The sequence below is a fragment of the Pseudomonas sp. HS6 genome (assembly GCF_023375815.1).
Lineage (GTDB): Bacteria > Pseudomonadota > Gammaproteobacteria > Pseudomonadales > Pseudomonadaceae > Aquipseudomonas.
The window spans coordinates 5,936,983-6,398,355 of the sequence record NZ_CP067412.1 but is presented as its reverse complement, the minus strand read 5'-3'; the positions used below and the strand labels follow the sequence as shown (position 1 = coordinate 6,398,355).

The 461,373-nt window shown below is 60.5% G+C and carries 394 protein-coding genes, 4 tRNA genes, 2 other RNA genes, 7 pseudogenes and 1 riboswitch (1 of these 408 only partly in view); of the genes and pseudogenes, 191 read left to right on the top strand and 216 right to left on the bottom strand.

Translation table 11 applies throughout. The features are described 5' to 3' along the window. Window positions 1-156 precede the first annotated feature (156 nt). Window positions 157-345, bottom strand: coding sequence for a hypothetical protein (locus JJN09_RS28995; protein ID WP_249484855.1), 189 nt, complete (start codon window positions 343-345; stop codon window positions 157-159). Window positions 346-587: 242 nt separating this feature from the next. On the opposite strand from JJN09_RS28995, the gene JJN09_RS28990 reads away from it, so the two are divergent. Further along, a complete protein-coding gene (locus JJN09_RS28990) occupies window positions 588-872 on the top strand; it encodes a hypothetical protein (RefSeq protein ID WP_249484854.1) in 285 nt (94 codons plus the stop codon). A gap of 54 nt (window positions 873-926) precedes the next feature. On the opposite strand, the gene JJN09_RS28985 is transcribed toward JJN09_RS28990, so the two are convergent. After that, on the bottom strand, window positions 927-1,247 hold the full coding sequence (locus JJN09_RS28985) for a YbjQ family protein (RefSeq protein ID WP_007959944.1): 321 nt from the start codon (window positions 1,245-1,247) through the stop codon (window positions 927-929). A gap of 704 nt (window positions 1,248-1,951) precedes the next feature. Here JJN09_RS28985 and JJN09_RS28980 point away from each other — a divergent pair. Continuing rightward, window positions 1,952-2,566, top strand: a complete 615-nt coding sequence (locus JJN09_RS28980; protein ID WP_249484853.1) for a hypothetical protein — start codon at window positions 1,952-1,954, stop codon at window positions 2,564-2,566. Window positions 2,567-2,595: 29 nt separating this feature from the next. Here the strand turns inward: JJN09_RS28980 and JJN09_RS28975 are convergent, their stop codons facing one another. The 3 genes from JJN09_RS28975 to JJN09_RS28965 form a co-directional block, all read right to left on the bottom strand. Beyond that, complete coding sequence (locus JJN09_RS28975; RefSeq protein WP_249484852.1) at window positions 2,596-3,315, bottom strand: hypothetical protein; 720 nt, start codon at window positions 3,313-3,315, stop codon at window positions 2,596-2,598. 374 nt (window positions 3,316-3,689) lie between these two features. After that, window positions 3,690-4,055 carry a hypothetical protein gene (locus tag JJN09_RS28970; protein WP_249484851.1) on the bottom strand — a complete coding sequence of 122 codons (366 nt, stop codon included), beginning with the start codon at window positions 4,053-4,055 and terminating at the stop codon, window positions 3,690-3,692. A 78-nt stretch (window positions 4,056-4,133) separates the two neighbouring features. Next, window positions 4,134-4,223 (bottom strand) — tRNA-Ser (locus JJN09_RS28965). Window positions 4,224-4,529: 306 nt separating this feature from the next. Here JJN09_RS28965 and JJN09_RS28960 point away from each other — a divergent pair. The 3 genes from JJN09_RS28960 (at window position 4,530) to JJN09_RS28950 (ending at window position 7,264) form a co-directional block, all read left to right on the top strand. Continuing rightward, window positions 4,530-5,219 (top strand): crotonase/enoyl-CoA hydratase family protein, encoded by a 690-nt coding sequence (locus JJN09_RS28960; protein WP_085732367.1) that lies wholly within the window; start codon window positions 4,530-4,532, stop codon window positions 5,217-5,219. Between the two features lie 216 nt (window positions 5,220-5,435). Continuing rightward, window positions 5,436-6,158, top strand: coding sequence for a 1-acylglycerol-3-phosphate O-acyltransferase (locus JJN09_RS28955; protein ID WP_249484850.1), 723 nt, complete (start codon window positions 5,436-5,438; stop codon window positions 6,156-6,158). 134 nt (window positions 6,159-6,292) lie between these two features. After that, window positions 6,293-7,264, top strand: a complete 972-nt coding sequence (locus tag JJN09_RS28950; protein WP_249484849.1) for a magnesium and cobalt transport protein CorA — start codon at window positions 6,293-6,295, stop codon at window positions 7,262-7,264. Between the two features lie 42 nt (window positions 7,265-7,306). Here JJN09_RS28950 and JJN09_RS28945 read toward each other — a convergent pair whose 3' ends face one another. From JJN09_RS28945 to JJN09_RS28935, 3 genes are all read right to left on the bottom strand, one after another. Further along, entirely contained in the window at window positions 7,307-8,029 is a 723-nt protein-coding gene (locus JJN09_RS28945; protein WP_249484848.1) for an amidotransferase, read from the bottom strand. Window positions 8,030-8,124: 95 nt separating this feature from the next. Continuing rightward, entirely contained in the window at window positions 8,125-10,269 is a 2,145-nt protein-coding gene (locus tag JJN09_RS28940; RefSeq protein WP_249484847.1) for a 3-hydroxyacyl-CoA dehydrogenase NAD-binding domain-containing protein, read from the bottom strand. Window positions 10,270-10,286: 17 nt separating this feature from the next. Next, the gene (locus tag JJN09_RS28935; protein WP_249484846.1) at window positions 10,287-11,492 is read right to left on the bottom strand and encodes an acetyl-CoA C-acetyltransferase; all 1,206 of its coding nucleotides are present in this window, start codon (window positions 11,490-11,492) and stop codon (window positions 10,287-10,289) included. A gap of 583 nt (window positions 11,493-12,075) precedes the next feature. On the opposite strand from JJN09_RS28935, the gene JJN09_RS28930 reads away from it, so the two are divergent. Further along, window positions 12,076-12,903: a cytochrome c gene (locus tag JJN09_RS28930; protein WP_249490869.1), complete on the top strand. Its 828-nt coding sequence runs from the start codon at window positions 12,076-12,078 to the stop codon at window positions 12,901-12,903. 14 nt (window positions 12,904-12,917) lie between these two features. On the opposite strand, the gene JJN09_RS28925 is transcribed toward JJN09_RS28930, so the two are convergent. From JJN09_RS28925 to JJN09_RS28880, 10 genes are all read right to left on the bottom strand, one after another. Beyond that, complete coding sequence (locus JJN09_RS28925) at window positions 12,918-13,727, bottom strand: transglutaminase family protein (protein WP_085710657.1); 810 nt, start codon at window positions 13,725-13,727, stop codon at window positions 12,918-12,920. Next, a complete protein-coding gene (locus JJN09_RS28920) occupies window positions 13,724-14,674 on the bottom strand; it encodes an alpha-E domain-containing protein (RefSeq protein ID WP_096822958.1) in 951 nt (316 codons plus the stop codon). Before JJN09_RS28920 ends, JJN09_RS28925 begins: the two co-directional genes overlap by 4 nt. A 12-nt stretch (window positions 14,675-14,686) precedes the next feature. After that, window positions 14,687-16,096, bottom strand: a complete 1,410-nt coding sequence (locus tag JJN09_RS28915; protein WP_025113343.1) for a circularly permuted type 2 ATP-grasp protein — start codon at window positions 16,094-16,096, stop codon at window positions 14,687-14,689. Window positions 16,097-16,573: 477 nt separating this feature from the next. After that, window positions 16,574-16,921: a ribonuclease E inhibitor RraB gene (locus JJN09_RS28910; protein ID WP_096822957.1), complete on the bottom strand. Its 348-nt coding sequence runs from the start codon at window positions 16,919-16,921 to the stop codon at window positions 16,574-16,576. 211 nt (window positions 16,922-17,132) lie between these two features. Continuing rightward, entirely contained in the window at window positions 17,133-17,366 is a 234-nt protein-coding gene (locus JJN09_RS28905) for a hypothetical protein (RefSeq protein WP_249490868.1), read from the bottom strand. Window positions 17,367-17,520: 154 nt separating this feature from the next. After that, complete coding sequence (gene speE, locus JJN09_RS28900) at window positions 17,521-18,396, bottom strand: polyamine aminopropyltransferase (RefSeq protein WP_085690505.1); 876 nt, start codon at window positions 18,394-18,396, stop codon at window positions 17,521-17,523. A gap of 135 nt (window positions 18,397-18,531) precedes the next feature. Further along, window positions 18,532-18,723 carry a PLDc N-terminal domain-containing protein gene (locus JJN09_RS28895; RefSeq protein WP_003223221.1) on the bottom strand — a complete coding sequence of 64 codons (192 nt, stop codon included), beginning with the start codon at window positions 18,721-18,723 and terminating at the stop codon, window positions 18,532-18,534. Between the two features lie 71 nt (window positions 18,724-18,794). Then, window positions 18,795-19,325: a hypothetical protein gene (locus JJN09_RS28890; RefSeq protein ID WP_249484845.1), complete on the bottom strand. Its 531-nt coding sequence runs from the start codon at window positions 19,323-19,325 to the stop codon at window positions 18,795-18,797. Window positions 19,326-19,416: 91 nt separating this feature from the next. Then, the gene (locus JJN09_RS28885; RefSeq protein WP_249484844.1) at window positions 19,417-19,935 is read right to left on the bottom strand and encodes an ankyrin repeat domain-containing protein; all 519 of its coding nucleotides are present in this window, start codon (window positions 19,933-19,935) and stop codon (window positions 19,417-19,419) included. Between the two features lie 97 nt (window positions 19,936-20,032). Then, window positions 20,033-21,871, bottom strand: coding sequence for a long-chain-acyl-CoA synthetase (locus JJN09_RS28880; RefSeq protein ID WP_249484843.1), 1,839 nt, complete (start codon window positions 21,869-21,871; stop codon window positions 20,033-20,035). 389 nt (window positions 21,872-22,260) lie between these two features. Here JJN09_RS28880 and JJN09_RS28875 point away from each other — a divergent pair, with 389 nt between their 5' ends. Next, on the top strand, window positions 22,261-22,539 hold the full coding sequence (locus JJN09_RS28875; RefSeq protein WP_007959992.1) for a DUF3509 domain-containing protein: 279 nt from the start codon (window positions 22,261-22,263) through the stop codon (window positions 22,537-22,539). 76 nt (window positions 22,540-22,615) lie between these two features. Here the strand turns inward: JJN09_RS28875 and mtnC are convergent, their stop codons facing one another. The 5 genes from mtnC to aroC all read right to left on the bottom strand — a co-directional run bounded on the left by mtnC (window position 22,616) and on the right by aroC (window position 26,832). Next, the gene (mtnC, locus tag JJN09_RS28870; RefSeq protein ID WP_249484842.1) at window positions 22,616-23,299 is read right to left on the bottom strand and encodes an acireductone synthase; all 684 of its coding nucleotides are present in this window, start codon (window positions 23,297-23,299) and stop codon (window positions 22,616-22,618) included. A 4-nt stretch (window positions 23,300-23,303) separates the two neighbouring features. Beyond that, the gene (locus JJN09_RS28865; RefSeq protein WP_007959995.1) at window positions 23,304-23,849 is read right to left on the bottom strand and encodes an acireductone dioxygenase; all 546 of its coding nucleotides are present in this window, start codon (window positions 23,847-23,849) and stop codon (window positions 23,304-23,306) included. 91 nt (window positions 23,850-23,940) lie between these two features. After that, a complete protein-coding gene (locus JJN09_RS28860; protein WP_085710648.1) occupies window positions 23,941-24,567 on the bottom strand; it encodes a methylthioribulose 1-phosphate dehydratase in 627 nt (208 codons plus the stop codon). After that, window positions 24,564-25,709, bottom strand: coding sequence for an MFS transporter (locus JJN09_RS28855; RefSeq protein WP_249484841.1), 1,146 nt, complete (start codon window positions 25,707-25,709; stop codon window positions 24,564-24,566). The genes JJN09_RS28860 and JJN09_RS28855 overlap by 4 nt, the downstream gene beginning before the upstream one ends. 31 nt (window positions 25,710-25,740) lie before the next feature. Beyond that, the gene (gene aroC, locus JJN09_RS28850; protein ID WP_096822949.1) at window positions 25,741-26,832 is read right to left on the bottom strand and encodes a chorismate synthase; all 1,092 of its coding nucleotides are present in this window, start codon (window positions 26,830-26,832) and stop codon (window positions 25,741-25,743) included. A gap of 130 nt (window positions 26,833-26,962) precedes the next feature. On the opposite strand from aroC, the gene JJN09_RS28845 reads away from it, so the two are divergent. Further along, a complete protein-coding gene (locus tag JJN09_RS28845) occupies window positions 26,963-27,916 on the top strand; it encodes an alpha/beta hydrolase (protein WP_249484840.1) in 954 nt (317 codons plus the stop codon). Between the two features lie 97 nt (window positions 27,917-28,013). Further along, a complete protein-coding gene (locus tag JJN09_RS28840; RefSeq protein WP_249484839.1) occupies window positions 28,014-28,805 on the top strand; it encodes a hypothetical protein in 792 nt (263 codons plus the stop codon). A gap of 42 nt (window positions 28,806-28,847) precedes the next feature. Here the strand turns inward: JJN09_RS28840 and prmB are convergent, their stop codons facing one another. Continuing rightward, window positions 28,848-29,756, bottom strand: coding sequence for a 50S ribosomal protein L3 N(5)-glutamine methyltransferase (gene prmB, locus JJN09_RS28835; protein WP_249484838.1), 909 nt, complete (start codon window positions 29,754-29,756; stop codon window positions 28,848-28,850). A gap of 239 nt (window positions 29,757-29,995) precedes the next feature. On the opposite strand from prmB, the gene JJN09_RS28830 reads away from it, so the two are divergent. The 5 genes from JJN09_RS28830 to JJN09_RS28810 all read left to right on the top strand — a co-directional run bounded on the left by JJN09_RS28830 (window position 29,996) and on the right by JJN09_RS28810 (window position 32,766). Then, a complete protein-coding gene (locus JJN09_RS28830) occupies window positions 29,996-30,586 on the top strand; it encodes a cysteine hydrolase family protein (RefSeq protein ID WP_249484837.1) in 591 nt (196 codons plus the stop codon). 131 nt (window positions 30,587-30,717) lie between these two features. After that, on the top strand, window positions 30,718-31,038 hold the full coding sequence (locus tag JJN09_RS28825; RefSeq protein ID WP_249484836.1) for a hypothetical protein: 321 nt from the start codon (window positions 30,718-30,720) through the stop codon (window positions 31,036-31,038). A gap of 74 nt (window positions 31,039-31,112) precedes the next feature. Continuing rightward, a complete protein-coding gene (locus JJN09_RS28820) occupies window positions 31,113-31,670 on the top strand; it encodes a Smr/MutS family protein (protein WP_085732349.1) in 558 nt (185 codons plus the stop codon). 77 nt (window positions 31,671-31,747) lie between these two features. After that, window positions 31,748-32,293 (top strand): GTP cyclohydrolase I FolE, encoded by a 546-nt coding sequence (gene folE / locus JJN09_RS28815; RefSeq protein WP_003204506.1) that lies wholly within the window; start codon window positions 31,748-31,750, stop codon window positions 32,291-32,293. 101 nt (window positions 32,294-32,394) lie between these two features. Beyond that, window positions 32,395-32,766 (top strand): glutathione S-transferase N-terminal domain-containing protein, encoded by a 372-nt coding sequence (locus tag JJN09_RS28810; protein ID WP_096822943.1) that lies wholly within the window; start codon window positions 32,395-32,397, stop codon window positions 32,764-32,766. A 32-nt stretch (window positions 32,767-32,798) separates the two neighbouring features. On the opposite strand, the pseudogene JJN09_RS28805 reads toward JJN09_RS28810, so the two are convergent. After that, window positions 32,799-33,964, bottom strand: a pseudogene (locus JJN09_RS28805) (PLP-dependent aminotransferase family protein). An 82-nt stretch (window positions 33,965-34,046) separates the two neighbouring features. Here JJN09_RS28805 and JJN09_RS28800 point away from each other — a divergent pair. The 4 genes from JJN09_RS28800 to JJN09_RS28785 all read left to right on the top strand — a co-directional run bounded on the left by JJN09_RS28800 (window position 34,047) and on the right by JJN09_RS28785 (window position 38,691). Further along, window positions 34,047-34,493 (top strand): MarR family winged helix-turn-helix transcriptional regulator, encoded by a 447-nt coding sequence (locus JJN09_RS28800; protein WP_249484835.1) that lies wholly within the window; start codon window positions 34,047-34,049, stop codon window positions 34,491-34,493. A 319-nt stretch (window positions 34,494-34,812) separates the two neighbouring features. Continuing rightward, window positions 34,813-36,162 carry an NCS2 family permease gene (locus JJN09_RS28795; RefSeq protein WP_085710637.1) on the top strand — a complete coding sequence of 450 codons (1,350 nt, stop codon included), beginning with the start codon at window positions 34,813-34,815 and terminating at the stop codon, window positions 36,160-36,162. Window positions 36,163-36,250: 88 nt separating this feature from the next. Continuing rightward, complete coding sequence (locus JJN09_RS28790) at window positions 36,251-36,880, top strand: LysE family translocator (RefSeq protein ID WP_249484834.1); 630 nt, start codon at window positions 36,251-36,253, stop codon at window positions 36,878-36,880. A 185-nt stretch (window positions 36,881-37,065) separates the two neighbouring features. Further along, entirely contained in the window at window positions 37,066-38,691 is a 1,626-nt protein-coding gene (locus JJN09_RS28785) for a hypothetical protein (RefSeq protein WP_249484833.1), read from the top strand. 104 nt (window positions 38,692-38,795) lie between these two features. Here JJN09_RS28785 and uraH (JJN09_RS28780) read toward each other — a convergent pair whose 3' ends face one another. After that, window positions 38,796-39,149: a hydroxyisourate hydrolase gene (gene uraH / locus JJN09_RS28780; protein ID WP_011333195.1), complete on the bottom strand. Its 354-nt coding sequence runs from the start codon at window positions 39,147-39,149 to the stop codon at window positions 38,796-38,798. 420 nt (window positions 39,150-39,569) lie between these two features. Here uraH (JJN09_RS28780) and puuE point away from each other — a divergent pair, with 420 nt between their 5' ends. From puuE to JJN09_RS28740, 8 genes are all read left to right on the top strand, one after another. Further along, window positions 39,570-40,496: an allantoinase PuuE gene (gene puuE / locus JJN09_RS28775; RefSeq protein ID WP_249484832.1), complete on the top strand. Its 927-nt coding sequence runs from the start codon at window positions 39,570-39,572 to the stop codon at window positions 40,494-40,496. Then, window positions 40,493-41,008 carry a 2-oxo-4-hydroxy-4-carboxy-5-ureidoimidazoline decarboxylase gene (gene uraD, locus JJN09_RS28770; RefSeq protein WP_249484831.1) on the top strand — a complete coding sequence of 172 codons (516 nt, stop codon included), beginning with the start codon at window positions 40,493-40,495 and terminating at the stop codon, window positions 41,006-41,008. Before puuE ends, uraD begins: the two co-directional genes overlap by 4 nt. Before the next feature lie 87 nt (window positions 41,009-41,095). After that, window positions 41,096-42,091: an allantoicase gene (gene alc, locus JJN09_RS28765; RefSeq protein ID WP_249484830.1), complete on the top strand. Its 996-nt coding sequence runs from the start codon at window positions 41,096-41,098 to the stop codon at window positions 42,089-42,091. A gap of 141 nt (window positions 42,092-42,232) precedes the next feature. Further along, a complete protein-coding gene (locus JJN09_RS28760) occupies window positions 42,233-42,736 on the top strand; it encodes an ureidoglycolate lyase (RefSeq protein WP_007960046.1) in 504 nt (167 codons plus the stop codon). A gap of 51 nt (window positions 42,737-42,787) precedes the next feature. Continuing rightward, entirely contained in the window at window positions 42,788-44,101 is a 1,314-nt protein-coding gene (locus JJN09_RS28755; protein ID WP_249484829.1) for a urate hydroxylase PuuD, read from the top strand. 168 nt (window positions 44,102-44,269) lie between these two features. Beyond that, the gene (locus tag JJN09_RS28750; RefSeq protein WP_249484828.1) at window positions 44,270-45,628 is read left to right on the top strand and encodes a nucleobase:cation symporter-2 family protein; all 1,359 of its coding nucleotides are present in this window, start codon (window positions 44,270-44,272) and stop codon (window positions 45,626-45,628) included. Between the two features lie 88 nt (window positions 45,629-45,716). Next, the gene (locus JJN09_RS28745) at window positions 45,717-46,502 is read left to right on the top strand and encodes an outer membrane protein OmpK (RefSeq protein WP_249484827.1); all 786 of its coding nucleotides are present in this window, start codon (window positions 45,717-45,719) and stop codon (window positions 46,500-46,502) included. A gap of 373 nt (window positions 46,503-46,875) precedes the next feature. After that, window positions 46,876-47,661 carry an outer membrane protein OmpK gene (locus JJN09_RS28740; protein ID WP_249484826.1) on the top strand — a complete coding sequence of 262 codons (786 nt, stop codon included), beginning with the start codon at window positions 46,876-46,878 and terminating at the stop codon, window positions 47,659-47,661. Window positions 47,662-47,792: 131 nt separating this feature from the next. Here JJN09_RS28740 and JJN09_RS28735 read toward each other — a convergent pair whose 3' ends face one another. Together JJN09_RS28735 and JJN09_RS28730 are read right to left on the bottom strand one after the other, a co-directional pair. Next, entirely contained in the window at window positions 47,793-48,965 is a 1,173-nt protein-coding gene (locus JJN09_RS28735) for a patatin-like phospholipase family protein (RefSeq protein WP_249484825.1), read from the bottom strand. A gap of 35 nt (window positions 48,966-49,000) precedes the next feature. Further along, window positions 49,001-49,933 (bottom strand): lipid A biosynthesis lauroyl acyltransferase, encoded by a 933-nt coding sequence (locus JJN09_RS28730; RefSeq protein WP_085732337.1) that lies wholly within the window; start codon window positions 49,931-49,933, stop codon window positions 49,001-49,003. A 116-nt stretch (window positions 49,934-50,049) separates the two neighbouring features. Between JJN09_RS28730 and minC the strand changes: the two genes are divergently transcribed. The 8 genes from minC to JJN09_RS28690 all read left to right on the top strand — a co-directional run bounded on the left by minC (window position 50,050) and on the right by JJN09_RS28690 (window position 57,846). Beyond that, window positions 50,050-50,787: a septum site-determining protein MinC gene (minC, locus tag JJN09_RS28725; RefSeq protein WP_249484824.1), complete on the top strand. Its 738-nt coding sequence runs from the start codon at window positions 50,050-50,052 to the stop codon at window positions 50,785-50,787. Between the two features lie 169 nt (window positions 50,788-50,956). Next, a complete protein-coding gene (gene minD / locus JJN09_RS28720; protein WP_096822931.1) occupies window positions 50,957-51,769 on the top strand; it encodes a septum site-determining protein MinD in 813 nt (270 codons plus the stop codon). Then, window positions 51,769-52,023 carry a cell division topological specificity factor MinE gene (minE, locus tag JJN09_RS28715; RefSeq protein WP_003223146.1) on the top strand — a complete coding sequence of 85 codons (255 nt, stop codon included), beginning with the start codon at window positions 51,769-51,771 and terminating at the stop codon, window positions 52,021-52,023. Before minD ends, minE begins: the two co-directional genes overlap by 1 nt. Before the next feature lie 91 nt (window positions 52,024-52,114). Next, on the top strand, window positions 52,115-52,750 hold the full coding sequence (locus JJN09_RS28710; RefSeq protein WP_249484823.1) for an RluA family pseudouridine synthase: 636 nt from the start codon (window positions 52,115-52,117) through the stop codon (window positions 52,748-52,750). 46 nt (window positions 52,751-52,796) lie between these two features. Next, window positions 52,797-53,897: a hypothetical protein gene (locus JJN09_RS28705; RefSeq protein ID WP_249484822.1), complete on the top strand. Its 1,101-nt coding sequence runs from the start codon at window positions 52,797-52,799 to the stop codon at window positions 53,895-53,897. A 120-nt stretch (window positions 53,898-54,017) separates the two neighbouring features. Then, window positions 54,018-55,307, top strand: coding sequence for a M18 family aminopeptidase (locus JJN09_RS28700; protein ID WP_085710626.1), 1,290 nt, complete (start codon window positions 54,018-54,020; stop codon window positions 55,305-55,307). Between the two features lie 126 nt (window positions 55,308-55,433). Continuing rightward, window positions 55,434-55,610, top strand: a complete 177-nt coding sequence (locus tag JJN09_RS28695; RefSeq protein WP_170929629.1) for a hypothetical protein — start codon at window positions 55,434-55,436, stop codon at window positions 55,608-55,610. 76 nt (window positions 55,611-55,686) lie between these two features. Then, the gene (locus tag JJN09_RS28690; RefSeq protein WP_249484821.1) at window positions 55,687-57,846 is read left to right on the top strand and encodes a mechanosensitive ion channel family protein; all 2,160 of its coding nucleotides are present in this window, start codon (window positions 55,687-55,689) and stop codon (window positions 57,844-57,846) included. A gap of 422 nt (window positions 57,847-58,268) precedes the next feature. Here JJN09_RS28690 and JJN09_RS28685 read toward each other — a convergent pair whose 3' ends face one another. Beyond that, window positions 58,269-58,982: a UTRA domain-containing protein gene (locus JJN09_RS28685; protein WP_085701120.1), complete on the bottom strand. Its 714-nt coding sequence runs from the start codon at window positions 58,980-58,982 to the stop codon at window positions 58,269-58,271. 351 nt (window positions 58,983-59,333) lie between these two features. On the opposite strand from JJN09_RS28685, the gene JJN09_RS28680 reads away from it, so the two are divergent. The 6 genes from JJN09_RS28680 to JJN09_RS28655 all read left to right on the top strand — a co-directional run bounded on the left by JJN09_RS28680 (window position 59,334) and on the right by JJN09_RS28655 (window position 64,690). After that, the gene (locus JJN09_RS28680; RefSeq protein WP_085710620.1) at window positions 59,334-60,398 is read left to right on the top strand and encodes an ABC transporter substrate-binding protein; all 1,065 of its coding nucleotides are present in this window, start codon (window positions 59,334-59,336) and stop codon (window positions 60,396-60,398) included. A 182-nt stretch (window positions 60,399-60,580) separates the two neighbouring features. Continuing rightward, on the top strand, window positions 60,581-61,387 hold the full coding sequence (locus JJN09_RS28675) for an alkaline phosphatase family protein (protein ID WP_102622780.1): 807 nt from the start codon (window positions 60,581-60,583) through the stop codon (window positions 61,385-61,387). Window positions 61,388-61,392: 5 nt separating this feature from the next. After that, entirely contained in the window at window positions 61,393-62,229 is an 837-nt protein-coding gene (locus tag JJN09_RS28670) for an ABC transporter permease subunit (RefSeq protein WP_249490867.1), read from the top strand. Further along, window positions 62,216-63,016 carry an ABC transporter permease gene (locus JJN09_RS28665; RefSeq protein WP_096822924.1) on the top strand — a complete coding sequence of 267 codons (801 nt, stop codon included), beginning with the start codon at window positions 62,216-62,218 and terminating at the stop codon, window positions 63,014-63,016. The genes JJN09_RS28670 and JJN09_RS28665 overlap by 14 nt, the downstream gene beginning before the upstream one ends. Beyond that, entirely contained in the window at window positions 63,013-64,002 is a 990-nt protein-coding gene (locus JJN09_RS28660; protein ID WP_192560138.1) for an ABC transporter ATP-binding protein, read from the top strand. Before JJN09_RS28665 ends, JJN09_RS28660 begins: the two co-directional genes overlap by 4 nt. Window positions 64,003-64,036: 34 nt before the next feature. Further along, on the top strand, window positions 64,037-64,690 hold the full coding sequence (locus JJN09_RS28655) for an HAD family phosphatase (protein ID WP_102622779.1): 654 nt from the start codon (window positions 64,037-64,039) through the stop codon (window positions 64,688-64,690). A 45-nt stretch (window positions 64,691-64,735) separates the two neighbouring features. On the opposite strand, the gene JJN09_RS28650 is transcribed toward JJN09_RS28655, so the two are convergent. After that, window positions 64,736-65,698 (bottom strand): zinc-binding dehydrogenase, encoded by a 963-nt coding sequence (locus JJN09_RS28650; protein WP_249484820.1) that lies wholly within the window; start codon window positions 65,696-65,698, stop codon window positions 64,736-64,738. Window positions 65,699-65,879: 181 nt separating this feature from the next. Here JJN09_RS28650 and JJN09_RS28645 point away from each other — a divergent pair, with 181 nt between their 5' ends. Together JJN09_RS28645 and JJN09_RS28640 are read left to right on the top strand one after the other, a co-directional pair. Further along, on the top strand, window positions 65,880-67,964 hold the full coding sequence (locus JJN09_RS28645; protein ID WP_249484819.1) for a carboxy terminal-processing peptidase: 2,085 nt from the start codon (window positions 65,880-65,882) through the stop codon (window positions 67,962-67,964). A 134-nt stretch (window positions 67,965-68,098) separates the two neighbouring features. Further along, the gene (locus tag JJN09_RS28640; protein ID WP_249484818.1) at window positions 68,099-69,889 is read left to right on the top strand and encodes a bifunctional diguanylate cyclase/phosphodiesterase; all 1,791 of its coding nucleotides are present in this window, start codon (window positions 68,099-68,101) and stop codon (window positions 69,887-69,889) included. 32 nt (window positions 69,890-69,921) lie between these two features. Here JJN09_RS28640 and JJN09_RS28635 read toward each other — a convergent pair whose 3' ends face one another. The 3 genes and pseudogenes from JJN09_RS28635 to JJN09_RS28625 all read right to left on the bottom strand — a co-directional run. After that, entirely contained in the window at window positions 69,922-70,281 is a 360-nt protein-coding gene (locus JJN09_RS28635; RefSeq protein WP_249484817.1) for a hypothetical protein, read from the bottom strand. Next, window positions 70,278-70,976 (bottom strand): annotated as a pseudogene (locus JJN09_RS28630) (RHS repeat-associated core domain-containing protein); the annotation flags it as partial. The pseudogene JJN09_RS28630 and the gene JJN09_RS28635, both read right to left, overlap by 4 nt. An 85-nt stretch (window positions 70,977-71,061) precedes the next feature. Then, window positions 71,062-73,233: pseudogene (locus JJN09_RS28625) on the bottom strand (M10 family metallopeptidase C-terminal domain-containing protein); the annotation flags it as partial. An 814-nt stretch (window positions 73,234-74,047) separates the two neighbouring features. Between JJN09_RS28625 and JJN09_RS28620 the strand changes: the two are divergent. Continuing rightward, on the top strand, window positions 74,048-74,692 hold the full coding sequence (locus JJN09_RS28620) for an MBL fold metallo-hydrolase (protein ID WP_249484816.1): 645 nt from the start codon (window positions 74,048-74,050) through the stop codon (window positions 74,690-74,692). Window positions 74,693-74,808: 116 nt separating this feature from the next. Beyond that, entirely contained in the window at window positions 74,809-75,546 is a 738-nt protein-coding gene (locus JJN09_RS28615) for an OmpA family protein (protein WP_096822848.1), read from the top strand. 68 nt (window positions 75,547-75,614) lie between these two features. Here JJN09_RS28615 and JJN09_RS28610 read toward each other — a convergent pair whose 3' ends face one another. Beyond that, window positions 75,615-76,049 (bottom strand): YhcB family protein, encoded by a 435-nt coding sequence (locus JJN09_RS28610; RefSeq protein ID WP_096822847.1) that lies wholly within the window; start codon window positions 76,047-76,049, stop codon window positions 75,615-75,617. Between the two features lie 144 nt (window positions 76,050-76,193). Here JJN09_RS28610 and JJN09_RS28605 point away from each other — a divergent pair, with 144 nt between their 5' ends. From JJN09_RS28605 to zapE, 3 genes are all read left to right on the top strand, one after another. Next, complete coding sequence (locus tag JJN09_RS28605; protein WP_249490866.1) at window positions 76,194-76,823, top strand: alpha/beta hydrolase; 630 nt, start codon at window positions 76,194-76,196, stop codon at window positions 76,821-76,823. A 24-nt stretch (window positions 76,824-76,847) separates the two neighbouring features. Beyond that, window positions 76,848-78,203, top strand: a complete 1,356-nt coding sequence (locus JJN09_RS28600; RefSeq protein ID WP_249484815.1) for a tryptophan--tRNA ligase — start codon at window positions 76,848-76,850, stop codon at window positions 78,201-78,203. A gap of 90 nt (window positions 78,204-78,293) precedes the next feature. After that, window positions 78,294-79,388 (top strand): cell division protein ZapE, encoded by a 1,095-nt coding sequence (gene zapE, locus JJN09_RS28595; RefSeq protein ID WP_249484814.1) that lies wholly within the window; start codon window positions 78,294-78,296, stop codon window positions 79,386-79,388. 62 nt (window positions 79,389-79,450) lie between these two features. Here the strand turns inward: zapE and JJN09_RS28590 are convergent, their stop codons facing one another. Next, window positions 79,451-80,347, bottom strand: a complete 897-nt coding sequence (locus JJN09_RS28590) for a GlxA family transcriptional regulator (protein WP_170931599.1) — start codon at window positions 80,345-80,347, stop codon at window positions 79,451-79,453. A 245-nt stretch (window positions 80,348-80,592) separates the two neighbouring features. Between JJN09_RS28590 and JJN09_RS28585 the strand changes: the two genes are divergently transcribed. Continuing rightward, a complete protein-coding gene (locus JJN09_RS28585) occupies window positions 80,593-81,729 on the top strand; it encodes an acyl-CoA dehydrogenase family protein (RefSeq protein ID WP_249484813.1) in 1,137 nt (378 codons plus the stop codon). Between the two features lie 105 nt (window positions 81,730-81,834). On the opposite strand, the gene JJN09_RS28580 is transcribed toward JJN09_RS28585, so the two are convergent. Further along, window positions 81,835-82,875 carry an NADP(H)-dependent aldo-keto reductase gene (locus JJN09_RS28580; RefSeq protein ID WP_085709340.1) on the bottom strand — a complete coding sequence of 347 codons (1,041 nt, stop codon included), beginning with the start codon at window positions 82,873-82,875 and terminating at the stop codon, window positions 81,835-81,837. A gap of 244 nt (window positions 82,876-83,119) precedes the next feature. Between JJN09_RS28580 and rplM the strand changes: the two genes are divergently transcribed. From rplM to JJN09_RS28545, 7 genes are all read left to right on the top strand, one after another. After that, window positions 83,120-83,548, top strand: a complete 429-nt coding sequence (gene rplM / locus JJN09_RS28575) for a 50S ribosomal protein L13 (protein WP_007917032.1) — start codon at window positions 83,120-83,122, stop codon at window positions 83,546-83,548. Window positions 83,549-83,562: 14 nt separating this feature from the next. Further along, the gene (gene rpsI / locus JJN09_RS28570) at window positions 83,563-83,955 is read left to right on the top strand and encodes a 30S ribosomal protein S9 (RefSeq protein ID WP_003228056.1); all 393 of its coding nucleotides are present in this window, start codon (window positions 83,563-83,565) and stop codon (window positions 83,953-83,955) included. A 269-nt stretch (window positions 83,956-84,224) separates the two neighbouring features. Continuing rightward, window positions 84,225-84,818 carry a ubiquinol-cytochrome c reductase iron-sulfur subunit gene (gene petA, locus JJN09_RS28565; protein ID WP_249484812.1) on the top strand — a complete coding sequence of 198 codons (594 nt, stop codon included), beginning with the start codon at window positions 84,225-84,227 and terminating at the stop codon, window positions 84,816-84,818. After that, window positions 84,818-86,029, top strand: coding sequence for a cytochrome bc complex cytochrome b subunit (locus JJN09_RS28560; RefSeq protein WP_096822842.1), 1,212 nt, complete (start codon window positions 84,818-84,820; stop codon window positions 86,027-86,029). Before petA ends, JJN09_RS28560 begins: the two co-directional genes overlap by 1 nt. After that, window positions 86,029-86,811: a cytochrome c1 gene (locus JJN09_RS28555; RefSeq protein ID WP_249484810.1), complete on the top strand. Its 783-nt coding sequence runs from the start codon at window positions 86,029-86,031 to the stop codon at window positions 86,809-86,811. Before JJN09_RS28560 ends, JJN09_RS28555 begins: the two co-directional genes overlap by 1 nt. 148 nt (window positions 86,812-86,959) lie before the next feature. Then, window positions 86,960-87,577 carry a glutathione S-transferase N-terminal domain-containing protein gene (locus tag JJN09_RS28550; protein WP_096822840.1) on the top strand — a complete coding sequence of 206 codons (618 nt, stop codon included), beginning with the start codon at window positions 86,960-86,962 and terminating at the stop codon, window positions 87,575-87,577. A gap of 16 nt (window positions 87,578-87,593) precedes the next feature. Continuing rightward, entirely contained in the window at window positions 87,594-88,007 is a 414-nt protein-coding gene (locus JJN09_RS28545) for a ClpXP protease specificity-enhancing factor (protein WP_007956787.1), read from the top strand. 51 nt (window positions 88,008-88,058) lie between these two features. Here JJN09_RS28545 and JJN09_RS28540 read toward each other — a convergent pair whose 3' ends face one another. The 4 genes from JJN09_RS28540 to JJN09_RS28525 form a co-directional block, all read right to left on the bottom strand. Beyond that, a complete protein-coding gene (locus tag JJN09_RS28540) occupies window positions 88,059-88,637 on the bottom strand; it encodes a BON domain-containing protein (protein WP_249484808.1) in 579 nt (192 codons plus the stop codon). Then, window positions 88,634-89,227: a phosphoheptose isomerase gene (locus JJN09_RS28535; protein WP_007928463.1), complete on the bottom strand. Its 594-nt coding sequence runs from the start codon at window positions 89,225-89,227 to the stop codon at window positions 88,634-88,636. The genes JJN09_RS28540 and JJN09_RS28535 overlap by 4 nt, the downstream gene beginning before the upstream one ends. A 102-nt stretch (window positions 89,228-89,329) precedes the next feature. Then, on the bottom strand, window positions 89,330-89,692 hold the full coding sequence (locus JJN09_RS28530; protein ID WP_249484806.1) for a YraN family protein: 363 nt from the start codon (window positions 89,690-89,692) through the stop codon (window positions 89,330-89,332). Next, window positions 89,692-91,503: a penicillin-binding protein activator gene (locus JJN09_RS28525; RefSeq protein ID WP_249484804.1), complete on the bottom strand. Its 1,812-nt coding sequence runs from the start codon at window positions 91,501-91,503 to the stop codon at window positions 89,692-89,694. Before JJN09_RS28525 ends, JJN09_RS28530 begins: the two co-directional genes overlap by 1 nt. A 210-nt stretch (window positions 91,504-91,713) precedes the next feature. On the opposite strand from JJN09_RS28525, the gene rsmI reads away from it, so the two are divergent. The 18 genes from rsmI (at window position 91,714) to lpxC (ending at window position 111,234) form a co-directional block, all read left to right on the top strand. Further along, window positions 91,714-92,586, top strand: coding sequence for a 16S rRNA (cytidine(1402)-2'-O)-methyltransferase (gene rsmI, locus JJN09_RS28520; RefSeq protein WP_249484802.1), 873 nt, complete (start codon window positions 91,714-91,716; stop codon window positions 92,584-92,586). A 73-nt stretch (window positions 92,587-92,659) separates the two neighbouring features. Then, window positions 92,660-93,013: RNase P RNA component class A (rnpB, locus tag JJN09_RS28515), an RNA gene on the top strand. Window positions 93,014-93,416: 403 nt separating this feature from the next. After that, window positions 93,417-93,872, top strand: coding sequence for a division/cell wall cluster transcriptional repressor MraZ (gene mraZ / locus JJN09_RS28510; RefSeq protein WP_007917012.1), 456 nt, complete (start codon window positions 93,417-93,419; stop codon window positions 93,870-93,872). Between the two features lie 2 nt (window positions 93,873-93,874). After that, window positions 93,875-94,816 (top strand): 16S rRNA (cytosine(1402)-N(4))-methyltransferase RsmH, encoded by a 942-nt coding sequence (gene rsmH / locus JJN09_RS28505; RefSeq protein ID WP_249490865.1) that lies wholly within the window; start codon window positions 93,875-93,877, stop codon window positions 94,814-94,816. Continuing rightward, complete coding sequence (ftsL, locus tag JJN09_RS28500) at window positions 94,813-95,106, top strand: cell division protein FtsL (protein ID WP_007956777.1); 294 nt, start codon at window positions 94,813-94,815, stop codon at window positions 95,104-95,106. The genes rsmH and ftsL overlap by 4 nt, the downstream gene beginning before the upstream one ends. After that, the gene (locus JJN09_RS28495) at window positions 95,106-96,845 is read left to right on the top strand and encodes a penicillin-binding protein 2 (RefSeq protein WP_173861365.1); all 1,740 of its coding nucleotides are present in this window, start codon (window positions 95,106-95,108) and stop codon (window positions 96,843-96,845) included. Before ftsL ends, JJN09_RS28495 begins: the two co-directional genes overlap by 1 nt. Continuing rightward, window positions 96,845-98,308, top strand: a complete 1,464-nt coding sequence (locus JJN09_RS28490; protein WP_249484801.1) for a UDP-N-acetylmuramoyl-L-alanyl-D-glutamate--2,6-diaminopimelate ligase — start codon at window positions 96,845-96,847, stop codon at window positions 98,306-98,308. Before JJN09_RS28495 ends, JJN09_RS28490 begins: the two co-directional genes overlap by 1 nt. After that, complete coding sequence (gene murF, locus JJN09_RS28485) at window positions 98,301-99,668, top strand: UDP-N-acetylmuramoyl-tripeptide--D-alanyl-D-alanine ligase (RefSeq protein WP_249484798.1); 1,368 nt, start codon at window positions 98,301-98,303, stop codon at window positions 99,666-99,668. The genes JJN09_RS28490 and murF overlap by 8 nt, the downstream gene beginning before the upstream one ends. Beyond that, window positions 99,668-100,750 (top strand): phospho-N-acetylmuramoyl-pentapeptide-transferase, encoded by a 1,083-nt coding sequence (gene mraY, locus JJN09_RS28480; protein ID WP_096822832.1) that lies wholly within the window; start codon window positions 99,668-99,670, stop codon window positions 100,748-100,750. The genes murF and mraY overlap by 1 nt, the downstream gene beginning before the upstream one ends. A 5-nt stretch (window positions 100,751-100,755) precedes the next feature. Then, a complete protein-coding gene (gene murD / locus JJN09_RS28475; protein ID WP_249484794.1) occupies window positions 100,756-102,102 on the top strand; it encodes a UDP-N-acetylmuramoyl-L-alanine--D-glutamate ligase in 1,347 nt (448 codons plus the stop codon). 2 nt (window positions 102,103-102,104) lie between these two features. Further along, the gene (gene ftsW, locus JJN09_RS28470) at window positions 102,105-103,316 is read left to right on the top strand and encodes a putative lipid II flippase FtsW (protein ID WP_173861366.1); all 1,212 of its coding nucleotides are present in this window, start codon (window positions 102,105-102,107) and stop codon (window positions 103,314-103,316) included. After that, entirely contained in the window at window positions 103,306-104,376 is a 1,071-nt protein-coding gene (murG, locus tag JJN09_RS28465; protein WP_249484792.1) for an undecaprenyldiphospho-muramoylpentapeptide beta-N-acetylglucosaminyltransferase, read from the top strand. The genes ftsW and murG overlap by 11 nt, the downstream gene beginning before the upstream one ends. Beyond that, window positions 104,369-105,829: a UDP-N-acetylmuramate--L-alanine ligase gene (murC, locus tag JJN09_RS28460; RefSeq protein ID WP_249484790.1), complete on the top strand. Its 1,461-nt coding sequence runs from the start codon at window positions 104,369-104,371 to the stop codon at window positions 105,827-105,829. The genes murG and murC overlap by 8 nt, the downstream gene beginning before the upstream one ends. Further along, window positions 105,826-106,800, top strand: coding sequence for a D-alanine--D-alanine ligase (locus JJN09_RS28455; RefSeq protein WP_249484788.1), 975 nt, complete (start codon window positions 105,826-105,828; stop codon window positions 106,798-106,800). Before murC ends, JJN09_RS28455 begins: the two co-directional genes overlap by 4 nt. A 4-nt stretch (window positions 106,801-106,804) precedes the next feature. Then, complete coding sequence (locus JJN09_RS28450; protein ID WP_096822827.1) at window positions 106,805-107,671, top strand: cell division protein FtsQ/DivIB; 867 nt, start codon at window positions 106,805-106,807, stop codon at window positions 107,669-107,671. Window positions 107,672-107,686: 15 nt separating this feature from the next. Then, a complete protein-coding gene (gene ftsA / locus JJN09_RS28445) occupies window positions 107,687-108,946 on the top strand; it encodes a cell division protein FtsA (protein ID WP_003228014.1) in 1,260 nt (419 codons plus the stop codon). 67 nt (window positions 108,947-109,013) lie between these two features. After that, the gene (gene ftsZ / locus JJN09_RS28440) at window positions 109,014-110,210 is read left to right on the top strand and encodes a cell division protein FtsZ (RefSeq protein WP_025109282.1); all 1,197 of its coding nucleotides are present in this window, start codon (window positions 109,014-109,016) and stop codon (window positions 110,208-110,210) included. A 112-nt stretch (window positions 110,211-110,322) separates the two neighbouring features. Next, window positions 110,323-111,234, top strand: a complete 912-nt coding sequence (gene lpxC, locus JJN09_RS28435; RefSeq protein WP_007916984.1) for a UDP-3-O-acyl-N-acetylglucosamine deacetylase — start codon at window positions 110,323-110,325, stop codon at window positions 111,232-111,234. A gap of 200 nt (window positions 111,235-111,434) precedes the next feature. Here lpxC and JJN09_RS28430 read toward each other — a convergent pair whose 3' ends face one another. The 7 genes from JJN09_RS28430 to JJN09_RS28400 form a co-directional block, all read right to left on the bottom strand. Further along, entirely contained in the window at window positions 111,435-112,940 is a 1,506-nt protein-coding gene (locus tag JJN09_RS28430) for a sensor domain-containing diguanylate cyclase (RefSeq protein WP_249484786.1), read from the bottom strand. A 111-nt stretch (window positions 112,941-113,051) separates the two neighbouring features. Then, on the bottom strand, window positions 113,052-114,368 hold the full coding sequence (locus tag JJN09_RS28425) for an OprD family porin (protein WP_249484784.1): 1,317 nt from the start codon (window positions 114,366-114,368) through the stop codon (window positions 113,052-113,054). 196 nt (window positions 114,369-114,564) lie between these two features. Then, the gene (locus tag JJN09_RS28420; protein ID WP_249484783.1) at window positions 114,565-114,786 is read right to left on the bottom strand and encodes a hypothetical protein; all 222 of its coding nucleotides are present in this window, start codon (window positions 114,784-114,786) and stop codon (window positions 114,565-114,567) included. 165 nt (window positions 114,787-114,951) lie between these two features. Next, on the bottom strand, window positions 114,952-116,316 hold the full coding sequence (locus JJN09_RS28415) for a heavy metal sensor histidine kinase (RefSeq protein WP_249484781.1): 1,365 nt from the start codon (window positions 116,314-116,316) through the stop codon (window positions 114,952-114,954). Further along, window positions 116,306-116,983, bottom strand: a complete 678-nt coding sequence (locus JJN09_RS28410) for a heavy metal response regulator transcription factor (protein ID WP_053123617.1) — start codon at window positions 116,981-116,983, stop codon at window positions 116,306-116,308. Before JJN09_RS28410 ends, JJN09_RS28415 begins: the two co-directional genes overlap by 11 nt. Before the next feature lie 8 nt (window positions 116,984-116,991). After that, the gene (locus tag JJN09_RS28405) at window positions 116,992-120,093 is read right to left on the bottom strand and encodes a multidrug efflux RND transporter permease subunit (RefSeq protein ID WP_249484779.1); all 3,102 of its coding nucleotides are present in this window, start codon (window positions 120,091-120,093) and stop codon (window positions 116,992-116,994) included. Further along, entirely contained in the window at window positions 120,090-121,250 is a 1,161-nt protein-coding gene (locus JJN09_RS28400; protein WP_249484777.1) for an efflux RND transporter periplasmic adaptor subunit, read from the bottom strand. Before JJN09_RS28400 ends, JJN09_RS28405 begins: the two co-directional genes overlap by 4 nt. A 947-nt stretch (window positions 121,251-122,197) precedes the next feature. Here JJN09_RS28400 and JJN09_RS28395 point away from each other — a divergent pair. The 3 genes from JJN09_RS28395 (at window position 122,198) to JJN09_RS28385 (ending at window position 124,648) form a co-directional block, all read left to right on the top strand. Then, window positions 122,198-122,557: a DUF6124 family protein gene (locus JJN09_RS28395; RefSeq protein ID WP_249484775.1), complete on the top strand. Its 360-nt coding sequence runs from the start codon at window positions 122,198-122,200 to the stop codon at window positions 122,555-122,557. Between the two features lie 134 nt (window positions 122,558-122,691). Beyond that, on the top strand, window positions 122,692-122,919 hold the full coding sequence (locus tag JJN09_RS28390; protein ID WP_249484773.1) for a hypothetical protein: 228 nt from the start codon (window positions 122,692-122,694) through the stop codon (window positions 122,917-122,919). Between the two features lie 139 nt (window positions 122,920-123,058). Beyond that, window positions 123,059-124,648, top strand: coding sequence for a PAS domain-containing methyl-accepting chemotaxis protein (locus tag JJN09_RS28385; RefSeq protein ID WP_249484771.1), 1,590 nt, complete (start codon window positions 123,059-123,061; stop codon window positions 124,646-124,648). On the opposite strand, the gene JJN09_RS28380 is transcribed toward JJN09_RS28385, so the two are convergent. The 5 genes from JJN09_RS28380 to norR all read right to left on the bottom strand — a co-directional run bounded on the left by JJN09_RS28380 (window position 124,645) and on the right by norR (window position 129,275). After that, on the bottom strand, window positions 124,645-125,394 hold the full coding sequence (locus tag JJN09_RS28380) for a YkgJ family cysteine cluster protein (RefSeq protein ID WP_249484770.1): 750 nt from the start codon (window positions 125,392-125,394) through the stop codon (window positions 124,645-124,647). The two genes, JJN09_RS28385 and JJN09_RS28380, sit on opposite strands and share 4 nt — an antisense overlap. 87 nt (window positions 125,395-125,481) lie before the next feature. After that, on the bottom strand, window positions 125,482-125,799 hold the full coding sequence (locus JJN09_RS28375) for a hypothetical protein (protein WP_249484768.1): 318 nt from the start codon (window positions 125,797-125,799) through the stop codon (window positions 125,482-125,484). A gap of 170 nt (window positions 125,800-125,969) precedes the next feature. Beyond that, entirely contained in the window at window positions 125,970-126,428 is a 459-nt protein-coding gene (locus tag JJN09_RS28370; RefSeq protein WP_249490864.1) for a GNAT family N-acetyltransferase, read from the bottom strand. A 27-nt stretch (window positions 126,429-126,455) separates the two neighbouring features. After that, window positions 126,456-127,358, bottom strand: a complete 903-nt coding sequence (locus tag JJN09_RS28365) for a chemotaxis protein CheV (RefSeq protein WP_096822815.1) — start codon at window positions 127,356-127,358, stop codon at window positions 126,456-126,458. Window positions 127,359-127,718: 360 nt separating this feature from the next. Next, window positions 127,719-129,275 (bottom strand): nitric oxide reductase transcriptional regulator NorR, encoded by a 1,557-nt coding sequence (gene norR / locus JJN09_RS28360; protein ID WP_249484767.1) that lies wholly within the window; start codon window positions 129,273-129,275, stop codon window positions 127,719-127,721. Window positions 129,276-129,438: 163 nt separating this feature from the next. On the opposite strand from norR, the gene hmpA reads away from it, so the two are divergent. The 3 genes from hmpA (at window position 129,439) to JJN09_RS28345 (ending at window position 131,950) form a co-directional block, all read left to right on the top strand. Next, window positions 129,439-130,620: an NO-inducible flavohemoprotein gene (gene hmpA / locus JJN09_RS28355; protein ID WP_096822813.1), complete on the top strand. Its 1,182-nt coding sequence runs from the start codon at window positions 129,439-129,441 to the stop codon at window positions 130,618-130,620. A 234-nt stretch (window positions 130,621-130,854) separates the two neighbouring features. Then, window positions 130,855-131,415, top strand: coding sequence for an ester cyclase (locus JJN09_RS28350; protein WP_249484765.1), 561 nt, complete (start codon window positions 130,855-130,857; stop codon window positions 131,413-131,415). Window positions 131,416-131,440: 25 nt separating this feature from the next. Beyond that, window positions 131,441-131,950 (top strand): disulfide bond formation protein B, encoded by a 510-nt coding sequence (locus JJN09_RS28345; protein ID WP_249484763.1) that lies wholly within the window; start codon window positions 131,441-131,443, stop codon window positions 131,948-131,950. Between the two features lie 494 nt (window positions 131,951-132,444). On the opposite strand, the pseudogene JJN09_RS29740 reads toward JJN09_RS28345, so the two are convergent. Beyond that, window positions 132,445-132,746, bottom strand: a pseudogene (locus JJN09_RS29740) (hypothetical protein). Window positions 132,747-132,773: 27 nt separating this feature from the next. Here JJN09_RS29740 and cyoA point away from each other — a divergent pair. The 6 genes from cyoA (at window position 132,774) to JJN09_RS28315 (ending at window position 138,338) form a co-directional block, all read left to right on the top strand. Beyond that, window positions 132,774-133,715: a ubiquinol oxidase subunit II gene (cyoA, locus tag JJN09_RS28340; RefSeq protein ID WP_249484761.1), complete on the top strand. Its 942-nt coding sequence runs from the start codon at window positions 132,774-132,776 to the stop codon at window positions 133,713-133,715. Window positions 133,716-133,718: 3 nt separating this feature from the next. Further along, window positions 133,719-135,749, top strand: a complete 2,031-nt coding sequence (gene cyoB, locus JJN09_RS28335; protein ID WP_249484759.1) for a cytochrome o ubiquinol oxidase subunit I — start codon at window positions 133,719-133,721, stop codon at window positions 135,747-135,749. A 3-nt stretch (window positions 135,750-135,752) separates the two neighbouring features. Beyond that, window positions 135,753-136,379 (top strand): cytochrome o ubiquinol oxidase subunit III, encoded by a 627-nt coding sequence (locus JJN09_RS28330; RefSeq protein WP_007956720.1) that lies wholly within the window; start codon window positions 135,753-135,755, stop codon window positions 136,377-136,379. After that, on the top strand, window positions 136,379-136,714 hold the full coding sequence (gene cyoD, locus JJN09_RS28325; RefSeq protein ID WP_065261339.1) for a cytochrome o ubiquinol oxidase subunit IV: 336 nt from the start codon (window positions 136,379-136,381) through the stop codon (window positions 136,712-136,714). The genes JJN09_RS28330 and cyoD overlap by 1 nt, the downstream gene beginning before the upstream one ends. Before the next feature lie 10 nt (window positions 136,715-136,724). After that, entirely contained in the window at window positions 136,725-137,612 is an 888-nt protein-coding gene (gene cyoE, locus JJN09_RS28320; RefSeq protein ID WP_249484757.1) for a heme o synthase, read from the top strand. A 234-nt stretch (window positions 137,613-137,846) separates the two neighbouring features. Continuing rightward, on the top strand, window positions 137,847-138,338 hold the full coding sequence (locus JJN09_RS28315; RefSeq protein ID WP_085709372.1) for a RidA family protein: 492 nt from the start codon (window positions 137,847-137,849) through the stop codon (window positions 138,336-138,338). A 69-nt stretch (window positions 138,339-138,407) separates the two neighbouring features. Here the strand turns inward: JJN09_RS28315 and JJN09_RS28310 are convergent, their stop codons facing one another. The 3 genes from JJN09_RS28310 to JJN09_RS28300 form a co-directional block, all read right to left on the bottom strand. Continuing rightward, on the bottom strand, window positions 138,408-139,112 hold the full coding sequence (locus JJN09_RS28310) for a hypothetical protein (protein ID WP_249484755.1): 705 nt from the start codon (window positions 139,110-139,112) through the stop codon (window positions 138,408-138,410). Window positions 139,113-139,232: 120 nt separating this feature from the next. Then, window positions 139,233-140,753, bottom strand: coding sequence for a HAMP domain-containing sensor histidine kinase (locus JJN09_RS28305; RefSeq protein WP_249484754.1), 1,521 nt, complete (start codon window positions 140,751-140,753; stop codon window positions 139,233-139,235). After that, window positions 140,750-141,466 (bottom strand): response regulator transcription factor, encoded by a 717-nt coding sequence (locus tag JJN09_RS28300; RefSeq protein ID WP_249484752.1) that lies wholly within the window; start codon window positions 141,464-141,466, stop codon window positions 140,750-140,752. The genes JJN09_RS28305 and JJN09_RS28300 overlap by 4 nt, the downstream gene beginning before the upstream one ends. A gap of 151 nt (window positions 141,467-141,617) precedes the next feature. Here JJN09_RS28300 and msrB point away from each other — a divergent pair, with 151 nt between their 5' ends. The 3 genes from msrB to msrA are packed head-to-tail and all read left to right on the top strand — an operon-like array spanning window position 141,618 to window position 144,708. Continuing rightward, a complete protein-coding gene (gene msrB, locus JJN09_RS28295) occupies window positions 141,618-142,136 on the top strand; it encodes a peptide-methionine (R)-S-oxide reductase MsrB (RefSeq protein WP_249484750.1) in 519 nt (172 codons plus the stop codon). A gap of 43 nt (window positions 142,137-142,179) precedes the next feature. Continuing rightward, entirely contained in the window at window positions 142,180-143,988 is a 1,809-nt protein-coding gene (locus tag JJN09_RS28290) for a cytochrome c biogenesis protein DipZ (RefSeq protein ID WP_249484748.1), read from the top strand. 15 nt (window positions 143,989-144,003) lie between these two features. After that, the gene (msrA, locus tag JJN09_RS28285) at window positions 144,004-144,708 is read left to right on the top strand and encodes a peptide-methionine (S)-S-oxide reductase MsrA (RefSeq protein WP_249484747.1); all 705 of its coding nucleotides are present in this window, start codon (window positions 144,004-144,006) and stop codon (window positions 144,706-144,708) included. An 18-nt stretch (window positions 144,709-144,726) separates the two neighbouring features. Here msrA and JJN09_RS28280 read toward each other — a convergent pair whose 3' ends face one another. From JJN09_RS28280 to JJN09_RS28260, 5 genes are all read right to left on the bottom strand, one after another. After that, entirely contained in the window at window positions 144,727-145,242 is a 516-nt protein-coding gene (locus JJN09_RS28280; protein WP_249484744.1) for a DUF6622 family protein, read from the bottom strand. Window positions 145,243-145,320: 78 nt separating this feature from the next. After that, window positions 145,321-146,448, bottom strand: coding sequence for a hypothetical protein (locus JJN09_RS28275; protein WP_249484743.1), 1,128 nt, complete (start codon window positions 146,446-146,448; stop codon window positions 145,321-145,323). A gap of 11 nt (window positions 146,449-146,459) precedes the next feature. Then, the gene (locus JJN09_RS28270) at window positions 146,460-147,941 is read right to left on the bottom strand and encodes an MBOAT family protein (protein WP_249484741.1); all 1,482 of its coding nucleotides are present in this window, start codon (window positions 147,939-147,941) and stop codon (window positions 146,460-146,462) included. Between the two features lie 184 nt (window positions 147,942-148,125). Next, window positions 148,126-148,530: a GNAT family N-acetyltransferase gene (locus JJN09_RS28265; protein WP_249484740.1), complete on the bottom strand. Its 405-nt coding sequence runs from the start codon at window positions 148,528-148,530 to the stop codon at window positions 148,126-148,128. A 69-nt stretch (window positions 148,531-148,599) separates the two neighbouring features. Further along, a complete protein-coding gene (locus JJN09_RS28260; protein WP_249484738.1) occupies window positions 148,600-149,505 on the bottom strand; it encodes a LysR family transcriptional regulator in 906 nt (301 codons plus the stop codon). A 102-nt stretch (window positions 149,506-149,607) separates the two neighbouring features. On the opposite strand from JJN09_RS28260, the gene JJN09_RS28255 reads away from it, so the two are divergent. Next, entirely contained in the window at window positions 149,608-150,780 is a 1,173-nt protein-coding gene (locus JJN09_RS28255) for an aspartate aminotransferase family protein (RefSeq protein WP_249484736.1), read from the top strand. A 90-nt stretch (window positions 150,781-150,870) separates the two neighbouring features. Here JJN09_RS28255 and JJN09_RS28250 read toward each other — a convergent pair whose 3' ends face one another. Both JJN09_RS28250 and JJN09_RS28245 read right to left on the bottom strand, forming a co-directional pair. Next, on the bottom strand, window positions 150,871-152,790 hold the full coding sequence (locus tag JJN09_RS28250; protein WP_249484735.1) for an alkaline phosphatase D family protein: 1,920 nt from the start codon (window positions 152,788-152,790) through the stop codon (window positions 150,871-150,873). 71 nt (window positions 152,791-152,861) lie between these two features. Continuing rightward, window positions 152,862-153,605, bottom strand: coding sequence for a hypothetical protein (locus tag JJN09_RS28245; protein ID WP_249484733.1), 744 nt, complete (start codon window positions 153,603-153,605; stop codon window positions 152,862-152,864). Between the two features lie 456 nt (window positions 153,606-154,061). Here JJN09_RS28245 and JJN09_RS29690 point away from each other — a divergent pair, with 456 nt between their 5' ends. Then, window positions 154,062-155,999 carry a calcium-binding protein gene (locus JJN09_RS29690; RefSeq protein WP_302851925.1) on the top strand — a complete coding sequence of 646 codons (1,938 nt, stop codon included), beginning with the start codon at window positions 154,062-154,064 and terminating at the stop codon, window positions 155,997-155,999. 78 nt (window positions 156,000-156,077) lie between these two features. On the opposite strand, the gene JJN09_RS28235 is transcribed toward JJN09_RS29690, so the two are convergent. The 5 genes from JJN09_RS28235 to JJN09_RS28215 all read right to left on the bottom strand — a co-directional run bounded on the left by JJN09_RS28235 (window position 156,078) and on the right by JJN09_RS28215 (window position 165,618). Then, entirely contained in the window at window positions 156,078-158,813 is a 2,736-nt protein-coding gene (locus JJN09_RS28235) for a LuxR C-terminal-related transcriptional regulator (protein ID WP_249484731.1), read from the bottom strand. 171 nt (window positions 158,814-158,984) lie between these two features. Continuing rightward, window positions 158,985-160,349, bottom strand: a complete 1,365-nt coding sequence (locus JJN09_RS28230) for a DUF1329 domain-containing protein (protein WP_249484729.1) — start codon at window positions 160,347-160,349, stop codon at window positions 158,985-158,987. Window positions 160,350-160,377: 28 nt separating this feature from the next. After that, complete coding sequence (locus tag JJN09_RS28225; RefSeq protein WP_249484727.1) at window positions 160,378-162,267, bottom strand: DUF1302 domain-containing protein; 1,890 nt, start codon at window positions 162,265-162,267, stop codon at window positions 160,378-160,380. A gap of 336 nt (window positions 162,268-162,603) precedes the next feature. Next, on the bottom strand, window positions 162,604-164,286 hold the full coding sequence (locus JJN09_RS28220) for a fatty acid--CoA ligase (RefSeq protein ID WP_249484726.1): 1,683 nt from the start codon (window positions 164,284-164,286) through the stop codon (window positions 162,604-162,606). A 147-nt stretch (window positions 164,287-164,433) separates the two neighbouring features. Next, window positions 164,434-165,618 carry an MFS transporter gene (locus JJN09_RS28215; protein ID WP_249484723.1) on the bottom strand — a complete coding sequence of 395 codons (1,185 nt, stop codon included), beginning with the start codon at window positions 165,616-165,618 and terminating at the stop codon, window positions 164,434-164,436. Between the two features lie 98 nt (window positions 165,619-165,716). Between JJN09_RS28215 and JJN09_RS28210 the strand changes: the two genes are divergently transcribed. Further along, complete coding sequence (locus JJN09_RS28210; RefSeq protein ID WP_249484722.1) at window positions 165,717-166,490, top strand: helix-turn-helix domain-containing protein; 774 nt, start codon at window positions 165,717-165,719, stop codon at window positions 166,488-166,490. On the opposite strand, the gene JJN09_RS28205 is transcribed toward JJN09_RS28210, so the two are convergent. Further along, a complete protein-coding gene (locus JJN09_RS28205) occupies window positions 166,474-167,103 on the bottom strand; it encodes a LysE family translocator (RefSeq protein WP_249484720.1) in 630 nt (209 codons plus the stop codon). The two genes, JJN09_RS28210 and JJN09_RS28205, sit on opposite strands and share 17 nt — an antisense overlap. Before the next feature lie 91 nt (window positions 167,104-167,194). Here JJN09_RS28205 and JJN09_RS28200 point away from each other — a divergent pair, with 91 nt between their 5' ends. The 3 genes from JJN09_RS28200 to JJN09_RS28190 all read left to right on the top strand — a co-directional run bounded on the left by JJN09_RS28200 (window position 167,195) and on the right by JJN09_RS28190 (window position 170,028). Then, window positions 167,195-168,160 (top strand): 2-hydroxyacid dehydrogenase, encoded by a 966-nt coding sequence (locus tag JJN09_RS28200; RefSeq protein ID WP_249484719.1) that lies wholly within the window; start codon window positions 167,195-167,197, stop codon window positions 168,158-168,160. 33 nt (window positions 168,161-168,193) lie between these two features. Further along, window positions 168,194-169,192, top strand: a complete 999-nt coding sequence (locus JJN09_RS28195; protein WP_249484717.1) for a class I SAM-dependent methyltransferase — start codon at window positions 168,194-168,196, stop codon at window positions 169,190-169,192. A gap of 40 nt (window positions 169,193-169,232) precedes the next feature. Continuing rightward, window positions 169,233-169,355: riboswitch (yybP-ykoY riboswitch) on the top strand. Between the two features lie 88 nt (window positions 169,356-169,443). Then, window positions 169,444-170,028: a TMEM165/GDT1 family protein gene (locus JJN09_RS28190; protein ID WP_249484715.1), complete on the top strand. Its 585-nt coding sequence runs from the start codon at window positions 169,444-169,446 to the stop codon at window positions 170,026-170,028. A 44-nt stretch (window positions 170,029-170,072) separates the two neighbouring features. Here JJN09_RS28190 and JJN09_RS28185 read toward each other — a convergent pair whose 3' ends face one another. After that, complete coding sequence (locus tag JJN09_RS28185; protein ID WP_085709322.1) at window positions 170,073-170,891, bottom strand: M48 family metallopeptidase; 819 nt, start codon at window positions 170,889-170,891, stop codon at window positions 170,073-170,075. Window positions 170,892-171,154: 263 nt separating this feature from the next. Between JJN09_RS28185 and JJN09_RS28180 the strand changes: the two genes are divergently transcribed. Further along, complete coding sequence (locus tag JJN09_RS28180) at window positions 171,155-173,296, top strand: methyl-accepting chemotaxis protein (protein ID WP_249484713.1); 2,142 nt, start codon at window positions 171,155-171,157, stop codon at window positions 173,294-173,296. Between the two features lie 227 nt (window positions 173,297-173,523). Here JJN09_RS28180 and JJN09_RS28175 read toward each other — a convergent pair whose 3' ends face one another. The 3 genes from JJN09_RS28175 to JJN09_RS28165 are packed head-to-tail and all read right to left on the bottom strand — an operon-like array spanning window position 173,524 to window position 174,636. Further along, window positions 173,524-174,147, bottom strand: a complete 624-nt coding sequence (locus JJN09_RS28175) for an SOS response-associated peptidase (protein ID WP_249484711.1) — start codon at window positions 174,145-174,147, stop codon at window positions 173,524-173,526. 36 nt (window positions 174,148-174,183) lie between these two features. After that, entirely contained in the window at window positions 174,184-174,444 is a 261-nt protein-coding gene (locus JJN09_RS28170) for a DUF2007 domain-containing protein (protein WP_085709319.1), read from the bottom strand. A gap of 9 nt (window positions 174,445-174,453) precedes the next feature. Further along, on the bottom strand, window positions 174,454-174,636 hold the full coding sequence (locus tag JJN09_RS28165; RefSeq protein ID WP_096797159.1) for a CPXCG motif-containing cysteine-rich protein: 183 nt from the start codon (window positions 174,634-174,636) through the stop codon (window positions 174,454-174,456). Window positions 174,637-174,778: 142 nt separating this feature from the next. On the opposite strand from JJN09_RS28165, the gene JJN09_RS28160 reads away from it, so the two are divergent. Beyond that, window positions 174,779-175,942, top strand: coding sequence for a 1-acyl-sn-glycerol-3-phosphate acyltransferase (locus JJN09_RS28160; RefSeq protein WP_249484709.1), 1,164 nt, complete (start codon window positions 174,779-174,781; stop codon window positions 175,940-175,942). 49 nt (window positions 175,943-175,991) lie between these two features. On the opposite strand, the gene JJN09_RS28155 is transcribed toward JJN09_RS28160, so the two are convergent. Next, window positions 175,992-176,270 carry a hypothetical protein gene (locus JJN09_RS28155; protein WP_096822775.1) on the bottom strand — a complete coding sequence of 93 codons (279 nt, stop codon included), beginning with the start codon at window positions 176,268-176,270 and terminating at the stop codon, window positions 175,992-175,994. A gap of 193 nt (window positions 176,271-176,463) precedes the next feature. On the opposite strand from JJN09_RS28155, the gene JJN09_RS28150 reads away from it, so the two are divergent. Beyond that, entirely contained in the window at window positions 176,464-176,670 is a 207-nt protein-coding gene (locus tag JJN09_RS28150; protein WP_039766399.1) for a hypothetical protein, read from the top strand. A 288-nt stretch (window positions 176,671-176,958) separates the two neighbouring features. Here the strand turns inward: JJN09_RS28150 and JJN09_RS28145 are convergent, their stop codons facing one another. Further along, entirely contained in the window at window positions 176,959-177,543 is a 585-nt protein-coding gene (locus tag JJN09_RS28145; RefSeq protein WP_096822774.1) for a YajG family lipoprotein, read from the bottom strand. Between the two features lie 191 nt (window positions 177,544-177,734). On the opposite strand from JJN09_RS28145, the gene JJN09_RS28140 reads away from it, so the two are divergent. After that, window positions 177,735-177,968: a hypothetical protein gene (locus JJN09_RS28140; protein WP_249484708.1), complete on the top strand. Its 234-nt coding sequence runs from the start codon at window positions 177,735-177,737 to the stop codon at window positions 177,966-177,968. Between the two features lie 736 nt (window positions 177,969-178,704). After that, window positions 178,705-180,213 carry a malate dehydrogenase (quinone) gene (mqo, locus tag JJN09_RS28135; RefSeq protein ID WP_249484707.1) on the top strand — a complete coding sequence of 503 codons (1,509 nt, stop codon included), beginning with the start codon at window positions 178,705-178,707 and terminating at the stop codon, window positions 180,211-180,213. A 75-nt stretch (window positions 180,214-180,288) separates the two neighbouring features. On the opposite strand, the gene JJN09_RS28130 is transcribed toward mqo, so the two are convergent. From JJN09_RS28130 to JJN09_RS28120, 3 genes are all read right to left on the bottom strand, one after another. Continuing rightward, entirely contained in the window at window positions 180,289-180,576 is a 288-nt protein-coding gene (locus JJN09_RS28130; RefSeq protein ID WP_007951679.1) for a PA4642 family protein, read from the bottom strand. Between the two features lie 63 nt (window positions 180,577-180,639). Beyond that, window positions 180,640-181,119 carry a hypothetical protein gene (locus JJN09_RS28125; RefSeq protein WP_249484706.1) on the bottom strand — a complete coding sequence of 160 codons (480 nt, stop codon included), beginning with the start codon at window positions 181,117-181,119 and terminating at the stop codon, window positions 180,640-180,642. Window positions 181,120-181,301: 182 nt separating this feature from the next. Beyond that, complete coding sequence (locus JJN09_RS28120; RefSeq protein WP_249484704.1) at window positions 181,302-181,859, bottom strand: hypoxanthine-guanine phosphoribosyltransferase; 558 nt, start codon at window positions 181,857-181,859, stop codon at window positions 181,302-181,304. A 165-nt stretch (window positions 181,860-182,024) separates the two neighbouring features. Between JJN09_RS28120 and upp the strand changes: the two genes are divergently transcribed. Both upp and JJN09_RS28110 read left to right on the top strand, forming a co-directional pair. Continuing rightward, a complete protein-coding gene (gene upp, locus JJN09_RS28115) occupies window positions 182,025-182,663 on the top strand; it encodes a uracil phosphoribosyltransferase (RefSeq protein WP_249484702.1) in 639 nt (212 codons plus the stop codon). A gap of 2 nt (window positions 182,664-182,665) precedes the next feature. Beyond that, window positions 182,666-183,940 (top strand): uracil-xanthine permease family protein, encoded by a 1,275-nt coding sequence (locus tag JJN09_RS28110; protein WP_249484700.1) that lies wholly within the window; start codon window positions 182,666-182,668, stop codon window positions 183,938-183,940. A gap of 47 nt (window positions 183,941-183,987) precedes the next feature. Here JJN09_RS28110 and hemH read toward each other — a convergent pair whose 3' ends face one another. Both hemH and JJN09_RS28100 read right to left on the bottom strand, forming a co-directional pair. Beyond that, window positions 183,988-185,013, bottom strand: coding sequence for a ferrochelatase (gene hemH / locus JJN09_RS28105; RefSeq protein WP_249484698.1), 1,026 nt, complete (start codon window positions 185,011-185,013; stop codon window positions 183,988-183,990). Window positions 185,014-185,026: 13 nt separating this feature from the next. Next, window positions 185,027-185,929, bottom strand: coding sequence for a TIGR01777 family oxidoreductase (locus JJN09_RS28100; RefSeq protein WP_249484695.1), 903 nt, complete (start codon window positions 185,927-185,929; stop codon window positions 185,027-185,029). A 197-nt stretch (window positions 185,930-186,126) separates the two neighbouring features. Here JJN09_RS28100 and JJN09_RS28095 point away from each other — a divergent pair, with 197 nt between their 5' ends. The 12 genes from JJN09_RS28095 to JJN09_RS28040 all read left to right on the top strand — a co-directional run bounded on the left by JJN09_RS28095 (window position 186,127) and on the right by JJN09_RS28040 (window position 196,148). Further along, window positions 186,127-187,113 (top strand): NAD(P)/FAD-dependent oxidoreductase, encoded by a 987-nt coding sequence (locus JJN09_RS28095; RefSeq protein WP_249484694.1) that lies wholly within the window; start codon window positions 186,127-186,129, stop codon window positions 187,111-187,113. Beyond that, window positions 187,110-187,325: a TIGR02450 family Trp-rich protein gene (locus tag JJN09_RS28090; RefSeq protein ID WP_249484691.1), complete on the top strand. Its 216-nt coding sequence runs from the start codon at window positions 187,110-187,112 to the stop codon at window positions 187,323-187,325. The genes JJN09_RS28095 and JJN09_RS28090 overlap by 4 nt, the downstream gene beginning before the upstream one ends. A 111-nt stretch (window positions 187,326-187,436) precedes the next feature. Next, window positions 187,437-188,390, top strand: a complete 954-nt coding sequence (locus tag JJN09_RS28085; RefSeq protein ID WP_249484690.1) for a DUF523 and DUF1722 domain-containing protein — start codon at window positions 187,437-187,439, stop codon at window positions 188,388-188,390. Beyond that, window positions 188,390-189,331, top strand: a complete 942-nt coding sequence (locus JJN09_RS28080) for a MerR family transcriptional regulator (RefSeq protein WP_249484689.1) — start codon at window positions 188,390-188,392, stop codon at window positions 189,329-189,331. Before JJN09_RS28085 ends, JJN09_RS28080 begins: the two co-directional genes overlap by 1 nt. A 20-nt stretch (window positions 189,332-189,351) precedes the next feature. Further along, window positions 189,352-190,797 carry a deoxyribodipyrimidine photo-lyase gene (phrB, locus tag JJN09_RS28075; protein WP_249484688.1) on the top strand — a complete coding sequence of 482 codons (1,446 nt, stop codon included), beginning with the start codon at window positions 189,352-189,354 and terminating at the stop codon, window positions 190,795-190,797. Further along, entirely contained in the window at window positions 190,790-191,212 is a 423-nt protein-coding gene (locus JJN09_RS28070; RefSeq protein ID WP_249484687.1) for a nuclear transport factor 2 family protein, read from the top strand. Before phrB ends, JJN09_RS28070 begins: the two co-directional genes overlap by 8 nt. After that, window positions 191,209-191,991 carry an SDR family oxidoreductase gene (locus tag JJN09_RS28065; RefSeq protein WP_249484685.1) on the top strand — a complete coding sequence of 261 codons (783 nt, stop codon included), beginning with the start codon at window positions 191,209-191,211 and terminating at the stop codon, window positions 191,989-191,991. The genes JJN09_RS28070 and JJN09_RS28065 overlap by 4 nt, the downstream gene beginning before the upstream one ends. Continuing rightward, the gene (locus tag JJN09_RS28060; RefSeq protein WP_249484683.1) at window positions 191,988-193,235 is read left to right on the top strand and encodes an NAD(P)/FAD-dependent oxidoreductase; all 1,248 of its coding nucleotides are present in this window, start codon (window positions 191,988-191,990) and stop codon (window positions 193,233-193,235) included. Before JJN09_RS28065 ends, JJN09_RS28060 begins: the two co-directional genes overlap by 4 nt. Continuing rightward, window positions 193,232-194,047, top strand: coding sequence for a DUF1365 domain-containing protein (locus JJN09_RS28055; RefSeq protein ID WP_249484680.1), 816 nt, complete (start codon window positions 193,232-193,234; stop codon window positions 194,045-194,047). The genes JJN09_RS28060 and JJN09_RS28055 overlap by 4 nt, the downstream gene beginning before the upstream one ends. Continuing rightward, on the top strand, window positions 194,034-195,305 hold the full coding sequence (locus tag JJN09_RS28050) for a cyclopropane-fatty-acyl-phospholipid synthase family protein (protein WP_249484678.1): 1,272 nt from the start codon (window positions 194,034-194,036) through the stop codon (window positions 195,303-195,305). The genes JJN09_RS28055 and JJN09_RS28050 overlap by 14 nt, the downstream gene beginning before the upstream one ends. Then, window positions 195,298-195,789, top strand: coding sequence for a DUF2878 domain-containing protein (locus JJN09_RS28045; protein WP_249484676.1), 492 nt, complete (start codon window positions 195,298-195,300; stop codon window positions 195,787-195,789). The genes JJN09_RS28050 and JJN09_RS28045 overlap by 8 nt, the downstream gene beginning before the upstream one ends. Before the next feature lie 53 nt (window positions 195,790-195,842). Then, complete coding sequence (locus JJN09_RS28040) at window positions 195,843-196,148, top strand: YkgJ family cysteine cluster protein (RefSeq protein WP_249484675.1); 306 nt, start codon at window positions 195,843-195,845, stop codon at window positions 196,146-196,148. A 40-nt stretch (window positions 196,149-196,188) separates the two neighbouring features. On the opposite strand, the gene JJN09_RS28035 is transcribed toward JJN09_RS28040, so the two are convergent. From JJN09_RS28035 to hemA, 6 genes are all read right to left on the bottom strand, one after another. After that, on the bottom strand, window positions 196,189-196,707 hold the full coding sequence (locus JJN09_RS28035; RefSeq protein ID WP_249484674.1) for an acyloxyacyl hydrolase: 519 nt from the start codon (window positions 196,705-196,707) through the stop codon (window positions 196,189-196,191). 108 nt (window positions 196,708-196,815) lie between these two features. Further along, on the bottom strand, window positions 196,816-197,607 hold the full coding sequence (gene murI, locus JJN09_RS28030; RefSeq protein ID WP_249484671.1) for a glutamate racemase: 792 nt from the start codon (window positions 197,605-197,607) through the stop codon (window positions 196,816-196,818). Continuing rightward, window positions 197,600-198,355, bottom strand: a complete 756-nt coding sequence (locus JJN09_RS28025) for a molybdopterin-synthase adenylyltransferase MoeB (RefSeq protein ID WP_249484669.1) — start codon at window positions 198,353-198,355, stop codon at window positions 197,600-197,602. Before JJN09_RS28025 ends, murI begins: the two co-directional genes overlap by 8 nt. After that, entirely contained in the window at window positions 198,349-199,179 is an 831-nt protein-coding gene (gene prmC, locus JJN09_RS28020; protein ID WP_249484667.1) for a peptide chain release factor N(5)-glutamine methyltransferase, read from the bottom strand. The genes JJN09_RS28025 and prmC overlap by 7 nt, the downstream gene beginning before the upstream one ends. Beyond that, window positions 199,180-200,262, bottom strand: a complete 1,083-nt coding sequence (gene prfA / locus JJN09_RS28015; protein WP_249484665.1) for a peptide chain release factor 1 — start codon at window positions 200,260-200,262, stop codon at window positions 199,180-199,182. It abuts the gene before it with no gap. Then, window positions 200,259-201,545 (bottom strand): glutamyl-tRNA reductase, encoded by a 1,287-nt coding sequence (hemA, locus tag JJN09_RS28010; RefSeq protein ID WP_007951716.1) that lies wholly within the window; start codon window positions 201,543-201,545, stop codon window positions 200,259-200,261. The genes prfA and hemA overlap by 4 nt, the downstream gene beginning before the upstream one ends. A 182-nt stretch (window positions 201,546-201,727) precedes the next feature. Here hemA and JJN09_RS28005 point away from each other — a divergent pair, with 182 nt between their 5' ends. The 8 genes from JJN09_RS28005 (at window position 201,728) to ychF (ending at window position 208,647) form a co-directional block, all read left to right on the top strand. Next, window positions 201,728-203,452 (top strand): tetratricopeptide repeat protein, encoded by a 1,725-nt coding sequence (locus tag JJN09_RS28005; RefSeq protein ID WP_249484663.1) that lies wholly within the window; start codon window positions 201,728-201,730, stop codon window positions 203,450-203,452. Window positions 203,453-203,455: 3 nt separating this feature from the next. Further along, a complete protein-coding gene (gene lolB / locus JJN09_RS28000; RefSeq protein WP_249484662.1) occupies window positions 203,456-204,073 on the top strand; it encodes a lipoprotein insertase outer membrane protein LolB in 618 nt (205 codons plus the stop codon). A 2-nt stretch (window positions 204,074-204,075) separates the two neighbouring features. Next, a complete protein-coding gene (ispE, locus tag JJN09_RS27995; RefSeq protein ID WP_249484660.1) occupies window positions 204,076-204,927 on the top strand; it encodes a 4-(cytidine 5'-diphospho)-2-C-methyl-D-erythritol kinase in 852 nt (283 codons plus the stop codon). 37 nt (window positions 204,928-204,964) lie between these two features. Then, window positions 204,965-205,039, top strand: a tRNA-Gln gene (locus JJN09_RS27990). A 45-nt stretch (window positions 205,040-205,084) separates the two neighbouring features. Further along, entirely contained in the window at window positions 205,085-206,026 is a 942-nt protein-coding gene (locus JJN09_RS27985) for a ribose-phosphate pyrophosphokinase (protein WP_003171603.1), read from the top strand. A 141-nt stretch (window positions 206,027-206,167) separates the two neighbouring features. Next, complete coding sequence (locus JJN09_RS27980) at window positions 206,168-206,767, top strand: 50S ribosomal protein L25/general stress protein Ctc (protein ID WP_249484658.1); 600 nt, start codon at window positions 206,168-206,170, stop codon at window positions 206,765-206,767. A 171-nt stretch (window positions 206,768-206,938) separates the two neighbouring features. Then, window positions 206,939-207,523, top strand: coding sequence for an aminoacyl-tRNA hydrolase (gene pth, locus JJN09_RS27975; protein WP_007951726.1), 585 nt, complete (start codon window positions 206,939-206,941; stop codon window positions 207,521-207,523). 23 nt (window positions 207,524-207,546) lie between these two features. Beyond that, the gene (gene ychF / locus JJN09_RS27970) at window positions 207,547-208,647 is read left to right on the top strand and encodes a redox-regulated ATPase YchF (RefSeq protein WP_150772108.1); all 1,101 of its coding nucleotides are present in this window, start codon (window positions 207,547-207,549) and stop codon (window positions 208,645-208,647) included. A gap of 63 nt (window positions 208,648-208,710) precedes the next feature. Here ychF and JJN09_RS27965 read toward each other — a convergent pair whose 3' ends face one another. Further along, window positions 208,711-209,928, bottom strand: a complete 1,218-nt coding sequence (locus tag JJN09_RS27965; RefSeq protein WP_249484657.1) for an MFS transporter — start codon at window positions 209,926-209,928, stop codon at window positions 208,711-208,713. A gap of 333 nt (window positions 209,929-210,261) precedes the next feature. On the opposite strand from JJN09_RS27965, the gene JJN09_RS27960 reads away from it, so the two are divergent. Continuing rightward, window positions 210,262-212,319, top strand: coding sequence for a methyl-accepting chemotaxis protein (locus JJN09_RS27960; protein ID WP_249484653.1), 2,058 nt, complete (start codon window positions 210,262-210,264; stop codon window positions 212,317-212,319). Between the two features lie 115 nt (window positions 212,320-212,434). After that, window positions 212,435-212,511, top strand: a tRNA-Met gene (locus JJN09_RS27955). An 84-nt stretch (window positions 212,512-212,595) separates the two neighbouring features. Here the strand turns inward: JJN09_RS27955 and JJN09_RS27950 are convergent. Beyond that, window positions 212,596-213,696, bottom strand: coding sequence for a DUF2817 domain-containing protein (locus JJN09_RS27950; RefSeq protein ID WP_249484651.1), 1,101 nt, complete (start codon window positions 213,694-213,696; stop codon window positions 212,596-212,598). Between the two features lie 155 nt (window positions 213,697-213,851). On the opposite strand from JJN09_RS27950, the gene ggt reads away from it, so the two are divergent. Then, a complete protein-coding gene (ggt, locus tag JJN09_RS27945; RefSeq protein WP_249484649.1) occupies window positions 213,852-215,684 on the top strand; it encodes a gamma-glutamyltransferase in 1,833 nt (610 codons plus the stop codon). 188 nt (window positions 215,685-215,872) lie between these two features. After that, a complete protein-coding gene (locus JJN09_RS27940; RefSeq protein ID WP_074692315.1) occupies window positions 215,873-216,244 on the top strand; it encodes a type II toxin-antitoxin system HigA family antitoxin in 372 nt (123 codons plus the stop codon). A 134-nt stretch (window positions 216,245-216,378) separates the two neighbouring features. On the opposite strand, the gene JJN09_RS27935 is transcribed toward JJN09_RS27940, so the two are convergent. The 4 genes and pseudogenes from JJN09_RS27935 to JJN09_RS29685 all read right to left on the bottom strand — a co-directional run bounded on the left by JJN09_RS27935 (window position 216,379) and on the right by JJN09_RS29685 (window position 219,261). Further along, window positions 216,379-216,600, bottom strand: a complete 222-nt coding sequence (locus tag JJN09_RS27935; RefSeq protein WP_249484647.1) for a helix-turn-helix transcriptional regulator — start codon at window positions 216,598-216,600, stop codon at window positions 216,379-216,381. A gap of 7 nt (window positions 216,601-216,607) precedes the next feature. Continuing rightward, a pseudogene (locus JJN09_RS27930) lies at window positions 216,608-217,161 on the bottom strand (DUF2975 domain-containing protein). A 93-nt stretch (window positions 217,162-217,254) separates the two neighbouring features. Next, window positions 217,255-217,857: a flavin reductase family protein gene (locus JJN09_RS27925; RefSeq protein WP_249484645.1), complete on the bottom strand. Its 603-nt coding sequence runs from the start codon at window positions 217,855-217,857 to the stop codon at window positions 217,255-217,257. An 87-nt stretch (window positions 217,858-217,944) separates the two neighbouring features. Further along, complete coding sequence (locus JJN09_RS29685; RefSeq protein WP_302851923.1) at window positions 217,945-219,261, bottom strand: PAS domain-containing methyl-accepting chemotaxis protein; 1,317 nt, start codon at window positions 219,259-219,261, stop codon at window positions 217,945-217,947. A gap of 238 nt (window positions 219,262-219,499) precedes the next feature. On the opposite strand from JJN09_RS29685, the gene JJN09_RS27910 reads away from it, so the two are divergent. Beyond that, window positions 219,500-220,870, top strand: coding sequence for a gluconate:H+ symporter (locus JJN09_RS27910; RefSeq protein ID WP_249484643.1), 1,371 nt, complete (start codon window positions 219,500-219,502; stop codon window positions 220,868-220,870). Between the two features lie 38 nt (window positions 220,871-220,908). Here the strand turns inward: JJN09_RS27910 and JJN09_RS27905 are convergent, their stop codons facing one another. Further along, on the bottom strand, window positions 220,909-222,222 hold the full coding sequence (locus JJN09_RS27905) for an MFS transporter (protein WP_249484641.1): 1,314 nt from the start codon (window positions 222,220-222,222) through the stop codon (window positions 220,909-220,911). A gap of 199 nt (window positions 222,223-222,421) precedes the next feature. Here JJN09_RS27905 and JJN09_RS27900 point away from each other — a divergent pair, with 199 nt between their 5' ends. From JJN09_RS27900 to JJN09_RS27885, 4 genes are all read left to right on the top strand, one after another. Further along, a complete protein-coding gene (locus tag JJN09_RS27900) occupies window positions 222,422-223,840 on the top strand; it encodes a short-chain fatty acid transporter (RefSeq protein WP_102621203.1) in 1,419 nt (472 codons plus the stop codon). Between the two features lie 154 nt (window positions 223,841-223,994). After that, window positions 223,995-225,695, top strand: a complete 1,701-nt coding sequence (gene acpA / locus JJN09_RS27895; protein ID WP_249484640.1) for an acid phosphatase — start codon at window positions 223,995-223,997, stop codon at window positions 225,693-225,695. 119 nt (window positions 225,696-225,814) lie between these two features. Continuing rightward, a complete protein-coding gene (locus JJN09_RS27890; RefSeq protein WP_249484639.1) occupies window positions 225,815-226,987 on the top strand; it encodes a hypothetical protein in 1,173 nt (390 codons plus the stop codon). A gap of 178 nt (window positions 226,988-227,165) precedes the next feature. After that, on the top strand, window positions 227,166-227,690 hold the full coding sequence (locus JJN09_RS27885) for an SET domain-containing protein-lysine N-methyltransferase (protein WP_249484638.1): 525 nt from the start codon (window positions 227,166-227,168) through the stop codon (window positions 227,688-227,690). A gap of 8 nt (window positions 227,691-227,698) precedes the next feature. Here JJN09_RS27885 and can read toward each other — a convergent pair whose 3' ends face one another. After that, complete coding sequence (gene can / locus JJN09_RS27880) at window positions 227,699-228,343, bottom strand: carbonate dehydratase (protein ID WP_249484637.1); 645 nt, start codon at window positions 228,341-228,343, stop codon at window positions 227,699-227,701. Between the two features lie 142 nt (window positions 228,344-228,485). Here can and JJN09_RS27875 point away from each other — a divergent pair, with 142 nt between their 5' ends. Beyond that, window positions 228,486-228,890 carry a serine kinase/phosphatase gene (locus JJN09_RS27875; protein ID WP_249484636.1) on the top strand — a complete coding sequence of 135 codons (405 nt, stop codon included), beginning with the start codon at window positions 228,486-228,488 and terminating at the stop codon, window positions 228,888-228,890. Window positions 228,891-228,988: 98 nt separating this feature from the next. On the opposite strand, the gene rimI is transcribed toward JJN09_RS27875, so the two are convergent. Then, entirely contained in the window at window positions 228,989-229,441 is a 453-nt protein-coding gene (rimI, locus tag JJN09_RS27870) for a ribosomal protein S18-alanine N-acetyltransferase (protein ID WP_096822667.1), read from the bottom strand. Further along, on the bottom strand, window positions 229,434-230,186 hold the full coding sequence (locus tag JJN09_RS27865) for an energy transducer TonB (protein ID WP_249490861.1): 753 nt from the start codon (window positions 230,184-230,186) through the stop codon (window positions 229,434-229,436). The genes rimI and JJN09_RS27865 overlap by 8 nt, the downstream gene beginning before the upstream one ends. A gap of 232 nt (window positions 230,187-230,418) precedes the next feature. Here JJN09_RS27865 and mksB point away from each other — a divergent pair, with 232 nt between their 5' ends. Genes mksB through mksF form a run of 3 tightly spaced genes read left to right on the top strand, consistent with a single transcriptional unit; the run spans window position 230,419 to window position 235,224 of the window. Further along, window positions 230,419-231,696, top strand: coding sequence for an Mks condensin complex protein MksB (gene mksB / locus JJN09_RS27860; protein WP_249484635.1), 1,278 nt, complete (start codon window positions 230,419-230,421; stop codon window positions 231,694-231,696). After that, window positions 231,686-232,387, top strand: a complete 702-nt coding sequence (gene mksE / locus JJN09_RS27855; protein ID WP_053123840.1) for an Mks condensin complex protein MksE — start codon at window positions 231,686-231,688, stop codon at window positions 232,385-232,387. Before mksB ends, mksE begins: the two co-directional genes overlap by 11 nt. Further along, window positions 232,384-235,224: an Mks condensin complex protein MksF gene (mksF, locus tag JJN09_RS27850; protein WP_249484634.1), complete on the top strand. Its 2,841-nt coding sequence runs from the start codon at window positions 232,384-232,386 to the stop codon at window positions 235,222-235,224. Before mksE ends, mksF begins: the two co-directional genes overlap by 4 nt. Window positions 235,225-235,291: 67 nt before the next feature. Here the strand turns inward: mksF and JJN09_RS27845 are convergent, their stop codons facing one another. The 12 genes from JJN09_RS27845 to JJN09_RS27790 form a co-directional block, all read right to left on the bottom strand. Continuing rightward, window positions 235,292-237,595: a PqiB family protein gene (locus tag JJN09_RS27845; RefSeq protein WP_249484633.1), complete on the bottom strand. Its 2,304-nt coding sequence runs from the start codon at window positions 237,593-237,595 to the stop codon at window positions 235,292-235,294. Next, window positions 237,588-238,211: a paraquat-inducible protein A gene (locus JJN09_RS27840; RefSeq protein WP_249484632.1), complete on the bottom strand. Its 624-nt coding sequence runs from the start codon at window positions 238,209-238,211 to the stop codon at window positions 237,588-237,590. The genes JJN09_RS27845 and JJN09_RS27840 overlap by 8 nt, the downstream gene beginning before the upstream one ends. Then, window positions 238,198-238,857 (bottom strand): paraquat-inducible protein A, encoded by a 660-nt coding sequence (locus tag JJN09_RS27835; RefSeq protein ID WP_249484631.1) that lies wholly within the window; start codon window positions 238,855-238,857, stop codon window positions 238,198-238,200. The genes JJN09_RS27840 and JJN09_RS27835 overlap by 14 nt, the downstream gene beginning before the upstream one ends. A 198-nt stretch (window positions 238,858-239,055) precedes the next feature. Further along, window positions 239,056-239,853, bottom strand: a complete 798-nt coding sequence (locus tag JJN09_RS27830; protein WP_096821875.1) for a MetQ/NlpA family ABC transporter substrate-binding protein — start codon at window positions 239,851-239,853, stop codon at window positions 239,056-239,058. A 164-nt stretch (window positions 239,854-240,017) separates the two neighbouring features. Continuing rightward, complete coding sequence (locus JJN09_RS27825; RefSeq protein ID WP_249484630.1) at window positions 240,018-240,950, bottom strand: sigma 54-interacting transcriptional regulator; 933 nt, start codon at window positions 240,948-240,950, stop codon at window positions 240,018-240,020. 56 nt (window positions 240,951-241,006) lie between these two features. After that, window positions 241,007-241,588 carry an alpha/beta hydrolase gene (locus JJN09_RS27820; protein WP_249484629.1) on the bottom strand — a complete coding sequence of 194 codons (582 nt, stop codon included), beginning with the start codon at window positions 241,586-241,588 and terminating at the stop codon, window positions 241,007-241,009. Between the two features lie 168 nt (window positions 241,589-241,756). Next, window positions 241,757-242,158, bottom strand: a complete 402-nt coding sequence (locus tag JJN09_RS27815; protein ID WP_003220570.1) for a biopolymer transporter ExbD — start codon at window positions 242,156-242,158, stop codon at window positions 241,757-241,759. Window position 242,159: 1 nt separating this feature from the next. Next, window positions 242,160-242,885 carry a MotA/TolQ/ExbB proton channel family protein gene (locus JJN09_RS27810; RefSeq protein WP_011331927.1) on the bottom strand — a complete coding sequence of 242 codons (726 nt, stop codon included), beginning with the start codon at window positions 242,883-242,885 and terminating at the stop codon, window positions 242,160-242,162. Between the two features lie 45 nt (window positions 242,886-242,930). Continuing rightward, window positions 242,931-243,752 (bottom strand): energy transducer TonB, encoded by an 822-nt coding sequence (locus JJN09_RS27805; RefSeq protein WP_249484628.1) that lies wholly within the window; start codon window positions 243,750-243,752, stop codon window positions 242,931-242,933. Window positions 243,753-244,132: 380 nt separating this feature from the next. Continuing rightward, a complete protein-coding gene (locus tag JJN09_RS27800; RefSeq protein WP_008081769.1) occupies window positions 244,133-244,459 on the bottom strand; it encodes a hypothetical protein in 327 nt (108 codons plus the stop codon). Between the two features lie 189 nt (window positions 244,460-244,648). Next, window positions 244,649-245,992: an aryl-sulfate sulfotransferase gene (locus tag JJN09_RS27795; protein WP_249484627.1), complete on the bottom strand. Its 1,344-nt coding sequence runs from the start codon at window positions 245,990-245,992 to the stop codon at window positions 244,649-244,651. A 23-nt stretch (window positions 245,993-246,015) separates the two neighbouring features. After that, window positions 246,016-248,376, bottom strand: coding sequence for a TonB-dependent receptor (locus JJN09_RS27790; RefSeq protein WP_249484626.1), 2,361 nt, complete (start codon window positions 248,374-248,376; stop codon window positions 246,016-246,018). 165 nt (window positions 248,377-248,541) lie between these two features. On the opposite strand from JJN09_RS27790, the gene JJN09_RS27785 reads away from it, so the two are divergent. Both JJN09_RS27785 and JJN09_RS27780 read left to right on the top strand, forming a co-directional pair. Next, on the top strand, window positions 248,542-249,486 hold the full coding sequence (locus JJN09_RS27785) for a LysR family transcriptional regulator (RefSeq protein WP_249484625.1): 945 nt from the start codon (window positions 248,542-248,544) through the stop codon (window positions 249,484-249,486). A 101-nt stretch (window positions 249,487-249,587) separates the two neighbouring features. Then, on the top strand, window positions 249,588-251,198 hold the full coding sequence (locus JJN09_RS27780) for an alkaline phosphatase family protein (RefSeq protein ID WP_249484624.1): 1,611 nt from the start codon (window positions 249,588-249,590) through the stop codon (window positions 251,196-251,198). 222 nt (window positions 251,199-251,420) lie between these two features. Here JJN09_RS27780 and JJN09_RS27775 read toward each other — a convergent pair whose 3' ends face one another. After that, on the bottom strand, window positions 251,421-252,329 hold the full coding sequence (locus tag JJN09_RS27775; protein ID WP_249484623.1) for a TauD/TfdA family dioxygenase: 909 nt from the start codon (window positions 252,327-252,329) through the stop codon (window positions 251,421-251,423). A gap of 181 nt (window positions 252,330-252,510) precedes the next feature. Between JJN09_RS27775 and JJN09_RS27770 the strand changes: the two genes are divergently transcribed. Continuing rightward, a complete protein-coding gene (locus JJN09_RS27770) occupies window positions 252,511-253,431 on the top strand; it encodes a LysR family transcriptional regulator (RefSeq protein ID WP_249484622.1) in 921 nt (306 codons plus the stop codon). A gap of 39 nt (window positions 253,432-253,470) precedes the next feature. On the opposite strand, the gene JJN09_RS27765 is transcribed toward JJN09_RS27770, so the two are convergent. Then, window positions 253,471-254,484, bottom strand: coding sequence for an ABC transporter substrate-binding protein (locus tag JJN09_RS27765; RefSeq protein WP_249484621.1), 1,014 nt, complete (start codon window positions 254,482-254,484; stop codon window positions 253,471-253,473). 304 nt (window positions 254,485-254,788) lie between these two features. Here JJN09_RS27765 and JJN09_RS27760 point away from each other — a divergent pair, with 304 nt between their 5' ends. Genes JJN09_RS27760 through JJN09_RS27750 form a run of 3 tightly spaced genes read left to right on the top strand, consistent with a single transcriptional unit; the run spans window position 254,789 to window position 258,824 of the window. Further along, window positions 254,789-256,387 carry an ABC transporter permease gene (locus JJN09_RS27760; protein ID WP_249484620.1) on the top strand — a complete coding sequence of 533 codons (1,599 nt, stop codon included), beginning with the start codon at window positions 254,789-254,791 and terminating at the stop codon, window positions 256,385-256,387. Next, window positions 256,384-257,199 (top strand): ABC transporter ATP-binding protein, encoded by an 816-nt coding sequence (locus JJN09_RS27755; RefSeq protein WP_249484619.1) that lies wholly within the window; start codon window positions 256,384-256,386, stop codon window positions 257,197-257,199. The genes JJN09_RS27760 and JJN09_RS27755 overlap by 4 nt, the downstream gene beginning before the upstream one ends. 14 nt (window positions 257,200-257,213) lie before the next feature. Beyond that, window positions 257,214-258,824: an arylsulfatase gene (locus JJN09_RS27750; protein ID WP_249484618.1), complete on the top strand. Its 1,611-nt coding sequence runs from the start codon at window positions 257,214-257,216 to the stop codon at window positions 258,822-258,824. Window positions 258,825-259,047: 223 nt separating this feature from the next. Here the strand turns inward: JJN09_RS27750 and JJN09_RS27745 are convergent, their stop codons facing one another. Next, a complete protein-coding gene (locus JJN09_RS27745) occupies window positions 259,048-260,121 on the bottom strand; it encodes a fatty acid desaturase (protein WP_249484617.1) in 1,074 nt (357 codons plus the stop codon). Window positions 260,122-260,221: 100 nt separating this feature from the next. On the opposite strand from JJN09_RS27745, the gene JJN09_RS27740 reads away from it, so the two are divergent. Beyond that, entirely contained in the window at window positions 260,222-261,226 is a 1,005-nt protein-coding gene (locus tag JJN09_RS27740; protein ID WP_249484616.1) for an AraC family transcriptional regulator, read from the top strand. A gap of 131 nt (window positions 261,227-261,357) precedes the next feature. Here JJN09_RS27740 and JJN09_RS27735 read toward each other — a convergent pair whose 3' ends face one another. Both JJN09_RS27735 and JJN09_RS27730 read right to left on the bottom strand, forming a co-directional pair. After that, window positions 261,358-262,743 carry a heavy metal sensor histidine kinase gene (locus tag JJN09_RS27735; RefSeq protein WP_249484615.1) on the bottom strand — a complete coding sequence of 462 codons (1,386 nt, stop codon included), beginning with the start codon at window positions 262,741-262,743 and terminating at the stop codon, window positions 261,358-261,360. After that, a complete protein-coding gene (locus tag JJN09_RS27730) occupies window positions 262,733-263,413 on the bottom strand; it encodes a heavy metal response regulator transcription factor (protein WP_249484614.1) in 681 nt (226 codons plus the stop codon). Before JJN09_RS27730 ends, JJN09_RS27735 begins: the two co-directional genes overlap by 11 nt. Window positions 263,414-263,549: 136 nt before the next feature. Here JJN09_RS27730 and JJN09_RS27725 point away from each other — a divergent pair, with 136 nt between their 5' ends. Further along, complete coding sequence (locus JJN09_RS27725) at window positions 263,550-264,032, top strand: heme-binding protein (protein WP_249484613.1); 483 nt, start codon at window positions 263,550-263,552, stop codon at window positions 264,030-264,032. Between the two features lie 16 nt (window positions 264,033-264,048). Next, a complete protein-coding gene (gene uraH, locus JJN09_RS27720; protein ID WP_249484612.1) occupies window positions 264,049-264,459 on the top strand; it encodes a hydroxyisourate hydrolase in 411 nt (136 codons plus the stop codon). 120 nt (window positions 264,460-264,579) lie between these two features. On the opposite strand, the gene JJN09_RS27715 is transcribed toward uraH (JJN09_RS27720), so the two are convergent. Then, window positions 264,580-265,263, bottom strand: a complete 684-nt coding sequence (locus JJN09_RS27715; protein ID WP_249484611.1) for a Crp/Fnr family transcriptional regulator — start codon at window positions 265,261-265,263, stop codon at window positions 264,580-264,582. 85 nt (window positions 265,264-265,348) lie between these two features. On the opposite strand from JJN09_RS27715, the gene JJN09_RS27710 reads away from it, so the two are divergent. Beyond that, complete coding sequence (locus JJN09_RS27710; RefSeq protein WP_249484610.1) at window positions 265,349-265,873, top strand: DUF962 domain-containing protein; 525 nt, start codon at window positions 265,349-265,351, stop codon at window positions 265,871-265,873. 112 nt (window positions 265,874-265,985) lie between these two features. Here JJN09_RS27710 and JJN09_RS27705 read toward each other — a convergent pair whose 3' ends face one another. From JJN09_RS27705 to dibA, 6 genes are all read right to left on the bottom strand, one after another. Continuing rightward, window positions 265,986-266,975 (bottom strand): sulfate/molybdate ABC transporter ATP-binding protein, encoded by a 990-nt coding sequence (locus tag JJN09_RS27705; RefSeq protein ID WP_085712656.1) that lies wholly within the window; start codon window positions 266,973-266,975, stop codon window positions 265,986-265,988. A 3-nt stretch (window positions 266,976-266,978) separates the two neighbouring features. Then, entirely contained in the window at window positions 266,979-267,851 is an 873-nt protein-coding gene (gene cysW, locus JJN09_RS27700) for a sulfate ABC transporter permease subunit CysW (protein ID WP_249484609.1), read from the bottom strand. A 13-nt stretch (window positions 267,852-267,864) separates the two neighbouring features. Continuing rightward, window positions 267,865-268,683: a sulfate ABC transporter permease subunit CysT gene (gene cysT / locus JJN09_RS27695; RefSeq protein ID WP_085712655.1), complete on the bottom strand. Its 819-nt coding sequence runs from the start codon at window positions 268,681-268,683 to the stop codon at window positions 267,865-267,867. Window positions 268,684-268,753: 70 nt separating this feature from the next. After that, a complete protein-coding gene (locus JJN09_RS27690; protein WP_249484608.1) occupies window positions 268,754-269,767 on the bottom strand; it encodes a sulfate ABC transporter substrate-binding protein in 1,014 nt (337 codons plus the stop codon). Window positions 269,768-269,906: 139 nt separating this feature from the next. Further along, window positions 269,907-270,089: a sulfur starvation response protein OscA gene (gene oscA, locus JJN09_RS27685; protein WP_003220508.1), complete on the bottom strand. Its 183-nt coding sequence runs from the start codon at window positions 270,087-270,089 to the stop codon at window positions 269,907-269,909. 190 nt (window positions 270,090-270,279) lie between these two features. Next, a complete protein-coding gene (dibA, locus tag JJN09_RS27680) occupies window positions 270,280-272,199 on the bottom strand; it encodes a phosphodiesterase DibA (RefSeq protein WP_249484607.1) in 1,920 nt (639 codons plus the stop codon). A gap of 146 nt (window positions 272,200-272,345) precedes the next feature. On the opposite strand from dibA, the gene desA reads away from it, so the two are divergent. Beyond that, a complete protein-coding gene (gene desA, locus JJN09_RS27675) occupies window positions 272,346-273,530 on the top strand; it encodes a delta-9 fatty acid desaturase DesA (protein ID WP_249484606.1) in 1,185 nt (394 codons plus the stop codon). A 145-nt stretch (window positions 273,531-273,675) separates the two neighbouring features. Next, entirely contained in the window at window positions 273,676-274,665 is a 990-nt protein-coding gene (locus JJN09_RS27670; protein ID WP_249484605.1) for a sensor domain-containing diguanylate cyclase, read from the top strand. A gap of 25 nt (window positions 274,666-274,690) precedes the next feature. On the opposite strand, the gene JJN09_RS27665 is transcribed toward JJN09_RS27670, so the two are convergent. The 3 genes from JJN09_RS27665 to gabD all read right to left on the bottom strand — a co-directional run bounded on the left by JJN09_RS27665 (window position 274,691) and on the right by gabD (window position 278,949). Further along, a complete protein-coding gene (locus JJN09_RS27665; RefSeq protein WP_249484604.1) occupies window positions 274,691-275,902 on the bottom strand; it encodes a response regulator in 1,212 nt (403 codons plus the stop codon). A 141-nt stretch (window positions 275,903-276,043) separates the two neighbouring features. After that, a complete protein-coding gene (gene gabT / locus JJN09_RS27660) occupies window positions 276,044-277,321 on the bottom strand; it encodes a 4-aminobutyrate--2-oxoglutarate transaminase (RefSeq protein WP_249484603.1) in 1,278 nt (425 codons plus the stop codon). Window positions 277,322-277,506: 185 nt separating this feature from the next. Beyond that, window positions 277,507-278,949: an NADP-dependent succinate-semialdehyde dehydrogenase gene (gene gabD, locus JJN09_RS27655; protein ID WP_085733392.1), complete on the bottom strand. Its 1,443-nt coding sequence runs from the start codon at window positions 278,947-278,949 to the stop codon at window positions 277,507-277,509. Between the two features lie 445 nt (window positions 278,950-279,394). On the opposite strand from gabD, the gene JJN09_RS27650 reads away from it, so the two are divergent. Next, window positions 279,395-279,471, top strand: a tRNA-Arg gene (locus JJN09_RS27650). Window positions 279,472-279,537: 66 nt separating this feature from the next. On the opposite strand, the gene JJN09_RS27645 is transcribed toward JJN09_RS27650, so the two are convergent. The 16 genes from JJN09_RS27645 to JJN09_RS27570 all read right to left on the bottom strand — a co-directional run bounded on the left by JJN09_RS27645 (window position 279,538) and on the right by JJN09_RS27570 (window position 297,582). Next, complete coding sequence (locus JJN09_RS27645) at window positions 279,538-279,807, bottom strand: hypothetical protein (protein WP_249484602.1); 270 nt, start codon at window positions 279,805-279,807, stop codon at window positions 279,538-279,540. Between the two features lie 20 nt (window positions 279,808-279,827). Further along, window positions 279,828-280,439, bottom strand: a complete 612-nt coding sequence (locus tag JJN09_RS27640) for a hypothetical protein (RefSeq protein ID WP_249484601.1) — start codon at window positions 280,437-280,439, stop codon at window positions 279,828-279,830. Continuing rightward, complete coding sequence (locus JJN09_RS27635; protein ID WP_249484600.1) at window positions 280,436-281,047, bottom strand: RNA polymerase sigma factor; 612 nt, start codon at window positions 281,045-281,047, stop codon at window positions 280,436-280,438. Before JJN09_RS27635 ends, JJN09_RS27640 begins: the two co-directional genes overlap by 4 nt. Continuing rightward, window positions 281,047-282,738, bottom strand: coding sequence for a VWA domain-containing protein (locus tag JJN09_RS27630; protein ID WP_249484599.1), 1,692 nt, complete (start codon window positions 282,736-282,738; stop codon window positions 281,047-281,049). Before JJN09_RS27630 ends, JJN09_RS27635 begins: the two co-directional genes overlap by 1 nt. 88 nt (window positions 282,739-282,826) lie before the next feature. After that, window positions 282,827-283,387 (bottom strand): YbhB/YbcL family Raf kinase inhibitor-like protein, encoded by a 561-nt coding sequence (locus JJN09_RS27625; protein WP_085733396.1) that lies wholly within the window; start codon window positions 283,385-283,387, stop codon window positions 282,827-282,829. 103 nt (window positions 283,388-283,490) lie between these two features. Then, on the bottom strand, window positions 283,491-284,021 hold the full coding sequence (gene pgaD, locus JJN09_RS27620) for a poly-beta-1,6-N-acetyl-D-glucosamine biosynthesis protein PgaD (RefSeq protein ID WP_249484598.1): 531 nt from the start codon (window positions 284,019-284,021) through the stop codon (window positions 283,491-283,493). Further along, window positions 284,018-285,373 carry a poly-beta-1,6-N-acetyl-D-glucosamine synthase gene (gene pgaC, locus JJN09_RS27615; RefSeq protein WP_249484597.1) on the bottom strand — a complete coding sequence of 452 codons (1,356 nt, stop codon included), beginning with the start codon at window positions 285,371-285,373 and terminating at the stop codon, window positions 284,018-284,020. Before pgaC ends, pgaD begins: the two co-directional genes overlap by 4 nt. A gap of 1 nt (window position 285,374) precedes the next feature. Beyond that, a complete protein-coding gene (pgaB, locus tag JJN09_RS27610) occupies window positions 285,375-287,372 on the bottom strand; it encodes a poly-beta-1,6-N-acetyl-D-glucosamine N-deacetylase PgaB (RefSeq protein WP_249484596.1) in 1,998 nt (665 codons plus the stop codon). Window positions 287,373-287,384: 12 nt separating this feature from the next. After that, on the bottom strand, window positions 287,385-289,868 hold the full coding sequence (gene pgaA, locus JJN09_RS27605; RefSeq protein WP_249484595.1) for a poly-beta-1,6 N-acetyl-D-glucosamine export porin PgaA: 2,484 nt from the start codon (window positions 289,866-289,868) through the stop codon (window positions 287,385-287,387). Window positions 289,869-290,126: 258 nt separating this feature from the next. Next, window positions 290,127-291,638, bottom strand: coding sequence for a YdgA family protein (locus JJN09_RS27600; protein ID WP_249484594.1), 1,512 nt, complete (start codon window positions 291,636-291,638; stop codon window positions 290,127-290,129). Window positions 291,639-291,838: 200 nt separating this feature from the next. Next, window positions 291,839-292,474, bottom strand: a complete 636-nt coding sequence (locus tag JJN09_RS27595; protein ID WP_249484593.1) for an NADH:ubiquinone oxidoreductase subunit N — start codon at window positions 292,472-292,474, stop codon at window positions 291,839-291,841. Window positions 292,475-292,567: 93 nt separating this feature from the next. Beyond that, on the bottom strand, window positions 292,568-294,010 hold the full coding sequence (locus tag JJN09_RS27590; RefSeq protein WP_249484592.1) for an efflux transporter outer membrane subunit: 1,443 nt from the start codon (window positions 294,008-294,010) through the stop codon (window positions 292,568-292,570). Beyond that, window positions 294,007-294,891 carry an HlyD family secretion protein gene (locus JJN09_RS27585; RefSeq protein ID WP_249484591.1) on the bottom strand — a complete coding sequence of 295 codons (885 nt, stop codon included), beginning with the start codon at window positions 294,889-294,891 and terminating at the stop codon, window positions 294,007-294,009. Before JJN09_RS27585 ends, JJN09_RS27590 begins: the two co-directional genes overlap by 4 nt. Continuing rightward, entirely contained in the window at window positions 294,888-295,097 is a 210-nt protein-coding gene (locus JJN09_RS27580; protein WP_007957657.1) for a DUF1656 domain-containing protein, read from the bottom strand. Before JJN09_RS27580 ends, JJN09_RS27585 begins: the two co-directional genes overlap by 4 nt. After that, a complete protein-coding gene (locus JJN09_RS27575; protein ID WP_249484590.1) occupies window positions 295,094-297,157 on the bottom strand; it encodes an FUSC family protein in 2,064 nt (687 codons plus the stop codon). The genes JJN09_RS27580 and JJN09_RS27575 overlap by 4 nt, the downstream gene beginning before the upstream one ends. Continuing rightward, entirely contained in the window at window positions 297,154-297,582 is a 429-nt protein-coding gene (locus JJN09_RS27570; RefSeq protein ID WP_249484589.1) for a MarR family winged helix-turn-helix transcriptional regulator, read from the bottom strand. Before JJN09_RS27570 ends, JJN09_RS27575 begins: the two co-directional genes overlap by 4 nt. 172 nt (window positions 297,583-297,754) lie before the next feature. Here JJN09_RS27570 and JJN09_RS27565 point away from each other — a divergent pair, with 172 nt between their 5' ends. Further along, window positions 297,755-297,955 carry a hypothetical protein gene (locus tag JJN09_RS27565; RefSeq protein WP_249484588.1) on the top strand — a complete coding sequence of 67 codons (201 nt, stop codon included), beginning with the start codon at window positions 297,755-297,757 and terminating at the stop codon, window positions 297,953-297,955. A gap of 9 nt (window positions 297,956-297,964) precedes the next feature. Here the strand turns inward: JJN09_RS27565 and JJN09_RS27560 are convergent, their stop codons facing one another. Both JJN09_RS27560 and JJN09_RS27555 read right to left on the bottom strand, forming a co-directional pair. Continuing rightward, window positions 297,965-298,210, bottom strand: a complete 246-nt coding sequence (locus JJN09_RS27560; RefSeq protein WP_249484587.1) for a DUF2789 domain-containing protein — start codon at window positions 298,208-298,210, stop codon at window positions 297,965-297,967. A 116-nt stretch (window positions 298,211-298,326) separates the two neighbouring features. Continuing rightward, window positions 298,327-298,788, bottom strand: coding sequence for an aminoacyl-tRNA deacylase (locus JJN09_RS27555; protein ID WP_096821840.1), 462 nt, complete (start codon window positions 298,786-298,788; stop codon window positions 298,327-298,329). A 175-nt stretch (window positions 298,789-298,963) separates the two neighbouring features. Between JJN09_RS27555 and JJN09_RS27550 the strand changes: the two genes are divergently transcribed. Both JJN09_RS27550 and JJN09_RS27545 read left to right on the top strand, forming a co-directional pair. Beyond that, on the top strand, window positions 298,964-299,515 hold the full coding sequence (locus JJN09_RS27550) for an NfeD family protein (protein WP_249484586.1): 552 nt from the start codon (window positions 298,964-298,966) through the stop codon (window positions 299,513-299,515). A gap of 2 nt (window positions 299,516-299,517) precedes the next feature. Next, window positions 299,518-300,276, top strand: coding sequence for a slipin family protein (locus JJN09_RS27545; RefSeq protein WP_249484585.1), 759 nt, complete (start codon window positions 299,518-299,520; stop codon window positions 300,274-300,276). Here JJN09_RS27545 and JJN09_RS27540 read toward each other — a convergent pair. The 6 genes from JJN09_RS27540 to JJN09_RS27515 all read right to left on the bottom strand — a co-directional run bounded on the left by JJN09_RS27540 (window position 300,226) and on the right by JJN09_RS27515 (window position 313,486). Continuing rightward, window positions 300,226-301,206, bottom strand: coding sequence for a sulfotransferase family protein (locus tag JJN09_RS27540; RefSeq protein WP_249490860.1), 981 nt, complete (start codon window positions 301,204-301,206; stop codon window positions 300,226-300,228). The genes JJN09_RS27545 and JJN09_RS27540 overlap by 51 nt on opposite strands. Next, on the bottom strand, window positions 301,194-301,979 hold the full coding sequence (locus JJN09_RS27535) for an aspartyl/asparaginyl beta-hydroxylase domain-containing protein (protein WP_249484584.1): 786 nt from the start codon (window positions 301,977-301,979) through the stop codon (window positions 301,194-301,196). The genes JJN09_RS27540 and JJN09_RS27535 overlap by 13 nt, the downstream gene beginning before the upstream one ends. Window positions 301,980-301,982: 3 nt before the next feature. Further along, entirely contained in the window at window positions 301,983-303,497 is a 1,515-nt protein-coding gene (locus JJN09_RS27530) for a TolC family protein (RefSeq protein WP_249484583.1), read from the bottom strand. A gap of 47 nt (window positions 303,498-303,544) precedes the next feature. After that, window positions 303,545-310,855: an Ig-like domain-containing protein gene (locus tag JJN09_RS27525; protein WP_249484582.1), complete on the bottom strand. Its 7,311-nt coding sequence runs from the start codon at window positions 310,853-310,855 to the stop codon at window positions 303,545-303,547. 52 nt (window positions 310,856-310,907) lie between these two features. After that, on the bottom strand, window positions 310,908-311,753 hold the full coding sequence (locus tag JJN09_RS27520) for a sulfotransferase (protein WP_249484581.1): 846 nt from the start codon (window positions 311,751-311,753) through the stop codon (window positions 310,908-310,910). Between the two features lie 137 nt (window positions 311,754-311,890). After that, entirely contained in the window at window positions 311,891-313,486 is a 1,596-nt protein-coding gene (locus JJN09_RS27515; RefSeq protein ID WP_249484580.1) for a glycosyltransferase family 39 protein, read from the bottom strand. Window positions 313,487-313,727: 241 nt separating this feature from the next. Here JJN09_RS27515 and JJN09_RS27510 point away from each other — a divergent pair, with 241 nt between their 5' ends. Continuing rightward, a complete protein-coding gene (locus JJN09_RS27510; protein ID WP_249484579.1) occupies window positions 313,728-314,315 on the top strand; it encodes a phage tail protein in 588 nt (195 codons plus the stop codon). A 56-nt stretch (window positions 314,316-314,371) separates the two neighbouring features. After that, on the top strand, window positions 314,372-314,683 hold the full coding sequence (locus JJN09_RS27505) for a hypothetical protein (protein WP_096823021.1): 312 nt from the start codon (window positions 314,372-314,374) through the stop codon (window positions 314,681-314,683). A gap of 10 nt (window positions 314,684-314,693) precedes the next feature. On the opposite strand, the gene JJN09_RS27500 is transcribed toward JJN09_RS27505, so the two are convergent. The 16 genes from JJN09_RS27500 to JJN09_RS27425 all read right to left on the bottom strand — a co-directional run bounded on the left by JJN09_RS27500 (window position 314,694) and on the right by JJN09_RS27425 (window position 334,769). Then, complete coding sequence (locus JJN09_RS27500) at window positions 314,694-315,188, bottom strand: GNAT family N-acetyltransferase (RefSeq protein ID WP_249484578.1); 495 nt, start codon at window positions 315,186-315,188, stop codon at window positions 314,694-314,696. An 11-nt stretch (window positions 315,189-315,199) separates the two neighbouring features. Continuing rightward, on the bottom strand, window positions 315,200-317,296 hold the full coding sequence (locus tag JJN09_RS27495; RefSeq protein WP_249484577.1) for a biotin/lipoyl-binding protein: 2,097 nt from the start codon (window positions 317,294-317,296) through the stop codon (window positions 315,200-315,202). Further along, window positions 317,297-318,616 (bottom strand): efflux RND transporter periplasmic adaptor subunit, encoded by a 1,320-nt coding sequence (locus JJN09_RS27490; protein ID WP_249484576.1) that lies wholly within the window; start codon window positions 318,614-318,616, stop codon window positions 317,297-317,299. Then, entirely contained in the window at window positions 318,613-319,392 is a 780-nt protein-coding gene (locus JJN09_RS27485) for an efflux RND transporter periplasmic adaptor subunit (RefSeq protein ID WP_249484575.1), read from the bottom strand. The genes JJN09_RS27490 and JJN09_RS27485 overlap by 4 nt, the downstream gene beginning before the upstream one ends. Before the next feature lie 271 nt (window positions 319,393-319,663). Then, window positions 319,664-321,115: an efflux transporter outer membrane subunit gene (locus tag JJN09_RS27480; protein ID WP_249484574.1), complete on the bottom strand. Its 1,452-nt coding sequence runs from the start codon at window positions 321,113-321,115 to the stop codon at window positions 319,664-319,666. Continuing rightward, a complete protein-coding gene (locus tag JJN09_RS27475; protein ID WP_249484573.1) occupies window positions 321,112-322,182 on the bottom strand; it encodes an HlyD family secretion protein in 1,071 nt (356 codons plus the stop codon). Before JJN09_RS27475 ends, JJN09_RS27480 begins: the two co-directional genes overlap by 4 nt. Before the next feature lie 18 nt (window positions 322,183-322,200). Then, a complete protein-coding gene (locus tag JJN09_RS27470; protein ID WP_249484572.1) occupies window positions 322,201-323,736 on the bottom strand; it encodes an MFS transporter in 1,536 nt (511 codons plus the stop codon). A 102-nt stretch (window positions 323,737-323,838) separates the two neighbouring features. Next, a complete protein-coding gene (locus tag JJN09_RS27465) occupies window positions 323,839-324,756 on the bottom strand; it encodes a LysR family transcriptional regulator (protein WP_249484571.1) in 918 nt (305 codons plus the stop codon). A 61-nt stretch (window positions 324,757-324,817) separates the two neighbouring features. After that, entirely contained in the window at window positions 324,818-325,786 is a 969-nt protein-coding gene (locus tag JJN09_RS27460; protein WP_249484570.1) for a hypothetical protein, read from the bottom strand. 18 nt (window positions 325,787-325,804) lie between these two features. Next, complete coding sequence (locus tag JJN09_RS27455; protein ID WP_249484569.1) at window positions 325,805-326,671, bottom strand: ABC transporter permease; 867 nt, start codon at window positions 326,669-326,671, stop codon at window positions 325,805-325,807. A 20-nt stretch (window positions 326,672-326,691) separates the two neighbouring features. Continuing rightward, a complete protein-coding gene (locus JJN09_RS27450; protein WP_249484568.1) occupies window positions 326,692-327,552 on the bottom strand; it encodes an ABC transporter ATP-binding protein in 861 nt (286 codons plus the stop codon). A gap of 5 nt (window positions 327,553-327,557) precedes the next feature. After that, on the bottom strand, window positions 327,558-328,583 hold the full coding sequence (locus JJN09_RS27445; protein ID WP_098966545.1) for an ABC transporter substrate-binding protein: 1,026 nt from the start codon (window positions 328,581-328,583) through the stop codon (window positions 327,558-327,560). An 18-nt stretch (window positions 328,584-328,601) separates the two neighbouring features. Next, window positions 328,602-329,498 carry a TauD/TfdA family dioxygenase gene (locus JJN09_RS27440; protein ID WP_249484567.1) on the bottom strand — a complete coding sequence of 299 codons (897 nt, stop codon included), beginning with the start codon at window positions 329,496-329,498 and terminating at the stop codon, window positions 328,602-328,604. A gap of 370 nt (window positions 329,499-329,868) precedes the next feature. Continuing rightward, window positions 329,869-331,236: an HlyD family type I secretion periplasmic adaptor subunit gene (locus JJN09_RS27435; protein WP_249484566.1), complete on the bottom strand. Its 1,368-nt coding sequence runs from the start codon at window positions 331,234-331,236 to the stop codon at window positions 329,869-329,871. Continuing rightward, the gene (locus JJN09_RS27430) at window positions 331,226-333,382 is read right to left on the bottom strand and encodes a type I secretion system permease/ATPase (RefSeq protein ID WP_249484565.1); all 2,157 of its coding nucleotides are present in this window, start codon (window positions 333,380-333,382) and stop codon (window positions 331,226-331,228) included. The genes JJN09_RS27435 and JJN09_RS27430 overlap by 11 nt, the downstream gene beginning before the upstream one ends. A gap of 34 nt (window positions 333,383-333,416) precedes the next feature. After that, window positions 333,417-334,769 (bottom strand): TolC family outer membrane protein, encoded by a 1,353-nt coding sequence (locus tag JJN09_RS27425; protein ID WP_249484564.1) that lies wholly within the window; start codon window positions 334,767-334,769, stop codon window positions 333,417-333,419. Between the two features lie 360 nt (window positions 334,770-335,129). Between JJN09_RS27425 and JJN09_RS27420 the strand changes: the two are divergent. After that, a pseudogene (locus tag JJN09_RS27420) lies at window positions 335,130-337,088 on the top strand (retention module-containing protein); the annotation flags it as partial. Here JJN09_RS27420 and JJN09_RS27415 read toward each other — a convergent pair. After that, window positions 337,089-339,128, bottom strand: a pseudogene (locus tag JJN09_RS27415) (DUF6531 domain-containing protein); the annotation flags it as partial. 250 nt (window positions 339,129-339,378) lie between these two features. On the opposite strand from JJN09_RS27415, the gene JJN09_RS27410 reads away from it, so the two are divergent. Continuing rightward, complete coding sequence (locus tag JJN09_RS27410; protein ID WP_007960113.1) at window positions 339,379-340,074, top strand: HAD-IA family hydrolase; 696 nt, start codon at window positions 339,379-339,381, stop codon at window positions 340,072-340,074. 76 nt (window positions 340,075-340,150) lie between these two features. On the opposite strand, the gene JJN09_RS27405 is transcribed toward JJN09_RS27410, so the two are convergent. Continuing rightward, complete coding sequence (locus tag JJN09_RS27405; RefSeq protein WP_249484563.1) at window positions 340,151-340,897, bottom strand: 3-oxoacyl-ACP reductase family protein; 747 nt, start codon at window positions 340,895-340,897, stop codon at window positions 340,151-340,153. 125 nt (window positions 340,898-341,022) lie between these two features. Between JJN09_RS27405 and JJN09_RS27400 the strand changes: the two genes are divergently transcribed. Then, window positions 341,023-341,964 carry a LysR family transcriptional regulator gene (locus JJN09_RS27400; RefSeq protein ID WP_249484562.1) on the top strand — a complete coding sequence of 314 codons (942 nt, stop codon included), beginning with the start codon at window positions 341,023-341,025 and terminating at the stop codon, window positions 341,962-341,964. On the opposite strand, the gene JJN09_RS27395 is transcribed toward JJN09_RS27400, so the two are convergent. The 3 genes from JJN09_RS27395 to JJN09_RS27385 all read right to left on the bottom strand — a co-directional run bounded on the left by JJN09_RS27395 (window position 341,933) and on the right by JJN09_RS27385 (window position 345,474). After that, window positions 341,933-342,661, bottom strand: coding sequence for an aspartate/glutamate racemase family protein (locus JJN09_RS27395; RefSeq protein WP_249484561.1), 729 nt, complete (start codon window positions 342,659-342,661; stop codon window positions 341,933-341,935). The genes JJN09_RS27400 and JJN09_RS27395 overlap by 32 nt on opposite strands. Window positions 342,662-342,715: 54 nt before the next feature. Then, a complete protein-coding gene (locus tag JJN09_RS27390; protein WP_249484560.1) occupies window positions 342,716-344,260 on the bottom strand; it encodes an NCS1 family nucleobase:cation symporter-1 in 1,545 nt (514 codons plus the stop codon). A gap of 479 nt (window positions 344,261-344,739) precedes the next feature. After that, on the bottom strand, window positions 344,740-345,474 hold the full coding sequence (locus JJN09_RS27385; RefSeq protein ID WP_085711886.1) for a phosphoadenylyl-sulfate reductase: 735 nt from the start codon (window positions 345,472-345,474) through the stop codon (window positions 344,740-344,742). A 162-nt stretch (window positions 345,475-345,636) separates the two neighbouring features. Between JJN09_RS27385 and thrH the strand changes: the two genes are divergently transcribed. Continuing rightward, entirely contained in the window at window positions 345,637-346,254 is a 618-nt protein-coding gene (thrH, locus tag JJN09_RS27380; RefSeq protein ID WP_096822532.1) for a bifunctional phosphoserine phosphatase/homoserine phosphotransferase ThrH, read from the top strand. Between the two features lie 41 nt (window positions 346,255-346,295). Here thrH and pabB read toward each other — a convergent pair whose 3' ends face one another. The 4 genes from pabB to JJN09_RS27360 form a co-directional block, all read right to left on the bottom strand. Continuing rightward, window positions 346,296-347,639 carry an aminodeoxychorismate synthase component I gene (gene pabB / locus JJN09_RS27375; RefSeq protein WP_249484559.1) on the bottom strand — a complete coding sequence of 448 codons (1,344 nt, stop codon included), beginning with the start codon at window positions 347,637-347,639 and terminating at the stop codon, window positions 346,296-346,298. 284 nt (window positions 347,640-347,923) lie between these two features. Further along, the gene (locus JJN09_RS27370; protein WP_249484558.1) at window positions 347,924-348,910 is read right to left on the bottom strand and encodes an alpha-L-glutamate ligase-like protein; all 987 of its coding nucleotides are present in this window, start codon (window positions 348,908-348,910) and stop codon (window positions 347,924-347,926) included. Beyond that, window positions 348,910-350,445, bottom strand: a complete 1,536-nt coding sequence (locus tag JJN09_RS27365; RefSeq protein ID WP_249484557.1) for an inactive transglutaminase family protein — start codon at window positions 350,443-350,445, stop codon at window positions 348,910-348,912. The genes JJN09_RS27370 and JJN09_RS27365 overlap by 1 nt, the downstream gene beginning before the upstream one ends. A gap of 5 nt (window positions 350,446-350,450) precedes the next feature. Beyond that, entirely contained in the window at window positions 350,451-350,987 is a 537-nt protein-coding gene (locus JJN09_RS27360; RefSeq protein ID WP_249484556.1) for an ATP-dependent zinc protease, read from the bottom strand. Window positions 350,988-351,285: 298 nt separating this feature from the next. On the opposite strand from JJN09_RS27360, the gene JJN09_RS27355 reads away from it, so the two are divergent. From JJN09_RS27355 to prpD, 6 genes are all read left to right on the top strand, one after another. Beyond that, window positions 351,286-352,008 carry a GntR family transcriptional regulator gene (locus JJN09_RS27355; protein WP_169432611.1) on the top strand — a complete coding sequence of 241 codons (723 nt, stop codon included), beginning with the start codon at window positions 351,286-351,288 and terminating at the stop codon, window positions 352,006-352,008. After that, on the top strand, window positions 352,005-352,895 hold the full coding sequence (gene prpB / locus JJN09_RS27350; protein WP_007951973.1) for a methylisocitrate lyase: 891 nt from the start codon (window positions 352,005-352,007) through the stop codon (window positions 352,893-352,895). The genes JJN09_RS27355 and prpB overlap by 4 nt, the downstream gene beginning before the upstream one ends. A 43-nt stretch (window positions 352,896-352,938) precedes the next feature. Next, a complete protein-coding gene (prpC, locus tag JJN09_RS27345; RefSeq protein ID WP_249484555.1) occupies window positions 352,939-354,066 on the top strand; it encodes a 2-methylcitrate synthase in 1,128 nt (375 codons plus the stop codon). Window positions 354,067-354,269: 203 nt separating this feature from the next. Continuing rightward, on the top strand, window positions 354,270-356,864 hold the full coding sequence (gene acnD, locus JJN09_RS27340; protein WP_249484554.1) for a Fe/S-dependent 2-methylisocitrate dehydratase AcnD: 2,595 nt from the start codon (window positions 354,270-354,272) through the stop codon (window positions 356,862-356,864). A gap of 54 nt (window positions 356,865-356,918) precedes the next feature. Further along, entirely contained in the window at window positions 356,919-358,109 is a 1,191-nt protein-coding gene (gene prpF / locus JJN09_RS27335; RefSeq protein WP_249484553.1) for a 2-methylaconitate cis-trans isomerase PrpF, read from the top strand. A 319-nt stretch (window positions 358,110-358,428) separates the two neighbouring features. Further along, window positions 358,429-359,913, top strand: a complete 1,485-nt coding sequence (prpD, locus tag JJN09_RS27330; RefSeq protein WP_249484552.1) for a 2-methylcitrate dehydratase — start codon at window positions 358,429-358,431, stop codon at window positions 359,911-359,913. A gap of 20 nt (window positions 359,914-359,933) precedes the next feature. Here prpD and JJN09_RS27325 read toward each other — a convergent pair whose 3' ends face one another. From JJN09_RS27325 to JJN09_RS27315, 3 genes are all read right to left on the bottom strand, one after another. Next, window positions 359,934-361,256 carry an AAA-associated domain-containing protein gene (locus JJN09_RS27325; RefSeq protein ID WP_249484551.1) on the bottom strand — a complete coding sequence of 441 codons (1,323 nt, stop codon included), beginning with the start codon at window positions 361,254-361,256 and terminating at the stop codon, window positions 359,934-359,936. A gap of 14 nt (window positions 361,257-361,270) precedes the next feature. Continuing rightward, window positions 361,271-363,016 carry an ABC transporter permease subunit gene (locus tag JJN09_RS27320; protein WP_249484550.1) on the bottom strand — a complete coding sequence of 582 codons (1,746 nt, stop codon included), beginning with the start codon at window positions 363,014-363,016 and terminating at the stop codon, window positions 361,271-361,273. Between the two features lie 295 nt (window positions 363,017-363,311). Continuing rightward, complete coding sequence (locus JJN09_RS27315; protein ID WP_096822521.1) at window positions 363,312-364,130, bottom strand: pyruvate, water dikinase regulatory protein; 819 nt, start codon at window positions 364,128-364,130, stop codon at window positions 363,312-363,314. A gap of 174 nt (window positions 364,131-364,304) precedes the next feature. Between JJN09_RS27315 and ppsA the strand changes: the two genes are divergently transcribed. The 8 genes from ppsA (at window position 364,305) to JJN09_RS27275 (ending at window position 372,479) form a co-directional block, all read left to right on the top strand. Continuing rightward, window positions 364,305-366,680 carry a phosphoenolpyruvate synthase gene (gene ppsA / locus JJN09_RS27310; protein ID WP_249484549.1) on the top strand — a complete coding sequence of 792 codons (2,376 nt, stop codon included), beginning with the start codon at window positions 364,305-364,307 and terminating at the stop codon, window positions 366,678-366,680. A 93-nt stretch (window positions 366,681-366,773) separates the two neighbouring features. After that, complete coding sequence (locus JJN09_RS27305) at window positions 366,774-367,763, top strand: alpha/beta fold hydrolase (RefSeq protein ID WP_249484548.1); 990 nt, start codon at window positions 366,774-366,776, stop codon at window positions 367,761-367,763. 226 nt (window positions 367,764-367,989) lie between these two features. After that, entirely contained in the window at window positions 367,990-368,481 is a 492-nt protein-coding gene (gene rraA, locus JJN09_RS27300) for a ribonuclease E activity regulator RraA (RefSeq protein WP_249484547.1), read from the top strand. 25 nt (window positions 368,482-368,506) lie between these two features. Beyond that, the gene (locus JJN09_RS27295; protein WP_085732397.1) at window positions 368,507-369,502 is read left to right on the top strand and encodes a zinc transporter ZntB; all 996 of its coding nucleotides are present in this window, start codon (window positions 368,507-368,509) and stop codon (window positions 369,500-369,502) included. 63 nt (window positions 369,503-369,565) lie between these two features. After that, complete coding sequence (locus tag JJN09_RS27290; RefSeq protein ID WP_085700244.1) at window positions 369,566-369,814, top strand: CrfX protein; 249 nt, start codon at window positions 369,566-369,568, stop codon at window positions 369,812-369,814. A gap of 2 nt (window positions 369,815-369,816) precedes the next feature. Further along, the gene (locus tag JJN09_RS27285; RefSeq protein ID WP_065259736.1) at window positions 369,817-370,641 is read left to right on the top strand and encodes a mechanosensitive ion channel domain-containing protein; all 825 of its coding nucleotides are present in this window, start codon (window positions 369,817-369,819) and stop codon (window positions 370,639-370,641) included. A gap of 90 nt (window positions 370,642-370,731) precedes the next feature. Beyond that, window positions 370,732-371,322 carry an RNA polymerase sigma factor SigX gene (sigX, locus tag JJN09_RS27280; RefSeq protein WP_011333251.1) on the top strand — a complete coding sequence of 197 codons (591 nt, stop codon included), beginning with the start codon at window positions 370,732-370,734 and terminating at the stop codon, window positions 371,320-371,322. Window positions 371,323-371,429: 107 nt separating this feature from the next. Further along, window positions 371,430-372,479 carry an OmpA family protein gene (locus JJN09_RS27275; RefSeq protein WP_249484546.1) on the top strand — a complete coding sequence of 350 codons (1,050 nt, stop codon included), beginning with the start codon at window positions 371,430-371,432 and terminating at the stop codon, window positions 372,477-372,479. A 75-nt stretch (window positions 372,480-372,554) separates the two neighbouring features. Here the strand turns inward: JJN09_RS27275 and cobA are convergent, their stop codons facing one another. The 8 genes from cobA to JJN09_RS27235 all read right to left on the bottom strand — a co-directional run bounded on the left by cobA (window position 372,555) and on the right by JJN09_RS27235 (window position 384,316). Continuing rightward, window positions 372,555-373,307, bottom strand: coding sequence for a uroporphyrinogen-III C-methyltransferase (gene cobA, locus JJN09_RS27270; RefSeq protein ID WP_249484545.1), 753 nt, complete (start codon window positions 373,305-373,307; stop codon window positions 372,555-372,557). A 13-nt stretch (window positions 373,308-373,320) separates the two neighbouring features. Beyond that, entirely contained in the window at window positions 373,321-376,035 is a 2,715-nt protein-coding gene (locus tag JJN09_RS27265) for a nitrate reductase (RefSeq protein WP_249484544.1), read from the bottom strand. Further along, on the bottom strand, window positions 376,035-376,352 hold the full coding sequence (gene nirD / locus JJN09_RS27260) for a nitrite reductase small subunit NirD (protein ID WP_007951992.1): 318 nt from the start codon (window positions 376,350-376,352) through the stop codon (window positions 376,035-376,037). Before nirD ends, JJN09_RS27265 begins: the two co-directional genes overlap by 1 nt. After that, window positions 376,349-378,802: a nitrite reductase large subunit NirB gene (gene nirB, locus JJN09_RS27255; RefSeq protein WP_249484543.1), complete on the bottom strand. Its 2,454-nt coding sequence runs from the start codon at window positions 378,800-378,802 to the stop codon at window positions 376,349-376,351. Before nirB ends, nirD begins: the two co-directional genes overlap by 4 nt. Window positions 378,803-379,125: 323 nt before the next feature. After that, window positions 379,126-380,796: a bifunctional protein-serine/threonine kinase/phosphatase gene (locus JJN09_RS27250; protein WP_249484542.1), complete on the bottom strand. Its 1,671-nt coding sequence runs from the start codon at window positions 380,794-380,796 to the stop codon at window positions 379,126-379,128. Window positions 380,797-380,803: 7 nt separating this feature from the next. Continuing rightward, window positions 380,804-382,015: a NarK/NasA family nitrate transporter gene (locus JJN09_RS27245; RefSeq protein ID WP_249484541.1), complete on the bottom strand. Its 1,212-nt coding sequence runs from the start codon at window positions 382,013-382,015 to the stop codon at window positions 380,804-380,806. 498 nt (window positions 382,016-382,513) lie between these two features. Further along, the gene (locus JJN09_RS27240) at window positions 382,514-383,089 is read right to left on the bottom strand and encodes an ANTAR domain-containing response regulator (RefSeq protein ID WP_249484540.1); all 576 of its coding nucleotides are present in this window, start codon (window positions 383,087-383,089) and stop codon (window positions 382,514-382,516) included. Window positions 383,090-383,104: 15 nt separating this feature from the next. Continuing rightward, a complete protein-coding gene (locus JJN09_RS27235; protein WP_249484539.1) occupies window positions 383,105-384,316 on the bottom strand; it encodes a CmpA/NrtA family ABC transporter substrate-binding protein in 1,212 nt (403 codons plus the stop codon). 222 nt (window positions 384,317-384,538) lie between these two features. On the opposite strand from JJN09_RS27235, the gene JJN09_RS27230 reads away from it, so the two are divergent. Next, entirely contained in the window at window positions 384,539-385,558 is a 1,020-nt protein-coding gene (locus tag JJN09_RS27230; RefSeq protein ID WP_249484538.1) for a quinone-dependent dihydroorotate dehydrogenase, read from the top strand. Window positions 385,559-385,697: 139 nt separating this feature from the next. Here the strand turns inward: JJN09_RS27230 and JJN09_RS27225 are convergent, their stop codons facing one another. After that, entirely contained in the window at window positions 385,698-385,913 is a 216-nt protein-coding gene (locus JJN09_RS27225; protein ID WP_003223300.1) for a ribosome modulation factor, read from the bottom strand. Window positions 385,914-386,443: 530 nt separating this feature from the next. On the opposite strand from JJN09_RS27225, the gene rlmKL reads away from it, so the two are divergent. Continuing rightward, window positions 386,444-388,714, top strand: a complete 2,271-nt coding sequence (gene rlmKL, locus JJN09_RS27220) for a bifunctional 23S rRNA (guanine(2069)-N(7))-methyltransferase RlmK/23S rRNA (guanine(2445)-N(2))-methyltransferase RlmL (RefSeq protein ID WP_249484537.1) — start codon at window positions 386,444-386,446, stop codon at window positions 388,712-388,714. 144 nt (window positions 388,715-388,858) lie between these two features. Continuing rightward, window positions 388,859-391,243, top strand: a complete 2,385-nt coding sequence (locus JJN09_RS27215; protein ID WP_249484536.1) for a diguanylate cyclase — start codon at window positions 388,859-388,861, stop codon at window positions 391,241-391,243. Between the two features lie 136 nt (window positions 391,244-391,379). Here JJN09_RS27215 and dacB read toward each other — a convergent pair whose 3' ends face one another. Next, window positions 391,380-392,840 carry a D-alanyl-D-alanine carboxypeptidase/D-alanyl-D-alanine-endopeptidase gene (dacB, locus tag JJN09_RS27210; protein ID WP_249484534.1) on the bottom strand — a complete coding sequence of 487 codons (1,461 nt, stop codon included), beginning with the start codon at window positions 392,838-392,840 and terminating at the stop codon, window positions 391,380-391,382. A 233-nt stretch (window positions 392,841-393,073) separates the two neighbouring features. Here dacB and JJN09_RS27205 point away from each other — a divergent pair, with 233 nt between their 5' ends. Next, window positions 393,074-393,418 (top strand): YggL family protein, encoded by a 345-nt coding sequence (locus JJN09_RS27205; protein WP_249484533.1) that lies wholly within the window; start codon window positions 393,074-393,076, stop codon window positions 393,416-393,418. A 61-nt stretch (window positions 393,419-393,479) separates the two neighbouring features. On the opposite strand, the gene JJN09_RS27200 is transcribed toward JJN09_RS27205, so the two are convergent. Next, window positions 393,480-394,670 carry a benzoate/H(+) symporter BenE family transporter gene (locus JJN09_RS27200; protein WP_249484532.1) on the bottom strand — a complete coding sequence of 397 codons (1,191 nt, stop codon included), beginning with the start codon at window positions 394,668-394,670 and terminating at the stop codon, window positions 393,480-393,482. 347 nt (window positions 394,671-395,017) lie between these two features. Between JJN09_RS27200 and JJN09_RS27195 the strand changes: the two genes are divergently transcribed. After that, window positions 395,018-395,782, top strand: a complete 765-nt coding sequence (locus JJN09_RS27195) for a GntR family transcriptional regulator (RefSeq protein ID WP_064378756.1) — start codon at window positions 395,018-395,020, stop codon at window positions 395,780-395,782. 182 nt (window positions 395,783-395,964) lie between these two features. Here JJN09_RS27195 and guaD read toward each other — a convergent pair whose 3' ends face one another. From guaD to xdhA, 4 genes are all read right to left on the bottom strand, one after another. Beyond that, a complete protein-coding gene (guaD, locus tag JJN09_RS27190; RefSeq protein ID WP_249484531.1) occupies window positions 395,965-397,269 on the bottom strand; it encodes a guanine deaminase in 1,305 nt (434 codons plus the stop codon). A gap of 13 nt (window positions 397,270-397,282) precedes the next feature. After that, on the bottom strand, window positions 397,283-398,140 hold the full coding sequence (gene xdhC, locus JJN09_RS27185; protein ID WP_007952025.1) for a xanthine dehydrogenase accessory protein XdhC: 858 nt from the start codon (window positions 398,138-398,140) through the stop codon (window positions 397,283-397,285). Window positions 398,141-398,282: 142 nt separating this feature from the next. Next, window positions 398,283-400,682, bottom strand: a complete 2,400-nt coding sequence (xdhB, locus tag JJN09_RS27180) for a xanthine dehydrogenase molybdopterin binding subunit (RefSeq protein ID WP_249484530.1) — start codon at window positions 400,680-400,682, stop codon at window positions 398,283-398,285. Next, a complete protein-coding gene (xdhA, locus tag JJN09_RS27175) occupies window positions 400,675-402,129 on the bottom strand; it encodes a xanthine dehydrogenase small subunit (RefSeq protein ID WP_249484528.1) in 1,455 nt (484 codons plus the stop codon). The genes xdhB and xdhA overlap by 8 nt, the downstream gene beginning before the upstream one ends. A 266-nt stretch (window positions 402,130-402,395) precedes the next feature. Here xdhA and JJN09_RS27170 point away from each other — a divergent pair, with 266 nt between their 5' ends. The 7 genes from JJN09_RS27170 to JJN09_RS27140 all read left to right on the top strand — a co-directional run bounded on the left by JJN09_RS27170 (window position 402,396) and on the right by JJN09_RS27140 (window position 413,758). Then, window positions 402,396-403,055, top strand: coding sequence for a GntR family transcriptional regulator (locus tag JJN09_RS27170; protein ID WP_096822502.1), 660 nt, complete (start codon window positions 402,396-402,398; stop codon window positions 403,053-403,055). A 2-nt stretch (window positions 403,056-403,057) separates the two neighbouring features. Next, window positions 403,058-406,546, top strand: a complete 3,489-nt coding sequence (gene smc / locus JJN09_RS27165) for a chromosome segregation protein SMC (protein ID WP_249484527.1) — start codon at window positions 403,058-403,060, stop codon at window positions 406,544-406,546. A 259-nt stretch (window positions 406,547-406,805) separates the two neighbouring features. Further along, entirely contained in the window at window positions 406,806-407,672 is an 867-nt protein-coding gene (gene zipA, locus JJN09_RS27160) for a cell division protein ZipA (RefSeq protein ID WP_249484526.1), read from the top strand. Window positions 407,673-407,758: 86 nt separating this feature from the next. Then, window positions 407,759-410,116, top strand: coding sequence for an NAD-dependent DNA ligase LigA (ligA, locus tag JJN09_RS27155; protein WP_249484523.1), 2,358 nt, complete (start codon window positions 407,759-407,761; stop codon window positions 410,114-410,116). Window positions 410,117-410,184: 68 nt separating this feature from the next. Further along, window positions 410,185-411,351, top strand: coding sequence for a putative zinc-binding metallopeptidase (locus tag JJN09_RS27150; protein ID WP_249484522.1), 1,167 nt, complete (start codon window positions 410,185-410,187; stop codon window positions 411,349-411,351). A 111-nt stretch (window positions 411,352-411,462) separates the two neighbouring features. Further along, an RNA gene (gene ffs / locus JJN09_RS27145) (signal recognition particle sRNA small type) lies at window positions 411,463-411,559 on the top strand. Between the two features lie 243 nt (window positions 411,560-411,802). Next, window positions 411,803-413,758, top strand: a complete 1,956-nt coding sequence (locus JJN09_RS27140) for a hypothetical protein (RefSeq protein WP_249484520.1) — start codon at window positions 411,803-411,805, stop codon at window positions 413,756-413,758. 17 nt (window positions 413,759-413,775) lie between these two features. Here JJN09_RS27140 and JJN09_RS27135 read toward each other — a convergent pair whose 3' ends face one another. Continuing rightward, a complete protein-coding gene (locus tag JJN09_RS27135) occupies window positions 413,776-414,525 on the bottom strand; it encodes an ABC transporter substrate-binding protein (RefSeq protein ID WP_249484518.1) in 750 nt (249 codons plus the stop codon). Window positions 414,526-414,670: 145 nt separating this feature from the next. Here JJN09_RS27135 and dnaX point away from each other — a divergent pair, with 145 nt between their 5' ends. Together dnaX and JJN09_RS27125 are read left to right on the top strand one after the other, a co-directional pair. Then, window positions 414,671-416,755, top strand: coding sequence for a DNA polymerase III subunit gamma/tau (gene dnaX, locus JJN09_RS27130; RefSeq protein WP_249484517.1), 2,085 nt, complete (start codon window positions 414,671-414,673; stop codon window positions 416,753-416,755). A 67-nt stretch (window positions 416,756-416,822) separates the two neighbouring features. Continuing rightward, on the top strand, window positions 416,823-417,161 hold the full coding sequence (locus JJN09_RS27125) for a YbaB/EbfC family nucleoid-associated protein (protein WP_249484516.1): 339 nt from the start codon (window positions 416,823-416,825) through the stop codon (window positions 417,159-417,161). A 106-nt stretch (window positions 417,162-417,267) separates the two neighbouring features. On the opposite strand, the gene JJN09_RS27120 is transcribed toward JJN09_RS27125, so the two are convergent. Next, the gene (locus JJN09_RS27120) at window positions 417,268-417,843 is read right to left on the bottom strand and encodes a YopT-type cysteine protease domain-containing protein (protein ID WP_249484515.1); all 576 of its coding nucleotides are present in this window, start codon (window positions 417,841-417,843) and stop codon (window positions 417,268-417,270) included. 143 nt (window positions 417,844-417,986) lie between these two features. On the opposite strand from JJN09_RS27120, the gene recR reads away from it, so the two are divergent. Continuing rightward, entirely contained in the window at window positions 417,987-418,589 is a 603-nt protein-coding gene (recR, locus tag JJN09_RS27115) for a recombination mediator RecR (protein ID WP_249484514.1), read from the top strand. A gap of 209 nt (window positions 418,590-418,798) precedes the next feature. Beyond that, window positions 418,799-419,947, top strand: a complete 1,149-nt coding sequence (locus tag JJN09_RS27110) for an acyl-CoA dehydrogenase family protein (RefSeq protein ID WP_249484513.1) — start codon at window positions 418,799-418,801, stop codon at window positions 419,945-419,947. 147 nt (window positions 419,948-420,094) lie between these two features. Here the strand turns inward: JJN09_RS27110 and JJN09_RS27105 are convergent, their stop codons facing one another. Both JJN09_RS27105 and fnr read right to left on the bottom strand, forming a co-directional pair. Then, complete coding sequence (locus JJN09_RS27105; RefSeq protein ID WP_249484511.1) at window positions 420,095-420,643, bottom strand: adenine phosphoribosyltransferase; 549 nt, start codon at window positions 420,641-420,643, stop codon at window positions 420,095-420,097. A gap of 78 nt (window positions 420,644-420,721) precedes the next feature. After that, a complete protein-coding gene (gene fnr / locus JJN09_RS27100; RefSeq protein WP_007951654.1) occupies window positions 420,722-421,456 on the bottom strand; it encodes a fumarate/nitrate reduction transcriptional regulator Fnr in 735 nt (244 codons plus the stop codon). A gap of 155 nt (window positions 421,457-421,611) precedes the next feature. On the opposite strand from fnr, the gene JJN09_RS27095 reads away from it, so the two are divergent. After that, the gene (locus JJN09_RS27095; RefSeq protein WP_249484510.1) at window positions 421,612-422,094 is read left to right on the top strand and encodes a hypothetical protein; all 483 of its coding nucleotides are present in this window, start codon (window positions 421,612-421,614) and stop codon (window positions 422,092-422,094) included. On the opposite strand, the gene hemN is transcribed toward JJN09_RS27095, so the two are convergent. The 14 genes from hemN to ccoN (JJN09_RS27025) all read right to left on the bottom strand — a co-directional run bounded on the left by hemN (window position 422,091) and on the right by ccoN (JJN09_RS27025) (window position 436,878). After that, window positions 422,091-423,473: an oxygen-independent coproporphyrinogen III oxidase gene (gene hemN, locus JJN09_RS27090; protein WP_249484508.1), complete on the bottom strand. Its 1,383-nt coding sequence runs from the start codon at window positions 423,471-423,473 to the stop codon at window positions 422,091-422,093. The genes JJN09_RS27095 and hemN overlap by 4 nt on opposite strands. 195 nt (window positions 423,474-423,668) lie before the next feature. Continuing rightward, entirely contained in the window at window positions 423,669-424,352 is a 684-nt protein-coding gene (locus tag JJN09_RS27085; protein WP_210553588.1) for a sulfite exporter TauE/SafE family protein, read from the bottom strand. Beyond that, complete coding sequence (gene ccoS, locus JJN09_RS27080; protein ID WP_102686960.1) at window positions 424,345-424,557, bottom strand: cbb3-type cytochrome oxidase assembly protein CcoS; 213 nt, start codon at window positions 424,555-424,557, stop codon at window positions 424,345-424,347. The genes JJN09_RS27085 and ccoS overlap by 8 nt, the downstream gene beginning before the upstream one ends. Before the next feature lie 22 nt (window positions 424,558-424,579). Beyond that, window positions 424,580-427,030 (bottom strand): heavy metal translocating P-type ATPase, encoded by a 2,451-nt coding sequence (locus JJN09_RS27075; RefSeq protein ID WP_249484506.1) that lies wholly within the window; start codon window positions 427,028-427,030, stop codon window positions 424,580-424,582. Between the two features lie 425 nt (window positions 427,031-427,455). Continuing rightward, window positions 427,456-427,995 carry a FixH family protein gene (locus JJN09_RS27070; protein WP_249484504.1) on the bottom strand — a complete coding sequence of 180 codons (540 nt, stop codon included), beginning with the start codon at window positions 427,993-427,995 and terminating at the stop codon, window positions 427,456-427,458. Between the two features lie 11 nt (window positions 427,996-428,006). Further along, window positions 428,007-429,422, bottom strand: coding sequence for a cytochrome c oxidase accessory protein CcoG (gene ccoG / locus JJN09_RS27065; RefSeq protein ID WP_249484503.1), 1,416 nt, complete (start codon window positions 429,420-429,422; stop codon window positions 428,007-428,009). A gap of 556 nt (window positions 429,423-429,978) precedes the next feature. Beyond that, entirely contained in the window at window positions 429,979-430,962 is a 984-nt protein-coding gene (gene ccoP / locus JJN09_RS27060; protein ID WP_249484502.1) for a cytochrome-c oxidase, cbb3-type subunit III, read from the bottom strand. Then, window positions 430,959-431,144 carry a CcoQ/FixQ family Cbb3-type cytochrome c oxidase assembly chaperone gene (locus JJN09_RS27055; protein ID WP_003175465.1) on the bottom strand — a complete coding sequence of 62 codons (186 nt, stop codon included), beginning with the start codon at window positions 431,142-431,144 and terminating at the stop codon, window positions 430,959-430,961. Before JJN09_RS27055 ends, ccoP (JJN09_RS27060) begins: the two co-directional genes overlap by 4 nt. 5 nt (window positions 431,145-431,149) lie before the next feature. Then, complete coding sequence (gene ccoO / locus JJN09_RS27050; protein ID WP_007905434.1) at window positions 431,150-431,758, bottom strand: cytochrome-c oxidase, cbb3-type subunit II; 609 nt, start codon at window positions 431,756-431,758, stop codon at window positions 431,150-431,152. Next, complete coding sequence (ccoN, locus tag JJN09_RS27045) at window positions 431,758-433,200, bottom strand: cytochrome-c oxidase, cbb3-type subunit I (protein ID WP_085711942.1); 1,443 nt, start codon at window positions 433,198-433,200, stop codon at window positions 431,758-431,760. Before ccoN (JJN09_RS27045) ends, ccoO (JJN09_RS27050) begins: the two co-directional genes overlap by 1 nt. Before the next feature lie 481 nt (window positions 433,201-433,681). Next, window positions 433,682-434,635, bottom strand: coding sequence for a cytochrome-c oxidase, cbb3-type subunit III (ccoP, locus tag JJN09_RS27040; RefSeq protein WP_249484501.1), 954 nt, complete (start codon window positions 434,633-434,635; stop codon window positions 433,682-433,684). Next, window positions 434,632-434,829: a cbb3-type cytochrome c oxidase subunit 3 gene (locus JJN09_RS27035; protein WP_102717705.1), complete on the bottom strand. Its 198-nt coding sequence runs from the start codon at window positions 434,827-434,829 to the stop codon at window positions 434,632-434,634. The genes ccoP (JJN09_RS27040) and JJN09_RS27035 overlap by 4 nt, the downstream gene beginning before the upstream one ends. A 5-nt stretch (window positions 434,830-434,834) precedes the next feature. After that, window positions 434,835-435,443, bottom strand: a complete 609-nt coding sequence (ccoO, locus tag JJN09_RS27030) for a cytochrome-c oxidase, cbb3-type subunit II (protein ID WP_007960355.1) — start codon at window positions 435,441-435,443, stop codon at window positions 434,835-434,837. Between the two features lie 10 nt (window positions 435,444-435,453). Next, complete coding sequence (gene ccoN, locus JJN09_RS27025) at window positions 435,454-436,878, bottom strand: cytochrome-c oxidase, cbb3-type subunit I (protein ID WP_007960356.1); 1,425 nt, start codon at window positions 436,876-436,878, stop codon at window positions 435,454-435,456. 95 nt (window positions 436,879-436,973) lie between these two features. On the opposite strand from ccoN (JJN09_RS27025), the gene JJN09_RS27020 reads away from it, so the two are divergent. Then, window positions 436,974-437,654, top strand: a complete 681-nt coding sequence (locus tag JJN09_RS27020) for an alpha/beta family hydrolase (protein ID WP_249484500.1) — start codon at window positions 436,974-436,976, stop codon at window positions 437,652-437,654. Between the two features lie 638 nt (window positions 437,655-438,292). Here the strand turns inward: JJN09_RS27020 and JJN09_RS27015 are convergent. Then, complete coding sequence (locus tag JJN09_RS27015) at window positions 438,293-439,330, bottom strand: AraC family transcriptional regulator (protein WP_249484499.1); 1,038 nt, start codon at window positions 439,328-439,330, stop codon at window positions 438,293-438,295. Between the two features lie 212 nt (window positions 439,331-439,542). Here JJN09_RS27015 and JJN09_RS27010 point away from each other — a divergent pair, with 212 nt between their 5' ends. The 3 genes from JJN09_RS27010 to JJN09_RS27000 all read left to right on the top strand — a co-directional run bounded on the left by JJN09_RS27010 (window position 439,543) and on the right by JJN09_RS27000 (window position 441,214). Then, window positions 439,543-440,490 carry a transporter gene (locus tag JJN09_RS27010; protein ID WP_249484498.1) on the top strand — a complete coding sequence of 316 codons (948 nt, stop codon included), beginning with the start codon at window positions 439,543-439,545 and terminating at the stop codon, window positions 440,488-440,490. Between the two features lie 255 nt (window positions 440,491-440,745). Beyond that, entirely contained in the window at window positions 440,746-440,940 is a 195-nt protein-coding gene (locus tag JJN09_RS27005; RefSeq protein WP_192558187.1) for a stability determinant, read from the top strand. Beyond that, window positions 440,846-441,214 (top strand): type II toxin-antitoxin system RelE/ParE family toxin, encoded by a 369-nt coding sequence (locus JJN09_RS27000; RefSeq protein ID WP_368388970.1) that lies wholly within the window; start codon window positions 440,846-440,848, stop codon window positions 441,212-441,214. The genes JJN09_RS27005 and JJN09_RS27000 overlap by 95 nt, the downstream gene beginning before the upstream one ends. Before the next feature lie 49 nt (window positions 441,215-441,263). Here JJN09_RS27000 and JJN09_RS26995 read toward each other — a convergent pair whose 3' ends face one another. The 7 genes from JJN09_RS26995 to gspL form a co-directional block, all read right to left on the bottom strand. Then, complete coding sequence (locus JJN09_RS26995; RefSeq protein ID WP_249484496.1) at window positions 441,264-453,776, bottom strand: filamentous haemagglutinin family protein; 12,513 nt, start codon at window positions 453,774-453,776, stop codon at window positions 441,264-441,266. 191 nt (window positions 453,777-453,967) lie between these two features. Beyond that, window positions 453,968-455,077 (bottom strand): substrate-binding domain-containing protein, encoded by a 1,110-nt coding sequence (locus tag JJN09_RS26990; RefSeq protein ID WP_249484495.1) that lies wholly within the window; start codon window positions 455,075-455,077, stop codon window positions 453,968-453,970. A gap of 486 nt (window positions 455,078-455,563) precedes the next feature. Further along, a complete protein-coding gene (gene gspF / locus JJN09_RS26985) occupies window positions 455,564-456,775 on the bottom strand; it encodes a type II secretion system inner membrane protein GspF (protein WP_249484494.1) in 1,212 nt (403 codons plus the stop codon). Next, complete coding sequence (gspE, locus tag JJN09_RS26980) at window positions 456,775-458,181, bottom strand: type II secretion system ATPase GspE (protein WP_249484493.1); 1,407 nt, start codon at window positions 458,179-458,181, stop codon at window positions 456,775-456,777. Before gspE ends, gspF begins: the two co-directional genes overlap by 1 nt. Further along, window positions 458,178-460,535, bottom strand: a complete 2,358-nt coding sequence (gene gspD, locus JJN09_RS26975) for a type II secretion system secretin GspD (RefSeq protein ID WP_249484492.1) — start codon at window positions 460,533-460,535, stop codon at window positions 458,178-458,180. Before gspD ends, gspE begins: the two co-directional genes overlap by 4 nt. Beyond that, the gene (gene gspM / locus JJN09_RS26970) at window positions 460,532-461,077 is read right to left on the bottom strand and encodes a type II secretion system protein GspM (protein WP_249484490.1); all 546 of its coding nucleotides are present in this window, start codon (window positions 461,075-461,077) and stop codon (window positions 460,532-460,534) included. The genes gspD and gspM overlap by 4 nt, the downstream gene beginning before the upstream one ends. Beyond that, window positions 461,070-461,373: the 3' portion of a type II secretion system protein GspL gene (gene gspL / locus JJN09_RS26965; protein ID WP_249484489.1), read on the bottom strand. The gene runs 857 nt beyond the window's last position; 304 of the gene's 1,161 nt are visible here — the last part of the coding sequence; its start codon lies beyond the right edge, outside the window; it ends in the stop codon at window positions 461,070-461,072. The genes gspM and gspL overlap by 8 nt, the downstream gene beginning before the upstream one ends.

Below are 461,373 nucleotides of genomic sequence, written 5' to 3'. Positions count from 1 at the left end.
TGGAGACTTGCTTTCTAACGGATGGCTTCACCCTACGTAGACCGGTGTGAAAAGTTTGTGAAAGAAACCAGTCGAATCCGCAATTTCTGTAGGACGCTTCTCAAAAAATCAGAAACAAAAAACCCCGCTCAATGGCGGGGCTGTGTGGCATCCGGATTACTTCCTAGAACGTGTCGTCACCTTGGGCAGAAATTTGGCTTTAGGCCCCTTCGGTGCTATCGACTTGATCTTGCCGGTCTGCACCGGATCTTCGCCAAAACCCGCCTGATACTCGGTCTGGCCGCAGCGCACGCAATTGTTGAATGGAAATTCAGCCCCGTCGTCTTCGATATACGGATCAGTCATCTCTTCACCCCTTTCAAAAGCGGATCGATACCGGCAAGACCCTTTTGCCTGAAAAAATATCGACCTCCAAGGATTTTGAGACTAGCCGGTCATTCCTGGACTTGTGATTCAGATTGCCCGGAGCCCGACGAATGGACTACAAAACTTAAACACCTTGATGAGCGGTTGGTCCTGCACCGCTAAAGATTCTCGGCGACTGGCCGTTGCCCTTTTTCCTACGCAATCAATCTCAAGGAGAGAACATGGAAATCAAAGGATTCCCACCGATGCCTGTTGTAAAGCTCACGGACGAGCAGATCGCCGCCGGTAAAGCCGGGGCGGAAAAATTCAAGGAGAAGCTTGCTTCGGGTGAAATCGTCATCAAGCCACTGGACGGGCCTAGCCCGGTGCAGCCTGGCAAACCTGGTGTCATCTACTATCCAGACCCGGTTCAGCCTGGCCAGTCCACCGGCACGCCACTCGTCGCGATCGACACTCCACTGACCTACGATTCGAAAGGCACCATCCTGCTCAAACCGCAGGGCTGATTGCCAGCAACGAGCCCATTCCCTTGAATGGGCTCTCCGTCGGCAAACCGATGCTTAGCGCAACTTGACCGCCGTGCCGGTCGCAAACACCACAACCATGCCGCCCTTCCCCGCCGGCATGCTGATCTCGAAATCTACCCCGACCACCGCATCCGCCTGCAAGGCTCGCGCACGCTCCTTGATCTCGTCAGTCGCCTGAACACGCGCCTCCTTCAACGCCCGCTCCAGCGTCTGCGAACGCCCACCGAAAAAGTCCCGCATGCCGGCAAACATATCGCGAATCACATTCACGCCCTGCACCGACTCGGCACTGACAATGTCCAGGTACGCCGTGATCTGCCGGCCTTCGATGGAGTGGGTAGTGGAAATGATCATGGAAGTCGTCCTTTTACACACAGATAAAACCGCGATTGTACTGCCCCGGTAAAATGAAGCCGATCCCATCTCTGTGAGCAAAAAAATCCGGACACCAGAATGCACAAAACCCCTGGCTTCTTGCGAAACCAGAAGGGGACAGCGAGTTTGTCAATTAAGAGCTTTTGATGGCGCAGATCATGATTGGGTGGGGCCATGGTTTTTGGAGACCATCACCCTAGTTTGGGAGGAGGTCTACTTGTTGTAAGGAACGGAGACGTTTCGTCGGTCCTGCGTGGAATGCGCTGCGTAATATCGATGCGATGAATCCGGTCAAAAAAAGCGCAGACCGTCGAGATCGTAGAGCAGGACAATAAAGCTGCGCGGAAGCACAAGCTGCACTTTGCGTTCCTGAACACCAAGAACGGTCTGCCGCATGTCAGTGGCTTCGTTGTGCGAGATCGTTTTCTGAAGTCTCACTTGAACACAGAGGGGCCCGTTATCGCGTGCCTAGTCAATGCCGGCATACCTAGGCAAGCCGGTTGCTCTTCACGGGCGAGGCGTCGATAGAATGGGTGGCCGTGCAGATAGGGCAAACAAATGGGAACATGACCCGGCAGCATTGTGGGACGTGGGTTAATGAGGATGGGCCGGACATTATTGGTCTGCTTGAGCATGCACTTGTTTTATAAAAACTGTGAGTACCCTCGGGGAGGAGAAACCTAATGCCTTTGCTGCATAGATATGAATCACTGCTGCTTAAAAAAAACGTATCCCTATCGCAGCTTTACTCACATCGCATGAGCCAGTGCCTTGCATTGCGCCTGCACAACGGGTCAATACTCCGACGGATTAATAAATTTTCGGTGTTGGATGAGATTGCTCTACTCGAAAAAACGCCTACCAGCCGACCAACTGGTACAAAAGCGGCTGAGAAATTCAGAGGCCCCATCCTTGGTCGCTTTTGGCACAAACATTACTTTGATGCATACCATCTGCCACAAAACATACAAAATAAATGGTTTAGCGAATACGCCCTTAAGCACCGATTACTTAAAGAAAAGCTGCATGAGATTTTATTAGTGGAGGAAGATGACTCGGACATGGAGAAGTATCGAAATGTCAAAGCTAATCAAATATCACACGCCCTCGTCTACGGAGGAATCGAAGCAAGACGAAACAGGCGCGCCCTCACAGGCGAATGGCTGATTTACTACGTGTACGACGGACTCAACTACTACTTGGATTTAGCCAACCATGAGGAGTTGGATGACCAGCAAGGTATCTATAACCGGCTAAGGGACAATTGCGCCTGGGAGTTTCCTTTTGCGTTCGATTAAATCAGAACTCTATTGGATTCAAAGAGTGGCTAGGTATCCGGGTGGAGCTTACTACCCTTAAGAATCCAAGGCTCCAAAAGAACGTCGCGCCAGTTGAATTGCCTTACGGCATGCAGAGAGCTTATCCCTTCACCGGTCAAGAGTAGATTGTATTTACAGAATATCTCGTCAAGCTTTTGAAGGGCCATGTCGAGTTCATCAAATTTCGGTAAGCGTCTTAGTTCTCCGGGCGAAGTTCTATGCGCGATCCGTTTGTTGACGAAACGCTTGACGCGCTCACTTGCATCCTCCAAGACGCGCAGATCAGATCGAGTTGCCTGCTGAGCTAGATGAGAGCGCCCTTTTCCAACAACATTGTTGAACGTCATGTGGCCTAGCTCAGGACCTATCTGTGTTCTGCCATACATTCGAACATGATTTTCTCGATTTATGATGCCTGGGTTTTCCAGCATCTCGTAGAGCATACGCCAGAGAGAGCGAGAGTCGCGGCTCTGATCTATGAAGCTGCGTATTCCGATAGCCTGAGAAACGACGTAGTTCCTGCACATCCAATCAAAAAAGCTGTATGGGTTCATGATTTTAGGATTTTCGTTCGCAACCTCCTGCAGTTCCCAGAACGTCTCTCTTTTACTGAGCAAGTCGGATAGGTCTCGTTTCATTCCTGGCAACCAACGCTTCCAACGTCGAATGTTTATGTGATGATCGGCAATGTTGCGCTTCAAAGTCTTGGGTCGTTTGCGAGATGGCATAGCTTTTTCCTTAGTATCTCGTCGCCCAGATCAGATAGATCTGTGAGAGCAAGCCAAGTGTAGCTGCCTATTTTCCATCGCTCTGGCCACCTTAGCTCCTATTCACAGTCGCTTTGCCAACCTCGACAACCGGCACTTGGTCCCATATGGCCTTTTTCCAGGCGCTAAAAACTTCAAACCCCCGATTTCCTATAGGAAAATCAGGGGTTTGCGATTTCATAATTTGGCAGTGGAGGAAAGATTCTAAAGTGATTCACAAGCGTACGCTGTGCTTTGTTTTTTTGTTCAACAAAGGCGAGTTGCCATGTGTGGCATGGTTTCAAAAATGGCCCCCAATCACTAGACAAGATGTGGGGGATGCTGCATAAATCCCGTTACTCGAAAGTTGGCAACTGTTTTTTGGGAGGTCTGATTTCAGCACTTCGTCGATGAAACACCTCCGTTGCCTCGTCCGATAAAACTTTGCATTCCTCCTCGCTCAAAAGCTCCTGATCCTCCATGGCTTCAAGATAGCCGGAAAGGCGAAAAAAAGAGGTCGTCAGGTGGGCGTCATCTGGCGATTCACTCACGTCTTTAATGCGCTCTTGCACAGCTTTTCGGGCCTGTTCAACTTCCCATTCACTCGGTATAGGCATCGCGAAGGTCCTTTCATTATCCATCGGCATCAGTGGGACGCTAAGCAAGGGTAGTTGAGCAGCGAACTCAAAATTCTTAGCGTGCATTCCCATGAATGTTTCCATACGGGTCTTTTCTGCCCGTCTAAAAACACAAAACCCCTGAAAACTTTAACGTTTTCAGGGGTTTAGTCGTTTCGAATTTGGCGGTGAAGGAGAGATTCGAACTCTCGATACAGTTTCCTGTATACACACTTTCCAGGCGTGCTCCTTAAGCCACTCGGACACTTCACCGTATCTCTTCAAACATGTTCTGTCTGTCGAGGCGCGCTAATGTAGTCGAAAGCTTTTCTGATGGCAAACTTTTTTTCAGAATTTTCATGCGGTTAAGAGAAAAAGTCGTTTCCGCTAGCGATGGGCCATGGCAATCCGGCCAATCTCGGGTGGGTGCGGCCCTTCTATATAGGCGCGCAAGCGTTTGCCGTGGGCACGTTGCGGCGCGTCAGCCGGTCAAGGGTGACCGGTGGGTCAGTCACAGTGCTTTACCTGACCGGCGACGGTGGGTAACGTCTGCCCATCTTTCTTATAAGGAATTGCGCCATGAGCGACCTGATTGCCTACCACCTCGAAGACGGTATCGCGACCCTGACCCTGAGCAACGGCAAGGTCAACGCCATTTCCCCGGACGTGATCGCGGCCTTCAACGCGGCGCTGGATCAGGCGGTGGCGGATCGCGCCATTGTGATCATTACTGGCCAGCCGGGCATTCTCTCTGGCGGCTACGATTTGAAGGTAATGACTGCCGGCCCTAAAGAAGCCGTGTCGCTGGTGACCGCCGGTTCTACCCTCGCCCGTCGTCTGCTGTCGCACCCATTCCCAGTGATCGTTGCCTGCCCGGGTCATGCCGTGGCCAAAGGCGCGTTCATTCTGTTGTCCGCCGATTACCGCATCGGTGTCGACGGTCCGTTCAGCATTGGTCTGAACGAAGTGCAGATCGGCATGACCATGCACCACGCCGGCATCGAGCTGGCCCGTGATCGCCTGCGCCGCTCGGCCTTCCATCGCTCGGTAATCAACGGCGAGATGTTCGATCCCCAAAGCGCAGTGGATGCCGGCTTCCTCGACAAGGTGGTTTCGGCCGAAGAGCTGCAAGGTGCCGCCCTCGCCGCTGCGCGTCAGTTGAAGAAGATCAACATGACCGCGCACAAGAACACCAAGCTCAAGGTACGCAAGGCGCTGCTGGAAACCCTGGACAACGCGATCATTCAGGATCAGGAACACCTGGGCTGAACCCGCTTCGCTCCTGTATAGAAAAGCCCGACCGTCGTGTCGGGCTTTTTCTTACGTGCATGGTTTAAATCTCCACAGCAGCTCTAGGACGCCTCTGACCGACAAGTCGGAAACATGCGCTTAAACATCGCCCATCTCCTGACTCTATAGCGGCAATTGCCGAAAACAGTGCACATCCGTACACTGCGCCACCTTTTGTCCCGGTGGGGCCTGAAAATGCTGTTTGTGTTTCGTATGTTATTGATGGGCCTGCACTTTATTCTGGCGGGCGTGCTCGGGGTGATCCTCGGGCTGTGTCGGCCATTCAATCCGGACAACAGTCGTCTGTGCGCTCGACTGTACGCGCTGCCGGCCATGTGCATCCTGCGCCTGCGAGTGAAGGCCGACGTCGGTCAGCTGATGAACAAGCCTGATAGCTGCGTAATCATCGCCAACCATCAGTCCAACTACGACCTGTTCGTGTTCGGCAATGTGGTGCCACGTCGGACCGTGTGCATTGGCAAAAAGAGTCTGAAATGGGTGCCGTTGTTCGGGCAATTGTTCTGGCTGGCGGGCAATGTGTTGATCGATCGTGGCAACGCGCACAAGGCACGCCAGTCGATGCTGACGACCACCGACACCTTGCAGCACAAAGACACCTCGATCTGGGTATTCCCGGAAGGCACGCGCAACCTGGGTGAAGATCTGCTGCCGTTCAAGAAAGGCGCGTTCCAGATGGCCATCGCCGCCGGTGTGCCGATCGTTCCGGTGTGCGTCAGCAGCTACATCAAGCACATGCGCCTGAACCGCTGGCGCAGCGGAAAAGTTCTCATACGCTCGCTGCCGGCAATTCCTACCGCCGGCCTGACCATGGACGACATGCCCATGCTCATCAGCCAGTGTCGCGAACAGATGCGCGAGTGCATCGATGCGATGGATCGGCAACTACAAGCCGCGTGAAAAAGAAACCCGCCCAGTGCGGGTTTTCTTTTGCCCGGTGAACTGTACAGATTTCACTGACTCTCAAGCAGCGACACGGCTAAGCTGAAGCCATGTCTCCCCTGCCATCTGCCAATAAGAAGTGAACCACCACCATGGGTCGAGTTGTTGCTGCTGCGGTTTACAGCGCCGGTAAGAAAGTCACCAATATTTCCCTCGATGAAGGCGCCGCCTGGGCCGCCAAGACCGGGCACTTCGTCTGGATCGGCCTCGAAGAACCGAACGCCCAGGAGCTGTCCAACCTGCAACGCCAGTTCAACCTGCACGAATTGGCCATCGAGGACGCCCTGGAAAAACACAGCCGTCCGAAACTGGAAACCTTCGGTGACGCCCTGTTCATCGTCACCTACTCGCCGGTGCGCGAACACGGCGTCCTGCAGTTCATCGAAACCCACATTTTCGCCGGCAAGGGCTACATCATCACTGCCCGCAATGGCCATTCGGCGTCCTACGCCCATGTCCGTCAGCGCTGTGAGGCACGGCCGTTGCTGCTGGAACACGGGGAAGATTTCGTACTGTATGCGCTGCTGGATTTCGTCATCGAAAACTATCAGCCAGTGGGTGAAGCGATCCACGCCGAGATCGATGAACTGGAACGCAACGTGTTGTGCAGCGCGCTGAACGAGCACGACATCCAGAAGCTTCATGGCCTGCGCCGCGACGTGCTGCGCTTGCGTCGATACGCGGCGCCGATGGTGGAGATCGGCGAAGAGTTGCAGAAGCTGAGCTTCCCCTTCATCGACAAGAACATGCGCCCTTACTTCCGCGATGTGCAGATTCACGTCACGCGGCAGATGGAAGACCTGACCACCCTGGCCGACATTGCGAGCCAGACCATCGAAATCGGTGTGTTGCTGGAGGCGTCACGCCAAAGCGTGGTGCAGCGCAAGTTTGCAGCATGGGCAGCGATTCTGGCGTTCCCGACGGCGGTAGCCGGGATTTACGGGATGAACTTCCAGAACATGCCGGAGCTGAGCTGGCACTACGGCTATTTCGCCGTGCTGAGCTTTATCACGGTGGGCTGCGTGGGGCTGTGGGCGAGCTTCAAGAAATCGGGCTGGCTGTGAGTTAAAAAAACGCCCCCGTGTACGACACGGGGGCATTTGGGGTCAAGCGGCGGTCGGCTTGTGCGCCACGAAGCGCATCATCCATTCCGCCACCGTGGCGCCGTGGTGCTGGTGCTCAAGGCTGGCCACGCCCTTGCTGTAGATCTGCTCACCCAACGCTTCCTGACGCAGATCCAGCAGCGCCCGCGAGTAATCGTGAATGAATTCCGGATGCCCCTGGAAGCACAGCACCTGATCGTTGATGTGGTAAGCGGCGAACGGGCAAAAATCGCTGGAAGCAATCACTGTGGCGTTTTCCGGCAGTGCCGTGACCTGATCCTGGTGACTGATCAGCAGCGTCAGTTCTTCGCGCACCGGGTTCATCCAGGGTGCCTTGGCCGCCAGTTTGTAGTTGTGAATGCCAACGCCCCAACCCTGGGTCGCCCGCTCGCTCTTGCCACCCAGCAGCAGCGCCAGCAGTTGATGGCCGAAGCACACGCCGAGCAGTTTGTCGCCGCGCTCATAGCGGGTCAGCAGGTATTGCTTGAGGGTCTGAATCCATGGGTCGGTACCGAACGAGTCGGCCTTGCTGCCGGTGACCAGGTACGCGTCGAACGTCAGGTCATCACTCGGATAATCGCCCTGCATCACGTTGTACACCGTGAACTCGGCGGCGATCGGTTGTTGCGAGAACAGGCGCTGGAACATCTGCCCGTAACCCTGATATTGATCGACCAGTTCCGGACGCAGGATGTCGGTTTCCAGAATGCAGATGCGTAGCGACATAAAAAATACCTGACACGTGATGGGAATAATGCACACCCCAGAGCCTGCCTTGAAACCACCCGGCAAGGCAAGCCCCGAAATGCGTCCCCACCCCGTTAAAACAACTCGCCCTTCGCGGCTTTTTCCAACAGCAGCGCAGGCGGTGCGAAACGCTCACCGTACTGTTCCGCCAGGTACTGGGCCCGGGCGACAAAGTCCTTAACACCATATTGATTGATGAACTGCAACGCCCCGCCCGTCCATGCCGCGAAACCGATGCCGAAGATTGAGCCGACGTTGGCGTCCGCCGTCGAGGTCAGTACGCCCTCCTCCACACAGCGCACGGTTTCGATCGCCTGCACGAACAGCAACCGGTCACGCACATCCTTCGGCGAAATCTGCCCGTCAGCTTTCTCGAAACGGGTTTTCAGCTCGGACCACAGGTGTTTCTGGCCGCCCGCCGGGTACTCATAAAAACCGCCTCCCGCTGCCTTGCCCGGCCGCTTGTATTCGTTGAGCAGCAAGTCAATCACGGCGAACGCCGGGTGCTCAATCAGCGCTTTCCCTTCCGCTTGCAGGTCTTTGGCCGTTTGCTGACGGATATGGCTCATCAGGCTGAGGGAAACTTCGTCAGAGATTGCCAACGGCCCAATGGGCATGCCGGCCTTGCGCGCTTCGGTCTCGATCATCGGCGCACTGACGCCCTCGCCGAGCATGGCAATGCCTTCATTGGTGAAGGTGCCGAACACTCGCGAGGTAAAGAAGCCACGACTGTCGTTGACCACAATCGGGGTTTTCTTGATTTGCAGGACGAAATCGAACCCGCGTGCGAGGGTTTCGTCGCTGGTTTTCGCGCCTTTGATGATCTCCACCAGCGGCATCTTTTCCACCGGGCTGAAGAAGTGCAGGCCGATGAACTTGCTCTGATCCGGCACCGCAGCTGCCAGGCCGGTGATGGGCAAGGTCGAAGTATTGGAGGCAATCACCGCGTCGGCACCGACCATCTGCTGCGCAGCTGCCGAGACTTTGGCCTTGAGCTGACGATCCTCGAACACCGCTTCGATGATCAAATCGCAACCCGCCAGATCGGCATCGCTTTCGGTCGGCTGGATACGCGCCAGCACCGCTTCACGCTGCTCCGAGGACATCTGCCCGCGAGCAACTTTCTTGTCCAGCAGTGCCGCCGAATGCGCCTTGCCCTTTTCCGCAGCGGCAAGGTTGATGTCCTTGAGCACCACGTCGATACCGGCCGAGGCGCTGACATAGGCAATACCGGCCCCCATCATGCCCGCGCCGAGGACGCCCACGCGCTTCGTCACGTAAGGTGCAAAACCCTGCGGCCGCGAGCCGCCGGCATTGATTTCATTGAGCTGGAACCAGAAGGTGCCGATCAGGTTTTTCGAGATCTGGCCGGTGGTCAATTCGGTGAAGTAGCGAGTTTCGATCAGGTGCGCCGTGTCGAAATCCACCTGCGCGCCTTCCACCGCCGCGCAGAGGATCTTCTCCGGCGCCGGCAACGTGCCCTGGGTTTTACTGCGCAGGATCGACGGTGCAATGGCCAGCATCTGCGCGACTTTCGGGTTAGACGGTGTGCCGCCGGGAATCTGATAGCCCTTCACATCCCAACGCTGCACGGCCGCGGGATTGGCCAGAATCCAGGCACGGGCCTTGGCCAGCAGTTCATCACGATCCGCCGCCAGCTCATCGATCAAACCCGCCTGCAACGCCTGTTGCGGGCGGACTTTCTTGCCTTCGAGCAGATACGGCAGGGCTTTTTCGATGCCGAGCATGCGCACCATGCGCACCACTCCGCCGCCGCCCGGCAACAGACCGAGGGTCACTTCCGGCAGGCCGAGTTGCACCGAAGCATCGTGCAGCGCCACGCGGTAGTGGCAGGCGAGGCAGATTTCCCAGCCACCGCCGAGCGCCGCGCCGTTGATCGCCGCGACCACCGGTTTGCCGAGGGTTTCCAGGGTGCGCAATTGGCCCTTGAGGGTCAGTACCATGTCGTAGAAAGCCTTGGCTTCGGGCTTGCCGACCTTGATCAGTTCATTCAGGTCGCCGCCGGCGAAGAAGGTTTTTTTGGCCGAAGTGATGATCACCCCGGCGATGTCATCTTTTTCCGCCTGCAATCGGGCGACGCTTTCGGCCATGGCTTCGCGGTACACCGCATTCATGGTGTTGGCGCTCTGGCCCGGCATGTCGATGGTCAGGAGGACGATGCCGTCCTGACCTTTTTCGTAACGAATGGCTTGGGTCATGACAAGGTTCCTTGAGGTCAGAGGCGTTCGATGATGGTGGCGATGCCCATGCCGCCGCCGACGCACAGCGTCGCGAGGCCGTAGCGCAGGCGCCGGGCTTCCAGTTCATCGAGCAAGGTGCCGAGAATTGCGCAACCGGTAGCGCCCAGTGGATGGCCCATCGCAATCGAGCCGCCATTGACGTTGACCTTGTCCGGGTCGACGGCCATGTCCTTGATGAATTTCAGCACCACTGAGGCGAACGCCTCGTTGACCTCAAACAGATCGATGTCTTCGACCCGCAGCCCGGCCTTGGCCAGTGCCTTGCGGGTGGCCGGCGCCGGGCCGGTGAGCATGATGGTCGGGTCGGTGCTGGTGACCGCCGTGGCGACAATCCGCGCCCGGGGTTGCAGCCCCAGCGCCCGGCCCTTGGCCTCGGAGCCGATCAGCATCAGCGCCGCGCCATCAACGATTCCCGAGCTGTTGCCCGGCGTGTGCACATGGTTGATGCGCTCGACATGGCTGTAGACCCGCAACGCCGTGGCATCGAAGCCCATCTGGCCGATCATTTCAAAACTCGGCTTGAGCTTGCCCAAGCCTTCGAGGGTCGATTCGGCACGAATGAATTCATCGTGATCGAGCAGAATGATGCCGTTCTGGTCCTGCACCGGCACCAAAGACTTGTTGAATGAACCGTCGGCCCGAGCCCGGGCGGCTTTCTGTTGCGAGTGCAGCGCGTAGGCATCAACGTCCTGACGGCTGAAGCCTTCAAGGGTGGCGATCAGGTCGGCGCCGACGCCTTGAGGGGTGAAATGGCTGTGCAGGTTGGTCTGCGGGTCCAGCGCCCAGGCACCACCGTCGCTGCCCATCGGCACGCGGGACATGGATTCGACGCCGCCGACCACCACCAGGTCTTCGTACCCGGAGCGCACTTTCATCGCCCCCAGGTTCACCGCTTCCAGCCCCGAGGCGCAGAACCGGTTGATTTGCACGCCGGCAACACTAACGTCCCAATCGGCCACCTGCACGGCGGTCTTGGCGATGTCAGAGCCCTGATCACCAATCGGTGTGACGCAACCCAGCACGACGTCATCGACCTGGCTGGTGTCCAGCGCCGTGCGCGCCTGCAAAGCGTTCAGCAGGCCGGCCACCAGGTTCACCGGTTTGACGCTGTGCAGCGAACCGTCGGCCTTGCCCCGACCACGGGGCGTGCGTAACGCGTCGAAAATCAAAGCTTGGGTCATGGCGTTCTCGAACCTGTGCGGTGAGTGAAATTCGTGCCTCCACTCTTGGCCGGGACGGTCACGGATTCAATGACCACAGCGCTCAATGACGTTGACGCGCACGCTCAGACGGACGGTCATTCCCGGCCAGGTTAACCGGTTCAGGTCAGCGAGCTGTCTAGCAAAAGGGCGGCAAAGAAGCTGGCAATGGGCCTCATGCCTTTTTAATCGCGCCTGGTAGCAAATACATATGAAATGGATCTAAGCCAAGCGTGACGCGGGCCCTAAGGTGAACATGTACGTCGTTGTCGTCGGGTTTTGCCGAGGCAGGCGTTCTTCAACAGGAAGTGCAGCGCTTGCCATCATGGATATGCAGGCAGGCATCAGGAAATAACAAAAAAGGCGGTCAAGCCATGTTCAAACAACCGAAAGTTCGTCAAGCAGGGCTCATTCTTTTCGCCACGACGCTGTTGTTGATTTTGCCGAATCTGACCAAGGTCATCGGCTGATTCAAGCGGCAGGTTTTGCTCATCGCCACTGAAAATATGACTGGCCCGCTACCCGGGCCAGCGTGGCTGTGCCAACCTTTGCGCACTTCCACGACATGGACGGCGATCACTTGAAAACGCTCATTCTGTTCGGGGCCATGCTCCTGAGCTTGCCCCTGTCTGCCGCACAGCTGAATCTGGAACTGGGCGCGAACAGTCGCACCTGGCAGACCGAGGAATTACTCAAGCATCCTCAGGTACAAACCCTCACGATAAAGAACGACGTGTCCTACAAGAAGGACATGACTTATCGCGCCGTGCCCGTGGCCGCATTGCTGACCGGAATCAAACCGGAAGATCACCTGCAAGCCGTAGCGCTGGACGGTTTTGCCGCCGAACTGTCAGCTGGTCCATTGCTGAACGCCCAAGGTTCACGCGCCTGGCTGGCCATCGAAGACCCGACTCACCCATGGCCGCCGCTGTCGGAGGGCAAACACAGCGCCGGGCCGTTCTATCTGGTGTGGACCAATCCGCAGGCCGACCATATCAGCCCCGAACAATGGCCGTTCGAAGTGGCGAGCATCAAACGCATGGCGCCAGTGGCCGAGCGCTTCCCTGCCCTGCTGCCGGATCCTGCGCTGAAGGCCGATGACCCGGTGAATCAGGGATTTGCGCTGTTCCAGAAGAACTGTCTGGCCTGTCATCGCCTGAATGGTGCGGGTGATGCGCAATTCGGGCCGGACCTGAATATTCCTTACAACCCGACCGAGTATTTCGGCGCGGACTTCCTCAAGCGCTACATCCGCGATCCGCAGAGTTTGCGCCAGTGGCCGCAAGCGAAGATGCCAGGGTTTTCCGCCGAAGTATTACCGGATGCGGATCTGCAGAAGCTGGTGGGTTATTTGCAGCACATGGCCGGGCGCAAGGTTGCGCCCGCCAAGTAAACCGACAACATCGTTTACTGCTGTTGCACCGAGATGATTGGCGCGGGTGTCGGCGACACCAGCACTTTCGCGTGCATCTGCTCTGACCCGCCGCCCCGGCGCATGCCCCGCACCGGGCAGGCGTCAAGGTAATCCAGCCCCACCGCCAGTTTCAGGTGTCGCTCCGGCCGCGCCAGTTCATTGGTCACATCGAAGCTGTACCAGGCGTCATCGATCCAGGCCTCGGCCCAGGCGTGGCTGGCCAGATGCTCGCAATCCTCGCTGTACAGATAACCCGACACATACCGCGACGGCACACCGAGGCTGCGCGCACAGGCCAGAAACGCGTGGGCGTGGTCCTGGCAAACACCCGCCCGCCCGGCAAACGCCTCGGCGGCGCTGGTGTCGACTTCGGTGGAACCAGGCTTATAGGTCATGTGCTGATTCAGCCCATGCATCAGATCGATCAGTGCATTGCGGTCGCGTCGTTGCTTGCAGGACTTCTCGGCAAACGCCCGCAGCGCCTCGTCCGCCTCGGTCAAACGGGTGAAGCGCAGGAACGGCAGCGCCGACTGACTCTCATGCTCCGCTTCACGCAACTCGTCGATATCGACCTGCCCACGGGCACCGATGATGATCGCTTCGTGGGGCTCGTCCATGGTCAGCACATGCAGGATGTTGCCGAACGGATCGAGCTGGGCGCGTACCGGACGCGGTAGGTCGAGCTGCCAGCTCAGCACGTGCTGACGCTCGCTGTCGTGGGGTGTCAGGCGCAGGTACTGGATGCTCGCCCGCACCTGATCTTCGTAGTGATAGGTGGTCTCGTGGCTGATGGAAAGTCTCATGCGGCCTCCAGGTAGGAACTGTGAATGGCGTTGCCCAACTGGCGCACCAGCGGGATGAACTCGGTAAGCCAGGCGTGCAGCCCTTCCTCGAGGATTTCGTGGATGCCGGTGTAGCGCAGGCGTGCGTCCATTTCCGCCGCCAGCCTTTGCGCGGGACGGCCGTTGGCCCCCGGCAGTTGCGCGAGAATCTGGTCGATTTCTTCGGTACAGGCCCGCAGCGAGCGCGGCACATCCGCGCGCAACAGCAACAGTTCGGCGACATGCCGGGCGCCGGGTGCATCGCGATAGATTTCGGTGTAGGCCTCGAACGATGACAAGGCCCGCAACAAGGCACTCCATTGGTAATAGGCGTGCGCAGTGCCGTCACTGACCGCTTCGGCCTGATCGCCGGCCATTTCGTAACGGGCGTCGAGCAGGCGCAGCGTGTTGTCCGCCCGCTCGATAAACGTACCCAGACGAATGAAACGAAACGCGTCGTTGCGCATGATGGTGCCGTAGGACGCCCCTCGGAACAGGTGCGAACGTTCCTTGATCCACTCACAGAAACGGCTCATGCCATAGCGGCTGAGGCCCTGGTTGGCGATCCCGCGGATCTCCAGCCAGGTGGCGTTGATGTTCTCCCACATGTCGGCGGTGATCCGACCGCGCACCGCGTGGGCGCTGGCTCGCGCCGCGCCGAGGCAGCTGTAGATGCTCGCCGGGTTGGCCGCGTCGAGCGCGAAGAAGTGCAGCAATCGCTCGGCATGCAGCTCGCCGTGACGCTCCAGGTAATCGTCCAGCGTGCCGGTGATCAGCAGCGGCATCGCCAGTTCGTGCAAACCGTCGCCACGGCCGTCCTGCGGCATCAGCGACAGCGAATAGCTGACATCGAGCATGCGGGCGAGATTTTCCGCCCGCTCCAGGTAACGCGACATCCAGTACAGATCCGAGGCAGTTCTACTTAACATGGCAGGCTTCCTTCAATCCTCGACCACCCAGGTGTCCTTGGTTCCGCCGCCCTGGGATGAGTTCACCACCAGAGAGCCTTCACGCAGGGCGACACGGGTCAAACCGCCGGGCACGACCCGGGTTTCGCGGCCGGACAATACGAACGGGCGCAGGTCGATATGGCGCGGCGCAATGCCGTTTTCGACAAAGGTCGGACAGGTCGACAGCGACAGCGTCGGTTGCGCGATGTACGCGTGGGGCTTGGCCTTGATCCGCTCGCGGAACGCATCGATTTCCGCCGTCGTCGCCGCCGGCCCCACGAGCATTCCGTAACCGCCGGAGCCCTGGGTTTCCTTGACCACCAGATCTGGAAGATTGGCCAGTACATGGGAAAGTTCAGACGGGTTGCGGCACTGCCACGTCGGCACGTTCTTCAGGATCGGCTCTTCGTCGAGGTAGAAACGGATCATTTCGGTGACAAACGGATACACCGACTTGTCATCCGCCACGCCGGTGCCGATCGCATTGGCCAGCACCACGTTGCCGGAGCGATAGGACGACAGCAGCCCCGGCACGCCGAGCATCGAATCCGGGCGGAAGGCCAATGGATCAAGAAACGCGTCGTCGAGCCGGCGGTAGATCACGTCCACCGCTTTCGGGCCGTCGGTGGTGCGCATGAAGACCTTGTCGTCGCGCACGAACAGATCCGCGCCCTCCACCAGTTCCACGCCCATTTCCCGGGCGAGAAACGCATGCTCGAAAAACGCGCTGTTGAACCGGCCCGGTGTCAACACCACGACACTCGGGTCGTCGATGGGACTTGAGCTTTTCAAGGTGTCGAGCAACAGGTTCGGGTAATGGTCGATCGGGGCAATGCGCTGGGCCGCGAACAGCTCGGGGAACAGGCGCATCATCATCTTGCGGTCTTCGAGCATGTAGCTCACGCCGCTGGGCGTGCGCAGGTTGTCCTCGAGCACGTAATACGTGCCGTCGCCGTCGCGCACCAAGTCGACGCCGGAGATGTGCGAATAGATATCGCGGTGCAGATCCAGCCCTTGCATCGCCAACTGGTATTGCTCGTTGGCCAGCACCTGCTCGGCGGGAATGATCCCGGCCTTGATGATGCGCTGCTCGTGGTAAAGGTCGGCGAGGAACATGTTCAACGCCTTGACCCGCTGGATGCAGCCGCGCTCGACGATCCGCCACTCGCTGGCGGGAATGCTGCGCGGAATGGTGTCGAAGGGAATCAGGCGTTCTGTCCCTTGCTCGTCCCCGTAGAGCGTGAAAGTGATCCCGGCACGATGGAACAGCAGATCGGCCTCGCGTCGCCGCTGGGCCAGCAGTTCGTCAGGCGTATCGGCCAGCCAGCGGGCAAACTCCCGGTAATGCGGGCGGACCTGGCCGCCGGCATCGTACATTTCATCAAAATAGGTGCGGATCATGCCGTACTCCTTGTCACCCCGGACATACAGGCCTTCGCAAGGCCCGTGCCATCGGCATAAACGCTTTGATTTCAATCGGTTGGATATTCACGCCACAACCACCGCACCATTCCTGTGCGGCAAATGCCCCAACCTGATCGCCCCCGCCTCATTGCGACGCAGTGCAGTCGCCTATCACCAGCATAGTCAGAGTTGATTTCACTGCCCGGCGCCGGCTGCGGATAATCCGCACATCCGCTGCGAAACGTCCCTGACGAAGTGCGCAGCACCACTGATCCGGGCTGCCCCGGCAGCCCTACCGGCCGTAACCCTGACCGGTTTCCTCTCCTTCCGGTCTTCCCTTTTAGCCACCTCTTCAGGTGGCTTTTTTTTTGCCTCGAATTCTTGTTTCAGGGTTTTGCCGTGCGATGTTCAGGGTGCAGAAACGACAACGGCCGACCCGAAGGTCAGCCGCTGCTCGACGTGTTGCGAGGGTTATCAGTTCAAACGATGGCGGTTGCGCACCTCCTGCTTCACGCCCCAGCCTTCGATGATGCCGCCCAAGGGCTCGACCACCGCCGAAAAGCCCTGTTCGAAATCGCCAATGTCGTCGTAGGTTGCGTACATCACCTTGCTCAATTCCAGGGACCACGCGCCGTCGTCGCGCGCACTGACCTGGGCATTGATGGATTCACCGCGAAATTTTCCTGCCGCCCTGCGCGCCCGCTCCTCGTCCGGGAAAATGGCGTAGAACTCGATGGGATGGAATCGGGAAAAATCGAAACCGCCTTCTTTCATGCGGCGCAGCACGCTGCTGCTGATGTCTTCTTGATAGGCTGTGCTCATGAATCGTCCCCCTCGCATAGATGGATAGACTTTCCGTATTCCCTGCACATGGCCGAACGGCCCTGGCGCTACGACAACCGTGTTGCCGGCGGGAAACAAGCATGTAGCTGACAAGACCAGACCTTAGCGATCCGTTCGCTGATCTCGCTTGCAGAGTAGCCCCAAGATAGAGCCGCTGCCAAGGCCTGGTGCGTTAAGGACAAGAAGTTTTTCAGACGGGAGTGATGCTGCGGATTTCGATGCTGTTCTGGGTTTTCAGGCTTTTGGCGCCTGCATCGGCGGTTCGCCCTTCCAGATCGTTGAGATCCAGTGCGGCGGCGACAGGAAGGAGTTTTTCCTTGATCAGACGGGCAGCCTCATCGTCGCTGGGGCATTCCGCGCGCTCGAAGATTTCATCAACAATTTCACCGTGATCATCCACGAAAGTGACTTTCCACTTTTGCATTGGTGCCTCCTCGAACAAACCCGCAAATGGGCTCATATCTATCTCGACTTTTGTCAGGAATGATCGTTCAAAAGCTTTACACCGATGAAACATGAAAAACATTTCATCTGCGGGAGCGAAGCCGCTCGCTCCCGCAGTGATGACGGCTGAACGATCAGTCGTTGCTCGGTTTGTTCACCGCTTGCAGCACGTATTGTGGCAAGGCGAAGGCACCGATGTGGATTTCCGGGTTGTAGTAACGGGTGACGATGCCGCTGCCGATGAAGCGTTGTTGCAAGGTTTCACGGCTCAGCTTGCGGTAGGCCGGGTTGGTCGAGCCCCAGGCGAAAGTCATCGAACCGCCGATGTAGGTCGGCACGGCCGCCTGATAGAAGTGCCAGTCCGGGAACAGGCTGCGCAGGCGACCGGCGGTGGTTTTCACTTCTTCGATCTGCATGAACGGCGTGCCGTTCTGGGTCACGAGGATGCCGCCCTCGTTCAGGCAGCGGTGGCAGGCCTGGTAGAAGTTTTCCGAGAACAGCACTTCGCCCGGGCCGATCGGATCGGTGGAGTCGGAAATGATCACGTCGAACTTTTCAGTGGTGGTCGCGACGAAGCGCATGCCATCGTCGATCACCAGGTTCAGGCGTGGATCGTCGTAGGCGCCCTTGGAGTGGTTCGGCAGGAATTCCTTGCACATGTCGACCACGGTGCCGTCGATTTCGACCATGGTGATGTGCTCGACGCTGGCGTGTTTGGTCACTTCGCGCAGCATGCCGCCGTCGCCGCCGCCGATGATCAACACGCGCTTGGCAGTGCCGTGGGCGAGGATCGGCACGTGGGTGAGCATTTCGTGGTAGATGAATTCATCGGCTTCGGTGGTCTGGATCACGCCGTCCAGCGCCATCACCCGGCCCATGCGCGGGTTCTGGAAGATCACCAGGTGCTGGTGTTCGGTGCGCACTTCGTGCAGCAGTTTTTCCATGCGAAAACGCTGGCCGTAGCCTTCGTAGAGGGTTTCCAGGTATTCGCTGGTCTTGGTGACGGTCATGGTGAAGTGCTCCGATGAATGCGCGGGCGCCAATCGTCAGGTTCGATTGCCCGGGAAAGGCGCGCATTCTACGTTGCCGAAGATGACAGGTCGAACCTCACTTCATCGGCCCCGCGCAATCCATGGTGCGAACGGTCAGATCCGCACATTGCCCCGCGGCCCGGCAATGGCCCAGATGATCAGGCCCAGCACCGGCAGGAGGATGATCAACAGCACCCAGAGGATTTTCATCCCGGTCTCGGCGCCGCTTTTCAGCACGTTGATGATCGCCCAGATGTCGAGGGCAAGAATGATCAGGCCGATCAGGCCGTTGAACGTGGAACCCATGGTGTCGCTCCAGAATAGTGGCATGCACTTTTAGGATAGACGGTCGCGCGCAGGGTTCCCTTTTATTGCGTTCAGACGTGAACCGCGACCTTCAAGGCTTCCAGCGACGGCGCGGCGGTGATGCCGACTTCGGCACACAGCTCCAGCACTCGCGGCACGTCGTTGCCGTAGACCAGCACCACTTGCAGCTCGTCGTCGAGTAACTGGCTGAAGTTCATCAGGGTGTAACCGCCGTTTTCCTTGTTCATGCTGCTCATCTGCACCTGGATGCGGTTGAGTGCGGTCAGCGCCTCAGTCTTGGCCAGTTGCTTGGGCTTGAGGTTGAACTCCACGCCGGGGCCGAACGAAGCCACGACCTGCGCGAACAGGTCGACGTAGGTGTCGGCCTGGAACAGCACGGTCTCCGGCAGGCTGCCCACCACCACCCACTCGCCCAAAGGAATCGGGAAAGTGTCGTCGTAGTTGATGTCCGGATTGGCGGTCAGAAAAGCATCGGCATCGGCGTAGGCCTGCGCCGCTTCATCGGCGACCTTCAGGATCTCGTCGTCGCCCATGCAGCCGGAGCTGATTTTGCTGATGAGTTCGGCGAGTGCGGCTTTCATGGGGGCGGATCCTGTGGCGAAGAGAATTTTGAGGGCGCGAAGGATAGCGCATTCTCGCCTTCACCACAGAGCGGGTTCCGGCCCGACGGCTTCAGCCCAGCAGTTTTTCCAGCTGCGCGGTGGTGTCCACGGCGCCCATGGTGCGGGCCGCGTCCAGCGCAGTGATGCCGTTGGCGTCCTTGGCTTTCGGGTCGGCGCCCTGGTCAATCAGGAACTCGACGATTTCAACCCGGTTGAACATCGCCGCCATCATCAGCGCCGTGCGGCCATCGAAGGAAGCGCCTTCAATCTGCGCTCCACCGGCGACCAATGCCTTGACCACGGCCAGATCACCCTTGAACGCTGCGCCGGCAATCGGGCTCTGGCCGTTGCCATTGCGTTGTTCCGGGTCGGCCTTGTGCTTGAGCAGCACTTGCACCGCGTCCACATGCCCATAGTAACTGGCGAGCATCAGCAAGGTGTCGCCCTTGCTATTGGTCAAGTTGACCGGCAGACCGGCTGTGATCAGGCGATCAAGCATCACCGCATCGCCGTCGCGTGCCTTGTTGAAAACCTGCTCGGTGAATTCGGCAGCTTCTTCGGGGGTCATCTGGCGGCTTTGGTCGGACATGGGGCAACTCCACTTTCGGTCAATCGGAAAGCCGATAGTTTCCCGAGCGCGGCGATAGCTGTCACCCCTTTTTTTCCAAGACAGTCGATAGCCAATATCAATAACGGAACTTCCCTGCACGAATGTCCGCGAGGATTTCTTCGGTGACCTGCACGTAGGTTTCGGTCCCCGGCAACCAGGCATAGATCGGGTCATCGCCCGTCTGGCCGGGATCGAAGCCTTCGTTTTTCAGGCGCGTCTTCTGGTATTTGAAGGTGCCGGTGGTTTCCATCTTCACCTTGACCCGCAAGAACAACGGCACCGCATAGGCCGGCATACGCTGGCGGGCGAAGGCCAGCAGCTCGGTGAAGTCCAGCGTGGCCAACGATTCGGCGGGTGTAATAGCCGCCATCCCGGCGCGACCGTTGGTGTTGGGAATTTCCACGCCATAAGCCACGGCTTCGGAAATGTGCGGATGCTGGAGCAACAGGTTCTCGACTTCGGTGGTCGAGACGTTTTCCCCCTTCCAGCGGTAAGTGTCGCCGAGGCGGTCGACAAACTGCGCATGGCCGAAACCGATGTTGCGCAGCAGATCGCCGGTATTGAAGAAGCGATCGCCCTTGGCGAAAACATCCTGCAGCACGACTTTCGCGGTTTTCTGCGGATCGGTGTAGCCGTCCAGCGGCGCCTTGTCGTCGATCCGCGCCAGCAACAGGCCGCGCTCGCCCCGGCCGACCTTGCTCATGAACCCGTCGTCAGCGCGGATCGGTTCGCCGCTGTCCTGGTCGTAGGCGACCAACTCCCAAGCCATCAGCGAAAAACCGATGGTGTTGTCGAAATTGAGAATGTTGGTGAAGCCGATATTGCCGTCGCTCGCCGCGTACAGTTCGCAGATGTGATCCACCGCAAACCGGGTCTTGAACTCGGCCCAGGCACCGGGCCGCAAACCGTTGCCGATCATCTTGCGCACGTCATGGCGGCTGTCATCGCTGCTGACCGGCTGATCCACCAGATAACGGCACAATTCGCCGACGTAGCCGATAGTGGTTGCGCGGTAGTGGCGTACGTCACTCCAGAACTGGCGGGCGCTGAACTTGCGGCGAATCGCGAAACCCGACGCGCCATTGACCGCCGAGCCCCAGCACACGCAAAGCCCGGTGGCGTGATACAGCGGCAAGGTGCAATAGACGATGTCGTCCGGGCGCATGTCGAGGGCGATCATGCCGAAGCTCGCCGAGCTGCGCATCCAGCGTCCGTGCTTGAACACGCCGGCCTTGGGCAAACCGGTGGTGCCGGAGGTGTAGATGTAGAAGCATGGGTCATCGAAGAAAATCTGCCGGCTGCTGGCCGGGTTGTCGACAGGTGCGTCGGCGCTGGCGCTGATCAGATTGGTGTAACCCTCCGGGGCGATGCCCGGGTGGCTGAAAGTGTCCTGATCCGCCACGAACCAAGTGCGGGCCGGCGCAATCGTCACCTGCTCGCGCACCGCCGCGAAGGCTGGCAGCAATTCCTCGCCGACGACGATCGCCACCGGCGCCACCAGATTGATGCTGTGGATCAGCGTGTCGCGGGTCTGCGAGGTGTTCAACAGTGCGCTGACCGCGCCGACCTTGGCCAGCGCCAGAATCGTCACCAGCAGTTCCGGGCGGTTCTCGATGAACACCGCCACCACATCGCCTTTGCCGATGCCCTGCCCGATCAGGTAGTGAGCGATGCGGTTGGCCCACTGATTGACCTGTGAATAACTCAGCACCATCTCGCCCGACAGCAGCGCGGGACCCTCGGGATTGCGCAGGGTCGCTTGCTCGAATGTCCAGCCCAGGCCACAGGTTTGGGTCGGATCCTTGACGTTGGCCACCTTCATGCCTTTCACCACCCGAGGGATGGCTTTGGCGATCATCGGCAGTTTGCGGAGCATCATGCCCCAGGTAATCGTGTCGCTCGGCGCGTGGCTCATGGCAGCTCCCGTTCGACCTTGATGTGCAGGCCGGATTTTTTATTGTCGGGCAATCGGGTAAGGCAACCGACGCTTCTTGAGCGAGGGACGAGGCCGAAAATACGTCAGGGCTTCGCGGGCTGTACACGCGGTTTTTGCAATGTTTTGTATCCGCCAACGATACAAGGCGAAGCGAGATTGCGGCCGGATGGAATGGTTCCATCGGATCGACCGCGATCCCGCAAAATGCAGGATGCACGATGGCCATTCATGCAGATTGCACGACGACCCGAATTTGAAATATTTATAACTTATTGATTTATAACGATTTTATAAAATAAGAATACTGGCACAATCACTGCAACTCTCTCTGCATGCTTGCCATTCAAGTGCATACGGAGCTGAAAGACATGAGCCTGATCCAAGAAAAATTTACCTCCCTGTTCTCCAACTTCAACGTCACCACTGCGCCGCGTCCCGATGGCGGGATCCTGCTGACGTTGAAGAGTGCCGACGGCAAAGTGTTCAAACGCGCGCTCACCTATCAGCAACTGCATGCCGGCGACCAACTGTCGTGGGCGATCAGCGCGATTCGCCGTGACCTGGCCGAGCAGGCTAGCGAGCTGCCGCAAATCGGCATGCTGCAAAGCCAGCAGCGCTTTGCTCTGCCGACCTATCACTCGATGTAATTCGAACCTCGCATAAACAAACAGGCCGTGGAGCTTTCGCTTCACGGCCTGTTTTTTGCGCGTCGATTGTGTGGACTCAGAACGCTTCCGGTTCGATCCCGGTAAAGCTGTCGACGGTCACATGCCCCGCCAACTCCCCGCCTTCACGGGCCAACCCGCAGGTTTGCAGGCCGGCTGACTGGGCGGCGTCGAGTTCCTGCACGATGTCGGACAGGAACAGGATTTCCTGCGGCTCGACCCCGATGGCCTGTTGGATATTGCTGTACGACTGCGCTTCGCGCTTCGGGCCCGAGGTGGTGTCGAAGTAGCCGCTGAACAGCGGCGTCAGATCCCCCGCTTCCGAGCAGCCGAAAATCAGCTTCTGCGCCTGAATCGAACCGGACGAATAAACAAACAGTTGATACCCGGCCTGATGCCAGCGCTTGAGCGCTTCGACGGCGTCCGGGTAAACATGCCCCTTCAACTGCCCGGCCTGATAACCCTGCTCCCAGACCATGCCTTGCAACGCTTTCAGCGGTGTGGCTTTGCGGTCTTCGGCGATCCAGGCCAGCAGAATTTCTACCACTCGCTCAACGTCAGCCTGCGGCTCGTTGCTGTCGCGGCGCACGGCGTCCAGTTGTTCGGCGACGTCGGCGCGCTGGGCGTTCTGGCGAACGAAGTCCGGCAGATGCTTCGCCGCATACGGGAACAGCACGTCGAACACAAAACTCACCGCGCTGGTGGTGCCCTCAATATCGGTGAGAATGACCTTGATCGACATCGCCTCAGTCCTCCAGGCGCGGGAAGCGGCCGGCGATGTCTTCGCCGGTGAAGTTGGCGACCCAACCTTCAGGGTTGTTGAACAGGCGGATCGCCACGAAATGCGGGTTCTCGCCCATGTCGAACCAGTGTTTCGTGCCGGCCGGTACCGAAATCAGGTCGTTCTTCTCGCACAGCACGGCGTACACGTAATCGTCGATGTGCAGGGTAAACAGGCCACGGCCGGCGACGAAAAAGCGTACTTCGTCTTCGCCATGGCGATGTTCTTCGAGGAACTTGGCGCGAAATTCGGCTTTTTGCGGGTGATCGCTGTTGAGGCTGATCACGTCGACCGTGATGTAACCGCGTTCGGTCATCAGCTTGTCGATCTGCTCTTTGTAGGCGCCGATCACTTCTTCCTGGCTGGCACCGGGCTGGATCTTCGCGGCGGCTTGCCAGCGGTCGAAGCGCACGCCCTGCTCGGCCAGGGTCGAGGCGATGTCTTCGAAATGGGTCAGCACCTTGTTCGGAATCTCAGGGCTGGAAACGTGATAGACGGACAGGCTGCTCATGGGGCATTCCTCGGTATCGGCCTTGCCGTCCGGTTCTTTGAGACCGGTCGGGCACTGCATTCATCAGGCAAATGGGCTGGTTCTGGTGAAGTCAGCCTTGGCGGTTCATGACGCTGCGGGTCTTCAACTCGCATTCAAACAGGAATTCAAAGGCCTCGATCTGGCGCAACGCGTCACTCATCTGCGCGCCCCAGGTGTAGAGGCCGTGACCGCGAATCAGATAACCGACGCAATCGGGATGGGCGTCGAGCCAAGGCTGCACCTTGGCGGCGAGCCGTGCAATGTCCTGATCGTTGTCGAAGATCGGCACCCGTACCCGGGATTCGTGGGTCGAAATACCACTGAAGGCCTTTTGCAGCTCGTAATCTTCGAACTCGATGAAGTCTTCCGGCGTCAGGCGCGACAGCACTGTGGCGTTCACCGAATGAGTGTGCAGCACGGCGCCGATTTCTGGACGCCAGCTATAGAGCTGGGTGTGCAGCAGGGTTTCGGCGGACGGTTTTTTGCCCGGTTCCAGGCTGTTGCCGGACAGGTCGGTCGCCAGCACATCGTCCAGGCCCAATTGACCCTTGTGCTTGCCGGACACGGTCAGTAGCGCTTCGCTCGGCGACAGGCGCGTCGAGTAGTTGCTGCTGGTGGCCGGCGACCAACCGCGACCGTAAAGAAAACGCCCGGCGTCGACGATTTGCTGGGCAAGCTGTTCACGCGTAAGGCTCATGGCCTGTCCTCTTGCATACGTGTGGCAATGATAACGGCAGCAGCGAGCGCCGCGAGACTGGCAATACTAAAGGTCAATGTCGCGCCAAGGGCATTCCAGCTGTAGCCGGAATACAGCGCGCCAAGCGCACCGCCGGTGCCGGCCAGTGCGGCGTACAACGCCTGGCCCTGCCCTTGCTGACGGGCGCCGAAGCTACGTTGCACGAACTGGATGGCAGCGGCATGAAAGCTGCCGAACGTCGCGGCATGCAGCACCTGGGCAAACAGCAGCACCCAGAGGAATTCGGCGAACGAACCTAGCAGCAACCAGCGCAGTGCCGCCAGCAGAAAACTCGCCATCAGCACGCGACGCAAAGAAAAACGCGCAAGGATCCGGCTCATGGCCATGAACATCAGCACTTCCGCCACCACGCCGACCGCCCAAAGCATTCCGATCACGCCACGGCTGTAACCCAGTCGTTCGAGGTGCAAAGTCAGAAACGTGTAATACGGGCCGTGACTCATTTGCATCAGCGCCACGCAAGCGTAAAACGCCAGCACTCCGGGATTGCGCAGTTGCTTGAGAAAGCCCTCACCGGTTGGACGATTGCCTTGGACCGGCTGCGCGTTCGGCACCCACAGACTGCTGAGCACGATACCGGCCATGATCAACACCAGCGCCGCCGGGTAGATGTCGAGGCTGAGCCATTCGAACAATCGCCCCAACGCGACCACGGTGATAATGAAACCGATCGAGCCCCACAGCCGAATCTGGCTGTAGCGGGAGGTCTGGCCCTGCAAATGCGCCAGGGTGATGACTTCGAACTGCGGCAACACCGCGTGCCAGAAGAACGCGTGCAAGGCCATGACCATCGCCAGCCAGGCGTAGGTCTTGCTGACGAAAATCAGCGAAAAGGTCAGCAGCGTGCACACCGCGCCAAAGCGCACGATAGCCAGGCGTTTGCCGGTGTAGTCGCCGAGCCAGCCCCAGATGTTCGGCGCCACGCAGCGCATCAGCATCGGGATCGCCACCAGTTCGCCGATGCGTGCGGCACTGAATCCGAGGTGATCGAAGTACAGCGCCAGAAACGGCGCCGTCGAGCCGAGCAAGGCGAAATAGAACAGATAGAAACTGGACAGCCGCCAGTACGGGAGCGCCGCCACGGTCAGACCGCAGCGGCTTTGAGATCACCCATCAAAGCTGGCCCAGCACCGGCGTGCTGACGCGCACGTCGGCGTTCTGACCACGGTGACGCAGCAGGTGATCCATCAGCACGATGGCCATCATTGCCTCGGCAATCGGCGTGGCGCGGATGCCGACGCACGGATCGTGACGGCCCTTGGTGATCACTTCCGCAGGGTTGCCGTGAATGTCGATCGAACGGCCCGGTGTAGTGATGCTGGACGTCGGTTTCAAGGCCAGGTGCGCCACGATCGGCTGACCGGACGAGATGCCGCCGAGAATGCCGCCAGCGTTGTTGCTGAGGAAACCTTCCGGGGTCATTTCATCGCGGTGTTCGGTGCCACGCTGGGCGACCGAGGCGAAACCGGCGCCGATTTCCACGCCCTTGACCGCGTTGATGCTCATCAGCGCATGGGCCAGTTCGGCGTCGAGACGGTCGAAGATCGGCTCGCCCAGGCCCGGCATCACACCTTCGGCAACCACGGTGATCTTGGCTCCGACGGAGTCCTGATCGCGGCGCAGCTGATCCATGTAGGCTTCCAGTTCCGGCACCTTGTCCGGATCCGGGCTGAAAAAGGCGTTCTGCTCGACCGATTCCCAGGTCTTGAACGGGATTTCGATCGGGCCGAGCTGGCTCATGTAACCGCGAATGACGATGCCCTGCGTCGCCAGGTATTTCTTGGCAATCGCACCGGCCGCCACGCGCATCGCGGTTTCCCGCGCGGAGCTGCGACCGCCGCCGCGGTAATCGCGCTCGCCGTATTTGTGGTGGTAGGTGTAGTCGGCGTGGGCCGGACGGAACAGATCCTTGATCGCCGAGTAGTCCTTGGACTTCTGGTCGGTGTTGCGGATCAGCAGGCCGATGGAGCAGCCGGTGGTGCGACCCTCGAACACGCCGGAGAGGATTTCGACTTCGTCCGCTTCCTGACGCTGGGTGGTGTGGCGGCTGGTGCCCGGCTTGCGGCGATCGAGGTCGCGCTGCAGGTCCTCAAGGGAAATCTCCAGGCCCGGCGGGCAGCCGTCGACAATGGCGACCAACGCCGGACCATGGCTTTCGCCCGCGGTGGTGACAGTGAACAGCTTGCCGTAGGTATTGCCGGACATGCAGGACGCTCCGTGAAATCAAACCCAAATTCATGATGCGCGCCAGTATACGCAGGCTAACCGAGTAGTTCATCCTCGAACCTTGGCGGTGTTGGTGAGTGCAACCGGCACCTTTGCAAATGATGGCGTGATGATGCTGCGAGTTTTGATCTTGAGCCTTACCCTGTTTACTGGCTTTGTCCAGGCGACCGTCCTGCAACGCCCGGTGACTTTGGACACCGGCAGCGGAGAACTTTTCGGCTCGCTGTTGCTGCCAAAGTCTGACAATCCGGTGCCGGTTGTCCTCATTCTTTCTGGCTCGGGTCCTACGGATCGTGACGGAAACAACCCGGACGGCGGGCGCAACGACAGCCTCAAACGACTGGCCTGGGTGCTGGCCAAGCACAATATCGCCAGCGTGCGTTTCGATAAGCGCGGGGTGGCCGCGAGCCTGGCCGCGACGCCGGATGAGCGAAACTTGTCGGTGGACGCCTACGTGGCGGACGCCGTAGCCTGGGGCCAGAAGCTCAAGGCTGATCCGCGTTTCGGTCCGTTGATCCTCCTCGGCCATAGTGAAGGCGCATTGATCGCCAGTCTGGCCGCACCGAAAGTCGACGCCGCCGCAGTCATTTCGCTGTCTGGAACCGCCCGGCCGATCGATCAGGTCTTGCGCCGGCAACTGGCCCGCAGTCTCCCGCCGCCACTGATGCAGCGCAGCAACGAGTTGCTCGACAGCCTCAAGGCCGGCCACACCGACGACAATGTCCCGGCGCCCTTGCAGCCCATTTTTCGCCCGAGTGTGCAGCCATATCTGATTTCGTTGTTCCGTCAGGATCCGTCCGCCGCTTTCGCTCAACTGAAAATGCCTGCCTTGATCGTTCAGGGCAGCAACGACATTCAGGTTCAGGTCGATGACGCCAATCTGCTCAAAGCGGCCAAACCCGATGCGACACTGGCGTTGATCGAAGGCATGAACCATGTGATGCGCATCGTGCCCAACGACGTGAAGCGGCAAATGGCGTCCTACAAGGACCCGAATCTGCCGCTGGCGGCGGAATTGGGGACACGCATCCTCGAATTTATTGACGGACTTCGTACCCGTTAAGCTCTTTTTGCCCTCTAGTCCTGTAGAAAACGGCCGATAAGTCTTTGTCGCCAGCGTACTGGCTGGCGGCAAGCAGCTTGGACAGGATCTCGCCGTTATGACTGATACCCAGACTTCACCCGACACCACCGCTGAAAAAGACGCACCGCCAGCGGTCGAGCTGCCATGGGCGGATGTCCACGTCGAGCACCACAAGATGCTCCGCCTGGCGCCGTTGCAGACCGACCGCAATACCGGCGGGCGGCCGTTGCGCTTTGTAGAGTTCGGTTACGCCGAGCGCAACAGCAAAGAACACAGCCTGATGCGCATGTCGATCAAACTGCCCGCGCAGCGTGTGCGCAAAGAGCAGAACCAACTCGACGTGTGGGTCGACCACAAGACCAAACGCGTGCACTTCGGCCCGGACAGCGGTTTGCAGATCGAACCGTTGAACCGTGGCATCGGTCGCTACATGGCAGCCCAAGGCATCAACTGGGCGAAAAAGCGCTGGCCCACCTACACCGTCGACGGCATGGACTTGAACAACAAGGACGCGCTGAACGAAGACACCCGCCTGCGCCGCGATCACTTTCTGCGCGTGCATGGCTTTGATGTGGTTTACGCCGACGCCCAGCATTTGAAGGGCAGCGTCAAGGAAGTCCAGGTCGGCGACTTGCTGGGCGACTGGAACAGCGAAAAGCTGCAGATCGTCGAGATTCTCGAGGCCGCACAAATGTTGCAGCAGGCCGAGCAGAACCTGGCCGAGCAGGAAGTGAAGCTGAAGAAACAGGAAGACAAGGTCAGCAAGTTCAAACGTGAAGACGCAGGCTTGCGTTTCACCATTACTTGCCTGGTGGCGTTTGCGGTGTTCCAGGCGGGTTTGCTGATCTGGATTGCCACGCACCGCTAAGCCAATGATCGTTCCCACCGAGGTGGGAACGATCGGTTCAGGTCAGACGCGGGAAGCGAACAGCGCCTGATGATCGCGGCACTGTTCAGCCGTCAGCATGAACACGCCATGCCCACCGCGCTGGAATTCCAGCCAGGCGAAATCGACCTCCGGGTACAGCGCTTCGACGTGGACCTGGCTGTTACCCACCTCGACGATCAGCAAACCCTTCTCGGTCAGGTGATTGGCCGCTTCGGCGAGCATCCGGCGCACCAGGTTCAAACCATCGTCGCCGCAGGCCAGGCCCAGTTCCGGCTCGTGCTGGTATTCGTCCGGCATGTCGGCGAAATCCTCCGCATCGACGTAAGGCGGGTTCGACACGATCAGGTCGAAACGCTGACCCGGCAAACCATCAAAACCATCGCCCTGCACGGTGAACACACGCTCATCGACGCCATGACGCTCGATGTTCTGGTTCGCCACTTCCAGCGCTTCGAACGACAGATCCGCCAGCACCACTTCGGCGTTCTGGAACTCGTAGGCGCAAGCGATGCCGATGCAGCCGGAGCCGGTGCACAGGTCGAGAATCCGCGCCGGCTCGTCGCCAATCCACGGTGCAAAACGGTTTTCGATCAACTCGCCAATCGGTGAGCGCGGGATCAGCACGCGCTCATCAACGATGAACGACATGCCGCAGAACCAAGCTTCGCCCAGCAGGTAGGCGGTCGGAATGCGTTCTTCGATCCGGCGCTTGAGCAGGCGTTGCAGGTTGACCAGTTCGTCGTCTTCCAGCGCACAGTCCAGATAGCTGTCGTTGATTTCCCATGGCAGGTGCAAGGCGCCGAGCACTAGCTGCCGGGCTTCGTCCCAGGCATTGTCGGTGCCATGGCCGAAAAACAGATCCTCCCCATGGAAGCGGCTGACGGCCCAACGGATGTGGTCGCGCAGAGTACGAAGTCGGGAAGTGATCACGGGGCAGAACTCCAGAAAAAACGACTGGCGATTCTACCAGCCAAAACGCGCCACGACGACGCAGGAAAAATCCCGGGGCGACGGTAGGAGTGTTCCGAATTCTTTATCAGCTATTGAACAGAACGTGTAACTTGACGAGGCTGCAGGCCAGTAACGACGGTGCCTACGATGGTAGCGATTCACAGAACCGCTCAGCCAGAGGACAATGTCGCAAAAGCCCCACCCCAAGGAGCCCCAGAATGTCCGTTCCAAAAACGATGTTTCAACTCAGCGGTCGCGGTTACGCAGCGGCCACGTTGAGCCATGCCACCGTGGTCATCATCGATGCCCAGAAAGAGTACCTCAGCGGCCCGCTGGCCCTGAGCGGCATGGACGCGGCTGTCGCGAACATCAAACAACTGGTTGCCGCCGCCCGCGCAGCCGGCCGTCCGATCGTGCACGTGCGTCACCTCGGCACCGTCGGCGGTCTGTTCGACCCCCAAGGCGAACGAGGCGAATTCATCACCGGCCTGGAACCCCAGGGTGATGAAACCATCATCGGTAAATTGCTGCCGAGCGCTTTCCACGGCACCGAACTCTACGATCGCCTGCAAACCCTCGGCTCGCTCGACCTGATCGTCTGCGGTTTCATGAGTCATTCCAGCGTCAGCACCACGGTGCGTGCGGCGAAGAACCTGGGTTTCCGTTGCACCCTGGTCGAAGACGCCTGCGCCACTCGTGACCTGCCGTTCAAGGGCCGCGTGCTCAGTGCCGAACAGGTTCAGGAGGCGGAAATGGCGATCATGGCCGACAACTTCGCCACCCTCGCGTTGACCCAGGACCTGATCTGATCGAGCGTAAATGAGCGGCTCAGCCCGCCGCTCATCTGCAAAAACCTCGCATTTGCTTCAATTACCCTAGCCTCAGGAACAACCCGGTCAACTCCCGGTCGAAGGGCCGATACCCATTGAGGAAGGTCGGAATGAAGTTATCCGATGGATTTGACGCACGCCGCTTGCGGCCCAAAGGCCAAAGCAACTGGCGTTTTCGTTTCGGCGCAGCGATCGCCGCCATTCTGGCGATGTTCGGCGTGCTGCTGGCAATGGCCGGGGCCGCCAGCTTGCTGGGGCACCCGCCGGCACTCGGCGACTTGAACGCAACACCCATGGGCTCGGCGATCATTCTGGCCGTCGGCCTGTTGTTCCTGTATTTCGGCGTCGCGCTGTGGCGTCGCTGCCGGCGTCGCGCGCGGCAATCGCGGGAACTGAACATGTCCCCGCACCTGATGAAAAAACACGATTGAATCGACGGCCTGGCTTTTTGCCGGGCCGTTTTGTGTCTGTTTGGGTAAACTGGCCGCCCTTCGCGGAGGCTGATATGCAAGACGACGATTTTTCCCTGTTCAAAAGTGCGATCCAAGGCGTCAAGCCGATCAAGCACGACCGCGCCGACACCGGCAAACCCAAGGCTGACCGTGCACAGATCGCCAAACTGCGCCAGTCCGCCACCATCCGCACCGAAACCACCACCGTTGATGGTCTGTCCGATCAGTTCGTGATCGACGTCGGGCCGGAAGACGAACTGATGTGGGCCCGCGACGGCGTGCAGGAAAGCCAGATGCGCAAGCTCAAGGTCGGGCAGATCCCGTTCGAAGGCAGCCTCGACCTGCACGGCATGAGCGTCGAAAAGGCCCGGGAAACCCTTTGGGCGTTTCTTGCCGAAGCGACCAAATTCGAAATCCGCTGCGTGCGCGTCACCCACGGCAAGGCTGTGCGGCTGGACGGCAAGCGACCGATGATCAAGAGCCACGTCAACACCTGGTTGCGTCAGCATGCGCAAGTGCTTGGATTCTGCTCGTGCCAGGCGAAACACGGCGGCGCTGGCGCCGTTTACGTGATGCTCAAACGCACCATGATGGAAGGCCGCGACGAATAATCCCGTCACACCGAACTTGCAGGGTCGTGTCCGCCACCGTACCCTTGCCCTTTGCGAAAATCCCCACAGGTAGTTTCATGTCCCTGGAACAGAATTACACCGCGATTCTCGGCCAACTGGGCGAGGACGTCTCCCGCGAGGGCCTGCTCGACACGCCAAAGCGTGCCGCCAAAGCCATGCAGTACCTCTGCCGCGGTTATGAACAGACGCTTGAAGAGGTCACCAACGGTGCCCTGTTCAGCTCCGACAATAGCGAAATGGTGCTGGTCAAGGACATCGAGCTCTACTCGTTGTGCGAACACCACCTGCTGCCGTTCATCGGCAAGGCCCACGTCGCCTATATCCCTAGCGGCAAGGTGCTGGGCCTGTCGAAGGTCGCGCGGATCGTCGACATGTACGCCCGCCGTCTGCAGATTCAGGAAAACCTCAGCCGCCAGATCGCCGATGCGGTCCAGCAGGTCACCGGCGCGCTGGGCGTGGCCGTGGTGATCGAGGCCAAGCACATGTGCATGATGATGCGCGGTGTGGAGAAGCAGAACTCGTCGATGATCACTTCGGTGATGCTCGGTGAGTTCCGTGAAAACGCGGCGACTCGCAGCGAGTTTCTAAGCCTGATCAAGTAATTCGTGACAGAAAAAACCGGCGTTGATCGCCGGTTTTTTTTCGCCCGTGAAAAATCGGGTAAGCTGCGCGCCTTCTTCAATGTCCCTGTGAGGCTTGTAACGTGTTCGTCAAAGCGCTTCGTGTCGGCCTCGGCCAACTGATCATCTTCGTTGATTTCCTGACCCGTCCGGGCAAGAAACAGCGCCCCGCCGCTGCCCAGGCTCAGGTGGATACCGCCGCGAAAGACCTGACCCTGTATCAGTTCCACGCCTGCCCGTTCTGCGTGAAGACCCGCCGCAGCCTTCGTCGCCTGAATGTCCCGGTGGCCCTGAAGGATGCGAAAAACAACGAGCAGGATCGCCAGACCCTGCTGGAACAGGGCGGCAAGATCAAAGTGCCGTGCCTGCGCATCGAAGAGAACGGTCAGACCACCTGGATGTATGAGTCCAACACGATCATCGAATATCTGAACAAGCGGTTCGCCGCAGTCTGAATCAAAAAAAACCGGCCTGATGGCCGGTTTTTTTATGCAGCCAGCGCGGCCTGTGCCTGACGCACCACCGCCGCCAGACGTTTGAGCCCTTCGTCCAGCCTGGCCGGGTCAATGTGACTGAAGTTCAGACGCAGATGACCGTGATTGCGATCCGGCTCTGGGAAGAACGGCTCGCCCGGCATGAACGCAACATCGTTGGCCAACGCGGTGTTCAGCAACGTGCGCGTGTCCAGCGGCTGCTTCAGGGTCAGCCAGAAAAACAGCCCGCCCTGGGGGGTGTTCCAGTCCGCCAGATCGGCGAAGTGAGTTTCCAGTGCCGCTTGAAAAGCATCGCGACGCTGGCGGTAGAAGCCGCGCAATTCACTCAAGTGCTGCTGATACTTTTCGCTACCAATCCACTGCAACGCCTGCCATTGACCGATGCGATTGGTGTGCAGATCCGCCGACTGCTTGAGCTTGAGCAGGTGCGGAAACAAATCCGGACTCGCGATCAGGTAGCCGACGCGCAGGCCCGGCAACAGGGTTTTCGAAACAGTGCCGGTGTAGATCCAACTGGATGTCTTCAAACGACCGGCAATCGGTTTGGCGCTGCCGCCGTCGAAAGTCAGTTCGCGGTAAGGCTCGTCTTCGATCAAGGTCACGCCGAACTCGTCAAGTAATGCGGCGACAGCTTCGCGCTTGGCTTCGCTGTAGCGTACGGCGGACGGGTTCTGGAAAGTCGGGATCAGGTAGATGAATGCCGGCGATGCCGTTCCAGACGCTGGCGCAACTGCGCAAGGTTCGGTCCGTCAGCCTCCAGCGGCACGGTCAGGCAATCGGCGCCGAACAGCTGGAAAATCTGCAACGCCGCCAGATAGGTCGGCGCTTCCAGCAGGATTTCGGTGCCTCTGTCGATGTACAGCTTGGCCGCCAGATCGAGGGTTTGCTGGGAACCGCTGACCACCAGCACCTGACGGGCCTCACAGGCAAGTCCCAACGCCCTCGCCTCTGCCGCCAGCGCTTCGCGCAACGCAGGCTCGCCTTCACTCATGCCGTATTGGCCGAGGGACAGCGGCATGTCGGCCCATTCGACCCTCGGCAGCATGGCTTCGGCAGGCAAGCCGCCGGCGAAGGACATGACTTCCGGGCGCTGAGCGGCGGCCAGGATTTCACGGATCAGAGAACTTTTGAGACGCGAGACACGTTCGGAAAAAGCCATGGAAGTCACCGCTAGCGAGGCATGAGAAAAATGAGTCAAACTTGTTGACTGAAATTACGACAGCCTCACTGGAAACGTCAATATGCTTGACCTTAAAAACTGCACCAGCCAACAGCAAGCCATGGAAGCGTTCTTCTTCGGTTATCAGGCGTTCACCGCCAAGGCCGACGAAATGCTCGAGCGTCGCGGCCTGTCCCGAGTGCATCAGCGCATCGTTTTTTTCATCGCCCGCTACCCGAACCTGAGCGTCAAGGAGTTGCTCGCGCTGCTCGGTGTGAGCAAACAGGCGTTGAACATGCCGCTGCGTCAGTTGCAGGAAATGCACCTGGTGGACAGCGTGGCGTCCGAGGCTGACAAGCGTAAGCGTCTGCTGGAACTGACCGTCGAAGGCGCGAAATTTGAACAGGCGCTGCGCCGCGAGCAGGTGAAACTGCTTGAACGGGTGTTTGCCGAGGCTGGCGAAAACGCGGTGAATGGCTGGCTGGCGGTGAATATGGCGTTGGGGAAAAACCAGACAACTCTCGACTGAATGCCCGGCCCTCTTCGCTGGCAAGCCAGCTCCCACAGGGTTCTCAGGCGACTGGAAAATGTGTGTATATCTTCGGTTTTTGTGGGAGCCGGCTTGCCAGCGATGAGGCCCTGGCGAGTGATATATCCCTATCGGCAAAACTTTCGTCGACAAAACCAAAAACATTATTTGCTTTATTTGTATACAAAAGCATAATCCACAACGTGCGAGTTCCTGACCGCATGGTCAACAAATTCGCGTATGCCTCAAAGGGCCGCTGCCACCCCCTCATAGGGTCCGGCCCTGGAAATAACAATAAAACTCTTGAGGAGTACTCGCTGTGGAAAGCCGCAAATCCGAAGCATCGACGCTGGAACTCTCGCCGCCGTTACGCAATGGCCTGCTTGAGCGCCTCTTTAAACTCAGCTTGCATGGCACCACGGTGAAGACCGAGCTGATCGCCGGTCTGACAACCTTCATCACCATGGCCTACATCATCTTCGTCAACCCGAACATCATGGCCGATGCCGGGATCGATCATGGTGCGGCCTTCGTCGCCACCTGCATCGCCGCCGCGCTGGGCTGCCTGCTGATGGGCCTGTACGCCAACTGGCCGGTGGGCCTGGCGCCGGGCATGGGCCTCAACGCGTTCTTTACCTACACCGTGGTCGGCACCATGGGCTACAACTGGGAAACCGCGCTCGGTGCAGTGTTCGTCTCGGGCGTGCTGTTCATGATCCTGACCTTTTCGCGGATTCGCGAATGGCTGCTCAACAGCATTCCGGTCAGCCTGCGCTTTGCGATGGGCGCCGGTGTGGGTCTGTTTCTCGGGCTGATCGGCCTGAAGACCGCCGGCATCGTCGTCGACAGCCCGGCCACGCTGATCAAGCTTGGCTCGCTGCGTGAACCCGGCCCGCTGCTCGCCGCCATCTGCTTCCTGATGATCGCAATCCTCAGCTACCACAAGGTGTTCGGCGCGATCCTCATCAGCATCATCACCGTGACCCTGGCTGGCTGGGGGATTGGTCTGGTGCACTACGAGGGCATCATGTCCGCCCCGCCAAGCCTGGCGCCGACTTTCATGGCCATGAACGTCGCCGGCGTGTTCAACGTCAGCATGATCAGCGTGGTACTGGCCTTCCTCTTCGTGCACATGTTCGACACCGCCGGCACCCTGATGGGCGTTGCCCAGCGCGCCAATCTGGTGGGCGCTGACGGCCGCATCGAAAACCTTTCCCGCGCCATGAAAGCCGACTCCGCCTCCAGCGTATTCGGTGCAGTCGTCGGTGTTCCGCCGGTCACCAGCTACGTGGAAAGTGCCGCCGGTGTAGCGGCTGGTGGTCGGACTGGTCTTACCGCAGTGACCGTCGGTGTGCTATTTATAGCCGCGATGTTCTTTGCACCGCTGGCCGGCATGATTCCCGCCTATGCCACCGCCGGCGCGCTGATTTATGTAGCGATGCTGATGATGGGCGGCATGGCGCACATCGAATGGGACGAAGCGACCGACAGCATTCCGGCCATCGTCACCGCGATCATGATGCCGTTGACCTTCTCGGTCGCCGACGGCATTGCGCTGGGCTTCATTACCTATGTCGCGCTGAAGGCCGGCACCGGTAAATACAAAGAGATCTCTGTCAGCCTGTGGGTGCTCTGCGCGATCTTCATCGCCAAGTTCATCTTCTTGTAAGCGTCACGCGGTTCGAGCGTCAAAACAGCCTCACCCCACCGGGTGGGGCTTTTGCACATTTTTGATAACGATAAAAAAGGAGCAAGTGATGAGTCTGGAAACCTGGCTGCTGTTCAGCGGCGCCGCGCTGGTGGTGATCCTGATTCCGGGGCCACTGTCATTGCTGATGATCAGCAACAGCCTGAATTACGGCTTGCGCCGTTCTTACCCGGCCTTTCTGGGCGGTGTGAGTGCATCGATCTGCCTGCTCAGCGCTTCGGCACTGGGGCTGGGCGCCCTGCTGCTGGCATCCGAAAAACTGTTCAGCGCATTGAAAATCGTCGGCGCGTTGTACCTGTTCTATCTCGCCTGGCAGAGCTGGCAGCAATCGCGCCAGCCATCGGTGGGTGCCGAAGTGCCGGAGGCGGCGCCGGTTCCGCGTTTCCGTGCGTTGTTCGGCCGTGCTTTTGTACTGGGCGCCAGTAACCCGAAAGACATTCTGTTTTTTGCCGCATTCCTGCCACAGTTCCTCAACGCCGAGCAGCCGTTTCTGCCACAACTGCTGGTGATGATTGCAACCTGGACGGTGCTCGATCTGCTGTGCAAGCTGACCTACGGCCTCGGCGCCCACGGTGCAGCGCGTTACCTGCGCAGTGGCAGGGGCCAGAGCTGGTTCAACCGCATCAGCGCCGGACTGTTCGGCGGCGCAGGTGCAGCGTCCTTGTTGAGCAGTCACTGATTTCCGATGTGCATGGCCGCCGTTTCTGATCGAAGTGGCGGCGATTTTCACCACCGCCCCACTCCCCCGAGGGAAACACCCGGCATCAACTGCCCCAACTGATAGACATATGTACCGCACGGTAAAGTGCCGGCTTGACCATCATTGAGCGCTCCGCTATCTGGACCCTGTGAGCCAAACGATCAATGAGCCCGAAAAAACCGATCCGCCCGAAAACACCGCTGCCGCCAGATCAAGGCACCCCGGTTATCCGTGACACGACGCCTGAAATATCCGCCCGGCAACCGTTTCACATCGAACATCCGCACCTTGACCAGACCGCCAACCTGCTCACCGTACGCGGCAACCTGCCGTCCGGCTCCTCGCCAACGACCTTTCAGATCGCCGATCTACCCACCGGCACCCACATCGCTCGCGTCGCAAATGATCGCCCGATTGCCGGTTACTTCCTGGCGCCCCGACTGGTGGACAGATTGCCCCAGCCCGACTTGCTGACAGGATTTCGCACCGCCGGGCCGCATACCTATGTCGATCTGATCGATGGCGGAACGGTTTTGCTCGGCACGGATTTACAAAGCAATATCAGAGCCCGAATGTCGAACGAACTCTGGGCATCCGGCCCCCGACTCGAGCAGGTCGCGGGCACCGTGCAATGGCGCCCGCTAGCCTCGGACAGTCCATTGGGCACTGACGCTTCACAACTGTTCGTCACCCGCGTCCCCGCACCTGGTGACAACGCGAACGTTATACCGCCCAAACGACCTCGTATTGCGGGTGATGAACAGCAGCCCGGTGAAACTTCCGGCGTGAACCGCGCGATTGCCGACACTGAACTGGATGCGCTGATTGACCCCTGGAAGACATGGGGCATCATCGGCCAACAGGACTCACCTGACGACATCAATATCAATGGATCCCGATACCGGACCCTGCCCCGCGGCCCGGCACCCAATGATCCGATTGTCTACATCAAGCATCCGTACCACCTGATCTACGACTACGCCACTCTGGATCGGACGTTGCGCACAGACTTTCTGCAGCAACCTCGCGGCGCCATTCGCATTCCTCCCGCCCATCAGTGGGAAATCGATCCGACCTTGCCGTTCCAGAGACCGATGAAAGACACCGTCGCCAGCTACTTTCCCGAGTTGTCGGACATCACCCTGCACAATGTCGCCAAACGGCAATTCATTCTCGCCAATGGCTCCGAGCTGGCGACCGGCACCGGTCTGACCCTGTTGCGTCAAGCGTTCAATGACTGGAAAACCGGCACCATCAACCCCCGTTCGGAGTTGGTCGATCCGCTGCTGATGCTTGAGTCACTGCCGCGATCCATAACTGAAGGCAACCAGAAGATCGAGCTGCCCGTTGCCAACGTGAGAAACGGCCTGCGTCGTCTGGATTTCGACCCGGTCCGATTTCGGCAGGAATGGAGCTACTTCATGCCGAGCCAATCGGCGGGCGATATAAAGCGCTTCGCAGCGGGGCTCCTGACGCGCAACGGTTACAGCGTGTTTGAACCCAGCGCTGCACAAAGCTTTGCGGCTGTCGTGTTCAAGCGGACAGGGCATGACTTGGTTTTTTTTCTAAGCCTGCACCGCGTCAAGGGCCGCCAGATTCATCAGCCTTTGAATCAGGATCCGAACACCTCGAATATCAGGCTGATAGATCAGGTCGGACCGGATGCTGCCCAAGCCGTAGAAGCGGCTCATGCGGTGAACAAAGTGGTCTGGCTCAGAGGGGGCGTGCAAACGTTCGCGCCTCATCCGGATACGTTTTTCATCATCCGGGATGATTACGCCAGGCTTTGAGGCTTTGCGGGCGAGAGGATAAAAAAAGCCCGCAGTGTGAGCGGGCGAAAGACCAAAGAAGCTATATGCGCAGTCGCTTCCCGGTGGAGGCAGCTGCTTGGGGGTCAGCTGCCCCGATACGTGGAATAGCTGTAAGGCGAGATCAGCAACGGTACGTGGTAGTGATCCTGTTCGGCGGAGATGCCGAACCGCAGCACCACCACGTCCAGGAATGCCGGCTCCGGCAACTGGACGCCACGGGCGCGGTAGTAATCGCCGGCGTGGAACTGAACCTGATAGACACCGGTACGGTAGTCATCGCCTTGCAGCAGCGGCGCATCGACCCGGCCATCGCTGTTGGTAAGCGCACTGGCGACCAATTCCAGGTGCGAACCTTCAACGCGGTAAAGCTCGACCTTGATCGAGCTGCCCGGGCAACCGTGTGCAGCGTCCAAAACGTGTGTTGTCAAACGTCCCATTGATTCTGCGCGCCTGCCTGCGAGGAGCAGTCAGACTTCGCGCCTCCCGAAGTCAGTTGAAAAGGAGACCGCACCGTTTCGGAGCACGAAAAGCTGCGGCGAGCGATTGATTAAGACACTTTTCAAAAAAATTGTACACAATAAAAACGACATTTTTCCTTCTACCCCCGCCATCCCCAGATTTCCCGATGATCTGCCCTTGCACCATGCATTCATTGAACCCCCAGTCCATTAGCTGACTGGTCAGGCAGGTTTCTTGCAGGCTCACGCCATTAACAGTAAAAGATGACAGCCGGTGAAAAATGCGAAAATTCAGGCTTACAAATTGAGAATAAAGTTGTATACAATCAGCCCATCGCTGTGACGCCAGCCTGTGCAGGCCGTTACACAACCTGTCAACGAATAAGAAGGAAGACTGCAGTGAGCGCTGACTACCCACGCGACCTGATCGGTTACGGCAGTAACCCTCCTCACCCACACTGGCCGGGCAATGCCCGGATCGCCCTGTCCTTCGTGCTCAATTACGAAGAAGGCGGCGAGCGCAACATCCTGCACGGCGACAAAGAATCGGAAGCCTTCCTCTCGGAAATGGTCGCGGCGCAGCCTCTGCAAGGCGCGCGCAACATGAGCATGGAATCGCTTTACGAGTATGGCAGCCGTGCCGGCGTCTGGCGGATCCTGAAACTGTTCAAGGAATTCGACATTCCGCTGACCATCTTCGCCGTGGCCATGGCCGCCCAACGTCATCCGGACGTGATCCGCGCGATGGTCGAGGCCGGCCATGAGATCTGCAGCCACGGCTACCGCTGGATCGACTACCAGTACATGGACGAAGCGCAGGAGCGCGAGCACATGCTCGAAGCGATCCGCATCCTCACCGAACTCACCGGCGAGCGCCCGCTGGGCTGGTACACCGGTCGCACCGGCCCGCACACCCGTAAGCTGGTGATGGAAGAAGGCGGTTTCCTCTATGACTGCGACACCTACGACGACGACCTGCCCTACTGGGAACCGAACAACCCGACCGGCAAGCCGCACCTGGTGATCCCGTACACCCTGGACACCAACGACATGCGCTTCACCCAGGTCCAGGGTTTCAACAAGGGCGACGATTTCTTCGAATACCTGAAAGATGCGTTCGACGTGCTCTACGCCGAAGGTGCTGAAGCGCCGAAAATGCTGTCGATCGGCCTGCACTGCCGCCTGATCGGCCGCCCGGGTCGTCTGGCTTCGCTCAAGCGCTTCATCGAATACGCCAAAAGTCATGAACAGGTGTGGTTCAGCCGTCGCGTCGACATCGCTCGTCACTGGCACGAAACCCACCCGTACCAAGGGGCTGCCAGATGAGCACCTTTCAAACCCTGAAACCGTCGACCCTGAGCCGCGACGCCTTCGTCAAAGCCTTCGCCGACATCTACGAACATTCGCCATGGGTGGCCGAGAAGGCCTTCGACCTGGGCCAGGACGCGTCGATCGACCAGATCGAAACCCTGCACCAGCGCATGAGCGACATCCTGTTGAGCGCCGATCACGCCAGTCAACTGGCATTGATCAACGCTCACCCGGACCTGGCCGGCAAAGCCGCCGTCCAGGGCCAACTGACCGAAGCCAGCACCAATGAACAGGCTGGCGCCGGTATTCACCAATGCACGGCCGAAGAGTTTTCTCGCTTCACCGAGCTGAACGACGCCTACAAAGCCAAGTTCAAGTTTCCCTTCATCATGGCGGTAAAAGGCAGCAACCGGCATCAGATCCTCGCGGCGTTCGAAACGCGCATTCACAACCCGGTCAACACCGAGTTCAAATGCGCGCTGGCGGAGATCAACAAGATTGCCCTGTTCCGTTTACTGACTCTTTAGCGAGCATGGCCCGAGCGTGTCAAACGCGGAGAACGCCCAGGGCCTCGCAAGCATCCCAAGCCACTTATTTAAAGGCAGACAAGAAGAATGAAAGCTTACGCCGTACCTTTCGAGAAGTTCGTCAACCTGGCCGATGCCCGTCTGGGCACCAAAATCATCTCGGTCACCGATGACTGGTTCGCAGACGCCAATCGTCTGTTTCAGCCGACCCCGGCCGTGTGGAAGGAGGGCGTGTTCGATGACAACGGCAAGTGGATGGACGGCTGGGAATCGCGCCGCAAGCGCTTCGAAGGCTACGACAGCGCGGTGATCCGTCTGGGCGTACCGGGTTCGATCAAAGGCGTGGACATCGACACTTCATTCTTCACCGGCAACTTCCCGCCATCGGCCTCCCTGGAAGCGTGCTTCCTGGCGTCGGGCGAGCCGGACGAAAACACCCAGTGGACTGAAGTGCTGTCGGCCGTCGAGCTGCAAGGCAACAGCCACCACTACCACGAAATCAGCAACGACAAGGCGTTCAGCCACCTGCGCTTCAACATCTACCCGGACGGCGGTGTTGCACGTCTGCGCGTGTATGGTGTTCCGCATCGCGACTGGTCGGCTGTCGGCGACAACGAGCAAGTCGACCTGGCTGCAGCCCTCAACGGTGGCCGCGCCCTCGCCTGCTCCGACGAACACTTCGGCCGCATGAGCAACATCCTCAACCCGGGCCGTGGCATCAACATGGGCGATGGCTGGGAAACCGCACGTCGTCGCACGCCAGGCAATGACTGGGTCATCGTCGCACTGGGCCACCCGGGCGAGATCGAAAAAATCATCGTCGACACCCTGCACTTCAAGGGCAACTACCCGGACACCTGCTCGATCCAGGGCGCGTTCGTCAAGGGCGGTACCGACAGCCAGATCGAAACCCAGTCGCTGTTCTGGCGCGATCTGCTGCCAAGCCAGAAGCTGGAAATGCACGCCGAACACACCTTCGTCGAGCAGATCAAGGCACTGGGCCCGATCACCCACATCCGTCTGAACGTGTTCCCGGATGGTGGTGTGAGCCGCCTGCGCGTATTGGGCAAGGTCGCTAAATAAGGTTGGACCCAATCGCTGGCAAGCCAGCTCCCACAGGTTTTGTGAACGCCACAGTCCACTGTGGGAGCGGGCTTGCCCCGGGCGGCGTTCCGACGATGGCGATAGTTCTAACAACACAGAATTTTGGATAAGAAGAACAGCATGCGCACACTGACGATTGAACCGCTGACCAAAGAAGCCTTCGCCCCTTTCGGTGACGTGATCGAAACCGACGGCAGCGATCACTTCATGATCAACAACGGTTCGACCATGCGCTTCCACAAACTGGCGACGGTCGAAACCGCGACGCCTGAGGACAACGCGATCATCAGCATCTTCCGCGCCGACGCGCAGGACATGCCGCTGACCGTCAGCATGCTGGAACGCCATCCGCTGGGCAGCCAGGCTTTCATTCCGCTGCTCGGCAACCCCTTTCTGATCGTGGTCGCGCCACTTGGCGATGAACCTGTATCAGGCTTGGTCCGCGCCTTCGTCACCAACGGCAGGCAGGGCATCAATTACCATCGCGGCGTCTGGCACCACCCGGTGCTGACGATCGAAAAGCGGGATGACTTCCTGGTGGTTGATCGCAGTGGCACAGGCAATAACTGCGATGAGCATTTTTTCAAAGAGGATGAGCGTTTGATCCTCGCCCCCCACCAATAAGAGAAGGTCTGATCACTCGACAACAAGAGTGACAGGCGAGAGGTAAAGACTGTGGAAGCACATCTGTTGGAATGGCTGAACCTGAGCGTGCGCTGGGTTCACATGATCACTGGCGTGGCCTGGATCGGCGCGTCGTTCTACTTCGTCTGGCTGGAGAACAACCTCAACCGCGTCAACCCGAAAACCGGTCTGGCCGGTGATCTGTGGGCGATCCACGGCGGCGGTATCTATCACCTGGAAAAATACAAACTGGCCCCTCCGTCGATGCCGGAGAACCTGCACTGGTTCAAATGGGAAGCCTACTTCACCTGGATGTCGGGGATCGCGCTGCTGTGCGTGGTGTTCTACTCCAATCCGACGCTCTACCTGCTGGCTCCCGGCAGTACTCTGAGCGGTCCAGAAGGCGTAGCTATCGGTATCGGCTCGCTGTTCCTCGGCTGGTTCATCTACTCCTTCCTGTGCGACTCGGCCCTGGGCAAACGCCCTGCCCTGCTCGGTGGCATCCTTTTCGTGCTGATCATCGGCGCCGCGTATGGCTTCAGCAAGGTGTTCAGCGGTCGTGGTGCGTACCTGCACGTCGGCGCGATCATCGGCACCATCATGGTCGGCAACGTGTTCCGCATCATCATGCCGGCGCAACGCGCACTGGTGGCCGCGATTGCCGCGAACCGCACGCCGGATCCGGCGCTGCCGGCCAAAGGCCTGCTGCGTTCGCGTCACAACAACTACTTCACCCTGCCGGTGCTGTTCATCATGATCAGCAACCACTTCCCGAGCACTTACGGCAGCCAGTACAACTGGCTGATCCTGGCCGGGATTGCAGTGTTGGCGGTGTTGGTGCGTCACTACTTCAACACCCGTCACGACAGCCACAAGTTTGCCTGGACCCTGCCAGTGGCAGCGGTGGGCATGATCACCCTGGCTTACGTCACCGGCCCTGCGCCGATGCCGACCGCGCCGGAAGTGGCCAAGGCTCCAGCAAAAATCGAGTACCAGCCGCTGCCGGAAACGGCGTTGGGTGGTGGCGCGAAACCGGCTGAAGCTACACAACCGGCCGCACCTGCTGCACCGGCCGCGGCTCCGGCTCAGGCGTCCAACGCCGGCCCGGGTTTCGACAAGGTGCACAACGTGATCCAGGAACGCTGCGCGGTCTGCCACTCGGCCAAACCGACCAGCCCGCTGTTCAGCGCTGCACCTGCCGGTGTGATGTTCGACACCCCAGAGCAGATCCGCCAGAACGCGGCACGGATCCAGGCGCAAGCCATCACCACGCAGATCATGCCACTGGGCAACATCACACAGATGACCCAGCAGGAACGTGACCTGATCGGTGCATGGATCGCCCAGGGAGCCCAGACCAATTAAGCAATAAAAGCATCGCGGGCAAGCCCGCTCACACAGGGATTCACACAATCCTGTGGGAGCTGGCTTGCCTGCGATTAGCCGCAACGCGGTTTACCTGATGCAAAAGGACAGCTGTGAGCCACCCGGCAGCTGTTCAATCACAAGAATAAAAAAGATCCGAGGTGTTGCATGTCCGAGCTGTCCAAAGCGCGCATCCCCGACGCACCCGCCATTCAGCGTTTGCCCCTTTTGCAACTGATCCTGGTCGGTTTGCAACATGTTCTGCTGATGTACGGCGGCGCCATCGCGGTACCGCTGATCATCGGACAGGCCGCTGGCCTGAGTCGTGAAGAAATCGCCTTCCTGATCAACGCCGACCTGCTGGTCGCCGGCATCGCCACCATCGTGCAATCCTTAGGGATCGGCCCGATGGGCATTCGTATGCCGGTGATGATGGGCGCCAGTTTCGCCGCTGTCGGCAGCATGGTCGCCATGGCCGGCATGCCCGGCATCGGTCTGCAAGGGATCTTCGGCGCAACCATCGCCGCCGGGTTCTTCGGCATGATCATCGCGCCGTTCATGTCCAAGGTCGTACGCTTCTTCCCTCCTCTGGTGACCGGCACGGTCATCACCTCGATCGGTTTGTCGCTGTTCCCCGTGGCCGTGAACTGGGCCGGTGGCGGCGCAGGCGCTGCACAATTCGGATCACCGATTTATCTGGCCATCGCCGCGTTGGTGTTGGGCACCATTCTGTTGATCCACCGTTTCATGCGTGGTTTCTGGGTCAACATTTCCGTGCTGATCGGCATGTGCCTGGGCTACGTGCTCTGCGGCGCCATCGGTATGGTCGATCTGAGCGGCATGGCCAATGCGCCGTGGGTTCAGTTCGTTACTCCGCTGCATTTCGGCATGCCGAAGTTCGAACTGGCACCGATCCTGTCGATGTGTCTGGTGGTAGTGATCATCTTTGTCGAGTCCACCGGAATGTTCCTCGCGCTGGGCAAGATCACCGGTCAGGAAGTCTGCCCGCGCATGCTACGTCGCGGTCTGCTGTGTGATGCCGGCGCATCGTTCGTTGCCGGTTTCTTCAACACCTTCACCCACTCCTCCTTCGCTCAGAACATTGGCCTGGTGCAGATGACCGGCGTGCGCTGCCGTTCGGTGACCATCGTCGCCGGCGGCTTGCTGATCGTCCTGAGCCTGCTGCCGAAAGCGGCGTTTCTGGTGGCGTCGATTCCACCGGCGGTACTTGGCGGTGCGGCGATTGCGATGTTCGGCATGGTTGCAGCTACCGGGATCAAGATCCTGCAAGAGGCCGACATCGGTGACCGTCGCAATCAACTGCTGGTGGCGGTGAGCATCGGCATGGGCCTGATCCCGGTGGTACGTCCGGAGTTCTTCGCCCACCTGCCGTTGTGGATGAGCCCGATCACCCACAGCGGTATCGCCATGGCCACCCTCAGCGCACTGACGCTGAACCTTCTGTTCAACATCCTGGGCGGCGCCGAGCGCGCGGCCATCAACGATTGTCACGCACACCCGCATTGATCTGACTGACAGCAAAGGGGGCCTGCCCGTGGCCAGCCCCCTGGCCACAACCTGCGCCTCAAACAATAAAAACAAGAGGGAGCAACAGATGATCCGGACTCAAACCAACGTGTTGTTGAGCGGCGGCCTGCTGGCCGCATCACAAGCCATGGCCGGCGATTTATTGCTGTGGCAGACCAACAGCCTGAGCTACCTGTACGGCAAGAACTTCGCGATCAATCCGTCGATCCAGCAGACGGTGACGTTCGAGCACGCCGACAAGTGGAAGTACGGCGACAACTTCCTGTTCGTCGACAAGATCTTCTACAACGGCCAGGAAGACCGCAACAAAGGCCCGCACACCTTCTACGGCGAATTCACCCCGCGCTTCTCGTTCGGCAAGATCTTCGATCGCAAGCTCGAATTCGGCCCGATCAAGGACGTGCTGCTGGCGATGACTTACGAATACGGCGAAGGCGAGAGCGAGGCCTATCTGATCGGCCCCGGTTTTGACCTGAAAGTGCCGGGCTTCAACTACGTCACCCTGAACATCTTCCGTCGCCAGACCGAAGGCCCGCGCCCGGGCGATGGTGTCTGGCAGATCACGCCGGGCTGGTCCTACAGCATTCCGCTGGGTAATTCCGACGTGCTGATCGATGGCTACCTCGACTGGGTCGTCGACAACGACGAGAACTCGCGCGGCACCTATCACGCCAACCTGCACATCAATCCGCAGATCAAATACGACCTGGGCAAAGCCCTCGGCTGGCGCCAGAAGCAGCTGTATGTCGGCACCGAGTACAGCTACTGGAAAAACAAATACGGGGTCGAAAGCAGCCACAACCTCGACACCAATCAGAACACCGCCAGCCTGCTGGTGAAGGTGCACTTCTAAGATGACCCGCAACCGCGCCCCCTACCTGTCGTCGGTGCTCTGTTGCGGGGCACTTGAGACCTGGCCGTTGAGTCAGTATTCTCCGCGGCCTCCTGAATTCGGTCTAAAAAAAAGCCCGGATTTAATTCCTGACCGACGGGCCAACTTATCCCGGCCACGGTCAGTACCGAGGCATCCCGAAAACACGCTCAATCGACTGTTTTTCAGCAGCCGACGGGCGTTTTTTTGCTTTTCGAAAAGCCTTGGCTCAGCTCTTGCTAACAGCACTAAAGCTGACCGGATGGATGATTTTTGCAGCAACGAAAAAAGGCGCCACACCAGAGCGCCGACTCAAAAAAAATAAACGTGGAACACCTACTTTGGGAGCAACCGAATGAAACGTATGTGCACCAGCCTGATGCTTGCGGGAACCATGCTGGCCGGCGGCCAGGCCATGGCCGACGGCTTGCTGCAATGGCAGAACAACAGCCTGACCTACCTCTACGGCAAGGACTTCAAGGTCAACCCGGCCATCCAGCAGACGGTAACCTTCGAGCACGCCGATGCATGGAAGTATGGGGACAACTTCCTGTTCATCGACAAGATCTTCTACAACGGCAAGCCAGACGGCGGCGTCGGCAACAACACCTACTACGGTGAGTTCCAGCCACGCATCTCGCTGGGCAAGGTGCTCGACCAGAAGATCGAATTCGGCCCGATCAAAGACGTGCTGCTGGCCATGACCTACGAGTTCGGTGAAGGTGACGTCGAGTCCTACCTGATCGGTCCGGGCTTCGACCTGGCCATTCCGGGCTTCGACTACTTCCAGCTGAACTTCTACCAGCGTCACACCGAAGGCTCGCGTCCGGGTGACAACGTCTGGCAGATCACGCCAGTCTGGTCCTACACCATTCCGGTCGGCGACTCGAACGTGCTGATCGACGGTTACATGGACTGGGTGGTCGACAACGACGTCAACAGCAAAGGCGAATACCACGCCAACCTGCACTTCAACCCACAGGTCAAATACGACCTGGGCAAGGCGCTGAACTTCGGCGAGAAGCAGCTGTACGTCGGCGTTGAATACGACTACTGGAAAGACAAGTACGGGATCGACGACACCCGTGCTTTCACCACCAATCAGAACGTGACCAGCTTCCTGGTGAAGTTCCACTTCTGATCCGGCGGCGTCCTCAGGGACGCCTTCGCGAGCAAGCTCGCTCCCACAGGGTCATGCGTCGTTCACAGAGGTTGTGGACACCCAATAACCTGTGGGAGCTGGCTTGCCAGCGATTGCCGCCACCCCAAATATCAGGCCGGAACAACTGCCTCGGTGATCCCGAGAAACCGGCACAGCTCATCGCGCTTGGCCAGTGCATCGCGCCGCCCCAGGTCGATCAGTTCACTGCAATACCCCGCCTCGAACAGCAAGTAACTCAACACCCCTGCCCCGCTCGTTTTAGTCGCCCCCGGCCCGCGCAAGAACAGCCGCAACGCCGCCGGCAGTTCCTGACGATGCCGCGCCGCGATCTCATCGATCGGCTGACTGGGTGAAATCACCAGCACTTCCACTGGCGCAACGCCCAAAGTCCGCGTCGGCGTTCCGTCGGGCATCAGATGGCTGAACTGGTTCAGACGCTGAAGCAGCTCGATGTCGCTTTCCAGGCTGTCAATGAACGTACTGTTGAGCATGTGGCCGCCGATCTGCGCCAGCGTCGGCTGCTGACCGGTGTAAGTGCGCTCCAGCGGTTGTGCCGGGTCGAACCCGCGCGGGTTGCCACTGACGCCCACCACCAGCACCCGGCTCGCACCCAGGTGTAGAGCCGGACTGATCGGCGCCGATTGCCGCACCGCGCCATCGCCAAAGTATTCCTCGCCGATTTTCACTGGCGCGAACAACAGCGGGATCGCTGAACTGGCGAGCAGATGCTCCACGGTCAATTGCGTCGGCACGCCGATGCGCCGATGACGCAACCATGAGTCAATGGTGCCGCCGCCCTGATAGAAGGTCACCGCCTGCCCCGACTCGTAGCCGAACGCCGTCACCGCCACCGCGTGCAGTTGCTTACGGGCGATGGATTCGGCAATGCCGGGCATGTGCAGTTTTTCATTGAGCAGATGGCGTAACGGCGAGCTGTTGAGCAGTGCCACCGGCAATTGCCGGCCCATGCCCAGCAGGCTGTGACTGACGAATCGACTGGCCTGGCGGATCACCCCCGGCCAGTCGCTGCGCAATACGCGATGGCTGCGAAAGCCTTGCCAGAACAGGGTCAGGCGTTCGATGGCGGCACGAAAGTCCGTGGCGCCGCTGGCGAGGCTGACCGCGTTGATCGCCCCGGCCGAGGTGCCGACAATCACCGGGAACGGATTGTCTGCCCCCAGCGGCAGCAGTTCGGCAATTGCCGCCAGCACTCCCACCTGATACGCCGCCCGAGCCCCGCCGCCGGAAAGAATCAAACCTGTGACCGGTTCAGCTGGGCTCATCGCAACGCTCCGTGGTGCTTATAGGGATGGAAGGTTCAACCGCGTTTGGCGTACAGCTTCGGCTCGCCCGGTGGACGGCTCTTGAAGCGCCGATGCGCCCACAAGTACTGCTCGGGGCAATCGCGCAACACGCCTTCGACCCACTGGTTGATGCGGATGCAATCGGCCTCTTCGGTCTCGCCCGGGAAACCTTCCAGCGGCGGATGGATCACCAGACGATAACCGCTGCCGTCGGCCAGACGCTCCTGGGTGAATGGCACCACCAGCGCCTTGCCCAGCCGCGCGAACTTGCTGGTGGCGGTGACGGTCGCGGCCTGAATGCCGAACAACGGCACGAAGATGCTTTGCTTGGCGCCGTAGTCCTGATCCGGTGCGTACCAGATCGCGCGCCCGGAGCGCAGCAGCTTGAGCATACCGCGCACGTCGTCACGCTCCACCGCCAGCGAATCGAGATTGTGCCGCTCGCGGCCCTGACGCTGGATGAAGTCGAACAGCGGGTTCTTGTGTTCGCGGTACATGCCGTCGATGGTGTGCTGCTGGCCGAGCAGCGCCGCGCCGATTTCCAGAGTGGTGAAATGCACCGCCATCAGAATCACGCCCTTGCCTTCGCGCTGAGCCTTTTGCAGGTGCTCCAGGCCTTCGACATGGGCCAGTTTCGCCAGACGCTGACGCGACCACCACCAGCTCATCGCCATTTCAAAGAAGGCGATGCCGGTGGAGGCAAAGTTTTCCTTGAGCAGGCGTTTGCGCTCGGCGGCAGATTTTTCCGGGAAACACAATTCCAGATTGCGCTTGGCAATGCGCCGCCGGTCGCCGGCGAAGCGATACATCAAGGCACCAAGAAAGCGACCGATGGCCAACAATGCCGGATACGGCAGCTGCACGATCAGCCACAACAGCCCCAGGCCGCACCAGAGTGGCCAGAAGCGTGGAGCAAGAAATGCTTTTCGAAAACGCGGGCGATCCATTAAAGCTTCCGTAAATAAGTGGCCGCGCATTCTACATCGTTCGACCCGGCTTGCGGCTGGCGGGCGTTCTCGTTATAAGTCTCGGCACTTTTAGTGACAAGCCGTTGTATGCCGACATGAGCCAAACCGAACCGCTAGACCAAGATCCCGTGTTCCAGCTGAAGGGCAGCATGCTCGCCATTACGGTGCTGGAACTGTCCCGCAACGACCTGGACAGCCTTGATCGGCAATTGGCCGCCAAAGTCGCCCAGGCGCCGAACTTCTTCAGCAACGCGCCGCTGGTTCTGGCGCTGGACAAGTTGCCGCCCAGCGAAGGCGCCGTTGATCTGCCGGGCCTGATGCGCGTGTGCCGCCAACACGGCCTGCGCACCCTGGCGATCCGCGCCAGCCGCATCGAAGACATCGCCGCCGCCATCGCCATCGACATCCCGGTGCTGCCGCCGTCCGGCGCCCGTGAGCGACCGCTGGAAACTGCCGAGCCTGCTGCTCCGAAGAAGCCGGAAAAACCGCCGGAGCCGACCGTCAAACAGACCCGCGTTATCACCACGCCAGTACGTGGTGGCCAACAGATCTATGCCCAGGGTGGCGATCTGGTGGTGGTTTCCTCGGTCAGTCCGGGGGCGGAACTTCTCGCCGATGGCAACATCCATGTATACGGCCCGATGCGCGGTCGTGCGCTGGCCGGGGTCAAGGGCGACACCAAGGCGCGGATTTTCTGTCAGCAATTGAGCGCTGAACTGATCTCCATCGCAGGCCACTACAAGGTTTCCGAAGACCTGCGTCGCGATCCGATGTGGGGTTCGGGCGTACAGGTCAGCCTATCGGGCGACGTGTTGAACATCATTCGGCTTTAACGGATACTGCCGCATTTTCCAAGCATCTCTAAAACGTAGCGAAAACGGCTCAAACGAAGTAGGAAAAAGGCCAAAAGCCAAATTCCAGCCAAGGCTGTCCGACTGCAGTAGTTTTCAAGAGATGTTTTTCAGGGGCTGAACAGTCCTTCTTCCTTAGGGGTGAAACACCTTGGCCAAGATTCTCGTGGTTACATCCGGCAAGGGTGGTGTGGGTAAGACCACCACCAGCGCCGCTATCGGTACCGGCCTCGCTCTGCGCGGCCACAAAACAGTGATCGTCGACTTCGACGTGGGCTTGCGTAACCTTGACCTGATCATGGGTTGCGAGCGCCGCGTGGTGTATGACTTCGTCAACGTGGTCAACGGCGAAGCCAACCTGCAACAGGCCCTGATCAAAGACAAGCGCCTGGAAAACCTCTATGTGCTGGCCGCCAGCCAGACCCGCGACAAAGACGCGCTGACCGTCGAAGGCGTGGAAAAAGTCCTGATGGAGCTCAAGGAACAATTCGAGTTCGTGGTCTGCGATTCCCCGGCGGGCATCGAGAAAGGCGCCCACCTGGCCATGTACTTCGCTGACGAAGCGATCGTCGTGACCAACCCGGAAGTGTCCTCGGTACGTGACTCGGACCGCATGCTCGGCCTGCTGGCCAGCAAGTCCCGTCGCGCCGAACGTGGCGAAGACCCGATCAAGGAACATCTGCTGATCACCCGCTACCACCCGGAGCGCGTTGAAAAGGGCGAAATGCTCGGCGTCGAAGACGTCAAGGAAATCCTCTCGGTGACCCTGCTGGGTGTGATCCCGGAATCCCAGGCGGTGCTCAAGGCATCCAACCAGGGCGTCCCGGTCATCCTCGACGACCAGAGCGATGCCGGCCAGGCCTACAGCGACACCGTCGACCGCCTGCTGGGCAAAGACAAAGCACACCGGTTCCTCGATGTCGAGAAGAAGGGATTCTTCGAGCGCCTGTTTGGAGGTAGGTAATGAACCTTTTTGACTTCTTTCGTGCCAACAAAAAGCCAAGCACTGCCTCGGTAGCGAAAGAGCGTCTACAGATCATCGTGGCGCATGAGCGCGGCCAGCGCAGCACGCCGGATTACCTGCCAGCCTTGCAGAAGGAACTGGTGGACGTGATCCGCAAGTACGTCAACATCGGCAACGACGACGTACATGTTGCACTGGAAAGCCAGGGCAGTTGCTCGATTCTGGAACTCAACATCACCCTGCCAGATCGCTGAGTCGATCCGGCAGGAACGACGGCGGCTCAGGGCCCTTCCGACACCGGAAGTGCCCTGAGCCGCCGTTGGCATTTGTTACGAGGCTGTTTTAATGCCGCTGTCCAACATCCACATCCTCCATCAGGACGCCGCCGTACTGGTGGTGAACAAACCGACCCTGTTGCTCTCGGTGCCCGGCCGGGCCGACGACAACAAGGACTGCCTGATCACTCGCCTGCAGGAAAACGGCTACCCGGAAGCGCGTATCGTCCATCGTCTGGACTGGGAAACCTCCGGCATCATTCTGCTGGCTCGCGACGCCGACACCCACCGCGAACTGTCGCGCCAGTTTCATGACCGCGAAACCGAAAAGGCCTACACCGCCCTGTGCTGGGGTCAGCCGGAACTGGACAGCGGCAGCATCGACCTGCCCCTGCGCTACGATCCGCCAACCAAGCCGCGTCACGTGGTCGACCACGAATTCGGCAAACACGCCCTGACCTTCTGGCGCGTACTGGAACGTTGCGGCGACTGGTGCCGTGTCGAACTGACGCCGATCACCGGCCGCTCGCACCAGTTGCGCGTGCACATGCTGTCCATCGGTCATCCGCTGCTCGGTGACGGGCTCTATGCCCATGAACAAGCCTTGGCCGCCTGGCCGCGCCTGTGCCTGCACGCGAGCATGCTCAGCTTCACCCACCCGCAGTCCGGCGAACGCTTGCGTTTCGAATGCCCGGCTCCGTTTTAAGCACTGCCTGACCGGCAGTCGCCTGTTTTAAAGGATTTTGTTCCGGATGAGTTGTACTGATTCCCTGGCAACACCCGTCAAGAAGACCCGTCATCAACTGCTCTACCTGATTTACGGCAACCAGGATGTTTACCGGCGCGAAGCCAAGTTCAGCATCCTGACCGCCCTGTCCCAGGCCAGGACCGGCAAGCGCCCGGCTATCAGAATCCTCACAGATCGACCACAGGATTACGAAGGCTGGCCCGTCGACACCGTGCTGCTCGACGAGCCGACTCTGAACCGCTGGCAAGGCGACAACGGCTATCACCACCGGCGCAAGGCCTGCGCCATTGCCGCCGGCCTGCAACTGGCCGAAAAGACCTTGTTCGTTGATACCGACACCCTGTTCACCAGCGACCCGAACCGTCTGTTCCAACACATCACCCCCGAGCAATCGGTGATGGATCGTTTCGAATACGACTGGAAAGATGTCTTTGAACGCGACGATTACCTGAAGCTCGGCCGCGACCTCAGCGCCCACGGCGTGACTCCGGAAAGCGGCTTCAAGCTCTACAACAGCGGGCTGTGCGGCATAACCGACAGCGACGGAAAATTGTTCGAAGAGTCGATCCGCTTGATCGACGAATGGACGGCTGACGGTTTCGACATCCATACCATCGAACAGATCGCCCTGTCGTTCGCACTGCGCAAGCGGCCGGTGGTTGAAGCGCGCAAGTACATCTATCACTACTTTGCCGAAAAGCGCTTCTTCCACGCGATGCAGGCGTTTTTCTTCGCCCAGCACGGCGAAAAATTCAGCCAGCGCCTGGTGGATCTGTGCAAGGACGTGCCACGGGTCAAACCGTTCCCGTCCGCCTGGCAGCGCCTGAAAATCAAATGGAAGCTGCGCAATCAGAGCGGCACGATGCGCAAGGTCGGCCGTGACCTGCTGTATGGCAGCGCCGCGCCGGATCATCCGTACTACAGCGCCTGTCGCCATGAGTGGTGGGAATGTGCCTCGCGAGAGATTCTTCGCTGGGACGAGAGCCGTCAGAAAAAGCTTCTGAACCAGAGTCGTTGGCCGCAACAACTGCCGCGCCCGGAAAAGCCCGAAGACGAAAAAGCCATCATGAGCTACCTGAAAAAACGCGTGGCCGCGGCTCGCTGAGCAACACTGTCCACTGTGGGAGCTTGCCCCCACAGTGGATCTCTTTTTACATTCGATTTCGATTGTGGCCTGCACACCGGCATGCGTTAAACTCCCGCCCATTGCTGTCTGGAGCTTCTTATGCGCGAAGAGTTGAACCAAGGCCTGATCGACTTCCTCAAGGCCTCCCCTACCCCGTTTCACGCCACCGCCAGCCTTGTTCAACGCCTGGAGGCCGCCGGTTATGTGCGCCTCGACGAGCGCGAGACCTGGCACACCGAAGCCAATGGTCGTTACTACGTCACCCGTAACGACTCCTCGATCGTCGCGATCAAGATGGGCCGCAACTCTCCGCTGCACGACGGCATCCGTCTGGTCGGCGCCCATACCGACAGCCCGTGCCTGCGGGTCAAGCCGCAACCTGAATTGCAACGCCAGGGCTTCTGGCAACTGGGCGTCGAAGTCTACGGCGGCGCGCTGCTAGCACCGTGGTTCGACCGTGATCTGTCGCTGGCCGGCCGCGTCACCTTCCGCCGCGACGGCAAGGTCGAGAGCCAGCTGATCGACTTCAAGGCCCCGATCGCGATCATTCCCAACCTGGCGATCCACCTCAACCGCGAAGCCAACCAAGGCTGGGCGATCAATGCCCAGACCGAACTGCCGCCGATTCTCGCGCAGTTCGCCGGTGACGAACGCGTGGACTTCCGTGCCGTGCTGACCGATCAACTGGCCCGCGAGCACGGCCTCAATGCCGACGTGGTGCTCGATTACGAGCTGAGCTTCTACGACACCCAAAGCGCTGCGGTCATCGGCCTGAACGGTGACTTCATCGCCGGCGCCCGCCTCGACAACCTGTTGTCGTGCTACGCCGGTCTGCAAGCCCTTCTGACCGCCGACACCGAAGAAACCTGCGTGCTGGTGTGCAACGACCACGAAGAAGTCGGCTCCTGCTCCGCATGCGGCGCCGACGGCCCGATGCTCGAACAGACCCTGCGTCGCCTGTTGCCCGAAGGTGACGAATTCGTACGCACCATCCAGAAATCCCTGCTGGTCTCGGCCGACAACGCCCACGGCGTGCACCCGAACTACGCCGAAAAGCACGACGCCAACCACGGCCCGAAACTCAACGCCGGCCCGGTGATCAAGGTCAACAGCAACCAGCGCTACGCCACCAACAGCGAAACCGCCGGTTTCTTCCGCCATCTGTGCATGGCTGAAGAAGTGCCGGTGCAAAGCTTCGTGGTCCGCAGCGACATGGGCTGCGGTTCGACCATCGGCCCGATCACCGCCAGCCATTTGGGCGTGCGCACGGTCGACATCGGCTTGCCGACGTTCGCCATGCACTCGATCCGCGAACTGTGCGGCAGCCATGACCTGGCCCACCTGGTCAAAGTGCTGAGCGCGTTCTACGCCAGCCGCGAATTGCCGTAACCGGTCCTGTGGCGAGGGCGCTTGCTCCCTCGCCACGTCGACTGCGCAGTGACTGTGATACACATCACCACCGGTCGGTAAAAAGCGACCTAGACTTAAATCATCCCCTTCGACAAGGCTGTCGCCATGATCTCGATGTCTGCGTTCCACTCCATGCTCATTCCGATTCTGTCCGGAATGATTCTGCTGGCGTTCGGCTTCAACTTCCGCGACAAAAACGCCGGAGTGTTCGCCATGTGGATCGGCATGCTGTTGATCCTGGCCACCGTGGTCTACAAGATCCTCGCCAAACTCAACGAATAAATCCGCGCCCGGCTCGCATTGATTCAGGCGGGCTCGTACACTCGCCCGATCCGCCCCTTGCGAGGTTGACCGCCTAGTGTTCGCTCGTTTCTTTGCCCTGCCCTGCCTTTTCCTCGTCTGCCTGATGACGCTGCTGCCGTCGGCGCCTGCCCACGCGGTGAGCCTGCCCGGCCTGCTCAATGGCTCGAACAAGGCGCAACCGGAGGCTCAGGAACCACTCGGCCAGTCCCTCGACGAAGTCATCAAGTCGCTGGAAAACGACAAGCAACGCGCCCAGTTGCTGAGCGACCTGAAAAAGCTGCGCGACGCCACGAAAAAAGCCCAGGCCACCCCGGAAGAAGGCGTGCTGGGCCTGATAGGCGGCACCCTCGCCACCTTCGAAAAACAATTTACCGGTGCCGACAGCCCGCTCAATCGCTGGTCCGCCGAGTTCGATCTGGCCAAAGACGAACTGTCCGACCTGATGCTGCCGGCCAGCGAATGGCTGCCGATCATCTTCGCCTTCGCCGTGATCCTCGCCGTCTGGAGCCTTCTCGCCGCCGCACTGATCTGGCTCGGCCACCGGGTGCGCATGCGCTTCGGCCTGACCGAAGAACTGCCACAAAACCCCCGGGCCCTTGACATGCTGCGCTTCGCCCTGCGCAAGCTCGGCCCATGGATGATTGCCCTGGCCATCACGGTTTACATGAGCTACGCGCTGCCGTCGTCGCTGGGCAAAAGCCTGGCGATGGTTCTGGCTTATGCGCTGGTGGTCGGCACCTGCTTCTCGGCGATCTGCGTGATTGCTTTCTCCGTACTCGACGGCCCGCACCGCCATCGTGCGCTGTACATCCTGCGCCATCAGGCCTTCCGTCCCTTGTGGCTGATCGGCAGCTTCGCCGCGTTCGGCGAAGCCCTGAACGACCCGCGACTGGTCAGCGGCCTGGGCGTGCACCTGGCACACACCGCGGCCACCGTCGCCAATGTGCTCGCGGCCCTGTCGACCGGCCTGTTCATCCTGCGCTTCCGCCGCCCGATCGCCCACCTGATCCGCAACCAGCCACTGTCCCGCCGCCTGACCCGCCGCGCCCTCAGCGACACCATCGAAATCCTCGGCACCTTCTGGTACGTGCCGGCGCTGGTCCTCGTGGGGATTTCCCTGTTCGCCACCTTCGTCTCCGCCGGCGACACCAGCACCGCCCTGCGCCAGTCGCTGATCTGCACGGTGCTGCTGGTGTTGTGCATGGTGATCAACGGCCTCGTCCGCCGCCACGCCCTCAAACCCCAACGCGGCCCGAAACGCCACGCGCTGTATTCCGAACGCCTGAAAAGCTTCTTCTACACCCTCGCTCATTTGCTGGTGTGGCTGGCCTTCATCGAACTCGGCCTGCGGGTCTGGGGCATGTCCCTGATCGGCTTCACCGAAGGCGAAGGCCACGACGTCAGCGTCAAACTGTTCAGCCTGATCGGCACGTTGATCTTCGCCTGGCTGATCTGGATCCTCAGCGACACCGCCGTCCACCACGCCCTCACCCGCTCACGCAAAGGCCTGGCCAACGCCCGTGCACAAACGATGATGCCGCTGATCCGCAACGTGCTGTTCGTGGCGATCTTCATCATCGCCCTGATCGTCGCTCTGGCGAACATGGGCATGAACGTCACGCCACTGCTGGCCGGTGCCGGCGTGATCGGCCTGGCGATCGGCTTCGGCGCCCAGTCGCTGGTAGCCGACCTGATCACCGGCCTGTTCATCATCATCGAAGACTCCCTGGCCATCGACGACTACGTCGACGTCGGCGGCCACTTGGGCACCGTCGAAGGCCTGACCATCCGCACCGTACGCCTGCGGGACATCGACGGCATCGTCCACACCATCCCGTTCAGCGAAATCAAAAGCATCAAAAACTACTCCCGGGAATTCGGCTACGCGATCTTCCGCGTGGCGGTGCCGTTCAACATGAACATCGACGAAGCCATCAAACTGATGCGCGAAGTCGGCCAGAAAATGCGTACCGACCCGCTGCAGCGCCGCAATATCTGGTCGCCACTGGAGATTCAGGGGGTGGAAAGTTTTGAATCGGGTAATGCGATATTGCGCGCAAGGTTCAAGACTGCACCGATCAAACAGTGGGAAGTTTCACGGGCGTTCAATCTGTCGCTGAAACGGCATCTGGATGAGGCCGGGCTGGATCTCGCGACGCCGAGGATGAATGTTCAGGTGATAACCGCAGGTGGTGGTGGCCAAACTCAGGAATAGCCCCTGACCGTCAGGCCACCATCGCCGGCAAACTTGATCGCCAGATGCGGCGCAGCCGCCCCACTCAACACGATGAGCGTTAGCTCAAGTACCGCTTTTGACGTGCCGGCCCCATCGGCAGGCTGAGTGGAGGGATTCATCCGGGGGTGGGAGCGCAGCGACCGTGCGGCGAAGCCGCATGCATCGAGAGGAGGTGCAGCGAAGCAAACCGTAGGCGATGCCCCCGGATGAATCCCGGAACGAAGGAACACCGAGCCCAGGCGAGGTGCCGAACGCCGGGGCCCAGCCTTTTGCTTACTTTTCGGCGTCTGGAAAAGTGAGTCGCTGTAAAAGCGAAACCGTCAGCGGCAGCACCCGAAGCAACGGATATTCACCCAAAACATCCCAGAGCATGGCCGGCCCAAAGGCCGCCAAGGTCAAGGTCAAACAACATCAACCCCAACGTGAATCGCATCATGCCGCCAAAACTCCAGATCACAATCAATCAACCGCCCAGCCTGATCATAATTGACCCGAGCAATCCGTAACCCCGGACTCCCCACCGACACCCGTAAAGCCGCCGCCGCATCCACCGACAACGACGTAGGCACAATTTCGAACCGCACCCGCCCATAGTGCAAATCGTAGTGCCGCGCATACAACTCGGTAATCGACTGATTCAAATCAAACTCCAGAATCCCCGGAAAAAACTGCGGATTCAGATAATGCTCCACATACAACACCAACCGCCCATCGATCCGCCGCGACCGGCAAATCTGAATCACGCTCGACAACGCCGGCAACTGCAACCACGCACACACCGCCGCTGACGCCGGTTGCAACCGCGCCGAAATCACCTCGGTCGACGGCACCCGTCCCTGCGCACTGACCATCGCGTGAAAGTGACTGCGCTGCATCAGGTTGTAGGCCAGGCGCGGCGGCGACACGAACCAGCCCCGACGTTCCTCGCGATAAATCTGCCCTTGCGCCTCCAGTTGCAACAACGCTTCACGCACAGTAATCCGGGTCGTGCCGAACAACTCGCTGAGTTTGCGCTCGGCCGGCAGCTTGCTCCCCGCCGCGAGAAGGCCGTGGTCGAGTTGCTCCTGAAGGATCTGGCCAATGGCTGTCACCGCTTTTGTTGCCTCATCGCGCATCAACGTTACCTATCTGGACTAGACCAGCACTGTTTCGGGGCAAAACCACACGACTATCGCGTCGTTCGGTCGTGCTGCAAGCCTAGGCAGTGCAGATGACCGAGAGATGACAAAACTCCCGAACGGTCGCCCTGACAACTTGCAATACATCGGCCAAGTCCCTTGCCCACCGGGACTTTGCGGGTGGTCTACGCTTACCGGGCAGCCGTCGATACCGGAGAAATAAAAGCCGGGCCGGGTATGCGCCGACATCAAAGTGTCATCCAGCCCCCCTACATTGGCTCAGGTATTGCTGACCTAGACCAACACAAACCGCAATCGCAGCGTTGAACACAACCAAGGAGCTTCGGAATGAAACAGCTTTTCCTGGCAACACTGTTAGGCTCGACCATTGCCATGTGCACCGCCGCCATGGCGGCTGATGATCTGAAAACCCTCGAAGCCGCTGCGAAAGCGGAAGGCGCCGTCAACAGCGTCGGCATGCCCGATGACTGGGCCAACTGGAAAGGCACCTGGGAAGACCTGGCCAAGACCTACGGCCTGAAGCACATCGACACCGACATGAGCTCGGCTCAGGAAATCGCCAAGTTCGCCGCCGAGAAAGACAACGCCACCGCCGACATCGGCGACGTCGGCGCGGCCTTCGGTCCGATCGCGGTCAAGCAAGGCGTAGTGCAACCGTACAAGCCGACCACCTGGGATCAAGTGCCTGCATGGGCCAAGGACAAGGACGGCAACTGGGCACTGGCCTACACCGGTACCATCGCTTTCATCGTCAACAAGAAGCTGTTGCACGGTTCTGAAGTACCGACCAAATGGGCTGACCTCAAGGGCGGCAAATACAAGGTCTCCATCGGTGACGTGAGCACTGCCGCACAAGCTGCCAACGGCGTACTCGCCGCTGCGCTGGCCAACGGCGGCGACGAGAAAAACATCCAGCCTGCCCTGCTGCTGTTCGCAGACATCGCCAAGCAGGGTCGCCTGTCGATGGCCAACCCGACCATCGCCACCATGGAAAAAGGCGAGATCGAAGTCGGCGTGGTCTGGGACTTCAACGGCCTGAGCTACAAGGCCAAGATGGCTAACCCGGATGACTACGTGGTGCTGATCCCGTCCGACGGTTCGGTAATTTCCGGCTACACCACCATCATCAACAAATACGCGAAAAACCCGAACGCCGCCAAGCTGACCCGCGAATACATCTTCAGCGACGCCGGCCAGACCAACCTCGCCCGCGGCAACGCCCGTCCGATCCGCGCCGAGCACCTGACCCTGCCGGAAGACGTAAAAGCCAAACTGCTGCCGAACGAGCAGTACAAGAAGGTCACGCCGATCAAGGATGCCGATGCGTGGGAGAAAACCTCCAAGGCCCTGCCGCAGAAGTGGAACGAAGAAGTCATCGTAGAGATGAAGTAAGCCGGTAGATCCCCACTGGGTCTGACGCAAAACCCTGTGGGAGCGGGCTCGCCCGCGATGGCAATTTCACATTCAACACATAGGTTGAATGATATGACGCCTTCGCGGGCAAGCCCGCTCCCACAGGATCCGTGTCGATTTCGAGTTTCCCGTTTTTATTGTTTCGCGGAGTTTTTGCCCCTATGAAGCACAACGTCATCCTTGTCGTGCTCGACGGCCTCAACTACGAGGTCGCGCGTCACGCCATGGGGCATCTGCAGGCTTACGTTGGCGCAGGACGCGCCGCGCTCTACCAGTTGGAGTGCGAGCTGCCGGCCCTGTCCCGACCGCTTTACGAATGCATCCTCACGGGCGTGCCACCGATCGATAGCGGCATCGTCCACAACAACGTCTCGCGCCTGTCCAATCAGCGCAGCATCTATCACTACGCCCGTGATGCCGGTCTGAAAACCGCCGCCGCGGCGTACCACTGGGTCAGCGAGCTCTACAACCGCTCGCCGTTCGTGGCCGCACGGGATCGGCATACCGATGACCCGGCGCTACCGATCCAGCACGGCCACTTCTATTGGAACGATCACTACCCGGACTCGCACCTGTTCGCCGACGCGGAAAACCTGCGCCTGCGCCACGCCCCGGATTTTCTGCTGATCCATCCGATGAACATCGACGACGCCGGCCACAAGCACGGCCTCGACACCCCGCAATACCGCAACAGTGCCCGCAGCGCCGACATCATCCTCGCCGACTACCTGCAAGGCTGGCTCGACGCCGGTTATCAGGTGCTGGTGACCGCCGACCACGGCATGAACAACGACCGTTCGCACAACGGCCTGTTGCCGGAAGAACGCCAGGTGCCGCTGTTCGTGCTCGGCGATGCCTTCAGCCTGAACGCCGACGCCACGCCGAAGCAGACCGACATCTGCGGCACCGTTTGCGAGCTGCTCGGCGTGCCCCACGACAAACCTGTGTGCCGGGAGTTGCTCAAGTGAACTCAATGACTCGCGGCAAATGGCTGGCGGCCCTTTGCCTGGTGCCCTTCACCCTGTTCTTTATCGTGTTCGAAATCGCCCCGCTGGTCTGGGTGATGATCAACAGCCTGCAATCGGAAGAGTTCGGTTGGGGTTTCGCCAACTTCAGCAAGATCTTCAGTTCGAAGTTCTATTTGCAGGCGATCCAGTACAGCCTCGAAATCAGTTTCTGGTCGAGTGTATTCGGCATCATCATCGCGGTGCTGGGTGCCTATTCCCTGCGCCGGGTCGATTCGAAGCTGCGCAACTTCGTCAACGCCTTCGCCAACATGACCAGCAACTTCGCCGGTGTGCCTCTGGCGTTTGCGTTCATCATCCTGCTGGGTTTCAACGGCAGCATCACCATCATGCTGAAACAGGCCGGGATCATTCAGGACTTCAACCTGTATTCGAAAACCGGGCTGATCATCCTTTACACCTACTTCCAGATTCCCTTGGGCGTCTTGCTTCTCTACCCGGCGTTCGACGCATTGCGTGAAGACTGGCGCGAATCCGCCGCACTGCTCGGCGCTGACGGCTGGCAGTTCTGGCGCCACATCGGCCTGCCGGTGTTGACCCCGGCCCTGCTCGGCACCTTCGTGATTCTGCTGGCCAACGCCCTCGGCGCCTACGCCACGGTCTACGCGTTGACCACCGGCAACTTCAACGTGCTGCCGATCCGGATTGCGGCGATGGTGTCCGGCGACATTTCCCTCGATCCGAACCTGGCCAGTGCCCTGGCCGTGGTGCTGGTGGCGCTGATGACTCTGGTGACCGTCGTGCATCAACTGCTGCTGAAGAGGAGCTACCATGTCTCGCGCTGAATCCGGCCCGGCCGGCGTCTACCACCGCGTCGTGGTGTACCTGCTGTTCGCCATCCTGCTGCTGCCGCTGGTGGGCACGCTGGTCTACTCGATCGCCAGCAGTTGGTCGGCCACCATCCTGCCCAGCGGTTTCACCTTCAAGTGGTACATCCAGTTGTGGAGCGATCCGCGCTTCCTGCACGCCTTCGGCCAGTCGTTGCTGGTGTGCGTCGGGGCGTTGATCCTGTCGGTGGTGCTGATCCTGCCGCTGCTCTTCGTGGTGCATTACCACTTCCCGAAACTCGATGCGCTGATGAACATCCTGATCCTGCTGCCCTTCGCGGTGCCGCCGGTGGTGTCGTCGGTGGGGCTGCTGCAGCTCTACGGCTCCGGACCATTCGCGATGGTCGGTACACCGTGGATCCTGATCGGTTGTTACTTCACCGTGGCACTGCCGTTCATGTACCGGGCGATCACCAACAACCTGCAAGCGATCAACCTGCGCGACCTGATGGACGCCGCCCAACTGCTCGGCGCCAGCACCTTTCAGGCTGCATTCCTGGTGGTGCTGCCGAACCTGCGCAAAGGCCTGATGGTCGCGTTGCTGCTGTCGTTCTCATTCCTGTTCGGTGAGTTCGTGTTCGCCAATATCCTGGTCGGCACCCGCTACGAAACCCTGCAGGTCTACCTCAACAACATGCGCAACAGCAGCGGCCACTTCACCAGTGCGCTGGTAATCTCCTACTTCTTTTTCGTGCTGGTCCTGACCTGGGTCGCCAACATCTTGAACAAGGACAAAAGCGAATGAGCTATGTCAGCGTCCAACATCTGCAAAAAAACTACGCTGGAACGACCGTGTTCAGCGACATCAACTGCGAGATCCAGAAAGGTGAATTCGTCACCCTGCTCGGCCCGTCCGGTTGCGGCAAATCCACCCTGCTGCGCTGCATCGCCGGCCTGACGCCAGTGGATGGCGGCAAGATTCTGCTTGATGGCGTCGACATCGTCCCGCTCACCCCGCAGAAACGCGGCATCGGCATGGTGTTCCAGAGCTACGCACTGTTTCCCAACATGACCGTGGAGCAAAACGTCGCCTTCGGCCTGCGCATGCAAAAGGTCAATGCCGACGACAGCCACAAGCGCGTCGCCGAAGTGTTGAAACTGGTTGAGCTCAACGATTTCGCCAGCCGTTATCCGCACCAACTCTCCGGCGGTCAGTGCCAGCGTGTCGCCCTCGCCCGCTCGCTGGTCACCCGTCCGCGTCTGTTGTTGCTGGACGAACCGCTGTCGGCCCTCGATGCGCGGATTCGCAAACACCTGCGTGAACAGATCCGTCAGATCCAGCGCGAACTCGGTCTGACCACGATCTTCGTCACCCACGATCAGGAAGAAGCCCTGACCATGTCTGACCGGATTTTCCTGATGAATCAGGGAAAGATCGTACAAAGCGGCGACGCCGAAACCCTCTACACCGCACCGGTCGACGTGTTCGCCGCCGGCTTCATCGGCAACTACAACCTGCTGGATGCCGACAGTGCCTCGAAACTGTTGCAGCGGCCGATCAACCATCGCATCGCCATTCGCCCGGAGGCCATCGAACTGAGCCTGAACGGCGAGCTCGATGCACAGATTCGCAGCCACAGCCTGCTGGGCAATGTGATCCGTTATCGCATCGAGGCCCGGGGCGTGGAATTGGTGGTGGACGTGCTCAACCGTTCGGCGGCGGATCTGCATCCCGACGGTCAGCGCCTGGCACTTTCCATCGATCCGACGGCCCTGTGTGAGGTAGCCTGATGACTTTGCTGACGTTGAAGAGAGAACTGCACTGATGGCTCTGGCAATTTTTGATCTGGACGAAACCCTGATCCACGGCGACTGCGCCACCCTCTGGAGCGAGCAGATGGGGCGCCTGGGCTGGGTCGATCCCGAGTCGTTCATGCGCAAGAACAACGAGCTGATGGACGCCTACAGCCACGGCAAGTTGCGCATGGAAGACTTCATGGAGTTCAGCCTCGAACCCTTGATCGGCCGCACCCCGGAAGAGGTCGAACACCTGGTCGGACCGTGGGTGGAAGACTTCATCGAACCGATCATCTTCAGCGACGCGACCAAAACCATCGCCGCCCATCGCAAGGCCGGCGACCGGATTCTGGTGATCTCGGCCTCGGGTACGCACCTGGTCAAACCCATCGCCGAGCGATTGGGCATCGATGAGATTCTGGGCATCGAACTGGAAGTGGCACATGGCGTGTACAGCGGCCACACCGTGGGCACGCTGACCTACCGCGAAGGCAAGATCACCCGTTTGCTGGAATGGCTGGACGCCGAAGAGGAAAACCTTGAAGGAGCGAGTTTCTATTCCGACTCTCGCAATGACCTGCCGCTGCTGCTGAAGGTGGATTACCCGCACGTGGTCAATCCGGATCCGGTGTTGCGCGAGCAGGCCGAGAAGTCCGGCTGGCCGATTCACCTCTGGAAGTAAGCGATTGTCTTGTGGGAGCAGGCCTGCTCCCACAAGCATCGATGATCAGCTCAGGCTTTCGTCGATCACCAGCACCAGTTTCCCCGCCACCGTATTGCTCGCCAGCTCGGCGAACGCCGCCTCTGCATCCTTGATCGCAAAAGCCTTGGCCAGTTGCGGCTTCAAGCGTCCCTCGGAAAACAGCGGCCACACGTACTGGCTCAGATCACTGAACAGATCCGCCTTGAACTGATCGCCACGACTGCGCAGGGTCGAACCCAGCAGTTGCACGCGCTTGGCCAGCACCTGGGCCAGATCGAGTTTCGCTTCGCGGCCGCCCATCAGACCGATGAGCACCCAGCGTCCGTCCTGAGCCATCAGCTTCAGATTCAGCGCCGAATAGTTACCGCCGACCGGATCCAGGATCACATCAAACGGCCCAAAATCCCGCAGGCTCTCCAGATCGTCGGTGCGCACCACACCACCCTGGGCCCCCAGCGCTTCACAGTAGGCCAAACGCTCGGCCGAGCCGACGCTGACCCAGCACGGATTGCCGAACGCCTTGCACAACTGAATGGCGGCTGAACCGATGCCACTGGCGCCGGCATGCAGAAGAACTTTCTCACCCGGTTTGAGCGCAGCGAGTTGAAACACATTTAGCCAGACGGTCGCGTAAACCTCGGGCAACGCTGCCGCCTCGATCAGCGACACACCTTCCGGAACCGGCAGCACATGCCGTCCGTCGACGACCACTTCTTCGGCCATCCCGCCCCCGGCCAGCAAGGCGCAGACACGATCACCGACCTGCCAGGAAGAACCGGCGCCGACTTCGCTGATCACCCCGGAGCACTCAAGACCGAGCACCTGACTGGCACCCGGCGGCGGCGGATAAAGGCCCGCCTTCTGTAATAAATCCGCGCGATTGAGGCCGGCTGCCGCCACCCGGATGCGAACTTGTCCTACATCACAAGTAGGACTCGGCTCATCAAGCCATGCCACTTGACCTTCAACGCCTTGCAATGCCTTCACAGTGCCTCCATAGTGAGTCTGGACTGAGCCCGAAGCTGTAGCGCCGGGCTTTTTGCATTATGCGACCGGCCCTGGGGTCTGAACGAACGCTGAACAGCAGTTATCGTACAGAGCGTAGAGGTACCGGCGACTTCAAAGACGGCCTAATATGCGTTATCAATTGTCCCCGCGTCGAATCAGCATGAAGCATTTGCTCCCCAGCACCGCCCTCGCTCTTTTCATCGGTATCGGCCTCTTGCCGGTGTCGGGCACCACATTCGCAGCCAACAGCTGGGACAAGTTGCAGCCTGATCGCGATGAAGTGATCGCCAGTCTGAACGTCGTCGAGTTGCTCAAACGTCATCACTACAGCAAGCCGCCGCTTGACGATGCGCGCTCAGTGATCATCTACGACAGCTACATCAAGCTGCTGGACCCGTCGCGCAGCTACTTCATGGCCAGCGACATCGCCGAATTCGACAAGTGGAAGACCCAGTTCGACGACTTCCTCAAGAGCGGCGACCTCAACGCCGGCTTCACCATCTACAAGCGTTATCTGGATCGCGTGAAATCGCGTCTGGACTTCGCCATTGCCGAGCTGAACAAAGGCGTCGACAAGATGGACTTCACCACGAAGGAAACCTTGCTGATCGATCGCAAGGACGCCCCGTGGCTCAAATCCACCGCCGAACTTGACGACCTGTGGCGCAAACGCGTCAAGGACGAAGTGCTGCGGCAGAAGATCGCCGGCAAGGATCCGAAGCAGATCCAGGAAACGCTGACCAAGCGCTACAAGAACCAGTTGACGCGCCTGGACCAGACCCGTGCCGAAGATATCTTCCAGGCATACATCAACACCTTCGCCATGTCCTACGACCCGCACACCAACTATCTGTCGCCGGATAACGCGGAAAACTTCGACATCAACATGAGCCTGTCCCTCGAGGGCATCGGCGCCGTGTTGCAGAGCGACAACGACCAAGTGAAAGTCGTGCGTCTGGTGCCCGCAGGTCCTGCGGACAAGACCAAGCAGGTGGCTCCGGCAGACAAGATCATCGGCGTTGCTCAAGCCAACAAAGAGATGGTCGACGTGGTCGGCTGGCGTCTGGACGAAGTGGTCAAGCTGATCCGTGGCCCGAAAGGCACCGTGGTTCGTCTGGAAGTCATCCCGGCGAGCAATGCGCCGAACGACCAGACCAGCAAGATCGTGCCGATCACCCGCGAAGCGGTGAAGCTCGAAGACCAGGCCGTGAAGAAGTCCATCCTGAACCTGAAACAGGACGGCAAGGACTACAAGCTCGGCGTGATCGAGATTCCGGCCTTCTACCTCGACTTCAAGGCGTTCCGTGCCGGCGATCCGGACTACAAGAGCACCACCCGCGACGTCAAGAAACTGCTGACCGAACTGCAGAAAGAGAAAGTCGACGGCGTGGTCATCGACCTGCGCAACAACGGCGGCGGTTCCCTGCAGGAAGCCACCGAGCTGACCAGCCTGTTCATCGACAAGGGCCCTACCGTGCTCGTGCGTAACGCCGATGGCCGGGTCGATGTGCTCGAAGACGAAAACCCGGGTGCGTTCTACAAAGGCCCGATGGCGCTGCTGGTCAACCGCCTGTCCGCATCGGCTTCGGAGATCTTCGCCGGCGCCATGCAGGACTACCACCGCGCGCTGATCATCGGTGGCCAGACCTTCGGCAAAGGCACCGTGCAGACCATCCAGCCGCTGAACCATGGTGAACTGAAACTGACCCTGGCCAAGTTCTACCGGGTATCCGGCCAGAGCACCCAGCATCAGGGCGTACTGCCGGACATCGATTACCCGTCGATCATCGACACCAAGGAAATCGGCGAGAGCGCTCTGCCGGAAGCCATGCCATGGGACACCATCAAGCCGGCCATCAAGCCTGCGGTTGACCCGTTCAAGCCTTACATTGCGCAGCTCAAGTCGGAGCATGACGTACGTTCGGCCAAGGACGCGGAGTTCGTGTTCATTCGCGACAAGCTGGCCCTGGCACAGAAACTGATGGAAGAGAAAACCGTCAGCCTCAATGAAGCCGATCGCCGTGCCCAGCACGCCGATATCGACGCCAAGCAACTGGCGATGGAAAACATCCGTCGCAAGGCCAAAGGCGAAGAACCGCTCAAAGAGCTGAAGAAAGAGGACGACGACGCCCTCGCGGCAGCCGAGCCGGACAAGGTCAAACCGGAAGACGACGCCTACCTGAGCGAGACCGGGCGCGTACTGCTGGATTACCTGAAGCTGAGCAATCAGGTGGCCAAGAAGTAAGGTGATGGCAATTTAATGCTGACGATCCCCGGATCGTCATCAAACAGTCATCATTCTGTCGTGCAATAAAGGACTGGGAGCGGTTCTCTTCATCGAGGACGCTCCCAGTCCTTTTTTTATCGCCAGAGAATGCCATGACCACGACCGAACAGCTGAGTGCCTTGAGCTCGATCCTGACTCAAAGCGGTTTGCACAGCCTGTTCCAGCCGATCATTTGCGTCTCCGAACGACGCATTCTCGGTTATGAAGCCCTGACTCGCGGCCCTTCCAACAGCCCGCTGCACTCCCCTATCGCCCTGTTCGCCGTGGCCCGCCAGGCCGGGCGCTTGAGCGAACTGGAAATAGCCTGTCGCCAAAGCGCTTGCCGCCGTTTCAACGAGCAGCAACTGCCGGGCAAGCTGTTTCTCAACGTCTCTCCCGAATCCCTGCTCGAAGCCGCGCACCAACCGGGGCGTACGCTGCAACTGCTCCAGGACTTCGGTATTCCGCCAAGCCAGGTAGTAATAGAACTCACCGAACAAACGCCTATCGACGACTTCCAGTTGCTGCAAACCGCGCTGCATCACTACCGAGCCATGGGGTTTTCGATTGCCCTCGACGACCTTGGCGCGGGCTATTCGAGCCTGCGCCTGTGGTCGGAGCTGCGGCCGGATTACGTGAAGATCGACCGACACTTTATCGACGGCATTCACCAGGACGCTTTGAAACGCGAATTCGTCGGATCGATCCTGCAAATCGCCAAGGCCTCTAGGGCGCAAGTAATTGCCGAAGGCATTGAGTTGCCGGAAGAACTGGCGGTGCTGACCGAGATGGGTGTCGACCTGGTGCAGGGCTACTTGCTTGGGCGCCCTCAGGAACACCCGCCACGTGATGCCCGGGCCTTGATGCCCAAACACGACAGCAGCGCCGTTGCGCTGAACGACGAAGGCAGCGACCTCAGCGCCCTGCTCAACGATCAACCGGCAGTGGGCCGCGACACACCGACTGCCACCGTACTCGAAGCGTTCCGTCGTCAAGCCAACCTGAACTCGCTGGCGGTGCTCGACGAACAAGGTCAGCCCTGCGGCATCGTCCATCGTCATTCATTGTCCGACGCCCTGCTCAAGCCGTTCGCCACCGACCTGTTCGCCCGCAAACCGATCAGCCGCCTGATGAACGACGACTTCCTCGCCGTGGAAATGAGCCAGTCGCTACAACAGGTCAGCCGCCTGATCACCAGCCGCGCCCGGCAACGCATTGAAGAAGACTTCATCATCACCCTAAATGGCAGCTATCTGGGCCTGGGTCGGGTGATTGACGTGCTCAAACTGATAACCGAACTGAAAATCCAGCAAGCTCGCTATGCCAATCCCCTGACTCTGCTACCCGGCAATGTGCCGATTCAGCAATGCCTGACGCGGTTGCTGCAACAGGGGCGGGAGTCGGTTATTTGCTATGTCGACATCGATAGTTTCAAGCCCTTTAACGATATCTATGGGTATGGGCGGGGGGATGAGGTGTTGTTGTGTCTGGCGCAATGCCTCAATGAACGGGTTGACCCATCCCGCGATTTTGTCGGGCATATTGGTGGGGATGATTTTCTATTGGTGCTTGGCCCGGAGGATTGGCGTAAGCGTCTTAACCAATTGCTTGATGATTTCCAGAGCCAATGCCGACGCTTCTACCGCCCTGAGCACCTTGAGGCTGGGTGTTTTGTTGCGCCAAATCGCCAGGGTATTCGTCAGGAGTTTCCGTTGCTGTCACTGTCCATTGGCGTGGTGCATTTGCATCCTGAAGCTTGTGCGCAATTGGACGCGAGTCAGTTGGCGGAGATGGCTTCGCAGGCGAAGCATCATGCGAAGAATGTGCCGGGGTATAGCGTGCATTTGATTGATAGCCTTACAGCTCCTGACCTTCATTCACCGCAGGTTATTGGCCAGCGCTGATTTTCAAAATACGGCCACTCCCTGTGTCAGCCTTATCTCTCCGTTGAGTCATCGATGTGATACCTCAACAAGCAACTTAACAAAACCTGCATGAACTGACGTTGATCCGCTACATCGTCATCAAAATAGGTTGTGATTTTTGTGAATACAGCATCAAAGCTGTCACCAGCCTCCAAGTAGTGCTTCAGCGTATCGATACACCACTCGCGCTCATGAAAACTGTAGGAAAGAAACTCAGGTCTCATAAGAATATCAAACAGTTCAACAAGCTCTTCCTTGTCATTAACATCCTTCGAAACAATGATTTTTTCACGAGCATCGTCACGGGTATTATCTATATCAAATAGAAAAAGCAGTCCGCGCAATACAAAATATTCAGGCTTACGTTTCATTCCATAAATTCCGTATAAGAGGTTATGGGCTTACCAGAACCATTTAAAATAACTATCGCATGTGTTTGCTGCCCATAAGTCACTCCTCCTCTTTTGTAACCCTCACCGACAATTTTGCCCATATCCATCGGTTCTCTTGTAGCGATTATCCCATTTCGCCTGAAAATCAGCTGAGCACGATGTATGGCGTTCAACTGGTCTCGATAACTAAAAAAATGGGTGGCCGCACTGGGTATTTTTGGTTGCCCAGCTTTATTTCCGTTGGTGTAAATCTCAATAATTCCCGTTGTAGGATTTCTTCCTGTAAGTGAACGTTCTTGTTGCGAGGCCAGCGTGGTCTGCTTGCCGTGTTTCTCTAAAAAGTGTGCGCCTGGCGTGGACCTCTCCATTTCCTCCAAACGCCTGTAGGCATTGCCCTCCGCTAGTTCATCAATTCTCGCCCTCCGCTCTTGTGCCGTCATCTTCGGCAGCGCTGGCTCCCCCTCATCAACAACCGAACCGCCCACCCCATCCGGCACCGGACATCCCGGCTTATTCGGCGGCGGACAGTTGGACGTCAACCCCAACGGATCCACCCACCCCGTCGGATTCGGCACATACCGGTACTGATTCAACCCACCCGCCAGCTTCACCGGATCCGGCGTCAGATACCGTCCAACGTCCGGGTCGTAGTACCGATGCCGGTTGTAATGCAGTACGTACGGTGTCTATTTCGCTGGCCAGGGTGCTGGTTTCGGTAATGGTGTCGCCGAGGTTGTCGACGATGTAGGTGTCGTTACCCAGACCGCCGATCAGGGAGTCAGCGCCCAGCCCGCCGTCGAGGACGTTGGCGCCGTCGTTACCGGTGATGCGGTTGCTGACCGCGTTGCCGGTGCCGTTGAGGTTGGCCGAGCCCATGAGGATCAGGTTTTCGACGTTGGCGCCGAGGGTGTAGTCGATGGTCGTGAACACCCGATCGAGCGCGGTCAGCGAGGCGTCGGTTTCAATCACCTGGTCGCCGACGTTGTCGACGTAGTAGGTGTCGACGCCGTCGCCACCGATCATGGTGTCGGCGCCGTAGCTGCCATTGAGGGTGTTGTCGGCACTGTTGCCGGTCAGCACGTTGTCGAGTTCGTTGCCGTAGAGCGAAAGCGCCGCGTTGCCCATCAACTGCCCGTCTTCGACGTTGGCGGACAACACAAAGTTGTTCCAGGCCAGCACCTTGTCATGGCCTTCGTTGGCTTGTTCGATGATTTGATCACCGACCTCGTCAATAACGTAAGTGTCATCACCGGTCAGGCCGATCAGTGTGTCGATTCCGGCGCCGCCATCCAGAATATTGTTGCCGACGTTACCGGTAATGCGGTTTGCGCTGTAGTTACCGGTAGCGTTGAGATTATCCGTGCCGGTCAGGGTCAGCGCTTCGATGTTGATATCCAGCGCATAACTGGCTGATGCGTAGACATGGTCGTAGTCGTTGGTCCAGCCTTCGACGACGACGTCACTGCTGTTATCAACGATGTAGGTGTCGTTGCCAGCGCCGCCACTCATCACGTCGGCACCGAGTCCGCCATCGATGAGGTTGTCACCCGAGTTGCCGGTCAGAACGTTGTTCAGTTCGTTACCGGTCAGGTTCAGTGCAGCACTGCCCACCAGTTCACCGTCCTCAATGTTGGCGCCGAGGGTGTAGGTGACGGAGGTGCGAACCAGATCCCGGCCTTCGTTGGCCTGTTCGATCACCGAGTCCTGCAGGCTGTCGATGACATAGGTGTCATTACCCGTGCCACCGATCAGTGTGTCGATGCCGGCGCCGCCGTCGAGCAAGTCATTGCCTGCGCCGCCCTGGAGAGTGTTGGCAGAGGCGTTGCCGAACAGGTAATTGTCCTGCGCGTTGCCCAGCACGTCGAATGCGCCGACACCTTTGAGAGTGACGTTCTCGAAATTGCTCAGCGTGCTGCTGTTCAGGTCGATCAGCGTGTTGCCTTGCACGTCGTAGGCGAGGATCAGCGTGTCGCTACCTTCGTTGGCGTTTTCCTTGACCAGGTTCAGTTCGCCGGCCTGGTCTAGCACATAGGCGTCGTTGCCGGCGCCGCCAATCATGGTGTCCAGACCTCCCATACCGTCGAGCACGTTGCTGCCGGCGTTACCGGTCAGCACGTTGTTCTGGTTGTTGCCCACGCCATTGACGCTGGCATTGCCAGTGAGCTGGAGATTCTCGAGGTTGCTGCTCAGGGTGTAGCTGACCGATGCGCGAACGGTGTCGATTTCGTCAGCCACGGTGCTGGTTTCGATGACCACATCACCGACGTTGTCGACCACATAGATATCGTTGCCGGTGCCACCAATCAGAGTGTCGGCACCTTCACCACCGTCCAGCAGGTTGTTCCCGGCGTTGCCAGTGATCACGTTGGCGGAGGCATTGCCATAGCCATTGAGGTTGGCGTTAGTCAGCAGCGTGAGGTTTTCCACGTTCGCCTGGGTGAGCAGGCTGTAGGTGACCGTGGAGAAAACCGAGTCGATTTCACTGGTCGAGGTGCCGGTTTCGATGACCTGATCATCGCGGTTGTCGACGTAGTAGGTGTCGTTGCCGGCGCCCCCGTACATGATGTCTTTACCGGTATTGCCATTGAGGACGTTGTCCAGGGCATTGCCGTACAGGATGTCGTCGAAGGTCGAGCCTGTGGCATTTTCGATCTTGGCGCCGTAGGCAATCGCCAGGCCGCTGTTGAACGAATAGACAGTGCCGTCGGCGTGGTGCTCAAGATACAGGCCCAGGCTGCTGAAGGCGCCCTCGTTCAGGTCGAGTGTGACGCCATTGCCTTGGGAGCTGGCATCGATCGTGTCGTTGCCGCCGGCATCCCAGATGGTCTCGAATACCGGTCGGTAAGCCTGCCATGAGTAGACGTTGTCGCCGGTCTGCCAGTTCATGTTGGCGCCGTACAAGGCCTGGATGGCGAGGATGTCCAGCAACATTGGCGTCGTCGGCTGGGACGAATAGCTGTTGTTGTAGCTCATGACCGTGTAGCGGACATCGTCCAGCGACGAGTCGAGCAGGGTGGTATTCGTCGCGCTGGCGGAAAACGGGTGCTTGAGGCCCAGGGCATGACCGATCTCGTGGATGTAGGTCATGTAGTCATAGGTACCCTTGATCGGGTAGTCGGTGGTCGGCTCGCCAATCCAGACATCACCACCGCGCGGCGCGGTGGATGGGGTGTAAGCCCAGGCGGCGGCCTGATTGCCCATCAAACCATAGCCACCGAAACGCAAGTCGCCGACGTTGGAAATGTCGTCGGTGGTCTGGGTAAAGCTGATGTTGGCCACGGCACTCCAGGTAGCGAGTGCGTCGATGATGCCGTTCTTCTGGTAGCCGGTCAGCGCGTAGATGGACTGGTATTCGTTGTCCGCACTGTAATTGGTCGCGAAATAGGAGGTCTCGGGTTCGATGAAGCTGTAAGTCAGCTTGGTCGGGCCATCGAGGGGCCAGTTGATGCCTGCCCAATAGGTTCCCGACAGCAGGCTGTCGACTGCTTTATTGCCGGTGAGTTTGGAATAAAGGCTTACGGTGTAACCAGTAGGGCTAGGCATGCGAATTTCCTGAGTGCGCTGCGGCCCTTCCTGAATGCGACCGCTACAAAAAAATGCGATTTTGCACCAGATGCAGGAGGTTTGACATCAATGAGCCATCATTTTTCTGATGACTGGCGTCAAATAACTGACCGGGCGATCTATATCGGCCTGTGAAGTAGAATTCTGAAATTAATCACATTACCGCTCGTCCAGGATGTCCATGACCGTTACCCGCCCAGCGCTTATCCGCGAAACTTTTCCTGTCGGCCCGCTCCAGTGCAACTGCACAATCATCGGGGACCCGATCACGAAAAAAGCCATCGTCGTCGATCCGGGTGGCAACCCCGACCTGATCATGGCGCGCCTCGATGCGCTGGGTCTGAAGGTGGTGAGCATCATCCACACCCACGCGCACCTCGATCACTTTCTGGCCTCCGGTCAGATGAAAGAGAAAACCGGCGCCACCCTGCACCTGCATAAAGAAGATCAGTTCCTGTGGGACAACCTGGAGATGCAATGCCAGATGTTCGGCGTGCCCTACACCCCGGTGCCGTCACCGGATCGCTGGTTGAGCGACGACGAGGAACTGGCCTGCGGCTGCGGCGTGGCGCTGCACACGCCGGGGCATACACCCGGTTCCATGAGCTTTTGGTTTTCTGAGGCTAAGCTGTTGATTGCCGGCGACACGTTGTTCCGGCGCGGAGTAGGGCGCACGGATTTGTGGGGCGGCGATCAGGCGACCATCGTGCGATCGATCAAGCAGCGGCTATATACATTGGACGAGGAGGCGATCGTTGTGGCTGGACATGGCCCGGACACCCGTCTGGGGGATGAAATGCGGGAAAATCCGTTCGTACGCGCCTAAACATTTTGTCACGAGTGCGCGGCGGAATTTTTGTGCATTGTCATGATCCAACGCCCGCAATGGTCCATTGCCAAACGGCCGTTGCACCACAGAATGCAAAAAAGTAGGAGCTCTCCATGTTCACCACGCGTCGTTTGATTATTGTCGCTACTGCCGTCGCCGTGCTGTCCGGCTGCGCCTCGCCCAACCCGTATGACAATCAGGGCCAGGCCGATGGTGGCTCCCAGGGCATGAGCAAAACCGCCAAGTACGGTGGCCTCGGTGCACTGGCCGGCGCGTTGGCCGGTGCTGCCATCGACCACAACAACCGCGGCAAGGGCGCCTTGATCGGCGCCGCCGTCGTCGGTGCTTCCGCAGCCGGTTACGGTTACTACGCCGACCAGCAAGAGAAAAAACTGCGCGCCAGCATGGCCAATACCGGTGTCGAGGTGCAGCGTCAGGGCGATCAGATCAAGCTGATCATGCCGGGCAACATCACCTTCGCCACCGATTCGGCGAACATCGCCCCAAGCTTCTACCAGCCGCTTAACAACTTGGCCGGCTCGCTCAAGGAGTTCAGCCAGAACCAGATCGAGATCGTCGGCTACACCGACAGCACCGGCAGCCGTCAGCACAACATGGACCTGTCCCAGCGTCGTGCGCAGAGCGTGGCGACCTACCTGACCTCGCAAGGCGTCAGCGGTGCCAACCTGTCGGCCCGTGGTGCCGGTCCGGATAATCCGATTGCCAGCAACGGTGACGTCAACGGCCGGGCGCAGAACCGCCGCGTTGAAGTCAACCTGAAGGCGATTCCGGGCCAGCAGTACGGTGGTCAGCAGCAACAGCAGCCAGGCACGGTTCAGCAGTACCCGTAACCGTCAGGCACAAAAAAGCCCCCGGACAAGTGATTGTCCGGGGGCTTTTTGTTTGCGCTGAAGACTGATTACTTCTTCAGGCCGTAATGCTCATCCAACATGCCCGGCGAGTTCGGAGTCTTCGGCGCGTAGTCACGCGGCGGCTCCTGATTGCGCGGCGGCGTCAGGCGTTCGCGTGGGGCCTGCGCAGCCTCTGCGTGCAGAGAAGCGAGCAGACGTTGACGGGTCTGTTCGTCCAGGGCCAGACGATTGGCGCCCTCGGCGAGGTGATCCTGCACTTCCTGATAGCTCTGGGTCAGCTTCTTGACCAGATTGGCGGTGCTGTTGAAGTGGGTCACCACTTCGTTCTGATAACTGTCGAAACGTTCCTGAATGTCGTCCAGTTGACGCTGTGTGCGGCTGGGCGCGGCGTTCGGCGCAACGCGTGCGATCAGGAAACCAATGGCGACACCCACAACCAGGGCAAGAGTCGGCAACAACCAAACTAAGAGCGAGTGTTCCACGAGTCCTTCCTCTATAAACGGCTTTGCTTTACGTTAACGGCTCGAACCTGCGCTGTATACCGCGATTCACTCGCAATAGATTGGCACAGACAATTTGCTAGACGAGTCGACCCGATTCGAGGTCACGGAGTTCCTTCCTTGCTGATGCGTGAAACCCCTGTAGTGATTGATGGCCCGGTGGGTCAACTTGAAAGTCTGTACCTGGATAACGAGCAGCCGCGCGGCATCGCGCTGATCTGCCATCCCAACCCGGTGCAGGGCGGCACCATGCTCAACAAGGTCGTCTCGACCCTGCAGCGCACCGCGCGCGACGCGGGCCTGATCACCTTGCGCTTCAACTATCGCGGCGTCGGTGCCAGCGAAGGTTCCCATGACATGGGCAGCGGTGAAGTCGATGACGCCCAGGCTGCCGCTGCATGGCTGCTGGAAAAACACCCGGATCTGCCGCTGACCCTGTTCGGTTTCTCCTTCGGCGGATTTGTTGCAGCAAGTCTCGGCGGCCGACTCGAATCCCAGGGCGTACAGCTCAAACACCTGTTCATGGTCGCACCGGCGGTGATGCGCCTGGGCGACCAAGATCAACTGCCGCAGCAAGGCGAACTGACCGTGATCCAGCCGGAAACCGACGAAGTCATCGATCCGCAGCTGGTCTACGAATGGTCCGACAAACTCCAGCGCCCCCATGAGCTGCTGAAAGTGGCAGAATGCGGACACTTTTTTCATGGCAAGCTGACCGATCTCAAGGATCTGATCCTGCCGCGTCTCTCGAATTGATTGCAGTCTGACAAGCGATTACCCATGACGAACCGTACCCGCATCCTCACCGGCATCACCACCACCGGCACCCCGCACCTGGGCAACTACGCCGGCGCCATCCGCCCGGCGATTCTCGCCAGCCGCGACAGCAATGCCGACTCGTTCTACTTCCTGGCTGACTATCACGCCCTGATCAAGTGCGATGACCCGCTGCGTATTCAGCGCTCGCGTCTGGAAATCGCCGCGACCTGGCTGGCCGGTGGCCTGGATGTGGATCGCGTGACCTTCTACCGCCAGTCCGACATTCCGGAAATCCCCGAGCTGACCTGGCTGCTGACCTGCGTCGCCGCCAAGGGCCTGCTCAACCGCGCCCACGCCTACAAGGCTTCGGTGGACAAGAACGTCGAGACCGGCGAAGACCCGGATGCCGGCATCACCATGGGCTTGTACAGCTATCCGGTGCTGATGGCGGCGGACATCCTGATGTTCAACGCGCACAAGGTGCCGGTCGGTCGCGACCAGATCCAGCACGTTGAAATGGCTCGTGACATCGGTCAGCGCTTCAATCACCTGTTCGGCCAGGGCAAGGAGTTCTTCACCATGCCCGAAGCGCTGATCGAGGAAAGCGTCGCCACGTTGCCGGGCCTGGACGGTCGCAAGATGTCCAAGAGCTACGACAACACCATTCCGTTGTTCTCCAGCGCCAAGGACATGAAGGACGCGATCTCGCGGATCGTTACCGACTCCCGAGCGCCGGGCGAAGCGAAAGATCCGGACAACTCGCACCTGTTCACCTTGTTCCAGGCCTTCTCCACGCCGGCGCAGGCCGACGAGTTCCGCAGCGAGCTGCTGGGAGGGCTGGGTTGGGGCGAAGCGAAGAACCGTCTGTTCCAACTGCTGGACAACGAATTGGGCGAGTCCCGCGAGCGTTATCACCAATTGATCGAGCGTCCGGCGGATCTGGAAGACATCCTGCAACACGGCGCCAAGAAGGCCCGTGCGGTGGCAACGCCGTTCCTCAACGAGCTGCGCGAAGCGGTTGGCCTGCGTTCCTTCGTCAATCAGGTTCAGGTTGCCGCGACCACCAAGAAGAAAGCTGCGAAAGCCGCACGTTTCGTCAGCTTCCGTGAAGACGACGGCAGCTTCCGTTTCCGTCTGCTGGCGGCTGATGGCGAGCAATTGCTGCTGTCGCGCAACTTCGCCGATGGCAAAGCCGCCGGCCAGGTGACCAAGCAACTGCAATCGGGTCAGGCGCTGGATGTACGCAGCGAAGACCTGAGCTTCAGCGTCTGGCTGGAAGGCGAGTGTGTCGGTGACGGCCCGGCATTCGCTGACGCTGCTGCGCGGGATGCGGCCGTCGAGGCTTTGCGGATCGCTCTGACACCGGTTCAGGAATAATCAACGGGCCGGCCCGACCAAGGGCCGATTGCCATTCCCACGGGCCATCGCTACAGTGACGGCCCGTTTTTGTTGCCTTGCTAACGAATTATGACGCCCCTAGAACGATATCAAGCTGATCTGAAACGCCCGGACTTCTTCCATGACGCGGCGCAGGAAACTGCCGTGCGTCACTTGCAACGCCTGTACGACGACCTCGTCGCAGCTTCGCAAGTCAAGCCAGGTCTGTTCGGCAAGCTGTTTGGCAAAAAGGATCAGACCCCGGTCAAGGGCTTGTACTTCTGGGGCGGCGTGGGCCGCGGCAAGACTTACCTGGTGGACACCTTCTTCGAAGCTCTGCCGTTCAAGGAAAAGACCCGCACCCACTTCCATCGCTTCATGAAGCGCGTGCACGAAGAGATGAAAACCCTCGGCGGCGAGAAGAATCCGCTGACCATCATTGCCAAGCGTTTCTCCGACGAGACGCGGGTCATCTGCTTCGATGAATTCTTCGTTTCCGACATCACCGACGCCATGATCCTTGGCACGCTGATGGAAGAGCTGTTCAAGAACGGCGTGACCCTGGTCGCCACGTCGAACATCGTGCCGGACGGCTTGTACAAGGACGGCCTGCAACGCGCGCGCTTCCTGCCGGCCATCGCACTGATCAAACAGAACACCGAGATCGTCAACGTCGACAGTGGCGTCGACTACCGTTTGCGTCACCTCGAGCAGGCGGAGCTGTTCCACTTCCCGCTTGATGAAGCAGCCCACGAAAGCCTGCGCAAGAGCTTCCGTGCACTGACGCCTGAATGCACGGCGGCCGTTGAAAACGATGTGCTGATCATCGAGAACCGCGAAATCCGTGCCCTGCGTACTTGCGATGACGTGGCCTGGTTCGACTTCCGCGAATTGTGCGACGGCCCGCGCAGCCAGAACGACTACATCGAACTGGGCAAGATTTTCCACGCTGTGTTGCTCAGTGGTGTGGAACAGATGAGCGTCGCTACCGACGACATCGCCCGCCGCTTCATCAACATGGTCGACGAGTTCTACGACCGTAACGTCAAGCTGATCATTTCTGCCGAAGTCGAGTTGAAAGACCTGTACACCGGCGGGCGTCTGACGTTCGAATTCCAGCGGACCCTCAGCCGTCTGCTGGAGATGCAATCCCACGAATTCCTGTCGCGGGCACACAAACCTTAAGCGGATTCGGCAAACAAAAAGGGCCTGCAGATGCAGGCCCTTTTTTGTGTCTGGTCGGATCGTCAGGCAGCTTGCTGGAACTGCTGTCGGTACTGGTTCGGCGACAGCTCGGTGTGCTGGCGGAAAAGGCGAGCGAAGAAGCTCGCATCGTCGTAGCCGACTTCATAGCTGATGGTCTTGATGCTCTTGCGGCTGCCGGAGAGCAAGCCCTTGGCGGTCTCGATGCGCAGCCGTTGCAGATAATGCAGCGGCTTGTCGCCGGTGGCAGTCTGGAAGCGGCGCATGAAGTTGCGAATGCTCATGCCGTGCTCGCGGGCCACGTCCTCGAAGCGGAACTTGTCGGCGAAATGCTCTTCGAGCCAGTGCTGGATCTGCAGGATGATCACATCCTGGTGCAGTTTCTGCCCGCCGAAACCGATGCGGCCCGGCGAATAGCTGCGCTGCACTTCGTAGAGAATGTCGCGGGCCACGGCTTGCGCCACATTGGCGCCGCAGAAGCGTTCGATCAGATAAATATAGAGGTCGCAGGCCGAAGTGGTGCCGCCGGCGCAGTACAGGTTGTCGGCATCGGTCAGGTGCTTGTCCTGATTGAGATAGACCTTCGGGAAGCGCTCGGCGAAGGCATTGAAGAAGCGCCAGTAGGTGGTCGCTTCCTTGCCGTTGAGCAGCCCGGCCTCGGCCAGCCAGAACACCCCGGTGGCTTCGCCGCAGAGTACGGCGCCACGTGCGTGCTGTTCGCGCAGCCACGGCAGCACCTGTGGATAACGTTGGCAGAGCGTGTCGAAGTCATCCCAGAAAGCCGGAAGGATGATGACGTCGGCGTTTTCCAGGCCGCCGTCCACCGGCATGACCACGTCACTGAAGCTGTTTACCGGTTTGCCGTCGGGGCTGACCAGGCGGGTTTCGAACGCCGGAGTCAGGCCGTGGCCCAGTTGTTTGCCGTAACGCAGGCTGGCCAGATGGAAGAAATCCTTGGCTTGCATGAGGGTGGAAGCGAAAACCCGGTCGATCGCCAGGATGCTGACGCGCCGCAAGGGCGTGGAGACTTGCTTAGACATAATTCAACTTTTGTTTTTATAAGGGAAAGTGGTCACCAGACGGCTGGATCGTCTTATTTTTTGTCGGATGTGTCCAGTGTCCTGTATCGGAAGCGAGGCTTAGTCTCTGAAGGTCTGATCCCTCCAACAAGAACGAAAGGTGACGCATGATCCCCAGAACCCTGTTCAGCTCCGAGCACGAATTGTTCCGCGACAGCGTGCGAACATTCCTCGAAAAAGAGGCGGTGCCGTTTCATGCACAGTGGGAAAAACAGGGCTACATCGACCGTAAACTGTGGAACAAGGCAGGGGAAGCGGGGATGCTCTGTTCGCACCTGCCGGAGGAATACGGCGGTCTGGGGGCGGACTTTCTGTACAGCGCAGTGGTCATCGAAGAAGTGGGGCGGCTGGGCCTGACCGGTATCGGTTTTTCGCTGCATTCGGACATCGTCGCGCCGTACATCCTGCATTACGGTAGCGAGGCGTTGAAGCACAAGTACCTGCCGAAACTGGTGTCCGGCGAGATGGTCACGGCCATCGCCATGACCGAGCCGGGCGCAGGTTCCGACTTGCAAGGGGTCAAGACCACCGCTGTGCTGGACGGTGACGAGTATGTGATCAATGGCTCGAAGACCTTCATCACCAACGGTTTTCTGGCCGATCTGGTGATCGTCGTCGCCAAGACCGATCCCAAGGCGGGAGCGAAGGGCACCAGCCTGTTTCTGGTGGAGGCGAACACGCCGGGCTTCGACAAGGGCAAGCGCCTGGAGAAGGTCGGAATGAAGGCTCAGGACACGTCGGAATTGTTCTTCCAGGACGTGCGAGTACCGAAGGAAAATCTATTGGGTCAGGCCGGGGCCGGGTTTGCTTATCTGATGCAGGAATTGCCGCAGGAGCGTCTGACCGTGGCCATTGGCGGGCTGGCTTCGGCCGAGGCGGCGCTGCAATGGACGCTGGATTACACCCGTGACCGCAAGGCGTTCGGCAAGGCGATTGCCGACTTCCAGAACACGCGCTTCAAACTGGCGGAAATGGCCACCGAGATTCAGATCGGTCGGGTGTTCGTTGATCGCTGCCTGGAGCTGCACCTGCAGGGCAAACTCGATGTGCCGACGGCGGCGATGGCCAAGTATTGGGGCACCGACCTGCAATGCAAGGTGCTCGACGAGTGCGTGCAGTTGCATGGCGGCTACGGTTTCATGTGGGAATACCCGGTGGCCCGGGCATGGGCGGATGCGCGGGTGCAGCGGATCTATGCCGGCACCAATGAAATCATGAAGGAGATTATTGCGCGGTCGCTTTGAGTTTTGCAGTGAGTGGACTGGCTCCTTCGCGAGCAAGCTCGCTTCCACAGGGAATCACTGTGCCTGTGGGAGCGAGCTTGCTCGCGAAAGCGCTTTTTCTGCCAATCAAGGCGCCGGGTTTGGATGATCCTTGTGAATCGCTTCGATCCCTTCCAGCACTTCGTCTGAAAGATTCAGATAGAAACTGGCAATGTTGCTGTCCAGTTGCTCAAGCGTTGTCGCCCCGATGATGTTGCTGGTGACGAACGGTTGCTGATTGACGAAGGCCAACGCCATTTGCGCCGGATCCAGACCGTGTTCCCGGGCGAGTGCCACGTAACGGCTGCACGCCGCTTCCGATTGCGCGTTGAAATAGCGGCTGAAACGGCTGTAGAGGCTCAGGCGACCTTTTGGCGGACGAGCACCACCTTCGTACTTGCCCGACAGGAAACCGAACGCCAGCGGCGAATAGGCGAGCAGGCCGCACTGTTCGCGAATGGCGATCTCCGCCAGGCCGACTTCGAAGCTGCGGTTGAGCAGGTTGTACGGGTTCTGGATCGACACCGCGCGCGGCCAGCCACGAGCTTCGGCCAGCGCGAGGAAACGCATGGTGCCCCACGGCGTTTCGTTGGACAGGCCGATGTGGCGGATCTTGCCGGCCTTCACTTGCTCGTCGAGCGCTTCGAGGGTGTCTTCGAGCGGGGTGAGGTTGGCTTCGATCTTGTGTTTGTAGCCCAGCTGTCCGAAAAAGTTGGTGCTGCGCTCCGGCCAGTGCAATTGATACAGGTCGATGTAGTCGGTCTGCAGGCGCTTGAGGCTGGCGTCCACCGCTTCGGTGATGTGCTGGCGATTGTGGCGCAGGTTTTTGTCGCGGATGTAGTCGATGGTGTTGCCGGGGCCGGCGATCTTGCTGGCGAGGATCCAGTCGGCGCGGTCGCCGCGACTCTTGAAGTAATTGCCGATGTAGCGCTCGGTGGTGGCGTAGGTTTCGGCTTTCGGCGGCACCGGGTACATCTCGGCGGTGTCGATGAAATTGATCCCGGCGCCCTTGGCCCGCTCGATCTGGGCGAAGGCTTCAGCTTCAGTGTTTTGCTCGCCCCAGGTCATGGTGCCGAGGCAGATTGCACTCACGTTCAGGTCGGTACGGCCTAGCTGGCGATAGTCCATCGGGTGCTCCTTGGGCAAAACAAGCATAAAAGCAGGTTGAAATTTTTTTCGCAATCTGCATAATTGCCGACCTCTTTCTGCAGTGGAAGTGATGCGCCGCCGCCGAAGAATCTTGCCGTTGAACGGACGCGCCGACCCGAGCCCCCGAAAGCGTCTGTATCCGGCTGCCTTTGACTTGTCAAAGTACGCACTATTCAGTAAGATCCGCCGTCTTATTTACAGGCGGCCCCTGAGGCTATAAAGAATGAAAACTTTTACTGCTAAACCGGAAACAGTAAAGCGCGACTGGTTTGTCGTCGACGCTGCTGGTCAGACCCTGGGTCGTCTGGCCACCGAAATCGCGAGCCGTCTGCGTGGCAAGCACAAGCCTGAGTACACTCCTCACGTTGACACCGGCGACTACATCGTCGTAATCAACGCTGAGCAGATTCGTGTTACCGGTGCTAAAACCACTGACAAAATGTACTACTCCCACTCCGGTTTCCCGGGCGGCATCAAGTCGATCAACTTTGAAAAGCTGATCGCCAAGGCCCCTGAGCGCGTGATCGAGACCGCGGTTAAAGGCATGCTGCCTAAAAACCCACTGGGTCGCGACATGTACCGTAAGCTGAAAGTCTATGCGGGCGCTGCACACCCACATACTGCTCAGCAGCCCCAAGAACTGAAGTTTTAACGGAATAGTACATTATGTCGGCGACTCAAAATTACGGCACTGGCCGTCGCAAGACCGCAACCGCACGCGTTTTCCTGCGTCCGGGTACTGGTAACATCTCCATCAACAACCGTTCGCTGGATAACTTCTTCGGCCGCGAAACTGCCCGCATGGTAGTTCGTCAGCCGCTGGAGCTGACCGAGACTGTCGAGAAGTTCGACATCTACGTCACCGTGATCGGCGGTGGTGTAAGTGGTCAAGCTGGCGCAATCCGCCACGGTATCACTCGCGCTCTGATGGACTACGACGAAACCCTGCGTAGCGCTCTGCGCAAAGCTGGCTTCGTTACTCGCGACGCCCGTGAAGTTGAACGTAAGAAAGTTGGTCTGCGTAAAGCGCGTAAGCGTCCGCAGTACTCGAAGCGTTAATTTCGCTTCCACGTTCAAAAAGAACGCCCGATTCCTCACGGAACCGGGCGTTTTTTTATGCGTGCGATTTCTCGAATAATTGCGCTGTGACAACTTGCCACATTCGTAGACCCCCTATACTACAAGGCTTGGGGGCCACCCCTCCGGGTAATTACCTTGTCAGAATTGGGGCTTTTCATTACCATTCGGCAAAATTTTTATAAGTAAATAGATTCATATTTAGTAGATGCCTGATTTAACAGGCCACAAAGCTGATGGGAGAGGACTGAATGAGCAATGACGGCGTGAATGCAGGCCGGCGTCGCTTCTTGGTAGCAGCCACATCCGTGGTGGGTGCTGCAGGAGCGGTGGGGGCTGCGGTCCCGTTCGTGGGGTCATGGTTTCCCAGTGCCAAGGCGAAAGCTGCCGGCGCACCGGTGAAAGTGAATGTCAGCAAGGTCGAGCCAGGACAGCAGATGATTGCTGAATGGCGCGGACAGCCGGTATTCATTGTTCGCCGTACTGCGGAAATCCTGGGGAATCTCAAGAAGATCGAGGGCCAGCTCTCCGATCCGACCTCCAAAAACTCCACGCAACCTACCTATGTCGATCCTGAAGTGCGTTCGATCAAGCCGGAAATTCTGCTGCTGATCGGGATCTGCACTCACCTGGGTTGCTCACCGACCTTCCGTCCCGAAGTGGCACCCGCAGATCTGGGAAAAGACTGGGTAGGCGGCTATTTCTGCCCTTGCCACGGTTCTCACTACGATCTGGCTGGCCGCGTCTACAAGTCGCAACCTGCGCCTTTGAACCTGCCAGTGCCCCCGCATTCCTATGAGACCGATGACCTGATTGTCATTGGCGTCGATACGGAGAAAGCGTGATGAGCAAGTTCATGGATTGGGTTGATGCGCGCTTCCCCGCCACCAAGATGTGGGAGGACCATCTCAGCAAATATTACGCTCCCAAAAACTTCAACTTCTTCTACTTCTTCGGCTCGCTGGCGCTGCTCGTTCTGGTCAACCAGATCGTTACCGGTGTCTGGCTGACCATGAGCTACACCCCGTCGGCGGAAGAGGCGTTCGCCTCCGTCGAATACATCATGCGCGACGTCGAGTACGGCTCGATCCTGCGTTTGCTGCACTCCACCGGCGCTTCGGCGTTCTTCATCGTGGTCTATCTGCACATGTTCCGTGGCCTGCTCTACGGTTCGTACCAGAAACCGCGCGAGCTGGTGTGGGTGTTCGGCATGCTGATCTACCTGGCACTGATGGCTGAAGCCTTTATGGGTTACCTGCTGCCATGGGGCCAGATGTCCTACTGGGGTGCCCAGGTGATCATCTCGCTGTTCGGCGCGATTCCGGTCATCGGCAACGACCTGACCCAGTGGATCCGTGGTGACTACCTGATTTCCGGGATCACCCTGAACCGCTTCTTCGCCCTGCACGTGGTGGCCTTGCCGATCGTGATTCTCGGTCTGGTGGTGCTGCACATCCTGGCGTTGCACGAAGTGGGTTCGAACAACCCGGACGGCGTGGACATCAAGAAGCACAAAGACGAGAACGGTATCCCGCTGGACGGCATCGCCTTCCACCCGTACTACACCGTGAAAGACATTGTCGGCGTCGTGGTGTTCTTGTTCATCTTCTGTTTCATTGTGTTCTTCTTCCCTGAAATGGGCGGCTACTTCCTCGAAAAGCCAAACTTCGAGCAGGCCAACCCGTTCAAGACGCCAGAGCACATTGCGCCGGTCTGGTACTTCACACCGTTCTACGCGATCTTGCGTGCGGTCCCTGACAAACTCATGGGCGTTATCGCCATGGGCGCGGCGATTGCAGTGCTGTTCGTCCTGCCATGGCTCGACCGCAGCCCGGTCAAGTCGATGCGCTACAAAGGCTGGATGAGCAAGATCTGGCTGGTGGTGTTCTGCATTTCGTTCGTGATCCTTGGCATTCTGGGCGTTCTGGCCCCGACGCCGGAGCGCACCTTGCTGTCGCAGGTATGTACCTTCCTTTACTTCGCCTACTTCATTCTGATGCCTTTCTACACCAGGCTCGAGAAGACCAAACCGGTTCCGGAAAGGGTGACTGGCTGATGAAAAAGTTATTTTTTGCTCTGATTTTTGCTGCTCTGCCAGTGCTGTCTTTCGCGGCCGAACACGGTGGTCCGGAGCTGGAAAAAGTCGACATCGACGTTTCCGACAAGGCTGCCTTGCAGGATGGTGCGCGCACCTTCGCCAACTATTGCATGGGTTGCCACAGTGCCAAGTTCCAGCGTTACGAGCGCGTTGCCGATGACCTCGGTGTTCCGCACGAAATGATGCTGGAGAAGCTGGTGTTCACCGGTGCCAAGATCGGCGATCACATGACCATCGGCATGCAGCCGGCCGACGCCAAGACCTGGTTCGGCGCAGCGCCGCCGGACCTGACCCTGGTGGCTCGTGTTCGTGGCACCGACTGGCTTTACGGTTACCTCAAGTCGTTCTACGAAGATCCTGCGCGCCCATGGGGCGTGAACAACAAGGTCTTCCCGAACGTCGGCATGCCAAACGTGCTGGTCGGCCTGCAAGGTCGTCAGGTCGTGGGTTGCAAGCAGGTGCAGATCGTCGAAAACGGCAAGAAGCAATATGACCCGCTGACCGGTACGCCTCTGACTCATGAAGCATGCGATCAGTTGACCATCGTGCCGAAAACCGGAGCCCTGAACGAAGAGCAGTTCGATGAGAAGGTCAAGAATCTGGTAACCTTCCTGGCTTACTCGGCTAACCCGGTTAAGCTGCAACATCAGCGCATCGGTACTTACGTCTTGCTGTACCTGGCGTTCTTCTTTGTGTTCGCCTACCTGCTCAAGCGTGAATACTGGAAAGACGTGCACTGATAACGCTTCAAGCAATTGCTGTTAATCGCGCGCGCCCAAGGGCGCCTCTGAAAACGCAACGTCTGGTCAGCCGGATGTTGCGGGAGGCGCCCTCTGGGCGCGCGCGTTTTTCCGGCTCCGACAATTTCAACAAGCGAGGAGGATCGCCATGGGCGTGACCAATCGGTTGGCCTGTTACTCCGACCCCGCCGACCACTATTCCCACCGAGTGCGCATCGTGCTTGCAGAGAAGGGTGTCAGCGCCGAGATCATTTATGTGGAGGCTGGTCGTCAGCCGCCTAAACTGATTGAGGTGAACCCTTACGGCAGTCTCCCGACGCTGGTCGATCGCGACCTGGCGTTGTGGGAGTCGACCGTGGTGATGGAATATCTGGATGAGCGTTACCCGCACCCGCCATTGATGCCGGTGTACCCGGTGGCGCGTGCCAACAGCCGTCTGTTGATACACCGCATCCAGCGTGACTGGTGTGGTTTGGTGGATCTGATTCTGGATTCACGCACCAAGGAAGCCGCGCGTGTCGTGGCGCGCAAGGAATTGCGCGAAAGCCTGACTGGCGTGTCGCCGTTGTTTGCCGACAAGCCGTTTTTCCTCAGTGAGGAACAAAGTCTGGTGGATTGCTGCCTATTGCCAATACTCTGGCGTTTGCCGATTCTGGGTATAGAACTGCCGCGGCCAGCCAAGCCGCTGCTTGATTATATGGAGCGTCAGTTTGCGCGTGAGGCTTTCCAGGCGAGTCTGTCTGGTGTCGAACGCGACATGCGCTAAGGCTTAAGGAGCCGCTATGAACTCCAGTCGACCTTATCTGGTCCGCGCGCTCTACGAGTGGATTGTGGATAACGATTGCACCCCGCACATGCTGGTCAATTCCGAATACCCGGCGGTCCAGGTGCCGCAGGGTTTTGCCAGTGACGGGCAGATTGTCCTGAATATTTCGCCAAGTGCCGTGCGTCATCTGCACATGGACAACGACGTCGTGACCTTCGAGGGTCGCTTCGGTGGTGTTCCGCACAGCCTGTACGTGCCGATTGCCGCGATCCTGGGTATCTACGCCCGGGAAAACGGTCAGGGCATGGTGTTCGATCTGGAGTCGCCGATGGATGACGAAGACGAGATCGAACAGGATGACGATGTTCCGCCACCGGATAGCGAGCCGCCGCGCCCAAGCGGCCGGCCAAGCCTGAAAGTGGTGAAGTAATAAAAAAGGCGATCCAACCGGATCGCCTTTTTTGTGCCTGCGCTTCGCGTATCAGTCGATGTATTCGAACAGCTTCACAATCTTCTGCACGCCGGAAACACTCTGCACCAGATTGGTGGCCTGAGCTGCTTCCTGCTTGGTCAGCAGGCCAAGCAGATAGACGATACCGTTCTCGGTCACGACCTTGATGCGTGAGCCTGGAATGCTGGCGTCGGTCAGCATCTGGGTTTTGATCTTGGTCGTCAGCCATGAGTCATTCTGGCGGGCGAGGAAGCTCGAAGGCGCGATCACTTGCAGCTCGTTGTGCACTTTCTTCACGCGTTGCACGTTGGCGGCAGCTTGCTCGGCCTTGGCCTTGAGGTCTTCGCGCGGGGTCTGGCCGGCCAGCAGCACGACGCCGTTGAAGCTGGTGACGACGATGTGCGAGTCATTGTCCAGGCCCGGATCGGCCTTGGCCACGTTGACGCCGACTTTGGTTTCGATCAATGAGTCGTCGATTTTGCTGCCGAAGGTGCGGGTGCCGCGATCGTCTTCGATCGGTGCTTCACGGCTGGCATTCACCACAGAGGTGCAGCCAGTAATGCCGAGGCACAGGGTCAAGGCCAGAAGGCCAAGGCGATTAGGGGTCATTCTTCACTCCCGAACAGTTGGCTGTCGATCAGATCGCAAAGGCAATGGATCGCCAGCAAGTGGACTTCCTGAATACGTGCGGTGACGTTGGCCGGTACGCGAATCTCGACGTCCTCGGGCAACAGCAGCGACGCCATGCCGCCGCCATCGCGTCCGGTCAATGCTACGACAATCATTTCGCGATCATGTGCGGCCTGGATCGCTTGAATAATGTTCGCCGAGTTGCCGCTGGTCGAAATCGCCAGCAATACATCGCCTGGCTGACCGAGTGCGCGGATCTGCTTGGAGAACACTTCGTTGTAGCTGTAGTCGTTGGCGATCGAGGTGATGGTCGAGCTGTCGGTAGTCAGGGCGATGGCCGGCAGGCTCGGGCGCTCGCGCTCGAAGCGGTTGAGCAGCTCCGAGGAAAAATGCTGGGCATCACCGGCCGAGCCACCGTTACCGCACGAGAGCATCTTTCCCTCGTTGAGCAAGGCGTTGACCATCACTTGGCTGGCTTGCTCGATGTGCGGTGCAAGTACGTCCATCGCCTGTTGCTTGGTGTCGATACTGGCCTGAAAAAGCTGGCGAATTCGGGATTGCATGTCCATCTGTGTGACCTTAATTAGCGCGGCTGTCCGGCACGTGAATGTGCAGCCCGCAAAGCAAAGAGCAAAAGTGTTGAGTGAAAATGTCCAGGTTGGCGCAGGCGCTCAACTGTCGAACGCATTCTGCAACCAGTTCAGCTGACCTTGGTGGCTGTCGATGGCCACCACGTCGAAGCGGCAGGGGGAATTGGCCCAACGCGACTCGCGCTGAAGAAAATACTGTGCGGCGAAAATCAGTTTCTGCCGTTTGCGCCCGTCGATACTGTCGAGCGCTCCACCCCATTGAGTGTTCTTTCGGTAACGTACTTCGACGAATACTACTGTATCGCCATCAAGCATGACCAGATCAAGCTCGCCGCGTTTACATAACCAGTTCTGCGCCAGCAGGCGCAGACCGTGGTGTTGCAGATGCTCGAGCGCCTGGCGCTCGGCATCCTTGCCGCTTTGCAGGTGTGACCTGTCGGGCATCAGCGCGGGGTGTCCGGCAGGCGCTGAACCTGACCGCTGACGAACTGGGCCCATGGCAGTTGACGCACGACGCGTTGTGTCTGAGTCATGCCCAGGCTACCCGACAGACCGTCGATACGGCTGTCCGGCAGAGCCTTGAGTTGATCCAGGCGTGGTGCCAGGCGGTAGGCGTCAACACCCATCGCGTACAGGCGGCCAAGGCTGCCGGCGGCTTGCGGCCATTGAGCGGTGACCTGTTTGCGCAGAGGGTCGTTGGCATCCAGCAGCCATGGCGTCTCGCAGAAGCGCACGCCGTTCATGTCGTTGTACTGGTTCACATCGCCACTGGCGCTGAACACGTGGGACGTCGCGTAGACAGGCACGTCGCCGGCGTACTGGAAGTTCAGGGTCGGCTTGATCTGCTGTGCCTGTTGCGGGGTCGCGGCGAGGAAGATGAACTCGATGTCCTGGCGACGCGAAGGCTGGGCGGCGACGTTGGTGCCGGCGGCATTTTGCAGGCTCTTGGCGCGGGCTTCGCTCTGACGTAGCTGGAACATGTCGGCGATCTGTTGGGCCAGTTGCACAGGCTGATCGACGCGCTCGGTGGCGACGATACTGCCGCCATTGGCTTGCCAGTCCTGGCTGAATGCGCGCAGGACGCGATCACCCCATTCGCCTTTCGGCACCATGATCGCGGCGCGATGCAGGCCGTCGGCACGGGCGCGGCGGGACACTTCGCGGGCTTCGTCTTCAGCAGCGAGGCCAAACTGGAACAGTTGCGCCGGGCCTTGGTCACCTTCGCTGTAGTTCAGCGCGAGGGTAGTGATTGGCAGTTGCGGGCGGGTGCTCAACTGTTTGACCAGTGGTTTTTCCAGCGGCCCGACAACCAGTTGCACACCGTCGGCCTGGGCCTTGCGGTAGAACTCGTCCATGGAGGTCAGGTGCGAGCTGTCGTAGAACACGATGGCTGGTGGTTTCTGGCCGGCTTGCTGAGCCTGATAGTGCGCGGCCATGAAGCCGTCACGCAGCGCCTTGCCAACTGCAGCCAACTGGCCGTCCTGCGGCAGCAGCAGGGCGATCTTGCTCAGGGGCTGGCTGGCCAGTTCCTTGAGTTTGGTCAGTGGCAGCGGCAGGTTGATCGCGGCCGGGTGTTTCGGGTGCTGTGAGCGCCAGGCATCGATGGCGGCTTGCTGTTGCTCCAGGGTGCCGGCGGTTTTCACTGCCAGGGCCAGGCTCATCCAGCCACCGAGATCGTCAGTGGTGTTCGGTTGCAGTTGATCGGTCGGCAGCGACGCAATCAGGGTCCAGATCGCTTCGTGGTTCTTGCTGGCGGCTTCGCCTTCCAGCATCGGCGCGATGAAGATGCGCTCGCGAGCGGCGGCCAGTGTCTGGCCGTCGGCTTCAAGGGCGCGGGCGTGAACGGTGCCGGCGCGAACCTGCAGAGGAATCGACATTTCGCTCAGGCGTTGCAGGCTTGGATGATTCAAGGCTGTCAGCGCGGCTTTTGGCTGGTTGCGGGTCATGGCCAGTTCAGCGGCCAATGTGCTGGCAAATGCCTGCTGGCCCGGCTGGAGTTGTTCCATCGGCACTTGTTGCAGGATCTGCGCGGACTGCCCGGCATTGCCTTGGCGGTAAGCCATGTCTGCCGCACTCAGGCGCAGCAGTGCAGCCTTGTCTGGCGATTTGGCCTGGGCAGCCTGTTCGAGCAGTTGCTCGATGCTGGCATCCGGAGTCCGTGGAAGTTCGCCAAGGCTGGAGGAAGGGGAGCTGGCGCAAGCCGCCAGCAAGGCAGCGAGGCAGAGGGCAGTGAACAGCCGCAGGCAAGCGATCATGTAAGTGTTCCTGATACTCGATCAAATTAGCGTCGAATTGTACCCAAGCACTGGCCGGGGCGCGATGTTACTGGCGTGAAACCTTCAATTTAGCTGAGACAAATGTTGCGCGACCGCACAATGGTGCGACAAACCGTGTCTGCCGCGACCGCATCGCCGGTCGCGCGACGCGCTACAATGGCGGTTTTTACCGATCATGAGGTGTGCGCTTTGACTGCTCCAGGTGCTTTGAATTCCGCTATGGGCTCGCTTTATGTGGTGGCGACGCCCATCGGCAACCTGGATGACATCAGCGCCCGGGCGTTGAAAATCCTGCGCGAAGTGGCGCTGATCGCCGCCGAAGACACGCGCCATTCCCAGCGTCTGATGCAGCACTTCGGCATCACTACACCGCTGGCGGCCTGCCATGAGCACAATGAGCGAGACGAAGGCAGTCGCTTTATCACCCGTCTATTGGCTGGCGACAATGTGGCACTGATTTCCGATGCCGGTACGCCACTGATTTCCGACCCGGGTTATCACCTGGTGCGTCAAGCGCGTGCCGCTGGAATTACTGTGGTGCCGGTGCCAGGAGCCTGTGCGTTGATTGCGGCGCTGTCGGCTGCCGGTCTGCCGTCTGACCGCTTCATCTTTGAGGGCTTTCTGCCGGCCAAGGCTGTTGGACGCAAGGCTCGCCTGGAAGCCATCAAGGAAGAACCGCGCACGCTGATTTTCTACGAGGCGCCGCATCGTATTCTCGAGTGCCTGCAGGATATGGAAGCCGTGTTTGGCGCTGATCGCCCGGCCTTGCTCGCCCGAGAAATCACCAAGACCTTTGAAACGCTCAAGGGCCTGCCGCTGGCCGAGTTGCGTGCATTCGTCGAGGCGGACAGCAATCAGCAGCGTGGCGAATGTGTTGTGGTGGTGGCTGGCTGGACTGTGCCGGAATCCGAAGACGCGGTCAGCAGCGAGGCGATGCGCATCCTCAATCTGTTGCTCGAAGAGATGCCGCTCAAGCGAGCGGCAGCACTGGCGGCGCAAATCACCGGTGAGCGCAAAAACGTGTTGTATCAGGTAGCGCTGGATCAGCAAAAAGACGCGTAACCCGTCGCGCAGACCGGTTTGCGGGCTATTAGCGCTTGTTCTTCGGGCGCTCTGCCGTTAACCTGCGCGGCGGAGAGTCGATCGGACAGTCGCTGCCCTCTATGAAAATTAGGGGGGGGAGGAAAGTCCGGGCTCCATAGGGCGAAGTGCCAGGTAATGCCTGGGAGGCGTGAGCCTACGGAAAGTGCCACAGAAAATAACCGCCTAAGCGCTTCGGCGCCGGTAAGGGTGAAAAGGTGCGGTAAGAGCGCACCGCACGTCTGGCAACAGTTCGTGGCTAGGTAAACCCCACTTGGAGCAAGACCAAATAGGGTCCCAAGGCGTGGCCCGCGCTGGGACCGGGTAGGTTGCTAAAGATGTCCAGTGATGGCCATCGTAGACGAATGACTGTTCAAGACAGAACCCGGCTTACAGATCGACTCTCCACCTTTTTCTTTTCCCTGCTTGAATTAAAGGCGACAGGGCTGTTTATTATCAGCAGGCCTGCTCTGGAAGTCCGGCAGCGGCAACCGCAGTAATAGCCATTTCCCACCTTGCTTCAATCAACAGCAGAAGCGCTTTTGTAATACCGAAAAAATCTTACTCTTAACAAATTACTTTAACTTTCGAGCGCAGCTTTCAGTGCTGCTTCAAGTTATTGGACAAAAGCATCCGTCAGATTCTCGTTGCTCCTCCTTTTATGCTCCTAAATCTCCGTTCTGTAAGGGTTTTCCTTTAATCCGCGCCTTGACGGTGTGGTGGGCGCATTCCTATAGTGTGCGCAAGTGGCGGAAAGTGGCATGAAGTGGGTTTTTTGAGCTCAAAACGATAAAAATTGGAGAAACGCAGACGTGTTTCGCGGAGCTAACGCTATCAGTCTCGACGCAAAGGGCCGTCTCGCCATGCCGAGCCGGTACCGTGACGAGCTCGATTCGCGCAGTTCCGGCCAGTTGATCGTGACCATTGATGCCGTTGATCCATGTTTGTGTGTCTATCCGCTCGATGAGTGGGAAATTATTGAAACCAAGTTGCGCGCGCTTCCTTCGCTACGCGAAGAGAACCGTCGTCTGCAGCGCTTATTGATTGGTAATGCCGTTGACCTCGAGCTCGACGGCAGTGGTCGTTTTCTGGTGCCGCCGCGCCTGCGCGAATACGCAAAGCTGGACAAGCGCGCGATGCTGGTAGGCCAACTGAACAAGTTCCAACTGTGGGACGAAGATGCCTGGAACGCGGTTTCTGCCGCTGACCTGGCTGCCATACAACAACCGGGCGCCATGCCTGACGAACTGCGTGATCTGATCCTGTGACTATTGATAGCGGCTTTAACCACATCACCGTACTGCTTGACGAAGCCGTCGAGGCTCTCGCCGTACGTCCTGATGGCTGCTATCTGGACGGTACGTTCGGACGCGGCGGGCACAGCCGGTTGATTCTCAGCAAGCTCGGCCCCGATGGCCGGCTCATCGGATTCGACAAGGATCCTCAAGCGATTGCCACCGGGCAAACGCTAGCGGCCGAAGACGGCCGCTTTGTCGTTGTGCAGCGCAGCTTTGCCGAGCTCGGCTCGGTGGTTGCCGAGCAGGGTCTGGCCGGCAAGGTCAGCGGCATTCTGCTCGACCTCGGCGTGTCTTCGCCTCAGCTCGATGATGCCGAGCGCGGCTTCAGTTTCCTCAACGATGGCCCGCTGGACATGCGCATGGATCCGTCCCGCGGCATCAGCGCAGCCGAGTTCGTCAACACCGCGCCTGTGGAAGAAATCGCCCGGGTGTTCAAGGAATATGGCGAAGAGCGTTTCTCCGGCCGCATGGCTCGAGCCGTGGCCGAACGCCGTGACATCACGCCGTTCGAGCGCACCGCCGATCTGGCCGAAGTGCTGAAAGTCGCCAACCCTGCATGGGAAAAGGGCAAGAACCCGGCAACCCGTGCATTCCAGGGCCTGCGCATTCACGTCAACAACGAACTGGGCGATCTGGAGGCGGGCCTCGAAGCCGCTTTGGAATCGCTGGAAATCGGTGGCCGTCTGGTCGTGATCAGCTTCCATTCGCTGGAAGACCGTATCGTCAAACTGTTCATGCGCAAGCTGGTGAAAGGCGAAGCCGACAACCTGCCGCGCAACCTGCCGGTTCGCCACGTTGCGTTCGAACCGAAAATCAAAGTCCATGGCAAAGCGCAGACGGCCTCCGACGCCGAACTCAAAGCCAACCCACGCTCCCGTAGCGCCGTCATGCGCGTCGCGGAGAAGCTGCGGTGAGCAAGCTTTTCGCCAAGCCACTGCCTGGCGGCAGCTTTTTCATGCTGCTGCTGTTCATCGGCGTGCTCGTGTCGGCCATCGGCGTGTCTTACAGCGCGCACTGGAACCGGCAGTTGCTGAACACCCTGTACAACGAACTGAGCGTGCGCGACAAGGCGCAGGCCGAGTGGGGGCGCCTGATCCTGGAGCAAAGCACCTGGACCGCCCACAGCCGAATCGAAGTGCTGGCCACCGAACAACTGAAGATGCACATCCCTGGCGCAGCTGATGTGAAGATGGTGGCGCCATGATGAAACTCGAAGGGGCACTCTTCCCGTGGCGCTTCCGTCTGTTGGTGGGTTTGCTTGGCGTGATGGTGGCCGCGATCTGCTGGCGCATCATTGACCTGCAAGTGGTCGACCGTGACTTCCTCAAGGGGCAGGGCGATGCGCGCAGCGTTCGTCACATTCCGATTCCGGCGCACCGTGGCCTGATCACCGACCGCAACGGCGAGCCTCTGGCCGTGAGTACCCCGGTGACCACGCTGTGGGCCAACGCCAAGGAAATGCAGACGGCCAAAGAGAAGTGGCCGGCACTGGCGGCGGCGCTGGGGCAGGATCCGAAAGCCCTGGCCGAACGCCTCGAAGCCCAGGCCAACAAAGAATTCATTTATCTGGTGCGCGGGCTGACCCCCGAGCAGGGCCAGGCCGTGCTCGATCTGAAAGTCCCAGGCGTTTACGGCATCGAAGAATTCCGCCGGTTCTATCCGGCCGGTGAAGTCACCGCGCACATGGTCGGGTTCACCGACATCGATGATCACGGTCGTGAAGGCGTCGAACTGGCCTACGACGAATGGCTGGCCGGTGTACCCGGCAAGCGGCAAGTCATCAAGGATCGGCGCGGACGGCTGATCAAGGATGTCCAGGTCACCAAAAACGCCAAGGCCGGCAAGCCCTTGGCGTTGTCGATTGACCTGCGCCTGCAATACCTGGCCAACCGCGAGCTGCGTAACGCGATCATCGAGAACGGCGCCAAGGCTGGCAGCCTGGTGATCATGGACGTGAAGACCGGCGAGATCCTCGCTATGGTCAACCAGCCGACCTACAACCCGAACAACCGTCGCAACCTGCAACCGGCGATGATGCGTAACCGCGCGATGATCGACGTGTTCGAGCCGGGCTCGACCATGAAAGCGATCTCGATGAGCGCCGCGATCGAAACCGGCCGCTGGAAACCGAGCGACACCGTCGAGGTGTATCCGGGCTCCCTGCAGATCGGCAAATACACGATCAAGGACGTATCGAAGACCGAAGGTCCGGTACTCGACCTGACCGGCATTCTGATCAATTCCAGTAACGTCGGCATGAGTAAGGTCGCGTTCGATATCGGCGGCGAAACCATTTTCCGTCTCGCGCAGAAAGTCGGCCTCGGCCAGGACACTGGCCTCGGTTTCCCGGGCGAACGTGTCGGCAACCTGCCGAACTACCGCGAGTGGCGTAAAGCCGAAACCGCAACGCTGTCCTACGGCTACGGTATTTCGGTGACCGCGATTCAACTGGTGCACGCGTTCTCGGCGCTAGCCAACAACGGTCGCCTCGCGCCGCTGACCCTGATCAAAACCGACAAGGCGCCGCAGACCACTCAGGTACTGCCGGAGGCCGTCGCGAAAACCATGCAAGGCATGCTGCAACAAGTGATCGAGGCGCCGCGCGGTGTGTTCCGTGCGCAGGTGCCGGCGTATCACGTGGCGGGCAAGTCGGGTACTGCGCGCAAGACGTCGGTGGGCACCAAGGGCTACGCCGAAAACTCGTACCGCTCGCTGTTCGCCGGTTTCGGCCCGATGAGCGATCCGCGTTACGCCATCGTCGTGGTGATCGATGAACCGAGCAAGGCCGGTTACTTCGGTGGTCTGGTTTCGGCGCCGGTGTTCAGCCGTGTGATGTCCGGCACCCTGCGTCTGATGAACGTGACCCCGGACAACCTGCCGACAACACAACAGGCCAATGCCACCCCGGCCGTTCCGCTGAAAGCCAATGGAGGGCGCGGCTGATGTCTCTTAGTCTGAACAAGATTTTCCCCCACGCCGGCCACGATCTGTTGATCCGTGAACTGGCGCTCGACAGCCGTAACGTGCGCGCGGGCGATCTGTTCCTCGCGGTGCCGGGCGGCAAGTTCGACGGTCGTGCGCACATTGCTGATGCGCTCACCCGTGGTGCGGCCGCCGTGGCTTATGAAGTGGAAGGCGCCACCGTACTGCCGATCACTGACGTGCCGTTGATTCCGGTCAAAGGCCTGGCCGCGCAGCTGTCGGATATCGCCGGCCGTTTTTACGGTGAGCCAAGTCATCACCTGAATCTGGTGGGCGTGACCGGCACTAACGGCAAAACCAGCGTGACTCAACTGGTTGCCCAGGCGCTGGACCTGCTCGGCCAGCATTGCGGCATCGTCGGCACCCTCGGCTCCGGTTTCTACGGCGCGCTGCAAAGCGGCCTGCACACCACGCCGAATCCGATCGCCATGCAAGCGACTCTGGGCGACCTGAAAAAGGCCGGCGCCAAAGCCGTGGCCATGGAAGTCTCGTCCCATGGTCTGGATCAGGGCCGAGTCACCTCGCTGGCGTTCGACGTCGCGGTGATGACCAACCTGTCCCGCGATCACCTCGATTATCACGGCACCATGGAGGCCTACGCCGAAGCGAAGGCCAAGCTGTTCGCATGGAATGATCTGAAGTGCCGAGTGGTCAATCTGGACGACGATTTCGGTCGGCAACTGGCTGCTGAAAAACGTGAGTCGCGCCTGATCACTTATAGCCTGCTCGACAACAGCGCCTATCTTTATGTCCGCGAAGCGCAGTTCGACGACCACGGCGTGCGCGCCACGCTGGTCACGCCGCAGGGCGAACATCATCTGCGCAGCACATTGCTGGGCCGTTTCAACCTGAGCAACGTATTGGCCGCAGTCGGTGCCTTGCTTGGCCTGGATTACGCCCTCGACGAAATCCTCAAGGTGCTGCCGAAACTCGAAGGCCCGGCCGGACGCATGCAGCGTCTCGGCGGTGGCACCCAGCCACTGGTGGTGGTCGATTACGCCCACACGCCGGATGCGCTGGAAAAAGTCCTGACTGCGCTGCGTCCACACGTCAAAGGCCAGTTGCTGTGCCTGTTCGGCTGTGGCGGTGACCGTGATCGCGGCAAGCGCCCGTTGATGGCCGAAGTGGTCGAGCGTCTGGCCGACCGCGTGCTGGTCACCGATGACAATCCGCGTACCGAAGATCCAGCGGTGATCTTCGATGACATCCGTGCCGGTTTTGCGGCTGTGGATAACGTGTCGTTCGTGGCCGGCCGTGGCCAGGCCATTGCGCAACTGATCGCCAGCGCCTCGGCGGATGACGTGGTGGTCCTGGCCGGCAAGGGTCACGAGGACTATCAGGAAATCAACGGCGAGCGCCATGCATTCTCCGATCTGGTCGAGGCTGATCACGCCCTGACCGCGTGGGAGGTGGCCCATGCTTAAGGCCCTGAAACTCAGCGAACTGACCAATGCACTCGACGCACGGCTGATCAGCGCGGACGCCATTTTTGACGGCGTGAGCATCGACAGCCGCGCCATCAAGGCAGGCCAACTGTTTATTGCCCTGACTGGCCCGCGTTTCGACGGTCATGACTATCTGAACGACGTCGCCGGCAAAGGCGCGGTCGCGGCGCTGGTGGAGCGTGAAGTCGCCGACAGCACGTTGCCGCAATTGCTGGTCAAGGACACCCGTCAGGCCCTTGGCCAGTTGGGTGCATTGAACCGTGCCGCGTTCACCCAACCGGTTGTGGCTGTCACCGGTTCCAGCGGCAAGACCACGGTCAAGGAAATGCTCGCGAGCATTCTGCGCACGCGCGGTCCGGTCTTGGCGACCCGTGGCAACTTGAACAACGATCTTGGCGCACCGCTGACCCTGCTCGAATTGGCCCCGGAACATACTTCGGCCGTGATCGAACTGGGCGCCTCACGCCTCGGTGAAATCGCTTACACCGTCGGGCTGACCAAACCGCATGTCGCGATCTTGAACAATGCCGGCACCGCTCACGTCGGTGAGTTCGGTGGTCCGGAGAAAATCGTCGAAGCCAAAGGGGAAATCATCGACGGTCTGGCGGCCGATGGTATCGCCGTACTGAACCTCGATGACAAGGCGTTCGGTATCTGGAAGACCCGCGCTGCCGGTCGCAAGGTGCTGACCTTTGCCCTGAGCAACACCCAGGCAGATTTCCACGCCAGCGATCTGGCCACCGATGCCCGTGGCTGCCCGGCGTTCAACCTGCACAGCCCTGAAGGTGTGGAACGGGTTCAACTGAACCTGCTCGGCACCCATAACGTCGCCAATGCCCTGGCCGCTGCCGCTGCCGCTCACGCCTTGGGCGTGTCGCTGTTCGGCATCGCCACCGGGCTTGGCGCGGTACAACCGGTCAAGGGTCGCACCGTCGCGCAGCTGGCGAAAAACGGCATGCGCGTGATCGATGACACTTACAACGCGAACCCCACCTCGATGTGCGCGGCCGTTGATATACTCGCCGGCTTTTCCGGCCGCACCGTTCTGGTGCTCGGGGATATCGGCGAGTTGGGCGACTGGGCGGAGCAGGGGCACCGCGACGTGGGCGAATACGCCCGGGGCAAGGTTTCCGCGCTTTACGCCGTTGGGCCGAACATGGTCCACGCCGTGAACGCATTCGGTAACGAGGCGCATCACTTCGGCACACAGGCCGAACTGATCCAGGCCCTCGGTGCCGAGCAGGACAAAAACACCACCATTTTGATCAAGGGTTCGCGCAGCGCAGCGATGGAAAACATCGTTGCGGCCCTGTGCGGGTCCAGTCTGGAGAAACATTAATGCTGCTGCTGCTAGCGGAGTATCTGCAACAGTTCTACAAAGGCTTCGCGGTCTTCCAGTACCTGACCCTGCGCGGGATCCTCGGTGTGCTGACTGCGCTGGTCCTGTCGCTGTGCTATGGCCCGTGGATGATCCGCACCCTGCAGAACCGTCAGATCGGCCAATCGGTTCGTAACGATGGTCCGCAATCGCACCTGTCCAAATCCGGTACGCCGACCATGGGTGGCGCGCTGATTCTGTCTTCGATCGGCGTCAGCACTCTGCTGTGGGCTGACCTGAGCAATCGTTATGTCTGGACCGTTCTGCTGGTGACCCTGCTGTTCGGTGCCATCGGCTGGGTCGACGATTATCGCAAGGTGATCGAGAAGAACTCCCGTGGCTTGCCGAGCCGCTGGAAGTATTTCTGGCAGTCGGTGTTCGGCCTCGGCGCGGCGATCTTCCTTTATATGACCGCTGCCACTCCGGTGGAAACCACCCTGATCCTGCCGATGCTCAAGGACTACAGCATTCCGCTGGGCGCCGGCTTCATCGTGCTGACGTACTTCGTGATCGTCGGTTCGAGCAACGCGGTCAACCTCACCGACGGCCTCGACGGTCTGGCGATCATGCCGACGGTGATGGTCGGCGGCGGTCTGGGCATCTTCTGCTACCTGTCGGGTAACGTGAAATTCGCTGAATACCTGTTGATCCCGTACGTACCGGGCGCCGGTGAACTGATCGTGTTCTGCGGCGCGCTGATCGGTGCCGGCCTGGGCTTCCTGTGGTTCAACACCTATCCGGCACAAGTCTTCATGGGTGACGTCGGCGCACTGGCGCTGGGCGCAGCCCTGGGCACCATCGCGGTGATCGTCCGTCAGGAAATCGTCCTGTTCATCATGGGCGGCGTGTTCGTGATGGAAACCCTGTCAGTCGTGATTCAGGTTGCCTCCTTTAAACTGACCGGTCGCCGTGTGTTCCGCATGGCTCCGATACACCACCACTTTGAACTCAAGGGCTGGCCCGAGCCGCGCGTGATCGTCCGTTTCTGGATCATCACCGTGATTCTCGTGCTGATCGGCCTTGCCACCCTGAAGCTGAGGTAGAACGAGTGTCTCTGATCGCTTCTGACCACTTCCGCATCGTTGTCGGCCTCGGCAAGAGCGGCATGTCCCTGGTTCGCTTCCTGGCGAACCGGGGCGTGGCGTTTGCGGTGGCCGACACGCGGGAAAATCCACCGGAACTGGCCACGCTCCAGCGTGACTATCCGCACGTGGAAGTGCGTTGTGGCGAGCTGGACGTCGAGTTCCTGTGCCGTGCCGACGAGCTCTACGTGAGCCCTGGCCTGGCGCTGGCGACCCCGGCCCTGCAAGCTGCTGCGGCCCGTGGCGTGAAGTTGTCCGGCGACATCGAGCTGTTCGCGCGTAACGCGAAGGCGCCGATCGTGGCCATCAGCGGTTCCAACGCGAAAAGCACCGTCACCACGCTGGTTGGCGAGATGGCGGCTGCCGCCGGCAAACGTGTTGCAGTCGGTGGCAACCTCGGTACACCGGCGCTGGATCTGCTCAGCGATGACGTCGAGCTGTACGTGATGGAGCTGTCGAGCTTCCAGCTGGAAACCACCGATCAGCTCAACGCTGAAGTGGCGACCGTGCTCAACATCAGCGAAGACCACATGGACCGCTACAGCGGTCTGCCGGCCTATCACCTGGCCAAGCACCGGATCTTCCGTGGCGCCAAGCAGTTCGTGGTCAACCGTCAGGATGCGTTGACCCGGCCGCTGATGGGCGAGGGCCAGCCGTGCTGGACCTTCGGCCTCACCAAACCCGATTTCAAGGCGTTCGGTCTGCGCGAAGAGAATGGCGAGAAGTACCTGGCCTTCGAATTCCAGAACCTGATGCCGGTGCGTGAATTGAAGATTCGCGGTGCCCACAACCAGTCCAATGCCCTGGCGGCGCTGGCGTTGGGGCATGCAGTCGGTCTGCCGTTCGACGCCATGCTCGCGGCCCTGCGCAACTTCGCTGGCCTCGAACATCGCTGCCAATGGGTGCGCGACCTCGACGGCGTCGGTTACTACAATGATTCCAAAGCCACCAACGTTGGCGCCGCACTGGCTGCCATCGAAGGCTTGGGCGCGGACATCGACGGCAAGGTCGTGCTGATCGCCGGTGGCGACGGCAAGGGTGCCGAATTCAAGGATTTGCGTGATCCGGCGGCGGCCCATTGCCGCGCCGTGATCCTGATGGGCCGCGACTCCGACAAGATCGGCGAAGCGATCGGCGATGCCGTGCCGCTGATTCGCGCCACTTCGTTGATCGACGCGGTCGAACAATGCCGCGCCGCCGCGCAACCGGGTGACGTGGTGCTGCTGTCGCCGGCCTGCGCCAGTTTCGACATGTTCAAGAATTACGAAGACCGTGGTCACCAGTTCGTCCGCGCCGTGGAGGAACTGGCATGAGCCTGAGAAACATCATCAAGCCGTATCCGTCCCCGATCATCACCGGGCGCGGGATCGACCTCGACTTCCCGATGCTCGCCGGTTGCCTGGCGCTGCTCGGTCTGGGTCTGATCATGATCGCCTCGGCATCGACCGAAGTCGGTGCGGTGCAGTCGGGCAGTGCTCTGTATTACATGACCCGTCACCTGATCTACGTGGTGCTGGGCCTGGGCGCGTGCATCGTCACGATGATGATTCCGATCGCCACCTGGCAGCGGCTGGGCTGGCTGATGTTGATTGGTGCGTTCGGCCTGTTGGTGATGGTGATCGTCCCGGGGATCGGCCGTGAAGTGAACGGTTCGATGCGCTGGATCGGTTTCAGCTTCTTCAACGTTCAGCCGTCCGAGATCGCCAAGGTGTTCGTGGTGATTTACCTCGCCGGTTATCTGGTGCGTCGTCAGAAGGAAGTGCGCGAGAGCTGGATGGGCTTCTTCAAGCCGTTCATCGTGTTGCTGCCTATGGCCGGCCTGTTGCTGATGGAGCCGGACTTCGGTGCCACCGTCGTAATGATGGGCGCTGCGGCGGCGATGCTGTTCCTCGGCGGGGTCGGACTGTTCCGGTTCTCGCTGATGGTGGTGCTGGCGGTGGCGGCGGTGGTGTTGCTGATTCAGATGCAACCGTACCGGATGGCGCGTCTGACCAACTTCGCCGACCCGTGGGCCGACCAGTTCGGCGCCGGTTATCAATTGTCGCAAGCGTTGATCGCGTTCGGTCGCGGCGAGTGGCTGGGCGTTGGCCTGGGTAACAGTGTGCAGAAGCAGTTCTACCTGCCGGAAGCCCACACCGACTTCGTGTTCTCGGTACTGGCTGAAGAGCTGGGCGCGGTGGGTTCGCTGTGCACCGTGGCGCTGTTCGTGTTCGTGTGTATTCGCGGCATGTACATCGGCCTGTGGGCCGAGAAAGCCAAACAGTTTTTTGCCGCTTATGTTGCCTACGGCCTGTCGTTCCTGTGGATCGGTCAGTTCCTGATCAACATCGGCGTGAACGTCGGCCTGCTGCCGACCAAGGGCCTGACCTTGCCGTTCCTCAGTTATGGCGGCAGTTCCCTGGTGATCTGCTGTGCCTGCCTTGGCTTGTTGCTGAGGATCGAGTGGGAGAGTCGGACCCACCTGGGCAGTGAAGAGATGGAATTCCATGAGAGCGACTTCGCGGAGGAGCCGAATCATGGGCGCTAACGTATTGATCATGGCCGGCGGTACCGGTGGCCACGTGTTCCCGGCACTGTCCTGTGCCCGTGAATTCCAGGCGCGCGGCTACACCGTGCACTGGCTCGGCACGCCACGCGGGATCGAGAACGATCTGGTGCCGGCCGCCGGCCTCGAATTGCACCGCATCAACGCCAGCGGCCTGCGCGGCAAGGGCAAGCTATCGCTGCTCAAGGCGCCGTTCATGCTGCTGAAATCGGTATGGCAGGCGCGGGCGATCATTCGCCGGTTGCGTCCGGTGTGTGTGGTCGGTTTCGGTGGTTACGTGACCGGGCCTGGTGGCATCGCCGCCAAACTGGCCGGTGTGCCGGTGATCGTTCACGAGCAGAACGCCGTGGCCGGCACCGCCAATCGGTTGCTGGTGCCGTTCGCCGCCCGGGTGTGTGAAGCCTTCCCCGACACCTTTACCCTGTCGGACAGCCGCCGTACCACCGGTAACCCGGTGCGCAGCGAGCTGTTCCTCGAAACACCGCGTGCGGCACTGGCCGGACGCAAGGCGCGTTTGCTGATCCTGGGCGGAAGCCTGGGCGCAGAACCGTTGAACAAGTTGCTGCCTGAAGCCCTGGCCCAAGTCGCTGCCAAATTGCGCCCGGAAGTGTTTCATCAGGCCGGCAAAAATCACGATGAAGTGACTGCAGAGCGCTACCGCGCCGCTGGCGTGGACGCGCAGGTGCAGCCCTTCATCAAAGACATGGCCCAGGCCTATGGCTGGGCTGATCTGGTGGTGTGCCGCGCAGGCGCATTGACCGTCAGTGAGCTGGCTGCCGCCGGTCTGCCCTCGATGCTGGTGCCCTTGCCCCACGCGATCGACGATCACCAGACCCGCAACGCCGATTATTTGGCCCGCGAAGGCGCTGCCTTCCTGATGCCGCAAAGAACGACTGGTGCCGCGGACCTTGCCGCGCGCCTGACAGAGGTCTTGATGCAACCGCAACGACTCGAAGAAATGGCCCAAGCGGCCCGCCGTCTGGCAAAACCCGAAGCCACCCGCAGCGTGGTCGATACCTGTCTGGAGGTGGCCCATGGTTGAGAATCAGAAAGCCATGCCGCAACCGGAAATGCGCCGCATCCGTCGCATCCACTTCGTCGGAATCGGCGGCGTGGGCATGTGCGGCATTGCCGAAGTGTTGCTGAACCTTGGTTACGCCGTGTCCGGTTCCGACCTCAAGGCTTCGCCGGTCACTGAGCGTCTGGAATCCTTCGGTGCACAGATCTTCATCGGCCACCGTGCCGAGAACGCCGCTGCTGCCGATGTGCTGGTGGTGTCGAGCGCCGTGAATACTTCCAACCCGGAAGTCGCGAATGCGCTGGAGCGCCGTATCCCGGTGGTGCCGCGTGCCGAGATGCTCGCCGAGCTGATGCGCTACCGCCACGGCATTGCCGTCGCCGGTACGCACGGCAAAACCACCACCACCAGCCTGATCGCTTCGGTGTTCGCGGCCGGTGGTCTGGATCCGACGTTCGTCATCGGTGGCCGCCTTAACGCCGCGGGCACCAATGCCCAACTCGGCACCAGTCGCTACCTGATCGCCGAGGCCGACGAGAGCGACGCCAGTTTCCTGCACCTGCAACCGCTGGTGGCCGTGGTCACCAACATCGACGCCGACCACATGGCGACCTACGACGGTGACTTCAACAAACTGAAGAAAACCTTCGTCGAGTTCCTGCATAACCTGCCGTTCTACGGTTTGGCGGTGATGTGCCTGGACGATCCGGTGGTGCGTGAAATCCTGCCGTTGGTGAAACGTCCGACCGTGACCTACGGCTTCAGCGAAGACGCCGACGTGCGCGCCATCAATGTGCGCCAGCAAGGCATGCAGACGTTCTTCACCGTGCTGCGCCCTGATCGCGAGCCGCTGGATGTGTCCGTGAACATGCCCGGCAACCATAACGTGCTCAATTCCCTGGCGACCATCTGCATCGCTACTGACGAAGGCGTCAGTGATGAAGCTATCGTTCAGGGCCTGTCCGGGTTCCAGGGTGTCGGCCGACGCTTCCAGGTCTATGGCGAACTGCCGGTGGACGGCGGCAGTGTGATGCTGGTCGACGACTATGGTCACCACCCGACCGAAGTCGCAGCCGTGATCAAAGCCGTGCGCGGTGGCTGGCCTGAGCGCCGTCTGGTGATGGTCTACCAGCCGCACCGCTACAGCCGCACCCGCGACCTGTACGACGATTTCGTCAATGTACTGGCCGACGCCAACGTGCTGCTGCTGATGGAAGTCTATCCGGCCGGCGAAGAGCCGATTCCGGGTGCCGACAGCCGCAAGCTGTGCAACAGCATCCGTCAGCGCGGTCAGCTGGACCCGATCTACATCGAGCGCGGTGTCGATCTGGCGCCGCTGGTCAAGCCGCTGCTGCGTGCCGGCGACATTCTGCTGTGCCAGGGCGCCGGTGACATCGGCGGTCTCGCACCGAAACTGTTGAAAAGCGAGTTGTTCGCCGGTGCCGTGGCGGCGCCGGTCGAGGGGAAGTTGAAATGACTGCTGCCTACGCCAATCTGTTCTCCACTATTGCCCCGAAAGACTTCGGCCGCGTGGCCGTGCTGTTCGGTGGCTTGAGTGCCGAGCGTGAAGTTTCGCTGAAGTCCGGCAACGCCGTGCTCACTGCGCTGCAAAGCGCCGGTGTGGACGCGTTCGGGATCGACGTCGGCGCCGACATTCTGCAGCGTCTGTTGAGCGAAAAGATCGACCGCGCGTTCATCATTCTCCACGGTCGTGGCGGTGAAGACGGCAGCATGCAGGGCCTGCTCGAAGTGGCCGGCATTCCGTATACCGGTAGCGGCATCCTGGCTTCGGCGCTGGCGATGGACAAACTGCGCACCAAGCAGGTCTGGCACACGCTGGGGATTCCGACGCCGCGTCACGCCGTACTGCGCACCGAGGCGGATTGTATTTCGGCAGCGACGGAACTGGGCTTCCCTTTGATCGTCAAACCGGCGCATGAAGGTTCAAGTATCGGGATGGCCAAAGTGAGTTCTGCGTCCGAGTTGATCGACGCATGGAAAGCGGCCAGTACCTACGATTCGCAAGTGTTGGTCGAGCAATGGATCCACGGTCCGGAGTTCACCATCGCCACCCTGCGTGACCAGGTGTTGCCTCCTATCGCCCTGGGTACGCCACACACGTTCTACGACTACGACGCCAAGTACATCGCCAACGATACCCAGTATCGGATTCCGTGCGGGCTCGATGCCGCCAAGGAAAAAGAACTCATGGACCTCACGGCGCAAGCCTGCGAGGCGCTGGGCATTGGTGGTTGGGGTCGGGCGGACGTGATGCAGGACGCCGACGGCAAATTCTGGTTCCTGGAAGTCAACACCGCTCCCGGCATGACCGATCACAGCCTGGTACCGATGGCGGCGAAAGCGGCCGGTCTGGATTTCCAGCAACTGGTCCTGGCCATTCTGGCCGCCAGTGTCGATGCCGATGGCAAGAAAGAGGCGCGAGGTTAAGACCATGCAAGGCGCACAGCTCAGACATCAGCCACCCGCTCCCGGCCGCAAGCCGGTGCCGCGGGGTGCCAGCCGAATGGTGGCCAAAGAGCCGATGTCCGCGCGCCTGCCCAAAGCCAATTTCGGCTTTCTGAAAAGCCTCTTCTGGCCGGTGCTTTTGGTGGTGCTCGGGTTCGGTACCTATGAAGGCGCGCAGCGTTTGTTGCCGTATGCCGACCGGCCGATCACCAAGATCGCGGTACAAGGCGACCTGAGCTACATCAGCCAGCAAGCGGTGCAGCAGCGAATCGCCCCGTACGTGGCGTCGAGCTTCTTCACCATCGACCTGGCGAGCATGCGCACCGAGCTGGAACAGATGCCGTGGATCGCTCACGCCGAAGTCCGTCGGGTGTGGCCGGACCAGGTGGTGATCCGCCTCGAAGAGCAACTGCCCGTGGCCCGTTGGGGCGACGAGTCGCTGCTCAACAACCAGGGCCAGGCGTTCACGCCCAAGGAACTGGCGAACTACGAACACCTGCCACAGCTGTTCGGCCCGCAGCGGGCCCAGCAGCAAGTGATGCAGCAGTATCAGGTACTGAGCCAGATGCTCAGGCCAATGGGCTTCTCGATTGCGCGCCTCGAGCTGCGTGAACGTGGCAGCTGGTTCCTGACCACCGGTGCCGGCAGTTCCGGCCCCGGCATCGAGTTGCTGCTGGGACGCGGCAACCTGGTGGAAAAGATGCGCCGCTTCATTGCCATCTATGACAAGACGCTTAAAGACCAGATTACGAACATTGCGCGCATCGATCTGCGCTATGCCAACGGCCTCGCTGTTGGCTGGCGGGAACCAGTAGCGCCGACGACAGCCCAACCCGCTGTCGCAAAGAATTAAGAAGAGGCAGGACCCATGGCAAACGTGCAAAGCGGCAAAATGATCGTCGGTCTCGATATCGGCACCTCCAAGGTGGTGGCGCTGGTCGGCGAGGTTGCGGACGACGGCACGCTGGAAATCGTCGGGATCGGCACTCATCCGTCCCGCGGCCTGAAGAAAGGCGTGGTGGTGAACATCGAGTCCACCGTGCAATCGATCCAGCGCGCGATCGAAGAAGCCCAACTGATGGCGGGCTGCCGCATTCACTCGGCGTTCGTCGGCGTGGCGGGCAATCATATCCGCAGCCTGAACTCCCACGGCATCGTGGCGATTCGTGATCGCGAAGTCAGCTCGGCTGACCTTGAGCGCGTACTCGACGCTGCCCAGGCTGTGGCGATCCCGGCTGACCAGCGGGTGCTGCACACCTTGCCGCAGGACTACGTGATCGATAACCAGGAAGGCGTTCGTGAGCCGCTGGGCATGTCCGGTGTGCGTCTGGAAGCCAAGGTTCACGTGGTCACCTGCGCCGTCAACGCCGCACAGAACATTGAAAAATGCGTGCGTCGCTGCGGTCTGGAAATCGACGACATCATTCTCGAACAACTGGCTTCGGCCTACTCGGTGCTGACCGACGACGAAAAAGAGCTGGGCGTGTGCCTGGTCGACATCGGCGGCGGTACCACCGACATCGCGATCTTCACCGAAGGCGCCATCCGCCACACGGCCGTGATCCCGATTGCCGGCGACCAGGTGACCAACGACATCGCCATGGCGTTGCGCACCCCGACCCAGTACGCCGAAGAGATCAAGATCCGCTACGCCTGCGCCCTGGCCAAGCTGGCCGGCGCCGGCGAAACCATCAAGGTGCCGAGCGTCGGCGACCGTCCGCCGCGCGAGCTGTCCCGTCAGGCCCTGGCCGAAGTGGTCGAGCCGCGTTACGACGAGCTGTTCACCCTGATCCAGGCCGAGCTGCGTCGCAGCGGCTACGAAGACCTGATCCCGGCCGGCATCGTGCTGACCGGCGGTACGTCGAAAATGGAAGGCGCCACCGAACTGGCCGAAGAAATCTTCCACATGCCGGTCCGCCTGGGCGTGCCCCATGGCGTGAAAGGTCTGGATGACGTGGTGCGTAACCCGATTTATTCCACTGGCGTTGGCTTGTTGATGTACGGCCTGCAAAAGCAGTCCGACGGGATCTCGTTCTCGGGCATCGGCAGCCGCGACAGCTACAGCAACGATGAGCCACAGGCGCCGTTGCTGGACCGATTGAAGAAGTGGGTTCAAGGCAACTTCTAAAGCTTTACCGCAACACCGCAACAAAATGCAGTAGGCGAAAAAACTAGAGAATGTAAGGAGAGGGAAAATGTTCGAACTCGTAGACAACATCCCCGCAAGCCCGGTAATCAAAGTTATCGGTGTTGGCGGTGGCGGCGGCAACGCTGTCAACCACATGGTCAAGAGCAACATCGAAGGCGTCGAGTTCATCTGCGCCAACACCGATGCTCAAGCGCTGAAAAACATCGGCGCGCGCACCATTCTGCAACTGGGCACTGGCGTGACCAAAGGCCTTGGCGCCGGCGCCAACCCGGAAGTCGGCCGTCAGGCTGCGCTGGAAGATCGCGAGCGCATCGCTGAAGTGCTGGCCGGCACCAATATGGTGTTCATTACCACTGGCATGGGCGGCGGTACCGGTACCGGTGCTGCGCCGATCATCGCCGAAGTGGCCAAGGAAATGGGCATCCTGACCGTTGCTGTCGTAACGCGTCCGTTCCCGTTCGAAGGCCGCAAGCGTATGCAGATCGCCGACGAAGGCATCCGCATGCTCTCCGAAAGCGTCGACTCGTTGATCACCATCCCTAACGAGAAGCTGCTGACCATCCTCGGTAAAGACGCAAGCCTGCTGTCGGCTTTCGCCAAGGCTGACGATGTACTGGCCGGTGCCGTTCGCGGTATCTCCGACATCATCAAGCGTCCGGGCATGATCAACGTCGACTTCGCCGACGTGCGTACCGTGATGAGCGAAATGGGCATGGCAATGATGGGCACTGGCTGCGCCAGCGGTCCGAACCGTGCACGTGAAGCAACCGAAGCGGCCATCCGCAACCCGCTGCTGGAAGACGTGAACCTGCAAGGTGCACGCGGCATCCTGGTGAACATCACCGCCGGTCCTGACCTGTCCCTGGGTGAGTACTCCGACGTGGGTTCGATCATCGAAGCCTTCGCCTCCGAGCACGCAATGGTCAAGGTCGGTACTGTTATCGATCCGGACATGCGCGACGAACTGCACGTCACCGTGGTTGCCACCGGTCTGGGCGCGAAAATCGAGAAGCCTGTGAAGGTCATCGACAACACCGTTCACACCTCCATGGCTGCCGCTCAGGTGCAACAACCGGCTCCCGCTCGTCAGGAAGCGCCAGCGGTGAACTACCGTGACCTGGACCGTCCGACCGTCATGCGCAACCAGGCTCAGGCCGGTGCTGCGACTGCCGCGAAGATGAATCCGCAAGATGACCTGGACTACCTGGACATCCCGGCTTTCCTGCGTCGTCAGGCTGATTGATGGAATGTATCAGGGCTATGAAGGTGATTGGTGTTCAGCAAAGGCATGGTCTGCTATCATCGCCAGCCTTTGTTGATACCAGTTCGCAATTTGCGCTGAAGCGGCCCAAGCCATGATTAAACAACGCACACTGAAAAATATTATCCGTGCCACAGGTGTAGGCCTGCACTCTGGGGAGAAGGTCTACCTGACCCTCAAGCCTGCGCCTGTCGACACTGGCATTGTGTTTTGTCGCGCTGACCTCGACCCTGTGGTGCAGATTCCTGCCCGCGCGGAAAACGTCGGTGAAACCACTATGTCGACGACGCTGATTAACGGCGACGTCAAAGTGGACACGGTAGAGCACTTGCTCTCGGCCATGGCTGGCCTGGGCATCGATAACGCCTACGTCGAGCTCTCCGCGTCCGAAGTCCCGATCATGGACGGTAGCGCAGGACCTTTCGTATTCCTGATTCAATCGGCAGGCCTGGAAGAACAGGACGCCGCCAAGAAATTCATCCGCATCCTGCGTGAAGTGACAGTGGAAGACGGCGACAAGCGCGCCACTTTCGTTCCTTTCGAAGGGTTCAAGGTGAGCTTCGAGATCGATTTCGATCACCCGGTTTTCCGGGACCGCACCCAAAGTGCAAGCGTGGATTTTTCCAGCACTTCGTTCGTAAAAGAAGTCAGCCGCGCCCGTACTTTCGGTTTCATGAGTGACATCGAGTACCTGCGCAAGCACAACCTCGCACTCGGCGGCAGCGTTGAAAACGCGATCGTGGTCGATGCCGATGGCGTACTGAACGAAGACGGTCTTCGCTATGAAGACGAATTCGTGAAGCACAAGATCCTCGATGCAATTGGCGACTTGTACCTGCTGGGCAATAGCCTGATTGGTGAGTTCAAGGGCTTCAAGTCCGGCCACGCACTGAACAACCAGCTGCTGCGCAAGTTGATTGAGCAGACAGATGCCTGGGAAGTCGTGACGTTCGAAGACGCCAGCACCGCACCAATCTCTTACATGCGCCCGGTTGCGGCGGTGTAAGTAAAAAACCTCTCTAGTTTTTTGAAGGCCACCTTAGGGTGGCCTTTTTTTATGCCTGCAGGTTTTGCATTGCCTGTACCGGCCTCATCGCTGGCAAGCCAGCTCCCACAGGCTCTCCAGTTATCCAAAGATCCTCAGTACACCGCAAAAACTCTGTGGGAGCTGGCTTGCCAGCGATGCGTCCGGAAAGGCCGCCTCCGTCAAGCCACGACGACTCGATTCCGCCCACCTTCCTTGGCCTGGTACAGCGCCTTGTCCGCTGCAAACATCAGCTGTTCCAGACTGATTTCGCTGGCCGCCGTCCAGGTGCTGATACCGATGCTCACCGTCATCGGCATTTCATCCCCCTCCAGACGCGGCAACTGTTCCACCGCTGCCCGCACATGCTCGGCAATCTGTTGCGCGCCGACGCTGTCGGTTTCGGCCAGGATCACCGAGAACTCTTCACCGCCATAACGCGCCACCAGATCCGCCGGGCGCCGCACATTGGCGGTAATCACCTTGGCCAGTTCGCGCAGTGCCTGATCCCCGGCCTGATGGCCATGCCGGTCGTTGAATGCCTTGAAGTGATCGGCATCGACCATCAGCACCGACAACGCCTTGCCCGAGCGCTGGGCACGAAACCATTCGTGTCGCAGCGCTTGATCAAGCATCCGCCGGTTGGCGACGCCGGTCAGGGCATCGGTGGCCGCCAGTTGCGCCAGTTCATGTTCGGCCCGTTGCCGCAGACGCAACTCTCGGGCCAGCAGCCAGGTCAGCCACAACAGGCCGAGGCAGAGCACCCCGGTGGCGCCACTGATCAGAATGGCCGTGCGTTTCCACGCCCCGAACACTTCCTCACTTGATAGCGCCACGATCACCCTCAGCGGCAGATTGCCCACCTGGGAGTAGGTGTACAGCCGTTGTTGATAATCCATGCTCGAGATGCTGTTGAAACTGCCATTGCCGCTGCGGTCGCGCAGGATTCGCACCACATTGGGCCGGTTGGCGAAACTCTTGCCGATCGAATCGCTTTGCAGATAGGGCTTCTGGGCCAGCAGGATGCCGTCGTTGTTGATGATGTTCAGCGTGCTGTCGACACCGATGTCGAGGCTGTTGAACAACTGGTCGAAGTAATCGAGCTTCATCGACGCCACCGCGACGCCCAGGAATTCACCGGTGTCCGAGGAAATCCGCCGACTGAAACTGATGCGCCACTGGTTGGCGTCGTCGCAGTCGCAGCGTGGCTTGAAAGGGCGGCTGATGAACATGCCGGTGTCGCGGTTGAAAGCGTGGGCGAGAAAGTAGTCGCGGTCGGCGAAATTGCCCGGCAGCGGTTCGACCCGCGAGGAATCGGCGATGACCTCCCCATGTTTGTCGAGCAGCAGGATGTCACCCTTGAAACGCGCCGTCGTCGAGCGGTCGAACAGCGCCAGGTGGCGGATCTGCGGCGACACGTTTTTCAGGTCGTCGCGCTGGGCGGCGGCGATCAGGCCTTGCAGGGTCAGGTCATACAGTTCGACGGTGCGCAGCACATCGGCATCGATCAGTTGGGCGATGGTGGTGGCACTGCGCGTGGCCGATTCCTGAGCATTGGCGTGCTCACGAATCAGCAGAAAAGTGACGATGCACACAATCGCGATGACGCTCAGCAGACTGCCGAGGATCAACAGCAACTCGGGGCGTCCGGTCTTGCCCGCAGCGGGTGGGGTACGGCTCGCGATCATGGTGGGTTATCGGTTGAAGAGTCTTATAAGCGTAGTTGTACAAACGTCGCTGCCGCACACGCAAGAAAAAGGCCAGCGCATCAGGCTGGCCTTCTTACTGTAGCGCCGATCTTAGAAGACGTTGATCGGGTAGTCGATGATCACACGGTATTCATCTGTGTCAGTGTCCAGTGCACCGTAACCGTTGCCGCCACGGTTGGTCGCCCATTGCAGGCGTACCGCCAGGTCTTTGGCCTGGCCGCTTTGCACCACGTACTTGAGGTCGATGTCGCGCTCCCAGTGCTTGGCGTTGCGACCTTCGGCGCTGTACCACGAGGCGTAGCCCTTGCTGTCCGGGTCGACCTTGGTCAGGTCCAGCGTGCCGCGCGAGTACGATACCGCCGAGGTCAGGCCAGGCATGCCGACGCCTGCGAAGTCGTAGGCGTATTTGAGTTTCCACGAGCGCTCGTTCGGGCCGTTGAAGTCCGAGTACTGCTGGGAGTTGTCGAGGTAGATGCTGTCGCCCTGACTGATGTAGTCGAACGGCGTGTTGCCGTTGACCCGCTGGTACGCGGCGGTGACGCTGTGGCTGCCGATGCCGACGGTGAAATGCAGGCTGTAGGTGTTGTTGTCGATGTTGCCCAGCAACGCGTCGCCGGTGTCCTGCGTGTGATAGAAGTGCAGGCCCGGGTTGAGGGTCACCAGATCGTTCAGCGCCCAGGTGTAGTCGAGGTCGTAGTAGTACTGGTTCCAGATGTCCTTCAGCTCGGAAGCATACAGACTGCTGGTCAGGCCTTCGACACCGCTCCAGGCCACGCCGGCCCAGTTCAGGTGCTGGCTGTCATCGTGTTCGGCGAGTGTACCGTACGAGGTGCCGATGCGTTTGTGACCGCTCTGGTTGTACGGTTTGGTGAAGCTGGCCTGGCCGCCTTCGATCATCCAGCCGTCGAAGCTGTGGTTGGTCAGGCTGACACCGCGAAAGGTCTGCGGCAGCATGCGGCTTTCACCGCCGGCGATCACCGGGTTGGTGAGGAACAGGTCACCGGCCTTCAGTTCGGTATCGAACGCGCGCATTTTCAAGGTGCCGCCCGCGGTGGAGAACGAACCCGGCGCTTTGCCGTTGCCATCGCTGACCGGCAGGATGCTGGAGTTGTCTGTACCGCCACCGCCATCAAGTTTGAGACCGAGCATGGCGTGGGCATCGATGCCGAAACCGACCGTGCCTTCGGTGTAGCCCGATTGGAATTTGCCGAGGAAACCCTGGCCCCACTCGATGTTGTCGTCCGCTTTCTGCAAGCGGTTGCGATTCATGTAGTAGTTGCGGGCGTTGAGGTTGAGGCTCGAGCCTTCGACGAAACCTTCTTTTTCGGGTTCGGCGGCGTGGGCGGCGGGGGCAATCGTTGCGGCAATTGCAATGAACAGCGGAGTGAAGCGAACTGGGTAACGCACGTGCGGTAAAGCTCCTTGGGTCAACTGACACTTCAATGTTTTGAGGTGCGGGATGTTTCTAATTGTAAGAGACGAACCAGACCGCTTGCACACCACAACGAAAAAAGGCCGCTGAAAATCAGCGGCCTGGAAGGACGACGGTTGAACGGGAAGAGCCAAACAACCGCGTCGAGGGAAACTTTGTGCGGTGCGCGACTCAGCTGTCTTTCTCGGCTGCCTGAGCCTGGGAAGTTGCAGCCTGAGGGGCTTGCGTGGCGTCTTGGGCTTTGGCCATCACTTCTGCCTGATGCTGTTCGAATGCGTGAGCGCGAGCGGCGTTTTGCGCTACAAACGTCTGGGATTCTTCAGCCATCGCCATCGGCGACAGGATCAATGAGGACAAAACGAAAGCGCTGGCAATACCCATACTGTTGGACATCTTGAAAACCTTCTTGCTTGGCAAGTGCTGTTTGGTGCGGGCAAAGATAAGGTTGCCGAGCGTTGGGAAACAGCGTGATTTTCATAAATGACTGTTACAGCAAAAGCAAAGATCAGTAGGGGATGTTCATTCCCACACAGAGCGTGGGAGTGATGCGGGGCGGGGTCAGACCGGCAAATGAATCCCGAAGGTGTTCATGCCGCGATCACTGCGCACGAACACATCACCGCCATGCATCAGCGCAATCGCCTTGACGATCGCCAGCCCCAGGCCATGGTTATTGCCGCTGTTACTGCGCGACGCATCGACCCGGTAGAAACGCTCGAACAGTCGGGGCAAATGCTCGTTGGCAATCGGTGAACCGGGGTTGGCCACGCCGATGCTGACTTGATGCTCCTCGACCGCGATCTGCACTTCGATCACCTGACCCGGTGCGGTGTGCTGCACCGCATTGCTCAGCAGATTGATCAAGGCCCGGCGCAGATGGGCGATTTCGATCTGCACCTGCGCGTCGCCGCTCACCCGAACCTGGACCTGCGCATCTTCGAGGATGAAGTCGAGGTATTCGAGGGTGGTCGCCACTTCATCGGCGAGTGACGTCGAGGTCAGTTTGGTGGCCTTGCTGCCCTGATCGGCGCTGGCCAGAAACAGCATGTCGTTGATGATCGAGCGCAGACGTTCCAGCTCTTCAAGATTGGATTGCAGCACTTCGAAATAATGTTCGGCGGAGCGCCCGCGCGTCAGGGCGACCTGGGTCTGACCGATCAGGTTGGTCAGCGGTGAGCGCAGTTCATGGGCGACATCGGCGTTGAAGGATTCGAGCCGCGAATAAGCTTGTTCAACCCGTTCCAGCGTCGAGTTGAATGAGTCGACAAACTGCTCAAGCTCCGGGGGCAGCGGCGACAAACGCAAGCGTCCAGCTCTGAGCGGTGGTGCGAGTCTTTGAGCTTCATGGGACAGTTTGATCAGCGGCTTGAGGCCGATCCGCGCCACCCAGTAACCCAGCGCCGAAGCCATCAACACGCCGACAATCGCCAGGCCGATCAAGGCGATCAGCAGATTGTGCTGGGTCTGGTGAAAGGTCTCGGTGTCGATGCCGATCATGAAGCGCAGCGGCGGGCGTTGGTCCTTGGCCGGGAACTGGCTGACCAGCACTTTCAACGGGTAGGGCTGGTCGGGCAATTGCAGGTCACGCATGCCTAGCGGGCCATTGGCGAAGTCGCGAATCAGCGGGGTGAAATTGCCGTACTCGTACTGCGGATCGCCGCTGCTGATCCAGAAACTGATGCGTTTGTCTTCTTCGCCCAGCAGCTTGAGTTTGCTGTTGATCTTGACCCAATGCTCGGGCGTGCCGTAACGGCCGACGGTGGATTCGAGCACGCTGTAGCGTGCGTCCAGCTCGGCTTCCGGCAGCAGCCCCAAGCCCTTGTCCACCTGCTGATACAACGCACCGCCGATCAACAGAAACACCAGCAGCGCCACCAGCGTGAACATCCCGCTCAAGCGCAGGGCGATTGAATTACTGGACACCACGGCTCTCCAGCACATAACCCATGCCACGGATGGTGTGCAGCAGTTTCTCGTCGAACGGCCCGTCGAGCTTGGCTCGCAGACGCTTGATCGCAACCTCGACGACGTTGGCGTCGCTGTCGAAATTGATGTCCCAGACCATTTCCGCAATCGCGGTTTTCGACAGGATCTCGCCCTGACGCCGGGCCAGCACGCTGAGCAGTGAAAACTCCTTGGCGGTCAAATCCAGTCGCGTGCCGGCGCGGGTGGCCTTGCGACTGATCAGATCGATCCACAGGTCGGCGATGCTCACCTGCACCGGTTCATGGCCACCGCTGCGGCGGGTCAGCGCTTGCAGGCGCGCCACCAGTTCGAGGAAGGAAAACGGTTTGCCGAGGTAATCGTCGGCACCGTCGCGCAAACCACGGATCCGGTCTTCGACCCGTTCGCGGGCGGTGAGCATGATCACCGGCGTCTGCTTGCGTGCACGCAATGCGCGCAGTACGCCGAAGCCATCGAGACCCGGCAGCATCACGTCGAGAACGATCACCGCGTAGTCGCTTTCCAGCGCCAGGTGCAGGCCCTCGATGCCGTCGCGAGCCAGATCCACGGTGTAACCCTGTTCCGTCAGGCCGCGGTGCAGGTAGTCCGCGGTTTTCTCTTCGTCTTCGATAATCAGAACGCGCATGACCCGCCTCAGTCTGTCGTTGCCAGCGCCGCGACGGGCGATGGTTTGGGCTTGTGGAACAGCCGCTCAAGCCACAAGTATATGACCGGTGTGGTGAACAGCGTCAGCATCTGGCTGACCAGCAGGCCGCCGACAACGGCGATCCCCAGCGGCTGGCGCAGTTCAGCGCCGGTGCCGTAGCCGAGCATCAGCGGCAGGGCGCCGAGCAGGGCGGCGAGGGTGGTCATGATGATCGGCCGGAACCGCGTGATACACGCCTCGAAAATCGCGTCTTGCGGCGACAGCCCGCGATGACGCTGCGCTTCAAGGGCGAAGTCGATCATCAGGATGCCGTTTTTCTTCACGATGCCGATCAGCAACACCAGCCCGATCAAAGCCATGATCGAAAAGTCCTGGCCGCAGATCCACAGCATGATCACCGCGCCAAGGCCTGCTGCTGGCAGGGTCGAGATGATCGTCAGCGGATGGACAAAGCTTTCATAGAGCACACCGAGAATGATGTACACCGCCACCAGCGCCGCCAGAATCAGCCATGGCTGGCTGGCCAGCGAACTCTGGAATGCTTGGGCCGCACCCTGGAAGTTACCGCTGATTGCGGTCGGCATGCCGATCTCGGCCTTGGCCTGATTGAGCAGGATGACCGCGTCGCCCAACGCCACGCCGGGCGCCAGGTTGAACGACAGGTTGGCGGCCGGGAACATGCCGTCGTGAGCGATGGACAGCGGGCCGATGGTTGGCGCGTCGAATCGGGCCAGCGCCGACAGCGGCACCATTTCTCCGCTCAGTGGCGAGCGCAGGTAGAAATAGTTGAGGCTTTCAGCCTTGCCGCGCTGTTTGGTGTCCAGTTCCAGAATCACGTTGTACTGGTTGACCTGGGTCTGGAACTCGTTGATCTGCCGCTGCCCGAAGGCGTCGTACAGCGCCTCGTCGACATCACTCGCCGTCAGGCCGAATCGCGCGGCGGCGCTGCGGTCGATGCTGATGTGGGTGATGCTGCCGCCCAGTTGCAGGTCGTTGGAAATGTCGCGGAACGCCGGGTTGCTGCGCAGTTTTTCGGTGAGTTTCTGGGTCCAGGTGGCGAGCGTCGGCCCGTCGTTGCTCTTGAGCACGTATTGATACTGCGCACGGCTCGGGCCGGAGCTGAGGTTGATGTCCTGGCCTGCGCGCAGGTAAAGCACGATGCCGGGGACTTTCATCAGTTGCGGGCGGATGCGGTCGATGAACTGGCTGGCGGAAACATCGCGATCACCGCGTTTTTTCAGGGCGATCCAGAAGCGGCCGTTAGCGATGGTCTGGTTGCTGCCGGACACGCCGACCGAATGGGAAAACGCCTGCACGGCCGGGTCGGCGGCGACGATTTCGGCCATTGCCAAGTGCTTTTTCACCATGTCGCTGTAGGAAATATCGGCGGCGGCTTCGGTGGTGCCGAGGACGAAACCGGTGTCCTGCACCGGAAAGAAGCCTTTGGGGATAAAGATGTAACCGCCAATGGCCATCGCCACCGAAACACCAAACACCGCGATCATCAGTTTCTGGTGGGCGAGGGCGCGGCGCAGGCCTTTTTCGTACCAGCCGAGCAGGCGTTCGCTGAAACCCGGTTTGTCATGGGCGTGGTGCACCGGTTTGCGCATGAACAGCGCCGCCAGTGTCGGCGCCAACGTCAACGACACCACCACGGAAATCATGATGGTCGAGGTGGCCGTCAGGGCGAATTCCTTGAACAAACGCCCGACCACGCCGCCCATGAACAGCAGCGGAATGAACGCGGCCACCAGCGAGAAACTGATCGAGACCACGGTGAAACCGATCTCGCCGGCGCCCTTGACCGCCGCTTCGCGCATGCTGTCGCCGGCTTCCAGGTGACGGTGAATGTTCTCCACCACCACGATGGCATCGTCGACGACGAACCCGACCGCCACCACGATGGCCACCAGCGTCAGGTTGTTCAGGCTGAAGCCGAGCAGGTACATCAAGGCGAAACTGGCGGTCAGCGACACGCCGAGCACCGCGGACACGATCATCGTCGCCGACAATTGGCGCAGGAACAGCGCCATTACCGCCACCACCAGCAGGATCGCAATCAGCAGGGTGATTTCCACTTCATGCAGCGAAGCGCGAATGGTCTGGGTGCGGTCGATCAATACCTTGACCTGCACCGAGGCCGGCAGCATGGCTTCGAGGCCGGGCAGGGCGGCTTGAATGCGATCCACGGTCTCGACGATGTTGGCCCCGGGTTGGCGGGAGATCACCAGGTTCACCCCCGGTTGATCGCCGGCCCACGCTTGCACGTAGGCATCTTCCGAACCGTTGACGACTTTGGCGACATCTTTCAGGTGAACCGGTGCACCGTCCTTGTAGGAAACAATGAGCTGGCTGTATTCCTCGGGGTGGAACAACTGGTCGTTGGTCGACAGGGTGGAAATGCTCGACTCGCCGTACAACGCACCTTTGGCGAGGTTGAGGCTGGTCTGCTGGATCGCCAGACGTATGTCGGCGAGGGTCAGGCCGATGGCCGCCAGTTTGTCCGCCGAGGCCTGCACGCGAATCGCCGGACGTTGCTGACCGGTGATGTTGATCTGGCCTACACCATCGATCTGACTGATCTGACGCGACAGCAGGGTTTCCACCAGGTCACTGAGTTCGGTGCCGGGCATCTGGGTCGAGCTGACGCTGAGGATCAACACCGGGCTGTCCGCCGGGTTGACCTTCTTCCAGGTCGGCAGGGTCGGCATGTCTTTCGGCAGTTTGCCGGCGGCGGTGTTGATCGCGGCCTGCACTTCCTGGGCGGCGGTGTCGATGCTCTTGTCGAGGGTGAATTGCAGGGTCAGCAGACTGGAGCCCAGCGCACTGCTGGAGGTCATCTGGGTCATGCCGGGAATGGCGCTGAATTGCACCTCCAGCGGCGTGGCCACGGACGAGGCCATGGTGTCCGGGCTGGCGCCGGGCAGTTGGGCGGAGACCTGGATCGTCGGAAATTCCGCTTCCGGCAGCGGGGCAATCGGCAGGCGCGGGAAGGCAATCACCCCGACCAGCACCAGCGCGATGGTCAGCAAAATCGTCGCCACCGGGTGATCGATGCACCAGGTCGAAACGCCTTTGTGCTGCTTCATGGCTTGGGCTCCGCTTGCACCACTTGCGGCGGTTCGCTCATGACCTGCACGGTCGAACCGGGTTTGAGCCGCGACTGGCCATCACTGACCAATACATCGCCGGGTTTCACGCCCTTGATGATGTCCTGGCCGCTGCCCTGGTAAACCATCTGCACCTGCACGGCTTCCACCTTGTCGCCGTTGACCCGGTACACGAAGTGTTGGTCGAGGCCGCGTTGTACGACGGTGGGCGGGACCACCAGCGCATCTTTATCCAGTGCTGTCTGAATCTTTACCGTCACCAGCAGGCCGGGCCAGAGCTTCTGATTGGGGTTGTCGAATTCGGCCTTGGCGCGGATGGTGCCGGTGTTGGCGTTGATCTGGTTGTCGATCAGGATCAGGTGACCTTCGCCGAGCAGGTTGCCGGTTTCGCCGTCGGTGTCGGCGCCGATGTACGCCTTGACCTGTGCGCGCTGCGGATCGCTGATCAGGCCCTGTAGGGTCGGCAGCATTTGCTGGGGCAGGGAAAATTCGACGGCGATCGGATCGATCTGAGTCACGGTGAACAGACCCTGGGTGTCGGTCATGCGCAGGAAGTTGCCTTCGTCGACCGTGCGTATCCCGACGCGTCCGGTGACCGGGGAGCGAATCTGGGTGTAGGAAAGTTGTACCTGCGCTGCGTCAATTGAAGCCTGATTGCCCTGAGCGGTGGCCTTGAGCTGGTTGACCAGTGCCTGTTGCTGATCGTAGGTCTGCTTCGATACACCGTCGTCGACGCTGAGCAGTTTGTAGCGCTTGAGATTGACCAGCGCCACTTGCAGTTGCGCCTGGCTTTCGCCCAGTTGCGCCCGGGCCTGGTCGAGGCTGGCGCGGATCGATCGGTCGTCGATGGTAGCGAGCAAGTCACCCTGTTTCACCAATTGACCCTCTTTGACCAGAAGCTTGGTGAGGATGCCGTCGATCTGCGGGCGTACTACTACGCTGTGCAGCGAGAGGACCGAGCCGATGCCGCTGGTGTAGCGGGGGACGTCTTTTTCGCTGACGGCGACGACCCTGACCGGGATGGCGGTGGGGGTTGCCAGTTTGGCCGGGGCGGGTTTTACCGCGTACCACAGGCCGGCGGCTGCGAGGGCGATCAGCAGGGTGGCGAGCAGGGCCTTTTTCTTCTGGATTTGCATGCTTGTGGGGCGCCAGGGGGACGGGGTTTGGGCAGGTTGGTTCTTTATAAACTTGTTTGGGGGTCAGGAGGGTGACGGCTAGCTGACGGCGCTGTCAGTTTCGGCTTTTGGCTTGGCGGCCTTTGGGCCGACCATGCTGTTTTTGGGTTGTGTGTATATCCGTTTTTGCGGGTGTTGCGGCTGGCGGTTTCGCCCTTACGGCGAGTCCCTTTTTCAAACGCCAAAAAGGAACCAAAAGGCTTGGCCCCTGCGTTCGGCGCCTCGCTGTGGCTCGGCGTTCCTTCGTTCCGGGATTCATCCGGGAGCATCGCCTACGGTTTGCTTCGCTGCACCTCCTCTCGATGTGTTCGACTTCGTCGAACGGTCGCTGCGCTCCCACCCCCGGATGAATCCCTCCACTCAGCCTTCCGACGGGGCCGGCAAGTCAAAAGCTTTACTCGAGCTAACGCTCATCGTGTTGAGTGGTGGAAGCAGGAGCAGGAAGCAGATGTGGAAACAGGAGTTGAGTTGCTTGTTTTTTAAACCTGAATTCACCTCGGTATTTCACGTCGGCGTATTTCATTTAAACAACACGGTCAGTCCCCTCTCCCTTCGGGAGAGGGCTAGGGTGAGGGCAGCTCTTGAAGTTGTTTAAATTTCAACAACAACTCCGGACCCTTCCCACAACGTTTTCAGGTTGTCCGTCGGAAGCACGCTCTCTAGTCTTTGGCTGTCGCAGAAAACTCTGCGATCGGGTGTGAGAACCCTTAGGAACTGTTAATCCATCATCAGTACCACCATAATTGCCGCCGGCTTATCTGCTGCTTGCAATGTTTTATGGCGGCTGTGTGCGGGCGGGCTTCGGTCCGGCCGGATCTGTTCCTACCGGTTTCTCACTCCGCACATAGCTGCCACCACCTCGTCGCGTGAGAAACGACGAGTGCTGGCTATTGAACAGGAACATTTCAATGACGAAGCCCGTACCCGACCCACCTCTCGAATCACCCACCCCACTCGAAGACGCCATGCGCGCCGAAGACCTCGCCCGTAACCGCGAAGCCATCAAACGCGCCCTCGATTATTACCTCTGCCCCAACCCTGCCAAGCCTCGCCCGAGCACGATGTACATGGTCACTCCCAACGTCGACACCGAAAGCCTGCTGGCCAATGCCTGCGAATCCCTGGCCTCGGCCAGTACCATCGCGTGCAATTTCGCCAATGAGCTCACAGGCCCACAGCGCAGCACGGCGCTGGGAATCCAGCAGATCATCATGCTGGCCGAGCTGGCGGTGAACAGGGCGCTGGATCGGGTTGATCCGCAGGCGTGATCCGTTAGTCGAGCCGTCCCAAAAAGGGACCGGTCGTACCCTTTTTGGGACTCTTTAAAGTCCGCGCGCGCAGGTATACTGCGCGCCTTCGCGGCTCATCCACCGGGCCGGACTTTTTGCTTCCCGGAGCTTTCATGACTTCCCCAATCGACAACGCTGTGAGCGATGTGCCGGCAGAGCTGGCCGAGGCCGGCGAAACCAAGCCGACCATTCCTGCGTTCAAGTTTCCGTTCAAGCCAGGTGACCTGGCCGCTGCCAAAGCCGCCAAGCAACCGCAATTCAAGGGCAAGGACGGTGACCGTCATGCCAAGATCCCGGGTGTGGCGCCGTCGGGCACCCGTCGTTCGATGGGCAAACGCTGATTCCTCGGCCGTCGCTGTGATTTTCGATCACAGTGATGGCTAAGTGCTCAGTTCCTGAGCCAGATCAACGTTTAACCAGTTAGTGCGCTTAGAGTCAGCAGCCCTGCCGACTCTTTCCAATAAAACGAGCGCGCTTTCCATGAAGATCAATCTCCCGGTGACCGGGCGCAATGTCGATGTTGCGCCGGATGCGAACATTCTCTCGACCACCGATCTGACCAGCGCGATTACCTACGCCAACGACGATTTCATCAAGATCAGCGGTTACAGCCGTGACGAGCTGCTGGGCACGCCGCATAACCTATTGCGTCATCCGGACATGCCGGCGCAGGCGTTTGCTCATATGTGGCAGACGCTCAAGCGCGGGCGGTCGTGGATGGGGCTGGTGAAGAATCGTTGCAAGAACGGTGATCACTATTGGGTCAGTGCCTATGTCACGCCGGTTACGCAGAACGGTGCGGCGGTGGAGTTTCAGTCGGTGCGTACGCGCCCGGATGCGCGACAGATCGCTGCGGCGGAGCGGGCTTACGCGCAGTTGCGTGGGGAGCGTGTGTCGCGTTGGCAGCGGCTGCCGGTGTTGGGGTTGCAAGCGCGGATCATAGCGTTGACCAGTTCGGTGCTGGCGGTGGTGCTGGGGATTGAAGCCTGGCTGCGGTCGGAGTCCATGGGCGTCGAAGCCGCTGCGCTGGTGGCGGGCAGTGGCGCCTGTGCTTTGGGCGTGGGCTGGTTGTTGCGTCCGCTGGAGCGTCTGACCGAGCGTGCGCGGCTGATTGCCGACAATCCGTTGAGCCAGGGCATTTATACCGGGCGGCGGGATCAGTTCGGGCAGATCGAGTTCGCCTTGCAGATGCTCGAAGCCCAGGTCGGCGCGGTGGTCGGGCGGATCGGCGATGCGTCGCAGCGGCTGGCCGGGCATGCGGCGCAACTGGTGGATCATTTGCACAGTAGCCACACCAGTACGCTGGCGCAGCAGGCGGAAACCGATCAGGTGGCGGCGGCGATTCATCAGATGGCGGCCAGTGTGGCGGAAGTTGCCAGTCATGCGCAGCAGGCGTCGGTGGCGGCAGATATGGCGGGGACGGAAACCCGTGAGGGTCATCTGTTGGTCGGCGAGAGTCGCAGTGCGGTGTTGCGTCTGGCGGAAGAGTTGGGCAGGGCGACCGAGGTGATTCATCAACTCGAAGGCCACAGCAGCGAGATTTCCGGGGTGCTGGAGGTGATTCGCAGCATCGCCGAGCAGACCAATCTGCTGGCGCTCAACGCGGCGATCGAAGCGGCGCGGGCCGGGGATGCCGGGCGCGGGTTTGCGGTGGTGGCCGATGAGGTGCGGGGTCTGGCCCAGCGCACCCAGCAGTCGACCAATGAAATTCAGAGAATGATCAGTACCCTGCAAAATGGCGCGCGAGATGCGGTGCTGGCGATGCAGCAGAGCAGCGAGCATGTGGATAACAGCGTCGAACAGGCGCAACGCGCAGCCCGGGCCTTGGACGGTATCAGCGGCCGGGTCGAGCAGATCACCGAGATGAGCCTGCAGATTGCTGCAGCGGTTGAAGAGCAAAGCGCAGTAAGCGAGGACATCAACCGCAACATCGTCAGCATTCGCACGGCGTGTGAACTGACGGTGGATGAAGGGCGCCAGAGCCAGCTCAACTCACAAGACGTGGCGGGGCTGGCGGGGGATTTGCGTTCGCTGGCGCGGGAGTTCTGGGGGCGGCGGCAGGGATCCTAGGCCGCGCGCAGGGAAATGAACGCGTAAGTCTGCGGCGGTTCGGTCACCACCTGTGCCCCGGCCGCCAGCACTTGTCCGGCGACATCATCACCGGAGAGGTGAAACAGCCATTCACTGGACACTTCGCTCAATGGCTGCGCGGTGACCTGATCGATCACCGAGGCAAACACGCCCATGTCCGGCAGGTACGCGGTAAACCCGTCGCCCTTGAGTGCCGTGGTGCGGATGCCGAGTAACCCACAAATCGCATCCTTGGTCCGGATGTCATCGCGATCGGCCTGACGGGAGCGCTGGATCAGCGTCACCAGTTCCTGATCCACCAGTTCGCCACCGACGATCAGTTCCGGTCCCTGTTCCCACGATTCCGGCGGGCAGTCCTTGGCGGCAGGGTTCAACGGGATGTGCGGATTGATTTCGGCGGGATAGATGCGACACACCAGCGGCCGGCGTTCGTAGATGCGGCACAGCTTGTCTTCGTCAAGATTCCGGCAGGGGCCGACGTTGTAGGCGGCGAAGGTGATCGCCACATGGGCGTCAGAGTTTCCGCTGCGCACTACCGCCGAACGACGTTCTGCGTGTTCACGCTGTTGCACCGGCAAGCCCAGGCCGTTGGCGAGAAATGCCTCCACCAGCACGATCACCTGACCGCCGTCAGCCGCCCACATTCGGGCTTCGGCCAGCGTCAGAGGCACGTGATGATCGGTGCAGCATTTGCCGCAACCTACGCAGGAAAACGTCGTATTCATTGAGCGGGCAATCTTCAATCAGGGTGTGAAACGGCGACGTAAAGCCGCCATGCAGGCCTGGATTGAAGCAAGTTGTGCGCCATTCACTCAGGGCTTGGCGGTCGGTCGGATCGAGTCCCATTCGGTGACGTACGCGGTTTTCGACTTTTTGTTGTACAGGCACAGCTCGGTGCCTTGCTGGCCCTTCATGTGTTTTTGCGGGTACTGGCCCTGCAGCAACAGCGCGGTGTAACCGACGCGGTCATCGAATTGCGCGGCGTTGCCGACCGGTTTGGCGTCTTTCAGGCCGCTGGCCTTGGTGCAACTGGCGAGTACGGCTTTGTCGTAGGCGGCCCAGGCGTCGGGGCTGGAAGCGTGGGCCAATGGGGCGATGAGGCAAAGCACTGAGAGGGCGAGGCGTTTCATGATTCGGGCATCCTTGGGTTTAGGCCAAGGTTGGAGTATGCCTGAGCGGGAAAAGTTGTCTTGAGGCCGTCATCGCGGGCAAGCCCGCTCCCACAGGGATTGCTGGCGTATACAGATTTTGCAAACACCCGGAAACCTGTGGGAGCTGGCTTGCCAGCGATGGCGGTCTGTCAGTCCGGCACCAATTCCCGGCGAACCACATACATTCCGGACGTTTCGTACAAGCGCTGCGCCCGATGGTTGTCTTCCAGCACCTTCAGATCGACAAACCCTTCGCGCCGACTCTGAAACACCTTGAAGGCGTGAAGCAGCAACGCTCGACCCAATCCAAGACCTTGAGCGCGGGGATGCACCACCAGATTCTTGATGTAGGAACTGGTCCAGCATTGCGCCACACCGACGACGCCGTCGGCATCGCTGGCGATGAAGCACAGTGCAGGATCGTATTCCGGATCGTTTTCAAACCTCTGTTGCCAGACGTCCAACGCCGGCACTCGGCCGCCACCTTCGCGGTAGCCGATTTGCATCAGTTCATGCACCGCGGATGCGCTTTCGGCGCTGTAGGTAGTGAGTTCGATGCCGTTCGGCCATTCGATGGCCGGCACGTCCTGGCTCAGGTCGCGCCGCATCAGAAAACAGAACGTCTCGCTCAAGACTCAGTGTCCGTGGGCGGCGACGTGTTTGGCCGCTTCGATCAGGCAGTGGGTCAGTTCTGGCGAGGAGAACTTGGTCAGCACCCCGTTCGCCCCGGCGAGCCGGGCCTTTTCGCTGTTCATCGCGCTGTCCAGCGAGGTGTGCAGCAATACGTAGAGGTGGGCGAAGTCCGGGGTCTCGCGCAGGGTCCGGGTGAAGGCGTAGCCGTCCATCTCGGACATTTCGATGTCGGAGACGATCAGGTTGATCTGCTGCGCCGTGCCTTGCAGGTCCAGCAGGCAGTCGATCGCTTCCTTGGCGCTGCGGGCGGTGTGGCATTGCAGGCCGAGGTTGCGCAGGGTGTGCACCGATTGCTGGAGCGCCACCTGGCTATCGTCGACCACCAGAATCCGCGCGTTGCCCAGCACTTCGGCGTCTTCCATGCTCAGGTCGGTCGGGGCCATTTCGATTTGCGCCGGGGCGATACTGTGGATGACCTTTTCGATGTCCAGCACCTGTACCAGCGTGCCGTCGACCGAGGTCACGCCGGTGATGTAGGCGCGGGAACCGCCGGAACCGAACGGCGGCGGTTTGATGTCGGTGGTCAGGCAATGCACGATCTTGCTCACCGCCTGCACGTGCAGACCCTGTTTCGAACGGCTGACGTCGGTGACGATCAGGCAGCCGCCGTTCGGGTCTTCCAGCGGACGCTCGCCGATGGCACGGCTCAGGTCGATCACCGACAGCGAGGCGCCGCGCAGGGTGGCGATGCCTTTGACGTGCGGGTGCGATTCCGGCAGCTTGGTCAGCGGCGGGCAGGGGATGATTTCACTGACTTTCAGCAGGTTGATCGCCATCAGCTTGCCGCTGCGCAAGGTAAACAGCAGAAGCGAAAGTGAATCTGCGCGGGCTTTGTTGGAAGACATAAAAACCTTCTGTGGAAAAAGGTGGTGGGCGAGGGTGGAAATCGCCAGAAACTATTGATGCCGGGTTATCGGCGTCAAAAGGTTGGGCTTTAGGTTAGTTGTCGGGTGGTGGTGTGTCAGTTGGATCGATGGCCCTCACCCCAGCCCTCCCGAAACGTCGGACCGCCCGGAGGGAGAGGGGGCCGAATGCGGGATGCTTCAGAGCTACACCGACCTGAAAGTGCATTGTTGAATCCATAATCGACTCAGTCTTTCAGGTCGGCGTATGGCGCAAGACGACTCGGTCGGCTCCCTCTCCCTCCGGGAGAGGGCTGGGCGGGCGGCGTTCCGATGAGGGTGCTTTTGATCTTGAAGCACATATCAGCCCTTCATCCCCAACCGCTTCGCCATCCTGCCCAAATTCGCCCGGTCCAACCCCAGTTCACGCGCCGCACTGGCCCAGTTGTCCCGGTTACGCTCAAGCGCGGCACTGATCAACTGCCGCTGATACTGCTCGGTGGCTGCACGCAGATCCCCGCTGATCAATGGCAGGGCGGCGGTCGCTTCGGACGGCACCGGCGAGTTATCCACAACCTCACGCGGCAGATCGAGATCCATCGCACTCAAACTGAGAATCTTCGGCCGCACCTTGCAGTTGCCCAGCGCCTTCAGCGCGCTGCGGCCGATCAGGTGTTCCAGTTCCCGCACATTGCCCGGCCAGGTGTAGGCAAGCAGCGCTTCTTGCGCGTCGCTGTTCAGGCGCAGGCTGTTGAGGCCCATGCGCGAGCGGTTCTGCTCCAGGAAGTAACCACTGAGCAGCAGCACATCTCGGCCCCGGTCACGCAGCGCCGGCACCCTCAACGGGTACACACTCAAGCGATGGTAGAAGTCGGCGCGGTAACGGCCGCTGCGCACTTCTTCGGCCAGGTCGCGGTTGGTCGCGGCGATCAGGCGCACGTCGACCTGGTGTTCCTTGTCCGACCCCAAACGTTGTAACTGGCCGCTCTGCAAAACCCGCAACAGTTTGGCCTGGACGGTCAGCGACAATTCGCCGACTTCATCGAGAAACAGCGTGCCGCCATTGGCCAGTTCGAACTTGCCGCGCCGGTCGCCGGTGGCGCCAGTGAAGGCGCCGCGCACGTGACCGAACAGTTCGCTTTCCACAAGCGTGTCCGGCAGGGCCGCGCAGTTGAGGCTGATGATCGGTTTGTCGGCGCGCTTGGAAGCAGCGTGGATTGCTTGGGCCACTAACTCCTTGCCGACCCCGGTTTCCCCGGTGATCAGCACGGTGAGGTCGCTACCGCCGACCAGATTGATTTCTTCCACCAGCCGTTTATGAGCCTTGCTCTGGCCGATCATTTCGCGGTTCTGCTGACCGCTGGCCTGGCGATAGACCTCGGCGCGTTGGTGCTCGTCTTCGGCGCGAATCGCCAGACGTTCGATGCGTTCGGCGGCGTTGACCGTGGCCGAAGCGAGGCTGGCAAAGGCTTGCAGGGCGTCGAGTTCGATCGGTTCGAAACGCTCGGGATCGAGTGCATCGAGGGTGATCAGCCCCCAGAGTTTTTCATCGACGAACAGTGGGCAACCGAGGCAGTCGTGAACTTCGAGGTGATCGTCGAGGCCGTCAACCAGTCCGTCATAGGGGTCGGGCAATTCACTGTCGGCAGCAAAACGGGTCGGCCCTTCGCCGGCCAACAGCACTTCAAAGCGCGGGTGTTCGCTGACCTTGAAGCGGCGGCCGAGGGTGTCGGTGCTCAAGCCGTCCACGGCCAGCGGCACCAGCCATTCGCCATCGAGGCGCAACAGTGCGGCGGCGTCGCATGGCAGCAGGGCGCGCATGGCTTCAAGCAGGCGCCGATAGCGCTCGCCTTCGGGCAGTTCGCGGGACAGGTCGGAAACCAGTGGGAGCAGGGCGGTCAGCAGGGATTTGGCGGACATGGTTTTGTAGTCAAAGAGACGCGTTGTAGTCGAAGCGACTATAGAGTGGCTTGTGTCGATCTGACTACATAAATTTCAAGTCATTGATTTATATAGATAAATTAGTTGGCACGATAACTGAAACGGTTAAGGCACTTTTAGAGAAAGCTCAGGAGTCACCCTTATGCTTAGCGTCCAGGATCGTGCCATCGTCAAATCCACTGTGCCTCTGCTGGAAAGCGGCGGTGAAGCGCTGATCACCCATTTCTACCGCATGATGCTCTCCGAGTACCCGGAGGTCCGCCCGTTGTTCAACCAGGCTCACCAGGCTAGCGGTGACCAGCCTCGTGCGCTGGCCAACGGCGTGTTGATGTACGCCCGTCACATCGATCAGCTTGACCAGTTGGGCGACCTGGTGGCCAAGATCATCAACAAGCACGTGGCGTTGCAGATTCTGCCGGAACACTACCCGATCGTCGGCACCTGCCTGCTGCGTGCCATCTCTGAAGTGCTCGGCGAAGAAATCGCTACGCCGGAAGTGATGAGTGCCTGGGGTGCCGCTTATGGCCAGTTGGCCGACATTCTGATCGGCGCCGAAACCGCCATCTATGACCAGAAAGAACAAGCCGTCGGTGGCTGGCGCGGGGCGCGGGAGTTCATCGTCGCGGCCAAGGTCGAGGAGAGTGCGGAAATCATTTCCTTCTACTTCGAGCCAGCGGACAAAGGCCCGATCCTCGCAGCCGAGCCGGGGCAGTACATCGGCATGAAGCTGGTGCTCGACGGAGAAGAAATCCGCCGCAATTACTCACTGTCAGCCCTGGCCAACAAAGGCCAGTACCGCATCAGCGTCAAACGCGAACCGGGCGGCCGTGCCTCCAATCACCTGCACGATCAACTGCACGTCGGCGCGAGCATTCAACTGTTCCCGCCATCGGGCGAATTTACCCTGACTGCCAGCGACAAACCGCTGGTGCTGATCAGCGGCGGCGTCGGCATCACCCCGACTTTGGCCATGCTGGAAGCAGCGCTGGAAACCGAGCGTCCGGTGCATTTCATTCACTGCGCGCGCAATGGCAGCGTGCATGCGTTCCGTGACTGGATCGACGGGCTGGCCGAGCGTCATCCGCAGCTCAAGCGCTTCTATTGCTATGCCGAAGATGACGGTGTGAGCCCGGCGGCGGACAAGGTCGGGCTGTTGAGCCAGGAGCAACTGGGCGAGTGGCTGCCGGCGCAGCGTGATGTGGACGCCTACTTCCTTGGACCGAAAGGCTTCATGGGGGCGATCAAGCGTCATCTGAAGGCACTGGGTGTGCCGGAGAAACAAAGCCGTTATGAGTTCTTCGGGCCGGCGGCTGCTCTGGAGTGATCTGAAACCGGTCGCCCTCATCGCGGGCAAGCCCGCTCCCACAGGTTCGGTGTCGTTCACAGATTGCGTATACGACACCGATCCTTGTGGGAGCTGGCTTGCCAGCGATTGGCCGTTATACGGTCCTGATTCTTAAATTCTGTTTAAAGGTTAATCGTTTCTTAACCGGTTTATCGTTTATTCCCCGATGCTGATGATAGGCGCTCGTTCGTTTACATGATCAGGATCGCCCCCATGTCGCACTTCGCTTTCTCCCGCCGTTTCAGCCTGGCCACTTTGGGCCTGTCGGTTGCCTTGCTGTCCAGTCCGTTTGCCTTTGCCGAATCCGCGTTGATCCAGCCGCAGACCCTCATCGTTGATCAGAGCCTGCCCAAGGCGCAGCGTGATGCAATGCAACTGGCGGCGCGGCGTTATGGCAGTTTCTGGAACAGTGGCGAAGAGGCGTTGGCCACCGCAGCCCTGTCGCCGCAGTTTGTCGACAAGACCCCGCCGGAAGGAAGGGTGCAAGGGCCGACGGGACCGCTGCTGGCGTCGAATTTCTTTCGCACGGCAGTGCCGGACTTGAGCTGCGAGATCGAACAAATGATCGTCGCCGGTGATCGCGTGGTGGTGCATCTGCACTTTCGCGGGCATTTCACCGGTACGTTCAAGGCTCTCAAAGGGCAGGGGCAGCGTGTAGACTTCCGGGCAACCGATATCTATCAGATCGACAACGGTCGCATCGCGGCCAATTGGCATATCGAAGACAACATCAGCCTGATGGCGCAACTGCAAACGCAGCCGCCGGCCAGCTGAACCATGGACATGAAAGGGAAACGCGATGAGCGAGGAAACGATTCGATTGGGACGTGAGCGGCGCTTTCTGGTGCTGCTGGGCATCATCTGCCTGGCGCTGATCGGCGGCGCGTTGTACATGCAGATCGTGCTGGGCGAGGCTCCTTGCCCGCTGTGTATCCTGCAGCGTTATGCACTGCTGTTGATCGCGCTGTTCGCGTTCATCGGCGCGGCCATGCGCACCCGCCGCAGCATCACCGTGTTCGAAGTACTGGTGGTGATCTGCGCGATTGCCGGGGCCGGTGTCGCCGGTCATCACGTGTTCACTCAGTTCTACCCGGCAGTGAGCTGCGGCATCGACGTGCTGCAGCCGATTGTCGATGATCTGCCGCTGGCGAAGATCTTTCCGCTGGGCTTTCAGGTAGACGGTTTCTGCTCGACGCCGTACCCGCCGATCCTAGGTCTGTCGCTGGCGCAATGGGCACTGGTGGCCTTCGTGCTGGTGGTGATCCTGGTGCCGCTGCTGACCTCGCGTAACCGAAAAGCACTGCGCTGAGTCAACTTTTCGGCCCCTGCGCCGATAAAACAAACGCCCCGATTTGCGGTTACGGAAATCGGGGCGTTTTGCATTTCAGGGTCTTTGTGAAAACACCGTGACGAACGGCAAGGGAGGGTGCGACAGGTGTGCGACATGTTGTCACACGCGCCGTGTCGCAGCTCCTTTCACAGGCACGGATTGGTGCGCTGTTACAAAAAAGGATTGGTCTGTTTCAGCGTTTGTCTGTTTTTGCACGCGTGTGCCGGAGCAGGCAGTTTTAACAGACGCTGGCATATGGCCAAAAGCCTTGGGGTATCGGGCTTTGCGCGGATCGCGACGTCAGAAAATGCTTTCGGAGCTGTCTGAACTGAGGCCGATAGACCTACATTTTTTGGTGTTTTTGTTGAGAATCGATTTCGATAACATGCGGAACTTTTGCAAAAATGGTGATGGATTGTTGCTCGAACGGATAAAAATTATTTCGGGATAAGACATGGTGTATAGGGCGCTACCTATCTACAATCGCCCGCACTGAATTCCCGGCACTGTTCGGCCTTTATAAGGAACCGAGCAGGAAGTCGGGTGTCGAGCGGCCGAAAGGCTTGCGAGACACCCAGGTGTCGGTGCCTTCCAACTTTCCGCACCAAATGGAATTGGTCTGTAACAAGGCCTTTGACCACGAATTCGAATAAGAACTGACCGCTGTCCCAGGATTTGTCGAGCGTCTGACGCGCGACGGGCGGCCCTTATTCAATCCAAAGAAAATGCCAACCCTTGGCAGGGTGAAGTGTTGGCGATCAAAACCCAACTGCATTGCGCAAGCTGCTTTAGAGGTCGTGAGATGAGTAAAAACAGGTACCCCAGATTACTAGGCCTAGTGCCGCTGCTCGGCACGTTGTTGCTGGGAGGCTGCAACATGACCTTGCTCAATCCAACGGGCCAGGTCGGCCTGGAACAGCGCAACCTGATCATCACCGCCACGCTGCTGATGCTGTTGGTCGTTGTGCCGGTCATCATCATGACCTTCCTGTTCGCCTGGAAGTACCGCGCCTCCAACCAGAACGCCGTCTACACCCCGAAATGGTCGCACTCGACCAAGATCGAAGTGGCGGTCTGGACCATTCCGGTCCTGATCATCATCGCTCTGGGTTACATCACTTATAAGTCGACCCACGAGCTGGACCCTTATCGTCCGATCGAATCCGACGTCAAGCCTGTGACCATCGAAGTGGTCGCGCTGGACTGGAAGTGGCTGTTCATCTACCCGGAACAAGGCATTGCCACGGTCAACAAGATCGTGTTCCCGGCGCACACGCCAATCAACTTCAAGATCACCTCCGACGCCGTGATGAACTCGTTCTTCATCCCGGGCCTGGGCGGCCAGATCTACGCGATGGCGGGCATGCAGACCAAACTGCACCTGATCGCCGACCGTAACGCTGAAATGGACGGTATCTCCGCCAACTACAGCGGTGCTGGTTTCACCGGCATGAAATTCAAAGCGATCGCAACTTCTCAGGAAGATTTCGACGCCTGGGTAAGTGAAGTCAAAAAGGCACCTAAACAGCTTGATCAAGCTGAATACGCAGCCCTTTCCAAGCCAAGCCAGAACAACCCAGTCGAGCTCTACTCCTCGGTCACGCCGAACCAGTTCCAGATCATCGTCGACAAGTACGAGGGCATGAAACCGGGCAAGCCACTGAAGCACGAGAAGAAAGAGAAAGAAGTGGCGGCAACGGAAATGGACTCGAATTCGCATTCAGCTGCCGGGGCAGAGGAGTAAACGATGTTTGGTAAATTAAGTTGGGAAGCGATCCCTTTCCACGAGCCGATCGTGATGATAACCATCTCGATGATCGCGCTCGGTGGTCTGGCGTTGTTCGCTGCAATCACCTACTTCAAGAAGTGGACCTACTTGTGGACCGAGTGGCTGACGTCGGTCGACCACAAGAAAATCGGTGTGATGTACATCATCGTTGCCATGGTCATGCTGCTGCGTGGCTTTGCCGACGCCATCATGATGCGTACCCAGCTGGCCATGGCCACCGAGGGTTCGCCTGGCTACCTGCCGCCTGAACACTATGACCAGATCTTCACCGCTCACGGTGTGATCATGATCATCTTCATGGCGATGCCATTCTTCACCGGCCTGATGAACCTTGCAGTGCCGCTGCAGATCGGCGCGCGTGACGTTGCTTTCCCGTTCCTGAACTCCCTGAGCTTCTGGCTGCTGGTTTCCGGCGTTGTGCTGATCAACCTGTCCCTGGGCGTCGGCGAATTCGCCAAGACCGGCTGGGTTGCCTATCCACCGCTGTCGGGTCTGCAATACAGCCCTGGCGTGGGGATGGACTACTACATCTGGGCGCTACAGCTATCCGGTCTGGGTACAACGCTAACGGGGGTCAACTTCCTCGCTACCGTGCTGAAAATGCGTACCCCTGGCATGAAACTGATGGACATGCCGATCTTCACCTGGACCTGCACCTGGGCAAACGTTCTGATCGTGGCTTCGTTCCCGATCCTGACCGCTACCCTGGCACTGCTGACCCTTGACCGTTACATGGATTTCCACATTTTCACCAATGAACTTGGTGGCAATCCAATGATGTACGTCAACCTGTTCTGGGCATGGGGCCACCCTGAGGTATACATCCTGATCCTGCCGGCCTTCGGCATTTTCTCGGAAGTCATCTCGGCCTTCACCGGCAAGAAACTGTTCGGCCACCACTCGATGATCTACGCTTCGGGCGCGATCTCGGTACTGGGCTTCATGGTTTGGCTGCACCACTTCTTCACCATGGGTTCGGGTGCCAGCGTCAACGCCTTCTTCGGTCTGGCGACGATGCTGATTTCCATCCCGACGGGTGTGAAACTGTTCAACTGGCTGTTCACTATCTACCAGGGCCGTCTGCGCTTCACCAGCCAGGTTCTGTGGACCCTGGGCTTCATGGTGACCTTCGCCATCGGCGGCATGACCGGCGTACTGCTGGCCATCCCGGGTGCTGACTTCGTTCTGCACAACAGCCTGTTCGTGATCGCTCACTTCCACAACGTGATCATCGGCGGCGCGGTATTCGGTTACATCGCAGGCTTCGGCTTCTACTTCCCGAAAGCGTTCGGCTTCAAGCTGCACGAAGGCTGGGGTAAAGCAGCGTTCTGGTTCTGGATCTCGGGCTTCTTCGTCGCGTTCATGCCGCTCTATGCACTGGGCTTCATGGGCATGACCCGTCGTCTGAACGCCACCACCAACCCTGAGTGGGTACCGTACCTGTACGTTGCCATGTTCGGTGCGGTGATGATCGCTGTCGGTATCGCCTGCCAGCTGATCCAGCTGTACGTATCGGTGCGTGACCGCAACAAGCCAGAAAACATGTGCGAACACGGTGACCCGTGGAATGCCCATACCCTGGAATGGTCGACCTCGTCGCCACCTCCGTTCTACAACTTCGCTGTACTGCCGAAAGCAGACTGCATCGATCCGTTCACCGAGGCCAAGGAAAACGGTACCGCGTACCAGGCTCCAGCCAAGTACGAACCGATCCACATGCCGAACAACACCGCCACTGGCGTGGTGATGGGCGCACTGCTGACCGTATTCGGTTTCGCGATGATCTGGCACATCTGGTGGTTGGCGATCGCCAGCCTGGCCGGCACTGTCATCTACTTCGTGATCCACGCTGCACGTGACGACCAGGGCTACATGGTTCCGGTTGAAACGATCGAGCGCATCGAAGCCGAGCAGCACAAGCGTCTGGTAGCGGCCGGGAAGATCCCTGCTTCCGCAACCCGTGTTGAAACCAAGTTGGAACAGGCTTAAACAATGTCGAACTTAGTGACCAATGCTGGACACGCTCATGGTCATGACCATGGGCACGATGACCATCACCACGACTCGGGCGAGATGACCGTATACGGTTTCTGGCTCTACCTGATGACCGACTGCATTCTGTTTGCGTCGATCTTCGCGGTGTACGCGGTACTGGTAAACAACGTCGCCGGTGGCCCGTCGGGCCACGACATCTTCGAACTGCCATACGTGCTGGGCGAAACCGCTCTGCTGTTGTTCAGTTCGATCACCTACGGCTTCGCCATGCTGGCGTTGTACAAAGGTAAAAAGCAGCAGGTTCTGGGCTGGTTGTTCATGACCTTCCTGCTCGGCGCAGGCTTCATCGCCATGGAGATCAACGAGTTCCACCTGCTGATCTCCGAGGGCTTCGGTCCTAGCCGTTCGGGCTTCCTGTCGGCGTTCTTCACCCTGGTCGGTACTCACGGTCTGCACGTATCCGCGGGTCTGATCTGGATGGGCATCATGATGTACCAGGTCAACAAGCACGGCCTGACGGCGACCAACAAGACCCGTCTGAGCTGCCTGAGCCTGTTCTGGCACTTCCTGGACGTGGTGTGGATCTGCGTATTCACCGTTGTTTACCTGATGGGGACCCTGTAATGGCTAATGCACACTCCCATGACAGCCATGATGCTGGCCACGGCAGCGTTAAGTCGTACGCCATTGGCTTCATCCTGTCGGTGATCCTGACCGTCATCCCGTTCGGCCTGGTGATGTTCCCGACCCTGCCGAAGTCCACCACGCTGGCAATCGTCCTGCTGTTCGCAGTGATCCAGGTGATCGTTCACCTGTATTACTTCCTGCACCTGGACCGCTCCGTGGCTCAGCGTAACAACGTGATCGCGTTCGTCTTTACGGCCATCGTGATCCTGCTGCTGGTCGGCCTGTCGCTGTGGATCATGTTCAGCATCCACACGTTCATGATGGCGAAGTGAGGTAGACCCGATGTCGCTCAAGCACTTTATCCAAATCACCAAACCGGGGATCATTTTCGGTAACGTGCTTTCTGTGGCAGGCGGGTTCTTCCTGGCCTCGAAAGGGCATGTAGATCTGGCGGTGTTCCTGGCCGCCATGATCGGCACTTCCCTGGTTGTGGCCTCCGGTTGCGTGTTCAACAACTGCATCGACCGTGACATCGACCTGAAGATGGAACGCACCAAGAACCGGGTGCTGGTCCAGGGCTTGATCTCCCTGAAACTGGCCCTGGTCTATGCGACCATCCTGGGTGTCGCCGGCGTTGCGTTGCTGTACAAGGTGGCCAACCCGTTGGCTGCATTGTTCGCCGTGATCGGCTTCATTATCTACGTCGGCTTCTACAGCCTGTACCTCAAGCGCAAGTCGGTTCACGGCACGCTGGTGGGCAGTCTGTCGGGCGCCATGCCGCCGGTGATTGGTTACGTGGCCGTGACCAACAGCTTCGACATGGCCGCGCTGACCCTGCTGGTGATGTTCAGCCTGTGGCAGATGCCGCATTCCTACGCCATCGCGATCTTCCGCTTCAACGATTACCTGGCTGCATCGATTCCGGTGCTGCCAGTGAAGCGCGGGATCCAGGTGGCCAAGAAGCACATCCTGCTCTACATCCTGGCCTTCCTCGTGGCGACCTTGATGCTGACCTTCAGCGGTTACGCCGGCATGAGCTACCTCGCCGTCGCCGCGGCCATGGGCATGTACTGGTTGTACATGGCCTGGACCGGCTACAAGGCGGTGGATGACACGGTCTGGGCACGCAAGCTGTTCGTGTTCTCGATCTTCACCATCACCGCGTTGAGCGTCATGATGTCCCTGGACTTCAAGGTGCCGACCGAGCTGTTGCTGACGTACGCGCCGTAAGGTTCGAACGTTGTACGAGAAACCCCGTTCATCTAAAGATGAGCGGGGTTTTTTGTTGTTTGAATGATGGAAACAGAGGGTGGCCTCATCGCGAGCACGCTCGCTCCCACAGAGCGGGGCGGGGAATCACTCGTGCTCTCGAAACGACTAGCTAGAAATTGACAGGTTGCGGTCGCCCGACAAACGTCCTAGATTCGGATCCAACTTCATGCATCGATCAAGAGGCTGGGCGAAATGACTGAGAGGATGACCTGCGACGAGCGCTTCATTGCCCTGGCAAAAGAGCTGAATTACGACATCAATGGCGAGAACACGGTGGGCGGCAATTACGCGCCGCTGGTGCGCCATCACGATGAGCTGTACATCAGTGGCATGGTGCCGCGTACCGAGGGCAAGATTCAGTATCCCGGCCGGGTCGGGCTGGAGCTGACTCTCAAGGATGCGCAGGCCGCAGCGAGCATCAGTGCCATGCGTTGCCTGGCATTCATCGTCGATGCAGTCGGTTCGCTGGACAAGGTCAGGGCGTTGTTGCGGGTCACGGTGTATGTGAAGTCGACCCCGGATTTCGTTGACCTGAGCGAAGTGGCCAATGGTGCATCGGATGTTTTCAGTTATGTGCTGGGTGATGCTGGCCGCCATACACGCACAACCGTTGGTGTCTATCAGTTGCCGAAAAACGCGGCCATCGAAGTCGACATGATCGCTGCGGTACATCCGTCGGCATAATCGCTAAAAGCCGCGCAACAAAAAGCCCCGCCTGAAATTCAGAGCGGGGCTTTTTCGTCAGCGCCGCGTTTACTGGGCGGCGATGCTGTAACCGTCAAACGCGGTCTGCTGTTGCAGCGCGGTGATGATGTTCTTGCGGTTGATCGCGTGCTCGGTACCGGCGTTGTCGACGAAAGTTTCGCCTTCGAGCTCGGCTTCTTCGCCTTCACCGACGAAAGTGAAACCGAGGAATTCCAGTGCTTCACGATCCACGCTCAGGCGCGAACGCGGCGTGCGCATTGGCAGGGTCACGCTGATGCCGTCCTTGCTGATGCTGAACACTTCGACGTCTTTCTTGGTGCGTGCGGCTTTGCTCTTGCCGCCGCTCGGGTTGCTGATCGCCTGATGCGTCTGGTTCAGCACCTTGAGGGCCAGACCATAGACGATTTCCTGGAACGCCGGGTCGTCCTTGAAGCTGGACAGGATGCGGCTGATCGGGAATTTGCTGCTCAGATCTTCGAGGGCAGCAATGTCGGCGGCTTCGGCATCTTTCAGACGCTTGAGTTCGCCCATCAGCTCGTAGGCCTGGTCGTCATCGAAGCGGTCGTGGGCCTGGCGGATCGCAGCGCGCAGCTCGCGGATCTGGTCGCTTTCGCGGCTGGACTGAAACGCGTCCAGCACCATTTCGCTGATGATCTTCGCTTGTGGGATGTGTTGTGAAAGATTGATGGAGTTTTCGTATTCCGCTTTGGACGACAGGGTGACTACGGATTCAGCGGTGTTGAAATCGGACATTGAAATTTCACTACTTTTTTAACTTGAGATGAGACGAGAAAGCTCGGGGGGCTTTTTCAGGCCGACTAATTTAGGGGAGCGGGACGTTGTTGTCACGGAGCAACGGCCCGGTGGAGTTGATTATTTGCCCGGCGTATTCAGGTTCATCGAACGCACGATCCACTGTTCGGCGTTCTGTTGATCCACTGGAAGCGAGAAGCGAAAGGTTGCGCCCCGTCCTGCGACATCGAGCAACTGGATTTCGCGCCCGTGCAGTTGCAGGATCCGGTGCACGATCCGCAGGCCCAGCCCGCCATCGCGTCGCGCGCCACCTATATTGAAGGGGCGCAGGAATAAACCCTCGCGCAACTCGGCGGCGATGCCGGGGCCGGTATCGCTGACGGTGATTTCAACCAGCGGGCCCTGGGGTTTCAGACCGAGTTCGATTTCGCCACCCGGCGGCGTATGGCGCAAGGCGTTATCGAACAGGTTGGTCAGCACCCGTTCGATCAGCCCGAGGTCAGCGCAAACGGTTGGCAGGTTGGTACTGAAGCTGGCCTTGAGTACAACATTTCGGGCCTCGGCGCCCAGTTCGAATTTCTGGAAGATGTCCTGTACCAGATCGGTCAGGGAAAACTTTTCCAGCACAGGCTGAACGAAGCCATGTTCCAGGCGCACCAGCTCCAGCAACGATTGCGCGAGCCCGCCAACCTTGCGGCTCTGATCCAGGGCAATCCCCAGATAGCGACGGCGTTCTTCGGGGGACAGGGTGGCGTCCTTGAGTGACAGCGTCTCAAGGTAACCATGCAGCGAGGCCAACGGTGTGCGCAGGTCATGGGAAATGTTCGCCACCAGTTCCCGACGCTCCTGATCCTGGCGGGTCAGTGAGCGCCATTGTTCACCGAGGCGGTTTTGCATTTGCCGGAACGCTGCGTCGAGTACGGCGATTTCATCCGGGTCAGCGAACTTGTCCACAGGTGTCGGCGCGGCGGGCAGTGTTTGCGGTGCGCCGTCGATGTCGAATTGGCCCACGGTTTCGGTCAATCGTCGCAGCGGCCGGGTGATCAGATTAAACGCGGTCAAACCGGCAATCAGGCACAGGAATGCCACGAGCCCGATGGACAGCAACGCCGTGTTGAGCGCCGCGCTGGTGGCGCCGCGTTCGGCGAATCGGTCGTGCGCTTCGCTGAGCAGGACCACGTAAAGGTAACCGGCCGCCTTGCCGTTGACCTGCAACGGCGCGGCGCTGAAGACCTTGCGCCCATCGACGCTGCGTGGGTCGTCGCCGAGGATCGGCAACGGTTGATCGTTGAGCAATCGTCGAATCGGCGCGAGATCGACAGTCTGCCGACGCAGGCGTCCTTCCGGTGCCGCGTTACCGACGATCCGGCCCTCGGTGTCGAGCAGGTACACCTCGACACTTGGGTTGACCAGCATCAACTGGCTGAACAACTCGCGCACCGCACCGGGCATCAGTCCGTTGCTGTCCATCAGCACCGTGTCGTGGGCGATGTGTTGCGCCAGATCCCGGGACAATCCTTGCACCACTTCCAGCTCATGCATCTGGCTGGAGCGTACCTGCAACCAGGCCGACGTGCCGCAGCACGCCAGCAACAGCACGGCAAACACCAGGGACAGGCGCTGCGTCAGGGTCAGTTTCATGGTTGCTCTGCGCTCGTGCCGAATTTATAGCCGCGACCCCACACCGTGAGGATGCGCACCGGTTGTGCCGGATCGGCCTCGATTTTCGCCCGCAGGCGATTGATGTGGGTGTTGACCGTGTGTTCGTAACCTTCGTGGCTGTAGCCCCAGACCGCGTTGAGCAGATCCATGCGCGAGAACACCTTGCCCGGCTGACGGGCGAAGAAATACAGCAGATCGAATTCCCGTGGAGTGAGGTCCAGGCGCTGGCCATTGAGGGTGACGTCACGGGTGATCGGGTCGATGCTCAAACCATCGAGGCTCAGGCTGCCGGCGTCCATCTTCAGGTTGCGGGCCATGGCATCCACGCGGCGCAGCAGCGCTTTGACCCGAGCCACCAGTTCAAGCATCGAAAACGGTTTGGCTAGGTAATCGTCGGCGCCCAGTTCGAGGCCGAGAATGCGGTGCAGTTCGCTGGAACGGGCACTGGTGATGATGATCGGTGTGTAGCGGGCCATGGCCCGGGCGCGGCGGCAGATTTCAAGTCCGTCGACGCCAGGCAGCATGAGGTCGAGGATGAGCGCATCCCAGTGACCTTGCTGCAGCAGGCGCATGCCTTCGTCGCCGTCGGCGCTGTGTACTACCTCGAATTGTTCGTCCCGCAAATGCAGGCAAATGAGGTCGGCAATGTGCAGGTCGTCCTCGACCACCAGGACGCGTTTGGTCTGTTCCATGAAGCTCAATCCTTCGGCGCGATGAACGCATTGTGCGGGTTTTCCTCGGGGCGAGTTATCACGAATTGTTTAACTTCCCGTGAGGATTTGGCGATCAACCCAAGCCTAGGCTGTGTTCCACGACAGGCATCTGGAATTTTGGGAGACGGCCATGTTTTCACGGCGACAGATTCTGGCAACCGGCGGCGGGCTGGGGCTTGCAGCCCTTCTGGCCGGTGTATTGCCAAAGTTATCCACGGGCTCTGCGCTGGTCGGTGAGGCACATGCCGACGAGATTTTTGAAGTGACCCACAGCGACAGTGAATGGCATGCGTTGCTCACCGACGAGCAATTCGACGTGCTGCGCAAAGAGGGCACGGAGCGCGCCTACAGCAGCCCGCTGAACAACGAGCACCGGACGGGTGCGTTTGCCTGTGCTGGCTGCGACCTGGCGTTGTTTTCGTCGGATACCAAGTTCGACAGCCGTACCGGTTGGCCGAGTTTCTGGGCACCGCTGGAACACGCCGTGGCCATACGTCAGGACCGTTCTTTCGGCATGACGCGAGAGGAAGTTCACTGTCGGCGCTGCGGCGGTCACCTCGGCCATGTTTTCGACGACGGGCCCAAACCCACCGGCCTTCGCTACTGCATGAACGGCCTGGCGATGACCTTCAAACCCGTGGCGGCCTGAATCGTGGCCCGCCGGCGATCTTCACTTACAACAGGACGATACTATGTGGCTCTTGGTTCTCGCTTATCTCGGTGGTGTGCTGACGATTGTCAGTCCGTGCATCCTGCCGGTTCTGCCTTTTGTCTTCGCTCGCACCGGGCAGCCGTTTATCAAAAGTGGCTTGCCGCTGTTGGCGGGGATGGCGCTGACCTTCGCGCTCATCGCCTCGTTGGCGGCGGTGGGCGGCGGTTGGGTGGTGCAAGTCAATCAGTACGGTCGCTGGCTCGCGTTGCTGTTCGTTGCACTGTTCGGGCTGACGCTGTTGCTGCCGCATCTGGCCGAGCGTCTGACCCGGCCGCTGGTGTCCGCCGGCAGTCGCTTGTCGGAGGCCGCCGGTCAGGACAATCGTCCGCGTCCCGGCGCTTCGTTTCTGATCGGCGTCGCCACGGGGCTGCTGTGGGCGCCTTGTGCCGGGCCAATCCTCGGGCTGATTCTGACCGGTGCCGCGCTGCAAGGTGCAAGCATCGCCACCACGCTGTTGTTGCTCGCCTATGCGGCGGGCGCCGCGACTTCGCTCGCTGCGGCGTTGCTGCTGGGCGGTAAGGTCTTTGCGGTGATGAAGCGTTCGATCGGGACTGGTGAGTGGATCCGGCGCGGGCTCGGGGCCGCGATGCTGGCCGGTGTGGCCGCCATTGCGCTGGGCCTCGATACCGGGATTCTGGCGCGGTTTTCGACCGCCTCCACCGGTGGGCTGGAACAGGCATTGGTCGGCAAGCTTTCGGGCAAATCCCCTCAGGGCAACGGCACGATGATGGCGCAGGTTCCCGCAGCGGATGACGCGGCAAACGGCAGCATGATGGCGGCGGGCGGCGCGATGAAAATGGCCGCCAAGGCACCGGGTTCGTTGCCGGTCGAGGGCCAGTTGCCGGCGCTTGATGGCGCGGTGCAGTGGCTCAACTCGGCGCCGCTGGACGCGCAGGCACTCAAAGGCAAAGTGGTGCTGGTGGATTTTTGGACTTACTCCTGCATCAACTGCCTGCGCACCCTGCCTTACGTCAAAGCCTGGGCCGAGAAGTATCGCGATCAGGGGCTGGTGGTGATTGGTGTGCATGCGCCGGAATTCGCTTTCGAGCGTGATGTAGGCAACGTCACCAAAGCCATGAAGGAACTGGGCATCAACTACCCGGTGGCCATCGATAACGACTACAAGATCTGGCGCGCTTTCAACAATGAATACTGGCCGGCGCATTACTTTGCCGACGCTCAGGGGCGCATTCGTTACCACCATTTTGGCGAAGGGGACTACGCCGAGTCGGAACGAGTCATCCAGCAACTGTTGCGTGAGGCCGGTGCGAAAACCGTGGCTGATGGTCTGATCAACGCAGACGCTCAAGGCGTACAACTCGCGCCGGACATGAACCAGGTGCTGTCACCGGAAACTTACGTCGGCTACCAGCGTGCGGAACATTTCGTACCGGAAACCAGCCTGGTGCCTGACAAGGACGCGGCCTACAAGACACCTGCAAATCTTGCCCTGAATGACTGGAGCCTCGGCGGCCAATGGGCGGTCGGTGCCGAACGCGCCACGGCCAGTGCGCCGGCCAGTCGTATCGTTTATCGCTTTCACGCCCGTGACCTGCACTTGGTGCTGGGCCCTGGGGCGGACGGTAAACCGGTGCGCTTCAAAGTGATGATCGATGGTCAGGCACCGGGCGATGCCCATGGTGTCGACGTGGCGCCTGACGGCAGCGGTCGCGTGACTGAACAACGCTTGTATCAATTGGTACGGCAGACCGCTGACGTGAAAGACCGCACCTTCAGCATCGAGTTTCTCGATCCGGGCGTGTCGGCCTACGCCTTTACCTTCGGCTGATCAGGAGTACAGAACATGAAAGCTCAAACTATCTGGCGTCGTCTGCTGCTGGGCGTCGCGACGGCTGGGGTTGTCGCGCAGTGCTCGGCGTTTTCCTTCGGGGCCGAGGAGGGCGTGGTCATTCCGCCGCCGGCACTCGATGAAAACACTCAGGCGCACAGTGAAACCGCAGTGTTTGCCGGTGGATGTTTCTGGGGTGTGCAGGGTGTTTTTCAGCACGTCAAAGGTGTGCAGAAAGCCGTTTCCGGTTACGCCGGCGGCGCGGCCAACACGGCGGAATACGAACGTGTCAGCGAGGGTGACACAGGGCATGCCGAGTCGGTGCAAGTCACCTTTGATCCCACTCAGGTCAGCTACGGCAGCCTGTTGCAGATCTACTTCTCGGTGGCCCACAACCCGACTGAACTCAACCGCCAAGGCCCGGACAGCGGCACCCAATATCGCTCGGCGCTGTTCCCGGTCAATCCTGATCAGCAACGCGTTGCACAGGCCTATATCGCCCAGCTTGATGCGGCGCATGCCTACAGCAAACCCATCGTGACCAAACTGGAAACCTACAACGGTTTTTACCCGGCAGAGGACTATCACCAGGACTTCCTGACCGAACACCCGAGCTATCCATACATCGTGATCAATGACATGCCGAAAGTGGCGCAGTTGAAGCAGCTGTTTGCCCAGCGTTATCAGGAGAAGCCGGTGCTGGTGAAAAGCGGGTCGTGATCACCGGTTGTCCAATGGTTATTGTGCGGTCACTGGCGACTGTCGGGCGGCGAGGGCTCGCAGTGTCCAGTAGAGTTTCAGCGAGCGGGTACTGATCAGGCCGCACATGAAACCCGACACCGTGGACTTGAGCAGCAGCATGTCGGCGGACGCGGCAAGCTCCGGATTTACGGCATCCTGATACCCGAAGTAATAGTTTGCGAAAAAAAACATCAGGAACATGATCAGGATTTTCACGGTACCCGGCATGATCAGCCCCGTCGCGGAGTCGTCGAGTGCCACGCCCTTACGTGAGAAAACCAGCCAGGCCGAGAGACCACCCAGCAACAGCGCGCCGAACCAGCTGCTAAGGAACAGGGCCGGGTCAATCGTCAAGTTCACGGAATACAACGACCACGCCAAAAATGCCGGTGGTGTTATGAGCATCGAGAGACGACTTTCACGACGGGGAGAGAACGCCTTGATCCCGAAATAAACCACAAGCAGAAAAATCACGTAAGCCCGTATCGGGGTGTTTTGCAGAATCGTGAGCATCGTGCAGCATCCATGCTGGAAAGAGATAAACGAGCATAGTCGTTATCGAACTCAAGGCAAAAGCACCTGCCTGTTTGGCTAATTGATCACTGCGGCTTCAACTTCGGCGATGGGTGGGCCCGATTGGAAAAAGTCGCTGCGAATATCTCGCTCGACACTCGTGATGAACACATAGTCCGGTTGGAATCGTTCAATGAGTGAGACGAGCCCCTCAGGTTTGAGTGGCAAGTAATACACATGCAATGTTTCGGTGAAGGTGGCTGACATCAAGGGAGACATTGACATGCCAAACGAATCACGTAACCAAAGTACTTTTTTCGGATTCAAGGCTTGTGCCGATTTGACCAAAAGAGGTGACGCCGGAGACGCGATACCGATGTTTTGACCCGCGAATGTGATTTCACCGGAGTTGAAGTCTTGGTGTTCTACCGGTAGTGCGTATTCATCGTTGAAATTGAGCACTGCTTCAGTGTCGGTCAGCGACGCCTGAATTCTCAGAAACTGGGCCAGGTCACCGCCAGTACGCTCGTGAGTTTTCAGAATCAAGGGTTCCCGAGCCTGTGGCCATATCAACCGAGCCTGGCTTTTCGAAAGGCTTTTGCGCAACTCATCGAAAGCGATCCATGCACCTGCGTTGTTCCAGTGTGTATCGGTCTTGTAGTAGAGCGGATGGGGGGATTGTTCTTTGGCTTTGAGCAACGCATTTGTCGGGTCGACATAAAGATCATCTCGCACCTGACGCAGCAGCACATCGGTTGGCCTGGTGGAGGCGTGCGACGACCAGTCCGGGAGGTGTTCCGGATAGACGGAGTCTTTGTCCGGGCCTACGACAATGCGAAAAGCGACCACGCCTTTGCTTCTCAGCCATTGATTCCAGGCCTCTACGGACTGGGCGACTTTCTCGACTGTCCGAGTATCCTCCTGGTTCATACCCATTCGTTTCGATGAAATCGTATTGGCGTAGTCGTCACCGAGAAACAGCCAGCCATCCTTGCCGATGATGACTTTCCCCGGACTGATGGACAGCCCGATGGGGTAGATCCATTCGCTGATGACAGCATGAAATAAATCCATGTTGTACAACACCTTTGATTTCCACCATTTCACGTTGCTCTGTGCCGTGAACACCTGATTAAGATTGATCGCCGGTACAACGCACATGATCAGCACTGTCAGAGTGAGTGCCGCATACAATTTTTTTTTCATGGGCGGCACCATCAGAAGTTGAAGTAGAGGAAAACAGGGCTTTTGCTTTGCACACCGGTGTACAGCGCAAGGCTAAACAGCGTGGACATTGCGAGTGCCTTCGCATGCCCGAAGTCGGTGCGAACGGTGAGTTCGAAAGCATTCTTCTGGCGAATGATCAGCAGGGCGATCGCGATCATCAACGTTGGTGCAAGGTTGGCGACCAGGCCTGCGGGAAGGATCTCTAGCAAACGATCTGAAAACGTGCCTCCCCATGCAAGATTGGCAGTCGGCACGGTATTGACGGCGAGCTGATGGATTGAGTCGAAATCTACCAGCCCACGAAGTATGCGCAGGGCATCCGCAACGGTATCTGCTCTGAAGAATACCCATGTGATGTTCACAAACATGAAGGTAAGAAACCATGCGACTGGATCGGGCAGCGACATGCCGCATTGTTTCCAGATCCGATGCGTGACTATTGCGCCGCCGTGTAATGCTCCCCAAATGATGAACATCCAGCTCGCGCCATGCCACAGCCCACCGAGAACGAAAGTAATCATCAAATTGAAATACAAACGCTGTCGTCCCCCTCTGTTACCGCCCAGCGGAATGTATAGGTAATCACGAAGATAGCGGCTCAGCGTCATGTGCCAACGTCGCCAGAAGTCCTGGATGTCCAGCGACTTGTAAGGTGAGTTGAAGTTGACTGGCAGCCAGATGTTGAACAACAGCGCTGCACCTATTGCCATGTCGCAATAACCGCTGAAGTCAAAATAGAGTTGAAAGGTGTAGGAAAGGCTGGTCGCCCAGGCGCTGAAAAAATCATGGCTGGCACCTTGTGCGAAGCCGGCATCCGCCCAAATGGCGAACGTATCGGCAAGCACGACTTTCTTGAAGAGACCGATGCTGAAAATAAACAGACCCATGACTATGTTTCTGTGGCGAATGGCGAGCGTCCAGCGCGACTGAAACTGGCTCATCATTTCTTTATGGTGAAGAATCGGCCCGGCGATCAGGTGAGGAAAGAACGTTACAAACAACGCATAGTTTACGAAGCTGTACTCTTTCGCGAGGTTCTTGTAGCAATCCACCAGAAAGGCGATTTGCGTAAAAGTGTAGAAGCTGATGCCCAAGGGCAGAACGACCTGGACAAAAAACAGGTCTGTGCCAAGTGCCGAGTTTATGTTGTCGACAAGGAAATTGGCGTATTTGAAGTATCCAAGCAAGGCCAGATTAGTGACGATCCCAATAACGAGAATGGCCTTTTTAGATAGGCAAGACATCACAGGTCGGGTGGGGGTCGCAAGGGTTTTTCCCACAATGAAATTGAAACCAATGGAGAGCCCGAGCAAAGGAATATACGCGACGCTCCAGTGCCCATAAAAGATCAGGCTGGCAATGACGAGCCAGATTTTTCCAGCCGTGATCAGTCGTTTGCGATTTAGGAAAAAGTACACAAAAAAGACAATGGGAAGGTAGATCAGGAAGAATTTTGGGGAGCTGAAGGTCATGAAGGGCCTAGAATGTGTCCGTGCTTTCAGAAAGTCGGCGGATTATATCAAGCCCAATGTAGTCGTGAACGCTGAGAGTGCCGGTCTAGACGGTTCCTACGCACCTCTCGGAATGGCATTCAAATTTGCTGAGTGTTTAAGTACAGAACATGAAAGTTCGGTATTTTGTTGGCCATCGAGCTGGTTATTTCAGGCGCGGGCGTTCCATCGCGATCACTGAGGTTTCAAACCCCAGGCGAGTAAAAAATGCTTCGGCTCCTACGCGCCCGGCGCGAAGTACCCAGGTGATGTCGGGGTTGTCGCCCATCACATGTTCGACCAGTGCCCGGCCCACGCCTTTGCGTTGGTGCTGTACATCGACGACTACCATCGACAGGTAGCCATTGGACAAACCATCAGTAATGCCACGGGCAAAGCCGATAACCTGTTCGCCCGACAGCGCAACGGCCGTCCGCTGCGAGTTTTGAATCAACTGTGCAAAATGCTCCGGGGATCCGACTCGATGCGCCCAGCCATGCTGCCCGAGAAACAACCTCACCGATTCCGTTTCGGCGGGTAGTAGATCGCGTACCGTCAGATCGTTTTTCATTGGGTGATCGAGTCCTTGCTGACCGGGTGATTTCGATTTACCGCAGAAGCTTGGTTGATGCCAGCGTAGTCAGCTTTTCCCCCAGGTCCGCATCGCAAACTCAACAAAGCGTCGAAGCTTCGGCAGTCGATAGCGATCCTGAGCATACAGCAGGTGCAATGGGCGGCTCGGTGGTTGGTAATCGGGAATCACCGTGACCAGTTTGCCGTCGCGCAGATCCTGTTCCACCAGTGCGTCCGGCAACATCACGATGCCCATGCCGGTGCGGGCAGCCTGATGCAAACCGGCGGACGTGTTCATCAGCATCGGCCCGCTGACGTCGATCATGATTTCACCCTCCGGACCACTCAGGCGCCAGCGCTTTTCTACCGATTGCCAGTCATCGCCGGCGGGGTAGGCGAACGACAGGCAATCGTGCTGTTGCAAGTCTTCAGGCGTAAGGGGCATGCCGCGCCGGGCGACGTATTCCGGGGAGGCGCAGACGGTCAGGGTGTAGTCGATCAATGGCCGGGCAATCAGATTCGACTGCTCGAAATGCCCCAGTCGGAACGCCACATCAAGACCACTTTCCATCAGATCCGGTCGGCGGTTGGTCAAGACCACATCCATTTTTACCTGCGGGTATTGCAGGGAAAATTCGCTCAGCGCGGGAGCCAGGCGTTCGACGCCAAAGGTCAGCGGCGCGGTGATGCGCAGGAGGCCACGGGGCTCATCCATGGTTTGTTCGGCGAGACGTTCGGAGTCTTGCACGAGCCCCAGTACTTCCAGGCAACGCTGGTAGTAGACCGTACCGAATTCGGTCAGCCGTTGACGCCGGGTCGTGCGTTGCAGCAGTTGTACGCCGAGTCGCTGCTCCAGTGCGCGAAGGTGATTGCCGACCATGGTCGTGGACATTTCGCACTGCAGGGCGGCCTTGGTCATGCTGCCGGCTTCCACGACTTTGACGTAGACGCTCATCGACTGGAACAGATCCATTATCAAGCCCTGCTTCTAAATGATTGAAGTTTTTCTGAGTTTATCCAGCTCTGGTGGCTAACCATACTGCAAACACACCGACCTTCACTGGAGTTTGAAGTCATGACCGCCGCCCTGATGAACACGTACCAACCGCTGGCCTTGAGTTTCACCAAAGGCCTGGGCACCCGTCTGTGGGATCAGGCCGGTCGCGAGTACCTCGATGCAGTCGCGGGCGTGGCGGTGACCAATGTCGGGCACTCGCACCCCCGGATTGTCTCGGCAATCAGCGAACAGGCTGGATTGCTGCTGCACACCTCCAACCTCTACAGCATCGACTGGCAGCAGCAACTTGCGTTGAAACTGACGCAGTTGTCGGGAATGGAGCGGGCGTTCTTCAACAACTCTGGCGCCGAGGCCAACGAAACCGCGCTGAAACTGGCGCGTCTGCATGGCTGGCGCAAAGGGATCGAGCAGCCGCTGGTGGTGGTCATGGCCAATGCGTTTCATGGCCGTACTCTTGGCACCTTGTCAGCCAGCGATGGCCCGGCGGTACGTCTGGGTTTCAACGATCTACCGGGTGATTTCGTCAAAGTGCCGTTTGGTGATCTTGAGGCACTGGAGCAGGTGCACCAGCAACATGGCGAGCGGATCGTGGCGATTCTGGTCGAGCCGATCCAGGGCGAAAGCGGCGTTCAAATGGCGCCGCCGGGTTACTTGAAAGCCCTGCGCGAACTCTGCAACCGTCACGCCTGGCTGCTGATGCTCGACGAAATCCAGACCGGCATCGGCCGGACCGGCCGCTGGTTTGCGTTCCAGCATGAAGACATCGTTCCAGATGTCATGACCCTCGCCAAGGGCCTGGGTAACGGTGTACCGATTGGTGCCTGCGTGGCCCGGGGCAGGGCGGCGGAGCTGTTTACCCCTGGCAGTCACGGCAGCACGTTTGGCGGTAATCCGCTGGTCTGCCGGGTTGGCTGCACCGTACTCGATATTATCGAAGAGCAAGACCTGCTGGAAAATGCGCGGATTCAAGGTGAGCGCTTGCTCAGTCGCTTGCACGCGGAACTGGCGGGCAATTCGAATGTGCTGGCAATTCGTGGGCAAGGGTTAATGGTCGGCATCGAACTGAAACAGCCGATTCGCGACCTGACACTGATTGCTGCGCGGGATCATGGACTGCTGATCAACATCACCCGGGGCAAAACCATACGGTTGCTGCCACCGCTGACGATTGATGAGCGGGAGGTGGGGATGATTGTCAGGGGGATGGGACGGATACTTGAGGCAACGTGACTGTCGCGACTTGGTCTGAAGTGGCTGCCGATTATTTTCGGTAGCCACTTTTTTCATCTGGGCAATCTCCTGTCGGAAACTGTCGCAATCCTAATCAGGATAATCCGTCAGATCAGGTGCCAGCATTCGGGTCTTTGGCGCGCCATTCGAGTTGTGCTGAATGATGTCCTGTGGCTGCCCTTGTTCGTTGAAAAACACCTGACCAATCCCCGCCGAGTTCCACAGACGTTCACCTGCTTCGGCATGCTCAGGAACGTACGGCACGATACGCATGCGCCGGCGTTTGGTCAGCCAGTTCAGCGGCGAGCGGGGTGAGTAGAGCCAGCGGTTCAGGCGGTCGAACCATTCCAGCAAGGTTTTCGGGAACTCGTTCTTGATACCGCTGCTGGTGATCTGCCAGATTCTCGGGCCGGCCTTACGGTGTCGGATAAGCACTTCGTAGACGAAGGAATAATGCACATCCCCTGACAACACCACGTAATTTCCCGGTGTACGTGTGTGTCGGAATATATTCAGGATCACCTGCGCAGCACCCCGATGGGCCATCCAGTTTTCAGCGTCCACCAGCAGCGGATAACCGCACCAGCTGAATACCCTCTGCACCGTTTCGATCAGCTTTACACCAAAGATCGGTGCCGGTGAGACGATGATTGCCGACGGATGATCGAGCAGTTCCTGTTGCAGCTCGCTCAAGGCTTCCCAGTCGAGCAGACCGGAAGGTTGCTTGAGCGCCATTTCGCTGCGCCAGCGTCGGGTGCGGGTGTCGAGTACAACCAGGGCTGGACTGGTCGGCAATACAAAGTGCCAGTGTTGAACACGCAGCAGCTCATCGATCAGTTCGTCCTGTAGCGGCGCATCGAGATAACGGTCATCACCGCTGTTGCTCAGGCGTCGGGTTTTCTCCACCAGCTCGTTGAAAGCGTCCGGGTTGTTGCCCCAGCCCTGGCACAACATATAGGCGATCAGTGCGTTGCCGATGATACGTTTGGAGAACGGATGGCCGTAGGCCGTTTCTTCCCATTGCGCGGAAAGGTTCCAGTCGTCGGTAATATCGTGGTCATCGAAGATCATCAGGCTCGGCAAGTGCGCCAAGGCTCGGCCAACGTTAGCAAGGCCTGCCTTGAAGACATCGATCCGAGTCTGTTCCAGGGCATAGCGCTCACGGCGTTCGTGCGTCAGTGCCGGCGCTTGCGGGTTGATCAATGTCCATGGCGTTGGTGACCAGACCAAAAAGTACATCGCCATGACTTCGGCGAATGTCACCAGGTGATTGTCAGCGCTGCTACTGGTGAAAATCGGCTTGCGTTTGCCGCCGAAAAAACGCTCACGCAGTGTCTCGTTGCTCTCGAGCGCCGGTAACAAATCCGCACGGTGGTAGTAACTGGCCGGGTGCACATAAAGTTTGGAACTGTTGCTGACCACCGCACCTTCGAGGTGCTCGCCGAGCAGACCAAGCCGTTCTATCACGGCGTGAATCGCCCGCAGCATCGGGCCGGCAACGTCATCGGCGTAGATTTGATCGCCGCTCATCATCAGCAATGCCGGGCGCTGGTGCGGTTGCGTTTCAGCCGCCAACAGTTGATCGATGCAGAGCAAACCGTCCGCCGCAGGATGATGTGGTTTGCGGCAGGAGCCGTGGAGCAACTGATCGATCCGGGAGCGCACGACAAAATTCGGGCATGTGGCACTGCCATACAACAGATGCGGCGCCCAGTCGGCGATGCGATGTTGGCCATCGATCAGCAAGTCGTAATCGACCTGTGTGTCACAGAGCAGGGGGCTGTGGAGAATGACGTCTATCAGGTGAACGAATGCATGAGTGCCTACAGGAATGACCGTGCATTTCCCGGCATCCAATGAAATGTCTCCTACACCCTGCAGGCGCAAGGTCAGCGACAGCTCTCGGCTGCCGACTAGCCAGAGCACTACGCGCGTCGGTTCCAGCCGTCGCAGCAGCGGGCCGGCCAGAACAGCAGGCAGCGTAATCAGGTCATCAGGTGTTGGAGACATCAGGGGAAAAGCTCAAGGCGCACAGGCCGGCGATGATAGCGCAGCCGGCGCCTCGAACCCTTAAACGAGGCTTAAGAGTCTGTTTTTTGCAACTTCAGCGCCAACAAACGCCATTCGGCGGGCGTCGCGTCGACTCTTGGCTGTTCTTGAACGGAGCAGTTGAAACGGTAAGTGACATCGTCGCCATTCATGTTCCGCGCGGTGATGGTGTTGCTGAAGGTGTAAATCTGATCCTTGAAGCGTTGTGGCGCGATGCTTTTACTGTCAGCAAACCGGGCTGAAGCAGGGAAGCGCAATGTGCTAGTCACGAACGGGCTGCACATGACATAGGCGAGCAGCGACTTGTCACCCTGCGCGTCGCTGCGCAATTTTTTGCTCAGCGCCGTCAGGGCCTTGCGTCCCTGATCATCACTCTGGTCCAGCACGGTTTGCACCGACATCGTCTTCGGCGCTCGACTGGCATAGTTCGGCAGTAGCGCTGAATCCGGTGGAGACGGGTTGTCGTCCGGCTCGATAGCGGCAAACACTGGCGCGTCTTTCAGCGCAGCGGGGTTTGCAACCGACTCGGCTTCCGGCAGCAACGAAGTCGGCTCGGTGTCCTGTGCCACAACGTTTCCAGTCTGCGCGGCTTCATACTGATGCGCCGACGGGAACAGTGAAAGCGTGATCGACAACACCACCATCGCAACAATAAAGCCGCCCGCCCCACCCACCATGTTGCCGTAAAACAGGTTCCAGCTGCCGCGGTTCTTGACCACCCAGCGCCACATGAAACCCCAGGCCGCGACAAATGCCAGAAAACGCAGAAACTCCATTCGATCCTTTCCTTAAACCTGCAAAAACCGGAAATCAGCGTCGTCCCGACGATGTGCGCTGAAGATGGACGGCAAGATATCAAAATAGAAGCGTGACGCCACTTTCTTCATCTATGTAATAGGTTAGGTCTGGATGCCTTCCCGGCGTACCAACAGTCCGAACACGTCCCGCTGGTAATCACCCATGACCAGATCATCGCGCAGGACCGGGATTAGGCTTTCCTCCTCATAAGCCAGTTTGAGGGAGAAAAAGGCGACGGTGTCCAGTGACGCTTCGATGGGGATCTTTCGTGATGTCTTTGGGGCGTGGGCGCGTAGTAGTCTGCGACTATATATAGAAGGCGAAAAATAGGCCTTTCCAGTCGAAAGCGAAATTAAAGGTTGACGGCAGATTCTGGGTGTCTATAATTCGCCCCACTTCCGGCGCAGTCGAAACGGAAAACTCCTTGAAACTCAATGAGTTACGCAGATTTCGACAGCGACGGCATCGGTGCCGATGCCATGGTCGGTGGCGACGGCAACGACAGCTATTACGTCGACAACATTGGCGATCTGGTGATCGAAACCGATACCTCGCCAAACGCCATTGACCGCGTATTCTCGTCCATCAACTACACCCTTGGCGCCAATCTCGAGAATCTCACGCTCCTCGGTTCCGCCAACCTCAACGGCACCGGTAATGCGGCCAATAACGTGATCACCGGTAACGATGGTGCCAACGTCCTCGATGGCGGTCTCGGGTCGGATACCCTGATCGGTGGGCTGGGCAACGACACCTACATCGTCGACGGCATCGACGACATCATTCGCGAAACCAGCACGCTGGTCAGCGAAATCGACACCGTGCGCGCTTCAGTCGACTGGACGCTAGGCGCCAACCTGGAAAACCTGGTGCTGACTGGCAATGCGATGAGGGGCACAGGCAACGATCTGAACAACGTGCTGATCGGCAATAGTGAAGACAACACTCTGAACGGTGGGGCTGGTGACGACATTCTCGACGGAGGACTGGGCCAGGACCTGATGAGAGGCGGCGCCGGTTCGGACACCTACTACGTGGATGACGACTTTGACTTTGTCATGGACATGGGCGGTTCGGCCAGCGACGTCGATCAGGTGATCTCGACGATCAGCTACACCCTTGTCAGCGGCATCGAAAACCTGACACTCGCGGGAATCGCCAACCTGAACGGCACCGGCAATGATCAAAACAACGTGCTCAATGGCAACGCCGGCAACAACACACTCGATGGCGGCGTCGGCGCCGACACCATGATCGGTGGTGCCGGTGATGACATCTACATTGTGGATAACTATCAGGACGTCGTGACCGAACAACTCGGCGAAGGTCATGACTTGATCAGAACCAGTACCAGCTACACCCTTTCGGCGAACGTCGAAGACTTGACGATGACCGGCAACGACTCTTCGATGCTGACGGGCAATGCCTTGAACAACGTGATCAGAGGCAATTCCGCCACCAACTACATCGACGGCGGACTGGGTGCGGACATCATGATCGGCGGTGCGGGTCACGACTCCTACGTCGTGGACAACATCAACGATGTCGTGATCGAACTCGCCGATGAAGGTATCGACACCGTCAAAACCAGTATCAATTACACGCTGACGGACAACGTCGAAGACGGCCAGATACTTGGAAACGCCAACCTGAACCTGACCGGCAATGCCCTGGATAACGTCTTGCACGGCAACAGTGGCAACAACATTCTGTCGGGCGGGCTCGGTGCCGATCACATGATCGGCGAGGGTGGCGACGATATCTATATCGTGGATAACGTCAATGATCTCGTCTATGAATCGCCACTCAATGGCGGCCACGACCTGATCCAGACCTGGGTCGACTACAGCCTTTCGGAGAACGTCGAAGACGGCGTATTGCTCGGCACTGCGGACCTCACCCTGCGCGGCAACAATCTCGATAACGTCCTGACCGGCAACTCCGGCAATAACACGCTCATGGGCTTTGGCGGCACCAACCAACTCTTTGGCGCAGAAGGTAACGACATACTGTTCGGCGGATGGGGAAGCAACAAACTGACCGGTGGTACCGGGGCCGACACGTTTACCTTCGATAACGTGATTATGTTGGAACCGGAACTGGGCATGGGCCCTGCCAACTCACAGAACATCGTTACCGATTTCAACGTGCTTGAAGGTGACAAGATCGATTTCTCCGGCTTCGACATAGATCCGCAGACCCTCGGTTTACAGCACATGACTTTCATCGGTTCCAATGAGTTCACCGGTGCCGGTCAACTGCGCTTCGTGGATCAGATCCTTCTCGGCAACGTAAGCGGTGACCTCGGCGCTGACTTCCAAGTGCAACTGGTGGGCGTCCATACCCTCAACGCGAACGATGTACTGGTCTGACCCTTTCGACTTCTGAACGGACAGATAGATGCAAATGAAAACACCCCGCCTTGGCGGGGTGTTTTTTTGTGCCTGCTTCTAGGACAGCAGACCCAGTTCCTTGGCCCGGGCCACGGCCTGTGTTCGCCGCTCGACGCCCAGCTTGCTGTTGATATGGCTGGCGTGGGTCTTCACCGTGTGCAACGAAATGAACAGTTGCTCGCTGATCTCCTGATTCGAACAGCCCTGGGCGATCAGCCGTAACACGGCCAACTCGCGACTGCTGAGTTGTTCGGTCGCGGCCTGCTCCAGGACCGGACGAGCAATCGGTTGCGGAAGAAGCTCCAGCAGTTGCTGACTGACGACTGCCGGGGGGCTCGTTACCAACTGCCCACGCAACCAGTCCGGGTGCTGGCCGATCAGCGCGTCGAACGGCTGCACAACCCCACCGGCCGCAGCTTCCAGCGCCAGACTCAACGCCTTGCGCGCTTCCGTCTCCCTTCCATCCGCCAGCAACAATGCCACTTTCTGCGTCAGCGCCATCACGCTGAGCAATTGCCGGCCGGTCTGCTGGCCGTTTTCATGCAGGACATTCAAACGCCCCTCAGCGAGCATTGGCTGCCCCTGAATCATATCGAGCAGCGCCTGTTGCAGCTCAACATGCAAGGGTAACTGCGGATGAAATTCAGGAGGTGCGGCGGCGCGTTCACCGGTGTAGGTCTGCCCCAGACGAGCCAACCAAGCCTCGGCCAGATCGGTACGCCCCTGGGCAAGCCAGAGTTCGCACTTGACCAGCGTGATCATTGCCAGGTAGTAGATTGGCGGAACATCCCAGATGTGCATTAACCGTTCAGCTTCGGCGAGTTCGGCAAAGGCCTTGGCAAACTCACCGTAGCTGCCGTCCAGGCGAGCGACCACGCAGTGGCCGATCAAGACGCTGATATCACGACACGCACGCGCCTCACCGATTCCGGCCAACAGCCGCGCACGCGCGGCCTGCGGCTGCAAACGCATGGCCAACAGAAAACCTTCGTACAGCGTCAGCCGTGCGCGTACCGCGTACAAACGCTGCGGGGACAAACCGCGTAAGCGTTCCAGCCCCTGATGCACTTCATCCAGTGCGCGCAGGATTTCGCCGCGCGACTGCAATACCCGCGCGCGGTCGTAATGCGCCAACGCTTCGAACAACGGATTACCGACCCGCTGAGCCAGCTCAAGGGACTCGCGGTTCAAGCCACGCGCACGCCACAGATCGCCATCGGCAATCGCCAGGTTGGACAGCGTCGACAGACACATCAAGCGCTGGCCGTAACGTTTGGCCGGAAGACTTTCCAGCGCTTCGCTGCAATACCTCAGTGTCAATTCACGGTGCCCTCGACCCCGAGCAATGATGCCGCTGAGCGCCAGCCATTGAGCGAGCATCGACTTTTGCGCGGTAGCCGAGGGTGCCGGCAGGAAGCGGCTCAGGTGACTGGCGAGTTCTTCGGCGGCATCCAGCTGGCAGGCCAGCCCCAGCGCCCAGCTGTACAGCACGATCAGACGTGGCGTGCTGATCAGCAGACTATCGGGTAAATCCATTTTCCAGCGCAGCAACATGCCGACGTTCTGCTCGGCCAACAGCTGTTCTTCTGACAGGTTCTGCACCAGATTCGCCGCGACATCGAGATGCCCGGCGCGCAACGCCTGCTCCACCGCCTCATCCAGCAGGCCCTGGGCATTGAACCAGCGACAGGCGCGCAGATGCAGGGTGGCGGTAGGCACCATGGCCTGCGCCATCGGTCGACTGCGCAACAGATCGGAAAACAAATGGTGATAGCGATACCAGTGGCCATGCTCGTCGAGCGGCACCAAAAAAACCTGGTGCGCCGAGAGAAAGCGCAGGATTTCAGCGCTGTCATGGGCTTCGCGCACCGCGTCGCACAACTCGCTGCAAAAGCGTTCTTGCGGCGCGGTTTCGTAGAGAAAAGCCTGAACCTCGACAGGCAGGCAGTCGATGACCTCTTCCAGCAGGTAATCACGGATCAGCCCTTCTCCGCCATTCAACGCTTGAGGCAAGGCCACATCACTGCCGGCCTCGGCGGCAGCCAGCAGCCAGAAGCGCAGCCCGGCCACCCAACCCTCGCTGCGCTGGATCAGGCTTTCCAGCGCTTCGCCGCGCAACGAGCTGCTGTGGCGATCAAGCAGAGCCAGCGCTTCGTCGTGGGTCAGGCGCAGATCCTGTTCATGCAGTTCCAGCAACTGTCGCGACAGGCGCAGACGAGCGAGATGCCAGTCCGGCCGCTGACGGCTGGTGACCATGACCAACAAACCATCGGGCAAGTGGTTTAGGAAAAATTGCAGGCAACGGTCGAGCACCGGCCCTTGGGCGAGGTGGTAATCGTCCAGCACCAGCAACAGCGGCGAGGCCGGTTCCAGGTGCAGTACCAACTCGTCGAGCAGACCGTCGAGCCATTCTTCGAAGGCGAATGGCTGATGACGCTGGCGCATTTTCAACAGCCCGAGTGCGCGGCTGCCGAGCTCCGGGAAGTAGTCCTGCAAGCCTTCGAGCAAGCGTTCCAGGAAGCGTCCCGGGTCACTGTCGCGAGCGCTCAACCCCAGCCACAGGCTTTGCCAATGCGCCGGCAAACTTTGACAGAACTCCACGGCCAGCGAACTTTTGCCGAACCCGGCCGGGGCGCAGACCAGCAACAGACGCCCACCGAGCCCGGCGCTCAGGCGTTCGCACAGACGCGGTCGCAATACATAACCGTCCGGCAACGGCGGGCGAAAAAAACGCCCGTCCAATGCCACGACGGCAACGCTTGCAGGACCCGGAAGTGGGGACAGATCAGTCATGGCCGGCTCTTGTTCGAATGGCTGTTGGCGGCGTGGCAGATGTCCGCAGCCTAGCCTTAAACGGCGTACATATGAAGTTGTTGCTACAAATGGCTACAAAATCACGACGCAAAAAAAACGCCCCGAACCAGTCGGAGCGTTTTTTTCGAGGATGCGGCCTCGGGTCAAAGCTTAGCGGATACCGTCCTGGCCCAGGTTGCCTGGCTGGAATTCGCTCTTGGTGGCAGAGAAGCCGAAGTCATAAGCCTGTTTCTCTTCGTTCTTCATGCCCAGTGCCAGGTAGCGACCCGATTGCAGGTCGTACAGGGTTTCCAGCGCATACCACGGCACTTGCTTGTCATAGTAGTCCTCGGCATGGGCCTCGGCGACGCGCCACAGCTGACCGCGACCGTCGTAATGGTCGATGACGGCTGCCTGCCAGGTATCCTCGTCGATGTAGAAGTCACGCTTGGCATAGATGTGACGCTGACCCGGCTTCAGGGTAGCCACCACATGCCAGACGCGACGCAGCTCGTAACGGGTCAGGTCCTGGTTGATATGGCCGGCCTTGATGATGTCGGCATACTTGAGCGTAGGCGAATCGATCTTGTAGCTGTTGTTGGCAATGTAGATTTCTTTCTTGCCTTCAAGCTTCCAGTCATAGCGATCCGGCGCACCGTTGTACATGTCCAGGTTGTCGGAGGTACGCAAACCGTCTGCCGCAGTACCCGGACCGTCATAGGACACTTGTGGTGCCTGACGCACACGGCGCTGGCCGGTTGCATAGACCCAGGCCTTGCGCGGTTCCTTCACCTGGTCGAGGGTTTCGTGCACCAGCAGCACGGTGCCTGCCAGACGCGCCGGCGCGGTCACTTTCTGCTTGAAGTAAAACAGCACGTTGCCCGGGTTGGCCGGATCGTAGTCCTTCATCTTGTCGCGGAACACGAACTGGTCCTGGAAATACACCAGGCTGAAAGAGCCGTTGGTCTGCGGCGTTGCCTGGGTCACCAGGCGGGTCACGCTGCCACCGCGATAGCGGGTGATGTGGTTCCAGATGACTTCCAGACCACTCTGTGGAATCGGGAACGGTACGGCAGTCTGGAAATTTTCCAGACCGTTGCCGCCGGCCACCAGCGTAGTGGTCGTAGCGTTTTTCTTGATGGCGGCGAATACGTCATCCGGTACGGTGGAACCGCGATGGGACGGATAAACCGGCATCTTGAAGGTGTCAGGGTAGCGCTGAAACATCGCGTACTGACCCGGCGCCAGCTTGTCCTTGTACTGATCGACGTTCTGCTTGGTGATGGTGAAGAGCGGTTTCTCACTGCCGTACGGATCGGACAGGAAGCCCTTGCTGTCGACGGTGCCGGCATTTTTCGCCAGCGGTTTCCAGGCCGGGATCGAACCATCGGCGTTACCCGCCATCTCTGCCCCCATAGGGGTCAGGCTCTTGCCCAGCTTGTCGGCTTCGGCGGCAGGTACTGCCGCCATCACGCTGGTCGCCAGCAGCGAAAGCCCCAGAACACCGGCGTGGAACAGATTCTTTGTTATTTTCATAGGTTTGTTCGTCCTGAAAAAACTGTGCTTAGAAGTTCACGCCGACACTGAGGGCAACGAAGTCGCGATCATCCACCGTGCTGTATTCACCACCGAAGAAGTTGGTGTAGGCCAGGCTTGCGGTGTAGGTGTTCTGGTATTCGGCATCCAGCCCGAGGCTGATTGCCTTACGGCCTTCCTCGAAGTTACCGCCAGGGCCTGGGGAGTAACCTTTGACGTCATGGGACCAGGCCACGTTCGGCTTCAGGTTCACACCGGCGAACACGTCGCTGTAATCCCAGATGGCACGAGCGCGATAGCCCCAGGAAGTGGCAGTGGTGAAACCGTTGTTGTCGCAATTGCTTGAGCGGTTGCTGGTCGAAGCGCCAGGCCCTGCACCGTTGATGGTCGAGGTGTTGAGGATCTGCGAGCAGGTGTTCAGACCGCCAGTGGACGGCAGTTCACCCGGGCCGAAGACCGGATCGCGACCGTAGCGGGCCTCGGACTTGCTTTCCAGACCGCCGACATGGGTCACGCCGACTTCACCCACCAGGGTCAGGCGGTTGGCGCCCATGACCTGATCGAAGAAGTGCGTCAGGGTGGTTTGCAGCTGAGTGATTTCCTTACGGTTGTAACCGTGCAGGTCCTGGCCTGGAACACCATTGAGGATCGAGGCGTTGGTCAGCGCGCCACCCAACGGACGCACACCGGCAAACAGGATGTCGGTGGAGTTCAGTTGCACCGGCGCGTTCGGCCGGTAGCTGACCTCACCGCTCCACGCCGTACCGGTAGGCAGGGTGGTGGAGAAGCTCAAACCATAGAGACGAATGTCTTCTGGATACTCGATGAAATACTCGGAGTTACCCGCCACCACCAGAGGGCCCAGCGCCTGGAACGGGCCAGGCAGTGCCTTGACGCCGTTGTAGATCGATTGTGGCGCACCGGTTGCACTGAAGATCGGCGCACGGCTGTGGTAGTTCATGAAGTAGGCACCGAACTCGGTGGCCAGCGGATCGAACATGTACTTGGCGGACACGCCCCACTGCCCGCTGTCTCGCGCATTGCGGTTCGGCGAACGGCGTACCAGCACGCCTTCTTCGTTGACGTCGACATTGGCGGCAGCCAGCGGGCCGAGGGCAACACCCGGGATGGTGGAGCGCTTGTTAAGTACGCGCAGGTTGTCGTCGCAACCGGTGGTCACGATGTCAGGCTGGGAGAAGAACGTGCCACAGTTATCGGTTACGGTCTTCTGCCAGTCGATCTGGTAGAAACCTTCGGCCGACAGGTTTTCGGTAATGCTCTGGGACAGGTAGAACATGTTGACCGGGATCAGGCCTTCCTTGATCTCGGCACCCGGACGACGGAACGCGGAAACGTCGATCGGGTTGATCGAGTTGATGCCGCCACCGATGAAGGTACTTTCACCCCAGTTGACCACTTGCTTGCCGAGACGCACCGAACCCGGCTCATCGGCAATGGAGTAGTTGTGGTAAACGAAGGCGTCGAGGATCTGGCCACCCGAAGAGCGGGCCGCCACGTCGCGGTTGTGGTTGCTGACGTCCTTGTATTCCAGGTCTGCGTTCTGCAGCGCGAAGTCGTACCAGTATTTGCCGCGAACAAAGACGCCGGTGTCGCCGTATTTCAATTCGAGGTCATGGATGCCCTTGAAGATCTTCGAGAAGGCTTGCCCGCTCTTGAAGTTCAAGTGACCGTCGTCGGAGGTCTGGGACAGGCCCCGTCCGCCGTTGTTGACACCAATAAGATCCTTGTTCGGCTGCTGGGTCGAAACACTCATGCCCAGGGAGAGCGAGGAGTCGAACTGGCCTTCGATTTCACCGACGTTGAAGCTGACGCCGAATGCGGGCCCGGCGAGCGTGGAGGCAAGACTGACCGCCAGAGGCAGTTTCGCCCGGCGCCAGAACTGGTTTACTGAGGTCATCGACGCTACTCCATGTGCATTATTGTTATGGCAGTGAGTACTTTTAAAAACGCCTGAAGGACCGGGCACCAGAGGCATCCCGAAATCACTTCAATGTTGCATCGCCCCGTTTGTGCGTGTGCCCCGTTCTTAAAAATCCTTGAGCGGACTATAGCCAGCAGGTGGTACTGCTTGATCCCTCTAAAGTGTGATTTGCAGCTGCCGGCCACTCTGGAACAGTCCTTTCGCCAGTCCGACACATGTCGGCACGGCAAGGATGGCTGAAAATTTCGATTTAACAAGCCAAGCGCTTGCTTGGTGGGTCTGGCGCGCCGGTTTCGGCGCGCCAGAGGACGCTCAGAGCGTCGAGAGGAAGGTGCTGTTGTTAGCCTGCCATTCGGTGATGTCGAGGCGGATGCGCTTCTTGTCGAGTTTGCCGACACTGGTCTTGGGAATTTCAGTAACAAGGGCGATCTGGCTAGGAATCGCCCACTTGCTCAGGTGCCCCAGTTCCACGAACGGCTTGAGGTGTTCCTTGAGCTCGCGGGCCCCGATAGCATGCCCTTCGCGGATCACCAGCAAGGCAAACGGGCGCTCGCCCCACTGCGGATCGGCGATGCCCACCACTGCTACTTCACGTACCGCAACGTGACGGCTGATCAGGTCTTCGAGGTCCAGCGAGGAAATCCATTCGCCACCGGTCTTGATCACGTCCTTGATCCGGTCGCGGATGTCGATCACGCCCATGCTGTCCAGCGTGGCGACGTCCCCGGTGTGCAGCCAGCCGCCGGCCCACAGCTCGGCGCCCTTCTGCGGTTCATTGAAATAGCCCTCGGTCAGCCACGGCGCACGCAACACCAGTTCGCCCTGGGTTTCGCCATCGGCAGGCAGGAAGTTGCCGTCGCCGTCGACGATGGCCGCCTCGACCAGCGGCCCGGGCACCCCGGCCTTGATCCGGTAGGTGGTGCGTTCGTCTTCGGTGCCTGCCATCAACTCGTCGTTCAGATGCGCGCACGAGACCAATGGCCCGGTTTCCGACATGCCGTAGGCGGCCGTCAGTTGAATGCCCTTGCTCTTGGCCGTTTCATACAACGTGCGATTGAGTGCACTGCCGCCGATGACGATTTTCCAGCCGCCGAAATCGGTGCCTTGCGCGCTCTTGGCGTTGAGCAGCATTTGCAGAATGGTCGGCACGCAGTGAGAGAAGGTGACCTTTTCCTTGCGCCACAGCTCGACCAGGAATTCCGGATCGTAACGCCCCGGATAAACCTGCTTGAGCCCCAGCATCGTTGCTACATACGGCAGGCCCCAGGCATGCACGTGGAACATCGGGGTGATCGGCATGTACACGTCGTTGGTGCCCAACAGCCGCACGCTGTCGATGGCGCCCATGATGGTCGACACGCCCATGGTGTGCAGCACCAGTTGCCGATGGGTGAAATACACGCCTTTCGGATTGCCGGTGGTGCCCGTGGTGTAGAACGTGGTGGCGACCGAGTTTTCGTCGAAATCCTGGAAATCGTACTGCGGGCTCGCGGCCGCCAGCAACTGTTCGTACTCGCCGACCAGGTTCGGCAGCTCGGCGGTTTTATCCGGCAGATCGGTCAGCAGCAGGGTTTTCTCCACCGTCGTCAGGTGCGGCGCGATGGCCTGGTACAGCCCGACGAACTCGCTGTTGACCAGCACGAAGCGGTCCTCGGCGTGGTTCATGGTGTAGAGGATCTGTTCCGGCGACAGGCGCACGTTGATGGTGTGGATCACCGCGCCGATCATCGGAATGGCAAACATGCACTCCAGGTAGCGATGGCTGTCCCAGTCCATCACCGCCACGGTATCGCCGGCCTTCACGCCGGAGGCCGTCAGTACGTTGGCCAGTCGCGCGACGCGTTCGATCAGCGTCGGGTAGCTGTAGCGCAACTGGTCACGGTAGACGATCTCGCGGGTTTTCTCGTAACGGGCACCCGACATCAGCAGCCGTTTAATCAGCAATGGATACTGGTAGGCCCCTTCGGCCGGCGGAATAACGCGAGTCTGCAACATAAGAATCCCTTTTCTGACTGCACGGTGTTGGCGTTGGAGTTTTGTACTCTAGAACCCTTATACGCCAGCCAAATCAGCCAAAGGAATGATTTGCAGAGCCGTACAAATGCTAGCTTTGCGCCAGCATTTGCCGGTATTCGTCACCGATCAGGCCGTTTGCCCTACAGCTGCTTCGGAAGGGGTGCGTGGGAAAACCACTGCTGCGAGGAAAGTCAAAGCGCCAAATCCGGCCAGAATCAGGTAAAGGCCCACAAAACCATGGCGCGGTTCGACATAAGAAATCAGCGGAATCGCCGTCGCACTGGCACCGAACGATAAACAGTAACGCAGGGCAAATACCCGCGACTGCCATTGCGGCGCGACGAAGTTGGCGACCATCGAATCGTTCACCGTCACCTGACCGAACACCACGAACATGAATGCCGCCCCGACCGCGATCACCGCCCAGCCATCGACATACGCCAGCGCAAACAGTAACGGCGCCTGGCACAACGTCAGTGCGATAAACGGCCACTTCAGGCTGACGCGGTGCAACACCCGGCCAATGCTCAACTGCGCAATCGCCCCGAAGGCGTATGCCAGGCTGACCACCACACCAAGGGTCTGCGGCGAGGCGAACAGGTCATGCAAGCGCTCCTGGAACAGTTTCGGATAGGTCATGGTGGTGGCGTTGAACACCACACCACCCGTTGCCGTGGCCAAGGCCAGCACGCCGAACACCATGACCATCGAAATGCGCTGGCCGCCGGCGCCCTTGAGCGCGGTGTGCGGGCGCTTGGGGATTGGCTCCTCGCGCACCTGCAAGGCAAAACCGATTCCCAGCACGATCGCCACCGCCCCCGGTAACAGGAATGCCGAGCGCCAGCCGAACTGCGCCATCAACAGCCCGCTGACCAGCGCCGAAAACGCCACGCCGAGGTTGCCCCACATGCCGTTGATACCGATCTCGCGCCCGCGATTCTGCGCGTAGGCCACCAGCATCGCCGTGCCGACCGGGTGATAGATCGCGGCAAAAATGCCGATCAGGGTCAGGCCAATTACGAGCATCGTCGGGCCGTTACTGAGGCCAGTGAAGATTGCCGAAGCACCGATGCCGAAGAAAAACACCAGCATCATCCGTCGCCGGCTCCAGTGATCGCCCAGCCAGCCGGCCGGTAACGAACACGCACCGAACGCGATGAAACCTCCCAGCGACAGGCCGATTAGCGCGGCGTAATCGAGGGCAAAGGCCTGGGTCATACCAAGCACGGCGGCGGGGAAAATCAGCATGAACATGTGATCGATCACATGGGCTGCGTTGATGTAGCGAATGACATTTCTGGATTGATTCATCGCGGCACGCTTTTCTTTTTATGAACAGGGAGGGTGTGAGCGCCTATGCTAAGTTGGCGAAAAAGCGCATTCCTGCCATACAAGTCAGTGAACCAGACATGTTGATCAGCCATTTCGAACACGGCCCGGTGAGCGCCTATCCCCGGGATTATCTCGACGGCGCGCACCAGCCGTTGCACCTGCATCGAGAGGCGCAATTGCTGTACGCAGTGAGCGGAGTGATGCGAGTTGTCACGGCGCAGGGTGCATGGGTGATTCCACCGACCCGCGCGGTGTGGATTCCACCGGAAGTCGGGCATGAAATCTTCATGTCAGGGGATGTGCAGATGCGCTCTTTGTTCATCGCCCCCGAACTGTCGCCGGCCAGCCTGCAACATTGTTGCGTGCTGGCGGTGACGCCGTTGCTGCGCGAACTGATCCTGCGCGCGGTGCAGGGCCCGCCCCATGCCGACAACCCGCTGATCCAGCAATTGATGCTGGAGGAACTGGCAGGCCTCGAAAACCTGCCGCTGCACATTCCGATGCCCGGCGACCGCCGCCTGCAAAGCATTTGTCTGGCCTTGCTGCGCACCCCGGATCATCCCAACACCCTGGAAGACTGGGCACAGCAGGTCGGCGCCAGCTCACGCACCTTAGCGCGGCTGTTCCAGCAACAACTGAAGATGAATTTCAATGCCTGGCGCCAGCAACTGCGCCTGATGGAAGCCCTGCCCCGTCTGCTCGCCGGGGACAGCGTGCAGAGCGTGGCGCGGGATCTGGGTTACGGCAGCGCGCGGGCGTTCAGCGCGATGTTTCGCCGTTTGCTCGGGGACAATCCCCGGGAGTACCTCAACGCCCTGAATCAGCTCAGCTCGATCAATGCATCTCGGTGAACGCGAGTTTCACGCCGATGGCAATCAGCACGGCGCCCATGGTGCGGTCGAACCAGTGACCCATACGGGCGAAACCGGCGCGCACGCGCTGTTGGCTGAACAGCATGGCCACCAGGCAGAACCAGGTAGCCGTCGCGACGGCCAGGTAAATGCCGTAACCGGCCTGTACCGCCAGCGGTGTGTGCGGGTTGATCACCACGGTGAACAGCGACAGGAAAAACAGCGTGGCTTTCGGGTTCAGACCATTGGTCACGAAGCCTGAGGTGAAGGCGCCACGGGCGGTGCGTTCGCCGGCCTCTTTATGCAGATCGTCGGTGACGGCCGGTGCCGGTTGCGCGCGCAAGGCCTTGAAGCCGATGTACAGCAGGTAAGCGGCGGCGGCCCATTTCAGGGCGTTGAACAACACGATCGATTGGGAAACGATCAGGCCGATGCCCAGCAGCGAATAACCGACGTGCAGGAAAATCGCCGTGCCTACGCCCAGTGCCGTCCAGGTGCCGGCGCGACGACCATGGGTCACGCTCTCGCGCACCACCACGGCAAAGTCCGGGCCGGGGCTGGCGACGGCCAGCAGGTGGATCAATGCAACGGTCAAGAACTCGGTCCAGTACATGGGGGCTCCTTTCGGCCAAGCGTAACGTTTTGTTTCATCTGGTAGGCTCGGCAGATTACGCCTTCCCTTCAAAGCACAACAGGTACAGTTGATGACGAACGCCCACCGCGCCGTATTCCTCGATCACCCTTCCCTGGACCTGGGCGACCTTGACCTCGAGCCGTTGCGCGCCTGCTTCAGCGACCTGCAACTGTTCGCCCAGACACTGCCTGCGCAGGTTGCCGAACGCCTGCAAGGCGCGACCGTGGCCATCAGCAACAAGATCCTGATCGATGCCGCCGCCATGGCCGCCAATCCACAACTGAAACTGATCCTGATCACCGCCACCGGCACCAACAACGTCGATCTGGCCGCCGCCCGCGCCCAGGGCATTACCGTGTGCAACTGCCAGGGTTACGGCACACCGTCAGTGGCGCAACACACGATCATGCTGCTGCTCAATCTCGCCACGCGGTTGGCGGACTATCAGAAAGCCGTCGGCGAAGGCCGCTGGCAGCAGGCGAAACAGTTCTGTCTGCTGGATTACCCGATCGTCGAACTGGAGGGCAAAACTCTCGGCCTGCTCGGGCATGGCGAGCTCGGCGGCGCGGTCGCGCGACTGGCCGAAGCCTTTGGCATGCGCGTGTTGCTCGGACAGATTCCGGGGCGCCCGGCCCGGCCGGATCGCCTGCCGCTGGAAGAACTGCTGCCACAGATCGACGCGCTCACCCTGCACTGCCCGCTCAATGAACACACCCGGCATTTCATCGGTGCCCGCGAGCTGGCGTCCATGAAACCTGGTGCCTTCGTGGTCAACACCGCCCGTGGCGGGCTGATCGACGAACAGGCTCTGGCCGATGCCTTGCGCAATGGCCATCTAGGAGGCGCAGCCACCGACGTGCTCAGCGTCGAACCACCGACCCACGGCAATCCGTTGTTGGCTGCCGACATCCCGCGCCTGATCGTCACCCCGCACAACGCCTGGGGCAGTCGCGAAGCGCGGCAGCGGATCGTGGGCCAACTGGTGGAAAACACCGAGGCGTTCTACAGCGGTAAGGCGCTGCGGGTCGTCAATTGATAAACTGCGGCACTTTTTTCCACAGGAGCAGTTATGGATCCGCGCAGTGAAGTACTGCTTCGTCAGGTCGAGTTATTCCAGGGTTCGCTGTTGCTGGCCGGTCTGCCTGCCGACGACTTGCTCGGACGCCTGCCCAACGCTTTCGGTTGGTGCTGGCATGCCGGCGATCAGGCGGCGCTCGATGCACGCTTTGAAGGACGCAGCCATTTCGGCGTGAATGTGCCTGAGCGCGAGTTCGACAGCGCCGTGGTGTTCCTGCCCAAGTCCAAAGACCTGACCGATTACATCCTCAACGCCGTGGCCTCACGCCTGGGCGGGCGCGAAGTGTTTCTGGTCGGGGAAAAGCGCAGCGGCATCGAAGGTGCGTCCAAGCAGCTCAACCCGTTCGGCAAGCCGCGCAAGCTCGACAGCGCGCGTCATTGCCAACTCTGGCAAGTGACGGTGGCCAACGCTCCAGAAGCCAAATCCCTGGAAAGTCTTGCCCAGACTTACGAACTGCCGCTGGCCGAAGGCCCGCTGAAAGTCATCAGCCTGCCGGGCGTCTTCAGCCATGGCCGACTGGATCGCGGTAGCGCCCTGCTGCTGGAACATCTGGACAAACTGCCGAGCGGTCACCTGCTGGATTTCGGTTGCGGTGCCGGCGTGCTTGGCGCGGCGGTCAAACGTCGCTACCCGCACAACCAGGTCACTTTGCTCGACGTCGATGCATTCGCTGCCGCCAGCAGTCGCCTGACGCTGGCAGCCAACGGTCTGGAAGCCGACGTGTTGACCGGTGACGGCATTGACGCCGCGCCGATGGGTTTGAACGCGATTCTGAGTAACCCGCCGTTCCATGTCGGCGTGCATACCGACTATTTCGCCACAGAGAACTTGCTGCGAAAAGCAGCCAAACATCTGAAAAACGGAGGCGAACTGCGCCTGGTGGCGAACAGTTTCCTGAAGTACCAGCCGCTGATCGAAGAGCATCTGGGCGTGTGTGCGATCAAGGCCGAAGGCAATGGTTTCCGGATTTACCGGGCCAAGCGCGGCTGAAAATTAGCACTTGCCGAATGGATTCTGCCTAGGCAGAATCCGCTCCGTCCTAGGGGAGTAGTCTCCCACGAGCGCCATGCTCGTCCGGCATACGTCAACATACTTGATCCTCAGATCATGGCGTATGCGACCCAAGCGTCCGCAGCAGACGGATCGCAGGGTTTGACAAGACCTATGACACGCACACCTTACCCGGGGCGGGAAGGCTGTACGTGTCATAGCCGTGTCGACCCGCCCCTTAGGAAATCCTGATGCTGGACTCGTTACTCGTTCCCACCGCAATCGTTGCCTTGGCCGAAATCGGCGACAAGACGCAACTGCTCGCGCTGATTCTCGCCGCTCGCTTTCGCAAACCCTGGCCGATCATTGCCGGTATCGTTGCGGCGACCCTGGCCAACCACGCGGCAGCCGGTGCGGTAGGCGCCTGGTTCGGCAGCTTCTTCTCCGATACGGTCCTGCACTGGATTCTCGCCGCGAGCTTCACCGCCACCGCCCTGTGGACGCTGGTGCCGGACAAAATGGACGACGATGAAGCGAGCACCGCCCGCAAGTTCGGGCCGTTCCTGACCACGCTGATCGCCTTCTTCCTCGCGGAAATCGGCGACAAAACCCAGATCGCCACCGTGATGCTGGCCGCGCAATACCCGGAACTGTGGCTGGTGATCATCGGCACCACGCTCGGCATGTTGATTGCCAACGTACCAGTGGTTCTGGCGGGTAACTTTGCCGCAGACAAATTGCCATTGACCCTGATCCGTCGCCTCGCGGCTTCGGCGTTCATGATTCTGGCGATCGTCGCGGTATACAAGGCGATGCAGAGCAGCGGCTGGGTCTGATCCGGCAGATCGCTCCCACACTCGGTGTGGGAGCGATCATTGTTTCAGGACTTGGGCGCTTTCTCGTAAAGCGGCATGACCTTCGGAATGGCCGCCTGCAATGAGGCGATCCGGCTGGACGATGCCGGGTGAGTGCTCATGAACTCTGGTGGTGCACCTTCGGACGCCTTGCTCATCTTGTTCCACAGGGTGATCGCGGCGTTCGGGTTGTAGCCGGCGCGAGCGGCCAGTTCCAGGCCGATCAGGTCGGCTTCGTTCTCGTTGGCGCGGCTGTTGGGCAGCGTCATGCCGTAGTTGGCCACGGTGTCGGCCAACGCCAGGCTGTCCTGACCCAGGCCGAGCAATGCGCCAGCGCCCTGCTTGGCCATCTCGATGCCATAGGCCTTGGACATCGCTTCACGACCGTGCTCGCGCAGGGCGTGGGCGATTTCATGGCCCATGACTGCGGCGATTTCATCGTCGGTCAGTTTCAGGCTGTCGATCAGCCCGGTGTAGAAAATGATCTTGCCGCCAGGGCCGCAGTTGGCATTGAGCTCGTCACTCTTGATCAGGTTTACTTCCCACTGCCACTGCGCCGCATCCGGACGGAAGTTCGGCGCCTGGGCGATCAAGCGGTTGGCAATCGCCTGAACCCGTTTGGCTTCGTTGCTGGTCTTGTCCAGCACACCTTTGCTGGACGCCTCGCCAACGGTCTTCTGATAGGACTGGGCATACATCTGGTCGACCTCTTGCGAGGACAGCATGCTGAACATGTACTGCTTGCGCTCCACGCCCACGGCACCGCCGCTGGTGGTGTTGACCGACTGACAACCGGCCAGCAACAGCGCCGCGCTCAGTGCACCTACAACCAATGTCTTGTTCATTCAAAAGCTCCCTGAAAACATGCCGCGTATCCTAGGCGGGTAATTGTATCGACGCCAGATACAACAGACGTGATGCACGCACTTTCAGAAGGCGCCCGCCCGACCTGTAGGAAAAAATTCACATCCCCTTGCAAGCCCTTTGCAACTGCGTCGCGTACTGATCCATTTGCGACATCCACCTTCAATTGCTCGCACTTCGCCTCATGGCGCAATAGTGGCTGCCGATACAGCAGCGCAGACGTCCTCTTGCGTGCGGAGCTTCCATGAAATTCAAGTCGATCCAGTTTTCCGTGGCGGCCCTGGCCGGCGCCATCGTTCTCAGCGTGGTGGCGGCGCTGGTGCTGTATGCGCTGTTTTCCGGCGCCCGCACCCAAGAGATGGTTCAACAACGAACCCAGGCTCAGTTCGAGCAAGTCATCGAACAACGCCTGACCTCGCTGGCGCAAACCCAGGTCAGCCAGATCCAGCGCGAGCTGGAAGCGCCACTGCTGATTGCCGGCGGACTGGTGCGGGTCAACGCCCTGCTTGGCACCCCGGGCGCCGATGGTCAGCCGCGACTGAGCGTCAGCCGCGAGCAACTGATCAGCCTGATCAAGGAAAACGTCGAGAAGAACCCGAAGATTCTCGGCACCTACATCGGTTGGGAAAAGAACGCACTGGACCACAATGACGCGGCCTACGTCGGCACCAGCATAGTCGGCATCGACGCCGCCAACGGGCGCTTCCTGCCGTGGTGGTTCCGCAACGAGGACGGTACCCTGGGCCTGGACAAACTGGTGGACGTCGACGACCAGAAAGTCCTGTCCACCGGCGTGCGTGCCAGCGAGTACTACCTGTGTTCGAAAGAAACCAAGAAATCCTGCGTGATCGATCCGGCGCCCTACAAAGTCGGCGACAAGATCGTCATGCTCGCATCCTTTATTAAACCGATCATGCTCAACGGCGCCTTCCAGGGCATCGTCGGTGCCGACCTGTCGGTGAACTTCATCCAGGAAATGCTCCTCGGCGCGAACCAGAAACTGTACAGCGGCGCCGGGCAAATGGCCCTGATCGGCGGCAACGGCCGGATCGTCGCCTACACCAAGGACCCGAGCAAATTCGGCGAGAAAGTCAGCGACATCCTCGATGCCCAGCAGATTGCCAACATGGCCAATATCAAGCGCGGCGAAGTGACCTACACCGTCAATAAGGAGTCGGGCCGGATCGAGTTGTACCTGCCGTTCGGCATCGGCCAGACCGACGCACGCTGGACGCTGATGCTGCAATTGCCGCTCGACGCGGTGATGGCGGATCTGCAGAAACTTCAGGGCGACCTCGACGCCCAGCGCAAATCCGACACCTTCGGCATGGCCATGGTCGGTCTGATCATCGCCGGCCTCGGTTTGCTGGTGATCTGGCTGGTGGGCCACGGTATCGCTCGGCCACTGAAGCAAATGGTCACCATGCTCGATGACATCGCCCAGGGCGAAGGCGATCTGACCCGTCGCTTGAGCAGTGACCGCAATGACGAACTCGGTTCAATCGCCAAAGGCTTCAATACCTTCCTCGCGAAGTTGCAGGCGATGATCACGCAGGTGGTGTCGTCGGTACAGAGCGTCAGCGACTCTTCGGAACACACGGCAGACATCGCGATCCGTACCAACATCGGCATACAAAAGCAGATGGCCGAGATTGATCAGGTCGCCACCGCCGTGCAGGAAATGACGGCGACCGCTCAGGACGTGGCGCGCAATGCGACCCAGGCCGCGCAAGCTGCCAGCCATGCCGATCAGGCTGCCAGCCAGGGCATGCAGATCGTGCGCGATACGTCGAACTCGATCGGCGTGCTGGCCGTGGAAATCAGCAAGGCCGTGGACGTAGTGCAGACGCTGGCCAAGGACAGCGAAAACATCAACGCGATCCTCACCGCCATTCGCGGAATCGCCGAGCAGACCAACCTGCTGGCCCTCAACGCAGCCATCGAGGCCGCCCGTGCCGGCGAGCAGGGTCGCGGGTTTGCCGTGGTGGCCGACGAGGTACGCAACCTGGCGCAGAAAACCCAGAAGGCCACCGAAGAAATCCAGAGCATGATCCAGCAACTGCAACAGGGCACACGTGATGTGGTGCGGGTCATGGAAGACAGCCAGAACCGCACCGACGAAAGCGTGCAGCACGCGGCCAAGGCGGCCGAAGCGCTGGAGACCATTACCCAGGCGGTGTCGGTGATCAACGACATGAACACCCAGATTGCCAGCGCCGCCGAGGAACAGAGCGCGGTGGCTGACGATATCAACCGCAATGTGATCAATATTGGTCAGGTGGCGAATGAAGTGGCGGGTGGTGCGGATGAGTCGAGTTCGGCGAGTGCGGATTTGACCAAACTGGCGGAGCAGCAGCGGCGGTTGATCAATCAGTTCAAGGTTTGACGTCGGAGGCTAAAAGTCAACAGTCAAAAGCCCCCTCACCCTAGCCCTCTCCCAAAGGGAGAGGGGACCGACCGAGGTGTATTGCGACATACATCGACCTGAAAAAACCAGTCGATTATGGATTCAAAGCAGAGCCTTCAAGTCGGTGCATTACTGAAGCATTCCCCAATCAGTCCCCTCTCCCTCCGGGAGAGGGTTGGGGTGAGGGGGGGGCTTTTGATCTGCTGCTAGGCCGGAGTCAAACACTCCGGCCCATTGAGTTTCGGATCATTGACCATGTTCGCCAGCACCCGCTCGCGCAAGGCAGCGGGTTCGCTGGCGAGCAGGCCTTGCAGGACATGTAGCGGTGTCGCGGGATCAAGCCACGCCGCCTGCCCCGCCTCATCGAGAATCAACGGCCGGCGCTGACTGGCCGCCGATTGAGTGATCACCGCAGTACTGAGCCAGACCTGCTCCTGCACCGGATACGCCTCCCAGATCGCCGCAAAAAACAGAGAAGAACCTTCCCCCGGCGTCAGCCAGTACGGGCGCTTGCGCGTGGTGCCGCGCCATTCGTAGAACCCGTTGGCCGGCAGCAGGCATCGCCGCAGGCGCAGGGCTTCGCGGAACATCGGTTGTTCGGCGACGGTTTCGGCCCGGGCATGGGCCGGGGTGCGCGACAAGTCAGTCAGCCACGGCGGCGTCAGCCCCCAACGGGCGCGGGCCAGCGTGCGCTGGCCATCGGCTTCGGCACGCAGCATCAACACCGAATCATTGGGGGAAATGTTCCACTGCGCCAGTTGATCGGCGGGAAAACCTGGCAGCGCCGCGAAGTCGCGGTTCCAGCGAAACAGGGCATAACGTCCACACATGGGGCAGCACGACTCAAGACTAAAACGAACGCCAGCCTAACAGACCAGCGTACCGGGGAAGCTCTCCGGTTCATCGCCGGGCAGCGGCAGCGCGGCATTGTACGCGCTGATCAGTTCGCGGGCGTATTCGGCCTGATCGTTCTCGACCGACAGCCCGAGCAGGCCGAAGATCGGCAACTCACCCGTACCACCGAGCAAATCGCGCCCGACCAGATGCGCCTCGATGCCTTCGCTGGCGAGCATGCCCTTGAGCATCTCGCCCTCCATCAGGTTTTCCGGCTCGTAGATTCGCTGCATGGGCGCACCTCACTCGTTTTCGCTGAACACTTCCAGAAACCAGTCCTCGCCATGGACCTGCAGGACAAACGTAATCGGCCGGCAACACACCTGACAGTCTTCAATATAGGTCTGATCACCCGCCGACAGGTCCACTGTCGTCTCGACTTCCTCCCCACAGTACGGACATTCATACAGTGCGCTTTCCAGCATCGCGGTCTCCCGGGTGACTTGTGCGTATAATCGCCGGTCTATTTGCAGGGCTATTTTTGTCTGGCTGCTTTTTCAGACCGTGCCCCGTTGGTTTTCGATCAAAACCTTTACTTACCCTAGCCGTTTCCAACAAGAGAGCATGATGGGCGAATTCGATGCCATCCGACCTTACGACGACAGCGAAGTACCTGCGGTACTGGCAAGACTGCTCGGCGACAAGGCGTTTCTAGATATCCTCACCCACTTCCGCTTCCCGCGTTTCGCCGGTGCCTTCGGCTGGATGCTCAAACCACTTATAGCCCATCGGCTGCGTCGTGAGTTCGCCGACGTGACGTCGGTGGCGACTTTGCAGGACAAGGTCGAGTTTTACGTCGACCACACCATCGAGCGCGCCACCGACGGCGTGACCTACACCGGTGTCGAGCAATTCAAGTCCGGCAGCGCTTATCTGTTCATCGCCAACCACCGCGACATCGTGATGGACCCGGCCTTCGTCAACTATGCGGTGTACCACGCCGGCCTGCCGACCCCGCGCATCGCGATTGGCGACAACCTGCTGCAAAAGCCTTTCGTCAGCGACCTGATGCGGCTGAACAAGAGCTTCATCGTTCACCGTTCGATCACCGGGCGTCGCGAGAAAATGGCCGCCTACCAACTGCTGTCGGCCTACATCAACCATTCGATCCGCAACGACTGCGCTTCGATCTGGATCGCCCAGGCCGAAGGCCGCGCGAAGGACGGCGACGACCGTACCGAGTCGGCGATCCTCAAGATGTTCCACATGAGCCGCAAGGACGAGCCGTTCGGCGAGGTCATTCAGTCGCTGAACGTGACCCCGGTGTCGATCAGCTACGAATACGACCCGTGCGACCAGGCCAAGGCCCGCGAGCTGTACATCCGCGCCACCACCGGCACCTACGCCAAGGCGCCGGGCGAAGATGACGTGAGCATCGCCAAGGGCATCACCGGCTACAAGGGCCGGGTGCACGTGAACTTCGCCGCGCCGATCAGCGAATTGTTCGAAGACACCAAGCAATTGGCGGTCGAAATGGACAAGCAGATTCTCGGCGGCTACCGGCTGTTCCCGGTGCATTACCTGGCGTACGCGCAGTGGGCCGATGCCGATCCGCAGTTGAACGTGCCGAAGGCTGCCGAGGTGTTCGGCGCCGAGGAATTGGCCAAGGCCCAGGAAGAGTGGCAGAACCGTCTGGACGCCTGCCCCGAGGAGCATCGTCCGTATCTGGTGCTGCAATATGCGACGCCGGTGCGCAATCAGTACCGGGTCAAGGCTGGCTTGCCGCTGTAAGCGGTTTCGGCCGGATACAAAAACGGCGCCTTCGGGCGCCGTTTTTCGTTCAGTAGCGGGTACTGATCCAGGACACCAGCAACGCCAGGCCCAGACAGGCAAAGCCGAAGCGGTAGAAGAAGCGATTCATGCGCAGGGTCGCCCAATCCAGCACCGGCTCCTGATCAGGCCGGCTCTGACGCTGGGCCGCGATACTGGCCATCGCCCGCTGTTCACGGCGGCGGGTCGCGTGCAACAGCCAACTGCCCGGGAAGGCCAACAGCAGGGCCAGCAGGTTGATCAGTTTGGCGGGATGGGCGGTAAACAGCGTCATCAAGTGCAGCGACATCACAGACCTCAATCTAAACCGGAATGGCGAACGCCAGACCGACGACCGCGGCGCGGATTCTACCGAAACCCTCCCCCGCAGCCCTACCCTTTACGACAAATAACGCAACAATCGACCGATGGCTGTCCTGTGTCACGGCATCGTCATTTGTTTCGGCCACCCTGCGCGCCTCGAAACATAAACGGAATGCGACATGCTTCACGCGGAAAACCAGGATCGCCTGTACCTCATCTCCCCGTCCGACGAACAACAGACCCTCGTCGGCAGCCTGGCCTTCAATGTTCAGGACCGTCACTGGCTGGTGTATTGCGCCCTCGGCGGGCATCAGCATGCGGACTTGCCCGAGACCGATTTGCTGACTGGCGTCAGCGTTCTCGACTTCTATTCCCAGGCCGCCTGAAAGCAAAAGCACCCTCACCCTAACCCTCCCGAAACGTCGGACCGCCCGGAGGGAGAGGGAACTGACCGAGTTGTTTTTCGAGGTACATCGACCTGAAATTTCAAGGTGAATGTAGATCTCAAGAACAACATAGATAGGCTCCCTTTCCCCCTCGTCCCTTGGGGCGGTCCGACGTTTCGGGAGGGCTGAGGTGAGGGGGTAGGATCTCCCGGACAACACAAATCTACCGCCCACAAAAAAGCCCGAATCCATCACTGGCCCCGGGCTTTTTCACATCAGGCGCTAGCCTTATTCAGCGAGGATCTGACCCACAGTCGGATCCTTGAACAGACGGGTCAGCGCATCGCTCAGCACATCGCTGACCAGTTTGGTGTTGGTTTCCTGATTCGGCGCCATGCCGAAACGCTGGTCCAGCGACGCGCCGTAACGGCCGCTGTAGCGACGGTTGCCGCTCTGCACGTCGGAACGGAAGGTCGCGCCGATGGTGGCCTCGGTCACGTACATGCCTTCTTTCGGCGACTGATATTTCAGTTCAGTCAGGGTCACGGTCAGTTGTGGAGCATTCATCGCACCGTTGGACGGGGTGAAGCCCAGCAGACGCACGGCCGCTTCGGCCTGTGCCTGCAACTTCGGCAGGATCTGCTCGCGCTGTACAGTGATGGCGCTGGTTTCCGGGTACAGGCCACCGCGAGTGCCCAGGGTTGGCGACGGACGACCGTCAACCACGCGGACCACCACAGGCTGGCCGTGGCCGACCGGTGCCAACTGAGTGGTCAGCTTGGGTTCCGGGCTCAGTTGTTGCGGGCTGTGGGCGCAGCCAACCAGGGTCAAACTGGTCACAGTGATCAAACCGAACAACAGGCGTTGCAACATGCTCTTCTCTCCAGAATCAGGCACAGACAGGCCCGCAGTATAGCGGTGCGCCACTGCGGGTCACCAGCACTGAAATCTCAGACAAACCCCGGCGCACACGGTTCCTGTCACAGATTGTTCACCGCCCTTACATGTTCGCTTCACGGTCTTTTGACAATCTTCACCACAGATCTCCAGAAGGAACACAAACCATGCGCTATCTGATCTCGTTGTTCGCTCCACGCCCACTGCACCGCAGCTTCGCCCTGCTCGACCGCAACGGCCATTGCCAGGCTTTCAAACAATGCAGCCTGCAGCCAATGGGTGACGGCTGGGTCGAAATCGAGGAAATCCGCCTCAACTGGTTGCACCAGCCACTGCCTGCCAGTGCCCGGGTCGAACACCAGCGCCCACGCGCACGGGCCCAGGCGATGTTGAGCATCTGACCGGATGCCTAATAAAAGTCATTAAACTCGACCAACTCCCCGCATTTCTTCGATACAATCTCCCCCCGATTATAAGGACGTCTCCTGATCGGGCCCCGCAACAGCGTCAATGCGCTTGCATTGGCATCAAAATCGCCCACAGAGAGCCGCCCACACAGATCGAGTGAAGCTGGCGTGCTTGCTGTTTCCCTGGCAAATCCCCGCTTTTCGCGAATCTGCAGAGCTGTCATGACGCTCGGTCACTGAGTTGTTTGCCCGTTTTGCCTGCCCATGTATCGCGTGGCGGCAATCCTTCCGGGCACGGTGCCAGGCCCGGACAGCCCTTTTTGAGGTTCACGTCTTCAAAAGAGCGTGAAAAAAACGGGTTTTCACAACTTCACAAGAGTGTGGCGAGCAAATGAATAGTTTTGCGTCTGAACATGCACCATTAGCGTCTGAAACAGCCCAACGACACAGGAACGGGTACGCCTCGAATACCGGAGCCTGAAGCCTGTCCGCTACGGATTTGGTTGCACAAACGGATGTCTCGACCATAAGTCGAATTGCCAGCCCTGTGCTGAAATGAGTTCATGTGACTCTTGAAGCCAGGCCGCACGCATCCGTCGAAGTTGCGAAAAATTGCGAAGATTCGGACATGGCAAACCTGGCCATGGGTTCCTGGGGCGCAACTGACCTGCCCCGGATACCTGGCAGCCATGCCGACAATTTGGTGCTGCAGATTTTGGAGACGCGTTAAATGGCGCATAACGAAGCAGTCGACGTAGTTCTGGTTGGGGCCGGCATCATGAGTGCCACCCTTGCAGTCCTGCTCAAAGAGCTCGACCCGGCGATCAAGCTGGAAGTCGTCGAGCTGATGGATTCCGGTGCTGCGGAAAGTTCCAACCCGTGGAACAACGCCGGTACCGGCCACGCCGGCCTGTGCGAGCTGAACTATACGCCGCAGGCTGCCGACGGCACCGTCGACATCAAGAAAGCCGTGCACATCAACACCCAGTTCGAGGTGTCGAAGCAGTTCTGGTCGTACCTGACCAAGAAAGGCACATTCGGCTCGTGCAAATCCTTCATCAGCCCGGTGCCGCACCTGAGCTACGTCGAAGGCGAAAAAGGCGTTTCATTCCTCAAGGAACGCTTCAACGTGCTGCACAAGCACCACGCCTTCGCCGACATGGAATACACCGAAGACAAGGCGAAGATGGCCGAGTGGATGCCATTGATGATGCCGGGGCGTCCGCAAGACCAAGTGCTCGCCGCCACCCGCGTGATCAACGGCACCGACGTCAACTTCGGCGCGTTGACCAATCAGTTGCTCAAGCACCTGACCAGCGCACCGGATGCCCAGGTCAAGTACTGCAAGCGCGTGACCGGTCTGAAGCGTAACGCCAATGGCTGGACGGTGAGCATCAAGGACGTCAACAGCGGCAGCAGCCGCGAAGTCGATGCCAAGTTCGTGTTCCTCGGTGCCGGTGGCGCGGCTCTGCCGCTGCTGCAAGCCTCGGGCATCGAAGAAAGCAAAGGCTTCGGCGGTTTCCCGATCAGTGGCCAGTGGCTGCGTTGCGATAACCCGGAAGTGGTCAAGCATCACCAGGCCAAGGTCTACAGCCAGGCTGCGGTAGGTTCGCCACCGATGTCGGTGCCGCACCTGGACACCCGCGTGGTCGATGGCAAGAAGTCCCTGCTGTTCGGACCATACGCCGGTTTCACCACCAAGTTCCTCAAGCACGGCTCCTTCATGGACCTGCCACTGTCGGTTCGCGCCGGCAACATCGGCCCGATGCTGGCCGTGGCGAAGAACAACATGGACCTGACCAAGTACCTGGTCAGCGAAGTGATGCAGTCGATGGAACAGCGCCTGGATTCCCTGCGTCGTTTCTACCCGCAGGCGAAAGCCGAAGACTGGCGCCTGGAAGTGGCTGGCCAACGGGTGCAGATCATCAAGAAAGACCCGAAAAAAGGCGGCATCCTGCAGTTCGGTACCGAACTGGTAGCCGCGAAGGACGGTTCCCTCGCCGCTCTGCTCGGTGCTTCGCCAGGTGCTTCGGTGACGGTTTCGATCATGCTGGAACTGATCGAGAAATGCTTCCCGGCCCAAGCCAAGGGTGAGTGGGCTGCCAAACTGGCGGAAATCTTCCCGGCCCGTGAAAAGGTCCTGGAGACCGACGCTGCGCTGTATCGCAAGATCAACGCGCAGAACAACGTCGCGCTGGAACTGGTTGAAGCCAGTAACGAGACCGAAAGCTACGCCTGATTCGGCTCCATGAAAAACGCCCCGCACTCAGTGAGTGCGGGGCGTTTTTTTATGCCTCGGGAAAACCGCGAGCGATCAGCCGCGCGCCTTCTCGATCAGCTCGATGTATTCCGGTGCGTTGCGCTGGTCGCGGATCTGGTCGACGAAGGTCTTGCCGTGCTCGTCCTTGCCGTCCACGTCATAACCGGCTGCAACGAAGAAGGTCAGGAAGCGCTCGAAATCGTCGATGCGCAGGCCACGGTAGGCCTTGACCAGTTTGTGCAGCGACGGCGAAGTGGCGTCGACCGGCTCAAAATCGAGGAACAGCTTGATCTGCTCATCGCCGATCTCGTCACCAATCACTTGCTTCTTATCTTTACGCATTGCCGACTCCAGCTCGCAGACATTTCACGGGGCGGGCAGTTTACCCCCGCCCGGGTACAGGGCTCAACGCGCACGCGTGCTGCCGGTGTGCAGATCGGCCCAGATGTGGCCGTTGGCGTAGGTCAGGAACTGCACGTACACCGTGTCGTTGCGCAACAGATCGATCACCACCCGGTATTGGGCCAACGGATAGAAGAGCGTCAGGGTCTTGCTCTTGTCGTCATACACCGGTTTTTTCAGGCTTTTGCTTTCGCCGTCGAAACTGACCAGGACCTGATTAATGGTGGCGCCTTTGTTCAGGGACTTGCCCTTGAGGCGAATCATCAGCGGCGAGGTGACCGGAATCGGCTGCTGGTTGGACTGACGCTGAGCGCCGACCACCACGGAATAGTCGGTGACCTGCAACAGTTGCTGTTGCTCGGGTTCGGCATCGCGCAGAGTCAGGTCGTCGGGCGGCAGGAATTGGCTGTGCATCGGGGCGGCGGCCAGGGGCAGGCTGAGGGTCAGCAACAGGGCGGCGCAGCTGCGGATCAAGAGGCTCATGACAGGCTCCGGAGGGCGGGGCCGAGCACTCTAGCATGGGTGTACCGGATGGATCAGCATGCCCAAAACAACTGTGGGAGCGTGGCTTGCCCGCGATAGCGTCGATCTATCCGACATCAATGTGTCAGACAGTCCGCCATCGCGGGCAAGCCCGCTCCCACAGGGATCGGGGTTACCCGGAATTACATGCCTTTGACGGCGAAGATCCCGTTGGCGTTGCGCCAGTAGCCTTTGTAGTCCATGCCGTAACCGAAGATGTAACGGTCGATGCACGGCAGGCCGACGAAATCGGCTTTCAGGTCAGGACGGGCCTTGCGGTCGTGGTCCTTGTCGATCAGCACGGCGGTGTGCACTTTGCGCGCGCCAGCGTGTTTGCAGAAGTCGATGATCGCGCCCAGGGTGTGACCTTCGTCGAGGATGTCGTCGATGATCAGCACGTCGCGGTCGATGAACGAGACTTCCGGCTTGGCTTTCCAGAACAGGTCGCCGCCGCTGGTTTCGTTGCGATAGCGGGTCGCGTGCAGGTAGGACGCTTCCAACGGGAAATGCAGATGGGTCAGCAGCTTGCCGGAGAAGATCAGCCCGCCGTTCATCACGCAGAACACCACCGGGTTGCTCTCGGCCAGTTGTTCGTTGATTTGTGCACCGACGCGGGCAATGGCGGCCTCGACTTCAGCTTCGGTGTACAGGCAGTCAGCCTCTCGCATGACTTGACGGATATGCTCGAGATCAGCGGACATGGCGCTCTCCAAGGGGGGTCTGTTTCGGAAAAGCGGGCAAAGGTACGCATCCCGCACGGCCGAATCAAGCATTTGTGGACTAACGTACTGTATGTCCTATAGGACATCACCCTCGGATAGATTAATCTAGGCCGGTTTTTTTGCCCGCCGCCGGAGCCTTTCCCCATGTCCATCCAAGAGATCCGCCATCCGCTGATCCGTCACAAACTTGGCCTTATGCGCCGTGCAGACATCAGCACCAAGAATTTCCGCGAGCTCGCTCAGGAAGTCGGTGCCCTGTTGACCTATGAAGCTACAAAAGATCTGCCGCTGGAAACCTACGATATCGAAGGCTGGTGCGGCACTGTGTCGGTCGAGAAAATCGCCGGCAAGAAGATTACTGTCGTGCCGATCCTGCGTGCCGGCATCGGCATGCTTGAAGGCGTGCTGAGCCTGATCCCGGGCGCCAAAGTCAGCGCCGTTGGCGTTGCCCGTAACGAAGAAACCCTGCAGGCCCACACCTATCTGGAAAAACTGGTTCCGGAAATCGACGAACGCCTGGCGATGATCATCGACCCGATGCTCGCCACCGGCAGCTCCATGGTGGCAACCATCGACTTGCTGAAGAAGGCCGGTTGCAAGGATATCCGCGCGATGGTGCTGGTTGCCGCGCCGGAAGGCATTGCCGCTGTCGAGAAGGCGCACCCGGACGTGATCATCTACACCGCGTCCATCGATGAAAAACTGAACGAGCACGGTTACATCATTCCTGGGCTTGGCGATGCCGGTGACAAGATCTTCGGCACCAAGCAGAAGGACGCGTAACCATGCAGCAAGAGTTCAACGATCCGCTCTGGCGCACGGTGCTGTCTGGCGCACAGATGCTGTTCGTGGCTTTCGGCGCCCTGGTGCTGATGCCGCTGATCACGGGCCTTGACCCGAACGTGGCACTGTTTACCGCAGGTCTTGGGACGATTCTGTTCCAGATCGTCACCGGGCGTCAGGTGCCGGTGTTCCTGGCGTCGAGCTTTGCCTTCATCACCCCGATCATTCTCGCCAAGGGCCAGTTCGGCCTCGCCGCGACCATGGGCGGCGTGATGGCGGCCGGTTTCGTCTACACCTTCCTTGGCCTGGCCGTGAAGATCAAAGGCACTGGCTTCATCGACCGTCTGCTGCCGCCGGTGGTGATTGGTCCGGTGATCATCTCCATTGGCCTGGCCATGGCACCGATTGCCGCGAACATGGCCATGGGCAAGGCCGGTGACGGCTCGGAGCTGATCCATTACCAGACCGCGATGATGATCTCGATGCCGGCGCTGCTGACCACGTTGATCGTGGCGGTGTTCGGCAAAGGCATTTTCCGCCTGGTGCCGATCATCTCCGGCGTACTGGTGGGTTTCGGCATGGCGTTTTATTTCGGGGTGGTCGACACCGCGAAGATTGCCGCCGCCCCTTGGTTTGCGATCCCTCACTTCACCGCGCCGGAGTTCAACTGGCAGGCGATCCTGTTCATCGTCCCGGTGGCGCTGGCCCCGGCCATCGAACACATCGGCGGCGTGATTGCGGTCGGCAGCGTGACCGGTCGCGACTACCTGAAGAAGCCGGGCCTGCATCGCACCCTGCTCGGCGACGGTATTGCTACCACGGCAGCCGGCCTGTTCGGCGGTCCGCCCAACACCACCTATGCCGAAGTGACTGGCGCGGTGATGCTGACCAAGAACTACAACCCGAAAATCATGACCTGGGCGGCGATCTTCGCCATCAGCCTGGCGTTCATCGGCAAGTTCGGCGCCCTGCTGCAAAGCATTCCGGTGCCGGTGATGGGCGGGATTCTGTGCCTGTTGTTCGGTTCGATCGCGGCAGTGGGGATGAACACCCTGATCCGTCACAAGATCGACCTGGGCGAAGCACGCAATCTGGTGATCGTTTCGGTGACCCTGGTGTTCGGGATTGGCGGTGTGCTGGTCGGCACCGGCACCGGTCCGGACGACTTCGGCCTCAAAGGCATCGCGCTGTGCGCGGTGGTGGCGATTGCGCTGAACCTGATCCTGCCGGGCAACGACAGCTGGAAACACAAGAAGGCGGATGAGCCGCTGCTCTAAGCCTTGAGCGTTGATCGTTCCCACGTAGCGTGGGAACGATCATGTTTTCAGAGGGCCAGTGGCGCCCGTTCACAAAGCGTCGCCAATGCCTTGGCCCATTGCGGGTCATCATTCAGGCACGGCACCAGCACCAACTCCTCCCCTCCTGCTTCGCGGAACTGTTCCTTGCCGCGATCGCCGATCTCTTCCAGGGTCTCGATGCAATCGGCAACAAACGCCGGGCACATCACCAGGATCTTCTTCACGCCGCTTTTGGCCAATTCATCCAGCCGCGCTTCGGTGTAGGGTTCGATCCATTTCGCCCGGCCCAGCCGCGACTGAAACGACACCGACCATTTGCCGTCCGGCAACCCCATGCGTTCAGCGAACAATGCCGCCGTGCGCAGGCATTGCGCGCGATAACAAGTGGCCAATACGGCAGCCGAGGCGTTCTTGCAGCAGTTGTCATCCTTGAAGCAATGATTGCCGGTCGGATCGAGTTTGGTCAGGTGCCGCTCCGGCAAACCATGAAAGCTCAGCAACAGGTGATCGTAATCCTGCTGCAAGTGCGGCCGCGCACTCTCCACCAGCGCATCGAGGTATTCCGGCTGATCGTAGAACGGCTGCAAGATCGACAACTGCACATCGAGTTTCTTCTCGCGCACGACCCGCTTGGCTTCTTCGATCACGGTAGTCGTGGTGCTGTCGGCGAACTGTGGATAAAGCGGCGCGAGGGTGACGCGTTTGTGCCCTGCCGCGACCAGTTTCAGCAGGCATGTCTCAATAGACGGCTCGCCGTAACGCATGGCCAGTTCCACCGGGCCGTGAGTCCACTGCGCCTTCATCTGCTGTTGCAGGCGACGGCTGAGCACCACCAGCGGCGAGCCTTCATCCCACCAGATCGAGGCGTAGGCATGGGCCGACTGCTCGGGGCGCTTGATCAGGATCAGCGACACCAACAGACGCCGCACCGGCCACGGCAGGTCGATCACGTACGGGTCCATCAGAAATTGATTGAGGTAGCTGCGCACGTCGGCCACCGAAGTGGAGGCCGGCGAACCCAGGTTGACCAGAAGCAAGGCGTGATCGGTCATGCAACGTCCTATTTCAGAGGCGGCTGGAGAGATCGTCCAGGGCCGCGCGTAAATCCGTGAACCGGAAACTGAATCCGGCTTCCAGCAAGCGTGCCGGCGTGGCCCGTTGGCCACCCAGCAACAGCAATGACATCTCGCCGAGCCCGACCTTCAAGGCAAGGGCCGGCATCGGCATGAACGCCGGGCGATGCAGCACGCTGCCCAGCGTCTTGGCGAATTCGCGATTGCGCACAGGTTTCGGTGCGCACGCATTATAAGGACCGCTGGCCTGATTGCGGTGCAGAAGAAAATCAATCAGGGCGATTTGATCGTCGATATGAATCCACGACATCCACTGCCGACCATTGCCCAAAGGCCCGCCCAATCCAAGTTTGAACGGCAGCAACAGGCGCGACAAAAAACCGCCCTCGGCCGACAGCACCAGCCCGGTTCGCACCAGCACCACGCGAATGTCCATCGCTTCGGCGCGCTGCGCGGTTTCTTCCCAGGCGATGCACAGTTGACTGGCGAAATCGTCGATTACCGGTGGCGAATCTTCGGTCAACTCGCGCTCGCCGCCGTCTCCGTACCAACCCACCGCCGAACCGGAGATCAGCAGCGATGGTTTCTGCCCACGATTCTCCAGCCACGACAGCAACGATTCAGTGAGCGCGATACGGCTGCTCCACAACAACGCCTTGCGTCGATGGGTCCACGGCCGGTCGGCAATCGGTGCGCCGGCGAGGTTGACGATCACATCGACCGGCTCCTCGCCAAAGTCCTCCAGACGCGCAATGCTACGCACCTGGGCGCCACAGATTTTCGCGACTTTCTCCGCGCGACGACTCAGCACGGTCAAGCGATGTCCCTGCCCCAACCAGTGTCGGCAGAGCTGACGTCCGATCAATCCAGTACCGCCGGTCAGCAATATGTGCATGACATCTTCCTCGCGTGGCGTTTTACCCCGATCCCTAGTCTATTTTTATAAGCAGGGATCTTTTCTATCGGGCAGGCTCTATTGTTTAACCATAGGCCAAGCTGTCAGAACGAAAACGCTGGAAGTTATACCAAAAAACAAAATTGTACAGGTTTCATCCACGGCGTAGTCTGTACAGAAAGGTAAACGAGGCCCCTATGACTGTACCTATCGCAATCATTGGCACCGGCATCGCCGGACTCTCCGCCGCCCAGGCCCTGACAGAGGCCGGGCACAGCGTTCAGTTGTTCGATAAAAGCCGTGGCAGCGGCGGACGAATGTCGAGCAAGCGCAGCGATGCCGGCTCACTGGACATGGGCGCGCAGTACTTCACTGCCCGCGACCGCCGCTTTGTCACTGAAGTCCAGCGCTGGCAAAGCCAGGGCTGGGTCGCCGAGTGGACGCCGCAGCTCTACACCTATCATGGCGGACAGTTGAATCTGTCGCCGGACGAGCAGACCCGCTGGGTCGGCACGCCGCGCATGAGCGCCATCACCCGGGGTTTGCTCGACGGTCTGGAAGTGCATTTTGCCTGCCGGATCACCGAGGTCTATCGCGGCGAAGAACACTGGCACCTGCAAGATGCGGAAGGCTTCACCCATGGGCCGTTCAGCCATGTGGTGATCGCCACTCCGGCACCGCAGGCCACCGCATTGCTGGCCGCTGCGCCAAAACTCGCCGGGGCTGCCGCAGGCGTGAAGATGGACCCGACCTGGGCCGTCGCCCTCGCCTTCGATACGCCCCTGGATACCCCGATCGAAGGCTGCTTCGTACAAGACAGCGCCCTCGACTGGCTGGCCCGCAACCGCAGCAAACCGGGGCGTGACAACACGCTCGACACCTGGGTCCTGCACGCCACCAGCGCCTGGAGCCGGCAGCACATCGACCTGCCCAAGGAGGCTGTGATCGAGCAGTTGCACGGCGCCTTCGCCGAGTTGCTGCACAGTGCGATGCCCGCACCGACTTTCAGCCTCGCCCACCGCTGGCTCTACGCCCGCCCGGCCACCAGCCATGAATGGGGCACGCTGGCGGATGCCGATCTGGGGCTTTATGCATGCGGTGACTGGTGCTTGTCGGGCCGGGTCGAAGGCGCGTGGCTCAGTGGTCAGGAAGCTGCACGCCGCCTGCACGAACACTTGCAGTGAACCGCCTCAATCCGAGCAAATTGCTGCTGTCGAAATGGACAGCAGCCCTCCCGCAAAACCGCGAAAAGCATTTTCTGGTAACCGAACTGTTCCGCGACGAGGACGGCACTGTGCTGGAGATCGAATTGCAGGCCGTGTTGACCCGCCGCAGACAACAATTGGACTGGCATGCATTGCAGGACGATGCGCACTGGAAAATGGGTTGGCTCTAACCATCGCCAAAATCTTGTACAAATAATTTGACTTGTACACCTTTGAATCTATGCTGAACGAATGTTGTACAGAAAAAACTTTCTGTACAAATCTGGATTCGAGGTGCCTCCATGTCCGAACCGTCCCCACCCAAGATCGCCATCAGCGCCTGCCTGATGGGCGCCGAAGTGCGCTACAACGGCGGACACAAGGAATCGCGGCTGTGCACCCGCACCCTCACTGAATATTTCCAGTTCGTGCCGGTCTGCCCTGAAGTCGCGATTGGCCTGGGCATTCCTCGCGAGCCGATTCGGCTGGTGGGCGACCCGGATCATCCCCAGGCCCTCGGCACTGTTCATCGCGAGACCAACGTGACGGATTTGCTGGCCACTTACGGCCAGAAAATGGCCACCGAACTCGATGACATCTGCGGCTACATCTTCATGCAGCAATCGCCATCCTGCGGGCTGGAACGGGTCAAGGTCTATCACGACAATGGCGCGCCGATTGGCAGCGGACGCGGGATCTATGCCCAGGCCTTCTGTGCCGAGCACCCGGACCTGCCGGTCGAAGAAGCCGGGCGCCTGAACGATCCGGTCCTGCGGGAAAATTTCATCACCCGAGTGTTCGCCTACAGCGACTGGCAGCAGGTGCTCGAACAAGGCTTGAGCCGCCGCGCCCTGACCGACTTCCATTCCCGCTACAAGTACCTGCTGATGGCCCATAACCCGGTGCAATACAAGGCGCTGGGCAATCTGCTGGGCAACATGGGCCGGATCGATCCGGTGGAACTCGGCCCGCGCTACTTCAGCCAATTGATGGCGGCGCTGACCACCTGCGCCACACGCCGCACCCACAGCAACGTGTTGCAGCACATCAGCGGTTACCTGAAACGGGCCATCAGCGCCGAAGACAAACAGGAAATGCAGCACGTCATCGGCCAGTACCGCCACGGCATCGTGCCGCTGGTGGTGCCGCTGACGCTGCTCAAGCATCACTTTCGCCAACACCCCGATCCGTACATCGCGCAACAGGTTTACCTGCAACCGCACCCGGAAAACCTCAGCCTGCGAAACGCCATTTGATGAATGACTCCCCCGACACCAGCGCCCGCGAAGACCTCGGCGCCGACTTCAAGAAAGCCCTCGATGACGGCTGGCTGCCGATCCGCGAGGTCGCGCGCCAGACCGGCGTCAACGCGATCACCCTGCGCGCCTGGGAGCGCCGTTACGGGCTGATCGTGCCCCAGCGCACACCCAAAGGGCACCGCCTGTATTCGGCCGAACACGTGCAGCGCATCCAGACCATCCTCACCTGGCTCAACCGAGGCGTCGCGGTCAGTCAGGTCAAACCGCTGCTCGACACACCGCAAGCCTTCAACGAGCCGCTGGAAAACGAATGGCAGCCCCTGCATCAGGCCGCATTGCTGGCGGTCACCCAATTGAACGAGCGCAGCCTCGACGACTGCGTCAATCAGGCGATGGCGTTGTACCCGCCACGAACGCTGTGCGAGCAATTGCTGATGCCGTTGCTGGCGGAACTCGAACAGCGCTGGCAGGGCCAGTTCGGGGCGCAGATGGAGCGGGTGTTCTTTCACGCCTGGCTGCGTAGCAAATTCGGCGCACGCATCTACCATAACAACCGTCAGTTACGCAGCGCACCACTGCTGCTGGTCAATCAGTCGGATTTACTGCTGGAGCCACACCTGTGGCTCTGCGCCTGGCTGATCAGCAGCGCCGATTGCCCGGTGCAGGTGTTCGACTGGCCGCTGCCGGCCGGGGAACTGGCGTTGGCAATTGATCACCTGCACGCCCGTGGCGTACTGCTGTATTCCAGCAAAGCCATGAATCTTGCGCAGTTGCCGAAACTGTTGAGTGGCATCCACTGCCCAAAAATGATTGCCGGACCAACGGTGTGCATCCACCACGCCGAGTTGTCCGTAAGAACCTCCGAGATCGCTGATCTGTACCTGGCCGAAGATCCTCTGTCGGCGCATCAGGTGCTGATAGAGCGTGGGTTGATTTAATGAAAACTGTCGAGAACACCATGCAATTGATCTGGCTGCGCAGCGACTTGCGCCAACACGACAACACCGCCCTGACAGCCGCCGCCGAGCGTGGCCCGACCGTGGCCGTGTACCTGTTGAGCCCCGAGCAATGGCAGGAACATGACGACGCCCCGTGCAAGATCGATTTCTGGCTACGCAACCTGCTGGAGTTGAGCGAGAGCCTCGGCAAACTGAACATCCCGCTGCTGATCCGCAGCGCCCCGCGCTGGGATCACGCGCCGGCGGTGCTGCTTGAGCTGTGCCGGCAATTGCAGGTCGAGGCCGTTCACGTCAACGAAGAATATGGCATCCACGAAAGCCGCCGCGATGCAGCGGTTGAGCGGGCATTGCAAGCCGAAGGCATCGCGTTTCACAGTTACCTCGATCAGCTGCTGTTCAAACCGGGCAGCGTGTTGACCAAGACCGGCACCTACTTTCAGGTGTTCAGCCAGTTCCGCAAAGTCTGCTACGAACGCTTGCATGGCTCGATGCCGCCGCTGATTAATGCTCCGTCCGCGCAGGCCCCGCTGCACATCGACAGCGACCCGGTGCCTGAGTCCATCGACGGTTTCCCGACACCCGGCCAAGCCCTGCGCAACCTGTGGCCCGCTGGTGAAACCGAGGCTCAACGACGCCTCGACACCTTCGCCGACGTGCAGATCGACTATTACAAAAGCGAACGCGACTTCCCGGCCAAGCCAGGCACCAGCCAACTCTCGGCCTATCTCGCCGCCGGTGTGATTTCGCCGCGCCAATGCCTGCATGCCGCGCTGCAAACCAATCAGGGCGAATTCGAAAGCGGCAAGGTCGGCGCCGTCACCTGGATCAACGAATTGCTGTGGCGCGAGTTCTACAAACACATTCTGGTCGGTTACCCCCGGGTGTCCCGCCATCGCGCGTTCCGCCCGGAAACCGAAGCCCTGGCCTGGCGCGATGCGCCGCAGGAACTGGCGGCCTGGCAGGAGGCACGCACCGGCCTGCCGATCATCGACGCGGCCATGCGCCAATTGCTCGAAACCGGCTGGATGCACAATCGCCTGCGGATGGTGGTGGCGATGTTCCTGACCAAGAACCTGCTGATCGACTGGCGCGAAGGCGAGCGCTTTTTCATGCGCCACCTGATCGACGGAGATCTGGCCGCGAACAACGGCGGCTGGCAGTGGAGCGCGTCGACCGGCACCGATGCGGCGCCGTACTTCCGGATTTTCAACCCGGTCAGCCAGTCGGAGAAATTCGACAGCGAAGGTCTGTTCATCAAGCACTGGCTGCCTGAACTGGCCGGCTTGAACAAGAAAGAAGTGCACAACCCGGCGAGTGCCGGCGGGTTGTTCGGCGTCGCGGACTATCCGCCACCGATCGTCAACCTGAGCACCTCGCGGGAGCGGGCGCTGACCGCGTTCAAGAACCTGCCGTCACGTCAGGCGGCCGGAGGCGGGTATGAGTGAATTCCTGCGCCGTTTCGCCCGCCAGTTCGCGCAGTTGAACAAGGACAACCTGCACAGCCTGGACGCGCTCTACAGTGAGGACATTCATTTCACCGATCCGCTGCACGAGGTGCAGGGACTGACGCAATTGCGCAGCTACTTCAGCGAGATGTACGCCAATGTCAGTGAGCTGCGGTTCGACTTCCACGGGTTCGACCAGATCGGCGACTGCGAAGGCTACCTGCGCTGGGTCATGAGTTACCGCCACCCACGCCTGGCTGGCGGACAGGTGATTCGCGTCACGGGCTGTTCGCACCTGCTCTGGCGCGACAAGGTTTATCGCCACCGGGATTACTTCGATGCCGGGGCTCTGCTTTATGAACATCTACCCGTATTGGGCCGGGTGATCGCCTGGCTGAAAAGGAGACTGGGATGAGTCGTACAACTCCAAGGCGTTATTGGCTGACCGGTGCCAGCAGTGGCATCGGCGCGGCACTGGCGGAAGAGATTCTGAAAACCGGCGCGCACCTGGCGGTCAGTTCCCGTCAGATCGCACCGCTCAAAGTGTTGTCGCAACGCTATCCGGGACAAGTGCTGGTGGTGCCGGGGGATTTGACCAACAGCCAGACCGTACGGGAAATCGGTGAACAGATCGCGATGGACTGGGGATCGCTGGACACCGTGATCCTCAACGCTGGCACCTGCGAGTACGTCGATGCCCAGCAATTCGACGCCTCGATCATCGAACACGTAGTACGCACCAACCTGCTCGCCAGCAGTTACTGCATCGAAGCCGCCCTGCCCTTGCTGCGCAAAGGGACCGCGCCGCATCTGGTGGGCATGGCCAGCTCCGTCACTTACGTGCCATTGCCCCGTGCCGAAGCCTACGGCGCGTCGAAGGCCGGGCTGCGTTATCTGTTCGAATCGTTGCGCATCGATCTGGCAGACGAAGGCATTGAAGTCACAATCATCAGCCCTGGCTTTGTCGAAACCCCGTTGACGGCGAAAAACGATTTCCCGATGCCGTTGAGCTGGCCAGTGGATAAAGCTGCCCGGCACATCTTCGCCAGACTCAAGGAACGGCCACTGGAAATCGCCTTTCCGGCCCTGTTCATGGCGGTCCTGTGGCCACTGTCGAAAATGCCCGCCCGGGTACAGCTGGCCATCGGCAAACGCATGGTGCGCAGCAACCCGCCGCTGCGGGACGCGACGTGAACATCGCCATAGTCGGTAGCGGGATCGCAGGCCTGACCTGCGCCCATCTGCTCAATCGCCGACATGACGTCACGGTGTTCGAGGCCGGCGACTGGGTCGGCGGTCATACGCACACGGTAAACGTGACGGTGGATGGGCGTGATTACGCAGTGGACACCGGGTTTATCGTGTTCAACGACTGGACGTACCCCAATTTCATCCGTTTGCTCGGCCAGTTGGGCGTGACGGCCAAAGCCACCGAGATGAGCTTTTCGGTGAATGACCCCGACACTGGCCTGGAATACAACGGCAACAACCTCGACAGCCTGTTCGCCCAGCGCAGCAATCTGTTTTCGCCAGGGTTTTGGGGCATGCTGCGCGACATCCTGCGCTTCAATAAAGAAGCCCGGCGCGACCTCGCCGAGCAGCGGATCGCCACCGACACCACGCTGGACGATTACCTCAAGGCCGGCGGCTACGGCGAGCGTTTCATCCTGCATTACATCGTGCCGATGGGCGCGGCGATCTGGTCGATGCCGATGGCCCAGATGCTGAATTTTCCGCTGCAGTTTTTCGTGCGGTTCTTCGAGAACCACGGTTTGTTGTCGGTCAGCAATCGTCCGCAATGGCGAGTGATCGAGGGTGGTTCCAGCGCCTACCTCGCACCGCTGACCGAGTCATTCAAAGAGCGGATCCGCGTGAACTGCCCGGTGACCCGGATCGAACGCAACGAGCACGGCGTAATTATCCACAGCCCCGCCGGTATCGAGCATTTCGACAAAGTCGTGCTGGCCTGCCACAGCGATCAGGCATTGGGCCTGCTGGCCAATCCGAGCAGTGCCGAGCGGGACATTCTCGGCGCCCTGCCCTACGCCGACAACGAGGTGGTGCTGCACACCGACACTCGCCTGCTGCCGACGCGCCAGCGGGCCTGGGCCAGTTGGAACTATCGCCTCGGCGGAGCCGGCCACACCCAGGCGGCCGTGACCTACGACATGAACATCCTGCAAGGCATCCAGAGCGACACCACATTTTGCGTCAGCCTCAACCAGAGCGCCGGCATCACCCCGTCCAAAGTGCTTGCCCGTTTCACCTACGCCCATCCGCAGTTCAGCCTCGCAGCGGTGGCGGCACAACAACGCTGGGCCGAACTCGACGGTGCGCAACACACCCATTATTGCGGTGCCTACTGGGCCAACGGTTTTCATGAAGACGGTGTGGTCAGCGCCTTACGCGTCGCCGCAGCGTTTGGAGAAAGCCTGTGAACAGCGCGCTCTACAGCGGCTGGATCGCCCATCGGCGATTCGCCCCACGCCGTCATGAATTCCGTTACCGGATCGGACTGATCTACCTCGACTTGGCCGAACAGGACGCCGTGCTGAAACTGTCGCCCCTGGCGGGCGCGAGCCGCTTTGCACCGTTCTCATTTCGCGAGACCGACTACCTCAAGACCTTCACCGGTCGCGGTGTGCGGCTGACAGATGCGGTACGCCTGCTGGTCGATGAAGCCCTCGGTCACGAGCCGCAGGGTTCGATCTGCCTGCTGACCCAGCCCCGCAGTTGGGGCCTGGCATTCAACCCGGTGAGTTTCTTTTATTGCCACGAGGCCGACGGGCAACTGGCGGCGATTCTCTGCGAAGTCAGCAATACACCGTGGCGCGAGCGCTATCACTATGTGCTGCCGGCGCGGGCGCCAACCAGCGTGCGCGATTTCCACCAGCATTTCGCCGTGGCCAAGGCGTTTCACGTATCGCCGTTCCTGCCGCCGGATCTGGAATACCGCATGAGCTTCAGCCCCGCCGCGCAAACCCTGGGCGTGCACATGGCCGACTGGCAGGGCGAACATAAACTGTTCGACGCCACGCTCAACCTGAAACGCGAAACCCTTGATCGACGCAACCTGCACCGGCATCTGTGGCGTTTTCCCTGGATGACCGCCAAGACCGCCCTCGCGATCTATTGGCAGGCCCTGCGATTGCTGCTCAAGCGTACCCCGCTGTTTTCCCATCAGACGGCTGACGATAGCTTTCGAACCGCCACTGCGACTCCCGAGGAGCACCGCCATGAAGTCCTCTAGCGTTTCGGCCAGAGCCCTCCCGTTCAGCACTCACGGCATCACCAGCTCATTGCTGCGCCGAGGCGTACTGCGCCAGCTCGCACAACTCAAACATGGGCAACTGGTGGTGATCGAGGACGGCGAACGCCAGGTCTTCGGCACGCCGGGCAGTGCGTTGCTGGGCGAGATTCATGTCCTCGATTCGGCGGTGTGGGGCATGGTTGCGGGTAACGGCTCGATCGGTGCCGGTGAAGCCTTCATCCATGGCTACTGGAGTTCGCCGGACCTGACAGCCGTAGTACGCGTCTTCGTCAGCAACCTTGAGGTGCTCGACGGCATGGAGGGCGGACTGGCGAAAATCGGCCGGCCGCTGGTGCGCGGTCTGCACTGGCTCAACCGCAACACGCGCAAGGGTTCGCAGAAAAACATCGCCGCGCACTACGACCTCGGCAACGATCTGTTCGAGCAGTTTCTCGACCCGACCATGATGTATTCGGCAGCGCAATTCCTTAGCCCCGACGACAGCCTGGAACAGGCGCAGCTGAACAAACTGGAGCGGATCTGCCAGAAACTCGCGCTCAAGCCCGGCGATCACCTGCTGGAGATCGGCACCGGCTGGGGCAGCATGGCGCTGTATGCAGCGCAGCACTATGGCTGCAAAGTCACCACGACCACGCTGTCCAAAGAGCAATACGCGTTCACGGCCCGGCGCATCGAAAGCCTCGGCTTGCAGGACCGGGTGACGCTGCTGCTCAAGGACTACCGCGACCTCACCGGCCAGTACGACAAACTGGTGTCGATCGAGATGATCGAGGCGGTCGGCCATCGATTCCTGCCGACCTACTTCAAGCAATGTGCGCACCTGCTCAAGAGCAACGGGCTGATGCTGCTGCAGGCGATCACCATCCGGGACCAGCGCTACGAGCAGGCGAAACGCGGCGTGGATTTCATCCAGCGTTATATCTTTCCCGGTGGCGCCCTACCCTGCGTGCAGAAGATGCTCGAAATCGTCAGCCGCGACACCGACATGAACCTGCTGCACATGGAAGACTTCGGCCTGCACTACGCCCGGACCCTTCGCCTGTGGCACGAAAATTTTCGCCACGCCCACGCCCGCCTGAGCGAACTGGGCTACGACGATTATTTCCTGCGGCTGTGGGAGTTTTATCTGTGCTACTGCGAGGGCGGATTTCTCGAACGCACCATCGGCACCGCGCAATTGCTGTTGGCCAAACCGGCGGCCATGCCGGCACCGTTGCTCGGGCGCTTCGATGCTTGAGCGGATCGCCAATGCTGTTCTGTTCCAGATCGGCTGGCTGGCCTGCGTGCTCGGCGGCAACAGTCTGTGGTTGCTGATGGCGTTGGCGGTGCTGGTGATTCATTTGCGCTGGATCAGCAGTTGGGCGGCGGAGGGTCGGCTGATTCTCAGCGTGGTGATTCTGGGCACCGCCGTGGACAGCGGTCTGCGCGGTCTCGGGGTCTTCGAGTTCAAGGATCTGTCGCCGTTGATTCCGCTGTGGCTGATGTTGTTGTGGGCGTTGCTCGCCACGACATTGCGACACTGCCTGCAATGGAGCGCCCGGCCCTGGTGGCTGGCGAGTGTGCTCGGGGCCGTCGGTGGCGCGTTATCGTATTGCGCCGGTGGAAGACTGGCCGGGGTGCAGTTTCCCTACGGCGAGTTACCGACTTTGATCGGCATCGGTCTGTTGTGGGCGCTGCTGTTTCCATTGTTGCACCAACTGTCCGGACGTCTGAAAGACTAATCGTCTGTCAGGGCTTTCACACACCTATCGGGCACTGCCGTACACTGGCGCCCATGAAAACCATTCCCCTCCAGCCAATCGACGAGCCCGCCGTCACCTGTTCGACCTGCGCGGCCTGCTGCTGTCAGCTCGAAGTGCTGCTGATCACCGACACCGGCGTGCCCGAGCGCTATATCGACACCGATGATTGGGGTGGTGAAGTGATGTTGCGTCTGGACGACGGCTGGTGCGCGGCACTGGATCGCGACACGATGATGTGCACGATCTACGAAAAACGCCCGCTGATCTGCCGCGAGTTCGAAATGGGCTCGCCGGAATGCATCGAGGAACGCCAGGGGATTGCCACGGCGTATCTCTGAATACAAAAAAGGAGCGCCAGGCGCTCCTTTTTCATGGTTTTTACAACGGCATCGTGTAGTGCAACGAGTAGCTTTCCACCCCTTCGTTGTTGCTCGACATGCCGGCGTTGGAATAGTGAGTCGCGCGAATCCCCACCTCATGCCCGCCATTGAAGCGCAGACCGAAACCGATGCGGTCTTCGAACTGGAAGGCCTGGCCGATCTTGTTGCCTTCGTACTCAGTGTTGGAGAACAGTGCCGCGCCGATGCCGGCCTCGACGTACGGTTTGATCGACTCGCCGGAAAACTCGTAAACAAACACCGGCGAGAACGACAGGCTGTTGTTGCTGGAGCCCTTGTCACCTTCCCAGTAGGTATAGGCGCCGCTCCAGTAACCGGTCAGACGACCGACATCGCTTTGCAGCCAGCTCTTGTCCCAGTCGAAATTCATCCCCAGACGATACGTCATCGTTGAATCGCTGGTTGCCCCAACCCCGAATTCCACACCCGCAGCTTGCGCGGTAAAACTTTGCCCCATCAGTGCGGCCGCAATCGCGGCCAAGCAGAATAGTCGCTTCACTTGAAACATCCTTTTCCGAACGGTCGTATGGTTTTTAGTTTGCTTGACGCTATAGAAATCGGCGCTTGAACAGAAGTTCAGCTGATTTTTAGTTATGACACATCTTTTTTACAAACCGAAGCTTTGCACATCGCCGGGCAATTGTCCCAGCAGCGGCAGGATGTTTTTCAGGGATTGCGGATCGGCACTGGTCCAGAATTTCGCGGGGCGGTTCGGGCCGCCGGCGAGCAGTTCACGCTCAGCCAGCAGACGCTGAAGTTGCCGGGCCACGGCGGCGCCGGTGTCGATCAGGCGGATGTCGTCGGGGAGCATCGTCTTGAGCATCGGCTTGAGAAACGGATAGTGAGTGCAGCCGAGAATGATCGTGTCGCAGCCCGCGCCCAGCAGTGGTTCGACATAGCGGTGAAGTAACTGACGCAGTTCCTCGCTGTGCAGATCGCCACTTTCGATCCGCTCCACCAGTCCCGGGCAGGGCTGGGTGATGACCCGAATATCAGTGGCAAAACGATCAAGCAGGGCCGCGAATTTCGCGCTCTGCAAGGTGCCGGTGGTGGCGAGTACGCCGACTATTCCGCTGCGTGTCGCGGCGGCGGCCGGTTTGACCGCCGGCTCCATGCCGACAATCGGCCAGTCAGGAAAATCACGTCGCAGATCGGCGACGCCGGCCACGGTCGCGGTGTTGCAAGCGATCACCAGCGCCTTGGCGCCCTGCTCGCGGAAAAACCCGGCCATCACGCTGCAACGCTGGCGAATGAACTCCGGAGTTTTCTCGCCATAAGGAATGTGCCCGCAATCGCCGAGATATAGCAGCGACTCATTGGGCAACAGATGCTGGATTTCCGCCAACACCGACAGACCGCCGACACCGGAGTCGAATACGGCGATCGGCGCCTCATGCATGGTGCGAACCACAGACGCTGCATCCCGGATCACGCTTGACCCGCAGCTCACGGAATCGCGAACCCAGTGCATCGATCAACAACAAGCGGCCCACCAGTGGCTCGCCGAAACCCGCCAGCAACTTCAACGCTTCCAGCGCTTGCAGGCTACCCACCAGCCCCACCAGCGGACCGACCACGCCGGCTTCGCTGCAAGTCAGTTCGGCTTCGCTGCCGTGGCCGTACAGGCAGTGGTAGCACGGGCTCTCGGCACGACGCGGGTCGAACACCGAGAGCTGCCCTTCAAGACGGATCGCAGCTCCACTGACCAGCGGCTTGCGTGCCGCCACACACGCGGCGTTGACCGCTTCGCGGGTGGAGAAATTGTCGGAGCAGTCGAGCACCAGATCCACCGCAGCCACGGCAGCAGCGAGGGAGTCCTCGTCCAGCGCCTGACGGTGCGGCACCAGTTTGATTTCAGGGTTGATCGCGTTCAGGCGCTTGAGCGCCGAGTCGACCTTGGTCATGCCGACGCTGTCGGTGTCGTGGATGATCTGGCGTTGCAGGTTGGTCAGGTCGACCGTGTCGAAATCCGCCAGATGCAACTCACCGACGCCCGCCGCCGCCAAGTACAAGGCCACCGGTGCGCCGAGACCGCCGAGGCCGACGATCAGGACCCGGCTGTCCTTGAGCTTCAACTGGCCATCGATGTCGATGTGTTGCAGCAGGATCTGCCGACTGTAGCGCAACAATTCCTGATCATTCAGCACGGCAGGCGCCCCAGGCTGATCCGTTGATGGCCGCCCAGATCGGTGCGGCTGTGGACTTCTTCGAAACCTTGCGTCAGCAGCAGATCGCGCACGGCTTCGGCTTGATCATAGCCGTGTTCGAGCATCAGCCAGCCACCGGTTTCCAGATGCGCCGGCGCCTGAGCGATGATCAGACGCAGATCGTCGAGCCCGTCGATGCCGGCCACCAAGGCGCTTTCCGGTTCGAAACGCACATCACCTTCCACCAGATGCGGATCGGCGGCGCGAATGTACGGCGGGTTGCTGATGATCAGCTCGAACCGCTTGCCTTCGAGGGCGCTGAACCAGTGACTGCTCAGCACCGTAGCGTTGTTCAGGTGCAGGCGCTGACGGTTGCGTTCGGCCAGGGCCACGGCTTCCAGCACGCGATCCACGGCGGTGACGTTCCACGCCGGACGCTCGCTGGCCAGGGCCAGGGCAATTGCACCGCTGCCGGTGCCGAGGTCGAGAACTTTGGCCGGAGTTGCCGGTAGCAATTCCAGTGCGGCTTCCACCAGCAGTTCGGTGTCCGGGCGCGGAATCAGCGTGTGCGGCGCGACTTCCAGATCGAGTTTCCAGAAACCTTGCTGGCCGAGAATATAGGCCACCGGCTCGCCACTGCGACGACGCTGCAGGTACTCGGTGAAGACCAACACGGCTTCGCTCGGCACGATGCGCTCGGGCCAGGTGTGGAGAAAACTGCGCGACTTGCCCAACGCCGCTGCCAGGAGCAGTTCAGCGTCCAGGCGCGCGGTGGGCGAGTCCGGCAGTTCGGCGGCGCGCAACAGGCTGGCGATGATGGTCATTTATTCACCTATCGCTGCAAGTTGGTCGGCCTGGTATTCGGCCAGCAGAGGCTCGATCACCGCTTCAACGCCACCGGCGAGGATTTCGTCGAGGGAATACAGGGTCAGGTTGACGCGGTGGTCGGTGACCCGGCCCTGGGCAAAGTTGTAGGTGCGGATACGCTCGGAGCGGTCACCGGAACCCACCAGCAATTTACGTTCGCTGGCGATGGCGTTGGCCGCCGCTGCGGTCTGCTGGTCGTTGAGCTTGGCCGACAGCCAGGACATCGCTCGGGCACGGTTCTTGTGCTGGGAACGTTCTTCCTGGCACTCGACAACGGTGCCGGTCGGTATGTGCGTGATGCGGATCGCCGAGTCGGTGGTGTTGACGTGCTGTCCACCGGCTCCGGAGGAACGGTAAGTGTCGACGCGCAAGTCCGCCGGGTTGATCTCGATAGCTTCGCGCTCGTCCGGCTCGGGCAATACCGCCACGGTGCAGGCCGACGTGTGGATACGGCCCTGGGATTCGGTGGCGGGTACGCGCTGGACGCGGTGCGCGCCGGATTCGAATTTCAGCTTGCCGTAAACGTTGTCGCCTTCGATGCGGGCGATGACTTCTTTATAGCCGCCGTGTTCGCCTTCGTTTTCCGAGAGGATCTCCACCCGCCAGCCACGACGCTCGGCGTAACGCGAGTACATGCGGAACAGGTCGCCGGAGAAGATCGCCGCCTCGTCGCCACCGGTGCCGGCGCGGATTTCGAGAAAGACGTTGCGCCCGTCGTTGGGATCCTTGGGCAGCAACATGCGTTGCAAGTCGGATTCCAGCGTGATCAGCAATTCCTTGGCTTCGCGGACTTCTTCCACGGCCATTTCACGCATGTCCGGGTCGCTGTCCTTGAGCAGCGCCTGCGCGCCCTCAAGATCGCTTTGTACGCCGAGCAGCTTTTTATAGCCTTGTACCACCGGCTCAAGTTCGGCGTATTCCTTGGAATAGGCGCGGAATTTGGTCTGGTCGGAAATGACTTCGGCGTCGCCGAGCAGCGCGGTCAGTTCCTCGAAACGGTCCTGGAGGATATCCAGCTTATTGAGCAGTGACGCTTTCATTGCGGTTTTTTATCCGAAAAGCTATCCGGTGAGCCCTCGAGGGCAAAGAGTTCCTGGGCCATGGCCAGCGCATCGAGGCGGCCTTCGGCAGAAAGCTTTTTCAACTGTACGCTCGGGGCGTGCAGGAGTTTATTGGTCAGGCCACGGGCCAACTGGCCCAGCACGTCTTCGGCATTGCCGCCGTTGGCCAGCAGGCGCAGGGCCTTTTGCAGCTCTTCGTCGCGCAGACGTTCGCTCTGTTGACGATAGGCCTTGAGCACATCGACCGCCGCCAGTTCGCGCAGGCGCACCATGAAATCGTCGGCACCGACCGAAACCATCTCTTCGGCGGCCTGGGCTGCGCCCTGACGGCTCTTGAGGTTTTCGGCGACCACTTCATGCAGATCATCGACGCTATAGAGGTAAACGTCGTCGAGTTCGCCGACTTCCGGTTCGATATCCCGGGGAACGGCAATATCGACCATGAAGATCGGCTTGTGTTTGCGCAGCTTCAGGGCGCTTTCCACCGCACCCTTGCCAAGAATCGGCAACTGACTGGCGGTGGAGCTGATGACGATGTCGCTGCGCACCAGTTCGGCCGGGATGTCCGAGAGCAGCACCGCGTGGGCGCCGAACTGTTCGGCCAGCAGGCTGGCGCGCTCCAGCGTCCGGTTGGCCACCACGATACGCTTGACCCCCAGCTCATGCAGATGGCGGGCGACCAGGGTGATGGTCTCGCCAGCGCCGATCAGCAGGGCCTGACTGCGTTGCAGGTCGCTGAAAATCTGTTTGGCCAGGCTGACGGCGGCAAATGCCACGGACACCGGGTTTTCACCGATGGCGGTGTCGGTGCGCACTTGCTTGGCAGCGTTGAATGTTGCCTGAAACAACCGGCCCAGCAACGGACCGATGGTGCCGGCTTCGCGGGCCACGGCGTAGGCCGATTTCATCTGGCCGAGGATCTGCGGCTCGCCCAGCACCAGCGAATCGAGCCCGGAGGCGACGCGCATCATGTGACGAACTGCCGCATCATCTTCATGAACATAAGCACTCGCGCGCAGCTCATCGAGGCTTAAATGGTGATAGTCGGCCAGCCAGCGCAGCACGATATCGGCCGAAAGCTGATCCTGCTCTATATACAGTTCACTGCGATTGCAGGTGGAAAGGATCGCAGCTTCGCGGCTGTCGGTGAGTCGGCAGAGCTGCTGCAAGGCCTCCACCAGCTGCTCAGGGGTAAAGGCCACGCGCTCGCGGACGTCTACTGAAGCAGTCTTGTGGTTGATACCGAGTGCAAGGAAGGCCATTCAAGGTCGCTGATGGTGACGTGAAGCCGGCAATTGTCCTACTTCGTCAGATTCAGAACAACTACCGCTGACTATTGTCCCAATTGTCGGCCCCTATAATGGCCACAATCGAGACTCGGTTATGTTTGGCCGAAGGCTTGTGTCATGATGATCCGACCGCAGGTTAGTCGTCCTTCTCCTATATGAATAGATCTTCCGCGTTGCTCCTTGCTTTTGTCTTCCTCAGCGGCTGCCAGGCCTTGGCCCCCGTTTCGCACGATGGCACCTCATCGGTCGAAGACACCACGCCAGCCCCTGAAAAGCCCAAGGTTTACAGCTCGTTCAGCCAGGAAACGGTGTTCAGCCTGCTGAGCGCCGAACTTGCCGGCCAGCGCAATCGTTTCGACATTGCCCTGGACAACTACGTGACCCAGGCCATCAACACCCAGGATCCGGGTGTTTCCGAGCGGGCGTTCCGTATCGCCGAGTACCTGGGCGCGGATCAACCGGCGTTGGATACGGCATTGATCTGGGCGAAAAACGCCCCGGAAGACCTAGAAGCGCAACGCGCCGCCGCCGTGCAACTGGCACGCGCCGGGCGTTATGACGACTCGATGGTCTACATGGAGAAAGTCCTGCAGGGCAAGGGTGACACCCATTTCGACTTCCTCGCGCTGTCGGCCGCCGACACCGATCAGGAAACCCGCAACGGTCTGATGAAAAGTTTCGACCGCCTGCTGCAGCGTCATCCGCACAACAATCAGCTGATTTTCGGCAAGGCCCTGCTGATGCAGCAGGACGGCGACACCAAAGGTGCGCTGACCCTGCTGGAAGACAATCCGCCGGACGACGGTGAAATCGCCCCGATCCTGCTGCGCGCCCGCCTGTTGCAAGGGCTGAACCGTGGCGACGAGGCCCTGCCGCTACTGCAGAAAAACATCAAGAAGTACCCGGACGACAAGCGCCTGCGCCTGACTTACGCACGGATGCTGGTGGAACAGGACCGGATGGACGACGCCAAGGTCGAGTTCTCCACCCTGGTTCAGCAATACCCGGAAGACGACGAACTGCGTTACTCGCTGGCGTTGGTGTGCCTGGAAGGCAAGGCCTGGGACGAGGCCAAGGGTTACCTGGAAGACCTGATCGCCCGGGAAAGCCATGTCGATTCCGCGCACCTGAACCTGGGCCGCATCGCCGAAGAACGCAACGACCCGCAAGGCGCGCTGATCGAGTACGCCCAGGTCGGCCCCGGCAATGACTATCTGCCGGCGCAACTGCGTCAGGCCGATATTCTGATGAACAACGGCAAGACCGCCGAAGCCCAGAGCAAACTGGCCGCCGAACGTGATGCGCAGCCGGATTACGCGATCCAGTTGTACCTGATCGAGGCCGAGACTCTGTCCGCCAATAATCAGGGCGACAAGGCCTGGAAAACCCTGCAACAGGCGTTGCTGCAATACCCGGATGACCTGAATCTGCTCTACACCCGGGCGATGCAGGCAGAAAAACGCAATGACCTGGCGCAGATGGAAAAAGACCTGCGCCTGATCATCAAGCGCGACCCGGACAATGCCATGGCCCTCAACGCCCTCGGCTACACCTTGTCCGACCGCACTACTCGCTACGCCGAAGCCAAGGCGCTGATCGAGCAGGCGCACCAGATCAACCCGGAAGACCCGGCGGTACTCGACAGCCTCGGCTGGGTGAATTTCCGCATGGGCAACCTGGATGACGCCGAGAAATACCTGCGCCAGGCCCTCGAGCGCTTCCCGGATCACGAAGTCGCCGCTCACTTGGGCGAAGTCTTGTGGATAAAGGGTAACCAGCGCGAGGCAAAACAAATCTGGGGCAAGTTCCTCAAGGATCAGCCCGACAGCACCATTCTGCGCAGCACCATCAAGCGCCTGACCGGATCCGAGACTCTTTAACTCATGCTTTTGCGCCACGTCATTGTTTTCAGCTTCATCGCCCTGCTCGCCGGTTGCGCGGGCTTCGGCGCCCGCGAATCGGTCGAGGGCCACGGCAGCCCGGCACAATGGGCCGCTAACAAACAGCAACTGACCGGCCTCGACGGCTGGCAGATCGACGGCAAGATCGGCATCCGCGCTCCGAAAGACTCGGGCAGCGGCACGCTGTTCTGGCTGCAACGCCAGGATTACTACGACATCCGCCTGTCCGGCCCATTGGGTCGCGGCGCGGCGCGACTGACTGGTCGCCCCGGCAAAGTCTCACTGGAAGTCGCCAACCAGGGTCGCTATGACGCGCAGTCTCCGGAAGTCCTGCTGGAAGAACAGCTGGGCTGGAAATTGCCGGTATCGAACCTGGCCTGGTGGGTTCGCGGCTTGCCGGCTCCGGCCAGCAAAAGCCGGCTGACCCTCGATGGCGACAGTCGCCTGGCCAATCTGGAACAGGACGGCTGGCAGGTGGAATACCTCGGTTATGCCGAACAGAACGGTTACTGGCTGCCCGAGCGAATCAAACTGCACGGCACCGATCTGGACGTGACACTGGTCATCAAGACCTGGCAACCGCGCAAACTGGGGCAATAAGCATGACCGCTCCACGCCTGACGCTGCCTTCGCCCGCCAAACTCAATCTGATGCTGCACATTCTCGGTCGTCGCGAAGACGGCTATCACGAGTTGCAGACGATTTTTCAGTTCCTCGACTACGGCGACGAAATCACTTTCGCCGTGCGCGACGATGGCGTGATTCGTCTGCACACCGAATTCGGCGGCGTGCCCCACGACAGCAACCTGATCGTGCGCGCGGCGAAAAAACTTCAGGAGCAATCCGGCTGCTCGCTCGGCATCGACATCTGGATCGACAAGATCCTGCCGATGGGCGGCGGCATCGGCGGCGGCAGCTCGAATGCGGCGACCACCCTGCTCGGCCTCAATCATCTTTGGCAGTTGGGCTGGGATGAAGATCGACTGGCAGCACTGGGCTTGAGCCTGGGCGCCGACGTCCCGGTCTTCGTGCGTGGACACGCGGCTTTCGCAGAAGGTGTCGGCGAAAAACTGACCCCTGTCGACCCCGCCGAACCGTGGTATGTCGTGCTCGTTCCGCAAGTCTCTGTTAGTACGGCAGAAATTTTTTCAGATCCATTGTTGACACGTAACACGCCGCCCATTAAAGTGCGCCCCGTTCCCGAGGGAAACAGTCGAAATGACTGCTTGCCGGTGGTATCGAGGCGTTATCCAGAAGTACATAACGCATTGAATTTGTTAGGTAATTTTACCGAAGCAAAACTCACCGGAACTGGAAGTTGTGTGTTTGGGGGCTTCCCAAGCAAAGCTGAAGCTGATAAAGTCTCGGCCCTTCTGACAGAGACCCTTACAGGGTTTGTAGCGAAAGGAAGCAACGTTTCGATGTTGCATCGCAAGCTACAAAGTCTGCTCTAAAGGAACCAAGTGCCCGGCACTTGCAAGCAACAGCTACAGGGGCGTCGCCAAGCGGTAAGGCAGCAGGTTTTGATCCTGCCATGCGTTGGTTCGAATCCAGCCGCCCCTGCCATTTTCTATACTCATCCAGGTTACCCTCAGCCTCTAGGTACTGCGCGTGTCCAAGATGATGGTCTTTACGGGGAACGCTAACCCCGATCTGGCTCGGCGTGTCGTACGTCAGCTGCATATCCCTCTCGGTGACATCTCTGTCGGTAAATTTTCCGACGGCGAAATTACAGCCGAGATCAATGAAAACGTTCGCGGTAAAGACGTTTTCATTATTCAGCCGACTTGCGCTCCGACCAACGATAACCTGATGGAACTGGTAGTGATGGCTGATGCCTTCCGCCGCTCCTCGGCTACTCGTATCACTGCTGTTATTCCTTATTTTGGTTATGCCCGTCAGGATCGCCGTCCGCGTTCCGCACGTGTGGCTATCAGCGCGAAAGTCGTCGCTGACATGCTTACCGTAGTCGGCATCGACCGTGTTCTCACGGTTGATCTGCATGCTGACCAGATTCAGGGTTTCTTCGATATTCCGGTAGATAACATCTACGGCTCCCCGGTTCTGGTGGATGACATCGAAGATCAGCGCTTCGAGAACCTGATGATCGTGTCTCCGGACATTGGTGGCGTCGTGCGTGCACGTGCCGTTGCCAAGTCTCTGGGCGTGGATCTCGGGATCATCGACAAACGCCGTGAGAAAGCCAATCACTCTGAAGTGATGCATATCATCGGTGATGTCGAAGGGCGTACCTGCATTCTGGTCGATGACATGGTCGATACCGCAGGCACTCTGTGCCACGCGGCCAAGGCCCTGAAAGAGCATGGCGCAGCCAAGGTCTTTGCCTACTGCACACACCCTGTGCTGTCGGGTCGGGCCATCGAGAATATCGAAAATTCCGTGCTGGACGAGCTGGTGGTCACTAACACCATCCCGCTGTCCGCTGCAGCACAAGCCTGTGCACGTATCCGTCAACTGGATATCGCACCGGTTGTTGCCGAAGCGGTTCGCCGCATCAGCAATGAAGAATCGATCAGCGCGATGTTCCGTTAAGGGCCCTGCCCTTCTCGAAATGTCTCGTTGACGAAAAGCGCCCCGCCCCGGCATTCCTGCCGGGGCGGGGCTTTTTTGCCCATACCGTGTTCGGCGCTGGTCGCAAACGCCACTCGGTCATGGCTATTTTGGAGATACAAAATGAACGATTTTACTCTGAATGCTGAAGCGCGTTCCGACCTGGGGAAAGGTGCGAGCCGCCGCCTGCGTCGTCTCGCCGCCCTGGTTCCAGCTGTTGTTTACGGTGGCGACAAAGCCCCTGAATCCATCAGCATGCTGGCCAAAGAAGTTGCCAAACTGCTCGAAAACGAAGCTGCCTACAGCCACGTTATCGAACTGAACGTTGGTGGCACCAAGCAAAACGTGATCATCAAAGCTCTGCAACGTCACCCGGCCAAAGGCCACGTGATGCACGCTGACTTCGTACGCGTTGTAGCTGGCCAGAAACTGACCGCTATCGTTCCTGTGCACTTCATCAACGAAGCTGCTCCAGTGAAGAAAGGCGGCGAAATCTCGCACGTTGTTGCCGAGATCGAAGTTTCCTGCCTGCCGAAAGATCTGCCTGAGTTCATCGAAGTCGACCTGGCTGACGCTGAAATCGGTTCGATCATTCACCTGTCGAACATCAAAGCCCCTAAAGGCGTTGAGTTCGTTGCTCTGGCACACGGTGATGACAAGGCTGTTGCCAACGTCCACGCTCCACGTGTTGCTCCAGAAGCTACCGAAGGCGCAGCAGAGTAATTCACTCTGTGAAGCCGGAGTGAGCAGGTAACATCGCGGACTGGAACGTAGCGAGAAAGCGGGCGAGAACGCGGAGTTTACATCCATGGTAAATGAGCATTTTTCGTCCACTTTCGCCGCACTTCCTGATTGCGGCTATGTTATCCACCACTCCAAGGAAGGGCCCCTATCGTGACTGCCATCAAACTGATCGTTGGCCTGGGAAATCCAGGCGCTGAATACGAACAGACCCGGCATAACGCAGGGGCCCTTTTTGTTGAGCGCATCGCCCACGCACAGAATGTGAATCTCGTGGCCGATCGCAAGTATTTCGGCCTGACCGGGCGCTTTTCGCATCAGGGTCAGGATGTTCGTCTGCTGATTCCCACCACCTACATGAACCGCAGCGGCCAGGCCGTGGCGGCACTCGCCGGTTTCTTCCGCATCAAGCCTGAAGAAATCCTGGTGGCGCACGACGAACTCGATCTGCCTCCGGGCGTCGCCAAACTCAAAGTTGGCGGCGGCCATGGCGGTCACAACGGATTGCGCGACATCATTGCGCAATTGGGCAATCAGAATACGTTCCACCGCCTGCGGCTTGGCATCGGCCACCCGGGCGTCGCCAGTATGGTTTCAAATTTCGTCCTGGGTCGTGCGCCACGCGCCGAACAGGAAAAACTCGATGCCAGCATCGACTTTGCCCTCGGCGTGCTGCCGGATATCCTCGCCGGTGAATGGAACCGTGCGATGAAAAACCTGCACAGCCAGAAGGCCTGACTCTACTCCTCGGGGATAACACCATGGGATTCAATTGCGGCATCGTCGGCCTGCCTAACGTCGGCAAGTCCACCCTGTTCAACGCCCTGACCAAATCCGGGATCGCGGCCGAGAACTTCCCCTTCTGCACTATCGAGCCGAACAGTGGCATCGTGCCGATGCCGGATCCGCGTCTGGACGCCCTGGCGGCCATCGTCAATCCGAAGCGCATCCTGCCGACCACCATGGAATTCGTCGACATCGCAGGCCTCGTTGCCGGCGCCTCGAAAGGTGAAGGTCTGGGCAACAAATTCCTGGCCAACATCCGCGAAACCGACGCGATCGCTCACGTCGTGCGCTGCTTCGAAGACGAAAACGTGATCCACGTTTCCAACAGCGTCGACCCGAAGCGCGACATCGAAATCATCGACCTGGAACTGATCTTCGCCGACCTCGACAGCTGCGAGAAGCAACTGCAGAAAGTCGCGCGTAACGCCAAGGGTGGTGACAAGGACGCCGTCGTTCAGAAAGGCCTGCTGGAGCAACTGATCGCTCACTTCACCGAAGGCAAGCCAGCGCGCAGCCTGATGAAGAACATGAGCACCGACGAAAAAGCGGTGATCAAGGGCTTCCACCTGCTGACCACCAAACCGGTCATGTACATCGCCAACGTCGCTGAAGACGGTTTCGAGAACAACCCGCACCTGGACGTGGTCAAGGCCATCGCCGAAGAAGAAGGCGCCATGGTTGTTCCGGTCTGCAACAAGATCGAAGCGGAAATCGCCGAGCTGGATGACGGCGAAGAAAAAGACATGTTCCTCGAGGCCCTGGGCCTGGAAGAGCCTGGCCTGAACCGCGTGATCCGCGCCGGCTACGAAATGCTGCACCTGCAGACCTACTTCACCGCCGGTGTCGAAGAAGTCCGCGCCTGGACCGTCCGCGTCGGTGCCACCGCACCACAAGCCGCTGGCGTGATCCACACCGACTTCGAGAAAGGCTTCATCCGCGCCGAAGTGATCGCCTACAACGACTTCATCCAGTACAAGGGCGAAGCAGGCACCAAGGAAGCCGGTAAATGGCGTCTGGAAGGCAAGGATTACATCGTCAAAGACGGCGACGTGATGCACTTCCGCTTCAACGTGTAAAAGCTGCACCCAAGAAAAAGCCGCGTTTGATACGCGGCTTTTTTGTGCCTGAAATTCAGTCCGTCAGGTCTTTTTGGTTCTTGGCAGGAAGATCGCCAGCACACCAAACAACGGCAGGAACGAGCACAGGAAATACACGTACTCGATGCCATGCACGTCTGCCAGATGCCCGAGCAACGCCGCACCAATCCCGCCAAATCCGAACATCAGACCGAAGAACACCCCGGCAATCATCCCGACATTGCCCGGCACCAGTTCCTGCGCGTACACCACAATCGCCGAGAACGCCGAAGCGAGGATGAAGCCGATCACCACGCTCAGGACAGTGGTCCAGAACAGGTCGACATGCGGCATGAGCAGCGTGAATGGCGCAACGCCGAGGATCGAGAACCAGATCACCGCCTTACGCCCGATCTTGTCGCCGATCGGCCCGCCAAAGAACGTGCCCGCCGCCACCGCGCCGAGGAACAGGAACAAGTGCAGCTGGGAACTGGCGACCGACAGATCGAACTTCTCGATCAGGTAGAAGGTGAAGTAACTGGTCAGGCTGGCCATGTAGAAATACTTGGAGAACACCAGTAACCCGAGCACGATCAACGCGCTGGTCACCCTGCCCTTCGAAAGTCCGTGAGTGGCGGCTTGGCCCGCCTTGAGCTTGAACAAGTTCAGGTGATGGGCGTACCAGCGGCTGATGCGGTACAGCACGAACAGCGCAAACACCGCGAACAGCCCAAACCAGGCCACGTTGCCCTGCCCGAACGGAATGATGATGGCCGCCGCCAGCAAAGGGCCGAATGCCGAGCCGGCGTTGCCACCGACCTGGAAGGTCGATTGCGCCAGACCGAAACGCCCGCCCGACGCCAGCCGCGCGATACGAGAAGCTTCAGGGTGGAAGGTCGAGGAGCCGATGCCAATCAGGGCTGCCGCCAGCAGAATCAGCGGGAAACTGCCGACCATCGACATCATCACAATACCGATCAGCGTGCACACGGAGCCGGCCGGCAACAGCCACGGTTTCGGGTGCCGGTCAGTGTGGTAACCGACCCACGGCTGCAACAGCGAAGCGGTCAATTGGAACGTCAGGGTGATCAGGCCGACCTGGGTGAAGCTCAAGCCGTAGTTGGCCTTGAGCATCGGATAGATCGACGGTAGCACCGACTGGATGAGGTCGTTGATCAAATGCGCCAGCGCCACCGCGCCGATGATGCGCATCACCAGGGGACTGCTTTGGGGAGGAGCGGACGCCGACGCAGCGGCGGTCTGAACGTTGCTGATAGCCATGGGAGTTTCCGTACAGCAGATGGGTGCACACAGGCAGGTGCGCCAATGTGCCATTTTTCGGTGCGCCAGCGCCATCCCCTTAGCCAGCTAACGAACTATTCATTCATCGCCGCGCAAGTGATAGCGCAAAGCCATGGTCTGATTCTTGCCTTGCTTCTCCGCTTGAACGCGGCCCCCTTACAAAGGGGATCGAGAATGGGAAGTTTTGCTACAGAGTCTGCCTACAGAGCGGACGAGAGTGGACTTTCGAAGCCTTTTAGCAGGGCACTGATCGCGCTCGCAACGAACGCGGTGCACGCCAATGGTGCGTGGTGTCCAGAGGAGTCATGGGGCATGCAGGCTTTCTTATCACCGGGGATCAAATTGCTGGGGCGGTTTGGCTTCGCGCGTAAATTCCAGTTGTTGTTTCTGCTGTTCATTCTGCCGCTGGCCGGTAGCCTGTTGATGATCGGCCAGGATTATCGCGACAAGCTCAACCTGATTTCCGGCGAACGTGCCGGTGTGCGTCAGTTGCTCGCCCTCGATGCGCTCGACAACCTGCTTGCCGCTCAACGCGACCGCGCTGCCCGCTGGCGTGCCACGGAAACCAACCGCCAACCGACGCCCGCAACCCTCGCTGCAATGGCTGCATTCGATGGTGTGCAGCCTGCCGTTGCTCAGGCGACGTTGGAGCTGGGCAATGCCTTGCAAGCCGAAGGCGCGGAAGGTGAAACCCTGGCCCGCTATCAGGCCCTGCAAGCCGCGCTCAATGGTCTGGACTCGAAAAGCCTCTCTGGTGTCGGCTGGTGGCCGGACGGTTACGATCGTTTCACCAACGCCCTCAGTGCCCTGCAAGCATTGCGCGAACAAATCGCGATGGACAATCGCCTGATCCTCGCACCGTGGCTGGAAACCTATCTGCTGACACAGATTTCCACTCAACATGCACCGGACCTGATCGAACGGGTCGGCCGACTGGCAGCCGTTGGCCAGGCGTCTGTGGTATCCGGTCAGTTCACCCTGCAAAGCCGCTTGCAACTGCGTGATCTGCGCAGCCGCATTGGCGATGCCCGCGAGCAGCTCGTAAAAACCGCAGGCCTGCTCGAAGCACGTCTGCCGAGCGCCCTGCAAGGTTGGGCCGGGCAGTATCACGACAGCCTCAAGCAGCTGGATGCCGGGTTGAAAGTACTGGATGACGGCGTGTTCGGCGGCAGCATCAATCTCAAACCGGAAGATTTCGAGCGCAGCCTGGACGCCCTGCTCGCCAACCTCGCCACGCTGCGCCAGCAATCGCTGGTGTCGCTGGATCAACGCCTGGATGACTACCACGGATCGGCGATTCGCCAGTTCATCGTTGTGGCGACGGTCTTCGGTTGTCTGTTGCTGGCAGCGCTGTATCTGTTCGTCTGCCTGCAAGCCTCGATCCGTCGTAGCGCCAGCGGCATTACGGTGCTCGCCGAAGCCTTGCGCGACGGCAATCTGAGCCTGCAAGTGCCTGTCGTGGGCCGGGATGAACTGGCGTCGATCAGCACCGCGCTCAACGTGGCCGTCGTGCAACTGCGCACCAGTCTGTTGGGTGTCGATCACGAGACTTCGCAACTGAGCAACGCAGTGCGCAGCCTTAACGATCACTCCAGCGACGCTCTCAGCGAAGTAGAAGCGCAACAATTGCAGATCAGCCAGATCGCCGCAGCGGCCACGCAATTGGCAGCGACCTCCCAGGGCGTCGCGCAGAGTTGCGAACAGGCTTCGGGCAGCGCCCAGCACACCCGCCGCATCGCCGCCGACAGCAGCCGCGACAGCCAGCGCACCACGGCGAGCATTAAACAACTCAATCAGCGCCTGAATGAGACTGCCGCCGCGCTGGGCCGAGTCAGCGAGCAAGGGCAGCAAATTCAACTGGTGGTCGATACCATTCGCGGCGTCGCCGAGCAGACCAACCTGCTGGCGCTCAACGCCGCCATCGAGGCAGCTCGTGCCGGGGAACAAGGTCGTGGTTTTGCCGTGGTGGCCGACGAGGTGCGCAGCCTCTCGCAACGTACTCAATCGTCCACCGCGCAGATCGCCGGAACGGTCGACAGCTTGCGTGCGACGGTGAATGAAGCGGTGAGCCTGATGGAAGCAGCGTGCGGCCAGGCGCAAACGGATGCCGAAGCCGTCACCGGGTTGGGCGAACGCCTGGGGGAAATCGCCAGCGCCGTGCAGAGCGTCACAGACACCCTCGCGCAAATCGCCACGGCGGTCGAGGAACAGGCAAGCACGGCCGATGAGGTCAGCGGCAATATCCAACAGGTCGATCAGGCCGCGGTGAGACTGCTCGAAGGCGCACGGGCAGTGAACCTCGCGGCGGACACCTTGAGCCAGGGCAGCCATGCCTTGAGTGCGAATACCGGGAGATTTCAGCTGCGATGAAAGCCCTCCCCGCCCCGTTTTTCGGCGCGGGAAGATAAGCGGTTGAAAATAAGAAGAAATATTTTAAATTTACGCTTGACGCTTTTCCATTTCAGGGGAATAATGCGCGCCACTTGGCTACATAGCTCAGTTGGTTAGAGCATAGCATTCATAATGCTGGGGTCCGGGGTTCAAGTCCCTGTGTAGCCACCAAGTACTAAAAACGGCTTACCGAAAGGTAGGCCGTTTTTTTATGCCTCGAGAAAAGTGCCGACCGAGAACAGCCGGCACTGTTGCTCAGACGGCCAGCGCCGCCAGCCCTTTCGCCCAGATCTGCCGGGTACGCAAACCCACCATCTCTCGCCAGTCCGGGTCGGCGGGATAGAACTGCTCCAGCAGATTCAATTTGATCTCGCGCCCCGTCGCATCCAGCGGATCACCGTGCAGATGCACCCAGTGATCGTCGCGCAAGTAGCGATGCACGTCCGGCCCCGGATAAGTCCCGCACTCGATCACGAACGGCATCAGTTGCACATTCGGCAGCGCGTTGAGCAATGCCTGCGAGGTGTAACCGGTAGCAGTCGCCGCGACACCGGTTTCGCTCACAGTCTCGGCACCGGTGTGCAGCGTGTAGAGCCACGGGCCGTAGATCGATTGCGCCTGGGCCAGTGCCGGATAAGGTGCCCGAGTGATCGTCAGCAGCATCGGATGACCGTACTCGCCGGCGCCGGTGTGCAGGTCGAAACACATCACGGCTTCAGCACCGGCCAGGTGGGTCTCGATGATCTGATGCAGCGTGCGATTCGACCAGCTCGGCGCCAGGCCTCCGAAAAACAGCCCATCGGGATGACTGTGCTGGCCGCCCTCGACAATCGACATCACCGCCGGCCAGCCGTGCTCGGCGATTTGCGCATCAAGCAAGGCATCGGCGCGCTGCCGCTCGGGGCCATTCAAATCGGTGCACGCGTAGATCTCATGCAGCGCGGCGTAAGCCTGGTTGTCCGGAAGCGGTTGATTGAAGTCCAGATGATTGCGATTGAGGTCGATATTGTCTTCGTTGACCCGCCGTAGCCATGCGGTGCCCCACGGGTTGATCAGATGAATCATCACCACCGCGACATCCTTCGGCAGCGAGCCCGGCGTGAAATGCTTCAGCCAGTCGATCTGGCACTCCGAACCGTAATAGCCCTCCACTCCGTGGGTGCCGCTGAGCGCCACCAGACGCCGTTTGGCTTGCGGATCTCCCAACACCGCCACATCGGTGCTCAATGGCTCGCCAAACGGCCCGCAGCGCGGATGTGCGTATGAGGTGAGCGTCGCACCGGCCGCGGTGGCGGCGGCAAGAAATTGTTCGCGCTGATGGCGGTAGCTGGACTGGGTCGGAAACTCGCTGTGCATGCTGGCCTCTTGTTGATTGTTCTGGCTTCACGTTTGCCCCTGACCCTACAGAAAATTCGCCAAGGCATGAAGGACAAACATACCGACGGTTTGCGTCCTGCACGGTCGGCCGATACAGTCCGTCAGACTTTTATCCCACGGACGGAGAGCCCCGCGTGTTTCCAGCCCTGCCCCTGAAGCGCTTTCGCCTGCCGGCGTTGACCCTGATCGTCAGCGCCATCTCCCTCACTGCGTGCAATGCACCGCCCTCCTCGACCTTGCCGCTGGCACCGGAGGCCGCCTCCGGTTACCGCACCGACCTGCAAGCCAGCCACGCCGACAAACACATGGCCGCCGCTGCCAATCCGCTGGCCGCCGAGGCCGGTCGCGAGATGCTGCGTCAAGGTGGTTCGGCCATCGACGCTGCCATTGCGATGCAAGCCGTGTTGACGCTGGTCGAACCGCAATCCTCCGGGATCGGCGGTGGCGCGATGATTGTGTTGTGGGACGGCAAACAGGTGCGCACCTATGACGGTCGCGAAACCGCACCGGCCGGCGCTACCGAAAAGCTATTCCTGCAGGCCGACGGCAAACCGATGCCGTTTCCACAGGCGCAGATCGGCGGACGCTCCGTCGGCACGCCCGGCGTATTGCGCGCATTGGAGATGGCGCACAAACAACACGGTCGTCTGCCGTGGGCGACGTTGTTTGCACCGGCAATCAAACTGGCTGAACAGGGCTTTGCGATCTCCCCGCGCCTGCATTCGCTATTGGAATCCGACCCGGTGGTACGCCGCTCGCCGGACATGGCCAGTTACTTCCTCAACAGCGACGGCAGTGTCAAAGCCGTCGGCACGCGACTGCAAAACCCTGCCCTGGCCGCTGTGCTCAAACGCATCGCCAACGAAGGTGCGAACGCGCTGTACAAAGGCCCGATCGCCGAAGAGATCGTGGCCAAGGTCCAGGGCCACGCCAACCCCGGCAGCCTGTCGCTGAACGACCTTCAGCACTATCAGGCCAAGGAACGCGCACCACTGTGCACCGACTACAAGCGCTGGCAGGTTTGCGGGATGCCGCCGCCATCGTCCGGCGGGATTGCGGTGGCGCAGATTCTCGGCACCTTGCAGGCGCTGGAAACCCGCGACCCGCGTCTTTCCCTAACGCCGCTCAAACCTGTGAAAACCGATAAACCGGCCGGCCTCGAACCTGCGCCGCAAGCCGTGCATCTGATCGCCGAAGCCGAACGGCTGGCCTACGCCGACCGCGCACAATACGTGGCCGATACCGACTTCGTACCGGTGCCGGTCAAAGGCCTGGTCGATCCGGGTTATCTGGCCAGCCGCGCGAGCCTGATCGGCGAACGCAGCATGGGCACCGCCAAGCCCGGCACCCCGCCGGGCGTGCAGGTGGCCTATGCACCGGACCGCTCGCCGCTGCGCATCTCCACCTCGCAAGTCGTGGCGGTGGATGACTTCGGTGGCGCCGTGTCGATGACCACCACCATCGAAGCGGCGTTCGGCTCGCACCTGATGGTTCAGGGCTTTTTGCTCAACAACCAGATGACCGATTTCTCGTTCATCCCCGAAGAAAACGGGCAGAAAGTTGCCAACCGCGTAGAGCCCGGCAAACGTCCGCGCTCATCAATGGCACCGACCCTGATCTTTGATCGCAACAGCGGTGAATTCGTCGCCACCGTTGGCTCTCCGGGCGGCTCGCAGATCATCGAATACGTGGCCAAAACCACCGTCGGCCTGCTCGACTGGAACCTCGACCCGCAAAGCGCCATCAGCCTGCCCAACTTCGGCAGCCGCAACGGCCCGACGGAACTGGAACAGGGCCAGTTCACCCCGGCACTGATCCAGGCACTCAAGGACAAGGGCCACACCGTCAACGAAATCGACATGACCAGCGGCACCCAGGCCATCGTGCGGGTCAAGGATGCGCAGGGGAAAGCAACGCTGGCCGGTGGGGCGGATCCTCGGAGAGAGGGGGAAGCGTTGGGGAATTGAGTTACCGTTGCCAACTGAAAAAGGCTTACCGAGAGGTAAGCCTTTTTTGTATGTCCATGAATCCGATTCGGTTAAATCACATTGCCTTTTCCTACACCGGAAAAATGCTGTCCGGGATAGAGTGCTTGCAGAGTTCTCACAAACAGTACGACGCAATCGACGCTGATACCGTCGAAATGGAGTAACCCATGAACATACGTCCGATTCATACCGAAGAAGACTACCGTGCGGCGCTCAAAGACGTGTCCGCTCTTTTCGAGAATGAGCCAGAGCCCGGCACGCCTGAGGGTGATTACTTCGACATCATGATCACCCTTATAGAAGCCTATGAGGCCAGACACTTCCCACTCGACCTGCCCAACCCGATTGACGCCATAAGGTTTCGGATGGAGCAGTCCGGTCTGTCGGCAGCCGATCTCGCACCTGCAATTGGCCGGACAAACCGCGTTTATGAGGTTCTGAATGGCAAACGCGCGCTGACGCTTCCCATGATCTGGAAACTTCACGAGTTGTTCGGTATTCCGGCAGAGAGTTTGATCAAACCCATGAAATCGGTCTGATAAAAAACAGCCATCCAGGCACCTCAACATGTATTGCCTATCCTGAAGTCCCCGCCCGCCAACTGAAAAAGGCTTACCGAGAGGTAAGCCTTTTTTGTATGTCCATGAATTCGATTCGGCGACAAATGAAACCCTCAGGCTTCGCCCTCCTCTTCCGCCACCCTGACCAGCAGATCGCCGGGCTGACAGTTGAGGTATTCGCAGATGGCATCCAGTGTCGCCAGTCGCAGCCCTTTGACTTTGCCCTGTTTGAGCAGCGACAGGTTGGCCTCGGTAATGCCGATTGCCGCTGCAAGGTCTTTGGATTTGACCTTGCGCAGTGCGAGCATCACATCCAGTTGAATCACGATAGGCATGTCGACCTCATATAAACGTGCGGTTTTCCCGGTCCACTTCGCTGGCTTGCGACAGGATCCGCGCAATCACCGCGATACACGCGGCCAGGAACAATGCGACGAACGAAGCAGCTGTGATGCTCAAGGTGAACAAGCGCTCACCCACCGGCGCATTCTGGGTGACCCACAGGCTGAGCATCGGTTCACAGAGGAAATCCAGCAGCACCCAAATCGCCACGGCTCGCCCGACCTTGCCCAGATGGTCCGCCGTTTCACGGGCGAAATACTCACCCCGCCCATAGCTCTGAAACAGCCGGCGCAAATGGTTCAAGCCTGGCGCCAGCGCCAGCAGGGGAATGCTCGACAGCACGATCCCGCCCAGCTTCTGCCACCACGGAAACGACGCTGCGGTGCCGGCCATTTGCGACAGTTGACGCTCGGTCAGCGCAAACCCCAGCCCTCCTTTTCCGCCAACGGTGGGTAAACCCACAACACAGCATTGAGCAGCAGCATTGCGACGATCAGGATCAACGTCATCGTCGCCATGCGCCGACTGAATTGCACGAGCCCGTGGGTGGTCACGGGAAAGCCTCACAAGAATGAATGTGAGAGCTACCTTAACAATTAAAATTATCGTAAAACAATAATTAATTACTGCAAAACATTAACAATCTGTCAAAAAACGCCCAGGCCCTTCCCGACCACCGGATCACCGATTTTCAGAAAATTCCCACCGGCCACATGGTGCAGCGTGCGCAATTCATCATGCCCTTCAAAATGCCAGCGCCCATCGCTGAAAACCCGCGCGTCAGCCTGCGCCGCGATCACCTCTGCCAGAAATAGATCGTACTGTTCATGATTGCGCGGCTCCGGCAGCAGCCGGCATTCGAGCCAGGCCACGCAGCCGTCCAGCATCGGCGCATCAACCTGCTCGCCCGCGAAGGTCTGCAAGCCATAGGCCTGGAACTTGTCCTGACCTTGATCACGATTGATTTCCAGGCCCGAAGTCGAACCGACGGTTTGCACGATATCGGCCTGATTCACGCAAGGGACGTTGAGAACGAAGGTGCCGGACGCTTCAAGCAGTTGCCGGGTCCAGGTGGACTTGTCCAGCACCACCGCGACTTTCGGCGGTTCGAAATCCAGCGGCATGGCCCAGGCTGCAGCCATGATGTTGCGCTGCCTGTCATGGGCGGCGCTGACCAATACGGTCGGCCCGTGATTGAGCAGGCGGTAGGCTTTGTTCAGGGGAACCGGGCGACGGAAGAATTCGCTCATGGGATCTGCTCCGGGAAAAAGAGCCGATTGTAGCGGGATAAAAACAGCGAAGGGATTGCCTTGGACAATCCCTTCGCCTGGCAGGCATCAGCTGGATAACTGGTTGGCGAACTGGCCGACCGCGTTCACCACTTTCTGCGCGCCGTCCTGGATCTCGACGATCACTGTGCCTGCCTCCGCCGCCAGCGCCAGCCCTTGCTCGGCCTGAAGCTTGCCGTCGGTCATCAGTGCCACGGCGTTGCGTGCCATGTCCTGGTTCTGGCGGACCACGCCGACGATTTCCTCGGTGGCCTGGCTGGTGCGTGAAGCCAGTTGCCGCACTTCGTCGGCCACCACCGCAAAACCACGGCCCTGCTCGCCTGCACGTGCGGCTTCAATGGCGGCGTTGAGTGCCAGCAGGTTGGTCTGTTCGGCAATGCCGCTGATGGTCTTGACGATGGTGCCGATCACCTGCGATTGCTCGTTCAGTGCCTCGATGCCTTCGCCGGCGGTCTGCATGTGCCGCGAGAGATCGCGCATCACGTTGACCGCTTCGGTGACCACACGGGTTCCACGCTGGGCGGTGCTGTCGGTCTGCAAGGACGTGCTGTAGGCAATGTTGGCGGCCTCGGCGACGGCTTGCTCCTGATTGACCTGATCGGTGATCACCGTGGCGAACTTCACCACTTTGTAGAGTTTTTCGTTGGCGTCGAGTACCGGGTTGTAGGACGCCTCCAGCCACACGACACGGCCATGATGGTCGACTCGCTTGAATCGTCCGGCAACGTATTCACCGTTGTTCAATCGACGCCAGAAGTTCTGGTACTCGGCGCTGTTGGCTTCTCCCGGCTCACAGAACATGCGGTGATGTTTGCCCTTGATCTGCGCCAGGCTGTAACCCATCCCCTGAAGGAACCGGTCGTTGGCACTCAGCACGTTACCGTTGAGATCGAACTCGATCACCGCAGTCGAACGCACCAGCGCGCCGATCAGGTTCTCGTGTTCGCGGGAGGCTTCGATGGTGCGGGTCAGGTCGCTGGAGAAAATCGAGAAGTGCCTGATCCGCCCGTCAGACGAACGAATCGGCTGAACGATCGAACGCAACCACGCCTCTTCGCCATTGCCGCGCGACAAACGCACGGCGCCGGCGAAATGCTCGCCCCGCGTCAGTGCAGCCTTGAAGCGGTGATGAAACTCGTCGGACTTCACATGGGCCGGCACGATGTCTTCGATCGCGCGGCCGATCAGGTCATGGCTCTTGTAGAGCATTTCATTGAGGAAGTTCTGGTTGACCGATTGAACCCTTCCGTCGGGCTCAAGGGTCAGCACCAGCATCTCGCTTTCCAGGCTCTCCTTCACTTGCAGAAGGCTGGAGAGTTCTTCACGAAGAGCCGCCAGCTCTTGCTTCAGGCGTTTGTTGAACATGGGAAAGCACCGATGGACTGGATGGAAAGCGGGGTTGCAGCCTAACCATCGGCCTTGGAATTTTTTTCTGAAGAGCTATTGAGACCGGGCAGTCAAAAATAATCTCAATGGGCCATTGGTCTTATCCGCCCTCGCGGAACGGATACAAAACCCGGCGCTCTGGCCCGGCCATATCAGGTATTCTCAGGACAAATTGCAACAATATGTTGCAGGTAACCGCCCGATAAGGAGTCCCGTTTTGGATTTATCGACCGCTGCCTGGATGGTTCACGACACACGACTGATTCTCTGCTGCCTGCTGGCGATTGCGACGATTATCGTGTTGATCAGCGCCACCCGGCTACCACCCTTTCTATCGATCCTGATCGGTACGTTCATTGCTGGCGTCGGTGCGGGTTTACCGCCAGAGGACGTGGCCAAGGCGTTCAGCAAAGGCGCCGGGGCGATTCTCGGTGAGGCGGGGATCATCATCGCGCTGGGCTCGATGCTTGGCGCGCTGATGGCCGAATCCGGTGCCGCCGACCGCATTGCGTCGACTTTGCTCGGGCTGGGCAAAGGCAAGTCCCTGCCGTGGGTCATGGCGCTGGTGGCAATGGTGATTGGCCTGCCGCTGTTCTTCGAAGTGGGGTTGGTGATGATGGTACCGATCATCTTCGTCATGGCCCGCCGCTCCGGTCAGCCGCTGTTGAAAATCGCGATTCCGGCGCTGGCCGGCATGACCACGCTGCATGCCCTGATGCCTCCGCATCCCGGACCGTTGATCGCGGTCAGCGCATTGCATGCCGACCTTGGGCTGACCATGTTGCTGGGCTTCAGCATCGCCATCCCGGCGGTGATCCTGGCCGGACCGGTCTACGGCAACTGGCTGTCGAAACGCATGCACGTCGAAGAGCCAGCGGAACTTGGCGCGCTGTTCAGCGCCCCGCCGAAAGCGCCGCGCCAGCCGAGCTTCGGCATGTCGCTGTTGATCATTCTGTTGCCGGTGTTGCTGATGCTCGGCAGCACGCTGGCGAAAGTCGCGATGAGCCCGGAAAGCAGCGTCGCCCTGACCCTGAAGTTTCTCGGAGAACCCTTGGTGGCGTTGGGCATTGCCGTCATGGCGGCGGTGATCTGCCTCGGCTGGGCCAACGGAATGTCGCGTGAACACGTCGGCGGCACCCTGCGCAAAAGCCTCGCGCCGATTGCCGTGCTGTTGCTGACCATCGGTGCCGGTGGCGGCTTGAAGCAGACCTTGCTGGATGCCGGCGTCAGCCAGACCATCAGTAAAGTCGCCGAAGGCGCGCACATGCCATATCTGCTGCTGGCCTGGCTGATTGCCGTGGCACTGCGTCAGGCCACAGGCTCGGCGACGGTGGCCACCACGACGACGGCGGGGATTCTGGCGCCGATGATGGCGGGCCTCGCCGCGACGCAAAGCTCGTTGGTGGCGCTGGCGATTGGCGCCGGCTCAGTGTTCTTCTGCCACGTGAACGACGCCGGCTTCTGGATGGTTCGCGAGTACTTCGGCCTGCAACTGAAACAGACGATCTGGGTCTGGTCGGTCCTGCAAACCATCGTCTCGGTGGTGGGTCTGGCAGGGACCTTGCTGTGGTGGCACTGGTTGACGTGACGGCCGCGCGAGTCTGCGCTGAGGGCGTCAACCAGCCTTCAGGAACAGGGCGCCACCGAACGGCGCCCGCCCCCGGGCATGCGCACACCGAAGTACGCCGCGCTGACGATGCCGACCGCGCCCATCACCGCGCAGAACATCACACAGATCCATGGGCTCCACGGCATCAGACCGATCAGCAGCAGCGGTGTGATGCTTGCCCATGCGGCGTAGGCAATGTTGTAGGTAAAGGAAATGCCCGAAACGCGGATACGCGCTGGAAACAGACTGACCATGACCGATGGCACCGCACCGACCACGCCACAGCTCAACCCTGCGATGGCATAGGCCAGACCGACCCAATCCCCGCCGCTTATCAGGCAGGTGTAAAGCACGCCGATCCCCAGAGGCAGCAGCAGGCTGTACAGCATGACGGTGCGCCAGGCGCCGATGCGATCAACCAGTGCACCGGCAATCACGCAGCCGATGTTCAGGAAAACAATGCCCAGCGCGCTCAACGCAAAAGTATGGCCGGCGGTCATGCCGAAGGTCTTTTGCATCATGGTCGGGGTGATGACCACGAACACAACCACCGCCGAAGTCAGCACGCAGGTCAGGAGCATGGCCGGCAGCATCGCCAGACGATGTTCGCGCAATACCGTGCGCAACGGCAGTTCGATCCGCGCCTCACGCTGCGCTTCCATGGCCATGAACACCGGGGTTTCGCTCAGCCAGCGACGCAGCCAGACGCCGATCACACCAAACACGCCACCAAGCAGAAACGGATAGCGCCAGGCGTAATCGAGTACTTCGGCGGGGGTGAAGACTTGTGCCAGGAAGGTCGCGGTCAACGCGCCGATCAGATAACCAAACGTCAGCCCGGCCTGTAAGAATCCCAATGCATAACCGCGATGCCCGGCCGGCGCGTGCTCGGCAACAAACACCCAGGCGCTCGGTACTTCACCGCCCACTGCGGCGCCTTGCAGGATACGCAGCGCCAGCAGCAACAACGGTGCGAAATAACCGATCTGTGCATAAGTCGGCATGATCCCGATCAGCAGGCACGGCAGCGCCATCATCAGGATGCTCAGGCTGAAGACTTTCTTGCGCCCCAGCCGGTCGGCGAAATGCGCCATCAGGATTCCGCCCAGCGGGCGCGCCAGATAGCCGGTGACAAAAATCCCGAAGCTTTGCAGCAGGCGCAGCCACTCGGGCATTTCCGGCGGGAAGAACAGTTGGCTGAGGGTCAGGGCGAAGAACACGAAAATGATGAAATCGTAGATCTCCAGCGCCCCGCCCAAGGCTGCAAGGCCGAGGGTCTTGTAGTCGGACCGGCTGAATGGCGCCGGTCGGGCTTCGGAGTTGGCAGTCATGGCAAAGAACTCTGGCAGGCAAAAAACCAAGGCGCCCATGGTCTACGCAAAAGGGCCGATCGACAACCCGTTAGACCATAGTCTGATTCAGCAAAACACGGTCACAAAAATCCGCCGGTTGATTTACTGTTGGCACCTGTCCAGACGGGCCGGCCAAGCCCCGAAGACCACAATAAACATAAAAATCCGAGGTACTCCCGTGGCCGTTGATATCGAAGATAGCCGCTCTGCGCGCTTTGCCTTGCGCTGCTCAAGCTTTGCCGAACGCTGGTTTCCCGACTCCTGGGTATTTGCCGCACTGGCGGTGATTATCGTGGCGCTGGCGACCCTGGCCATGGGGGCCAAACCCACCGACGCTGCCATGGCGTTCGGTGACGGTTTCTGGAGCCTGATCCCGTTCACCATGCAGATGGCCTTCGTAGTCATCGGTGGTTACGTGGTGGCCAGTTCGCCGCCCGCCGTGAAACTGATCGATCGCCTGGCGCGAATCCCGAAGAACGGCCGCTCCGCCGTGGCTTGGGTCGCGCTGATCTCGATGGTCGCGTCGTTGCTGAACTGGGGCCTGTCGCTGGTGTTCGGCGGTCTGCTGGTGCGCGCCCTCGCACGCCGCACCGATCTGAAAATGGATTATCGCGCCGCCGGTGCCGCTGCCTACCTTGGCCTTGGCGCCGTCTGGGCGTTGGGCCTGTCGTCGTCCGCCGCGCAGTTGCAGGCCAACCCCGCCAGTTTGCCGCCATCGATTCTGTCGATTACCGGGGTGATTCCATTCACTCAGACGATTTTTCTCTGGCAGTCGGGAGTGATGCTGCTGGCGCTGGTGGTGATCTCGATCATCATCGCCTACGCCACCGCACCGGGTCCGAACTCGGCGCGCGACGCCAAGGCCTGCGGCATCGACCCCGCCTTCAACCTGCCACCCCTGCAACCTCGCACCCGCCCGGGCGAATGGCTGGAGCACAGCCCGCTGCTGATCATCGTGCTGGTGCTGTTGGCGGCCGGATGGTTGTTCCATGAGTTTTCGACTAAACCTGCGATCACCGCGATTTCCGGGCTCAACACCTATAACTTCCTGTTCATCATGCTTGGCGCGTTGCTGCACTGGCGCCCGCGCAGCTTCCTCGATGCAGTGGCGCGAGCGGTGCCAACCACCACCGGCGTGCTGATCCAGTTCCCGCTATACGGCTCGATTGCCGCGCTGATGACCACGGTCAAAGGCACCGATGCGCAGACTTTGGCCCATCACATCTCGACCTTTTTCGTCAGCATCGCTTCCCACGACACCTACGCGCTGCTGATGGGCGTGTACTCGGCAATTCTCGGCTTCTTTATTCCATCCGGCGGCGGCAAGTGGATCATCGAGGCGCCGTACGTGATGCAAGTGGCCAATGACCTCAACTATCACCTGGGCTGGGCGGTGCAGATCTACAACGCCGCCGAAGCCCTGCCGAACCTGATCAACCCGTTCTACATGCTGCCGCTGCTGGGCGTGCTGGGGTTGAAGGCGCGGGACCTGATCGGCTTCTCGTTCGTACAACTGCTGGTGCACACACCGCTGGTGCTGCTGTTGCTGTGGGCGCTGGGGACGACGTTGGCGTATACGCCGCCAGTGATGCCGTAATCCGGGGCTATCTTCCGACGTGATTCTCATGTGGGAGCCAGCGTACTGGCTCCCACATTTGTTTCCGGGCTTCAAAATGTCACCCAACCGTCACATTCCCTTGCTAGCGTCCGCCCGAAACATACTGAAACAATTAAGCAAAACGGACTTCTACATGAACGACGACGCAGACGGCAAAGATCCCTCCTCACCAGAATTCGATAACCCCACCGATAGCAGCCGCCGCCGTTTTCTCGGCGGTGTCGCCGTCCTAGGTGTGGGCGCCACGCTGGCCGGGTGCGGGAATGCCGGTGATCAGCCGGGCAAACCCGACGAGCGTCCGCTCTCCCCCACCGAGCTGGACAAGGCACTGCGCGATCAGGTGAAGACCGTTGTGGTGATCTACGCCGAGAACCGCAGTTTCAACAACCTATTCGGTGATTTCCCCGGAGTCGAAAAACCGTTGTCGGCGCTCAAGCCTGCCGACTATCAACAGCGTGACCGCGACGGCAGCCTGCTGCAGACCCTGCCGCCGGCCTGGGGCGGTGTGTTGCAGATCGGCCCGCAGACTCTCGATGGCGTGACTTATCCCAACGCGGTCCAGTTTCAAGAAAACCTGCCCAACGCGCCTTTCGCCCTCAAAGGACCGAACGCCGAGGACTTGCCGCTCGGCCTGGTGACTCGCGATTTGTGGCACGTGTTCTATCAGAACCAAATGCAGATCAACGGTGGCAAGAACGACGGCTTCGTTGCCTGGGCCGACTCGGGAGGCCTGACCATGGGCCACTATGCCCAGAGCCGTTACTCCCTGCGTTTGTGGGACGTGGCCCAGGAATTTGTGCTGTGCGACAACTTCTTCCAGGGCGCCTTCGGTGGCTCGTTCCTCAATCACCAATACCTGATCAGCGCCACCGCGCCGTTCTACCCGAACGTCGCCAGTTCGGTCGCCAAGAGTCAGATCGCTGCGCTGCAAAGCGACGACCCGGCCGACTCGCGCCTCAAGCCGCTGGAGCAATCCCCGGCCAGCGCCATGACCGGCCCGCCGCAGTTCGGCCCGAGCGCGCTGACCCCGGACGGTTACGGGGTCAACACCCTCGCCCCGCCGTACTGGCCGACGTGGATTCGCGACCCGGAGCGCCCGGCGTATTCCAAAGCCGATCTGCCCAACGTCATGGTGCCCCAGACCCACGAGCACATTGGCGACAAGTTGTCGAAGAAGAACGTCGACTGGGCGTGGTACGCCGGTGCCTGGCAAGCGACGTTGGATCAGTACAAGGATTCCGGCGGCATCCCGAAAATCCCCAACTTCCAGTATCACCACCAGCCGTTCAATTACTTCCAGCAGCAAGGACCGGAGCATCCCGAAGAGCGCAGCAAGCGCCTGCGCGACGCCGGCCTGGGCGATGAATCGAGCACCAACAAGTTCTTCGCCGATGCCGAAGCGGGCAAATTGCCGGCCGTGAGTTTCTACAAACCCCAGGGCAACCTGAACATGCACGCCGGTTACGCCGACGTGGCCTCCGGCGACCGCCACATCGTCCGGGCCCTGAAAGTGCTGCGGGAAAGTCCGCAGTGGAAAAACATGGTGGTGATCGTGACCGTCGATGAAAACGGCGGCTGGTGGGACCACGTCGCGCCGCCCAAGGGCGATCGCTGGGGGCCAGGTTCGCGAGTGCCGGCGCTGGTAGTGTCACCGTTTGCCCGCAAAGGCACGGTGGATCACACGGTTTATGACACCGCATCGATCCTGCGCCTGATCACCCGGGTGTTTCAGCTGGAAACGCTGGCGGGTATCAAGCAGCGTGACGATGCGATGATCGGCCGAGGTCAGAAGCCAATGGGCGATTTGACCAATGCCCTGCATTTCAAGGCCTGAAGACAGGTCCTGCGCTACAGCTCAAAAAACTGTGGATGACGGCTTCTCGCCATCACCCGGCTGATCCACTATGTGGCGCACCCGAACAACGGGGAACCCACGCTGAAAAGGATCTGAGCATGTTCAAACTCGCAGGACTCACCCTCGCTGCGCTCACGTTGAGCGCAGCCGCCCACGCCGATGTCGACCTGAAACTGGGCAGCACGGAGCGCGTCACCCGCCTCTTCGCTTATCCCAACAATTGCAGCGTGATTTGCTTTCGCAACTGGACGCTTGAGCAGACCGTCACCCACTACCTGACCCAAAGCGTGCAGCGCGATGGTTACGCCAACGCCAAGGTGCTGGTGAAAACCGACAATAATCAGCTCTACGCCGAGATCAGCGGCGTGCCGAAAGGCTATGACAAACCGCTGGCCGCGCTGCTGGATGCCGGAGACCTGGCCTACACCGGCGCCAGCAAGCTCAACGCCGATGGCAAATGGGCGTACAGCTGGTATCTGTTCCTGCCATTGGGCATGGCGTTGGAAAACCGTAAAAGCGTCGAACTGCTGCACTTCCCGCCGGACTACTCGCTGACCCAGGCCCAGGATTACCTGCGCTCCAACACCACTGATCGCTGGGCGGCACTGCTGACCGACAACGGCATCCCCGCCGATCAGACGCCGGGCTACCAGACCATCGTCGATATCGCGCCGATTGCCGCGCCCGCCAGCGCCGGCAGCGATCTGGAAGGCGTGTATGACTACTTCAAGGATTACCAGACCACCATGGTCAAACAGGTCAGTGTCAGCACCAATGGCGCCGCCTTGCCGATGGTGGCCTTCGGCGCGCCGGTGCGTAACTGGATCAAGAAACAGTACGGGCCGACCGTCGACGTTCTCGGCCTGGCAACCATTACCCCGAGCGCCGGGGTGAACGTGCCTGTACTGGGTTCCAACCACCCAAGTTACATCTGGTACGCCGCCGATCCCAAGAGCTACACCGGCGACGATGCACAGGCCAAGGCCGATGCAGCCGGGCTGAAGGTGATGGGGCAAGACTTGAGCGCCGCCTGCTGGCAGGCCGGGATGGGCAGCAAGCCGGGCACGGATCCGAAAACACTGCTGAACAGTTGCACCCAGACCTGGCAAGTGACACAGAAGGTCAAAACCTGCGAGCTGTTCTACACCTCGATCCGCAATCAAACCCCGGCGCAGGCAGCAACCACCTGCTCGACCCCGACAGTCAAAACCCAGTTGCAACAATTGAAGGGCCCGCTGCCGGCCATGGCCGCACCGGCTCCACATCTCTGACCAACGCGTGAAATTCCCGTGTCAGCCTTGGCTGACTCGGGAAAACGTCTATTTCGCCTGTCAGATCTGACAGTAGACCGCTAGTGTCATATACGGGATTCTTGGATCCAAACTACGGTTACAGGACTGACAGGATGTCAGTCCGGGGAATCGCAACACCTGGCCGACAAGGACCGTTATGAATACTTATGCACTGCAAAGTCGCCCTCCTCGCGATACCAAGGGCATTTATCCCTTCGCCGGACTCCCCGTTCGCCTCGGGTTCCCCTCCAGGACTGACTTCGAAATTGTTCAAGACAGCCACGCCATGCCCCTCGCTGTTGTGGCGCGCAGAGAATTCCTGCGTATCACCCGAATGTGCCGGGTCTCGGGGCAATTGCTGCCTTACCGCTGCCGACAGACCCGACAACTGCAACCCGGTATTCATATCTACGATCCGCGTTTCTTCGGACTGTTCGAGCACTCGTGCGACCCGAACGTGTTTCTCGACATGAGCGAATTATGGCTGTGGGCACTGCGGGACATTAAACCCGGCGACCGGCTGACCATGGATTACACCGCCACCGAGGACAAACTGCTCAGGCAATTCGCCTGCGGTTGCGGGTCTTCACACTGCCGCGGGTGGATTGTCGGCTACGACGAATCCCCCAATCTTGAAGGCCAGCGCTATTTGCAGAGCTGGCGTCGGCAAGGTTTTCGCTGACCGGCGAGCTACTGCGCGTCTACCGGACGCAAACGGTATTGCGGCGGCAGTTGCTCGAAACCGCTGATGGTCGTGTTCAGGCTCTTCCAGCGGCCATCCTTGATGCCGTAGATGCAACCGTGGATCGACAGGCTCTGCCCGCGATGCCAGGCGTTCTGGATGATGCTGGTATGAGCGACGTTGGCCACTTGCTGGATCACGTTGAGCTCGCACAGACGATCGACCTGTTCTTCTTCGGTCGGCAACTTGGCGAGTTCTTCGCGTTTTTCGTAGTACAGGTCACGGATCGACCGCAACCAGCCATCGATCAGGCCGAACTGGCGGTCCTGCATCGACGCTCGCACACCGCCGCAACCGTAGTGGCCGGTGACCAGAATGTGTTTGACCTTGAGCACGTCCACGGCGTACTGGATCACCGACAGGCAGTTGAGGTCGGTGTGCAGCACCACGTTGGCAACGTTGCGGTGAACGAACAGATCGCCCGGCAGCATGCCGACGATTTCGTTGGCCGGCACCCGTGCGTCGGAGCAACCGATCCACAGATACTCCGGCGTCTGCTGGCGCGCCAGTTTCGCGAAGAAATCCGGGTCTTCCTTGGTGATCGCGTCAGCCCAACGCTCGTTGTTATCAATCAGGTCTTGTAAGTCATGCATGCTGTAAGGCCTCAAGAAAGATGCGCTGGTATGACAGTCGACCGCCCGTCGGGGTCACGCAGGAATTGCCGGTGATTTGCTTTGAATTTCTCGTACGCCCGGTGAGTCCACCTCAGTAAGGCCCACAGTATGAGGATTTGCCATGACTGATTCACGACGTCCCTTCGATGCGGTGCAACCGGAGCCCATCGATGATAACGAAGACCGCATGGGATCGGTGCATGAGCTGGATTTCGACGACGAACAGCCCAGCGCAAAGATCGGCGATGAACTGCCGGAAACCGAGCGTGATCAATTGATGCCGCGTGAGCGGGTGCGTGAAGCGGGCCTGACCGGCGCTTCAGTGGCTGATCACGAGCCGACCGACGATGATCTGAGCCCGGAAACCCTGATCCACGAGGACGGCGCGCGGGATGCGGACGAGCTGGGGTCGGGCAATCAGGCGGATTGGGATTTGAGCATTGTCGATGAGGACGACATCGGCGGTGGCAACGGGCTCGATGAGGCGGAGCTGGCGCGGCGTGATCCGCTGGATGGGAATCGTTGATCGGTATCGCAGGTCAGAATGCTATCGCCAGCAGGCTGGCTCCCACAGGGAAATACATTCCAATGGGAGCAGCCTTTTGACGACGCTTTCAAATACGATCAGTCGACCAGAGTGCAGGCCATGACCACGGCGTCTTCACGCCCGCCCACCGCCGGGTAGTAATCCCGGCGCCGGCCGATTTCGTTGAAGCCATAGCGCTCATACAAGCGAAAGGCCGAGGTGTTGCTGTCGCGCACTTCGAGGAAACATTCCCGGGCATCCGCCGCATAGGCGCGGGACATCAGGTGCTCGAGCAATGTCAGCCCCAGGCCCCGGCCCTGATTTTCCGGTTTGACCGTGATGTTGAGCAGGTGCGCCTCATCCAGAATGATCTGCACCACCCCGTGGCCGACCTGTTGCTCACCTTCGAACATCAGCCAGATCTGGTATTTGCCTAGCCCGTCGAGAAAAATCCCGCGAGTCCATGGATGGCTGTAGGCCGCGAATTCAATCTTCAGTACGGCATCCAGATCGGCTTCGACCATCGGGCGGAACGTTACAGCGTCACTCATTCGATTCTTTCCAGCGCGCCATCAGCCGACGCATGGCTTGCCACACGGCGGCCTTGCGCTGTGGCTCTTCCATCAACAATTCCAGTCCCGGCACGGCCCACGCCAGGCCAAGACCCTCGATTTGCAATTCGCGGTTGAACGCTTCGGCATCTGCTTCGCCGGCAAAACGCACCGCCGGCAGGCCGATCAGCCACAGGCAGGCGCACGGTGTTGCCTCCATCTGAACCGACAGGAAACCCTGGACGAAGTCCCGGGCCGCGTCCGGGCCCTGATCCATCGTGCCGCGCACCAGTAACGGCCAGCGCACCGGATCTCCGACGATCTGCGGTGCATCCGGCAGGCCGGCGGCGCGCAGCATGTCCTTGAGCAACAGATACGCCGGATCGCGGGACTGGAAAGAATCGCCTGTGGGTAACTCCACCAACAGCAAGCAACGATCGGCCCGCAGCAATTGCAGGGCAAAACGCGGTGGCGGGACCGGTGCCGGTTTTGCCACCACAGGTGTTTCGTCAACTTCTTCCACCGGTTTGGCACCCGTGCGGGTACTGGCCAGCGAAGGTCGCGGAACCTCGATCTTCGGCCGTTCGACCGGACGCGCGGCAGGCTGCACCGGCGCATCGGCCTGCGGTGCAGGTGCCACGAACACCGGGACGTCAGGCTCGGGCTCGACAACGTCCAGCAGCTCGGGCCGCGACGGCGCGGCAAAGGGCAATTCGGTGCGCGGCAGCCAGTTGACCACCTGCATGGCGTTCAAATAGGCGCGGCGGCGGGACTCGATTAGCAAGGGTCGGCCACTTGTGGATAACTGAAGTGCGCTGATTCTACCGCCCTTCGCTCAAGATCGCTTGCGGTTGATCGATAGTCTTGACCACAGCTCTTCACCTTCGAAAAAGCGACAGCCCGTCCCGAGAGTGAATCGCATCGTCCGTGATGCAGTACAATCGCGGCTTTTAATCGCCAACCAGCCGGCCATTCCGATGATCGAACCCAAGCGCGTCTTGCGCGCCCTCGCTGAACACTGGGCACTTCTGGAGCCACTGTGCGAGCACTTCGACCAAGGCACCCTGAGCCTCAACGAACTGCGCACGCAACTGGCCGCCCAACAACTGGACAGCACGCCGCAGGACATCACCAGTCTGCTCGACGTGTGGATTCGCCTCGACATTCTGGTGCCCGTGGCCAAAAGCCCGAACCGTTTCGAGCTGAACGCGCAGATTCACGACTTCCTCGCCTACCTGCGTCGGGAACACCGACTGGGCCTGTGCCTGGAGATCGAAGCTTATTTGCGCCACCTCGAACGTCTGGCCGGTTACATTCAGGACGCGTTCGACGTCCGTGATGGCAATGATCTGGCGCGTCAGCTGCGTCTGCTCGACATGCGCGTGCGCGACGTCCTGAAGAAACTCGACAACGACGAACAGGCGCTGGTGGCCGTGGCCGAACGGGCCAAGACCAGCGACCGGCAGATTCCGCTGCGTCAGCGTTACGCCGAAGTACTGGCGACTTGGGACGAATACGTCGAGCCGATGATCGATCTGGTGAACGCCGACGGCGCCTTCGAGCAAGGCGTGCGCAAGGTCGAAACCGTACTGCTGAAGATGCTCAGCGAACAGCAGCGCCTCGGCCATCTGGTCGATGACGACATGCTGCTGCGCACCCACGCGCGCATCCTCGAGATGCAGACCAGCGCCCAACTGACCCTGCGTCACGCCAGGGAACTGCTGCTGCCGCTGCGTGAAGAAGCTCGCCGGCACAACGCCGTGACCCGTGGTGCTGCGCTGGCGCTGGCCGCGATCCGCCGCAAAGGCATCGACGCCGTACCGCAAGCCGCGATGCCGCTGTTCACCCGCCCGCAAAGCACCTTCCTTGGCAGCGCCAGTCAGGTTGAAGCCTACGTCTATGCCCTGGCCCGTTTCGAGCCGAAACCGGCGCGCTTCCCCAAGGCGCACAAGACCCAGAAAGGCGAAGCCCCGCGCGCGCCGCGCACCGTGCGCGAAATGGTCGACCGTTGCGAAGAATCCCTGCCAATGCCGGATCTGATGACCTGGCTGCTGGAGCAGGAACCGGACGGTGCCACCGACGAATTGCTTTATTGGTTCTCGCGCCTGTCGCGGGAAAAACGCTTCAAGCGCGAGCGTCTGGAACGCCGCGAATACCACACTCACGAGCACCAGGTCAGCCTGCGCTCCTTCGCCCTGCTCTCGGCCGCCGACACCGCCGCCGAGGATTCTGCGAGCATTCCCAATGCATCTTGATCTTTCCGAACTGTCGCAACTCGCGCCGATCTTCCGTGAGCTGTTCAAGGGTTACCACGTCAGCCGCCGCGACCCGGAGCTGTACGCGCAACTGTCGAACTTCCAGGACCAGTACCGCACGCTGTTCAAGGCACTGGGTTTCGAGTTGGTCTGCGACACCCGTGGTTTCTACTACTTCGTGCCGGACATGGCGGCAGCAGCGGTGAACAAGACCGCTCAGCGCCTGGCATTGTTCACCTTCATCCTCGTCGAGCATCTCGCCGACCAGGGCCGCGACCCGATCGCCGTGCTCGACGGTGGCAGCCTCGGTCGCGAAGAACTGCCGTCGCTGCTGGAAAAGTATCGCGACCTTTTTATCCAGGCCGAAGTGCAGACCGTTGAAGAGCTGGAAGAAAAAATCATGCGCCGCATGACCCAGCTCGGTTTCGCCGGCGAAGAAAACGGCGTGTACCGTTTCCTGCCGCCGATGCACCGTTTCCTCGACGTCTGCCTCTCGGTTCAGCAAGACCGCGATCTGGCCGCCAGCGTGCACAGCGTTCTGCCGCTGCCGGCACCGGTGCTGATCGACGAAGCTGCCGAAGCAAAATTTCTGGAAACCGACGATCCGCTCGATCTTTCCGAATTTGATGAAGAGAGCGAAGAAGACGCACTGGCCCGCGCCATTGCCGAAGAACAGGAGTCCGACGCATGAGCCAGGAACGCTACGGCATCCGCCGCTTTGCCCTTTTGAACACCGCCGGTTACAGCCTCGGCCTGTTCCCGCTGGAAGAACCGCTGTCGGTCTACGGCGCGAACAACCTCGGTAAATCGGCGTCGATCAACGCCTTGCAGTTCCCGATTCTGGCGCGCATGTCGGACATGAGTTTCGGCAAGTACAGCCTCGAACAGTCGCGGCGCTTCTACTTCGCCTCCGACACCAGCTACATCCTTGTCGAAGTGAACCTGCCCCACGGCCCGCACGTAATCGGTGTGGTCGGGCGCGGCCCGGGCGGTGGTTTCGGTCACCAGTTCTTTGCCTACGCCGGCAAGCTGGATCTGGCGCACTACCAGAAAAACGACACCTGCCTGCGGCAGAAAGAGCTGTTCAGCAACCTTGAGAAGGAAGGCCTGAAAGCTTACGAACTGAAGCCGGATGAGCTGCGCCGTTTGCTGGTTGGCGGTCATACGTCGATCCCGCTGGATCTGACCCTGATTCCGCTGCGCTCCACCAGCGAGCAGAGCCTGAAGACCTTCCGCGCGCTGTTCATCAACCTGCTGCACATGCGCGAAATCACCGCAGCCAAGCTCAAGCAGCTGTTCCTCGATGCTTTCGAGCACAGCCTGCGTTCCGGCAGTGTCGATTACATCGCCGCGTGCGAAGAAGCCTTCCGCGACGTGCGTCGCATGGAACAGGACTACAACTCGCTGGTCGCTGCCGGCCCATTGGTCGAAGCTCTGGCCAACGGTGTGAAACAGCGCGACGTGCTGCGCGGCAAGCTGCATCGCCTGTCGCCACTGCTCGATTCGTTGCTCGGCACCTGGTCGGATTACGCCGGTGCGCGCAAGGAAGAGCTGGCGATTCAGGCAGAACATTACCGTCGCGAACAGGACGACCTGCAAAACGATCAGCGCGGTGGCACTCAGGAGTTGATGCGTCTGGAGCGGGAAATCTCCGGCATCCAGCGTTGGCTCGGCGAATTGTCGGTACTGAAGAACCGCTTTGCGCTGGTCGATGACGTCAAAGTGCTGGAGCAGCAACTGCTGTCGGCCAAGGACGCCCACGACGAACTCGCCGGTGCGCTGGCGCAGTCCCGACAGTTCAGCGCCGAAGATCTCGAAGAGCGCCTTCGCGATCTGGAAAAACGCCTGAAGTCGGTGAAACAGCAACTCGATCACGCCGACAACAACAGCTACGCACGCTTGCGCGAGGAATTCTCGCAACAGGATGTCGAGCGCCTGATGCGTCTATTCAACAGCGCGCTGTTCAGCCTGCCGCTGGGCGAACACGGCATCACCCTCGACGAGAACGGCGAGTGGGTCAAATCCGTAGAGCTGATCCTCGACGGCTTCAAGGGCGAGCGTTTCGAAGTGCCGGGCCTGTCGATCGACATCTCGCACATCGAGCCGCCGGCCCTGCAAGCACTGGCTGACCGTGCCGCGCTGCGCGATCAGAAAGAGCGTCTGGAAAAAGAACTCAAGCAACTGAAAACCCAGCAAGCCGTGGCCGCCGACCGCGCCGCGAGCAAGACCCAGACCGAAGCGCTGTACCAACAAGTGCTGGATGCGCAAAAGGCTCTGGAAGATTTCCGCCGCACCCAGACCCTGAGCGCCGAAGAAGGCGACAAGCTGGAGCAATTGGCGCAGATGGAAGCCGCGCAGGACGAACTCAAGCGCTCCAGCGATGCCTTCACCGAGCGCGTCCAGCAACTGTCGGCCAAGCTGCAACTGGTCGGCCGGCAGATCGCCGACATGGAAGCCAAGCAACGCACCCTCGACGATGCCCTGCGTCGCCGTCAGTTGCTGCCGGCGGACCTGCCGTTCGGTACGCCGTTCATGGATCCGGTCGACGACTCGATGGACAACCTTCTGCCGCTGCTCAACGACTATCAGGACAGTTGGCAAGGCCTGCTGCGTGCCGATGGCCAGATCGAAGCGCTGTACGCTCAGGTGCGCCTCAAAGGTGTGGCCAAGTTCGACAGTGAAGACGACATGGAGCGCCGTCTGTCACTGCTGATCAACGCTTATGCCCACCGCACCGACGAAGCCCTGACACTGGGCAAGGCGCGTCGTGCAGCCGTAACCGATATCGCGCGTACCCTGCGCAACATCCGCAGCGACTACGACAGCCTCGAGCATCAACTGGCGCTGTTCAACCGCGAGATCAACAAGCGTCAGGTGTCCAACCTACAGAGCTTCCGCATCGTGCTCGCGCCGAACAAGGAAGCGCTCAAGCACATCGACCAGATCATCCACAGCGCCGGTCAGTACGAAGAAGGCGAAACCCTGTCGGTGTTCGACCTGAGCCAGAGCGCCGAGCAGGACAACAAGAACGAAGAGGCCAAGGAATACCTGGCGCGGCTGGTGGCGGCGAACCACAACCAGCTCGGCCTCAAGGACTTGTTCGAACTGGCGTTCGAAATCACCAAGGTCAACGGCCAGCCGGTGATCCACACCGACATCGATGGCGCGGCCTCCAACGGCACCACGATGACCATCAAGGCGCTGACCAACATGTATTTGTTGCTGCACTTGATGGATCGCGACCTCGCCGGTCGCGTGCGCCTGCCGTACTACCTCGACGAGGCGGCGGACATCGACGAGAAAAACCAGGCCGCCCTGCTGGAGACCAGCCTGCAACTGGGCTTCGTGCCGATTCTGGCGAGTGTGAAGCCGCAGGTCTGCGCCAGTGTCGCCATCGACCTGGAAGGCGGCAGCGGCCCGGCCGGCATCTACATCGACGAGGCAGACTGGAAGTACATCCGCCGTCACGATGTGGTGAAGGCCAACGTCAATGTCGAAGCGAACGAACCGGAGCTGGATGCGGTTTGATGCGTAACTGACGAGCACAAAAAAGGGCCGCGATCCATTGGATCGCGGCCCTTTTCATTGGGCGGGATTATTTGCCGAGGGGAATTTTCGGCGCCCAGGTCAGCCATTCGTCTTCGAACTTGTCGAACAGCGGGAAGGTCTGTTCAACCCGAGCCGGATTGCCCATCCGCTCGCCGTCCGGCGTGGCGAAGGCGATGCCGCCCTGAATCGCGGTCTCAAGCGACTCGGTGCGTACGGTCAAGCCATTGAACAGGCCGATATCGAAACCGACACCGCTGGTGTTCCAGAAGCGGCTACCGCTACGTACCAGTGGCGCGTATTTCGGCTCGATCAGGATGTGCACCAATACGCGATCCGCTGTCTGGCCCAGTTCGTAACCGGTGACTTTGCCCACGGTAATCTCGCGGTAGGTGACCGGCACACCCGGTTTCAGCGAACCACGGCGGGCAGCACTCAATACCAGGCTGAGGCCGGCCTCTTGTTTGCTCACTTCCGGCGGATTGGCCAGGGCCACGAAGTTCTTCTGCGGGCCGAGGTTCTTGGCTGCCGGTTGCACTTCGATGTACTGGCCGGTGACGAGGGTCTCCAGGTTCGAGGTCTTGATCAGCCCCAACTCCGGTTTGACCACCCAGAACTGGCTGCCGACCCGGGCAATCTTCTCCGGTACTTCAGTGATGCGCGCGGTGAGGATCACCGATTGCAGATCATCGGTCAGGTCGACACTTTCGATCTTGCCGACGTCCAGGCCCTTGAAGCGAATCGGCGTGCCGCTGCGTAAACCGTCGGCACGATCGACCTTGATGGTCACCACCTCACCCTTCTGATTGGCCTCGTCATGACTGGCGAACAGACGGAAGCGCGGAATCCGCTTCTGCAACGGCGCCTTGGCTTGCGGTGTTTCGAATGCGATGCCGCCGGCCATCAGGGTTTGCAACGACTCGCTCTTGACCTGAATGCCGCCGGTCAATCCGCCGGTTAACGTGACACCGCTGACGTTCCAGAACCGGGTCGAAGCATTGACCAGACTTTCGTATTCCTTCTCGATGTGAACGCCGATCACCAGTTGCTTCCGGGTCTTGGAGAACTGATAACTCTGCACCGAGCCGACCTTGACCTGCTTGTAGAGGATCGGGCTGCCAACTTCGATCGAACCGAGGGTATCGGTAAACAGCACCAGGTGCAGGCCCGGCGCCTTCAGATCCAGCGGCGGCGCTTTCGGCCGGGCTTCGAACTCACGCTGCGGCGCGCCGCCCTTGTCGCCCGGTCGCACGGCAATGTAGTTACCTTTGACCAACGCTTCCAGACCGGTGATGCCGGCCAGGGAAATCGACGGTTTGACCACCCAGAACTGGGTGCCGGTGACCAGATACTCTTCGGCCAATGGATCGAGGGTCAGTTCAGCGGTGGCGCTGGACAGATCCGGATCGATTTTCAGCGCTTTCAGGTTACCGACCTGAATGCCCTTGTACATCACCGGTGTACGGCCAGCCTGCAAGCCTTCGAAATCACTGAGTTTGACCTTCACGCGGATGCCGGCGGCGGCTGCATCGAAGTCTTCGTAGAGACGGAAAGGCAGGCTCGGATCGGTCGGCGGGCTGTCCTTGCGGTTCTCCGGCGTGGCGAAGGCAATACCGCCGGCGACGATGCTGGCCAGGGATTCGCTGCGCACTTTCACCCCGGACAGGTTGGCGTCGATGCTGATGCCGCTGGCATTCCAGAAACGCGTGTGTTTGCGCACCAGTTTGGCGTAAGTCGGCTCGATGAACACCTTGAGTTCGACAGTGCTCTGGTCTTCCGACAGCACGTAACTTTTGATCTGGCCTACTTTGATCTGTTTGTAGAACACCGGGCTGCCACGGTTCAACGAACCCAGGCGATCAGCCTTGATCGTCAGGTGCAGACCAGGCTTGGAGTCCGACAGCGGTGGTTCTTCGGCCAGCGCCTTGAACTTGCGGGTCGGCTCGCCCTCGCCCGGGCTGATCGCGACATAGTTACCCGACACCAGGGTTTCCAGACCGGTGATACCGGCCAATGTCACACTCGGTTTGACCAGCCAGAAGCGGGTGCTGGTCTTCAGGTATTGATCGACATCCTTGTTCATCTCGATAGTGGCGATCACGCCTTTGGTGCCACCCTCGTCATCGAGCTTGAGGGCTTTGACCTTGCCGACGGGCATGCCTTTGTAGACCACTTCGGTCTTGTTGGCCTGGATACCTTCACCACTTTCGAAGCGCACCTGAATCTCGATGCCGGTTTCGGTGTAGGCACGCCATCCAAGCCAGCCGCCGATGACCAAGGCGATCAGGGGCAGTACCCAAATGGCAGACCAGTTCGAAGCCGGTCGGGTTTTCGCTACAGGCAAATCAGTCATGGTCGGCGTCCGACTCCGTGTTATCCCAAATCAGTCGGGGATCGAAAGTGACAGCGGCGAGCATCGTCAGAATCACCACACTGGCGAAGGCGATGGCGCCAAGATTGGCTTCGACGCTGGCAAGCCGGCCGAAGTTGACGACCGCCACCAGAATGGCAATCACGAAAATATCGAGCATGGACCAGCGGCCGATGAACTCGATGAAGCGGTACATCCAGATCCGCTGGCGCGCAGAGAGTGGCTGGCGGCGCTGTACCGAAAACAACAGCAGCGCGATGCCTACCAGTTTGAAGGTCGGCACCAGGATACTGGCGATGAACACCACGGCAGCGATCGGAATCATGCCGTGCTGCACCAGTTGGATGACACCCGACATGATCGTGCTTGGATCACCCTGGCCCAGCGAGCTGACTGTCATGATCGGTAGTACGTTGGCCGGGATGTAGATAATCGCCGCAGTGATCAGCAACGCCCAGGTTCGCGCGAGGCTGTTGGGCCTTCGGGCGTGAACCAGCGCACCGCATCGGGTGCAAGTCTGCACGTCGCTGTCGGCATCCTGCTTGTTCAGTTCGTGACATTCGGTACAGATCAGAATGCCCGCATCAATCGCCCGCATGGGCATCCTCTCCTGATAACGCCTGCCAGATCTGGTGCGGTGACATCACCACTTCAAGCCAGACCTGAACCAATAACAGACCGATGAAACATGCCAGACCGAGACCGACGGTAATCGCCGCCATGTCCGCCAGTTTGACGATCGCCACCAGGACGCCCATGAGGTAGACCTCGAGCATGCCCCAGTCTTTGAGGTGGTGATAAATGCGGTACAGCAACAGGCCGTAGCTACGACCGATGTTGAAACGGATCGTCAGCAACACAAACAACTGACACAGCAGTTTCAGCAGTGGAATCGCCATGCTGCACAGGAACACGACAACTGAAACACCGCGCATATCGGTATTGAACAGACCGACAACACCGCTCCAGACCGTGTCCTGTGACGATTGTCCGAGAACATTGAGCTGCATGATGGGTAAAAAGTTCGCCGGCACGTAGAGCAGCAGTGCGGCAATGACCAGGGCAAGACTGCGCTGCACCACGTTATGGCGGTGGGCATACAGTTCGTAACCGCAGCGTGGGCAGAGGGCCTTTTCGCCGTGGGCAAGCTTGGGCTTGCGCATCAGCAGATCGCACTCATGGCAGGCCACCAAGTCATCCAGCGGTAAATCTGACAGCCCGGGGGCGTCAACCGAATCTGACATAAGGGCTCTGGCTCCGAAAAAGTTGGGGTCTATTCTAGTGTTCTGATTCGAAAATAACTGTGCAAATTTGTTCGCTGACGCGAGCAAAAGAGAGGGTTAGGGTGAGGGGGTGCTTTTGAGGCACACATAAAAACGCCGATTACCATCACTGGCCATCGGCGTTTTCATACCTTGAAGGGGTTGTGTTGCTGCGTCAGATCAGAACGCCGGCAGTACCGCGCCGTTGTACTTCTTCTCGATGAACGCTTTGACTTCCGGGCTGGTCAGGGCCTTGGCCAGCTTCTGGATCGCGTCGCTGTTCTTGTTGTCCTCACGGGCCACCAGGAAGTTCACGTAAGGCGAATCGGCACCTTCGATCACCAGGGCGTCCTTGGTCGGGTTCAACTTGGCTTCCAGCGCGTAGTTGGTGTTGATCATGTCCAGGTCGACTTCTTTCAGAACACGCGGCAGCAGGGCTGACTCCAGCTCCTTGAACTTGAAGTTGTGCGGGTTCTTGGCGATGTCTTTCGGCGTGGCCAGGGCGTTTTTCGGATCTTTCAGTTCGATCAGGCCAGCCTTCTGCAGCAGGATCAGTGCACGACCGCTGTTGCTGCCTTCGTTCGGAATGGCGATGGTGGCGCCGTCCGGCAGTTCGGCCAGGGTCTTGTACTTGCTCGAGTAGCCACCGAACGGTTCAACGTGAACGCCTTGCACGGTCACCAGGTACTTGGCTTTGTCGTCCTTGTATTTACCCTGGTTGAAGCTGTTCAGGTACGGCAGGGTCTGGAAGTAGTTGGCATCCAGACGCTTCTCGCCAACCTGCACGTTCGGCTGAACGTAGTCGGTGAAGACTTTGATTTCCAGATCCACGCCTTCTTTGGCGAGTGTCGGCTTGATCAGCTCGAGGATCTCGGCGTGCGGAACCGGGGTCGCCGCGACAACCAGTTTCTCGCCGGCCTGCGCCAGGGAAGCCGTCAGAGCAGCCGCCAATGCGGTAAACAACAGAACCTTTTTCATGCAGTGTCCTTATCGAAAATCGGTCGTCATCGACGACGGCATTAATACGTGTGCCAGCGATGTGCTACTGCTGGCGTGAGTCGGACAATACCGGGATTTTTTATTCCCGGACAATAACGTTTATTCAGCTTCATATTCCATTTTGTTCATATTGAACAAAACGGTTACAACGCCTCACTCAGGCTCAACAGTAATTCTTTCAATGCCTTACGTTCCTCGGCAGTCCCTTTGGCACTGATGCTCGCCACCTGACGTTCGATCTGAACCAGCGTCCCAGACACCTCGGGCAGGTTCAGGTGCTCCGGTAGAATTTCATCGCCGGTGCTCACCAGCAGTGCAAAGTGAATGACGTTTTCCAGCTCCCGGGTGTTGCCCGGCCAACTGTGTTGCTCCAGCACCTCTTGCGCCGCTTCGCTGATCAGCGGCACCGGCAGATCCAGGCGCTGGCTGTAGATGCCGAGGAAGTACTCGGCCAACGAAAGAATGTCACCGACCCGCGCGCGCAACGCCGGCAATTCCAGATGCCCCTCGCCAAGATAGTGATAGAGCCGCTCGTGGAATTTCCCCGCCGCCACCGCCTGGGCCAAATCGATGCTGGTCGCCGCCACCAGGCGCACATCCACCGGGCTCGGTTGATGGGCACCGACGCGGGTGACTTCGTGGTTTTCCAATGCGGAAAGCAACTTGATCTGGATCGGCAGCGGCAAGTCGCCGATCTCGTCCAGGTACAAGGTGCCGCCGTTGGCCGAACCGAACCAGCCAGCGCGACTGCTGGCCGAACCGCTGTAGCTGCCGGCGGCGTAGCCGAACAATTCGGCATCAGCGTAGGTCGGGCTGATCGCCCCGCAATTGACCGAGACAAACAATCCGCTGCGATCACTGGCGCGGTGGATATGCCGGGCGAGCAATTCCTTGCCGGTGCCGGTCTCGCCGCGAATCAACACCGAGGTCGAGCGCGGAGCGAGCTGGGCCATTTCTTCGCGCAACTGGCGCGAGCGTGGATCGACGAACACCAGCGCCTTGGCGCGAATGCTCAGGGGACTTTTTTCCGCATCGGGAAAGGTCAGCAACGGCTGACCGAAGGTTTCGAAACTCATGGCAGACTCCCGCCCCAAATCGCCGGGAGACGGGGGCGTTGAAAAAATAAAAGTGGTCAGGCACGACGCCGGGCGTGGTGTTCCATGCGGTTTTGCAGGCGATACAGATAAGCGAATCCCTGCTCCCAGCGTTGATGCCCGGACTTCACATTGATATGGCCGGCGCCTGCGAGAATCCCCGCCTCGGCACCCCAGTTGCGCGCCAGTTCCAGCGCACGCGGCGCACTGACGGCGGCATCGTTGTCGGAGCTGACGACCTGGCTCGGGAAGGGCAGCAGATCGGTCGGAATCGGCGCAAAGTTGCGCAGTGCCGGCACGCATGCCGGGCGCTCGACATCTGCCGGCGCAACCAGCAGCGCCCCGCGCACCTGACGCAAATGATGCAGCGGCGCGGTGGCCGCCCAATGCGCCACGGTGATGCAGCCCAGGCTGTGGGCGATCAGGATCACCGGTGTGCTGTCGGCGGCAATCGCCTCGGCCAGCGCCGCGACCCAGTCTTCACGACGCGGCGTCAGCCAGTCGGCCTGCTCCACTCGCGCGCTGTTCGGCAGACTGTTCTGCCAATGGCTTTGCCAATGATCTTCTGGCGATCCTTGCCAGCCCGGCACAATCAGATAGCGGATTGATTCGTTGCGCATGGGGGAGCTCTCCTGCGTCGTGTCTGTTCCTGAAGGAGTATAGGGACGGGATTTATATTCGTTAAGGAATAAGAAGCTATTTATTAAGACCTGAAAAGAATATTAAGCAGCAGACAAAAAAAGGGCCGCACCCTGCCAAGGAGACGGCCCCGGAAAAACGTGAAACCCTTATCGTGCGGTGATCACCGACAGTTTGGTGATGCCCGCCCGCTCAATCGAAGCCATGGCTCGCGCCACTTCGCCGTAATTCACCCCGTCGTCTGCCTGCAATTGCACGCGCACTTCCGGGTCCTTGGCCTTGGCCGACTTGAGGTTGAACTCCAGCAGATCCGGCTGGATTTCGTCCTTGTTGATAAACAGTTTTCCCGCACCGTCGATGCTCACCACCAACGGGTCTTTCTGCTCGACCGGCGCCACCGCTTCGGTCTTCGGCAGGTTGATCGGTATCGCGTTGGTCAGCAGCGGCGCGGTGACGATGAACACCACCAGCAGCACCAGCATCACGTCCACCAGCGGCGTCACGTTGATCTCGCTCAGCACCTCGTCGCTGTCTTGCGTGGAGAAGGCCATATCAGGACGCCTCCTTCACTTTTGTTGCGTTGCCCTGAGCCGCAGCCTTGTGCGCGGTCGGGTGGATCAGCACGCGGAACGAGCTCTTTTGCGCCAGGCTGTAGAAGTCGTGGGCAAAGTCGTCCAGGTCCGCCGCCGTCAGTTTCAGACGACGCAAAAAGTAGTTGTAAACCAGCACCGCCGGCACCGCGACCGCGATCCCCACCCCGGTGGCGACCAGCGCTGCACCGATGGGACCGGCCACCGTTTCCAGGCTCGCCGAGCCTGCCGCGCTGATGCCTTTCAACGCCTCCATGATTCCCCACACCGTGCCGAACAGACCAATGAACGGCGAGGTGCTGCCAATACTCGCGACCACCGCCAGACCGGTTTCCAGCGAACGGCGTTCGCGGACGATCTGCTGACGCAAGGCACGTTCGAGGCGGTCCTGATGGTTGATTGCCTGGCTCAGGTCATTGGCCTGAGGTGCCTCGCCCACTTGAATCGCCGCATAACCGGCCTGTGCCACCCGCGCTGCTGCGCCGGGCTGGGTTTCGCTCAACTCGGCGGCGGAGTCCAGACTCGACGCCGCCCAGAAGCGCTTGTGAAATTTGCGATCCTGCGCCTTCAACCGACCGAACTGCACAGCTTTGAGCAATGCCAGGCCCCAGGTGGCGACAGAGAAGACCACCAGCAGCCAGATCACCGCGCTTTCGATGGATTCCAGTGGAGATGCCAGTAACGTCATGATGTGTTCCCTCGTGTAAACGTTTAGCGCGAAATTGGTTTCGGTTTAATGAATCTTGAAATCGATGGGCACGCTGACCCAGCCGTCCTGGGCGACATCACCCTGCTTGGCCGGCACGAAGCTCCAGCGCTTCACGGCGTCCAGCGCCGCGTCGTCGAGCTGTTGCCGGCCACTGCTTTTCTGAATCTGGATCTCGCCCGGTTTGCCGCTGGCCAGTACGTGCACCCGCAGCAACACCGTGCCTTCCCAACCGCGACGCTGGGCCAGCGACGGATATTCCGGCGCCGGGTTCTTCAGGTACGCGGCATTGGCCGAGGCCGGTGTCACCGGAGCAGGCGCTGGTGGTGCAGGTGGCGCTGGTGGCGCTGGTGCAGCGACCGGGGCCGTCGGTTGTGGCGGAGCCGGTGGTTGCTCGACGGCTTTGGGGGCCGGTTTCGGTACGGGTTTGGCGACCGGTTTCGGTTTGGGAATCGGCTTCGGTTTCGGTGGCGGCTTGGTTGCCAGTTCGTCTTCCACCGGCGGCGGTGGCTCGACCACAGGTGCCGGTGGCGGCGGTACAACCACTGGTGGAGCCGGTGGTGCCGGGCGCGAAAACTCGATGGTCATCGGTGGAATTTCCGGCGGCACGATCGGCAGCGCCGGCGTCGGGTGCTGATTGATCCAGTAGATCACCGCGCCATGCACCACCAGCGCCAGAACGCCGAGCAGAATCGTTTCGCGGCGGCTCAGAATGCCCTTGGGCGCACGCTGCAAACGCAGCTGCCCCAACGGTACGCGATGAGGCCGGCCGAGATCGACCAACTCGCCGCTCGGCGCCTGGCGCCACAGCACCTCCTGTGCACTGACGGCGGTCTGGACATTGCCCATTGATTTACTCCCTGCGGTCTCTTTGCGTTTTTTCGCGTAGCCGATTCGCCGCTTGTTGAATCCCCCACGGCGTGATCGATGGGTCAATCATTGGGCTAGAGGCTTATCTCCGAAAGTAATCTTTCATGTTATGAATAGACGTTTATGGAATATAAGAAACGGTCACTTCCGCCAAAGCCACGGCCCGCAAGGCCTCCAGCGATTCGTCAGAATCGACATGCTTTCCCGGCATAAAAAGTATTCATCCAAGGCATCGGGTTATCGACACTCCGGCATTCAGTGACAACTAATACCAAGGTGATAGTTGACGAACTTTTTCAAGAGACAAATAAAAAGGCCGATGCATGTTTAATGCATCGGCCTTCGACTTACAAAATTTCTTATTGCTTCACAAACTCCCCTGCCAGACCGACTACATCACCGTCAAAGTTTGTACGAGAACCCACCGCACGAACTTTCGAGTAGTTGTGATCCGGCGAGAACAGGGTCCATGACTGATAGCCAGTGCCTTCATTCAGAGCCGCGAAAGTAATGATCGTAGGCTGCCCGGTGCTGTTCTGGAAGTGGTAGTGACCGTACGCGATGTCGTAGTTCACGCCGTTCTGGCTGAATTTGCCGCTGAAGGTGCCGTTGGAGTCGTTGCCATCGGTAATCGTCAGTTTGGCGCCAGCGTTAGCGTTTACATAGTTGCCATTAATGCTCGACATAACGAGATTTCCTTTATCGTTGGATAAGTGTCTTCCGATGAGAGCAAGTTTCCTCCTGGAAACTCACGAGACTCAGGATGGTTCGCCATTCACTTATTGTCCACGCGACTTTTCAACGATGTTGCTATATGCACTGCTCATGTCGTTCATAACTTATTTCGAAACCGAAGCGCCTTAATCACCTTTCAACTAACGGCTGGCGTTTATCCGCTGCCCACCGATTGCCGGCGCAATCACTGCTGTCTCCGAACGCGGCGTTCCGGCCGGCACCCAGTCATAACTCACAGGCAGTGCTCGATACACCCAGTTGCTGATCGCATCGCTGCCTGGCGCCTTGCCCAGATACGGGCTGACGTATTCCCAGACGTTTTCGCCATTGGCCGTCACCTGGAAAAACCGCCCGTTCATGCCCTCGTCGATCAGCGTGTTGCCGTTGGGCAAGCGTCGCGCACTGCTGATGAACGAGCTGTAGAACGCCCACCCCGGCTGCTTCGAATTGGCGGCGCTGTACTGCCAGACGATTTCGTTTTTCACCGGGTCGATTTCCAGCACCCGGGAGCCGGAAATCAGCCCCAGCGTGACGTTCGGATAACCCGCCGAACCCTGGTTGTCGAACACCAGCAGATTGCCCGCGCCGGGCAGTCCAGCCGGGATGATGTGCGCGTCATGCTGGCCGACGAACTGGTCCACCGGACGTGGAATCTGCTGCGCGGTTTTCGGGTTGGCCAGCGGCAGGTTCGGCCCCAGGCGCCAGACCACTTTGCCGCTGTGCTTGTCGATGATCGCAATGAAGTTGGCGTTGCGAGAATCGAGCAGCAGGTTGTCCGGTTTGAAGCGCTTGTCGCCGGCGTCGAACCACTTGTTCGGCCCGACCAGGCTGAGGTTGTTGATGTGCAGGTAATCCGGATTTTCACTGGCACGCACCAGCCTCAATTGTTCGGCACTGAAACCGAATTCGTTCAAGTGATCCGACGCCAGCCACTGCCATTTCACCTCGCCTGCGGGGCTGACTTCATAGATCGCATCGTCGATCACCTCGGGCACTTTGAAGCCTTTGACCTTGTGCACCTTGTTCGCCAGCACCACGGTGTTGCCGTTGCTCAGGCGACGCTGATCGTGATGCTGTTGCGCAGCGCCACCGGGCGCCTTGTCGCCCCACTGCCAGACGACTTTGCCGTCCCAGTCCAGCTCGCCGACGCTCTGATTGCCGAGGCCGTTGCCGGCGGAACCGAGCTTGCCCGGATCCTTGTCGCTCAGTTGCAGCAGGACATGACCGCGCTCGCCACCGACCAGTTTCGGATCGATGATCGCCGACGGGAAACCGGCCTGAGCCCAGTTCTTCACTTCGTTGCCGTTCATGTCGATCAGGTGCGTCTGCTTGTCGGCACCGCTGAAAATCACATATTGGTTGAAGGCCTTGGCCGGGTCGTATCGAGTGACTCCGGTGGGATAAACGCTGGGTGCAGCGAATGCCCCGGTACTAAGCACTGCGCCGGACAACAACACCGGTAAAGCGGTTTTGATGCGCAACATGATGCAGCTCCTTGAGGGATCGATCAGAAGTCGTAGCGACCGGTGACGCCGAGGGTGCGCGGCGTGCCGAGCAGGCCTTCATAACCGCCGTTGCCGCCGGTCCACAGGGTCGTGTAATAGGTTTTGTCGAAGGCGTTTTTCAGCCACAGCGATACGTCCCACTGGCCCTGATTGAAATCGCCGCGCAGGCCGGTCGAGAGATTGACCACCGCGTAACTCGGGATCTGGCCGTAGTCGGAATCCTCGACCGTGCCCACCGCTTTGGAGCGAAATGCGTAGCTGCCGGTGACGTAAGGTTGCAGCCCGTTGGCCAGATTCCATTCGTATTTGCCGTTGGCGTTGCCGATCCATTTCGAGGCGCCGACCACCTGATGGCCGCTGAGATCGCAAGAGGCCGGAGCACCCGGCGCCTGACTGACTTCCGGCGGGCACGGCGCGTCCTTGTAGGAGAGATAGCTGACGTCGTTGTACGAGCCGTTGAAGTTCAGGGTCAGGCCACGCAGCGGGATCACGGTGCTTTCGAATTCCACCCCGCGCGAGCGAACCGAGCCGGCGTTGGTCAGGTATTGCACGCGGTTGACGTCGTCGTAGGCGTTGGTCTGGTAAGCGTTGACCTGAGTCCAGAACACGTTGGCGTTGAGCTGCAAGCGGCGGTCCCACAGGGTGCTCTTGAAGCCGAGTTCAGCGTTGTTGGCGCGCTCGGTGCCGATCAGCAGCGAGTCGGCACCGGCGGTCGGGGCCGAGCCGACCACGAGGTTGACCCCGCCGGATTTCTCGCCGTGGGACAGCGTGGCGTAGCCAAGCAAATCATCGGTGATGCGATAGCTGAGGTTGAGCAATCCGGATGGGCTGGAGCTGTACTGGTTCAGATCGCCGGAATCGTAGGCACCGGTCCGACCGCGTCGTGCGGTAGCCGCTGCGCCGGTGACAGCGGCGCCACCGACCGGTGCATCGCGAGTGACCCAGGCATTCTTTTCTTCATAGGTGCCGCGCACCCCGGCGGTGAAATCCAGGCGCTCGGTGAGGTGCCAGGTGCCTTGGGCGAACAGGGCGAAACTGTCGGTCTTGATGTGACCGTTGCCGACGCTGCCGACGTTGGCCAACGCGCCCCGTGGCGTGCCGTTCCAGATGTCGGCCTGCGGGCCGTAATAGGCGAAGGATTTGTTGTCCAGATCCGAACCGAAGTAGTACGCGCCTACCACGTAATCAAAAAACTCACCCTTGGGCGAGGCGAGGCGAAATTCCTGCGAGTACTGTTTGTCCTCGACGGAAACGCCGGCGTTGTAGGTCGCCGCGACATTGAGGCCATCATCGTTGGCCGGGGTGAAATTCCAGAAGCGATAGGAGCTGATCGACGTCAGGGTGAAGTCGCTCGGCAGCGTCCAGTTGGCTTCCACCGATGTACCGCCCTGATGCACCGTGACGTGCTGGTCGTTGTCCAGATTGACCTTGCGGTGCGAGCCGTTGACCAGCGTCGCGCCGGCAGCATTGGCCCGCGACTGATAGAGGTTGACGCCGTTGATGGTCGGCCCGGTGTTGTACAGCACGCGGGTGCCCGCGCTGGAATCCTCTTCGTTGTAGTCACCGATCCAGCGCAGATTGAAATTCTCGTTGGGCTTGAACAAGAGCTGCGCACGGAAGCCGTCGCGGGAACCGCCGTTCAGGTCATGGCCGTTGAATTCGTTTTTGATGTCACCGTCGCTGCGGGTGCGATAGGCAGAAAAGCGCCCAGCCAGCTCATCGTTGAGCGGCCCGGAAATCGTGCCCTTGGTCTGGAAATATCCGTCCTCGCCGACCGAGGTTTCGATGCTGCGCTCCGGGGTGAAGCTCGGCGCGCGGGTATTGATGTTGATCACCCCGGCGGTGGTGTTCTTGCCGAACAACGTCCCCTGCGGTCCGCGAAGGACTTCGAGCTGCTCGATGTCCATCAGGTCGAACACCGCCATCCCCGGGCGGCCCAGATAAACGTTGTCGATGTACAGGCCGACGCTGCCTTCCAGACCGTCGCTGGCCGGGTTATTGCCCAGGCCCCGAATCGACACGCTGGACTGGCGCGCATGCATATAGGCGACGTTGACGCTGGGCACCAGTTGCTGCAAATCCTGGATTCGATAGACCCGTTGCGTCTCCAGGGTCTGGCCGCTGACCACGCTCATCGGCGTCGGCACATCCTGAGAACTTTCTTCGCGACGGCGGGTGGTGACGGTCACGGTTTCCAGTTGCGAAGTGGCGGTCGCAGTCTTGCCTGCCGGTGCCGGCACAGGGGTTTCCGTTTCCGTAGCGTAGCCGTTGGTCCAGCTGGCACTCCCCGCCAGCAACAGGGCCAGGGGCAGACGTTTGAGCCGTCGTGGCGGCGGCGGTGAAGCGAGGTTCAACGGACTCATGGGGCTGCTCCTGGTCAAAAAACACGCTGACATCTTCTGTGCCGCATATTCTTTTAAGTTATTTATTTATGTTTTTACAAAGATTTACTGCATAAGAGATTGCCTTTATAAGGAGTCGACCTAATGCATATCCAATGCATTTCCCGGATATTTTTTATGTGAAAAATGCATATCGACTTGCGCCAGCTCCGCCACTTCATCGCCCTCGCCGAACAACGCAGCTTTGTCGCGGGCGCGCAGGCGGTGAACCTGTCGCAGTCGGCATTCAGCCGCAGCATTCAGGCGCTGGAGCACAGCGTCGGTTGCCAATTGGTGGATCGCGGGCGCAAGGAATTGCCGCCGACCAAACAGGGCCAGGTGCTGCTTGAACACGCGCGTCGGCTGGTCAGCGGTGCGCAGCAAATGGCCAACGAGATCAGCCAGTTCAACGGGCTTGAGGCAGGGGAATTACGCTTCGGTTGCGGCCCGGCACCGGCGGCAGGGTTGATACCGCGAGCGATCGGCAGCTTCATCGGCCGATACCCGAAAGCGCGGGTGCATTACCAGGTCGATGACTGGCAGAGCCTGAGCAAACGGCTGCTGAGTGAAGAGTTCGAATTCTTCGTCGCCGACACCCGACATTTCGAAGCGGATCCGGATTACTTGACCCACCGATTGCGGCCGCGCAAATGGCATTTCTGCTGCCGTGCCGGGCATCCGCTGGCCGCTGTTGATCGGGTCACCGCCGAGCAATTGATGAGCTATCCGATGGCCGTCAGCATTCGCCCGCCGAACCTGCGCAAAGTCATCGTCGACCTCAGTGGCCGCCCGGATTTCATACCCAATGTCGAGTGTGAGAACAGCGCCAGCCTGCTGGGCGTGGTGTTGCGCTCTGATGCGATCGGCATCGTCGGCGCCTATTCGGATGCGCTGCACCAGGCCCGGGGTGAACTGGTGTGTTTGAAGATCGAAGGGTTGGCGGATGATCTCGAGGAGCTCTACACCCGTTACGGAATTGTCAGCCGCGCCGGGTATCGGCTGTCGCCGTTGGCCGAGGCAATGATCGAGCAGATCAAGGCGATCGATGCGGTGGAAGAAGAGGTGTGTTCACTGGCGAACCTCGCCGTCTGAGCCCATGCGTTTCATGCATGGCAAGCATTCCCCGAATGCACTTGCCGAACACCCTCGCCGAAAGCGAAAAACCTCGCCTGTCTTTCTGACTGGTGAACCCCATGTCCAACCCGCAAAACCCTGTGCGCAACGTGCTGTACATCATGTGCGATCAGCTGCGCCGCGATTACCTGTCCTGCTACGGACACCCGCACTTGCACACTCCGAACATCGATCGCCTGGCCGCTGCCGGCGTGCGCTTCAGCCGCGCCTACACCCAAGGCACGATCTGCGGGCCGTCACGGATGTCGGCCTACACCGGGCGTTACGTCAGCAGCCATCAAGTGGCGTGGAACGCTGTGCCGCTGCCGCTGGAAGAACTGACCATCGGCGATTACCTGCGGCCCCACGGCATTCGTACTGCGCTGGTCGGCAAGACCCACGCCACGGCCAACGTGGATGCCTTGCAGCGGTTGTCGATCAACCCTGACAGCGCCCAGGCCGAAGTACTCAACGAAGTCGGTTTTGAGCCGTACTTTCGCCACGACGGCATCTTCCCCGACGACCCGCTGTTCGACGACAAACGCGAATCCGCGCCGTACACCCATTACCTGCGCGAACAGGGTTTCGAAGGCCGTAACCCCTGGCACGACTGGGCCAATGCGGCCGAAGGCGACAACGGAGAAATCCTCAGCGGCTGGAAAATGCGCAACGCCCATCTGCCGGCGCGAATTCCCGAGCAACATTCAGAGACTGTCTACACTACAAATCGAGCCATCGACTTCATCGGTGAGCAAGGTGAAAAACCATGGTTTTTACACCTGTCCTATATCAAACCCCACTGGCCCTACATCGTACCGTCGCCGTACCACACTTTGTACAGTACGAAATCGATTCTCGAACCGGTACGTAATGCCTCTCCAAGCGACCACCCCGTCTATCAGGCCTTTCGCCAGCATGAGGAAAGCCTGAGTTTCTCCAAAGATCCGGTACGACAGAACGTGATCCCGACGTACATGGGCCTGGTCAAACAGGTTGATGATCAGTTGGGGCGGCTGTTCGATTTCCTGCAAAGCAACGGACGTTGGGAGGACACGCTGATCGTATTCACCAGCGATCACGGCGACTTCCTGGGTGATCATTGGCTGGGCGAGAAAGAGTTTCTGCTGGAGCAAGCGGTGGGCGTTCCATTGATCGTGCGCGACCCGCGCGCAGCGGCGGATGTCACACGGGGCACGGTGGACGAACGCCTGGCGGAAACCATCGACGGCGTGCCTACATTTCTCGAAGCGCTGGGCGTGACAGGTGCCGAGCATCGACTGGAAGGTCGCTCGCTGATTCCTCTGCTGCATGGCGACAATCCCGAATGGCGCCGCTATGCGATCAGCGAATACGACTACGCCTTCCAGGCCCCGGCACGGGAGCGACTGGGCCAGCCGATCGACCGTTGCCGCATGACCATGGTGCGAAGCGAACGCTGGAAATACCTGGCGTACGACGGCTTCCGTCCGCAGCTTTTCGATCTTTTGAATGATCCGCATGAGCTGCAGGATCTGGGCGCGGACCCGGCGTATGCGGCGGTGCGCGAGGAGCATGCGGGGTATTTGTTCGAGTGGGTACGCGGGTTGAAGCGGCGCACGACCATCAGTCATCAGGAGATTGATTTGCGGGGGCAACGGTTTCGTTATGGGGAGCCGGAGACCGAGAAGATGGTTCAGATTGGGGTTTGGTAGAGATCAAGCGGAGGCAAGAGCAAGAGCGCCCTCTCCCTAGCCCTCTCCCGGAGGGAGAGGGAACTGAGCACGGGATGCTTGAGGGCTACATCACCTGATCTCGCTTTACCGAATCCACAATCGACACAGCTTTTACAGGTCGATGTATGACGTAACACACCTCGGTCAGCTCCCTCTCCCCTTGGGAGAGGGCTGGGGTGAGGGGCTTTTGATCTTCTGATCTTAATCGCGCCCTTTGATGGTCTGACTACGCTGCCCCGAAGCCCCAACCGGCACTTCCCCCTTGAGCGTCACCCGACGCACCACCCGGTCCTGAGTGCCGTAATCATCAATCGCGTAATGTTGAGTCGAACGGTTATCCCAGATCGCCACATCACCGGCCTTCCAACGCCAGCGCACGGTGTTTTCCTGACGAATCACATGGCTCTGCAACAAGCCGAACAGGTGCGCCGAATCAGCCTGGGAGTAACCCTTGATGCGCTTGACGAAATGCCCCAGCAGCAAGCTCTTTTCACCACTGATCGGGTGCACGCGCACTACCGGATGTTCGGTTTCGTAGACGGTCGAGGTGAAGATCTTGCGATAGCGCTCAAGCTTCTCCGCCGACACGTCCGGCTTCGCCCCGGCGTAGTCGTATTCGTTGCTGTGCACGGCCACCAGCTTGTCCGCCAGCTCACGCAGCTCGGTCGGCAGTTCGTTGTACGCCGTCGCAGTGTTGGCCCACAGGGTGTCGCCACCGAATGCCGGGGCCACCACCGAGCGCAGGATCGAGGCTTTCGGGTAGGCATCGACGAAGGTCACATCGGTGTGCCAAGAGTTGGCGCGCTGCCCTTCGGCGCCGTCCAGTTCCAGCAGGTAACGGGTGCCCTCGCGCGATGGCACGGTCGGATGCGCCACCGGCTCGCCGAGCAGATGGGCGAAGGCTTCCTGGCGCTGATCGTCGAGCTGGGTCTGCTCGCGGAAGAACACGACCTTGTACTGGACCAGCGCCTGTTGAATGGCTTCAACCGTCGCGGCATCCAGCTCACCGGACAGGTGCACGCCACGGATTTCGGCGCCGATACGGCCGGCCACCGGATGAATCTCCAGCGCGTGGACAGCGGGTTTTACAGCGAGTGCGGCATTGCTCATGGGTAGACCCTCATCGACTGCTTGCGGTTGGACGGCAGCGAAACAATGCTCTATCTATATTCCATTTACATCTAATAGATATTCACATGCTTCGTTGACGGAATAAGAGCTTGCATTTAAAACCTCAAGCAGCCCTCGTCGCAAATGCCTTCGAGCTATTTTTAGGATGCCGGAAAAGCATATGGATCTTCGCCAGTTGCGCTACTTCATCGCCCTCAACGAACACCGCAGTTTTGTCCGCGCGGCCGACGCCATGGGCATCACTCAACCGGCGTTCAGCCGCAGCATTCAAGGGCTGGAGCAGGAGTTCGGCTGCGTGCTGGTGGATCGCGGCAACAAGGATCTGCGCCCGACGCCCGAAGGCCAGGTGGTGCTGCAACACGCCCTGACGCTGGTGCAGGGCGCAGCATTGCTCAGCGCCGAAGTGACGCAGATGACCAAACTCGACGCCGGCGAACTGCACTTCGGTTGCGGCCCGGCGCCGGCGGTGAAACTGGTGCCGGACGCGGTGGCGCAATTCATCAATGCGCACCCGAAAGTGCGCACCTGTTTTCAGGTGGATAACTGGGAAAAACTCAGCCGCGCCCTTAGCCGCGAAGAGATCGAATTCTTCATCGCCGACATCCGTCATTTCGAATCCGACCCAAACTTCCAGACCCAGCCGCTGACGCCCAAGCGCGGGGTGTTTTTCTGTCGGCCGGGGCATCCGCTGCTGGCCAAGGAAAGCCTGTCGACCAACGACATGTTCGACTATCCGCTGGCGACCACGTTGATCCCGCCAGGCATTCGCAAACTGCTGGCGAATCTCAGCGGCCGGATCGATTTTTCCCCGACCATCGAAACCGAGCATTTTCCGGCGCTGGTGAAAGTGGTGCTGCAGTCCAACGCGATCGGCGTCGGCACTGAAGAGGCGTTTGTCGAGGACGTTGCCCAGGGCTCGCTGGCGCTGCTGCACTGGCGCAACCTGCCGCAGAATCTGGAGAGCATGAATGCGCGGTGCGGGATTGTGAGCCGCACTGGATTCCGGCTTTCACCGGCGGCGCGGGCGATGATCGAGACGTTGGTGGCGGTGGATAAACAGGAAGTAAGCGTCGCGGTTTAAGGATCATTCCCACGCTTTGCGTGGGAATGAACACATCACTCAGAGCTTCGCGGCAGCCAACTCAGGCGCCACCCAATCGGTGACCTTGAACGGCTTTCTGATCAGCCTCTCCTTCGCCGCCAGGTCCACCGAATCCTGCAATTTGCCGAGGAACACCGGATCCAGTGTCGACGGGAATACTTCACTGAGTTTCTGATCCGCCAAATCCTTGGTGAGAATCACCGGTGGATAACTCGCCAGTCCCGACACCAGTTGCACGTAAGCGTCCTTGTTGCTGTCCTGGGTCAGCCAGTCCACGGCCTGTTGCTGAGCCTTGAGCAGTTTCGCCACCACGTCCGGATGTTCATCGACAAACTTGCCGGTGCCGACCAGCACCGACTGCACGCTACCCGCACCGCCCAGATCCTTGGTGCTCAACGGCAATTCGGCCAGCCCTTTGGCTTGCAGCGCGCTTAGCCCAGCGCTCCCCCAGGAAGCATCGATCTGTTTGGCCGCCAGTGCTGCGACGGCGGCATTGAAGTCGAGGTTGATGACTTTCAGGTCCTTTTCACTCAAGCCCTGACTGGCCAAAGCGGCATCAAACGACAACTGGGTCGCGGTGCCCTTGAACACCGCCACGCGTTTGCCCTTCAGATCCTGCAGGGTCTTGATCCCCGACCCCGGCAGGACACCCAGATAGTGTTTGACCCCGCGAGCACTGGCACTCAGCAGACGCGTGTCCAGTCCGTTGGACTTGCCGATGATCGCCGCCAGGTCTCCGAGGTAGGCGAGATCCACCTGGCCGTTGGCGAATGCCTCGTTGATCACCGGCCCGGCGCCCTTGAAGAAGCTCCACTGAACCTTGATGCCCTGATCGGCGAAAGCCTTTTCGAAGATCTGTTGATCACGCAAAACGTCCACCACGCCACCGCCACTGTGCTGGGTGCCAGCGCTCAGGTCGGGAACGGCGATCCTGATTTCCTTGAGTTCATCGGCGTGGGCGGTGAACGCCAGCAGACCCGCCAGCGCCGGCACGGCAAACAGACTGATGACACGTTTGAAGGGAAGGTTCATGGGTGCGGCTCCTGATCACGGCGGGCATTGAGGAGCCGAAAGTAGGCGTAATCCGCATCAGCACTTAAATACTTAAAAAGCACATTTTTATAGCTTTTCAAGCTAAGCCAGCAAAGTCGGGACATGCAGAGCGGTATGCATGGAGAGCATCAAAAATATTCTTCGAATGCATTGGATGCGTGCAGGGCTGGAGGCCTTAAATGGCGCTGCTTATCTCCAAAATGGTTATTTTTTAATTCACTTATGACAATTGGTTTTTAGCTAATTCCGCTGATTCGATCCAACCCGACAACGGAGGTCATCCATGGCCCGTGAATCCTTGCTCAGCCTGCCACTGGCCGCGCCGCCGTTGAAAAACCGGCGCACCTGGCCAAGCCTGAGCCACCGCGTTTTACCCTGGATATTGCCGCTCGGACTGTTCGCCCTGTGGTGGCTGGCTGCACGCAATCAATGGATGAGCGAACAGATCCTGCCGGCGCCGTCGCTGGTGTGGAGCAGCGCCGTCGAACTGTCACAGGGCGAGTTGTGGAGTCACTTGTGGATCAGCCTGCAACGGCTGTTCTGGGGCCTGCTCGCCGGGATCTCGGCCGGTGCCGTGCTCGGTGCAGCGCTGGGGTTCAGCCGTCGCCTCGAACGCCTCATCTTCCCGACCTTCGCCGGTTTGGCCCAAGTGCCGACGCTGGCATGGGTCCCGCTGTTCATGGTGTTTTTCGGCATCGGCGAGACGCTGAAACTGGTGGTGCTGGTCAAAGCCATTGTGGTGCCGGTGACCCTGCACACCCTGGTCGGTGTGCGTGACGCACAACCGAAATTGCGTGAAGCCGCCGCCGTGTTGCGCCTGCCGCCACGCCTATTGATCCGCCGACTGGTGTTGCCCGCCGCCCTCCCCGCATTCATGGCCGGCGTACGCCTGGCACTGGCCGCCGGCTGGACTTCGTTGCTCGCCGTGGAATTGCTGGCCTCCAGCGAAGGCATCGGTTACCTGATGGTCTGGGCGCGTCAGTTGTTCATGCTCGACATCGTGTTCGTGTGCATCGTGGTGATCGGCCTGATCGGCGTGGCGATGGATCGCGGCATCGGTCTGCTGGACAGGAAACTGGTGCACTGGCCGCATCCGGCTACGGCTGAAATCCGTCGAGGCCCACGCTATGAAGGCTGGCAGCGCGCGCAGCCGTGGCTGTTGCCGCTGGGGTTGTTTGCGCTGTGGCAACTGGCGGTCGATCAGCAATGGGTCGATGCCAACATTCTGGTAAGCCCGGTCACGGTGCTGGAGGCCACGAAGAACGGCCTGCTCGACAGCACGCTGATCAGCGGCATGGCCCTGAGCCTTGGCCGCACCCTCGGCGGCTTGCTGCTCGGCGGCGGGCTCGGCTTCGCACTAGGCCTGTTGCTGGGGCTGTCGCGCACCAGTGAACGCGTGCTCGGCCCGACTCTCGCCGCCCTGAGGCAGATCGCGATTTTCGCCTGGGTGCCGCTGCTTACCGCGTGGTTCGGTCTGGGCGAACTGGCCAAGTGGGTATTCGTCGCCCTCGCCGCGTTTTTCCCGCTGTTCATCGCTACCCAGCGCAGCGTCGCCAACCTTTCGCCACAACTCAACGAAGCCGCGCAAGTACTGCGTCTGAGCCTCGCTCAACGCCTGCGCCGGCTGGTATTGCCGGGCGCCGCGCCGGGGATTTTCGCCGGGCTTCGACTGAGCCTGATCTACGCCTGGCTCGGCACCATCGGCGCCGAATATTTCATGCCGTCCAACGGCGGCATCGGCAGCCAGATGATCGGCGCCCAACAACTGCTGCGCATGGACCTGATCATGTCCGGGATGCTGCTGGTCGGCCTGACCGGCGCCCTGCTCAACCTCATTGGCCAACGCCTGGAAATCCGCGCCACCCGCTGGAGACACGCATGAACGCACCGATTGTCAGCTTTACCCACGTAGGCAAATCCTTCGACGTCGACGGTTTCGAACTGGAGGCGATCCGCGAATTCAACCTGGACATTGCCGAGGGCGAATTCGTCGCCATCGTCGGCTCCAGCGGATGCGGCAAATCCACCCTACTGCGGTTACTGGTGGGTCTCGACACGCAGTTTCGCGGGCAGATCACTGTCGATGGCAAAGCCGTCAGCGGGATTGGCGGCGAGCGCGGCATTGTGTTTCAGGAACACCGTTTGTTCCCGTGGCTGACGGTGGCTGACAACATAGGCCTGGGCCTGGTCAACGAGCCGCTGGCAGCCGCTGAAAAGCAGCAGCGCATCAACGACTTCATCGAGCTGGTAGGCCTGCGCGACTTCACCCGCGCCTATCCGCATCAACTCTCCGGCGGCATGGCCCAGCGCGTGGCGATTGCTCGCGGGCTGGTGGCGAGCCCACGAATCCTGCTGCTCGACGAACCCTTCGGCGCCCTCGACGCGCTGACCCGCCAGCAGATGCAGGACGAACTGCTGGCAATTCGCGAGCGGGCAAAAATCACCACGATTCTGGTCACCCACGATGTCGAGGAAGCGATTTTCCTCGCCGACCGCGTGGTGGTGATGGAACCGCGCCCCGGCCGGATCAAACAGGTGGTGGACATTGCCCTGCCCCATCCGCGCCAGCGCAGCAGTTTCGACTTCCATCAGTTGCGCGAAGAACTGCTGCACGAACTGACCAGTGATGACCATTACCAACCGAGCGTGCCGGTACAGATCCGTGATCTGCCGTTGTCGTTCATTGCCTGCTGAACAGGAGCCTGTTGATGTCGCAACGTCCCAACTTTCTGGTGATTCTGGCCGATGACCTCGGTTTCTCCGATATCGGTGCCTTCGGCGGCGAAATCGCCACGCCGAACCTCGATGCCCTGGCCAACAACGGCCTGCGCCTGACCGACTTTCACACCGCACCGACCTGCTCGCCGACCCGCTCGATGCTGCTCACCGGCACCGACCATCACATCGCCGGTATCGGCACCATGGCCGAAACCCTGACCCCGGAGCTGATCGGCAAACCGGGTTACGAGGGTTATCTCAACGATCGTGTCGTCGCGTTGCCGGAGTTGCTGCGCGAGGCGGGTTATCAGACTTTGATGAGCGGCAAATGGCACCTGGGCCTGACCGCCGAACTGGCGCCCCATGCCCGTGGTTTTGAGCGTTCGTTCTCGCTGCTGCCCGGCGCGGCCAACCACTACGGATTCGAACCGACCTACAATGAACACACGCCCGGCCTGCTGAAATCCACCCCGGCGCTGTACATCGAGGGCGACACTTTCATCGACGAATTGCCGAAGGATTTCTATTCCTCCGACGCTTTCGGCGACAAGCTGTTGCAGTACCTCAAGGAGCGCGATCAGAGCCGACCGTTCTTCGCGTACCTGCCGTTTTCCGCGCCGCACTGGCCGTTGCAGGCGCCCGCCGACATCGTCGAAAAATATCGCGGTCGCTATGACGCGGGGCCGGAAGTGCTGCGCCTCGAGCGTCTGGAAAAACTCAAATCGCTGGGGCTGATCGAGCCGGATGTCGAACCGCATCCGCTGATCCAGCTGACTGCGCAGTGGGCTGCGCTGAGCGATGAGCAGAAGCAGATTTCCGCCCGTGCGATGGAGGTCTACGCCGCGATGGTCGAGCGTATGGACTGGAACATTGGCCGTGTCGTCGACTATCTGCGCCAGCAGGGCCAGCTCGACAACACCTTCATCCTGTTCATGTCGGACAACGGTGCCGAAGGCGCGCTGCTGGAAGCCTTCCCCAAGTTCGGCCCGGAACTGGTGACTTACCTGAGCCAGCATTACGACAACAGCCTCGACAACATCGGCCGCGCCAATTCCTATGTCTGGTACGGGCCGAACTGGGCGCAGGTGGCGACTGCGCCGTCACGCCTGTTCAAGGCGTTCACCACCGAAGGCGGGATTCGCGTCCCGGCGCTGCTGCACTATCCGCGGCTGCCGCTAAAAGGGCAGATCAGCCATGGTTTCGGCACGGTGATGGACATCACGCCAACCATTCTCGATCTGGCCGGCGTGCGGCATCCCGGCAAGCAGTGGCACGGTAAACCGGTGGCGGCGTTGCGCGGTAAATCGTGGCTGGGTTTCCTGTCCGGCGAAACGGCGCAGGTGCATGACGAACACACCGTCACTGGTTGGGAATTGTTCGGGCGCCGGGCGATTCGGCAGGGGCAGTGGAAAGCGGTGTGGATCCCCGGGCCAGTGGGGCCGGCGACGTGGCAGCTTTATGATCTGGGCAGTGATCCGGGGGAGATTCATGATCTGGCGTCGAGTCAGCCGCAGAAGCTTGAAGCGCTGATCGAGCATTGGCAGCGGTATGTGGAGGAGACCGGGGTGATTTTGAGTGAGTCGCCGTTTCAGCCGGATTAAGGGGGGGGCAAGATCAAGAGCCCCTCACCCCAGCCCTCTCCCGGAGGGAGAGGGAGCCTACCGAGGTGTCTTTCGCTATACATCGACCTGAAAAAACCAGTCGACTATGGATTCAGAACAGTTCGTTCACGTCGGCGTACTTCTCCAATATCCCCCAATCAGTCCCCTCTCCCCCCGGGAGAGGTTTAGGGTGAGGGCTGGCTCTCAAGCCGAACATGCAAAGTCAATTCACCTCAATTGCCTTCCTCGCCAACTCCTCATGCTCCCTGCGAACAAACCGATTCGCCCGCCCAAACGTCCCGAAATCATTGAACCGAACCCCCATCTCCCGCATCACCTTGTGCGCCACCGGCACGGTCAACTGGCGAATGTAAAACGGCTCCTTCACCACAAAATGATGAATCCCGTGACTGCTGCCGAAGTTGAAGCAGAACGCCTGCAACGGCCACAGCCACCATGGATTCAATACCTGGCACTGCTGCAGCACATTACCCGCTTCGATGTCGCCGTAGTAATGCATGTTCGAACTGATGAAGTGCAGGCAAAAGGTGCGCAACACGTTCGGCCCGATGATCACTACGGCGGCGATGTCGATCACTTGCATCACCGACAACGTGGTCGCTGACCATTCAATCGGTGAGCCCATCAAATATGCGATGCCATTGGCCGCGTGGAACCCGAGAAACACATACCACGCCCCCCAATGCACCAGCGCCAGCGGCGCGTAGACCTTCAGCGAACGCTTGATGATGCTGAACTTGTGCGTCCAGGTCTTGGCTCGCAGCATGCGGATGAACGCCGACATCACGTTGTCACCGACCATCAGCAACCGCGCAAAACCCCAGGGTTCGCCGTTGGTGATCGCCCGCTCTTCCATGTCGGTTTCGGTGCCGGACACCTTGTGGTGATTGAGGTGCAGATGCCGGCGGATCCACGGGTTGATCGTGCTCGGCCGCGCCAGCCACACCAGGCCCATCATCAGGTTGTGCGGCACGCGCTGTTTGCGGAAATACATGCTGTGGATCAGGTCGTGTTCAAGCTCATGGGTCAGCGAGGCGAAAAACGCGTTGAGCAGGAGACACGCCCACCAAGCCATGTGCCCACTGATGTAGAGCGCCGCTGAGCCGATCATTCCGGCCAAAGCAAACGCCAAAATCCCCGCGCCGAGGGCGTCCTGATGGTTGAGAATCGGGTAGCGCTCGCGCAGCTCGACGCCTTTGGCCAGCACCACTTCGCGAATATGCGCTGAACGCTGGGCAGCATTGTGTCGCTGGGGACTTGCAGAAGTACGGTCCATGCTTCCATCCTCTGGTTATTGATGTTCGTATCCTGCCCCGCGCAGGGTTCGGACGCGGTAGCCGAGAACGCCAACCTGTTGACCGGAAGCGCCAATCAGCATGAAGGAACCGACTTCTCTCGCCAGCTGGACCCGTGCCCTGCGCAAGCAACTCGACGCGCTGGGGCTGGACAGCACTGCGCTGTGCCAGCAGGCCGGGCTCGATCCGCAACTGATGGACGACCCGAACGCCCGCTATCCGTTGTCCGCCACCACACGCCTGTGGGAAATCGCGGTGCAGGTCAGCGGCGATCCGGCGATCGGTTTGCGGGTGTCACGGTTCGTCAGCCCCACAACATTTCACGCGTTGGGTTATGCGTTGGTGGCCAGCGGCAGCCTACGGGAAGTGTTCGAACGGATCGTGCGTTATCACCAGGTGGTCAGCGACGCGCTGGAGCTGGAGCTGACCCGTACCGAAGACCGCTATCGGTTTCGCCTGAAAATCCCGACCGACAACCCGGCCCCGGCCTTCGAAGCCATCGACGCCTTCGCCGCGATCTATGTGCGCACCTGCCGCAATCGCCTGGGCCGCGACTACGCGCCGCTGACGGTGTATCTGCGTCGGCCTGCACCGGCCGATGAACACCAGTGGCACAAAGTGTTCCGCTCGCCAGTGCATTTCGCCGCCGAAGAAGACTGCATCGAATTCGCCCTCACCGACTTCGACAGCCACCTCGACGACGCCAACCCGGAACTGGCCGAGCACAACGAAGCGGTGCTCAAGCGCACTCTCGCCCAACTCAAGCCCCTGACCTGGGAGCGCAAGGTGCGCGACGCCATCGAAGAACAACTGCCCGAAGGCGAACCCAGCGCCGAACGCATCGCCCAGGCCCTGCACTTGAGTCTGCGCAGCCTGCAACGGCACCTGGCGGACGAGGGTTGTCGCTTCGACACCCTGCTGAATGAAAGCCGCGAGAACCTCGCGCTGCTGCACCTGCGCGATCCGCAATGCTCGCTGAGCGAGGTCAGTTATCTGTTGGGATTTGCCGACACCAGCAGCTTCAGCCGCGCGTTCAAACGCTGGACGGGCATGACGCCGGGGCAGTTTCGGGATCAGTTGCGCTGACGGGTCTGGAATTTGTACTGAATCGGCCTGCCTCTTCGCGGGCAAGCCCGCTCCCACAAGGATTGGGGCATACAAAAATCTGTGTCACATCTCGACTACTGTGGGAGCGGGCTTGCCCGCGAAGAGGCCATTCAGATCGCTGCAAATCCAAGCTCAAAAGCCGTACCCGTTGCATCACTACTCACCCGCACCTGCCCCCCATGCAATTGCATGATCGACTGCACGATCGCCAATCCCAATCCGCCGGAATCTCCCGGCTCCGCGCGAGACGGGTCGACGCGGTAGAAGCGGTCGAACAGTTTGCCCAGATGCTCATCAGCGATAACCGGGCCGCAGTTGTGGACTTGCAGCCAGCACACGCCTGGCTCATCGCGCCGAAAAAGACTGATGACCGAACCGGCGTCGGCATGGCGTACGGCGTTGGCCAACAGATTACCCAAGGCGCGTTGCAGCAGTTGCTGATCCGCCAGCAATTCCCCGCTGAACGCGTTTTCAAGGCGGATTCCCCGGTCATCAGCCAGGGCTTCGAAGTAATCGCACAACTCATCGCCGATTTCGCGCAGATCCAGCACCCGCAAATCGAGCGCCCGTTCCGCCTGCTCTGCGCGAGCGAGAAACATCAGGTTTTCGGCCATGCGCTTGAGCCGTTCGAACTCTTCCATGTTCGACGCCAGCACCTCCTGATACTCCGCGCTGCTGCGTGGGTGATTCAGTGCCTGGCCGTTGCTCGCGAGCAAGGTGTGCAGCGGCGTGCGGATCTCGTGGGCGAGGTCGGCGGAAAACTGTGAGAGGCGCTGGAAGCTGTCGTCCAGGCGCGCCAGCATGCCGTTGAGCGCCTGCACCGGTTCCAGCAACTCTGTTGGCGTGCCTGCGGCCGGCAAGCGTTGATCGAGGCTGCGCAGATCGATGCCGCGCACCGCCTCGCTCAGCTTGCGCAGAGGAAGCAAACCCCGGCGCAACAAAACCAGTCCGAGGGCAAAGGCCAGTAAAGCACCCAGCCCGATCGCCAGGTACAGACGCAGACGATAACTGCCGAGCATCTGGTCGCGTTCGCTCAGCACCTTGCCGGCAATCACGGTCAGCAACTCGCCGTTCGGGCCTCGGGCTTCGCCGGACAACAAGGCCAGCTCAGCACCGTCGGGCGCTTGCCAGGTCAGGACATCGCGGCGCTGCGGGGTTTGATCGCGGGGGATCGCGCTCATGTCCGGCAGGCTACGCTGGCGCGGGTTGATCGCGATCACGCTTGAGCCGTCCGCGCGGCGCACCAACAGCAAACTATCGAGGTTGCCGAGCATGTTCTGGTACAGCCGTGGCCGCGCCTGCAAGGCGTCGAGGCTGTCGCTGTCTGCGAGCAGCGCGCGCACCTGTTCCAGACGGCCGAGCAAGGCCATGTCGTCGCGCCAGGCGAGTTCCGAGGCCAGCGAGCGATACAGGAACACGCCGATCGCGCTGAGCACCAACGCACAGACGGCGGCGAACGCCAGGGCCAGGCGCCAGGCGATGGATCTAGCGGGCATCGTCGGGCGCTTCGAGTTGATAGCCGACCCCGCGCACGGTGTGGATCAGTTTGGGCATGTACGGATCATCGACTTTCGAACGCAGCCGACGCACCGCGACTTCGACCATGTTGGTGTCGCTGTCGAAATTCAGGTTCCACACCTGCGAAGCAATCAGCGTGCGCGACAGCACTTCGCCCTGTCGGCTGGCGAGTAGGTGCAGCAGGGCGAATTCCTTGTTGGTCAGGGCGATGCGCTGACCGCCACGGCTGACCCGGCGGCGCAGCACGTCGATTTCCAGATCGGCGATGCTGTACGACTCGGCTTCGCGCATCGGACCGCGCCGCAACAAAGTACGTACCCGCGCCAGTAGTTCGGCAAAGGCGAATGGCTTGAGCAAATAGTCATCGGCGCCCAGTTCGAGGCCGCGCACGCGGTCTTCGATGGCGTCTCGGGCGGTGAGGAACAGCACCGGCGTGGCACCGCGCTGGCGGATCAGTTGCAGCAATTGCCAGCCGTTGAGGCCCGGCAGCATCACATCGAGGATGATCAGGTCGTACTCCTGCTGCTCAATGAAGTAGCGTCCGTCGAGGCCATTGAGCGCCACGTCCACGGCGAAACCCGACTCTCCTAGCCCTTTGGCGAGGAAATTCGCGGTTTTGGCTTCATCTTCTACGACCAGCAAACGCATGGCACACCTCGATTATTCAGAGGCACAGGCTAGGCCCCTTCGGCGGGGTTGCCCATTACAAACTTGTAATCCGACTGACGAGGTTTCGACGGGGACCGGCAGATAAGGTGGCGGCCTTCGCTTTTGGAGCCTGTCCATGACCGTCAAATACCTGATTGCCAGCCTGACAATCGGCCTCAGCAGCGCTGCGTTTGCTGCGCCTGAACTGCCGCGCCACGCCGATCTCGATCTCAAAACCGCACGGCTGCTGGCAGACGCGGCGCTGGAAAATTGCGCGGGCACGGTGTCGGTGCTCGACCGTGGCGGCAACCTGCTGGTGACCTTGCGCGGCGACGAAATCGGCCCGCACAACACCGCCGCCAGCCAACGCAAAGCGTATACCGCGCTATCGACGAAAACCCCGACCCGATTGTTCGCCGAGCGCGCCCGCAGCAACCCGGAAACCGCCAACCTCAATACCCTCAACGAGCTGCTTTTACTCGGCGGCGGCATCCCGCTGTTTGCCGGAAAAGAACTGGTCGGCGCCATGGGCGTAGCCGGTTCCGGTGGCGGTGAGCAGGACGAAAATTGCGCGATCAAGGCTGCCGAAGTTGGCGGTCTGTCCATCAACCGTACCTGAACCCAGGAGCATCACCATGACCTTACTCCGCATGACATTTACCGCGCTTGGCCTGAGCGCTTTTTCAAGCCTGGCGCTGGCCGCCGGCAACCCGCTGAGCGTGCACGTGCTCAATCTGGAAAACGGCCTGCCGTCGCCAGGCATCAACGTGACATTGGAGAAACACGTGGGCCAGGATTGGCAGCCGCTGGCCCAGGGCACCACCAATGAACAGGGTCGGATTGCCGAGCTGTTCCCGGCGAACAAGCCGTTCGAGGCGGGTGAATATCGGGTGGTGTTCAAGACGGGCGAGTACTTCGAGAAGGCGAAGCATGAGACGTTTTTTCCGGAGATTCCGGTGATCTTTAAAGTGCAGCAGACGGATCAGCACTATCACATTCCGTTGCTGCTCAGCCCGTATGGCTTCTCCACTTATCGCGGTTCTTAAGCCACATACAATTCCCTGTGGGAGCGGGCTTGCCCGCGATGGCGTTGGGTCAATCAACATAGAGGAATCTGACAGAACTCAATCGCGGGCAAGCCCGCTCCCACAGGGATAGTGGTGAAACTAAAGTGTGGCGAGTGCGCGCAATCGCGCGGCGTCGAGGATTTCGATCTCGCCATAACTCAAGCCGATAATCCCCTGCCCCTGCAACTCCTTGAGGATCTGGTTGGTGGTCTGCCGCGACAGCGACAACATCGACGCCAGCTGTTCCTGGGGCAGTTGCAGCACGCGGCGGGGCGGGTCGAGTTCGCCATAACCTTCGGCGATCATCAGCAGACGATGAGCCAGACGGGCCGGAGCCGGCAGCAGACTCAGCTGTTCGAGATTAATGAACGTCAGGCGCAGTTTGTGGCTCATCAGCAACGCCAGATGCCGCCAGTAGACGGGGTGTTCGTCGAGCAACTTCAGCAGCGTGGTTTGCGGGATATTCAGCAACAGACACGGGCCGACTGCGTAAGCGTCATGGGTGCGCGGCTGGCCGTCGAACAGGCAGATTTCGCCGAACCAGTGCGGCGCTTCCACCAGACTCAGCAACGCCTCCTTGCCCTGCTCGCTGACCGCCCCGATGCGCACGGCGCCGTCGAGCACCGCGTATAGACCGCACGGCGCATCACCGCGTTGGAACAAGCGCTGCCCCGCCGCCAGCCGCCGCTCCCGGGCCGCCGCCAGCAGACTATCCTGAAAGGATACCGGCAGATGACTGAACCATTGCCCAGTCAGCAGGCGCGCTCGCCAGACCTTATCCATGCGTTCTCCTAAAGATTGTCGCCTGCCTGACAGAGCGATCCGTTTACCCGGGGCATGATTCGATCACCCTACAGGAGGAACAACAATGAAAAGCCTCGTCGATCATTTGAGTCAATACGCCGCTTACCACCGTGATCCGCGCAACATCGCCAGCCACTTTATCGGGATTCCGCTGATTGTGGTGGCGGTGGCCGTGCTGTTGTCGCGACCGGATTGGTCGGTGGGCGGGTTGTGGATTTCGCCTGCCGTTATCGTGGCGCTGGCCTCAGCGTGGTTTTACCTGCGACTGGAACTGAAGCTCGGGGTTTTGATGACCGTACTGATGGGGCTGTCGGTCTGGGTCGGGCATGTTCTAGCGCAGCAGAGCACCATGGTCTGGCTGAGCAGTGGTCTGGCGATGTTTGTGATTGGCTGGGCGATCCAGTTTGTCGGCCATCACTACGAAGGGCGCAAACCGGCGTTCGTCGATGACTTGAGCGGGTTGATTGTCGGGCCGCTGTTTGTGGTGGCCGAACTGGCGTTCATGCTCGGGATGCGGCATGAGCTGAAAGAGCAGATCGAGGCACGGGCGGGTGTGGTGCGGGTCAATCCGAATCGCGCGGCCGTATAGATCGCAATCGTCGGATCGCCGCCCGGAACAAGCCCGCTCCCACAGGGATCCAGTCGTTCACAAATGTCGTGTTCGCCGAAAAACTGTGGGAGCGGGCTTGCCCGCGATGCTTTTAGAGGTTGGCGACTTTCTGCCAGACCTTCGGCTTGAAGAATAACGTCTCACCTTTCGCCAACCCGGTCAGGCTGTCGTGGTCCTTCACCACTTCCGCCTCGATCAGATCAGTCTGACCTTCAACCTTCAACGTCACCCGCGTGGTCGCGCCCAGCGGCCGGATATCGCGAACTTCAGCGGCGTGGTGATCCTCCAGCTCATGCCGCGACAGCGACACTTCGTGCGGGCGGAACAGCACGTGGTTGTCATCGCCCAGATGCAGACGGTTCGAATCGCCGAGGAAGTGATAGACGAAATCGCTGGCCGGGTTTTCGTAGACGTCGCCCGGTGAGCCGATCTGTTCGATCACACCCTTGTTCATCACCACGATGCGGTCGGCGACTTCCATCGCTTCTTCCTGGTCGTGGGTCACGAATACCGAGGTCAGGTTGATGTCTTCATGCAAGCGCGCCAGCCAGCGGCGCAGCTCTTTACGCACCTTGGCGTCGAGGGCACCGAACGGTTCGTCGAGCAGCAGCACTTTCGGCTCTACCGCCAGGGCGCGGGCCAGAGCGATCCGCTGACGCTGGCCGCCGGACAGTTGCTCCGGATAACGATCCGACAACCAGTCCAGTTGCACCATGTTCAGCAGCTCGTGAACCTTGGTCGCGATCTGGCTTTCGCTCGGGCGCTGGTTTTTCGGCTTCATGCGCAGGCCGAATGCGACGTTGTCGAACACGGTCATGTGGCGGAACAGGGCGTAGTGCTGGAACACGAAACCGACGTTGCGATCCCGCACGTCGTGGCCGGAAACGTCTTCGCCGTGGAACACGATGTTGCCGTTATCCGGGGTTTCCAGACCGGCAATAATGCGCAGCAAGGTGGTCTTGCCGCAGCCGGACGGGCCGAGCAAGGCCACCAGTTCACCGCTGTGGATGTCCAGGCTGATGTTGTCCAGCGCCTTGAACGCATTGAAATTCTTGCTGACGTTACGCACTTCGATCGACATGAATTATTCCTCCGCGGCGCTGGCGCGCAGGCGGTTGATACGGTTTTCGCTCCACTGCTTGGCCAGCAGGATGAATAGCGCCAGGATCAGCAACAGGCTCGCCACGGCGAACGCGGCCACGTGGTTGTATTCGTTGTAGAGGATCTCGACGTGCAGCGGCAAGGTGTTGGTCACCCCGCGAATGTGCCCGGAAACCACCGACACCGCACCGAACTCACCCATGGCCCGCGCGGTGCACAGCACCACGCCATAGATCAGGCCCCATTTGATGTTGGGGACGGTGACGTGCCAGAACATCTGCCAGCCATTGGCGCCGAGCAGGCGCGCGGCCTCCTCTTCCTGAGTACCTTGCTCCTGCATCAGCGGGATCAGCTCACGGGCCACGAACGGCACGGTAACGAAGATCGTCGCCAGCACGATGCCCGGCAGGGCGAAGACGATCTGGATGTCGTGGTCCTGCAGCCACGGCCCGAACAGGCCCTGGGCGCCGAACATCAACACATAGACCAGACCTGCGATCACCGGCGAGACCGAGAACGGCAGGTCGATCAGCGTCACCAGCATGCTCTTGCCACGGAACGAGTATTTGCTCACGCACCACGCGGCGCTGACACCGAACACCAGGTTCAGCGGCACCGAAATCAGCACCGCGATCACGGTGAGTTTCAGGGCCGACAAGGCATCCGGTTCAAAGATCGCGGTGAAGAACGCACCGAGGCCGTTCTTCAATCCCTGTGACACCACGATGAACAGCGGCAGTACCAGAAACAGGAAGAAAATCAGCCAACCGAGGCCGATCAGCACCCTGCGCGAAGTGGCACTGCCACGGCGGGCGGCGTTGGCCGAGGAAGCGGCAGCAATAGACGATTGGGACATGGTTCGCGCCTCCTTATGGGGTTTCGATGCGCCGCTGCAGCAGGTTGATCAGCAGCAACAGGACGAAGGAAACCACCAGCATCAGCACGCCGATGGAAGTGGCGCCGGTGTAATCGTATTGGTCGAGCTTGACCATGATCAGCAGCGGCAGGATCTCGGTTTTCATCGGCATGTTGCCGGCGATAAAAATCACCGAACCGTACTCGCCGACGCCGCGGGCAAACGCCAGGGCGAAACCGGTCAGCCAGGCTGGCAACAGTGCCGGCAACAGGATGTGGCGGAACACTTGTAGCGGCTTGGCGCCAAGGCACGCGGCCGCTTCTTCGACTTCACGCGGGATGTCGGCCAGCACCGGTTGCACCGTGCGCACCACGAATGGCAGGGTCACGAAGGTCAGCGCCAGGGTGATCCCGAGCGGGGTGTAGGCGATCTTGAAACCGAGGTCGGCAGCGAATTGCCCGACCAGCCCGGTCGGCGTGTACAGCGCAGTGAGCGCGATACCGGCCACTGCGGTCGGCAGGGCGAACGGCAGATCGATCATCGCGTCGATCACCTTGCGTCCCGGGAACGTGTAGCGCACCAGCACCCACGCCAGCAGCGTGCCGATGATGCCGTTGATGATCGCGGCGCACAGCGCGGTGCCGAAGCTCAGCTTCAGTGCGGCGAGAACGCGGGGGGCGGAGATGATCGTCCAGAACTGATCCCAGGTGAGCTGTGAGGCGTGGATGAACATCGCCGCCAGCGGGATTAGCACAATCAGGCTGAGGTACACCAAGGTGTAGCCCAGCGTCAGCCCGAAGCCGGGTATGACGGGGGAGATACGACGCGACATAAAAGTCCTTGGTCAAGAAACGCACAAAGCCCCGAAGGTAAATCCGGGGCTCGTTTATGGCTATGAAAAGTTACTGCGCCTGATAGATCTGGTCGAACACGCCACCATCGTTGAAGAATTTCGGCTGTGCGGTTTTCCAGCCGCCGAAGTCCTTGTCGATGGTCACCAGTTCCAGTTTCGGGAATTGCTGGGCGTACTTGGCCGCCACGTCCTTGTCACGCGGGCGGTAGAAGTTCTTCGCCGCGATTTCCTGGCCGGCCGGGCTGTACAGGTGCTTGAGGTAGGCTTCGGCGATCTGCCCGTTGCCCTTCTTCTCGGCGTTCTTGTCGACCACGGCCACCGGGGGTTCGGCGAGGATCGACAGCGAAGGCACGACGATGTCGAACTTGTCCTTGCCGCCGTCTTCTTTCAGCGCCAGGAAGGCTTCGTTTTCCCAGGCCAGCAACACGTCACCCTGACCGTTGTTGACGAAGGTGATGGTCGAACCACGAGCGCCGGTGTCCAGGACCGGAACGTGCTTGAACAGGGTTTGCACGTATTCTTTGGCTTTGGCTTCGTTGCCGCCGTTGGCTTTCAGGCCGTAGGCCCACGCCGCGAGGAAGTTCCAGCGCGCACCGCCGGAGGTTTTCGGGTTCGGGGTGATCACCGAGACGTCGTTCTTGACCAGGTCGCCCCAGTCCTTGATGCCTTTCGGGTTGCCCTTGCGCACCAGGAACACGATGGTCGAGGTGTACGGGGTGCTGGCGTCCGGCAGACGCTTCTGCCAGTCGGCCGGCAGGGTCTTGCCGAGCTTGGCGATTTCGTCGATGTCACCGGCCAGGGCCAGGGTCACGACGTCGGCGCGCAGACCGTCGATTACCGCACGGCCCTGCTTGCCCGAACCGCCGTGGGATTGCTGGATCTTCACGGTGTCGCCGGCATGCTCTGCCTGCCAGTACTTCACGAATTCGGCGTTGTAATCCTGATACAACTCGCGAGTCGGGTCGTACGAAACGTTGAGCAGTTCGTAATCCTTGGCAACCGCGGAACCGGCAAACACAGCGCTGGCCAGGGCGGCCAAAGCGTAACGGCGAATCGACGACATGGTGAAAGCTCCTGGAATTCTTGGTGGTGGCTTTTTCTTATGGATTTCGAAAATCGGGTTGCCTGTAAAGATCACCGCCTGCGCCCACTCTTGCATTGATCCCCGGCAAGAGCGGGCGCAGGCTGGAATCTTTTTGGATTCAGCTCGGTTTGTTGCCCGGTTGCTGCAGACGGAATTTCTCTTTGCGTTCGATCTGGACCACTTGGGCGTTGTGCACAGTGATTTCCACCGCACCGAAACGCAGGTCGCGCAAGGCGCTCTGGATTTCGCGCAAGATGGTGGTTTCGTCCTGACCGTCAACGCTACGCAGGGATGCGCTCATGGTGCTGCTCCTTTGTATGGGATATGCCTGGCAGTGGGCGGCACTGCGTTCGGCGTGGGAGCAATATAAGAGAGGCGCGGATATTCTTAAAAAGACTATTTAAGAATGTTTATATAACTGGAAAACATTATGTGATGCAGCAAGGGTTTGCGGCGGGTTTGCCCGTTCGCAAACCCGCTGTGCACAGCCGTCAACCGATTACCGGCGCACGGGTCCAGTCGATTTGTGCCTCCGGAACCGGCCGCCCGAACCAGTAGCCTTGCCCCAGATCGCACGCCTGCTCCAGCAGGAACGCCGCCTGCTCGGCCTGCTCGATGCCTTCCGCATGCACCTGCATGCCCATGCTGCGGGCCAGGGCAATGATCACCCGGACGATCGCTGCGTCGTCTTCGTCCCACGGCAGGCCGGCGACGAAACCCTGATCGATCTTGAGTTTCTGCACCGGCAGGCGCTTGAGCCGCAGGAGCGACGAATAACCGGTACCAAAGTCATCGATGGCCAGGCGAATGCCCAGTTCGCGCAGTCGATGCATCTGTTCCAGTGCAACTTCCGGATCGTCCATCACCGCACTTTCGGTAACTTCCAGTTCCAGATAGGCCGGGTCCAGACCAGTGTCGCGCAGCACCTGCGCCACCTGTTGATACAACTCGCGGCGAGCAAACAGTCGCGACGACACGTTCACCGCGACAAATGACAGCACCACCCCGGCCTGCTGCCATTGGCACATCTGCCGGCAGGCTTGCTGCATGACCCAGGCGTCGATTTCCGAGATCAGCCCGGTACGCTCGGCAATCGGGATGAACTCCGCCGGCGACACCAGGCCCCGTTGCGGGTGCTCCCAGCGCACCAGCGCCTCGACGCCGATCAGGCGGCTGGTTTTCAGGTCGTGCACCGGTTGGTAGTAGACCCGTAGCTCCTGCTGCTCCAGAGCGCGGCGTAACTCGAAGGCAATTTCGACCCGTTGCTGAGCGTGGGCGGTGAGTTCTTCGGTGTACAGCGCGTAGCCGTTGCGGCCACTGCTCTTGGCCTTGAACAGCGCCGCATCGGCGTTGCGCAACAACTGTTCGGCACTCAACGCATCGCTGGGGAACAGGCTGATGCCGAGGCTGGCGTTGATGAACAGCTCATGGCCGTCGAGGCAGAACGGCTCCTTGAGCGCATCGAGAATGCGTTGAGCCAGCGCCGCTGCCTGCGCAGGCTGTGGACAACTTTCCGCCAGCACCGCGAATTCATCGCCACCCAGCCGCGCCAGGGTGATACCGGACCCGAACAGCGCCTGCAAACGCGCGGCAACCGCCTTGAGCAAGCGGTCACCAATGTTGTGGCCGAGGCTGTCGTTGATCAGTTTGAAGTGGTCCAGATCGATCATCAGCAGCGCACAGCCGCGCTTGTGCGTCTGCGCCGATGCCAACGCCTGCTCGGCGCGGTCGCTGAACAACAGGCGGTTGGGCAGGTCGGTGAGCGGATCGTGGTGGGCAAGATGCTTGAGTTCGTGCTCGGAATCCTTGATCGCACTGATGTCGGAAAATACCGCGACGTAATGGCTGAGCCGACCGTCTTCGTCACGAATCACCCGGATCGTCTGCCACTGCGGATAAATCTCGCCGCTTTTACGGCGGTTCCAGATCTCGCCGCTCCATTCATCCTGCGCCTGCAACGTGGCGAACATCGCCTGATAGAAACCCGGAGGATGGTGCCCGGACTTGAACAGGCTGGGTTGCTGTCCGAGCACTTCTTCACGTTGATAACCGGTGATTTCCATAAAGGCGCGATTGACGTGCACGATCAGCCCCTGCCGGTCCGTGACCAGCACGCCTTCGCGGGTGCAATCGAATACCGCAGCAGCCTGACGCAGGCGTTCGCGATCTGCCTGGCGCTCGCGCAACCGGGCACCGATGCCCAGGCATTCGAACAAGCGCGCCCGGGCAAGAAAGATCAAACCGGCGCTAAGCACCACAAAGGCATAGCCGTTGATCAGTTGCCAACGCAGCAAGTCATCAGAGCTATCGAAGAAACTGTTCAATAAATAGCCAATACCTTGCAGCCAGACAACGGCAAGGACCAGGTAAAGCAGCGCTGCACGCAAGGCATCGCGGTATGAGGCAGACATTCGGCCGTCCATGTCCCTACAAAAATGTCGGGATTATAGGTCAAGAAACATCCAGCCATCTCTTATCTGAAAGGGCGACTGGTTTTATCTGTGTGCTTGGTGATAATGCAACGGCTGTTTTTTCTTTATCGAGGGCCCTATAGCCTATGTGGTACGAAGGTTTTCTTGGCTTGTCGGCCTGGTCACTGGTCGCCGTCACCCTGCTGATGACCCATGTGACGATCGTTGCCGTCACGGTCTACTTGCACCGCTACTCGGCCCATCGCTCCCTGGAGCTGAATGCCGGGCTGAAGCATTTCTTCCGTTTCTGGCTGTGGCTGACCACGGCGCAGAACACCCGCGAGTGGACGGCCATCCACCGCAAACACCACGCCAAATGCGAGACCGCCGATGACCCGCACAGCCCGGTCGTCAAGGGTTTGTCGACCGTGCTGCGCAAAGGCGCCGAGCTGTACCGCGAAGAAGCGCAGAACGCCGAGACCCTGCGCATCTACGGCAAGAACTGCCCTGAAGACTGGATCGAGCGCAACCTCTACAGCCGCCACCGGTTGCTGGGCATTGCAATCATGGCGGTCGTCGACCTGCTGCTGTTCGGCACCATCGGCATCACCATCTGGGCGATCCAGATGATGTGGATTCCGGTCTGGGCGGCCGGCGTGGTCAATGGTCTCGGCCATGCCATCGGCTACCGCAACTTCGAATGCCGCGATGCCGCGACCAATCTGGTGCCATGGGGCATCCTGATCGGCGGCGAAGAGCTGCACAACAACCATCACACCTACCCCAACTCGGCCAAACTGTCGGTCAAGAAGTGGGAATTCGACCTCGGCTGGGCCTGGATCCAGGTCTTCAGCTTCCTGCGCCTGGCCAAGGTGCAGCGCGTCGCGCCGATCGCCCACCGCGTCGAAGGCAAGGGTAGCCTGGACATGGACACCGCCATGGCGATCCTCAACAACCGCTTCCAGATCATGGCCCAATACCGCAAGTTGGTAATCGGGCCGCTGGTCAAGCAGGAGCTGGACAAGGTCGATCATTCGGTACGCCACCAGTTCCACCGCGCCAAGCGCCTGCTTTCCCGTGAAACCAGCCTGCTGGAAGATCGCCACCACGCGCGTATCCAGAGCATGCTCGAGCACAGCCAGGCGCTGAAGGTAATTTACGAGAAACGTCTGGCCCTGCAGCAGATCTGGGTCAAGACCAGCGCAAATGGCCACGACATGCTCGCGGCCATCAAGGAATGGGTACACGAGGCCGAGGCCAGTGGCATCCAGTCCCTGCGCGAATTCGCCGACCAGCTGAAAACCTACTCGCTGCGCCCTGCCGCCGTCTGATGCCGTTGATCGGTGCGCCCGGTTCCCGGGCGCACCCTTCGGAACTTCACCCCCGATCCTCTATCTCAAAGACACTTCGCCACCCCCGGCGGGCTGTACCGTGGCCGCTGTCGACTGATCGGCATGCCCTTTGAGATCCGTGTCGATGGTCAACAACAATCAAAAAGACTCATCCCTTCCCCAGTGGCCCGAAGCCGCACAAACCCTGATGGCATTGATGCACGCCCAGGGCGAAGTGGCGCGCCTGAGCGAACGCGAACAGCTGTTCAGCTCGCTGCTGGTCAGCGTCAACGCCGTGCTTTGGGCCTTCAACTGGGAAACCCGCCAAGTGCTGTACGTCAGCCCCGCTTATGAACGGATTTTCGGCCGCTCGGCCGCCCTGCTGCTGGCCGACCATAACCAGTGGCGCGACAGCATCTACCCCGAAGATCTGGAATACGCCGAACGCAGCCTCGCCGAAGTGCTGCACAAAGGCGCCGTGGAAGACCGCGAATACCGAATCATCGACGCCGACGGCCAGGTGCGCTGGATCAGCGACAAGTGCTTCATCAACCGCCAGGAAGAACCGGGACAACCGGTGATCATCGTCGGCATTGCCGAAGACATCACCGAAAAGAAACAGATGGAAACCGAGCTGCAACGCCTGGCGACCACCGACGTCCTGACCCAGAGCAGCAACCGTCGACACTTCTTCGAATGCGCCAACCGCGAGTTTGAAGAAGCCCGCCTGCAGGGTGCGCCACTGGCGTTTCTGCTGCTGGACATTGATGACTTCAAGGTGATCAACGACACCTACGGTCATCCGGAAGGCGACCACGTGTTGCAACGAATCGCTGAAAGCGGCCGGGCCTCGTTGCGTCGGGGGGATCTGTTCGGACGGATTGGCGGTGAGGAATTCGCTGCGGTTTTTCCGGGCTGTGCGCCGGACATGGCGATGCAGGTGGCCGAGCGGCTACAACAGGAAATCCAACGCTTGAGTTTCAGCCACGGTGAACAGACGTTCGGCATTACCGTCAGCCAGGGCCTGACCAGCCTCACCCCGGAAGACGAAAGCCTCGACGATCTGTTCGCCCGGGCCGATGCGGCGATGTATGAGGCCAAGCGTCAGGGCAAGAACCGGATCATTTCCGCCTGAACACTGCTCTGATGCGGGAAAAGCGCTATTTGCGCATCCGCATCAGCTCCGGCAAACCGATCTTGAGCAAGCGCGCAGTACGACTCTTCGCCAGCTCCTCAACGCCCTCATGCTCGGTCAGCCGCGCCATCTGCGCCGCCATGTTCATCACCAGCGCTTCGCGGGAGTACACCCCGCCACCGAGCTGGTAGACCGAGGCAATCAACTCACGCAGCTCCAGCGGCAAACGCCAGCGAGTACGCAACGCCGAGCCGTACGCCGCACCGAATTCCGCCAGCGCATCGCCGACTTCCTCCAGTTCATCCAGCTCGCCGCCGGCCTGTTTCCACTCCTGCAAACAACGCAGCAACGCCAGATCGCCGAGACGATGGAGCATCCCGGCGCAATAGCAGCGTTCCTGATCCAGATCGAGCAGACGCGCCAGGGTACGCGCGTATTCAGCGGTGTGCAGCGACAGGCCCCAATAGCGTTCGGCGTAGTCGGCGAGGCACGGATCACTGAGTCTGGCGCTGCGCTTGAGGGCCAGGCCGAGGATCAGGTTCATGCTTTGGCCGGTGCCCAATCGATGTAGCGCCTGAGCCAGGGTCTGCACCGCCGCACCGTGATGCTGAGCGGCACTGTTGGCTGCGGCGATCAACACCGCAGTGATCTGCGGATCGGTACGGATTTCCTCTTCCAGCAGCTTCAGGTCCAGCCCGTTGGGGTTGAGGCTGCGTTTGACCGCCACTTGCACGTCGGTCATCAACGGTGCGCCGTCGGCCTGCTCGCGGCGACGCTCGAGGAACACCGACAGCGTCATGCCCGGCGCCAGTGCCGGCACTTCGCAGAACACTTCCTCACCGGCATTGAGCAACAGCCCCTGCAAACGCTCGGTCAGGCTCTCCATGTTCAGGGGTTTAGCCAGATAGGCCGTCGGCGCCAATGGCAGGGCTTCGCGCACGCTGGCGCTGTCGTTTCGGCTGCTCATCAGAATGAACGGCAGCGGCGGATTGCGTTTACGCTGGCGGACGCTGCGCAACACGTTCAAACCATCGACGCCAGGCAATTCCCAGTCGACGATCGCCAGGTCATAGGGGACTTCGCTGAGCAGCGTCATCGCCTGCTGGCCATCGGCGCACAGATCCAGCCGCGCATCGCAGCGCACGTTGAGCAAAACCTGTTTGAGCAAATCACGCGACCACGGGTCAGCCTCGGCAATCAGAACTCTCGGTACGGCGGGTAATACAACGGCAGTCATGCGCGCTCTCCCTTGCAATGCCTAAACCTTAGCCAATGCTGGCGTTTCGATACAGCACGAATGCGGGGTATGTGTTTCAGCAAGCGTAAAAAAACCCGCCGAAGCGGGTTTTTTGTCGATCCGATCACACGGTGCTACGGATTACAACTCCGAGAAGCACTCTTCGATGATCGCCAGGCCTTTGTCCAGTTGCTCGTCCGGCGAGGTCAGCGGTACCAGGACGCGCAGAACGTTGCCGTAGGTGCCGCAGGACAGCAGGATCAGGCCCTTGTCGCGGGCCTTGGCCACAACCGATGCCACCGCAGCAGCGTTTGGCTTGTGGCTGTCACCGTTTTCGAACAGCTCGACGGCGATCATCGCGCCCAAGGCTCGGACTTCACCGATGACCGGGTACTTGGCTTGAATGGCTTTCAGGCCGGTGACCAGACGCTCCCCGACAGCCTTGCAGCGGTCCAGCAGTTTTTCTTCTTCGAACACTTCGATCACGGCCAGGGCCGCGGCGCAAGCGATCGGGCTACCGGCGTAGGTGCCGCCAAGGCCGCCTGGAGCGATGGCGTCCATGTATTCGGCCTTGCCGCACACACCCGCCAGCGGGAAGCCGCCAGCGATGGATTTGGCGAAGGTGGTCAGGTCGGCGGCAACGCCCATCTGTTCCATAGCGAAGAAAGTACCGGTACGGCCAGCGCCGGTCTGCACTTCGTCAGCGATCAGCAGGATGCCGTGCTGGTCGCACAGGGCACGCAGACGCTTCATGAATGCTTGAGGCGCGACGTAGAAACCACCTTCGCCCTGAACAGGCTCGATGATGATCGCAGCGATGTCTTTCGGCTCGGCGTCGTTCTTGAAGATGCGCTCGATGGAAGCGATCGAGTCGTCGATGCTCACGCCGTGCAGTTCGTTCGGGTACAGCGCGCGGAAGATGCCGCCTGGCATCAGGCCCATGCCGGCCGAGTAAGGCACGACTTTACCGGTCAGGCCCAGGGTCATCATGGTGCGACCGTGGTAAGCGCCGGTGAACGCGATCACGCCAGCGCGGCCAGTGGCGGCACGAGCGATCTTCACGGCGTTTTCAACGGCTTCGGAACCGGTGGTCACCAGCAGGGTTTTCTTGGCAAAGTCGCCCGGTACGCGAGCGTTGATTTTTTCGCACAGCTCAACGTACGGTTCGTAGGCCAGTACCTGGAAGCAGGTGTGAGTCAGCTTGTTCAGCTGTTCGGTCACGGCGGCGATGATTTTCGGGTGCACGTGGCCGGTGTTCAGCACGGCGATACCGCCGGCGAAGTCGATGAATTCACGACCTTCAACGTCGGTCACGGTGGCGTTCTTCGCGGACTCGGCGAAGATTGGGTGAATCTGGCCAACACCACGTGGAACAGCTGCGGTACGACGGGCCATCAGTTCAGCGTTAGTCTTGCTCATTACAGTCCTCATTCACCGCTCATCGGGCGGCGTGGTTCAAGGATTAAGCGGGAGGAATCGGCGGTGGCAGCATGCGATGATCGACTGCCACGGCGTTCCCGGCCGCAGAGAAAATTCCGGTTTGAAACGACGCAAAGGGACAGCGCTCTCGTGCCCTTTGCGTTTGCAGCGATCCCTTTCCCGGCTTAGATGCCCAGGCAGAGGTATTTGATTTCCAGGTAATCTTCGATGCCGTACTTGGAGCCTTCACGACCCAGGCCCGAAGCCTTGATGCCGCCGAACGGCGCGACTTCGTTGGAGATCAGCCCGGTGTTGACGCCGACCATGCCGTACTCCAGGGCTTCAGCCACACGGAACACACGGCCCAGGTCGCGAGCGTAGAAGTAGGAAGCCAGACCGAACTCGGTGTCGTTCGACATCGCGATCACTTCGGCTTCGTCTTTGAAGCGGAACAGCGGCGCCAGCGGACCGAAGGTTTCTTCCTTGGCCACCGCAGCGTTTTTCGGCACGTTGGTCAGGATGGTCGGCTCGAAGAAGTTGCCTTCCATCTGCTTGCCACCGGCCAGCACGGTTGCGCCTTTGGCAACGGCGTCAGCGATGTGCTCTTGCACCTTGGCCACAGCTTTCTCGTCGATCAGCGGGCCAGTGGTGGTGCCGTCTTCCAGACCGTTGCCGATCTTCAGTTTGGCGACAGCCACTTTCAGCTTCTCGGCAAACGCGTCGTAGACCGAATCCTGAATGTACAGACGGTTGGCGCAAACGCAGGTCTGGCCGTTGTTGCGGTACTTGGAAATGATCGCGCCTTCGACGGCCTTATCCAGGTCCGCGTCGTCGAACACGATGAACGGCGCGTTGCCGCCGAGTTCCAGCGAGACTTTCTTGATGTCCTTGGCGCATTCCGACATCAGCTGACGACCGATTTCGGTCGAGCCGGTGAAGGACAGTTTGCGCACGATCGGGTTGCTGGTCAGCTCGCTGCCGATGTCGCCGGCGCTGCCGGACACCACGCTGAACACACCTTTAGGGATGCCGGCGCGCTGGGCCAGTTCGGCCAGGGCGAAAGCGGAAAACGGGGTTTGCGATGCAGGCTTGAGCACCATGGTGCAACCGGCAGCCAGGGCCGGGCCTGCTTTACGAGTGATCATCGCCGCCGGGAAGTTCCACGGGGTGATGGCGGCGGTTACGCCGATCGGCTGTTTGATCACGATCAGGCGCTTGTCAGGCTGGTGGCCCGGAATCACGTCACCGTAGATGCGCTTGGCTTCTTCGGCGAACCACTCGATGAACGAAGCGGCGTAGACGATTTCGCCCTTGGCCTCGGCCAATGGCTTGCCCTGCTCGAGGGTCATCAGGCGAGCCAGGTCTTCCTGGTTCTCGATGATCAGCTCGAACCAGCGACGCAGTTTGCCTGCACGTTCCTTGGCGGTCAGTGCACGCCAGGCCGGCAGCGCCTTGTCGGCAGCTTCGATGGCACGGCGGGTTTCGGCAGCGCCCATCTTCGGCACGGTGCCCAGGATTTCGCCGGTGGCCGGGTTGTTGACCTTGATCGTCTGACCGTTGTCCGCGTCGACCCAAGCGCCATCGATGAAGGCTTGCTGGCGGAACAACTGGGTGTCTTTAAGCTGCATGTCGGCTTTCCTTAACAGCACCGCGGCCAGCGCGGAGCAAAATTATGATTGTAGAAAGGCGCCTCGCAAGGCTGCCGTCAGGGAAATCATTCACCGGGCTGAAGCACCTGATTAGTGCACGGTTGCAAACACGTGCGGCTCGGCACCCGATCAAAGAGCGTTTGAAATCTCAAACGGATCGTAGGATCAAAGGGGGTAAAGGACAATAGGTCGTTCGAAAAAAAGAACAAAAACGCCGCTTTTGCCGGATTTTTCAGATCAACGAGCAATCAAGCCTGCGCCGCAACGAAACCTTAGTTCAGTCCCGCCAAAGCGCCAAGCGAGCCTTTTGCAGGACGTTACAGCTTTATGGAATGCAGCGCTTTCGACCGACACGCGCACTGACAATAAGCGCCAAAACCCGGCATGGACGCCCCGAGCCGACCTAGGTATGATGTCGCCCGCTGCACCAGTAGCTCAGCTGGATAGAGTACTGCCCTCCGAAGGCAGGGGTCGTGGGTTCGAATCCCGCCTGGTGCACCATGAACAGAAACGAAAAAGCCTCAGGCCGTATGGTCTGGGGCTTTTTTGTGGGTGCTGCCTGGCGACTCACTCCGTCGTCCAGTCAAACTCATCGTATTCATCATCGTCTTCTTCGTCCTCGATCAACTCATCATCAAGAACGTCTTCCTCCAGATCCTCTTCTGCCTGCTTGGCCAGAAGAAACTCCTTTCGACTCTCCGTCACCGCTCGCCGCAGTTCCTCACCCTTCACCGGGCAGTTGAGCATTTGGGCGATGCGGTCGATTTTTTGGGCCACGGCATCCTCCAGCGCATCGGCAATGGCCTGATAGTGCGCGTTTTTGCGGGGCAATGCCAAATGGCTGAGAGATCACCCGGTCAGTTCTGGCGGATTTGTTCGAGGCGCAGGTCCAGATTCACGCTCGGGTAACGCTTGTGCAGATTGTTGTACAGGGTATCGGCAGCCTGTGATTGGCCGGATTCGCGCAGGCGCAGGACTTCGCGCAGTTGCTCGTCGAGGCCATTGGCTGGGGCGGCGGCGCGCTTGCTGACCTTGGCTTCGTCCGCGCTGTCGGCGCTGATCGATTCGCTTTGCATCGGCGCGGCCATCTCCGCCATCGGCGCAGGCGCAGGTGCGGAGAGGGCTCCGGCGGGGGCTGATAATGTCCGGGATTCGATGGCCTCCTTGCGGGCCAGTGGTGCGGCCGGTTTGGCGGCAGGGGCGAAATCGTAATGGGCCACAGGTTCCGGGGTACGGTTCACCAGCGACAGCATCAGCGCGATGCCGACCAAGCTTGCGAAAGCTACCTGATAGCGCGGTGTCTGGCAGGCCTTGACCCAGCGCTGCCACAGGCTCGGTTTCGGTGCCGGGATCTGGCGATGCGCGGCATTGAGAATCAGCGCGTCAATATTCGCCGGCGGTTCGCCGTTCTGTTGCTCGCGGTAATGCTTGAGCATTGGCTCTTCGGGTGTCTGGCGGGTGTCCGTCATGTCAGTACCTCCTCGGCCAGCAGCCGACGCAATTTTTGCTGGGCGTAGCGCAAGCGGCTCTTGACGGTTTCCAGCGGTGTTTCCGTGAGGCTGGCGATTTGCGCCAGGTCGAGGTCGCCGTGGGCGCGCAGCAGGAACACTTCGCGTTGATCGGCGGGCAAGGTTTGCAGGGCGCTGTACAGGCGCTGACTGTTGCGGCTGAGGCTCAGCAGTTGCTCGGGGTCGCTCGCATCGGCACTGACCGCATGGGCCTGTTCGTCGTAGCTGTCATGCAGCGGTTGATGGGCGCCATGCTTGCGCCAGTGATCGATCAGACGGTTGCGGGCAATCTGGAACAGCCAGGTACGAAAAGTCGCCCGGCCTTGTGGCTGACTGCTGCTGCGGATCAGGCTCAGCCACGTTTCCTGATACACCTCTTCGGCCAGTTCCGGTTTGCCGCTCAACCCGAGCAGAAACCGGTACAGACTCTGGCGGTGACGGGCGTACAGGATCTCGAACGCCTTACCGTCGCCCTGGCGATAACGGGCCAGCAGCGATTCGTCGCTGCTGGCCTCAAGGCTGTCTGCGGTGGCAAACAGCTGGCTGATAAACCCTTTCAGGCCGCTCACTATTCAACCCGTCGTTCGGTCGGCATCGCGATGGAGGCGGTCGAAGTTCGCAGGCTCTGCACCAGTTCCACCAGTTGCACGAACTCGTTGCGCAGGCCGAAGCGGTCATCGCCACGGGCACCTCGGGCCAACGCTTCAGTGTCCTTGAGGCTAAAATCACCGGTGTAGCGGCCGTCCTTGAGTTGCTGGGAAAACGCGGCGACAGCAGCGGCAAAACGCAGGTCTTCACTGGCGGGCGCAACCTGACTGGCAATTGGCCGCTCGATCAGCAGACTTTTCCCACCTTCAGGTTTTTGATATCGCACACGCAGCATTGCCAGTTCTCCTTTCTTTTCAGAAACCACTGCATCGGTTTTTCTGTAACGCAGTGGTTCCAGCCAGCCCTTTTCGCCTGTCGGGACAATTTCATACAACGCCGTCACCGTATGCCCCGCACCGATCTCACCTGCATCGACCTTGTCATTGCTGAAATCCTCACGCTTGAGCGCGCGGTTTTCGTAACCCAGCAGCCGGTATTCGCTGACCTGCGCCGGGTTGAATTCCACCTGCAATTTGACGTTTTTCGCCACCACGGCGAGGGTCGAACCGAGCTGATCCACCAACACCTTGCGCGCTTCACGCAGATTGTCGATGTAGGCGTAATTACCGTCGCCGGCATCCGCCAGTTGTTCCATCAGATGTTCATTGTAGTTATCCACACCGAAACCCAGTGTGGTCAGGGAAATGCCGGTCTTGCGTTTATCCACAGCCATTTGTTTGAGGCTGTCGAAGTCGCTGACGCCGACGTTGAAGTCACCGTCGGTGGCCAACAGGATGCGGTTGATGCCTTTGGGGATGAAGGCTTGTTGCGCCATTTGGTAGGCCAGTTCGATGCCCGAGGCGCCTGCGGTCGAGCCTCCCGCGGTTAATTGCTCGATGGCTGTGCGAATTTTCGCTTTTTCCCGTCCGGAAGTCGGCTCCAGTACGACTCGCGATTCGCCGGCATACACCACCAGCGATACGCGATCCTGCTCACGCAACTGATCGACCAGTAGTTTAAGGGTGCTTTTGACCAGCGGCAGTCCTTCGCGACGATCCATCGAGCCGGACACGTCCACCAGAAACACCAGGTTGGCCGGGGCCAGTTCCGCTACTGCACGGTCGGACGCCTTGATGCCGATGCGCAGCAACCGGGTGTGCGGGTTCCACGGCGAAGCGGCCAGTTCGGTGGTCACGCCGAACGGCGATCCGTCAGTGGGCAGCGCATAGTCGTAGGGAAAGTAATTGACCATCTCCTCCAGGCGCACCGCACCTTCTGGCGGCAAGCGTCCCTGATTGAGCAGACGGCGGACGTTGGCGTAGGCGCCCGTATCGACGTCGGCACTGAAGGTCGAAACGGGCGTTTCGGCAACGCTGTGGATCGGGTTATCGGCCAGGGTTTCATATTGCTCGCGCGGCTCGGCGCGATAGTCCTGTGGATAACTTTCCCCGGCCGGCATCGGCGCAAAACTGGCCATCGGCGCCGCCAACGCGCTGCGCTTGGCCAAGGAGTGATCGGCCATGACCGCTTCTTGTTGCACCACGGGTTTCGAGGGGAGCTGTGCCGGTGGCGGTACGACAGCGGATTCCGGACTGGAGGAAATGCCGCAACCGGCGACGGCCAACAGCACACCGGCAGCAAGGGGTCGCAGAAGCATCGATGGAAGAGACATGGGGGCTGACCTCGAGGAAGAATTGATCCATTCAACCTCTGAGACGGACAGCCCTTTCAGTTCGGGTTAAACGCCGCCGAAATTATTTTCAGCGGTGATAACGCCGCACTGCACTGCTGTTACGCAGCACATGGCCTTTGATTTTTTCCAGCAGTTGGGCGCGAGTCAGACCGGCCGGCAAGGCGTCGGGGGCCAGGTCCAGGGCGTAGATCTGAATGATGTAGTGGTGCGCGCTGTCGCCGGTCGGCGGGCATGGGCCGACATAGGTGGTCGTGCCTTTGCTGTTGGTGCCGCCCAGGCCTTCGAAGGTCGGCTTGGTGCCAATGCCGGCCGGGATCTGCCGCGTTGTGGCCTTGATGCCGTAGTGAACCCAGTGATCGACGCCAAGGCCTTTCTGGCCGTCCGGGTCATGCATCACGATGGCGTAGCTCTGGGTCGCGGCCGGGCCGGCGTTCCAGCTCAGCGCCGGCGACTGGTTCTTGCCGCCACAACCGGCAGCGTCACTGGCTGCCGCCGCGGTGAACAGACGGTTGTCCGAAACACCGGGAATGCTGAGGGTGAAGCGCTCCTGGGCCTGCGCCGGAAACTGCACGCAAAGGGCGACGGCAACGGCCGCCAGCCAAGGGTTGAGAGAGGTCAATCGGGTCATTCCGGGAGCACCTTGTGCAGTTGGGCCGTCTTCGGCCTGCAGACTATAGCTGTACCGTTCGTGCCGTGGCAGTGGCAAATGACGCCCCTTGGTATCGCCGCGCTTACAGACGGTTCACCGGCTCACGGTTATCGTCGTCCTCGGCGTGCAGAAAAATCACCCGCGGATGCTCCAGTGGCGCCAGCGGCGGCGGCAATTCCGCCTGTTCCACCGGCCACAGGTGCGGCACCACATGGCTGACATCGCCGTCCTGATTGTTGTGGATAGTGATCACTCCCGGGCTGCGAAGCTTCTGCAGACGGTCATCGCACAGCTTGAAGCTTTTGCTCAGGCCGTCATCGTCGACCACAGGTGCCGCCAAGCGACGTTGGGCGAAACTGCGGCTTTTGCGCTGTTGATAACGTGCCCAGGAAATCAGGATGACGGCGTTGACCAGCGCCACCCACAGGTAAATCTGTAAGGTGCCCAGGGCGTCGAATGCCGAGTTGTCGATGCGCGGCCCGCCGGCATGGGTTTCGATCAGCGGCCATAGCCCGCGCACCAACAGAAACAGCAGGCCAACCCAGGCCAGCACTGTGAGGATCACATCGATCACTACCAGAAAGGGTCGCTGGCGGGTCCGGATGATTTTCATTTGATGACCTCCTCTTCGTCGTCCCCGACCGGTTTGATACCCCGGTCAGGGCTGACCCAACGCGCACGCTTCTGATGCTGGCCGAAAAGCACCTTGGGAAAACTGACCAGCGTGGTCAGCAGGCTGATGAACCAGAACACCAATGGATACCAGACCACCCAGAACATGGTCCGGCCCAGGCCCGGCTCATAGCGCCGGTCGATGATGATGCTGACCGCGAACTGCACCAGGCAGACAAAGGCCAACAGCAGCCCGGTAAACGCCGGTGGCATCAGGTGATGCACAGCGATCGCCTCGGGCATGACCATGAATTTGCCCATCCCCCAAAAAATCACCGACAACAGGAAGGTGAACGCCCACCCGGTCGACAGGCAGTACTCGAACAGCAGCGGCCACAGGTAACGATGGCGGTACTGCCAGATCCCGCGAATGTTCTTGAACAGCACTTCGGCACCGCCCTGGGCCCAGCGCAGACGCTGCTTCCACAGCCCGCCCAGGGTTTCCGGCATCAGAATCCAGCACAGGGCGCGGGGCTCGTAGAAGATGCTCCAGTGGTCCAGTTGCAGTTTCCAGCTGATGTCGATGTCTTCGGTGATCATGTCCGGGCTCCAGTAGCCGACCCGGTTCAATGCCGTGCGGCGGAACGCGACGATCACACCCGACACGGTGAAGATCCGCCCGAACACCCGCTGGGTACGCTTGATCAGCCCGATGATTGAGGAGAACTCGCCGACCTGAACCCGCCCGACCAGCGTCGAACGCGTACGAATCCGCGGGTTGCCGGTCACTGCGCCAAGTCGCGCGTTGTCGAGCATCGGCGCCACGAGGTAAGCGGCGGTGTTCGGCGCCAGCAGCGCGTCACCGTCGATGCACACCAGATATTCACTGCGTGCAGCGATGGCGCCCATGCGCAGGGCCACGGCCTTGCCTTGGTTCTCCGCCAGGTGCAGCACGCGCAGCCGTGGATCTTCCTTGGCCAACGCATCCAGCACTTGCGCGGTGTTGTCCTTGGAGCCGTCGTTGATCGCAATGACTTCGATGTTCGGGTAGTGCTGGGCCAGCGCCGCGTGAATGGTGTCGGCGGCGTTGTCGCCCTCGTTGTAGCAAGGGATCAGGATCGAAATCAGCGGTTCGCCTTCCAGCGGCGGCGGCAGCGTGTCGTCCTTCCACGGCCAGTGCCGCTCCCAGTGCAGCCAGAAATACAGGCCACCGGAAATCCACAACCCGGACATGAACAGCGGGTAGAAGAACACGAAGTCCATCAGGAATTGCCCGGTGACCAGGAAGATCAGCCCCAGCGGTACGCCGAGGACAATCGCCAGAACAAGCAGGGCCAGCAGTCTATCCAGCATGTCATGGGTTCCATTTGTTGGAGAGCGCAGGCCGCACGGTTTTCAGGTCCGGCAGGTTCTCGAGGAAGTTGTCCGGGTAGTAGCCGAAACTCGTCGCGCCCTGACGCTTGAGGCGGCCCATCCAGTCGGCCAGTTGTGCACCGTCGATGTCGGCCTGGTCCTTTTTCGTCCAGTCCCGGGCCTGCAATTCGAACACCGTGCGATCCAGCGCACCGGGGCGCTGTTTGATCTTCGCCACCAGTTCTTCCAGCCACGGGCCGGATTGCGCATGGGTCTGTTTTTCCATGAGCGGCATGGCCATCGGCGCCGTCCAGTCGTAGCTCACGAGGAAGTCGTCGAGGTTCTGCGCGAACCACGCTTCGCTGTGTGGATTGAGCACCGGCTCGGCGAAGATGTTGCGTGCGGTGAGCACTTGCGGGCCACGAATCGCGCGTACCTTGGCGGTCAGTTCGTTGGTGAAGTCGATCAGGTAGCGGCTCTTGAATCGCGTCCAGCGCTGCATGGCTGCCGGATCATCGCGCAGGGCGGCAATCGAGCCCGGCAGACCGTGGGCGGCATAGGCTTTCAGAGCCTCGGGGCTGGCGTCCTCGAAATCCGACAGCACGGCGTCGTCGTGGTAGAGGATGCCGTCGACCGAAGTCAGGCGCGCCACGTCTTCGTAGATTTCACCGATGATCCGCCGTACTTCGGGGTCGAACGGCGACAGCCGCTTGTACTGATCCGGGTCGACAGACGTGGTGCCGGTCTTCGGATCCCAGCGCGTGACCCGTGGCAATTTCGAATCCAACGCAAAACTCAGCACCGGCATCCAGGCGAAAACCTTCACGTGAGCCCGGGTGCGCAGCTGCCAGGCGACACGGTCGAAGATGTCGGCACGCATGGGCAGATGACGGTTGGGGAAGTACAGCGAATGCACCAGGCCATCGCCTTTCGGATCGGCGAAGGCTTGCAGGAACACCGTGTTGGCACCCATGTCGGCCATGCGCTGGATCAGCTTGCCGAGGTTCACTTCCTGTTGCGCGGGGTCCGGGTCGTAGACGTTGTCCAGGTCCACATGCACCACGCGCATGGCGAAATCGGACTGCACCGCCACGATGCTGTTGGCGAAATGCTCGCCGTCCGGGTCGGAGGCGACGAGGAACCGTGGGCTGCTCATCAGGTTGTCGAGGGCATCGAGACCGTCGTCGAGGGTCAGGGCCATTTCATAACCCTGCTCGCTCACCACGGTCAGCGAAGTGCCGTCCGCCGTACCGTATGGCCAGACCCAGATGCGCGGTTTCTTGCCGGTGGCCTTGCGGATTTTCTCCGAAATGGTGGCGACGTCAGTGCGGATCCGCGCCTGGAAATCCGCCTCGGACTCATAACGTTTGGTCACTGGATCGTAACGACGGGTCGCGGCGGCCGGCTGCATGTTGCCTTGCGGGTTGGCGAGGATGCCTTTGTGGCTGGCGTCGGTGTGGGCGGCGATTTCCACGAGGCCAGATTGCGAGATTTCGCGCACCTGATCCCAGGTCAGGAAGTCGGAACGCGGGCGCATGGCGCCGGCGAAATCCACTGGCTGATTCAGCGGTGTGTCGATCCAGACGCCGACCGGTGCCAGTAGCGCATGCCAGTTATAGGCGCGCAACACCGGCATCACGCGAGTGTAGAAGCTCGCGTAACCGTCATCGAAGCTGAGCAGGATCGCTTTGGGCGGCAGTTCCGGCCCGCCCTTGCGCGCGGCCATGATCTGATCGACCGTCACTGGCTTGTAGTTGTTTTCCCGCAGCCACGCCAGTTGCTCGATCATGCGCTCGGTACGCACCGCCACCACCGCCTGATCGGGATCACGGTCTTCGATGTCATGGTAGGCAATGCCAAGCACGTGGTTTTTCGGCCATGGTTTTTCATTGGCCGCCACCGGGCGCTCGGACGGCGGTGCGAAGGCCGGAGCTTGCTGGGCGCAGGCGCTGACCAGCAGCACTCCCAGCAGAAGGATGAAACGCGAAATAAAAGGCATCTTCAAACTCTTCTAGAAGCGGAAAGTGAGGTCGACGAGCAGACGCAGATCGGTTTCCCGGTCACCGTCGTAGGGCCGGTTGATCACACTGAACAAACCGCCCACCTCGAACACGTCGTTCCAGGCATAGCGCTGGCCGTAACCCAGCAACGCCATGCCGCCGGTGCCGTGGTCACGCTGGCTGTACGTACCTGCACCGGCCTGGAACTGCTGGCTCCAGGAGGTTTCGTAGCGGTGGTAGAGCACGTGGTTGACGTTGACCGTCGGCATCACGCTGAGGTCCGCCTTCGGGTTGAAGTACGGCACGTCTTCGGAATTGGAGTTGTGGCTGGTGGCGACTTCCAGACCGGCGTCGACCTGCACATGAGTGGTGCTGTAGACGCCTTCGCGCCCGGTCAGCAAGGCTTCGACGCGGTTGTTGCCGTCGCTGAAGTGCGACGGGCTGACCGACAGTTTCCACTCGCGGCTTTCATTGGCTCGCCAGCGGATGAAACCGCTGCCGCCATTGGCCTTGATGTCGCTGTTCAACGCGCGCAACGGGGTGTCGGCCGACAGATATTCAAGGCTGCCGCCGTACTGCCAGTTGTCATTGATATCCCGGGCAATCGCCAGACGCGCGCCCTGCTTGTCGCCGTAACCGTAGGAATGGTTGGAGACTTCGGCTTCAAGGGTCATGTCACGGGTACGGCGTTCCAGGCCAACGCGCTGGAAGCGATGGTTGCCGGTGCCCTCGGCGAAGTCGCCGGTGGCGTAACCAACCCCGGCGAACACACGCCAGTCTTCATCGATCGGCGGGCTGTACAACGTGCTCTGGATGCCGAAGTCCCGGCTGCCGCTGACCGCGCCGGCATCGCCACCGCTGCCGCCATTGGCCTTGCCGCCGTAGGCTTCGACGCGCAACTCGGACATGTCATGCACTTCGCGCTCGCGAGCGGCGCGCTGCACCTGACGATTGTCCGGATAACGTTCCACGACGTCGTCGGTCAGCGCATCCATCTGCCGCCATTCCTGAAGCGTCATGGCCGTACGGGCCTGAGCGACTTCCAGGCCCATGTCCCGCGGGACCATGCTCTCGACTTCCTTGAGCTGGCTTTCGGCGCGACGGGGCCACTGGCGAGCCAGGTACAGATCGGCCTGGGACAAGCGCAAGCCGATGTTGCCCGGCGCCTGATCGACCAGCGTCTGCAAGCGATCCTCGCCGTGGGGCAAATCCGCGCCGTAGGTGCCGGCAGCCTGTGCCGACAGCAATTGCGCATCCATCCAGTCGTCGCTGGGGTTGCCGATCGGCAGGCCCTTGAGCTCGACGCGCGGTTTTTCGTTCTTGGCCAGGTCTTCGGCGACCTTGCGCGCCTCGTCGGCCCGGTCGCTCTCCAGCAACGAGTAATACAGCGCAGTGGTGTCTTCGAGGCGATCGCCGGCATCGGCGTCCGGCGCCGAGAGCACCTGGCGATAGAGATCGGTGGCGACTTCCGGTTGCCGTCGATCCAGATAAGACGCGGCGACCCAACGCAAAGCGTAGGTCGGAATCTTCACGCCTTCCGCTTGCAGCTTCTGGTATTCGGTGATGACGTCGGCAGTGCGCGCCCGGGCCTTGAGGGCGCCCATGCGGTCGATGCGCCAGCGGGTCACGTCATCGTGGGCGCTGGCGTCGGGGGTCCAGGTGGCGAGCAATTTGTCGTAGTCGGCCAACGCGCGGTCGGCGATCACATAACGTTCTTTTTCGCTGCGAGTTGCGTACTCGGCGAGACGCACGCGTTCGGCAGCCAGATCGCCTTCGAGGCGACGCAGTGTCACAGGATCGATCAATCCCGGACGCTGGTTGGCCAGGCGCAGCGCGGGCTCGGGCAGACGGGCCTTTTGCAGGGCGACCACGTATTCGCGGGCAACTTCCGGTTTGCTGCCGGCGAGAGAGAAGGCCTGATCGTATTCGAACAACGCGTCGTACTGTTTGCCGGCACGGGTCAGGGCGTAGCCCAAGGCGAGGCGGCGGGAAGGATCGTCGGGTTTGGCCGCCACCAGCGCTTTCGCGCGGGTCACGGCCTCGTCGGGTTTGCCGGAATCAGCCTGGGTCAACGCCAGACCGAGTTGCAAGTCGGCATTGTTCGGCTCCAGCGCCAGGGCCTTGGTGTAGACCTCGGTGGCCTGATCCCAGCGCTTGAGATTGCGATAGGCGCGGGCGGTGGCAGTCAGGGCCTGGATCGGCAATGCGCGGCCGCGTCCCTGGGTCTCGTAGACCTGCACCACTTCGGCATCAAGCCCGGCCCAACTGGCGATTTGCAAGTGATCGCTGACCTGCCCGGTGGAGGCCTGGGCCGGAGGCACTTGACGCAAAGCGGTCAGCGCGGGCGTGTAATGCCCTGCCCGGGCATCGAGCACCATTTGATCGTAGGCCGTATCGGCCAACGCGAGCACCGGCCAGAGCAACTGGCTGCACAGCGCGACTCGAAACAAAGGGCGTAAACCACGATGTAATACGGGAACATCAGTACGCGGCATTCGTCAGCATCCTTACATGGCCAGCCGGGTTGCAATGCCCCCCCTTGCCCAATTCGTAACGGAGGCCAAGTCAGAATCACTTGGCCAAGCTTATCCAAGCAGTCTTGCACGCAAGCGTAGACCAATATTCAGAACACAATATTTGTTCAGATTCGTGACCGGAAACGCTGGCGCGCGCCGCAAACGCAGATGCCAGACAGCAAAACGCCCGGCGTCTGCGGGAAGCAAAGGCCGGGCGTAGAGGTGTAGCGAGGGGTTTTACTGTTCCTGGCTCACGTTGACGCCAGCGAATTTGCTCATCAGGAAACCGACGAACTGCTCGACCGTCATCTTCTGGCCGTTGAACTCCACCTGATTGGCGGCGTAATGCAACTTGGTCGTCACATTGGTGCCATCCAGCGTTGCCAGCTGCGAACCCACGGCCATGCCGGAGAACATGTCGGCGGCGCCGCTGGCCTGGTCAACGATGGCCTTGGCGTCGGTCTGACCATCGATCTGGGCCTGAACGCTGAGCAGGTCCACCAGCATCGGCTTGGACACCTGCACATTGACGTCGAGCAGCGCGATCAGTTGTTTGCCCAATTGATCCGGCGGCAGGTCCATCGAGGCCGGTTTGGTCAGGTCGAGCACCAGATTGGCACGGCTTTCACCGTTGGCGGTTTTCAGCGACAAGTCTTCCAGCGCCAGTTGCGGGCCGGCCGCCAGCAGTTTCTGCAGGTCAGCCTTGACCTGGGCGGACTCGGCTTCAGTCAGGTTCAGCTCAGGCGCCGGCAGGCCGGCGGCAGTGGCTTCGGCAGCGGCTTTTTCGTACGGCTGCAGCTTGGTCTGGTAGATCTGCATCAGCGACAGGGCCGACGGAATGTCGAGGTTTTTCAGGCTCATGGCCAGATTGGCCGAACCGATTTTCTTGTCGTTGAGGGTCACTTCACCGATTTTGTAGTCGGCACGACCGGAAGCGTTGGTGCCGTTTTCTTCGGTGAGGTTCTTCATTTCGAAGTTCTTCACACCCAACACGGACTGCTTGGCGCCGAAGGTGGTCTTGCTGCTGGTCAGTTCCAGGGTGTTTTCGCCGGTGTAATAGCCGTAGCTGCTCTTGGCGAGGTTGCTGGCCAGGGTCAGGCCGCTGAGTTCGATCTGCACCGGCGCCTGGTCTTCCGCCACGGTGGTCAGGTGCAGGCTATCCATGTAGCCGTTGGCCTTGACCTTCTGCGCCTGGGCACTGGCGGAGATGTCCAGGTTCAGGCCGGAAAATTTCAGACTCGACTGTTCGTCCAACGCGGTTTCCAGCGGCAGCAGTTCGATGTTGCCGGTGGTGGACTGGTCGTAGCCGATGTTGACCACACCCTTCAGAGGCGCGGCACCCTTGGTGGCGGCGAACCATTTTTCGGTGATCGGGGTCTTTTCCAGCTCATAGTGACTGGTGGCCATGACCGGCAGCCATTTCAGCGACACCAGACGCGAGAATGGCAGCGGGCCGTGTTCGATGTGGTCGACGAACAGTAATTCGACCGGCGCTTGACCGAACATCTCGCCTTCGCCCTTGAGGCGATAGTGTGCGGTGCTGCTGAAGGTGTGGCGTTCCAGCGACACCAGTTCCAGCGATGCGCTGCCGTTGGAACCGGCCATGGCGGTCTGCAGTTCTTTGTTGGCGTCGACGACGGCGTTGTTGAGCACGCCTTCGATCTTGGTGCCGGTGTACCAGGCCCCGCCGACGCTGATGGCGCCGATGGCAACAACGATTCCGAGAAGCACGCCTGCTGATTTATTCATGAATGACCTGATCGATTTCCGTGGCTGAAAGTGTGGTCGTCTTCCGTGAACCCGTGACCGGGCCGTGGTTCGACTCCGCTGAATTTAGCGGTGGAGATTAGCACTGGCAGCGCGAGGCGGCCCATTGTTTAAATGGTTAAAGAGTGTCCATGGGACATGGACAAACAAAAAGATCGCCGGGTTCGGCGATCTTTTCAGGATCAGGAATATTGGACCTCGATCTCATCGAGCTGATGATCGAAGCTTTTCAGACGTGCGGTCCACGTATACACCAGCACCTCGAAATCCCGGTCGATCACCGCCCCGCCCGGCCCGTCGCCGCGTGGGTCGCAGAAATCCAGCTGATAGCGTTCGCGGGCCATGGCCGTGGCGACGTCGGACAATTCACGGGCATTGTTCAGCCAGTGCCAGCCGTCCTCGGCGACTTGTCTGTCGAGTGCCAGGCATTGTTTTTTCAGGGCTTCGAGGCTTTTTTCCAACGGGGTGCCGGTGAGCTCGCCCATAACCTCGGCAAAGGTGCGTCCCGGTTGCCAGTAGCTGCCCCAGAAGTAGCGGTCGAATACGGTTTCGACTTTGCGCAGCGCGACTTTGGTGTCCCAGATCAGCAGCAGGGTCTTGCTTTGTTCAAGCTGCCTTTTTTTGAGCTTTTGCACCTGCACCAACGACCAGGCCACCACCACGATCGCCATCACGGCGATCAACGCGGTCGCGCTATCGAGGAAGACCATCGCCTTGTCGATCTGATGGGCCAGCATGATGCCGTAGAAATAGGTGGCCGACAGCAGCACCAGTGCGACCAGGGCGCACCAGAAGCCGAGAGCGTAAGGGTTTTTCATTATTGGTTTCCCCTTGACCTGCGCTAGCAATGTGCACTGAAAAGGCGCCTGGTTCGGGGCGCCCTTTCAATACTTCAAAGCATAGCAACGGCCTCAGGGTTTGCTGGCGCTCGAGGCTTGCGTTCGTCCGCTTTCCCAACCGCCGCCAAGTGCGAGGAACAAATCGATCTGGCTCATGGCAACCTGGGTGTTGGCTGCGGCCAGTTGCGCGGTGACATCGGTGTAGGTGCGGGTGGCTTGCAGGTCGGCGAGGAACGATTCGCGGCCCGCCTGGAAAAAGCGGTGAGTCTGGTCAGCAGCCAGCTTCGCCGACTGCTCGGCATCGGCCAGCGCATCGCGACGTTGCAACAGCGCGGTGTACTGGGCCAGACCGGTCTGGGTTTCGCGAATGGCGTTGAGCACCACACCGTCGAAATGCGCCAAAGCGCCCTGGGTCGAGGCTTCAGCTTCGCGGATACGTGCCCGGGCGCCGTTGGTCGGGACCTTCCAGCTCAGCGACGGGCCGAAGCCCCAGCGGTTGGTCGAAGGGTCGCCTAGGTCGGAGACAATGCCGACAGTGCCAATGGTCGCGCCAATACTGATGTCCGGGTACAACTCGCCAGTGGCGACACCGATTCCGGCGGTCGCGGCTGCCAGTCGACGTTCGGCCTGACGGATATCAGGGCGGCGTTTGAGCAGCGCAGCGCCATCGCCGACCGGTACCAATTGGGCGATTTTCGGCAGCTCAGCGCAGGTCGCGGTGCCGGCCGGCAATTGATCGACCGGTTTGGCCAGCAGCATCGACAGGCGGAACAGCCCCGCCTGACGCGCCGCTTCATAACGCGGCATGTCGGCGCGCAGGGATTTGAATTGGGTCTGCGAGCGGGTGACCTGTGTTTCGTCGCCGCGCCCGGCATCTCGCAGACGCTGGATCAGCGTGGTGCTCTGGGATTGCAAGTCGAGGGAGTGCTGAGCGATTTCCCGTTCTTCGTTGGCCGCACAAACCTGGGTGTAAGCCCGAACCACGTCGGCCACCAGGGTGATGCGCGCGGTGTCGGCAGCAGCCTGGGTTGCATCGGCGTTGGCTTTCGCCCCTTCGATCCCGCGCTGCAGAACGCCCCACAGGTCGAATTGGTACGAAGCGCTGATGCCGATGTCGGCGACGTTAGCCACTGGGACTTTCTCCGGCAGCAGGAACGCCTGACCGGATTCCTGCAAGCGCTGGGCGCCCATCTTCACACCGCCACTCCAGCCACCGGCGGCCTCGGCCTCATCGACCTGGGCACGGGCCCGCGACAGGTTCGCCGCCGCCACCCGCAGATCGGTGTTGGAGGCCATGGCTTGCTGCACCAGTTGGTCCAGACGCGGATCGCGATACATCCGCCACCAGTCCGCCGGCACCGGCGACGAGACCACCGGCTTGCCGGCCACCGCCAGATCGCCCTGAAAATCCTTGCGCTGGATCGCCGCATCACCCGGCAGGTGATAATCCGGCCCGACCATGGAACAGGCCGACAACATCACGCCCAGCCCGGCGATCATCAGGGCCCTGTTCATTGCGCGGGCTCCTGTTTGTCGTCGATGATCGACACCGTGGCGGTACGCCCGGCGATCATGCGGAAGTCGTCCGGCACGTCGTCGAAGGCAATGCGCACCGGAATCCGCTGCGCCAGGCGTACCCAGCTGAAGGCCGGATTGACGTTGGGCAACAGGTTGCTGCCGCTCGAACGGTCACGGTCTTCGATACCGGCGACGATACTTTCGACATGCCCGCGCAACCGTGCGCGGTCGCCGATCACGCGGATATCCACCGACTGACCGACGTGGATACCGTCAAGTTTGGTCTCTTCGAAATAGCCGTCGATATGGAACGAATTGCTGTCGACCACCGACAACACCGGACGCCCGGCCGTGACGAACTCCTGCGAACGCGGCGCACGGTCGTTGACGTAGCCGTCGACCGGGCTGCGGATCACCGAGCGGTCGAGGTTGAGCTGAGCGCTGTCCACCGTCACCAGCGCTTCGGCCAGTGCCGATTGCGCGCGGGCGACTTTCGACTGGCTTTCTTCCAGCTGTTCCGCCGGCACCAGATTGCCCAGGCCACGGTTACGCTTGGCTTCACGCTGGGCCTGAGCCAGGGTTTCTTCACGGTCGGCAACGGCTGCTTTCGCCTGACGCAGCGCCAGTTTGAAACGGTCCTGATCGATGCTGAACAGCACCTGGCCGCGTTTCACCAGCTGGTTGTCCTTGACCTCGACCTGCTGGATCAGCCCGGACACGTCTGGGGCGATCTGCACGATGTCGGCGCGGATGTGGCCGTCGCGGGTCCAGGGCGCGAACATGTAATACATCACCATGCGCCAGACCACGACGACGGCGAAAGTCACGATCAGCAAGGTCAGCATTACGCGACCGATGGTCAAAAACGGTTTTTTCATGTCATCAGGTATCGACTGAGTGAGTCCACGCCGTACAGCATCACGGCGTAGAGGGCCACGTTGAACAATGCCCGGTGCCAGACCAGACGGTAAAAATGCAGGCGCGTGAGCACGCCATGTACCAGTACAAACAACACATACGTGATGCCCATCAGCACCAGCAGGGTCGGCAGGAAAATGCCGCTGATGTCCAGATCACCGATCATAGGGGCGCTCCTTCGGGCAGCGGTTCTTCGGGCTCGGCGCTGGAAACGAATTCAACGCCGGGCAACAGCGCCAGACGCAAACCGCTCAAGGCGTGCAACAGGTGTAGTCGGGTTTCTTCATCGCCGTGGCCGTTGAGCGCGCGACGGGTGCGATCCATGGTCATCAGCAGCGGGCTCGGCGCCGGCAAGCGTTCGCCAGCCTTGAGGCAGGCTCGAAAATACTCGCCGACCTCGGCCACCACTTGCTGCAACAACGCGTTCGGTGCGCCGGTCACGCGCGGGGTGTAGGCCAGCAGATCGAGCAGGTTCAGACCCACGCGCACTTCGCGCATGGCAATGCCGGTGTCCTGACCGGTCAGCGCCAGGCGCGGCAGGTGCTGCATCAGGCGGTCGAGCAGTTGCACGCCCAGTTGCCGGTGCTCGGCGAGGATCGCCGGTTCGGTCATGCTGACGATGTCTTTCCAACTGAAACGGGTCAGGCGCTTGGCCGCCAGTTCAGCACCGAAGGGCCGGGCGATCAGCGTCCAGATAAACGCGAACAACAACCCCATCGGACCCGCCAGGTTGGAGTTCACGAAGGCGAAGAAGTCCGCATCGTAAGCGCCCGAAATGCTGATGAACGACGAGGTGTTGACCAACGTCAGCAGCATGCCGAGGTAGAACCGTGGCTGCACCGTCAGGGTGCCGACGCAGATGAACGGGATGGCAAACGCCAGCACCAGCATCGGGAAGTCATGCAGGTTCGGCAGCACCAGAAACAGGTAAAGACTGGCGAACAGCACCGACATTCCGGTCCAGAAAAAGAAACGGTAAATCTGCGGCGCCGGGTCGTCCATCGAGGCGAAGAAACTGCACGACACCGCCGCCAGAATCACCGCGCTGCCGCCGTCAGTCCAGCCCAACAGAATCCACAATGTCGAAGCGACGATGATCGCCAGAATGGTCGAGGCCGCCGAATACAGCATCAGCCCTCGGTCGAAAAAAGGTGTCAGGCGACCGAGCCGCCAATGGCGATAGACCGCGCGCCAGCTGTCCTGGCGATCACACAGGATCGCGTCCTGCAGACTGCGGCAGTCCTGCCACAGATCGATGAATTCGCCGAGGCGGTACAGCGCGTTGGAAAACAGCAACTGCTTGCGATCTTCGAGGGCTTCGGCGCTGGGTTGCAGGGCTTCAAGCTGATCCCGCAGGGCTTGCCAGCGGTCGAGATCGGCGTCTTTGTAGCCGAGCCATTCGCGGGTGGCGCTGAGCAGCGGCGCGAATTTTTCCACCAGCTCCGGCGTACGCCGTTCAAGGGCGTACAGCGAATCTTCCAGTGCATCGATCACCGGTAGAAGGTGGATCATCCGCCCGCGCAGCTCCTTGGTGTTACGCACCGTCTGCGGCCGCGCGCCTTCGTGGGGCAACTGGCCGATCATCAATTCGAGGCTGTTGAAACTGCCGACCATGGCCATGCGCAGGGTGGTGACTTCTTCGGGCTGCACGTCGCGGCTGAGGAATTTCAGGCTGTAGGTTGTCGCATCGGCAAACCACTTGCCGACTGCATCGTTGAACACCGGCGCCAAGCGTCGTGGCCAGAACATCGCGCCGACCACCGCCGCCACCGCGATGCCAAGGAAGATCTCTTCGGTACGCGCTTCCGCCACATCCCATACCGCCAGCGGGTTATCCACTGTTGGCAGGGCGATCAGCGGCAAAGTGTAGCCCGCGAGCATCAGCGCGTAATTGTTGGCGGTGCGCAGGTGCAGGGACAGGAACAACAGAGTCCCGGTCCACAACGCGATGACCACCACCAGCACATACGGACTCTGGACGAACATCGGCACGAACAGCACCGCCGCCGCAGCGCCGAGAAAGGTCCCGATCGCCCGGTACAAAGCCTTGGAGCTGGTCGGCCCAAGGAACGGGCTGGAAACGATGTACACCGTGGCCATCGCCCAATAAGGACGCGGCATCTGCATCAGCAATGCGATGTACAACGCGATCATCGAGGCCGCAAAAGTACGGATCCCGTAGAACCAGTCCCGGGCCGGAGGAATGCCGGAAAAAAAGCCGTTCACGGATAGATCACCGCTGGCGGACTGGCCGCCTCAAAAGCTCTCAGTACACGAAGCGTAGCCTCCAGATCACTCTGGTCGATGCCTTCGAGCACCTCATTACGCAGACGCACCAGCTCGACTTCCACCGCTTGCACCAGCTCACGACCGGTGTCGGTCAGGCTCAGACATTTGGCCCGGCGATCCTGCGGGTCTTCAGTGCGACAGACGTAGCCGGCGTGGCACAACTGATCGAGCAGGCGCACCAGCGAAGGGCTCTCGATCCCTGCCGCCTGAGCAACTTGCACCTGATGCACGCGCTCCCCCAGACGCCCGATCATCAACAACGGGACGGCACAGGCTTCGGAGATTCCATAGTTGACCAGCGTGGTCTGGCAGATCTTCCGCCAATGCCTGGCGGCCACCACCATGGCACTACTGATGTTCATCTGGAGAGCGTCGAGGGTATTCGGCACGAGGGAATGCACACACTGTTAGTTTGCTAACTATCAATATGGCATTGGAGGGGAAAATCAGTCAAGTTTTGAAACAAATTGCTTTGAGCACAAGAAATGCCCCTCGTTGAAACTGCGCCGACACCGACACCCGAGAGCACTGACCATGACGATGAAATTCACGACCGAGAACCCGAATTCCGAACAACATCCGATTGAACGTCTGCCCGACACATCAGCGTACGCAGTATTTTTAGAGCAAAAAGTCAGCATTGCCCGTGAATCAATGGCCTCCGGAATCGGTTTATCCAATCTTGAGGTTGAAGCGAAGTTCTCTTCCTTGAGAGCTATGACTGCCAAGGGATAGGTTCGATGATTACCCCGCCCGCCCCTTCCTCAACATCACATCCAACTGATCCACTACCTCCGCCCAATCCGCATCATCGAGAATCTCGTCCCGCAGGAAATCCGCCTGGCTCTTGGTCCAGAAAAACGCGTCACTCAGATGCAGTTCGGGCTTGAGCGGGGAATGGGTGGCGATGAATTGGTCGATGCTGACCGGGTCGTTGGGCAGGCCGAGTTGTTTGAACAGGGACGGGAGGCTGTGCGTCGGGTTTTCCATGGCTCTACTCCTTCGAAGATTCAGTGGATGAACACATTTCGCGAGCAAGCCGCATTCCCACAGATTCACTGCAGAACCTGCTCGCGATTGGCGTCGCCACAGACGCTATCAAAAACCTACTGACTCAACTCCCGCACCTGCGCATGCGGCACCATTTTCAGGAACTCGGGCATGCTCATGTGCAGCAGGTTGTTGTGGTTGCCGGCCTCCAGGTAAATATCTTTTTGCCGGGTCACCAACGGGTCGATGACCATGTCCAGCCCGTAGGAGTCGCCCAGCGGCGGCACTGCACCACGTTCGCAGTCGTCGAACAGGTGCGCCAGGGTGCTTTCGCGGGTGATCTGCCACTCGCCGCTGGTGCGTACTTTGCTCAGGTCCAGATGGCGGCTGGCGGGCAGCACGGCCATCAGGTAATGCCCGTGGTGGTCGTCGAGGATCACCGACTTGGCCACCCTGTCCGCCGGAATCCCCGAAACCCGCGCCGTTTCCAGGCTGCTGCTGGAATGCGGATGGGAGAGGACGTCATATTCGCATTGCGCCCGGGTCAGGCTGCTTTGCACTTTTCTTGCCATACGCATGATGCACCTCGGTGCCCGTCGACGCTGTGTGGCGGGCGGTGATGAACGTTGTTCCTGTCCTTGAAAGTCTAGTCGGGCACGCTGCAACTGAAGGGAATTCCGCCCACTGGCGGCACTAGCAAGGTTGATCAAAATTCGTCCAGCGTCAGGCTCAACTAGACTGTAAAGAGAACCCATGACTCTCCCGGAGGGTCACGTGAACACCCGTCGCTGTGCGCTTGTCCTGTTGATGCTGCTGAGTGGATCGGCCCTGGCGGCGGACACCCCGTTGCACGCCGTCGATCCCATCGGCCTGTGGCTGATCACCCTGGGCATCGCGTTCCTGATCGCCGAAGCCGCGCTGCCCAACTACGGTGTGATTGGTCTGGGCGGCATCGTCATGTTCGTCATCGGCGCGCTGATCCTGGGCAATGCCGAACTGCCGGTGCCGATGATGATCGGCCTCGGTCTGGTCAGCGCCCTGCTGCTGATTGCGCTGCTGATCCGCGCCCTGAAGACCCGACCGCGGCATCCGGTCAGTGGCGACGCCGGCCTGCTCGGCAGTGTGACGGCGGTGACGGTCGTGCAGCCGCAAGACGCTCGCAACGGCTGGGTGCAATTACAGGGAGAACGCTGGCAAGTTCTGAGCGCCACGCCACTGCATGCCGGGCAACCGGTGCGGGTGGTCGGACGCAAGGGCTTGTTGCTGCAAGTGGCCGCGACTGACGCGGCGCCGCTCGGAGAGTGATCATGGGTCTGCAAATCGGTTTTGTCGCGCTGCTGCTGTTACTTATCGCCCTGGCGGGCTCGACGTTCCGCATCCTGCGTGAATACGAACGCGGTGTGGTGTTCCAGCTCGGGCGCTTCTGGCAGATCAAAGGGCCGGGGCTGATCCTGTTGATTCCGGTGGTGCAGCAAATGGTCCGGGTGGATCTGCGCACCATCGTACTCGACGTGCCGCCGCAGGACGTGATCACCCGCGACAACGTTTCGGTCAAGGTCAACGCGGTGCTGTATTTCCGGGTGCTCGACCCACAGAAAGCGATCATCCAGGTCGAAGATTTTCTCATGGCCACCAGCCAATTGGCCCAAACCACTCTGCGCGCGGTGCTCGGTAAACATGAGCTGGACGAACTGCTGGCCGAACGCGAACGCCTGAATATCGACATCCAGCAGGTGCTCGATGCCCAGACCGACGCTTGGGGCATCAAGGTCGCCAATGTCGAAATCAAGCACGTCGACCTTAACGAATCGATGGTCCGCGCCATCGCCAAACAGGCCGAAGCCGAACGGGAACGGCGAGCCAAGGTGATCCATGCCGAAGGTGAATTGCAGGCCTCGGAAAAACTCATGCAGGCCGCCGAAATGCTCGGGCGCCAGCCAGGCGCCATGCAGTTGCGCTACATGCAGACCTTGAGTTCGATTGCCGGTGACAAGAGCTCGACCATCGTCTTTCCGTTACCGATCGAATTGCTCAAGGGGATGGCGGATCTGTCGGCCAAGTCGTAAAAGCTCCAGCGCTTCGTAAGGCGCCCGCGCACAACGTTCCACTTGCGTGCGCAACAGAGTGGAAGCCTCAAGGCGTTTGCTTTCGCCATCGGCGACAAAGGCCTGTGACGGCTGTTTCGCGTGCTGCGCCACGCCTGCCATGGCGTGTTCACATTGCGCGGCACTCAACTGGAAAAACCTCGCCAAACGTCCCGTCATCGCCTCGGGCAACTCGCTGTAATTGACCGCCAGTCCGCCGAAATCAGCGCAGTGCAAACGCGCCGCCTCCAGCAGGCGCCCCAGCCTCCGGGCGATGAATTCTTCGCGTCCTTCGAATGGCAGGTCGTCGTCCAGCACGCATTCGCCGAGCATGCCGGGGACCATGTGCATGCCGGGGCGACGCAGATGTGAAACGGCGATTTCCAGCGGATCGCGGTAGACAAACAGCCATGGCGTATCGGGGAAGCACTCTTGAACCAGCGGCCATTCGCCGATGTTCCAGGCGTCGAGCTTGATCACCAGCCGTTGCTCCACACCGCGCCGACGCTGACCGTAGGCCGAGAGCAACCCGGCGATGGCCGCACGGCGTTCGACGGCCGGCAGATCGCTGCGCAGCAAGGCATCGAGGGGCGGCGGTTCCGAGATCACGATGTGATCGTCGAGTCGGGCGAGCATCTGGCTGATCAGCGTCGATCCGCAGCGCGAGGCGTGGAGTATGAAGGCGCTGGGCGCCAGGCCAGGACTGAGCGCCTGCCAATCCGTGAGTGCCGACAAGGGTGTTTGCCGGCGAAACGCCTGATTGAACGGCAGCCGCAGCGCTTCTTCCACCGCATCTCGAAAAAACGGCTGATGCAGCTGCGTATCGCCAAACCAGCACCAATCCACTTGCCATTGGCCGGTGCTTTCCCAGATCCGGATCGGCAGCCAACCGTCGAAACTCAGGCTCGCCATTGTTCGTTCCATGACCGGCGGCCCTTGCGCATCGCCGCCTCCAGTTCCTCCCGGGAGAAGGACAAGCCATGCTCTGCGGCCAACGCCAGTGTCTGATTGATGAACGCTTCGGGGTCATGCAGTGCCTGCAAGGTCACCGACAACGACGGATCCACGGCCAGCAGACGATGAAACCGCTGCAACGCCGAATCTTCTGCATCGGGCTGTGGCGTGCTCGGCAAACCGTCGGTAATCATCCGATCCAGCCAGGCACCGGGGCGGCAATCGAGTACCAGATGAACCCGCGCCGTACTGTCGCGATTGTAGACCCGATGCGGCCGAGCAAGATCGAGAAACCAGCACTCGCCCGCTGACATCGGCATGCGCTGTCCGTCGAGCCAGAAGTCCACGGCGGGCGGGCTGAGCAGTGGAATATGCAGGCGAAAGTCTGCGTCCGGCCCCTCGAGGTCGTAGTCGCGATGTTCGTGAATCTGTCCGCCCGGGCCCAGTCGCAGGAGTCGGGCGCTGACGATATCCAGCGGCAGATCACGCAACGCCTGCTGCCAGCGATTATCGATCAACCAAGGGGCACGCTGCACGGGCTCCGCGCTTCCCGGGGACAGCTCGGTCAACGCGTCGGCCGCGGAAATCAGCGCCACGCCACTCCAGTCACCGCTGAAATACGCGGTGTTGAAATGGCCCCGCCAGGCGCCGTCCGCAATCGCCGCCAATGCCTGTAACAGCAACGGCAGATCCACCGTGACCGGCAGGCGTGCATACGCCGGCCGGTTCATCGATCACTTCGCCACGGCACGGGGTGCCGGCACCGAAATATCCCCCGACGCCCAAGCGGCTTCACGGTTGGCCAACGCGGTGGCGATCGACTGAACTTCGGTCGACTGCACCTGATCCGGCAATGGATCGAGGCCGGCACTGGCGAAGATCTGGCCATAGGCATTGCGCAGATCGGCGTAGGACAGGTCGCGACGCAAGTCCGCTTGCAGGTTGTTCAGTTCGCCCTGGATCAGATCCAGTTCGCCGATGCCCGCCGCTTGGTGGCGGTTGCGCAACTGACCGACGATTTGCCCGTCGATGTCCGACAGTTGCTGGTTGGTCTTGAACTGGCGCAACGCCTCCTGATAGTTGGCGTTGGCCACGTACAACTGCGCCAGCACCGCAATCGACATCGCCTGACGGCGTGCGGTGGCGACCTCTTCGCCGGCCTTGGCCACGTCAATGGCCGCCGGGGCGGAGATCACGTTGAACAGGTTCCAGGTCACTTTCACGCCGTAGTCGGCCCAGCGGTCGTTCACCAGGAACGAGTTGCTGTCGTAGTGCCCGCCGGCGGAAAACTCCAGCCCCGGCAGCATGCGCAACATCGCCTTGCGGGTTTCAGCGGCGCTGATCCGGGTCTGGTAATCCTGCTCGCGCAGTTCCGGACGGCTGGTCAGTGCTTCCTGTTCCAGTTTGGCGATATCGACCTTGAGTTCCGGGATCTGATAACCGTCGTCGGTGGCCAGCGTCAGGTTGGTACCCATCGGCAGGTTGATCAGGGTCGCCAGCTCGGTTTTCGCCAATGACAGCGCGCGGCGCTGCTCTTCCAGCTGTCGGGTCGCTTCGATCAGCGAACGTTGATAACCGAGAGACTGCACTGGGTCGCCGATGCGCTGCTCGCTCATGCTTTCGCTGTTGCGCCGGGCGGTGTCGACCCGCGCCATCAGGCTGTCGATCTGCTTGAGCAGACGTTCGGCCGCCATCGCCCGCCAATAGGCCGAACGCACGTCCTGAACGATGGTGTTGATCACTTTGCGCCGGCGTTCCTGAACGATCAGGCGCTGGTCGCCCTGCTGCTTGGCACTGATGTAACTGACGCCGAAATCGAGGACGTTCCAGACCATGGTCAGGTCGGCGACGTTGCGGTCGCGGTCCTGGGAGGTCGACGGTTCCAGAGATTGGGTGCCGGTGCGCACACTCTGGCTGCTGGAGGCGCTGACGTTGTTGCGTCCGACGTAGCCGGCGTCCAGCGCCATGCGCGGCAGCATGTCGAAACTGGCGAGGTCGAGCTGCCGCTTGGCCAGCGCTTCCTCCATGATTTTCAAACGCCCTTCAAGGTTGTACTTCACAGCGCGGGCCATGGCCTGATGCAGGGTCAGCGGGCTGCTTAACGGCTCCTGACCCTTGTACATGGTTTGCAGGTCGGCTCGGGCCCGTTGCTCACTGACACTGCGTTCGATCGGTTCACTGGTGACTGCACATCCGCTGATCGCCAGCGCCAGCAGGCTGGCGCCGAACAACTTCTGACTTTTCTTCATCCCTGGATCGCCCCTAGGTCCCGCACATATTGAGTTGTTGTGTGTTGTCAGGCCGGCATTTCGCTGATGCCGACCTGTTGCAGAGCCGCCGCCAGGTTGTCGACCCGGTGCTGCTCGCTGTCCTTGATCTGTTGCAGTTGCTGACCCAGGGTCGGCGCGCCGAACACCCCGCGCAAGCCTTGGGAAACATCCCCGCCCCGGATTGAGTGACTGTCGAAAGCGTTCAGCGAGTCCCGGTCGGCGGCGCTGTCCTGATTGAACAGACTCGACAGCGTGCTGGTGCCAAACACCCCGCCATCGCCACCGCCGAATCCAAGGAAACCATGGCCGGAACCATCACCGCCGCTGTCGCTGCTGGTGAAAACCTGGGCAATGAAACTCGGGCTCAACGCGCCGTGGTTGATGAAAATATCGCCCAGTGGACGGATGCCGTCACCGATCACCCGCTGTTCGAACAACGGTGCAAAGGTCAGCGGTGAACCGAGGTTGCCGGTGGGCGGCGCAAAGATGATCGGTTGCAGCGGCACATAGGGGGCCGGTGGCTGCACGACCGGATCGCTGCTGCGGAATTGCGGATCCGGCGTCACCACGATCAACGGCGAGGTCGGTGTCACCGGTGGAACGACCGCCGGCACTGTGTTGATCACATAGTTACCGGACTGACTGACACCGCTGCCGCTGTTGCCGGCCAGGTCGCTGACCCCGGCGCTGTTGACGCTGATCGCATTGTTGGCGCTGCTGACATTGGCGTTCGGTGTCAGGGTCGCGGTCCAGGTCTTGCCGCCGTCGCTGCTGCTCAGGTTGGACAAGGTGCCATTGGCCACGCTGAGGTCCGACAGGTCGAAACCGGTCACCGCTTCGTTGAAGGTGATGAACACTTGTGAAGTCTGGCCGACGCCCAGATTCGGATTGGCGACTACCACCGTGGCGGTTGGCCGCTCACTGTCGAGGGCGTAGTTGTTCGACACCGCCACTGTGCTGCCGGCGTTGCCCGCCAGGTCGGTGACGTTGCTGGTGTCCAGCGCAATGAAGTTGCTTGGGTCGGTGACATTCGCGGTCGGTGTGAAGGTCGCGGTCCAGGTCTTGCCGCCATCGCTGCTGGTCAGGTTGCTCAGGTCACCGTTGGTCACGCTCAGGTCGGACAGATCGAAATTGTTCACCGCCTCGCTGAAGGTGAACGTCACCGTGGTGCTCTGGCCGATGCCCAGATGCGGGTTGGCAACAACGATGTTCACCGTCGGCCGGGTCGCATCGAGGATGTAGTTATTGGAGATGGCGATGCTCGCCCCGAGGTTGCCAGCCAGATCCTGAACGCCTGCGGTATCGATCAGGATCAGGTTGGTCGGGTCGTTGACGTTGGCCGTTGGTGTGAGGGTCGCGGTCCAGGTCTTGCCGCCGTCATTGCTGATCAGGTTCGACAACGCGCCGTTGGCGACGCTGATGTCGGACAGATCGAACCCGCTCACGGCTTCGCTGAAGGTGATAGTCACGGTGGTGGTTTCACCGATGCCCAGTCGATTGTCCGCGACCACGATAGTGGCGGTCGGCAGCGCGGTGTCGATGGCGAAGTTGTTGGAATCGGTCGTGCCGACGCCACTGTTGCCCGACAGGTTGGCCACCCCGGCGTTGTTCAGGGTGATCAGGTTGGTGGCATCGGTGATATTGGCCGTCGGCGTGAACGTCGCGGTCCAGGTGATACCGCCGTCACTGCTGCTGACATTGCTCAACGTGCCGTTGGCGATGGTCAGGTCGCTGTTGTCGAAACCGCTTACCGCTTCGCTGAAGGTGATGGTCACCAATGAGGTTTCACCGACCTTGAGCGCATTGTCGGCGATGACGATGGTCGCGGTCGGCACCTCGGTCTGCACCTGGTAGTTGGCCGAACTGGTGGTGCCAGTGCCGGTGTTGCCGGCCAGGTCGGTGATGCCGGTGTTGTTCAGGACAATCAGGTTGGTCAGGTCGGTGACGCCAATGTTCGGCGTGAACGTGGCCGTCCAGGTGATGCCGCCGTCGCTGCTGCTGACGTTGCTCAGGATGCCATTGGCAACGCTCAGGTCGGCGTTGTCGAAACCGGTCACGGCCTCGCTGAACGTGATGGTCACCAGCGACGTTTCACCCGGACGCAGACTGGTGTCGTTCATGACAATGGTTGCCGTCGGACGCTGACTGTCGACCGCGTAATTGTTGGAGTCGGTGGTGCCGCTGCCAGCGTTGCCCGCCAGATCGGCGATGCCGGTGTTGTCCAGTGTGATCAGGTTGGTGGTGTCGGTGATGCCCGCCGCTGGCGTGAAAGTGGCTGTCCAGGTGATGCCGCCATCGCTGCTGCTCACCGCACTCAGTGTGCCGTTGGCAATGGTGAGGTCGGCGTTGGTGAAACCGGTCACCGCCTCGCTGAAGGTAATGGTCACCAGCGAGGTCTGGCCGACACCGAGTGCCGTATCGGCAACCACGATGGTCGCGGTCGGGCGCTGGGTATCGATGGCGAAGTTGTTGGAGTCGGTAGTTCCACTGCCGGCATTGCCCGACAGGTTCTGTACACCGGTGTTGTCCAGAGTGATCAGGTTGGTGGCGTCGGTGATGTTGGAGGTCGGCGTGAAGGTTGCCGTCCAGGTGATGCCACCGTCGCTGCTGCTCACCGCCGTCAATGTGCCGTTGGCGATGGTCAGATCGGCGTTGGTGAAACCGGTCACCGCTTCGCTGAAGGTGATGGTCACCAGCGAGGTTTCGCCGATCTTCAGACTGGGGTCGGACACGATGATGGTCGCGGTCGGCAGCACGGTGTCGATGGTGTAATTCGCCGAACTGGTGGTGCCGGTGCCGCTGTTGCCAGCCAGGTCGGCGATCCCGGTGTTGTTCAGGACAATCAGGTTGCTGGCATCGTTTACACCCACGTTCGGTGTAAACGTCGCCGTCCAGGTAATACCGCCATCGCTGGAGGTGACGTTGCTCAACGTGCCATTGGCGACACTCAGGTCAGAGTTGTCGAAGCCGGTGACGGCCTCGCTGAAGGTGATGGTGACCAGTGAGGTTTCACCGGCACTGAGATTGCTGTCGGAGAGCACGATGGTCGCGGTCGGACGCTGACTGTCGACCGCGTAGTTGTTGGAGTCGGTGGTGCCGCTGCCGGCGTTGCCCGCCAGGTCGGAGATGCCGGTGTTGTCCAGGGTGATGATGTTGGTGGTGTCGGTGATACCGGCCGCCGGGGTGAAGGTGGCCGTCCAGGTGATGCCACCATCGCTGCTGCTCACCGCACTCAGCGTACCGTTGGCGATGGTCAGGTCGGCGTTGGTGAAACCGGTCACCGCTTCGCTGAAGGTGATGGTCACCAGGCTGGTCTGGCCGACGCCGAGCGCGGTGTCGGCAACCACGATGGTGGCAGTCGGGCGCACGGTATCGATCGCGTAACTGTTCGAATCGGTGGTGCCGCTACCCGCGTTGCCGGACAGGTTCTGTACGCCGGTATTGTCCAGGACGATCAGGTTGGTGGCGTCATTGATGTTGCTGGTCGGCGTGAACGTTGCCGTCCAGGTAATACCGCCGTCGCTGCTGCTGACCGCCGTCAGCGTACCGTTGGCGATGGTCAGGTCGGCGTTGGTGAAACCGGTGACCGCCTCGCTGAACGTGATGGTCACCAGCGAGGTCTCGCCGATTTTCAGCGCGTTGTCGGAAATGATGATGGTCGCGGTCGGCAGCACGGTGTCGATAGTGTAGTTATTGGAGTTGGTGATGCCGCTGCCGGCGTTGCCCGCCAGGTCGGCGATGCCGGTGTTGGCCAGGCCGATCACGTTGGTCGCGTCGTTGACGCCCACGTTCGGGGTGAACGTCGCCGTCCAGGTGATGCCGCCGTCGCTGCTGCTCACCGCCGTCAGGGTGCCATTGGCAGCCACCAGGTCAGTGTTACTGAAGCCGGTCACCGCTTCACTGAATGTGAAGGTCACGAGGGTGGTTTCACCCGCCGTGAGGTTGCTGTCGGCGACCACGATGGTCACGGTCGGACGCTGGGTATCAATGGCGTAGTTGTTGGAGTCGACGGTGCCGCTGCCGGCATTGCCGGCCAGGTCGGCGACGCCGGTATTGTCCAGCGTGATCAGGTTGGTGGCATCGGTGACGTTGGCGCTCGGGGTGAACGTCGCGGTCCAGGTGATGCCGCCGTCGCTGCTGCTCACCGCGCTCAGCGTACCGTTGGCGATGGTCAGGTCGGCGTTGGTGAAACCGGTCACCGCTTCGCTGAAGGTGATGGTTACCAGCGAGGTTTCGCCGATTTTCAGAGCGTTGTCGGCCACCACGATGGTCGCGGTCGGATGCTGGGTGTCGATCGCGTAATTGTTTGAATCGGTCGTGCCGCTGCCAGCGTTGCCGTTCAGGTCAGCGATGCCGGTATTGTTCAGCGTGATCAGGTTGGTCGCGTCGGTGATGCTGGCGCTCGGCGTGAAGGTCGCGGTCCAGGTGATGCCGCCGTCACTACTGCTCACCGCCGTCAACGTGCCGTTGGCGATGGTCAGGTCAGCGTTGGTGAAACCGGTCACCGCTTCGCTGAAGGTGATGGTCACCAGCGAGGTTTCGCCGATTTTCAGAGCGTTGTCAGCCACCACGATGGTCGCGGTCGGGCGCGCGGTGTCGATCGCGTAGTTGTTCGAGTTGGTGGAGCCGCTGCCAGCGTTGCCGGCCAGATCGACGACCCCGGTGTTATCCAGGGTGATCAGGTTGGTGGTGTCCGTGATGCTGCTGGTCGGCGTCAGCGTGGCGGTCCAGGTAATGCCGCCGTCACTGCTGCTCAAACCGCTCAGGGTGCCGTTGGCCACCGTCAGGTCGGCGGTGGTGAAGCCGCTGACCGCTTCGCTGAAGGTAATGGTCACCAGCGAGGTTTCGCCCACCGCCAGATTGGTGTCGGCAACGACAATGGTCGCCGTCGGCCGCACGGTGTCGATCACATAATTGGCCGAATCAGTCGTACCGCTACCGGCGTTGCCGGCCAGGTCAGCGATACCGGTGTTGTCCAAGGAAATAAGGTTGGTGGTGTCGGTGATGCTGGCGCTCGGGGTGAACGTTCCGGTCCAGGTGATGCCACCGTCGCTGCTGCTCACTGCCGTCAATGTGCCGTTGGCGATGGTCACATCGGCGTTGGTGAATCCGGTGACCGCCTCGCTGAAGGTGAAAGTCACCAACGAGGTATCGCCGATCTTCAATGCCGTATCGGACATCACGATGGTCACGGTCGGCCGCGCGGTATCGATCGCGTAGTTGACGGAATTGGTCGTGCCGACACCCGCGACACCATCGCTGATCGCGGTCACCCCGGTGTTGTCGAGGGTAATCAGGTTGGTGCTGTCGGTAATGTTGTTGGTTGGCGTGAAAGTCGCGGTCCAGGTCAGGCCGCCGTCGCTGCTGCTCACCGATGTCAGCGTGCCGTTCGCAATCGTCAGGTCGGCGTTGGTGAAACCGGTCACCGCCCGGCTGAAGGTGATGGTCACCAGCGAGGTTTCGCCGATTTTCAGGGCTGTGTCCGACATCACGATGGTCGCGGTCGGTGGTTCCACATAGGCGGTATTGAGCGTGCCGCCGTTGTTGTAGATCGCCGCGAAGGCCAGCGGTACAGAGCCCGTCACGCCGCCGCCCAGTTCTGTACCGCCGGCGCCGCTGCCGGCCGCGTTGCCGCTGATGGCGCTGAAGTTAGCGGCGGTGATCAGTACCGTGCCGCCCTGGTTCCAGATCGCGCCGACACCCCGACCGCCGTCGCCGCCGTTCAGGTTGTTGCTGCCCTGGCCGCTGCCGCCACCGCCACCGCCGCCCGCACCAATGTTATTGCTGATGACCGAGGTGCCGACGATTTTCAGGGTGCCGGTCGAGGCGTTGTAAATGCCGCCGGCCGCATTGCCGCCGACGCCGCCAACCTTGTCCCACCCGGAGCCGCCACCGCCGCCGCCAATGGAAATCGTGCCGTTGTTGGCCGTGCCGCCATTGCCGCCGTTACTGTAATAGGACACGCCCACACCGCCGGCACCGCCCGTGGTGGAGCCGCCGCGGCCACCCATGTGAGTCGCGTCGTAGCCACCACCGTAGCCACCGGCGCCACCGCTGCCGGCCTGGCCGCCCAGCGTACCGGTGCCCGGCCCGGCAGTACCGCCATGACCGCCGCCCTGACCACCAAGACCGCCGCCACCACCACCGCCACCGCCGTAGTTGGCGCCCGTGACACCACCACCGCCGCCACCACCGGCCGCCGCGTTACCGGTGACTGAAACGTTGTTCAGGGTCAGGATGCCGGCATTGAAAATGCCGCCGCCCATGGCGCCGGTTGCGCCGTAGCCGCCATTGCCGCCGTTGCCCGAGACCAGACCTCGGGTGATGACCAGACCATCGAGCGTTACCGTACTGCCGGAGGTGATTTCCACCACCCGGGTCTTGTACTGGCCATCGAGCGTGACGTCGGCGACACCGTCGTTGTTCAGGTCGCCATCGACCGTGATGTTCTTGTTGATCAACAATTCCGACGTGAGCTGCACCGTCATGCTGGTGCCGAAGGTCACGATGTCGCCGTTCTGCGCCGAGGCCAGCGCTGCACGCAGCGAACCGACCCCGGTGTTCGCGTTGTTGGTGGCGGTCCAGGTGGCGAGGCCCCACTGGTACTCGCTCATCGACAGGGTCGACAGCACGTTGGCGCTCTCGATCTTGCCCGTGGCGATTTCCAGATCCCAGTCGCCGCCCACGCCGGTGCGGTTGTTCGACGCCGCCACGTCGCGGCCGGTCAATTGTGCCAGCGAGTCGACGAAGCTCAGGCCACGGTCACCCTCAGCGGTGTAGCAGCCGTAAATGAGGATGTCGCCGCCGACGTTCATGTCCTTGCCGATTTCCGCCAGCACCGCACTGCGCTGCGCGACGTTGTCTGCCGACAGATAGCTGTTGCCGAGCCAAAGGTCGCCCGCGTTGCCGTGAGCGATGATCTGCACCGAGCTGACGCCCGAGTGCTGGTCGAGGTAATCGGCGATCTGCTGCAAGCCATCCTTGCTGGCATCGAGCTTGACCACTTGCGTGCCGGGGGCGACGCCTTTGAGCAGGCTGTCGGCATCCTTGACCCGGGCATCGACGAACACCACGCTCTGGCCCGGCACTGCGACTGGGCTGGCGGCAGGCGTGGCATCGGCCTGGCCGTGGGTGTCCTTGCTGGCGACCGGATGATCGGCCGTCGGCGCCTTGGCCGCATCGGCGGCGGGATGGCTGTCGGCCTGGGCGGCTGTATCAGCGACCGTGGCCGCGACGGCGCCGTCGAACAGCATGCGCGGTTCCAGCGACATGATCAGCGGCGCAGCCAGCGTCCGTTGGCCTTCGGTTACCCGCGACTTTTGCTTGCTCCACCACATGTTGCTCACCCGGACTCGAACAGTTGTAACGCATCAATGAAAAACGCCGCGATCAACTGATCGCGGCGTCGGACTTCATACGAATGACATTGGCAGCGCTGGCTGAGCCATCGAGCCAAAAGGACAAATCGGCGTATTGCTTGAACAGGTCCGGCGGCAGAATCGTGCGCCGGGACTGCAGGGCGACCTTGGGTTTGACCTTGTGCAGGCCGGCCACGCCAAGGGCCTGGTCGAACTCCGGCGCGTCATAGGCCAGGTGCTCGAAATCGTGTTCGAACCAGGGTTCGCCGATGAAGTCGTAGACCAGCCGCAGCACGCGCTCCGGGGCCTGGGTCAACAAGTCGTAATCGACGATCAGCAGCGAATCGGCGTGCTCGCCGTAATAGGCTTCCTTGAGCGCCGCCCAGGCGAATCCCACTAGACGGTTGCGCTGGGCCAGAGTTTCGCAGCGGCTGTAGACCGTGTTGCGCTCGATGGCATCGCCGAACAGCTTGGTATTTTCGTAGGGATTGGCGCGGTACAGCCGTTCCAGGCTGTCCATCACCCAGGCGACGTTGCGCACGCAGGCGATGACTTTGGCTTTAGGGAACAGGTCATTGATCGCCGGCAGGCGCGAACTCCACTGCCGGTTGGTGTCGAACACCACCGGCTTGTCGGCCTTGTCGGCGTAGTAGGAATCGAAGAGTCCGCGCAGCAGGCGACGGCGCATCTGGGTGTCGATCACCGCGCCGAATTCGCTGCCGGCGCTGCATTGCTCAAGGACACCAGAGAATAATGCGCCGACCGGACTGGTCATGCCGGCATGAAAGCGCGGGTTCTGCAAAAGGATCGCAGAAAGCAGTGTGGAACCTGAGCGCGGCAAGCCGGAGATAAAGTGGAACTGCTGCAATCCCTTCACCGTATTTGTAAGTCCCTTTGTCCGACGAGCGTAGTCCAACAATACCCTTTCGACTAGTAGTGTTTTGATATCAACATAGAGCAAAACGGATTATAAAAATCCGTTTTTATCGCGAATAAAAAGGTGAAGCGTTTAAGTCATCTGACTTCTGCCCCTTCCGCTGTTTTCAACGAAAAAAGTCGCGCTTTCGCGCCACCGGCGTGGGTCTGGTCACGCAATTCCCAGGTCGGCGGCAAGGGTGCGAATGGATCGGATACATCCACGTCCAGATCACCGATCAGCCAAACTCGAGCGCTGTCCTTCGGCAGATCCCCCAGCCGATCCAGATAGACCTCATCAGATACCAGCGTGCCAAAGCCATAGTGGTTCGGACGCGTCGAACGGCCATCGACGGCGGGCGGCGTATATAACCGGATTTGAGCATCGGTGCGGTTGTAGTAGACGTAACTCAAGTACCAGAGCATGTCGCTAGTGACGATCCGGTCGCCGCTGACGAAGTTACGGTTGATGTGATCAACCATGACATTGAACTGGTCGTGCGGATCGACCGTGGCGTTGGTGTTCACCCCGATCATCTCGACCCCGATCAGCGATACCAGCACCGCTATCGCGAGCACACGAACACGGCTGTACAAACGATCGATGGCCAGCCCCGCCAGCATCGGCAGCCCCAACGCATAGGCCGTCAGGTAACGTTCGATAAACACAGGGCTGATGAAAGACACCCCGAACACCAGCAACAACGGCACTCCTGTATAGAGCGCCAGCAGCACGCTGCCATGATTCACGCTGCGGTCGCGGGCCACGGCCACGCCCGCCAGCGCCAGCAAGGCCAGCGGCACACCGCCGAACAGCACTAGCGGAAGATGGTCACCATCGTTCTGGATCAACCACAGCCAGACCATCGACGGCAGCGAGGACAAGGTCACCGGATCTTCCCAGCCGACATCACCGCCGGCCTTGAGCTCTTCCATGTGTTGCATCAGATCAAGCAGGTTCGGCAGCCACGGCAGGTAGAGCACGACAATGGCCAGGTTGGCCAGCCACCAGTCCTTGCGCTGCAGATGCCGCAGGCGATAACCCGGCAGCAAGCGGATCAGCCCCAAATACAGCCAGTGGCTCAGCGCCGCCAGCACGGCAAAATAATGGGTGTACAACGCGGCAGTCATCAGCAGCGCGTAGATCAGCAGATACCGACGACGCTGAGGGCGCCTGACCCAGCAGATCAACGCCAGAGTGGTGCCGATCAGCAGCAAGCCGAGCAGCGAGTACATGCGCACTTCCTGGCTGTAGCGCACCGCCGTCGGCAGCAGCGCCAGCAGCACCCCGGCGATGATCGCGGCGCGGCGAGTGGCCAGCCGATCAACCAGGCACACACCCAGCCCGACCGTGGCGATGCCGGCCAGCGCGCTGAGGCTGCGGATCGACAGGATGCCGTCGCCGAACAACCCGATCCAGCCATGCAGCAGCATGAAGTAAAACGGCGGGTGCACATCGAAAGCCGCGTGCTCCCAGATGCCGCCCAGCGAATAGTTCGCCAGCAGCAGGCTAGAACCTTCATCGCCCCAGATCGCGGCAGCGGTCAGGTCATAAAAACGCACGACCGTCGCCAACAGCAAAATCGGTATCAGCCACTGCTGGCGAGCCCAGCGCAGCAATCGCCGGACACCGGCATTCGGTGCGGCAAACGGGTCCTGGGTATCCCCCAGCGGAGTCTCGCGACGCGCTTCCATCAACCTTCCCTTACGGTATTCCGAGTAAAAAACAGCGCCATTCATTGCGCACACTGTAGGCCAGAGCTGAAGCCGACGCGCGGCCACGACGACGTCCGGCAAGTCCGTCGATCCGGGTCTACGCTACGGCTTGGCGTGACCTGCCCGCGCAAATGGAAGGAGTCAGTAAAGCGATTCGACCTGCCCGGCAGTAAAGGCTACCGCGCGGCGCGCCGACCACATAACAGAAGGATGAGGAACCATGGAAGTCTTTATGGGTACGATTCAACCGTTCGCCTTCAACTTCGCTCCCAGCGGCTGGGCCTTGTGTAATGGACAAATCCTGGGCATCTCGCAATACCAGGCCTTGTTTGCCTTGCTGGGTACCTACTACGGCGGTAATGGTACGACCAACTTTCAGCTACCCAATCTGCAAGGGCGCACGATGATCGCGCAGGGGGCCGGGCTGGGGCTGACGCCGCGTGTCATCGGTGAAGTGTCCGGCACCGAAAGTGTTACCGCCACCATTGCCAACATGCCCAATCATACGCACGCCATGACCGGTCTCACCGCTAACACGGCCTTGAAACTGGCCGTGCCCGCGAGCAATCCGGCGACCACGCCAACCGCCACCAACTCCTACATCGGCGCTTCCGGTGGCGGCCCGGGCTCGGCGAATATCTACTCCGACGCCCAAGGTGCCACGCCGATTCCGATCAAAGGCCTGACTACCACCGTCACCGGGGACATTTCCTCCACCGGCGGCAGTCAGCCGCTGGGCATCATGAACCCTTACCTGGTCCTCAACTTCAGCATTGCCCTGAACGGCCTCTTCCCTTCGCGCAACTGAACAACCGCCGGAGGCTTCGGGCCCCCGGCCGTTTCTCTTTTCACTGGAGTCAGACCATGCTGCAAGCGGTTCAGATTCAACACGCCCAGGCCTTGCTGGGGCAACAACACACGCTGCACCTGCCGGATGGCACGGCACTGCCGATTCAGATCGAATACCTCGAAGAAGTCCCTGCAGCGAAAACCCGCTTCAGCGAACGCATGCCCTTCTGCCTCGAATTCAACAGCCTGGTACCGACCGAGTTTGTCGACGGTCTGTGCGCACTGGAGCTGCCGGAGCTCGGACGGGTAGAGGACATTTTCGTGTCGCGGGTGCCGGCGATGGGGCGGGATCCGCAGCTGGGCTACTTCTGTATTTCCTTCAACTGAAATCCAAGGCTTACTGCGGATACCACACCAACCGTTCCGCCGCCGGATTGCGCTCTTCCACGGCAAACCCCAGCGCCAGGTAATGCTGGCGTGCATGGGGATTGTTGGCCCAGACCACCGTCGCCACCGGGCAGCGCACTTGTTGCGCGGCCTTTTGCACGCCTTGCAACACCGCGCGGCCGTAACCCTTGCCTCGGGCCTGGGGGATGAAGGCGATGTACAACACGCGGATTTCGTTGGGGCCGAAGTCAGTGCTCAGCGCGCCGATGGCCGTGCCGAGCTTTTCCACGACGTAGTGCATGGCATTGGGATGGTTTTCACCCAAGCCCTGTTCCTGCACCTGAAATTGCTGTGCGATCACTTGCTGCACCACTTCCTGCTCGCCGTCGATCCATTGCAGATCCGGGCGCGCCGACTGATAGAGGCTTTGCAAAAACGGCCCGTCGGTGGCCCGTGAAGGCCGCACCACCAATCCGTCTGCCGCCACTGCTGCGTTGTCCGCCATGTTCACGCTCCCTAGAAACCGCTTTCCCTGACCCCCAGCGCCGCCAACCGGCGCCAGGCCACGCCGAGCACCGATTCGCCGCTGCCCTGCAAAACCACCACGCCGCGCAACGGTTGCACGGGGGGCGGTGGCTGATCCAGCGTAGTCAATCGCGCGCCGTATTGCGCCTGCACCGGTTCCGCCCGTTGCTGTTGATCGCGGCGCACGGCAATCGGCCCGTGGTGATCGGACGTCAGCGCTTCCTGATCGACATAGGCCACGCCATTGGTATCGATTTCATCGAGCTTCACGGTGATCGCCGGGTGCATCGGATCATCAGCGATAAACCGCCCGGTGGCGCCCGGTTTGACCCGCCACAGTTCAGCTTCGGCCACATAACCACGCAGGCGCGAACCGTCCTCGACCACTCGCGCCAGCGCATCCTTGCTCGACAGCCAGCGACCCGGCGTCAGGTTCGGCAGCAGATCACGCACGGTACCGGCATGGGGCGCACGCAGCAGCAGGCGTTCGCGGCGGGCGGCCAGGCCACGGTATTCCGCCACGGCTTCGGCGAGGCGTTGCTCGACGATGCCGGCGTCGGCAGCGGTTTCGCTGCGACCGGCCTGGCGGCGCATCAGTAATTGTTGAATCTGAATTTCCCGGCGGACGATGGCCTGCCGCGAATCGAGATCCGGCGACTCCAGCTCGATCAGCACGTCACCCTGAGCGACCTTCTGGCCGTCCGTGACCTTCACCGTTTTGACCCGCGCCGCCACCGGCGCGTGCAACGCACTGGCCCGACCACCCTCGAGCATCGTCGGAAGTTCGACCGCGCTGCGCCACGGCACAATCAGCACCAGCAACAGGCCGAGCACCGCCAGGCTGCTGACCAGCACACGCGGGCCATGAGCCTGTTCGCGGCGGCTCCACCACTGGCGCCACTCACTCATGATCGGCAGAAAGATGAACCACACCAATTCCACCAGCATCAGGAATATCCCCAACACCTTGAAGAACAGGTGATAGACCGCCAGCGCGATCCCGAAAAACAACGCCGCACGCCATAACCACGAGCCATACCCCCAGATCAGCAAACGCCGCTGCATCGCCGGCGACCAAGGCTCCGGCGCCGGTGCGCCATAGCCGAACAAAAACTCACGCAGGCGCCAGCGGCAAAAGGCAAAGGCACGGCCCTGAAGGTTGTCGACTTCCCACAAATCACTGAGCAGAAAGTAGCCATCGAAACGCATGAACGGGTTGAGATTGACCACCAGCGTGGTGATCCAGGTTGCACTGGCGAGCATGAACGCCGCCGTGCGCGCCGGGCCGTCGGGCAGCAGCGACCAGACCAGCAGCGCGATGCACGCCAGCAGCAACTCCGCCATCACCCCACCAGCGCCGATCAACAGCCGCGCACGTCGGTCGTTGACCCGCCAGGCATCGCTGACGTCGGTGTAGAACATCGGCAGCAAGACCATGAACGCCACGCCCATGCTTTGCACCCGACACCCCGCGCGCTTGGCCATGAACGCGTGGCCGAACTCATGGCAGAGCTTGGCGAAGAACAGCGCAACACCAAACGAAATCGCCCCGCCGAGGCTGAACAGGTGCGGAAAGGTGCCGACAAACCGCTGCCAGTCCCGCGAGACCAGAAACACCCCGAGCGCCAATGTCGCCGGCAAACCGAAGCGCAACACCCTTGGCCCGAAAAGCTCCAGCCACGGCCACGCCCGATTGAGAAAAGCGTCCGGACGCCACAATGGAATGCGGAAAAACAGATATTGATGCAGCAGGATTTTCCACAGGCTCTGACGTTGTGCGAGAGCCTTGAGCTGATAACTGGAGCGTTGCTGATCGTCGAGGGCGCTGATCAGGTCATGCCCGCGCAGAAACGTCAGCAATTGCTCCAACTCGACGCCGTCCAGCGGCAAACCCGGTTCGCGGTTGGCGGCGCGCAACACTTGCTCGGGATCGCCCAGCGACCAGTGTCGCAACAGGCGCATCGCCGCAGTGCCGAGTTTGAAATAGCGACCGCGCACCGGATCCGCCAAGGTCCAGCGCGGCGAACCGTCCAGTGCCGGCGCCGCGGGCGACAGTTGCAGGTCGGCACGCAGGCTCGGCAGGTTCATTTAAAGGCCTACGCTCTGACGCAACCCGGCCAGCGGGCGGCGCAACAGATACAGCGCCAACGGCGCACGATCGCCGAATATCTTGGCCGTGCCGCGCAAGCCGATACGCGGCGGTGCTTCGGTAAAATTCGCATCCAGCCGATAGGCCAGTTGTCCGCCGGCGGTGGGTTGCGCTTCGTAGGCCGAGCGCTCGAGTTTGGCGAGGTGGCGTTGCAGCGGATCACTGTCGAGGAACAGCGCAATGTCGGCGCCCGGCTCCAGCGAAATCGCGTCGCCCACCGCCAGTTCGATGCGCAATTCGGCTTGATTCGGATCCGCGATTTCCATCAAGCGCTCGCCGGTCTGCACCGGTTTGCCGGTCCAGCGTTCAGCGTCGGCGAACACCGCAATGCCGTCGCGCTCGGCACGCACTTCGCTGCGGTTGAGCAGTTCACGTGCGTAGTCACGTTCGGCGCGTTTCTGCTCGACGCGAGCGGCCAGCAGATCCACCCGAGAACTGGATTCGGCGTCAGCGAACGAGCGTTGGGAGTTGGCTTTCAATTCGGCTTCGGCCACCCCGAGCGCCCGTTCCGCGACATCGGCCTGGGCCTTGAGGGTAGTGCTTTCGAAGCGCAGCAACAGGTCGCCGGTTTTCACGGTTTGATTGGGTTTGACCAGAAATTCGGCGATCACCCCGTCCACCGGCGCCGCCACCACGCGACCGCCCTGCGGCACCACTTCGGCCGGGGCCAGCACCGACTGACGCACCGGGATCAACAAGCCGAGCAACAACACCGCGACCAGCGCCACCTGGCGCTTGCGGGTCCAGCGCAGCCGCCACGGTTTGCGCGGTTGCAGCGCCAGCCAGGCGTGGCTGTAGGTGTCGCCCAGTTGCGACAGAAGCACTTGTTCGGATGGGTTCCACGGCACGTCGCGGGCCAGCCATAAGCCGCCGAACACTTCGCCCTCGCGGTCGATCAGCGGCAGCCAGAACACCTGAGCGGCAGAGAGACTGCGCCAGTCGGCCTGGATCGATTCGCCCACCAGTTCGGGCGCGATCACCCGCGCAACCTTCAATACATCCTGCTTGAACAACTGCGCCACCGCCTGCTCGACGAACGCTACGAACGGTGCGTTCGGTTCCACGGCGCTGACGCCGGTCACTGCCTTTACCTTGCCGGCGATCAGCAATGCCGCATGGCGATAACCGAACAGCGACTGCCCGTCATTGACCAGGCTGTAGGCCAGTTGCGACGTATCGCGGGCGGCGCGGGTCTGCCGTTCAAGATCGAGAAACCGCGCGAACACCTGTTCGGCGGCGCCGCTCACCGGGGCGTTCACTTAAGCTCCGGAAAACGCGCCGTGCCGCTCATGCCGGCGAGCAGGCCTTTGGCTTCGGGGAGTGTTGCGACCAACAACAGGGTCTGACTGCCTTCATCGATCCGCGCGCCAAGGCGTTTGACCGTGGCGTCGATCGGCTGGCCGGTTTCATCGGGGACGAAGCTGAACGTCTGGCCGGGCTTGAGTCTGGCCATCCAGCGCGAAGGCACCAGCAGATGGATTTCCAGGGTGCGGTTGTCGACCACATCGAGCAGCGGCGCCCCGGCCGACACGCTTTCGTAGCGTTGCACCTTGCGCTCGACCACTTGCCCGTCGAACGGCGCGACCACGCTGCAGCGTTTGACCTGGACTTGATAAACCTGAGATTGCGCCTGGGTTTCGCTGACCTTGGCTTCGGCCCGGGCCACTTCGAAACGCCCGACGGAATTGAGCGCCGCCAGTTGCCGGTTGTGCGCCAATTCTTCACCGGCGCCACGGCTGGCGGCTTGCGCTGCATTCAACTGGGCCTGGTAGGCCGAACAGTCAAACCGCGCCAGGGTATCGCCCTTCTTGAACGACTCGCCCTCGCTGAACGGCAACTCGACAATCCGCCCGGACAACTCGCTGGCGAGCGTCGCCTGATCCCGGGCCCGCAAAACACCCCGTGCTTCGCTGCTGGCCGACGCATTGGCAGCCCCGCCACTATCCTGCAGCGGATCGTCTGGCGCGGGCGTTTGAGCCTGAACTGCACACGTTACAAAGGTCAATCCGACAACCCAACCACGAAAACGCCGCATAACCGTTACTCCCTGACGGATGCTCGGAGTCTACGACAGCGGGGATTAGCGTCAAGCGAAAGGCCATCATTCGTCTCGAGGTGGGCGCTTTCGTCGCTTACAAACTTTAGGGAAGTTTCCTACACGTCTTTCCAAAGGGCCGTTATTGCCGATTTATCGTTCGTTGCTTACTCTCACCGCACTCAACCCCGTACGTAGCGATTCAGTTCGCTGGCAGTTGGGGTAAAGAAACCGGCCTCGGCCGGTTTTTTTATTTTTTGTGCTCATACACTCAACGCTGCGCCATCTCCCCCACCGGATACACCGACTCCCATCCCCCACCCAACGCCCGGTACAACCCGACCATCGCCAGTGAAACGCCGGTGGAGCTTTCCACCCATTGCTCCTGCGTCGCGAGCAGTGCGCCCTGGACGGTGAGGACGTTGACGAAGTCGACCACGCCTTCGACGTATTGCTGTTGCGCGGTGCGCAGGGCGATCTGGTTCTGGCGCACGGCTTCGGCGAGGCTGTCGCGGCGGCGCTGGCTGGCATTGTAGGCGGTCAGTTGATCGTCGATTTCGTGCCAGGCGCGCAGCACGGTCTGTTGATAACCGATCGCTGCTTCCTGCTGCTGGGCTTCGCGCAGTTGCAGCACGCCGCGCAAGCGGCCGCCGTCGAACAGCGGCAGGCTGAATTGCGGGCCGATGCCGAAGGCCCGTGAGCCCCAGGAACCGAAATCGCTGAGCTGCATGGCTTGCGAACCGAGATTGCCGGACAGGGTGATGCGCGGATAGAAATCACCCTTGGCCACGCCGATGTTGGCGGTGGCGGCATGCAACCGGGCTTCGGCCTGGCGGATGTCAGGTCGGCGTTCGGCCAGTTGCGACGGCAGGCCGATGGCGACTTCCAGCGGCGATTGTGGCACCGGAGCGTCTGTGGATAACTCTTTGGACAGGGCTTGCGGCGGTTCGCCCATCAACAGACTGATGGCGTTGATCAGTTGCGCCTGACGTTGCTCCAGCGCCGGCAGGCGCGATTCGATGGCCGCCACTTGCGCGGCCGCTTCGGCCACGTCGAGATCGGTGGCCACCCCGTCGTTCAACCGCAGTTGCGAGAGTTTCAGGCTGTGCCGCGCGACATCGAGATTCTGCTCGGTGACTGCGCGGGTGTTCTGCACGCCGCGTAGCTGGATGTAGTTCTGCGCGGTGTCTGCGAGTACCGCCAACAGAACGCCGCGACGGTCGTTTTCCGCGACTTCCAGGTTGGCATCGGCTGCTTCGGTTTCCCGGCGCACGCGGCCCCAGAAGTCCAGTTCCCAGGAGGCGGAGAAACCGGCGTCCCACAGGTTGAAGGCCGAATCGCCGTTGTGTCCGGACGGATCGCTCAGGCCTTTGCCACTGTTGCGTTCACGCGCATAACTGCCGGTGGCAGCCGTTGTCGGATAGCGGTCCGCGGTGATTACCTGGCGGGCGGCACGGCTTTGTTGCAGGCGACTGCTGGCCAGTTGCAGGTCGAGGTTGCTGCTCACGGCGCGCTGGGTCAGGGCGGAAAGTTGCGCGTCGTGGAAGACTTCCCACCAGCGCTCGTTCAGCGGTTCGCTGACGGCCTGGCTGGGGGCGGATTTGGCGGGTTTGGCCCAGTCGGCGATCTGCGTAGCTTCGGGCTTCTGAAAGTCCGGGCCGACGGTGCAAGCCGCCAAAGCCGAGAGACTCAGAGCAATGGTCATGGACTGAACGCGTTTCATCGCTGCGTCACCTCACGCACCGACGTCGCGGAGCTTTTGGTATCAATGCTCGCCTCCACCGACATGCCCACGCGCAGGCGCTCGGCCAGTGGCTGGCCCGGCTCCAGCAGGATCTTCACCGGAATCCGCTGCACGACTTTGGTGAAGTTGCCGGTGGCGTTGTCCGGTTTCACGGCGGCAAAGGTCACGCCGGTGGCCGGGGCGATGCTTTCGACCCGCCCGCTCAATGCTTCGCCGCCGAGGCTATCGACACGCACTACAACGTCCTGTCCAGCCTGCACGTCGGTGAGTTGGGTTTCCTGAAAGTTGGCGACCACATAAGCCTGCTTCAACGGCACCACCGCCAGCAGTTTGCTGCCCGGCGTCACATAGGCGCCGACCCGCACCGCGCGCTCGCCGATCATGCCGTCCTGGGGCGCGGTGATGCGCGTGTAGGACAGCTCGAAACTGGCGATTTCCAGCGCCGCCTGTGCTTGTTTCAGACTGCCTTCGGCGGCATCGCGCTGCGCCGTCAGAATCTCGACCTGTTTGCGTTCCGCTGCCAGTTTTGCCGTGGCGGTGTCCAGCCGTGCGGAGGCCTGATCGATCCGGGTGCGCGCCTGTTGCGCGTTCTGCACAGTGCCGGCACCGACGCCGGCCAGATGGTTATAGCGGTTCAATTCCTGCTGGGCGAAAGCCATTTCAGCTTTGGCCGAGACCACCGACGCCTGAGCCTGAGCGATCACCGATGTCTGCCGTTCCAGAGTAGCTTTGGCGTTTTGCAACTGAGCCCGGGCGACCAAGGTATGCGCATCGGCGGCTTCGGCAGCGGCGCGCAAGTCGCGATCATCGATCAGCGCCAGCAACTGCCCGGCCTTGACCTGCTGGTTGTCTTCCACCTGCACTTCCTTGATGAACCCCGCCACACGCGGCACCACCAAGGTGAAGTCGGCAGAGACGAACGCATCGTTGGTGCTCTGCTGAGTACGTTTGCCGAACAGGCCGGGCATCGCCAGATACACCAGCACACCGACCGCCAGCGCAGCGGCTACGGCCACCGCGAGTTTTTGCTTTGCTTGAGTCGTCATAAAAACCTTCTGTTCCAGTCAGGTCGGCGCGCGTGGCGGAAAGATCCGCGTCGGCAGCCAGAAAATCAGCAGGATCAGCGCCACTGCGACGCCGGCCATACACAGATAAAGATCCGAAGAAGTCAGCACCACCGCCTGTTCATGCAGGCGATGGGCGAGTGCCGGGTCGTTGCCAGGGACCAGCGGCGAGTTGCCAAGGCGATCCACCAGCATCGTCGAGTGAAAATGCAGGCGTGCCGTTGTCAGCGCCTCGATCACGCCGGTGGCGACCACCGCCGCCAGACCTTTCACGGTGTTGAACCACGCCGAGGCGAACGGCCCGTCCTGCGGCTGGATGCTGCCGGTCGACAGCATCAGCAACGGCAGCACCGCCATCGGCTGGCCGAAAATCTGCAGCCATTGCAGGACGTAGAAATCGTCACGAATCCATTCCGAGGTCAGTTGCGAGCCGCCGAGGCACGACAGCGTCAACATGCTCAAACCGATGCCGAGCACCCAGCGGCAATCGACCCAACGCAGGTTGCACAGCGCCGCCACCAGCGGCAGCGCGATCAATTGCGGCAACGCCGCGAGCAACATGATCGGCGCGGTCTGCACCGGCCGGTAACCCTGCACCTGAGCCAGATAACTCGATGGAATCAGCACCACCGCCAGCAGCACCACCAGCACTCCGGCCAACGTCATCAGCGCAAACGACAGGTTGCGGATGCCGAGCATCTGCAACTTGAAAAACGGAATCGGCTGCGACCATTCATTGATCAGAAACGCCACCAGCAACAGCGAACCGGCACCGAGCAAACCGCAGATCAGGCTCGACTCGAACCAGTCCAGGCGATTGCCCTGCAACAGGCCGATCACCAGCATGCAGATCGCCGGAAAACCCAGCAGCAGGCCCTTCCAGTTGAACGACTTGAGGCGCTCCAGACGCAGCGGATCTTGCGGCAGGCCATACGCGACAGCGGCCATGGCGATCAGGCACGGCACGATGATTTGCCAGAATGTCCACTGCCAGCCGACGTATTCGGTCCACAACCCGGCCAGCGGTGTACCGAGACCGGGGCCAAAAGTAGCGGTCAGGGCATAACCGGCGAGGCCGTACAGTTTGAAATTGGCCGGCAGAAACCGCAGCGCAACGGTCATCAGCATCGGCGGCAGCGCGCCGCCAGCCAGGCCTTGCAGGATGCGCATCAGCAACAGGCTTTCGTAGTTCGGGGCGAACGGACAGAGCACCCCGAGCAGGGTGAACACACCGATGGCGCACAGGGTGAAGCGACGCAGGGAAAAGGTCACCGAGCACCACGGCGCGAACGCCATGGCCGCCACCGAAGTCGCGGTGTAGCTGGCGACCAGCCAGGTGCCTTCGTCATAACCGATGCTCAGGGCGCCGCGAATGTCGGCCAGGGCAACCTTGGTCACCATCTCGTTGAGGCCCGACACCAGCACCGCCAGCAGCACGCCGACCAGACCGATGATGATCCGCGCCCCGAACACCGGTGGCGCGGCGGCCATCGGAGCGGCAGCGGCAATCGGCGCCGTGACCGTCAGGGATGTCATGCAGGCAAACTCCGGAGGGAAAAATACCGGAGCATCTTAGTAAGGCTTACGACTGACGAAAATTGACTTGTCGGCAGCTTATAGTTGCACCAGACGCAATCCTCAGGGCTGCGCCGCCAGCCAGGTCTCGTCGCAGCAGGTCTTGAGGGTCTCACGCAGCCAGCGGTGGGCCGGATCCTTGTCGAAACGCGGGTGCCAGGCCTGAGTCAGCATCAGCGTCGGCAACGGGATCGGCAGGTCGAACGAGCGCAGCTTCAACCCCAATCGCCGCACGCTGAGCAGCGCTTCCTTGGGCACCGGCAGGATCAGGTCGGAGTCCGGCAGGGCGAACATCGCCGCGTGGAAACTGGGCGCGATCACAGCGACTCGCCGCTCCAGCCCCAAGGCATTCAAAGCGGTGTCGATAGGCCCACGGGCGATGCCTCGACGGGACATGCTGATGTGGGAAAAACCGGCGTAACGCTCGGCGGTGATTTCACCATCAAGCAACGGGTGATCTTCACGTACCAGACCGACGAAGTGGGTGGAGAACAGGTTCTGTACTTTGACTTCCGGGCTCAGCGGGCGGGTGTTGCTGACACTCAGATCGATCCGCCCTTCGCGCAGTGCTTCATCGTCGCCATCGCCCTCAGGGACGAAGCGCAGTTCGCAGTGCGGTGCCTGCTGATCGAGGGTGTCGAACAGCTTGCCGCCGTACACGCCGACGAAAAAATCGTTGGCGCGAATGCTGAACCGCCGGCGCAACGTGCCCAACTCGACAGCATCGGCCGAGCGAAACAGCAGCGCCGCCTGCTCGACCACGTCCCGCACCTGTTCGCGCAGCGCCAGCGCCTTGGGCGTCGGCACCAACCCCCGGCCAGCACGAACCAGAATCGGATCGCCTATGGCTTCGCGAATCCGCGTCAGCGTGCGACTCATGGCCGCCGGGCTGAGGTTCATCCGCCGCGCGGCGCCCACCACGCTGCCCTCGTCGAGCAAGGCGTCGAGGGCGACCAACAGGTTCATGTCCGGAAGTTGCATGCTGAGCACTCGTGACCGATCAGGATTGATTCGCACGCAATGCTAGCAGAGGTGTGCGCCCTCAGTTGTTGATCGGCTTGATTTCAAAATGCAATTCGTTGATGCGCTCTGCGAGAGGATCAGTGGTCTCGGCTATCCTTGGCAAACAGTCTTGTAACTCAAGACTCTCCTTACTTGGAAGCGTCACTTCTTGCACGATGTCAGCAACACGAGGACCGAAATAAAGGAAAGTTTCCGGAATAATTCCTGCAATTGAGATACGACGCTGCTCCGGCCCCACAAACAAAACGTGGTATTGCTGTGGATCAACTCCAGCGCAATTGAAATTCGAACTGAAATCGGCCGCATGGGCGACTCTGTACAGGATATGTAGTCGCTTGGTCTCCGAGAAAAAATGGTTAACGTAAAACGCGCTCATGCCTGTCATGAAAAAAATCAGTGCGGCAGAAAAAATAACTGCCAACGGATTTTTATGTGTCTCGGACCAAAACTCGCTGTCTCGTATTTTGAAGAAAAAATAGATTGCGGTGACAGCTGCACAGGTGACCAGGGGCCAAAACAGAAAAATCGACAGTTGAATAACAGTACCGGCCACTAACGTCATCGGCAGGGCTGACGCATCAAAGGGAAAAATACTGTTGATATCACTTACCGCCTTCATTTTGGCAAAGTAGGTGGCTGCGCCAAGGAGTATCGTCCAGAAAAAAGCGGAGACTGCGTAATTACCGAAGTGTCTCAGAATCTTTTGTTCGATCAGAATTACGACGCCAAATATGGCCACAATCATCGAAGCACACGTTACGGCTAAAACCCAACCCGGTGTCAGCAGATCATTTGAGGATATGACGAGGCTTGTAACATAAAGAAAAAACGACAGCGTCAAAACCCAACCTACGACATTGGGTTTATCTGCATTCGTATTCGATTCAAACTCTTCTCTGGCCAAAGAAGAAATTCCTTTTTCAATGTGGATTTCAATGCACCTATAACGGCCTCCAGCCATAAAACTTAAGCATTGAAATACCAACATAAAACAAGCCTTAACCCATCAGCGCTGCATCCCCCAGCGCTTCACCGTCACCCGCTCCAGCGTGTCGAACACCAGATTCTCCACCAGCAAACCGATGAGGATCACCACGGCCAGACCGGCAAACACCTTGTCGGTGTACAGCTCGTTGCGGTTCTGGAAGATGTACCAGCCCAGGCCACCCTTGCCGCTGGTGGCACCGAACACCAGTTCGGCGGCGATCAGGGTACGCCAGGCGAAGGCCCAGCCGATTTTCAGCCCGGCGAGGATCGACGGCAGCGCCGCCGGAATCAGGATGAACAGCACGAAGCGCATGCCTTTCAAACCGTAGTTGCGCCCGGCCATGCGCAGGGTTTCCGAGACGCCGAGAAACCCGGCATAAGTGTTCAGCGCCAGCGCCCACAGCACCGAATGCACGAGTACGAAAATCAGGCTGTTCTGCCCTAATCCAAACCACAACAACGCCAGTGGTAGCAGCGCAATGGCCGGCAACGGGTTGAACATCGAAGTCAGGGTGCTCAGCAGATCCCGGCCGAACTGCGTCGAAACCGCCAGCGTGGTCAGGGCAAATGCCAGGACGATGCCGATCAGATACCCCTTGAGCAGCACCACAAGGGAAATCCATACTTTGCCCAGCAGTTCGCCGCTGAGCAGGCCGTCATACAGCGCAGAACTGGTCTGCAAGAAACTTGGCAGCAACAAATCATTGTTCTGTACCCGGGCGACCACTTCCCAGAGCACCGCGAGCAGAATCAGGATCACGCTTTTGCGCAACCAACCCTGTTGCCACAGACGCTGGCCCAGCGGTAATTCGCGCTCCACCGGCACGCTGGTCAGCGGCTGCAGTTCGATTTCGAATTCTTGACGTACAGATGATGAATGGCTCATCGGGCGATCCTCCGGGTGGCTCAATAAGCGATGCGAATGTCGTTGAAATCGTGCTCGCGCTCGGTTTCCGGCGACTGCCCTTCATCGAACAGCAGCCGATGAATACGCCGCGCCGACTCCTGGAACGCCACGCCGCCGAGGCTTTGCAGGTCGTATTGGTGACTGTGCACTTCCGCCCTCACCCGCCCCGGATGCGGCGACAGCAGCAGGATGCGATTGCCGACCACCAGCGCTTCTTCAATCGAGTGAGTGACGAACAGCAAGGTAAAACGCACCTCCTCCCAGAGCAGCAGCAATTCCTCCTGCATCTTGCGCCGGGTCAGGGCGTCCAGTGCGGCGAACGGTTCGTCCATCAGCAGGATTTTCGGCTGCATCGCCAGCGCCCGGGCTATCGCCACTCGAGCCTTCATGCCGCCAGACAAAGTGTGCGGATAGGCATCGGCAAATGCCGCCAGACCGACCTTTTCCAGGTAATGCAGCGCACGCTCTTCGGCTTCCTTCTTCTTCAGCGTGCGCGAAGCCAGCAGCGGAAACATCACGTTCTGTTTGACGGTTTTCCACGGCGGCAGTTGATCGAACTCCTGAAACACCACGATCCGGTCCGGCCCCGGCGCATCGACGCGCTGGCCTTGCAGACGGATCTCGCCCTCGCACGGCGCAATGAACCCGGCGACGGCTTTGAGCAAGGTCGATTTACCGCAACCGGACGGCCCGAGCAGCACAAAGCGATCCTCCTGATCGACTTCGAAACTGACCTGGTGAGTGGCCCGCACGACGCGCTGCGGCGTGCGGTATTCGAGGCTGACATGGTCGACCGCCAGCAGCGCTTGCGCCGTGACGATCGGGTTGCTGGCCGCGTGGCCTTGCAAAGGGGCGTTCATGTCGATCAGCTCCCTTGCAGCGGTTTGGCGTCCTGGAAGAAGTAGTCCTTCCACGATTCAGGCTTGTTCTTGATCGCGCCGACGCGGTAGAGGAACTCGGCCAGCGGGTAGGTGTTTTTCGGCGTGACGCTGAATTCGAACTGCGGGTTGTCGATGATTTTCAGCAGTTCGGCGCGGTCGATCTTGGCCTTGGTCACGCGGATATAAGTGTCCGCCGCCGCGCCTTTATCGTTCTGCGCAAATTGCGCGGCTTCGGTCAGCGCTTCGACAAACGCCTTGTAGGTCTTCGGGTTGTCGTTGCGGAATTTCTCGGTGGCGAACAGCACCGTTGGCGAGTTCGGGCCGAGGATGTCGTAGGAATTGAGCACCACATGTACGTTCGGATTCTGCAGCGCCTGATCCTGGAACGGCGGGTTGGAGAAATGCCCGGTCAGCTCGGTGCCGCCGGCAATCAGCGCAGCGGTGGCGTCCGGGTGCGGAACCGCGATGGTGTACTTGTCGAGGCGATTGAATTCCTTGTCGCCCCACTGCTTGGCCGCCGCGTATTGCAAGAAGCGCGACTGCACGGAAACGCCAACCGCCGGCACCGCGATGCGATCCTTCTCGGTGAAGTCGGCGATGGTTTTGACCTTGGGATTGTTGCTGACGAGGTAGTACGGGAAGTTGCCCAGCGAGGCCACGGCTTTGACGTTCTGCTTGCCGTGGGTGCGATCCCAGATGGTCAGCAACGGCCCGACGCCGGCACCGGCAATGTCGATGGAACCGGAAAGCAGCGCATCGTTGACCGCCGCGCCGCCCGACAACTGAGTCCAGTCGACCTTGATGTCGAGGCCTTCCTGCTTGCCGTACTTCTCGATCAGCCCCTGATCGCGCACGACATTGAGCAATAAATAGACAATGCCGAACTGCTCGGCGATGCGGATTTCACCTTCGGCGTGGGCCACAGTCGGCGCCACCAGGCTGCCGGCGATCAGGCTGAAACCGAGGCCGATGGCCGCCGCCAGCGGTGCGAATGGAAGACGTTTGGACATGATCGGATCTCCGACAAATCAGAAAGGCGCGTCGCCCTGGATGGTGGTGCGATACAGCTTGCGGCGCAGGTGCGCAGGGCAACCGGCGGCAAGGTGAATCAGCGAACGGTTGTCCCAGAACACCAGGTCGTGGGGCTGCCATTGGTGGCGATAGATGTTCTGCGGCTGCACGCTGTGGGCGTAGAGCTCGTCGAGCAGTTGCTTGCTCTCGTCCTCCGGCAGGCCGACGATGCGGGTGGTGAAGCCTTCACTGACGAACAACGCCTTGCGGCCGTTTTCCGGGTGGGTGCGAACAACCGGGTGCACGACCTCGGCGACTTGAGCCAATTGCTCCGGGGTCAGGGTCGGGCGCCAGTTCCCTTCGAATTTGGTTTCGCTGTAGCGCGCGGTGTAGGAATGCGCAGCCGAGCGGCCTTCGACGGCTTTGCGCAGCGCGTCGGGCAGGCTGTCCCAGGCTTTGTGCATGTCAGCGAACAGGGTGTCGCCACCTTCGGACGGCAGCTCCTGGGCGTGCAGCATCGAGCCGAGGCTCGGCAGCTCTTTATAGGAAAGGTCCGAGTGCCAGAATTTGCCGGCATCACCGAGGCCAATGTTCTGGCCGTTTTCGACGATGTTGGAAACGATGAGGATTTCCGGGTGGTTCGCTAGCAGGAATTGCTTGAGCACGTGGATCTGCAACACACCGAAGCGGCGGCTGAAATCGATCTGTTGTTGCGGGGTGATGCGCTGGTCGCGGAACACCACGACGTGGTGATCGAGGTGCGCGCGGTGGATGCGGGCGAAATCCTCTTCGTTGACCGGACCTGTCAGGTCGAGGCCGATGATTTCGGCGCCGACGGCACCGCTGAACGGGCGGATCTCGAAGGTTTGCGGCGCGACAGTCGCGGCGCTTGAGGTAGCAGTAGCTGCGGACATCAATCAATCTCCCACGCACGGCACGCTCAAGGGCGCGCGCGTCGATCTGAAACTCACGCTGGATTGCGTGTGGGTTCGTGTCGTGCGGCGCGCCGATTGGTCGGCAGGTACGCAGGAGGCTGACTTTATAGCTATAAGAAGCGGAATTTAAATACTGTTAACGAATAACGATATGGCGATTGTTTAGGAATGGACTGGATGGTGAGTGACCATTTGTGTCACTTACTGACAGGGATGTGGTGTTCAAACTGAAGCTATCGCTGGCAAGCCAGCTCCCACAGACTCCACTGCGAACACACAATCGTGTTCCCATCGAGATCCCTGTGGGAGCGGGCTTGCCCGCGATGGGGCCAGTCAGGCCAATGAAGATCTAGCGCTCGTGCAACGCCTCGGCCCGCGCCCGGATGATCGGTTTGAGCAGGTAGCTCAGCACCGTTTTCTTGCCGGTGATGATGTCCACCGATGCCACCATCCCCGGGATGATCAGCAACGGCTTCTCATCTGTGCCGAGGTGACTGCGATCAGTGCGCAGCTTGATGATGTAGTAGGTGGTTTTCTTGTCTTCGTCGGTGATGGTGTCGGCGCCGATCTGTTCCAGCTTGGCCTTCAGGCCACCGTAGATGGTGTAGTCATACGCGGTGAATTTCACCGTGGCTTCCTGGCCCGGATGCAGGAACGCGATGTCCTGCGGACGGATCTTCGCTTCGACCAGCAGGGTGTCGTCCAGCGGCACGATTTCCAGCAAATCGCTGCCCGGCTGAATCACGCCGCCGATGGTGTTGACCAGCATCTTGTTGACGATGCCCCGCACCGGCGAAGTGACGAGCGTACGGCTGACCCGGTCTTCCAGCGCCTTGCCGGTGGCCTGGGCCTTGTTCAGGTCGGTGCGGGCCTCATTGAGCTGGGTCAGAGCTTCGCTGCGGAATTTGCCGCGAGTTTCGTCGATCTTGCGTTGTACTTCCTTGATCGCCGATTCGGCACGCGGGATCGCCAGCGTGGTGGCATCAAGCTGACCACGGGTTTCCACTTCCGCACGTTTGAGCCGCAGCACTTCCACCGGCGACACCGCGCCCTGGGCCACCAGCGGCTCAGACATGTTGATTTCCTGGCGTTGCAGGCCGAGTTGCTGGCGGTACTGTGCCTGCTTCGAGGTGAACTCGCGCAACTCTTGCTGGCGCTGGATCAATTGTTCCTGCAAGCCGCCAACTTCATCATGCAATTGCTGGCGACGGCTGACGTACAGCGACTCTTCACTCTTGGCCTGACCCGGCACGGCTTTGAGCACGTCCTCGGGGAAATTCAGCGGCCGGTCATCGACCTCGGCGCTCAGGCGCTCGACCCGCAGCAGCATCGACAAGCGATCCGCTTCGGTTTCGCCGACGTTGGAAGCGAATCGCGTGTCATCCAGGCGAATCAACGGTGCGCCGGCCTCGACGATCTGGCCTTCCTTGACGAACAGCTCGGAGACGATCCCGCCCTCGAGGTTCTGGATTTTCTGGATCTTCGACGAGGGAATCGCCTTGCCGTCGCCCTTGGTCACTTCATCGATCACGGCGAAGTTTGCCCACAGCATCAGGAACACGAAGAAACCGATGATTGCCCAGATCGTCAGGCGCACCACGCGTGGCGCATCCTCGATCAAGGCCTTGTTGACCTCTGGCAGCGGCTGGCCCTGCAACGAGGCAGAGCCCTTGAAGTAGCGACGGATCGAATCCTTGAAACCCGACTTAAGCAACACTGATCTGCCCCTTCTTCAACGCTTCCATCACGGCGGCTTTCGGGCCATCGGCGAGAATCTGCCCGCGGTCGATCACCAGCAGACGATCCACCAGCGACAGCAGCGATGCCCGGTGCGTCACCAGCACCACGGTTTTGTTTTCAACGACTGCAGCCAGGCGTTGCTTGAGGCGTTCTTCGCCGGTGTTGTCCATGGCACTGGTCGGTTCGTCGAGAAGCAGGATCGGCGGATTGAGCAATAGCGCCCGGGCCAGGGCGACGTTCTGCCGCTGGCCGCCGGACAGGTTCTGTCCGCGCTCGCCGACTTGCAGTTCATAACCCTGCGGATGTAGGCGGGCGAATTCATGCACGCCGGCCAGTTCGGCGGCTTGCAGCACCAGTTCGTCCTCGACGTAACGAGCGCCGGAAATCAGGTTGTCGCGCAGAGTGCCGGCCAGCAACTGGATGTCCTGGGGCACGTAGCCGATGTTGTAGCGCAGCTCGCTGACGTCGATCTGACGGATGTCGACGCCGTCCACCAGCAGCGCGCCGTCGTCCGGCTGATACAGGCCGACCAGCAGTTTGGCCAGCGAGCTCTTGCCCGAACCACTGCGGCCGATGATGCCGATCTTCTCTCCGGGACGGATCACCAGGTTGATGTTCTTCAACGCCGGGTTCTGTTGATCCGGGTAGGTGAAGTTGAGCTGACGGCATTCGATGGCGCCTTGCAGGACCTTGCGGCTCAGCGGGCGCTCTTCGAAATTGCGCTCTTGCGGCAGCTCCATCATCTGGTCGACCGAGGTCATGGTCACCCGCGCCTGCTGATAACGGGTCAGCAGACCGGACAGTGACGCCAGCGGGCTCAGTGCGCGGCCACTGAGCATGTAGCAGGCAATCAGACCGCCCATGCTCAGGTTGCCGGCGATGATCTGGTACACGCCAAAGACGATCATGATCACACCGGCCAGTTGCTGGATCAGCAGGGTGATGTTCATCGCCAGGCCGGAGAGCATTTTCACCCGCAGTTCGAGGCGGCTGAGGGTGCCGATGGTTTGTTCCCACTGGTACTGGCGTTCGCTTTCGGCGTTGTTGACCTTCACCGCGTCGAGGCCGGCGAGGGTTTCGATCAGGCTCGATTGACGCTCGGCACCCAGCGCCATGGTGCGTTCCATGGTTGCCACCAGCGGCTTTTGCAGTGCGTAGCCGATCAGCAGCGCAATCGGGAAGGCCAGCACCGGAATCCACACCAGATGCCCGCCGAGAATGGCGATGACGATGAAGATCAAAATGGTGAACGGCAGGTCGATCAGGCTGGTCAGGGTCAGCGAGGCGAGGAAGTCGCGCAGGCTTTGAAACTCGTGGATGTTCTGGGCAAAGCTGCCGACCCGCGCCGGCCGGTACTTCATGGCCATGCCGACGATACGTTCGAACAGCGTGGCGGAGATGATCAGGTCGGTTTTCTTGCCCGCCAGATCCAGGCACAGGCTGCGCAGGCTCTTGAGGATCAGGTCGAAGATGTAGGCGCCGGTGATGCCCAGCGCGAGGACCCACAGGGTCGCTTCGGCCTGGTTCGGCACTACGCGATCGTAGACGTTCATCACGAACAGCGGCGCGGCCATGGCGATGATGTTGATCAGGAAACTGGCGGCGATGGCGTCAACGTACAGCCAGCGCGAACGCTTGAGGGTGTCGCGGAACCACGAGCGGGCGCGCGGAATCAGCGTGCCGTGGTTGACGTCGAATTTGTGTTGGGGTTGGGCGAAGAACACTTTGCCGAGGTAATCGTCGTTCAGCAGCTCACGGTTGACGAGGGACTCGCCGCCGTCGCTTTCGCTGAGCAGCACCCGGGCTTCGTTCTCACCCTGCCAGCCGAGCAGGACAGCGCTGCGGCCATCCTTGAGCAGCAACAGCGCCGGCATGGCGATGGCGGGAATCTCTTCCAGCTTGCGTTGCAGCACCCGCCCCTGCAGCCCGGCGCGCGCCGCCGCACGGGGCAGCAGCTCGACACTCAGGCGTTGCTTGGGCAGCGGCAGACCGGTGGTCAGCATCGCCGCGCTGGCGGGTTTCTGGTGCAGCATGCAAAGGGCGAGCAGACCATCCAGTAACGGATCGTCGTGCAACGCGCGTGGATCATGACTGAGATGAACTCGACTGACTTCTGATTCCACGCTCGACACTCTTTAACAGTTGAAAAGGGACAACTCAATTCATCCCGGGCAGTTGGACCTTGGGCTTCACGTCGTTCTGCACAACGGATGCCATCGGTGCGACCACTCCCTGGCTCTTGAGCAACTCGCCCATGGTCGCCTTGATTCGATACTGAGTAAATAACTGAATGTTTTTGATCTCGGCCAGACGGCGCGAAGCGGTGAACAGTTCGTTTTCACTGTCGAGCAAATCCAGCAGGGTTCGTTCGCCGAGGCTGAACTGACGCTGGTAAGCGGTGCGCACTGCGGTGCTGTGATCAACGTACTGCTGAGCGATCGGCACCTGGGCGTTGGCGTTGTTCAGGGCGTTCCAGGCCAGGCCCAGTTCTTCATTCAACTGACGCAGGGCGTTGTTGCGGATGTCCAGTGCCTGGTTCGACAGGTAGGACTTGGATTCCAGATCAGCCTTGTTGCTGCCGCCGGAGTACAGGTTGAAGCGCATGCGCAACATCGCCTGCCATTCATTGTTGTGACCGTTCTGGCCGTCGAGGTCGTTGTCGGCGGTGCGGCCCAGCTCGGCGTCGAAGCGTGGGTAGAAGGTCGACTTGGCGGTTTCGTACTGCTTCTCGGCTGCGGCGATATCGGACTCGGCCGAGCGCAGGATCGGGCTGTTTTCCAGCATCTGCGTGCGCGCTTCGTTGAGGTTGGCCGGCATCATCGCCATGAACGGTGCCGGACGCTCCAACTGATCGGGCATCTGGCCGACAGCGCTGAGGAAGTTGGTTTCCGAGTCGGCGAGATTGGTCTGCTCGGTGATCAGGTTGTTGCGGGCCTGGGCCATCCGCGCTTCGGCCTGGTCGAGGTCCGCACCGCTGCCGACGCCGCGCTGGGTGCGCAACTGGATCTGGTCATAGATGCGCTGGTGGCTCTTGAGGTTCTCGTCGGCCAGGCGCACGAATTCGCGACGGGTCAGCACATCCAGATAAACCTGAGCCACGGTCAGCGCGGTGCGCTCCGAAGTACCAAGCAAGGAATAGGCGCGAGAGTTGACGGTGGCTTGTTGACGCCCGACTTCGCTGGACGTCGCAAAACCGTCAAAAACCATTTGCGACAGGCGCAGACTCGACTCGGAGCGGTTCAGGGTTTCCCAGTGATTGCCGCCGCCGTTGGCGCGGGTAGTAACGCTGTCGGTGCCTTCACGGCCATAACCGCCGAGCAGATCGACCTTCGGCAGGTATCCACCTTTGGCAGCCTTTAACTGATAATCCGCAGCCAATCGACTGTTGACCCCTGCCTGGATTTCCGGATGGACATCCAGTGCCTGTTGCATGGCTTCCGGTAAGGATTGTGCTTGAGCAAAAGACGCGGCGAGTGCGAAAGGTAGAGCCTTGAACAGGGGCGAACGCATGGTAAGGAATTCCCAGAACTTCTTGTCGTGAATCACAGCAAATAAGGGTGCTGCGTCGGATGATGGCAACCGGAATGACCGTATGTCGGAAAGTTTAAAACCGGAACTGGATCACATGCTCAAGGGCAAGTCGCCGCGTAAATATCAATGTGACATTAGTGGGGCGATTGTTTAGGATGGCATCCATAAGGTCAATAGTTTGGCATAAAGTTAATAGCGAAAGATTCTAGCCAAAATATTGACACAAATCAGCGTCAAACTTGATTCACATTTTTTTAAAAGTACGTCCAGACTGAATCGGCGCAGAAAAGCCATCAGGTCTATGGAAGTCAACTGAACGTGACACCCGGAGAGTCTTCAATGAGCAGTGTTGTTGCCATCGTCAAAAGCATTGTCGGTCAGGTTTTCGTGGTGTCCCCAGAGGGCGTCCGTCGTGTACTTGTAGAAGGCGACCGCTTGTTCGTCGGCGATCAGGTCGACACCGGCGTCGCTGGCGCGGTGTCCCTGGAACTGGCCGATGGCCGCACCCTGGATCTGGGTCGCGACACACAGTGGAGCGCCAGCACCCCGGACTCCAGCACCGATCTGGCCGAAGCCACTGCGCAAGCCGCGCCGTCTGTTGAAGAACTGCAACAAGCCATCGCCGCTGGCGCTGACCCGACCACCGCTCTTGAAGCCACCGCTGCCGGCCCGAGCGCCGCAGGCACTGGCGGTGCCGCCGGGGGCGGTCACAGTTTCGTGATGCTCGACGCGACAGCAGGCCGTGTCGACCCGACCATCGGCTTCCCGACTGCGGGCATCAACTCCGCCGGCCAGGCCGCCCAGAACTTCACCGGTGGCCAGAACACCGACACTAACGCCAATGCACTGCGCGACTCGAGCCTGAGCCTCAGCGCCACGCCGACCATCACCGAAGCCGGCGGCGTGCTGGTGTACACCGCGACCCTGACCCAGGCGCCGCTGACCGACTTGACCATCACCTTGTCCAACGGCTCGGTGATCGTGATTCCGGCAGGCTCCACCACCGGCACCGTCAACGTGCCACTGGCACCGAACGACACGGTCTACAACGACCCGACCCAGATCAACGTGACTGTCACCGGCACCACCGGTGGCAATGGCATTACCGTCACTGTGCCGACCACCCCTGCCGTGACCCAGGTCACCGACACCATCGACACCACCACCGTCACGCTGACGGCGGGCAACAGCGTCACCGAAGGTGGCCAGATCACCTACACAGCCACGCTGACCAACCCGGCACAGACGCCGGTCACCGTCACCCTGTCCAACGGCTCGACCATCACCATCGGCGCCGGCCAGACCACCGGCACCGTCAACGTGCCGACCGCGCCGAATGACGTCTATAACAACGGCAGCACCGTCACTACCACGATCACCGGCGCCACCGGCGGCAACTTCGAAAACCTGGTGCCGAACCCGACGCCGGCTGTCACCACGATTGTCGACTCGAAAGACACCACCGGTTTGACCCTGACCGCTACGGGCAACGTGGTTGAAGGCGGCCAGATCACCTACACCGCGACGCTGACCAACCCGGCGCAGACGCCGGTGACCGTCACCCTGTCCAACGGCTCGACCATCACCATCGAAGCCGGCAAAACCACCGGCAGCGTCAACGTGCCGACCGCGCCGAATGACGTCTACAACAATGGCGGCACCGTCAGCACTACCATTACCGGCGCTACCGGCGGCAACTTCGAGAATCTGGTACCGAACACGACGCCGGCGACCACCACGGTCACTGACTCCATCGACACCACCAACCTGTCCCTGTCCGCTACCGGTTCCGTGGCCGAGGGTGGCTCGATCGTTTACACCGCTACATTGACCAACCCGGCCGGCACCCCGGTGACCGTGACGTTGAGCAACGGCTCCGTCATCACCATCGAGGCTGGCAAAACCACCGGCAGCGTGACCGTTCCGGCGCCAGCCGATGACGTTTACAAGGATGCGGGCAAAGTTGAAGTCAGCATTACCGGCACCACTGGCGGCAACTTCGAGAACCTGGTGCCGAGCACCGTCCCAGCCGTCACCGAAGTCACCGACACCATCGATACGACCACGGTCAAACTGACCGCGACCGAGTCGGCGGCTGAAGGCGGTACTGTCACTTATACCGCTACTGTGGGCGCGCCAGTGACCGGTTCGCCGGTCACCGTCACTTTGGCCAACGGCCAGACCATCACCATCGAAGTCGGTAAAACCACTGGCACCGTCACCACCACCGCGCCGAACGATGCGTTGAACGGTCACGAGCCACTGACCAACTCGATCACTGGCGTGAGCGGCGGCAATGGCTTTGCCGGTACGCTCCCACTCCCAGAAGAAACTCGCGCCGCCCGTTAACTGCCGCTGCAGGATGACGTGCTGGTCGTCGTAATCGTAACGCTCGCTTTCGCCGACGGCGTTGGTCGCCTCGATCAGTCGATGGCGGGCATCAAAGCGGTAGCTGACCAGCGTCTGCTCGGTGCGCCAGACTGACTCACAAAAAACCTGATAATCGACCGCGACCAGATGCGCCCGCTCATAGCGCAGCAACAGCGAACGACCGACGCCGTTATCCAGCCGCTCAACCCGATCCTGACGATCCCGCGTAATACGCAGCCGGTTGCCGTACGCATCGCTAATGAGCGTCAGACGCCCAGCCCGAAAGTGATAAAACCGCGCCGCCTCACCCGCCAGCGCAACAATCAACTCCTCCGGCTCATCTCCAAGAAAAATCGCCGCCCGCGACAAACTGTTGTGAATCGCCGGCCGCTCGCCGCTGGGCGACGGAAACCGCGTGCGCCGGTTCTCATGGTCAACCCAGACCACCCCGTCGCCATCAACCTCCAGCCGATGCGCCAGCGAATGACTCCAGCCAAACCCCAACCCGACATCGATTTCCGCCGCGCTGGTGCGGTACAACCGACTGAACTCGAACGACAGCAGTCCATCAAGTACGCCATCGGTCAGCGTCAGCAGTTCTTCGCCAGTGACCATCGACACCGGACAGCCATTGGTGCAGGTCAGCGGTGCACAATCGGCGCTGTCACCGTTGGGGTTTTTCGCCTGATCAGGCTTGTCGTCGCGAGGCTCATGCCGCTCCATTCGCGTCGAGCCCTGGGACTTGTTACGCGCAATGGCCGCCGGATTGGGCACCGTCAGTACCTGCGAATCGGCCGTGCGAATCTCCAACGGAATGGCTGGTGTCGGCCGCAACGGCGCCTGCCGCGCATTGACCATCAACGGCTTCAACGCACCGGCATGCCGGGTCAGATCGGGTGCCGAAGTCAGCTCTGCCAACCGCAACGCCGACGCCGCCAACCATTCCCGGGCACGCGGGGACTTGACCTTGGCGAGCACCTTGGCGCTCAACCGCAGCGGCACACCCATGCCCGCCGACACGCGCATCAACAGGAAACCGATCAGTAATTCGACCCGGACTTCAGCCACCACCTCGGCCAGGTACTGCGGCGGCAGCATCTTCAGCCAACTGGTGAAGGCCGCCAGATGAATAAACAGCAACGGCTCGTCGCTGAGCATCAGCAAGCCATTGGCGATGGCCTCGGTGGAAGCCTTGAGCAACGCTTCCAGCTCAGCGGCGGACAGGTACTGCAGAAGTTTTTCGCTGTTGACCTGCCAGTCGGCGAGCAGGGCGAACAGTTGCTTCACGTCATCCCAGACGCCGTTCAGGGCCGTTTCGAAACCGCGCCAGTCAGCCTGTTGCAACTGACCGTAACGCTCGCTGAAGCCTGCGCTGGAAAACTCCGCCCACTGCGGCTGAAAGCCTTCCCATTCCTCACGCAGCCAGCCTTCGAGACCATCGATCAGGCTCTGATACGAGGCGTACAGCGTCTGGACATGTGAACTGGAAACATCGGGAAAGAAGGTGATGCGATAACGCTGGCCCCGGTCGCAATCGTCGACCTCGAGAATGCCGCTGGGGCCAATGGTGAAATGCAGCGGTTCGCCGAATTCCAGGACACCGCCGACATCGGAAATGACCGCTTCCAGAGTCACTGGCGTATCGCCGATCGGCACGAAGCGCGCGGCTTCGAACATGTGCACCAGTGTCAGCGGCCCGGTGGTGGGGCACATGACTACGGAAGTACTGACGGGTTTTCGACTGCCAGCAAGCGCACTGAGCTGGACATCGTTGCCGACCTTGAACACCTGATCGACGTCCAGCGCCGTTCCCGTCCAGAACTGCTCGGCCCAGCTTTCATAGTCGTTGAGGCAGAGGCGAAATTCCTGAAACAGCTTTTCGGCGTCAGGCTGATCAGGATTCAGCGCAGCCACCACCAGCAAACCGATGCTGTTGTTCAGTTTCAGGAGAGGGTCAGATGGAAGCATTCGCAGTCACTCGCGCGCATCAAGGGAATGGCGCGAAACTGTGCGGGGGATCAAACAGGAAAGAAGTCAGGCAAGTGGGCGGTGTCTGTAGGGCAATTCTCTAAATGTGCCTGGCAACGTTCGGCGGACAACCGACATTGCCCGTTGCTCAACCTCGGCCGCGCTCGTTATGCTGCTGAACCCTTTAATCAGATCCGAGCAGCGGTGCTACCCGACGCCGCCTGGGATGTCTTTGATAACGGATCCGATGATGAATGCACCGCTGAAGGCGTTCGGCCCGATCAAGGCCGTGATTTTCGATATGGACGGTTTGCTGCTGGACACCGAGGGCATCTACACCGAGGTCACCTCGCTGATTGCCGAGCGTTACGGGCGCACCTTCGACTGGAGCATCAAGCAGAACATCATCGGCCGTGGTGCTGGCGATCTGGCGCGCTACGTGGTCGAAGCGCTGGACCTGCCGATCACCGCCGAAGAGTTTCTGGTGATCCGTGAACCGCTGATGCGCGAGCGTTTTCCCACTGCGCAAGCCATGCCGGGCGCCGAGGAACTGATCCGCCATCTCAAGGCGCACAACATTCCGATTGCCGTTGGCACCAGTTCATCGCGCCAGTCGTTCGGTCAGAAAACCACCTTGCACCGCGACTGGTTTGCATTGTTCGACTTCATCGTCACGGCTGATGATCCAGAAGTCGGCGCTGCCAAGCCTGCGCCGGACATTTTCCTCACCGCCGCGCGCCGCCTGGGTGTGGCGCCGGAAGATTGCCTGGTGTTCGAAGATTCGCCATTCGGCGTGACAGCCGCGAAAGCAGCCGGCATGACGGCCATCGCGATCCCTGATGCCGCCATGGCCGATGAAAAATACGCACACGCTGACGGGATTCTTCGTACGTTGAAAGCGTTCACGCCGAGTGCATGTGGTTTGCCGGCACTGGATTGGGCCTGATCAAACCGCAGACAAAAAAACGCCGCCCCTCTGTTAAAGGAGGGGCGGCGTTTTTCGTTTTCTACAATCAGTTCAATCAGGCGCCGAAACCACCGTCGATGGTCAGGCTGGCACCGGTGATGTAACCGGCCTCCGGGCTGGCGAGGTAGGCGACGAAGCTGGCGATTTCCTCGGCTTTGCCGTAGCGACCCACTGCCATCAGCGGGATCAGGCTGTCGGCGAACTCACCGTGGGCCGGGTTCATGTCGGTATCGACCGGGCCGGGCTGCACGTTGTTGATGGTGATGCCGCGTGGGCCGAGGTCGCGAGCCAGGCCTTTGGTCAGGCCAACCAGCGCGGATTTGCTCATCGCATACACGCCGCCACCGGCGAAGGGCATGCGGTCGGCGTTGGTGCTGCCGATGTTGATGATGCGCGAGCCTTCGCCCATGTGTTTGGCGGCTTCCTGGCTGGCGATGAACACGCTGCGCACGTTGATCGCCAGGGTCTGGTCGAAGTCTTCCAGTTTGAAGTCTTCCAGCGGGGCGACGGCCAGCACACCGGCGTTGTTGACCAGAATGTCGAGGCGGCCAAAGGTTTCGACCGTTGCGTTCACCGCGTTGCGAATGGCGCTGGCGTCAGCGCTGTCAGCCTTGATCGCCAGGGCTTTGCCGCCGTTCGCGGTGATGCTGTTTTGCAGTTCTTCAGCCTTGGCGGCCGAGCTGACGTAGGTAAAGGCAACCGCGGCGCCTTCAGCGGCCAGGCGTTTGACGATGGCGGCACCGATGCCGCGAGAGCCGCCTTGAATCAGAGCGACTTTACCGCTGAGGTGTTGAGTGGTCATGTTCGATCTCCAGAAATTTCAAGGCAGGCTGCCTTGGTGTGGTGTCGAGTATCTGCCCCTCGCCAATAGGCGGGTAGACCGTGGTTGCTATAGTCTGTGTAAACCAAAAGTTTATAGTGGCGACCATGGAAACCTTCAGCAGTATCGAATGCTTCGTGCGCAGTGCCGAAGTCGGCAGCTTCGCCGAGGCTGCGCGACGCCTGAGCCTGACACCGGCCGCCGTGGGTAAAAGCGTGGCGAAACTGGAAGCGCGCCTCGGCGTGAGGCTGTTCCAGCGTAGCACCCGAAGATTGACCCTGACGGAAGCGGGGCAACTGTTTCTGAGTGAGGTCAGCGGCAGTCTGATCACCATCCAGAATGCCGTGAGCAATCTGGCCAGCGCCGGTGGTCAACCGGCCGGCACGCTGAAAGTCAGCATGGGTACGGTGTTCGGCCGCTTGTACATCGTGCCGTTGCTGGGGGAATTCCTGACAAGGTTTCCGGCGATCAACCCGGACTGGCACTTCGATAACCGACAGGTCGATCTGATCGGCCAGGGTTTCGATGCGGCGATTGGTGGTGGCTTCGAGCTGCCCCAGGGCGTGGTGGCGCGACGGCTGACGCCGGCGCATCGGGTGTTGGTGGCTTCTGCGGAATATCTGGATCGGCACGCGCCGATCAGCGAACCGGACGACCTCAAGCTGCACGAGGGCATCCTGATCCGCTCACCGCAGACCGGGCGCGTGCGTTCCTGGCAACTGACTCATCGCACCCAGCAGCACAGCCCGCTGACCCTCAAGGCGCGAATGACCATGAGCGATTCCGAAGCCGCCTGCGCCACGGCGGCGCAGGGGTTGGGGATTGCGTTGGTCAGCATGCCGTTTGCCGTCAGTTATCTTGAAGCAGGAACGTTGCAGCGGGTTTTGCCCGACTGGTACGTCGACGACGGCAACATCTCCATCTATTACGCCGAACACAAACTGCTGCCGGGCAAGACCCGGGCGTTCGTCGATTTCATTATCGAGCAGTTTTCAACCCAGGGTCTCGCCGAGCGGTTCAACGCGCAAAACGTGCTGGCCAGCCGATGATGGTCTTCGGCCGTGGCGTCGCATACGTCCGCACCTTGGACGTCGACAGCCCCAGTCGAACCAGCGATTCGGCGATGGTCACAGCGGCGGTGACGCCATCGATCACCGGCACCCCGGTACGCTGACGGATCTTCTCGTCGAGCCCGGCCATGCCCCCGCAACCGAGGCAGATCACCTCGGCTTTGTCCTGAGTCACCGCCAGTTCAGCCTGATGCACGATCGCTTCCAGCGCCCGTTGCGGTTCGTGTTCCAGCTCAAGCACTGCCAGACCACTGGCGCGCACCGAGGCGCAGCGATCCCACAGGCCGGAGAGTTTCAGACGATCCTCAATCAGCGGCACGGTGCGATCCAGGGTGGTGACCACTGAATAAGCGTGGCCCAGAAACATCGCGGTGCTGGCGGCCGCATCGGTGATGTCCACCACCGGTACGTTGAGCAACTCCTGCAAACCTTCACGGCCGTGTTCGCCGTAGCCGGCCTGGATCACCGCGTCGAAGGGCTGGTCGTAGGACATCACCCGGTCCATCACGGCGATGGCGGCCAGGTAACTTTCGAAATTGCCTTCCACCGAATCGGCGCCGAAGTACGGCGTCAGGCCGACGATCTCGGTGCCGGGGGAAGCCACAGACTGCGCCGAGCGGGCGATGGCATGGGTGATGGATTCGGTGGTGTTGACGTTGACCACGAGAATGCGCATGGGAAGTCCTTATTACGGTTGGTTCTGCGGCCCCGCGAAGGGCCGCCAAAAGATTCAGTGGCTGACGTTGTCGACGGCGATGGCTTCACCGTCCACATCGGCGTAGTGCGGCTGGCGTTTGGCGATGATCAGGTAGAGCATCCCGGCAATGCCGGCACCAATCAGCCAGGAGAAGGGCGAAACGCTGTGGAAGCCCGGCACCAGTGCCAGGACGATGGCGATCAGCGCGGCCGGAATGAACGCCGCCACTGCCCGCAGGTTGACCCCACGGCTGTAGAAATACGCGCCATTCGGGTCTTCGCTGTACAGTTGCGGCACGTGGATCCGGCCTTTGCGGATCAGCCAGTAGTCGACCATGATCACGCCGTACAACGGGCCGAGCAGGGCGCCGAGGCCGGACAGGAAATACACGATCACCAGCGGACTGTTGTAGAGATTCCACGGCAGGATCAGCACGGCGATGGTGGCGCTGATCAGCCCGGCGCGGCGGAAGGTCAGGTACTTCGGCGCCAGGTTACTCAGCACAAAGGCCGGGGCGACGAAGTTGGCCATGATGTTTACCGCCACGGTGACGATCAGGAACGCCAGGCAGCCGAGCACCAGAAAAAAGGTGTTGGGGATCGACGCGATGATTTCGGTCGGGCTTTCGATGATCCGGCCGTTGATCTGAAATTGCGCACCGCATAGCAGGACGGTGATCCCGGCGAACACCAGAATATTCACCGGCAGGCCCCAGAAGTTTCCGACCTTGATGGTTTTGCGGCACGGTGAAGAACGGGCGAAGTCGCAAAAGTTGAGGATCAGCGTGCCGTAGATCGCCAGCCACAAGGCGCCGCCGGCAAAAATGTTGCGCCACATCTCGCCGCCGGTCAGCGGTTCGCGGATCGACCAGGCAATGGTCGCGTTGGCCTGGGTGTACATCCAGGCGGCGAGGCAGGCGACGGTCAGCAGAATCACCGGCCCGGCGAACGCTTCGTAGCGGCGGACCATTTCCATGCCGTAGGCCAGGATCCCCAACTGCACGAACCAGATTGCCACGAAACACACCCAACCCAGGCTCGACAGGCCGAGGATCGAGTTGTGGTCGTAGTCGGCGAAACCGGGGTGAACTGCCGTGAGCAACACGCGAAACACCACCGACGCCAGGTACGTCTGAATCCCGAACCAGGCGATGGCGATAATTGCCCGGATCAACGCAGGAATCTGCGCCCCGTGAATGCCGAAACTGATCCGGCTGATGACCGGAAACGGTACCCCGGTTTTCTGCCCCATGTAGCCCGAGAGGTTCATGAAGAAATACACCAGCGCTGCGCCGATCCCAAGTGACAGCAGAATCTGCCAGCCGCCCAGACCCAGGGCGTACAGGCCGATGGCAAACGAGTAGTTGGCGATGTTGTGCACATCGTTGGTCCACAGGGCAAAGATGCTGTAGCGGCCCCAACGCCGACCCTCGGCCTTGGTCGGCGCGAGATCGCGGTTGTGCAAGCGCGGACTCAGTTGCAGCGGTTCGGCGATGCTGTCACCGGGCACGGTGTGATCGAGGGTTGAGGAGGAGGGCAGATTCAGCGCGATGTTGTTGTTCGAGAGACTCGTACGCATTCCGGCAGGCTCCTGATGTTCGGGCCGCGATGACTGTGCATGAGCGCTCAGGCTCGGCAGATCTTCGTCGCGGCGGTGAAACATCACTGGTTACGGGGCATCTGCAGCCTGTACGGGATAGGGCGCTTCAGGCTTGCGGATCGAAAGTGTGGGTTCATGTTCTGCAGTTTTGTATACAAAACATGTATGCACTTAAGCCAGATCTGTGCCAGTCAGCGATCTATGAAAATCACCACTGATTTCGAAAAGTTATTGAAGTGCGCTAAGTCGCTGAAATGCAGGCGATATAAATTGACCGTTTGAACAGGTATTTATTTTTCGGAAGGGATTTTGGCGGACGCCGGAAGGGATCGCTTTGGCAGCGGGATGTAACTTTTCAGGGCGCAGAAATGAAAAGTGCACACATAAATGGCACCGATGGTGACATTCGTGTGTACACATTTTTCATGTCTGGCAGAGTCAACTGCGGGTCGAACGGTTTACGCCTTGCTGATGATATTCCCGGCATGCAACCCGCATTCTTTCTGGGTCGCTTCTTCCCACCACCAGCGACCTTCGCGTTCGTGTTGGTTCGGCAGCACGGGGCGGGTGCACGGTTCACAGCCGATGCTGATGAAACCGCGCTCATGCAGGGAGTTGTACGGCAGCTCCAGCATGCGGATGTAGCCCCAGATCTCCTCGCTGGTCATCTGCGCCAGCGGGTTGAACTTGTACAGGGTGCGCTCTGGAGTGGAGAACGCGCTGTCGATTTCCATTACCGCGACCGCGCTGCGGGTGCCAGGGCTCTGGTCGCGACGCTGGCCGGTGGCCCAGGCTTTGACGCCGGACAGTTTGCGGCGCAGCGGTTCGATCTTGCGGATGCCGCAGCACTCGCCATGGCCGTCCTTGTAGAAACTGAACAGGCCTTTTTCCTTCACGAACGGTTCGAGTTTCGTGTAGTCCGGCGAGACCAGTTCGATGTCGATCTTGTAGTGCTCGCGCACCTGATCGATGAATCGGTAGGTTTCCGGGTGCAGGCGGCCGGTGTCGAGACTGAACACCTTGACGTTCTTGTTCAGCTTCCAGGCCATGTCCACCAGCACCACATCCTCGGCGCCGCTGAAAGATATCCACAGATCATCGCCGAACTCGGCGAACGCGAGCTTGAGGATGTCCTGCGCGGATTTGTTGGCATAGGTCGTGGCGAGTTCCACGACGTCGAACGTTGGGCTCATCAGGGCGGCTTCCTACAGGTCGGTGGCGCTGGGCGCTCTATATGGCGGCGATGTTAACAAAAAGCAACGCCCGCCGGGGTGCCCTCTGCGTTGCGTGGCCCGGAACGAGCCGCTAGAGTTCGGGCTCGCTCGACTCAATAAACATTACAAACGGAGTGTCCTGTGGAAATTGCCTGTCTTGATCTTGAAGGGGTGCTGGTACCGGAAATCTGGATCGCCTTCGCTGAAAAAACCGGAATCGAATCGCTCAAGGCCACCACTCGGGACATTCCCGACTATGACGTGCTGATGAAGCAGCGCCTGCGCATCCTTGACGAGCATGGCCTCAAGCTGTCGGACATTCAGGAAGTGATCGCGACCCTCAAGCCGCTGGACGGCGCAGTGGAGTTCGTCAACTGGCTGCGCGAGCGGTTTCAGGTGGTGATTCTGTCGGATACCTTCTACGAATTTTCCCAGCCGCTGATGCGTCAACTGGGCTTTCCGACGTTGCTCTGCCATCGTCTGATTACTGACGAGAGCGGGCGGGTCACGAGCTATCAGTTGCGTCAGAAAGATCCGAAACGTCAGTCGGTCCTGGCCTTCAAGAGCCTGTATTACCGGGTGATTGCGGCAGGGGATTCCTACAACGACACCAGCATGCTGGGTGAAGCGGATGCGGGGATTCTGTTCCATGCGCCGGATAACGTGATTCGGGAATTCCCGCAGTTCCCGGCAGTGCACAGCTTTGGTGAGTTGAAGCAGGAGTTTCTCAAGGCTTCAAACCGCGATTTGAGCCTGTAAGTCATGCTGTGGCGAGGGCGCAAACGCCCTCGCCGCAAGCGTCAGAGGTTCTGCAAGGTTTCGAGCAGGACTCTGACCTTGGTGATCGACTCCTGATATTCCGCTTCCCAATCCGAATCAGCGACGATCCCGCCACCGCCCCAGCAGCACACCTGCCCATCCTTCACCAACAGACTGCGAATGGCGATGGAGCTGTCCATCTCGCCGCGCACGTCCAGGTACAGCAACGAACCGCAGTACAAACCGCGTCGGGTCGGTTCCAGTTCGTCGATGATCTGCATCGCGCGAATCTTCGGTGCGCCGGTGATCGAGCCGCCGGGGAAGCTGCCGGCAATCAGATCCAATGCATCGCGATCATCCGCCAGCTCGCCGGTCACACTGCTGACCAAGTGATGCACGTTCGGATAGCTTTCCAGGCTGAACAACTCCGGCACTCGCACCGAGCCGATGCGGCAGGTGCGGCCCAAGTCGTTGCGCAGCAGGTCGACGATCATCAGGTTTTCCGCACGATCCTTGGGGCTGGCCAGCAGTTCGGCGGCGTTGGCGGCGTCTTCGGCCGGGGTCGCGCCACGGGGGCGGGTGCCCTTGATCGGGCGGGTTTCCACCTGACGCTGGCTGACTTTGACGAAGCGCTCGGGTGACAGGCTCAGCACCGCATTACCCTCGGGCAGGCTCTGGAATCCGGAAAACGGTGTCGGGCAGGCCTCACGCAATTTGCAGTAGGCCAGCCATGGATCGCCCTGGCATGGCGCGCGGAAGCGCTGGGCGAAGTTGACCTGATAGCAGTCCCCGGCCTGAATGTAATGCTGGATGCGTTCGAAGGCCTGACGGTATTCATCGGCCGAGAGATCGGCTGCCATCGGGCTGTTCAGCTTGAACGGGGTCAGTTCGTCGACCACCGGTTGGCGGAACAGATCGATCAGTCGTTGTTTCTCGCTAGTGCTGACCGACGGGTGAAACACCAGTTGGCTGGTGGCCGATTGGTGATCACTGATCAAGGCCCAGTCGTACAGACCAAATCGCGCATCCGGCAGTTGCAGATCATCCCGGGCCTGACTCGGCAGGTGTTCCAGATGCCGACCGAAGTCGTAGCTCAGGTAACCGATCAGGCCGCCGGCGAACGGCAGTTCATAGGTATCCGGCAATTGCGCGTCGCCCAATCGCGTCAGATTATCCCGCAGGCGTTGCAGGAAACTCTCACCACGCTCGTCCGGCAGCACCGCCAGTTGTTCCAGCGGCCAGGCGCTGAGCAGATCATAACGGCCACGGTCGGCACTCGGCCGGCCGCTGTCGAGCAGCACGGCGCCGGGCGCATGGCGGACGGCCGCGAAATAGTCGGCGGGGTTGGCGCGGTAGGGCAGCGGGTGTACGGAACAGGTCAGCATGGGCGGGGCAGATCGGCCATTGAGGCGGGGTGGGGATTGTAGTCCTCTCCGATGCCAGATCAAAGTCAAAAGCCCCCCTCATCGGCACGCCGCCCGCCCATCCCTCTCCCCCAAGGGGGCGAGCGGGAAAGGAAGCAGATCGGGGGCTTTTCAAGTCCTGAGTTCGACTCCGGAATGTCAGGTCGATGGAGCGTGAACATCCAACTCGGTCAGTCCCCTCTCCCTCCGGGCGGTCCGACGTTTCGGGAGGGCTAGGGTGAGGGAGCTTTTAGCTTCTAAGCTTTTCAGCCCTCGACCGCCGGAATATGCCCAAACAACTCCTGAGCAAACACCACCCGCTCTTCAACCGTTTCAGTCATACCACGCGCCTTGAGGTCCTCCAGACGCGCTTCCACCGCATGAGTACGCAACGTCAGCCCACAATCATTGGCAATCTGGATATTCAGCCCCGGCCGCGCATTCAGTTCCAGAATCAGCGGGCCTTTCTCCTGGTCCAGCACCATGTCCACGCCGATATAACCCAAACCGCACAACTCATAGCAACCGGCCGCGAGTTTCATGAAGCCGTCCCAGTAGGGCAGTTGCACGCCGTCCACCGCGTTGGTGGTGTCGGGGTGTTTGGTGATGATGTTGTTCAGCCAGGTGCCGCGCAACGTCAGGCCGGTCGCCAGGTCGACCCCGACGCCGATGGCGCCCTGGTGCAGGTTGGCCTTGCCGCCGGACTGGCGGGTCGGCAGGCGCAGCATCGCCATCACCGGGTAACCCATCAGTACGATGATGCGGATGTCTGGCACGCCTTCGTAGCTGATGCTCTTGAAGATCTGGTCCGGGGTCACCCGATATTCGATCAGCGCCCGGTCGCGGTGCCCGCCCAGCGAATACAGGCCGGTGAGGATGCTGGAGATGTGATGCTCGAGCTCTTCGTGAGTGAGGATCTTGCCCGATACCGTGCGATAGCGGCCCTCGAAACGGTCGGCGATGACGATGATGCCGTCACCGCCGGCGCCCTGGGCCGGCTTGATCACGAAGTCGTTGCGCCCGCCGATGATCTCGTCGAGCTTGTCGATTTCCTTCTCCGTGGAAATCACACCATACAGTTCCGGCACATGAATGCCGGCCTTGATCGCGCGCTCCTTGGTGATGATCTTGTCATCGACGATCGGGTACAGACTGCGCTTGTTGTACTTGAGCACGTAGTCCGCGTTACGCCGATTGATGCCCATGATGCCCCGGGCTTCCAGGGCCTTCCAGGTCTTCCAGAAACCGAACATCAGGCGTCAGCCTTCTTCAGGAAAGCCTTGAAGCGCACCAGTTCGGTCAGGCGGTAGCCGCGATAGCGACCCATGGCCAGCATGAAGCCCACCAGAATCAGCAGAATCGCCGGGAAGGTGAACACGAAGTACACCAGCTCCGGGACGGTCATGATCAGGTGCGCCAGGGATGCCGCGAACAGCGTTCCGATTGCTACTTTCAGCGCATGGCTGGCGCCGCGTTCTTCCCAGGTGATCGACAGGCGTTCGATGGTCATGGTCAGAATCACCATCGGGAACAGCGCTACCGACAGGCCGCGCTCCAGACCAAGCTTGTGGCTGAACAGGCTGATCGCCGCGATCAGCACCACCACGAACGTCAACACCACCGACAGGCGCGGCAGCATTTGCAGCTTCAGGTGTTCCAGATAGGAGCGCAGCGACAACCCGAGCGCCGTAATCACGGTAAACAGCAGAATGCCGAAGCCCAGCTGCGTCTCGCGGAAGGCCAGGGCGATCAGCACCGGAGTAAAGGTGCCGAGGGTCTGCAGGCCGATCAGGTTGCGCAGGATCAGGATCACCAGCACGCCGATCGGGATCATCACCATGATCATGAACGTCTGCTGGGTTTGCAGCGGCAGGCCATACAGCGAGTATTCGAGGAAGTTGGCGTCGGTGTTTTCGTCGGTCAGCTTGGCCAGACGAATCGCGTTCATCTCGCTGTTGTTCAGACTGAAGGTCACGTTGGCTTTCTTGCCGCCGTCGACGGTGATCAGGTTCTCATCACCGCTCCACCACAGCAGGCGGTCGGTCGGCAGGCCTTGCTCACCGGTTTCCGGGTTGAAGTACAGCCAGTCGGTGCCGTTGAAGCTGCGCAGCCACAGTTCCGGGGTTTGCGGTTGATCGGCGACGAGGCGGATGGTGTGGACTTTCTCCACCGGTACGTGGGCGATGGACAGCAGCAGTTCGACGATTTTCGCCTTGTGCGGCGTCGACGGATCGCCCGCCAGCAGCAGTTTCACGTTGTCGTCGTTGAGGTTGTTGACGCGTTTGATCGCCTCGCCGATGAAGGTTTCGACGTCGGCCGAGTGCTGGCGGATTGGCGCGAGCAGGGCTTCGGCGGCGATTTTTTCCGGGCCTTCGATGGCCATGCTGTCGCGGAAGGTCGGGCCTTTGATCTTGGTTTTTTCAGCGGTGTAGCGCTTGGTCAGCACCAGACGGTAATAAAGGGTCTGGTTGCCTTTGGCCCGGCGCGCCGACCACGTGACCTTGCGGTTGCCGTCGACACGGTTGACCGCCACGCCGTAGTTGTTGGAGATGAAGCTCTCATTGAGACTGACGTAATCGCGGCTAAGGGGCGGCACGAACATCTGGATCTTCACCGGATCCTTGGTGCTGGCGACGAACTCGACCTTGGCGTCGATGTTCCACAAGTCGTCGGTGGCGTCTTCGGTCACCGGGATGCCGAGCACGAAAATCTGATAGGCCGTAACCGAAACGCCCAGAAGCACCAGGATGGTGATCAGAATTTTCAGGTGGAAGGTTAGAGAACGCATGGAAATTACTCGGCGGTATGAGCGGCGATGGCGCAGGCGGGTTTGCCGGCAGCGTATTTAAGACTGGGATCGACCAGCGCATCGAAGCGTTTCAGCGCCTCGGAGCCGATCAAAAGCGGGTATTGGAACGCACTACGGTCGGTCAGGTTCACTTCGATGCTGCGCATCGCCGTGCCCATGCAGATATCCAGTTCGATCACCGGGCGCGCGGTGTACTTCTTGCCTTCTTCCGGATCGTAGTCGCCGGCACGGCGCTTGATCTTGCTGACCCGGGCCAGCGGCCGTTCGATCGGGTGCGAATGGGCGGCGTCGATGGCCAGGTAGAAACGCACCCAGGATTCGCCGTTGCGCTTGAAACGTTTGATGTCGCGGGCGCTCAGGGAGGCGGTTTTCGCCCCGGTGTCGAGTTTCGCCGCCACTTCCAGGTTGATCCCGTCGAGGGCGGCGTATTCGTTGAGGCCGTACACAGTCTTTTCACCCGCCACAGCCATGCTGGGCAGGCAAAACAGATAGAAAAAGGTGGGGAAGGGCTTGAGTCTCATAAATCCTGGCGAGCAGCGGTCCGTTCTCGGTTCAGGGCCACGGCATCAGGAGATCCTGTCTGCGCGCGCCTTCGTGTGCCTATCAGCTTTTTATGACAAGCCGTGCAAATGACTCGCAAATGCGGGCGGCATTCTAGCACGGTGGTTTTATGGCGCCAGCGCCCGAGCCGGTCTATAACCCTTGGGGTTGATGCTGGGGGTTATTAGACGATTGTCGACAATATCCATTTATCCTTTGACTGGTGCGGGCTGATTCGCTAGTTTTTGCCGCATTGGATTTAAAGGTGTCGACAATATGCTGGATCAACTCGATCCCCCGGTCATCAGCGGCGACGATTCGGAAACCCTGTCCGAAAACGTCTTCCGACGCATCCAGGCGGCCATCGTCAAAGGCGAGATCGCGCCGGGCAGCAAGATCTCCGAGCCGGAACTGGCGCGCACCTACGGCATCAGTCGCGGGCCGCTGCGCGAGGCGATCCACCGTCTGGAAGGCCAGCGCTTGCTGGTGCGGGTGCCGCATGTCGGCGCGCGGGTGGTCTCGCTGAGCCATGCCGAACTGCTGGAACTCTACGAAATCCGCGAATCCCTCGAAGGCATGGCCTGCCGTCTGGCGGCCGAACGCATGAGCGTCGAAGAAATCGACGAGCTGCGCCGGGTGCTGGAAACCCACGAGCGCGATGCGGCGTTTCAGGCCGGCGTCGGCTACTACCAGCAGGAAGGCGATTTCGACTTTCACTACCGGATCATCCAGGGCAGCGGCAACCGCACCCTGACCCAGATGCTCTGCGGCGAGCTCTATCAACTGGTGCGCATGTACCGCATCCAGTTTTCCACCACGCCCAACCGCCCGCGCCAGGCCTTTGCCGAACACCACCGGATTCTCGATGCCATCGCCGACCGTGACGGCGAACTCGCGGAATTGTTGATGCGCCGCCACATCGGCGCCTCGAAACGCAACATCGCCCGTCATTACCAGGACGGCGCCGACAATAAGACAGCCACTGAACGAGGTGAGTCATGAGTTCCAACAAGAGCACTCCAGGCCAGCGTTTCCGCGATGCGGTCGCCAGCGAACATCCGCTGCAAGTGGTCGGCGCGATCAACGCCAACCACGCGCTGCTGGCCAAGCGCGCCGGTTTCAAGGCGATCTACCTCTCGGGTGGCGGGGTGGCCGCCGGCTCCCTCGGCGTGCCGGACCTGGGCATCACCGGCCTGGATGACGTGCTGACCGACGTGCGCCGCATCACCGACGTCTGCGACCTGCCGCTGCTGGTAGACGTGGACACCGGTTTCGGCGCCTCGGCGTTCAACGTGGCTCGCACTGTGAAGTCGATGATCAAGTTCGGCGCCGCGGCGATCCACATTGAAGACCAGGTCGGCGCCAAGCGCTGCGGCCATCGTCCGAATAAAGAGATCGTCACCCAGCAGGAAATGGTTGACCGCATCAAGGCTGCCGTCGATGCCCGTACCGACGACAGCTTCGTGATCATGGCCCGCACCGACGCGCTGGCAGTTGAAGGTCTGGAATCGGCACTGGATCGCGCCGCCGCGTGCATCGAGGCCGGCGCCGACATGATTTTCCCGGAAGCCATCACTGAACTCGAGATGTACAAACTGTTCGCCAGCCGCGTGAAAGCGCCGATCCTGGCCAACATCACCGAATTCGGCTCGACGCCGCTGTACACCACCGAACAACTGGCCGGCGCCGACGTGTCGCTGGTGCTGTACCCGCTGTCGGCGTTCCGCGCGATGAACAAGGCTGCGGAAAACGTCTACACCGCGATCCGCCGCGACGGCACCCAGCAGAATGTCATCGACACCATGCAGACTCGCATGGAGCTCTACGATCGCATCGATTACCACACCTTCGAGCAGAAGCTCGACGCGTTGTTTGCGGCGAAGAAGTAAGCCGCAACCGTACTCCCTAACAAATTCAAGATTGGAGACAACAATGGCCGAAGCAAAAGTACTCAGTGGCGCCGGGCTCCGGGGCCAGGTTGCCGGGCAAACCGCACTGTCCACCGTGGGCCAGGCCGGTGCCGGGCTGACCTATCGCGGCTACGACGTGCGCGAACTGGCGGCAGACGCACAATTTGAAGAAGTGGCGTACCTGCTGCTCTACGGGGAGCTGCCGACCAAGGCACAGCTCGCCGACTACCAGAACAAACTCAGCAAGCTGCGCGACCTGCCGCAAGCGCTGAAGGAAGTGCTGGAACGCATCCCCGCCGACGCCCACCCGATGGACGTGATGCGCACCGGTTGCTCGTTCCTGGGCAACATCGAGCCGGAGAAAGACTTCTCCGAGCAACGCGACAAGACCGACCGTCTGCTGGCCGCGTTCCCGGCGATCATGTGCTACTGGTATCGCTTCAGTCACGACGGCAAGCGCATCAATTGCGTGACTGATGAACAGTCCATCGGCGGTCACTTCCTGCACCTGCTGCACGACAAGAAGCCGAGCGAACTGCACGTCAAAGTGATGAACGTGTCGCTGATCCTCTACGCCGAGCACGAATTCAACGCTTCGACCTTCACCGCTCGGGTGTGCGCATCGACCCTGTCCGACCTGTATTCCTGCGTCACGGCGGCCATCGGTTCGTTGCGCGGTCCGCTGCACGGCGGTGCCAACGAAGCGGCGATGGAAATGATCGAGCGCTTCTCGTCGCCGGAAGAGGCGATCAAGGGCACCCTCGGCATGCTGGAGCGCAAGGACAAGATCATGGGCTTCGGCCACGCGATCTATAAGGACAGCGATCCGCGCAACGAGGTGATCAAGGGCTGGTCGAAAAAACTCGCCGACGAAGTGGGCGACAAGGTGTTGTTCGCGGTCTCGGAAGCCATCGACAAGACCATGTGGGAGCAAAAGAAACTGTTCCCCAACGCCGACTTCTACCATGCCTCGGCGTACCACTTCATGGGCATCCCGACCAAGCTGTTCACCCCGATCTTCGTCTGCTCGCGCCTGACCGGCTGGGCAGCGCACGTGTTCGAACAGCGCGCCAACAACCGCATCATCCGTCCGAGCGCCGAGTACGTCGGCGTCGAACAGCGCAAGTTCGTGCCAATCGAACGTCGCTGAATGGTGAGGGCCGAACACTGATCCAGAGGTTCACCGAAGATCCTGTGGGAGCTGGCTTGCCAGCGATGACTGAGTCACATCCAACATTGATGTCGACTGACTCACCGCTATCGCTGGCAAGCCAGCTCCCACAGGGTTCGGTGTGACTTTCAAGGTCGGTGTCCAGCTCACCCTTTGAAACTACCGTGACCGAGTCCTGACCGATGAACACAGAATTTCGCAAGAACCTGCCCGGCACGCCGCTGGACTTTTTCGACGTCCGCGCGGCTGTCGATGCGATCCAGCCCGGCAGCTACGACACCCTGCCGTACACCTCTCGCGTGCTGGCGGAAAACCTCGTGCGTCGCTGCGACCCGGCCACGCTCACTGATTCCCTGAAACAACTGATCGAGCGCAAACGCGATCTCGACTTCCCGTGGTTCCCGGCTCGCGTGGTGTGCCACGACATTCTCGGCCAGACCGCGCTGGTGGATCTGGCCGGCCTGCGCGACGCGATTGCCCAGCAGGGCGGCGACCCGGCGCAGGTCAACCCGGTGGTGCCGACGCAACTGATCGTCGACCACTCGCTGGCCGTGGAGGCAGGCGGTTTTGATAAGCAGGCGTTCGAGAAGAACCGCGCCATCGAAGACCGTCGCAACGAAGACCGTTTCCACTTCATCAACTGGACCAAGAAGGCGTTCAAGAACGTCGACGTAATCCCGCCGGGCAACGGCATCATGCACCAGATCAACCTGGAGAAAATGTCGCCGGTGATTCAGGTGCGCGACGGCGTGGCGTTCCCGGATACCTGCGTCGGCACCGACAGCCACACCCCGCACGTCGATGCGCTGGGCGTGATCGCCATCGGCGTCGGTGGTCTTGAAGCCGAGAGCGTGATGCTCGGCCGCGCGTCGTGGATGCGCCTGCCGGAAAGCGTCGGCGTCGAACTGACCGGCAAGCTGCAACCGGGCATCACCGCCACCGACATGGTGCTGGCTCTGACCGAGTACCTGCGTAAACAGAAAGTGGTCGGCGCGTGGCTGGAGTTCTTCGGCGAAGGTGCTTCGGCACTGACCCTCGGCGACCGCGCGACCATCTCCAACATGGCCCCGGAATACGGCGCCACGGCGGCGATGTTCTACATCGACCAGCAGACCATCGATTACCTGAAGCTCACCGGTCGCGAAGACCAGCAAGTGCAACTGGTCGAGCAATACGCCAAACAGATCGGTCTATGGGCCGACAGCCTGAAAGGCGCGCAATACGAGCGCGGGCTGACCTTCGACCTGTCTTCGGTGGTGCGCAACATGGCCGGCCCGAGCAACCCGCACGCTCGCGTGGCGGTGTCGGAGCTGGCGGCCAAAGGCATCGCTGGTCAGTGGGAAGACGTGCCGGGGCAAATGCCCGACGGCGCGGTCATCATCGCCGCCATCACCAGTTGCACCAACACCAGCAACCCGCGCAACGTGATCGCTGCCGGCCTGCTGGCGCGCAATGCCAACAAGCTCGGCCTGACGCGCAAACCGTGGGTCAAGTCGTCGCTGGCGCCGGGCTCGAAAACCGTGGCGCTGTACCTCGATGAAGCGGGGCTGACCACGGAGCTGGAGCAACTCGGTTTCGGCGTCGTCGCTTTCGCCTGCACCACTTGCAACGGTATGTCCGGTGCACTGGATCCGGTGATTCAACAAGAGATCATCGACCGCGATCTGTATGCGACCGCTGTGCTGTCCGGCAACCGCAACTTCGACGGCCGGATTCACCCCTACGCCAAGCAAGCGTTCCTCGCTTCGCCGCCGCTGGTGGTGGCCTACGCGATTGCCGGCACCATCCGTTTCGATATCGAGAAAGATGTGCTGGGCTTGGTCGGCGGCAAGGAAATACGCCTGAAAGACATCTGGCCGAGCGACGAAGAAATCGACGCGGTGGTCAAATCCTCGGTCAAGCCCGAGCAGTTCCGTCAGGTCTACATCCCGATGTTCGCCATCCATGAAGACACCGGCCCGAAAGTCACGCCGCTGTACGACTGGCGCGAAATGAGCACCTACATCCGCCGTCCGCCGTACTGGGAAGGCGCGCTGGCCGGTGCACGTCCGCTCAAAGGCATGCGCCCGCTGGCGGTGCTGCCGGACAACATCACCACCGATCACCTGTCGCCGTCGAACGCGATCATGCTCGACAGCGCCGCCGGCGAATACCTGGCGAAAATGGGCCTGCCGGAAGAGGACTTCAACTCTTACGCCACCCACCGTGGCGACCACTTGACTGCGCAGCGCGCGACGTTTGCCAACCCGAAACTGTTCAACGAAATGGTCGTGGAAAACGGCAAGGTCAAGCAGGGCTCGTTGGCGCGTGTGGAGCCGGAAGGCAAAGTGATGCGCATGTGGGAAGCCATCGAAACCTACATGGAACGCAAGCAGCCGCTGATCATCATCGCTGGCGCCGACTACGGCCAGGGTTCGTCCCGCGACTGGGCGGCCAAGGGTGTACGTCTGGCGGGTGTGGAAGCGATTGCCGCCGAAGGCTTCGAGCGCATTCACCGCACCAATCTGGTGGGCATGGGCGTGTTGCCGCTGGAGTTCAAACCGGGCACCGACCGCAAGACATTGGGCATCGACGGCAGCGAAACCTACGACGTGATCGGCGACCGCAAGCCGCGCGCCAACCTGACGCTGGTGATCCATCGCAAGAATGGCGAACGCGTCGAAGTGCCGGTGACCTGCCGCCTCGACACCGCCGAAGAAGTGTCGATCTACGAGGCCGGCGGCGTGCTGCAACGCTTCGCCCAGGACTTCCTCGAAGAGTCGGCGGTTGCCGTTTAAATCAATCGATGTGGGCATGGGACTTCAAGTCCCATGCCTTCGTTAAGGAGCACCATGGCTCACGCACCGCAAATAAAGATCCCCGCCACCTACATGCGCGGCGGCACCAGCAAAGGCGTGTTTTTCAGTCTCAAGGACCTGCCCGAAGCGGCGCAGATTCCCGGCCCGACCCGCGATGCATTATTGCTGCGAGTAATCGGCAGTCCCGACCCCTACGACAAGCAGATCGACGGCATGGGCGGCGCCACGTCCAGCACCAGCAAAACCGTGATCCTGTCGAAAAGCATCAAGGCCGATCACGACGTCGATTACCTGTTCGGTCAGGTGTCCATCGACAAACCGTTCGTGGACTGGAGCGGTAACTGCGGCAACCTGTCGGCGGCGGTCGGCTCGTTCGCCATCAGCAACGGTCTGGTGGACGCCAGCCGCATTCCGCACAACGGCGTGGCGGTGGTTCGTGTGTGGCAGGCCAACATCGGCAAGACGATCATTGCCCATGTGCCGATCACCAACGGCGAAGTCCAGGAAACCGGTGATTTCGAACTCGACGGCGTGACCTTCCCGGCCGCCGAAGTCCAGGTGGAATTCATGGACCCGGCGGCGGAAGAAGAGGGCGGCGGTGGCTCGATGTTCCCCACCGGCAACCTGATCGACGAGCTGGAAGTGCCGGGTGTCGGCACGTTCAAGGCGACCATGATCAACGCGGGTATCCCGACGATCTTCGTCAACGCCGAAGACATCGGTTACACCGGCACCGAACTGCAAAGCGCGATCAACAGCGATCCGAAAGCGTTGCAGATGTTTGAGACCATTCGTGCTTATGGCGCGTTGCGCATGGGCCTGATCTCTAACCTCGACGAAGCCGCCAAGCGTCAGCACACGCCGAAGGTGGCGTTTGTCGCCAAGCCTGCGGATTACGTGGCCTCGAGTGGCAAAGCCATTGGCGCCGGTGATGTGGATTTGTTGGTGCGGGCGTTGTCGATGGGCAAATTGCACCACGCGATGATGGGGACGGCGGCGGTGGCGATTGGCACTGCAGCAGCTATCTCTGGGACGTTGGTGAACCTGGCGGCTGGTGGTGTTGAGCGGAATGCTGTGCGTTTTGGGCATCCGTCCGGGACGTTGCGTGTCGGGGCTGAGGCCAGTCTGGAAAACGGTGAGTGGGTTGTTAAGAAGGCGATTATGAGCCGCAGTGCGCGGGTTTTGATGGAAGGTTACGTCCGTGTGCCTGGCGACTCTTTTTAAGATCAAGAGCTCCCTCATCGGAACGCCGCCCGCCCAGCCCTCTCCCGGAGGGAGAGGGAGCTAACCGAGGTGTCTGGCGTCAGACATCGACCTGAAAGATCTAGTCGATTATGGATTCACAGAAGGACGTTCAGGTCGATGTAGTTCGGAAGATTATCGCGGTCAGTTCCCTCTCCCTCCGGGAGAGGGCTAGGGTGAGGGCAACAATCCAACTGACAAAAAACACTAAGGCAGACACCCACGATCTGCTCTAAACAAAAAACCAACCAGCCCCTGAGGAAGACCCCACCACTCATCATTCCCCACCAGGAGAACCGCAATGAGCGCCAACGTCGACCTGAACAACCGCCCCGACTACGACCATGTCCTGCAAGACATCGCCGATTACATCCTTACCTACAAAATCGAATCCACCGAAGCCCTCGACACCGCCCGCAACTGCCTGATGGACACCCTGGGCTGCGGCCTGCTGGCCCTGCGTTTCCCCGAGTGCACCAAACACCTGGGCCCCATCGTCGAAGGCACCGTCGTGCCGTTCGGTGCGCGAGTCCCCGGCACCTCCTATCGCCTCGACCCGGTAAAAGCCGCGTGGGACATCGGCTGCATCGTGCGCTGGCTGGATTACAACGACACCTGGCTCGCCGCTGAATGGGGGCATCCGTCGGACAACCTCGGCGGGATTCTCGCGGTGGCCGATCACTTGTCGCAAAAGCGTCTGGCCAACGGCGAGGCACCGCTGACGGTGCGCGATGTGCTCGAAGCGATGATCATGGCCCACGAGATTCAGGGCGTGATCGCGCTGGAAAACTCCTTCAACCGCGTAGGCCTCGACCACGTGATTCTGGTGAAAGTGGCCTCGACAGCCGTTGTCGCCAAACTCATGGGCGCCCATCGTGAGCAGTTGCTGTCGGCGTTGTCCCACGCATTTGCCGACGGTCAGGCGTTGCGCACTTACCGGCATGCGCCGAATGCCGGTTCGCGAAAATCCTGGGCGGCGGGGGATGCGTCCAGTCGTGGCGTGCGTCTGGCGGATATCGCGATGCGTGGCGAAATGGGCATTCCCGGTGTGTTGACGGCGAAGCAGTGGGGTTTCTACGACGTGCTGTTCAGCCACACCAACAACGATCTGGCACTCAAGCCTGAAGACAAACGCGCCTTCAGTTTCTCGAGAACCTTCGGCAGTTACGTGATGGAAAACGTGCTGTTCAAGATCAGTTTTCCCGCCGAATTCCACGCGCAAACCGCCTGCGAAGCCGCCGTGACTCTGCATCCGCAGGTGCGCAATCGTCTGCATGAAATCGACCGGATCGTCATTACCACCCACGAATCGGCGATCCGCATCATTTCCAAGGTCGGGCCGCTGGCCAACGCCGCCGACCGTGATCACTGCATCCAGTACATGACCGCCGTGCCGCTGGCGTTCGGCAATCTGGTGGCGGAGCAGTACGAGGACGACTTCCACAAGGCCCATCCGGTCATCGATGTGCTGCGCGAGAAAATGGTCATCGTCGAGGACCCTCGCTTCACCCGCGAATACCTTGAAGCCGACAAGCGCTCGATTGCCAACGCGGTGCAGGTGTTTTTCAAGGACGGTTCCAGCACGGAAAACGTGGTGGTGGAATACCCGATCGGTCACCGTCGGCGCCGGGCCGAGGGCATTCCGTTGCTGGAGGACAAGTTCAGGGCAAACCTGGCCACGCGTTTCACCGGCCAGCGCAGCGCCGAGATCCTTGCGCTGTGCAAGGATCAGGCGCGGCTCGAGGCGACGCCGGTGAACCGTTTTGTCGACTTGTTCGTGATCTGAATCGCCGGGATGGTCGAGGGCTACAGGCTGCCCTCGACATCCTCCAGGCTGAACGTTTCGGTGTGGTCGTCGTAGGAGAAAATCTCGGCGTAACGGCCCCAGGCAATCACGATTTCCAGGTTTTTCTCGACGAAGGCTTCGGTCAGCGAATCTTCCAGTTCCTGCTCGAAACGTACTCGCGGTGCCCGGTGACCATTGCGTTCCAGCAACACCTGGTGGATCCGCGCGGCCAGCGGTATGTAGCGGATCAGGTGTTCGGCGAACAGGGTCTTGCGTTCCTGGGTGCCGTAGTCCGCGAACAGTTTACCGGCGTCGGTCAGGGTGATGTCCGCGCCCTTGAGTTCGGCGAAGCCCAGGTATTCGAGCATCTCGGCCACGGGAAACAGATCGTCCACTTCCAGCAGGCGCCGCTCGGCCACGGTGGGCAGGCCGGCATGGCCGTTATAGGGTTCGGCTGCGAGGGTTTCGATCAGACCGGCCATCAGGTTGGTGGACACTTCCTGCAACGGGCTGCTGATCTTCAACTCCGGTTTGCCGGTGCTGGCGTCGGCGCTGCGGCGGTCGGTCATCTGCGCGTAGATGTCATCGACCATCTGCCGGAACGCCGGGTCCAGGCGATTGCGCGGATGGGCGAAGGGCACCTTGATTTCCGCCACCAGCCGCCCGGGGTTGGACGACAGCACCATAATGCGGTCGCACATCAGCACCGCTTCTTCGATGTTGTGGGTCACGATCAGGATCGATTTGATCGGCAGTTGCTTGCCGCTCCACAAGTCCAGCAGATCGTTTCTCAGGGTTTCGGCGGTCAACACGTCCAGCGCCGAGAAGGGTTCGTCCATCAGCAGCAGCGTCGGGTTGACCACCAGCCCGCGGGCGAACCCCACGCGCTGGCGCATGCCGCCGGACAGTTCGCGAGGGTAGGCGTTTTCGAAACCGTCGAGGCCGATCAGGTCAATGGCCGCCAGTGCTCGCTTGCGCGCTTCCTTGCGTTCGACCTGCAAGGCCTGCAGGCCGGCTTCGACGTTTTCCAGAACCGTCAACCACGGGAACAGCGCAAAGGTCTGGAACACCATGGCCACGCCTTCTGCCGGGCCGTCCAGCGGTTTGCCGTTGTACAGGACTTCGCCGGACGAAGGCTCGATCAGGCCGGCGATGATCCGCAGCAGAGTCGATTTGCCTGAGCCTGAGCGGCCAAGCATGCCGACGATTTCGCCTTCGTGCAGGGCCAGGTTGACCCCGCTGAGCACTTGCAGCTCGTCCTTGCCCTTGCCAAATACCCGGTTGACGTCGGTGAGCGAGTAGATTTCGGGTGTGGCGCCAGCGTGTTCAGTAAAGGTATTCATCACATCGAATCCCGTCAGTTCAGGCGAAGTTTGTTTTCGGCCATGGCGTACATCGGCCGCCAGACCACGCGATTGAAGGCCACGACAAAGAACGACATCACCACCACGCCGAGGGTGATTTTCGGGAAGTCGCCGGCAGCCGTGGTTTGCGCGATGTAGGCGCCCAGGCCGTGGGCGACGACTTTGTCCTGCCCCCAGGAAACGAATTCGGAGACGATGCTGGCGTTCCACGCACCGCCCGAGGCGGTGATGGCGCCGGTCACGTAATACGGGAAGATTCCCGGCAGCATGACCTTGCGCCACCACAGCCAGCCGCGAATGCGGAAGTTGGCGGCGGCTTCCTTGAAGTCATTGGGGAAGGCACTGGCCCCGGCAATCACGTTGAACAGGATGTACCACTGAGTTCCCAGCACGATCAGCGGGCTCAGCCAGATGTCCGGGTTCAACTGGTAACGCAGGATCACGATGACGAACACCGGAAACAGCAGGTTGGCCGGGAACGCCGCGAGGAACTGCGCCAGCGGCTGGATTTTTTCGGCCAGCGCCGGACGCAGGCCGATCATCACGCCCAGCGGCACCCAGATCAGCGAGGCGATGAAGATCAACCCGGCCACCCGCAGCAAGGTAAACAATCCCATCAGCAACACATGCCCGACCTCGGCAAACGTCACTTCGGTGCCGACATACAGCACGATGTGATAGAGCGCATACGCCGTCAGCAACCCGATCAGCGAGCCCCAGATCCAGTCAATGGCCTTGGTGGTGGCGGGACTTTCCGAGGCCATGACTTTGCGCGCCGAACGCGGCAGGTTCAGGCGCATGTTGCCGAGGCGGCTGATGGCGCGGGTGACGGGGCGCAAAATGCGCTGGATCAACCGGGTGCGCTGGATCAGATTCAGTACCCAGGACTCCGGCGCGGCGGTCTGCGATGCGGTGTTTTCCATACGGAACTTGTCGGCCCAGGCAACCAGCGGGCGGAACAGGAACTGGTCATAGATCAGGATGACCACGACCATCGTCAGAATCACGTAGCCCACCGCGTGCATGTCTTTTTGCGCGATGGCCATGGCCAGGAACGAACCGATCCCCGGCAGGGTGATGGTCTGGTCGCCGACGGTGATCGCTTCGGATGCCACCACGAAGAACCAGCCGCCGGACATGCTCATCATCATGTTCCAGACCAGTCCGGGCATGGCGAAGGGCACGTCGAGCTTCCAGAACTTCTGCCAGCCGGACAGTTGCAGGTTGGTCGACACTTCCACCAGATCCCGCGGCAGCATGCGCAGCGACTGGTAGAAGCTGAAGGTCATGTTCCACGCCTGGCTGGTGAAAATGGCAAAGATCGCGGCGAGTTCCGCGCCCAGTACCCGGCCTGGAAACAATAATAGAAAGAAGGTCACGGTGAAGGAGATGTAACCCAGCACCGGCACCGATTGCAGGATGTCCAGCACCGGTACCAAGAGTTTTTCGGCCCGGCGGCTTTTTGCGGCCAACGTGCCGTAGAGCAGGGTGAACACCAGCGACGCAACCATCGCCGCGAGCATGCGCAGGGTGGTGCGCATGGCGTATTCGGGCAAATTGCTTGGGTCCAGGGAGACCACTTCACTTTGCAGTGAACCGATCGGGGCCCAGGTTTCCCGGGCACCGATGGAGAAAAACAGCAAAAAGCCGATCACCAGCGGCAGGGCGATCAAGTCCCAGCGATTGGGCAACAGGCGCCGTGTCGAGGCCGGGATGTAGTGGCGGAACACTTTGTTCATAGGCAGTGAGTCCTGCAGCGTTCTGAATGGAGGCGCGGCTGTCTGAGCGTAGCTTCTGTCTGCATTGCGCACCCGGGAACGAGCGGACGCTCATTCCATGACTTCAAGTGGGAAGTGGATGCTGCGGACCCGGTGAATTCACCGGGTCGAGAGGGTTGGCGCACCCGGTTTCGGGCCGGATACGCAACTTGCGCGGATTGTATATTTCGGAATGTTACAGAGTCGTAAAAAACGCGGCCCGCGAGGACTTTGCGTTAGTTCATTCAGCGTGTGGACAGGTTGAGGAGCCTGGGGGTTACTTGAACCGCCGTTCCACGCCTTTTTCCACCAGGATCTTTGCCGAAATCTCCTCCACCGAAAAATGCGTGGAGTTGATGTGCGGGATGTTCTCGCGGCGGAACAGGTTCTCCACCTCGCGCACTTCGAATTCGCACTGGGCGTAGCTCGAATAGCGGCTGTTGGGCTTGCGCTCGTTGCGGATCGCGGTGAGGCGATCCGGGTCGATGGTCAGGCCGAACAGCTTGTGCTGGTGGGCACGCAGGGCGGCCGGCAGTTGCAGGCGTTCCATGTCATCTTCGGTCAGCGGATAGTTGGCCGCGCGGATGCCGAACTGCATCGCCATGTACAGACACGTCGGCGTCTTACCACAACGCGACACGCCCACTAGTATCAGGTCGGCCTTGTCGTAATAGTGCGTGCGGGCGCCGTCGTCGTTGTCGAGGGCGAAGTTCACTGCCTCGATCCGCTCCATGTAATTGGAGTTGTGGCCGATGGAGTGGGATTTGCCGACGGTGTAGGAAGAATGCTCGGTCAGTTCCTGCTCGAGCGGGGCGAGGAAGGTCGAGAAGATGTCGATCATGAAACCATTGGAGGTTGCGAGAATCTCACGAATGTCCTGATTGACGATGGTATCGAAGATGATCGGCCGGAAACCGTCGGTTTCAGCGGCTTTATCGATTTGTTGTACCATGGCCCGCGCTTTTTCCACGCTGTCGATGTAGGGCCGCGTGAATTTGCTGAAGGTAATGTTTTCGAACTGCGCCAGAAGGCTTTGACCCAGGGTTTCGGCGGTGATGCCGGTGCCATCGGAGATAAAGAAAGCAGATCGTTTCATTTGCACCTTGGGCCTTAAGCTAATGAGTATTTCTGGATATGATAGGCGCGATTTGCCGGCCGCCATTGGCCCGCATTCTCACTTATTTTCCAGGTCCAGGCCATACAGCCGGCCAACGCTCCCCCGAGCCGCCGGTTTCTGAGCTTTTCCAACACAGTTAGTGGAGAGATCACCTTGGTAGAGTACGTAGTTTCCCTCGATAAGCTCGGCAAACACGATGTTGAGCATGTGGGGGGCAAGAACGCATCCCTGGGCGAGATGATCAGTAACCTGGCCGGTGCCGGTGTTTCGGTCCCCGGCGGCTTCGCCACCACGGCGCAGGCCTATCGCGACTTTCTTGAGCTCAGCGGTCTGAACCAACAGATCCACGACGCGCTCGACGCCCTGGACGTCGATGACGTCAATGCCCTGGCCAAGACCGGCGCCCAGATCCGTCAATGGATCATGGAAGCCGAATTCCCTGAAAAACTGAATGCCGAGATCCGCACCGCGTTCGCCGCGCTGTCGGCCGGCAATCCTGACGTGGCCGTGGCCGTACGTTCCTCCGCCACCGCCGAAGACTTGCCGGACGCTTCGTTCGCCGGTCAGCAGGAAACCTTCCTGAACATCCGTGGCGTGGAAAACGTCATCCGCGCGGCCAAGGAAGTGTTCGCTTCCCTGTTCAACGACCGTGCCATCTCCTACCGCGTGCACCAGGGCTTCGACCACAAACTGGTCGCCCTGTCGGCTGGCGTGCAGCGCATGGTGCGTTCGGAAACCGGCACCGCCGGCGTGATGTTCACCCTCGATACCGAATCCGGCTTCCGTGACGTGGTGTTCATCACCGGCGCCTACGGCCTGGGCGAAACCGTCGTACAAGGCGCGGTGAATCCGGACGAATTCTACGTCCACAAGGGCACGCTGGAAGCCGGTCGCCCGGCAATCCTGCGCCGCAACCTGGGCAGCAAGGCCATCAAGATGATCTACGGCGACGAGGCCAAGGCCGGTCGTTCCGTGAAAACCGTTGATGTCGACAAGGCCGAACGTGCGCGTTTCTGCCTGACCGACGCTGAAGTCAGCGAGCTGGCCAAGCAGGCGATGATCATCGAGAAGCACTACGGCTGCCCGATGGACATCGAGTGGGCCAAGGACGGTGACGACGGCAAGCTGTACATCGTGCAGGCCCGTCCGGAAACCGTGAAGAGCCGCACCCAGGCCAACGTCATGGAACGTTACCTGCTGAAAGAAACCGGCACCGTGCTGGTGGAAGGTCGCGCCATCGGCCAGCGCATCGGCGCCGGCAAGGTGCGGATCATCAAAGACGTGTCCGAAATGGACAAGGTCCAGCCGGGCGACGTGCTGGTCTCCGACATGACCGACCCGGACTGGGAACCGGTCATGAAGCGCGCCAGCGCCATCGTCACCAACCGTGGCGGCCGTACCTGCCACGCGGCGATCATCGCCCGTGAGCTGGGGATTCCGGCCGTCGTCGGTTGCGGTAACGCCACCCAGCTGTTGAAGGATGGCCAGGGTGTGACCGTGTCCTGCGCCGAAGGCGACACCGGTTACATCTTCGAAGGTGAACTGGGCTTCGATATCAAGAAGAACTCCGTGGACGCCATGCCGGAGCTGCCGTTCAAGATCATGATGAACGTCGGTAACCCGGACCGCGCCTTCGACTTCGCGCAACTGCCGAACGCCGGTGTCGGCCTGGCCCGTCTGGAATTCATCATCAACCGCATGATCGGCGTCCACCCGAAAGCGCTGTTGAACTACGACGGCCTGCCACAGGAAATCAAGGACAGCGTCGACAAGCGCATCGCCGGCTACGACGATCCGGTCGGCTTCTATGTCGAAAAACTGGTTGAAGGCATCAGCACCCTCGCTGCTGCGTTCGCACCGAAGAAGGTCATCGTGCGTCTGTCGGACTTCAAGTCCAACGAATACGCCAACCTGATCGGCGGCAAACTGTACGAGCCGGAAGAAGAAAACCCGATGCTGGGCTTCCGTGGCGCTTCGCGTTACATCAGCGAATCCTTCCGTGACTGCTTCGAACTCGAGTGCCGCGCGCTGAAACGCGTGCGCAACGAGATGGGCCTGACCAACGTCGAAATCATGGTGCCGTTCGTGCGTACCCTGGGCGAAGCCAGCCAGGTTGTGGACCTGCTCGCCGAAAACGGCCTGGCCCGTGGCGACAACGGCCTGCGCGTGATCATGATGTGCGAACTGCCGTCCAACGCGATCCTGGCCGAAGAGTTCCTTGAGTTCTTCGACGGTTTCTCGATCGGTTCCAACGACCTGACTCAACTGACACTGGGTCTGGACCGTGATTCCGGGATCATCGCGCACCTGTTCGACGAGCGTAATCCGGCGGTCAAGAAGCTGCTGGCCAACGCGATTGCCGCGTGCAACAAGGCCGGCAAGTACATCGGCATCTGCGGTCAGGGTCCTTCGGACCACCCGGACCTCGCCAAGTGGCTGATGGAACAAGGCATCGAAAGCGTTTCGTTGAACCCGGATTCCGTACTGGAAACCTGGTTCTTCCTGGCTGAGGGTCAGGCGCAGGCCTGATCGGTGAGTGAAGAGGTCGGTCCCTGACCGGCCTCTTTAGGATTCAAGTAGGGCGAGCTCTCCGGATGCCGCCCTTTTTTGTGCAAGAGCATTATGCAAAGCAGCAGTGACCTATTTCCTGTCGCCCTGATCAGCGCCGAACGACGCGGTGATCTGAGCGAAGACGTATACCGCTTGAAACCGGGCAACAGCCCTGATTGGTCCGTGGAAATCGCGGTGACCCGTCTCGGCATGGCCGATGAACCGGCGACACGCGGCGTACCGGTAATTTTGCTGCATGGCAGCTTTTCCAATCGGCGTTTCTGGTTCTCCCCGAAAGGGCTGGGGCTGGGCGCTTACCTGACGCGCCTGGGGTTCGATGTGTGGATTCCGGAAATGCGCGGTCACGGCCTGTCCCAGCGTAACGAGGACTATCGCCGCAACCGCGTCGCCGACTACGCCCGTTACGATCTGCCGGCCATCGCCGCGTTCGTGCGTGAGCAGAGCGGGCAGGTACCGCACTGGATCGGCCATTCGCTGGGTGGCATCACCCTCGCGGCAGCGCTGGGCGGCGAGTATCTGGGTGAACCGGCCGTGGCGTCGGCGGCGTTTTTCGGCACGCAGGTCAGCCGCACGTACTGGCCGCTGAAAATTCCACCAGTGGAGTGGAGCGGGCGCTTCATTCTCAAGCGATTCGCCCAGTTGTCCGGCTCGCGGCTCAAGCGTGGCCCGGAAGACGAGCCGATCGGCCTGGCCCTGGAAAGCATGCGCTGGTATGGCCTGTTCGGGCGTTTTGGCGACAAGGACAAGGATTGGTGGGCGGGGCTCGCTGATGTTCAGGTGCCTGTTTTGGCGGTGACGGCGGCTGGCGATCATCAGGATCCGGCGTGGGCCTGTCGCAAACTGTTCGATCAGATCGGTTCCGAGCACAAGCAATTCATCAATCTGGGGCATGAGCAGGGTTTCAACGACAATTTCGGCCATGTCGAGATGTTGGTGAGCAAGGCCGCCCAGGCTGAAGTCTGGCCACTGGTTGCGCGCTGGCTGGCGGATCAGCACACGCCGTTGCTGGGCGAAAAGCCCGATCTGGCAGCGGCTGTGTGATCGGAACACGCTGAAAAGGGCATTTCGTTCAAGTCGGCTTGCGGCTAAGATATGACGCATTGGACGGTTCTGGTCATATTTAGTGACTGTTTCGCTATTACGTTTCAGCCTTTGTTCAGGTTCGGTCAGCGACCATTGCATGGACTAAGGTAAACAGCGACCGCCGGGACTCGTTTCAAAAGAGTGCGACATCCTTGATCGTCTTCCTTGTTACAGGAGTTTTTCGATGAACCATTACCTTACGCCTGACCTGTGCGACGCCTATCCGGAGCTGGTGCAGGTGCTGGAACCGATGTTCAGCAATTTCGGCGGCCGTGATTCCTTCGGCGGCGAAATCGTGACCATCAAATGCTTCGAAGACAACTCGCTGGTCAAGGAACAAGCCGAACTCAAGGGCAACGGCAAGGTGCTGGTGGTCGATGGTGGTGGCTCCCTGCGCTGCGCACTCCTGGGCGACATGATCGCCGAGAAAGCCGCGAAAAACGGTTGGGAAGGGCTGGTAATCTACGGCTGCATCCGTGATGTGGATGTCATCGCCCAGACCGATCTCGGTGTCCAGGCGCTGGCCAGCCATCCGAAGAAGACTGACAAGCGCGGTCTCGGCGACCTCAACGTGCCGGTGACGTTCGCGGGTGTCACGTTTCATCCGGGCCAATACATCTATGCGGACAACAACGGCGTGATCATCTCGCCGAGCCCGCTGCAGATGCCTGAATAAAATCGCGGTAAGCACTGGGGTGAGGATGTTCGAGGAAGAAAACGCGCAATGGGGGCTGGTGCATGCCCTGGTGCTGGACGGTAAAGGCGGTGCGCGTTCGATAGCCCGGACTGATCTCGACAGTTTGCAGCTGCAGGCACACGAAAGCCTGTGGCTGCACTGGGATCGCAGTCACCCGCAGACCCAGACCTGGCTGCGCAAATCCAGTGGCCTCAACGAATTCACCTGCGACCTGCTGCTGGAAGAGAACACCCGCCCGCGGCTGTTGCCGCTGCCCGATTCCGAATTGCTGCTGTTTTTGCGCGGAGTCAACCTCAATCCGGGTGCCGAGCCGGAAGACATGGTGTCGGTACGCATTTTCGCTTCGGCCCAGCGTGTGATTTCCCTGCGTTTGCGCCCATTGCGCGCCACCGATGAACTGTTGGCGATGCTGGGGGAGGGCAAAGGCCCGAAAACCTCGTCCGAACTCATTCTCTATCTCGCCCAATACCTCACCAACAAGGTGCAGGATCTGGTCACTTGCCTCTCGGAAGTGGTCGATGAAGAGGAAGAAAAACTGGATGCCGACGAACGGTATACTCCCGAGCACGGTGCCATTTTGCACATCCGTCGCCGGGCGGCCGGACTGAAGCGTTTTCTTGCGCCGCAGCGGGATATTTTCGGACAGCTGACGCGGATAAAACTGCCCTGGTTCGTCGATGACGACGCCGACTACTGGAACGAATTGAACAACAGCCTGACCCGCTATCTCGAAGAGCTCGAATTGACCCGAGAGCGCGTGGGGCTTGTGCTGGACACCGAAGACCGGCGTTTGAGCGTGCGCATGAATCGCACCATGTACCGCTTCGGGATCATCACCGGGATCTTTTTGCCGATGAGTTTTCTCACCGGCCTGTTGGGGATCAATGTCGGCGGAATTCCGCTTTCCGGGAGCCCCTACGGATTCCTTGTGGCGTGCCTGCTGATGGTCTCGGTTGCACTCGGACAATGGTGGTTGTTCCGCCGTTTGCGCTGGGTATGACGATGCGCCATGTGACCCGACCAAATTTGCCCGCGTCTTTCACAGACATCACGAGAGGTGCGTATGCACGATCCGTTTGAACAGTCTTTGCGCGACATGCTCAACGCCTCGCCGTCCGGCCGCGACGACGACGCCTGCCTGGGTCGCGTACTCAAAACCGCCAACCGCCAGGTCGGCGCCGGCGATCTGTTCAGCCTGCTGGGCCGTTGGCTGCCCGCGCTGATGATCGCCCTGAACAACGGCTCGGCTCATGTCGCGCCCGTTTCCCGTCTCCGTAAACCTACTGCTCGCACTGCTGATAAGGCTGATTGAATATGGAACTTGATCTCTGGACTCAGAGCCTCGTCACGGCAATGACTGCGTTGTGGACCAAAGTCGCTAATTTCATCCCGAACCTGTTCGGCGCACTGGTGGTGCTGCTGTTGGGCTTCGTGGTGGCCAAGTTGCTGGACACGCTGCTGTCCAAACTGCTGGCCAAACTCGGTCTGGATCGCTTGATGGGCGGCACCGGCCTGACCAAATTGATGTCCCGTGCGGGACTGCAAGTGCCGATCTCGACCCTGATCGGAAAAATCGTCTATTGGTTCGTTCTGCTGATCTTCCTGGTTTCTGCAGCAGAATCCCTTGGCCTTGAGCGGGTTTCAGCTACGCTGGACATGCTGGCGTTGTATGTGCCGAAAGTTTTCGGCGCCGCGCTGGTGCTGCTGGTGGGCGTATTGCTGGCGCAACTGGCGAACGGTCTGGTGCGCGGTGCGGCAGAAGGCGTAGGTCTGGACTACGCTTCAGGGCTTGGGCGAATTGCTCAGGGCCTGGTGATCATCATCAGTATCTCGGTCGCGATCAGTCAGCTCGAGGTCAAGACCGACCTGCTGAACCATGTGATCGTCATCGTATTGATTACCGTTGGTCTGGCGGTTGCGCTGGCCATGGGCTTGGGAAGCCGGGAAATTGCCGGTCAGATTCTTGCGGGAATCTATGTGCGTGAGTTGTATCAGGTTGGGCAACAAGTGCGTGTTGGCGAGGTCGAAGGCCAGATCGAAGAGATCGGCACGGTTAAAACCACATTGCTGACCGATGAGGGTGAGCTAGTCTCACTCTCCAATCGGATCCTGCTGGAACAGCATGTGAGTAGCCGCTAACCCGGCAAACCCTGCTAATGTATGCCGCCGCAAAATGCCAGCTGACGCTGGCTGCGGTGGACATTGACCTGACTGTCGGCACGACTTGTTTTGAATAAAGCCCAAACGCTATCCACGCGCTACGACCCCCGCGAGCTCTCTGATGAGGAGTTGGTCGCGCGCTCGCATACCGAGCTGTTTCACGTGACGCGCGCCTATGAAGAACTGATGCGGCGTTACCAGCGAACATTATTTAACGTTTGTGCGCGGTATCTTGGGAACGATCGCGACGCAGACGATGTCTGTCAGGAAGTGATGTTGAAGGTGCTGTACGGCCTGAAGAACTTCGAGGGGAAATCGAAGTTCAAGACATGGCTATATAGCATCACTTACAACGAATGCATCACGCAGTATCGGAAGGAACGGCGAAAGCGTCGCTTGATGGACGCATTGAGTCTTGACCCCCTTGAGGAAGCGTCCGAAGAAAAGGCGCCCAAACCCGAGGAGAAGGGTGGACTTGATCGCTGGCTGGTGTATGTGAACCCGATTGACCGTGAAATTCTGGTGCTTCGATTTGTCGCAGAGCTGGAATTTCAGGAGATCGCAGACATCATGCACATGGGTTTGAGTGCTACAAAAATGCGGTATAAACGTGCTCTAGATAAATTGCGTGAGAAATTTGCAGGCATTGCTGAAACTTAGTTCAGCGCAAATATCTCTTACGTGTAGGCAAGTTCTGATAGACTTGCCGCCGAGTTGTCCCCCGGTTTGCGGGACTGCTTCACAATCACCAGATGGGGATTTAACGGATGAAACTGAAAAACACCTTGGGCTTGGCCATTGGTTCTTTGATTGCCGCTACTTCGTTCGGCGCACTGGCACAAGGCCAAGGCGCAGTTGAAGGCGAACTGTTCTACAAGAAGCAGTACAACGACAGCGTTAACCATGTCGAAGACGGCTTCAACCCAGGCGCCTCTATCGGTTACTTCTTGACCGACGACGTATCGTTGAACTTGACCTACGACAAGAACAACCACACCCGTTCGAACGACGGCACCGGCAGCCAGAAACTGCACGGCGACAACTTCGGTCTGAACGCTCAGTACCACTTCAACAACGCTGGCGACGCTCTGCGTCCTTACGTTTCTGGTGGCGTGAAGCACGGCAGCCTGACCAACGTAGCTGATGACGGTCACACCGGTCGCGATCAGTCGACCTACCTGACTGCTGGCGCTGGCGTTAAGTACTACTTCCTTGAAAACTTCTACGCCCGTGCTGGTGTAGACGCTGACTACAAACTGGACAACGGTCGCTGGAACTACGCTCCAGTAATCGGTCTGGGTGTGAACTTCGGTGGCGGCAACAAGCCTGCTGCTGCTCCAGTTCCAGCACCAGCTGAAGTCTGCTCCGACAGCGACAACGATGGCGTTTGCGACAACGTTGACAAGTGCCCAGACACCCCAGCCAACGTAACTGTTGACGCTGATGGCTGCCCGGCAGTTGCTGAAGTTGTTCGTGTTGAGCTGGACGTGAAATTCGACTTCGACAAGTCGGTCGTCAAGCCAAACAGCTACGGCGATATCAAAAACCTGGCTGACTTCATGAAGCAGTACCCATCGACTCGCACCACTGTTGAAGGTCACACTGACAACGTCGGTCCTGACGCTTACAACCAGAAACTGTCCGAGCGTCGTGCAAACGCCGTTAAACAAGTTCTGGTTAACCAGTACGGTGTTGAATCGTCCCGCGTTGGTTCGGTTGGCTACGGCGAATCCCGCCCAGTTGCTGACAACAAAACCGAAGCTGGTCGTGCTGTTAACCGTCGCGTAGAAGCGCAGGTTGAAGCTCAAGCTAAGTAATTAGCTCGCCGCTTTGAGGAAAGCCCGGTTTATGCCGGGCTTTTCTTTGTCTGCGATTTGGTGAAAAGCAGATGATCAGGCTGACTGATCAGCTGGCCAGGCCAGCAAATCGGATCGGGCCGCAGAAGCTGCCACCGCACCAATCACCAGAATGGCAGGGCTCTTGAGCTCAAACCTGCAGGCGTCTTCCTCCATCCCCGTCAGATTGCTCCGGCATTCCCGTTGTTGTGGCAGGGATGCGTTCTCGATCATGGCCACCGGCGTATCCATTGCCATCCCGCCTGCGAGCAATTGCTCACGAATCTCGCTGAGCTTGGCCACCCCCATGTAGATCACCAGCGTCGTGCCGCTTTGCGCCAGAGCCTGCCAGTTCAATGGGCTGTCATCCTGAGTGTGCGCAGTGACCAGCGTCACACCCCGTGCCACGCCGCGCAAAGTCAGCGGAATATCGCACTGCGTCGCCCCGGCCAGCCCGGCGGTGATGCCATTGACCAGATCCACTTCAACCCCGTGCTCACGCAGCCACTGCGCTTCCTCGCCGCCACGGCCGAAGATGCAGGGATCGCCGCCCTTGAGCCGAACCACGCATTTGCCCTGGCGCGCATAACGCAGCATTAGCCGATGGATGAATGCCTGTGGCGTCGAGCGACAGCCGCCGCGTTTGCCGACCGAAATGATCCGTGCGGCCGGGCAGTGCTCCAGCACGGCGTCGTTGACCAGGTCGTCGATCAGCACCACATCCGCTTCGCGCAAGGCACGCACGGCTTTGAGCGTCAGCAATTCAGGGTCGCCGGGACCCGCGCCCACCAGCCAGACTTTTGCGTTCATGGTGTTTTCCTCTTCAGATGACGGCGACCGGCCGCACTTCGGCGGCCAGCAAACGCTTGATTTCCGGGACGCAGGAGCCACATTGCGTGCCGCAGCCCAGTGTGTTTTTCAAACCCTGCAAATCCAGACCTTCTCGAATGCCGGCACAGACCGCGCTGTGGCTGACGTTTTTGCAATTGCACAACGTCTTGTCGGCAACGCTCTGCACACCGGCATGACCCGGCGGCGCGCTCATCGGTGCCAGCAGCCAGCGCCGCAGTTGTTCGTCTGCCCGGCCCTCCAGCCACAAGCCTTGCAGCCAATGCTGGGCGAGGGTTTCGCCGGCGAGACGGATGGCCGTGATTCGCCCGTTCTCGATGCGTACCCGTTTGCCAATGGCCCGGCGCGGATCGTCATAGGCCAGTACCGGGCCGTCGATCAGGGCCAGGCACTGGTCGATTTCACGCAGCAGTTGCGGATCGGGTGCGGCGGCGCTGGCAGCGCGTATCAGCAGCGCCGGACGTTCGCGACCGACAAGGCTGAGGCTGACGTAGGAAAACGCCTCACACAGCGGTCGAAGCGCCTCAAAGTGCCGTTGAACATTGCCCTCGATCAGTGCGAATAATTGCCAGGGCAGATTCACCGGTTCCAGGCGTACCCCGCTGTGCTTGAGTTCCGGCTGTTTCGACAAAGGATCGAAGGCGGGCAGCGTCAGGCTGTTCACGCCACCCTTGAGGAAACGATCGCCCCAGTGCATTGGCAGGAACGCCTGGCCCGGACGCACGCTGTCATCGCTGGCGACCGCCATGATCACCGCGCCCCGACGGCTCTTCAGATTCACCAGATCTCCCGGCTGCAAACGGTGCCGACGCAATTCGTCCGGATGCAGGCTCAGCACAGCTTCGCTGACATGCCCAAACAACTGCGCCGCCGTACCGGTGCGGCTCATACCGTGCCATTGATCGCGCAGGCGGCCGGTGATCAGGGTCAGTGGAAAACGCGCGTCGCGTTGCTCTTTTGCAGCGCGGTAGGGATCGGCAACGAACTGGGCGCGACCAGTGGCCGTAGGAAATATGCCGTTGCAGTACAGCCGTGGCGTACCTTGCCGGGCGCCCGCCGGAAATGGCCATTGTTGTGGGCCAATCTCATCGATCAACTCATGACTGATCCCGGACAAGTCCAGATCGCGGCCACGGGTCAGTTCTTTGAATTCATCGAACAACTGCGCGGGGCGATCAAACGCAAACAGACTTGGCTGTTGCAGGCGCAGACGTTTCTCCAGGCGTTGTGCGAAATCTACGGTGATCGCCCAGTCCGGTCGCGCTTCACCCGGTGCGGCAATGGCTTTGCGGACGTGGGAAATCCGCCGTTCGGAGTTGGTCACCGAGCCTTCCTTCTCGCCCCAACTGGCTGCCGGCAGCAGCAAATCGGCAAACGCCGCGGTTTCAGTGGTGCGAAACGCCTCCTGCAACACTACGAACGGACAAGCCTCCAGCGCCGCGCGTACGGCGTTCTGATCCGGCATCGATTGCGCTGGGTTGGTGCAGGCAATCCACAACGCCTTGATCTTGCCGCTGCGCACTTGCTCGAACAGCTCGATGGCACTGAGTCCGGTGTTTTCCGGCAACTGCTCCACACCCCAATACGCCGCCACTTCCGCGCGGTGTTCCGGATTGGCAGCCTCACGATGACCGGGCAACAGATTCGAGAGGCTGCCGGTTTCCCGTCCGCCCATGGCGTTCGGCTGACCGGTCAGGGAGAAAGGTCCTGCACCCGGCCGGCCGATTTGCCCAGTGGCCAGGTGTAGATTGATCAGCGCGCTGTTCTTCGCGCTGCCGGCGGTGGACTGGTTCAGGCCCATGCACCACAGCGACAGAAAACTCGGGGCAGTGCCAACCCATTCCGCACACTGCTGCAACTGCTCGACGCTGATCCCGCACAACTGCGAAACCATGGCTGGGGTGTAATCGCGCACCAGGCTTTTCAGCTCGGCGAGGCCTTCGGTGTGCGCCTTGATGAAGTCGCGGTCGATCCAGTCTTCCCACAACAGCAGATGCAAAATCCCATGGAACAACGCGACATCGGTGCCCGGCAGAATCGCCAGATGCAGGTCGGCGAGGTCGCAAGTGTCGGTGCGCCGAGGATCGATAACGATGACTTTCATCTGCGGGCGGCGGGATTTGGCTTCTTCGAGGCGACGAAACAGTACCGGATGGGCGTAGGCCATGTTGCTGCCGACGATCATCACGCAATCGCTCAGTTCCAGGTCTTCATAGCTGCACGGTGGTGCGTCGGCACCGAGGCTGCGCTTGTAACCGACCACTGCCGAAGACATGCACAGCCGCGAATTACTGTCGATGTTATTGGTGCCGACCAGCGCCCGCGCCAGTTTGTTGAAGGCGTAGTAATCCTCGGTCAGCAACTGCCCGGAGATGTAGAACGCCACGCTGTCCGGGCCATGTTCGGCGATGGTTTCGGCGAACACATTGGCGGCGTGCTCCAGCGCGGTGTCCCAGTCGCAACGGCTGCGCGCCAGGCTTTTGCCCAGGCGCAATTCCGGGTACAACGCCCGCGCCGCCAAATCGCCGGTCAAGTGCAGGGTCGAGCCTTTGCTGCACAGTTTGCCAAAGTTGGCCGGGTGCGCCGGATCGCCGCTGACGCCGAGGATGCGCTCGCCGTCATGCTCGATCAGCACGCCGCAGCCGACCCCGCAATAACAGCAGGTCGAGGCGGTCGTCTGGCGGTTCATCAGACGGCGTCCCGCAGGGCCAGTTGTACGCGGCCGTTTTCGACCCGGGCCGGGTGATGATGGGCGCAACCGACGTCCGGCGCTTGGGCTTCGCCAGATTGCAGGTCGATCTGCCAGTTGTGCAGTGGGCAGGCCACGCGCTTACCGTAGATCAGGCCCTGGGACAGCGGGCCGCCCTTGTGCGGGCAGCGGTCATCGAGTGCGAAAACCTCATCGTCACTTGTGCGGAAGATCGCGATGTCTCCTTTGGGCCCGGCGATGATCCGCGAGCCGAGGGCATTGATCTCTTCCAGGGCACAGATATCGAGCCAGTTCATGCCGGCACCTCCAGATTTTTCACGGGAATCACGTCGAATTCTTTCTTCAGTTGCGGCTGAGCGAGGCGTTCCTTCCACGGGTCCTGTTCGAACGACAGGGAGAATTGCAGGCGCTCGTTCAGGGCCTTGCGGCGCTCGGGATCTTCCAGCACGGCTTTCTTGATGTGCTCCATGCCGACCCGTTGCAGGTAGTGCACGGTGCGTTCGAGGTAGAAGGCTTCTTCGCGGTACAACTGCAGGAACGCGCCGTTGTATTCGCGGACTTCCTCTGCGCTCTTGAGCTTGACGAAGAACTCGGCGACTTCGGTCTTGATCCCGCCATTGCCACCGATGTACATCTCCCAACCGGAATCAACACCGATGATTCCTACGTCTTTAATCCCCGCTTCCGAACAGTTGCGTGGGCATCCGGAGACCGCCAGCTTCACTTTGTGCGGCGACCACATGTTGAACAGGTCATGTTCGAGGTCGATGCCCAGCTGGGTCGAATTCTGTGTGCCGAATCGGCAAAACTCGCTGCCGACGCAGGTTTTCACGGTGCGGATGGATTTGCCGTAGGCGTGGCCGGACGGCATGTCGAGGTCTTTCCAGACCCCCGGCAGGTCCTGTTTCTTGATCCCCAGCAAGTCGATGCGCTGGCCGCCGGTGACCTTGACCATCGGTACCTGGTATTTGTCCGCCACGTCGGCAATCCGTCGCAGTTCCGACGGGTTGGTCACGCCGCCCCACATCCGTGGCACCACCGAATAAGTGCCGTCCTTCTGAATGTTGGCGTGGGCCCGTTCGTTGATCAGGCGCGACTGTGGATCGTCCTTGGCTTCGCCGGGCCAGGTGGAAATCAGGTAATAGTTGAGGGCCGGGCGGCAAGTGGCGCAGCCGTTCGGGGTGCGCCAGTTGAGGTAGCTCATGGTGCCGGCAATGGTCAGCAGGTGCTGCTCGCGAATGGCTTGGCGAATCTGTCCATGGTTGAGGTCGCTGCAACCGCAGATGGCTTTTTCGCTTTTCGGTTTGACGTCCGCCGCGCCGCCGACGGTGTTGATCAGGATCTGCTCGACCAGACCGGCGCAGGAGCCGCAGGAACTGGCAGCCTTGGTGTGTTTCTTCACTTCGTCGACGCTGAACAGCCCGTGTTCCTGAATCGCCTTGACGATGGTGCCCTTGCACACGCCGTTGCAGCCGCAGACTTCGGCGTTGTCGGCCATGCTCATGGCTTTGTCCTGGCCCTGATGTCCTACGTCGCCGAGTGCATTTTCTCCGAACATCAAGTGATCGCGGATCTCGCCGATGGCGTGATTCTCACGAATCTGCCGGAAATACCAACCGCCATCTGCCGTGTCGCCGTACAGACAGGCGCCGACCAGCACGTCATCCTTGATCACCAGTTTTTTGTACACCCCGCCGATCGGGTCGGAGAGGGTGATGGTCTCGGTGCCTTCGCCGCCCATGAAATCACCGGCGGAAAACAGGTCGATGCCGGTGACTTTCAATTTGGTCGAAGTCACCGAACCCTGATAGCGGGCGAAGCCCAGTTGGGCCAAGTGGTTGGCGCAGACCTTGGCCTGTTCGAACAGCGGCGCCACCAGGCCGTAGGCAATGCCACGGTGGCTGGCGCATTCGCCGATGGCATAGATACGCGGGTCGTAGGTTTGCAGGGTGTCGTTGACCAGGATCCCGCGATTGCACGGGATGCCGGCCTTTTCTGCCAGTTCGGTATTGGGGCGAATGCCGGCGGCCATGACCACCAGATCGGCAGGAATGATGTCGCCGTTCTTGAACTGTACCGAGCCCACCCGACCGTTGCCGGCGTCGTGCAGGGCCTGGGTCTGTTCGCACAGGCGAAAGTGCAGGCCACGGGATTCGAGGGCGGTTTGCAGGAGTTGGCCGCTGGTCTTGTCCAGTTGCCGCTCCAGCAACCATTCGCCGATGTGCACCACGGTGACGTGCATGCCGCGCAGCATCAGGCCGTTGGCCGCTTCGAGGCCGAGCAGGCCGCCGCCGATCACCACGGCGTGCTTGTGGGTTTTGGCGGTGTCGATCATCGCCTGGGTGTCGGCGATGTCGCGGTAACCGATCACACCCTGCAAGGTGTTGCCGGGGATCGGCAGGATGAACGGGGTCGAGCCGGTGGCGATCAGCAGGCGATCGTATTCGGCCTCGGTGCCGTCCTCGGCGATCACCCGGCGCCTGACCCGGTCGATCTCCACCACTTTGCGGTTGAGCAGCAGTTTGATGTTGTTTTGCAGATACCAGTCGAGGTCGTTGAGCACGATCTCTTCGAAGGTTTGTTCGCCGGCCAGCACCGGTGACAGCAGGATGCGGTTGTAGTTGGTGTGCGGTTCGGCGCCGAAGACCGTGATGTCATACAGCTCGTTGCTCAGCTTGAGAAGTTCTTCTAGGGTACGGACCCCAGCCATGCCATTGCCGATCATCACCAGTTTGAGTTTTTTCATCAGGTTCTCCGGGGAGCTTCGGGCTTGCCTCTTGTGGGCAGTCAGGCCTTGCTCGACAAATTTTGCGCAAACAAAAAAGGCGTCTCGCCAGTTACCTAGCGAGGACGCCTTTGTCCTTGTCCCGTTCTCTCGGGAAGCCTGGCCTTCGTCGTTGAAGGTCGGGCTTTATGTCAGTTGAAAACGTTAATGCAGTGGTTGTGCCAAGTAGCGCCGAGTCACGAATTCATTGGAGGAGTGCCGGAATTGGTCAAGTGATCATTGTGGTTTTTGCACTGAATGGAAGCAGTCCGCCCGTTAATGGAGCGATGTCTCGTGCCTGTGGGTCAGCCATGAAACAACAGAAACATCAGCACCAGATTGCCCAGCAGCGCCAGCAACGCCAATGTTCGCCAGACCTTCAGCGGCTCCCGTTCGAGCAAGGGCCGAGGGCGTACATTCAGGCTGCGGCGCTCACCCTGTTCCAGTGTCAGCAGCCATTCCTCGGCGGTTTCATAACGTTGCAGCGGATCGGCCGAGACGCCACGTTCCAGACACTGCGCCAGCCATTCCGGCAGATCCGGCCGATAACGCGCCGCACTCACCGGCACCCCGAAACGCGGACGCTGGAAGGCTTCGATTTCTCCGTAGGGAAAATGCCCGGTGAGCAGGAAATACAAGGTCACGCCCACTGCATACAGATCCTGACGAGCCTCGGGCGCATCGCCCCGAAAGGATTCCGGGGCGATGTAGCTTGGGGTTCCCGGTAGCGTCGACGGTGTGTCCTGCGACAGGCCGGGGCAATAAGCCAGGCCGAAATCCAGCAGACGCAACTCACCGTCGTCCCCCAGCAGCAGGTTCTCCGGCTTGATGTCGCGGTGCAGAATCTGCCGCCGATGCAGCAGGCCGACGGTCCGCAACAGGCGTTCGGCCGTGTCTTGCCACTGAGCCAAGGGCAACGGGCCGGCTCGCTCGAACAGCTGCGCCAGGGTTGTCCCCGAATATTCACGCATCACGTAATACAAATGCTGACGCTGACTGGCGCTATGGACTTCAGGGAAATGTCGCCCGGCCACACGTTTGAGAAACCATTCCTCTGCCAGCAATGCCTGACCGGCGTGGGCATCGTCCGCCAGCCGTGTGGGCAAGGTCTTTAACAGCCACGCTTGACCTTGGCCATCGAGGACGCGATACAGCAACGATTGCTGGCTCTGACCGATGATGCCTTGCACTTGCCAGCCTTCGAAGGTCTGGCCAGGTTTCAGCGTCGGGGGCAAGGGCCATTGCTGCAACTGGATCAGCGCATCGCCGATGCTCGCTTCCCCCACGGCATCCACCCGCACCAGCAGGGCGCTGGCGTTGTCCTGGCTGCCGGCCAGATGTGCGGCGTTGACCAGTGTTTGTGCCGCACTGTGTAGATCCGGTTGATCACGCAGGACCCCGGCGATAGCCGTGTCGCCAAGCGCTGCCCAGACACCGTCGCTGAGCAGCACGAAGTTTTCGCCCTCACGCAGCTCGCCGTCGAGAAAATCCAGCACCAGATGCTGATCCAGTCCCAGTGCACGCTTGAGCACATGCTGCATGCCCGATTGCTCCCAGACGTGATCCTCGGTGATGCGCTGTAAGGTCTCGGCGTGCCAGCGATAAACCCGGCAATCCCCTACATGCGCCAGCGTGAAGCGTCTGCCGCGCAGGACCAGCGCGCTGACGGTGGTGAGCAACGGCTGGCCGCCGCCATTGGCCTGCAACCAGCGGTTTTGCGCGAGCAACAAGCGATCCAGTGCCTGGGCCACGCTCCAGGTCTGCGGGGTGGCGTAGTAGTCCAGCGCCAACGCCTGCAAAGTCGAACGCGCGGCCAGACCGCCATCGGCGCACTGGCTGACGCCGTCGGCGATGGCGAACAGAAACCCTTTGCTGGCGGCCAGCGCCGGGGCCGGAGTGACCATGCGCAAGGCGTCCTGATTCTCCGCGCGTGGGCCGGTGGCGCTGGCTTCGGCGAAGCTTAGTTGCAGAGCCATTCGGGTCTCAGACCCGGGCAGCGGTCACGGCTGCCGAACCCCAAGTGGTTCTCCAGCGACGTTTGACGCCGTGCAGGCCGAACCACGCCAATACGCCAAGGCTGGCAAACAACCACAGCGCCAGTTGATAACTGCCGGTGCTCTGTTTGATTGAGCCCATGCCGGCCGCCAAGGCAAAACCGCCGATGCCGCCGGCCATGCCGATCAGCCCGGTCATCACGCCGATTTCGCGACGGAAACGTTGCGGCACGAGTTGGAACACCGCGCCGTTACCCGCGCCGAGACCGAGCATGGTGCAGACGAAAAGTGCCAGCGCCGCGTAGGAACTCGGCAGGTTGAAGCCGACCGCTGCGATACAAACTGCGGCCACCGTGTACATCGCCAACAGCGTGCGAATCCCGCCGAAACGGTCGGCCAGTGCACCGCCCAGCGGGCGCATCAGGCTGCCGCCGAACACGCAGGCGGCGGTGTAGTAACCGGCGGTGACCGGGCTCAAACCGTATTGATCGTTGAAGTAGCCGGGCAGGGCGCTGGCCAGGCCGATGAAACCGCCGAAGGTGACGCTGTAGAAAAACATGAACCACCAACTGTCGCGGTCGCCCAGGGCTTTAAAGTAATCGGCCATGGACTTGGCTTTTGGCCGCTCCGGGGCGTTTTTCGCCAGCCAGGCGAACAGCACCAGGGTCAGGATCAGCGGAATCAGGGCGAATCCGAACACGTTGCTCCAGCCGAAAGATGCGGCCAGCACCGGGGCGATCAGTGCGGCGAACACGGTGCCAGAGTTGCCGGCGCCGGCAATCCCCATCGCTTTGCCCTGATGCTCCGGCGGATACCACTGCGAGGCCAGCGGCAGCGCCACGGCGAACGACGCCCCGGCCATGCCGAGGAACAAGCCAAGCAGCAGGGCCTGTTCGTAGCTGTGGATACCGAGTTTCCAGGCACCGAACAGCGCGCAGATCACGATCACCTGGCCGATCAGCCCGGCGGTTTTCGGCGACAGGCGATCGGCGAGCATGCCCATCGCAAAGCGCAACACGGCACCGGCCAGGATCGGCGTCGCCACCACGAGGCCGCGCTGTTGGGTGGTCAGGTGCAGGTCGGCGGCGATCTGCACGGCCAGCGGACCGAGCAGGTACCAGACCATGAAGCTCAGGTCGAAATACAGGAAGGCCGCGAACAGGGTCGGGGTGTGGCCGGATTTCCAGAAGCTTTTATTCATCGCGCACCTCAGCGGTAGAGAATCTCGAGAAGGAGTCAGAACCAGCACAGTGGGGCGCCGCCACGGCCGCACCACCGGCCCCGGTCAATGGGGCCAAAACGCAAAAACGCCGCTACCCGGATCGCCGAAAGGGGCGAAGAAGGTGAGCGACGTCTTTGTCGTGGGTGGGGCAACCGCCGTTGGTTACCTGTAGGGATTGCTTAGCGAGATTTGTGCCAATAGTCTGAAATCGAGGTGCGGCCATTTCAGAGCAGGCTGACGCCTAAAGGATCAAAGTCAAAAGCCCCTCACCCTAACCCTCTCCCGGAGGGAGAGGGGACCGACCGTGTTGTTCCAACCTATTCAGCGACCTGAACGATCGAAGCGATTATGGATTCATTCGAGATCGTTCAGGTCGGCGTATTGCTATGCCATCCCCCGGTCGGTCCCCTCTCCCTCCGGGAGAGGGCTAGGGTGAGGGTTGCTTTTGATTTTGCGCCGCTAAAGCACCACAGAACCTCAGCCAAGCAACTCGCTCATGGCAATGATCTGCTCCGCCACCTGAATCAGTTTCTGCTGACGGCTCATCGCCTGGCGACGCATCAGGGTGTAGGCCTCTTCTTCGTTGCAGTCCTTCATTTTCATCAGTAGCCCTTTGGCCAGTTCGATGCGTTTGCGCTCGGCCAGTTGTTGATCGCGAGCTTGTAGCTGGGCGCGCAAGGCCTGGTCGCTTTCGAAGCGGGCCATGGCCACGTCGAGAATAGGCTGCAAGCGTTGTGCGTGAATGCCCTCAACGATGTAGGCACTGACCCCGGACTTGATCGCCTGACGCATCACGCCGGGGTCATGCTCGTCGGTGAACATCACGATCGGCCGGGGTTGGTCGCGGCTGACCAGCACCACTTGTTCCATCACATCGCGGCTCGGTGACTCAGTATCGATCAGGATCACGTCCGGGCGCACCGTTTCGACGCGTGCGGGCAGGTCGATGGTCAGGCCGGACTCGTCGATGACCTCGAATCCGGTCTCGGTCAGTGCAGCTTTCAGGCGCCCGACTTTTTTCGCGGTGTCGTTGATCAGCAGAATGCGCAGCATGTTCGCGGTCTCCTGTCAGCGACGGGCGAGAAGAGGGACGTTGTTGCTCAACGCGTGCAGCTTGAAGCTTTGCGCGTAGGCGGCCGGGTCGCTGCCGTCCCAGAGCTTGCCGTCGATCAACTGGCTGCTGCGCATGTCCTCGGTGCCGACCGGCACACCGACAGCGCTGGCCGCGTCGCGGTACAGCGCCAGTTGCTGCACCTGACGGGCGACGGCGAGGTAGTCCGGGTCATCGCGCAGCAGACCCCAGCGGCGGAATTGGGTCATGAACCACATGCCGTCCGACAGGTACGGCAGATTCACCGCGCCATCGCCGTGAAAGCGCAGGGCGTGCGGATCCTGCCAGCGATTGCCCAGCCCGTCGTCGTAGTCACCGAGAAAGCGCGGTTCTATGCAGGACACCGGGGTGTCGAGGTATTCCGCTGCGCTCAACAACTGCGCGGTGCTGCGGCGGTTTTCCGGGCTTTCTTCGATGAAACGGCTGGCTTCGAGAATCGCCATCACCAACGCCCGGGCAGTGTTGGGGTATTGCTCGACGAAGGCACGAGTGCAGCCGAGGACTTTTTCCGGGTGATCGGGCCAGATGGTCTGGCTGGTCGCCATGGTGAAGCCGAGATTCTGCTGCACCGCGCTGGCGGCCCACGGCTCGCCGACGCAGAACCCGTCGATGCGACCGGCCTGCAGGTGCGCGACCATTTGTGGCGGCGGCACCACCACGCTGTCGACATCCTGCAATGGATGGATGCCCTGGCTTGCGAGCCAGTAATAAAGCCACATGGCGTGGGTGCCGGTGGGGAAGGTCTGGGCGAAGGTGAGTTTTGCGCGGGTTTGGTGCACATGGTGGTGCAGCGATTCAGGACCGGTCACGCCCAGTCCCTGCAAACCGTGGGACAGGTTGAGGCTCTGACCGTTCTGATTCAGGCCCATCAACACCGCCATGTCGGTGGGCGCGACGCCGCCGATGCCCAGGTGCACCGCGTAGATCAGGCCGTAGAGGCTATGGGCGGCGTCGAGCTCGCCGCTGACCAGATTGTCGCGCAGGTTGGCCCAGGAACTCTGGCGCTTGAGGTTCAGGGTCAAGCCGTAAGGCTGAGGAAAGCCCTGGGTCGCGGCGACCACCACAGAGGCACAGTCGCTCAGGGCCATGAAGCCGAGGTTGATCGCGGTTTTTTCCGGGGCATCGCTGCCGTTGACCCAGGCCAGTGGCCCGGCGGAGGTTTGAGTCATGAAAGCCACCCTCAAAAAAAACGTCGTCCCAGGCTTTGCCCGCGCAAAACCGAGAGACGACGCCGTTGTCCTTGCCTGCACACCACCATTGGCCTGCGGGCTGATGCCGAGGAAGGTGCAAGGCATATGCCATGCGCACGGATTTACCCGTGCGCCTCGCGCGGCGGGGCGATGCCCGGCTATAATCGCCGCCTCTTTTCGCCGCCCGAGTCATAGCCGCCCATGTACACCCTGGCCCGTCAGCTGTTGTTCAAACTTTCCCCGGAAACCTCCCACGATCTGTCGCTGGATCTGATCGGCGCGGGCGGGCGTTTGGGCCTCAACGGCTTGCTGTGCAAGGCGCCGGCGTCGCTGCCGGTGAGCGTCATGGGCCTGGACTTCCCGAACCCTGTCGGTCTGGCGGCCGGTCTGGACAAGAACGGTGCGGCCATTGATGGCTTCGCGCAGCTGGGTTTCGGGTTTGTCGAAATCGGCACCGTGACGCCGCGTCCACAGCCGGGCAACCCGAAACCACGGATTTTCCGCCTGCCGGAAGCCGAGGCGATCATCAACCGCATGGGGTTCAACAACCTCGGTGTGGATAACCTGCTGGCGCGGGTGGCGGCGGCCAAATACAAAGGCGTGCTGGGGATCAACATCGGCAAGAACTTCGACACGCCGGTCGAGCGTGCGGTCGATGACTACCTGATCTGCCTGGACAAGGTCTACGCCCACGCCAGTTACATCACGGTCAACGTCAGCTCGCCGAACACCCCGGGCCTGCGCAGCCTGCAATTCGGCGACTCGCTCAAGCAATTGCTGGCAGACCTGGCCACGCGCCGCGCCGAACTGGCCCTGCGCCACGGCAAGCATGTACCGCTGGCGATCAAGATCGCGCCGGACATGACCGACGAAGAAACCGCGCAAGTCGCGCAAGCGCTGATCGAAACCGGGATGGACGCGGTGATCGCTACCAACACCACCCTCAGCCGCGTGGGTGTCGAAGGCATGGAGCATGGTGACGAGGCGGGCGGTCTGTCCGGTGCGCCGGTGCGTGAGAAGAGCACTCACACTGTGAAAGTGCTGGCGTCCGAGCTGGGCGGCAAACTTCCGATCATCGCGGCGGGCGGTATCACCGAAGGCAAGCATGCCGCCGAGAAGATCGCTGCCGGCGCGAGCCTGGTGCAGATCTATTCCGGCTTCATCTATAAGGGCCCGGCGCTGATCCGCGAATCCGTGGACGCGATCGCCGCCAAGCGCTGATCGGCAGATATAAAAAGGCAGGCATAAAAAAGGGCTCCTCGAAGGAGCCCCTGGGCCGTAGCCCGCCGTCCGGGAAGGACGTGCATGGTGATCAGGGTGTTGCGAAATCAGATTGTCGTGTCGGAATAAGTGCCCTGTGTCAGCCGACGGCGTGAAGTTCGTTGAGTCTGTGGATTCCCGCAGTGCCGGTCATACCGTCCCAGTTGTCGCCGCGTCCTTCTCGCCAGCCGTTGATCCAGGCTTGACGTACCGACGGTAGAGTAAATGGGCAAAGCTCACGGGATTTGCCACCAACGCCATATTGATATCCGCGCAAAAATGCTCTTTCCAACGGATCACGCTTAAGTCTTCTCATAGGGTGTTTCCCTCACTTGTTGACTGTTTTTGTCGCGTCGACCTCAATTGAGGTCTGGCAGAAAAACTCTGCCGTTGGCGGCTCGCTGCCGGCGTGGCGAGCCAAGGTGTTGACGCCGTTGCGACGTCAACCTGTGTCCAGTTCTAACCAATGAGTCACATCGAGGGAATGACCGTTTTGTCATAAGGACGTAACGAAAAGGATGCTATGGCGATAAGTAACGCCAGGTTTCATGAATGTTTATTCACCAAACCCCGGTATGATCGGCCCTGCGCTGTATGACAGGTTTAATGCCTTAGTGAGAATGACCCACGTTTACCGTCGGGTACTTTTCGACGAAGGGTTGCTTTGAGTCATTTTGTTGCATCAACTTTTTTATCTGTCCCGGCATCTAAGCTCTTTTAACCCGAGCAGCGGGGATGGAACGGCACACCTTCGTGCCACGCGGGCGCTCTTGTAGAAAAGCGCCTGATTGAAAACCGGATCGGCAATGCGTTGCCGGTTCATTAGCCAAAGGCTCTGGAAAAACCATGTCCGACCGTTTCGAACTCTTCCTCACTTGCCCCAAAGGCCTTGAAGGCCTGCTCATCGAGGAAGCCGTCGGGCTTGGCCTTGAAGAAGCCCGCGAGCACACCTCCGCCGTGCGTGGCATGGCGACCATGGAAACCGCCTATCGCCTGTGCCTCTGGTCGCGTCTGGCCAACCGCGTGTTGCTGGTGCTCAAGCGTTTCCCGATGAAAGACGCCGAGGACCTGTACCACGGCGTGCTCGACGTCGAGTGGCAGGACCACATGCTGGCTGACGGCACCCTGGCTGTTGAATTCAGCGGCCACGGCTCGGGCATCGACAACACCCACTTCGGCGCCTTGAAGGTCAAGGACGCCATCGTCGACAAACTGCGCACCCCGCAGGGCGACCGCCCAAGCATCGACAAGCTCAACCCGGACCTGCGCATTCACCTGCGACTGGATCGCGGCGAAGCGATTCTGTCCCTCGACCTCTCCGGCCACAGCCTGCACCAGCGCGGCTACCGCTTGCAGCAGGGCGCTGCGCCGCTGAAGGAAAACCTGGCGGCGGCGATCCTGATCCGTTCCGGCTGGCCGCGCATTGCTGCCGAAGGTGGCGCGCTGGCTGACCCGATGTGCGGTGTCGGCACGTTCCTGGTCGAAGCCGGCATGATCGCCGCCGACATGGCGCCAAACCTGCGTCGCGAGCAGTGGGGCTTTACCGCGTGGCTCGGTCACGTGCCGGCGCTGTGGAAGAAGCTGCATGAAGAAGCTGCCGAGCGTGCTGCTGCCGGTCTGGCCAAGCCACCGCTGTGGATCCGTGGTTATGAAGCCGACCCACGGCTGATCCAGCCGGGCCGCAACAACGTCGAGCGCGCCGGCCTGAGCGAGTGGATCAAGATCTACCAGGGCGAAGTCGCGACCTTCGAACCGCGTCCGGACCAGAACCAGAAAGGTCTGGTGATCTGCAACCCGCCGTACGGCGAGCGTCTGGGTGACGAAGCCAGCCTGTTATACCTCTACCAGAACCTTGGCGAGCGCCTGCGTCAGGCCTGCCTGAACTGGGAAGCCGCAGTGTTCACCGGCGCGCCGGACCTGGGCAAGCGCATGGGTATCCGCAGCCATAAGCAGTATTCGTTCTGGAACGGCGCGTTGCCGTGCAAGCTGCTGTTGATCAAAGTGCTGCCGGATCAGTTCGTCACCGGCGAGCGTCGCACCCCGGAACAACGTCAGGCCGAGCGCGAGCAAGCTGAATACGATCAGGCGCCGAACGAGCCGCAAGAGCGCAAGTACAACAAGAACGGTAACCCGATCAAACCGACGCCGGCTCCGGCTCCGGTGATCGAGCAGCCGCGCCTGAGCGAAGGCGGGCAGATGTTTGCCAACCGCCTGCAGAAGAATCTCAAGGCGATGGGCAAGTGGGTCAAGCGCGAAGGCATCGACTGCTACCGCGTCTACGATGCGGACATGCCGGAGTACGCCATGGCCATCGACCTGTACCACGACTGGGTGCACGTTCAGGAGTACGCCGCGCCGAAGTCGATCGATCCGGAAAAGGCCTCGATCCGCATGTTTGACGCCCTGGCGGCCATCCCGCAGGCGCTGAACATCGACAAGAGCCGCGTGGTGGTCAAGCGCCGCGAGCGTCAGAGCGGCACCAAGCAGTACGAGCGTCAGGCGGCCCAAGGCAAGTTCAACGAAGTCACCGAAGGCGGCGTGAAGCTGCTGGTGAACCTCACCGACTACCTCGACACCGGGCTGTTCCTGGATCACCGGCCAATGCGCATGCGGATCCAGAAAGAGGCGGCCGGCAAGCGCTTCCTCAACCTGTTCTGCTACACCGCGACCGCCAGTGTGCACGCAGCCAAGGGCGGCGCGCGCAGCACCACCAGCGTCGACCTGTCGAAAACCTACCTCGACTGGGCGCGCCGCAACCTGTCGCTCAACGGCTTCTCCGACAAGAACCGTCTGGAGCAGGGCGATGTGATGGCGTGGCTGGAAAGCAGCCGGGAAGAGTACGATCTGATCTTCATTGACCCGCCGACCTTCTCCAACTCCAAGCGCATGGAAGGCATCTTCGACGTGCAGCGTGACCAGGTGCAGTTGATCGACCTGGCCATGGCCCGACTGGCAGCGGGCGGGGTGTTGTACTTCTCCAACAACTTCCGCAAGTTCCAGCTGGAAGACAACCTGGCCGAGCGTTACGCGGTCGAGGAAATCACTGCCAGCACCATCGATCCGGATTTCGCCCGCAATGGCAAAATCCACCGCGCCTGGAAAATCACGGCCCGTTGACACTCTGATCAATTGGATCCACAGAGCCTTGATTTTTAAGGCTCTTGGATCCGATCAGAGCTAGCCAAATTAGTGGCTAATAGCTATAACTCACTCACGGCCAATGGGGTTATCCCGCAAGTACTGGCGTAGTGAGTGGCCTTTATGTCGTTGCACCCCGTGCGCCCAAAGATCCTGGGTTTTATCAGCGAAGAAGTCTCGGCCTGGCTGGTCGCGCTGCTGGTATTGCTCGCCGGCGGGATTCTCACGGGGCTGCTCGCCTGGGCCACCCTCAATCAGTTTCACAGCCAGTTGCGCCAGCGTTTCCAACTGCTGGCCAACGAACGCTACAGCCGCATCGAAGAACGTTTTCAGGATCAGGAGCAACGCCTCGATGGCCTGCGCCGGTTCTTCGCCAACTCCGAATCGGTGTCCCGCGCCGAATTCGACGGCTACACCCAACCTTTATTACTGCGCACCCAAGCCTATTCGTTTGCCTTGCGGGTGAGCGGTTCCGAGCGCGCCGCGTTCGAGCAACGGGTGCGTGATGAAGGCATTACCACCTTCAGCGTGCGCGAACTCAATGCCCGCGGTGAGCTGCAACTGGCCGGCGCCCGCGATGAATACGTCGTCGTGGTGTACAGCCAGACTCAGAGCCGGCTCGGCTCACCGTTGGGTTACGACTTGCTGGCCCAGCCGTTGCGCCGCTCGACGCTGGAACGCGCCGACCAGCTCGGCAGCCTGGCGGTGTCGCAGCCGATGCATCTGGTCAGCATCGAGCCGGCCTACGCGCGGGGCGTGCTGCTGGTGGCGCCGGTGCTGCGCGAGGGCGAGCCCAAGTCGTTCGGCTATGTGATGGCGGTGATCAGCATGCGCCAGTTGTTGGCCGATGGATTGCCGGACGCGCTGCATGATTACCTGTCGGTACGGATTCTCGATCTGTCGACCAATGATCAGCACGAAGTGCTGTTCGAATCGACCAATGAGCCGGCACCCAGCGATCTGTCGGCCACACGACTGGTGCGTATGGCCGATCACGACTATCAGGTCGACATTTCACCCAGCGAGGCCTTCCTGCAAGCCAACCATTCGTCGGTTGGTAGCGTGGTAATTCTGGGCGGTTTGCTCAGCCTGCTGCTCAGCGCGCTGTTGTATGTGCTGGTCAGTCAGCGTCAGCGGGCATTGCGCATGGTCGAGTTGCGCACCCAGGAACTGCATGAGCGTGAACAGGAACTGCGGGGCACCCACGGTCAGTTGCGCGGGGTGCTCAACGCGGCCACGCAAGTCGCGATCATCGCCACCGACCTGCGCGGCGTGATCAACACCTTCAACCCCGGCGCGGAGCAGATGCTCGGTTACCACAGCGTCGAAGTGGTTGGCCACATGACCCTGGAAAACCTGCATTTCCCCCGGGAGCTGATCACCCGTGCGGCGGAACTGAGCGCCCGTTATGGCAAGGCCATCCCGACCTGCCAGGCGATGCTGGTGGAGGGCGGCGAAGTCGGCGGGCACGAGGCGCGGGAGTGGACGCTGGTGCGCAAGGATGGCAGTCATCTGCCGGTGAACATGCTCGCCACGCCGGTACTGGACGAGCAGGGGTTGTGGGTCGGGCACCTGGCGATCTGTATCGACATCACCGAGCGCAAGCGTGTACACGAAGCGTTGGCGGCGCGAGACGTTTTGCTGAAAAAACTCAGCGCCCACGTTCCGGGCGGGATCTATCAGTTCAAGATGGAATTCGACGGGCGCTTCAGCGTGATCTACGCCAGCGACGGCATCCGCGAGATCTACGAACTGGAGCCGGATGTGCTGCTGCTCAACGCCGAAGCGATCTTCACCCGCATTCATCCGCAGGACGTCAGCCGCGTGCGCAAGTCGATCCGTGCCTCGGCCGACAATCTGAGCCCATGGCGCGAGGAATATCGCGTGCAGTTGCCCGGGCGCGGCCTGCGCTGGGTGCGCGGTGAAGCGACCCCCGAGGAACTGCCGGGCGGCGGCGTGCTGTGGCATGGCTACATTTCGGACATCTCAGACCTGAAGCGGGTGGAGGAAGAGTTGCGAGCACTGTCGGTGACCGATGCCCTGACCGGTATCCACAACCGGCGTTATTTCCAGGAACGCCTGACCACCGAAATGGCTCGGGTCGAGCGCGGGGGTGGCGAACTGTCAGTGATCATGCTCGACATCGACCACTTCAAACGGATCAACGACCAGTACGGTCACGCGGTGGGCGACCGGGTGTTGCAGGCTGTCTGCGAACGCATCGGCCATCGCCTGCGGCGTACTGACGTGTTCTGTCGTCTGGGCGGCGAGGAATTCATGGTGCTGTGCCCGGATATCGACGGTGAGCACGCGTACATGCTGGCCGTGGAGCTGTGGCAAGGCCTGCGCGGAGCGCCGGTGGATGTGGTGGGCGTGGTGACGGCGAGTTTCGGGATTGCCAGTTGGCGGCCGGGAGAGGGCGCGGATGCGCTGTTGCTGCGGGCTGACTCGGGGGTTTACGCGGCGAAGCAGGGCGGGCGGGATCGGGTTGAGCGGCAGATGAGCTGATCCAGCTTGCCGCCGATTCTGTGGGAGCGGGCTTGCCCGCGATGGCGGTGTGTCAGTCACTGCATATGCTGGCTGAACTGACGCCATCGCGGGCAAGCCCGGCTCCCACAGGTCTTGCGGAGTTCTCAGAGGCGGATTACAGGACCGAAGCCGTCTGCGGCGTTCGCGGCTGTTTGTAGAGATCCAGTAATACCTGATCCAGCACCGACGATGCACCGAACGGTGCCTTGTCGTTGAGGATCGCCACCACCGCCCAGGTGTTGCCGTTGACGTCGCGGCTGAAACCGGCGATGGCGCGCACGGTATTCAGGGTGCCGGTCTTGACGTGAGCTTCGCCGCGCATCGCGGTGGTCTTCAGGCGTTTGCGCATGGTGCCGTCGGTGCCGGCGATCGGCAGCGAGCTGATGTACTCGGCGGCATACGGGCTGTGCCACGCGGCTTGCAGCATGGCAGCCATTTCCCGGGCGCTGACGCGTTCGGCACGGGACAGGCCGGAGCCGTTCTCCATTACCAGGTGCGGCGCGGTGATGCCTTTCTTCGCCAGCCACTGACGCACTACGCGTTGCGCCGCCTTGGCGTCATCGCCGTCGGCGTCGTTGCGGAATTTCTGCCCCAGGCTCAGGAACAGCTGCTGAGCCATGGTGTTGTTACTGTATTTGTTGATGTCGCGGATGATTTCCGCCAGGTCCGGCGAGAACGCACGGGCCAGCACCTTGGCGCTGCTCGGTGTCGGGGCCAGACGATCCTTGCCCTGAATGCTGCCACCCAATTCCTTCCAGATCGCCCGCACGGCGCCGGCGGTGTAGGTCGCGTGGTCGAGCAGCGAAAGGTAAGTCTGCGAGCTGCAGCCTTCGCCCAACTGGCCGGCAACGGTCACGGTTACGCTGCCATCGGCCTGCGGCACCGGGTTGTAGCGCACGCCGCCGGTGCATTGCTTGGAGTTGAGCGCTTTGACGGTGTTTTCGATGTTGATGCTGGCAATCGGCGGTTCGACCGAGATCAATACCCGGCCGTTGTCATTGCGGGCCACGAAGCGCAGGGCCTTGAGGTTGACCAGCAGCGAGTCCGGCTTGACCAGGAACGGCTTGTTCTCGTCGTTGCCGTCATCGTTGAACTCCGGCAGTTGCGGCTGCACGAAGAAGCTGCGGTCCAGCACCAGGTCGCCGGTGATCTGGGTTACGCCGTTGGCGCGCAGGTCGCGCATCAGCAGCCAGAGTTTTTCCATGTTCAGCTTCGGATCGCCGCCACCCTTGAGGTAGAGGTTGCCGTTGAGGATGCCGCTGTTCAGGTCGCCGTCGGTGTAGAACTCGGTTTTCCACTGATGGTTGGGGCCGAGCATTTCCAGCGCCGCGTAGGTGGTGACCAGTTTCATGGTCGAGGCCGGGTTGACCGATACGTCGGCGTTGTACACGGTCGGCGTGCCCGGGCCGTCCAGCGGCACCATCACCAGCGACAGGGCGCTGGGTTGCAGCTTGCTGGCCTTGAGGGCTTTTTCGACGTTGGGCGTCAGGGCGGTGTTGATGGTGGCAGCGGAGACAGGCAGGGCCAGCGGCAGAAGAAGACCGGCCAGGAGCAGAGGACGCAACGATTTGATCATATGAAATAAAACCCTACAGCCGAGGGGAAAAAGACGAGGACATGGATGAAAAGGCCCTCAGTGGTCATGAAAGTGTCGGCATTATGCCCCAAGGTGTAACAGCTTGTGCCTCTCGCAAGGCTGCCAATGGGTTATTTTTTTACGGGCGGTCGCACGCTCGTCCCGGATAGGCGGGCAATCGCCGCCTTAAACTGGTAAAGTGCCGGCCGTTATTACTTAAGAGGATTGTTCCAATGGCGACTAACCGTTCCCAGCGTCTGCGCAAAAAACTGTGCGTCGATGAATTTCAAGAGCTGGGTTTCGAACTGAACCTGGGCTTCAAAGAAGACCTGTCCGAAGAAGCCATTGACGCTTTCCTCGAAGCATTCATCAAAGAAGCCATGGAAAAGAACGGTCTGGGCTATGTCGGCGGCGACGACTTCGGTCTGGTTTGCCTGCAGAAGCGTGGCTCGGTTTCCGAAGAGCAGCGCGCTGCTGTTGAAGCCTGGCTGAAAACCCGCTCCGAGCTGACCACCACTGAAATCAGCCCGCTGCTGGACGTTTGGTATCCGGAAAAGCCGATCAACGCGGCCAAGTGATACTGAAAAAAACGGCGACCTGAGGGTCGCCGTTTTTTTATGCCTGCTTTTCAGCGAGACCTCAAGCCTTGCGCCAGTTGAGGATCAGCAAGGTCAGCACCCCCGCGACAATCCCCCAGAAGGCCGAGCCGATGGAAAACAGCGTCAGCCCCGACGCCGTGACCATGAAGGTGATCAGCGCCGCTTCCCGTTCCTTCACCTCGGTCATGGCGATGCTCAAGCCGTTGATGATCGAACCGAACAGCGCCAGCGCGGCAATTGACAGCACCAGTTCCTTGGGTAGCGCGGCAAACAGCGCCGCCAGCGTGGCGCCGAATACGCCGGCAATCCCGTAGAAAATCCCGCACCACACCGCTGCGGTGTAACGCTTGTTGCGATCCTCATGGGCATGGGGCCCGGTGCAGATCGCGGCGCTGATCGCTGCGAGGTTGATGCCGTGGGAACCGAACGGCGCCAGTAGCAGCGACGCGATGCCGGTGGTGGTGATCAAGGGCGAGGCCGGGACGTTGTAGCCGTCGGCCCGCAGCACCGCGATACCGGGCATGTTCTGCGAGGTCATCGCCACCACGAACAGCGGAATGCCGATGCTGATGGTCGCGGCCAAGGAAAAGTGCGGTGTGGTCCAGACCGGCGTCGCCACTTCCAGATGAAAGCCGCTGAAGTCCAGCAGCCCCATGAAGCCCGATAGCGCGGTGCCGATCAGCAGCGCGGCGAGTACCGCATAGCGCGGCGTCAGGCGTTTGACCAGCAGATAAGTGAAGAACATCCCCAGCACCAGCCCGGTGCGATGCTGCGCTGCGACGAAGATTTCGCTGCCGATCTTGAACAGAATCCCCGCCAGCAACGCGGCGGCGAGGGAGGCCGGGATCTTTTTCACCAGCCGTTCGAAGCTGCCGGTCAGGCCGCAGATCGTCACCAGCACCGCACAGGTAATGTAGGCACCGATCGCTTCGCCGTAGGTGACGCCGCCAAGACTGGTGATGAGCAAGGCTGCGCCGGGCGTCGACCAGGCAATCGTGATCGGCGTGCGATAGCGCAGGGACAGGCCGATTGAACACACCGCCATGCCAATGGAAATTGCCCAGATCCATGAGGAAATCTGCCCGCTGGTGAGGCCTGCTGCCTGCCCGGCCTGAAACATCAGCACCAGCGAACTGGTGTAGCCGGTCATCATCGCGATGAATCCGGCGACGATGGCGGAGGGCGATGTGTCCGCGAAGGGACGCAGCTGAGTGTGTGTGGCGTCGTTCATGACGGGGGTGTTCCTTATACCAATGAAGATATTCGCAGCGACACGAAACCCTTGTGGGAGCGAGCTTGCTCGCGATGGCGGCGGAACAATCGACATTGGAGTTGAATGTATAACCGCTATCGCGAGCAAGCTCGCTCCCACAGGGATCGCGGATTCTGCGATCAAGCCTAAACTCAAATGTAACGATGCGTTGCAATACAGCCGAAGTCACAAACAGCCGTACAGTCGTGTTGCCACCTTCCATTGTGTACAATCGCGCTGTTTTTTACGCGATACTTGCCAGCGACCCACTGTGCCGTATTACAGTCACGGTCAATTCGCCGCCGTTCTTCCCGACTCGAGTGCCCATGAACGAACAGTTGCAACCCCTCAAGAAACAACCGCGAGCAGGCAAAGCCGGCCGCAGCGGAACCCAGGACGATATCGTCTATGCGCATATCTTCGAGGCCATCCTCGAACAGCGCCTGGCGCCCGGCACAAAGTTGAGCGAAGAAGCGCTGGGGGAAATTTTCGGGGTCAGCCGCACCATCATTCGCCGCGCGCTCTCGCGCCTGGCCCATGAAGGTGTGGTGCTGTTGCGGCCAAACCGTGGCGCGGTGGTGGCGAGCCCGAGTGTCGAAGAGGCGCGTCAGGTATTCCTCGCCCGGCGTCTGGTGGAGCGCGCGATCACTGAACTGGCGGTGCAGCACGCCACGGCCGAGCAGATCGCCGAATTGCGCCAGATGGTCAATGACGAGCGTGACAGCTTCTCCCGTGGCGATCGCGGCGCCGGCATCCGTCTCTCGGGCGAGTTCCACCTGAAACTGGCCGAAGCGGCGAAGAACGCTCCGTTGATCAGCTTCCAGCGCAGCCTGGTTTCGCAGACGTCGTTGATCATTGCGCAATATGAAAGCGGCAACCGTTCGCACTGTTCCTACGACGAACACACCCAGTTGATCGACGCCATCGAAGCGCGCAACGGCGAGCTGGCGGTGGACCTGATGATGCATCACATGGATCACATCGACAGCAAGCTCAACCTCGACGAGGAAAGCGCGTCCGACGATCTGCATGCGGTGTTCTCGCATCTGTTGCAGACCAAGAAGCCGGGGCGTCCGGCGGCCAAGCTCTAAGTCAGAACGAGTTGGCCCCAATCGCTGGCAAGCCAGCTCCCACAGGATTTGCGGTGGGACGCAATTCTGGTGAACACCATAAAACCCTGTGGGAGCTGGCTTGCCAGCGATAGCAGTCTGACAGGCATAAAAAATCCCCCGGGGTGAACACCACCGGGGGATTTTTTATGCCTTGGGAAAACTCAGCGCTGATGCACCAGCGCACCCGCCGCATAAGTCTGGGCAACGGTGCGGTCATCGCCCAGCGTCATCAGCACAAACAACGTCTCGGCAATGTTGTTGGCCTGCTTCAAGCGGTAGCTCAGCAGCGGCGTGGCGTTGTAGTCCAGCACCAGGAAGTCGGCGTCGGAGCCCGGTTGCAGGTTGCCGATCTTGTCTTCCAGGCGCAGTGCCCGCGCACCGCCGAGGGTGGCGAGGTACAGCGACTTGAACGGGCTCAGGCGTGCGCCTTGCAGCTGCATCACTTTGTAGGCTTCGTTCAGGGTTTGCAGCAGCGAGAAACTGGTGCCGCCGCCGACGTCAGTGCCGAGGCCGACGTTCAGTTTGTGCTTCTCGGCCATCGGCAGGTTGAACAGGCCGCTGCCGAGGAAGAAGTTCGAGGTCGGGCAGAACGCGATTGCCGAACCGGTCTCCGCCAGGCGCGCGCATTCGTCGTCGCACAGGTGCACGCCGTGGGCGAACACCGAACGCTCGCCGAGCAATTGATAGTGGTCGTAGACATCCAGGTAGCCCTTGCGCTCCGGGAACAGCTCCTTGACCCACTCGACTTCCTTGAGGTTTTCGCTGATGTGGGTCTGCATGTACAGATCCGGGTATTCACCGAGCAACTGGCCGGCAAGGGTCAACTGTTCCGGAGTGCTGGTCGGGGCGAAGCGCGGGGTCACCGCGTAGTGCAGACGACCCTTGCCGTGCCAGCGTTCGATCAGCGCCTTGCTGTCGACGTAGCTCGATTCCGGGGTGTCGGTCAGGTAGTCCGGCGCGTTGCGGTCCATCATCACCTTGCCGGCGATCATCCGCAGGTCCAGCTTCTCGGCGGCCTCGAAGAACGAGTTCACCGATTGCGGGTGCACGCTGCCGAACACCAGCGCGGTGGTGGTGCCATTGCGCAGCAGTTCCTTGATGAAGATATCCGCCACTTCATCGGCGTGGGCCTTGTCGGCGAACTGGCTTTCGCACGGGAAGGTGTAGGTGTTCAGCCAGTCCAGCAGTTGCTCGCCGTAGGCGCCGACCATGCCGGTTTGCGGCAGGTGAATGTGGGTGTCGATGAAGCCCGGGGTGATCAGCGCATCCTTGTGATGAACGATCTCGATATCCGCCGGCAGCGTCGGCAGCAGTTCGCTGGCGTGGCCGAGGGCGCTGATCTTGCCGTCATCGACCACCAGCAGGCCGTCCTCGAAATATTCGTAGGAGGCCTCGATGCCGACCTCGGCAGGGTCGGCAATGCTGTGCAGGATGGCGGCGCGGTAGGCTTTGCGAGTCAGAGGCATGAGGGTTCTCTAATCAGTTTGAGGCTTTGAGTGTGGCGGCCTGACTGCGGCGGGAAACCGGCAGCAGTTTGGCAATCGGTTCGGCGCTGGCGGTGTGCTGGCCGAAATTGGCGTTATAGGTGGCGATGATTTCGCCGGCGATGGAGATGGCGATTTCCACAGGCAATTTGCCTTTGACTTCGCCGATGCCCATCGGGCAGCGCATGCGTTGCACGACGCTGGCGTCGAAGCCTCGGTCACGCAAGCGGTGTTCGAACTTGGCCCGTTTGGTCTTCGAGCCGATCAGGCCGAACCAGGTGAAGTCGTTGCGCTTGAGGATCGCGGCGGTGAGTTCCAGATCCAGCTGATGATTGTGAGTCATGACGATGCAATAGCTGCCGGCGGGCAGGTCGTCGATTTCATCCACCGGTTCCTCGGCGACGATCTTGCGCACACCGTGGGGAATCTGTTCGGGAAATTCCTCTTCCCGGGAATCGATCCAGCGCACCCGGCACGGCAGGCTGGCGAGCAAGGGTACCAGCGCGCGGCCGACATGACCGGCGCCGAACACCGCAATCTGCGCCTGCACCTGGCCCATCGGTTCGAACAACAGCACCGTGGCGCCGCCGCAGCACTGGCCGAGACTGGCGCCGAGGCTGAAACGCTCCAGATGGGTGTCCTGCTTGCCGCTGGCGAGCATCTCGCGGGCGATCTGCATGGCTTTGTATTCCAGGTGCCCGCCACCAATGGTGTCGAACGTCTGGCGGGCGCTGACGACCATTTTCGAGCCGGCATTGCGCGGCGTCGAGCCGAGCTCTTCGATGATCGTCACCAGAACGCAGGGTTCGCCCTGGTTCTGCAGGTCGGCGAGGGCGTCGATCCAGTTGTACATGTTCACCTCGACATCTTCGTTGTCTGTTCGGGCCCCATCGCTGGCAAGCCAGCTCCCACAGGATTTGCGGTGTAACGCATATCGGTATTCACCACAAAACCCTGTGGGAGCGGGCTTGCCCGCGATGGCCGCGCCTCGGTCCTTAAAGCGGAGCCAACTCGGCTTCAGTAGAAACCGCTTTCACCGCCTTGAGCTGACGCATCTGCTCGCAACCCCACAACACTCGCTCCGGGGTCGCCGGCGCGTCGATCTTCGGCTGATGCCTGTAGTCGCCGAGGCTGGCCACCGCATCCTTGATCGCACACCACGCGGCGATGCCGAGCATGAACGGCGGCTCACCGACAGCCTTGGAATGGAACACCGTGTCTTCCGGGTTCTTGCGGTTTTCCACCAGTTTCACCCGCAGGTCCAGCGGCATGTCCGCCACGGCCGGGATCTTGTAGCTGGCCGGGCCGTTGGTCATCAGCTTGCCCTTGTTGTTCCAGACCAGCTCTTCCATGGTCAGCCAGCCCATGCCCTGAACGAAACCGCCCTCGACCTGGCCGATATCGATGGCCGGGTTCAGCGAGGCGCCGACGTCGTGCAGGATGTCGGTACGGAGCATCTTGTACTCGCCGGTCAGGGTGTCGACGATCACTTCGCAGCACGCCGCGCCGAAGGCGAAGTAGTAGAACGGCCGGCCACGGGCCTGGCTGCGGTCGTAGTAGATTTTCGGGGTCTTGTAGAATCCGGTGCTCGACAGCGACACCTGATTGAAATACGCCAGCTGGATCAACGCCTCGAAGGTCAGGATGTGGTCACGAACCCGTACGTGTCCGTTGTGGAATTCCACATCCTCTTCGCTGACCTTGAAGTGGCGAGCGGCAAATTCAACGAGGCGCTGCTTGATGATCTCGGCAGCGTTCTGCGCGGCTTTACCGTTCAGGTCGGCACCGCTGGACGCCGCCGTCGGCGAGGTGTTCGGCACCTTGTCGGTGTTGGTCGCGGTGATCTGCACACGGTCCATTTCCACCTGGAACACTTCGGCCACGACTTGCGCGACTTTGGTGTTCAGGCCTTGGCCCATTTCCGTGCCGCCGTGGTTCAAGTGGATGCTGCCGTCGGTGTAGACGTGCACCAACGCACCGGCCTGGTTGAGGAAGCTGGCAGTGAAGGAAATGCCAAATTTCACCGGGGTCAACGCCAGGCCTTTTTTCAGGATCGGGCTGTTGGCGTTGTAGCGACGGATCGCTTCGCGGCGCTCGGCGTACTGGCTGCTTTCTTCCAGTTCGGCAGTCATTTCCTCGAGCATGTTGTGCTCGACGGTCTGGTAGTAATGGGTGACGTTGCGCTCGGTCTTGCCGTAGTAGTTGGCCTTGCGCACGGCCAGCGGATCGAGGTTCAGGTGACGGGCGATGGCGTCCATCACTTCTTCGATCGCGACCATCCCTTGCGGGCCGCCGAAACCACGGTACGCGGTGTTCGACGCGGTGTTGGTCTTGCAGCGGTGACCGTTGATGGTCGCGTCACCCAGGTAGTACGAGTTGTCCGAGTGGAACATCGCGCGGTCGACAATCGAGGCCGAAAGGTCAGGCGAGCAACCGCAGTTGCCGGCCAGATCCATCGCGATGCCGTGCAGGCGTCCGGTGCTGTCGAAGCCGACGTCGTACTCGACGTAGAACGGGTGGCGCTTGCCGGTCATCAGCATGTCTTCGACCCGTGGCAGACGCATCTTGGTCGGCTGGCCGGTGAGGTGCGCGATCACCGCACACAGGCACGCCGGGCTGGCGGCCTGGGTTTCCTTACCGCCGAAACCACCGCCCATGCGGCGCATATCGACCACGATTTTGTTCATGGAGACGTCGAGGACTTCGGCCACCAGTTTCTGCACTTCGGTGGGGTTCTGCGTCGAGCAATAAACGATCATGCCGCCGTCTTCGGTCGGCATCACCGAGGAGATCTGGGTCTCCAGATAGAAGTGTTCCTGGCCGCCGATGTGCAGCGTGCCTTGGATGCGATGTTCAGCGGTAGCCAAGGCGTTGGCCGAATCGCCACGCTGATGAGTGTGGCTGTCGAGCACGAAGTGGCGTTTGCGCAGAGCTTCGACCACGTCCAGCACCGGTTCCAGATCTTCGTATTCGATGATCGCGGCCATGGCGGCCTTGCGTGCGGTTTCCAGATCTTTTGCGGCCACGGCCAGTACCGGTTGACCGACAAACTGCACGTCATCGATGGCCAACAGCGGATCGCCCGGCAGCAGCGGGCCGATGTCTTTCAGGCCCGGCACGTCTTCGTGGGTGATGGCGATGCGCACACCTTCGAAGGCGTAGCAGGGCTGGGTGTCGATGCTGATGATTTTCGCGTGGGCGCGGTCCGACATCCGTGCATAAACGTGCAACTGGTTCGGGAATTCGAGCCGGTCATCGATGTACTGCGCTTCACCGGACACATGCTTGGCGGCGCTGTCGTGCTTGACGCTGCGGCCGACGCCGGAGGTCAGGTCTTTGGCGAACAATTCAGCCAGTTCAGCTTGAGTTTTCTCTACGCCGTGATGGTTAGACATAAGCGGTCACCCGAGTCTCGATGTGCGGTGTTTGCAGTTCGATGAAGTATTTGCGCAGCAGGTTCTGCGCGCTGAGCAGGCGATATTCCTTGCTGGCGCGGAAGTCCGAGAGCGGCGTGAAGTCTTCAGCGAGGGCGGCGCAGGCGCGTTCGACGACAGCGTTGTTGAAGGGTTGGCCAATCAGTGCGGCTTCGCAATGTGCCGCACGTTTCGGAATGGCGGCCATGCCGCCGAAGGCCATCCGGGCATCCGTGATCACGCCGTTTTCCACACGCAGGTTGAAGGCGGCGCAGACGGCGGAGATATCGTCGTCCAGTCGCTTGGACACCTTGTAGGCGCGGAACAACTGCTCTGCGCTGGCGCGAGGCACGATGATCTTCTCGATGAACTCGCTTTCCTGGCGGGCAGTCACCTTGTAATCGATGAAGTAGTCGTCGAGATTCAGCGTGCGTCGGGTTTCGCCCTTGCACAGCACGATTTGCGCGCCGAGGGCGATCAGCAGCGGTGGCGAGTCACCAATGGGCGAGGCGTTGCCGATGTTGCCGCCCAGGGTGCCCTGATTGCGAATTTGCAGGGAGGCGAAGCGGTGCAGCAGCTCGCCGAAGTCCGGGTACTCGGCATTCAATGCTTCGTAGCAGTCGGAGAGGGCGGTGGCGGCGCCGATTTCGATACGGTCTTCGAAGGTTTCGATGCGCTTCATTTCAGCGACGTTGCCGACGTAGATCATCACCGGCAGGGTGCGGTGGAACTGAGTGACTTCCAGCGCCAGATCGGTGCCGCCGGCCAGCAGTCGTGCTTGTGGATAAGCGTCGTAGAGATCGGCCAGGTCGGCCACGGTCAGCGGCACCAGGCAGCGTTTGTCGCCGCTGTTCAGTTCGCCGATCGATGTCGGGGCAATGGCTTTGAGGCGGGCGATGGTTTCCGCTTCACGGGCGTCGAACTGGTCCGGCTGCTTGCCGCAGCAGGATTGCTCGGCGGCAGCCAGGATAGGTCGGTAGCCGGTGCAGCGGCAGAGGTTGCCGGCCAGCGCTTCGTGGGCCTTGGCATGATCCGGTGCATCGCTGTTCTTTTGCAGGGCGAACAGCGACATGACGAACCCGGGGGTGCAGAAACCGCACTGCGAACCGTGACACTCGACCATGGCTTTCTGCACGCTGTGCAGTTCGCCCTGGTGCTTGAGGTCTTCGACGCTGATCAATTGCTTGCCGTGCAGCGACGAAACAAACGTCAGGCACGAGTTGAGGCTACGATAGCGAATGTGTTCGCGGCCATCATCATCCGTCTGCAACTCGCCGACCACCACCGTACAGGCGCCGCAGTCACCGCTGGCGCAGCCTTCTTTGGTGCCGGATTTGCCCACGTGTTCGCGCAGGTAGTTGAGCACAGTCAGGTTCGGGTCCAGGGCGTGCTCGCTACGGAGTTCCTGGTTGAGTAAAAACTGGATCACGGAAGGCCTCGCAGACTCATTATTGTTGTTAAGCGACTTGAGCCGAATTTAGCAGGTCTGACTTTTCGGTCAATGGTTTTCTGACTTAAAGGTCAGGAAAAACCATTTTGTCGCTCGACAACGTGTCTCTTCAGTATTGACCCTCATTGGATCAACTGCTTTTTTGCGGGATTCGTGCCAAAAACCGCTGTGCGGGCACTCCGCCATGAACGCGCATTGCGCTACACTGCGCCGCTTGTGCAGATCGAAGAGTTTGAAGGACAACCATGACGTTCAAGGCGCCGGACAGCCTCGCCGAGCAAATCGCTCACCACCTCGCCGAACGGATCATTCGCGGCGAAATGAAGCCGGGAGAGCGTATCCAGGAACAGAAGGTCACGCTGGCGCTGAACGTCAGCCGCGGCTCGGTCCGCGAAGCCTTGCTGATCCTCGAGCGCCGTCATCTGATCGCGATCCTGCCGCGCCGCGGCGCCCACGTCACCGAGTTGACGGCGCACAAGGTGCAGAGCCTGTGCACGTTGATGAGCGAGCTGTACATCCTGCTCGGCAACGCGGTGGCTAACGGCTGGCAAGTCCAGGCCGACATGGCGCCGTTCGTGCAGATCCAGCAGCGCCTGAGCGCCAGCTACGAGCGTCAGGACATCCGCACCTTCGTCGACGACAGCTTCAACGTGATGCGCGCCGCGTACCCGTTCGCCAACAACCCGTACCTGCAGGAAACCGTCGAAAACCTGCAACCGGCCATGAGCCGTGCGTACTTCCTCGCGCTTGAACAGCGCAAAGCCGAGATGAGCGAGTTCCTCGAACTGTTCGAGCGCTTGCTGGCCGCCGTCCTCGCCCGTGACCTGCCGCAGATCCGCATCGTGCTGACGGCTTACGCCCAGCGCAGCTGCGATCTGGTGGTGTCCGCCCTGACGGTTGCCTGACCTTGCGGCTCAAGTGCATCAAACTGGCGGGGTTCAAATCCTTCGTCGACCCGACCACGGTGAACTTCCCCAGCAACATGGCGGCGGTCGTCGGGCCGAACGGTTGCGGCAAGTCGAACATCATCGACGCCGTGCGCTGGGTGATGGGCGAAAGCTCGGCGAAAAACCTGCGCGGCGAGTCGATGACCGACGTCATCTTCAACGGCTCGACCAGCCGCAAACCGGTGAGCCAGGCGAGCATCGAACTGGTGTTCGACAACTCCGACGGCACGCTGCTGGGCGAGTGGGCGGCGTACGCGGAAATTTCGATCCGCCGCAAAGTGACCCGCGACAGCCAGACGACTTATTACCTCAACGGCGCCAAATGCCGTCGTCGCGACATCACCGACATCTTCCTCGGCACCGGCCTCGGGCCGCGCAGCTACTCGATCATCGAGCAGGGGATGATCTCCAAGCTGATCGAGTCCAAGCCGGAAGACCTGCGCAACTTCATCGAAGAAGCCGCAGGCATCTCCAAGTACAAGGAGCGCCGGCGCGAGACGGAAAACCGTATCCGCCGCACCCACGAAAACCTTGCCCGTCTGACCGACCTGCGCGAAGAACTCGAGCGTCAGCTCGAACGCTTGCACCGCCAGGCCGAGGCCGCCAAGAAGTATCAGGAATTCAAGGCTGAAGAGCGCCAGCTCAAGGCGCAACTGTCGGCCCTGCGCTGGCAGGATCTGAACGATCAGGTCGGCCAGCGCGAGTCGATCATCGGTAATCAGGAAATCAGCTTCGAAGCGCTGGTCGCCGAACAACGCAACGCCGACGCCGCCATTGAACGCCTGCGGGACGGGCACCATGACCTGTCCGAGCGCTTCAATCTGGTGCAGGGGCGCTTCTATTCGGTCGGCGGTGACATCGCCCGGGTCGAGCAGAGCATCCAGCACGGCCAGCAGCGCTTGCGCCAATTGCAGGACGATCTGAAAGAAGCCGAGCGCGCGCGCCTCGAAACCGAATCGCACCTGGGCCACGACCGCACCTTGTTGCTGACCCTCGGCGAAGAGCTCGATCAACTGACCCCCGAGCAGGAAATCACCAACGCCGCCGCCGAAGAAGCCGCCGCTGCGCTGGAAGATTCCGAAACCGTCATGCACGGCTGGCAGGAGCAGTGGGACACCTTCAACCTGACCGCCGCCGAACCGCGTCGTCAGGCCGAAGTGCAGCAGTCGCGCATCCAGCAGCTGGAAACCAGCATGGAGCGTCTGGCCGATCGGCAAAAGCGTCTGGGCGAAGAGCGGGCGCTGCTCTCGGCCGATCCGGAAGACGCGGCGATCATGGAACTCAGCGAACAGCTCGCCGAGTCCGAAGCCACCCTTGAAGATTTGCAGACCAGCGAAGAAGCTCAAGTCGAAAAACTCGAGCAACTGCGCCAGGAATTGCAGCAGGCGCTCACCGCGCAACAGCAGGCGCAGGGCGATTTGCAGCGCCTCAATGGTCGCCTCGCCTCCCTCGAAGCCTTGCAGCAGGCCGCGCTCGATCCGGGCACCGGCACCGCCGAATGGCTGAAAGAACACAACCTCGCCGAGCGTCCGCGTCTGGCCGAAGGCCTGAAGGTCGAGGCCGGTTGGGAACTGGCGGTGGAAACCGTGCTGGGTGCCGACCTGCAAGCGGTGCTTGTGGACGATTTCGACGGCTTCGATCTGTCCGGTTTTGCCCAAGGCGATCTGCGTTTGCTCAGCCCCGGCAACGACGGCGTGCGTGTGGCCGGCAGCCTGCTGGACAAGGTCGAGGCGCAGGTGGATTTGTCGCCCTGGCTCGCTCAGGTCAAACCGGTCGACAGCCTTGAACAGGCGCTGGCCCTGCGCGGCCAACTGGCTGCCGGGCAGAGCCTGATCAGCCGCGACGGTTACTGGGTTGGCCGGCATTTCCTGCGGGTACGTCGCGCCAGCGAAGCCGAAAGCGGCATGCTCGCACGCGGGCAGGAAATCGAGTCGCTGCATGCGGAACGCGAAGAGCGTGAAGCCACGGTCGAGGCCATGGAGACCCGTTTGCAAACCCTGCGCGCGCAACAGCGTCAGCAGGAAAACGGCCGCGAACATCTGCGTCGTTTGCTGCAGGACGAAGCCCGTCAGCAGGGCGAATTGAAAGCTCAACTGTCCGCCGGCAAAGCCAAGGCCGAACAATTGACGCTGCGCCGCACCCGTCTCGATGAAGAGCTGGTCGAGCTCGCCGAACAGCGCGCGCTGGAGCACGAAAACATCGGCGAGGCGCGGATCCAGTTGCAGGACGCCCTCGACGCCATGGCCCTCGACACCGAACAGCGCGAGTTGCTACTGGCCCAGCGTGACAGCCTGCGCGAGCGCCTCGACCGCGTGCGTCAGGAAGCCCGCCAGCACAAGGATCACGCCCATCAATTGGCCGTACGCCTGGGTTCGCTACGAGCGCAACATGATTCGACACGTCAGGCTCTGGAACGCTTGGAGATGCAGGCCGAGCGTCTCACTGAAAAACGTGAACAGCTCAGCCTGAACCTGGAGGAGGGCGAAGCGCCGCTGGAAGAACTGCGCCTCAAGCTCGAAGAGTTGCTCGACAAGCGCATGAGCGTCGACGACGAACTCAAGACCGCGCAGATCGCCCTCGAAGACGCCGATCGCGAATTGCGCGACGCGGAAAAACGCCGTACCCAAGCCGAGCAGCAATCGCAATTGATCCGTGGCCAGCTCGAACAGCAACGCATGGAATGGCAGGCCCTGACCGTGCGCCGCAAGGCCCTGCAGGATCAACTGCTGGAAGACGGCTACGATTTGCACGGCGTGCTCAACACCCTGACCGCCGAGGCCAGCGAGAAGGCCGCCGAAGAAGAACTTGAACGCATCGCCGCGCGCATTCAGCGCCTGGGCGCGATCAACCTCGCGGCGATCGACGAATACACGCAACAATCCGAGCGTAAACGTTATCTGGATGCCCAGGACGCCGATCTGGTCGAAGCACTGGAGACCCTGGAAAACGTTATCCGCAAGATCGACAAGGAAACCCGTAACCGTTTCAAAGATACCTTTGATCAGATCAATGGCGGTTTACAGGCGCTTTTCCCGAAAGTTTTCGGTGGCGGGCGCGCGTATTTGGAACTGACGGGCGAAGATCTACTCGATACAGGGGTGACGATCATGGCGCAGCCGCCCGGAAAGAAGAACAGCACCATCCATTTGCTCTCCGGCGGCGAAAAAGCCCTGACCGCATTGGCACTGGTTTTTGCGATCTTCAAGTTGAACCCGGCGCCGTTCTGCATGCTCGATGAGGTTGACGCGCCACTGGATGACGCTAACGTTGGACGCTACGCACGATTGGTCAAAGAGATGTCGCAGACCGTGCAGTTCATCTATATCACCCACAACAAGATCGCCATGGAAATGGCCGAGCAGTTGATGGGTGTGACGATGCACGAGCCGGGTTGTTCGCGACTGGTAGCCGTGGATGTCGAGGAGGCGATGGCGATGGTGGATGCCTGAGCCGGCGCGGTGTCGGAAAGGTATTTGTAGTCTGTAGGACATATTTACCGGCTTCGACTTGCTGGCCAATCGACATAATCGCGCAAGCCAATGAGACAGACGGTGTAAAGTTGTCTTTGGTCGTGCTAGTTTAATGTCAATTTTTCGTATACGTGGGCAAAACGCCTGTCAGAACATAGAGTTGGCGCCACGTTTTAAAGCGGTTTGCACAGTGTAAACCCCTTATTTTTCAGCATTTTTTATAGAGGCACGGGATTACATGGAAATCGGTCTGCGCGAGTGGCTGATCGTCATCGGCATCATTGTGATAGCCGGTATTCTTTTCGATGGCTGGCGCCGTATGCGCGGCGGCAAGGGAAAACTGAAATTCCGTCTTGACCGAAGTCTGTCCAACCTGCCGGACGAGGACACCAGCGCTGAGCTGTTGGGCCCGGCCCGCGTACTGGACAACCATAAAGAGCCGCAACTGGACGAACACGATCTGCCATCGGTGAGCATGCCGGCCCGCGAAGCACGCGAGCCTCGCGAATCCGGTTCCAAGCGCGGCAAGCGCGGCAGCAACGGTCCGGCCCAGGGCGACCTGAACCTTGATCTGGACCTGGACGGCGGCCCGAGCTTCAGCAGCCGTGACGATGATTTCATCGAGCCTGTTGCCAAGTCGTCGCCGGCAGTGGCCGATAAAGATCAGCCGCAAGCTGAAGAAGTATTGGTCATCAGCGTGATCTGCCGCGACCCGGCCGGTTTCAAAGGCCCGGCACTGTTGCAGAACATTCTGGAAAGCGGTTTGCGTTTCGGTGAGATGGACATTTTCCACCGTCATGAAAGCATGGCTGGCAACGGCGAAGTGCTGTTCTCCATGGCCAACGCGGTCAAGCCAGGCATCTTTGATCTGGACGACATCGACCATTTCAGCACCCCGGCGGTGAGCTTCTTCCTCGGTCTGCCAGGTCCGCGTCATCCGAAGCAGGCCTTTGACGTGATGGTCGCGGCAGCCCGCAAGCTGTCCCAGGAACTGAACGGCGAATTGAAAGATGACCAGCGCAGCGTCCTGACCGCGCAGACCATCGAGCACTACCGTCAGCGCATCGTCGAATTCGAACGCCGCGCCCTGACCCAGAAGCGTTGATTGAAAAGGTTGCCTCGCGATAAAGAGGCAATCGGCAAATAGATTGAGCAGCCTCGGCTGCTCTTTTGCTTTATGAGAGAACACCCATGACTGCCGCCGAAACCCGCATTCTAGAGCTGCGTGCTGAACTCGATCAGCACAACTACCGTTATCATGTCCTCGATGAGCCGAGCATTCCGGATGCCGAGTACGATCGGTTGTTCCACGAGCTCAAGGCGCTGGAAGCGGCCAACCCGGAACTCGTCACCAGCGACTCGCCGACCCAGCGTGTCGGCAGCGTGGCGCTGACGGCGTTCACCCAGGTGCGTCACGAAGTGCCGATGCTCAGCCTCGGCAACGCCTTCGAAGAAACCGACATGCGCGAGTTCGACCGCCGGGTGACCGAAGGACTGGACCTGCCGGCCGGCGATCTGTTCGGCGGTGGCGCGGCGGTGGAATACAGCTGCGAGCCGAAACTCGATGGCCTGGCGGTCAGCCTGTTGTATCAGGACGGCGTGCTGGTACGTGGCGCCACGCGCGGCGACGGCACCACCGGCGAAGACATCAGCGTCAACGTGCGTACTGTGCGCAACATCCCGCTGAAGCTGCACGGCACGGGTTGGCCGGCAACGCTGGAAGTGCGCGGCGAAGTGTTCATGTCCAAGGCTGGTTTCGAGCGTCTCAACGCCTCGCAACTGGAAGTCGGCGGCAAGACCTTCGCCAACCCGCGCAACGCCGCCGCCGGTAGCCTGCGTCAGCTGGATTCGAAGATCACCGCCAACCGTCCGCTGGAATTCTGCTGCTACGGCATCGGCCAGGTCTCTCACGATATTTCCGACACCCACATCGGCAACCTCAAGCAGCTGCAAGCCTGGGGCATGCCGATCAGCCACGAATTGAAACTGGCCAAAGGCATTGGCGAGTGCCTGGATTACTACCGCGATATCGGTGAGCGCCGTAACTCGCTGGCCTATGAAATCGACGGCGTGGTGTTCAAGGTCAATAGCATTGCCGACCAGCGCGAACTGGGCTTTCGCGCCCGCGAACCGCGCTGGGCCATCGCCCACAAATTCCCGGCCATGGAAGAACTCACCGAGCTGCTCGACGTGGAATTTCAGGTCGGCCGCACCGGTGCCGTCACCCCGGTCGCGCGGTTGAAGCCGGTCAAGGTTGCCGGCGTCACCGTGGCCAATGCCACGCTGCACAACATGGATGAAGTCGCCCGGCTGGGCCTGATGATCGGCGACACGGTGATCATTCGCCGCGCCGGCGATGTGATTCCACAAGTGGTGCAAGTGGTCATGGAGCGTCGCCCGGAAGATGCGCGGCCGGTGCAGATTCCCGAGAGCTGCCCTGTCTGCGGCTCCCACGTCGAGCGCACTCAACTGGTCAAGCGCAGCAAGGGCAAGGAAACCATCAGCGAAGGCGCGGTGTATCGCTGCGTCGGCCGACTGGCCTGCGGTGCGCAACTCAAGCAGGCGATCATTCACTTCGTTTCCCGCCGGGCCATGGACATCGAAGGTCTTGGTGACAAGAGCGTCGAGCAACTGGTCGACGAAGGTCTGGTCAGTTCGCCGGCCGATCTCTACGCGCTGAAGTTCGACGACATCGTCGACCTGGAAGGCTTTGCCGAGGTGTCGAGCAACAAGTTGCTGGCCGCCATCGAGGACAGCAAGAAACCGGGGCTGGCGCGGTTCATTTATGCGCTGGGCATCCCGGATGTTGGCGAAGAGACGGCCAAGGTGCTGGCACGTTCGCTGGGATCGCTTGAGCGCGTCCAGCAAGCTTTGCCGCAAGTGCTGACGTACCTGCCGGACATCGGCCTGGAAGTGGCGCACGAGATCCACAGCTTCTTTGAAGATGCGCACAACCAGCAGGTGATCAGCGAACTGCTGGGCCACGGTTTGCAGATTCAGGATCAGGGCGAGCTGGGCGCCGAGTTTGCCGCCAGCACCACGCTGGGTGGCTTCCTCGACAAGCTGCACATTCCTTCGGTCGGGCCGGGCGGGGCGCAGAAGCTGGCGGACAAGTTCGAATCGCTAGAAGGGGTGATGAAAGCGGACTGGCTGGACATGCGCCAGGCATTGCCGGAGAAGCAGGCCAACTCGGTTCGCGAGTTTTTCGCCTTGCCCGAGCATCGTCAACTGGCTGAAGACGCCGAGAAGCAACTGCGTGATTTCGGCATGCACTGGCAGAGCGAAAAGAAAGTCGTCGAAGGCCTGCCGCTGGCCGGGGAAACCTGGGTGCTGACCGGCAAGGTCGAGCTGATGAGCCGCGACGTCGCCAAGGAACACCTGGAAAGCCTCGGCGCCAAGGTCGCCGGCTCGGTGTCGGCCAAGACCCACTGCGTGGTCGCGGGGCCGGGCGCCGGGTCGAAACTGACCAAGGCCAACGAGCTGGGCGTGAAGGTCATGGACGAAGAGGCGTTTATCGCGTTCCTGAAAGGGCACGGTATTTCCGCCTGACGCAATGCGCGGGAACGATCAACTCGCGGGAATGATCTAGTCTTGGCAAGCCCCAGGGAGAGATCGCCATGTACCGCTTTTTCGAGCAGCTCAGTTCCCGCATCGTCGCGCCGTTTATGGGCGAATCCTCGCGCAACAGCAAAGTCTGGCCGTGTCGTTGCGGCCAGTCGCTGTTCTTTCGCAACAGTCAGTGCCTGGCTTGCAACGCGGCGCTGGGTTATCAACCGGAACACAGTCGGCTGACGTCGCTGCAACCGGGGCCGTTTGAAGGCACCTGGACGCTGGATGCCGATCCCGAGGCCGGCCTGTTCCGGCGATGCGCCAACCTCGATACTCCGGCGGCCTGCAACTGGCTGCTGCCCGCCAACGATCACGACACGCTATGTGCGGCCTGCGATCTGAATCGCACCATTCCCGATCTGTCCGTCCCGGAAAACCCCGAACGCTGGCGCAAAGTGGAAATTGCCAAGCGGCGACTGGTGGCGCAACTGATCAGCCTCGGCCTGCCGGTCATCCCGAAAACCGTCGACGAAGACACCGGCCTGGCGTTCGATTTCATTGGTGTCGACCTGGAAGGCAACGCGCCGATGACCGGCCACGCCAACGGCCTGGTCACTCTCGATATCGCAGAAGCCGACGACGCCCACCGCGAACAGGTCCGGGCGCAGATGCACGAACCCTATCGCACATTGCTCGGGCACTTTCGGCATGAGGTCGGGCATTACTACTGGGACCGCCTGATTGACAACGGCCCTTGGCTGGGTTCGTTTCGCAACTTGTTCGGCGACGAACGCGCCAGTTATGCCGAAGCGCTGGAGCGGCATTATCAACAGGGCGCACCGGCAGACTGGTCGCAGCATTACGTCAGTGCTTACGCCACCATGCACCCGTGGGAAGACTGGGCGGAAACCTGGGCGCATTACCTGCACATGATGGACGCGGTGGACACTGCGCTGGGCTTCGGCATGAGCGCCCGGGAAATGGACCTGGATTACCAGCCGTTTCCGTCGAGCACGCTATACGACCCCGAACATCCCGGCGGCGCGGCGTTCCTGTCCTTCGTCAACGCGTGGATCGAGTTGGCCGGCATGCTCAACGAACTGTCGCGCAGCATGGGCCAGCCGGATTTCTATCCCTTCGTGCTGCCGCCGGCGGCGATCGCCAAGCTGCACTTCATTCATCTGGTGATTCAGCAAGAGGGCGGCCGCGCGGACGAGGTGCTTCAGGCGCAATAGCAAGTGCTTGAAGCCCCTCATATTTTTAATCTTCAACCAGCGGTTGTAACTTCGTCTCAGATAGGTACAATGGCGCGGCTCGCCGACAGGCGAGTGTCGTTATGGTGACCCTATCGGTCCCCCCGCAACGATTACCCGTGAACCTGGTCAGAGCCGGAAGGCAGCAGCCACAGCGGGAACATTGTGTGCCGGGGTGTGGCTGGTAGGGTTACCACCTTAACGAACATCGCACGTGTCAACTGAACTGCATGGGTTTCGCCCACTGCGGTTTTTTTATGCCTGCGATTTGTCGTTCGAGTCAGCGCACCCTGTGGGAGCGAGCCTGCTCGCGATGGCGTCGACACAGGGTAATCATTTCCCCTGCGATCCCGCATACTCGCCACAACCGAAATAAATGAAGAGTCTGGCCAGGATCGACCTTTTAAGGTTTGTGCCCTGGCCGCGAGGTTTTATGCTCCCGGAACATTCCGATTTATCCAGCCCTGTGTTCTTGCCCGTCACGGATGAAACCTGCGCGAACCTGTTGCAAGCAGGTGGGGCCAAAGCCCTCGAAAGCCTGACCGATCCGGAATTGGCGGCAGTGTTGGTCATTCAGAATCTGGTGCAAACGACGGAGCAGGATCTGGGCGCCGTGGCGGCAGAGAAGACTCTGGCCAAGCTCTTGTGCTGGGCTGCCGAAAAGCGGCAGTCAACAACGGCGGGCCTGCTGTCCGAAGCGCAGCGGCTGTTCGATCCGCGCAAATTGTATTTCGGCCTGAAAGTTCTCAAACCACTGAACCTGCGTTTTCTGCTGCCCGAAGAAGTGTCTGCACGCGACTACTTGTTACCCGATGGACAGTGGGATTTCGAATACAAGGTTCGGCGCCATCGCAGCCATGACCCGTTCAGTCAGCAGATAGTGACACCCCGGCAACGCGAGCGCTGGTTGAGCCCGGCACAGGACAAACTGGTCAGAACCTTCCGCGCCAATCTGGACGAAGACCTGCACGTTCAAGGCTACGCGGGTATCGGCAAAAGCCATCTGCTGGTGGCCTTGCTGGAACATCTACGCCCGGAAAAGACCCTGTTGCTGGCGCGCACCCCGGCCAAGCTCGAAGTCCTTCGCCAGCGCATGGTGGGGCCGAGCGAGAAGAAGGCCGGCAAGACCTTCCTGGCGTTTGCCCAGTCGCTGATGCTCGGTCGCAGACCTGCGGCGGAGGGGGCTCGAATCCCCAGTCGGCAGGCGCTGGCGCAGGAACTGAATATCTTCGGTTTCCGCCACCACGACGGGCAAGCGACCCTTGAACTCTGCCTCAAGGTGATCGAGCGCTACTGCCGTTTCCGCGATCACACTTTTTCCGCGAAGCATCTGCCGCATTTCAACCAGCCGCTCTCCAGCGTGGACGCTCAGGTGTTGCTGGAGTATTCGAGCCGGGTGTGGGGCTACCTTGAGCTCAACCCGGCGTGGGGCAGCCAGACCGGGTTCGAAGCGCTACTGATGATCAAGCGGGCCTGCATTGCCGGTTGCGTGGTGCCGGCGCGCTACACCCACGTGCTGATCGACGAGAGCCAGGACATTCCCGGCTCGCTGTTGCAGATCATCGAACGTGGTCGTCAGGTACTGATCACCCTCGGCGACGAGTACCAACAGGCCAGCGGCGTGCCGGTCAAGCGCCACCGTGAGGTTCGCCAAAGCGATATCAGCTATTCCGTGCGTTCGGGCCGCAACGTCGAACGGCTGGTCAACCCGCTGATCGCCCGGCACTCGCAGAAGGGCAAAATTCCGTTCGAAGGCGCCAGTGATGCTGACGTCGTCATCAAGGAGTACCCGGAAGGTTTCGTGCCGTCCGAAGGTTGCGTGGTGCTGACGGCATCGCCGTGGGACACCATGAGCTGGGCCATTCATCTGCACGATTCCAACTGCAAGTTCAGATTCCCGGACAAGCGCACTCAGGATGATCTGAAGCATTTCATGGCCACCGCCATCGAACTGTTCAAACCGGATTTCTACCGCTCCGAATTCAGCGAAAACGGCGTGCATCCGTACTTCAGCGACCTGCCTGACTGGCAAGCCGTGTGCGATGCCAATCAGTTCGACGAGTCGTTTCTGCGGGTCAAGGCCAAACTGGAAAACGGCTTCATGATTGCTGATCTGACACGCCTGAACCGAATGATCGACAACACTGGCAACGGCTGCATGTTGATGCTGGCGGAAGAGGCGGGGGGCATGGAGTTCGACAAGGTGCTGCTGACTCCCGGCCTGCTGACCAACGAGAAATTCAAGGATGCCTACGCGTTCGATCAGCGGATCTGCGCCGTGTACATCGCCATTTCCCGCGCCAGGCTGAAGCTTTACGTGCCGTACGATGTGGTTGCCTGGGTCGAGTATCACGAGTACCAGAAATTTCGCGATACGGCGGGTCACTGATCGAGCGATTCACGGGGTTATGGCGCGCTTTCTGGGGCACCGGTATACAACCGGATAATGTCATCAATCTCCCCCGACATTTTCATCCGCAGCAACGTCCTCAATATTCGCTGCACCGGCACGTCCGGGTCGTTGCGGACGTAGCAACCGACCTGCTGCTCCTGCAACACCGCCACTCCCTGCAGTTGTTGCCCCGGCAACAGGCGCTGGTTGAACCAGTCCAGCGTCCATTGATTGCTCACGGCGTAGCGGTAACGGCCGGCCAGCAGCTTGTCCAGGACCTGTTCCTGGTTGCGTGCGTCTTCGCGCCATAACCGGTCGGCGTCAAACAGCGGTTGCAGCGTGGGGTAGCTGTAGCCGAGCACGGTGCCGATCGACTGGCGGGGCAGTTGGGTCGGATCGACGTTGGGCGGTTGATCCTGACGGCTGATCAGCAGGTCGCGCTGGAAGAACAGCGGAATGCTCCAGATGTAATCCCCGGACAGGTTCGGCAGCCACGATTGGGCGGCATAGCAGCGCACGTCGACTTCGCCGTGTTCCATGGCGTTCTGCACCCTGGTGCGGGGCAGGACGTGAAATTGTGCCGGCACGCCGACCTGGGTCGCCAGGCTGAGCATCACGTCGTAGAGGATGCCCTGGGTCGGGCGGCCGCGTTCGATCTGCACCATCGGCATCGCCCAGCTGTCAGCAACGACGAAGCGCAGCGGCGGTTGCGACGCCATCGCGCTCAGGCTCAATCCCAGTAATGCCCCCACGGCCCACCGCATAAACGCTCCGGTAATTCCCGATCCCGAGCCGACAAAAGCCCTCGCTCATGCAGCTTAGCCAGAATAGAAGAGCGCGCCGGATGCAATTTTGCCCTTGCTCCGCTAGCATTAGCCGCTTCTGCTTCCTTTGCCGCGACGGTTTTCGATGAGTTATCAGGTTCTTGCACGTAAATGGCGTCCGCGCTCGTTCCGCGAAATGGTCGGCCAGACCCATGTGCTCAAGGCTCTGATCAATGCCTTGGACAGCCAGCGGCTGCACCACGCCTACCTGTTCACTGGTACGCGGGGGGTCGGCAAGACCACGATTGCGCGGATCATCGCCAAATGCCTGAACTGTGAAACAGGTATCACTTCCAGCCCGTGCGGCGAGTGTTCGGTGTGCCGCGAGATCGATGAAGGGCGCTTTGTCGACCTGATCGAGATCGACGCCGCGAGCCGGACTAAGGTCGAGGACACCCGCGAGCTGCTCGACAACGTGCAGTACGCCCCGAGCCGCGGTCGCTTCAAGGTCTACCTGATCGACGAAGTGCACATGCTCTCCAGCCATTCCTTCAATGCGCTGCTGAAAACCCTCGAAGAGCCGCCGCCCTACGTCAAGTTCATCTTGGCGACCACCGATCCGCAGAAACTTCCGGCAACGATTTTGTCGCGATGCCTGCAATTCTCCCTGAAGAACATGACGCCTGAGCGGGTGGTCGAGCATCTGACCCACGTTCTCGGCGCCGAAAACGTGCCGTTCGAAGACGACGCCCTGTGGCTGCTCGGCCGCGCGGCCGACGGTTCGATGCGCGACGCCATGAGCCTGACCGATCAGGCCATCGCCTTCGGTGAAGGCAAGGTGTTGGCCGCCGATGTGCGGGCGATGCTCGGTACGCTGGATCACGGCCAGGTCTATGACGTGCTGCACGCGCTGATCGAAGGGGACGCCAAGGCGTTGCTCGAAGCCGTGCGTCATCTGGCCGAACAAGGGCCGGACTGGAACGGCGTGCTCTCGGAAATTCTCAACGTGCTGCACCGCGTCGCCATCGCCCAGGCCTTGCCGGAAGGTGTCGACAACGGCCACGGCGACCGTGACCGGGTGTTGGCACTGGCCCAGGCCTTGCCGGCCGAAGACGTGCAGTTCTATTACCAGATGGGGCTGATCGGTCGTCGCGACTTGCCGCTGGCACCGGATCCGCGTGGCGGTTTCGAAATGGTCCTGCTGCGGATGCTGGCTTTCCGGCCGGCGGACACGGCGGACGCCCCGAGGCAACCGCTAAAGCCAGTGGGGATCAGCCAGGCCACAGTTGATTCCGCAAACTCAGTGGCTGCCGCGCCGAAACCTGCGGCGGTAGTTGCTGCGGCTGTTGCGCCGGCTCCGGTGGTTGCACCTGCGCCAGAGCCTGTACCCGAGCCCGCACCGGTTGCCCCGGTGATTGCGCCTGAACCCGTGCCTGAGCCGGAACCAGAACCGGTCGCCGTTGAGGAAGTCGTCGATCTGCCCTGGAATGACCCGGTAGAACCGGCACCTGTGCAGCAGCCAGCGGTCGAGCCGGTGCTGGAAACAACCGCCGAGCAGCCTGACTTGCCGCCAATGCCGCTGCCGACCCCGGACAGCGTCGTGCCGGACGCACCAGAGTGGGCCGCGGCGCCGATCCCCGAACCGTCGGTGGCCGAGGTCGATGCCGCCACGCCGGGCATGGACATGGACGACGAGCCACCCCTCGACGAGGACTACATCGAGCCGGACATGGATTCGGCCTACAGTTACCTCGACGATCTGGCCAGCGAACACGCGGCCGATCCGGTCCCGGAGCCCGAGCCGGAACCCGCCGCCGCGCCGGCCACCGGTCTGGCCCTGCAATGGCTGGAGCTGTTCCCGAAACTGCCGATCTCCGGCATGACCGGCAGCATCGCTGCTAACTGCACGCTGATCGCGGTCGATGGCGACAACTGGCTGATGCACCTGGACCCGGCCCACAGCGCCTTGTTCAACGCCACTCAGCAACGTCGTCTGAACGATGCCTTGAACCAGTACCACGGTCGCACGCTGAACCTGAGCATGGAGCTGATCAAGCCCGAGCAGGAAACCCCGGCCCAGGCCGCCTCCCGGCGCCGTGCCAACCGTCAGCGCGAGGCGGAGGAGTCGATCCACGGCGATCCGTTCATCCAGCAGATGGTCCAGCAGTTCGGTGCGGTCGTGCGACACGATACTATTGAACCTGTCGACGCCCTGGTCAGTCAGGGCTAATAACTGAAAGCGTTCGGCGCAAATCGCCGGGCGCTGTATTGATCCAAGTACTTTTGAGGTGATTACCATGATGAAAGGTGGCATGGCCGGCCTGATGAAGCAGGCACAGCAGATGCAGGAAAAAATGGCCAAGATGCAGGAAGAGCTGGCCAACGCAGAAGTCACCGGCAAGGCCGGCGGCGATCTGGTCACTGTGGTGATGACCGGTCGTCATGACGTGAAAAAAGTCAGCATCGATCCGAGCGTACTGCCGGGCCTGGACGAAGATGACCGTGAAGTGGTCGAAGATCTGGTTGCCGCTGCCGTCAACGCCGCCGTGCGTCAGATCGAAGCCAACAGCCAGTCGAAAATGGGCAGCATGACTGCTGGCATGAACCTGCCGGCCGGTATGAAACTGCCGTTCTGATTCGCTGTTGCGTTTTGGATGGAGCAAAAAAGCCAGGCGCTTGCCTGGCTTTTTTGTGGGCGACTCCATTGAAAGGCTGTTTCAAATCGACGGAGGACGATTCGATTCAGACATAGCGGAAGATGCTTCCGCCGCCGTTGGCAAGCTCCGGATAGGCTCGTGGCCAATATTGGGTGAAAAAGGTTTGCAGGTCGTCCACGTCGGCAAATGTCACTTCACCGTAGTTGGGATCAAACAGCTTGATGTTGCCGTCAGTTCGGATTGCAACCTCGTGCCCGGGCCCCAGGCCGGGATCATCACGTCCGACCAGGTAGTAGCCGGGGAGTGCTTTCAGGAAGAACCAGAACTTGGCGTTATCGAACTGTTGTGGAAAGAAGGTCATGCCATTGGGTCGCAATCCGAATGAGCGCAGAAAGGCTTCGGTCATCTCCAGGGTTTTGCCGGCGTGTTGTTGTTCGGCCAGCCAACTGACTTCCTCCATCTGCCCGTTCGGACCTTCCCAGGCGGGGCGGGGTTGATTCTGGCTTCTAAGCTTCTGGTTTCTGATCCAGACGATGCTGAGTGATCGGCACACTCCACGTGCCATGTACGCCCGATTCTCCAGTTGTGATTGGTCGAACTCAACGAAGTGCGCGCCGATGTTCTGAGTTCCTCTCGCAAAAGCTTCCTGGGATAGCGGCATTTTCGGCTCCGGGATGAAGGCTGGAAAGCTTTGACGATAGACCCGAATCCTTGAGGGCGACAGGCATCGGGGACTGAGGATTTGACGCTGTCCGGAGGCGCGGGTATAAACCGCGTCTCGTTGTTTTGTCGGACTTTTTCCCCATGAGCTTCAGCCCTTTGATTCGCCAATTGATCGACGCCCTGCGAATTCTGCCGGGTGTGGGTCAGAAAACTGCCCAGCGTATGGCGTTGCAACTGCTCGAGCGTGACCGCAGCGGCGGCACGCGCCTGGCCCAGGCCTTGAGCCAGGCCATGGAGGGGGTTGGACACTGCCGTCAGTGTCGCACGCTGACCGAAGACGATCTGTGCCCGCAATGCGCCGACACACGCCGTGATGACACGTTGCTGTGCGTGGTGGAAGGTCCGATGGATGTCTATGCGGTCGAGCAGACCGGATTCCGGGGTCGCTATTTCGTGCTCAAGGGGCATTTGTCGCCGCTGGACGGGCTCGGCCCGGAGGCCATCGGCATTCCGCAGTTGATGACACGGATCGAAGAGGCGGGCACCTTCACCGAAGTTATCCTCGCCACCAACCCGACCGTGGAAGGTGAAGCGACGGCGCACTACATCGCGCAATTGCTCAACAACAAAGGTCTGATCGCCTCGCGCATCGCTCACGGCGTACCGTTGGGTGGCGAACTGGAACTGGTGGACGGCGGCACGCTGGCTCACTCGTTTGCCGGACGCAAGCCGATTCCCCTCTGAATTTTACTTTGACTGTTCTGGCCCCATGGCTGGCAAGCCAGCTCCCACAGGGACGGCGTTGTTCACAATGTTTTGTGATCGACAAAGTTCATTGTGGGAGCTGGCTTGCCAGCGATGGTGACGCCTCGGTCTGACTGAATAACACAATCCTGTTGAAAACCAAGCAAGCGCTCGGTTAACGTCGGCGAACCCTTCCGTGGAGTTCGCCGATGCCCGCCTTCCAGGAATACTTCGACTCCAGCCACCAAATGGTCCGCGACAGCGTCAGACGTTTCGTCGAACGCGAAATTCTGCCGGACATCGATGCGTGGGAAGAAGCCGAAAGCTTCCCCCGTGAGCTGTACCTCAAGGCCGGTGCGGCCGGCATCCTCGGCATCGGTTATCCCGAAGCGCTGGGCGGCAGTCACGAAGGTGATCTGTTCGCCAAGATCGCCGCCAGCGAAGAACTCATGCGTTGTGGTTCTGGTGGTTTGGTGGCTGGGCTTGGTTCGCTGGATATCGGTCTGCCGCCCATCGTCAAATGGGCCCGGCCCGAAGTCCGCGACCGCGTCGTCCCCCAAGTGCTCAGCGGCGAGAAAATCAGCGCGCTGGCGGTGACCGAGCCGGGCGGCGGCTCCGACGTCGCCAACCTGCAGACCCGCGCCGTACGCGATGGCGATCACTATCGGGTCAGCGGCAGCAAAACCTTCATCACCAGTGGCGTACGCGCGGATTACTACACCGTTGCGGTGCGTACCGGTGCGCCCGGTTTTGGCGGCATCAGCCTGCTGTTGATCGAGAAGGGCACGTCCGGTTTTACCGTCGGTCGGCAGCTGAAGAAAATGGGCTGGTGGGCGTCGGACACGGCTGAATTGTTCTTCGACGATTGCCGGGTGCCTGTGGGAAACCTGATCGGCGCGGAGAACATGGGGTTTGCCTGCATCATGGGCAACTTTCAGAGCGAGCGGCTGGCTTTGGCGCTAATGGCCAACATGACCGCGCAACTGGCGCTGGAAGAGAGCCTGAAATGGGCGAAGGAGCGGCAGGCGTTCGGCAAACCCATCGGCAAGTTCCAGGTGATCAAGCATCGCCTCGCGGAAATGGCCACGGCGCTGGAAGTCTCACGGGAGTTCACCTACCGGCAGGCAGCGAAGATGGCGGCGGGGCAGAGCGTGATCAAGGAAATCTCCATGGCCAAGAACTTCGCCACGGACACCTCGGACCGCATTACCAACGAAGCTGTACAGATTCTTGGCGGGCTGGGTTATATGCGCGAAAGCCTGGTGGAGCGGCTGTATCGGGATAACCGCATCTTGTCGATTGGCGGCGGGACGCGGGAAGTGATGAACGAGATCATCAGTAAGCAGATGGGGCTGTAATCCTCGGTGTTGCGGCTGGCCCCATCGCTGGCAAGTCGAATCGTCGCACCGCAGCTCCCATAGGTTCGGTGGCGTTCACAGATTCTGTACTCGACACAATTACTGTGGGAGCTGGCTTGCCAGCGATGAGGCCAGTACAGGCGCCGCTTATTTATCAGTCAACGCAAACTGCGTCAGGCAGAACGTAGGAATGCCCATGTCCTCAAGACGCTGCGAACCACCCAGCTCCGGCAGGTCGATGATCGCCGCCGCTTCATGAACACGGGCGCCCATGCGGCGGATCAGGTTGGCCGCCGCGATCAGCGTGCCGCCGGTGGCGATCAGGTCATCGAACATCACCACCGAATCGCCTTCACACAGGCTGTCGGCGTGCACTTCGAGGAACGCTTCGCCGTACTCGGTCGCATAACCTTCGGCCAGCACGTCCGCCGGCAGTTTGCCTTGCTTGCGGAACAGCACCAGAGGCTTGTTTAACTGATACGCCAGCACCGAACCGATCAGGAAGCCCCGCGCATCCATCGCGCCGATGTGGGTGAAGTCGGCTTCCACATAGCGCTGGGCGAAGCTGTCCATCACCAGGCGCAGGGCGTTGGGCGACTGGAACAGCGGGGTAATGTCGCGAAAGATCACGCCCGGTTTCGGGAAATCGATCACGGGGCGGATCAGGGATTTGATGTCGAAGGAGTCGAAGACCATCGTCGAGGTGTCCTGGCAGGGCTGCAAACGGCGCAGTATACCCGCGGCTGAAACGATACGCTCGGCCGCGGGTCGAGATCAGACTTCGAGCGAGCCGCCGGCCAGAGCGCAGAGCTGGATCGGGTCGAGGATGTGGATTTCCTTGCCTTCGGCGGCGATCAGTTCGTTCTGCTGGAAGCGGGTGAAGACCCGGGACACGGTTTCCACCGCCAGCCCCAGATAGTTGCCGATTTCATTGCGCGACATGCTCAGGCGGAACTGGTTGGCCGAGAACCCGCGAGCGCGGAAACGCGCCGACAGGTTGACCAGGAACGTGGCGATGCGCTCGTCGGCGGTTTTCTTCGACAGCAGCAACATCATTTGCTGGTCGTCACGGATTTCCCGGCTCATGACGCGCATCAACTGACGGCGCAGCTGCGGCAATTGCAGGGCCAGTTCGTCGAGGCGTTCAAACGGAATCTCGCAGACCGAGGTGGTTTCCAGGGCCTGGGCGGAAACCGGGTGTTTCTCGGTGTCCATGCCGGACAGGCCCACCAGTTCGCTCGGCAGGTGGAAACCGGTCAGTTGTTCTTCGCCGGTATCGCTCAGGCTGAAGGTCTTCAGGGCGCCGGAGCGTACTGCATAAACGGAATCGAAGGTGTCGCCCTGGCGGAACAGGAACTCACCCTTTTTCAACGGGCGGCCACGTTTAACGATTTCGTCCAGCGCATCCATGTCTTCCAGATTCAGCGAAAGTGGCAGGCAGAGAGGGGCCAGGCTGCAATCCTTGCAATTAGCCTGGTTGTGAGCGCGCAGTTTAACTGGCTCGGACATTTCTTAAATCCTTGTGGGAAAACACACATAAGGCGTAAGGGTAACCCAGGGGAGGACATTCAGGCCAGCCTGTGGCGAGATTGCCCCCACGGCATAAAGCCGCAGGGATGACGGCCGATAAACAGGTATCTGACGGCATGCAAGGAACCGCTTCGATGACTGCTATTGGTACGCTGACCCCCGGTAACAGTGGCGTTGCGTCGTTGCTGGAAAGTGCTGAAACCTCCGTTGCCGATGAGTCCGGCACAGACGCGGCATCATTGGGAACCCCGACCTTGGTCGAGGGCGTCAAAGTGTCGCTGTCCGGTGCCGCCATTGAAAAATCCGCCGGTTCCGGCGGGAAAAACCGCGATATCGAAGAAAGCGGCTTGCCGGAAAACGTCCAGCAATTGCTGAAGATGATTCGCAAGTTTCGCCAGCAGATCGCCGAGAAGAACGCCCAGATCAACGCGCTGATGGCCAACAAGACCCTCTCCAACGAAGAGCGATTCGCCAAGATCGCTGCCCTCAAAGGTGCCATCTCCGCCCTCAACAACGGTCTGATCACCGCCAACCTGTCGCTGGCCAAGGTCATCGACCAATCGGGCCTGAACGCTGACCAGAACTTGAAAACCAACGCGCTGCTGATGAAGAACTAAATCACCCGCGAGAAGCGCTGGCGATTCTGCTGCTCCAGATACGCGTCGAACACCATGCACACCGAACGCACCAGCAGACGTCCGGCCGGCAGCACGCTGATCCGTTCGCGATCCAGTTCGATCAGCCCGTCCTTTGCCATACCTTGCAACTGCGGCCAGAGCGCGCCGAAGTAGCCCTGAAAATCGATGTTGAAGCTGCGCTCGATCTCGGCGAAGTCCAGGCTGAAATTGCAGATCAGTTGCTGAATCACCACGCGGCGCAGGCGATCGTCGGTGTTGCACACCAGGCCACGGCTGGTGGCCAGTTGCGCACCCGCAAGGGTGTTCTGGTATTGATTGAGGTCGCTGCTGTTCTGGCAGTACAGGTCGCCGATCTGGCTGATGGCCGACACGCCCAGGCCGATCAGGTCGCAATGACCGTGGGTGGTGTAGCCCTGAAAGTTGCGTTGCAGGGTCGATTCTTCCTGGGCAATCGCCAGCTCATCGTCGGGCAGGGCGAAGTGATCCATACCGATGTAGCGATAGCCGGCGGCGGTCAGTTGTTCGATGGTGCGTTGCAGCATTTCCAGTTTTTGCGTCGGGCTCGGCAGTTCGTTGCCGTTGATCCGCCGCTGCGGCATGAAGCGTTCCGGCAGGTGTGCGTAGTTGAACACCGACAACCGATCCGGTTGCAGGCTGATGACTTCCTCGACGGTGCGGGCGAAATTCTCCGGGGTCTGTTTGGGCAAACCGTAGATCAGGTCAATGTTGATAGAGCGAAATTGCAGGGTGCGCGCCGCGTCGATCACCGCGCGGGTTTCTTCCAGGCTTTGCAGGCGATTGACTGCGCGTTGCACCGCCGGGTCGAGATCCTGCAAGCCGATGCTGACCCGGTTGAAGCCCAGTTCGCGCAGCAGGCCCATGGTCGACCAGTCGGCTTCGCGTGGGTCGATCTCGATGCCGTAATCGCCAGAATCGTCATCCAGCAGATTGAAGTGTTTGCGCAGGTGCGCCATCAGTTGCCGCAATTCGTCGTGGCTTAGAAAGGTTGGGGTGCCGCCGCCGAAGTGCAGTTGCTCGACTTTCTGCGCCGGGTCGAGGTGGCAGGCGATCAGCTGGATTTCCTGCTCGAGCCGTTGCAGATACGGCAGGGCGCGGCCGCGATCCTTGGTGATGACCTTGTTGCAGGCGCAGTAGTAGCAAATGTTGGCGCAGAACGGCACGTGCACGTACAGCGACAACGGGCGTAGCGCCTTGCGGCTGTCGCGCAGGGCGTGGAACAGGTCGAAGGTGCCGACCTGACTGTTGAATTGCACGGCCGTCGGATACGAGGTGTAGCGCGGCCCCGCCAGGTCGTAGCGGCGGATCAAATCGGTGTCCCAACGAATGGCGTCGAGCATGCGGGCATTCCCCCGGATAGGCTGGCAGTGTGGCGAGTCTAGGGGAGGGCGCGGCGGGGCATCTTGATTTGTATCAACGGGTAGGATTTGTATAAGTCATGCGGCCCCATCGCGAGCAAGCTCGCTCCCACAGGAGATTTGTGGCGTACACAAAACCTGTGGGAGCGAGCTTGCTCGCGATGGTCGCGCCGCCGATCAGTGTCCCATCAGCCAGTGCTGGTGCGGCCCCGGCAGGGTCCAGATGCCGAACAGGATTACCAGCAATCCACCGGTCATGCGCACGCTGCGTTTGCGCAACAGCGCCGTGACTCGTTCGGCGGCGAGGCCGGTCGCCAGCAATACCGGCCAGGTGCCGAGCCCGAAGGCGAGCATCAGCAAGGCGCTGTCCAGTGCATTGCCCTGACTGGCCGACCACAGCAACGTGCTGTAAACCAGCCCGCACGGCAGCCAGCCCCACAGTGCGCCAAGCAGTAAAGCGCGGGGCAGGCTCGACACCGGCAGCAGGCGATTGGCGACAGGCTGAATGTAGCGCCAAAGTCCGCGACCGAGGCTTTCGATGCGGGTCAGGCCGCTCCACCAGCCCGCCAGGTACAGGCCCATGGCAATCAGCAGCAATCCGGCGAGCACGCGCATGAACAGCGCCGCAGGACTGTTGGCCACCGCCCATCCCGCCAGACCGATCAGCAATCCGGCCGTGGCATAGCTGAGAATTCGCCCGAGGTTATAGGCCAGCAGCAGTCGAAAGCGTCGGCTGCGTTGCTCCTTGGGAATTGCCAGGGTCAGCGCACCCATCAGTCCGCCGCACATGCCCAGGCAATGCCCGCCGCCGAGCAGGCCGAGAATCAGCGCAGACACCAACAGCGGCGCCAGTTCAAGCATGGGGTGGCGCCTTGTCGTCCGGTTTTGTCGGGTTGGCTTCATCCACCGCAGCGGTGTGGTTCGGGTCCTGATCGTCGAACAGGATGCTGTGGGCCGGACCGTCGAGGTCATCGTACTGGCCGCTGTCCACCGCCCAGAAGAAGATGTAAACGGCGATGGCCACGATCAGCAGCGCGGCCGGGATCATCACGTAGAGAGCTGGCATCTGTACTCCATGCCCGCGCGGCTCAGGCCGGCAGCGGGCGGGTTTCTGACGTGGCGCTGACGGCCGGCGCACTCGGCAGGCGAGTCAGGCGCAGGGCGTTGAGGACCACGGTCAGCGAACTGATCGACATACCGACGGCGGCCCATACCGGAGTGATCCAGCCGAGGGCGGCGAACGGCAACATGAGGCCATTGTACAGCGCGGCCCACAACAGGTTCTCGATGATCACCCGGCGTGTGCGGCGGGCGAGCGTGAAGGCTTGCACCAGCGCGTCGAGCCGGTTGGACAGCAGCACCGCATCGGCACTGGTTTTCGCCAGATCAGTGGCCGAACCCATGGCCACGCTGATGTCGGCGGCGGCCAGCACCGGCACGTCATTGACGCCGTCGCCGAGCATCAACACCTTGCGGCCGGCCTTGTGCAGTTGTTGCAGCACTTGCAGCTTGTCATCCGGACGCAAACCGCCCCGGGCCTCGTCGATGCCCAGCTCGGCGGCGACACTGGCGACCATCGGCGAACTGTCGCCCGACAGCAGCAGCGTGTGCCAGCCGCGGGCCTTGCATGCTGCGAGCAGCGCGGGAGCGTCGGCGCGCAGGCGATCATCTAGGACGAACCAGGCCAGTGGTCCCTGAGCGTCACCGAGCAACAACCATTGGCCCGGTTCATCGGGCATCGACGGCACAGGCGCGCCGCTGAGGCCGCAGACAAAATCCGCCTGGCCGATGCGCAGACGTTGTTCGCCGACCAATCCTTCAAGCCCCAGTCCCGGCGTGCTGTGAACCTCTTCGGCGGCCAGCGGCGCGCGGCCGAAGGCCCGGGCAATCGGGTGTTCCGATCGGTTCTCCAGCGCGGCAGCCAGACTCAGGCACTGATCGCTGTCGAGTGCGCTGAGCGGGCGGATCGAACGCAGCACCAGACGTCCCTCAGTAAGCGTTCCGGTCTTGTCGAAAATCACCGTGTCGATCTGGTTCAAGCCTTCCAGCACATGGCCGCGCGTCAACAGCAGGCCGAGTTTGTGCAGGGTGCCGGTGGCGGCTGTCAGTGCGGTCGGCGTTGCCAGCGACAACGCGCACGGGCAAGTGGCGACCAGCATGGCGAGGACGATCCAGAATGCCCGCGAAGAATCCAGTTCCCACCACAACAGGCCAATCGCGGCGGCCGCAATCAGCGACAACAACAGGAACCACTGGGCGGCGCGGTCAGCGATTTCCGCCAGTCGCGGTTTTTCCGCCTGGGCGCGATCCAGCAGGCGAACGATGGCCGACAGCCGTGTGTCCTGACCCAGCGCCTGCACTTCGACGGTCAGCGCGCCTTCCACGTTCAGCGTGCCGGCGGTGACGGCATCACCCAGCGTGCGCGGCTGGGGCAGGTATTCGCCGGTCAACAGGGATTCATCGATGCTCGACTGGCCGTCGAGGATCTTGCCGTCCGCCGGCAGGATCGAACCTGCCTGAACCAGCACTCGATCACCGAGGCGCAATTCAGTGAGCAGGATACGTTCGCTCTGGCCGGCGTCATCGAGGCGCAGGCACGAAGCCGGCAACAGATTGACCAGTTGCGCGGTGGCGGCGGCGGTGCGTTCCCGGGCGCGGCGTTCCAGGTAGCGCCCCGCCAAGAGGAACAGCGCGAACATGCCCACTGCATCGAAATACAGCTCGCCGACCCCGGTGATCGAGGTCCAGATCCCGGCAACATACGCCGCGCCGATGGCCAGCGACACCGAGACATCCATCGTCAGATGACGGGTGCGCAGATCGCGCATCGCACCTTTGAAAAACGGCGCGCAGCTGTAGAACACAATCGGCGTGGTGAGGAACAGCGCGACCCAGCGCAGGATGGTGTGCAACTCGGGGCTGAGGTCGATGTTGAATTCCGGCCATGTCGCCATGGTCGCCATCATCGCCTGGAACCACAGCAGCCCTGCGACACCGAGTTGACGCAGGGCGAGGCGGTTTTCGCTGGCTAGTTGTTCGCTGGCGCGGTCGGCCTGATACGGGTGCGCGGCGTAGCCGATGTGGCGCAGTTCGGCGAGGATCTGACTCAGCGGCAATTGTGCGTCGGCCCAGCGTACGTGCAGGCGATGATTGGAAAGGTTCAGCCGCGCTTCGGCCACGGCGGGCAGGGTGCGCAGGTGTTTCTCGATCAGCCAGCCGCACGCGGCGCAGCTGATGCCTTCCATCAACAGTGTGGTTTCGGCCAGTTCGCCTTCGTGGCGCACGAAAGGTTGCTGCACGTCGGCGCGGTCGTATAGCTCAAGCTCATCGACCAGTTGCACCGGCAGTGCTTCGGGGTTGGCCGAGGCTTCGCTGCGGTGTTGGTAGTAGCTTTCCAGGCCGCCGGCGACGATGGCTTCGGCCACGGCCTGACAGCCGGGGCAGCAGAACTCGCGGGACTCCCCGAGCACGACGGCGGTGAAGCGGCTGCCGGACGGGGCGGGCAGGGCACAGTGGTAGCAGGGGATGGGGGTGGTCATGGCATTGTCGAGGGGATAAACCCTTGGAATCGAGTGGTCCGCTTGCCCTCACCCCAGCCCTCTCCCGGAGGGAGAGGGAGCCGATTGATGTGAGCCGGAAAAATGGGTTCAGTCAGCGCTATCGTCACTGGTATACATCGATTATTTAAACACCCGAGATCAGTTTCCTCTCCAGGGGGAGGGGGCCGATTGATGCGATCCGGAAAAATGGGTTCAGTCAGCGCTATCGTCACTGGCATACATCGATTATCCAAACATCCGAGATCAGTTCCCTCTCCCGTAGGAGGAGGGGGCGATCGGTGGAGGCCGGATTTTCAGGTTCAGTCAGCGCTATCGGCACTGGTGTACATCGAATTTATAAGCACCCGAGATCAGTTCCCTCTCCTGGGGGAGAGGGTTAGGGTGAGGGGGCACTTGCAGACTGCTTACTTCTTCAGGTCTTCAGCACCCTGCAGCGGTTCATCACCCAGCAACAAATCCTTGTCATGGCTGACCACTTCTTCTTCAAACATCCGCCACACGTGATCGTCCTGCGAACCCAGCAGTTCAACAAACCGGCGACCTTCGACCTTGTCGCTCAACTGGCCAATGTAGCGGCCGGTTTCGGTCTCGCTACGGGTCAGGACAATCTTGCGGTCCTTGTCCGGCTGAGTCGGCGAAATCAGGTTCAGCTCAAGGGTCTTCGGTTGGCTGTTGCCGCTCAACCGCAGATCGACTTCACCGGTCACGTCATCCAGACGCACGTTGGCGCGCATCTTCAGGGTCTGCGCCAGCAGTTCGCGATCCAGCGAACGGTTAATGCCTTTGCCAGCCTCGTAGTAGTTGTCGTTGACCAGGTTGTCCGGGTTGTTTACCGCGATGGTCACCATGGACAGGGTCAGGGTCACCGAGCAGGCCAGGATCCCGATGATGATCCATGGCCATAGATGCTTGTACCAAGGGCTTGCGGCGTTTGCTGCGGGCATGTTCAGTTCTCTCAACGATTTTGTGGGCCGATGAACCGGCTCTTGGCTTCAACGTGGACGTTGTCGTCATCGGCATCCTTGAGGATGAACTTCACCTCGTTGGTGCTCGACGGCAGTTGTTCGGGTGCGCTCGACAATTCGACCGGCATGCTGAAGATTTCCCCGGCCGGCACCTTGATCTCGCGCTTGCCTTGCAGGCGCAGGTCCGGCAACCCGGCGGCTTCCAGCAGGTAGGTGTGGTCGCGCTGATCCTTGTTCATGATCTTCAGGCTGTAGACGTTTTCGATTCGACCTTCCGCGTTTTCACGGTACAGCACGCGGTCCTTGCTGACGTCGAAACCTACCAGCGAACGCATGAAGAAGGCCGTCACCAGCAGACTGATCATCGCCAGCAGCACCACGGCATAGCCGATCAGGCGTGGACGCAGTTTATGAGTCTTCTGGCCGGACAGGTTGTGTTCGGTGGTGTAGCTGATCAGTCCGCGCGGGTAATCCATCTTGTCCATGATGCTGTCGCAGGCGTCGATGCAGGCGGCGCAGCCGATGCACTCGATCTGCAGACCGTCGCGGATGTCGATGCCGGTCGGGCAGACCTGAACGCACATGGTGCAGTCGATGCAGTCGCCCAGCCCCTGGGCCTTGTAGTCGACGCCTTTCTTGCGCGGGCCACGGCTTTCGCCGCGACGCGGGTCGTAGGAAACGATCAGCGTGTCTTTGTCGAACATCACGCTCTGGAAACGCGCGTACGGACACATGTAGATGCACACCTGCTCGCGCAACCAGCCGGCGTTGCCGTAGGTGGCAAGGGTGAAGAAACCGACCCAGAAATACGACCAGCCATCGGCCTGGCCGGTGAAAAATTCGAACACCAGTTCGCGGATCGGCGAGAAGTAGCCGACAAAGGTCATGCCGGTGACGAAACCGATCAGCAGCCACAGCGCGTGCTTGGAAAGTTTACGCAGGAACTTGTTGGCGCTCATCGGCGCCTTGTCGAGCTTGATGCGCTGGTTGCGGTCGCCTTCGGTGACCTTTTCGCACCACATGAAAATCCACGTCCACACGCTTTGCGGACAGGTATAGCCACACCAGACCCGGCCGGCATACACGGTGATGAAGAACAGGCCGAACGCGGCAATGATCAACAGACCCGAGAGCAGAATGAAATCCTGCGGCCAGAAGGTCGCGCCGAAAATGAAGAATTTGCGTTCCGGCAGGTTCCACCACACCGCCTGATGGCCGCCCCAGTTCAGCCACACCGTTCCGAAATACAACAGGAACAAGGCAGCGCCGCCCATCATCCGCAGATTGCGGAACAGACCGGTGAAAGCACGGGTGTAGATTTTTTCTCGAGAGGCGTAAAGGTCGACGCTGTTGTTCGCGTTCTTGTTGGGGGGCGTGACGTCGTGTACCGGAATCTGATTACTCATCATTGCATCCCACGGCAGTGGAAAAATGCCTCGGTCGATACGTGCCGGCCGGGGTCAAAAAGGGGTGTTGCAGTGGCGCAATGATACGCCTGTCATGCCGACGAACGGGTGCGACCTTTGGTCGCGTTGGGGGAAATCAATTGATGGTGTAATGACCTGAATCAATTGACTTGTGGAGTATGGACGAATTTTCGTCTCAGGCAGGTCAGTCGAAGGCATGCCTTGTGAGGATTATCGCGCGTTTGCTACGAAACCTTATGGTGTTTTCAGGCATGCGCAACAGATCGACGATCGTCGGCTGCTCCCTGGCGACAGAGGGCGTGGAGTCCGCCAGAGTAAGTCCGGAATACGTATTCGGCTGCGGAGGTTGCGCACTCGGTATTCGTTTTTTTGAACAATATTCTGAACCGTTGTCCATATTCGCCTCCGCTGAATTGGCTTGGGTTCAAGGTATTCAGCATTTCACTCGAGCGCAATCAGGTTTGTGCCACTGCCCAAACAAAAAGACCCCGTCAGTTCTAACTGACGGGGCCTTTTTTTGCTTCAAGCGTTGGCCTTACTGCGCCTCGGCTTCCGCTGGTTTTTCACCGTGGGACAGGCTGTAAACATAAGCCGCCAGCAGGTGAACCTTGTCGTTGCCTTGCAGTTGTTCCTGAGCAGGCATCTGGCCCTGACGGCCATAACGGATGGTCTGCTGCAGTTGGGCAAAGCTCGAACCGTAGATGAATGCAGCCGGGTGGGTCAGGTTAGGGGCGCCCATTGCTGGCGTGCCTTTGCCTTCCGGACCGTGGCAGGCCACGCAGTTGGCGGCGAACAGTTTCTGGCCGTTGGCCGGATCTGCCTTAGTACCTTCCGGCAGCTTGCGGCCATCGAGGTTGGTCAGCACGAATGCCGCCACGTCGGCCACGCCTTGCTCACCGATCACTTCAGCCCAGGCCGGCATCACGGCGTGACGACCGCCCATGATGGTGGTCTTGATGGTTTCCGGCTCGCCGCCCCAGCGCCAGTCGGCGTCGGTCAGGTTAGGGAAGCCATAAGCGCCCTTGGCGTCGGAACCGTGGCAGACCGAGCAGTTGGAGGCGAACAGACGGCCTCCCATCTTCAGGGCTTGCGGATCCTTCGCGACTTCTTCGATCGGCATGGCCGCGAACTTGGCGAAGATCGGACCGAACTTGGCATCCGAACGAGCCATTTCCTTTTCCCACTCGTGAACGCCGGTCCAGCCGGTCTGGCCGTTGGCGAACGCGGTCTGCTTGTCGTTATCGAGGTAGTTGTAGCCCGGCAACAGACCTTTCCAGTTGCCCAGACCCGGGTACAGCACCAGATAACCCAGAGCGAAGACGATGGTGCCCACGAACAGCATGAACCACCATTTCGGCAGCGGGTTGTCGTACTCCTCGATCCCGTCGAAGGAGTGGCCGACCGTCTCGTCGGTCTGCTCGGCGCGCTGACCCTTGCGGGTCGACAGCAACAGCCAGGTCAGGGAAAAGATCGTACCGAGACTGAGGACTGTGACGTACAGACTCCAGAATGTAGTCATTCTTTGTTACTCCTAGAAGCTTGCTCGACGTGCTTGATGGCTTCGGGATCATCCGCGAAGGGCAGCAAGGTCGCGTCTTCAAACTCCGACTTGCGCTTGGGGCTGAACACCCACAACGCCAGACCGATGAAGGCAACCATCACGACAACGGTGCCCAGGCCTCGAATCATCCCGATATCCATCCAGATCACCGTTTGCTTTTGATGATGGTGCCCAGGCCTTGCAGATAGGCCACCAGCGCGTCCATTTCGGTTTTACCCTTCACAGCGTCTTTTGCACCGGCAATGTCTTCGTCGGTGTAAGGGACGCCGAGCGTGCGCAACACTTCCATTTTCTTGGCCGTGTCTTTGCCGTCGAGCTTGTTTTCCACGAGGAACGGGTAAGCCGGCATTTTCGACTCAGGCACGACGTTGCGCGGGTTGTACAAGTGCGCACGCTGCCAGTCATCGGAGTAACGACCGCCGACACGGGCCAGGTCCGGGCCGGTACGCTTGGAACCCCACAGGAACGGGTGATCCCAGACGCTTTCACCGGCGACCGAGTAGTGGCCGTAGCGTTCGGTTTCGGCACGGAACGGACGGATCATCTGCGAGTGGCAGCCGACACAGCCGTTGGCGATGTAAACGTCGCGGCCTTCCAGTTCAAGGGCGGTACGCGGCTTCATGCCTTCGACCGGCTTGTTGGTGACGTCCTGGAAAAACAGCGGAACGATTTGGGTCAGGCCACCGACGCTGACGGCGATGACCATGAAGAAGGCCAGCAGGCCAATATTCTTCTCGACAGCTTCATGCTTCATCAGTGAGCTCCAACTACGGCGATCTTGGCGGCGGCTTCAGCTTCAGCCGGGTCCGAGGCGCGAACGGTGCGCCACACGTTGTAGGCCATCAGGAACATGCCGCTGGCGAAGAACGCACCGCCCAGGGCACGAACGATGTAGCCAGGGTGGCTGGCCTGCAGCGCTTCGACGAACGAGTAGGTGAGGGTGCCGTCGTCGTTGATTGCACGCCACATCAGGCCTTGAGTGATGCCGTTGACCCACATCGAAGCGATGTACAGCACGGTACCGATGGTCGCGAGCCAGAAGTGTGCGTTGATCAGACCGACGCTGTGCATCTGCGCTCGGCCGAACAGTTTCGGGATCATGTGGTAGATCGCGCCGATCGAGATCATCGCTACCCAGCCGAGCGCGCCGGCGTGTACGTGGCCGATGGTCCAGTCGGTGTAGTGCGAGAGCGAGTTGACGGTCTTGATCGCCATCATCGGACCTTCGAAGGTCGACATGCCGTAGAACGCCAGCGAAACCACGAGGAAGCGCAGGATCGGGTCGGTGCGCAGCTTATGCCAGGCGCCCGACAGGGTCATCATGCCGTTGATCATGCCGCCCCAGCTTGGTGCCAGCAGGATGATCGACATGGCCATGCCCAGCGATTGTGCCCAGTCCGGCAGTGCGGTGTAGTGCAGGTGGTGCGGGCCGGCCCAGATGTACAGGGTGATCAGTGCCCAGAAGTGCACGATCGACAGGCGATAGGAGTAGATCGGACGTTCGGCCTGTTTCGGCACGAAGTAGTACATCATCCCCAGGAAACCGGTGGTCAGGAAGAAGCCCACGGCGTTGTGGCCGTACCACCATTGGATCATCGCGTCGGTCGCACCGGCGTAGGCCGAGTAGGACTTGAAGAAACTGACCGGCAGCGAGGCGTGGTTGACGATATGCAGCATCGCCGTCACGACGATGAACGCGCCGTAGAACCAGTTACCCACGTAGATGTGCTTGGTCTTGCGCTTGGTGATGGTGCCGAAGAACACCAGACCGTAAGTGACCCAGACAATGGCCAGCAAAATGGCGAGGGGCCATTCCAGTTCCGCGTATTCCTTGGTGGTGGTGTAACCCAGCGGCAAGGTAATGATCGCGCCGACGATGACCGCTTGCCATCCCCAGAAGGTGAAGGCCGCGAGGCTGTCGGAAATCAGTCGCGTCTGGCAGGTTCGCTGCACGACATAGTAGGAAGTGGCAAACAGTGCACAACCACCGAAGGCGAAAATCACCAGGTTTGTGTGCAACGGGCGCAGGCGTCCAAAGCTCGTCCACGGCAGACCGAAGTTCAACTCCGGCCAGACCAGTTGCGAGGCGATGAAGACACCGAGCCCCATGCCAAGGATCCCCCAGACCACCGTCATGATGGCGAACTGGCGGACTACCTTATAGTTATAAGCAGTCGGACTGATTGCTGTGCTCATTCTAAGGTTCCACGGTTTGGGTGTTTTATTAGGATTAAAATCGGCCGCAAGTATGTAGAAAGCAGGGGGTCAATGCAACGCGCCATGACCTGGGTCAATGCTTTCCAACGCTGATTCTGCGGCCTTTCCATGCGCCGCGTAAGGACAAAATTGCCCTCGGGCAAAATGTCGCAGCGGACGAAAAAAGCGAGGGGTCCCGGTCGGATGTAACGGGGTGTGTTCGAACGCTCGGTTCGGGTGACGGACGGTAATCGGCACGACAGCCGGTATCTACCGGCCTTTGCGGCCATGTCAGTCAGCCGATTCGTTCAACGCCTCGCTCAGGGTCGACCTGGAACCGGCACGGGCCAGTCCGCATCGAGCAAGCGTAGACCCGAATCCGGGTAACTGAAAGGAGAGGGTGTGAAGGGGTGCGACAATGCGTCGCAAAGAGGCTGGAAACTGCCGCACTGGAAACGTGCGGCAGTGTTGTACTCAATGATTACTGTTTGTTGTCTTCAGTAATCAGTTTTTCTGTATTCAATCCATGGCTCAAGCTGTACACATAAGCCGCCAGCAATTGCACTTTATCGTTGCCCAGCAGCTCGTTCTGAGCCGGCATGTGGCCCTGACGGCCATGGCGAATGGTCTGCTCAAGCTGAGTCAGGCTGGTGCCATAGATGAATCCGGCCGGGTGCGTCAGATTCGGCGCACCCATGGCTTCAGTGCCCTGGCCGGTTGCCCCATGACAGGCTACGCACATGGTGCTGAACGTCTGCTGTCCTGCTTGCAGGTCCGCCTTGTTGTCCGCCGGCAGTGGCAGCCCGGCCAGTTCGTGACGCACGTACGCCGCGACGTTTTTCACCCCCGCCTCACCGAGTGACTCGCCCCAGGCCGGCATCGCCGCGACCCGGCCACCCATGATGGTGGTCTTGATCGTCTCGGCACTGCCGCCCCAACGCCAGTCCTGGTCGGCGAGGTTGGGGAAGCCGAAGGCGCCCTTGGCATCCGAGCCGTGGCACACCGAGCAGTTGGAGGCGAACAGACGGCCACCCATTTTCAGCGCCTGCGGATCCTTCGCCACTTCTTCCACCGGCATGGCGGCGAATTTGGCGAAGATCGGCCCGAACTTGGCGTCAGCCTTGCTCATTTCCTTTTCCCACTCGTGGACGCCGGTCCAGCCGTCCTCGTAGCCGGGCAGGATGCCTTTCCAGTTGCCCAGGCCCGGGTAAAGGATCAGATAGCCCACGGAAAACACCAGCGTGCCGGCGAACAGCATGAACCACCACTGCGGCAGCGGGTTGTCGTACTCCTCGATGCCGTCGAAGCTGTGGCCCATGGTCTGGTCGACGCTGCCCTTGGTTTCGCCCCGACGGGTGCCGACCAGCAGCCAGGTCAGGCCGATCAGGCTGCCGATGGTCAGTACGCAGATCCACGTACTCCAGAAGGTGGTCATGGCCGGGTACTCCTTGTTTCATTAGCTTGGGTAGTGTCGGGTTGCGGCTCGTCGGCAAACGGCAGCAGGCGCGCTTCGGCGAATTCCGGCGTGCGCTTGCGGTTGAACACCCACAGGGTCAGGCCGACGAAGGCCACGAACACCACGACCGTGCCGAGGCCTCGTATGAGGCCCGCGCTCATTTCAATGACCATCGGGCTCACCTCTTGCTCTTGATCGCAGTGCCAAGCACTTGCAGGTAGGAGACGAGGGCGTCCATTTCGGTCTTGCCCTTGAGGCTGGCCACCGCGCCGCTGATGTCGTCATCGGTGTACGGCACGCCGAGGGTGCGCATGACCTTGAGCTTGGTTTCGGTGTGGCTGCTGTCGACCGGTTGAGTGACCAGCCATGGGTAGGCCGGCATTTTCGATTCCGGCACGACGTTGCGCGGGTTGTACAAGTGCGCACGGTGCCAGTCATCCGAGTAACGCGCGCCGACCCGGGCCAGGTCCGGACCGGTACGTTTCGAGCCCCACAGGAACGGGTGATCCCACACGCTCTCGCCGGCCACCGAATAGTGCCCGTAGCGTTCGGTTTCGGCGCGGAACGGACGGATCATCTGCGAGTGGCAACCGACGCAGCCTTCGCGGATGTAGATGTCGCGGCCTTCCAGTTGCAGCGCGGTGTAGGGCTTCATGCCTTCCACCGGTTTGTTGGTCACGTCCTGGAAGAACAGCGGGACGATCTGGGTCAGGCCGCCGATGCTCACGGCGAACACCATCAGCAGCATCAGCAGGCCGACGTTCTTTTCAATCGTTTCGTGTTTCATGGCGGACTCCTCAGGCCATCTGCGCGGCAGCAACGACGTCAGCAGGCTGCGAGGCCCGCACGGTGCGCCAGGTGTTGTAAGCCATCAGGAACATGCCGCTGAGGAAGATCGCCCCGCCAATCAGCCGCACGACGAAGCCTGGGTGGCTGGCCACCAGGGTTTCGACGAAGGAGTAGGTCAGCGTGCCGTCCTCGTTCACCGCACGCCACATCAGGCCCTGGGCGATGCCGTTGACCCACATCGAAGCGATGTAGAGCACGGTGCCGATGGTCGCGAGCCAGAAGTGCGCGTTGATCAGGCCGATGCTGTGCATCTGCTCTTTGCCGAAGATTTTCGGGATCATGTGATACAGCGCGCCGATGGAAATCATCGCCACCCAGCCGAGCGCGCCGGCGTGTACGTGGCCGATGGTCCAGTCGGTGTAGTGGGAGAGGGCGTTGACGGTCTTGATCGCCATCATCGGACCTTCGAAGGTCGACATGCCGTAGAACGCCAGCGACACCACCAGGAAGCGCAGGATCGGGTCGCTGCGCAACTTATGCCAGGCGCCCGACAGGGTCATCATGCCGTTGATCATGCCGCCCCAGCTTGGCGCCAGCAGTACCAGCGACATCACCATGCCCAGCGACTGCGCCCAGTCCGGCAGCGCGGTGTAGTGCAAGTGGTGCGGGCCGGCCCAGATGTACAGGGTGATCAGCGCCCAGAAGTGCACGATCGACAGGCGATACGAATACACCGGACGTTCGGCCTGCTTCGGCACGAAGTAGTACATCATCCCGAGGAAACCGGCGGTGAGGAAAAAGCCTACGGCGTTGTGGCCGTACCACCATTGCACCATCGCGTCGGTTGCACCGGCGTACACCGAGTAGGACTTGGTGAAGCTCACCGGCAACTCAAGGTTGTTGACGATGTGCAGGATCGCCACGGTGATGATGAACGCGCCGAAGAACCAGTTGCCCACATAAATGTGCTTGGTCTTGCGCTGCATGATCGTGCCGAAGAACACGATGGCGTAGGCGACCCAGACGATGGTGATCAGGATGTCGATCGGCCATTCCAGCTCGGCGTATTCCTTGGAGCTGGTGTAACCCAGCGGCAGGCTGATGGCCGCCAGCAGGATCACCAGTTGCCAGCCCCAGAAGCAGAAGGCGGCAATTTTCGGCGCAAACAGTTGGGTCTGGCAGGTGCGTTGCACCGAGTAGAACGAACTGGCGAACAAGGCACAGCCGCCGAACGCGAAGATCACCGCGTTGGTGTGCAGCGGGCGCAGGCGTCCGAAGCTGGTCCACGGCAGGTTGAAGTTGAGTTCGGGCCAGACCAATTGAGCCGCGAGAAAAACCCCGAGCCCCATGCCGACGATGCCCCACACCACCGTCATAATGGCGAATTGGCGGACCACCTTGTAGTTGTAGGCGGTACTGATAGAAGTGTTCATGGTTCCCCATCCACGGTTCAGCCGAAGTGAGCGCGCGCAGAAAACGCCGCGAATCCTTCGCCTGGAGTTATAGGCAGACTAAAAGCGAGGCAAGCATGGACAAACAGCACAAGGCCAGTATTGACGGGGATCAATGGGCGCAGTGCCTGCGGGATCACGGGTGGCTTTGGGATGCCGCTGTTGGTGAGGCTTCGGCGACGCTCATTCTTGCGCATGGGGCGGGGGCGCCGATGGATAGCGACTGGATGAACGATATGGCTGGGCGCCTTGCCGGGCTTGGTATCAACGTGTTGCGGTTTGAGTTTCCTTATATGGCGCAGCGGCGGGTTGATGGGGTTAAGCGGCCGCCGAATCCTGCGGGGAAATTGCAGGAGTGCTGGCGTGAGGTTTTCGCTGAAGTGCGACGTCATGTCGCTGGGGTTTTGGCGGTTGGCGGGAAGTCGATGGGGGGGCGGATGGCCAGTCTCTTGGCGGACGAGTTGGGCGCTGATGCATTGGTTTGTCTGGGGTATCCGTTTTATGCGGTTGGGAAACCGGAGAAGCCACGGGTTGAGCATTTGGCTGGGTTGAAGACTCGGACGCTGATTGTTCAGGGCGAGCGGGATGCGCTTGGCAATCGGGACGCTGTCGAAGGGTATTCCTTATCGCCGAGTATTGAAGTGTTTTGGTTGGCGGCCGGGGATCATGATTTGAAGCCGCTCAAGGTTTCCGGGTTTACGCATGAGCAGCATTTGGCTGCCGCCGCGCAGAAGGTGGCCGCGTTTCTCAAGCACTGATCGAGATTTTGAACCGCATGAAGATCGGCTCCCTTTCCCCTCGCCCCCTTGGGGGAGAGGGCTGGGGTGAGGGGGTAGATCTTGAACGCGACACACTTTTCGATCTGTGTGCATATCCATTGCTGCGGTCAAGCCCACCTAGGGTTTCGCCCTTACGGCGACTCACTTTTTTTACAAACGCCTAAAAAAAGTAAGCAAAAAAACGCTTGCTCCTACGTCCGGCCCGCTCGCTAAGGCTCGGGGTTCCTTCGCTCCGGGATTCATCCGGGGGGCATCGCCTACGGTTTGCTTCGCTGCACCTCCTCTCGATGTGTTTGGCTTCGCCAAACGGTCGCTGCGCTCCCACCCCCGGACGAATCCCTCCACTCAGCCTTCCGACGTCGCCCGTGGATCAAGATCAAAAGCTGCAGCCGAGCTAACGCTCATCCTGTTGAGTGGTGAGAAGCGGGATGTTTGCTTTTTAAGGCCAGAGTTCACCTCGGTACTTCACGTCGGCGTACCTCGCCCAAACACCTCGGTCAGTCCCTCTTCCTTAGGTGAGAGGCCGATTGAAGTGCTGTTCAAAACCTGAGTTCAACTCGGTATCCCACGTCGGCGTACCTCGTCCAAACACCTCGGTCAGTCGAATCGATCTCAAGTCAAATCACAGAACTCTCTATGCGCCACGCACTCGGACTCTTCCCCGTCCAACGCTTGAACGCCCGACGAAAGCTGCGCACATCGCTATAGCCGACCTCTTCGGTAATCCGCTCAATCGGCATATCAGGATTGGCCAACAGACTCATCGTGCGCGCCTGGCGCACTTGCTCCAGCAGCGCTTCAAACGTCAGCGAATGTTCAGTCAGCCGCCGACGCAAAGTACGACTGCTCATGTTCAAGTCGCCGGCGATCTTTTCAATGTGGCTGCCCCGGCTCAGGTCCCGGACAATCGCCCGCTCCACAGCCTGGATCAGATCGAGTTTCTGATGCACCTGCGCCGCTTCCAGCTCCAGCAGTTTGACCGCCTGACGCAGCGCCAGCGAATGATGATTGGGCAGGTTCACATCCAGCCATTGCACGTCGATCAGCATGCGATTGTGCAGGCAACCGAAGCGTACCTCCGGCCCCAACAGCCGCCGGTATTCATCAACGTAATGCGGCGCCGCATGCATGAACTCCACGGCAATCGGCTTGAACGTCTCGCCCACCAGCGCCCGACCGTAAACCAGCAGACTGGCGAAAAACTCTTCAACGGCAAATACCTGCACCTCGGCGAATGGCAGTCGGCATTCGACGTCGACGTACACCTGATCACCCACCACATCGACGCTGGAAACGACGATCCCGCCTGAAGTGTGCTGATGCCGAACCCCGATTTCGAACGCATCGCGCAAGGTCTTGCACAGCGACAGCACGTGCCCGAGCAGGCCCAGCGTACCGAGCACGTTCTGCGCGCCGACCCACAGGCCCAGCCCCTGATTGGGCAAAGCTTTCAGCGCTCGCTGAATCATGGCCACGGCCTGGCGGTAGGAGATGCGCTGCGAAGGATCCTGCAGGTCTTCGAAGGTGAAACCGAGGCCACGACACAGGCTTTCGGCCTCAATACCCTTGTTGGCGGCGACGTCGGCCAGGGTTTGCAGGAGAAATGGCGACACCAGCGCCAGATCGAAGGTGGGGTCTTGGAGTTTTGCGTTCATGGGGGCTGACATTCCGGATCACGCTGAAATTGTTATTTTTGTTACCGGTTATGTCGAAGGAAGTTAGCACAGGGTTGACGAAGTGTCCGCAGAAGCCCCCTTCCGTGTCCGCCAATACCCTGCCCCGGCGTGCGCCAAGGGCTTATTTCTATAGTGGCCGGGCGTCCTGCGCGCCGGCGGTGCGCCCAAACACAATAATAATGAGGACGGACATGACCCCGAACCGCGCGACATTCCCTGTGCGACTGGCGCTGAGCCTGCTCGGCTGCGCCGCGACCCTGCCGGCGCTGGCCACCGAAGCCGGCGTCGATAACATCGGCACCGGCACCGACGGCTTCTTCATGCTGCCGCTGGAAGTCGACAGCCTTCCCGAGAACATGGTTGCCTTCAACCTCTACTACAACCACTACAAGGCGACCAAACTCAACATCAGCTCGTTCGGCGGCAAGGTGCCGAATGTCGAAATCGAATCCACCGCCGTTATCCCGCGCATCGATTATCTGAGCCCGGTACGGGTGTTCGGTGGACGTCTGGCCGGTTACATCGCCCAGCCGTGGCTGAAGCAAGAAGTGTCGGTGTTCGGCCTGAGCGACACCCGCGAAGGCATGGGCGATACCACCATCGCGCCGATCATCCTGTGGGACATGGGCAAGAACCTGACCCTCGGCGCCGCCCTGGAAATCACCGTGCCCACCGGCGAATACAGCGTCGATCGCCTGGCCAACACCAGCAACAACTTCTACACCTACAAGCCGCTGTTCTCCTTCACCTGGCTGCCGACGGACAAGACCGAGGTGTCGATGAAGACCACCTACAGCTTCAACGAGAAGAACAAGGACACCGACTACAAGTCCGGGCAGATCTTCCACTTCGATTACTCGGCCAGCTACAAGGTCACCGACGACCTGATGCTCGGCATTAACGGCTACTACCTCGAGCAGACCACCGACGACAAACAGTTCGGCCACACCGTGCAGTTCGCCGGCCAGGATGTAGACGACGGCGTGCGCGGCCAGGTCTTCGCCATCGGCCCGGCGCTGCATTTCACCTTCCTCAAGTACGCCAGCGCCGAAATTCGCTGGGCCAAGGAGTTCGACGTGGAGAACCGGCCGGAGGGGGAAATGTTGTGGGCGAAAGTGAGTATTCCGTATGCGTTCTGAGTGCATTTGTAGGAAGGCGCGCGCAGATTTGTAGGCTGGAAACCTGAAAAACAAAGAGGAGGAATAGGCCTACAGCGGCGGTCGAGATTGCCGGACAACGGAGAGAAACGTCCGGCAGATTTCAAAGGGGGTGTTTGCAGATACTGGATCCCGCAGCTTCATGGTTCTTCAAGGGCTCATGGAGTGCATCGTCTGCCAGTGACGACAATGGGCCAATCCCCCCTTAGACTGCTGAAATTGATCACGGAGATCACTATGAGCATATTGCATTCCCCGTTTTACTCTGACTTCGAATCCGAAGAAGAGGCAGAGAGCTACGATCGCTGGTTTCGTGCCAAGGTTCAGGAGGCTCTCGATGATCCCAGCCCTGGCATTCCCCATGATGAAGCTATGGCAATGCTCGACCAGATGCTGGAAGAGATGCGCAGGAAGCGCCGCGCTGCTGCTTGAATGGAGCGATCAAGCTCTGAACGATCTGGCTGACATTATTGATTACATTGAACAATACAACTCAAACGCTTCAGTTGCTCTGCAACACAAGGTTGGTGCAGCAACGAAAAGGCTTTCATCAATCCCCTATGGTTACCGGTCCGGTCGAGTGCCAAGCACTCGGGAAATGGTGATCAATCCAAACTATCTGCTGGTCTATCGGGTGAACGGGCGCATCAGGATATTGACGTTAGTCCACACCCGACGACAATACCCACGGACCTCATCGCCATAAAAAAAGGGCGGCCAAATGGCCGCCCGAAGCGTACTACACGAGAGTCCTTTTACAACGTCAGCTGCCCCCGCTCCTCCTCCGTCAGCTGCTGTTTCGCCTGTTCATCCAGCGCCCCGGCGCCCAACACCTGCACCGGGCTGTTGGGGTTGTAGCCCGGTGTCGGTGCACGGCTGGCGCCGTCGCGGGTCGGGGCCAGTTGTTCGTTGCCGAAGCTGAGTACCTGCACAGTGAACACCGAGGCCTGGTTCTGGCGCGAGGCGGCTTGCTGCTGACGGGCGACGTCTTCCGCTGCCTGGGTCGCCGACGACGCAGCCGAGCTGGCCGAGGTGATCGCCCCGGTGTTGACCGCCGAGACCACCGGTACACCGGTCGCCTTGCCCTGCACCGCAATGTTGGCGGCGTTGACCACCGTCAGCGCGGCGATGTTGACGTTGCCCGAGACGCGAATCCCCGCCTCGCCCGCATCGATGGTGCCCAGCGGCGCAATCAGGTCGATGTCCCCCGGTGCCACTTCGGCAATCGGGTTGAGCGTGGCGATACCGGCGCCGGTGCTCGGCACCGATGGCGACAGGGTCACGTTGCCCCAGGTGTCGTACACGCGTTTCGGCGGTGTGTAGACCACGGTGGTTTTCGAGCCGCGACCGGCGTTGATGTCACCCTCGGCGGACCAGCCGAGGATCGAGCCGCCAAACGTGGTCATGATCCGGCTCTGCCCCAGCAGAATGCTGCCCTGGGAGTAGAGCTGAATGTTGCCCGAGCCCTGGGTGATGATGCCCGCCGTGGATGGCGGCGCCGCGCCCTCGATGCCGAACACCTGACCACCGCCCGGCGTAAGCATCTGAATATCACCACCGAACAGCGTCTTGACCCCGGCACCGCCATAAAGCGTGATATCGCCGTCATAACGGATCGGGTTGCCCGCCACATCAGTGGCCGGGAACAGCGCAGCAATGGCGTTGCGACCGCGCAGGTAACTGCCTTTGCGTGGGCCATCGACATCGTTGTATTCCAGGCCACCGGCACGCAGTTCGGCGAAGTACACCTGACGGGCGAAGATCGCCTGCTCGGCACCTGGCAACGCGGCGAAGAAGGCTTGCGCCTGTTCGGCGTTGCCGCTGAAGCCGTAGCCCAGGGTCAGCCAGCTCTTCAACTCGTCGAGGTAAGTCTTGAACACTTTGCCCGGTTGCCCGCTGAGGGAGGCGTTCGGGTCGGCAATATTCTGCGCGTTCAGGTAACGGGCGATGAACCGCGAATAATCCGGTCCTTGTGCGCCCACACCCGCCTGCAAGACCACACTGGCGCCCGGTCGTTGATCACCCGCCACCAACGAGCCAAGGCTGGTGATACTGGCGCGGTCTTCCATCAGGATGTTGCGCCCGGCATTGATATCCAGAACGCCCGGGCCCGCGATGTCGAAGCTGCTGTAGAGGATGTCGCGCCCGGCCGACACTCGCGAAACATCCCGAGGGTCGTCATGCACGAACAAGTTGCCGGTCGACGTGATGCTTTCTGTCGACGGTACGCCCATCTCGGCAGCCGGCACGGTCGTGGGATTGCCCAGGAAGGTGCCGGACGCCACGATGTCGCGCCCGGCCAACATCCAGACTGGGCCTGCCGCTTCGTACCAGGTGCGTTTCGACAGGCTGAACGTCAGCGTTTCACCGCTGCGAACGCCCACCAGGTCGCCGGTCAAGGCATAGAACCGCGCCGGCGTCTGGACGTCGCTCAAGCCTGAGTAGCTGTTGGCGCCGAAGGCAAACAACGGATAGCGCAGGTTTTTATCCGGCGAAACACCGTCGGTGTTGCGATTGCTCATGATCGGCGTGGCTGACGTGTTGTTGTCGTAACCGTTGAAGGCCGGCGCGAACGGCGTGGTGATGGCCAGTGGACTGGCGCCCGACTGATTGATCGCATAGCCGCCCGCGTAGATCGAGTCTTGTGCCAACAACTCCAGTTGCCCGGCCCTGGAGGGCGCCAGCAGCAGCGAATACCCGGTTGCCGGCAATACCCCACTGCCCTGGCTGTAGACCGCTGAAGGTCCGGCATAAATCGAACCTTGCGCCGCCACCGCGCGCAGAATCGACGGATACACGAAGCGTCCGTCGGTAGGCGACGTATTGCGGCCGGTGACAGGGCCCAGACCGTCAACTTCGCCCAGTTGGGTGCTCGGTGTCAGGTTGCCTCCCGCCGAAAACAGGTCGATGGCGGTGTGATCGGTCCACAACGAGAAGCCCGTCAAGCCGCCCCCCGCATGGACTACACCGTCTTCAGTGGTGAACGGCGTGGAGTTCTGCAGCCGCACCCGCCCCGGATCCGCCGCCCCGCCCAACACCAGATCACCGCGCGTGCTGAGGCTCATTCCCGAATCCCCCGGTATCAGCACCAGCCCGCCGGAGGCGCTGCCCATGGTGGACGTGAACGGATCGAACGGACGCACTTCTCGAGGGTCCTGGACCGGTGCTGCGGCGCCATATTGCAGATTGATCCCTCCCAGTGCACCACCGGTCAGCCGCGCGGCACCGCGCAGGTTGATCAACGCGCCTTGCAGGTCGTGTTGCGCGACACCGATGCCGTTCTCTCCGGCCCGGGCCTGCAACGACGGGTTGACCGATCCGCCAATACGGATGTCCATGTCGCCGCCCCCGGTCAATTGCAGGCTGCCGTCGCTGCCCACGCGTCCAGTGCTGCCAACCGCCACAACCAGACCTTGCCCGCGCGGATAAAGATTGACCTTGGCACCGTCGCCCATCGCCTTGAGCATGCCGGCGTCGCCCCCGGCACGCAGGCTGATATTGCCGCCGCCCAAAGTACCGAAACCGGTGAACCCGACCAGATAAGGGCCGGTATCAACACTTTGATCCGGCAACGGTTGCGTCGCATAGCTGCCGAAGTTGATCCACCACGCCGTCGGCACATCACTGTTGCCGGTGCCCTGACGCCAGAGCCAGTTGCCCACGGCCACACTCGGTATCTGCTCACGGGTGTCCATGGTTTGCGACAAGCCGCGACGCCCCACTACATCGCCCGAAATCGAGCCGCCGGCATTGATGGTCAGGTTGCCGCCCATTTGCGGATACCAGGCCTGATACAGGCTGTCACTGCCACTGACCCACTTCTCATAATCGCTGCCGGCGCTGCCCAGCACCGAGCCGTTGTCCGACAGGCGTCCGCGAGGCTGATTGAAACGCGGATCGATGCCTTCGGACTGAGTGCCGGCGGTGTAGACGCCGTACGGCGAATCCATGCTCAGGTCGCCGGCGGCAAGCACGTCCAGATCACCGGTGCCGGTCCGCAACACGCTGAACATCTGCGAGCGGGTCTTTACGGTGATACCCGGTTTGTTTTCCACGCACAGTTCCGGGAATGCACCACACCAGGCGAGCACATCATCGTCGGTCATCGGCGAGCCAGGGGGCATACCCATCCAGTTGTCCGGTGCCCAGACCCAACGCGGGGCGGGCACACAGGAGTTCGGCGCCCAATCGCACCACATCAGTTGATCATCCGGGACAGGGTCACCCGGTGTGAAGCCGCCCAGGTTGCCTTCGCCCCAGACCAGAGTCGGTGGCTTTTCTGTCACGGTCAGGCCGTAGTGGGTGTCGGCCAGGCGCAGGTGGCCATCGCTGGACACCGGTTTGATCGCCCGGCTGTCCGCAGCGCTCAGATCGGCACCCGCCACCACGCGCATCGACCACGACGCGCTGCCGGCCGGCAACAGGCTGGCGACCGCCCAATTGCGGCCCTGAGTCGTGCCGGTCAATGGCCGCAATTCGATGAACGCCGTACCGTCCGCCAGCACGACATCGGTCATCGACGGAATCAGCGAACCGCGCAACAGGGCCAGCGAACCGCTCAGGCGCACGCCCTTGATCGCGTTGTTTCCCGCCTCGACGCTGCCCGGCAGTGGCACGCCCTTCGGCCAGCGCAGAGCTTGCAGCGCCGTTGCGTTGTTCAAGCGGATACCCGCTCCCAACCGGCTGCCCGCTGGCAAAGTCACGCTGTCGGCGAGCAGCGTACCGGCGGCATACAGCAAATGGCCCGAAGCATCGCGAACCGAGCCCGCGAGCACCGTGCCGGCGCCGAACGTGTAAGGCGCCGCCAGCGTGGCGTCGACCGGCAGCAACGTGCCGCTGGCCAGCGTCGTCGCTTGCAGCGGGAGGTCGTAGTTCAACGTGGCGCCGACCGGGAACAACGTACCCTCTGCCAGAGTGACGCCCGCCCCCGGCACGATCAGATCGCCGCCGAACGGTTGAATCCCCGGCAGTAATTTCCAGCCGGCATCGTCCACGGTCTCCGGCGGCGGCGCGAAACCGTCGTTGAGGCTGCCGTGGATATCGAGGTTGCCGCCCGCGCGAATCACCAGGTTACCCGCCTCGCCCGAGCCGTATACCGAAGTCTTCTGCGTATGCGGATTCAGGCTGGCATAGCGGTAACCGGACAAGTCCACATCACCCTGCACCACCAGATCGCCGTCGGCGGTTTTACTGGCGATCTCGACACCGGGGCGCAAATGGAAGGCGTCGGCATAGGTTGCGTTGTTCAGGCCGGCCAGTTTGTTATTCAGCAAGTTGCTGTTGGCCAGCGCCGCGTCGATGAACGCCGTGCTGTCGCCGTGGATACGATCGAGGTACGCCTGATCGATCACCTGATACGGACGTCCACTGGCCGCCGGGTCCGTGCCGTCGCTGGCATCGGTATAGCGGCGCGTGGCGTTGAGGCCAATCGAGCGGGCACCCTGAATGCTCAGCGCACCGCTGGCATCGATGGCGATGTCATCGGCACCCAGACGCGGCGCGTTCAGTTCCAGCGTGCCGCGCAGCAGCCCGTCGGATTGACCCGGCAGTGAGCCGCGAACGGCCTCGGTGCCATGGCGCAAATCGATGCGCGCACCGGCACCGAGGGTCAGCACGCCTTGCCCGGAGTTGAGCTCGACCATCGCCCGGTTCGGTGCGTCGATGATCTTGCCGTAGCTGTCGACTCGCAGTACACGACCATGGGCGTCAAGCACGGCATTGCCCGCGACCGTCAGGCCGTTTTGCGCAGACAGTCGAATACTGCCGACCCGCTCGCCGCTGGCATCGATCAGACCAGCAACCGTCAGCCGGCCGTTGTCCACCGACACATTGACTTCGGCAGCCTTGAGCCCGTCGCCGATCAACAGATCGCCTTGTTTGAGCTGCAAGCTGCGGCTGCCAAAGACCTGCCCCGCGTTCAAGCGCTGATTGAGGGCCGCGAATTGCTGACTCGCATCGCCATTGAGGTGCTGCGCGCGGAGATCCACGCCACCGGCCTTGTACGGCACCAGCGTGCCGCCGGCATCGTAATAGCCGCTGCTGGCACCGAGGATATCGCCTTGCAGATCGACCATGCCGGCATCGGCGGCCAGCGCGACGGCACTCAGGTTACCGGCCTGATTGTTGCGCGCCGACAGATCGATTCGCGAACCCGCCATCTGGCGGATATTGCCGTGGCTGCTGTACAGCGCCACATCACCGCCCCAGCTGTACTTGTTCACATCGTTGAAGGGCAACGTGCGGCCGGCCATGTCCAGATACGCGCCACTGGCGAGGGTCACATCGTCCTCGGACTTGACCACCAGTTTGCCGCTGGCCAAGGCGATACGACTGTCCAGCAATACACTGCGGGCATCGAGGGTCAATTCCGCTCCCAGGGCATTGGCGGCGGCCGCCGTACCGGCACCCGTCAGGGTCAGGTCTTTACCGGCCTTGAGCAGGTTGACCGAGCCCGCCTCCCCCGTCAGCAACGGCGTACGCAGCGTGAGATTGCCGCCGCTGTACGCATAACCGTTGATCGGATCGAAAACGCCCTGTGCCTGATACACCGCCAGGCTGCCCTTGTGGTTGGCGGTGATGCGTTCGCTGGCGGTGAGATTGACGTCGGCAAAACCCAGCACCAACCGTTTGTTCACATCCAGGCCGCTGGCCTGCGGGTTGGCGCCGTAACCGAACTCGATGCGTTGCGCCTGAATATCGAGCGTGCCCCGGCCGGTGCCGGCGCCGCCCGTGATCACTGCGCCTGGTGCCTGGGTGGCACCGTTCCAGATCAGATTGGCGGTGCGAATGGACGCTACGTCGCCGCCTTCACCCAAACCGTAAATGGCCGGGGTGCTGAGGATCAGGTTTTGCAGTTTGCTGACGCCGGTCTGCGGATCCAGCGTATCGAGGCTGACATTGCCGTAGAAATTGAACGCGTCGCGACTGGTCAGGCTCAGGGTTTCCAGCGCCGGTGCACCGAACTGTGTATCGCCCCGCAACAGGCGGTTCAAGACGCTCTGGTTCAGGGTCAGACCGGTGGGCACCCGATTGCCGGCGGCGCTCAAGGCCTCGGCACTTCCGGCATTGACGGAGCCCACGGCCAGCATCAGATGACGGGTGCCGAAGCGCACCGACTCGTCGAGATCGAATTGCTTGTCGGTGGCAGCGGTAATGCTGCCGCTGGAATAGAGCAGCGTCGGGTTGTTGCAGGTTGTCGTCGGGCAACGGCCAATGAGAATGTTGCCCGAGCCGGATATCCTGTCCGAGACCTCTGGCGCCAGAACATTGGTCCAGCCGTTCGACACCACCAGCAGCCCCGCCGCACCCGGTTTATAGATGAAGCCGGTGCTGGAGTCATAAGGAACATTGCCACGCCCCAAAGTGTTGATGCTCGAGCCGGCTTCGAGGGTAATACCGCCATCGGTCCGGGTGGTGCGCAACAGCACTTCGGGGGCCGACAACACGGCACCCTCACGCAGGGTAATCGTTGAGGTATCACCGCTGAAAGCGATGATGTTGCCCGACGTGTTGTAATCGATCGTCGGTTGCGCGCCGATCGTCAAGCGGCCGGCGTTGAGCGCGTTGAGGCTGTCGGCATACAGCGACACACCTGCAAAACCTTCAGTGCTCGAATGCCCTGCGCCGAGAATCTCGAAATTCGCCGCGCCGTGCACTACCGCCGTCCCGACGACGCCGCCCGTGGCCGGCTGAAACAGCGCCTGACCGTTGAAATCCAGCGCGTTACCCGACGCGGATCCCTGGGACAGGTTCAGTCTGAGGGATTTGCCGTCCATGGGCGCCAATGCACGAGGCACGCCCCGGCGCGTCGCATCGCTCTGGATGAACTGACTGAAAGAGGTCTCGTTGTACTGCGAGTAACGGCGCAGCACATCGGCAGACGTCAGGATGACCTGGCTCGCCAGGCTGTCACGCAGGCCGGTGTTGGCAATCGACATCTGCCCCGAACTTGTCCACGAACCATTGCGCAGTGGCAGCGCAACACGGGGCACCCCGGGTGCCGTTTGACCATTGACCTCGACCCGGAAGGCACCCGGTAACAACGCAAACGTCGAGGGCAGTAGCGTATAGGTGCCCGCTGCCAACCCCGGCACACCGGCCCCAACGGTGATCTGCTGACCGATGCGCGGATCGACCGCCCCCGCCTCGGCGAGCATTGGTGCATAGGCGCTCTGATTCCCCGGCACGATCGCGTACACCGGGTTGCTGGCCAGGCCCGGCAGGCTGAAGGTGCCGTCGGTGGTATTGCGCACCAGCGGGTTATAACGGACATCGGTGGAACCGCCACGGCCGGAAACGAAACCGGTCCCGCGCAAATCACCGCCGCCCGACAGGTCGATCACCGCGCCGCCTTGTACATCGACGTATTGCGAGGTCAGCGTCACGCCGGCGGATTCAGCGGTGATCCCTCTGAGCAGCACAGACTTGCCGTTGTAGCGATAGTCGATGCCGTCTGTGGTGCCACCATAAGGCATGACCAGTCCGGCGGCGCTCACCGACGTGATGCTGCCTGGCAACAGATGCAGGGCCTGGGTATCAAGGACCAGATTGTCACCCAGATTGATCATGCCCAATGGCGCGCGGATCACCCCGCCCTGCTCGATATGCGCGGCGGCCAGCGTCAGGCTGCCGAAGACCGAGTAGGGCAACGCGGCAGGCGCCGCCCCGGAGCTGCCGATTCGTAAGGTCCGCGCCGGGTTGGCGTCACGCTGGACACTCTGATAGCCCACCCGCACCTCGGCCACGACATCACTGGCGGGGTAGATCTGTGCGGCACGCAGGTCCAGATCTCCCGGCGTCCAGAGTTCGGTTTTCTCGACGTTACCGGTGGGTGCCAGAAAGCGCAGATCACCTCGGCTGTCGAGCGTGACCTTCTCAAATCCACGACGGCCGACCTGCAAGGCCGGGCCGCTGAGCTGCACGATCGACCCGGCCGTGCCGAACGACAGACTGTTGCCCAGATCCAGCAGATCCGCCGTGGCGGTGAACTGTGCCGGCGCCACTTCGGTGGTCGGAGTGTTCATCACCCGCGGCCGGATATTGCCGGGAGCCTCGAAATACTTGCCCGTCCCCGACAGGCGCACGTAAGGCGCGGACAAATTGATCCGCGCGTTGTCGTTCGAGCCGTCGGCCAGTGACAGGGCGCCGGCGTAAAGGCTCAGGCTTTGATTCAGGTGCAAATCGACGTTGCCGTCGAACGACAGCAGACCGTTGCTCAACACGCTCAGGTTATCGAACCCGCCGGACATCAACTGATCGGCCCCCAGCCGGGCACGACCGTATTGCAGCGCGGGTGCGGCATCACCCGCTTGCAGACCGGCCGGCAACAGCGACGGACCGGCGTCCTGGCCGATGACGATTTCGCGCGGCACACGAACATCGTTGCTGGCATCGCTGCGCAAATAACTCGGCGTCTCGAGCGCAATGTCGAGTCGCCCACCCGCCGCCCCGGCGCCACCAGCCGCGGCACGCAGGTCGCCTTCGATGAACAGGCCGTTGTAGGAGCTCAGCGAAATTCGCCCGCCATCCGTGGCAACCAGCGTCGGCCCCTGCCCGGTGATATCCAGCATCGTTTGTGCGCCGGATGCATCCAGGCGCGCACCGCTTCGCACGATCACATAAGCGTCGGCCGACGTAGCCGTGGCTTTCTTCGCATCGGTTTCACCGCCGATGATGATTGAGCCGCCCTTGCCGACCTGGCCATACACACGCCCCAGCGCATCAATGCCGGTGGCCACGCGACCGGCCACGTCCAGCACCGCATGCTCGCCGATCCAGATCGAACGGTTGTGAATTTTCCTGTCCGCCGTCTGCGAGGAATCGGCAACATTAATCGAGCCGAACTGTTGCTGGCGGATATCGATCGTGCCGCCCCAGGCATTCAGCTCGCCATCGACTGTGAGCTGGCCGGCGCTACGCAGGTTGATGCGCTGCCCCGGATCGACACTGATGCGCGAGCCCTGGCCGAGGGTCAAGGTGTTACGGGCCGGATCGACCAGAGCGATCTCGCTGGAGCCGGCCTGCAAAGCCAGGCTGGCGCCGGCACGCTGGGTCAGTTGCGCCTTGACCGGATTTTCCTGATAGAGCGTTGGCGTCCACAATTCCAGCGCCTGCCGTGGAGCCGTGCCACTGGCCTGGTTGGCTGCGGCGTCACCAAAACGGTAGACCGGCATCAATACGTCAACGCGGGTATTGTCCGCAACGTCCAGCCGATTGAGGCCGATGAGGCTATAGGCAGAGAAGCCCTTGTCGAACAGATCCGGTTGCAGTTGCAACGTGTTGTCGGCAAGGGGTTTACCGGTCTGGCCGATGAGGATATCGCCCGCCTGAATCAACAGGCGGCCACCGCCGGACACACCGTAACCACGCAGTTGGCCATCCAGGGTCAGGTGACTGTCACCCGGCGCGGACAAGGCGCTGGACTCCAGCATCACGTCACCGCCCTTGCCACCGCGAGTCTTGCCGTTGGCCAGAATCGCTCCACCAGAAGACACGTCCAGCAGGCTGCCGGCACCGACCTCGATGTCGCCGCTGCTGCGAATCGACACCACGCCACCGTCCAGATACGCCAGGCTGGCGGCATCGTCCGGGTTGGTGCGCAGATTGCTCCACACACCTCGGGTATCCAGTTGCACCCCTTCAGCCACGCTCACCCGCGTGGACTTGCCGGTCGGTGTGACCAGCCGGGTGTCGGTGAGGTGATCGGTGTTGAGCTGATTGAGCACGTTGCCCAGGTGCAGGCTGCCGCCCCGCGCGGTCAGGTCTGCGTTGACCTGCACGTGCGGCGCGTAAAGGGTGATGTCACCGCCGTTGCCGACCGTGACGGCGCCTTGCACGTCGATCCGTTCCCTGGCCGCCACTTTCAATGCGCCCAGTTGCCAGTCACCGAGCTGTCCGGCATCGAGGAACAGCTTGCCGTTGCGCGCATCGGACACCGCAGCGGTCAGATCCAGATCATTACCGGCAACCGGGCGCTCGCCGCCGATCTGCACCTGATCGAGCAACGGATTGAGCCCATAGAGCAAGCCACCGGAGGCCGCCACGTACGCCGGGTCATAACTGCCAACTATCAACTGTCCGCGTCGCGCCAGCGCCGTCTGACTCTGTGCATAGCCATCGAGTACGGCACGCGGCGCCTGGGTCTGACGCTCGCCCTGATAAACCTCGCCGAGCATCTGGCCTTCCAGCACAGCGTTGCGGGTGCCGATCACCAGTTGCCCGGCATCGCGTCCCACGGTGTAGCCCGATTCCTGACGCTTGCTCGGCGCAATCAACGGGTTGTAGTAATAGTTCGTCTGGCCCCAGCGCTGACTGTTGTCTTCAAAGCCCTTGTACAGCCCGGTGTAGAGCAGATCCCCCGGAGCTCTGGAGATTTCATACAGGTGCCCGTCCGCACCACGCAACCAGCTCTGGCGAATCTCGCCACTTTGTACATCCAGCGTGCCGCCGGACAGGTTGATCAACGAGCCTTTCTCGGTCACCACGTCATTGCCGGCGAAACTCACCATTCCGCCCTGGGCCATCCACTCACCGATGCTATGGCCCTGGGTGCCGAGATAACCGCCGACCTCCAGCAAACCGCCAGCGGTGTACCAGCGATCCGTGGCATAGCCGTTGGTGCCGGCCGGTACGTAAACCAGTTCGCGTACATCAACCCACACGTCATTGCTGTTGAGCGCACCTTTATCGCGATTGCCTGACGCATCGCGCTGCTCGTTGCCCTGGACGTTGATCTTGATGCTGTTGGATTCCATCGCCACTTTCACGCCGATGGCACCGGAGACATCGATCATCGCGCCATCACGCACCAGGCTGCGACGCTGCGCCGCCACCGCTACTTGTCCGCCGGTAGCCAGGGTGATCGAGCCGCTCTCGAACTCGACACTGCCACCGCTCTGTATGTCGATGCGCGACTGATCGCTACGAATACGGTTGGTAGGCGTAACGCCCGTCAGGGCCGCCTGATGCTGGCTGTCGAGGGCGGTCAGATCGCTGCTGTCGAGCAGGATCGCCGTCGCGCTGCCCTGCCCCAGCGTCACGCTGCCCTGAGTGTCAGTGGCCGGATTGAGCAAATGGATGGTGCCGCGGGTCGCGACCGAAGTGCTGGCCAGCAACACGCCATTTTGCACGACCTCATGGCCGGTCAGGGTGATGTCGCCGGTCGATGCCTGAATCAGACCGTTGTTGCTGACCTTGCCGGCAGCGCTGCCGGTCTTGAAGCCCGGCGTGACTTCGTTGCCGAACGTCGTCGAGAAGCCATTGCCTTCAGTGCCCGAGCCTTTGCGAATGTAGAAGCGATCCCCCGCGCCGAGCACAGTCTGGCCCTTGGCGGTGTTGATGCTGCCGTCGTTCTGCACCTCGTTGCCGAGCAGCAAGGCATAGCCGCCGGCATCGGTCGATTTGGCCGGCCGCGCCGTCTCGATAGACGCACCGCGCTCCACCAGCACCTTGCCGGCCGCCTCGGTGAACGTCGGCTGGCTGCCGGTGCTGTCGAAAAACAGGCCCCGGTCGCGGAATTGAATGTCGGTAATGTTGGCCGCCGCCGCCACCAGGTTGCGCACGTTGACCTGGCTGGTGCCGCTGAACACGATGCCGTTACGGTTGATCAACATCACCGTGCCGTTGCCCTTGATCTGGCCCTGAATCTGACTGGCCCGCGCGTTCGGATCGTTGACCCGGTTAAGCACTGCCCAGTTCGACTGCTGGGCGAAGTCGACCGTTGTGTTGCGCCCGACGTTGAAGGTCTCCCAGTTGAGGATCGCCTTGTCGGCGGTCTGTTCGATCTTCACTGTGGTCTTGCCGTCGACCTGAGTCTGCTGCGGGCCTTTGGCGTTCTGCCAGCCTTGAGTGAGGCTGTTATCGACCTTCAAGCCGCCCTCGCCCAGACCGTCCGGCACAAGCTGCACCGTACCCAGCGCCGCCGTACGACCGGCCGCCTGTGCCGCCTGTTGCGCAGCAATGGCGGCCACCGTGTTGTTCAGGGTCTGAATCGAGCGCTGCAACTGCTGGTTGGCCTTTTGCTGCTGCGCCAGCGGTGGCGTCATCCCAGGCAATCCGCCCACGCTCGGGCGTGCCGCCGCGGCCTGTTGCGCCGCGCCTTTGGCGGCAAACCATCCCGAACTGAACGCGGTCGCCGCCTCGGCACTGCCCGCCACCAGGCACAAGGCAATCGCCTGCGCCAAAGGCTTGAGCAACCACAGCGCCGGATCGGCGGCCATACGCTGCTGAGGCTGAACACGGGTACTGCGACGGGATGGGCGAGCGAGCATCACTACGAGATCCTTTTTGTTTGCCACACAAGGCCGCAGGTCGGCTTGCCCCTGCTGTTACGACATAGGCGGTTGGCGAGGGCCGAGACCGAACGGATGTCACACAAACTTCATGAATGAGGAGTAAATCGGCCAAAAAAAATGGCAGCAGCCCGAAGGCTGCTGCCATTTCATTACCGGTTAAGCGAGGCTTACAAAGGACGACCGATGGCGTTGCAGACACTGGCGTTGTTGATGTTCAGGTTGTTGCCCGAGGTGTTGGTGACGAAGTTGGCAGTCACAGCCGCTTTCCAGTTGGTTGGAACCGGAGTGAAGCTGTGAGCGACGGTGGCAGCGTTGTTGCCCGGGTTGCTGTAGTGGGTGGTCAGGAAGGCTTTGACATCAGCGGCCACGGCTGCATCCTTGTAGCACTGGCCGAAGATGAAGTTGGTGTAAGCCACGATCGGGTAACCGCTGGCTGGGTTAGGTACGACCGGTACCCACTGCGAAGGGTTCGAAGGGGTGGTTGGCAGAGCAGCCGAACCCAGAGCCAGCGAAACGTTGGCGGTGGTTGGCTGTACGCCGTTGACGCGAGCAACCACTGCGTTGCTGGCGGCATTCACACCGTCCGGGCCGACGTAACCGATGGAGCCGTCAACCGCGTTGACTTGAGTGGCCACATCAGCAGTACCGGCAACGCCTACCCAGTTCGAAGGCAGGGTCGAACCGGCTGGCAGACGAGCGCTGGTGAAGGTGGAGTTGGTGGTGAACTGAGTCGGGCAGATCGAGTTCAGGTGACGGGTCAGGATTTCCGAAGTGCCGCTGGAAACGTTGCGATAAACAACGCGGATCGGCGTGGTGTCGGCAGTGCCCAGCAGAGCGCCCCAAGTGGTTTTGGCGCCGGAGAAGGCATCGCACAGCTGAGCGCTGGTCAGGTTCAGAGCAGTCTGACCGGATTTTTTGTACGGAATGGCAACCGAAGTGGCCACCGAAGGCAACTGGATCAGCGGGCCGTACGAAGCACCGAAGTTGGTGTTGTAGGTGCTGATTTCCGAAGCGCTGAGGATCGAGTCGCTACCGGCGAAGTGAACCGAACCGGTGGTGCTGAACAGTGCCGAGTTGTTGGTCAGGAAAGCGGTCTTGCCGGTGCCGCTACCAGTACCCAGGTAGCTGAAGTTGGCCGGCAGAATGCTGTTGGCAGAACCTTTGTACAGAGCGGCAGGCAGAGTCGCGCCACCACCGGTAACGTTGGCGGCCATGGCCTGGGCGGAAGCCAGGGCAGCGACGGTCAGGGAAGCTGCGATCAGAGTGCGCTTGAACATGAAGAATCTCCTTTTCAACGTTGGTTGTGAACACAGGTTTTCAGGGGTCTTGCATGACACTGGGAAGACTCACCGCCGACCTTCGCAAGCGGGGTCCGTGGTTAAGTCGCACTGAGAAATTCGCAGTTTCCGGTGACAGATAAAGGAAAAAACCTCGGGAGGTGCAGGCTGATTTTCGAGGGATTTTCTCGGGTGTTTGCGCGGTTGTGCGGAGTGTCTACGGCAAGCTTTTCGAGGGAATCGGCCACAGCCCGTGAAGGGCCGTTGCAGATGACAGAAAGGAGAACCCGAGGATGGGGGGAATGAGGGTCGGGTGATGCTGAAGTCCTGGAAAAAAGTTTGGATTATTTGTTGCTGTCACTGACCCCAACGCTGGCAAGCCAGCTCCCTCAGGTTTCTTGGGCGTACATAAAATCAATGATCAGCACTGTCCACTGTGGGAGCTGGCTTGCCAGCGATAGGGCCAGTACAGACAACACAGCCCACTTACTGCACCAACTGGTTGATCTCGATGATCGGCAACAGCACCGCCATCACGATCACCAGCACCACCGCGCCCATCACCACAATCATCAGCGGCTCCAGCAAGGCCGTCATGCCCATCGCTCGGCGCTCGATATCGCGGGACAGGGTTTGCGCCGCACGCTCGAGCATCGGCGGCAATGCACCGGTTTTCTCGCCGCTGGCGATCAGGTGAATCAGCACCGGCGGGAACACGTTCTCCACTTTCAGCGCTGCCGCGAGGTTCACACCCTCTCGCACCTTGGCGGTGGCCTCATTGACGCTCAGGCTCAAACGATCATTCGACAAGGTCTGCCGCGCCGCCTCCAACGCGCGCAGCAACGGCACCCCGGCACCGCCGAGAATCGCCAGCGTCGAGGCGAACCGGGCGGTGTTCAGCCCCAGCACAAACCGCCCGATCAGCGGCAACTTCAGCACCCGATGATGCCAGCTCAAACGTGCCGCCGGATTGCGCAGATACAGGCGCCAGCTCCAGAACGCACCGGCCATGACGCCCGCGCACAACCAGCCCCAGGCGCGGATGAAATCACTGGCATTGAGCATCGCCAGCGTCAGCCCCGGCAGATCCTGCCGCGCCTGGGAAAACGCACTGACCACCTGCGGCACCACGTAACTCAGCAGGAAAATCACAATACCGATCGACACCAATCCGACCACGCCCGGATAGATGAACGCGGTGAGAATCTTGCCGCGCAGGTTGTTACGTTCCTCGATGTAATCCGCCAGCCGTTCCATCACCTGCGCCAGATCGCCGGACTCCTCGCCCGCCGCAATCAGCGCCCGGTAGATTTCCGGAAAGTCCCGTGGCCGCGCCGCCAGTGCTTCAGCCAGGCGCATGCCGCTGCGCACATCGGCGCGCACGGCGCTGAGGGTGTGGGCGATGTGTTTTTTCTCGGCTTGTTCGACCGTGGCACTCAACGCGGCCTCAAGTGGCAGACTGGCCCCGAGCAAGCTCGACAGCTGCCGTGTGGCCCACGCCAGATCGTTATCCGACATCCTGGCGCTGAACATGCCACCGCCGCCGTGCTGGGAGACATTGCTCTCCTTCTCCACCGACAACGCCGTCAAGCCACGACCGCGCAACACGCCAAACGCGGCGCCCTGACTCTCCGCCTCCAGATGCCCGGATTCGATCTTGCCGCTGGCATCGGCGGCTTCAAAACGATAGCGATTCATCAGGCGTCCCGTGTCACACGAAGGATTTCTTCAGGGGCCGTGGCACCGCTGCGGATCCAGCGCTCGCCGTCTTCACGCAGGCTGAACATCCCGGCCTTGCTCGCCGCCGCACGCAAGGCCTGCTCCCCTGCCCCTTGGTGAATCAGGGTGCGGATGTCGTCGTCGATGCAGAACAATTCATGAATGCCGGTCCGGCCGCTGTAACCGGTGTGATTGCACGCCGCACAACCGACCGGGCGCCAGGTGCCGGGCGTCGCGGGGTCTTCCTGTTTGCACTGATTGCACAGCCGCCGCACCAAGCGCTGGGCCAAAACTCCCAACATCGACGAAGCCAACAGAAACGGCTCGACGCCCATGTCGATCAAGCGGTTGACCGCCGACACCGCATCGTTGGTGTGCAAAGTCGCCAGCACCAAGTGACCGGTCAACGAAGCCTGCACTGCGATCTGCGCGGTTTCGAGGTCGCGGATCTCGCCGATCATGATGATGTCCGGGTCCTGCCGCAAAATGGCGCGTAAAGCGAGGGCGAAGGTCATGTCGATCTTGGTGTTGACCTGAATCTGGCTGATGCCCGGCAGGTCGTATTCCACCGGATCTTCCACGGTGAGGATGTTGCTGGTGCTTGCATCCAGCCGCGCCAGCGCCGCATACAAACTGGTGGTTTTGCCGCTACCGGTCGGGCCGGTGACCAACACGATGCCGTGGGGCTGGCGGATCAGGTGATCGAGTTTGGCCAGCACCTGCGCGTCCATGCCCAGGGTTTCCAGATGCAAGCGTCCGGCCTGCTTGTCCAGCAGACGCATCACCACCCGCTCGCCATGACCGGTGGGCACGGTCGAGACACGAATGTCGATGGGCCGCCCGGCCACGCGCAATGCGATACGACCGTCCTGTGGCAGGCGTTTTTCGGCAATGTCGAGCTGCGCCATGATCTTGATCCGCGACACCAGCGCACCGTGCAAGGCCTTGCGTGGCGACACCACGTCGCGCAGGGTGCCGTCGACCCGATAGCGCACCACCGAGTGGGTTTCGAACGGTTCGATGTGAATGTCGCTGGCCTCGTCCCGTGCCGCTTGGGTGAGCAAGGCGTTGATCATGCGGATCACCGGCGCGCCGTCCTGGGTGTCGAGCAGGTCGGTGATTTCCGGCATGTCCTGCATCAGGCGGTCGAGGTCGACTTCGTTTTCCGCCGCCCCGACGACCGCCGCCGCACTGCCGGTGTCGGCGTAGGCCGTGGCGAGCAAGCCGTCGAGTTCGTCATCGCGCACCCGCTCAAGCCTGGCCGCGCCGAACTGCCTCCGCACCTCGCTGATCGACCAGCCCGGCGTCGACGGGCACACCGTCAGCACACCGTCGCGCAGCAAAATCCGCTGCGCCTTGGCCCAAGCGTAAGGCAATGCGCTCATTGCAGCGGCACCGCTTTGATGGTCGCGCGCGGGCCCGTCCCCGGCAGCGTCGCCGGCACGCCTTGCGCAGCCGTCGGCAATTGCGGCGCCTGCATGTCCGGCATCGCCCAGCTGCGTTCCGGTTGCAGCCCGCCTTGAGCGCGGCGCATAAAGTCGTAGCGATTGAGCGTGATGCTGCGCCCCGCCGCGCTGTCGCGAATGATGTACGGGCGCAGGAACACCATCAGGTTGGTCTTGGTGATCGAGCGGCGTTCGTTGCGAAACAGCGCGCCCAGCCCCGGAATGTTCGAGAGCCATGGCACCGCGTCATTGCTCTGGCTGTAGCCGTCCTGCAGCAGACCGCCGAGCACCATGATCTGCCCGTCGTCGAGCAGGATGCTGGTGTCGATCGCACGCTTGCTGGTGACGATCCCCGCCGAGGTGGAGGCCGCCGAAGCGCGCTCGTCGATGCTGCTGACTTCCTGATAGATGTCGAGCTTCACCGTACCACCCTCGGAAATCTGCGGACGCACGTTGAGCTTCAAACCGACCTCTTCGCGGGTCACGGTCTGGAACGGGTTGTTGCTGGTGCCTCCGCCGCCGGTGACGTAACTGCCGCTGACAAACGGGATGGTCTGGCCGACGAAAATGCTCGCCGCTTCGTTGTCCAGGGTCAGCAGGTTCGGCGTCGATAGCACGTTGGTGCCGCCCTTGCTCTTCAGGGCACGGGCCAGCACTTTCAGGTCAAGAATTTTGCCAATGCCAGGAATGTCGACCGTGCCGTTGACGTAGCCGAGGTTCAAACCTTTGGGCAACACGTCGACACTGGTCTTGCCGTTGACGTTGATCCCCGAGCCACCAAGGTTGGCGCCGCCGATCACGCCATTACCAGCCAGATTGCCGGTCTGCCATTGCACGCCGAATTCGCTGGCATCGTCCTCGCCGACTTCGACGATCAGGCTCTCGATCACTACTTGTGCGCGGCGCTGGTCGAGCAGGTCGATGACTTCGCGCAGGTTGCGGTACAGCGGTTCCGGCGCGGAAATCAGCAAGGTGTTGGTGGTGGCGTCTGCCTGAATGGTCACGCCACCAGCGCTGAAGGCGACGTTTTGTTCGCTGCTTTGCGCATTGCCGCTGCCGCTGGTGGCGCTGCTACCCTGAGCGTAGCCGCCGCCGGTGCTGCCGCTGTTGGTGGTCGAGGTGCTGCCGTTGGTTTGCGTACCGCTCTGGCCGTTCTGCCCGCCGCCCGAATTGGTCGAGCTGCCCATCGCACTAAGTACCGAACGTGCGCTGTCGCTGGTGCCGCTGTCGCTCTCACCGGTCAACAATCCGCGCAGCGCTTGCGCCAGTTTGCCGGCCTGTGCGTTGCGCAGATACACCACGTGCAGGTTGCTCGGGTTGCTTTGGGCGTTGTCGAGTTTGTAGATCAGGTTGCGCGCCAGCTCCGTGCGCTCCGGGCTGCCGGCGCGGATGATGATGGTGTTGGAGCGCGGGTCGCCGATCACCGCGATTTTCTGTGTCGGGTCGTTGCCCGGAGCGTCGAGCAGGTCAGCGACCATTGGTGCGATGTCGGCGGCGATGCCGTTCTGGATCTGCACCACGTCGGTGTCGATGGCGCTCGGCGTGTCGATGCCCTGAATCAGTTGCGCGACCCGCGTGAGGTTTTCGGCGTAATCGGTGACGACGATGGTGTTGTTGCCCGGATAGGCATTGATCGGATTGTTCGGCGACACGATCGGGCGCAGCACCGGGATCAGGTTCACTGCGTTCTCGTATTGCAGGCGGAACGTGCGGGTGAGCATGCCGTTGCCGGCCGGTTTGTCAGCGCTGTAAATCGGCCCGCCGAGCAACTTGGCGTCGGCCTCCGGCACCACCTGCGCCACGCCGCCCACGTCCACCACGCTGAAGCCCTGCATGCGCAGCGCCGCCAGCAGCATGTCGTAAGCCTGATGCGCCGGCACCTGGCCTTCGGAGACCAGCGTCAAATTACCCTTGACCCGAGGGTCGACCAGAAACTGCTGACCAGTGGAGCGCGACAACGCCCGGACCACCGCTTGAATATCGGCGTCGACAAAATTCAGCGTCACCGGTTGGTCGCCCAACGGATTGGCCGGCAACGTCGTGCCCCGCGCCGAACCGCCACTGCGGGCGCGTTCGGTGATGTTGTGCAACTGCTTCGGCGCGGGTCTGGCCTGGGCCTGCGCACGCTCGCGGTCGAGCACCGCGTCGCCACTGCGCTGGGTGTTGGCCAGCGGCCGGCCGAGTTCGCTGTCCACCAGCAGCGGCGGTTGATTGGGTGGTGTGGTGTTGCTGCACGCGCTCAATGCCATCAACAGCATCGGCAACGCCATGCGTTTGGACCCTGACCCCTTCATGAAGCTTCCTTAGCGCCCAGCGCCTGATCCATGCGTACGGTGCCCGACAGAGTGCCGGCGGTGTCATCGGTCGCCGCGTCGTCTGCGCGTTGCAGACGAGCCTCGACCACTTGCAGTGAAAAATTCCGGGGTTGGCTCAGCAGCCAGTCGAGCACGGCGTCGGCGGGTGCCGCGTCGAAGGTCAACTGCCAGCCGGCGGACGCGGCTGCCAGTTGGTAATGGCCGCCCAGTCCGCTGGCCTGCAAAGTCTGTTGCAGCGACTGCTCCAGGTTTTGCCCGTCCGGGCGCACGCTGACATCGCGCAGCAGCACTTCCAGCGCTTCGGCCTGGGCGCGCAATTTCGGGGTTTCGACTTGCGATGCGGCGATCTTCTTCAGCGGCGGCTGAATCAACGCCATCCACACAAACAGCCCCAGCAGCAGCGCCGCCATCCCTCCCACCATGCGTTTTTCCCGCAACGCCAACGGCTGCCAACGGGCCTGCAATTGAACGTTGAAGCGCTGCCAACCGGCGCGATACCTGGCCAGCACCGGGCTACTCATCTTCGGCTCCGCTGCTGTCGTCGTTGTCGTTGTCGTTGGCAGCCACTTCGCCTGCCGGGCGCAAGATCCAGCCATCGTCATCGGAGGTGACGCTAATGCCGGCCTGGGCCAGCGTCCCTTGCCAGTCCTTGTCGTTACCCGAGCGTCGGGCCTCAGGCAGCAGACTCAATCGCAACTCTTCGTCGACGAACGCCAGACGCTGCACCGTGCCCGCCATGGACGGCATGCCACTGCCGGCCTGCAACACCAGCCACGTGAAATCCTGCCCCGGCGCATCCGCCGCGCCTTGCTGGCGA

Coding starts and splice junctions, on each gene's coding strand:
- JJN09_RS28995 (WP_249484855.1), bottom strand. CDS start 345: ATGACTGATCCGTATATCGAAGACGACGGGGCTGAATTTCCATTCAAC.
- JJN09_RS28990 (WP_249484854.1), top strand. CDS start 588: ATGGAAATCAAAGGATTCCCACCGATGCCTGTTGTAAAGCTCACGGAC.
- JJN09_RS28985 (WP_007959944.1), bottom strand. CDS start 1,247: ATGATCATTTCCACTACCCACTCCATCGAAGGCCGGCAGATCACGGCG.
- JJN09_RS28980 (WP_249484853.1), top strand. CDS start 1,952: ATGCCTTTGCTGCATAGATATGAATCACTGCTGCTTAAAAAAAACGTA.
- JJN09_RS28975 (WP_249484852.1), bottom strand. CDS start 3,315: ATGCCATCTCGCAAACGACCCAAGACTTTGAAGCGCAACATTGCCGAT.
- JJN09_RS28970 (WP_249484851.1), bottom strand. CDS start 4,055: ATGGAAACATTCATGGGAATGCACGCTAAGAATTTTGAGTTCGCTGCT.
- JJN09_RS28960 (WP_085732367.1), top strand. CDS start 4,530: ATGAGCGACCTGATTGCCTACCACCTCGAAGACGGTATCGCGACCCTG.
- JJN09_RS28955 (WP_249484850.1), top strand. CDS start 5,436: ATGCTGTTTGTGTTTCGTATGTTATTGATGGGCCTGCACTTTATTCTG.
- JJN09_RS28950 (WP_249484849.1), top strand. CDS start 6,293: ATGGGTCGAGTTGTTGCTGCTGCGGTTTACAGCGCCGGTAAGAAAGTC.
- JJN09_RS28945 (WP_249484848.1), bottom strand. CDS start 8,029: ATGTCGCTACGCATCTGCATTCTGGAAACCGACATCCTGCGTCCGGAA.
- JJN09_RS28940 (WP_249484847.1), bottom strand. CDS start 10,269: ATGACCCAAGCCATTCGTTACGAAAAAGGTCAGGACGGCATCGTCCTC.
- JJN09_RS28935 (WP_249484846.1), bottom strand. CDS start 11,492: ATGACCCAAGCTTTGATTTTCGACGCGTTACGCACGCCCCGTGGTCGG.
- JJN09_RS28930 (WP_249490869.1), top strand. CDS start 12,076: ATGGACGGCGATCACTTGAAAACGCTCATTCTGTTCGGGGCCATGCTC.
- JJN09_RS28925 (WP_085710657.1), bottom strand. CDS start 13,727: ATGAGACTTTCCATCAGCCACGAGACCACCTATCACTACGAAGATCAG.
- JJN09_RS28920 (WP_096822958.1), bottom strand. CDS start 14,674: ATGTTAAGTAGAACTGCCTCGGATCTGTACTGGATGTCGCGTTACCTG.
- JJN09_RS28915 (WP_025113343.1), bottom strand. CDS start 16,096: ATGATCCGCACCTATTTTGATGAAATGTACGATGCCGGCGGCCAGGTC.
- JJN09_RS28910 (WP_096822957.1), bottom strand. CDS start 16,921: ATGAGCACAGCCTATCAAGAAGACATCAGCAGCAGCGTGCTGCGCCGC.
- JJN09_RS28905 (WP_249490868.1), bottom strand. CDS start 17,366: ATGCAAAAGTGGAAAGTCACTTTCGTGGATGATCACGGTGAAATTGTT.
- speE (WP_085690505.1), bottom strand. CDS start 18,396: ATGACCGTCACCAAGACCAGCGAATACCTGGAAACCCTCTACGAAGGC.
- JJN09_RS28895 (WP_003223221.1), bottom strand. CDS start 18,723: ATGGGTTCCACGTTCAACGGCCTGATCGGCCTGATCATTCTTGCCCTC.
- JJN09_RS28890 (WP_249484845.1), bottom strand. CDS start 19,325: ATGAAAGCCGCACTCGCCGAACTCATCAGCAAAATCAGCTCCGGCTGC.
- JJN09_RS28885 (WP_249484844.1), bottom strand. CDS start 19,935: ATGTCCGACCAAAGCCGCCAGATGACCCCCGAAGAAGCTGCCGAATTC.
- JJN09_RS28880 (WP_249484843.1), bottom strand. CDS start 21,871: ATGAGCCACGCGCCGAGCGACACGATTACCTGGGGCATGATGCTCCGC.
- JJN09_RS28875 (WP_007959992.1), top strand. CDS start 22,261: ATGAGCCTGATCCAAGAAAAATTTACCTCCCTGTTCTCCAACTTCAAC.
- mtnC (WP_249484842.1), bottom strand. CDS start 23,299: ATGTCGATCAAGGTCATTCTCACCGATATTGAGGGCACCACCAGCGCG.
- JJN09_RS28865 (WP_007959995.1), bottom strand. CDS start 23,849: ATGAGCAGCCTGTCCGTCTATCACGTTTCCAGCCCTGAGATTCCGAAC.
- JJN09_RS28860 (WP_085710648.1), bottom strand. CDS start 24,567: ATGAGCCTTACGCGTGAACAGCTTGCCCAGCAAATCGTCGACGCCGGG.
- aroC (WP_096822949.1), bottom strand. CDS start 26,832: ATGTCCGGCAATACCTACGGCAAGCTGTTCACTGTCACCACCGCGGGC.
- JJN09_RS28845 (WP_249484840.1), top strand. CDS start 26,963: ATGATGCTGCGAGTTTTGATCTTGAGCCTTACCCTGTTTACTGGCTTT.
- JJN09_RS28840 (WP_249484839.1), top strand. CDS start 28,014: ATGACTGATACCCAGACTTCACCCGACACCACCGCTGAAAAAGACGCA.
- JJN09_RS28830 (WP_249484837.1), top strand. CDS start 29,996: ATGTCCGTTCCAAAAACGATGTTTCAACTCAGCGGTCGCGGTTACGCA.
- JJN09_RS28825 (WP_249484836.1), top strand. CDS start 30,718: ATGAAGTTATCCGATGGATTTGACGCACGCCGCTTGCGGCCCAAAGGC.
- JJN09_RS28820 (WP_085732349.1), top strand. CDS start 31,113: ATGCAAGACGACGATTTTTCCCTGTTCAAAAGTGCGATCCAAGGCGTC.
- folE (WP_003204506.1), top strand. CDS start 31,748: ATGTCCCTGGAACAGAATTACACCGCGATTCTCGGCCAACTGGGCGAG.
- JJN09_RS28800 (WP_249484835.1), top strand. CDS start 34,047: ATGCTTGACCTTAAAAACTGCACCAGCCAACAGCAAGCCATGGAAGCG.
- JJN09_RS28790 (WP_249484834.1), top strand. CDS start 36,251: ATGAGTCTGGAAACCTGGCTGCTGTTCAGCGGCGCCGCGCTGGTGGTG.
- JJN09_RS28785 (WP_249484833.1), top strand. CDS start 37,066: ATGAGCCCGAAAAAACCGATCCGCCCGAAAACACCGCTGCCGCCAGAT.
- uraH (WP_011333195.1), bottom strand. CDS start 39,149: ATGGGACGTTTGACAACACACGTTTTGGACGCTGCACACGGTTGCCCG.
- uraD (WP_249484831.1), top strand. CDS start 40,493: ATGAGCACCTTTCAAACCCTGAAACCGTCGACCCTGAGCCGCGACGCC.
- alc (WP_249484830.1), top strand. CDS start 41,096: ATGAAAGCTTACGCCGTACCTTTCGAGAAGTTCGTCAACCTGGCCGAT.
- JJN09_RS28760 (WP_007960046.1), top strand. CDS start 42,233: ATGCGCACACTGACGATTGAACCGCTGACCAAAGAAGCCTTCGCCCCT.
- JJN09_RS28750 (WP_249484828.1), top strand. CDS start 44,270: ATGTCCGAGCTGTCCAAAGCGCGCATCCCCGACGCACCCGCCATTCAG.
- JJN09_RS28745 (WP_249484827.1), top strand. CDS start 45,717: ATGATCCGGACTCAAACCAACGTGTTGTTGAGCGGCGGCCTGCTGGCC.
- JJN09_RS28740 (WP_249484826.1), top strand. CDS start 46,876: ATGAAACGTATGTGCACCAGCCTGATGCTTGCGGGAACCATGCTGGCC.
- JJN09_RS28735 (WP_249484825.1), bottom strand. CDS start 48,965: ATGAGCCCAGCTGAACCGGTCACAGGTTTGATTCTTTCCGGCGGCGGG.
- JJN09_RS28730 (WP_085732337.1), bottom strand. CDS start 49,933: ATGGATCGCCCGCGTTTTCGAAAAGCATTTCTTGCTCCACGCTTCTGG.
- minC (WP_249484824.1), top strand. CDS start 50,050: ATGAGCCAAACCGAACCGCTAGACCAAGATCCCGTGTTCCAGCTGAAG.
- minE (WP_003223146.1), top strand. CDS start 51,769: ATGAACCTTTTTGACTTCTTTCGTGCCAACAAAAAGCCAAGCACTGCC.
- JJN09_RS28710 (WP_249484823.1), top strand. CDS start 52,115: ATGCCGCTGTCCAACATCCACATCCTCCATCAGGACGCCGCCGTACTG.
- JJN09_RS28705 (WP_249484822.1), top strand. CDS start 52,797: ATGAGTTGTACTGATTCCCTGGCAACACCCGTCAAGAAGACCCGTCAT.
- JJN09_RS28700 (WP_085710626.1), top strand. CDS start 54,018: ATGCGCGAAGAGTTGAACCAAGGCCTGATCGACTTCCTCAAGGCCTCC.
- JJN09_RS28695 (WP_170929629.1), top strand. CDS start 55,434: ATGATCTCGATGTCTGCGTTCCACTCCATGCTCATTCCGATTCTGTCC.
- JJN09_RS28685 (WP_085701120.1), bottom strand. CDS start 58,982: ATGCGCGATGAGGCAACAAAAGCGGTGACAGCCATTGGCCAGATCCTT.
- JJN09_RS28680 (WP_085710620.1), top strand. CDS start 59,334: ATGAAACAGCTTTTCCTGGCAACACTGTTAGGCTCGACCATTGCCATG.
- JJN09_RS28675 (WP_102622780.1), top strand. CDS start 60,581: ATGAAGCACAACGTCATCCTTGTCGTGCTCGACGGCCTCAACTACGAG.
- JJN09_RS28670 (WP_249490867.1), top strand. CDS start 61,393: ATGACTCGCGGCAAATGGCTGGCGGCCCTTTGCCTGGTGCCCTTCACC.
- JJN09_RS28665 (WP_096822924.1), top strand. CDS start 62,216: ATGTCTCGCGCTGAATCCGGCCCGGCCGGCGTCTACCACCGCGTCGTG.
- JJN09_RS28660 (WP_192560138.1), top strand. CDS start 63,013: ATGAGCTATGTCAGCGTCCAACATCTGCAAAAAAACTACGCTGGAACG.
- JJN09_RS28655 (WP_102622779.1), top strand. CDS start 64,037: ATGGCTCTGGCAATTTTTGATCTGGACGAAACCCTGATCCACGGCGAC.
- JJN09_RS28645 (WP_249484819.1), top strand. CDS start 65,880: ATGAAGCATTTGCTCCCCAGCACCGCCCTCGCTCTTTTCATCGGTATC.
- JJN09_RS28640 (WP_249484818.1), top strand. CDS start 68,099: ATGACCACGACCGAACAGCTGAGTGCCTTGAGCTCGATCCTGACTCAA.
- JJN09_RS28635 (WP_249484817.1), bottom strand. CDS start 70,281: ATGAAACGTAAGCCTGAATATTTTGTATTGCGCGGACTGCTTTTTCTA.
- JJN09_RS28620 (WP_249484816.1), top strand. CDS start 74,048: ATGACCGTTACCCGCCCAGCGCTTATCCGCGAAACTTTTCCTGTCGGC.
- JJN09_RS28615 (WP_096822848.1), top strand. CDS start 74,809: ATGTTCACCACGCGTCGTTTGATTATTGTCGCTACTGCCGTCGCCGTG.
- JJN09_RS28605 (WP_249490866.1), top strand. CDS start 76,194: ATGCGTGAAACCCCTGTAGTGATTGATGGCCCGGTGGGTCAACTTGAA.
- JJN09_RS28600 (WP_249484815.1), top strand. CDS start 76,848: ATGACGAACCGTACCCGCATCCTCACCGGCATCACCACCACCGGCACC.
- zapE (WP_249484814.1), top strand. CDS start 78,294: ATGACGCCCCTAGAACGATATCAAGCTGATCTGAAACGCCCGGACTTC.
- JJN09_RS28585 (WP_249484813.1), top strand. CDS start 80,593: ATGATCCCCAGAACCCTGTTCAGCTCCGAGCACGAATTGTTCCGCGAC.
- JJN09_RS28580 (WP_085709340.1), bottom strand. CDS start 82,875: ATGGACTATCGCCAGCTAGGCCGTACCGACCTGAACGTGAGTGCAATC.
- rplM (WP_007917032.1), top strand. CDS start 83,120: ATGAAAACTTTTACTGCTAAACCGGAAACAGTAAAGCGCGACTGGTTT.
- rpsI (WP_003228056.1), top strand. CDS start 83,563: ATGTCGGCGACTCAAAATTACGGCACTGGCCGTCGCAAGACCGCAACC.
- petA (WP_249484812.1), top strand. CDS start 84,225: ATGAGCAATGACGGCGTGAATGCAGGCCGGCGTCGCTTCTTGGTAGCA.
- JJN09_RS28560 (WP_096822842.1), top strand. CDS start 84,818: ATGAGCAAGTTCATGGATTGGGTTGATGCGCGCTTCCCCGCCACCAAG.
- JJN09_RS28555 (WP_249484810.1), top strand. CDS start 86,029: ATGAAAAAGTTATTTTTTGCTCTGATTTTTGCTGCTCTGCCAGTGCTG.
- JJN09_RS28550 (WP_096822840.1), top strand. CDS start 86,960: ATGGGCGTGACCAATCGGTTGGCCTGTTACTCCGACCCCGCCGACCAC.
- JJN09_RS28545 (WP_007956787.1), top strand. CDS start 87,594: ATGAACTCCAGTCGACCTTATCTGGTCCGCGCGCTCTACGAGTGGATT.
- JJN09_RS28540 (WP_249484808.1), bottom strand. CDS start 88,637: ATGACCCCTAATCGCCTTGGCCTTCTGGCCTTGACCCTGTGCCTCGGC.
- JJN09_RS28535 (WP_007928463.1), bottom strand. CDS start 89,227: ATGGACATGCAATCCCGAATTCGCCAGCTTTTTCAGGCCAGTATCGAC.
- JJN09_RS28530 (WP_249484806.1), bottom strand. CDS start 89,692: ATGCCCGACAGGTCACACCTGCAAAGCGGCAAGGATGCCGAGCGCCAG.
- JJN09_RS28525 (WP_249484804.1), bottom strand. CDS start 91,503: ATGATCGCTTGCCTGCGGCTGTTCACTGCCCTCTGCCTCGCTGCCTTG.
- JJN09_RS28495 (WP_173861365.1), top strand. CDS start 95,106: ATGAAACTCGAAGGGGCACTCTTCCCGTGGCGCTTCCGTCTGTTGGTG.
- JJN09_RS28490 (WP_249484801.1), top strand. CDS start 96,845: ATGTCTCTTAGTCTGAACAAGATTTTCCCCCACGCCGGCCACGATCTG.
- murF (WP_249484798.1), top strand. CDS start 98,301: ATGCTTAAGGCCCTGAAACTCAGCGAACTGACCAATGCACTCGACGCA.
- mraY (WP_096822832.1), top strand. CDS start 99,668: ATGCTGCTGCTGCTAGCGGAGTATCTGCAACAGTTCTACAAAGGCTTC.
- murG (WP_249484792.1), top strand. CDS start 103,306: ATGGGCGCTAACGTATTGATCATGGCCGGCGGTACCGGTGGCCACGTG.
- murC (WP_249484790.1), top strand. CDS start 104,369: ATGGTTGAGAATCAGAAAGCCATGCCGCAACCGGAAATGCGCCGCATC.
- JJN09_RS28455 (WP_249484788.1), top strand. CDS start 105,826: ATGACTGCTGCCTACGCCAATCTGTTCTCCACTATTGCCCCGAAAGAC.
- JJN09_RS28450 (WP_096822827.1), top strand. CDS start 106,805: ATGCAAGGCGCACAGCTCAGACATCAGCCACCCGCTCCCGGCCGCAAG.
- ftsA (WP_003228014.1), top strand. CDS start 107,687: ATGGCAAACGTGCAAAGCGGCAAAATGATCGTCGGTCTCGATATCGGC.
- ftsZ (WP_025109282.1), top strand. CDS start 109,014: ATGTTCGAACTCGTAGACAACATCCCCGCAAGCCCGGTAATCAAAGTT.
- lpxC (WP_007916984.1), top strand. CDS start 110,323: ATGATTAAACAACGCACACTGAAAAATATTATCCGTGCCACAGGTGTA.
- JJN09_RS28430 (WP_249484786.1), bottom strand. CDS start 112,940: ATGATCGCGAGCCGTACCCCACCCGCTGCGGGCAAGACCGGACGCCCC.
- JJN09_RS28420 (WP_249484783.1), bottom strand. CDS start 114,786: ATGTCCAACAGTATGGGTATTGCCAGCGCTTTCGTTTTGTCCTCATTG.
- JJN09_RS28410 (WP_053123617.1), bottom strand. CDS start 116,983: ATGCGCGTTCTGATTATCGAAGACGAAGAGAAAACCGCGGACTACCTG.
- JJN09_RS28405 (WP_249484779.1), bottom strand. CDS start 120,093: ATGAAGCAGCACAAAGGCGTTTCGACCTGGTGCATCGATCACCCGGTG.
- JJN09_RS28400 (WP_249484777.1), bottom strand. CDS start 121,250: ATGCAAATCCAGAAGAAAAAGGCCCTGCTCGCCACCCTGCTGATCGCC.
- JJN09_RS28395 (WP_249484775.1), top strand. CDS start 122,198: ATGACGAAGCCCGTACCCGACCCACCTCTCGAATCACCCACCCCACTC.
- JJN09_RS28390 (WP_249484773.1), top strand. CDS start 122,692: ATGACTTCCCCAATCGACAACGCTGTGAGCGATGTGCCGGCAGAGCTG.
- JJN09_RS28385 (WP_249484771.1), top strand. CDS start 123,059: ATGAAGATCAATCTCCCGGTGACCGGGCGCAATGTCGATGTTGCGCCG.
- JJN09_RS28380 (WP_249484770.1), bottom strand. CDS start 125,394: ATGAATACGACGTTTTCCTGCGTAGGTTGCGGCAAATGCTGCACCGAT.
- JJN09_RS28375 (WP_249484768.1), bottom strand. CDS start 125,799: ATGAAACGCCTCGCCCTCTCAGTGCTTTGCCTCATCGCCCCATTGGCC.
- JJN09_RS28370 (WP_249490864.1), bottom strand. CDS start 126,428: ATGCGGCGCGACCTGAGCCAGGACGTGCCGGCCATCGAATGGCCGAAC.
- JJN09_RS28365 (WP_096822815.1), bottom strand. CDS start 127,358: ATGTCTTCCAACAAAGCCCGCGCAGATTCACTTTCGCTTCTGCTGTTT.
- norR (WP_249484767.1), bottom strand. CDS start 129,275: ATGTCCGCCAAATCCCTGCTGACCGCCCTGCTCCCACTGGTTTCCGAC.
- hmpA (WP_096822813.1), top strand. CDS start 129,439: ATGCTTAGCGTCCAGGATCGTGCCATCGTCAAATCCACTGTGCCTCTG.
- JJN09_RS28350 (WP_249484765.1), top strand. CDS start 130,855: ATGTCGCACTTCGCTTTCTCCCGCCGTTTCAGCCTGGCCACTTTGGGC.
- JJN09_RS28345 (WP_249484763.1), top strand. CDS start 131,441: ATGAGCGAGGAAACGATTCGATTGGGACGTGAGCGGCGCTTTCTGGTG.
- cyoA (WP_249484761.1), top strand. CDS start 132,774: ATGAGTAAAAACAGGTACCCCAGATTACTAGGCCTAGTGCCGCTGCTC.
- cyoB (WP_249484759.1), top strand. CDS start 133,719: ATGTTTGGTAAATTAAGTTGGGAAGCGATCCCTTTCCACGAGCCGATC.
- JJN09_RS28330 (WP_007956720.1), top strand. CDS start 135,753: ATGTCGAACTTAGTGACCAATGCTGGACACGCTCATGGTCATGACCAT.
- cyoD (WP_065261339.1), top strand. CDS start 136,379: ATGGCTAATGCACACTCCCATGACAGCCATGATGCTGGCCACGGCAGC.
- cyoE (WP_249484757.1), top strand. CDS start 136,725: ATGTCGCTCAAGCACTTTATCCAAATCACCAAACCGGGGATCATTTTC.
- JJN09_RS28315 (WP_085709372.1), top strand. CDS start 137,847: ATGACTGAGAGGATGACCTGCGACGAGCGCTTCATTGCCCTGGCAAAA.
- JJN09_RS28310 (WP_249484755.1), bottom strand. CDS start 139,112: ATGTCCGATTTCAACACCGCTGAATCCGTAGTCACCCTGTCGTCCAAA.
- JJN09_RS28305 (WP_249484754.1), bottom strand. CDS start 140,753: ATGAAACTGACCCTGACGCAGCGCCTGTCCCTGGTGTTTGCCGTGCTG.
- JJN09_RS28300 (WP_249484752.1), bottom strand. CDS start 141,466: ATGGAACAGACCAAACGCGTCCTGGTGGTCGAGGACGACCTGCACATT.
- msrB (WP_249484750.1), top strand. CDS start 141,618: ATGTTTTCACGGCGACAGATTCTGGCAACCGGCGGCGGGCTGGGGCTT.
- JJN09_RS28290 (WP_249484748.1), top strand. CDS start 142,180: ATGTGGCTCTTGGTTCTCGCTTATCTCGGTGGTGTGCTGACGATTGTC.
- msrA (WP_249484747.1), top strand. CDS start 144,004: ATGAAAGCTCAAACTATCTGGCGTCGTCTGCTGCTGGGCGTCGCGACG.
- JJN09_RS28280 (WP_249484744.1), bottom strand. CDS start 145,242: ATGCTCACGATTCTGCAAAACACCCCGATACGGGCTTACGTGATTTTT.
- JJN09_RS28275 (WP_249484743.1), bottom strand. CDS start 146,448: ATGAAAAAAAAATTGTATGCGGCACTCACTCTGACAGTGCTGATCATG.
- JJN09_RS28270 (WP_249484741.1), bottom strand. CDS start 147,941: ATGACCTTCAGCTCCCCAAAATTCTTCCTGATCTACCTTCCCATTGTC.
- JJN09_RS28265 (WP_249484740.1), bottom strand. CDS start 148,530: ATGAAAAACGATCTGACGGTACGCGATCTACTACCCGCCGAAACGGAA.
- JJN09_RS28260 (WP_249484738.1), bottom strand. CDS start 149,505: ATGGATCTGTTCCAGTCGATGAGCGTCTACGTCAAAGTCGTGGAAGCC.
- JJN09_RS28255 (WP_249484736.1), top strand. CDS start 149,608: ATGACCGCCGCCCTGATGAACACGTACCAACCGCTGGCCTTGAGTTTC.
- JJN09_RS28250 (WP_249484735.1), bottom strand. CDS start 152,790: ATGTCTCCAACACCTGATGACCTGATTACGCTGCCTGCTGTTCTGGCC.
- JJN09_RS28245 (WP_249484733.1), bottom strand. CDS start 153,605: ATGGAGTTTCTGCGTTTTCTGGCATTTGTCGCGGCCTGGGGTTTCATG.
- JJN09_RS29690 (WP_302851925.1), top strand. CDS start 154,062: ATGAGTTACGCAGATTTCGACAGCGACGGCATCGGTGCCGATGCCATG.
- JJN09_RS28235 (WP_249484731.1), bottom strand. CDS start 158,813: ATGACTGATCTGTCCCCACTTCCGGGTCCTGCAAGCGTTGCCGTCGTG.
- JJN09_RS28230 (WP_249484729.1), bottom strand. CDS start 160,349: ATGAAAATAACAAAGAATCTGTTCCACGCCGGTGTTCTGGGGCTTTCG.
- JJN09_RS28225 (WP_249484727.1), bottom strand. CDS start 162,267: ATGACCTCAGTAAACCAGTTCTGGCGCCGGGCGAAACTGCCTCTGGCG.
- JJN09_RS28220 (WP_249484726.1), bottom strand. CDS start 164,286: ATGTTGCAGACTCGCGTTATTCCGCCGGCCGAAGGGGCCTACCAGTAT.
- JJN09_RS28215 (WP_249484723.1), bottom strand. CDS start 165,618: ATGAATCAATCCAGAAATGTCATTCGCTACATCAACGCAGCCCATGTG.
- JJN09_RS28210 (WP_249484722.1), top strand. CDS start 165,717: ATGTTGATCAGCCATTTCGAACACGGCCCGGTGAGCGCCTATCCCCGG.
- JJN09_RS28205 (WP_249484720.1), bottom strand. CDS start 167,103: ATGTACTGGACCGAGTTCTTGACCGTTGCATTGATCCACCTGCTGGCC.
- JJN09_RS28200 (WP_249484719.1), top strand. CDS start 167,195: ATGACGAACGCCCACCGCGCCGTATTCCTCGATCACCCTTCCCTGGAC.
- JJN09_RS28195 (WP_249484717.1), top strand. CDS start 168,194: ATGGATCCGCGCAGTGAAGTACTGCTTCGTCAGGTCGAGTTATTCCAG.
- JJN09_RS28190 (WP_249484715.1), top strand. CDS start 169,444: ATGCTGGACTCGTTACTCGTTCCCACCGCAATCGTTGCCTTGGCCGAA.
- JJN09_RS28185 (WP_085709322.1), bottom strand. CDS start 170,891: ATGAACAAGACATTGGTTGTAGGTGCACTGAGCGCGGCGCTGTTGCTG.
- JJN09_RS28180 (WP_249484713.1), top strand. CDS start 171,155: ATGAAATTCAAGTCGATCCAGTTTTCCGTGGCGGCCCTGGCCGGCGCC.
- JJN09_RS28175 (WP_249484711.1), bottom strand. CDS start 174,147: ATGTGTGGACGTTATGCCCTGTTTCGCTGGAACCGCGACTTCGCGGCG.
- JJN09_RS28170 (WP_085709319.1), bottom strand. CDS start 174,444: ATGCAGCGAATCTACGAGCCGGAAAACCTGATGGAGGGCGAGATGCTC.
- JJN09_RS28165 (WP_096797159.1), bottom strand. CDS start 174,636: ATGCTGGAAAGCGCACTGTATGAATGTCCGTACTGTGGGGAGGAAGTC.
- JJN09_RS28160 (WP_249484709.1), top strand. CDS start 174,779: ATGGGCGAATTCGATGCCATCCGACCTTACGACGACAGCGAAGTACCT.
- JJN09_RS28155 (WP_096822775.1), bottom strand. CDS start 176,270: ATGTCGCTGCACTTGATGACGCTGTTTACCGCCCATCCCGCCAAACTG.
- JJN09_RS28150 (WP_039766399.1), top strand. CDS start 176,464: ATGCTTCACGCGGAAAACCAGGATCGCCTGTACCTCATCTCCCCGTCC.
- JJN09_RS28145 (WP_096822774.1), bottom strand. CDS start 177,543: ATGTTGCAACGCCTGTTGTTCGGTTTGATCACTGTGACCAGTTTGACC.
- JJN09_RS28140 (WP_249484708.1), top strand. CDS start 177,735: ATGCGCTATCTGATCTCGTTGTTCGCTCCACGCCCACTGCACCGCAGC.
- mqo (WP_249484707.1), top strand. CDS start 178,705: ATGGCGCATAACGAAGCAGTCGACGTAGTTCTGGTTGGGGCCGGCATC.
- JJN09_RS28130 (WP_007951679.1), bottom strand. CDS start 180,576: ATGCGTAAAGATAAGAAGCAAGTGATTGGTGACGAGATCGGCGATGAG.
- JJN09_RS28125 (WP_249484706.1), bottom strand. CDS start 181,119: ATGAGCCTCTTGATCCGCAGCTGCGCCGCCCTGTTGCTGACCCTCAGC.
- JJN09_RS28120 (WP_249484704.1), bottom strand. CDS start 181,859: ATGTCCGCTGATCTCGAGCATATCCGTCAAGTCATGCGAGAGGCTGAC.
- upp (WP_249484702.1), top strand. CDS start 182,025: ATGTCCATCCAAGAGATCCGCCATCCGCTGATCCGTCACAAACTTGGC.
- JJN09_RS28110 (WP_249484700.1), top strand. CDS start 182,666: ATGCAGCAAGAGTTCAACGATCCGCTCTGGCGCACGGTGCTGTCTGGC.
- hemH (WP_249484698.1), bottom strand. CDS start 185,013: ATGACCGATCACGCCTTGCTTCTGGTCAACCTGGGTTCGCCGGCCTCC.
- JJN09_RS28100 (WP_249484695.1), bottom strand. CDS start 185,929: ATGCACATATTGCTGACCGGCGGTACTGGATTGATCGGACGTCAGCTC.
- JJN09_RS28095 (WP_249484694.1), top strand. CDS start 186,127: ATGACTGTACCTATCGCAATCATTGGCACCGGCATCGCCGGACTCTCC.
- JJN09_RS28085 (WP_249484690.1), top strand. CDS start 187,437: ATGTCCGAACCGTCCCCACCCAAGATCGCCATCAGCGCCTGCCTGATG.
- JJN09_RS28080 (WP_249484689.1), top strand. CDS start 188,390: ATGAATGACTCCCCCGACACCAGCGCCCGCGAAGACCTCGGCGCCGAC.
- phrB (WP_249484688.1), top strand. CDS start 189,352: ATGCAATTGATCTGGCTGCGCAGCGACTTGCGCCAACACGACAACACC.
- JJN09_RS28070 (WP_249484687.1), top strand. CDS start 190,790: ATGAGTGAATTCCTGCGCCGTTTCGCCCGCCAGTTCGCGCAGTTGAAC.
- JJN09_RS28065 (WP_249484685.1), top strand. CDS start 191,209: ATGAGTCGTACAACTCCAAGGCGTTATTGGCTGACCGGTGCCAGCAGT.
- JJN09_RS28050 (WP_249484678.1), top strand. CDS start 194,034: ATGAAGTCCTCTAGCGTTTCGGCCAGAGCCCTCCCGTTCAGCACTCAC.
- JJN09_RS28045 (WP_249484676.1), top strand. CDS start 195,298: ATGCTTGAGCGGATCGCCAATGCTGTTCTGTTCCAGATCGGCTGGCTG.
- JJN09_RS28040 (WP_249484675.1), top strand. CDS start 195,843: ATGAAAACCATTCCCCTCCAGCCAATCGACGAGCCCGCCGTCACCTGT.
- murI (WP_249484671.1), bottom strand. CDS start 197,607: ATGCATGAGGCGCCGATCGCCGTATTCGACTCCGGTGTCGGCGGTCTG.
- prmC (WP_249484667.1), bottom strand. CDS start 199,179: ATGACCATCATCGCCAGCCTGTTGCGCGCCGCCGAACTGCCGGACTCG.
- prfA (WP_249484665.1), bottom strand. CDS start 200,262: ATGAAAGCGTCACTGCTCAATAAGCTGGATATCCTCCAGGACCGTTTC.
- hemA (WP_007951716.1), bottom strand. CDS start 201,545: ATGGCCTTCCTTGCACTCGGTATCAACCACAAGACTGCTTCAGTAGAC.
- JJN09_RS28005 (WP_249484663.1), top strand. CDS start 201,728: ATGAATAGATCTTCCGCGTTGCTCCTTGCTTTTGTCTTCCTCAGCGGC.
- lolB (WP_249484662.1), top strand. CDS start 203,456: ATGCTTTTGCGCCACGTCATTGTTTTCAGCTTCATCGCCCTGCTCGCC.
- ispE (WP_249484660.1), top strand. CDS start 204,076: ATGACCGCTCCACGCCTGACGCTGCCTTCGCCCGCCAAACTCAATCTG.
- JJN09_RS27980 (WP_249484658.1), top strand. CDS start 206,168: ATGAACGATTTTACTCTGAATGCTGAAGCGCGTTCCGACCTGGGGAAA.
- ychF (WP_150772108.1), top strand. CDS start 207,547: ATGGGATTCAATTGCGGCATCGTCGGCCTGCCTAACGTCGGCAAGTCC.
- JJN09_RS27965 (WP_249484657.1), bottom strand. CDS start 209,928: ATGGCTATCAGCAACGTTCAGACCGCCGCTGCGTCGGCGTCCGCTCCT.
- JJN09_RS27960 (WP_249484653.1), top strand. CDS start 210,262: ATGCAGGCTTTCTTATCACCGGGGATCAAATTGCTGGGGCGGTTTGGC.
- JJN09_RS27950 (WP_249484651.1), bottom strand. CDS start 213,696: ATGCACAGCGAGTTTCCGACCCAGTCCAGCTACCGCCATCAGCGCGAA.
- JJN09_RS27940 (WP_074692315.1), top strand. CDS start 215,873: ATGAACATACGTCCGATTCATACCGAAGAAGACTACCGTGCGGCGCTC.
- JJN09_RS27935 (WP_249484647.1), bottom strand. CDS start 216,600: ATGCCTATCGTGATTCAACTGGATGTGATGCTCGCACTGCGCAAGGTC.
- JJN09_RS27925 (WP_249484645.1), bottom strand. CDS start 217,857: ATGAGCGAATTCTTCCGTCGCCCGGTTCCCCTGAACAAAGCCTACCGC.
- JJN09_RS29685 (WP_302851923.1), bottom strand. CDS start 219,261: ATGTTCAACAAACGCCTGAAGCAAGAGCTGGCGGCTCTTCGTGAAGAA.
- JJN09_RS27905 (WP_249484641.1), bottom strand. CDS start 222,222: ATGACTGCCAACTCCGAAGCCCGACCGGCGCCATTCAGCCGGTCCGAC.
- acpA (WP_249484640.1), top strand. CDS start 223,995: ATGAACGACGACGCAGACGGCAAAGATCCCTCCTCACCAGAATTCGAT.
- JJN09_RS27890 (WP_249484639.1), top strand. CDS start 225,815: ATGTTCAAACTCGCAGGACTCACCCTCGCTGCGCTCACGTTGAGCGCA.
- JJN09_RS27885 (WP_249484638.1), top strand. CDS start 227,166: ATGAATACTTATGCACTGCAAAGTCGCCCTCCTCGCGATACCAAGGGC.
- can (WP_249484637.1), bottom strand. CDS start 228,343: ATGCATGACTTACAAGACCTGATTGATAACAACGAGCGTTGGGCTGAC.
- JJN09_RS27875 (WP_249484636.1), top strand. CDS start 228,486: ATGACTGATTCACGACGTCCCTTCGATGCGGTGCAACCGGAGCCCATC.
- rimI (WP_096822667.1), bottom strand. CDS start 229,441: ATGAGTGACGCTGTAACGTTCCGCCCGATGGTCGAAGCCGATCTGGAT.
- JJN09_RS27865 (WP_249490861.1), bottom strand. CDS start 230,186: ATGCAGGTGGTCAACTGGCTGCCGCGCACCGAATTGCCCTTTGCCGCG.
- mksB (WP_249484635.1), top strand. CDS start 230,419: ATGATCGAACCCAAGCGCGTCTTGCGCGCCCTCGCTGAACACTGGGCA.
- mksE (WP_053123840.1), top strand. CDS start 231,686: ATGCATCTTGATCTTTCCGAACTGTCGCAACTCGCGCCGATCTTCCGT.
- mksF (WP_249484634.1), top strand. CDS start 232,384: ATGAGCCAGGAACGCTACGGCATCCGCCGCTTTGCCCTTTTGAACACC.
- JJN09_RS27845 (WP_249484633.1), bottom strand. CDS start 237,595: ATGACTGATTTGCCTGTAGCGAAAACCCGACCGGCTTCGAACTGGTCT.
- JJN09_RS27840 (WP_249484632.1), bottom strand. CDS start 238,211: ATGCGGGCGATTGATGCGGGCATTCTGATCTGTACCGAATGTCACGAA.
- JJN09_RS27835 (WP_249484631.1), bottom strand. CDS start 238,857: ATGTCAGATTCGGTTGACGCCCCCGGGCTGTCAGATTTACCGCTGGAT.
- JJN09_RS27830 (WP_096821875.1), bottom strand. CDS start 239,853: ATGAAAAAGGTTCTGTTGTTTACCGCATTGGCGGCTGCTCTGACGGCT.
- JJN09_RS27825 (WP_249484630.1), bottom strand. CDS start 240,950: ATGAGTTTCGAAACCTTCGGTCAGCCGTTGCTGACCTTTCCCGATGCG.
- JJN09_RS27820 (WP_249484629.1), bottom strand. CDS start 241,588: ATGCGCAACGAATCAATCCGCTATCTGATTGTGCCGGGCTGGCAAGGA.
- JJN09_RS27815 (WP_003220570.1), bottom strand. CDS start 242,158: ATGGCCTTCTCCACGCAAGACAGCGACGAGGTGCTGAGCGAGATCAAC.
- JJN09_RS27810 (WP_011331927.1), bottom strand. CDS start 242,885: ATGACGTTACTGGCATCTCCACTGGAATCCATCGAAAGCGCGGTGATC.
- JJN09_RS27805 (WP_249484628.1), bottom strand. CDS start 243,752: ATGGGCAATGTCCAGACCGCCGTCAGTGCACAGGAGGTGCTGTGGCGC.
- JJN09_RS27800 (WP_008081769.1), bottom strand. CDS start 244,459: ATGTCGAGCATTAATGGCAACTATGTAAACGCTAACGCTGGCGCCAAA.
- JJN09_RS27795 (WP_249484627.1), bottom strand. CDS start 245,992: ATGTTGCGCATCAAAACCGCTTTACCGGTGTTGTTGTCCGGCGCAGTG.
- JJN09_RS27790 (WP_249484626.1), bottom strand. CDS start 248,376: ATGAGTCCGTTGAACCTCGCTTCACCGCCGCCGCCACGACGGCTCAAA.
- JJN09_RS27785 (WP_249484625.1), top strand. CDS start 248,542: ATGCATATCGACTTGCGCCAGCTCCGCCACTTCATCGCCCTCGCCGAA.
- JJN09_RS27780 (WP_249484624.1), top strand. CDS start 249,588: ATGTCCAACCCGCAAAACCCTGTGCGCAACGTGCTGTACATCATGTGC.
- JJN09_RS27775 (WP_249484623.1), bottom strand. CDS start 252,329: ATGAGCAATGCCGCACTCGCTGTAAAACCCGCTGTCCACGCGCTGGAG.
- JJN09_RS27770 (WP_249484622.1), top strand. CDS start 252,511: ATGGATCTTCGCCAGTTGCGCTACTTCATCGCCCTCAACGAACACCGC.
- JJN09_RS27765 (WP_249484621.1), bottom strand. CDS start 254,484: ATGAACCTTCCCTTCAAACGTGTCATCAGTCTGTTTGCCGTGCCGGCG.
- JJN09_RS27760 (WP_249484620.1), top strand. CDS start 254,789: ATGGCCCGTGAATCCTTGCTCAGCCTGCCACTGGCCGCGCCGCCGTTG.
- JJN09_RS27755 (WP_249484619.1), top strand. CDS start 256,384: ATGAACGCACCGATTGTCAGCTTTACCCACGTAGGCAAATCCTTCGAC.
- JJN09_RS27750 (WP_249484618.1), top strand. CDS start 257,214: ATGTCGCAACGTCCCAACTTTCTGGTGATTCTGGCCGATGACCTCGGT.
- JJN09_RS27745 (WP_249484617.1), bottom strand. CDS start 260,121: ATGGACCGTACTTCTGCAAGTCCCCAGCGACACAATGCTGCCCAGCGT.
- JJN09_RS27740 (WP_249484616.1), top strand. CDS start 260,222: ATGAAGGAACCGACTTCTCTCGCCAGCTGGACCCGTGCCCTGCGCAAG.
- JJN09_RS27735 (WP_249484615.1), bottom strand. CDS start 262,743: ATGCCCGCTAGATCCATCGCCTGGCGCCTGGCCCTGGCGTTCGCCGCC.
- JJN09_RS27730 (WP_249484614.1), bottom strand. CDS start 263,413: ATGCGTTTGCTGGTCGTAGAAGATGAAGCCAAAACCGCGAATTTCCTC.
- JJN09_RS27725 (WP_249484613.1), top strand. CDS start 263,550: ATGACCGTCAAATACCTGATTGCCAGCCTGACAATCGGCCTCAGCAGC.
- uraH (WP_249484612.1), top strand. CDS start 264,049: ATGACCTTACTCCGCATGACATTTACCGCGCTTGGCCTGAGCGCTTTT.
- JJN09_RS27715 (WP_249484611.1), bottom strand. CDS start 265,263: ATGGATAAGGTCTGGCGAGCGCGCCTGCTGACTGGGCAATGGTTCAGT.
- JJN09_RS27710 (WP_249484610.1), top strand. CDS start 265,349: ATGAAAAGCCTCGTCGATCATTTGAGTCAATACGCCGCTTACCACCGT.
- JJN09_RS27705 (WP_085712656.1), bottom strand. CDS start 266,975: ATGTCGATCGAAGTGCGTAACGTCAGCAAGAATTTCAATGCGTTCAAG.
- cysW (WP_249484609.1), bottom strand. CDS start 267,851: ATGTCCCAATCGTCTATTGCTGCCGCTTCCTCGGCCAACGCCGCCCGC.
- cysT (WP_085712655.1), bottom strand. CDS start 268,683: ATGTCGCGTCGTATCTCCCCCGTCATACCCGGCTTCGGGCTGACGCTG.
- JJN09_RS27690 (WP_249484608.1), bottom strand. CDS start 269,767: ATGTCGTCGATTCGCCGTTACGCTTTGGCCGCCCTGGCCAGCGCTGTG.
- oscA (WP_003220508.1), bottom strand. CDS start 270,089: ATGAGCGCATCCCTGCGTAGCGTTGACGGTCAGGACGAAACCACCATC.
- dibA (WP_249484607.1), bottom strand. CDS start 272,199: ATGTCTGCCTCATACCGCGATGCCTTGCGTGCAGCGCTGCTTTACCTG.
- desA (WP_249484606.1), top strand. CDS start 272,346: ATGTGGTACGAAGGTTTTCTTGGCTTGTCGGCCTGGTCACTGGTCGCC.
- JJN09_RS27670 (WP_249484605.1), top strand. CDS start 273,676: ATGGTCAACAACAATCAAAAAGACTCATCCCTTCCCCAGTGGCCCGAA.
- JJN09_RS27665 (WP_249484604.1), bottom strand. CDS start 275,902: ATGACTGCCGTTGTATTACCCGCCGTACCGAGAGTTCTGATTGCCGAG.
- gabT (WP_249484603.1), bottom strand. CDS start 277,321: ATGAGCAAGACTAACGCTGAACTGATGGCCCGTCGTACCGCAGCTGTT.
- gabD (WP_085733392.1), bottom strand. CDS start 278,949: ATGCAGCTTAAAGACACCCAGTTGTTCCGCCAGCAAGCCTTCATCGAT.
- JJN09_RS27640 (WP_249484601.1), bottom strand. CDS start 280,439: ATGACGGACACCCGCCAGACACCCGAAGAGCCAATGCTCAAGCATTAC.
- JJN09_RS27630 (WP_249484599.1), bottom strand. CDS start 282,738: ATGTCTCTTCCATCGATGCTTCTGCGACCCCTTGCTGCCGGTGTGCTG.
- JJN09_RS27625 (WP_085733396.1), bottom strand. CDS start 283,387: ATGACCCGATTGACCTCTCTCAACCCTTGGCTGGCGGCCGTTGCCGTC.
- pgaD (WP_249484598.1), bottom strand. CDS start 284,021: ATGAAAATCATCCGGACCCGCCAGCGACCCTTTCTGGTAGTGATCGAT.
- pgaC (WP_249484597.1), bottom strand. CDS start 285,373: ATGCTGGATAGACTGCTGGCCCTGCTTGTTCTGGCGATTGTCCTCGGC.
- pgaB (WP_249484596.1), bottom strand. CDS start 287,372: ATGCCTTTTATTTCGCGTTTCATCCTTCTGCTGGGAGTGCTGCTGGTC.
- pgaA (WP_249484595.1), bottom strand. CDS start 289,868: ATGCCGCGTACTGATGTTCCCGTATTACATCGTGGTTTACGCCCTTTG.
- JJN09_RS27600 (WP_249484594.1), bottom strand. CDS start 291,638: ATGAATAAATCAGCAGGCGTGCTTCTCGGAATCGTTGTTGCCATCGGC.
- JJN09_RS27595 (WP_249484593.1), bottom strand. CDS start 292,474: ATGAAAAACCCTTACGCTCTCGGCTTCTGGTGCGCCCTGGTCGCACTG.
- JJN09_RS27590 (WP_249484592.1), bottom strand. CDS start 294,010: ATGAACAGGGCCCTGATGATCGCCGGGCTGGGCGTGATGTTGTCGGCC.
- JJN09_RS27585 (WP_249484591.1), bottom strand. CDS start 294,891: ATGAAAAAACCGTTTTTGACCATCGGTCGCGTAATGCTGACCTTGCTG.
- JJN09_RS27580 (WP_007957657.1), bottom strand. CDS start 295,097: ATGATCGGTGATCTGGACATCAGCGGCATTTTCCTGCCGACCCTGCTG.
- JJN09_RS27570 (WP_249484589.1), bottom strand. CDS start 297,582: ATGAACATCAGTAGTGCCATGGTGGTGGCCGCCAGGCATTGGCGGAAG.
- JJN09_RS27565 (WP_249484588.1), top strand. CDS start 297,755: ATGACGATGAAATTCACGACCGAGAACCCGAATTCCGAACAACATCCG.
- JJN09_RS27560 (WP_249484587.1), bottom strand. CDS start 298,210: ATGGAAAACCCGACGCACAGCCTCCCGTCCCTGTTCAAACAACTCGGC.
- JJN09_RS27555 (WP_096821840.1), bottom strand. CDS start 298,788: ATGCGTATGGCAAGAAAAGTGCAAAGCAGCCTGACCCGGGCGCAATGC.
- JJN09_RS27550 (WP_249484586.1), top strand. CDS start 298,964: ATGACTCTCCCGGAGGGTCACGTGAACACCCGTCGCTGTGCGCTTGTC.
- JJN09_RS27545 (WP_249484585.1), top strand. CDS start 299,518: ATGGGTCTGCAAATCGGTTTTGTCGCGCTGCTGCTGTTACTTATCGCC.
- JJN09_RS27540 (WP_249490860.1), bottom strand. CDS start 301,206: ATGGCGAGCCTGAGTTTCGACGGTTGGCTGCCGATCCGGATCTGGGAA.
- JJN09_RS27535 (WP_249484584.1), bottom strand. CDS start 301,979: ATGAACCGGCCGGCGTATGCACGCCTGCCGGTCACGGTGGATCTGCCG.
- JJN09_RS27530 (WP_249484583.1), bottom strand. CDS start 303,497: ATGAAGAAAAGTCAGAAGTTGTTCGGCGCCAGCCTGCTGGCGCTGGCG.
- JJN09_RS27525 (WP_249484582.1), bottom strand. CDS start 310,855: ATGTGGTGGAGCAAGCAAAAGTCGCGGGTAACCGAAGGCCAACGGACG.
- JJN09_RS27515 (WP_249484580.1), bottom strand. CDS start 313,486: ATGGAAGCGCGTCGCGAGACTCCGCTGGGGGATACCCAGGACCCGTTT.
- JJN09_RS27510 (WP_249484579.1), top strand. CDS start 313,728: ATGGAAGTCTTTATGGGTACGATTCAACCGTTCGCCTTCAACTTCGCT.
- JJN09_RS27505 (WP_096823021.1), top strand. CDS start 314,372: ATGCTGCAAGCGGTTCAGATTCAACACGCCCAGGCCTTGCTGGGGCAA.
- JJN09_RS27500 (WP_249484578.1), bottom strand. CDS start 315,188: ATGGCGGACAACGCAGCAGTGGCGGCAGACGGATTGGTGGTGCGGCCT.
- JJN09_RS27495 (WP_249484577.1), bottom strand. CDS start 317,296: ATGAACCTGCCGAGCCTGCGTGCCGACCTGCAACTGTCGCCCGCGGCG.
- JJN09_RS27485 (WP_249484575.1), bottom strand. CDS start 319,392: ATGCGGCGTTTTCGTGGTTGGGTTGTCGGATTGACCTTTGTAACGTGT.
- JJN09_RS27480 (WP_249484574.1), bottom strand. CDS start 321,115: ATGAAACGCGTTCAGTCCATGACCATTGCTCTGAGTCTCTCGGCTTTG.
- JJN09_RS27475 (WP_249484573.1), bottom strand. CDS start 322,182: ATGACGACTCAAGCAAAGCAAAAACTCGCGGTGGCCGTAGCCGCTGCG.
- JJN09_RS27470 (WP_249484572.1), bottom strand. CDS start 323,736: ATGACATCCCTGACGGTCACGGCGCCGATTGCCGCTGCCGCTCCGATG.
- JJN09_RS27465 (WP_249484571.1), bottom strand. CDS start 324,756: ATGCAACTTCCGGACATGAACCTGTTGGTCGCCCTCGACGCCTTGCTC.
- JJN09_RS27460 (WP_249484570.1), bottom strand. CDS start 325,786: ATGTTGGTATTTCAATGCTTAAGTTTTATGGCTGGAGGCCGTTATAGG.
- JJN09_RS27455 (WP_249484569.1), bottom strand. CDS start 326,671: ATGAGCCATTCATCATCTGTACGTCAAGAATTCGAAATCGAACTGCAG.
- JJN09_RS27450 (WP_249484568.1), bottom strand. CDS start 327,552: ATGAACGCCCCTTTGCAAGGCCACGCGGCCAGCAACCCGATCGTCACG.
- JJN09_RS27445 (WP_098966545.1), bottom strand. CDS start 328,583: ATGTCCAAACGTCTTCCATTCGCACCGCTGGCGGCGGCCATCGGCCTC.
- JJN09_RS27440 (WP_249484567.1), bottom strand. CDS start 329,498: ATGTCCGCAGCTACTGCTACCTCAAGCGCCGCGACTGTCGCGCCGCAA.
- JJN09_RS27425 (WP_249484564.1), bottom strand. CDS start 334,769: ATGCGTTCGCCCCTGTTCAAGGCTCTACCTTTCGCACTCGCCGCGTCT.
- JJN09_RS27410 (WP_007960113.1), top strand. CDS start 339,379: ATGAATGCACCGCTGAAGGCGTTCGGCCCGATCAAGGCCGTGATTTTC.
- JJN09_RS27405 (WP_249484563.1), bottom strand. CDS start 340,897: ATGACCACTCAACACCTCAGCGGTAAAGTCGCTCTGATTCAAGGCGGC.
- JJN09_RS27400 (WP_249484562.1), top strand. CDS start 341,023: ATGGAAACCTTCAGCAGTATCGAATGCTTCGTGCGCAGTGCCGAAGTC.
- JJN09_RS27395 (WP_249484561.1), bottom strand. CDS start 342,661: ATGCGCATTCTCGTGGTCAACGTCAACACCACCGAATCCATCACCCAT.
- JJN09_RS27390 (WP_249484560.1), bottom strand. CDS start 344,260: ATGCGTACGAGTCTCTCGAACAACAACATCGCGCTGAATCTGCCCTCC.
- JJN09_RS27385 (WP_085711886.1), bottom strand. CDS start 345,474: ATGAGCCCAACGTTCGACGTCGTGGAACTCGCCACGACCTATGCCAAC.
- pabB (WP_249484559.1), bottom strand. CDS start 347,639: ATGCTGACCTGTTCCGTACACCCGCTGCCCTACCGCGCCAACCCCGCC.
- JJN09_RS27370 (WP_249484558.1), bottom strand. CDS start 348,910: ATGTTCGGTTTCTGGAAGACCTGGAAGGCCCTGGAAGCCCGGGGCATC.
- JJN09_RS27365 (WP_249484557.1), bottom strand. CDS start 350,445: ATGCGTTCTCTAACCTTCCACCTGAAAATTCTGATCACCATCCTGGTG.
- JJN09_RS27360 (WP_249484556.1), bottom strand. CDS start 350,987: ATGAGACTCAAGCCCTTCCCCACCTTTTTCTATCTGTTTTGCCTGCCC.
- prpB (WP_007951973.1), top strand. CDS start 352,005: ATGAGTTCCAACAAGAGCACTCCAGGCCAGCGTTTCCGCGATGCGGTC.
- prpC (WP_249484555.1), top strand. CDS start 352,939: ATGGCCGAAGCAAAAGTACTCAGTGGCGCCGGGCTCCGGGGCCAGGTT.
- acnD (WP_249484554.1), top strand. CDS start 354,270: ATGAACACAGAATTTCGCAAGAACCTGCCCGGCACGCCGCTGGACTTT.
- prpF (WP_249484553.1), top strand. CDS start 356,919: ATGGCTCACGCACCGCAAATAAAGATCCCCGCCACCTACATGCGCGGC.
- prpD (WP_249484552.1), top strand. CDS start 358,429: ATGAGCGCCAACGTCGACCTGAACAACCGCCCCGACTACGACCATGTC.
- JJN09_RS27325 (WP_249484551.1), bottom strand. CDS start 361,256: ATGAATACCTTTACTGAACACGCTGGCGCCACACCCGAAATCTACTCG.
- JJN09_RS27320 (WP_249484550.1), bottom strand. CDS start 363,016: ATGAACAAAGTGTTCCGCCACTACATCCCGGCCTCGACACGGCGCCTG.
- JJN09_RS27315 (WP_096822521.1), bottom strand. CDS start 364,130: ATGAAACGATCTGCTTTCTTTATCTCCGATGGCACCGGCATCACCGCC.
- JJN09_RS27305 (WP_249484548.1), top strand. CDS start 366,774: ATGCAAAGCAGCAGTGACCTATTTCCTGTCGCCCTGATCAGCGCCGAA.
- rraA (WP_249484547.1), top strand. CDS start 367,990: ATGAACCATTACCTTACGCCTGACCTGTGCGACGCCTATCCGGAGCTG.
- JJN09_RS27295 (WP_085732397.1), top strand. CDS start 368,507: ATGTTCGAGGAAGAAAACGCGCAATGGGGGCTGGTGCATGCCCTGGTG.
- JJN09_RS27290 (WP_085700244.1), top strand. CDS start 369,566: ATGCACGATCCGTTTGAACAGTCTTTGCGCGACATGCTCAACGCCTCG.
- JJN09_RS27285 (WP_065259736.1), top strand. CDS start 369,817: ATGGAACTTGATCTCTGGACTCAGAGCCTCGTCACGGCAATGACTGCG.
- JJN09_RS27275 (WP_249484546.1), top strand. CDS start 371,430: ATGAAACTGAAAAACACCTTGGGCTTGGCCATTGGTTCTTTGATTGCC.
- cobA (WP_249484545.1), bottom strand. CDS start 373,307: ATGAACGCAAAAGTCTGGCTGGTGGGCGCGGGTCCCGGCGACCCTGAA.
- JJN09_RS27265 (WP_249484544.1), bottom strand. CDS start 376,035: ATGAACCGCCAGACGACCGCCTCGACCTGCTGTTATTGCGGGGTCGGC.
- nirD (WP_007951992.1), bottom strand. CDS start 376,352: ATGAACTGGCTCGATATCTGTGCCCTGGAAGAGATCAATGCCCTCGGC.
- nirB (WP_249484543.1), bottom strand. CDS start 378,802: ATGAAAAAACTCAAACTGGTGATGATCGGCAATGGCATGGCTGGGGTC.
- JJN09_RS27250 (WP_249484542.1), bottom strand. CDS start 380,796: ATGGCTCTGCAACTAAGCTTCGCCGAAGCCAGCGCCACCGGCCCACGC.
- JJN09_RS27245 (WP_249484541.1), bottom strand. CDS start 382,015: ATGAATAAAAGCTTCTGGAAATCCGGCCACACCCCGACCCTGTTCGCG.
- JJN09_RS27240 (WP_249484540.1), bottom strand. CDS start 383,089: ATGCTGCGCATTCTGCTGATCAACGACACCGCGAAAAAAGTCGGGCGC.
- JJN09_RS27235 (WP_249484539.1), bottom strand. CDS start 384,316: ATGACTCAAACCTCCGCCGGGCCACTGGCCTGGGTCAACGGCAGCGAT.
- JJN09_RS27230 (WP_249484538.1), top strand. CDS start 384,539: ATGTACACCCTGGCCCGTCAGCTGTTGTTCAAACTTTCCCCGGAAACC.
- JJN09_RS27225 (WP_003223300.1), bottom strand. CDS start 385,913: ATGAGAAGACTTAAGCGTGATCCGTTGGAAAGAGCATTTTTGCGCGGA.
- rlmKL (WP_249484537.1), top strand. CDS start 386,444: ATGTCCGACCGTTTCGAACTCTTCCTCACTTGCCCCAAAGGCCTTGAA.
- JJN09_RS27215 (WP_249484536.1), top strand. CDS start 388,859: ATGTCGTTGCACCCCGTGCGCCCAAAGATCCTGGGTTTTATCAGCGAA.
- dacB (WP_249484534.1), bottom strand. CDS start 392,840: ATGATCAAATCGTTGCGTCCTCTGCTCCTGGCCGGTCTTCTTCTGCCG.
- JJN09_RS27205 (WP_249484533.1), top strand. CDS start 393,074: ATGGCGACTAACCGTTCCCAGCGTCTGCGCAAAAAACTGTGCGTCGAT.
- JJN09_RS27200 (WP_249484532.1), bottom strand. CDS start 394,670: ATGAACGACGCCACACACACTCAGCTGCGTCCCTTCGCGGACACATCG.
- JJN09_RS27195 (WP_064378756.1), top strand. CDS start 395,018: ATGAACGAACAGTTGCAACCCCTCAAGAAACAACCGCGAGCAGGCAAA.
- guaD (WP_249484531.1), bottom strand. CDS start 397,269: ATGCCTCTGACTCGCAAAGCCTACCGCGCCGCCATCCTGCACAGCATT.
- xdhC (WP_007952025.1), bottom strand. CDS start 398,140: ATGTACAACTGGATCGACGCCCTCGCCGACCTGCAGAACCAGGGCGAA.
- xdhB (WP_249484530.1), bottom strand. CDS start 400,682: ATGTCTAACCATCACGGCGTAGAGAAAACTCAAGCTGAACTGGCTGAA.
- JJN09_RS27170 (WP_096822502.1), top strand. CDS start 402,396: ATGACGTTCAAGGCGCCGGACAGCCTCGCCGAGCAAATCGCTCACCAC.
- zipA (WP_249484526.1), top strand. CDS start 406,806: ATGGAAATCGGTCTGCGCGAGTGGCTGATCGTCATCGGCATCATTGTG.
- ligA (WP_249484523.1), top strand. CDS start 407,759: ATGACTGCCGCCGAAACCCGCATTCTAGAGCTGCGTGCTGAACTCGAT.
- JJN09_RS27150 (WP_249484522.1), top strand. CDS start 410,185: ATGTACCGCTTTTTCGAGCAGCTCAGTTCCCGCATCGTCGCGCCGTTT.
- JJN09_RS27140 (WP_249484520.1), top strand. CDS start 411,803: ATGCTCCCGGAACATTCCGATTTATCCAGCCCTGTGTTCTTGCCCGTC.
- JJN09_RS27135 (WP_249484518.1), bottom strand. CDS start 414,525: ATGCGGTGGGCCGTGGGGGCATTACTGGGATTGAGCCTGAGCGCGATG.
- dnaX (WP_249484517.1), top strand. CDS start 414,671: ATGAGTTATCAGGTTCTTGCACGTAAATGGCGTCCGCGCTCGTTCCGC.
- JJN09_RS27125 (WP_249484516.1), top strand. CDS start 416,823: ATGATGAAAGGTGGCATGGCCGGCCTGATGAAGCAGGCACAGCAGATG.
- JJN09_RS27120 (WP_249484515.1), bottom strand. CDS start 417,843: ATGCCGCTATCCCAGGAAGCTTTTGCGAGAGGAACTCAGAACATCGGC.
- recR (WP_249484514.1), top strand. CDS start 417,987: ATGAGCTTCAGCCCTTTGATTCGCCAATTGATCGACGCCCTGCGAATT.
- JJN09_RS27110 (WP_249484513.1), top strand. CDS start 418,799: ATGCCCGCCTTCCAGGAATACTTCGACTCCAGCCACCAAATGGTCCGC.
- JJN09_RS27105 (WP_249484511.1), bottom strand. CDS start 420,643: ATGGTCTTCGACTCCTTCGACATCAAATCCCTGATCCGCCCCGTGATC.
- fnr (WP_007951654.1), bottom strand. CDS start 421,456: ATGTCCGAGCCAGTTAAACTGCGCGCTCACAACCAGGCTAATTGCAAG.
- JJN09_RS27095 (WP_249484510.1), top strand. CDS start 421,612: ATGACTGCTATTGGTACGCTGACCCCCGGTAACAGTGGCGTTGCGTCG.
- hemN (WP_249484508.1), bottom strand. CDS start 423,473: ATGCTCGACGCCATTCGTTGGGACACCGATTTGATCCGCCGCTACGAC.
- JJN09_RS27085 (WP_210553588.1), bottom strand. CDS start 424,352: ATGCTTGAACTGGCGCCGCTGTTGGTGTCTGCGCTGATTCTCGGCCTG.
- ccoS (WP_102686960.1), bottom strand. CDS start 424,557: ATGCCAGCTCTCTACGTGATGATCCCGGCCGCGCTGCTGATCGTGGCC.
- JJN09_RS27075 (WP_249484506.1), bottom strand. CDS start 427,030: ATGACCACCCCCATCCCCTGCTACCACTGTGCCCTGCCCGCCCCGTCC.
- JJN09_RS27070 (WP_249484504.1), bottom strand. CDS start 427,995: ATGCCCGCAGCAAACGCCGCAAGCCCTTGGTACAAGCATCTATGGCCA.
- ccoG (WP_249484503.1), bottom strand. CDS start 429,422: ATGAGTAATCAGATTCCGGTACACGACGTCACGCCCCCCAACAAGAAC.
- ccoP (WP_249484502.1), bottom strand. CDS start 430,962: ATGACTACATTCTGGAGTCTGTACGTCACAGTCCTCAGTCTCGGTACG.
- JJN09_RS27055 (WP_003175465.1), bottom strand. CDS start 431,144: ATGGATATCGGGATGATTCGAGGCCTGGGCACCGTTGTCGTGATGGTT.
- ccoO (WP_007905434.1), bottom strand. CDS start 431,758: ATGAAGCATGAAGCTGTCGAGAAGAATATTGGCCTGCTGGCCTTCTTC.
- ccoN (WP_085711942.1), bottom strand. CDS start 433,200: ATGAGCACAGCAATCAGTCCGACTGCTTATAACTATAAGGTAGTCCGC.
- ccoP (WP_249484501.1), bottom strand. CDS start 434,635: ATGACCACCTTCTGGAGTACGTGGATCTGCGTACTGACCATCGGCAGC.
- JJN09_RS27035 (WP_102717705.1), bottom strand. CDS start 434,829: ATGGTCATTGAAATGAGCGCGGGCCTCATACGAGGCCTCGGCACGGTC.
- ccoO (WP_007960355.1), bottom strand. CDS start 435,443: ATGAAACACGAAACGATTGAAAAGAACGTCGGCCTGCTGATGCTGCTG.
- ccoN (WP_007960356.1), bottom strand. CDS start 436,878: ATGAACACTTCTATCAGTACCGCCTACAACTACAAGGTGGTCCGCCAA.
- JJN09_RS27020 (WP_249484500.1), top strand. CDS start 436,974: ATGGACAAACAGCACAAGGCCAGTATTGACGGGGATCAATGGGCGCAG.
- JJN09_RS27015 (WP_249484499.1), bottom strand. CDS start 439,330: ATGAACGCAAAACTCCAAGACCCCACCTTCGATCTGGCGCTGGTGTCG.
- JJN09_RS27010 (WP_249484498.1), top strand. CDS start 439,543: ATGACCCCGAACCGCGCGACATTCCCTGTGCGACTGGCGCTGAGCCTG.
- JJN09_RS27005 (WP_192558187.1), top strand. CDS start 440,746: ATGAGCATATTGCATTCCCCGTTTTACTCTGACTTCGAATCCGAAGAA.
- JJN09_RS27000 (WP_368388970.1), top strand. CDS start 440,846: ATGATCCCAGCCCTGGCATTCCCCATGATGAAGCTATGGCAATGCTCG.
- JJN09_RS26995 (WP_249484496.1), bottom strand. CDS start 453,776: ATGCTCGCTCGCCCATCCCGTCGCAGTACCCGTGTTCAGCCTCAGCAG.
- JJN09_RS26990 (WP_249484495.1), bottom strand. CDS start 455,077: ATGTTCAAGCGCACTCTGATCGCAGCTTCCCTGACCGTCGCTGCCCTG.
- gspF (WP_249484494.1), bottom strand. CDS start 456,775: ATGAATCGCTATCGTTTTGAAGCCGCCGATGCCAGCGGCAAGATCGAA.
- gspE (WP_249484493.1), bottom strand. CDS start 458,181: ATGAGCGCATTGCCTTACGCTTGGGCCAAGGCGCAGCGGATTTTGCTG.
- gspD (WP_249484492.1), bottom strand. CDS start 460,535: ATGAAGGGGTCAGGGTCCAAACGCATGGCGTTGCCGATGCTGTTGATG.
- gspM (WP_249484490.1), bottom strand. CDS start 461,077: ATGAGTAGCCCGGTGCTGGCCAGGTATCGCGCCGGTTGGCAGCGCTTC.